422 protein-coding genes, 5 tRNA genes, 3 rRNA genes, 1 other RNA gene, 7 pseudogenes and 5 riboswitches (1 of these 443 running past the window's edge) are annotated in these 450038 nt (G+C 69.4%); of the genes and pseudogenes, 249 read left to right on the forward strand and 189 right to left on the reverse strand.

The genetic code is table 11. From position 1 onward, the window contains the following. Together AC0QR5_RS12505 and AC0QR5_RS12510 are read right to left on the reverse strand one after the other, a co-directional pair. Positions 1–2089 carry the 5' portion of an alpha/beta hydrolase gene (locus AC0QR5_RS12505; protein ID WP_329861945.1) on the reverse strand. Its footprint begins 347 nt before the window's first position, so the window shows 2089 of its 2436 coding nt (coding positions 1–2089); its start codon is at positions 2087–2089; its stop codon lies off the left edge, out of view. Positions 2090–2093: 4 nt separating this feature from the next. After that, complete coding sequence (locus AC0QR5_RS12510) at positions 2094–2396, reverse strand: hypothetical protein (RefSeq protein WP_329861944.1); 303 nt, start codon at positions 2394–2396, stop codon at positions 2094–2096. A gap of 116 nt (positions 2397–2512) precedes the next feature. Between AC0QR5_RS12510 and AC0QR5_RS12515 the strand changes: the two genes are divergently transcribed. The 5 genes from AC0QR5_RS12515 (at position 2513) to AC0QR5_RS12535 (ending at position 7325) form a co-directional block, all read left to right on the forward strand. Further along, positions 2513–3769, forward strand: a complete 1257-nt coding sequence (locus AC0QR5_RS12515; protein ID WP_329861943.1) for a carboxylate--amine ligase — start codon at positions 2513–2515, stop codon at positions 3767–3769. Positions 3770–3900: 131 nt separating this feature from the next. Beyond that, positions 3901–4710, forward strand: a complete 810-nt coding sequence (locus AC0QR5_RS12520; protein WP_329861942.1) for an enoyl-CoA hydratase/isomerase family protein — start codon at positions 3901–3903, stop codon at positions 4708–4710. A gap of 4 nt (positions 4711–4714) precedes the next feature. Then, positions 4715–5554 (forward strand): alpha/beta hydrolase, encoded by an 840-nt coding sequence (locus AC0QR5_RS12525; RefSeq protein ID WP_329861941.1) that lies wholly within the window; start codon positions 4715–4717, stop codon positions 5552–5554. A gap of 31 nt (positions 5555–5585) precedes the next feature. Continuing rightward, positions 5586–6500: a carbohydrate kinase family protein gene (locus AC0QR5_RS12530; protein ID WP_329861940.1), complete on the forward strand. Its 915-nt coding sequence runs from the start codon at positions 5586–5588 to the stop codon at positions 6498–6500. Positions 6501–6515: 15 nt separating this feature from the next. Next, positions 6516–7325, forward strand: coding sequence for an HAD family hydrolase (locus AC0QR5_RS12535; RefSeq protein ID WP_329861939.1), 810 nt, complete (start codon positions 6516–6518; stop codon positions 7323–7325). A 25-nt stretch (positions 7326–7350) separates the two neighbouring features. Here the strand turns inward: AC0QR5_RS12535 and AC0QR5_RS12540 are convergent, their stop codons facing one another. Beyond that, the gene (locus tag AC0QR5_RS12540) at positions 7351–8025 is read right to left on the reverse strand and encodes a nitrilase-related carbon-nitrogen hydrolase (protein ID WP_329861938.1); all 675 of its coding nucleotides are present in this window, start codon (positions 8023–8025) and stop codon (positions 7351–7353) included. A gap of 29 nt (positions 8026–8054) precedes the next feature. Between AC0QR5_RS12540 and AC0QR5_RS12545 the strand changes: the two genes are divergently transcribed. Next, on the forward strand, positions 8055–8864 hold the full coding sequence (locus tag AC0QR5_RS12545) for a glycerophosphodiester phosphodiesterase family protein (RefSeq protein ID WP_329861937.1): 810 nt from the start codon (positions 8055–8057) through the stop codon (positions 8862–8864). A 20-nt stretch (positions 8865–8884) separates the two neighbouring features. Here AC0QR5_RS12545 and AC0QR5_RS12550 read toward each other — a convergent pair whose 3' ends face one another. From AC0QR5_RS12550 to AC0QR5_RS12580, 7 genes are all read right to left on the reverse strand, one after another. Next, complete coding sequence (locus tag AC0QR5_RS12550) at positions 8885–9883, reverse strand: aminoglycoside phosphotransferase family protein (protein ID WP_329861936.1); 999 nt, start codon at positions 9881–9883, stop codon at positions 8885–8887. Positions 9884–9924: 41 nt separating this feature from the next. Further along, positions 9925–11301 carry a uracil-xanthine permease family protein gene (locus AC0QR5_RS12555; RefSeq protein WP_329861935.1) on the reverse strand — a complete coding sequence of 459 codons (1377 nt, stop codon included), beginning with the start codon at positions 11299–11301 and terminating at the stop codon, positions 9925–9927. Positions 11302–11363: 62 nt separating this feature from the next. Continuing rightward, positions 11364–12953 carry a PfkB family carbohydrate kinase gene (locus AC0QR5_RS12560; protein WP_329861934.1) on the reverse strand — a complete coding sequence of 530 codons (1590 nt, stop codon included), beginning with the start codon at positions 12951–12953 and terminating at the stop codon, positions 11364–11366. Next, entirely contained in the window at positions 12950–13654 is a 705-nt protein-coding gene (gene thiE, locus AC0QR5_RS12565; RefSeq protein WP_329861933.1) for a thiamine phosphate synthase, read from the reverse strand. The genes AC0QR5_RS12560 and thiE overlap by 4 nt, the downstream gene beginning before the upstream one ends. Beyond that, complete coding sequence (gene thiM / locus AC0QR5_RS12570) at positions 13651–14472, reverse strand: hydroxyethylthiazole kinase (RefSeq protein WP_329861932.1); 822 nt, start codon at positions 14470–14472, stop codon at positions 13651–13653. Before thiM ends, thiE begins: the two co-directional genes overlap by 4 nt. Further along, a riboswitch (TPP riboswitch) is annotated at positions 14464–14559 on the reverse strand. (Overlaps the previous gene by 9 nt.) Before the next feature lie 7 nt (positions 14560–14566). Then, positions 14567–14689, reverse strand: a complete 123-nt coding sequence (locus AC0QR5_RS12575; protein WP_329861931.1) for a hypothetical protein — start codon at positions 14687–14689, stop codon at positions 14567–14569. After that, complete coding sequence (locus tag AC0QR5_RS12580) at positions 14690–15478, reverse strand: Abi family protein (protein ID WP_329861930.1); 789 nt, start codon at positions 15476–15478, stop codon at positions 14690–14692. 190 nt (positions 15479–15668) lie between these two features. Here AC0QR5_RS12580 and AC0QR5_RS12585 point away from each other — a divergent pair, with 190 nt between their 5' ends. The 3 genes from AC0QR5_RS12585 (at position 15669) to AC0QR5_RS12595 (ending at position 18370) form a co-directional block, all read left to right on the forward strand. Further along, positions 15669–16106, forward strand: coding sequence for a hypothetical protein (locus tag AC0QR5_RS12585; protein WP_329861929.1), 438 nt, complete (start codon positions 15669–15671; stop codon positions 16104–16106). Between the two features lie 69 nt (positions 16107–16175). After that, positions 16176–17663 carry an aldehyde dehydrogenase family protein gene (locus AC0QR5_RS12590; RefSeq protein WP_329861928.1) on the forward strand — a complete coding sequence of 496 codons (1488 nt, stop codon included), beginning with the start codon at positions 16176–16178 and terminating at the stop codon, positions 17661–17663. A gap of 152 nt (positions 17664–17815) precedes the next feature. Next, positions 17816–18370 (forward strand): NAD(P)H-dependent oxidoreductase, encoded by a 555-nt coding sequence (locus tag AC0QR5_RS12595; RefSeq protein ID WP_329861927.1) that lies wholly within the window; start codon positions 17816–17818, stop codon positions 18368–18370. Between the two features lie 119 nt (positions 18371–18489). Here AC0QR5_RS12595 and pgm read toward each other — a convergent pair whose 3' ends face one another. Continuing rightward, positions 18490–20202, reverse strand: a complete 1713-nt coding sequence (pgm, locus tag AC0QR5_RS12600; RefSeq protein ID WP_475372472.1) for a phosphoglucomutase (alpha-D-glucose-1,6-bisphosphate-dependent) — start codon at positions 20200–20202, stop codon at positions 18490–18492. A gap of 55 nt (positions 20203–20257) precedes the next feature. On the opposite strand from pgm, the gene AC0QR5_RS12605 reads away from it, so the two are divergent. Beyond that, on the forward strand, positions 20258–20725 hold the full coding sequence (locus tag AC0QR5_RS12605) for a DUF4190 domain-containing protein (protein WP_329861925.1): 468 nt from the start codon (positions 20258–20260) through the stop codon (positions 20723–20725). A 138-nt stretch (positions 20726–20863) separates the two neighbouring features. Here the strand turns inward: AC0QR5_RS12605 and AC0QR5_RS12610 are convergent, their stop codons facing one another. The 3 genes from AC0QR5_RS12610 to AC0QR5_RS12620 are packed head-to-tail and all read right to left on the reverse strand — an operon-like array spanning position 20864 to position 25871. Then, a complete protein-coding gene (locus tag AC0QR5_RS12610) occupies positions 20864–22321 on the reverse strand; it encodes a peptide MFS transporter (RefSeq protein ID WP_430633715.1) in 1458 nt (485 codons plus the stop codon). 52 nt (positions 22322–22373) lie between these two features. Then, positions 22374–23813 (reverse strand): amidase, encoded by a 1440-nt coding sequence (locus AC0QR5_RS12615; protein ID WP_329861923.1) that lies wholly within the window; start codon positions 23811–23813, stop codon positions 22374–22376. A gap of 3 nt (positions 23814–23816) precedes the next feature. Continuing rightward, on the reverse strand, positions 23817–25871 hold the full coding sequence (locus AC0QR5_RS12620) for an ABC1 kinase family protein (RefSeq protein ID WP_329861922.1): 2055 nt from the start codon (positions 25869–25871) through the stop codon (positions 23817–23819). A gap of 81 nt (positions 25872–25952) precedes the next feature. Here AC0QR5_RS12620 and AC0QR5_RS12625 point away from each other — a divergent pair, with 81 nt between their 5' ends. Continuing rightward, positions 25953–26279 carry a rhodanese-like domain-containing protein gene (locus AC0QR5_RS12625; RefSeq protein ID WP_329861921.1) on the forward strand — a complete coding sequence of 109 codons (327 nt, stop codon included), beginning with the start codon at positions 25953–25955 and terminating at the stop codon, positions 26277–26279. Continuing rightward, the gene (gene pheA, locus AC0QR5_RS12630; protein ID WP_329861920.1) at positions 26276–27241 is read left to right on the forward strand and encodes a prephenate dehydratase; all 966 of its coding nucleotides are present in this window, start codon (positions 26276–26278) and stop codon (positions 27239–27241) included. The genes AC0QR5_RS12625 and pheA overlap by 4 nt, the downstream gene beginning before the upstream one ends. Here pheA and AC0QR5_RS12635 read toward each other — a convergent pair. Beyond that, entirely contained in the window at positions 27238–28293 is a 1056-nt protein-coding gene (locus AC0QR5_RS12635) for a diacylglycerol/lipid kinase family protein (RefSeq protein WP_329861919.1), read from the reverse strand. The genes pheA and AC0QR5_RS12635 overlap by 4 nt on opposite strands. A gap of 39 nt (positions 28294–28332) precedes the next feature. Here AC0QR5_RS12635 and serS point away from each other — a divergent pair, with 39 nt between their 5' ends. From serS to AC0QR5_RS12650, 3 genes are all read left to right on the forward strand, one after another. Then, a complete protein-coding gene (serS, locus tag AC0QR5_RS12640; RefSeq protein ID WP_329861918.1) occupies positions 28333–29619 on the forward strand; it encodes a serine--tRNA ligase in 1287 nt (428 codons plus the stop codon). 130 nt (positions 29620–29749) lie between these two features. After that, positions 29750–30601: an HAD family hydrolase gene (locus tag AC0QR5_RS12645; protein WP_329861917.1), complete on the forward strand. Its 852-nt coding sequence runs from the start codon at positions 29750–29752 to the stop codon at positions 30599–30601. 80 nt (positions 30602–30681) lie between these two features. After that, positions 30682–31440, forward strand: coding sequence for a MerR family transcriptional regulator (locus AC0QR5_RS12650; RefSeq protein ID WP_329861916.1), 759 nt, complete (start codon positions 30682–30684; stop codon positions 31438–31440). A 129-nt stretch (positions 31441–31569) separates the two neighbouring features. On the opposite strand, the gene AC0QR5_RS12655 is transcribed toward AC0QR5_RS12650, so the two are convergent. The 3 genes from AC0QR5_RS12655 to yczE all read right to left on the reverse strand — a co-directional run bounded on the left by AC0QR5_RS12655 (position 31570) and on the right by yczE (position 33506). Beyond that, entirely contained in the window at positions 31570–31989 is a 420-nt protein-coding gene (locus AC0QR5_RS12655; RefSeq protein ID WP_329861915.1) for a DUF1761 domain-containing protein, read from the reverse strand. 165 nt (positions 31990–32154) lie between these two features. Then, positions 32155–32793, reverse strand: coding sequence for a hypothetical protein (locus AC0QR5_RS12660; RefSeq protein ID WP_329861914.1), 639 nt, complete (start codon positions 32791–32793; stop codon positions 32155–32157). A 20-nt stretch (positions 32794–32813) separates the two neighbouring features. After that, on the reverse strand, positions 32814–33506 hold the full coding sequence (gene yczE, locus AC0QR5_RS12665) for a membrane protein YczE (protein ID WP_329861913.1): 693 nt from the start codon (positions 33504–33506) through the stop codon (positions 32814–32816). Positions 33507–33566: 60 nt separating this feature from the next. On the opposite strand from yczE, the gene yczR reads away from it, so the two are divergent. Continuing rightward, the gene (yczR, locus tag AC0QR5_RS12670; RefSeq protein ID WP_329861912.1) at positions 33567–34982 is read left to right on the forward strand and encodes a MocR-like transcription factor YczR; all 1416 of its coding nucleotides are present in this window, start codon (positions 33567–33569) and stop codon (positions 34980–34982) included. A 38-nt stretch (positions 34983–35020) separates the two neighbouring features. Here yczR and AC0QR5_RS12675 read toward each other — a convergent pair whose 3' ends face one another. Beyond that, positions 35021–35548 carry an inorganic diphosphatase gene (locus AC0QR5_RS12675; RefSeq protein ID WP_329861911.1) on the reverse strand — a complete coding sequence of 176 codons (528 nt, stop codon included), beginning with the start codon at positions 35546–35548 and terminating at the stop codon, positions 35021–35023. A gap of 144 nt (positions 35549–35692) precedes the next feature. On the opposite strand from AC0QR5_RS12675, the gene dacB reads away from it, so the two are divergent. The 14 genes from dacB to panC all read left to right on the forward strand — a co-directional run bounded on the left by dacB (position 35693) and on the right by panC (position 50398). Next, positions 35693–37333: a D-alanyl-D-alanine carboxypeptidase/D-alanyl-D-alanine endopeptidase gene (gene dacB, locus AC0QR5_RS12680; protein ID WP_329861910.1), complete on the forward strand. Its 1641-nt coding sequence runs from the start codon at positions 35693–35695 to the stop codon at positions 37331–37333. A gap of 53 nt (positions 37334–37386) precedes the next feature. Further along, entirely contained in the window at positions 37387–38532 is a 1146-nt protein-coding gene (locus AC0QR5_RS12685; protein WP_329861909.1) for a zinc-dependent metalloprotease, read from the forward strand. 60 nt (positions 38533–38592) lie between these two features. Further along, a complete protein-coding gene (tilS, locus tag AC0QR5_RS12690) occupies positions 38593–39777 on the forward strand; it encodes a tRNA lysidine(34) synthetase TilS (protein ID WP_329861908.1) in 1185 nt (394 codons plus the stop codon). A gap of 199 nt (positions 39778–39976) precedes the next feature. Further along, positions 39977–40528: a hypoxanthine phosphoribosyltransferase gene (gene hpt, locus AC0QR5_RS12695; RefSeq protein ID WP_329861907.1), complete on the forward strand. Its 552-nt coding sequence runs from the start codon at positions 39977–39979 to the stop codon at positions 40526–40528. Positions 40529–40729: 201 nt separating this feature from the next. Beyond that, a complete protein-coding gene (gene ftsH, locus AC0QR5_RS12700; RefSeq protein WP_329861906.1) occupies positions 40730–42895 on the forward strand; it encodes an ATP-dependent zinc metalloprotease FtsH in 2166 nt (721 codons plus the stop codon). Between the two features lie 10 nt (positions 42896–42905). Beyond that, a complete protein-coding gene (gene folE, locus AC0QR5_RS12705) occupies positions 42906–43517 on the forward strand; it encodes a GTP cyclohydrolase I FolE (protein ID WP_329861905.1) in 612 nt (203 codons plus the stop codon). 6 nt (positions 43518–43523) lie between these two features. Further along, a complete protein-coding gene (gene folP, locus AC0QR5_RS12710; protein ID WP_329861904.1) occupies positions 43524–44477 on the forward strand; it encodes a dihydropteroate synthase in 954 nt (317 codons plus the stop codon). Between the two features lie 2 nt (positions 44478–44479). Continuing rightward, the gene (gene folB, locus AC0QR5_RS12715; RefSeq protein ID WP_329861903.1) at positions 44480–44896 is read left to right on the forward strand and encodes a dihydroneopterin aldolase; all 417 of its coding nucleotides are present in this window, start codon (positions 44480–44482) and stop codon (positions 44894–44896) included. After that, positions 44893–45447 carry a 2-amino-4-hydroxy-6-hydroxymethyldihydropteridine diphosphokinase gene (folK, locus tag AC0QR5_RS12720; protein WP_329861902.1) on the forward strand — a complete coding sequence of 185 codons (555 nt, stop codon included), beginning with the start codon at positions 44893–44895 and terminating at the stop codon, positions 45445–45447. The genes folB and folK overlap by 4 nt, the downstream gene beginning before the upstream one ends. 6 nt (positions 45448–45453) lie before the next feature. Beyond that, complete coding sequence (locus AC0QR5_RS12725; protein WP_329861901.1) at positions 45454–45996, forward strand: DUF3180 domain-containing protein; 543 nt, start codon at positions 45454–45456, stop codon at positions 45994–45996. Beyond that, on the forward strand, positions 45977–46489 hold the full coding sequence (locus AC0QR5_RS12730) for a PH domain-containing protein (protein WP_329861900.1): 513 nt from the start codon (positions 45977–45979) through the stop codon (positions 46487–46489). The genes AC0QR5_RS12725 and AC0QR5_RS12730 overlap by 20 nt, the downstream gene beginning before the upstream one ends. After that, entirely contained in the window at positions 46486–48471 is a 1986-nt protein-coding gene (locus AC0QR5_RS12735; RefSeq protein ID WP_329861899.1) for a PH domain-containing protein, read from the forward strand. Before AC0QR5_RS12730 ends, AC0QR5_RS12735 begins: the two co-directional genes overlap by 4 nt. Continuing rightward, on the forward strand, positions 48464–49357 hold the full coding sequence (locus AC0QR5_RS12740) for a Rossmann-like and DUF2520 domain-containing protein (protein ID WP_329861898.1): 894 nt from the start codon (positions 48464–48466) through the stop codon (positions 49355–49357). Before AC0QR5_RS12735 ends, AC0QR5_RS12740 begins: the two co-directional genes overlap by 8 nt. Before the next feature lie 189 nt (positions 49358–49546). Next, positions 49547–50398, forward strand: a complete 852-nt coding sequence (panC, locus tag AC0QR5_RS12745) for a pantoate--beta-alanine ligase (RefSeq protein WP_329862015.1) — start codon at positions 49547–49549, stop codon at positions 50396–50398. A 161-nt stretch (positions 50399–50559) separates the two neighbouring features. Here the strand turns inward: panC and AC0QR5_RS12750 are convergent, their stop codons facing one another. Then, positions 50560–51681 carry an aminoglycoside phosphotransferase family protein gene (locus AC0QR5_RS12750; RefSeq protein ID WP_329861897.1) on the reverse strand — a complete coding sequence of 374 codons (1122 nt, stop codon included), beginning with the start codon at positions 51679–51681 and terminating at the stop codon, positions 50560–50562. A gap of 80 nt (positions 51682–51761) precedes the next feature. Beyond that, positions 51762–52751, reverse strand: coding sequence for an NAD(P)H-dependent flavin oxidoreductase (locus AC0QR5_RS12755; protein WP_329861896.1), 990 nt, complete (start codon positions 52749–52751; stop codon positions 51762–51764). Between the two features lie 586 nt (positions 52752–53337). Here AC0QR5_RS12755 and AC0QR5_RS12760 point away from each other — a divergent pair. The 5 genes from AC0QR5_RS12760 to AC0QR5_RS12780 all read left to right on the forward strand — a co-directional run bounded on the left by AC0QR5_RS12760 (position 53338) and on the right by AC0QR5_RS12780 (position 63838). Beyond that, a 16S ribosomal RNA gene (locus AC0QR5_RS12760) occupies positions 53338–54863 on the forward strand. Between the two features lie 602 nt (positions 54864–55465). Continuing rightward, a 23S ribosomal RNA gene (locus tag AC0QR5_RS12765) occupies positions 55466–58599 on the forward strand. Between the two features lie 161 nt (positions 58600–58760). Then, positions 58761–58877 (forward strand): 5S ribosomal RNA (gene rrf / locus AC0QR5_RS12770). Together the 16S, 23S and 5S rRNA genes form the textbook arrangement of a ribosomal RNA operon. Before the next feature lie 146 nt (positions 58878–59023). Continuing rightward, positions 59024–61501: a phosphoketolase family protein gene (locus tag AC0QR5_RS12775; protein WP_329862862.1), complete on the forward strand. Its 2478-nt coding sequence runs from the start codon at positions 59024–59026 to the stop codon at positions 61499–61501. A gap of 360 nt (positions 61502–61861) precedes the next feature. Further along, positions 61862–63838, forward strand: a complete 1977-nt coding sequence (locus AC0QR5_RS12780; RefSeq protein ID WP_329862864.1) for a M13 family metallopeptidase — start codon at positions 61862–61864, stop codon at positions 63836–63838. 81 nt (positions 63839–63919) lie between these two features. Here the strand turns inward: AC0QR5_RS12780 and AC0QR5_RS12785 are convergent, their stop codons facing one another. Then, on the reverse strand, positions 63920–64807 hold the full coding sequence (locus AC0QR5_RS12785; RefSeq protein WP_329862866.1) for an alpha/beta hydrolase: 888 nt from the start codon (positions 64805–64807) through the stop codon (positions 63920–63922). A 7-nt stretch (positions 64808–64814) separates the two neighbouring features. Next, positions 64815–65882, reverse strand: coding sequence for an alpha/beta fold hydrolase (locus AC0QR5_RS12790; RefSeq protein ID WP_329862868.1), 1068 nt, complete (start codon positions 65880–65882; stop codon positions 64815–64817). 72 nt (positions 65883–65954) lie between these two features. Here AC0QR5_RS12790 and lysS point away from each other — a divergent pair, with 72 nt between their 5' ends. The 5 genes from lysS (at position 65955) to AC0QR5_RS12815 (ending at position 71487) form a co-directional block, all read left to right on the forward strand. Further along, positions 65955–67481 carry a lysine--tRNA ligase gene (gene lysS, locus AC0QR5_RS12795; protein ID WP_329862870.1) on the forward strand — a complete coding sequence of 509 codons (1527 nt, stop codon included), beginning with the start codon at positions 65955–65957 and terminating at the stop codon, positions 67479–67481. Positions 67482–67483: 2 nt separating this feature from the next. Then, a complete protein-coding gene (locus AC0QR5_RS12800) occupies positions 67484–67741 on the forward strand; it encodes a hypothetical protein (RefSeq protein WP_329862872.1) in 258 nt (85 codons plus the stop codon). 172 nt (positions 67742–67913) lie between these two features. Continuing rightward, on the forward strand, positions 67914–68210 hold the full coding sequence (locus AC0QR5_RS12805) for a histone-like nucleoid-structuring protein Lsr2 (protein WP_329862873.1): 297 nt from the start codon (positions 67914–67916) through the stop codon (positions 68208–68210). Positions 68211–68298: 88 nt separating this feature from the next. After that, complete coding sequence (locus AC0QR5_RS12810) at positions 68299–70839, forward strand: ATP-dependent Clp protease ATP-binding subunit (RefSeq protein ID WP_329862874.1); 2541 nt, start codon at positions 68299–68301, stop codon at positions 70837–70839. Between the two features lie 129 nt (positions 70840–70968). Further along, entirely contained in the window at positions 70969–71487 is a 519-nt protein-coding gene (locus tag AC0QR5_RS12815; protein ID WP_329862876.1) for an amino-acid N-acetyltransferase, read from the forward strand. A 119-nt stretch (positions 71488–71606) separates the two neighbouring features. Here AC0QR5_RS12815 and AC0QR5_RS12820 read toward each other — a convergent pair whose 3' ends face one another. Next, positions 71607–73346, reverse strand: coding sequence for an HNH endonuclease signature motif containing protein (locus tag AC0QR5_RS12820; RefSeq protein ID WP_329862877.1), 1740 nt, complete (start codon positions 73344–73346; stop codon positions 71607–71609). Positions 73347–73605: 259 nt separating this feature from the next. On the opposite strand from AC0QR5_RS12820, the gene AC0QR5_RS12825 reads away from it, so the two are divergent. Then, a complete protein-coding gene (locus AC0QR5_RS12825) occupies positions 73606–73821 on the forward strand; it encodes a hypothetical protein (RefSeq protein WP_329862879.1) in 216 nt (71 codons plus the stop codon). A 116-nt stretch (positions 73822–73937) separates the two neighbouring features. Here AC0QR5_RS12825 and AC0QR5_RS12830 read toward each other — a convergent pair whose 3' ends face one another. Both AC0QR5_RS12830 and AC0QR5_RS12835 read right to left on the reverse strand, forming a co-directional pair. Further along, the gene (locus AC0QR5_RS12830; RefSeq protein ID WP_329862881.1) at positions 73938–74504 is read right to left on the reverse strand and encodes a hypothetical protein; all 567 of its coding nucleotides are present in this window, start codon (positions 74502–74504) and stop codon (positions 73938–73940) included. 139 nt (positions 74505–74643) lie between these two features. Then, positions 74644–75696 carry an HhH-GPD family protein gene (locus AC0QR5_RS12835; protein ID WP_329862883.1) on the reverse strand — a complete coding sequence of 351 codons (1053 nt, stop codon included), beginning with the start codon at positions 75694–75696 and terminating at the stop codon, positions 74644–74646. A 211-nt stretch (positions 75697–75907) separates the two neighbouring features. Between AC0QR5_RS12835 and AC0QR5_RS12840 the strand changes: the two genes are divergently transcribed. Then, the gene (locus AC0QR5_RS12840) at positions 75908–76591 is read left to right on the forward strand and encodes a hypothetical protein (protein WP_329862885.1); all 684 of its coding nucleotides are present in this window, start codon (positions 75908–75910) and stop codon (positions 76589–76591) included. 129 nt (positions 76592–76720) lie between these two features. Here the strand turns inward: AC0QR5_RS12840 and disA are convergent, their stop codons facing one another. The 3 genes from disA to AC0QR5_RS12855 form a co-directional block, all read right to left on the reverse strand. Next, a complete protein-coding gene (gene disA, locus AC0QR5_RS12845) occupies positions 76721–77794 on the reverse strand; it encodes a DNA integrity scanning diadenylate cyclase DisA (RefSeq protein WP_329862886.1) in 1074 nt (357 codons plus the stop codon). A 70-nt stretch (positions 77795–77864) separates the two neighbouring features. Continuing rightward, positions 77865–79259, reverse strand: a complete 1395-nt coding sequence (gene radA / locus AC0QR5_RS12850; RefSeq protein ID WP_329862887.1) for a DNA repair protein RadA — start codon at positions 79257–79259, stop codon at positions 77865–77867. Between the two features lie 65 nt (positions 79260–79324). Continuing rightward, the gene (locus tag AC0QR5_RS12855) at positions 79325–80458 is read right to left on the reverse strand and encodes an FUSC family protein (RefSeq protein WP_329862889.1); all 1134 of its coding nucleotides are present in this window, start codon (positions 80456–80458) and stop codon (positions 79325–79327) included. 287 nt (positions 80459–80745) lie between these two features. Here AC0QR5_RS12855 and pstS point away from each other — a divergent pair, with 287 nt between their 5' ends. The 4 genes from pstS (at position 80746) to pstB (ending at position 84875) form a co-directional block, all read left to right on the forward strand. Beyond that, on the forward strand, positions 80746–81870 hold the full coding sequence (gene pstS, locus AC0QR5_RS12860; protein ID WP_329862891.1) for a phosphate ABC transporter substrate-binding protein PstS: 1125 nt from the start codon (positions 80746–80748) through the stop codon (positions 81868–81870). Between the two features lie 160 nt (positions 81871–82030). Then, positions 82031–82963, forward strand: coding sequence for a phosphate ABC transporter permease subunit PstC (pstC, locus tag AC0QR5_RS12865; RefSeq protein ID WP_329862893.1), 933 nt, complete (start codon positions 82031–82033; stop codon positions 82961–82963). After that, positions 82963–84066: a phosphate ABC transporter permease PstA gene (gene pstA, locus AC0QR5_RS12870; RefSeq protein ID WP_329862895.1), complete on the forward strand. Its 1104-nt coding sequence runs from the start codon at positions 82963–82965 to the stop codon at positions 84064–84066. The genes pstC and pstA overlap by 1 nt, the downstream gene beginning before the upstream one ends. Positions 84067–84095: 29 nt before the next feature. Then, positions 84096–84875, forward strand: coding sequence for a phosphate ABC transporter ATP-binding protein PstB (gene pstB, locus AC0QR5_RS12875; RefSeq protein ID WP_329862896.1), 780 nt, complete (start codon positions 84096–84098; stop codon positions 84873–84875). A 211-nt stretch (positions 84876–85086) separates the two neighbouring features. On the opposite strand, the gene AC0QR5_RS12880 is transcribed toward pstB, so the two are convergent. The 3 genes from AC0QR5_RS12880 to AC0QR5_RS12890 all read right to left on the reverse strand — a co-directional run bounded on the left by AC0QR5_RS12880 (position 85087) and on the right by AC0QR5_RS12890 (position 87654). Further along, complete coding sequence (locus AC0QR5_RS12880; RefSeq protein WP_329862897.1) at positions 85087–86106, reverse strand: inorganic phosphate transporter; 1020 nt, start codon at positions 86104–86106, stop codon at positions 85087–85089. 8 nt (positions 86107–86114) lie between these two features. Next, the gene (locus tag AC0QR5_RS12885; protein WP_329862899.1) at positions 86115–86732 is read right to left on the reverse strand and encodes a hypothetical protein; all 618 of its coding nucleotides are present in this window, start codon (positions 86730–86732) and stop codon (positions 86115–86117) included. 265 nt (positions 86733–86997) lie between these two features. Then, positions 86998–87654 (reverse strand): hypothetical protein, encoded by a 657-nt coding sequence (locus AC0QR5_RS12890; protein ID WP_329862901.1) that lies wholly within the window; start codon positions 87652–87654, stop codon positions 86998–87000. An 89-nt stretch (positions 87655–87743) separates the two neighbouring features. On the opposite strand from AC0QR5_RS12890, the gene AC0QR5_RS12895 reads away from it, so the two are divergent. Continuing rightward, positions 87744–87816: transfer RNA gene (locus AC0QR5_RS12895), tRNA-Lys, on the forward strand. A gap of 79 nt (positions 87817–87895) precedes the next feature. Here AC0QR5_RS12895 and AC0QR5_RS12900 read toward each other — a convergent pair. Next, positions 87896–88378: a CGNR zinc finger domain-containing protein gene (locus tag AC0QR5_RS12900; protein ID WP_430970752.1), complete on the reverse strand. Its 483-nt coding sequence runs from the start codon at positions 88376–88378 to the stop codon at positions 87896–87898. Here AC0QR5_RS12900 and AC0QR5_RS12905 point away from each other — a divergent pair. Beyond that, on the forward strand, positions 88265–89479 hold the full coding sequence (locus tag AC0QR5_RS12905) for a SpaH/EbpB family LPXTG-anchored major pilin (protein WP_329862903.1): 1215 nt from the start codon (positions 88265–88267) through the stop codon (positions 89477–89479). The genes AC0QR5_RS12900 and AC0QR5_RS12905 overlap by 114 nt on opposite strands. A 23-nt stretch (positions 89480–89502) precedes the next feature. Then, on the forward strand, positions 89503–90474 hold the full coding sequence (locus tag AC0QR5_RS12910; RefSeq protein WP_329862931.1) for a class C sortase: 972 nt from the start codon (positions 89503–89505) through the stop codon (positions 90472–90474). Here AC0QR5_RS12910 and AC0QR5_RS12915 read toward each other — a convergent pair. Next, positions 90420–91352 (reverse strand): LysR family transcriptional regulator, encoded by a 933-nt coding sequence (locus AC0QR5_RS12915; protein WP_329862905.1) that lies wholly within the window; start codon positions 91350–91352, stop codon positions 90420–90422. The genes AC0QR5_RS12910 and AC0QR5_RS12915 overlap by 55 nt on opposite strands. 78 nt (positions 91353–91430) lie before the next feature. Here AC0QR5_RS12915 and AC0QR5_RS12920 point away from each other — a divergent pair, with 78 nt between their 5' ends. After that, the gene (locus tag AC0QR5_RS12920) at positions 91431–93170 is read left to right on the forward strand and encodes an FAD-binding protein (RefSeq protein WP_329862907.1); all 1740 of its coding nucleotides are present in this window, start codon (positions 91431–91433) and stop codon (positions 93168–93170) included. 261 nt (positions 93171–93431) lie between these two features. Beyond that, entirely contained in the window at positions 93432–94718 is a 1287-nt protein-coding gene (locus AC0QR5_RS12925) for an endonuclease/exonuclease/phosphatase family protein (RefSeq protein ID WP_329862909.1), read from the forward strand. Positions 94719–94738: 20 nt separating this feature from the next. On the opposite strand, the gene AC0QR5_RS12930 is transcribed toward AC0QR5_RS12925, so the two are convergent. Beyond that, a complete protein-coding gene (locus AC0QR5_RS12930) occupies positions 94739–95389 on the reverse strand; it encodes a hypothetical protein (RefSeq protein ID WP_329862911.1) in 651 nt (216 codons plus the stop codon). Between the two features lie 115 nt (positions 95390–95504). On the opposite strand from AC0QR5_RS12930, the gene AC0QR5_RS12935 reads away from it, so the two are divergent. The 4 genes from AC0QR5_RS12935 (at position 95505) to AC0QR5_RS12950 (ending at position 98563) form a co-directional block, all read left to right on the forward strand. Further along, positions 95505–96050, forward strand: a complete 546-nt coding sequence (locus AC0QR5_RS12935; RefSeq protein WP_329862912.1) for a cell wall-binding repeat-containing protein — start codon at positions 95505–95507, stop codon at positions 96048–96050. A 74-nt stretch (positions 96051–96124) separates the two neighbouring features. Next, a complete protein-coding gene (locus AC0QR5_RS12940; protein WP_329862914.1) occupies positions 96125–96751 on the forward strand; it encodes an alpha/beta hydrolase in 627 nt (208 codons plus the stop codon). A 265-nt stretch (positions 96752–97016) separates the two neighbouring features. After that, positions 97017–97502, forward strand: a complete 486-nt coding sequence (locus tag AC0QR5_RS12945; RefSeq protein ID WP_329862916.1) for a DUF2871 domain-containing protein — start codon at positions 97017–97019, stop codon at positions 97500–97502. A 149-nt stretch (positions 97503–97651) separates the two neighbouring features. After that, the gene (locus AC0QR5_RS12950) at positions 97652–98563 is read left to right on the forward strand and encodes a hypothetical protein (protein WP_329862918.1); all 912 of its coding nucleotides are present in this window, start codon (positions 97652–97654) and stop codon (positions 98561–98563) included. Between the two features lie 209 nt (positions 98564–98772). On the opposite strand, the gene AC0QR5_RS12955 is transcribed toward AC0QR5_RS12950, so the two are convergent. Further along, complete coding sequence (locus AC0QR5_RS12955; RefSeq protein ID WP_329862919.1) at positions 98773–100026, reverse strand: DUF445 domain-containing protein; 1254 nt, start codon at positions 100024–100026, stop codon at positions 98773–98775. Positions 100027–100153: 127 nt separating this feature from the next. On the opposite strand from AC0QR5_RS12955, the gene AC0QR5_RS12960 reads away from it, so the two are divergent. The 6 genes from AC0QR5_RS12960 to AC0QR5_RS12985 all read left to right on the forward strand — a co-directional run bounded on the left by AC0QR5_RS12960 (position 100154) and on the right by AC0QR5_RS12985 (position 106065). Beyond that, entirely contained in the window at positions 100154–101020 is an 867-nt protein-coding gene (locus AC0QR5_RS12960; protein ID WP_329862921.1) for a glycerophosphodiester phosphodiesterase, read from the forward strand. Beyond that, positions 101017–101814 (forward strand): AzlC family ABC transporter permease, encoded by a 798-nt coding sequence (locus AC0QR5_RS12965; protein WP_329862923.1) that lies wholly within the window; start codon positions 101017–101019, stop codon positions 101812–101814. Before AC0QR5_RS12960 ends, AC0QR5_RS12965 begins: the two co-directional genes overlap by 4 nt. Continuing rightward, the gene (locus AC0QR5_RS12970) at positions 101811–102122 is read left to right on the forward strand and encodes an AzlD domain-containing protein (protein ID WP_329862924.1); all 312 of its coding nucleotides are present in this window, start codon (positions 101811–101813) and stop codon (positions 102120–102122) included. The genes AC0QR5_RS12965 and AC0QR5_RS12970 overlap by 4 nt, the downstream gene beginning before the upstream one ends. A 185-nt stretch (positions 102123–102307) precedes the next feature. Next, on the forward strand, positions 102308–103999 hold the full coding sequence (locus AC0QR5_RS12975; RefSeq protein WP_329862925.1) for an ABC transporter substrate-binding protein: 1692 nt from the start codon (positions 102308–102310) through the stop codon (positions 103997–103999). Between the two features lie 72 nt (positions 104000–104071). Next, positions 104072–105076, forward strand: coding sequence for an ABC transporter permease (locus tag AC0QR5_RS12980; protein WP_329862927.1), 1005 nt, complete (start codon positions 104072–104074; stop codon positions 105074–105076). Beyond that, a complete protein-coding gene (locus AC0QR5_RS12985; protein ID WP_329862929.1) occupies positions 105073–106065 on the forward strand; it encodes an ABC transporter permease in 993 nt (330 codons plus the stop codon). Before AC0QR5_RS12980 ends, AC0QR5_RS12985 begins: the two co-directional genes overlap by 4 nt. 144 nt (positions 106066–106209) lie before the next feature. Here AC0QR5_RS12985 and AC0QR5_RS12990 read toward each other — a convergent pair whose 3' ends face one another. From AC0QR5_RS12990 to AC0QR5_RS13015, 6 genes are all read right to left on the reverse strand, one after another. Beyond that, complete coding sequence (locus tag AC0QR5_RS12990; RefSeq protein ID WP_475372473.1) at positions 106210–106551, reverse strand: GNAT family N-acetyltransferase; 342 nt, start codon at positions 106549–106551, stop codon at positions 106210–106212. Between the two features lie 78 nt (positions 106552–106629). Beyond that, entirely contained in the window at positions 106630–108363 is a 1734-nt protein-coding gene (locus tag AC0QR5_RS12995; protein ID WP_430633812.1) for a dipeptide ABC transporter ATP-binding protein, read from the reverse strand. 41 nt (positions 108364–108404) lie between these two features. Continuing rightward, positions 108405–108953 (reverse strand): P-loop nucleotide/nucleoside kinase family protein, encoded by a 549-nt coding sequence (locus AC0QR5_RS13000; RefSeq protein WP_329862935.1) that lies wholly within the window; start codon positions 108951–108953, stop codon positions 108405–108407. A 4-nt stretch (positions 108954–108957) separates the two neighbouring features. Continuing rightward, a complete protein-coding gene (locus AC0QR5_RS13005) occupies positions 108958–110094 on the reverse strand; it encodes an acetate/propionate family kinase (RefSeq protein ID WP_329862937.1) in 1137 nt (378 codons plus the stop codon). 3 nt (positions 110095–110097) lie between these two features. Next, positions 110098–112170, reverse strand: coding sequence for a phosphate acetyltransferase (gene pta / locus AC0QR5_RS13010; RefSeq protein WP_329862939.1), 2073 nt, complete (start codon positions 112168–112170; stop codon positions 110098–110100). A 147-nt stretch (positions 112171–112317) separates the two neighbouring features. Beyond that, entirely contained in the window at positions 112318–113724 is a 1407-nt protein-coding gene (locus AC0QR5_RS13015) for an amino acid permease (protein WP_329862941.1), read from the reverse strand. Positions 113725–114032: 308 nt separating this feature from the next. Here AC0QR5_RS13015 and AC0QR5_RS13020 point away from each other — a divergent pair, with 308 nt between their 5' ends. From AC0QR5_RS13020 to AC0QR5_RS13040, 5 genes are all read left to right on the forward strand, one after another. Next, on the forward strand, positions 114033–114341 hold the full coding sequence (locus AC0QR5_RS13020) for a thiamine-binding protein (protein ID WP_329862943.1): 309 nt from the start codon (positions 114033–114035) through the stop codon (positions 114339–114341). A 1-nt stretch (position 114342) separates the two neighbouring features. Further along, positions 114343–115017 (forward strand): O-methyltransferase, encoded by a 675-nt coding sequence (locus AC0QR5_RS13025; protein WP_329862945.1) that lies wholly within the window; start codon positions 114343–114345, stop codon positions 115015–115017. Positions 115018–115106: 89 nt separating this feature from the next. After that, positions 115107–115625, forward strand: coding sequence for a GNAT family N-acetyltransferase (locus tag AC0QR5_RS13030; protein ID WP_329862947.1), 519 nt, complete (start codon positions 115107–115109; stop codon positions 115623–115625). A 49-nt stretch (positions 115626–115674) separates the two neighbouring features. Continuing rightward, positions 115675–116553: a spermidine synthase gene (locus AC0QR5_RS13035; RefSeq protein WP_430970753.1), complete on the forward strand. Its 879-nt coding sequence runs from the start codon at positions 115675–115677 to the stop codon at positions 116551–116553. A 288-nt stretch (positions 116554–116841) separates the two neighbouring features. After that, entirely contained in the window at positions 116842–117612 is a 771-nt protein-coding gene (locus tag AC0QR5_RS13040) for an alanyl-tRNA editing protein (RefSeq protein ID WP_329862950.1), read from the forward strand. A gap of 94 nt (positions 117613–117706) precedes the next feature. Here AC0QR5_RS13040 and AC0QR5_RS13045 read toward each other — a convergent pair whose 3' ends face one another. After that, positions 117707–118624, reverse strand: coding sequence for a LysR family transcriptional regulator (locus tag AC0QR5_RS13045; protein ID WP_329862952.1), 918 nt, complete (start codon positions 118622–118624; stop codon positions 117707–117709). Positions 118625–118744: 120 nt separating this feature from the next. Between AC0QR5_RS13045 and AC0QR5_RS13050 the strand changes: the two genes are divergently transcribed. Both AC0QR5_RS13050 and AC0QR5_RS13055 read left to right on the forward strand, forming a co-directional pair. Then, the gene (locus tag AC0QR5_RS13050; protein WP_329862954.1) at positions 118745–119971 is read left to right on the forward strand and encodes an MFS transporter; all 1227 of its coding nucleotides are present in this window, start codon (positions 118745–118747) and stop codon (positions 119969–119971) included. A gap of 134 nt (positions 119972–120105) precedes the next feature. Beyond that, positions 120106–120852, forward strand: coding sequence for a 3-hydroxybutyrate dehydrogenase (locus tag AC0QR5_RS13055; protein WP_475372530.1), 747 nt, complete (start codon positions 120106–120108; stop codon positions 120850–120852). Here AC0QR5_RS13055 and AC0QR5_RS13060 read toward each other — a convergent pair. After that, positions 120849–122309 (reverse strand): NCS2 family permease, encoded by a 1461-nt coding sequence (locus tag AC0QR5_RS13060; protein WP_329862958.1) that lies wholly within the window; start codon positions 122307–122309, stop codon positions 120849–120851. The two genes, AC0QR5_RS13055 and AC0QR5_RS13060, sit on opposite strands and share 4 nt — an antisense overlap. A 105-nt stretch (positions 122310–122414) precedes the next feature. On the opposite strand from AC0QR5_RS13060, the gene AC0QR5_RS13065 reads away from it, so the two are divergent. Next, positions 122415–123380, forward strand: a complete 966-nt coding sequence (locus AC0QR5_RS13065) for a universal stress protein (RefSeq protein ID WP_329862960.1) — start codon at positions 122415–122417, stop codon at positions 123378–123380. A gap of 186 nt (positions 123381–123566) precedes the next feature. Here the strand turns inward: AC0QR5_RS13065 and AC0QR5_RS13070 are convergent, their stop codons facing one another. From AC0QR5_RS13070 to AC0QR5_RS13080, 3 genes are all read right to left on the reverse strand, one after another. Beyond that, complete coding sequence (locus AC0QR5_RS13070) at positions 123567–125216, reverse strand: C40 family peptidase (RefSeq protein WP_329862962.1); 1650 nt, start codon at positions 125214–125216, stop codon at positions 123567–123569. A 257-nt stretch (positions 125217–125473) separates the two neighbouring features. Next, the gene (locus AC0QR5_RS13075) at positions 125474–126409 is read right to left on the reverse strand and encodes a cation diffusion facilitator family transporter (protein ID WP_329862963.1); all 936 of its coding nucleotides are present in this window, start codon (positions 126407–126409) and stop codon (positions 125474–125476) included. Then, a complete protein-coding gene (locus AC0QR5_RS13080; protein WP_329862965.1) occupies positions 126409–126780 on the reverse strand; it encodes a metallopeptidase family protein in 372 nt (123 codons plus the stop codon). The genes AC0QR5_RS13075 and AC0QR5_RS13080 overlap by 1 nt, the downstream gene beginning before the upstream one ends. 172 nt (positions 126781–126952) lie before the next feature. On the opposite strand from AC0QR5_RS13080, the gene AC0QR5_RS13085 reads away from it, so the two are divergent. The 3 genes from AC0QR5_RS13085 to AC0QR5_RS13095 all read left to right on the forward strand — a co-directional run bounded on the left by AC0QR5_RS13085 (position 126953) and on the right by AC0QR5_RS13095 (position 127306). After that, positions 126953–127025: transfer RNA gene (locus AC0QR5_RS13085), tRNA-Glu, on the forward strand. An 81-nt stretch (positions 127026–127106) separates the two neighbouring features. Then, a tRNA-Asp gene (locus tag AC0QR5_RS13090) sits at positions 127107–127180 on the forward strand. 53 nt (positions 127181–127233) lie between these two features. Continuing rightward, a tRNA-Phe gene (locus AC0QR5_RS13095) sits at positions 127234–127306 on the forward strand. Between the two features lie 78 nt (positions 127307–127384). Here AC0QR5_RS13095 and AC0QR5_RS13100 read toward each other — a convergent pair. The 4 genes from AC0QR5_RS13100 to AC0QR5_RS13115 all read right to left on the reverse strand — a co-directional run bounded on the left by AC0QR5_RS13100 (position 127385) and on the right by AC0QR5_RS13115 (position 130700). Further along, entirely contained in the window at positions 127385–127960 is a 576-nt protein-coding gene (locus tag AC0QR5_RS13100) for a site-specific integrase (RefSeq protein WP_329862966.1), read from the reverse strand. Positions 127961–128019: 59 nt separating this feature from the next. Further along, positions 128020–129267 carry an IS256 family transposase gene (locus AC0QR5_RS13105; RefSeq protein WP_329864253.1) on the reverse strand — a complete coding sequence of 416 codons (1248 nt, stop codon included), beginning with the start codon at positions 129265–129267 and terminating at the stop codon, positions 128020–128022. A gap of 96 nt (positions 129268–129363) precedes the next feature. Further along, positions 129364–129957: a phage integrase central domain-containing protein gene (locus tag AC0QR5_RS13110; protein ID WP_430970784.1), complete on the reverse strand. Its 594-nt coding sequence runs from the start codon at positions 129955–129957 to the stop codon at positions 129364–129366. Next, entirely contained in the window at positions 129957–130700 is a 744-nt protein-coding gene (locus AC0QR5_RS13115; protein WP_329864257.1) for a helix-turn-helix domain-containing protein, read from the reverse strand. Before AC0QR5_RS13115 ends, AC0QR5_RS13110 begins: the two co-directional genes overlap by 1 nt. Positions 130701–130789: 89 nt before the next feature. Here AC0QR5_RS13115 and AC0QR5_RS13120 point away from each other — a divergent pair, with 89 nt between their 5' ends. The 5 genes from AC0QR5_RS13120 (at position 130790) to AC0QR5_RS13140 (ending at position 135305) form a co-directional block, all read left to right on the forward strand. Then, a complete protein-coding gene (locus AC0QR5_RS13120; protein ID WP_329864258.1) occupies positions 130790–131014 on the forward strand; it encodes a helix-turn-helix transcriptional regulator in 225 nt (74 codons plus the stop codon). A gap of 343 nt (positions 131015–131357) precedes the next feature. After that, positions 131358–131699, forward strand: a complete 342-nt coding sequence (locus AC0QR5_RS13125) for a hypothetical protein (protein ID WP_329864260.1) — start codon at positions 131358–131360, stop codon at positions 131697–131699. A gap of 744 nt (positions 131700–132443) precedes the next feature. Continuing rightward, a complete protein-coding gene (locus tag AC0QR5_RS13130) occupies positions 132444–132590 on the forward strand; it encodes a hypothetical protein (RefSeq protein ID WP_475372531.1) in 147 nt (48 codons plus the stop codon). After that, entirely contained in the window at positions 132590–134074 is a 1485-nt protein-coding gene (locus AC0QR5_RS13135) for a relaxase family protein (protein ID WP_329864262.1), read from the forward strand. Before AC0QR5_RS13130 ends, AC0QR5_RS13135 begins: the two co-directional genes overlap by 1 nt. Continuing rightward, on the forward strand, positions 134067–135305 hold the full coding sequence (locus AC0QR5_RS13140; protein WP_475372532.1) for an IS256 family transposase: 1239 nt from the start codon (positions 134067–134069) through the stop codon (positions 135303–135305). Before AC0QR5_RS13135 ends, AC0QR5_RS13140 begins: the two co-directional genes overlap by 8 nt. Before the next feature lie 403 nt (positions 135306–135708). Here AC0QR5_RS13140 and AC0QR5_RS13145 read toward each other — a convergent pair whose 3' ends face one another. From AC0QR5_RS13145 to AC0QR5_RS13175, 7 genes are all read right to left on the reverse strand, one after another. After that, entirely contained in the window at positions 135709–136035 is a 327-nt protein-coding gene (locus tag AC0QR5_RS13145) for a metal-sensitive transcriptional regulator (protein ID WP_329863840.1), read from the reverse strand. Between the two features lie 32 nt (positions 136036–136067). Beyond that, a complete protein-coding gene (locus AC0QR5_RS13150) occupies positions 136068–138389 on the reverse strand; it encodes a heavy metal translocating P-type ATPase (protein ID WP_329863838.1) in 2322 nt (773 codons plus the stop codon). A 64-nt stretch (positions 138390–138453) separates the two neighbouring features. Continuing rightward, complete coding sequence (locus tag AC0QR5_RS13155) at positions 138454–138651, reverse strand: hypothetical protein (protein ID WP_329863836.1); 198 nt, start codon at positions 138649–138651, stop codon at positions 138454–138456. Next, positions 138648–138860, reverse strand: a complete 213-nt coding sequence (locus AC0QR5_RS13160; RefSeq protein ID WP_188806897.1) for a heavy-metal-associated domain-containing protein — start codon at positions 138858–138860, stop codon at positions 138648–138650. The genes AC0QR5_RS13155 and AC0QR5_RS13160 overlap by 4 nt, the downstream gene beginning before the upstream one ends. 357 nt (positions 138861–139217) lie before the next feature. Next, positions 139218–140420: a DUF418 domain-containing protein gene (locus tag AC0QR5_RS13165; protein ID WP_329863831.1), complete on the reverse strand. Its 1203-nt coding sequence runs from the start codon at positions 140418–140420 to the stop codon at positions 139218–139220. Between the two features lie 5 nt (positions 140421–140425). After that, entirely contained in the window at positions 140426–142150 is a 1725-nt protein-coding gene (locus tag AC0QR5_RS13170; RefSeq protein WP_329863829.1) for a gamma-glutamyltransferase, read from the reverse strand. A 442-nt stretch (positions 142151–142592) separates the two neighbouring features. Beyond that, the gene (locus tag AC0QR5_RS13175; RefSeq protein ID WP_329863827.1) at positions 142593–143294 is read right to left on the reverse strand and encodes a C40 family peptidase; all 702 of its coding nucleotides are present in this window, start codon (positions 143292–143294) and stop codon (positions 142593–142595) included. A gap of 384 nt (positions 143295–143678) precedes the next feature. Here AC0QR5_RS13175 and AC0QR5_RS13180 point away from each other — a divergent pair, with 384 nt between their 5' ends. The 3 genes from AC0QR5_RS13180 (at position 143679) to AC0QR5_RS13190 (ending at position 144808) form a co-directional block, all read left to right on the forward strand. Further along, a complete protein-coding gene (locus tag AC0QR5_RS13180; protein WP_329863825.1) occupies positions 143679–144089 on the forward strand; it encodes a four-helix bundle copper-binding protein in 411 nt (136 codons plus the stop codon). A gap of 114 nt (positions 144090–144203) precedes the next feature. Continuing rightward, on the forward strand, positions 144204–144449 hold the full coding sequence (locus tag AC0QR5_RS13185; RefSeq protein ID WP_329863823.1) for a hypothetical protein: 246 nt from the start codon (positions 144204–144206) through the stop codon (positions 144447–144449). 2 nt (positions 144450–144451) lie between these two features. Continuing rightward, positions 144452–144808 carry a DUF305 domain-containing protein gene (locus AC0QR5_RS13190; RefSeq protein WP_329863821.1) on the forward strand — a complete coding sequence of 119 codons (357 nt, stop codon included), beginning with the start codon at positions 144452–144454 and terminating at the stop codon, positions 144806–144808. Positions 144809–144981: 173 nt separating this feature from the next. Here the strand turns inward: AC0QR5_RS13190 and AC0QR5_RS13195 are convergent, their stop codons facing one another. The 5 genes from AC0QR5_RS13195 to AC0QR5_RS13215 all read right to left on the reverse strand — a co-directional run bounded on the left by AC0QR5_RS13195 (position 144982) and on the right by AC0QR5_RS13215 (position 150170). Beyond that, positions 144982–145647 (reverse strand): DUF305 domain-containing protein, encoded by a 666-nt coding sequence (locus AC0QR5_RS13195; RefSeq protein ID WP_329863819.1) that lies wholly within the window; start codon positions 145645–145647, stop codon positions 144982–144984. A gap of 47 nt (positions 145648–145694) precedes the next feature. After that, positions 145695–147719: a heavy metal translocating P-type ATPase gene (locus AC0QR5_RS13200; protein ID WP_329863843.1), complete on the reverse strand. Its 2025-nt coding sequence runs from the start codon at positions 147717–147719 to the stop codon at positions 145695–145697. Positions 147720–147932: 213 nt separating this feature from the next. Continuing rightward, the gene (locus AC0QR5_RS13205; RefSeq protein ID WP_329863818.1) at positions 147933–148265 is read right to left on the reverse strand and encodes a heavy-metal-associated domain-containing protein; all 333 of its coding nucleotides are present in this window, start codon (positions 148263–148265) and stop codon (positions 147933–147935) included. 73 nt (positions 148266–148338) lie between these two features. Further along, entirely contained in the window at positions 148339–149472 is a 1134-nt protein-coding gene (locus AC0QR5_RS13210) for a HAMP domain-containing sensor histidine kinase (RefSeq protein ID WP_329863816.1), read from the reverse strand. Then, the gene (locus AC0QR5_RS13215) at positions 149469–150170 is read right to left on the reverse strand and encodes a response regulator transcription factor (protein WP_329863814.1); all 702 of its coding nucleotides are present in this window, start codon (positions 150168–150170) and stop codon (positions 149469–149471) included. The genes AC0QR5_RS13210 and AC0QR5_RS13215 overlap by 4 nt, the downstream gene beginning before the upstream one ends. Positions 150171–150326: 156 nt before the next feature. On the opposite strand from AC0QR5_RS13215, the gene AC0QR5_RS13220 reads away from it, so the two are divergent. From AC0QR5_RS13220 to AC0QR5_RS13255, 8 genes are all read left to right on the forward strand, one after another. Further along, positions 150327–151181, forward strand: coding sequence for a F510_1955 family glycosylhydrolase (locus AC0QR5_RS13220; RefSeq protein ID WP_329863813.1), 855 nt, complete (start codon positions 150327–150329; stop codon positions 151179–151181). Positions 151182–151218: 37 nt separating this feature from the next. Beyond that, the gene (locus tag AC0QR5_RS13225) at positions 151219–151719 is read left to right on the forward strand and encodes a hypothetical protein (RefSeq protein ID WP_329863812.1); all 501 of its coding nucleotides are present in this window, start codon (positions 151219–151221) and stop codon (positions 151717–151719) included. A 160-nt stretch (positions 151720–151879) separates the two neighbouring features. Then, positions 151880–153445: a multicopper oxidase family protein gene (locus tag AC0QR5_RS13230; RefSeq protein ID WP_329863810.1), complete on the forward strand. Its 1566-nt coding sequence runs from the start codon at positions 151880–151882 to the stop codon at positions 153443–153445. A 159-nt stretch (positions 153446–153604) separates the two neighbouring features. Next, the gene (locus AC0QR5_RS13235; protein ID WP_329863808.1) at positions 153605–154348 is read left to right on the forward strand and encodes a cytochrome c biogenesis CcdA family protein; all 744 of its coding nucleotides are present in this window, start codon (positions 153605–153607) and stop codon (positions 154346–154348) included. An 86-nt stretch (positions 154349–154434) separates the two neighbouring features. Next, complete coding sequence (locus AC0QR5_RS13240) at positions 154435–155112, forward strand: TlpA family protein disulfide reductase (RefSeq protein WP_329863807.1); 678 nt, start codon at positions 154435–154437, stop codon at positions 155110–155112. A 99-nt stretch (positions 155113–155211) separates the two neighbouring features. Then, positions 155212–156882 (forward strand): cytochrome c biogenesis protein ResB, encoded by a 1671-nt coding sequence (resB, locus tag AC0QR5_RS13245; protein ID WP_329863805.1) that lies wholly within the window; start codon positions 155212–155214, stop codon positions 156880–156882. Between the two features lie 3 nt (positions 156883–156885). After that, positions 156886–157983, forward strand: coding sequence for a c-type cytochrome biogenesis protein CcsB (gene ccsB, locus AC0QR5_RS13250; RefSeq protein WP_329863803.1), 1098 nt, complete (start codon positions 156886–156888; stop codon positions 157981–157983). Positions 157984–158251: 268 nt separating this feature from the next. Beyond that, entirely contained in the window at positions 158252–159490 is a 1239-nt protein-coding gene (locus AC0QR5_RS13255) for an IS256 family transposase (RefSeq protein WP_475372533.1), read from the forward strand. Positions 159491–159974: 484 nt separating this feature from the next. Here AC0QR5_RS13255 and AC0QR5_RS13260 read toward each other — a convergent pair whose 3' ends face one another. The 4 genes from AC0QR5_RS13260 to AC0QR5_RS13275 are packed head-to-tail and all read right to left on the reverse strand — an operon-like array spanning position 159975 to position 163327. Continuing rightward, positions 159975–161438, reverse strand: a complete 1464-nt coding sequence (locus AC0QR5_RS13260) for a MinD/ParA family ATP-binding protein (protein ID WP_329864041.1) — start codon at positions 161436–161438, stop codon at positions 159975–159977. 6 nt (positions 161439–161444) lie between these two features. Next, the gene (locus AC0QR5_RS13265; RefSeq protein WP_329864043.1) at positions 161445–161960 is read right to left on the reverse strand and encodes a hypothetical protein; all 516 of its coding nucleotides are present in this window, start codon (positions 161958–161960) and stop codon (positions 161445–161447) included. Further along, positions 161957–163039 (reverse strand): CHAP domain-containing protein, encoded by a 1083-nt coding sequence (locus AC0QR5_RS13270; protein WP_329864045.1) that lies wholly within the window; start codon positions 163037–163039, stop codon positions 161957–161959. The genes AC0QR5_RS13265 and AC0QR5_RS13270 overlap by 4 nt, the downstream gene beginning before the upstream one ends. 36 nt (positions 163040–163075) lie before the next feature. After that, entirely contained in the window at positions 163076–163327 is a 252-nt protein-coding gene (locus tag AC0QR5_RS13275; protein ID WP_015062447.1) for a helix-turn-helix domain-containing protein, read from the reverse strand. A 188-nt stretch (positions 163328–163515) separates the two neighbouring features. Here AC0QR5_RS13275 and AC0QR5_RS13280 point away from each other — a divergent pair, with 188 nt between their 5' ends. From AC0QR5_RS13280 to AC0QR5_RS13310, 7 genes are read left to right on the forward strand one after another with little or no spacing between them, the layout of a single operon-like run. Further along, a complete protein-coding gene (locus AC0QR5_RS13280) occupies positions 163516–164109 on the forward strand; it encodes a DUF6668 family protein (RefSeq protein ID WP_329864047.1) in 594 nt (197 codons plus the stop codon). Between the two features lie 13 nt (positions 164110–164122). Beyond that, a complete protein-coding gene (locus AC0QR5_RS13285; RefSeq protein ID WP_009358107.1) occupies positions 164123–164410 on the forward strand; it encodes a hypothetical protein in 288 nt (95 codons plus the stop codon). A gap of 11 nt (positions 164411–164421) precedes the next feature. Then, positions 164422–165144 (forward strand): DUF8175 domain-containg protein, encoded by a 723-nt coding sequence (locus AC0QR5_RS13290; RefSeq protein ID WP_329864054.1) that lies wholly within the window; start codon positions 164422–164424, stop codon positions 165142–165144. After that, positions 165144–166469, forward strand: coding sequence for a TrbL/VirB6 family protein (locus tag AC0QR5_RS13295; protein ID WP_400588024.1), 1326 nt, complete (start codon positions 165144–165146; stop codon positions 166467–166469). The genes AC0QR5_RS13290 and AC0QR5_RS13295 overlap by 1 nt, the downstream gene beginning before the upstream one ends. Before the next feature lies 1 nt (position 166470). Then, positions 166471–167982, forward strand: a complete 1512-nt coding sequence (locus AC0QR5_RS13300) for an SCO6880 family protein (RefSeq protein ID WP_329864059.1) — start codon at positions 166471–166473, stop codon at positions 167980–167982. Continuing rightward, the gene (locus AC0QR5_RS13305) at positions 167982–169601 is read left to right on the forward strand and encodes an ATP/GTP-binding protein (protein ID WP_329864061.1); all 1620 of its coding nucleotides are present in this window, start codon (positions 167982–167984) and stop codon (positions 169599–169601) included. Before AC0QR5_RS13300 ends, AC0QR5_RS13305 begins: the two co-directional genes overlap by 1 nt. After that, on the forward strand, positions 169601–171370 hold the full coding sequence (locus AC0QR5_RS13310) for a type IV secretory system conjugative DNA transfer family protein (RefSeq protein ID WP_329864063.1): 1770 nt from the start codon (positions 169601–169603) through the stop codon (positions 171368–171370). Before AC0QR5_RS13305 ends, AC0QR5_RS13310 begins: the two co-directional genes overlap by 1 nt. A 145-nt stretch (positions 171371–171515) precedes the next feature. Here AC0QR5_RS13310 and AC0QR5_RS13315 read toward each other — a convergent pair whose 3' ends face one another. Together AC0QR5_RS13315 and istA (AC0QR5_RS13320) are read right to left on the reverse strand one after the other, a co-directional pair. After that, positions 171516–172262 carry an ATP-binding protein gene (locus AC0QR5_RS13315; protein ID WP_329863576.1) on the reverse strand — a complete coding sequence of 249 codons (747 nt, stop codon included), beginning with the start codon at positions 172260–172262 and terminating at the stop codon, positions 171516–171518. Further along, complete coding sequence (gene istA, locus AC0QR5_RS13320) at positions 172259–173821, reverse strand: IS21 family transposase (protein WP_475372463.1); 1563 nt, start codon at positions 173819–173821, stop codon at positions 172259–172261. The genes AC0QR5_RS13315 and istA (AC0QR5_RS13320) overlap by 4 nt, the downstream gene beginning before the upstream one ends. Before the next feature lie 138 nt (positions 173822–173959). On the opposite strand from istA (AC0QR5_RS13320), the gene AC0QR5_RS13325 reads away from it, so the two are divergent. Continuing rightward, positions 173960–174376 (forward strand): DUF4913 domain-containing protein, encoded by a 417-nt coding sequence (locus AC0QR5_RS13325; protein ID WP_329864005.1) that lies wholly within the window; start codon positions 173960–173962, stop codon positions 174374–174376. A gap of 270 nt (positions 174377–174646) precedes the next feature. Beyond that, positions 174647–176122, forward strand: coding sequence for a serine/threonine-protein kinase (locus AC0QR5_RS13330; RefSeq protein ID WP_329864007.1), 1476 nt, complete (start codon positions 174647–174649; stop codon positions 176120–176122). Between the two features lie 429 nt (positions 176123–176551). On the opposite strand, the gene AC0QR5_RS13335 is transcribed toward AC0QR5_RS13330, so the two are convergent. From AC0QR5_RS13335 to AC0QR5_RS13345, 3 genes are all read right to left on the reverse strand, one after another. Next, complete coding sequence (locus AC0QR5_RS13335) at positions 176552–176764, reverse strand: hypothetical protein (RefSeq protein ID WP_329864009.1); 213 nt, start codon at positions 176762–176764, stop codon at positions 176552–176554. Between the two features lie 651 nt (positions 176765–177415). Next, a complete protein-coding gene (gene tpiA / locus AC0QR5_RS13340; RefSeq protein WP_475372534.1) occupies positions 177416–178165 on the reverse strand; it encodes a triose-phosphate isomerase in 750 nt (249 codons plus the stop codon). Between the two features lie 131 nt (positions 178166–178296). After that, a complete protein-coding gene (locus AC0QR5_RS13345) occupies positions 178297–178683 on the reverse strand; it encodes a nuclear transport factor 2 family protein (protein ID WP_329864013.1) in 387 nt (128 codons plus the stop codon). Between the two features lie 569 nt (positions 178684–179252). On the opposite strand from AC0QR5_RS13345, the gene AC0QR5_RS13350 reads away from it, so the two are divergent. Next, a complete protein-coding gene (locus AC0QR5_RS13350; protein WP_329864015.1) occupies positions 179253–179999 on the forward strand; it encodes a FadR/GntR family transcriptional regulator in 747 nt (248 codons plus the stop codon). A 73-nt stretch (positions 180000–180072) separates the two neighbouring features. Here the strand turns inward: AC0QR5_RS13350 and AC0QR5_RS13355 are convergent, their stop codons facing one another. Further along, positions 180073–180642, reverse strand: coding sequence for a TetR/AcrR family transcriptional regulator (locus AC0QR5_RS13355; protein ID WP_329864017.1), 570 nt, complete (start codon positions 180640–180642; stop codon positions 180073–180075). Positions 180643–180736: 94 nt separating this feature from the next. Further along, complete coding sequence (locus AC0QR5_RS13360; RefSeq protein ID WP_329864019.1) at positions 180737–181576, reverse strand: nitroreductase family protein; 840 nt, start codon at positions 181574–181576, stop codon at positions 180737–180739. 271 nt (positions 181577–181847) lie between these two features. Here AC0QR5_RS13360 and AC0QR5_RS13365 point away from each other — a divergent pair, with 271 nt between their 5' ends. The 11 genes from AC0QR5_RS13365 to AC0QR5_RS13415 all read left to right on the forward strand — a co-directional run bounded on the left by AC0QR5_RS13365 (position 181848) and on the right by AC0QR5_RS13415 (position 193079). Then, positions 181848–183035, forward strand: coding sequence for a mandelate racemase/muconate lactonizing enzyme family protein (locus AC0QR5_RS13365; RefSeq protein WP_329864021.1), 1188 nt, complete (start codon positions 181848–181850; stop codon positions 183033–183035). A gap of 33 nt (positions 183036–183068) precedes the next feature. Further along, positions 183069–184541 (forward strand): purine-cytosine permease family protein, encoded by a 1473-nt coding sequence (locus AC0QR5_RS13370; RefSeq protein ID WP_329864023.1) that lies wholly within the window; start codon positions 183069–183071, stop codon positions 184539–184541. A 130-nt stretch (positions 184542–184671) separates the two neighbouring features. After that, a complete protein-coding gene (locus AC0QR5_RS13375; RefSeq protein ID WP_329864025.1) occupies positions 184672–186045 on the forward strand; it encodes an amidohydrolase family protein in 1374 nt (457 codons plus the stop codon). Positions 186046–186426: 381 nt separating this feature from the next. Then, positions 186427–187005 carry an MFS transporter gene (locus tag AC0QR5_RS13380; protein ID WP_329864027.1) on the forward strand — a complete coding sequence of 193 codons (579 nt, stop codon included), beginning with the start codon at positions 186427–186429 and terminating at the stop codon, positions 187003–187005. A 46-nt stretch (positions 187006–187051) separates the two neighbouring features. Next, positions 187052–188244 (forward strand): IS3 family transposase gene (locus tag AC0QR5_RS13385; protein ID WP_475372474.1). Its coding sequence is split into 2 segments (ribosomal slippage): positions 187052–187336 and positions 187339–188244, totalling 1191 coding nucleotides; the frame shifts between segments, so codons are not numbered across the junction. 35 nt (positions 188245–188279) lie between these two features. Continuing rightward, on the forward strand, positions 188280–188990 hold the full coding sequence (locus tag AC0QR5_RS13390; RefSeq protein WP_430633899.1) for an MFS transporter: 711 nt from the start codon (positions 188280–188282) through the stop codon (positions 188988–188990). Between the two features lie 159 nt (positions 188991–189149). Continuing rightward, positions 189150–189779, forward strand: a complete 630-nt coding sequence (dhaL, locus tag AC0QR5_RS13395; protein ID WP_329864169.1) for a dihydroxyacetone kinase subunit DhaL — start codon at positions 189150–189152, stop codon at positions 189777–189779. 524 nt (positions 189780–190303) lie between these two features. Continuing rightward, complete coding sequence (locus AC0QR5_RS13400; protein ID WP_329864168.1) at positions 190304–190753, forward strand: RpiB/LacA/LacB family sugar-phosphate isomerase; 450 nt, start codon at positions 190304–190306, stop codon at positions 190751–190753. After that, positions 190750–191604 carry a transketolase gene (locus AC0QR5_RS13405; RefSeq protein ID WP_329864166.1) on the forward strand — a complete coding sequence of 285 codons (855 nt, stop codon included), beginning with the start codon at positions 190750–190752 and terminating at the stop codon, positions 191602–191604. The genes AC0QR5_RS13400 and AC0QR5_RS13405 overlap by 4 nt, the downstream gene beginning before the upstream one ends. Next, complete coding sequence (locus tag AC0QR5_RS13410) at positions 191601–192533, forward strand: transketolase family protein (protein WP_329864164.1); 933 nt, start codon at positions 191601–191603, stop codon at positions 192531–192533. Before AC0QR5_RS13405 ends, AC0QR5_RS13410 begins: the two co-directional genes overlap by 4 nt. A gap of 246 nt (positions 192534–192779) precedes the next feature. After that, the gene (locus AC0QR5_RS13415; protein ID WP_329864162.1) at positions 192780–193079 is read left to right on the forward strand and encodes an antibiotic biosynthesis monooxygenase family protein; all 300 of its coding nucleotides are present in this window, start codon (positions 192780–192782) and stop codon (positions 193077–193079) included. A 96-nt stretch (positions 193080–193175) separates the two neighbouring features. Here AC0QR5_RS13415 and AC0QR5_RS13420 read toward each other — a convergent pair whose 3' ends face one another. Continuing rightward, positions 193176–193913: a GntR family transcriptional regulator gene (locus AC0QR5_RS13420; protein ID WP_329864160.1), complete on the reverse strand. Its 738-nt coding sequence runs from the start codon at positions 193911–193913 to the stop codon at positions 193176–193178. A gap of 152 nt (positions 193914–194065) precedes the next feature. Between AC0QR5_RS13420 and AC0QR5_RS13425 the strand changes: the two genes are divergently transcribed. The 5 genes from AC0QR5_RS13425 (at position 194066) to AC0QR5_RS13445 (ending at position 198129) form a co-directional block, all read left to right on the forward strand. Beyond that, a complete protein-coding gene (locus AC0QR5_RS13425; RefSeq protein WP_329864158.1) occupies positions 194066–194950 on the forward strand; it encodes a class II fructose-bisphosphate aldolase in 885 nt (294 codons plus the stop codon). Beyond that, positions 194947–195741, forward strand: coding sequence for an HAD-IA family hydrolase (locus AC0QR5_RS13430; protein ID WP_329864156.1), 795 nt, complete (start codon positions 194947–194949; stop codon positions 195739–195741). Before AC0QR5_RS13425 ends, AC0QR5_RS13430 begins: the two co-directional genes overlap by 4 nt. Before the next feature lie 19 nt (positions 195742–195760). Continuing rightward, positions 195761–196408, forward strand: a complete 648-nt coding sequence (gene dhaL, locus AC0QR5_RS13435) for a dihydroxyacetone kinase subunit DhaL (RefSeq protein WP_329864155.1) — start codon at positions 195761–195763, stop codon at positions 196406–196408. 47 nt (positions 196409–196455) lie between these two features. Then, the gene (gene dhaK / locus AC0QR5_RS13440) at positions 196456–197451 is read left to right on the forward strand and encodes a dihydroxyacetone kinase subunit DhaK (RefSeq protein ID WP_329864153.1); all 996 of its coding nucleotides are present in this window, start codon (positions 196456–196458) and stop codon (positions 197449–197451) included. A gap of 231 nt (positions 197452–197682) precedes the next feature. Beyond that, complete coding sequence (locus tag AC0QR5_RS13445; protein ID WP_329864151.1) at positions 197683–198129, forward strand: 6,7-dimethyl-8-ribityllumazine synthase; 447 nt, start codon at positions 197683–197685, stop codon at positions 198127–198129. Between the two features lie 73 nt (positions 198130–198202). Here AC0QR5_RS13445 and AC0QR5_RS13450 read toward each other — a convergent pair whose 3' ends face one another. Continuing rightward, on the reverse strand, positions 198203–198604 hold the full coding sequence (locus AC0QR5_RS13450; RefSeq protein ID WP_430970777.1) for a MaoC/PaaZ C-terminal domain-containing protein: 402 nt from the start codon (positions 198602–198604) through the stop codon (positions 198203–198205). On the opposite strand from AC0QR5_RS13450, the gene AC0QR5_RS13455 reads away from it, so the two are divergent. Continuing rightward, positions 198592–199884, forward strand: coding sequence for an IS256 family transposase (locus AC0QR5_RS13455; RefSeq protein WP_400588025.1), 1293 nt, complete (start codon positions 198592–198594; stop codon positions 199882–199884). The genes AC0QR5_RS13450 and AC0QR5_RS13455 overlap by 13 nt on opposite strands. A 274-nt stretch (positions 199885–200158) precedes the next feature. On the opposite strand, the gene AC0QR5_RS13460 is transcribed toward AC0QR5_RS13455, so the two are convergent. After that, complete coding sequence (locus AC0QR5_RS13460; protein ID WP_329864309.1) at positions 200159–200968, reverse strand: HAD-IIA family hydrolase; 810 nt, start codon at positions 200966–200968, stop codon at positions 200159–200161. Positions 200969–201259: 291 nt separating this feature from the next. On the opposite strand from AC0QR5_RS13460, the gene istA (AC0QR5_RS13465) reads away from it, so the two are divergent. Next, positions 201260–202789 (forward strand): IS21 family transposase, encoded by a 1530-nt coding sequence (istA, locus tag AC0QR5_RS13465; RefSeq protein WP_237428196.1) that lies wholly within the window; start codon positions 201260–201262, stop codon positions 202787–202789. Further along, entirely contained in the window at positions 202786–203574 is a 789-nt protein-coding gene (istB, locus tag AC0QR5_RS13470) for an IS21-like element helper ATPase IstB (RefSeq protein WP_237428195.1), read from the forward strand. The genes istA (AC0QR5_RS13465) and istB (AC0QR5_RS13470) overlap by 4 nt, the downstream gene beginning before the upstream one ends. Before the next feature lie 636 nt (positions 203575–204210). Here the strand turns inward: istB (AC0QR5_RS13470) and AC0QR5_RS13475 are convergent. Together AC0QR5_RS13475 and AC0QR5_RS13480 are read right to left on the reverse strand one after the other, a co-directional pair. After that, the gene (locus AC0QR5_RS13475) at positions 204211–205641 is read right to left on the reverse strand and encodes a beta strand repeat-containing protein (protein WP_329864246.1); all 1431 of its coding nucleotides are present in this window, start codon (positions 205639–205641) and stop codon (positions 204211–204213) included. Positions 205642–205732: 91 nt separating this feature from the next. Continuing rightward, positions 205733–206785 (reverse strand): hypothetical protein, encoded by a 1053-nt coding sequence (locus tag AC0QR5_RS13480; RefSeq protein ID WP_329864248.1) that lies wholly within the window; start codon positions 206783–206785, stop codon positions 205733–205735. Between AC0QR5_RS13480 and AC0QR5_RS13485 the strand changes: the two are divergent. After that, positions 206780–207652: pseudogene (locus tag AC0QR5_RS13485) on the forward strand (extracellular solute-binding protein); the annotation flags it as partial. The gene AC0QR5_RS13480 and the pseudogene AC0QR5_RS13485 sit on opposite strands and share 6 nt — an antisense overlap. Next, positions 207653–208330 carry an ABC transporter ATP-binding protein gene (locus AC0QR5_RS13490; protein WP_329864251.1) on the forward strand — a complete coding sequence of 226 codons (678 nt, stop codon included), beginning with the start codon at positions 207653–207655 and terminating at the stop codon, positions 208328–208330. It begins immediately after the preceding pseudogene. Here the strand turns inward: AC0QR5_RS13490 and AC0QR5_RS13495 are convergent. Beyond that, complete coding sequence (locus tag AC0QR5_RS13495) at positions 208327–209565, reverse strand: IS256 family transposase (protein WP_329862411.1); 1239 nt, start codon at positions 209563–209565, stop codon at positions 208327–208329. The genes AC0QR5_RS13490 and AC0QR5_RS13495 overlap by 4 nt on opposite strands. Positions 209566–209844: 279 nt before the next feature. Here AC0QR5_RS13495 and AC0QR5_RS13500 point away from each other — a divergent pair. Next, a protein-coding gene (locus AC0QR5_RS13500; protein WP_329863527.1) for an IS3 family transposase occupies positions 209845–210992 on the forward strand; the annotation gives its coding sequence in 2 pieces (ribosomal slippage) (positions 209845–210118 and positions 210118–210992; 1149 coding nt in all). 838 nt (positions 210993–211830) lie between these two features. Here AC0QR5_RS13500 and AC0QR5_RS13505 read toward each other — a convergent pair. The 5 genes from AC0QR5_RS13505 to eat form a co-directional block, all read right to left on the reverse strand. Then, positions 211831–212610 carry a 3-oxoacyl-ACP reductase gene (locus AC0QR5_RS13505; protein ID WP_329863845.1) on the reverse strand — a complete coding sequence of 260 codons (780 nt, stop codon included), beginning with the start codon at positions 212608–212610 and terminating at the stop codon, positions 211831–211833. A 29-nt stretch (positions 212611–212639) separates the two neighbouring features. Beyond that, positions 212640–214007 carry an aldehyde dehydrogenase family protein gene (locus AC0QR5_RS13510; RefSeq protein ID WP_329863847.1) on the reverse strand — a complete coding sequence of 456 codons (1368 nt, stop codon included), beginning with the start codon at positions 214005–214007 and terminating at the stop codon, positions 212640–212642. Beyond that, positions 213988–214749, reverse strand: a complete 762-nt coding sequence (locus AC0QR5_RS13515) for a gamma-glutamyl-gamma-aminobutyrate hydrolase family protein (protein ID WP_329863849.1) — start codon at positions 214747–214749, stop codon at positions 213988–213990. Before AC0QR5_RS13515 ends, AC0QR5_RS13510 begins: the two co-directional genes overlap by 20 nt. Then, entirely contained in the window at positions 214730–216112 is a 1383-nt protein-coding gene (locus AC0QR5_RS13520; RefSeq protein ID WP_329863851.1) for a glutamine synthetase family protein, read from the reverse strand. The genes AC0QR5_RS13515 and AC0QR5_RS13520 overlap by 20 nt, the downstream gene beginning before the upstream one ends. A gap of 74 nt (positions 216113–216186) precedes the next feature. Next, positions 216187–217626: an ethanolamine permease gene (gene eat, locus AC0QR5_RS13525; RefSeq protein WP_329863853.1), complete on the reverse strand. Its 1440-nt coding sequence runs from the start codon at positions 217624–217626 to the stop codon at positions 216187–216189. Positions 217627–217828: 202 nt separating this feature from the next. Between eat and AC0QR5_RS13530 the strand changes: the two genes are divergently transcribed. From AC0QR5_RS13530 to AC0QR5_RS13590, 13 genes are all read left to right on the forward strand, one after another. Then, positions 217829–218614 carry a FadR/GntR family transcriptional regulator gene (locus AC0QR5_RS13530; protein WP_329863854.1) on the forward strand — a complete coding sequence of 262 codons (786 nt, stop codon included), beginning with the start codon at positions 217829–217831 and terminating at the stop codon, positions 218612–218614. A 157-nt stretch (positions 218615–218771) separates the two neighbouring features. Further along, positions 218772–218871: riboswitch (glycine riboswitch) on the forward strand. Between the two features lie 153 nt (positions 218872–219024). After that, complete coding sequence (gcvP, locus tag AC0QR5_RS13535) at positions 219025–221877, forward strand: aminomethyl-transferring glycine dehydrogenase (RefSeq protein ID WP_329863856.1); 2853 nt, start codon at positions 219025–219027, stop codon at positions 221875–221877. Between the two features lie 11 nt (positions 221878–221888). Then, positions 221889–223010 (forward strand): glycine cleavage system aminomethyltransferase GcvT, encoded by a 1122-nt coding sequence (gcvT, locus tag AC0QR5_RS13540; RefSeq protein ID WP_329863858.1) that lies wholly within the window; start codon positions 221889–221891, stop codon positions 223008–223010. A 48-nt stretch (positions 223011–223058) separates the two neighbouring features. Then, positions 223059–223442, forward strand: a complete 384-nt coding sequence (gene gcvH / locus AC0QR5_RS13545) for a glycine cleavage system protein GcvH (protein WP_329863860.1) — start codon at positions 223059–223061, stop codon at positions 223440–223442. Positions 223443–223453: 11 nt separating this feature from the next. Further along, complete coding sequence (glyA, locus tag AC0QR5_RS13550) at positions 223454–224779, forward strand: serine hydroxymethyltransferase (RefSeq protein WP_329863862.1); 1326 nt, start codon at positions 223454–223456, stop codon at positions 224777–224779. Between the two features lie 112 nt (positions 224780–224891). Next, entirely contained in the window at positions 224892–226289 is a 1398-nt protein-coding gene (locus tag AC0QR5_RS13555; RefSeq protein WP_329863864.1) for an L-serine ammonia-lyase, read from the forward strand. Between the two features lie 11 nt (positions 226290–226300). Next, the gene (locus AC0QR5_RS13560; RefSeq protein ID WP_329863866.1) at positions 226301–226456 is read left to right on the forward strand and encodes a hypothetical protein; all 156 of its coding nucleotides are present in this window, start codon (positions 226301–226303) and stop codon (positions 226454–226456) included. 55 nt (positions 226457–226511) lie between these two features. Further along, the gene (lipA, locus tag AC0QR5_RS13565) at positions 226512–227522 is read left to right on the forward strand and encodes a lipoyl synthase (RefSeq protein ID WP_329863868.1); all 1011 of its coding nucleotides are present in this window, start codon (positions 226512–226514) and stop codon (positions 227520–227522) included. Positions 227523–227540: 18 nt separating this feature from the next. Further along, positions 227541–228335 (forward strand): methylenetetrahydrofolate reductase, encoded by a 795-nt coding sequence (locus AC0QR5_RS13570; protein ID WP_329863870.1) that lies wholly within the window; start codon positions 227541–227543, stop codon positions 228333–228335. 28 nt (positions 228336–228363) lie between these two features. Further along, the gene (gene pdxS, locus AC0QR5_RS13575; RefSeq protein ID WP_329863876.1) at positions 228364–229263 is read left to right on the forward strand and encodes a pyridoxal 5'-phosphate synthase lyase subunit PdxS; all 900 of its coding nucleotides are present in this window, start codon (positions 228364–228366) and stop codon (positions 229261–229263) included. Between the two features lie 292 nt (positions 229264–229555). After that, positions 229556–230755 (forward strand): pyridoxal phosphate-dependent aminotransferase, encoded by a 1200-nt coding sequence (locus AC0QR5_RS13580; protein WP_329863872.1) that lies wholly within the window; start codon positions 229556–229558, stop codon positions 230753–230755. Then, a complete protein-coding gene (locus tag AC0QR5_RS13585; RefSeq protein ID WP_329863874.1) occupies positions 230752–231711 on the forward strand; it encodes a 2-hydroxyacid dehydrogenase in 960 nt (319 codons plus the stop codon). Before AC0QR5_RS13580 ends, AC0QR5_RS13585 begins: the two co-directional genes overlap by 4 nt. 251 nt (positions 231712–231962) lie before the next feature. Continuing rightward, complete coding sequence (locus AC0QR5_RS13590; protein ID WP_329863878.1) at positions 231963–233099, forward strand: glycerate kinase; 1137 nt, start codon at positions 231963–231965, stop codon at positions 233097–233099. 345 nt (positions 233100–233444) lie between these two features. On the opposite strand, the gene AC0QR5_RS13595 is transcribed toward AC0QR5_RS13590, so the two are convergent. Together AC0QR5_RS13595 and AC0QR5_RS13600 are read right to left on the reverse strand one after the other, a co-directional pair. Then, positions 233445–233801, reverse strand: a complete 357-nt coding sequence (locus AC0QR5_RS13595; protein WP_475372475.1) for a nitrilase-related carbon-nitrogen hydrolase — start codon at positions 233799–233801, stop codon at positions 233445–233447. Between the two features lie 67 nt (positions 233802–233868). Then, positions 233869–234174: pseudogene (locus AC0QR5_RS13600) on the reverse strand (integrase core domain-containing protein); the annotation flags it as partial. 56 nt (positions 234175–234230) lie between these two features. On the opposite strand from AC0QR5_RS13600, the gene AC0QR5_RS13605 reads away from it, so the two are divergent. Further along, positions 234231–235493 (forward strand): IS256 family transposase, encoded by a 1263-nt coding sequence (locus AC0QR5_RS13605; protein ID WP_329864319.1) that lies wholly within the window; start codon positions 234231–234233, stop codon positions 235491–235493. A 32-nt stretch (positions 235494–235525) separates the two neighbouring features. On the opposite strand, the gene AC0QR5_RS13610 is transcribed toward AC0QR5_RS13605, so the two are convergent. Genes AC0QR5_RS13610 through AC0QR5_RS13620 form a run of 3 tightly spaced genes read right to left on the reverse strand, consistent with a single transcriptional unit; the run spans position 235526 to position 237006 of the window. Next, positions 235526–236161: an IS3 family transposase gene (locus tag AC0QR5_RS13610; RefSeq protein WP_475372476.1), complete on the reverse strand. Its 636-nt coding sequence runs from the start codon at positions 236159–236161 to the stop codon at positions 235526–235528. Next, a complete protein-coding gene (locus AC0QR5_RS13615; RefSeq protein WP_329864100.1) occupies positions 236158–236460 on the reverse strand; it encodes a transposase in 303 nt (100 codons plus the stop codon). Before AC0QR5_RS13615 ends, AC0QR5_RS13610 begins: the two co-directional genes overlap by 4 nt. A 30-nt stretch (positions 236461–236490) precedes the next feature. After that, a complete protein-coding gene (locus AC0QR5_RS13620; RefSeq protein WP_329864313.1) occupies positions 236491–237006 on the reverse strand; it encodes a hypothetical protein in 516 nt (171 codons plus the stop codon). Between the two features lie 208 nt (positions 237007–237214). Here AC0QR5_RS13620 and AC0QR5_RS13625 point away from each other — a divergent pair, with 208 nt between their 5' ends. From AC0QR5_RS13625 to AC0QR5_RS13655, 7 genes are all read left to right on the forward strand, one after another. After that, complete coding sequence (locus tag AC0QR5_RS13625; protein ID WP_329862411.1) at positions 237215–238453, forward strand: IS256 family transposase; 1239 nt, start codon at positions 237215–237217, stop codon at positions 238451–238453. 535 nt (positions 238454–238988) lie between these two features. Beyond that, positions 238989–240350 (forward strand): MBL fold metallo-hydrolase, encoded by a 1362-nt coding sequence (locus tag AC0QR5_RS13630; RefSeq protein ID WP_329862409.1) that lies wholly within the window; start codon positions 238989–238991, stop codon positions 240348–240350. A gap of 48 nt (positions 240351–240398) precedes the next feature. Then, positions 240399–240902 carry an Asp23/Gls24 family envelope stress response protein gene (locus AC0QR5_RS13635; protein ID WP_329862407.1) on the forward strand — a complete coding sequence of 168 codons (504 nt, stop codon included), beginning with the start codon at positions 240399–240401 and terminating at the stop codon, positions 240900–240902. Then, positions 240899–241090 carry a hypothetical protein gene (locus tag AC0QR5_RS13640; protein ID WP_329862405.1) on the forward strand — a complete coding sequence of 64 codons (192 nt, stop codon included), beginning with the start codon at positions 240899–240901 and terminating at the stop codon, positions 241088–241090. Before AC0QR5_RS13635 ends, AC0QR5_RS13640 begins: the two co-directional genes overlap by 4 nt. Further along, entirely contained in the window at positions 241087–241419 is a 333-nt protein-coding gene (locus tag AC0QR5_RS13645) for a hypothetical protein (RefSeq protein WP_329862403.1), read from the forward strand. The genes AC0QR5_RS13640 and AC0QR5_RS13645 overlap by 4 nt, the downstream gene beginning before the upstream one ends. Then, on the forward strand, positions 241416–241994 hold the full coding sequence (locus tag AC0QR5_RS13650) for a DUF6286 domain-containing protein (RefSeq protein ID WP_329862401.1): 579 nt from the start codon (positions 241416–241418) through the stop codon (positions 241992–241994). Before AC0QR5_RS13645 ends, AC0QR5_RS13650 begins: the two co-directional genes overlap by 4 nt. Then, a complete protein-coding gene (locus tag AC0QR5_RS13655; protein ID WP_329862399.1) occupies positions 241991–242602 on the forward strand; it encodes a hypothetical protein in 612 nt (203 codons plus the stop codon). Before AC0QR5_RS13650 ends, AC0QR5_RS13655 begins: the two co-directional genes overlap by 4 nt. 115 nt (positions 242603–242717) lie before the next feature. Here the strand turns inward: AC0QR5_RS13655 and AC0QR5_RS13660 are convergent, their stop codons facing one another. The 9 genes from AC0QR5_RS13660 to AC0QR5_RS13700 form a co-directional block, all read right to left on the reverse strand. Then, entirely contained in the window at positions 242718–244586 is a 1869-nt protein-coding gene (locus AC0QR5_RS13660) for a glycoside hydrolase family 13 protein (protein ID WP_329862397.1), read from the reverse strand. Between the two features lie 112 nt (positions 244587–244698). After that, positions 244699–245538: a hypothetical protein gene (locus AC0QR5_RS13665; protein ID WP_329862395.1), complete on the reverse strand. Its 840-nt coding sequence runs from the start codon at positions 245536–245538 to the stop codon at positions 244699–244701. Next, complete coding sequence (locus AC0QR5_RS13670; protein ID WP_329862393.1) at positions 245535–245990, reverse strand: hypothetical protein; 456 nt, start codon at positions 245988–245990, stop codon at positions 245535–245537. The genes AC0QR5_RS13665 and AC0QR5_RS13670 overlap by 4 nt, the downstream gene beginning before the upstream one ends. After that, positions 245987–246613: a hypothetical protein gene (locus tag AC0QR5_RS13675; protein WP_329862391.1), complete on the reverse strand. Its 627-nt coding sequence runs from the start codon at positions 246611–246613 to the stop codon at positions 245987–245989. The genes AC0QR5_RS13670 and AC0QR5_RS13675 overlap by 4 nt, the downstream gene beginning before the upstream one ends. A gap of 23 nt (positions 246614–246636) precedes the next feature. Then, positions 246637–247908 (reverse strand): hypothetical protein, encoded by a 1272-nt coding sequence (locus tag AC0QR5_RS13680; RefSeq protein WP_329862390.1) that lies wholly within the window; start codon positions 247906–247908, stop codon positions 246637–246639. A 24-nt stretch (positions 247909–247932) separates the two neighbouring features. Continuing rightward, positions 247933–248058: a hypothetical protein gene (locus AC0QR5_RS13685; protein ID WP_329862388.1), complete on the reverse strand. Its 126-nt coding sequence runs from the start codon at positions 248056–248058 to the stop codon at positions 247933–247935. Between the two features lie 8 nt (positions 248059–248066). Then, entirely contained in the window at positions 248067–248513 is a 447-nt protein-coding gene (locus AC0QR5_RS13690) for a hypothetical protein (protein ID WP_329862386.1), read from the reverse strand. A gap of 85 nt (positions 248514–248598) precedes the next feature. Further along, the gene (locus AC0QR5_RS13695) at positions 248599–249447 is read right to left on the reverse strand and encodes a DUF8083 family protein (RefSeq protein ID WP_329862384.1); all 849 of its coding nucleotides are present in this window, start codon (positions 249445–249447) and stop codon (positions 248599–248601) included. Between the two features lie 2 nt (positions 249448–249449). After that, positions 249450–250253, reverse strand: coding sequence for an exodeoxyribonuclease III (locus AC0QR5_RS13700; protein WP_329862382.1), 804 nt, complete (start codon positions 250251–250253; stop codon positions 249450–249452). Between the two features lie 132 nt (positions 250254–250385). Here AC0QR5_RS13700 and AC0QR5_RS13705 point away from each other — a divergent pair, with 132 nt between their 5' ends. From AC0QR5_RS13705 to AC0QR5_RS13725, 5 genes are all read left to right on the forward strand, one after another. Beyond that, positions 250386–250766 carry a GntR family transcriptional regulator gene (locus tag AC0QR5_RS13705; RefSeq protein WP_329862380.1) on the forward strand — a complete coding sequence of 127 codons (381 nt, stop codon included), beginning with the start codon at positions 250386–250388 and terminating at the stop codon, positions 250764–250766. Beyond that, positions 250763–251764, forward strand: a complete 1002-nt coding sequence (locus tag AC0QR5_RS13710) for an ABC transporter ATP-binding protein (protein ID WP_329862378.1) — start codon at positions 250763–250765, stop codon at positions 251762–251764. Before AC0QR5_RS13705 ends, AC0QR5_RS13710 begins: the two co-directional genes overlap by 4 nt. After that, on the forward strand, positions 251761–252522 hold the full coding sequence (locus tag AC0QR5_RS13715) for a hypothetical protein (protein WP_329862376.1): 762 nt from the start codon (positions 251761–251763) through the stop codon (positions 252520–252522). The genes AC0QR5_RS13710 and AC0QR5_RS13715 overlap by 4 nt, the downstream gene beginning before the upstream one ends. A gap of 93 nt (positions 252523–252615) precedes the next feature. Then, positions 252616–254115, forward strand: coding sequence for a CoA-acylating methylmalonate-semialdehyde dehydrogenase (locus tag AC0QR5_RS13720; RefSeq protein WP_329862367.1), 1500 nt, complete (start codon positions 252616–252618; stop codon positions 254113–254115). Between the two features lie 58 nt (positions 254116–254173). Then, positions 254174–255178, forward strand: coding sequence for an NAD(P)-binding domain-containing protein (locus tag AC0QR5_RS13725; protein ID WP_329862373.1), 1005 nt, complete (start codon positions 254174–254176; stop codon positions 255176–255178). Positions 255179–255333: 155 nt separating this feature from the next. On the opposite strand, the gene AC0QR5_RS13730 is transcribed toward AC0QR5_RS13725, so the two are convergent. Further along, a complete protein-coding gene (locus AC0QR5_RS13730) occupies positions 255334–255813 on the reverse strand; it encodes a hypothetical protein (RefSeq protein ID WP_329862365.1) in 480 nt (159 codons plus the stop codon). 256 nt (positions 255814–256069) lie between these two features. Beyond that, positions 256070–256891 carry an ammonia-dependent NAD(+) synthetase gene (nadE, locus tag AC0QR5_RS13735; RefSeq protein WP_329862363.1) on the reverse strand — a complete coding sequence of 274 codons (822 nt, stop codon included), beginning with the start codon at positions 256889–256891 and terminating at the stop codon, positions 256070–256072. A gap of 169 nt (positions 256892–257060) precedes the next feature. On the opposite strand from nadE, the gene AC0QR5_RS13740 reads away from it, so the two are divergent. Continuing rightward, positions 257061–257978 carry a phosphodiesterase gene (locus AC0QR5_RS13740; RefSeq protein WP_329862361.1) on the forward strand — a complete coding sequence of 306 codons (918 nt, stop codon included), beginning with the start codon at positions 257061–257063 and terminating at the stop codon, positions 257976–257978. On the opposite strand, the gene AC0QR5_RS13745 is transcribed toward AC0QR5_RS13740, so the two are convergent. From AC0QR5_RS13745 to AC0QR5_RS13760, 4 genes are read right to left on the reverse strand one after another with little or no spacing between them, the layout of a single operon-like run. Further along, the gene (locus AC0QR5_RS13745) at positions 257968–258909 is read right to left on the reverse strand and encodes a DMT family transporter (RefSeq protein WP_329862359.1); all 942 of its coding nucleotides are present in this window, start codon (positions 258907–258909) and stop codon (positions 257968–257970) included. The genes AC0QR5_RS13740 and AC0QR5_RS13745 overlap by 11 nt on opposite strands. Then, on the reverse strand, positions 258906–259487 hold the full coding sequence (locus AC0QR5_RS13750; protein WP_329862357.1) for a TetR/AcrR family transcriptional regulator: 582 nt from the start codon (positions 259485–259487) through the stop codon (positions 258906–258908). The genes AC0QR5_RS13745 and AC0QR5_RS13750 overlap by 4 nt, the downstream gene beginning before the upstream one ends. Positions 259488–259526: 39 nt before the next feature. Next, positions 259527–261167 carry a stealth conserved region 3 domain-containing protein gene (locus AC0QR5_RS13755; protein ID WP_430633445.1) on the reverse strand — a complete coding sequence of 547 codons (1641 nt, stop codon included), beginning with the start codon at positions 261165–261167 and terminating at the stop codon, positions 259527–259529. Beyond that, the gene (locus tag AC0QR5_RS13760) at positions 261168–261647 is read right to left on the reverse strand and encodes a MarR family winged helix-turn-helix transcriptional regulator (protein WP_329862355.1); all 480 of its coding nucleotides are present in this window, start codon (positions 261645–261647) and stop codon (positions 261168–261170) included. It abuts the gene before it with no gap. Between the two features lie 55 nt (positions 261648–261702). On the opposite strand from AC0QR5_RS13760, the gene pyrE reads away from it, so the two are divergent. Next, the gene (gene pyrE / locus AC0QR5_RS13765) at positions 261703–262263 is read left to right on the forward strand and encodes an orotate phosphoribosyltransferase (RefSeq protein WP_329862353.1); all 561 of its coding nucleotides are present in this window, start codon (positions 261703–261705) and stop codon (positions 262261–262263) included. Here the strand turns inward: pyrE and AC0QR5_RS13770 are convergent. From AC0QR5_RS13770 to AC0QR5_RS13785, 4 genes are all read right to left on the reverse strand, one after another. Next, positions 262260–263048, reverse strand: a complete 789-nt coding sequence (locus AC0QR5_RS13770) for an HAD-IIA family hydrolase (RefSeq protein WP_329862351.1) — start codon at positions 263046–263048, stop codon at positions 262260–262262. The two genes, pyrE and AC0QR5_RS13770, sit on opposite strands and share 4 nt — an antisense overlap. A 105-nt stretch (positions 263049–263153) precedes the next feature. Then, the gene (locus tag AC0QR5_RS13775) at positions 263154–264461 is read right to left on the reverse strand and encodes a TRAP transporter large permease (protein WP_329862349.1); all 1308 of its coding nucleotides are present in this window, start codon (positions 264459–264461) and stop codon (positions 263154–263156) included. A gap of 2 nt (positions 264462–264463) precedes the next feature. Next, positions 264464–264970: a TRAP transporter small permease gene (locus tag AC0QR5_RS13780; protein WP_329862347.1), complete on the reverse strand. Its 507-nt coding sequence runs from the start codon at positions 264968–264970 to the stop codon at positions 264464–264466. After that, positions 264967–265977 carry a TRAP transporter substrate-binding protein gene (locus tag AC0QR5_RS13785; protein ID WP_329862345.1) on the reverse strand — a complete coding sequence of 337 codons (1011 nt, stop codon included), beginning with the start codon at positions 265975–265977 and terminating at the stop codon, positions 264967–264969. The genes AC0QR5_RS13780 and AC0QR5_RS13785 overlap by 4 nt, the downstream gene beginning before the upstream one ends. A gap of 196 nt (positions 265978–266173) precedes the next feature. Between AC0QR5_RS13785 and AC0QR5_RS13790 the strand changes: the two genes are divergently transcribed. The 15 genes from AC0QR5_RS13790 to uidA all read left to right on the forward strand — a co-directional run bounded on the left by AC0QR5_RS13790 (position 266174) and on the right by uidA (position 284803). Next, the gene (locus tag AC0QR5_RS13790) at positions 266174–267190 is read left to right on the forward strand and encodes a LacI family DNA-binding transcriptional regulator (protein WP_329862343.1); all 1017 of its coding nucleotides are present in this window, start codon (positions 266174–266176) and stop codon (positions 267188–267190) included. A 77-nt stretch (positions 267191–267267) separates the two neighbouring features. Continuing rightward, positions 267268–268677, forward strand: coding sequence for a glucuronate isomerase (gene uxaC / locus AC0QR5_RS13795; RefSeq protein WP_329862341.1), 1410 nt, complete (start codon positions 267268–267270; stop codon positions 268675–268677). Between the two features lie 5 nt (positions 268678–268682). Next, positions 268683–270152, forward strand: a complete 1470-nt coding sequence (locus AC0QR5_RS13800; protein ID WP_430633483.1) for a mannitol dehydrogenase family protein — start codon at positions 268683–268685, stop codon at positions 270150–270152. A 44-nt stretch (positions 270153–270196) separates the two neighbouring features. Continuing rightward, positions 270197–271426, forward strand: a complete 1230-nt coding sequence (gene manD, locus AC0QR5_RS13805) for a D-mannonate dehydratase ManD (protein WP_329862339.1) — start codon at positions 270197–270199, stop codon at positions 271424–271426. After that, on the forward strand, positions 271423–271959 hold the full coding sequence (locus AC0QR5_RS13810; RefSeq protein WP_329862337.1) for a gluconokinase: 537 nt from the start codon (positions 271423–271425) through the stop codon (positions 271957–271959). The genes manD and AC0QR5_RS13810 overlap by 4 nt, the downstream gene beginning before the upstream one ends. Before the next feature lie 107 nt (positions 271960–272066). Beyond that, positions 272067–272921: a sugar phosphate isomerase/epimerase family protein gene (locus AC0QR5_RS13815; protein WP_329862335.1), complete on the forward strand. Its 855-nt coding sequence runs from the start codon at positions 272067–272069 to the stop codon at positions 272919–272921. Continuing rightward, on the forward strand, positions 272914–273987 hold the full coding sequence (locus AC0QR5_RS13820; protein ID WP_329862333.1) for a Gfo/Idh/MocA family protein: 1074 nt from the start codon (positions 272914–272916) through the stop codon (positions 273985–273987). Before AC0QR5_RS13815 ends, AC0QR5_RS13820 begins: the two co-directional genes overlap by 8 nt. A gap of 268 nt (positions 273988–274255) precedes the next feature. Beyond that, positions 274256–275794, forward strand: a complete 1539-nt coding sequence (locus AC0QR5_RS13825) for an ABC transporter substrate-binding protein (protein WP_329862331.1) — start codon at positions 274256–274258, stop codon at positions 275792–275794. A 67-nt stretch (positions 275795–275861) separates the two neighbouring features. After that, positions 275862–276803 (forward strand): ABC transporter permease, encoded by a 942-nt coding sequence (locus AC0QR5_RS13830; RefSeq protein ID WP_329862327.1) that lies wholly within the window; start codon positions 275862–275864, stop codon positions 276801–276803. Beyond that, positions 276800–278728 (forward strand): dipeptide/oligopeptide/nickel ABC transporter permease/ATP-binding protein, encoded by a 1929-nt coding sequence (locus tag AC0QR5_RS13835; RefSeq protein ID WP_329862325.1) that lies wholly within the window; start codon positions 276800–276802, stop codon positions 278726–278728. The genes AC0QR5_RS13830 and AC0QR5_RS13835 overlap by 4 nt, the downstream gene beginning before the upstream one ends. Then, a complete protein-coding gene (locus AC0QR5_RS13840) occupies positions 278728–279588 on the forward strand; it encodes an ATP-binding cassette domain-containing protein (protein ID WP_329862323.1) in 861 nt (286 codons plus the stop codon). Before AC0QR5_RS13835 ends, AC0QR5_RS13840 begins: the two co-directional genes overlap by 1 nt. An 86-nt stretch (positions 279589–279674) precedes the next feature. Beyond that, positions 279675–280562: a sugar phosphate isomerase/epimerase family protein gene (locus AC0QR5_RS13845; RefSeq protein WP_329862321.1), complete on the forward strand. Its 888-nt coding sequence runs from the start codon at positions 279675–279677 to the stop codon at positions 280560–280562. Positions 280563–280592: 30 nt separating this feature from the next. Then, positions 280593–281789, forward strand: coding sequence for a Gfo/Idh/MocA family protein (locus AC0QR5_RS13850; protein WP_329862319.1), 1197 nt, complete (start codon positions 280593–280595; stop codon positions 281787–281789). Between the two features lie 91 nt (positions 281790–281880). After that, entirely contained in the window at positions 281881–282912 is a 1032-nt protein-coding gene (locus AC0QR5_RS13855) for a LacI family DNA-binding transcriptional regulator (RefSeq protein ID WP_329862317.1), read from the forward strand. 109 nt (positions 282913–283021) lie between these two features. Beyond that, positions 283022–284803 carry a beta-glucuronidase gene (gene uidA / locus AC0QR5_RS13860; protein WP_329862314.1) on the forward strand — a complete coding sequence of 594 codons (1782 nt, stop codon included), beginning with the start codon at positions 283022–283024 and terminating at the stop codon, positions 284801–284803. 28 nt (positions 284804–284831) lie between these two features. Here uidA and AC0QR5_RS13865 read toward each other — a convergent pair whose 3' ends face one another. Together AC0QR5_RS13865 and AC0QR5_RS13870 are read right to left on the reverse strand one after the other, a co-directional pair. After that, complete coding sequence (locus AC0QR5_RS13865; protein ID WP_329862312.1) at positions 284832–285632, reverse strand: tyrosine-protein phosphatase; 801 nt, start codon at positions 285630–285632, stop codon at positions 284832–284834. Further along, entirely contained in the window at positions 285623–286663 is a 1041-nt protein-coding gene (locus AC0QR5_RS13870; protein WP_329862310.1) for a magnesium and cobalt transport protein CorA, read from the reverse strand. Before AC0QR5_RS13870 ends, AC0QR5_RS13865 begins: the two co-directional genes overlap by 10 nt. 186 nt (positions 286664–286849) lie before the next feature. Here AC0QR5_RS13870 and AC0QR5_RS13875 point away from each other — a divergent pair, with 186 nt between their 5' ends. Further along, a complete protein-coding gene (locus AC0QR5_RS13875) occupies positions 286850–287521 on the forward strand; it encodes a TrmH family RNA methyltransferase (RefSeq protein ID WP_329862329.1) in 672 nt (223 codons plus the stop codon). A gap of 121 nt (positions 287522–287642) precedes the next feature. Here the strand turns inward: AC0QR5_RS13875 and AC0QR5_RS13880 are convergent, their stop codons facing one another. Further along, positions 287643–288830, reverse strand: a complete 1188-nt coding sequence (locus tag AC0QR5_RS13880) for a TerC family protein (protein WP_329862308.1) — start codon at positions 288828–288830, stop codon at positions 287643–287645. A 371-nt stretch (positions 288831–289201) separates the two neighbouring features. On the opposite strand from AC0QR5_RS13880, the gene AC0QR5_RS13885 reads away from it, so the two are divergent. The 9 genes from AC0QR5_RS13885 to AC0QR5_RS13925 all read left to right on the forward strand — a co-directional run bounded on the left by AC0QR5_RS13885 (position 289202) and on the right by AC0QR5_RS13925 (position 297337). Continuing rightward, positions 289202–290764, forward strand: a complete 1563-nt coding sequence (locus AC0QR5_RS13885) for a lipase family protein (protein ID WP_329862306.1) — start codon at positions 289202–289204, stop codon at positions 290762–290764. 272 nt (positions 290765–291036) lie between these two features. Beyond that, positions 291037–292059, forward strand: a complete 1023-nt coding sequence (gene fbaA / locus AC0QR5_RS13890) for a class II fructose-bisphosphate aldolase (RefSeq protein WP_329862301.1) — start codon at positions 291037–291039, stop codon at positions 292057–292059. A 5-nt stretch (positions 292060–292064) separates the two neighbouring features. Beyond that, entirely contained in the window at positions 292065–292490 is a 426-nt protein-coding gene (locus AC0QR5_RS13895; RefSeq protein ID WP_329862299.1) for a DUF3151 domain-containing protein, read from the forward strand. 114 nt (positions 292491–292604) lie between these two features. Beyond that, entirely contained in the window at positions 292605–292958 is a 354-nt protein-coding gene (locus tag AC0QR5_RS13900) for a DUF6507 family protein (RefSeq protein ID WP_329862297.1), read from the forward strand. After that, entirely contained in the window at positions 292958–294343 is a 1386-nt protein-coding gene (locus AC0QR5_RS13905) for a hypothetical protein (RefSeq protein WP_329862295.1), read from the forward strand. The genes AC0QR5_RS13900 and AC0QR5_RS13905 overlap by 1 nt, the downstream gene beginning before the upstream one ends. 20 nt (positions 294344–294363) lie before the next feature. Then, positions 294364–294783: a hypothetical protein gene (locus AC0QR5_RS13910; protein ID WP_329862293.1), complete on the forward strand. Its 420-nt coding sequence runs from the start codon at positions 294364–294366 to the stop codon at positions 294781–294783. Then, positions 294780–296183, forward strand: a complete 1404-nt coding sequence (locus tag AC0QR5_RS13915) for a hypothetical protein (RefSeq protein ID WP_329862291.1) — start codon at positions 294780–294782, stop codon at positions 296181–296183. The genes AC0QR5_RS13910 and AC0QR5_RS13915 overlap by 4 nt, the downstream gene beginning before the upstream one ends. 61 nt (positions 296184–296244) lie before the next feature. Beyond that, the gene (locus AC0QR5_RS13920; RefSeq protein WP_329862289.1) at positions 296245–296871 is read left to right on the forward strand and encodes a thymidine kinase; all 627 of its coding nucleotides are present in this window, start codon (positions 296245–296247) and stop codon (positions 296869–296871) included. A gap of 37 nt (positions 296872–296908) precedes the next feature. Further along, entirely contained in the window at positions 296909–297337 is a 429-nt protein-coding gene (locus AC0QR5_RS13925) for an SRPBCC family protein (RefSeq protein WP_329862287.1), read from the forward strand. Positions 297338–297442: 105 nt separating this feature from the next. On the opposite strand, the gene AC0QR5_RS13930 is transcribed toward AC0QR5_RS13925, so the two are convergent. Continuing rightward, complete coding sequence (locus tag AC0QR5_RS13930; protein WP_329862285.1) at positions 297443–298036, reverse strand: TetR/AcrR family transcriptional regulator; 594 nt, start codon at positions 298034–298036, stop codon at positions 297443–297445. A gap of 61 nt (positions 298037–298097) precedes the next feature. Further along, the gene (locus tag AC0QR5_RS13935) at positions 298098–298817 is read right to left on the reverse strand and encodes an SDR family NAD(P)-dependent oxidoreductase (protein ID WP_329862283.1); all 720 of its coding nucleotides are present in this window, start codon (positions 298815–298817) and stop codon (positions 298098–298100) included. A gap of 143 nt (positions 298818–298960) precedes the next feature. On the opposite strand from AC0QR5_RS13935, the gene bioB reads away from it, so the two are divergent. The 4 genes from bioB to AC0QR5_RS13955 all read left to right on the forward strand — a co-directional run bounded on the left by bioB (position 298961) and on the right by AC0QR5_RS13955 (position 302523). Continuing rightward, positions 298961–300130 carry a biotin synthase BioB gene (bioB, locus tag AC0QR5_RS13940; protein ID WP_329862281.1) on the forward strand — a complete coding sequence of 390 codons (1170 nt, stop codon included), beginning with the start codon at positions 298961–298963 and terminating at the stop codon, positions 300128–300130. Beyond that, on the forward strand, positions 300131–300445 hold the full coding sequence (locus tag AC0QR5_RS13945) for a hypothetical protein (RefSeq protein WP_329862279.1): 315 nt from the start codon (positions 300131–300133) through the stop codon (positions 300443–300445). Positions 300446–300535: 90 nt separating this feature from the next. Further along, positions 300536–301249 carry a hypothetical protein gene (locus AC0QR5_RS13950; RefSeq protein ID WP_329862278.1) on the forward strand — a complete coding sequence of 238 codons (714 nt, stop codon included), beginning with the start codon at positions 300536–300538 and terminating at the stop codon, positions 301247–301249. Beyond that, a complete protein-coding gene (locus tag AC0QR5_RS13955) occupies positions 301234–302523 on the forward strand; it encodes an adenylosuccinate synthase (RefSeq protein WP_329862276.1) in 1290 nt (429 codons plus the stop codon). Before AC0QR5_RS13950 ends, AC0QR5_RS13955 begins: the two co-directional genes overlap by 16 nt. Positions 302524–302534: 11 nt before the next feature. Here the strand turns inward: AC0QR5_RS13955 and AC0QR5_RS13960 are convergent, their stop codons facing one another. After that, the gene (locus tag AC0QR5_RS13960; protein WP_329862274.1) at positions 302535–304088 is read right to left on the reverse strand and encodes an FAD-dependent monooxygenase; all 1554 of its coding nucleotides are present in this window, start codon (positions 304086–304088) and stop codon (positions 302535–302537) included. 132 nt (positions 304089–304220) lie between these two features. Between AC0QR5_RS13960 and AC0QR5_RS13965 the strand changes: the two genes are divergently transcribed. The 3 genes from AC0QR5_RS13965 to AC0QR5_RS13975 all read left to right on the forward strand — a co-directional run bounded on the left by AC0QR5_RS13965 (position 304221) and on the right by AC0QR5_RS13975 (position 306926). Beyond that, entirely contained in the window at positions 304221–305006 is a 786-nt protein-coding gene (locus AC0QR5_RS13965) for a carbon-nitrogen hydrolase family protein (protein ID WP_329862270.1), read from the forward strand. Between the two features lie 230 nt (positions 305007–305236). Continuing rightward, complete coding sequence (locus AC0QR5_RS13970; protein WP_329862268.1) at positions 305237–305788, forward strand: RNA polymerase sigma factor; 552 nt, start codon at positions 305237–305239, stop codon at positions 305786–305788. Continuing rightward, on the forward strand, positions 305781–306926 hold the full coding sequence (locus AC0QR5_RS13975) for a hypothetical protein (protein WP_329862266.1): 1146 nt from the start codon (positions 305781–305783) through the stop codon (positions 306924–306926). The genes AC0QR5_RS13970 and AC0QR5_RS13975 overlap by 8 nt, the downstream gene beginning before the upstream one ends. A gap of 653 nt (positions 306927–307579) precedes the next feature. Here AC0QR5_RS13975 and AC0QR5_RS13980 read toward each other — a convergent pair. The 3 genes from AC0QR5_RS13980 to sfnG are packed head-to-tail and all read right to left on the reverse strand — an operon-like array spanning position 307580 to position 310740. After that, entirely contained in the window at positions 307580–308080 is a 501-nt protein-coding gene (locus AC0QR5_RS13980; protein WP_329862265.1) for a CoA-binding protein, read from the reverse strand. Further along, positions 308077–309543 (reverse strand): O-acetylhomoserine aminocarboxypropyltransferase/cysteine synthase family protein, encoded by a 1467-nt coding sequence (locus AC0QR5_RS13985; RefSeq protein WP_329862264.1) that lies wholly within the window; start codon positions 309541–309543, stop codon positions 308077–308079. The genes AC0QR5_RS13980 and AC0QR5_RS13985 overlap by 4 nt, the downstream gene beginning before the upstream one ends. Then, a complete protein-coding gene (gene sfnG / locus AC0QR5_RS13990) occupies positions 309544–310740 on the reverse strand; it encodes a dimethylsulfone monooxygenase SfnG (protein WP_329862263.1) in 1197 nt (398 codons plus the stop codon). Between the two features lie 108 nt (positions 310741–310848). Continuing rightward, positions 310849–310943, reverse strand: a riboswitch (SAM riboswitch). Between the two features lie 161 nt (positions 310944–311104). Between sfnG and AC0QR5_RS13995 the strand changes: the two genes are divergently transcribed. Continuing rightward, positions 311105–311656: a histidine phosphatase family protein gene (locus tag AC0QR5_RS13995; protein WP_329862262.1), complete on the forward strand. Its 552-nt coding sequence runs from the start codon at positions 311105–311107 to the stop codon at positions 311654–311656. A gap of 31 nt (positions 311657–311687) precedes the next feature. Here AC0QR5_RS13995 and AC0QR5_RS14000 read toward each other — a convergent pair whose 3' ends face one another. Further along, a complete protein-coding gene (locus tag AC0QR5_RS14000; RefSeq protein ID WP_329862261.1) occupies positions 311688–312677 on the reverse strand; it encodes an ArsR/SmtB family transcription factor in 990 nt (329 codons plus the stop codon). 92 nt (positions 312678–312769) lie between these two features. Between AC0QR5_RS14000 and AC0QR5_RS14005 the strand changes: the two genes are divergently transcribed. Further along, positions 312770–313060, forward strand: a complete 291-nt coding sequence (locus AC0QR5_RS14005; RefSeq protein ID WP_329862260.1) for a hypothetical protein — start codon at positions 312770–312772, stop codon at positions 313058–313060. A 16-nt stretch (positions 313061–313076) separates the two neighbouring features. On the opposite strand, the gene AC0QR5_RS14010 is transcribed toward AC0QR5_RS14005, so the two are convergent. From AC0QR5_RS14010 to AC0QR5_RS14030, 5 genes are all read right to left on the reverse strand, one after another. Beyond that, on the reverse strand, positions 313077–313568 hold the full coding sequence (locus tag AC0QR5_RS14010; protein WP_329862259.1) for a lipopolysaccharide assembly protein LapA domain-containing protein: 492 nt from the start codon (positions 313566–313568) through the stop codon (positions 313077–313079). Between the two features lie 65 nt (positions 313569–313633). Beyond that, complete coding sequence (locus AC0QR5_RS14015) at positions 313634–315727, reverse strand: acetate--CoA ligase (protein ID WP_430970744.1); 2094 nt, start codon at positions 315725–315727, stop codon at positions 313634–313636. A gap of 156 nt (positions 315728–315883) precedes the next feature. Beyond that, a complete protein-coding gene (locus AC0QR5_RS14020) occupies positions 315884–316750 on the reverse strand; it encodes an ABC transporter permease (protein ID WP_329862258.1) in 867 nt (288 codons plus the stop codon). Beyond that, the gene (locus tag AC0QR5_RS14025; protein ID WP_329862257.1) at positions 316750–317814 is read right to left on the reverse strand and encodes an aliphatic sulfonate ABC transporter substrate-binding protein; all 1065 of its coding nucleotides are present in this window, start codon (positions 317812–317814) and stop codon (positions 316750–316752) included. Before AC0QR5_RS14025 ends, AC0QR5_RS14020 begins: the two co-directional genes overlap by 1 nt. A gap of 121 nt (positions 317815–317935) precedes the next feature. After that, the gene (locus AC0QR5_RS14030; protein ID WP_329862256.1) at positions 317936–318811 is read right to left on the reverse strand and encodes an ABC transporter ATP-binding protein; all 876 of its coding nucleotides are present in this window, start codon (positions 318809–318811) and stop codon (positions 317936–317938) included. Positions 318812–318816: 5 nt separating this feature from the next. Continuing rightward, positions 318817–318907: riboswitch (SAM riboswitch) on the reverse strand. Between the two features lie 230 nt (positions 318908–319137). Next, a riboswitch (SAM riboswitch) is annotated at positions 319138–319234 on the forward strand. A gap of 5 nt (positions 319235–319239) precedes the next feature. On the opposite strand from AC0QR5_RS14030, the gene AC0QR5_RS14035 reads away from it, so the two are divergent. The 8 genes from AC0QR5_RS14035 (at position 319240) to AC0QR5_RS14070 (ending at position 329162) form a co-directional block, all read left to right on the forward strand. After that, a complete protein-coding gene (locus AC0QR5_RS14035; RefSeq protein WP_329862255.1) occupies positions 319240–320556 on the forward strand; it encodes an acyl-CoA dehydrogenase family protein in 1317 nt (438 codons plus the stop codon). A 118-nt stretch (positions 320557–320674) separates the two neighbouring features. After that, on the forward strand, positions 320675–322096 hold the full coding sequence (locus AC0QR5_RS14040; protein ID WP_329862254.1) for an LLM class flavin-dependent oxidoreductase: 1422 nt from the start codon (positions 320675–320677) through the stop codon (positions 322094–322096). After that, positions 322093–322917, forward strand: a complete 825-nt coding sequence (locus AC0QR5_RS14045; RefSeq protein WP_329862253.1) for a methionine ABC transporter ATP-binding protein — start codon at positions 322093–322095, stop codon at positions 322915–322917. Before AC0QR5_RS14040 ends, AC0QR5_RS14045 begins: the two co-directional genes overlap by 4 nt. After that, entirely contained in the window at positions 322910–323623 is a 714-nt protein-coding gene (locus tag AC0QR5_RS14050; RefSeq protein ID WP_329862252.1) for a methionine ABC transporter permease, read from the forward strand. The genes AC0QR5_RS14045 and AC0QR5_RS14050 overlap by 8 nt, the downstream gene beginning before the upstream one ends. A gap of 83 nt (positions 323624–323706) precedes the next feature. After that, positions 323707–325122, forward strand: a complete 1416-nt coding sequence (locus AC0QR5_RS14055; RefSeq protein WP_329862251.1) for an NtaA/DmoA family FMN-dependent monooxygenase — start codon at positions 323707–323709, stop codon at positions 325120–325122. Between the two features lie 11 nt (positions 325123–325133). Next, the gene (locus AC0QR5_RS14060) at positions 325134–326540 is read left to right on the forward strand and encodes an acyl-CoA dehydrogenase family protein (protein ID WP_329862250.1); all 1407 of its coding nucleotides are present in this window, start codon (positions 325134–325136) and stop codon (positions 326538–326540) included. 79 nt (positions 326541–326619) lie between these two features. Further along, positions 326620–327486 carry a MetQ/NlpA family ABC transporter substrate-binding protein gene (locus tag AC0QR5_RS14065; RefSeq protein WP_329862249.1) on the forward strand — a complete coding sequence of 289 codons (867 nt, stop codon included), beginning with the start codon at positions 326620–326622 and terminating at the stop codon, positions 327484–327486. Positions 327487–327665: 179 nt separating this feature from the next. Continuing rightward, positions 327666–329162, forward strand: a complete 1497-nt coding sequence (locus tag AC0QR5_RS14070; RefSeq protein WP_329862248.1) for a mannitol dehydrogenase family protein — start codon at positions 327666–327668, stop codon at positions 329160–329162. A gap of 188 nt (positions 329163–329350) precedes the next feature. Here AC0QR5_RS14070 and xylB read toward each other — a convergent pair whose 3' ends face one another. Together xylB and AC0QR5_RS14080 are read right to left on the reverse strand one after the other, a co-directional pair. Continuing rightward, positions 329351–330775 carry a xylulokinase gene (xylB, locus tag AC0QR5_RS14075; protein WP_329862247.1) on the reverse strand — a complete coding sequence of 475 codons (1425 nt, stop codon included), beginning with the start codon at positions 330773–330775 and terminating at the stop codon, positions 329351–329353. After that, positions 330772–331824, reverse strand: a complete 1053-nt coding sequence (locus tag AC0QR5_RS14080) for a sugar-binding transcriptional regulator (protein WP_329862246.1) — start codon at positions 331822–331824, stop codon at positions 330772–330774. The genes xylB and AC0QR5_RS14080 overlap by 4 nt, the downstream gene beginning before the upstream one ends. Positions 331825–331978: 154 nt before the next feature. Between AC0QR5_RS14080 and AC0QR5_RS14085 the strand changes: the two genes are divergently transcribed. The 4 genes from AC0QR5_RS14085 to AC0QR5_RS14100 are packed head-to-tail and all read left to right on the forward strand — an operon-like array spanning position 331979 to position 335705. Continuing rightward, entirely contained in the window at positions 331979–333343 is a 1365-nt protein-coding gene (locus tag AC0QR5_RS14085; protein ID WP_329862245.1) for an ABC transporter substrate-binding protein, read from the forward strand. Between the two features lie 2 nt (positions 333344–333345). Next, entirely contained in the window at positions 333346–334353 is a 1008-nt protein-coding gene (locus tag AC0QR5_RS14090; RefSeq protein WP_329862244.1) for a carbohydrate ABC transporter permease, read from the forward strand. Between the two features lie 3 nt (positions 334354–334356). Then, positions 334357–335238 carry a carbohydrate ABC transporter permease gene (locus AC0QR5_RS14095; RefSeq protein WP_329862243.1) on the forward strand — a complete coding sequence of 294 codons (882 nt, stop codon included), beginning with the start codon at positions 334357–334359 and terminating at the stop codon, positions 335236–335238. A gap of 35 nt (positions 335239–335273) precedes the next feature. Continuing rightward, entirely contained in the window at positions 335274–335705 is a 432-nt protein-coding gene (locus AC0QR5_RS14100) for a CoA-binding protein (RefSeq protein ID WP_329862242.1), read from the forward strand. Positions 335706–335710: 5 nt separating this feature from the next. On the opposite strand, the gene AC0QR5_RS14105 is transcribed toward AC0QR5_RS14100, so the two are convergent. After that, on the reverse strand, positions 335711–336511 hold the full coding sequence (locus AC0QR5_RS14105; protein ID WP_329862241.1) for a DUF1206 domain-containing protein: 801 nt from the start codon (positions 336509–336511) through the stop codon (positions 335711–335713). A gap of 23 nt (positions 336512–336534) precedes the next feature. Here AC0QR5_RS14105 and AC0QR5_RS14110 point away from each other — a divergent pair, with 23 nt between their 5' ends. The 3 genes from AC0QR5_RS14110 (at position 336535) to AC0QR5_RS14120 (ending at position 338100) form a co-directional block, all read left to right on the forward strand. Further along, positions 336535–336942 (forward strand): MmcQ/YjbR family DNA-binding protein, encoded by a 408-nt coding sequence (locus AC0QR5_RS14110; protein ID WP_329862240.1) that lies wholly within the window; start codon positions 336535–336537, stop codon positions 336940–336942. An 84-nt stretch (positions 336943–337026) separates the two neighbouring features. Beyond that, complete coding sequence (locus tag AC0QR5_RS14115; protein ID WP_329862239.1) at positions 337027–337731, forward strand: tetratricopeptide repeat protein; 705 nt, start codon at positions 337027–337029, stop codon at positions 337729–337731. 48 nt (positions 337732–337779) lie between these two features. Further along, positions 337780–338100 (forward strand): putative quinol monooxygenase, encoded by a 321-nt coding sequence (locus AC0QR5_RS14120; RefSeq protein WP_329862238.1) that lies wholly within the window; start codon positions 337780–337782, stop codon positions 338098–338100. 150 nt (positions 338101–338250) lie between these two features. Here AC0QR5_RS14120 and AC0QR5_RS14125 read toward each other — a convergent pair whose 3' ends face one another. Then, positions 338251–339264: a hypothetical protein gene (locus tag AC0QR5_RS14125; RefSeq protein WP_329862237.1), complete on the reverse strand. Its 1014-nt coding sequence runs from the start codon at positions 339262–339264 to the stop codon at positions 338251–338253. Positions 339265–339438: 174 nt separating this feature from the next. Between AC0QR5_RS14125 and AC0QR5_RS14130 the strand changes: the two genes are divergently transcribed. The 3 genes from AC0QR5_RS14130 to AC0QR5_RS14140 all read left to right on the forward strand — a co-directional run bounded on the left by AC0QR5_RS14130 (position 339439) and on the right by AC0QR5_RS14140 (position 343695). Then, on the forward strand, positions 339439–340944 hold the full coding sequence (locus AC0QR5_RS14130; RefSeq protein ID WP_329862236.1) for a DUF1990 family protein: 1506 nt from the start codon (positions 339439–339441) through the stop codon (positions 340942–340944). Positions 340945–341044: 100 nt separating this feature from the next. Continuing rightward, a complete protein-coding gene (locus AC0QR5_RS14135) occupies positions 341045–342037 on the forward strand; it encodes an ABC transporter ATP-binding protein (RefSeq protein ID WP_329862235.1) in 993 nt (330 codons plus the stop codon). Beyond that, complete coding sequence (locus AC0QR5_RS14140; RefSeq protein ID WP_329862234.1) at positions 342034–343695, forward strand: ABC transporter permease; 1662 nt, start codon at positions 342034–342036, stop codon at positions 343693–343695. The genes AC0QR5_RS14135 and AC0QR5_RS14140 overlap by 4 nt, the downstream gene beginning before the upstream one ends. A 109-nt stretch (positions 343696–343804) precedes the next feature. Here the strand turns inward: AC0QR5_RS14140 and fmdA are convergent, their stop codons facing one another. The 3 genes from fmdA to AC0QR5_RS14155 all read right to left on the reverse strand — a co-directional run bounded on the left by fmdA (position 343805) and on the right by AC0QR5_RS14155 (position 346194). Next, on the reverse strand, positions 343805–345064 hold the full coding sequence (gene fmdA / locus AC0QR5_RS14145) for a formamidase (RefSeq protein WP_329862233.1): 1260 nt from the start codon (positions 345062–345064) through the stop codon (positions 343805–343807). 97 nt (positions 345065–345161) lie between these two features. Then, on the reverse strand, positions 345162–345446 hold the full coding sequence (locus tag AC0QR5_RS14150; protein WP_329862232.1) for an FmdB family zinc ribbon protein: 285 nt from the start codon (positions 345444–345446) through the stop codon (positions 345162–345164). Between the two features lie 103 nt (positions 345447–345549). Next, a complete protein-coding gene (locus AC0QR5_RS14155) occupies positions 345550–346194 on the reverse strand; it encodes an AmiS/UreI family transporter (protein ID WP_329862231.1) in 645 nt (214 codons plus the stop codon). Positions 346195–346484: 290 nt separating this feature from the next. On the opposite strand from AC0QR5_RS14155, the gene AC0QR5_RS14160 reads away from it, so the two are divergent. After that, the gene (locus tag AC0QR5_RS14160; protein ID WP_001389365.1) at positions 346485–347249 is read left to right on the forward strand and encodes an IS6-like element IS6100 family transposase; all 765 of its coding nucleotides are present in this window, start codon (positions 346485–346487) and stop codon (positions 347247–347249) included. 18 nt (positions 347250–347267) lie between these two features. Here the strand turns inward: AC0QR5_RS14160 and AC0QR5_RS14165 are convergent, their stop codons facing one another. Genes AC0QR5_RS14165 through phnG form a run of 3 tightly spaced genes read right to left on the reverse strand, consistent with a single transcriptional unit; the run spans position 347268 to position 349128 of the window. Continuing rightward, on the reverse strand, positions 347268–348065 hold the full coding sequence (locus tag AC0QR5_RS14165) for a carbon-phosphorus lyase complex subunit PhnI (RefSeq protein WP_329864222.1): 798 nt from the start codon (positions 348063–348065) through the stop codon (positions 347268–347270). Further along, positions 348065–348700 (reverse strand): phosphonate C-P lyase system protein PhnH, encoded by a 636-nt coding sequence (gene phnH, locus AC0QR5_RS14170; RefSeq protein WP_329864224.1) that lies wholly within the window; start codon positions 348698–348700, stop codon positions 348065–348067. The genes AC0QR5_RS14165 and phnH overlap by 1 nt, the downstream gene beginning before the upstream one ends. Continuing rightward, entirely contained in the window at positions 348697–349128 is a 432-nt protein-coding gene (gene phnG, locus AC0QR5_RS14175; RefSeq protein WP_071330050.1) for a phosphonate C-P lyase system protein PhnG, read from the reverse strand. The genes phnH and phnG overlap by 4 nt, the downstream gene beginning before the upstream one ends. A 199-nt stretch (positions 349129–349327) precedes the next feature. Between phnG and phnF the strand changes: the two genes are divergently transcribed. Both phnF and AC0QR5_RS14185 read left to right on the forward strand, forming a co-directional pair. Further along, positions 349328–350074, forward strand: a complete 747-nt coding sequence (gene phnF, locus AC0QR5_RS14180) for a phosphonate metabolism transcriptional regulator PhnF (protein WP_071330049.1) — start codon at positions 349328–349330, stop codon at positions 350072–350074. Between the two features lie 63 nt (positions 350075–350137). Continuing rightward, the gene (locus tag AC0QR5_RS14185) at positions 350138–351001 is read left to right on the forward strand and encodes an endonuclease/exonuclease/phosphatase family protein (protein WP_329864226.1); all 864 of its coding nucleotides are present in this window, start codon (positions 350138–350140) and stop codon (positions 350999–351001) included. Between the two features lie 89 nt (positions 351002–351090). Here the strand turns inward: AC0QR5_RS14185 and AC0QR5_RS14190 are convergent, their stop codons facing one another. The 3 genes from AC0QR5_RS14190 to istA (AC0QR5_RS14200) form a co-directional block, all read right to left on the reverse strand. Further along, positions 351091–351282 carry a hypothetical protein gene (locus AC0QR5_RS14190; protein ID WP_071330047.1) on the reverse strand — a complete coding sequence of 64 codons (192 nt, stop codon included), beginning with the start codon at positions 351280–351282 and terminating at the stop codon, positions 351091–351093. A 144-nt stretch (positions 351283–351426) separates the two neighbouring features. After that, positions 351427–352206 (reverse strand): IS21-like element helper ATPase IstB, encoded by a 780-nt coding sequence (istB, locus tag AC0QR5_RS14195; RefSeq protein ID WP_033105166.1) that lies wholly within the window; start codon positions 352204–352206, stop codon positions 351427–351429. Beyond that, a complete protein-coding gene (gene istA, locus AC0QR5_RS14200; RefSeq protein WP_052166742.1) occupies positions 352203–353753 on the reverse strand; it encodes an IS21 family transposase in 1551 nt (516 codons plus the stop codon). The genes istB (AC0QR5_RS14195) and istA (AC0QR5_RS14200) overlap by 4 nt, the downstream gene beginning before the upstream one ends. Before the next feature lie 173 nt (positions 353754–353926). Here istA (AC0QR5_RS14200) and AC0QR5_RS14205 point away from each other — a divergent pair, with 173 nt between their 5' ends. Further along, entirely contained in the window at positions 353927–354691 is a 765-nt protein-coding gene (locus tag AC0QR5_RS14205; RefSeq protein ID WP_001389365.1) for an IS6-like element IS6100 family transposase, read from the forward strand. Positions 354692–354777: 86 nt separating this feature from the next. Here AC0QR5_RS14205 and AC0QR5_RS14210 read toward each other — a convergent pair. From AC0QR5_RS14210 to AC0QR5_RS14220, 3 genes and pseudogenes are all read right to left on the reverse strand, one after another. Next, a pseudogene (locus AC0QR5_RS14210) lies at positions 354778–355023 on the reverse strand (AAA family ATPase); the annotation flags it as partial. After that, positions 355023–356408 carry a Mu transposase C-terminal domain-containing protein gene (locus tag AC0QR5_RS14215; RefSeq protein ID WP_329747759.1) on the reverse strand — a complete coding sequence of 462 codons (1386 nt, stop codon included), beginning with the start codon at positions 356406–356408 and terminating at the stop codon, positions 355023–355025. The pseudogene AC0QR5_RS14210 and the gene AC0QR5_RS14215, both read right to left, overlap by 1 nt. A gap of 7 nt (positions 356409–356415) precedes the next feature. Beyond that, positions 356416–357012 (reverse strand): recombinase family protein, encoded by a 597-nt coding sequence (locus AC0QR5_RS14220; RefSeq protein WP_329747760.1) that lies wholly within the window; start codon positions 357010–357012, stop codon positions 356416–356418. A gap of 358 nt (positions 357013–357370) precedes the next feature. Here AC0QR5_RS14220 and AC0QR5_RS14225 point away from each other — a divergent pair, with 358 nt between their 5' ends. The 7 genes from AC0QR5_RS14225 (at position 357371) to AC0QR5_RS14255 (ending at position 365223) form a co-directional block, all read left to right on the forward strand. Further along, positions 357371–358246 (forward strand): SIS domain-containing protein, encoded by an 876-nt coding sequence (locus tag AC0QR5_RS14225; protein ID WP_167492488.1) that lies wholly within the window; start codon positions 357371–357373, stop codon positions 358244–358246. Between the two features lie 35 nt (positions 358247–358281). Next, positions 358282–360411 (forward strand): outer membrane protein assembly factor BamB family protein, encoded by a 2130-nt coding sequence (locus AC0QR5_RS14230; protein WP_069388522.1) that lies wholly within the window; start codon positions 358282–358284, stop codon positions 360409–360411. A gap of 20 nt (positions 360412–360431) precedes the next feature. Then, on the forward strand, positions 360432–361277 hold the full coding sequence (locus AC0QR5_RS14235; protein ID WP_217987209.1) for a carbohydrate ABC transporter permease: 846 nt from the start codon (positions 360432–360434) through the stop codon (positions 361275–361277). Further along, positions 361274–362116, forward strand: coding sequence for a carbohydrate ABC transporter permease (locus AC0QR5_RS14240; RefSeq protein ID WP_069388521.1), 843 nt, complete (start codon positions 361274–361276; stop codon positions 362114–362116). Before AC0QR5_RS14235 ends, AC0QR5_RS14240 begins: the two co-directional genes overlap by 4 nt. A gap of 66 nt (positions 362117–362182) precedes the next feature. Continuing rightward, positions 362183–363481, forward strand: a complete 1299-nt coding sequence (locus tag AC0QR5_RS14245; RefSeq protein ID WP_217987208.1) for an ABC transporter substrate-binding protein — start codon at positions 362183–362185, stop codon at positions 363479–363481. A 19-nt stretch (positions 363482–363500) separates the two neighbouring features. After that, positions 363501–364574 carry an ABC transporter ATP-binding protein gene (locus AC0QR5_RS14250; RefSeq protein ID WP_069388519.1) on the forward strand — a complete coding sequence of 358 codons (1074 nt, stop codon included), beginning with the start codon at positions 363501–363503 and terminating at the stop codon, positions 364572–364574. Continuing rightward, a complete protein-coding gene (locus AC0QR5_RS14255; RefSeq protein ID WP_329864036.1) occupies positions 364564–365223 on the forward strand; it encodes an HAD family hydrolase in 660 nt (219 codons plus the stop codon). The genes AC0QR5_RS14250 and AC0QR5_RS14255 overlap by 11 nt, the downstream gene beginning before the upstream one ends. A 639-nt stretch (positions 365224–365862) precedes the next feature. On the opposite strand, the gene AC0QR5_RS14260 is transcribed toward AC0QR5_RS14255, so the two are convergent. Beyond that, complete coding sequence (locus tag AC0QR5_RS14260; protein WP_475372477.1) at positions 365863–366630, reverse strand: tryptophan--tRNA ligase; 768 nt, start codon at positions 366628–366630, stop codon at positions 365863–365865. On the opposite strand from AC0QR5_RS14260, the gene istA (AC0QR5_RS14265) reads away from it, so the two are divergent. After that, positions 366554–367789, forward strand: a complete 1236-nt coding sequence (gene istA, locus AC0QR5_RS14265) for an IS21 family transposase (protein WP_329862122.1) — start codon at positions 366554–366556, stop codon at positions 367787–367789. The genes AC0QR5_RS14260 and istA (AC0QR5_RS14265) overlap by 77 nt on opposite strands. Next, positions 367786–368544 carry an IS21-like element helper ATPase IstB gene (gene istB / locus AC0QR5_RS14270; protein WP_329862121.1) on the forward strand — a complete coding sequence of 253 codons (759 nt, stop codon included), beginning with the start codon at positions 367786–367788 and terminating at the stop codon, positions 368542–368544. The genes istA (AC0QR5_RS14265) and istB (AC0QR5_RS14270) overlap by 4 nt, the downstream gene beginning before the upstream one ends. A gap of 66 nt (positions 368545–368610) precedes the next feature. Here the strand turns inward: istB (AC0QR5_RS14270) and AC0QR5_RS14275 are convergent. Continuing rightward, positions 368611–369027: pseudogene (locus tag AC0QR5_RS14275) on the reverse strand (tryptophan--tRNA ligase); the annotation flags it as partial. 394 nt (positions 369028–369421) lie between these two features. On the opposite strand from AC0QR5_RS14275, the pseudogene AC0QR5_RS14280 reads away from it, so the two are divergent. From AC0QR5_RS14280 to AC0QR5_RS14290, 3 genes and pseudogenes are all read left to right on the forward strand, one after another. After that, positions 369422–369610: pseudogene (locus tag AC0QR5_RS14280) on the forward strand (recombinase family protein); the annotation flags it as partial. An 80-nt stretch (positions 369611–369690) separates the two neighbouring features. Then, positions 369691–370838 (forward strand): IS3 family transposase gene (locus AC0QR5_RS14285; protein ID WP_329863527.1). Its coding sequence is split into 2 segments (ribosomal slippage): positions 369691–369964 and positions 369964–370838, totalling 1149 coding nucleotides; the frame shifts between segments, so codons are not numbered across the junction. Between the two features lie 30 nt (positions 370839–370868). Beyond that, a pseudogene (locus AC0QR5_RS14290) lies at positions 370869–371264 on the forward strand (recombinase family protein); the annotation flags it as partial. 309 nt (positions 371265–371573) lie between these two features. Here AC0QR5_RS14290 and phnN read toward each other — a convergent pair. The 10 genes from phnN to AC0QR5_RS14340 form a co-directional block, all read right to left on the reverse strand. Further along, positions 371574–372788, reverse strand: coding sequence for a phosphonate metabolism protein/1,5-bisphosphokinase (PRPP-forming) PhnN (gene phnN, locus AC0QR5_RS14295; RefSeq protein ID WP_329864283.1), 1215 nt, complete (start codon positions 372786–372788; stop codon positions 371574–371576). Then, positions 372785–373000 (reverse strand): hypothetical protein, encoded by a 216-nt coding sequence (locus AC0QR5_RS14300; RefSeq protein WP_329864285.1) that lies wholly within the window; start codon positions 372998–373000, stop codon positions 372785–372787. The genes phnN and AC0QR5_RS14300 overlap by 4 nt, the downstream gene beginning before the upstream one ends. 93 nt (positions 373001–373093) lie before the next feature. Then, a complete protein-coding gene (istB, locus tag AC0QR5_RS14305; RefSeq protein ID WP_329862121.1) occupies positions 373094–373852 on the reverse strand; it encodes an IS21-like element helper ATPase IstB in 759 nt (252 codons plus the stop codon). Continuing rightward, complete coding sequence (gene istA / locus AC0QR5_RS14310; RefSeq protein ID WP_329862122.1) at positions 373849–375084, reverse strand: IS21 family transposase; 1236 nt, start codon at positions 375082–375084, stop codon at positions 373849–373851. The genes istB (AC0QR5_RS14305) and istA (AC0QR5_RS14310) overlap by 4 nt, the downstream gene beginning before the upstream one ends. A gap of 28 nt (positions 375085–375112) precedes the next feature. After that, positions 375113–376069, reverse strand: coding sequence for an alpha-D-ribose 1-methylphosphonate 5-triphosphate diphosphatase (locus tag AC0QR5_RS14315; RefSeq protein WP_329864232.1), 957 nt, complete (start codon positions 376067–376069; stop codon positions 375113–375115). Further along, positions 376066–376779, reverse strand: coding sequence for a DUF1045 domain-containing protein (locus AC0QR5_RS14320; RefSeq protein ID WP_329864234.1), 714 nt, complete (start codon positions 376777–376779; stop codon positions 376066–376068). Before AC0QR5_RS14320 ends, AC0QR5_RS14315 begins: the two co-directional genes overlap by 4 nt. Next, on the reverse strand, positions 376776–377492 hold the full coding sequence (phnL, locus tag AC0QR5_RS14325) for a phosphonate C-P lyase system protein PhnL (protein WP_329864235.1): 717 nt from the start codon (positions 377490–377492) through the stop codon (positions 376776–376778). Before phnL ends, AC0QR5_RS14320 begins: the two co-directional genes overlap by 4 nt. Before the next feature lie 2 nt (positions 377493–377494). Beyond that, positions 377495–378274, reverse strand: coding sequence for a phosphonate C-P lyase system protein PhnK (gene phnK, locus AC0QR5_RS14330; protein WP_329864236.1), 780 nt, complete (start codon positions 378272–378274; stop codon positions 377495–377497). Further along, positions 378271–379134 (reverse strand): alpha-D-ribose 1-methylphosphonate 5-phosphate C-P-lyase PhnJ, encoded by an 864-nt coding sequence (locus AC0QR5_RS14335; protein ID WP_329864237.1) that lies wholly within the window; start codon positions 379132–379134, stop codon positions 378271–378273. Before AC0QR5_RS14335 ends, phnK begins: the two co-directional genes overlap by 4 nt. Then, entirely contained in the window at positions 379131–379460 is a 330-nt protein-coding gene (locus tag AC0QR5_RS14340; protein ID WP_430407116.1) for a carbon-phosphorus lyase complex subunit PhnI, read from the reverse strand. Before AC0QR5_RS14340 ends, AC0QR5_RS14335 begins: the two co-directional genes overlap by 4 nt. A gap of 63 nt (positions 379461–379523) precedes the next feature. On the opposite strand from AC0QR5_RS14340, the gene AC0QR5_RS14345 reads away from it, so the two are divergent. After that, positions 379524–380288 (forward strand): IS6-like element IS6100 family transposase, encoded by a 765-nt coding sequence (locus AC0QR5_RS14345; RefSeq protein WP_001389365.1) that lies wholly within the window; start codon positions 379524–379526, stop codon positions 380286–380288. 89 nt (positions 380289–380377) lie between these two features. Here the strand turns inward: AC0QR5_RS14345 and purL are convergent, their stop codons facing one another. Genes purL through purS form a run of 3 tightly spaced genes read right to left on the reverse strand, consistent with a single transcriptional unit; the run spans position 380378 to position 383717 of the window. After that, the gene (gene purL / locus AC0QR5_RS14350) at positions 380378–382711 is read right to left on the reverse strand and encodes a phosphoribosylformylglycinamidine synthase subunit PurL (RefSeq protein ID WP_329864220.1); all 2334 of its coding nucleotides are present in this window, start codon (positions 382709–382711) and stop codon (positions 380378–380380) included. Next, positions 382708–383466 (reverse strand): phosphoribosylformylglycinamidine synthase subunit PurQ, encoded by a 759-nt coding sequence (gene purQ, locus AC0QR5_RS14355; protein ID WP_329864218.1) that lies wholly within the window; start codon positions 383464–383466, stop codon positions 382708–382710. Before purQ ends, purL begins: the two co-directional genes overlap by 4 nt. Next, complete coding sequence (gene purS, locus AC0QR5_RS14360; protein ID WP_329864216.1) at positions 383466–383717, reverse strand: phosphoribosylformylglycinamidine synthase subunit PurS; 252 nt, start codon at positions 383715–383717, stop codon at positions 383466–383468. The genes purQ and purS overlap by 1 nt, the downstream gene beginning before the upstream one ends. 122 nt (positions 383718–383839) lie before the next feature. On the opposite strand from purS, the gene AC0QR5_RS14365 reads away from it, so the two are divergent. After that, a complete protein-coding gene (locus AC0QR5_RS14365; protein ID WP_329864214.1) occupies positions 383840–384259 on the forward strand; it encodes a YchJ family protein in 420 nt (139 codons plus the stop codon). Between the two features lie 62 nt (positions 384260–384321). Here AC0QR5_RS14365 and AC0QR5_RS14370 read toward each other — a convergent pair whose 3' ends face one another. Further along, on the reverse strand, positions 384322–385893 hold the full coding sequence (locus tag AC0QR5_RS14370) for a Na+/H+ antiporter (protein WP_329864212.1): 1572 nt from the start codon (positions 385891–385893) through the stop codon (positions 384322–384324). A gap of 124 nt (positions 385894–386017) precedes the next feature. Here AC0QR5_RS14370 and AC0QR5_RS14375 point away from each other — a divergent pair, with 124 nt between their 5' ends. Continuing rightward, complete coding sequence (locus AC0QR5_RS14375) at positions 386018–387256, forward strand: IS256 family transposase (RefSeq protein WP_329862411.1); 1239 nt, start codon at positions 386018–386020, stop codon at positions 387254–387256. A 111-nt stretch (positions 387257–387367) separates the two neighbouring features. Here the strand turns inward: AC0QR5_RS14375 and AC0QR5_RS14380 are convergent, their stop codons facing one another. After that, positions 387368–388660 carry an IS256 family transposase gene (locus AC0QR5_RS14380; RefSeq protein ID WP_400588025.1) on the reverse strand — a complete coding sequence of 431 codons (1293 nt, stop codon included), beginning with the start codon at positions 388658–388660 and terminating at the stop codon, positions 387368–387370. A gap of 541 nt (positions 388661–389201) precedes the next feature. Here AC0QR5_RS14380 and AC0QR5_RS14385 point away from each other — a divergent pair. Both AC0QR5_RS14385 and AC0QR5_RS14390 read left to right on the forward strand, forming a co-directional pair. Further along, positions 389202–389636, forward strand: a complete 435-nt coding sequence (locus AC0QR5_RS14385; RefSeq protein ID WP_329862228.1) for a hypothetical protein — start codon at positions 389202–389204, stop codon at positions 389634–389636. A 167-nt stretch (positions 389637–389803) separates the two neighbouring features. After that, entirely contained in the window at positions 389804–390241 is a 438-nt protein-coding gene (locus AC0QR5_RS14390; RefSeq protein ID WP_329862227.1) for a hypothetical protein, read from the forward strand. A 199-nt stretch (positions 390242–390440) separates the two neighbouring features. Here the strand turns inward: AC0QR5_RS14390 and AC0QR5_RS14395 are convergent, their stop codons facing one another. Genes AC0QR5_RS14395 through AC0QR5_RS14405 form a run of 3 tightly spaced genes read right to left on the reverse strand, consistent with a single transcriptional unit; the run spans position 390441 to position 393301 of the window. Further along, entirely contained in the window at positions 390441–391010 is a 570-nt protein-coding gene (locus AC0QR5_RS14395; protein ID WP_329862226.1) for a hypothetical protein, read from the reverse strand. Beyond that, a complete protein-coding gene (locus AC0QR5_RS14400) occupies positions 391007–391978 on the reverse strand; it encodes a 3-methyladenine DNA glycosylase (RefSeq protein ID WP_430970741.1) in 972 nt (323 codons plus the stop codon). The genes AC0QR5_RS14395 and AC0QR5_RS14400 overlap by 4 nt, the downstream gene beginning before the upstream one ends. A gap of 36 nt (positions 391979–392014) precedes the next feature. Next, entirely contained in the window at positions 392015–393301 is a 1287-nt protein-coding gene (locus AC0QR5_RS14405; protein WP_329862225.1) for an aspartate kinase, read from the reverse strand. A 230-nt stretch (positions 393302–393531) separates the two neighbouring features. On the opposite strand from AC0QR5_RS14405, the gene AC0QR5_RS14410 reads away from it, so the two are divergent. The 4 genes from AC0QR5_RS14410 (at position 393532) to AC0QR5_RS14425 (ending at position 397494) form a co-directional block, all read left to right on the forward strand. Then, positions 393532–394503: an ABC transporter ATP-binding protein gene (locus tag AC0QR5_RS14410; RefSeq protein WP_430970740.1), complete on the forward strand. Its 972-nt coding sequence runs from the start codon at positions 393532–393534 to the stop codon at positions 394501–394503. Next, positions 394500–395699, forward strand: coding sequence for an ABC transporter permease (locus AC0QR5_RS14415; RefSeq protein WP_329862224.1), 1200 nt, complete (start codon positions 394500–394502; stop codon positions 395697–395699). The genes AC0QR5_RS14410 and AC0QR5_RS14415 overlap by 4 nt, the downstream gene beginning before the upstream one ends. Positions 395700–395878: 179 nt before the next feature. Then, positions 395879–396160, forward strand: a complete 282-nt coding sequence (locus tag AC0QR5_RS14420; RefSeq protein WP_329862223.1) for a helix-turn-helix transcriptional regulator — start codon at positions 395879–395881, stop codon at positions 396158–396160. Further along, complete coding sequence (locus AC0QR5_RS14425; RefSeq protein WP_329862222.1) at positions 396157–397494, forward strand: type II toxin-antitoxin system HipA family toxin; 1338 nt, start codon at positions 396157–396159, stop codon at positions 397492–397494. Before AC0QR5_RS14420 ends, AC0QR5_RS14425 begins: the two co-directional genes overlap by 4 nt. A gap of 12 nt (positions 397495–397506) precedes the next feature. Here the strand turns inward: AC0QR5_RS14425 and recR are convergent, their stop codons facing one another. The 4 genes from recR to ffs all read right to left on the reverse strand — a co-directional run bounded on the left by recR (position 397507) and on the right by ffs (position 402224). Continuing rightward, positions 397507–398106 (reverse strand): recombination mediator RecR, encoded by a 600-nt coding sequence (gene recR, locus AC0QR5_RS14430; protein WP_329862221.1) that lies wholly within the window; start codon positions 398104–398106, stop codon positions 397507–397509. Between the two features lie 43 nt (positions 398107–398149). Next, positions 398150–401158, reverse strand: coding sequence for a DNA polymerase III subunit gamma and tau (locus AC0QR5_RS14435; protein WP_329862220.1), 3009 nt, complete (start codon positions 401156–401158; stop codon positions 398150–398152). A 39-nt stretch (positions 401159–401197) separates the two neighbouring features. Beyond that, the gene (gene gluQRS, locus AC0QR5_RS14440) at positions 401198–402088 is read right to left on the reverse strand and encodes a tRNA glutamyl-Q(34) synthetase GluQRS (RefSeq protein WP_329862219.1); all 891 of its coding nucleotides are present in this window, start codon (positions 402086–402088) and stop codon (positions 401198–401200) included. Between the two features lie 39 nt (positions 402089–402127). Then, positions 402128–402224: signal recognition particle sRNA small type (ffs, locus tag AC0QR5_RS14445), an RNA gene on the reverse strand. Positions 402225–402326: 102 nt separating this feature from the next. Here ffs and AC0QR5_RS14450 point away from each other — a divergent pair. The 4 genes from AC0QR5_RS14450 to AC0QR5_RS14465 all read left to right on the forward strand — a co-directional run bounded on the left by AC0QR5_RS14450 (position 402327) and on the right by AC0QR5_RS14465 (position 406655). Beyond that, a tRNA-Ser gene (locus AC0QR5_RS14450) sits at positions 402327–402411 on the forward strand. Positions 402412–402712: 301 nt separating this feature from the next. After that, positions 402713–403366: a hypothetical protein gene (locus tag AC0QR5_RS14455; protein ID WP_329862218.1), complete on the forward strand. Its 654-nt coding sequence runs from the start codon at positions 402713–402715 to the stop codon at positions 403364–403366. Continuing rightward, complete coding sequence (locus AC0QR5_RS14460) at positions 403353–404732, forward strand: multicopper oxidase domain-containing protein (protein WP_329862217.1); 1380 nt, start codon at positions 403353–403355, stop codon at positions 404730–404732. The genes AC0QR5_RS14455 and AC0QR5_RS14460 overlap by 14 nt, the downstream gene beginning before the upstream one ends. Before the next feature lie 12 nt (positions 404733–404744). Then, positions 404745–406655: a multicopper oxidase domain-containing protein gene (locus AC0QR5_RS14465; protein ID WP_329862216.1), complete on the forward strand. Its 1911-nt coding sequence runs from the start codon at positions 404745–404747 to the stop codon at positions 406653–406655. Between the two features lie 84 nt (positions 406656–406739). On the opposite strand, the gene AC0QR5_RS14470 is transcribed toward AC0QR5_RS14465, so the two are convergent. Then, on the reverse strand, positions 406740–407765 hold the full coding sequence (locus tag AC0QR5_RS14470) for an isopenicillin N synthase family dioxygenase (protein WP_329862214.1): 1026 nt from the start codon (positions 407763–407765) through the stop codon (positions 406740–406742). Between the two features lie 202 nt (positions 407766–407967). Here AC0QR5_RS14470 and AC0QR5_RS14475 point away from each other — a divergent pair, with 202 nt between their 5' ends. After that, the gene (locus AC0QR5_RS14475) at positions 407968–408267 is read left to right on the forward strand and encodes a type II toxin-antitoxin system VapB family antitoxin (RefSeq protein WP_329862213.1); all 300 of its coding nucleotides are present in this window, start codon (positions 407968–407970) and stop codon (positions 408265–408267) included. A gap of 2 nt (positions 408268–408269) precedes the next feature. Beyond that, complete coding sequence (locus AC0QR5_RS14480; protein WP_329862212.1) at positions 408270–408968, forward strand: LytR C-terminal domain-containing protein; 699 nt, start codon at positions 408270–408272, stop codon at positions 408966–408968. Here the strand turns inward: AC0QR5_RS14480 and AC0QR5_RS14485 are convergent. From AC0QR5_RS14485 to AC0QR5_RS14495, 3 genes are all read right to left on the reverse strand, one after another. Beyond that, positions 408965–409684, reverse strand: coding sequence for a DsbA family oxidoreductase (locus AC0QR5_RS14485; RefSeq protein WP_329862211.1), 720 nt, complete (start codon positions 409682–409684; stop codon positions 408965–408967). The two genes, AC0QR5_RS14480 and AC0QR5_RS14485, sit on opposite strands and share 4 nt — an antisense overlap. Positions 409685–409797: 113 nt before the next feature. Next, on the reverse strand, positions 409798–411000 hold the full coding sequence (locus AC0QR5_RS14490; RefSeq protein ID WP_329862210.1) for an MFS transporter: 1203 nt from the start codon (positions 410998–411000) through the stop codon (positions 409798–409800). Between the two features lie 99 nt (positions 411001–411099). After that, positions 411100–412059, reverse strand: coding sequence for an EamA family transporter (locus tag AC0QR5_RS14495; RefSeq protein WP_329862209.1), 960 nt, complete (start codon positions 412057–412059; stop codon positions 411100–411102). A gap of 68 nt (positions 412060–412127) precedes the next feature. Here AC0QR5_RS14495 and AC0QR5_RS14500 point away from each other — a divergent pair, with 68 nt between their 5' ends. Then, entirely contained in the window at positions 412128–413117 is a 990-nt protein-coding gene (locus tag AC0QR5_RS14500) for a LysR family transcriptional regulator (RefSeq protein ID WP_329862208.1), read from the forward strand. Here the strand turns inward: AC0QR5_RS14500 and AC0QR5_RS14505 are convergent. The 3 genes from AC0QR5_RS14505 to aceA form a co-directional block, all read right to left on the reverse strand. Next, positions 413057–413428, reverse strand: coding sequence for a glyoxalase superfamily protein (locus tag AC0QR5_RS14505; RefSeq protein ID WP_329862207.1), 372 nt, complete (start codon positions 413426–413428; stop codon positions 413057–413059). The two genes, AC0QR5_RS14500 and AC0QR5_RS14505, sit on opposite strands and share 61 nt — an antisense overlap. 149 nt (positions 413429–413577) lie before the next feature. Further along, entirely contained in the window at positions 413578–415209 is a 1632-nt protein-coding gene (gene aceB, locus AC0QR5_RS14510; protein ID WP_329862206.1) for a malate synthase A, read from the reverse strand. A gap of 88 nt (positions 415210–415297) precedes the next feature. Next, a complete protein-coding gene (gene aceA, locus AC0QR5_RS14515; RefSeq protein ID WP_329862205.1) occupies positions 415298–416608 on the reverse strand; it encodes an isocitrate lyase in 1311 nt (436 codons plus the stop codon). Between the two features lie 130 nt (positions 416609–416738). Between aceA and AC0QR5_RS14520 the strand changes: the two genes are divergently transcribed. After that, entirely contained in the window at positions 416739–418262 is a 1524-nt protein-coding gene (locus AC0QR5_RS14520) for a helix-turn-helix domain-containing protein (RefSeq protein ID WP_329862204.1), read from the forward strand. On the opposite strand, the pseudogene AC0QR5_RS14525 reads toward AC0QR5_RS14520, so the two are convergent. Further along, a pseudogene (locus AC0QR5_RS14525) lies at positions 418240–418590 on the reverse strand (hypothetical protein); the annotation flags it as partial. The gene AC0QR5_RS14520 and the pseudogene AC0QR5_RS14525 overlap by 23 nt on opposite strands. Before the next feature lie 19 nt (positions 418591–418609). Next, on the reverse strand, positions 418610–418969 hold the full coding sequence (cmtR, locus tag AC0QR5_RS14530; protein ID WP_329862203.1) for a Cd(II)/Pb(II)-sensing metalloregulatory transcriptional regulator CmtR: 360 nt from the start codon (positions 418967–418969) through the stop codon (positions 418610–418612). 135 nt (positions 418970–419104) lie between these two features. On the opposite strand from cmtR, the gene AC0QR5_RS14535 reads away from it, so the two are divergent. Continuing rightward, positions 419105–419749, forward strand: coding sequence for a GNAT family N-acetyltransferase (locus AC0QR5_RS14535; protein ID WP_329862202.1), 645 nt, complete (start codon positions 419105–419107; stop codon positions 419747–419749). 22 nt (positions 419750–419771) lie between these two features. Here the strand turns inward: AC0QR5_RS14535 and AC0QR5_RS14540 are convergent, their stop codons facing one another. After that, entirely contained in the window at positions 419772–420440 is a 669-nt protein-coding gene (locus tag AC0QR5_RS14540; protein WP_329862201.1) for an alpha/beta hydrolase family protein, read from the reverse strand. Positions 420441–420588: 148 nt separating this feature from the next. Here AC0QR5_RS14540 and AC0QR5_RS14545 point away from each other — a divergent pair, with 148 nt between their 5' ends. Beyond that, positions 420589–420810, forward strand: a complete 222-nt coding sequence (locus tag AC0QR5_RS14545) for a PLD nuclease N-terminal domain-containing protein (protein ID WP_329862200.1) — start codon at positions 420589–420591, stop codon at positions 420808–420810. 94 nt (positions 420811–420904) lie between these two features. On the opposite strand, the gene AC0QR5_RS14550 is transcribed toward AC0QR5_RS14545, so the two are convergent. Continuing rightward, positions 420905–423865, reverse strand: coding sequence for an exo-alpha-sialidase (locus tag AC0QR5_RS14550; RefSeq protein WP_329862199.1), 2961 nt, complete (start codon positions 423863–423865; stop codon positions 420905–420907). Between the two features lie 203 nt (positions 423866–424068). On the opposite strand from AC0QR5_RS14550, the gene AC0QR5_RS14555 reads away from it, so the two are divergent. Beyond that, entirely contained in the window at positions 424069–424959 is an 891-nt protein-coding gene (locus AC0QR5_RS14555; RefSeq protein ID WP_430633369.1) for an NYN domain-containing protein, read from the forward strand. Positions 424960–425099: 140 nt separating this feature from the next. On the opposite strand, the gene AC0QR5_RS14560 is transcribed toward AC0QR5_RS14555, so the two are convergent. The 5 genes from AC0QR5_RS14560 to AC0QR5_RS14580 form a co-directional block, all read right to left on the reverse strand. Next, on the reverse strand, positions 425100–426167 hold the full coding sequence (locus tag AC0QR5_RS14560) for an aldo/keto reductase (protein ID WP_329862197.1): 1068 nt from the start codon (positions 426165–426167) through the stop codon (positions 425100–425102). Positions 426168–426204: 37 nt separating this feature from the next. Continuing rightward, positions 426205–426867 (reverse strand): HAD-IA family hydrolase, encoded by a 663-nt coding sequence (locus AC0QR5_RS14565; RefSeq protein ID WP_329862196.1) that lies wholly within the window; start codon positions 426865–426867, stop codon positions 426205–426207. An 83-nt stretch (positions 426868–426950) separates the two neighbouring features. Next, positions 426951–428621 carry a carbohydrate-binding domain-containing protein gene (locus tag AC0QR5_RS14570; RefSeq protein ID WP_329862195.1) on the reverse strand — a complete coding sequence of 557 codons (1671 nt, stop codon included), beginning with the start codon at positions 428619–428621 and terminating at the stop codon, positions 426951–426953. Positions 428622–428774: 153 nt separating this feature from the next. Further along, the gene (locus AC0QR5_RS14575; RefSeq protein WP_329862194.1) at positions 428775–429599 is read right to left on the reverse strand and encodes a polyphosphate polymerase domain-containing protein; all 825 of its coding nucleotides are present in this window, start codon (positions 429597–429599) and stop codon (positions 428775–428777) included. Next, the gene (locus AC0QR5_RS14580) at positions 429596–430333 is read right to left on the reverse strand and encodes a DUF4956 domain-containing protein (RefSeq protein WP_329862193.1); all 738 of its coding nucleotides are present in this window, start codon (positions 430331–430333) and stop codon (positions 429596–429598) included. The genes AC0QR5_RS14575 and AC0QR5_RS14580 overlap by 4 nt, the downstream gene beginning before the upstream one ends. Before the next feature lie 171 nt (positions 430334–430504). Here AC0QR5_RS14580 and AC0QR5_RS14585 point away from each other — a divergent pair, with 171 nt between their 5' ends. From AC0QR5_RS14585 to AC0QR5_RS14595, 3 genes are all read left to right on the forward strand, one after another. Then, complete coding sequence (locus tag AC0QR5_RS14585) at positions 430505–430852, forward strand: epoxide hydrolase N-terminal domain-containing protein (RefSeq protein ID WP_329862192.1); 348 nt, start codon at positions 430505–430507, stop codon at positions 430850–430852. Beyond that, positions 430831–431247 carry an alpha/beta fold hydrolase gene (locus AC0QR5_RS14590; RefSeq protein ID WP_329862191.1) on the forward strand — a complete coding sequence of 139 codons (417 nt, stop codon included), beginning with the start codon at positions 430831–430833 and terminating at the stop codon, positions 431245–431247. Before AC0QR5_RS14585 ends, AC0QR5_RS14590 begins: the two co-directional genes overlap by 22 nt. Positions 431248–431366: 119 nt before the next feature. After that, the gene (locus AC0QR5_RS14595) at positions 431367–431510 is read left to right on the forward strand and encodes a hypothetical protein (RefSeq protein ID WP_329862190.1); all 144 of its coding nucleotides are present in this window, start codon (positions 431367–431369) and stop codon (positions 431508–431510) included. A gap of 86 nt (positions 431511–431596) precedes the next feature. Here the strand turns inward: AC0QR5_RS14595 and AC0QR5_RS14600 are convergent, their stop codons facing one another. Together AC0QR5_RS14600 and AC0QR5_RS14605 are read right to left on the reverse strand one after the other, a co-directional pair. Then, positions 431597–432118 carry a hypothetical protein gene (locus AC0QR5_RS14600; protein ID WP_430970739.1) on the reverse strand — a complete coding sequence of 174 codons (522 nt, stop codon included), beginning with the start codon at positions 432116–432118 and terminating at the stop codon, positions 431597–431599. Positions 432119–432125: 7 nt separating this feature from the next. After that, positions 432126–432287, reverse strand: a complete 162-nt coding sequence (locus tag AC0QR5_RS14605) for a hypothetical protein (RefSeq protein ID WP_329862188.1) — start codon at positions 432285–432287, stop codon at positions 432126–432128. Positions 432288–432371: 84 nt separating this feature from the next. Here AC0QR5_RS14605 and AC0QR5_RS14610 point away from each other — a divergent pair, with 84 nt between their 5' ends. From AC0QR5_RS14610 to AC0QR5_RS14625, 4 genes are all read left to right on the forward strand, one after another. Beyond that, positions 432372–433325: an acyl-CoA thioesterase gene (locus AC0QR5_RS14610; RefSeq protein WP_329862187.1), complete on the forward strand. Its 954-nt coding sequence runs from the start codon at positions 432372–432374 to the stop codon at positions 433323–433325. A gap of 26 nt (positions 433326–433351) precedes the next feature. Next, the gene (locus AC0QR5_RS14615) at positions 433352–434260 is read left to right on the forward strand and encodes a hypothetical protein (RefSeq protein ID WP_329862186.1); all 909 of its coding nucleotides are present in this window, start codon (positions 433352–433354) and stop codon (positions 434258–434260) included. Between the two features lie 97 nt (positions 434261–434357). Further along, a complete protein-coding gene (locus AC0QR5_RS14620; RefSeq protein WP_329862185.1) occupies positions 434358–434813 on the forward strand; it encodes a DUF1801 domain-containing protein in 456 nt (151 codons plus the stop codon). A gap of 222 nt (positions 434814–435035) precedes the next feature. Beyond that, complete coding sequence (locus AC0QR5_RS14625) at positions 435036–435626, forward strand: phage protease (RefSeq protein WP_329862184.1); 591 nt, start codon at positions 435036–435038, stop codon at positions 435624–435626. A 112-nt stretch (positions 435627–435738) separates the two neighbouring features. Here the strand turns inward: AC0QR5_RS14625 and AC0QR5_RS14630 are convergent, their stop codons facing one another. Both AC0QR5_RS14630 and AC0QR5_RS14635 read right to left on the reverse strand, forming a co-directional pair. Further along, positions 435739–437262 carry a M16 family metallopeptidase gene (locus tag AC0QR5_RS14630; protein ID WP_329862183.1) on the reverse strand — a complete coding sequence of 508 codons (1524 nt, stop codon included), beginning with the start codon at positions 437260–437262 and terminating at the stop codon, positions 435739–435741. Between the two features lie 72 nt (positions 437263–437334). After that, on the reverse strand, positions 437335–438105 hold the full coding sequence (locus AC0QR5_RS14635; RefSeq protein WP_329862182.1) for a DeoR/GlpR family DNA-binding transcription regulator: 771 nt from the start codon (positions 438103–438105) through the stop codon (positions 437335–437337). 30 nt (positions 438106–438135) lie between these two features. On the opposite strand from AC0QR5_RS14635, the gene AC0QR5_RS14640 reads away from it, so the two are divergent. Together AC0QR5_RS14640 and AC0QR5_RS14645 are read left to right on the forward strand one after the other, a co-directional pair. Beyond that, the gene (locus AC0QR5_RS14640; protein ID WP_329862181.1) at positions 438136–439389 is read left to right on the forward strand and encodes an MFS transporter; all 1254 of its coding nucleotides are present in this window, start codon (positions 438136–438138) and stop codon (positions 439387–439389) included. Between the two features lie 63 nt (positions 439390–439452). Next, positions 439453–440505 (forward strand): LLM class flavin-dependent oxidoreductase, encoded by a 1053-nt coding sequence (locus tag AC0QR5_RS14645; RefSeq protein WP_329862180.1) that lies wholly within the window; start codon positions 439453–439455, stop codon positions 440503–440505. On the opposite strand, the gene AC0QR5_RS14650 is transcribed toward AC0QR5_RS14645, so the two are convergent. Genes AC0QR5_RS14650 through AC0QR5_RS14660 form a run of 3 tightly spaced genes read right to left on the reverse strand, consistent with a single transcriptional unit; the run spans position 440502 to position 443593 of the window. Continuing rightward, positions 440502–440690, reverse strand: coding sequence for a hypothetical protein (locus AC0QR5_RS14650; RefSeq protein ID WP_329862179.1), 189 nt, complete (start codon positions 440688–440690; stop codon positions 440502–440504). The two genes, AC0QR5_RS14645 and AC0QR5_RS14650, sit on opposite strands and share 4 nt — an antisense overlap. Before the next feature lie 33 nt (positions 440691–440723). Continuing rightward, positions 440724–442268 (reverse strand): D-arabinono-1,4-lactone oxidase, encoded by a 1545-nt coding sequence (locus AC0QR5_RS14655; RefSeq protein ID WP_329862178.1) that lies wholly within the window; start codon positions 442266–442268, stop codon positions 440724–440726. Then, positions 442268–443593, reverse strand: a complete 1326-nt coding sequence (locus AC0QR5_RS14660; RefSeq protein WP_329862177.1) for an alanine racemase — start codon at positions 443591–443593, stop codon at positions 442268–442270. The genes AC0QR5_RS14655 and AC0QR5_RS14660 overlap by 1 nt, the downstream gene beginning before the upstream one ends. 168 nt (positions 443594–443761) lie before the next feature. Between AC0QR5_RS14660 and AC0QR5_RS14665 the strand changes: the two genes are divergently transcribed. Continuing rightward, complete coding sequence (locus AC0QR5_RS14665; RefSeq protein WP_329862176.1) at positions 443762–444073, forward strand: DUF1905 domain-containing protein; 312 nt, start codon at positions 443762–443764, stop codon at positions 444071–444073. Here the strand turns inward: AC0QR5_RS14665 and AC0QR5_RS14670 are convergent. Next, positions 443983–444510, reverse strand: a complete 528-nt coding sequence (locus AC0QR5_RS14670) for a hypothetical protein (protein ID WP_329862175.1) — start codon at positions 444508–444510, stop codon at positions 443983–443985. The two genes, AC0QR5_RS14665 and AC0QR5_RS14670, sit on opposite strands and share 91 nt — an antisense overlap. 34 nt (positions 444511–444544) lie before the next feature. Further along, positions 444545–445252 (reverse strand): hypothetical protein, encoded by a 708-nt coding sequence (locus AC0QR5_RS14675; RefSeq protein WP_329862174.1) that lies wholly within the window; start codon positions 445250–445252, stop codon positions 444545–444547. Between the two features lie 203 nt (positions 445253–445455). On the opposite strand from AC0QR5_RS14675, the gene AC0QR5_RS14680 reads away from it, so the two are divergent. The 3 genes from AC0QR5_RS14680 (at position 445456) to AC0QR5_RS14690 (ending at position 449971) form a co-directional block, all read left to right on the forward strand. Next, on the forward strand, positions 445456–446580 hold the full coding sequence (locus AC0QR5_RS14680; protein WP_329862173.1) for a PQQ-dependent sugar dehydrogenase: 1125 nt from the start codon (positions 445456–445458) through the stop codon (positions 446578–446580). Between the two features lie 214 nt (positions 446581–446794). Further along, positions 446795–448471 carry a LuxR C-terminal-related transcriptional regulator gene (locus AC0QR5_RS14685; RefSeq protein ID WP_329862172.1) on the forward strand — a complete coding sequence of 559 codons (1677 nt, stop codon included), beginning with the start codon at positions 446795–446797 and terminating at the stop codon, positions 448469–448471. Positions 448472–448819: 348 nt separating this feature from the next. Beyond that, positions 448820–449971, forward strand: a complete 1152-nt coding sequence (locus AC0QR5_RS14690) for a class I SAM-dependent methyltransferase (protein ID WP_329862171.1) — start codon at positions 448820–448822, stop codon at positions 449969–449971. Positions 449972–450038: the final 67 nt, after the last annotated feature.

A 450038-nucleotide genomic window follows, 5' to 3' on the forward strand; every position in this document is an offset into this window, starting at 1 on the left:
CGTTGACCAGCGTCGAGACCGGGCCGGGAAGGTGCCGCGTGGCCCCGGACTGCAGGCGGTCGATGAGCGAGCCCGCCCCGTCCTGGCCGCGGTCGACGGCGGAGTCGACCCGCCGCTGCGTCCCGTCGACGGCGGCGTTCGCCCCGTCCTGCTGCCGGTCGACGTACCCGGAGACGGCGTCCTGGAACGCGTCGTAGCGCGCGTTGCCGCGCAGCTGCGCGTCGTCGATGCCCTGCTGGACGTTCTGGTACGCCTCCTCGATGGAACGGACCCGGGCCGTGACGTCCTCGATCATCGTGTCCCGCCGGGACTGCCCGATGAGCTCGATCGACTCCCCGCGGCCGTCGAGGATCGCCATGATCGAGTTGTAGGACTGGCTGCCGGGCTCGATGTAGCCCCAGCCGTCGTCGTTCGCGGACCCGGCGACCTGGTCGTGGCCCGTGCCGGCGTGGCCCGGGATGTTCCCCTCGCCGTCGGAGGAGAAGACCCGCGCCCCGAACGCGTCGTCGGTGGGGCTGATCCGGGGTACGTCGCCGAAGAAGGAGCCGACCTGGCCGATCGGCGCCCAGGGGTCCTTGTAGGCCAGGGTCGCCCAGACGTTGCCGTCCCTCACGTTGAAGTCGGACGCGTGGTCCGCGGCGCCCGGATCGATCCCCGCCGAGCCGTACATCACGAAGTGGTCCACGGCGTGCTCGGTGCGGGTCAGGGCGTAGGCCGCCGTCGTGGTGCCGTAGGAGTGGGCGACGACGTTGACCTGCGGGACCTCCCGGTCCCCGTGGGCGGAGCGCGTCTCGTGGAAGCCGTCGAGCGCGTGCGCCAGGGCGGTCCCGCCGACGTCGGCCTGCGCCACGTTGAGCACCTCCGGGCTGCCCGCGGTGTCCAGGTGCTGCGGCAGGTCGGGCGAGTCGTAGCCGAGCCACAGCACGGCCGCGCTCCCGGGGCCGAGGCCGTCGTAGACGTCCTGGAGGTTGTCCATCTCGCCCGTCGTGTTGTGGGTGCCGCTGCCCATGCCGGAGACCGAGAACGTCACGTTCCCGGCGTGGTCGACGTCGCCGATCGAGACGGCCGCGAGCGGGCGCCCGTCGGGGCTGAAGGAGAGCAGCCCGCGCGGTCCGCTGTCCGGACCGGCCGGCAGGAGAGCCTCGCGGATGTTCCGGTAGGCGGCCCGCTGCTCCGCCGTGTAGGAGGGGTCGTCGAGGACCAGGGCGAGGGTGGTGCGGTTGGCGGCGTCCCGCGTCGCATAGGGGACGCCCTGCGTGTTGCCCACGAGCGCCGGGAGGGTCGCGAGGAGCGCTGCCCGGGCCTCCTCGCCGAGCCCGTTCCACCAGGCGGCGCCCTCGCGCCCGCCCGGGAACGTGTCCAGGTCCGCGGCCGTGACCGGCAGGGGCGGCGCGGTGGCGCGCGTCTCGGGATGGGCCGCGCCGAGGGCCTCGATCTGCTCCGGCGTGAGCGTGGCCAGGTGCGCGTAGTAGGCGGAGACGTCCGCGCCCGTCGCCCCGGGGCGGGTGGCGGCCTCGAAGAGCTCGCGCGCGGTCGAGACGGCGGCCGAGTTCGTCCCGTAGTCGAAGTGGGCGGTGGTGTCCGTGGCGGTCCGGGCGATCCCGTCCAGCGCCGTGTCGTAGTCGTCCTGGGCGGCCTCCCAGTCCTCGGCGATGCCGTCCGCGATGCCCTGCAGCTCGGCCCGGGCCAGGGCGACGATCAGCTGGTGGTGGAGGGGGTCGGCGGCGTCCGTGGCCCGGTCGACCTCCGCCTCCTTCGCGGGCAGGGTCGTGTCCCGCAGGGTGGTGCGGCGTGTCTTCAGCGAGGTGATCGCCGTGGCGAGGGCGCGCGCCGCGGTCCGGACCGTCTCCGCCGAGCCGAGGAGGTCCTCGGCGTCGGTCAGCGGCCGGGCGAAGGCCGCGAAGAGCGCGGGTTCCCCGGGCCCGTCGTAGACCCCGGGCAGCCCCGCCCACGTGGTGTGCGCGGCCTCGACGTGGTCGTAGACGTCCTGCGCGGCATCCTTGAGCGTGCCCGCGGCGGTGCGGACGGCCTCGGCGTCGGGGAGCTCGTCGGTGGCGGAGAGGTCGACGCCGAGCGGGTAGTAGACCATGGCGTCAGGACGCCTTGGCGCGGGCGTCGTCGGCCATCCGCTCGTCCCCGTCGACGACGGCGTCGAGCACGCCCCGCCCGGCGGCGGCCGCGTTCTCGCAGCGCACGACGACGGCGAGGCCGTCCGGTCCCAGCACGTCCTCGCCGAGGCGCTCGGTGCGGGCCGCGCCGCGGCTGCCGCCCAGAGCGCCCTTCAGTGCCGCGACGGCGTCCTCGAGCGCGACCACGTCCTGCGGCAGGTCCAGGACCGTGGTGTCGAGGGTGTTGAGCAGCGTGCGCATGCCGCCCACGTCGAGCTCGTACTTCACCGTGGCCTCCCGGGGTCCCGACGCGGCCGGTGCCGCGTCCGGACACGACGCTAGCGCGCCCCGGCGGGCGTGGCGATGGGGAGAACTCCCCGTGGCGCGCCGGTAGCGTGGAGCCCATGCGCATTCCGGACTCCCAACCGTTCGTCCCCGTCATCCTCGGCGGGGACATCGGCACCTATTCCCTGGCCCGCGAGTTCCACGAGGCCTACGGCGTCGTCAGCGCCGCCGTTCCCGCGCAGTCCAACGGCGTCCTGGAACACTCGGTCGCCGTGGACGTCCGCCCGGCGGGCACCATGGTGGACGAGTCCGCTGTCGTCGCGCACCTCCTGGCGCTCGGGGCGGAGCTCACGGGGAACGGCGCGAACCCGCGCCCGCTCCTGCTGTGCGGATCGCTGGACCTGCAGGTCATGCTCATCACGCGCCACCGCGCGCGTCTCGAGCCGCTCTACACGATCCCCTACGTGCCGCTCGAACTCATGGAGCGCGCTGCGCTGAAGCAGAACTTCTACGCCCTGTGCGCCGAGCTGGGCGTGCCCCATCCCGTCACGATCGAGTACGACGCCGGGGCCCACCCCCGGCCCCTGCCCGCCGAGCTGCCGTTCCCCCTCATCGGGAAGCCGTCGGACTCCTCCGCATGGGTGCGGGCGAGGTTCGCGGGCAAGCAGAAGGTGCACTCGATCGCGGACCGCGCGGAACTCGAGGACCTGCTGGAGCGGATCGCGTCCTCCGGCTACGAGGGCACGTTCATCCTCCAGGAGTCGATTCCGGGCGGCGACGAGAACATGCGCCTGTGCACGTACTTCTGCGACGCCCCCGGCTCGGTGCGCCTCGCCGCCTACGGCGAGGTGGTCGTGGAGGAGCACGCCCCGATCGTGCTGGGCAACTCGGCGGCGATCGTCGTGGCCCGCGACGACGAGGTCATCGCCCAGGGCCGGCGGATCCTCGAGCACCTCGGCTGGACGGGGTTCGGGATGTTCGACGCCAAGCTGGATCCCCGGGACGGCGTGGTGAAGTTCTTCGAGCTGAATCCGCGCCTGGGCCGCAACCACTACTACGTCACGGCCGCGGGCCACAACGCGGCCCGCTACTACGTGCGCTCGGCCCTGGGCCCGGACTTCGAGCCGTCGGGGCTGCCCGAGGGGATGGCCGTGGCCGACGCCGAGGTGCTCTACACCGTCCTGCCCGCCCCGTTGCTCAAGCGGCACCTGCGCGGGCCGGTCGGCGGGAAGGCCGCCCGCCTGCTCCGCGCCCGCCGGGCCGTGAACCCCCTGCGCTACCGTGCCGAGCGGCACCCGCGGCGGCTGCTCTACCTCGCCATCAGCGCCGCGAACCAGTTCCGCAAGTACGCCAAGTACCCGCCGCGCACGCAGTAGCCGGGCCCGCGGCTCCCGGGCACGCGGCAGCCGCCGCACGGCGCCCGCTGGAGCCCCGGCGGCGGGATCTGGCATGCTGGCCACAGCACGGCGGCCCCGCGGCCGCACCGCCACCACGCAAAGGAGCGCCCATGGACTGGGGAAGCTACGCCACGCTGAGCCTCGAGCAGGACGGCGACGCCCTGATCGTCACGGTCAACCGCCCCGAGGCGCTGAACGCCTTGGCCAACCAGGTCGTCGACGACCTCCTGGCGCTCACCGGGCGGCTGGAGGGGATCGGCCGCGACGCCGACTGGCCGGTGCGCGGGATCGTCCTCACGGGCGCCGGGACCAAGGCCTTCGTGGCCGGGGCGGACATCCGCGAGATGGACGGCATGGACCCCGCCACGGCCGAGGCCTACGGCCGGCGCATGCACCAGGTGACGCTGCGGCTCGAGGAGCTGCCCGTGCCCGTGATCGCCGCGGTCAACGGCTTCGCCCTCGGCGGCGGCTGCGAGCTGGCCCTGGCGTGCGACTTCATCTACGCCTCCGCGGACGCCTCCTTCGGCCAGCCCGAGGTCGCCCTGGGCCTGGTCCCCGGATTCGGCGGCTCGGTGCGACTGCAGCAGCGCGTCGGCGCGGGTCAGGCGCGCGAGCTGATCTTCACGGGCCGGCGCATCGACGCGCGGCACGCCCACGGAATCGGCCTCGTCAACCGGGTGTTCGACGACGCCGCGGCCCTGATGGACGGCGCGCGCGCCACGATCGCCGAGCTCGCCCGGGTCTCGCCGACGGCCGTCGCCAACGCCAAGCGCACCATGCACCGCGTCCAGGGCCTGGGGGTCGCCGAGGGGCTCGAGGTGGAGGCGGCGGGCTTCCGCGAGGCGTTCACGACCGAGGACTCGGCCGTGGGCCGCGCCGCGTTCGTGGCGAAGGAACGCGCCGCGTTCCCCGGCCGCTGAGAACGTGCCCGCCGAGCAGGTGCCCGCCGATCCCGTGCCCGCCCGCCCCGTGACCCCGTCCCCGCACGGACCCGCCGTGCACCGCTACGGGGACGCGCCGAGCCAGTACGCCGAACTGACCCTGCCGTCGGGCACCCACCGCGGCACCGCCGTCGTCATCCACGGGGGATACTGGCGTACCGCGTACGACGCCGGGCTCGGCCGCCCGCTCGCCGCCGACCTCGCGGCGCGGGGCTGGGCCGCCTGGAACCTCGAGTACCGGCGCACCGGTGGGCCCGGGGACGACCGCGGAGGATGGCCGGAGACGTTCGAGGACGTCGCGGCGGGACTGGATCTGATCCCCGGGGCGTTCGCCGGGCTCGGGCTCGATCCGGGACCCGTGGTGCTGATCGGCCACTCGGCCGGCGGGCACCTCGCGGTGTGGGCGGCCGGGCGGCACGTCCTGCCCGCCGGGTCGCCCGGCGCGGAACCGCTCCTGCGTCCCGCCGGCGTCGTGAGCCAGTCGGGGGTGCTGTGCCTGCACGACGCCGCGGCCCGGCAGCTGAGCGACGGCGCCGCCCGGATCCTGCTCGGCGCGGACCCGGACGAGGCGCCCGCCCGATGGCGCGGCGCCGACCCGCTCGCGATGCTGCCGATCGGCGTCCCCGTCGCCGTGATGCACGCAGACGCCGACCTCGACGTCCCGTCCGCGCAGGGGATCCGCTACGCCGAGGCGGCCCGCGCCGCGGGGGACCCGGTGCGCTTCCACTGGACCCCGGGAGACCACTACGCCCTGATCAACCCGGAATCCACGGCCTGGGCGGCCTGCGTGGCGGCGGCGGAGGCGTTCGCCCCGGTATATTGAATTCACCGCGTCGACTCCGAGAGGGTTCATTGTGCTGACAGTCATGGGCGAGGCCCTGGTGGACGTCCTGTCCGGAGGGCTCGCCGCACCCAAGAGCTACGTCGGGGGAAGCCCGATGAACGTCGCCGTGGGCCTGGCCCGGCTCGGGCATCCCGTGACGTTCGTGGGCCGCTACGGCGACGACGACTTCGGGCGGAAGATCCACCAGCACCTCGCGGAGAACTCGGTGCGGGAGGTCCTGTCCCCGGACGGGTTCCCGACGAGCACCGCCCGCGGCGTCCTGGACCCCGTCGGCGCCGCGACGTACGACTTCGACCTCGTCTGGGACCTCTCCGGCTTCGAGGCGGTGGCGCACCGCGCCCTCGACGACGCCCAGGTCCTGCACACCGGATCGATCGCCACCGTCGTGGAACCCGGGGCGGGCACCGTCCTCGCCGCCGTCCGCCGGGCGCGCCCGCACGCGACCATCACCTTCGACCCCAACGTGCGCCCGAGCTTCGTCGAGGACCATTCCGACGCCGTCGCGCAGGTCGAGCGCTTCGTGGCCCTGAGCGACGTGGTCCGGGCGAGCGACAGCGACCTGGAATGGCTCTACCCGAACCGCAGCGTCGAGGACACGGCCGCGGCCTGGCTCGCGATGGGCCCGGCGATGGTCGTGGCCACCTACGGCTCGCGCGGCCCGTGGGGGCTCGTGGCCGGGGGTCCGGCGCGCGCCCAGGCGCCCGTCGTCGACGTCGTGGACACCGTCGGCGCCGGCGACTCCTTCATGGCCGCGCTCGTCTCGGCGCTCGCCGACCGCGAGCTCGTCGGCGCCGCCCGGCGGGAGGCCCTGCGCCAACTGACGCCCGGCCAGCTCGGGGAGATCCTGGACTACGCCGCGCGCGCCGCCGCGATCACGGTGTCCCGGGCCGGCGCCAACCCGCCGTACCGCCACGAGATCCCCTAGCCCGGCGCCCACGCCATGCGCCTGATCGCGAGCGACATCGACGGGACCATCCTGCATCCTGACGGCAGCATCTCGCCGAGGACGGTCGCGGCCTTCCGCGGCGCCCGCGAGGCCGGGATCCACGTGGTGTTCGTGACGGGCCGCCCGTTCCGCTGGCTCGGCCCCGTCCAGCGCGCCTTCGGCCACCTCGGCACGGTGATCTGCTCCAACGGCGCGCTCGTGTACGACCTGGAGGAGGAGCGCATCCTCGAGGCCTCTCCGCTGCCGACGGCCGCCGTCGAAGAGGTCCGGGAGCGGATCCTGGGGCTGGAGCCCGGCGCCCGCTTCGCCGCGGAGACCACGCTGGGACTCTACGTGGAACCGGGGTTCGTGGAACCCGCCGAGCTCCGCCGGCTCGACGGGGTCCAGCCGGACTGGTTCCCCCTCGAGCGGCTCGAGGCCGAGGGCGTCGTGAAGCTGTTGGCGAAGTCCTCCGCGCCGACGGCGGACGTGTTCTTCGAGGCCGTGCACCCGGCCGTGGCGGACCTCGTGGCCCTGACGCATTCCGCCCCGGGGGTCGCCTTGCTGGAGATGGCCCGCCCGGACGTGAACAAGGCCGTGGCCCTGGAGCGCTTCGCCGCCGGGCACGGCTTCGGGGCCGGGGACGTCGTGGCCTTCGGGGACATGCCGAACGACGTCGAGATGCTCGCCTGGGCCGGCCGCGGCTATGCCATGGACTCCGGGCACCCGCTGGCCAAGGCGGCCGCCGCCGGACTGGCCCGGAGCCTGGAGGACGACGGCGTGGCCCGCGTTATCGAGGACCTCCTCGCCGAAACGCCCCGCTAACCCGCCGCAGCCGTTGAGCCGTCGCTCAGGATCCGTCGCGCGGTTCCGGCGGCCGGGCGTCGAACCAACCGGCGTAGGGCCGCGGCAAGGGGCGCAGGAGCGGTTGGGGCAGGGGGCCGCGTTGGGAAAACGGCACGCCCGATCTCATCGGATTCCAGTATGCCGAATCGGGTATATGCGCGTTACGGAATTCAAGGAGGGCGGTGGTTTCGGAGCCCGACACGAGCGCCCGCGCGGCGCCGGAATGCTTCAGGAAGGCCGCGAACTCGGGGATCTCCACGTCGTCGGCACAGCAGATGACGCCGCCCTCGAGGCCCTCGCCCTGCAGGGCCGCAGCCGCCGGAGGTCCGTCCCACGCGCTGAAGCCGGACGCGAGCTGGGCGGGGCCGGGGCGGTGCTTTCGGACGTGCCCGCCGAGGTTCCCGAAGCGGTCCCACCAGCTCAGCGCAACGAAGCGCGCCCCGGCGTCGTGCTCCGGGCTCGAGGCGACCAGGGCGATCCCGGAGGTGCGCGCGATCTCGGCGAAGCGGGCCCTGAGCGCCCCGCCGGACGCGGTGGGATCCGGTGCGCAGAACAGCTCGGGGGTCACGAGCACGGCCGCGCCGTCGTACGCCGCGGCCTCCGCCCAGGCACGCACGAGGTCCAGGTTCTCCCGGGCGCTCGGACCGGGGGATCCGTGCGCGAGCCGGACGAGGGCCACGGGCCGCCTCCTGCCGTAGAGTGTCACGCGTGAACGCACCGGTCCCGCGCGGGGTTCCGTACCTGCATCGTAGCCTCCCCGGTTCTGCCCGGGGACCGCTCGCCTTCGCCCATCGCGGCTTCGCGCCGGACGGGGCGGAGAACACGATGGCCGCGTTCCGCGCCGCCGTCGAGCTGGGATTCCGTTACCTCGAGCTGGACGTGCGGACCAGCCGGGACGGCGTCCTCATGGTCTTCCACGACGAGACGCTCGAGCGCACCACGGACGGGTCGGGCCGGCTCGGCGACCACACGGCGGCGGAGCTCGGGGCTTTCCGGGTCGCCGGCACGGAGCCGATCCCCACCTTCGAGGAGCTCCTGGCCGCCTGGCCGGACGTGCACCTGAACGTGGACCTCAAGGACGCGGCCGGGGCGGAGCCGATGGCGCGCCTGATCGAGCAGTACGGGGCGCGGGACCGCGTGCTCGTGGCCTCCTTCTCCGACGCCCGCCGCCGCGCCGTCCAGCGGCGCGTGCCCGGACCCCTGGCCGCGAGCCCGGGAGCTCCGCTCGTCGCGGCCTTCACGCTGCTGTCCGCGCTGGGGCTGCAGCGGCTCCTGCGGCCGTGGCTGCGCGGCGTCGTGGCGCTGCAGGTGCCGGAGCGGTCCGGCCGCTTGCCCCTCGTGACGCCGCGCTTCCTGGCCCACGCGCATTCCGAGGGCCTGCACGTGCACGTGTGGGTCGTGGACGAGCCAGGCGACATGCGCCGGCTGATCGACCTCGGGGTCGACGGGATCATGACGGACCGGGCCGACCTCTTGGCGGGCGTCCTGGCCGAACGGGGAGCCTGGCCGCAGCGCTGACCCCGCCGGCGGGGTGGCGGCTATCCCAGGACCGGCTGGATGAGCTCTGCCAGGGGACGCAGGGTCAGGTGCGCGTAGCGCCGCAGCTCGTCCTCGTCCGCTCCGGAAAGGATCCGCATCCACGTCCCGTGCGCCTGCATCTTCCCGATCCTCAGGGCCGGTTCCACGTAGGGGCGCAGCTGCTCGACCGTGCCGTACTCCCGCCACTGCTCCAGGTAGGCCGTGACCACGCGCCGGATCCGCGGGTCCGACGGCGTCGTGCCGAGCTCCTCGCACATCGCGGCGATGGGCCGGCCGAGGCTGGAGAACGGGTGGGCCCAGTACGCGTCGCCGAGGTCCATGAAGCGCAGCGGCTCGTCCGGGGTGGAGGGCAGGAAGGTGTTGTTCCGGTGCAGGTCGTTGTGCTCCAGCGTCAAGGGCACGGGCCCGGCGGCGAGGTAATCGCACATCCCGTGGATGACGTCGAGCTGGCGGTGCAGGTCCTCCGCGTCGCGCGCGGGCAGGTGCAGGGGGTGCTCGGGAGGCATCGAGGCATGCAGGACCAGTTGCTCGTCGATGTAGGCGGGCAGCCAGGCCGGGTCCATGTGCAGAAGCCCCGCGTCGAACAGCGTGTCGCCGAAGGGGACGAGCTCGAGCTGGAGCCTCGCGAAGTCGCACACGAGGCGGACCCACAGCTGGTAGTCCGTGCTCGGCAGGGACGTCAGCGTGTCGCCGTAGTCGGGGGAGATCATCCAGCCGCGGGCCGGTTCGATCGCGAGCGGCATGACGAGCTGCTCGGGCGCCAGGTTGGCTGCCGTCGCCGTGACCGAGGCCTCGCCCTGCTGGCCCGGGTTGTTCGCCTTGAAGTACAGCCGCCCGTGGTCGGTGGGGACCACGATCTGCGTGGACCAGAGCCGGATCCGCTTCTGCTCCAGGGGGCCGGTCTGGGCCAGCGAGTAGGTGTCCAGGACCATGGAGATCCATTCCCGGACCCCGGCCTGCCACTGCTCGGAGGCCCACTCCCGGTTCCACTCTGCCACCGGGCCATCCTACCGGTGCGCGGGTGGGGCCGCCGCCGGGCTCAGCCGAGCTTGCTGGGCTCGGTGCCCGTGTCCTCCGGGGCGTCGGTGGGCTCCGTGCCGCGGACGCGGGCGATCGCGGTCATGGCGTGGAAGACGAGCAGCGTGGCGGCGGTGCCGAGCGCGATCCCGCCGAACTTCATGCCGCCGACCTCGAGGGACTCGCTGCCCATGGCGATCGCGATGATCAGTCCGGTGCCGGCGGTCATGAGGTTGATGGGGTTGGAGAAGTTGACCTGGTTCTGCACCCACAGGCGGGCGCCGATGATGCCGATCATGCCGTACAGGACGATCCCCGCGCCGCCGCTGACGCCCTGCGGGATGGTGTTGATGACGGCGCCGAACTGCGGCAGGAAGGACACCAGGATGGCCACGGTCCCGGCGACCCAGTAGGCGGCGGTGGAGTAGACGCGGGAGGAGGCCATGACCCCGATGTTCTCCGCATAGGTCGTGGTGCCGGAGCCGCCGCCGACGCCGGCCAGGACGGTCGCGGCGCCGTCGGCCATCAGGGCGCGGCCGTTGACGCCGTCCAGGTTGCGCCGGGTCATCAGGCCCACGGTCTTGACGTGGCCGATGTTCTCGGCGACCAGGACGAACACCACGGGCAGGAACAGGACCATCACGTCCAGGTGGAACGCGGGCAGGGCGAACGGCGGCAGGCCCAGCCAGGACGCGTCGCCGACCTTCGAGAAGTCCACCTGGCCCTGGGCGAGGGCCACGAGGTAGCCGACGACGATGCCGAGCAGGATGGACAGGCGCCCCAGCAGGCCGCGGAAGAGCACGGCGGAGACGACGATCGCCGCGACGGTCGTGAACGTGGTGAGCGTGAACTCCTTCATCGCGGGGAAGGTCGTGGAGGCCAGGTTCAGGCCGATGAGCGCCACGATCGTGCCCATGACGACGGGGGGCATGAAGGCGTGGATCCACCCCGTGCCGGCCCTTTGGACCACGAGGCCCACGAGGAACAGCGCCGCGCCGGCCACCACGATCCCGCCGAGCGCCCCGGCCATGCCGTGCGCGCTCATGGAGGCCGTGACGGGGGCGATGAACGCGAAGGAGGAGCCGAGGTAGCTCGGCACGCGCCCGGCGGTGACCACCAGGAAGAGCAGGGTGCCGATGCCGGAGAACAGCAGGGTCGTGGTGACCGGGAACCCGGTGATGGTCGGCACGAGCACGGTGGCGCCGAACATCGCCATGACGTGCTGCACGCCGATTCCGGCGGTCTGGAACCAGCCGAGCCGCTCGTCGGGCGCCACGACCGTGCCGGGGCGGATGGTGCGCCCGTCGCCGTGGAGCGTCCAGCCGAGGCCGAGCGGGTGCCGCGGCGGCGCGTCGGTGCGGGGGGTGGGGGCGGGCTGGCCGGGCGTCGTGCTGCTCATGGGGCTCTTCCGGTTCGGTGCGGGCAGGGCGCGGCGCCGTGCGGCCGCGCCCCCACGGCATCCTACTCGGCGCCGGCCCGCACCGCCCGTGACGTGTCGGCGAAGGCGGCCCCGGCCCCGCCGGGGTCCCCGTCCGCCGTCGTCTGGGCGAAGAAGAGCAGCTCGTGCCGCGAGGATTCGTCGAACGCGTACCGCATCGCGGCGAGCTCGTCCGGGCGGGCCCGGGCAGCAGTGAGCTCGACGATCGCGATCGCGTCCCGCGTGGCCGCGTCGAACTCCGGGGAGGAATAGGTCGCGAGCCAGTCTCCGTAGGGGTGGTCCGGGTGCGCGGCCCCCGCGAGGCGCGAGCCCACGTCCTGGTAGAGCCAGTAGCAGGGCAGGATCGCGGCGACGAGCTCGGGGTAGCCGCGCCCGGAGGCGGTGAGGTGGTTCAGGTAGGCGGCCGTCGTCGCGGTGGGCGCGGGCAGCTCCGCGCCGCCGAGCCGCGTGCGGTGCAGGACCAGCTCCTCCTCGAGGCACGCGTGCGCTCCCGCGGCCCAGAAGCGCTGCTCCCGGGGGTTCGGGGCGAGTTCGGAGGCCCGGGAGAGGACCTGCGCGTAGGTGCGCAGGTACAGGGCGTCCTGGGCCAGGTAGTGCTCGAAGTCGGTGCGGTCCAGCGTCCCGTCCTTGAGCCCGCGGATGAACGCGAGCCGGTCGATGCCCGCGCGCAGGCCGGCGATCCCGTCCCACCACGTGGACAGGAGCGCGTCCGTGGACGGGGGCCGCTGCCCGGCCCAGAGGGCGCCGAGGTGGTCCACGGGCCCGTGCCCGCCGCCGACGTCGAGCCGGTCCGCCCCGCGCAGGGCCCCCTCGAGCCACGGCTTGGCCAGCCGCAGGGCGTCGGTCCAGGACCCGGTGCGGGCGAAGAGCGTGGCGAGGGCGGAGGAGAGCGAGCACCCGGTGCCGTGCGTGTTGGCGGTGTCGACGCGCACGCCGTCGAGCTCCAGCAGGACCCCGTCGGCGCCCACGAGCGCGTCGCGGCAGCGCCCGTCCGCGGCGAGGTGACCGCCCTTGGCGAGCACCAGGACGCCGTGCCGCGCGGCGAGCCGTTGCGCCTGGTCCAGGACCTCGTCCCACGTGGGGGCGGGGGCGCTGCCCGTGAGGACGGCGAGCTCGGGCACGTTGGGGGTGACGACGTCGGCGAGCGGCAGCAGGGCGTGCAGCGCCGCCTCCGCGTCGGCGTCGAGCAGCCGGTCGCCGCTCGTGGCGACCATCACCGGATCCAGGACGACGCCGGTGCCCCGCCGCCCGCCCGGACCCGCGGCTTCGGTGCCGTCCCTGGCGACGGGGGCTCCGGCGTCGTCCCCGGGGGCGCCCCCGCGCAGGGCGCGCAGCCAGGCGGCGACGGTGTCGATGAGCTCCGCGGAGGCGAGCATGCCGATCTTCACGGCGTCGATCCGGACGTCGGAGGAGACCGAGGCGAGCTGCTCGGCGAGGAACGCGGCGGGCGGGACGTGGACGCCGGTGACGCCGCGCGTGTTCTGCGCGGTGAGCGCGGTGACGGCGGCCATGCCGTAGCCGCCGCACGCGGCGATCGACTTCAGGTCGGCCTGGATGCCGGCGCCGCCGGACGGGTCGGAGCCGGCGACGGAGAGGATGTTGGGGACGCTCATGCGCTTGCCTCCCCGGGGTGGGTGACGGCCGCCCACTCGGCGGCCAGGGAACGGGCCGCGGCCTCCGGATCCCCGGCGGCGCACACCGCCCGGACGATCGCCATCCCGGCGGCCCCGGCGGCGTGGACGGCCGCGGCGTCGCCGTGGGCCAGCCCGCCGATCGCGACGCACGGCAGCGGGGCCCGGGCCGTGAGCGCGGCCAGGCCCTCGAAGCCGAGCGGTTCCGGGTGGTCCTTCTTGGTGGGCGTGGGGCGGACGGCCCCCGTGCCCAGGTAGCTCACGGTCCCCTCCGGCAGGGCGGCGACGGCCTCGAACTGGGCGGTCCGCGACGCGCTGAGGCCCAGGATCGCGGCGGGCCCGATCAGGCGGCGCACGGCGTCGGCGGGCAGGTCCGATTGGCCGATGTGCATGCCGTCGACGACGGCTCCGGCGTCCCGCGCGGCGAGGAAGACGTCCACCCGGTCGTTGACGATCAGGGCCGCTCGCCCGGCGGTGTGCCGGGCCGTGGCGAGGACCAGGGCCAAGAAGTCCCGGGCGGGGACGTCCTTGCAGCGCAGCTGGACCATGTCCACGCCGCCGGCGACGGCCGCGGCGACGACCTCCGGCAGCGGGCGCCCGGCCGTGCTGGCCGAGTCGGCGACGAGGTAGGTGCCCAGGCGGAAGGAGCCGTGGTGGAACACGGCGTTCTGCGCGGCGCTCATCGCACGGCTCCCGCGGAGGCGAGCCGCTCCGGCGTCGTTCCCGCCAGCGCGTCGAGGAAGGCGGGGGCGAACGTCCCCGGGCCGCCCGCCGTCGCCGCGGCGTCCTCCGCCGCGGCCGAGTACCAGGCGTGCGCTGCCGCGGTGGCCTGGAGCGGGTCGCCGTGGGAGGCGACGCAGGCGGCGACGAGCGCGCCGAGGGCGCAGCCGCCCCCGGTGACGCGGGTGAGCAGCTCGCTGCCGCCGTGGACGTGCAGCGTCCCGCCCGGTCCCGTGACCAGGTCGACGGGGCCGGAGACGGCGACGACGGCGCCCGTGCGTTCGCTGAGCGCGCGGGCGGCGGGCAGGGCGGCTTCGACGGCGTCCGTGGAGTCGACGCCGCGACCGCCGGCCCCGCTGCCGGCCAGGGCCATGATCTCCGAGGCGTTGCCGCGGATCACCGCGGGGTTCAGCTCCAGGAGCAAGTGGGCGAAGTCGGTGCGCAGGGCGAGGGGGCCGACGGCGACGGGGTCCAGGACCCACGGCGTGCCGTACTCGTGGGCGGCGCGGGCGGCCTCCATCATGGCCTCGCGCTGCTCCCGGTGCGGGGTGCCGAGGTTCACCAGGACGGCGGAGGCGATCCGCGCGAAGTCGCCGGCCTCGCCGGGCACGTCGACCATGGCGGGCGCGGCGCCGGCGGCGAGCAGGACGTTGGCGGTGAAGTTGGTGACCACGGCGTTGGTCAGGCACTGCACCAGGGGGGTGGCGGAGCGCAGGCGCTCCAGGACGGTGCCGGGCGCGCCGGCGTCTTGCTGAAGATGCGTGGGCGCACGGTGGTCCATGAGCGACATCCCTCCGCTAGTACGAACTAGATCAGGTGTGTACGGGTGTGTTCTCAGTCCGCGCGGCGGACACCCCGAGTCACTGCTGGCGAGCCTACCCGGCGGGCAGCGGGGGAGCCAGCCCGGGCCCGAGCAGGTGGCGGTCCTGGTGCAGCAGGTTCGGGAACAGGTCCGGCAAGTGCTGCCGGGCGTGCCGGAGCCATTCGGACTCGATCATCTAGGGCTGCCAGAGGCCCAGACTCGTCCAGTCATCGGGCACTCCGATGGATCGAGGGGTCACGTATCCGACTCGAGGGAACGAGCCAATGAGTTCGACGACGCGGCCGGCCCAGGCGCTGTTCGGATCGATCGTACGGAGCAGGTAGGCCATCACGGCCAGGACGTTGTACAGGCCAAAGACCTGCTTGGAGGACTCCTCATCCCTGAGGTGGTCCAGGAGGGGAACTTGCCCTTTGCCGGGCCGCTTCGGAGCGGTGACCAGCTTGCGGTTGAAGATCCGCGCGTGGTGGGCCGCTACGTTTCTCACGTAGTTCAGGCTCGCGATCCGGGTGGTCCATTGCTCGTGCCGGCTCGGCAGCGATGCTCCGGTTTCCGGGTCCATCTGGGGGTCCGTGAAGGCCGCGACGAACGTGCCGGGCTCGAGATGGGCGAAGGCGGAGCGGCGGCCCAGCACGTACCCGATCTGCATGCGGAGCGAGACCTCAATCCTCTCGATCCCCTCCAGGATCAGCATCCGCAGCCGCCGTTCGAAGTCGATGAGCGCCGCGGCGTCCCCGATGGATGTGCCGGGCCGGTAGTGGTTCAGGACCCTCACCCGTGCACGGCCGTCATCGTCCACATACGTCTCCGAAGCGCGGAACGGATAGAGGTAGCCGGTCAGCCGGTAGTATCCGACCTGGCGCGGCAGTTGCGCACCGCTGCTGCCCTCAGGGATCCCGACACCGCGAGAGGCAAGTTTTGCGACCTGGTCCTCGACCGAAAGCCACTGCTTGGTGTACTCAGCCAATGGTCCTCCGGTTAAAGAAAATCAGCCCGAGCCGTGAGGCGAGCGGGCTGATCATGATGAGGAAACCATACCACGCACTCCCCCTGGAACGATCGGAGTGAATGGCGGGCATCTGGCCGAGAGCGAACTCGATCGTCGGCGGAATCCAGCCGCTCTTGCCGCCCCGGCGCCGGGATGCTGGGATGGGGGCATGAAGGCATCGTGGGGGGACCGCCGGCGCATGATCGCCGGGGCGGCGTTGTTGGGGCTGGCGTTGGCCGGCTGTTCGGGGGACGGTGGCGGAGGCGCCGCGGCCGCGCCCAGTGGCACGGTGCTGCTGGAGGACTCCGGGATGAAGCTCCTGGCCCTGGCCGAGGAGCCGGACGCGCACATGGACGCGCTCCTGCAGGGCAACCTCGCGGTCGACGAGGGCGGGTGTGCCGTCGTCGCCCCCCGCGACGGCTCGGGCCCCGTGCTGGTGGTGTTCCCGCACGGGACCACCCTGGAGGCCGGCGTGGTGCAGGTCCCCGGGAAGAAGCAGCTCGGCCTCGGCGACCTCATCTCCCTCGGCGGCGGCATCATGCCCCTGGACGGCGAACGGCCCCGCGACTGCACGGGCGGCGACGTCTTCTGGGGCAGCCAGCCGTAGCCCGGCATGCCGCCCGTCATGCGGCCGGCGGCCGTACCGCGGGGTAACCCGAGGCGCTAAGGTCGGGGCATGGGACTTTTCTCTCGCGGCAAGCCGCGCCCTCCGGCCGACGTCGCGCCGGACCAGGAGCAGGACGACGCCGGACGGGGCGCCGAGGCGGGCGCCCCGCACGTCCCCGGCGTCGCCGAGACCGTCGCCCGGCTGCGCGACTCCAGCCACTCCCGCCTGATGCACACGCGCCGCCACCGCGCCGCGCAGCTGCGCAGCCTCGAGCGGATGCTCGAGGCGCACGAGGAGGACATCCTCGCCGCGCTCGCCGAGGACCTCGGCAAGCCCGCGATCGAGGCGAAGCTGACCGAGCTGGACCTGCTGCGCAGCGAGATCGACCACGCCCAGCTCTACCTCACCGAGTGGATGGCGGCCCGCCACGTCCGCGCCCCGCTGTCCATGCAGCCCGCCACCGCCAAGGTGGAGCCCCAGCCCAAGGGCCTCGTGCTGATCCTGGGACCGTGGAACTACCCGCTGCAGCTGCTGCTCTGCCCAATGGTCGCCGCGCTCGCCGCCGGCAACTGCGTGGTCCTCAAGCCCTCCGAGCAGGCCCCCGCAACGTCCGCGCTGATGGCCCGCCTCATCCCGTTGTTCCTGGACCCGCGGGCCGTCGCCGTCGTCGAGGGCGGTGCCGAGGCCAGCCAGGCCCTGCTCGCCGAGCCGTGGGACCACATCTTCTACACCGGCGGGGAACGCGTCGGGAAGATCGTCGCCCGGGCCGCCGCCGAGCACCTCACCCCCGTGACGCTCGAGCTCGGCGGCAAGAGCCCCGCCGTCGTCGTCGACGGCAACGTGCCCGCGATCGCGCGACGGATCGCCTTCGGCAAGTTCATGAACGCCGGCCAGACCTGCATCGCGCCGGACTACGTCCTCGCCGTCGGCCCCGCCGCGGACGCCCTCGAGAAGCAGCTGGCGAAGGCCGTGACGTCCTTCTACGGGCGCAACCCGGCCAAGAGCTCCGACTACGGGCGGATCGTCAACGACGCCGCGTTCCGCCGCCTCAACCGCTTCCTCGACGACGCCCACGCCGACCCCGGAACCACCGTGACCGGCGGCACCGTGGACCCGATCGAACGCTACATCGAGCCCACCCTCCTGACCGGGGTCCCCGCGGACGCGCCCGTGATGCAGGAGGAGATCTTCGGCCCGATCCTGCCGATCCTCCGCGTGGACTCCTTCGACGCGGCGGTGCGGTTCGTCAATTCCCGCCCCACGCCGCTGGCGGCCTACCTGTTCAGCGAGAAGCCGCGCCTGCAGACGGCCTTCGAGGACCAGGTGCGGGCGGGGGCGATCGGGCTCAACGTCTGCAACCTGCACGCCGGCGTCCTGGGGTTGCCGTTCGGCGGCGCGGGCGCCTCGGGGATGGGCAACTACCGCGGCCGCTACGGCTTCGAAACGTTCAGCCAGCAGCGCCCCGTGCTCTCCAAGACGGCCATGGTGGACACGCTCAAGGCCGTCTACCCGCCGCATGGCTGGGCCAAGTCAAAGCTCCTCCGGGACCTCCTGTAGCGTCGGGGCCGGCATTTCCCACCGGGCGGAGCCACCGTCCATGTGGCAAGGGTCACCCCCGGTCCGGGAACAGTGCGGAGGGCCGCGCGGTTGAATCCCTTGAAAAATCAACCAGTCTGCGGACTGGTCCACCGACTCCCCAGGAGACCACCATGGCAACCACCGTCCTCACCCTCGTCGGGTCCCTCCGCAACGGCTCCACCAACGTCAAGCTCGCCGAGGCCACGGCCGAGCACGCCCCCGAGGGCGTCGACGTCAACGTGTACTCCGGCCTGGAGAAGCTCCCCTTCTACAACGAGGACGTCGACGTCGAGGGCGCGCTTCCGGAAGGCGTCGCCGAGCTGCGCGCCGCCGCGGCCGGGGCCGACGCCCTGCTCCTGGTCTCCCCGGAATACAACGGCACCATGCCGGCCGTGCTGAAGAACGCCATCGACTGGCTGTCCCGCCCCTTCGGCGCCGGCGCCGTGAAGGACAAGCCGGCGGCCGTGATCGGCACCGCGTTCGGCCAGTTCGGCGGCGTGTGGGCCCAGGACGAGGCCCGCAAGGCCGTCGGCATCGCCGGCGCCAAGGTGCTCGAGGACGTCAAGCTCTCCATCCCGAACTCCGTGGTCCGCTTCGCCGAGCTGCACCCGAAGGACGATTCCGAGGTCGCCGGTCAGGTCGCCCAGGTCCTCGAGGGCCTGCGCGCCGCCGCCGAGAGCAACTAGGGCCGCCCCGGGCGCCCCGCCCGGTTCCAGACCCAGTACGACGCCGGAGCCCGGCTTCCGCAGGCAGCGGAAGCCCGGCTCCGGCGTCGTACGGTCAGGCCCTGCCGGTCCGGCGCCGCTCAGCCGATGACGGAGTCGACGAGCGCCTTGGCCTCCGCCTGGACCAGCGCCAGGTGCTCGGCGCCCTTGAAGGACTCGGCGTAGATCTTGTAGACGTCCTCCGTCCCGGACGGGCGGGCTGCGAACCAGGCGCTCTCGGTCGTGACCTTCAGGCCCCCGATCGCCGCGCCGTTGCCCGGCGCCTCGGTGAGCTTGGCCGTGATCGATTCGCCCGCGAGCTCGGTCGCCGGCACGTCCGCGGCGGACAGCCTGCCCAGGGCCGCCTTCTGCGCCCGGTTCGCCGCGGCGTCGATCCGCGCGTACGCGGGCGAGCCGAACTGCGTGGTCAGCTCTTCGTAGCGGGCGCTCGGGGACCGGCCGGTGACGACCTGGATCTCGCTGGCCAGCAGCGCCAGCAGGATCCCGTCCTTGTCCGTGGTCCACGGGGTGCCGTCGAAGCGCACGAAGCTGGCCCCCGCGGACTCCTCGCCGCCGAAGACGCCGCTGCCGTCCAGCAGCCCTGGCACGAACCACTTGAAGCCCACCGGGACCTCCACGAGCTCGCGTCCGAGCGACGCGGCGACGCGGTCGATCATCGAGGAGGAGACCAGGGTCTTGCCCACCCCGGCGCCGGACGGCCACAGCGGCCGGTTCCGGTAGAGGTAGTCGATCGCCACCGCCAGGAAGTGGTTCGGGTTCATCAGCCCCGCGTCGGGGGTGACGATCCCGTGCCGGTCCGCGTCGGCGTCGTTCCCCGTCGCGATGTCGTACGCCGCCCCGCCGTCCCGTACCGCGGAGATCAGGCCGGCCATGGCGGCGGGGGAGGAGCAGTCCATGCGGATCTTCCCGTCCCAGTCCAGCGTCATGAACGCCCAGCGCGGATCGACCTCCGGGTTCACCACCGTCAGATCCAGGCCATGGCGTTCGCCGATCGCCCCCCAGTAGTCCACCGAGGCCCCGCCCATGGGGTCCGCGCCGATGCGCACGCCCGCCGAGCGGATCGCGTCCAGGTTCACCACCGACGGCAGGTCGTCGACGTACGCGGCGAGGTAGTCGTAGCTGCCGATCGTGCCGGACAGGCGGGCCTGGACCAGCGGGATGCGCCGCACGCCCTGCAGCCCCGCCTCGAGCAGCTCGTTGGCGCGCCCGGCGATCCACCCGGTCGCGTCGGAGTCCGCGGGCCCGCCGTGCGGCGGGTTGTACTTGAAGCCGCCGTCGCTCGGCGGGTTGTGGCTCGGGGTCACGACGATCCCGTCCGCCCGGCCGGCGTTGCCCGTCCCGGACAGGGCGCGGTTGTGGACGAGGATCGCGTGGGACAGCGCGGGGGTCGGCGTCCAGCCGGTGCGCGCGTCGACGAGGACCCGCACGCCGTTCGCGGCCAGGACCTCCAGGGCGGTGTCCTGGGCCGGATCGGAGAGGGCATGGGTGTCCTTGCCGAGGAAGAGCGGGCCCGTGATGCCCTGCCCCGCCCGGTACTCGACGATCGCCTGCGTGATCGCGGCGATGTGGTCCTCGTTGAAGGAGCCGTTCACCGACTTGCCGCGGTGCCCGGACGTCCCGAACGCCACGCGTTGGTCCGGATCGGAAGGGTCGGGTTTCACGTCGAAGTACGCGCCCCTCACGGCGTCGACGTCGATCAGGTCCTGGGGAAGGGCTCGCGTGCCCGCGCGGTTCTCGGCCATGGCTACAGCTTGGCAGAAAGCCGTAGCCAAAAGTGGACGGTGCCTGAACATTTCTCCGGCCTAGAATGGGGAGGAGAAGCCACCGACCCCGAAGGACCCGCCACCGATGGCCAACGACCAGGACCGGCCGTTCAACGACCCCCAGCACCCCTCGTGGTCGACCCCCGTGGGCGGGCAGCAGCAGCCCGGGCAGGACGGCCGGGCGGTGCCGCCGGCGCCGGGGTGGGCGTCCGGCGGACAGTACCCGGGGCCGGGCGGGCAGGCACCGCGCAACCCCTACGCCGACCAGGCCCCGCCCTCTGCGGCACCGCAACCGGCCTTCGGCTACGCGCCCGCCGAGCCGAAGACCCTCAGCATCATCTCGCTCGTCTGCGGGATCGTCGGGCTGATCTCCTTCGGGACGCTCTTCGCTCCGCAGATCGCGGCGATCGTCACGGGCCACATCGCGCTGCGCAGGGAGCCCTCCGGGCGCGGCATGGCGATCGCCGGCCTGGTCATGGGCTACCTCGTGCTCGGCCTCGGGCTCCTCTTCGGCTTCTTGGCGGCCGCCCTCTTCGCCAGCTACGTGCCGTAGCCCGCAGGGCCGCCCCCGGCCGCGCATCCGGGGGCGCGGCCCCCGACGGTATGGGCCCGCTGAAACGACGGCGGACGGCGCCCCTCTGCGCGGAAGGGCGCCGTCCGCCGTCGTACCGCCGGTCCGGGACCGGCCGGGCTACTTGACCCCGGACATGAGCCGCTTGATCGCCGGCGTGGCGAACGCGAGGGCGACGCCCAGGGCGATCGAGGTGCCGCCGAGGGCCACGAAGTACGGGACCTCGTTGCCCTCCGTGTAGAAGCCGGCCAGGATGCCCGCGAGCGTCGTGCCGAGGGAGACGGAGAGGTAGAAGAGCGCGATCATCTGCGTCGTGAACGCGACCGGGGCCAGCTTGGTCGCCACGGACAGGCCGATCGGGCTCAGCAGCAGCTCCGCCCACGTGCACAGCAGCAGGATGCCCACGAGCGCGAGCAGCGGCGTCATGGACAGCGACTCGAGCGGGATGAACGCGAGGTAGGCGATCCCGATGACCACGAGGGCGGCCCCGAACTTCAGCGGGGTCGACGGCTGGCGCTCGCCCATCCTCGTCCACAGCGCGGCGAAGACGGCCGCGAAGACGATGATGAACACGGGGTTGATGGACTGGACCCAGCTCGGCGGCATCTCCCAGCCGAACAGGCTGCGGTCGAGGCGCTGCTCCGCGTACACGGCGATGAACGTGAACTGCTGCTGGAACAGCGCCCAGAACGCGGCCGAGGCGATGTAGAGCGGGATGAACGCGCCCACGCGGCGCCGTTCCGTCCCCGTGACCTTCTTCGAGGACAGGATCACCACGAAGTACGCGACCGACGCGGCGATGACCGTCATGGCGATCGTGTTGGCGAGGTTGTCCGGGTTCACGACGCCCGTGGCGAGCAGCGCCACGACGACGGCCAGCGCGGCGAGGAACACGAGGCCGTAGCGCAGGCCCTGTTCGCGCGGCAGCGGGTTCGCGACGTGGTGGGTGGACTCCGGAAGCTTCTTGCGCCCGGCCGCGTAGACGGCCAGGCCCACGGCCATGCCGATCGCGGCGAGCCCGAAGCCGAAGTGGAAGCCGTGTTCGACCATGAGCAGGCCCGTCAGCAGCGGTCCGATCAGCGCGCCGATGTTCACGCCCATGTAGAAGATGGAGAAGCCGGCGTCGCGGCGCGTGTCCTGCGGCGAGTACAGCGAGCCGACGAGCGAGGTGGCGGTCGCCTTGACGCCGCCGGAGCCGACGGCCACGAGCAGGAGGCCGACCGCGAGGCCGAGCCCGCCCGGCAGCACCGCCAGGGCGATGTGCCCCGCCATGACGATCAGCGCGGTGTAGAAGAGCACGCGCTCCGAGCCGAGCAGGCGGTCCGCCACCCAGGCGCCGAAGATGGTGCTCAGGTACACCCCGCCGCCGTACGCGCCGACGAGGCTCAGGGCCAGGCCCTGGTCCATGCCGAGCCCGCCGTCGGTGACGGAGTAGTACATGTAGTACGCGAGGATGCCCTGCATCCCGTAGAAGGAGAAGCGTTCCCACAGTTCGACGCTGAAGAGGTTGAACAGCATCCGCGGGTGCCCGAAGAACGTGGCTTCGGACCCCGCGCGGGGAGAGGTTGAAGTGGTCATTTACCCGATTTTCCGCCGCGGACCGGCGCAATGCCCACTTCTGTGCGGCGGATCACACGCCCTCGAGCTGGGCGAGCAGGCCCAGCAGGAACGCCTCAGAGCCGGCCCGGCCGATGAGCTGCACGCCCATCGAGAGCCCGCCGGCGGTGGTGTGCGTGGGCAGGACGGCGGCCGGGAGCCCGGAGACGTTGACCATGGACGTGAACGGCGTGAAGAGGCACTGCAGCCGGTAGTCGTCGTCCGCGCCGTGGGCCGTGAAGTAGCCGATCGGCGGCGGCAGGTGCGCCAGGGCCGGCGTCAACACGGCGTCGTACCGGCCCCACTGGGCGCGGCAGTCCTCGGCGATCTTGCGCAGGATCCGCGCCGCCGATTCCTTCTGCGGCGCGGGCGTGCGCGCCGCGCGGTCCCGGAAGTCCCGCGCGAGCCGGGTCAGGTAGGGCTCCCCGGCCGTGGGGATGGGCGCCTCCGCGAGCCCCGCGGTCCAGATGGTCTGGAAGGCCGGAGCGTAGCGGTTGTCGTAGCGCAGGTCCGCGTCCTCGACGTGGTGCCCCGCGCGTTCCAGGAGCACGACGCCGCGGCGCAGCGCCTCCCCGGCGTCCGCGTCCAGAGCGGTCGGGTAGTAGGGGTCGAACGGGGAGCGCGTGCTCAACCCGATGCGCAGGGGGCGCCCGCCGCCCGGATCCGCGCGCAGCGCGGCGGCGAGATGGCGTCCGACGCCGGGCGCGGCCCCGGCGTCGTCCCCTCCTGGATCCCCGACGAGGGCGTCCAGGAGCAGGGCCACGTCGGCGGCGTTGCGGGCGATCGGACCGGACACGGCGAGCCGCGGCGCGCCCCACTGGTCCTCGGTGCCGTTGACCAGGTCCGCGGGGACCGTCCCGAAGCCCGGCTTGAGGCCCACGAGCCCGCACGCCGCCGCCGGGATGCGGATGGACCCGCCGCCGTCGTTCCCCGGGGAGAAGGGCAGCATGCCCGCCGCGACGGCCGCCGCCGTCCCGCCGGAGGACCCTCCCGGGGTCAGCTCCGGGTCCAGCGGGTTCCGGGCCGGCGGCGCGATCCGGTTCTCCGAGTACGCGTTGAGGCCGAACTCCGGGATCTGCGTCTTGCCCAGGCTCACGGCGCCCGCCGCCCGCAGCCGCGCCGGCACCGCGTGGTCGGCCTCCGCCGTCTGCGCGGGGACGGCCGCCGAGCCGAACGTCGTGGGGACCCCCGCGACCTCCCAGAGGTCCTTGTAGGCCACGGGCATCCCGTGCAGCGGGGGCAGCGGTTCCGGGTTCGCGCGGCCGCCCGGGGCGTTCCGGGCCGCGGCCCACGCCTGGTCGGCGCGCCCCGCCTCCTCGAGCGCGGCGTCGGCGGTGACCGTGACGAAGCTGCGCAGGCGAGGGTTCAGCTCCTCGATCCGGCGCAGGTAATGCTCGGCCGCCTCGCGCGCGGAGACGGTCCCGTCCGCGAGCGCGTCGCGCAGCCGCAGCGCGGTGGTCGATGCGAGGTCCATGGTTCAGCCCCCGGCCCTTCTGTCCGGATCGGACGCGTCGTAGCGGTCCCGCTGGAAGACCAGGACCACGGCCCGCAGGGCCAGGATGAAGCCCATGAAGAGCAGGAGGTAGCCGAAGAACGCGTGGGTGCGGATGTTCTCGGTTAGGAACGGCCCGGTCTCGGTGGCGATCAGGACGATCGCCCCGAGCGTCGCGGCCCCCGCGAGGATCGCCACGACGACCTGCTGGACCAGGCGGTTCAGGAAGCCGCGGTCCGCCGCATGTGCGAGAACGCGGACGTTGACGGAGAGCCGGCCCTCCTCGAGGTCCTCGGTGATCTTCGAGACGCGGCGCGGCAGGGTGGACAGCGCGGGCAGCAGGTGCAGGGCGCGCGTCTCGAGGGCCTCCTTCCATCCGCCGGGGCCGATCGCGGCGCCGGCGATCCGGCGTCCCTCCTCGCGGGCGGCCTGGACGACGTCGAGCGCCGGGTCGATGAGCGCGAGCGTGCCCTCGAGCGCGGCGAGGGCGCGGAACGCGGCGGCGATCTGCTGCGGGACCGTGAAGCCGTGCTGGATCACGAGGGCGAAGAGGGAGGTGAAGAGCTCGGAGCCGCCGCGGCCCGCGAAGCCGTTGCGGTAGCGGACCATGAGCTGGCCCAGCGAGCGCTCGAAGCCGCGGGCGTCGAAGTCCGCGGGGCGGTCCAGGAGGTCCAGGAGCGCGTCGGTGGCGAGCTGGTTGTCGTTCTTGTCGATCGCGAGCAGGAGCAGGCCGAGCGCCTGCTGGCTCAAGGGGTCCAGCCGGCCCACCGAGCCGAAGTCCAGCAGGGCCAGCGTGCCGGAGTCGAGCAGGAGGATGTTGCCCGGGTGCAGGTCGGCGTGGAAGACGCCGTCGGAGGCGATCTGGTGCAGGGTGGCGCGCAGCAGCTCGGAGCCGAGACCCGCCCGCGCGTCCGGCCCCAGGGCCCCGAGCGCTTCCGCGGCGTTCCCGACGGGCGTTCCGCGCAGTTCGTCCATGACCAGCAGCCGGCGGCTGCACCACTGCTCGTGCAGGTCCGGGACGGTGATCTCGTAGCCGGAGAGCGAACGCTGCACGGCCCGCATGTTCTCGGCCTCGACAAGGTAGTCGAGCTCCTCGTGGAGGGAGTCCACGAAGCCCTCCGCCAGGCGGGCGACGCCCAGCTGGCGCGCCCACGGCGCCGAGCGCTCGAGCCAGCCCGCGAGCTGGAGGATGATCCCGGCGTCGCGCGTGACCTGGGCGACCGCCGAGCGCCGCTGGACCTTCACGACGACGCGTTCACCGCCGTGCAGCACGGCGCGGTGGACCTGCGCCACCGAGGCGGAGGCGAGCGGTTCCTCCTCGAGCGCGGCGAAGGCCTCGCCGGCCGGACGGCCCAGGCTGGATTCGATCGCGGCGAGCGTCGACGGCCACGGTTCCGGCTGGGCGTTGGTCTGCAGCCGGGACAGCTCGCGGATGAACGGGGCCGGGAGCAGGTCGTGGCGCGTGGAGAGCATCTGGCCGAGCTTCACGAACGTCACGCCCGCCTCCTCGAGGGCGGCGCGGAGCTCGCGGGCCGTGGCGTGCTCGGCGGCCGGGCGGTGGCGGCGGTCCAGTCCGCGGACCTGGGCCAGGAGGCCGTGGCGGACGGCGATGCGCATGACTTGCAGGTAGCGGCCGGTGCGCTGGCGGCGGGTCTTCCAGCCCGTGAACAGGGCCAGCGGGCTGGGGACGGTGCCCGTGGGCACGGCGATCTCCAGGACCATGAGGACGGCGACGCCGAGCGCGAAGATCCACAGCAGGGCGAGGAGGCCGAACATCACCGCGACCACGGGGGAGACGTTGAGGCCCGTCGCGTCGCCGATGTCCGCCGCGACCCAGAGGTACTGCACCGCCCAGCTGAGCACCGTGGACATGGCCAGGCCCACGAGGATCGAGCGGGGCCAGCCGACCGGGACGCCCAGGACGCGGCGGGCGATCGCGGCGACGATCCAGGCCTGCAGCAGCAGGAACCCGGCGGCCAGGACCGCGCCCAGGACGACGCCGACGCCGCTCAGCGCCTGGAGGCCGGCAGAGGGGTCCATCGCGGTCCTTCATCTTGGGAGGGGGTGCGATTCCCACTATAGGCTGGGGTGGTTCGGGCGCCATCAACCAGAAGGATCATCATGAGCGAGTTCGAAACCGTCCAGGTCACGGAGGTTCCCGCGGGGGCCAAGGTCCTCGACGTGCGCGAGGACTACGAGTGGAACGAGGGCCACGTCGCCGGCGCCGTCCACATTCCCATGAACGAGATCCCGGAGCGGCTCGAGGAACTCGACCCGGACGAGGACACCTACGTCATCTGCCGCACCGGCGGGCGCAGCGCGCAGGTCGCGGCCTACCTGACCGGACAGGGCTATGCGGCGTTCAACGTCGCCGGGGGCAGCGGCGAGTGGTTCGAGCAGGGACTGCCGATGGCCAGCGAGAACGGCCTGGAACCGAACGTCCGATGAGTCCATCCAGCGGTTCCGACGACGCGGCGGCCGTCTACACCTACCTCGGACCGGCCGGGACGTTCACCGAGGCCGCGCTGCTGCGGATCCCCGGGGCGGCCGACGCCGAGCGCGTCCCCTCGACGTCCGTGAACTCGGCATTGGAAAAGGTCCGCTCCGGCGGGGTCACGGCGGCGATGGTGCCCATCGAGAACTCCGTCGAGGGCGGGGTCTCCGCGACGCTGGACGCGATCGCGACGGGCGGTGCCCTGCAGATCGTCGCCGAGGTCCTCGTCCCCATCACGTTCGTGCTCGTCGTCCGCGACGGCATCACCGAGCTCGGGCAGATCCGCACCGTCGCCACGCACGGCCACGCCTGGGCGCAATGCCGCGGCTGGGCGGAGGAGAACATCCCGCGGGCCGAGTTCGTTCCCGCGTCCTCCACGGCCGCCGGGGCGCTGTCCCTCCTCGAACCGGACGCCGCCTACGACGCCTCGATCTGCTCGCCGCTGGTCGCCGAGGAGAACCCCTTGGCCGTGCTGCGGTCCGGGATCGAGGACAACGCCGGGGCCGTGACGCGGTTCGTCCTCGTCGGCCGCCCGGGCTCCCTGCCGCCCGCGACGGGGAGCGACAAGACCACCGTGGTGATCCCGCTGCCGGAGGACCACCCGGGCGCGCTCATGGAGATCCTGGAGCAGTTCGCCGCCCGCGGCGTGAACCTCAGCCGGATCGAATCGCGCCCCACGGGGCAGAAGATGGGCGACTACTTCTTCTCCGTCGACGCCCACGGCCACGTCGACGAGGCCCGCATGGCGGACGCGCTCGCCGGCCTGCACCGGATCAGCCCCGCCATCCGCTTCCTCGGCTCCTACCCGTCCGCCGAGCAGAGCGAAGTGTCCCGGCCGTCCGTGGCCCGGCACAACACCGACGAGGCCTTCGCCCAGGCCCACGCCTGGGTCCGCGGGCTGCGCGGGGGAAGCTAGGCGGGCTGCGGAACGCGGATGCGCAGGGCCTTCGGGCGGACCTGCGCCTGCAGGGCCACGACCTCGCCGGTCGTGTCGCCGTCCAACTGCGAGCCGATGGGCTCCGGGAGGACGATCCGGACCGCGCGGGCCTGGTAGTAGTCGACGATGGGGATCCGCCGCCGGCTGCGCAGGGCGGTCTTCGCCGCGATCCACAGCCAGCCCGCCACCGAGCGGGGGCTCATCACCACGACGTCCAGCAGGCCGTCGTCGACCCGCGCATCCGGGACGAGCTCCACCCCGCCCTGCAGCTTGCCGCAATTGGCGATCATCACCGAACGCACCTTCCGGGACTGCAGCGGGCCGCCGTCCAGCGAGATCTGGACCGTGCTGCGCTGGCCCGGCAGGTGGCGCATCGCCGCCTCAGCGTAGGCCATGTGGCCCACCTTGGCCTTGAGCTCCGCGTTGGTGTCGTTCATGATGTCCGCGTCGAATCCGATGCCCGCGATCACGAGGAAGACGTGCTCCTCGAGGGAACCGTCCGCGCCCTCGAGCGTGATCGCCACCGCGTCGATGTCCCGCGGCGCGCCGCCCAGGGCGGTCGCCACCGCGGCCGGCAGGTCCTCCACGTCGAAGTCCAGGTTACGGGCCAGGAGGTTCCCCGTCCCCAGCGGGAGCAGGCCCATCACGGCGTCCTTCCCGGCCAGGACCTCCGCCACCTCGCGGACCGTGCCGTCCCCGCCCGCGGCGACCACGAGCGTGCACCCCGCCGCGAGCGCGTCCACCGCCATCGCGTGGCCCGGGTCCTCCACCGTGGTCTCGAAGACGAGCGGCTCCTCCAGACCCGAGTCCGCGCAGACGGAACGGAGCAGCGCGAGGGCCCGTTCGGCGTCGTTCTTCGAAGGATTCAGGACCACGCCCACCTTGTGCTGCTCCGTCAGGGAGCGGGCGACGACGGGCGCGTCCTCGATGTGGGCGATCCGGGACTTCAGCTTGCGCACGGACCAGAGGCTGACCAGCGCGATCACGAGCGCGGCGGCGACGAGGACGAGGGCGAGGATCTCAAGGGGCATGGTGGAACCAGACTAGCCGCCATTCGGTAACCTGTACTGGTGATCGACGTCAAAGAACTCGTGGAACAGCCCGACCTCTTCCGCGCCTCGCAGCGCTTCCGCGGAGGCGACGAGTCCCTCGTGGACCGGATCGTCGCCGCCGACGCCTCCCGCCGCGAGTCGATCACGGCCTTCGAGACCCTCCGCGCCGAGCAGAACGCCTTCGGCAAGAGGGTCGCCCAGGCCAAGGGCGAGGAGAAGCAGGCGCTCCTGGCCGAGGTGAAGGAGCTCGCGCGCCGGGTCAAGGAGGCCGAGGCGTCCTCGCAGGCCGCCCAGGAGGAGCTGACCGCGTTGCAACGTGCGTTCCCGAACCTCGTCCAGGACGGGGCGCCCGCCGGCGGCGAGGAGGACTTCACCGTCGTCAAGACCGTGGGAACCCCCCGCGACTTCGCCGCCGAGGGGTTCGAGGCGCGGGACCACCTCGAGCTCGGCGAACTGCTCGGCGCGATCGACATGGAGCGCGGCGCCAAGGTCTCCGGATCCCGCTTCTACTTCCTCAAGGGCGTCGGCGCGCGGCTCGAGATCGCCCTCATGAACATGGCCCTGGACCAGGCCGTCGCCAACGGATTCATCCCCGTCATCACGCCCACCCTGGTCCGGCCCGAGACCATGCAGGGCACCGGATTCGACGTCGAGCACGACGACGAGATCTACCGCCTCGAGCGCGACGACCTCTACCTCGTGGGGACCTCCGAGGTCGCGCTCGCCGGCTACCACGCCAACGAGATCATCGACCTGGCCGAGGGGCCCACCCGCTACGCCGGCTGGTCCTCCTGCTACCGCCGCGAGGCCGGATCCGCCGGCAAGGACACCCGCGGGATCATCCGCGTCCACCAGTTCAACAAGCTGGAGATGTTCGTCTACTGCTCCGTCGAGGACGCCGCCGCCGAACACGCCCGGCTCCTGGCCTGGGAGGAGGAGATGCTCGCCAAGGTGGAGCTGCCCTACCGCGTCATCGACACCGCCGCCGGCGACCTCGGCATGAGCGCCGCCCGGAAGTTCGACTGCGAGGCCTGGGTCCCCACCCAGGACGCCTACCGCGAGCTGACCTCCACCTCCAACTGCACCACCTTCCAGGCCCGGCGGCTCAACATCCGCGAGCGCACCGTCGACGCGGAGGGCAAGCCCGGGCGCACCCGCCCCGTCGCGACGCTCAACGGCACCCTCGCCACCACGCGCTGGATCGTGGCCATCCTCGAGCACCACCAGAACCCGGACGGCTCCGTGAACGTGCCGGCCGCGCTGCGCCCCTACCTGGGCGGGCTCGAGGTCCTGCCCGTCCTCTGAGGTGGACGACCGGCGTCGTCCGCGTAAACACCCACACTGTGGCTGAAGCTGTGGGTATTCACGGGGTATTCACCCTCCGGGTGACGCCGGTTATGCCGTCGCGTCGGGGCACAATGGTTCACTAGGGGGTATGACATTGACGACTGACTCCGGCATCGAAGACCGGACCGAAGACCAGAACCCCGGCGGATCCGCACGCAAGATGGTGTGCCTCGACGTCGACGGAACGCTCGTGGACCACGAGGGCCACATGTCCGACGCCGTGAAGCGCGCCGCGCGCGCCGTCGTCCGGGCCGGCCACGAGGTGGTGGTCTCCACGGGCCGCTCCCTCGGCGCCACCCTGCCCATCGTGGAGCTGCTCGGCATCGACCGCGGCTACGCCGTGTGCTGCAACGGCGGCGTGACCGTGAAGATCGATCCCGGGCTGCCCGGCGGCTACGAGGTCGTGGACCGCAAGACCTTCGACCCCGCCCCCGCCCTCAAGGCGCTGCGGGAAAGCCTGCCGACGGCCAAGTACGCCCTCGAGGACGACCAGGGCAACTTCCTCTCCACCGAGCGCTTCCAGGACGCCAGCTTCGGCGTCGAGGCGACGGGCGTGACGTTCGAGGAGCTGCTGGGGGCCACGGCCGTGCGCCTCGTCGTGTTCTCGACGGACTCCACGGCCGAGGAGTTCGGCGAGGCGGTCGGCGCGATCGGCCTGCACGGGGTCACCTATTCCGTGGGCTGGACCGCGTGGCTGGACATCGCCGCCGAGGGCATCAACAAGGCCAGCGGCGTCGAGGTGCTCCGGGCCTCGATGGGCATCGAACCGGCCCACACCGTGGCCGTGGGCGACGGCCGCAACGACATCGAGATGCTCGAATGGGCCGGCCGGGGCGTCGCCATGGGTCAGGCGCCGGACGAGGTCAAGAACGCGGCCGACGAGGTCACGGCCGACGTGGACGACGACGGCCTCGTCCGGGTCCTCCGCAGCCTCGTCTAGCCCGACGCCGTCCGCCCTTGACCTTGACGTAGCGTCAACTTGTAGCGTTTCCTCATCGACAATCGACAGGGGCGCACCGCATGGAGTGGTCCATCCACCAAGTCGCCGGGATCGCCGGGACGACAAGCCGAACGCTGCGCCACTACGGCGACGAGGGGCTGCTCGAGCCGAGCCGTCTCGGGGCGAACGGCTACCGCTACTACGGGCGGGACGAGCTCGTGCGCCTGCAGCGCATCCTGCTGCTGCGCGGCCTCGGGCTCGGGCTGCCCGCGATCCGGGAGGTCCTGGACCGGCCGGACGCGGTGGAGGATGCGCTCGAGGAGCACGCGGCCCGGCTCCGCTCGGAGCGGGACCGGCTGGCCCGGATGATCGCGTCGGTGGAGAAGACCATCACGGCGGTGCGCCACGGAGGAGACATCATGGCAGAGGACATGTTCGACGGATTCGACCACACCGCCCACCGGGCGGAGGTCGAGGAGCGCTGGGGCCGGGAGGCGTACGCGCGCGGCGACGCGTGGTGGCGCGGGCTCGACGCCGGCGAACGCGCGCAGTGGAAGGCCCGCGTATCCCGGCTCTCGGCCGACTGGGCCGCGGCCGCGGCGGCGGGGATCGCGCCGGATTCCCCGGAGGCGCAGGAGCTGGCGCGCCGGCATGTCGACTGGCTGAGGGGTGTTCCCGGGACGCCGGCGGGCACGGCCGACGGCGATCTCAAGGGCTACCTGGCCGGCCTCGGCCAGATGTACGTGGCGGACGAGCGCTTCGCGGCGAACTACGGCGGGCTCGACGGCGCACGCTTCGTCCGCGACGCGCTGGCGCACTACGCCGCGTCGAACCTCTGAGCTGCGCGGGCCCTCCCCGCCCACGGTCCCCGTTCCCGCGCACCTTTAGGGACTCCTGCGCGTCTTTGGCCCGGCTACAACCCGCTGACCTGCAGCGGGTGGATTGGTTGAACCTAAAAGTGCGCGGGGTCAGGTGCCGAAGAGGCCGATCACGAGGCACATCACCAGCACCGTGACGAGCTCGTGGACGCAATTGAGGACGGTGAGGCCCACGGGCCGGCCCTCGAACGCGTCGTGCGTGATGAAGCGCGCCGCGGTGAACCCGGCCCACAGGATCACGCCCGTGACGAACACGTTCGCCAGGAAGTTCCCGCCGTAGAACTCGTGGGCGATCGCCGCGGAGCCGGCCAGCACCCATGCGGAGACGAAGCTGACGACGAGCGTCACGAGGATCGGGCCCACGGCGTCCATGGCGTTCCCGCTCGGCGTGACCTTGGCGACGCGCATCCAGTAGTTCCCGAACACCTTCGGGGTGTACCAGACGGAGCCGACCACCATGGTGGATAGGGTCGCGACGATGACGGCCCAGAGGTTGATCTCGGGAACCATGGGACTCTCCTTCTGTGGCCCGGGCCCGGAACGCCGGAAAACCGGCGCTGACTAGAGTGTACGGCCGCCAAGTCCCGCCGCCTAGGGCCGCCTTCCGGGGTGCCGGCCACGCGCCGCCGGGGAGGGTGCGACGCCGCGGCCCGGCTCCGGCGTCGTACCCCCGCCTCAGGCGCGGGGAGCGTAGGGGTAGGCGCCCGCGGGCAGCGCCTCCGGTCCCGCGACGAGGCCGAGGAGGCGCGCCGCGGCCGGGCGGCAGTCCCACTCCTCGTTCCAGTGCGAGCGCACGACGGCCTTGGACACGGCCTGCGTGGTGATGCCGAGCTCGTCGGCGATGGCGCGCTGCTGGCCGCGGACGCCGGGGACCATGAGGTCCAGGACGGCCCATTCCGCCTCCGTGCGTGTGGCGACGATCTGGCCGATCAGGCGCAGCACGGCCTGCGCCTGCGCCGCGGCCCCCGCGTCCGGGCCGGCGACGGCCAGCGGGATGCGCTCCCCGGTGCGGCGCGCCCGGTCCACGGCGCGGCGCGCGTAGACGAGCCCGAAGCCCTCCGCGTGCGCGATGTCCTCGGGGAGCGGGACGTGGAGGGAGCCGACGCCGATGCCGACGTGCCAGCGCCGGGCGCGCAGGGCGGTCATGGCGGCGTCGACCGCGGTCTTCGGCTCCGCGACGACGCCGATCGCCTCGTCGCCCACGGAGCGCTGGAACGCGATGAGCGTGGGCAGCCCGGCGAGCGAGGCGGTGAGCTCGTCGACGCGGTCCCCGGCCTCGCGGGAATCGCGCTGGTTGATGGTCAGGACGTACATGGCACCAGTGTGCCGCAGGATCAACCCGATTCGGTTGATTCCGCGAGCGGCGCGCTGGGTGTTGCGGCGCCCGGCAGCTCCACGACGCTCCAGCGCAGGAAGAACTGCGTCGACGGGCCGATCAGCAGGGCGTAGGCCACGGTGCCGAGCCCCACGATGCCGCCGAGCATCCAGCCCGCGGCGAGGACGGCGACCTCGATGCCCGTGCGGACCAGTCGCAGGCTCAGGCCCGTGCGCAGATGCAGGCCGGTCATAAGCCCGTCGCGCGGCCCGGGGCCGAGCTGGCTGCCGATGTAGAGGGCGCCACCGAGGCCGTTGACCGCGAGCGCGGCGGCGACCACGGCGAGCTGCGCCGCCAGGCCGTTGATGGGCGGGATGACGAGCAGCGCCACGTCGGTGGAGACGCCGATCCAGACGACGTTGGCGATGGTCCCGAGTCCCGGCCACTGGCGCAGCGGGATCCACAGCAGGAGCACCGCGAAGCCGACGACGATGATGACCGTGCCCAGGCTCAGCGGAACATGGCGGGCGATGCCGAGGTGCAGCACGTCCCACGGGGCGACGCCGAGCCCCGCCCGGACGAACGCGGCCATCGCCGCGCCGAAGAGGGTCAGGCCCACGAAGAGGCGGAGCAGGCGGGAGGGCATGCGGCCGGCACGGAGCTGCTGGAGCGGTGTCAGCGGCAGGAGCCGGGGAGTGGTGGCGGAACTCATGGAACCATCATGGGAGTAATTGGCCCTTGATTGAAGAGCCAATTACGGAACAATGGCTCTATGACGCCCGCAACACGCCGCCTGCCCGCCGCCCGCCTGAGCACGATGCTCGGCGCGCCGGACGAGGACCGGCCGGCCTACGCCTGGCTCGCCGACGGCGTGCGCAACCTCGTCGCGAACGGGCGCGTCCTGCACGGCACGGCCCTGCCGAGCGAACGCGACCTCGTGGCGGCGATCGGCCTGAGCCGGACCACGGTCTCCCGCGCCTACGCCGAGCTGCGCGACCGCGGCTACGCGAGCGCGCGCGTCGGCTCCGGGACCGTCGTCCAGGTCCCGGGCGGGCCCGCGGCCGGGGGCGGTGAGCCCCTGACCCTCGGGGGCTTCGGCCCCGTGGAGGGCTCCGACGCCGTCGACCTCACGTGCGCCGCCCCGTCGGCGCCGCTCGGCCTGGCGGAGGCCTACGAGGCGGCGCTCGAGCAGTTGCCCGCGTACATCTCCGGCATGGGCTACTACCCGTTGGGCCTGCCCGTGCTGCGCGAGGCCATCGCCGAGCACTACTCGGCGCGCGGGCTGCCGACCGTCCCCGCCCAGGTCGTGGTCACGGCGGGCGCGCTCGCGGGGATCGCGGCCGTCGCCCGCGCCGTGCTGGGCCGGGGCTCGACCGCGCTCGCCGAGAGCCCGTCGTATCCGAACAGCGTGCTGTCGCTGCGCCACCACGGGGTGCGCGTCGCGCCCGTGCCGATCGGCCCGGACGGGACGGACCTCGAGGCGGTCGAGCACGGTCTGCGCACCGTACGGCCGGGGGCCATGCTGTGCCTGCCGGATTTCCACAACCCCACCGGGACCCTGCTGGACGACGCCGGACGGGAGCGTTGGGCGGGCGCCCTGCGGTCCGCGGGCACGGTCGGGATCATCGACGAGACCTCCGCGGCGCTCTGGCTCGACGAAGAGCCGGACGTGTTGCCGATGGGCGCGTTCGCGGCGGACGCGTTCACCGTGGGCAGCTGCAGCAAGTCGCATTGGGGCGGATTGCGGCTGGGCTGGATCCGGGCGCCGCGCTCGCAGGCGGCCGGGCTGGCCCGCGTGCGGATGTCGCTCGACCTCGGCGTCCCGCTGCTCGAGCAGCTCGTGCTGGCCCGGCTCCTGCGGACCTCGCCCGGACTGGTCCCCGAGACGCGCGGGCGCCTGCGCGCCAACCGGGACTGGCTGCACGCCGGGCTCTCGGCGGCCACCGGTTGGGCGGCCCGCGTCCCGGCCGGAGGGCTGGGCCTGTGGTGGAACCTTCCGGCACCGCGGTCCACGGCGCTGGCGGCCGAGACGGCCCGCCACGGCGTGCTCCTGGCGCCGGGCTCCACGTTCGCCGTGGAGGACCACGGGCTCGAGCACTGGATCCGCGTGCCCTACGCCCTGCCGCGCGAGGAGCTGGAGCGGGCCGTCCCGGTCATCGCACGGGCCTGGGACCGAGTGGCCCGTTGACGGACGCCCGTCCGTGGAGTGACGGCTCCTCGACGCGCCTAGTCGACGTCGCGGCCCTGCGGCTCGTCGTCGGCGGACTCCTCGCCGAGCTTCTCGAAGCGCTCGATGGAGCGGGCCAGCTCGGCCTCGGCGGCCTCGCGGCCCTCCCAGCCCTCTGCCTTGACCCACTTGCCCGGCTCGAGGTCCTTGTAGCGGGTGAAGAAGTGCTCGATCTCCTTGATCAGCCACTCGTCGACGTCCCCGAGCTCGCGGATGTGGTCGAAGCGCTTGTCGGTCGGAACGCAGAGCAGCTTGGCGTCGCCGCCGCCGTCGTCGGTCATGTTGAACACGCCGATCGGGCGCGACTCGACGAGCACTCCGGGGACCAGGTCCACGCCCGGGATCCACACCATCGCGTCGAGCGGGTCGCCGTCCTCGCCGAGCGTGTCCTCGAAGTAGCCGTAGTGCGTGGGGTACTGCATCGGGGTGAACAGCACGCGGTCGAGGCGCAGGCGGTGGGTCTCGTGGTCGATCTCGTACTTGACGCGGGATCCGGAGGGGATCTCGATGGTGACGTCGTGGCTCATGGAGCGCTCTCCTCGGAAGGTCGTCGGGCACGGACGCGCCGGCGGGCCGCGCCGGTCCGGCGGCGCACGTGCTCCGTCTAGTCTTTAAGTGGCTGGGGCAAGCGTATATTGCCGCGCCGGACGACGACGACTTCGGAGGTACGGATGAACCGCGGCATGCGGGCGCTCACCTCCGCCCTGCTGGTCCTCGTCGTCGGCGGGCTCGTCGGCCTCCTCGCGTTGAACCTGCTGCCGCAACTGGCCCCCGGCCTCGTTGCCGGCCTCGGCGCGCCGGCGGAGGTGTCCGAGGAGCCGGCCGCCCCGTCCCCGGTCCTGCCGACCGCCTCGCCCACGGCCGTGCCGCTGCTCGACGACGACGCCCCCGCCCCCGACCCGCAGGTCCTCGCGCGGGCCCTGGCCCCGCTCCTCGAGGACGCCGAGGACATGGCCTTCGCGGCCTCGGTCGCGGATGCGGCGACGGGCGAGGTCCTCTACTCCCACGACGCCGACCGGCTCGGCGTGCCCGCGTCGAGCCTCAAGGTGCTCACGGCGGCGGCTGCCCTGGACGTCCTCGGCCCGGCCCGGACCCTGACGACGCGCACGGTCGCCGGCGCGGGGGACACGGTCGTGCTCGTCGGCGGCGGGGACGTGCTGCTGGGCGCCGGGGAATCCACCACGGACGACGCCGGTGCGGGCACCGTGGGGCTGCGCCGGGCCGGTCTGGCGACGCTCGCGGAGCGGACGGCGGAGGCGCTGCTCGACGCGGACGCGGCGTCCGGCGGGCCCGCGGCCGATCCCGCCAGCTACACGGTCGTCCTCGACGACACCTTGTTCAGCGGCCTGGAGCTGAGCCCCACGTGGGACGTCTCCCTGCTCACGAGCTTCAACATCAGCCGCGTGGCCCCGATCGCCCTCTACGGGGCGCGGCGCGACGGCGCGGAAGGCAGCCCGCGCGTCGAGGACCCCGCGATGACGGCGGCCGAGGCGTTCCGCGACGCGCTCGCGGCGGCCCTGGCCCGGCTCCACGCCGAGCGCGCCGAGGCCTCCGCCGAGGCGACGGCCCGTGCGTCCGCGGCGCCGACGCCGTCGGGCACGGCCGCGGTGCCAACGGACGGCGCGGCCCCGGCGTCGTCCTCCCCGTCCTCGGAGTCCGCCTCCCCGCGTGCCGCGGACGCGGCAACCGGGCCCGGGCCGGCTCCCGCGGTCGCCGCCGAGGTGGTCCGCGGGGCGGCCGCGCCGGACGCGCGGGAGCTGGGCGCGGTCGAGTCTGCCCCGCTGCTCGAGCAGCTTCGCTTCCTGAGCGAGGAATCGGACAACTACGCGGCGGAGGCGATGGGCCGGCTCGTGGCGATCGGCTCGGGCGATCCGGCGAGCTTCGGCGGCGCCGCGGAGGCGCTCAAGGACGCGGCGGCCCGGCTCGGGGCGGACACGTCCGGGATGTCGCTCGCCGACTCCTCCGGGCTCTCCGCCGCGAACCGCGTCTCGCCCCGGCAGCTCGTCGAGGTCCTGGCCGGCGCGGCCGGATCGCCGAAGCCCGCCCTGCGCGAGCTGGGCTACCTGCTGCCGGTCGCCGGCGCGAGCGGCACGCTCGAGGAGCGGATGACCGGCGACGCCACACGCGGTCTCGTGAGGGCCAAGACGGGCACGCTCGCCGGCGTGGCGACGCTGACCGGGACCGTGCTGACCCAGGACGGCCGCCTGCTGGCGTTCTCCTTCTTCGGCCATTCCATCCCGGGGGACCTGGGGCCCGCGCGGGCGGCCATGGACCGGGCCGCCGCCATCCTGGCCGGATGCGGGTGCCGCTGAGCCGCGAGCGAAACCACGCGACGCGCCCGCCCATCCGTGATGGGATGGCTCCCATGGAGACCCAGGACACGCCCGCCCCGCCCGCGCCGCTGATCAACTGGGACCTCGCCGCGGCCACGGCGGCACGGCTCACGACGGCCGGACCCAAGTTGAAGACCCGTGAGATCGAGCAGCTTGTCGAGGAACTGCGCGCCCACGCGGACGCCTCCGTCGAGCACGTCCACCGCATCACGGGGCTCGACGCGGCCCGCGGGCTGCGCGACTCCTCCGTGCTCGTGGTGGACCGCTCCTCGTGGGCCAAGGCGAACATCCAGAGCTTCCAGGCGCTCCTGGACCCCGCGCTGCGCCGCCTCGCGGAGACCAAGGGGGACAAGCTCTCCGGCAGCGGCGCGGCGATCGGCGGAGGCGTCACCGGCGCCGAGATGGGCGCCATCCTCTCCTTCCTCGCCTCCAAGGTCCTCGGCCAGTACGATCCCTTCGCCGGGCTCCTGCGCCCCGGGCTGCCCGCGGGCGGCCGCCTGCTCCTCGTTGCCCCGAACATCGTGGAAATCGAGCGGGAGCTCAACGTCGAGCCCGACGATTTCCGGCTCTGGGTCTGCCTGCACGAGCAGACGCACCGCGTGCAGTTCGCGGCCGCCCCGTGGCTGCGGGACCACTTGCGCGAGAACATCGGCGCCCTGACCTCCGGCCTGCTGGACAAGGCCGACGGGCTCGGGGAGCGGCTCAAGGCCGCCGCCCGGGAGGCGCTCGATGCCCGCGCGGGGCGGGCCCCGGCGTCGTCCCCGGAGGACGCTGCGGGGGAGGGGAAGGGCTCCGGCCCGGCGCTCCTGACGGCGCTGCAGGATCCCGAGGACCAGGCGGTGATGAGCCACCTGACCGCCGTGATGAGCCTGCTCGAGGGGCACGCGAACGTCGTGATGGACGCCGTCGACGCGTCGATCGTGCCGAGCGTGAAGACCATCCGCCGGCGTTTCAACCAGCGCGGCGCCAATCGTGGTCCCGTCGAGACGTGGCTGCGGCGCGTCCTCGGGCTCGAGGCGAAGATGCGCCAGTACGCGGACGGGCAGAAGTTCGTCGCGGCCGTCGTCAAGGAGGTCGGGATGGAGGGCTTCAACGCCGTCTGGGAGCGCGCGGAGAACCTGCCGAGCGAGCGGGAGCTGCACCATCCCGAGGAGTGGGTCGCGCGCGTCGCCCGCTGAGCGCCGCCCGTGGTCTCATGGAGTGCATGCAGCCCCGCACCGCCGCCCCGGAGCGCCCCCATGGGCGGTAACCTCCCCGCGCCCGTCGCCGCGGTCCGGAACGCCCTCCGCGCGGCGCTCTCCGGGGACGACGCCGGTTCCTCCTTCCGTCCCCCCCTGACCGGGGTACCGGGGAACGACGCCGGGGCCCCCTCCCGCCCGGACGGTCCGGACGTCCTGGTGGCGTGCAGCGGCGGGGCCGACTCGCTCGCCCTCGCGGCGGCGGCCGGCTTCCTGGCGCGGACGGAGGGGCTGCGGGCCGGGGCGGTCGTCGTCGACCACGGCCTCCAGGCCGGCAGCGCCGAGGCCGCGGACCGGGCCGCCGGCCAGCTGGGCGGGCTCGGGCTGGACCCGGTCCTGCTCCTGCGCGCCGACGTCGCGGAGCCGGGCACCGAGGAGCAGGCCCGCAGCGCGCGCTACGCCGCCTTCGAGGACGCGCTCCGGTCGAGCGGCGCCCGCCTGGTCCTCCTCGGCCACACGCTCGACGACCAGGCCGAACAGGTCCTCCTGGGGCTGGCCCGCGGCTCCGGGACGCGCTCCGTGGCCGGGATGCCCACCCGCCGCGGCCCCTACCTCCGTCCGCTCCTGGCGATCCGTCGCCAGCAGACGGAGGCCGTATGCCGGCACGAGGGCCTGGACTACTGGGAGGACCCGTCCAACCGGGAGCGGACCGCCCTGCGCAACCGGGTGCGCCTCGACGTGCTCCCGTTCCTCGAGGACGCGCTCGGCCCCGGCCTCGCCGAGGCCCTCGCGCGCACCGCCGCGCTCGCCGGGAGGGACGCCGACCACCTCGACGCCGAGGCCGACGCCGCCCTGGCCCGGGTCCTCGTGCAGCCCGCCGAGCCCCCCGGTGTTGGCGCGCCTGGTTCCGGCGCATCCCGTCCTGCCGCCTCCGCACCGGACGCCGCCGGCCTCCCGGGGTCCGCGACCGAGGCGCCCGGGCCGGGCTCCGCCGTCGTCCTGGACCTCGACGCGCTCCGCCTCCTCGGCCCCGCCCTGCGCTCCCGCGTGCTCCGCCTCGCGGCCGTCCGCGCCGGAGGGGAGACCCCCACGCTCGAACGCACGGCCGCGCTCGAGCGGCTCGCGGCCGGCACCGGATCCGCCGGGCCCGTGCAGCTCGCGGGCCACGTGCGGGCCCGCCGGCTCCGCCGCGCCGCCCCGGGCGGGCCGCCGCGGCGCCTCCTGCAGCTGCGGCGCGAACCGTAGCCGCGGCGCAGCGGAATGCTCCGCCATCCGCGCGCCGTTCCCCGCCGGTCGCCGCGCAGCCCGAGGCGCCCCCGCCGGACCCGCACACCCCGGAATCCCGCGGAAGTTGTCCACCGGGCCCCGTGCTGTGGCACCCTTGGAAGCGACGCGCATCCCTTACCGCCCCGGCGCAGGCACCCCCGACCACAGGAGCACCTTCGTGGATTCGAACGACGTCCAGGCCGACCTGGCCCACGTGCTGTACACCAAAGAGCAGATCCAGGAGAAGATCAACGAGCTCGCCGCGCAGATCGACCGCGACTACGAGGGCCGCGACATCCTCGTCGTGGGCGTGCTCAAGGGCGCCGTCATGGTCATGGCCGACCTGGTCCGCGCCCTCCACAGCCACGTCACGATGGACTGGATGGCCGTCTCCTCCTACGGCTCCGGCACCCAGTCCTCCGGCGTCGTGCGGATCCTCAAGGACCTCGACACCGACCTCATGGGCAAGCACGTGCTCATCGTCGAGGACATCATCGACTCCGGCCTGACGCTGTCCTGGCTCAAGGCCAACCTGATCTCCCGCGGCCCCGCCTCGGTCGAGATCTGCACGCTCCTGCGCAAGCCCGAGGCCGCCAAGGTGGAGATCGACGTCAAGTACGTCGGCATGGACATCCCCAACGAGTTCGTCGTGGGCTACGGCCTCGACTTCGCAGAGAAGTACCGCAACCTGGACTTCATCGGCACGCTCGCGCCGCACGTCTACGCCTGATCCACTCACCGGAGCCGCGCCCCGGGCCCGCCTGCGGGGGACCGGGGCGGGACGACGCCGGGGCGTTGCGCCCCGCTACGCCCTGAGGGAACTTTTGCCGCGCGCCATGCGTGAAGAGGTGCGGTGGTGCGATGCTGTAAGGCGACGCATCGCCGCCGCTCAGTTCGACCAGGAGGGACGGGGGACGGGACCCCCAACAGCATGAACGCCAAGAAGATCTTCAACAGCTGGGCCATCTGGGTCCTGATCGGCGTCGTCGCGCTGATCGTGTTCCTCCCCTCGCTGACCTCGAACAACACGGGCCGGCTGGACACGAGCGTCGGCCTGCAGCTGCTGCAGGAGGACAAGGCCACCGAGGCGAAGATCTTCGACGGCGACCAGCGCGTGGACCTCTCCCTCAAGGAGCCGTTCACCCTCGACGGCGTGGACAAGGGCACCAAGGTCTCCTTCTTCTACTCGGAGGCCCGCGCCGAGGACGTCATCGCGGCCATGGACGCCGCGGACCTGCAGGGCTTCACCGACCAGCCCGTGCAGAGCAACTGGTTCCTGAGCATGCTCGGCATCATCATCCCGTTCATGCTGATCGCCCTGCTGTTCTGGTTCCTGCTCTCCCGCGCCCAGGGTGGCGGCTCCAAGGTCATGCAGTTCGGCAAGTCCAAGGCGAAGCTCATCACCAAGGACATGCCCCAGGTCACCTTCGTCGACGTCGCGGGCGCCGAGGAGGCCGTGGAGGAGCTGCACGAGATCAAGGAGTTCCTCCAGGATCCCGCGAAGTTCCAGGCCGTCGGGGCCAAGATCCCCAAGGGCGTCCTGTTGTACGGCCCCCCGGGAACCGGCAAGACCCTGCTCGCCAAGGCCGTCGCGGGCGAGGCCGGTGTGCCCTTCTACTCCATCTCCGGCTCCGACTTCGTGGAGATGTTCGTCGGCGTCGGCGCCTCTCGCGTGCGTGACCTGTTCGAGCAGGCCAAGAACAACTCCCCGGCCATCATCTTCGTCGACGAGATCGACGCGGTCGGCCGCCACCGCGGCGCCGGCGTCGGCGGCGGCAACGACGAGCGCGAGCAGACCCTGAACCAGCTGCTCGTGGAGATGGACGGCTTCGACGCCAACACCAACGTCATCCTCATCGCCGCCACCAACCGCCCGGACGTCCTCGACCCGGCCCTGCTGCGTCCCGGCCGCTTCGACCGGCAGATCCCCGTCGAGGCCCCCGATCTGGCCGGCCGCGAGCAGATCCTGCGCGTGCACGCCAAGGGCAAGCCGATGACCGAGAACGTGGACCTGCACGCCGTCGCGAAGAAGACCCCCGGCTACACCGGCGCGGACCTGGCCAACGTGCTCAACGAGGCCGCGCTGCTCACGGCGCGCTCCAACGCCCAGCTCGTCGACGACCGCGCCCTCGACGAGGCGATCGACCGCGTCATGGCCGGACCGCAGAAGCGCTCGCGGCTCATGAAGGAGCACGAACGCAAGATCACCGCCTACCACGAGGGCGGGCACGCGCTCGTCGCCGCGGCGCTGCGCCACTCCGCCCCCGTCACTAAGGTCACGATCCTGCCCCGCGGCCGCGCGCTCGGCTACACCATGGTGGTCCCGGACGACGACAAGTACTCCGTGACCCGCAACGAGCTCCTGGACCAGCTCGCCTACGCGATGGGCGGCCGCGTGGCCGAGGAGATCATCTTCCACGACCCCTCGACGGGCGCGTCCAACGACATCGAGAAGGCCACCGCCACGGCCCGCAAGATGGTCACCCAGTACGGCATGAGCGAGCGCATCGGCGCCGTGAAGCTCGGCTCCGGCGGAGGCGAGCCCTTCCTGGGCCGCGACGCGGGCCACGACCGTGACTACTCGGAGTCCATCGCCGGGATCGTCGACCAGGAGGTGCGCGCCCTGATCGACGCCGCCCACGACGAGGCGTACGCGATCCTCACCGAGAACCGCCACGTCCTGGACCGCCTGGCCCTCGAGCTGCTCGAGCACGAGACCCTGAACCAGAAGGAGATCGCCGAGGTCTTCGCGGACATCGTCAAGCGCCCCGTGCGCGACGTCTGGCTCTCCAAGGACTCCCGGCCCGTGCACGAGCGCGGCCCCGTCCAGTCCCCGCGCGAGCGCCGGCAGGCCGAGGAGGCCGGACGGTCCCGCGACGCCGGTGAGGGGGAAGACGGCACCGGGCACTCCGACGTCGTCATCGATCCCTCCGGTGCCCCCGCGCTCCCGGGTGGAACGCCCGGTCCGGGAGGGAACGACGCCGGAGCAGGCGGCGGATTCCCGGGCGGCACCGGCGGCGCGCAGCCCGGTTCCGGGCCCTCCGCGGGGCCCGGGGGAACGGCTCCCGGCGGCGGTCCCGGCACGGGCGCAGGCTAGGATCGAGACTGTGACGGACATCGACGAGCTCAGCAGCAACGGCGCCCTGGCGGCGCCCGCCGTGGACCAGGACCGCATCGCGCGGGCCGTCCGCGACATCCTCGAGGCCATCGGGGAGGACCCGGACCGCGAGGGCCTGCGGGACACCCCGAAGCGGGTCGCCAAGGCCTACGCCGAGTTCTTCTCGGGGCTCCACCAGGACCCGGCCGAGCTGCTGGGGACGACGTTCGACATCGACCACGGCGAGCTCGTCCTGGTCAAGGACATCCCCTTCTACTCCACATGCGAGCACCACCTGGTTCCGTTCCACGGTTCCGCGCACATCGGCTACATCCCCGGTGCGAGCGGCCACGTCACGGGCCTGAGCAAGCTGGCCCGGCTCGTCGAGCTCTACGCCCGCCGCCCGCAGGTGCAGGAGCGCCTCACCACCCAGATCGTGGAAGCACTCATGACACACCTCGACCCCCGCGGGGCCATCGTCGTCGTCGAGTGCGAGCACATGTGCATGTCCATGCGGGGCGTCCGCAAGCCCGGAGCCAAGACGGTCACCAGCGCCGTCCGCGGCCAGCTGCGCGAACCGGCCACCCGCGCCGAGGCCATGAGCCTCATTCTCGGAAAGTAGGTCACCATGTCCCTCGGAGCCATCCCCGGAACCGGACCCGCCACCTCCCCCCTTCCCGTCATCCGCCCCGTCAAGGCGCCGCGCACCTTCGCGGACCTGCCGACGGACCGCACCCTGGTCATGGGCATCCTCAACGTCACCCAGGACTCCTTCAGCGACGGCGGCAAGTACGTCAAGGCCGACGACGCCATCAACCACGGCCTGCGCATGTTCTACGCCGGCGCGGACATCATCGACGTCGGCGGGGAGTCCACCCGGCCCGGCGCGGACTTCGTGGACCCGGCCGAGGAGCAGGGACGCATCCTGCCCGTCATCAAGGCCCTCGTGAAGGCCGGCGCGCTCGTGTCCGTGGACACGATGCACACCTCCACCGCGCGCGCGGCGCTCGACGCCGGCGCGCAGATCGTCAACGACGTCTCGGGGCTGACGCACGAGCCGGACATGCCGGCGCTCATCGCCGAGCGCAAGGTCCCCTACGTGCTCATGCACCGCCGGGGGGACGCGCAGTCCATGTCCACCGAGGCGGACTACCAGGACGTCGTCGCCGAGGTCGTCGCGGAGCTGCGCGAACTGCGCGACCGCTTCGTCGCCGCGGGCGTCGACCCGAAGCACATCATCGTGGACCCGGGACTGGGCTTCGCCAAGGACCACGCCCACAACTGGGCCCTGCTCGCCGGCCTCGACGAGCTGCGCGGGCTCGGCCACCCCGTGCTCGTCGGGACCTCCCGCAAGCGCTTCCTCGGCGCGCTGCTCTCCGAGGCCGGCAAGCCCGCCGCCCCGGCCGAGCGGGACACCGCGACGGCGGCGACGAGCGCGCTCGCCGCCGCCTCCGGGGCCTGGGGCGTGCGCGTGCACGACGTCGAGGGGACCCTCGACGCCGTCAAGGTCGCCACCGCCTGGGGCTCCGCGGGAGGCAACGGGGCTGTCCCGGCCGTCGCGGCGACCGGAGCCAGGGCCTAGCCGTGGCGGGGACCGCGGAGGCGGCGCGCGGGACGCGGAGCGCTCCCGGGACCAGGGCGCGGGACCTGATCAGCCTCAGCGGCATCACCGCGGTCGGCTACCACGGCGTGTTCGAGCACGAGAAGCGCAACGGGCAGCCGTTCGTCGTGGACGTCGTCCTGCATACCGACATCCGGGCGGCGGCGGCCTCCGACGACCTCGCGGACACCACCAACTACGGGGAGCTCGCCGAGGCGGTCAAGGCCGAGGTCACGTCCGGTCCGTACGACCTCATCGAGACGCTCACGGAGCGCATCGCCGCGGTCGTCCTGGAGCGCTTTTCCGTCGAAGCCGTCGACGTCACCGTCCACAAGCCCAAGGCCCCCATCGAGGTGCCGTTCGGCGACGTATCCATCACGATCCACCGGGAGCGCGCATGAACGACGCAACCACGCCGGCCGGCACGCCGGACGGTCCGGCCGCGCCGGACGCCCCGAGGTCGCCCGTGACCGCGGTGCTCGCGCTCGGCTCGAACCTGGGCGAGCGCTCGGACACGCTCTCCAACGCCGTCGCCGACCTCGTCGCGCACCCCCAGATGCGGCTCTGCCAGGTCTCCGAGGTCGTGCAGACCCGGCCGGTCGGCGGGCCGGACGGTCAGCCGGACTACCTGAACATGGTGCTCGAGGTGGAGACGACCCTGGCGCCCGTGGCGCTGCTGCGCCACTGCCAGTCCGTCGAGGACGCCCACCACCGGGTCCGCGGGGTCCGGTGGGGGCCGCGCACGCTCGACGTCGACATCATCACCTACGGCGAGGTCGAGCTGGACCTTCCCGAGCTCACCATCCCGCACCCGCGGGCGGCCGAGCGCGCCTTCGTGCTGCAGCCGTGGGCGTGGATGGATCCGGACGCCCAGCTGGGCGGCACGCCGGTCGGCGAACTGGCGTCGCGGGCACCGGACCTCGACGGGCTCGAACCCTACGCCGGGGGCTGATCCGGCATGCAGGCCATCCGCCCCTTGTGGCTCCTGGCGATCGTCCTCGGTTCCGTCATCGCGGGCTGGGCCGGCCACCTGCTGACTTCCTCCAACGGGCTCGCGGCCCCGGTGCTGCATTGGACGTCGCTCATCACGATGGGCGCCGGATCCCTCATCACCCTGGGCTTCGGGCTGCGCGTCCGCCGGCACCAGCAGGCCCTGCGCGAGCGGCGCGAGCACGGGACGGGCGCCCCGAAGGCCCGCTCCGTGAAGCCGCTCAATCCCCTCGTCGCGGCGCGCACGCTCGTGCTCGCGCAGGCCACGGCCTATGCGGGGGCGATGATCCTCGGCTGGCACGCCGGCATCCTGATCGACCTCATGGGGGCGGTCCGCGCGGGCAGCCCGGCGGTGGTCTCATCCTTCGTGATGATGGCCGGAGCGGCCGTGATGATTATCGTGGGATGGTTGGTGGAGCAGTTCTGCAGGCTGCCACCGGACGGACCCGCGCCGGGCGCGGAACGCGACAGCAGGGAGGACAACGAGGGGTATGCCACAGGAACCAGTTGACCCGGAGGGCCTGGACTGGCGCCGCGTGTCCCCGCAGTACGCCACGGTGCGGCTCGTCGGCACCGCGATCACCGCGCTCGTCTTCACCGCCGTGCTCAGCGTCCCGCTCGTGCTGCGCCTCACCGGCGTCTGGCCCGGCTACCCCGCTTGGCTCGCGTGGGGAGTGCCCGCCGTCGTGGCCGTCCTGTTCCTCGTCTACCTCGCCGTCATCCCGCGCCAGGTGCGCGCCCTGGGCTACGCCGAGCGGGACGACGACCTGCTCGTGCGCTCCGGGATCCTCTTCCAGCAGGTCCTCGTGGTCCCCTACGGCCGCATGCAGTACGTCGACGTCGCCGTCGGCCCGATCGACCGCGCCCTGGGGCTGTGCACCGTGCAGCTGCACACCGCCGCGGGCAGCGTGACGGCCTCGATCCCGGGGCTCCCCGCCGCCGAGGGGGCCCGCTTGCGCGAGCAGCTCTCGGCCCGCGGCGAGGCGAGGCTGGCCGGGCTGTGAGCGAGCCGACCCCCGATTCGTCCGAGCCGGGCCGCGGCCCGGGGCCGGTCCCGCCCGAGCACGCGGCCCCGGCCGGCCAGCCGGCGCCTCCCGAGGTCCCGTGGACGCGCGTCCACCCGGTGTCCCCGCTCGTGCGCGGCTGGATCGCCCTCGTCGCGATCGCGTTCTTCTGGGGCCAGAACTGGGTCGACGACCTCGTCACGGCGGGGGAGGGTCCCGGCGGCTTCACGGTCGACGCCGACCTGCTCATCGTGCTCGGGATCGGCCTGGGCATCCTGCTCCTGATCGTCCTGGGCTTCTTCCTGTCCTGGTACTTCACCAAGTACCAGATCACCGAGCGCCACGTGAACGTGAACTCCGGCGTCGTGTTCCGCCAGCAGCGCCAGGCCCGGATCGACCGCGTCCAGGCGATCGACATCGCCCAGCCCCTCCTGGCCCGCATCGTCGGGCTGGCGGAGCTGAAGTTCGAGGTCGCCGACGGCGGCTCGACCGCGATGAACCTCGCCTTCGTCAAGCTCGACGAGGCCAAGCGGCTGCGCAACCTCATCCTCGCCCGGGCGGCGGGACTCAAGGCCCAGAACGACGCCGGGGCCGCGCCGTCCGCGCCGACGGCACCGGGGGGAGCGGCAACCGCAGGGGCGACGGGCGGCCCGGGGATCGCGGGTCCGGGAGCGCCGGGCGCCGGTGTCGACGGCCCCGGGACCGGGAACGCCCTCGGAGGGGTCCCGGATTCCGGAGCCGTCGATGGCCGGTCCGACGCCGGGGACGGCCCGTTCCACCCGGCCGTCGGGGCGGCAGGGACCTTCCCCGACGGGGCCATCGCGCCACCGGCCGGCGTCGCCGCCGGTGGCGCGGGAACCGCACCCGGGCACCCGGGCGGGGCCCCGGCGTCGTACGACGTCCCGCGCCAGACCGGCGCCGCCGTGCAGGAGACCGCGCCCGAGGCCGACGAGCGCGTCGTGGCGTCCGTCCCGCCGCTGCGCTTGCTCGGATCCGTCGTCGTGAACCCGTGGCTGTGGTTCGTCGTGGTCCTGATCGGCGGCGGCCTTCTGCTCTCGTCGCTGACCGACGGCGGGTTCTCCGTGGTGTTCCTGATCCCCGGACTCATCGGCCTGGTCCCATACCTGTGGGCCCAGTTCAACACGGGCTACAACTTCCGCGCCGCCATCGGGGCGGACGGGCTCCGGTTGAGCTACGGTCTGCTGGACACGCGCCACCAGACCGTCCCCCCGGGGCGCGTGCAGGCCGTCCAGGTCACGCAGGGCATCATCTGGAAGCGCTTCGGCTGGCACAAGATCGTCGTCAACGTCGCCGGCTACGGATCCGACGGCGAGAGCCGCTCCACCGTGCTGCCCGTCGGGACGCGGGAGGACGTCTTCAACGTGCTCTCCGTGATCCTGCCCGACGCCGGGACGGACCGGCCCGTCGAGCTCGTCGAGGCCGGGATCGCCGGCAGCGGCGACGCCGAGGGGTTCACCAACACCCCGCGGCGCGCGCGCCCGATCGCGCCCATCGCCTGGAGGCGCCAGGGGTTCACGGCCACCGGTACCGCCGTCGTGATCCGCACCGGCCGACTCGTGCGGCGCCTCGTCCTGGTCCCGCACGAGAGGACGCAGGGCATCACGCTGTCCCAGGGGCCGCTCGCGCGGCGCTTCGGCGTCGCGGACGTCGAGCTCGCGACGACGGACGGCCCCGTCTCCCCGCGGATCATCCAGGCCCCCGTCGATGCCGCCCGCGCCTTCTTCACCGAGCAGTCCGCCCGCGCCGCCGCCGCCCGGCACCTGCGCGACCGCGACCACTGGCTCGAGGAGCCCGCCGCGGCGGGCGTGCCGGCGGCATCCAGCGAACCGGGGCGCCCGGTCGCTCCGGCTGGGCCCGCCGTGGCGGAGCCGCTGGATGACGCCCATGCGCCGACCCGGCCCGCCGGGCCAGGGCGGCCGGCGGACCGCGCCGGCGCCGAGCAGGAGGACGAGCGTGGGTAGGCCGGGACGCCTGGGGATCGGCGTCATCGGTGCCGGCAAGGTCGGAGCGGTCCTCGGCGCGGCCCTGCGCGCCGCCGAGCACGCGGTGGTGGGCGTGCACGCCGTGTCGGAGGCCTCGCGCGAACGCGCCGAGATGCTCCTGCCGGATGTGCCCGTCCTGCCCATCCCGGAGATCGTCCGCCGCTCCGAGCTGGTCCTCCTGGCCGTGCCGGACGACGAGCTGGCACCCCTTGTCCGGGGTCTCGCCGAGGCCGGTCACTGGCAGGTCGGCCAGCTCGTGGTCCACACGGCAGGACGCTTCGGGACCGCCGTCCTGGAACCTGCGCGCGAGGCGGGCGCGATCCCGCTCGCCATCCACCCGGCCATGAGCTTCACCGGCATGAGCCTCGACCTGGTCCGGCTCCAGGACTGCCTGTTCGGGGTCACGGCGGCCGCGCCCGTCCTGCCGATCGCACAGGCGCTCGTCGTGGAGATGGGCGCCGAATCCACCGTGATCGCGGAGGAGGACCGGACGCTCTACCACGCGGCGCTCGCCCACGCCTCCAACCACCTGGTCACGATCACGGGCCAGTCCGCGGAGCTCTTGCGCTCGATCGGCATCGAGCGCCCCGACCGGGTGCTGGGGCCGCTCATGAGGGCCTCGCTCGAGAACGCCCTCGCGTCCGGTGAGGGCGCGTTGACGGGCCCGGTCGCCCGCGGCGACTCCGGCACGGTGGACGTCCACCGGGCGGCGCTCGTGCGCCACGGCGTCCCGGCCGACGTCCGCGCCGCCTACCTTTCGCTCGCCCGCGCCACGGCCCAGCGGGCGCTGGCCCGGGGGCTGCTCACGGAGGCCCAGGCCGCGGCGGTCCTCGACGCGCTCGGCCCCGCGGATCCCGCGTCGTAGACTGCTGCGGTGAACCAGACCCCCACCGCGCCGCGCATCGTGACGACCGTGGCAGAGCTCAAGGCCGCCACGCGTTCGCTCCTCGAAGCCGTCCACGAGGGCGCCCCGGCGTCGAACGCCGCTTCCCCCGGCACCGCACCAGGGGAGCAGCCCGGGGAAGCCGGTGCCCCGGAGTCGTCCTCCGCCCGTGTGGTCCCGGCCGCCGGAACGCGGCCCCGGACGCTGGGCCTCGTGCCCACGATGGGCGCGCTGCACGACGGCCACGCGGCGCTCGTCGCGCAGGCGCGCGCGCAGAACGACGTCGTCGTGGTCTCCGTGTTCGTCAACCGGCTCCAGTTCAACGACCCCGCCGACTTCGAGCGCTACCCGCGCACCCTCGACGAGGACGTCGCGCTGCTCGCGCGGGCCGGGGCCGACGTCGTGTTCGCGCCCGCCGAGGAGGAGGTCTACCCCGACGGCCCGCCCCTCGTGGCCGTCTCGAGCGGTCCCCTCGGCGGGAAGTTCGAGGGCGCCTCGCGGCCCGGGCACTTCGACGGCATGCTCGCGGTCGTCGCGAAGCTCCTGCACTACGGGGCCCCGCACCCGGAGACCGCCGTGCCGGTCCGCTACCGCGCCTACTTCGGGCAGAAGGACGCGCAGCAGCTGGCGATCATCCGCCGGCTCGTCGCGGATCTGGCGTACGACGTCGACATCGCCGCCGTGCCGATCGTCCGCTCCGGGGCGGGGCTGGCCCTCTCGAGCCGCAACCGCTTCCTGGGGGAGGCGGAGGCCGAGGCCGCGCTGGTCCTCTCGCGCGCACTGTTCCTGCTGAAGCAGCGCGCCGACGCGCACGAGCCGCTGGGCCTGGACGACGCCGAGGCCCTCATCCGCAGCCAGCCGCTCGTCGATCTGGACTACCTCGAGGTCGTCGATCCCTCCACGCTGGAGCCGCTCGCGTTCAACTGCCGGGAGACCCCGTTCACGGGCGAGGCGCTCGCGCTCGTCGCGGCCCAGGTCGGTCCCGTCCGCCTCATCGACAACATGCCGCTCGGCGGGGCGTAGCCCCGAACGGTCCGTGGCGGCCGTGTGCCCGGCCGCCGCGTTGCCGGCCCTGTTCGCGGACGGCGCGACGCGGGTGTATTCCGGCCCGGGCCCGCCGTTGGCCCGCGGGCTTCGGGTCGGCGACGGCTCCCGTAGGGTTCCCTAGGGTTCCGTGGCGGCCCCTACCCGGGCCGGCGATGGGTCCGAGGGGACGCGAGCGCCTCGACGGTCCGGGCCAGCATGCGGCGGCCGTGCTCCTCGAACCCCTCGTCTCCCATGTCGTGGGACCAGACCACGGTGCCGAGCGACTGGCCCAGGTGGTCCAGCCAGCGCCCGGGCGTGAAGGGACCATCCGGGCGGCCGTAGCCCTCGAACAGCGCTGGCGCCAGGTCGGGATCGGCCAGGAACTCCTGGTGCTCGAGCCGGACGAGGTCGGTGTACCAGGGGCGGAGCTCGGCCCGGCCGAAGTCGATCAGGCCCAGCGTCCCGGTGGCGTCCACGATCCAGTTCCGCGGCTGGAAGTCCCCGTGGGTCGGCACGAGCTCCACGGGCGCGGGAACGAACCCGTCCAGCCACTTCCGGGCCGCGGCCAGATGCGGCGCGGGCGCCAGCGGCCGTCCGGCCGAGGGGCCCTCCGCGCGGTCGAGCCAGGACCGGCACTTGCGCAGCATCGTCGTCTCGTAGCGGCCCTTGTCCCGCGGTGATGACGTCGGACCGCAATGCAGCAGTGCGAGCATCCGCCCGGCCTGCCGGTAGGCGTCCGGATCGCCCGCTGCCGGCGTCCCCGTCGCGATCCGTCCCGGGAGGTACCGCGTGACGAGGAGCCCGGCATCGGCGTCGTACCTCAGGAGATCCGGCACGAGCGCGGGGCCGGCGTCGTACCTCAGGAGATCCGGCACGAGCGCCGGGCCTGGCTCCACCAGGGGCCCGGCCGCGCCCCTAGGTTCGGCCCGCCATCCGCGGCCCGGCCCGGCCTCGGATGGGGGCCGGCGTCCTGGCCCGTGGCCCTGCCCGCGGCCGGCCGCCGTTGTCCGTCCGTTGCCCGGAGCCGCACCGCGCAGGGGAGCCAGCCACTCCCGGTGCGCCCGCGCTTCACGCGCCAGATGGTGGGAGGTCTCCGAGGCCTTGAGGATGAGCGTCCCGTCAGGTGCCTCGAAGCGCAGCACGGTGATGCCGAACGGCCAGCTGTGGTCCACCGTGCCCCGGGCTTCGGGGAACCACTCCCGCAGAAGCGCCCGTTGGGCGGCGCTCAGCGCCGGATGCTCCCACGGTGCGCCTCCGCCGGGGCCGTCGGGCTCAGCCACGGGGGCCCCCGGATGTCCTCGCTACCGGCCCGCAGCCGGAACCAGGGGCCTTCCGCGCCGCGGCGTCCGACGCGCGGAGGTCACCAGGCATGGGCCGCACGCGCGAGGTGTCCCCTGAAGCCCGCGAGTTCCGCGACGAGCTCCGCCGCCGATCCCGGGCCGCCGAGACCCGCGCCCTCGCCGGCATAGACGGGAGCCTGGGACGCGTCCCCTGCGGCACGCGCCGACTGGATGCCGTCGCGGATGCCGGGGTCCGCCGCGACGGCCGCCTCGAGCGCCGCCTCGTGTCCCGCCCAGCGTCCGCTGAAGTCGTTGCGCAGGGCGCGGCCGCCGTACTCGCGTGGCCACGGGATGCCTTGGGCGATGTCGAAGGCGCGGGTGTAGACGGTTCCGTCGAGACGCGCGGAGGAGATCGCCTCCTTGACCTGCGGCTTGCCCAACGCCTCCGAGCAGGCCGCGAAGCGCGTGCCGACCCACGCCGCCGCGGCGCCCGCGGCCAGGACGGCGGCCACGCCACGGGCCGTCGCGATCCCTCCCGCGGCGACCACGGGCTTGTCGGTGGCATCGAACGCCCACTGCAGGAGGGGAAGGGTCGCCGCCTCGTTGCGTCCGTGGCCTCCGCCCTCGCCGCCGCGGCACACGACGACGTCGATGTCGTCCTCCAGCGCCCGGCGCAGCTCGGCCGCGTTCCCGACCTGCATGGCCGTCGCGACGCCGGCCGCGCGGGCCAGTTCCGCCGCCGGGCCCGGATCCCCGAAGCTGACGCAGATCAGGGCCGGCGAGTGATCGAGAAGTACACGCACGGGATCCAGTGACGATTCGAGGACCCAGGCCATGAGGCCCGCGCCCCACGGGAGGTCCGGGGCCGCGGCGAGGACGGCCTGTTCATGGATCCACTGTGGCGTGGCCTCTCCTCCGATTCCGACCATGCCGAGTCCGCCCGCGCGGCTGACGGCCGCCGCGAGGGCACCGCCGGCCGCCCCTGCCATCGGGGCATTGATGATCGGCTCGGCCAGGACCGGCAGCCCGGTCCGGGACGGAGTACGTGGGGAAGACGGTTCGGTAGCCATGGGGCCAGTCTAGGAAGGTCCCCTGACGCTGTGATGCAGACCTCAGGACGCGGTTTGCGGGGCAGCGGGCCAGGCGGGTGGCCGAAGGGGGCCGGATCCCAGTGTTCACGCGGAGTTTCGACGGGGGACGCCCCGATTTGGCATTGCCTCCGGGGGAGTGTAAAGTTTTCTGAGTCGCCGGGACGAGGACAGCGGAAACGCTGAAGATCGCGAGGCGGCCAAACCCTTCAAATTCAGTCCGAAAAGGACCGCGGTGCTCTGCGCCACGGAATCGATCGGATGAACCGCGAAGAGTACCGAAGATCAGCCGGAAACGGTGGATTTGCGGGACGACACGCAGTAGGGTAGCTTGGACAAGTTGCTCCAGAGCGCAGCAGCCGGCCGGTTGGGTTGGTTGTGGAGGCTGGATGTGCCTGTTGTTTGAGAACTCAATAGTGTGCCATGTTTGTTGACACCGATTTTTGTATTGGTGAATGGCTTTTCTGGTGCCACCCCCGTGGTGCTGGGAGGGTTTTTTGCCGGGATTTTTTGACTTGGTGCAGCTGGGTCCGCATTTTCCTGTGGGTTTGGTTGTGTCTGTATTTTTTTTACGGAGAGTTTGATCCTGGCTCAGGATGAACGCTGGCGGCGTGCTTAACACATGCAAGTCGAACGATGATGCCCAGCTTGCTGGGTGGATTAGTGGCGAACGGGTGAGTAACACGTGAGCAACCTGCCCCCGACTCTGGGATAAGCCTGGGAAACTGGGTCTAATACCGGATATGACCGGCCACCGCATGGTGTGTTGGTGGAAAGATTCATTGGTTGGGGATGGGCTCGCGGCCTATCAGCTTGTTGGTGGGGTAATGGCCTACCAAGGCGACGACGGGTAGCCGGCCTGAGAGGGTGACCGGCCACACTGGGACTGAGACACGGCCCAGACTCCTACGGGAGGCAGCAGTGGGGAATATTGCACAATGGGCGCAAGCCTGATGCAGCGACGCCGCGTGAGGGATGACGGCCTTCGGGTTGTAAACCTCTTTCAGTAGGGAAGAAGCGCAAGTGACGGTACCTGCAGAAGAAGCGCCGGCTAACTACGTGCCAGCAGCCGCGGTAATACGTAGGGCGCGAGCGTTATCCGGAATTATTGGGCGTAAAGAGCTCGTAGGCGGTTTGTCGCGTCTGCCGTGAAAGTCCGGGGCTCAACCCCGGATCTGCGGTGGGTACGGGCAGGCTAGAGTGCTGTAGGGGAGACTGGAATTCCTGGTGTAGCGGTGAAATGCGCAGATATCAGGAGGAACACCGATGGCGAAGGCAGGTCTCTGGGCAGTAACTGACGCTGAGGAGCGAAAGCATGGGGAGCGAACAGGATTAGATACCCTGGTAGTCCATGCCGTAAACGTTGGGCACTAGATGTGGGGGACATTCCACGTTTTCCGCGTCGTAGCTAACGCATTAAGTGCCCCGCCTGGGGAGTACGGCCGCAAGGCTAAAACTCAAAGGAATTGACGGGGGCCCGCACAAGCGGCGGAGCATGCGGATTAATTCGATGCAACGCGAAGAACCTTACCAAGGCTTGACATGGGCCGGACCGGGCTGGAAACAGTCCTTCCCCTTTGGGGCCGGTTCACAGGTGGTGCATGGTTGTCGTCAGCTCGTGTCGTGAGATGTTGGGTTAAGTCCCGCAACGAGCGCAACCCTCGTTCCATGTTGCCAGCGGGTTATGCCGGGGACTCATGGGAGACTGCCGGGGTCAACTCGGAGGAAGGTGGGGACGACGTCAAATCATCATGCCCCTTATGTCTTGGGCTTCACGCATGCTACAATGGCCGGTACAAAGGGTTGCGATACTGTGAGGTGGAGCTAATCCCAAAAAGCCGGTCTCAGTTCGGATTGGGGTCTGCAACTCGACCCCATGAAGTCGGAGTCGCTAGTAATCGCAGATCAGCAACGCTGCGGTGAATACGTTCCCGGGCCTTGTACACACCGCCCGTCAAGTCACGAAAGTTGGTAACACCCGAAGCCGGTGGCCCAACCCCTTGTGGGAGGGAGCCGTCGAAGGTGGGACCGGCGATTGGGACTAAGTCGTAACAAGGTAGCCGTACCGGAAGGTGCGGCTGGATCACCTCCTTTCTAAGGAGCAGCTAGCACTTGTCCGCCGGGGATGCATGTCCTTTGGTGGTGGTGTTCAGTGTTTGCCCGTTGCCGCCACGGATGTTGGTGGGCGGGCGCTCATGGGTGGAATGTCGATGAATCGTGGCCTGGGATCTTGCTGGTCCCCTGTTCGTGAGTACGCCTGGTCCGTGCGCCCCCTTTTTGTGGGGTGTGTGGGTGGGGTGGGAAAGCGGTGGGGGGTTGGTGGTCCCGGGTCCATGGCACACTGTTGGGCCCTGAAGCAACAGGCGCCCTGCCTGAGCCGGTGTTCGTGCCGGGGGGTGGGTGGTTGTTGTTTTCCCGCGCATGGCCTAAGCCGGCCCCGTATCGTCCTTGTTTCCCAGTGTTTGCTGGTGTTGCGGGGGTGGGGGGTTGGTGGTGGGTGTGATGGGGGTTGTTGTTTGGGAACTGCATAGTGGACGCGAGCATCTTGTATGCCATCGCCTTCGGGGTTTTGTCCCTGTGGGTGGTGGAGTGCAATAGCAATTTCTTTGATGATGGAAGACCCTGTCCGCCCCGGTGTGGGTGGGCGTGGTTTTCTCGATTGTTCGTAAGTAAGTGCTCTTGCTTGGCCTGTTTGTGGTCAAGTTTTCAAGGGCGCACGGTGGATGCCTTGGCATTGGGAGCCGAAGAAGGACGTGGGAATCTGCGATAAGCCTGGTGGAGTCGATAACCGGACGTTGAGGCCAGGATTTCCGAATGGGGAAACCCCGCACAGCGCGCGAGTGTCTGTGTGACCGGCAGCTGAACACATAGGCTGTCCGGGGGGAACGCGGGGAAGTGAAACATCTCAGTACCCGCAGGAAGAGAAAACAACAGTGATTCCGTGAGTAGTGGCGAGCGAAAGCGGATGGGGCTAAACCGGTCCATGTGTGATAGCCGGCGGGCGTTGCATGGCCGGGGTCGTGGGACCATCCATACCAGTTCTGCCGGGCTGGTGGGGCGAGGTGCGGGCGTATAGGCGAACCGGTTTGAAGGCCGGACCAGAGGGGGTGTGAGTCCCGTAGCCGTAATGCGTTCCGCCGTCCTGTGGTGGCATCCCAAGTAGTACGGGGCCCGAGAAATCCCGTGCGAATCCGCCAGGACCACCTGGTAAGCCTGAATACTACCCAATGACCGATAGCGGACAAGTACCGTGAGGGAAAGGTGAAAAGTACCCCGGGAGGGGAGTGAAACAGTACCTGAAACCGTGTGCCTACAATCCGTCGGAGCCTCCTTGTTGGGGTGACGGCGTGCCTTTTGAAGAATGAGCCTGCGAGTTAGTGCTGTGTCGCGAGGTTAACCCGTGTGGGGGAGCCGTAGCGAAAGCGAGTCTGAATAGGGCGATTCAGTGGCACGGTCTAGACCCGAAGCGGAGTGATCTACCCATGGCCAGGTTGAAGCGCGTGTAAGAGCGCGTGGAGGACCGAACCCACTTCAGTTGAAAATGGAGGGGATGAGCTGTGGGTAGGGGTGAAAGGCCAATCAAACTCCGTGATAGCTGGTTCTCCCCGAAATGCATTTAGGTGCAGCGTTGCGTGTTTCTTGCCGGAGGTAGAGCTACTGGATGGCCGATGGGCCCGACCAGGTTACTGACGTCAGCCAAACTCCGAATGCCGGTAAGTCAGAGCGCAGCAGTGAGACCGTGGGGGATAAGCTTCATGGTCGAGAGGGAAACAGCCCAGAACGCCGACTAAGGCCCCCAAGCGTGTGCTAAGTGGGAAAGGATGTGGAGTTGCCCAGACAACCAGGAGGTTGGCTTAGAAGCAGCCACCCTTGAAAGAGTGCGTAATAGCTCACTGGTCAAGTGATTCCGCGCCGACAATGTAGCGGGGCTCAAGCACACCGCCGAAGTCGCGTCATCCGGATACCAGGCAGGCCTTCGTGGTCCAGCCGTCCGGGTGGGTAGGGGAGCGTCGTGCCGGCAGTGAAGCCGCGGTGGAAACCAGTGGTGGAGCCGGCACGAGTGAGAATGCAGGCATGAGTAGCGAAAGACGGGTGGGAAACCCGTCCGCCGAATGATCAAGGGTTCCAGGGTCAAGCTAATCTGCCCTGGGTAAGTCGGGACCTAAGGCGAGGCCGACAGGCGTAGTCGATGGACAACGGGTTGATATTCCCGTACCGGTGAAGAACCGTCCCTACCGGACCGGCGATGCTAACCGCCCCAACCATCCACCGGGATCCCTTCGGGGCTCCCACCGGGTGGGCGGCGCGGGAACCGAGCCGGCGAGGTCAGCGTATTAACAGGTGTGACGCAGGAAGGTAGCCGGGCCAGGCAATGGAATCGACCTGGTCCAAGGGCGTAGGCCGGGGAATAGGCAAATCCGTTCCCCGTTACATGGCTCAGACCCGATAGGCGCCCACGTTGGTGGGTGATCCGGTGATCCTATGCTGCCAAGAAAAGCATCGGCGCGAGGTTCCAACCGCCCGTACCCCAAACCGACACAGGTGATCAGGTAGAGAATACCAAGGCGATCGAGAGAATCATGGTTAAGGAACTCGGCAAAATGCCCCCGTAACTTCGGGAGAAGGGGGGCCCCAACCCTGAGCACGCCACGCGTGTGTGAGGGGATCGGGGCCGCAGAGACCAGGGGGAAGCGACTGTTTACTAAAAACACAGGTCCGTGCGAAGTCGCAAGACGATGTATACGGACTGACTCCTGCCCGGTGCTGGAAGGTTAAGAGGACCGGTCAGCCGCAAGGCGAAGCCGGGAATTCAAGCCCCAGTAAACGGCGGTGGTAACTATAACCATCCTAAGGTAGCGAAATTCCTTGTCGGGTAAGTTCCGACCTGCACGAATGGAGTAACGACTTCCCCGCTGTCTCAACCATGAACTCGGCGAAATTGCACTACGAGTAAAGATGCTCGTTACGCGCAGCAGGACGGAAAGACCCCGAGACCTTTACTATAGTTTGGTATTGGTGTTCGGTGCGGCTTGTGTAGGATAGGTGGGAGACTGTGAAGCGGACACGCCAGTGGCCGTGGAGTCGTCGTTGAAATACCACTCTGGCCGTACCGGATTCCTAACTTCGGCCCATGATCTGGGTCAGGGACAGTGCCTGATGGGTAGTTTAACTGGGGCGGTTGCCTCCCAAAAAGTAACGGAGGCGCCCAAAGGTTCCCTCAGCCTGGTTGGCAATCAGGTGTCGAGTGTAAGTGCACAAGGGAGCTTGACTGTGAGAGCGACAGCTCGAGCAGGGACGAAAGTCGGGACTAGTGATCCGGCGGCACCTCGTGGAAGGGCCGTCGCTCAACGGATAAAAGGTACCTCGGGGATAACAGGCTGATCTTGCCCAAGAGTCCATATCGACGGCATGGTTTGGCACCTCGATGTCGGCTCGTCGCATCCTGGGGCTGGAGTAGGTCCCAAGGGTTGGGCTGTTCGCCCATTAAAGCGGTACGCGAGCTGGGTTTAGAACGTCGTGAGACAGTTCGGTCCCTATCCGCTGCGCGCGCAGGAAATTTGAGAAGGGCTGTCCTTAGTACGAGAGGACCGGGACGGACGAACCTCTGGTGTGTCAGTTGTACTGCCAAGTGCACCGCTGATTGGCTACGTTCGGATGGGATAACCGCTGAAAGCATCTAAGCGGGAAGCCCGCTTCAAGATGAGATTTCCATACCACTTGTTGGTGAGAGGCCCCCAGCCAGACCACTGGGTTGATAGGCGGGACGTGGAAGCGAGGACCAAAGACTCGTGAAGCCGACCCGTACTAATAGGCCGACAACTTACACCACAAACACCACACCACGTGTGTGGCAAGCATGCTGCGTCCACTATGCGGTACCGAAACAACAACCAGTTTCGATGTACCACAACCACATAAACACTGTCACGGAAACAACCACGTGACCCACAAGATTTCCCACCCCCACCACGGGGGTCGCGGAGCAAGGGTTACGGCGGTCATAGCGTGGGGGAAACGCCCGGTCCCATACCGAACCCGGAAGCTAAGACCCACAGCGCCGATGGTACTGCACTCGGGAGGGTGTGGGAGAGTAGGACACCGCCGGACACACATTCAGGCCAGGGCCCCAACCACACGGTTGGGGCCCTGACCCATTTAACCCACGATTTACCGCTTTCCCCTCACATCCGCCACGTCATCCTTGTAGCGTGGGCAGCGCGGCACCCTGGTGCCGCCGAAGCGAGGAGGATCCCATGGACCAGTCCGAGGTCGAGGCGCTCGAGTCCTGGTGGCGGGCCGCCAACTACCTGTCCGTCGGCCAGATCTACCTGCGCTCCAACCCGTTGCTGCGGCGGCGCCTCGAACCCGGCGACGTCAAGAAGCGACTTCTCGGCCACTGGGGAACGACGCCCGGACTGAACTTCGTCTACGCGCACCTGAACCGCGCGATCGTGGCCCGCGGGCAGCAGATGCTCTTCGTGACCGGGCCGGGGCACGGCGGGCCGGCGAACGTCGCCAACGCCTACCTCGAGGGCACCTACACCGAGGTCTACCCGGAGATCACCCGGGACGAGGACGGGCTGGCCCGCCTCTTCCAGCAGTTCTCCTTTCCGGGCGGGGTCCCGAGTCACGCCGCCCCCGAGATGCCCGGCTCCATCAGCGAGGGCGGTGAACTCGGATACTCCCTCTCCCACGCCTACGGCGCGGCCTTCGACAATCCGGACCTCGTCGTCGCGTGCGTCGTCGGGGACGGCGAGGCCGAGACGGGGCCCCTGTCGGGGGCGTGGCAGTCCACGGCGTTCGTCGACCCCGTCCACGACGGCGCCGTCCTGCCGATCCTGCACCTCAACGGCTACAAGATCGCCAATCCCACGGTGCTGGCCCGCATGCCCGAGGCCCGGCTGCGCAAGTACTTGGAGGGCCACGGCTACGCGCCCCGCATCGTCGACGTCGGGGACGGTTACGACCACGAGGAGGCACACCGGTCCTTCGCCGCCGCACTCGACGAGTGCCTCGATGCGATCGCCGGCATCCAGCAGGCGGCCCGTGGCCGGGGCGTGGCTGGTGGGCCGGCGGACGAAGTGGGGAGGCCGGCGGGTGCGGACGGTGGGCGGGGGAACCGGGACGCGGGGCCGGCGGACGGAGGCGCCGGGCTAACTGCGGGCACCGGGTTGACCGCGGGCGCCGGCGCGGAGGGCGTTCCGGCCTGGCCGATGATCGTGTTGCGCTCGCCCAAGGGCTGGACGGGCCCGCGCGTCGTGGACGGCCTCCCGGTCGAGGGGACCTGGCGCGCACACCAAGTGCCCCTGGCCGGGATCCACGACGACCCCGCCCACCTGGCCCAGCTCGAGGACTGGCTGCTGTCCTACCGCCCCGGCGAACTGTTCGACGACGACGGCGCGCTCCGCCCCGCCGTCGTCCGCCTGGCCCCCGAAGGCGCGCACAGGATGAGTGCAACCGACCACGCCAACGGCGGCAGGCTGCTGGAGGAGCTCGAACTGCCCGACGCCGCCGCCCACACCGTCGAGGTGGCGGAGCCCGGGACCACGCGACTCAGTGCCATGGTCAACCTCGGCGGCTGGATGCGGGAGGTCGTGCGGCTCAACCCCCGGACCTTCCGCCTCTTCGGCCCGGACGAGACCGCCTCCAACCGGCTCGCCGCGGTCTACGAGACCACCGACAAGGTCTGGCAGCAGCGCATCCTCGAGACCGACGAACACCTCGCGCGTTCCGGCCGCGTGATGGAGGTGCTCAGCGAACACCTCTGCCAGGGCTGGCTCGAGGGCTACCTGCTCAGCGGGCGGCACGGGGTGCTGAACAGCTACGAGGCGTTCGTGCACATCGTCGACTCGATGTTCAACCAGCACGCCAAGTGGCTCAAGGTGCACCGCGGGCTCGACTGGCGGGCCCCCGTGGCGAGCCTGAACTACCTCCTGTCCTCGCACGTCTGGCAGCAGGACCACAACGGCTTCTCCCACCAGGACCCCGGCTTCATCGACCACGTCGTGAACAAGAAGGCCGACGTCGTGCGGGTCTACCTGCCCGTCGACGCGAACACGCTCGTGCACACCATGGACCACGTCATGCGCACGCGGGACTACGTCAACGTCGTCGTCGCGGGGAAGGCGCCGGCCCTGCAGTGGCTCGGCCCCGAGGAGGCCAGGGTCCATTGCGCTGCCGGGATCGGGACGTGGGACTTCGCGGGCTCGGGCCACGGGGGTGAGCCCGACGTCGTGCTGGGGTGCGCCGGCGACGTCCCGACCGCGGAGGCCGTCGCCGCGGCGAAGCTGCTTCGGACCGATCTGCCCGGCCTGGCGGTCCGCGTCGTCAACGTCGTGGACCTCATGCGCCTCCAGGACCACCGGGGTCACCCCCACGGGCTCGAACCGGAGGCCTTCGACGCCTACTTCACCGTGGACAAGCCGGTGGTCTTCGCCTACCACGGCTATCCGTGGCTCATCCACCGGCTCGTCTACCGCCAGCGCAACCACGCCAACTTCCACGTCCGCGGCTACATCGAGGAGGGCACCACCACGACGCCGTTCGACATGGCGATGCTCAACGGGATCGACCGCTTCCACCTGGCCCTCGACGTGCTCGAACGCGTTCCAGGGCTCGCGGCGGAACACCCGGAGCTGCGGGAGAAGTACGAGGGGATGCGCGCGGACGCACGGGCCCACACGCGCGAGCACGGAGAGGACCCGGAGGAGATCACGGGCTGGACGCTCTGATGCGGCGCGGCCCCGGGGTCAGGCCTGGGTGTGCGGCGCCTGCGAAAGCGGGGACGACGCCGGGGCCCGGGCGCGGAGCGCGGCCACGGAACGGGTGAGCGAGGTCGGGGCGCCGGCGCGCGCCCCCGCCCGCGAGGCCGCCTTCCCCCCGGGGGCGACGGGTTTCGCGGTCAGGTGAACCGCTGTGCCCGGCGGGCGCTGGCGGCGGCCACGGCAGTACAGTGATGACCAACACAGCCGGGCGCCGCCCGGGCGGACGGGCTCGATCCCGCCGCCCCGCAGAGGCCCCGGACCGCTCCGCGCACCCACGCGGCAACCACAGGCCGCGGCGCTGCGACGCCGCAGAGAAGACGGGACGCCATGACCGCTGAACCGACCACCCGCGTGGACCACCGGGACCACGCCGTCCGCCCCCAGGACGACCTCTACCGCCACGTCAACGGCTCGTGGCTGGCCACCGCAGAGATCCCGGGGGACCAGGGCAGCTACGGCTCCTTTATGCAGCTCCGCGACGAGTCGGAGGCCGCGGTCCGCGAGATCATCGAGGACGCCCAGGCCGATCCGGCCGGCCCCGACGGTGCCGTGGACCCGCGCAAGGAACGCATCGGTGCGCTCTACGCGAGCTTCATGGACGAGGACGCGATCGAGGCCCGCGGCATGGACCCCATCCGCGAGGACCTCGCCGCGGTGTACGCGGTCGGCGGGATCGACGAGCTCGTGCGCCTCACGGGCGCCCTGCAGCGCCGCGGCGTCTCCGGCTTCTACAGCGCGGGCGCCAACTCCGACGCGGGCCAGCCGGACAGGAACCTGCTGACCCTGCTGCAGTCGGGGCTCGGCCTGCCGGACGAGTCGTACTACCGGGAGGAGCAGTTCGCGGAGCTCCTCGGCGAGTACCGGACCCATCTGGGCCGCCTGCTGGGCCTCGCCGAGGTGCCGGACGCCGAGGAGGCGGCGGCCGCCGTCGTCCGCCTCGAGACCGCGCTCGCCGCGCACCACTGGGACCGCGTGAAGTGCCGCGACGCCCAGGCCCGCTACAACCTGCTCACGGACCGGCAGCTGTTCGCCCTGCATCCGTCCCTGGAACTCTGGTTCGAGGGGGCGGGGATCGAGCCGCGCTACTTCGCCGAGGTGGACGTCTGGCAGCCGAGCTACCTCGAGGGGCTCGAGCAGGTCCTCGCGGAGCAGCCGCTGGAGACGTGGCGCCACTGGCTCGCCGTGCAGCTCGTGCGCAGCAACGCCCCGTACCTGTCCAGGGCGTTCGTGCTGGAGAACTTCTCCTTCTATTCCGCCAAGCTCGCCGGGACGAAGGAGCTCAAGGAGCGCTGGAAGCGCGGCGTCGCGTTCACGGAGGGCGCCGTCGGCGAGGACATCGGCCAGCTCTACGTCGAGCGGCACTTCCCGGCCGAGGCGAAGGAGCGGATGGAGGCGCTCGTCGCCAACCTGACGGAGGCCTACCGGCAGTCGATCTCGGATCTGCCCTGGATGGGGGCCGAGACGCGCGGCAAGGCGCTCGAGAAGCTGGGCATGTTCCGGCCGAAGATCGGCTACCCGGTGAAGTGGATCGACTACTCGGCGATCCAGGCGGACCCGGCCGACCTCATCGCGAACGTCGCCTCCGCCAACGCCTTCGAGTTTGCCCGCGAGCTGCAGAAGATCGACGACGGCGTGGACAAGGAGCTGTGGTTCATGTACCCGCAGACCGTCAACGCCTACTACCATCCGCTGCTGAACGAGATCGGCTTCCCGGCCGCGATCCTGCGCCCGCCGTTCTTCGACGTGCACCGCGACGCCGCGTCGAACTACGGTGCGATCGGCGCGGTGATCGGGCACGAGATCGGGCACGGCTTCGACGACCAGGGTTCGCAGTTCGACGGCACGGGCGAGCTGCGCAACTGGTGGACGGACGAGGACCGCGGCGCGTTCGAGGCGCTCACGGGGCGGCTCGTCGAGCAGTACGAGGCCCTCGTCCCACCGGAGGCGCCGGAGCACCACGTCAACGGCAAGCTGACCCTGGGCGAGAACATCGGCGACCTGGGCGGGCTCGGGATCGCGTACAAGGCCTACCGCCTGGACCTGGCCGCGCGCGGGCTGGGGGAGGACGAGGTCGTCGACGGCCTGAGTGGCGATCAGCGCTTCTTCTACTCGTGGGCCGAGTGCTGGCGCACGCTCACGCGACCGGAGACCATGGTCACGCGCATCACCACGGACCCGCATTCGCCGGGCGAGTTCCGCTGCAACCAGGTGCCGCGGAACATGGACGCGTTCCACGAGGCGTTCGGCACGCGCCCGGGCGACGGCATGTGGCTCGAGCCCGGGGAGCGCGTCGTCATCTGGTAGCCCAGGGTCCTCTTGGGGCAAGGGCAAGGACGACGCCGGGGCCGCACCCGGGTGCCCGGGCGCGGGTCGCGCCGCCTCCGGCTAGGACTCCTCGAAGTAGCCGGCGATGTCGTCGATGAGCTCGCCGACCGCGGCGGGGACGGAGGCATGGATGCCCTTCGGGGACTCCTCGTAGCCGGAGCCGCCGACGGTGCGGTGCAGCTTCTGGGCGGTCGCCCGGAAGTAGGCGGGGCTCTTCGCGCCGGCCATAAAGCGGGTTCCGGAGGGCAGCCGGGCGAAGCGAGCGGCGTGCTCGGCCTCCTCGAGCGCGGCGGTGAGCTCGCCGACGCCCGTGGGCAGCAGCTCGCGCGCCATGCGCCCCAGGGGGGTGCGGGCCGTGCCCGCCAGGAGCGCGGCGAGGATGGGTTCGGGCACACGCGAGAGCGTCGGCGACGTCGCCATGCCGCGCTGCATCCGGGCCAGGGCGCGTCCGGGCCTCCCCGCCTTCACGGCCTCGCGGAAGCCCTCGATCCAGCCCGAGTCAACGCTTCCGTCGATGTTGATCGCTGGGTCGTAGACGGCGAGCCGGTCCGGCACGAGCGCGGGTTCGGCGAAGCGCGCGTCGGCGGAGTCGTGGCCCTGGAAGGCCTGCACGGCGTTGAGCACCACGGCCCCGCCGAGGGAATGGCCGAAGAGGTTCCGGGCGCCGGTGGTGCGCAGCATGAGCGCGACGTCGGCGATCTCGGTGTCCATCGAGTAGTCGGCCGGCTGCCCCGTGGAGCTGCCCCGTCCCCGCCGGTCGTAGACGTCGACGGCCCATTCGGGGCCGAGCCGCTTGCTCAGGGCGAGGGCGAACGGGCGGTAGATCAGGGCCGTGATGAAGGCGCCGCCGACCACGAGGATGCGGCGCTCGCCGGGAGCGCTGGGGTTGCCGTAGCTGTACAGGGCCAGGCGGCCGCCGTCGTGCGTGGGGACGATCCGTTCTTTCATGGTCTCCCTATCTTCCTTCATGGAAGCGCGCGATCCGGCGCAGGAGTAGCCCGGAGGCGCGGATCGGCCCGTCGTGCAGGTGACCGCGCACGGTTTCCGCGGTCGCGCCGGGCGCGCAGGCGGCGATGAGCCGGGCGGACCGGGCGAAGTAGGCGGGGCTGTACTGGCCGGTCAACAGCAGCGCGCCGGGCGGCAGCCGACGCAGGGACTCGTGGGGGACGGGCGCGTCGAGGACGGCGCGCATCTCGCGGACCGCAGTGGGTAGCAGGGAGCGCATCTCGCCGCCGAGCCGCGTCTTGGCCGAGAGCAGGCTCATCACGCGCAGGGAGCCGAGCGGCAGGCGCGAGACGGGGCCGGCCGTGCCGAGCCCCTTGACGAGCAGGGCCCAGGCCTCGTCGAGGCGACCGGCGTCGGTGGCCTCTTCCAGCTCCGGGCGCCAGAGCCGGGCGAGCGATCCGTCGAGGTCCAGGGCCGCGTCAAAGGTCGCCAAGCGGTCGATTAGCTCCGGGGTCCGCAGCCCCGCGGCGAGCGCCACGGCCCCGCCGTAGCTGTGCCCGAACACGGTACGGGCGCCCGTCGCGCGCAGGACGCGGGCCAGGTCCGCGGCCTCGGTCGCGAGCCCGTAGCCCGGACCCTGCGGGGCGGAGCCGCCACGGCCGCGCCGGTGGTAGCTGTGCACGGGAGCGCCGATCCGTGCGGCGAGACGCCGGCAGAAGAGCGCGTAGACGGCGTCCGTTACGAGGGTGCCGTGGACCAGGACGACGCCGGGGCCCGGCTCCCCGGCCGAGCCCGCTTCCCGTAAGGCGTGGGGCCCCTGTGCGCTACCCGGCTCCCAGGCCCAGTCGGGCTCCCGTGCCGCGGGGAGCCCCCGTGCGGCAGCCGTCCCCCGCGGGAGGTGGGTGTGCACCTCGAGGAGGGCTCCGGCGTCGTACTCCGGGTCCGGGAGGCGCCCCGGAGCTGTGGGCACCGGCTCTTCCCGGGTTCCCGGACCGCCCCCTGGACCGGCGGGCGCCGGCTCCGCGCCGGCCGCTGCGGGAACCCACCAGGTGGTGCGGAGGATGCGCGAGCGGGCCATGCGGGCAGGCTACCCGATGCCCCGTCCCCGCCCGGGACCCCGCGGGACGGCGAGCACGTAGAATTGGTGACCGTGACTGCCGAAAACACCGCCCCCGCCCAGGCCGCGCCCGCCACCGACACCAACGACCAGCGCCAGGTGCGCCTGGACAAGCGCGCCGCCCTGCTGGAGTCGGGCCGCGAGGCCTACCCCGTCGGGGTCGAGCGCACCCACGCCCTGCTCGAGATCCGCGACGCCTACGGCCACCTCGAGGCCGGACAGGAGACCGAGGACGTCGTCGGCGTCGCCGGGCGCGTCGTCTTCGCCCGCAACACTGGCAAGCTCTGCTTCGCGACCCTCCAGGAGTCGGGTCCCCGCGGCGAGGCCGTCCGCCTGCAGGCCATGCTGTCGCTGGCCAACGTCGGCGAGGACGCGCTCGCCGACTGGAAGCACCTCGTGGACCTCGGCGACCACGTGTTCGTCAAGGGCAGCGTCATCTGCTCCCGCCGCGGCGAGCTGTCCATCATGGTCACCGAGTGGCAGATGGCGTCCAAGGCCGTGCGCCCCATGCCCGTGCTGCATGCCGAGCTGAACGAGGAGACGCGCGTGCGCCAGCGCTACGCCGACCTCATGGTCCGTGACGAGGCCCGCGAGATGATCTACACGCGCGACGCCGTGACCCGCGCCGTCCGCGACACCCTCTACGGCCACGGCTACGTCGAGGTCGAGACCCCGATGCTGCAGCTCGTGCACGGCGGCGCCACGGCCCGCCCGTTCCACACCCACCTGAACGCGTTCGACCAGCCGATGACGCTGCGCATCGCCACGGAGCTCTACCTCAAGCGCACCGTGGTCGGCGGCATCCCGCGCGTCTTCGAGGTCGGGCGGCTCTTCCGGAACGAGGGCGTCGACTCCACGCACTCCCCGGAGTTCACGACCCTCGAGTGCTACGAGGTCTACGCGGACCAGTTCGTCATGGCCGAGCGGATCAAGGAGATCATCCTCGCCGCGGCCGACGCCGTGGGTGCCGGCCGCCGGATCGAGACCGCGAAGGGGACGATCGACCTCGACGGCGAGTGGCGTTGGCTCGGCGTCTACCCGGGGCTGTCCGAGGCCGTCGGCCGCGAGATCACCCCCGAGACGGGTGCGGCGGAGCTGCGCGCCGTCGCCGAGGAGCACGGCGTGAAGGTCGACCCGAAGTGGGACGCCCAGAAGCTCGTCGTGGAGCTGTTCGGCGAGATCGTGGAGCCGACCCTGCTGAACCCGACGTTCGTCTACGACTACCCGCCGGCCGCGCAGCCCCTGGCCCGGCCGCACCGTTCCAAGCCCGGACTCATCGAGGCGTGGGACCTGATCATCGGCGGCATGGAGCGCGGCACCGCGTTCTCCGAGCTCATCGACCCCGTCATCCAGCGGGAGCGGCTCGTGGAGCAGTCCCGGCTCGCTGCCGGCGGCGACGACGAGGCGATGCAGCTCGACGAGGACTTCCTCCGCGCGCTCGAGTACGGCGCACCGCCGATGGGCGGGATCGGCCTGGGGATCGACCGCCTCGTGATGCTCTTCACCGACGTGGGCATCCGCGAGACCATCCTGTTCCCGCTGCTCAAGCCGGAGGCCTAGCCGTGGAGTACGTCCAGGTCCTGCTGCCCACGATCGTCGTCGCCCTCATCTTCTGGTTCGTCGTGCGATCGCTCTTCCGCGTCGACCGCAACGAACGCCTCGCCGAGGCGGAGGCGGACGCGCGCGCGGGCGGCGGCACCGGCGTCGTACCGGGTTCCTCGACCGGCGCCGCGGCGAGCGACGAGGATGCCGAAGACGCGCGTCCCTCCGACGCCGCGGGGCCCCGGGACGCGGACGACGCCGGTTCCGCCCGGCCGTAGGCCAGGCGCCCGGGACGCGGACGACGCCGGATCCGAAGCGCCGTGGGCCGGGCACCCGGGCACGGGGCCGGGATCCGCGAGGCGACCGTCCCGCCCCCCGCGGGCTACCCGGCGGTAGCGGCGCGGCGCGGCGGCGCTGGATGCCGCCCCCGGCCGTGCATAGACTTGCGGCGTGGCACGCAAAGTGGAAATCACCCTGGTCGACGACCTCGACGGAACCCCCGCCGTCGAGACCGTGCAGTTCGGCCTCGACGGGAGCCACTACGAGATCGACCTGGGCCCCGAGAACGCGGCGCGTCTGCGCGGCTTCCTGGCCGGCTTCATCGAGGCCGGGCGCCGCTCCAACGCCTACTCGGCCGCCGAGGCACCGGCCATCCGGGCGTGGGCCGCGGAGCACGGCTACCCGGTGAGCGAACGCGGACGCCTGAACTCGGAGGTCATCGGGGCCTACCGCGACGCCCACTCCTGAGCTCCTTTATCCCTACGGCGAACACGCACCCCAAGGCCGGGATTCGTGCGTAGCATCGTCAGTACGCGTTAGCTAGGAGTGTGCCGCCATGTTTGAGAGATTTACCGACCGTGCCCGTCGCGTTGTCGTGCTCGCCCAGGAAGAGGCGCGCATGCTCAACCACAACTACATCGGTACCGAGCACATCCTGCTGGGGCTGATCCACGAGGGCGAGGGGGTCGCCGCCAAGGCGCTCGAATCCCTGAACATCTCCCTCGGGGCCGTGCGCGAGCAGGTCCAGGAGATCATCGGCCAGGGACAGCAGGCGCCGTCGGGGCACATCCCGTTCACCCCGCGGGCCAAGAAGGTCCTGGAGCTCTCGCTCCGCGAGGCCCTGCAGCTCGGCCACAACTACATCGGCACCGAGCACATCCTGCTCGGCCTGATCCGCGAGGGCGAGGGCGTCGCCGCCCAGGTGCTCGTCAAGCTGGGGGCGGACCTGAACCGCGTGCGCCAGCAGGTCATCCAGCTGCTCTCGGGCTACCAGGGCGGCAAGGAGACGGCCGGCGCCGGCGTCGGACAGGGACAGCAGGAGGGCGCCCCGGCTGGCTCCGTCGTCCTGGACCAGTTCGGCCGCAACCTCACCGCCGCGGCCCGCGAGGGCAAGCTCGATCCGGTCATCGGCCGCGAGTTCGAGATGGAGCGGGTCATGCAGGTCCTCTCCCGCCGCACCAAGAACAACCCCGTCCTGATCGGCGAACCCGGCGTCGGCAAGACGGCCGTCGTCGAGGGCCTCGCCCAGTCGATCGTGCGTGGAGACGTGCCGGAGACCATCAAGGACAAGCAGCTCTACACGCTCGACCTCGGCTCCCTCGTGGCCGGCTCCCGCTACCGCGGCGACTTCGAGGAACGGCTGAAGAAGGTCCTCAAGGAGATCCGCACGCGCGGGGACATCATCCTCTTCATCGACGAGATCCACACGCTCGTCGGAGCCGGCGCGGCCGAGGGCGCGATCGACGCGGCCTCCATCCTCAAGCCGATGCTGGCCCGCGGCGAGCTCCAGACCATCGGCGCGACGACGCTGGACGAGTACCGCAAGCACATCGAGAAGGACGCCGCGCTCGAGCGCCGCTTCCAGCCGATCCAGGTCAAGGAGCCCTCCGTCGAGCACGCCACGGAGATCCTCCGCGGCCTGCGCGACCGCTACGAGGCCCACCACCGCGTCTCCATCACGGACGGCGCGCTGGCGGCCGCCGCGCAGCTGGCGCACCGGTACGTCTCCGACCGCTTCCTTCCGGACAAGGCGATCGACCTGATCGACGAGGCCGGCGCGCGCCTGCGCATCCGCCGCATGACCGCGCCTCCCGCCCTGAAGCAGATGGACGAGGAGATCTCGGTGGTGCGCCGCGAGAAGGAGGCCGCCATCGATTCGCAGGACTTCGAGGGCGCCGCGTCCCTGCGGGACAAGGAGCAGAAGCTCCAGGAGGCCCGCGCCGAGAAGGAGCGCGCCTGGAAGAACGGCGACATGGACGAGATCGCCGAGGTCGACGAGGAGCTCATCGCGGAGGTGCTCGCGAACTCCACGGGCATCCCGGTGATCAAGCTGACCGAGGAGGAGTCCAGCCGGCTGCTCAACATGGAGGACGAGCTCCACAAGCGCGTCATCGGCCAGGACCAGGCGATCAAGTCGATCTCGCAGGCCATCCGCCGGACCCGCGCCGGGCTCAAGGATCCCAACCGCCCGGGCGGATCGTTCATCTTCGCCGGCCCCACGGGCGTCGGCAAGACCGAGCTGGCCAAGGCCCTCGCCGAGTTCCTCTTCGGCGAGGAGGACGCGCTCATCACGCTCGACATGTCCGAGTACTCGGAGAAGCACACCGTCTCCCGGCTGTTCGGCGCCCCTCCCGGGTACGTCGGCTACGAGGAGGGGGGCCAGCTCACCGAGAAGGTCCGCCGCCGTCCGTTCTCCGTGGTCCTGTTCGACGAGGTGGAGAAGGCCCACGCCGACCTCTTCAACTCGCTCCTGCAGATCCTCGAGGACGGCCGACTCACGGACTCGCAGGGCCGCGTCGTGGACTTCAAGAACACGGTGATCATCATGACCACCAACCTGGGTACCCGCGACATCTCGAAGGGCGTCATGACCGGCTTCCAGTCGGCCACGGACACCAAGACGGGCTATGACCGGATGCAGGCCAAGGTCCAGGAGGAGCTGCGCCAGCACTTCCGGCCCGAGTTCCTGAACCGCGTCGACGACGTCGTGGTCTTCCCGCAGCTGACCCAGGAGGAGATCGTCAAGATCGTCGACCTGTTCGTCGCGCGGCTGGAGAAGCGCATGGTGGACAAGGGGATGCACGTCAAGCTCTCGCCGGCGGCGAAGGTCCTGCTGGCCGAGCGCGGCTACGATCCGGCGATGGGCGCCCGTCCGCTGCGCCGGACGATCCAGCGCGAGATCGAGGACCAGCTCTCGGAGAAGATCCTCTTCGGCGAGGTCGTCACGGGGCAGACCGTGGTGGTGGACGTGGAAGGCGAGGGCGATGCCCGCAAGTTCACGTTCATCGGCCAGGACACTCCGGGCGAGCTCGAGGGTGAGCCGATCCCGGCCGCCATCGAGGCCCCCGCCGCGGACGGCTCGCGAGCCGTCGGCTAGTCCGCAGGGGCGCCGCGCCTCGTCCGGCGCTCCCCGCAGCGGGCGCTGCACTCCGTGAAGCCCGCCCGGCCGTCACATGGCCGGGCGGGCTTCGTCGTGCCCGGTGGGCGCGTGCCTATGATGGGGCGCATGGCTTCCTACACGATCCGCCGGGCCCGTACGCCCGACGTGCCCGGCATCCGCACGCTCGTCAAGCCGCTGGCGGACTCGCGCGTGCTGCTGGAGAAGGAGGCCGTGGCCTACTACGAGGGCCTGCAGGAGTTCATCGTCGCGGAGGCGGAGGACGGCACGGTGATCGGCTGCGGCGCCCTGCACGTGATGTGGGAGGACATCGCCGAAGTGCGCACCCTGGCGACCTCGGACGAGTGGCGCGGCCACGGGGTCGGCCGGGCGCTTCTGGCCCAGCTCATGGAGAACGCCCGGCAGATCGGCGTGTCCCGCGTCTTCTGCCTGACGTTCGAGGTCGGGTTCTTCGAACGCAACGGCTTCACCGTCATGGCCGACCAGTCCGCCGTTGATCCGGCCGTCTACTCCGAGCTCCTGCGCTCCACCGACGAGGGCGTGGCGGAGTTCCTCGACCTGGCCCGGGTCAAGCCGAACACCCTGGGCAACACCCGCATGATCGCCCGCTTGGACGCCGCGGTCTGACGGCGCTGGGCCACCGGTCCGCCGCCTTGGGGGTCGCGGGACTGTGGGGGCCTCGGGCCCGTGGCCTTGGGCCCGCCGCCTTGGGGGACTCTGAACCGTGGGGATCGTCGGGTTGTGGTTTAGGTGGGGGTGGCTTGGGGGTGGAAGTAGGTGTTGCGTTGTGGTCTTCGGGCGGGGTCGATGTGGGGTGGTGGGATCCAGTAGGGGGCGTTGTTGATCATGGTGATCTGCCAGCCGCCGTCGTGGACGAGGTGGTGGTGGAAGGGGCAGCAGAGGGCGCCGTTGTCGATGTCGGTGGTGCCGCCGCGTGACCACCAGGTGATGTGGTGGGCTTCGGTGCCGCTGGCGGGGGTGGTGCAGCCGGGGGCGGTGCAGCCGCGGTCGCGGGCGTAGAGGATCTTGCGTTGTTCCTCGGTGAAGAGCCGTTCGGAGCGTCCGGCGTCCAGGACCTGTCCGGCGGATCCGAGCACGACGGGGATCAGCTCGGCTTCGCAGGCGAGGCGGCGGATCTGGGCGGGGCTGACGAGTCCGGCGTGCACGGCTTCGGAGCGTTGGGTGCCCATCGTGGCGAGCTCGCCCAGCAGGGTCTGGTAGTCGATGGTGACCATGACCTGGGGCCGGTTCCCGCCGTTGCGGGGCAGCTTGTTCGTGGACAGGGCGATCCCGACCGCGTTGACGAGTCCCTCGAGTTGGTGCTGGGCCCGCGTCCTGCCATCCGCGGGCGCCTCGGCCGGCTCCCCCTCCACGTCGGCCGCCGCGGTGGGGGCGGGATCGCTGGCGGCGTCTGCGGTGTCACTGGTCTCGGTGCTGTGGGCCTTGGTGTCTCCGGCCCCGTCGGCGTCGTGGGGCGCGGTGCGGGGGCCGGTGCGGGGGTTGGCGGCCGGGGCGCAGACGCTGAAGAGCTGTTCGGCCTGGGCGTCGTCGGTGACGAGTTTGAACACGTGCAGGTTCTGGGACCGGCCCTGGTAGAACAGGCCCTGGAGCGCGCGCTTGGTTTCCTCGCTGGGTTCGCGGCCGTCGGGGTCCAGGAACAGGGTCCAGGTGTCGGCGACCTGGTGCATCGTCGCGGGCCCGTCCTGCAGCACGGTCTGAACGAGGCTGTCTTCCATCGCGGCCAGTTCCGCGGTCCCGCCTCCGGGGCGGGTCCTGGCCGTGGGCGCCGCCTTCTCGACGCGGCGGGTCAGTTGCAGGGCGGCCGGGACCGAGAGCCGGCCCGCGTGCACGGCGGCCGCGGCGGCCTCGTAGCGGGCCGGGAGCGGTTCGCCGGTCAGGGAGGTGCGCGGAAGCAGTTTCCGGGCCGCTTCGAGCCGGGCCCGGGCCTCGGAGCGTGGGATGTGCAGTTCCTTGGCCAGGTAGTCGGAGGTGTCCCGGTACTCGGCCCGCCCGCCGGGTCCCGGGGCGGCACCGAGGAGGGTGATCTGCTCGTCCTCGGCCGCGCGGGCGGCGATGACCTGGGCGCGTTGGACCTCCACGGAGAGCTCCTCGAGCCCGCGCAGCAGGCCCGCGAGCGCGTGCCGGCCCGGACGCCGCCCCGCCAGCGTGTCCGACCAGCCGCGCAAGGCCTCCCGCAACCCGGCCAACGCCACGGCCCCGCTGCCGGCCCCATCGCCGGCTCCATCCCCGGACCCGTCCGGCAAGGGCGCGGGACCCGTTCCGGGGACGGCCCATCCGTCGTCAGGGACAATGGCCCCGCTGTCAGCGGGCATGCCGTCGCCGGTTCCCGGGCTGCCGCCTGGAGCGGGCCCGGCGGCCGCAGCGGCCGCGGCAACACCGCCCTCCGGGAAGGGCGCGGGATCCGCTCCGGGGACGGCCCACGCGCCCTCCCGGAACGGATCCGCCGGCAGCTCGTTGATGGTCATGAATCCATCATCATCGAAACTTTCTTCGAATGAGCAAGAGTTTCCGGCAACCGTGGACAACACCCCCGGCATCGAAGCTGTGGAGGAGAAACCGGGTAGCGAAGGAACGCCGGATTTCTCCATCCGCTTAATGGGTGAACAGTCCACAGCAACGGTGGACTCTTCGTCCCCGGCATGCCTAAGGTAGGCAGCGGTGGGTCCACGCGGACCCGCCATCCAGTGTCAACCCCAGCAACCAGTGACGGAAGAAGGTAGTGCCATGGGACTCGGAGACAACCTCGGCGGCCTCGGCGACAAGCTGAACGACCTGAAGAACCAGCACGGCGACAAGATCAACGAAACCATCGACAACCTCCAGGCGCAGCACGGCGACAAGCTCGGCGAGCACGCCGACAAGGTGAACAAGTTCGTCGACGACGCCCAGGCCCAGCACCTCGGCGGCAAGGACGCCAAGCCGCAGGAGGGCCAGCAGTAGCTGCCCACTCCGTCAACGCCTGACGTCCCCGCGGCCGCCGGCCGGGGGACGTCACGCGTCCGGGCGACAGGAGCTTGGGCAGCGTGCATCCGGGCCTGCCGAAGCGTGGCTCGCGGTCAGTGCGTCGCTTCCCGGAGGCCCTGCCCGTCCAGGACCAATGCGAGTTGGGTGCCCGCGATCCGGCACTGACCCGCGCCGTGGCTGACCTCGCCGGCCTCCAACGCGGCCCGGGCTTCGTCGAGCCCCTCGGCGGAGAACGCCACCTCGACGGCCCCGGGGAGTAGCTCGGGCGCCGGCCAGAAGCCATGGAGCGTCCCGTTGGGGACGGAGGAAGCGGAACAGGCATCGTCGGGGCCGTCGCCGTCGCACCCGAGATCCACGGTGTCGGAACCCGCGAAGAGCTCGAGCACCACTTCGTGGCACGCCCCGTCCTGGCACCAGGTCAATGACCCCTGGGCCGGCGGATCCGCGGGCACGATGTCGGCCGCGATCGTCAAGGAGACGCCCGTCGCGAGTCCGATCGCCGGGCAGCCGCGCTCCGGCAGCATGCCGCAACCGGCTAGGAGCGCCACGGCGCCGATCGCCAAGGCCGCCGCCGACGTCGGTAAGGGCGGCACGGTCTTCGTCGCGCGCGCCCGGCTTTCCGTCACTTCCCGCCGTGGTGCGTCCCGGTGTGCCGTCATGGCGCCAGCCTACGAGCCCCGGCGCGGTCGCCGGAAGCACGGGAAGGCAACGACCTGCCGCCCGGCCGTCGTCAGTGGGGCCAGCGACCTGCCGCCCGGCCGTCGTCAGTGGGGCCAGCGACCTGCCGCCCGGCCGTCGTCAGTGGGGCAGCGCGATGCCCTCTGACCCCTCGTGCGCGAGTCCGTCGGCGAGCAGCCCCTCGAGACAGCGCTCCCTCTGTTCCCCGCCCGCGGGCAGCTCGGCAAGCCTCTTCCACGCCGCGGAGTACGCCGCAGGGTACGACGCCGGTGCCTCCCCGGTCTCGCCGGCGGTGGCCGGGCCCTGGGTCGTGCCGACGCCAGTCGGGACCTCCGCCTCGACGCCTCCCGCGGGCGCTTCCCCGGCGGAGAGGTGGGCGCCGAGGAGCGCCGCGCGCGGCACGGGGGCGTCGGCCTCGCGCAGAACGGCCATGAAGGCCCCGCGCACCTGGCGGTCGGTCCCGGCCCACGGCTGGCCCTTGGGCACGTAGTGGGGTTCCGGACGTCCGGCGTCGACCCACGCGCAGTCCTGAGCCACGGGGCAGTCCCCGCAGCGCGGCGCTCGGGCCGTGCAGACCAGCGCGCCCAGCTCCATGACCGCGGCGTTCCAGCGGCAGGCGAGGGCACCGGCGTCGTGCTCCTTCTCCGGCATCAGCGCCTCGGCGAGCCGGGCCTCGGCCGCCGTATAGGAGGGTTCGGGCAGGGCACGGCCGGATACGAGCCGGGCGTGGACCCGGCGGATGTTGGTGTCCACGACGGTCTCCGGGATCCCGAACGCGAAACACGCGACGGCCGCGGCCGTGTACGCGCCGACGCCCGGCAGTGCGAGGAGCGCGCCCGGATCCGAGGGCACCTCCCCGGCGTGGTCCTCGGCGATCCGCTGCGCCGCGGCGTGCAGGCGCAGCGCCCGGCGCGGATACCCGAGCCGCCCCCACGCGCGCAGCGCCTCCCCGGCGGGTTCGACGGCGAGCGCGGACGGCGTCGGCCAGCGCTCCATCCATTCCTCCCACACCGGCAGGACGCGCACCACGGGGGTTTGCTGGAGCATGAACTCGCTGACCATCACGCCCCACGGGGTCCGCTCCGCCCGCCGCCACGGCAAGTCGCGCGCGTGGACGTCGAACCAGTCGGTGATGCCGCGGTGCAGCGCGGTCGTGTCGGTCGTCGCGGGCACGGCTCTCCTCTCCAGAACCCTCAAGGGCTCTCCGGGTGCGCTTCGGGCCGCGTCCAGGCGGGAACGCCGGGCCCTCATCGGCCCCAGCCCGACGCCGGACGCCGGCCGGGTGCGGGGCCGCACCTGACGGGTCGGGTGCTTCCCGGCACCAATACTCTAGTGCCCGGCGTGGGAACGGGGGCGCCCGCACGCGGGCTCATAGCCTAGAAGCATGGCACAACAGCACCCTCGGCCCCCGCGCCGTCCGAGCCCCGCCGTGTACCGGAGGCGCCGGCTCGCCGCGGGAATCGTGCTGCTCGTGGTGCTGGGACTGCTGGTCTGGGCCGGCTTCGCTCTCGCCTCCCTCTTCTCCGGTTCCGACGACGGTCAGGGCGCCCCGCAGGGGTCCGGCACCTCGGCCCCGGGCAACGACCCGGACGGAACCGGGGGCGGCGCGTCGGAGAGCGGCGCCCCGGAAGGCTCGGCCCCGGCGTCGGACGCGGGGGAGCCGAGCGGGGCCCCGGAATCCCCGAGCTGCGTCGCGGGCGACGTCGTTGTCAGCGCCGAGACGGACCAGAGCGCCTACGGGGCCAACGAGAACCCCGTGCTGATCATGACCGTCGGCAACCAGGGCCAGGCGCCCTGCACGGTCAACGTCGGCACCGGGCAACAGGAGTTCCAGGTCCTCAGCGGTGACGACCGGATCTTCAACAGCAGCGACTGCCGGACCGAGCCCACCACCGTGGAGCTCGAGATCAAGCCCGGAGGCCAGGAGACCGCCCGCTTCACGTGGGAGCGCGTCCGCAGCGCCCCCGGCTGCGAGGCGGTCGCGACCAAGCCCCGCCCCGGCACCTATGTCTTCACGGCCAAGCTCGGCGAGCTGACGAGCAACAAGGCGCCCTTCCAGTTGCGCTAGAGCGCGTCCGGCGGGGACGCGCGGAGGCAATCGTCGCGGCTGCCCGTCCCGCCAGCCACGCCAGCCCCCGTCGCGGTCGCCGCGTCCAAGGCGGTCCGCCGCGCGCGGCCGGGCCCCGGCGTCGGAATCCTAGGAGAAGCGGTCCAGGAGGCTCGATTCGGCGATCCGCGAGAGCCCTTCACGGATGGTCCGGGCCCGCTGCTCGCCGATCCCGTCGACGTTCATGAGGTCCTCGATGTTGGCGGCCATGAGCCGCTGCAGCCCGTCGAAGCTCGCCACGAGCCGGTCGGCGACGGCGCGCGGCACGGCTTTGATCCCCGCGACGAGCCGGAAGCCCTTCGGGTGCACGATCGCCTCGAGCGAATCGGTGCCCGGCGTGACGCCGAGGACGGTGGCGATCCGGGACAGGTCGATCATCTCGGTCGAGGAGAACCCCTGCAGCCGCGCGAGCGCGGCGTCGATCTCCTGCTGCGAGTCCAGCTCCGCGTAGTCCCTGAGCAGCAGGTCGCTGCCGGGGCCCAGCCCCGCGCTGAGTTCGTCGAGCTGCAGGGCCAGGAGCCGGCCGTCGACGCCGAGCTCCAGGACGTACTGGGCGATCTCCTCGGAGATCCGGCGCACCATCTCCTGCCGCTGCAGGACCACGGCGACGTCGCGGACCGTGACCGTCGCCTCGATCTCCAGCGCCGAGAGCGTGGCGGTGACCTGGTCCAGGCGGTTGCGGTAGCGCTCGAGCGTCGCGAGGGCCTGGTTGGCGCGGGCGAGGACGGGCTCGGAGCCCTCCAGGACGTGGCGGATCCCCTGCACGTACACGGCGATGATCTGCATGGACTGGGAGACGGAGATGACGGGCAGCCCGGTCTGGATGGCCACGCGCTCGGCCGTGCGGTGGCGCGTGCCCGACTCCTGCGTGGGGATCGTGTGGTCCGGGACCAGCTGCACGGCCGCCTTGAGGATGTTGGAGGCGTCCTTGTCGCAGACGATCGCACCGTCCATCTTGGCGAGCTCGCGCAGCCGCGTCGGGGTGAACGGGATGTCGATGTCGAAGCCGCCCGAGCAGATGGAGTCCACGACCCGGTCGGAGCCGAGGACGATCAGCGCGCCGGTGCGCCCCCTCAGGATGCGCTCGAGTCCGTCGCGCAGATGGGTGCCGGGCGCGACTCGGGCGAGGGTCGTCCGCAGCGCGTCTTCGGGGCTCTTGGCCATGGTGGTTGTCCTTCCGGGGCGGCTACCACCATCGTAGGGGGAAGGGTACGACGCCGGACGCCGCGCGCGCCTATCCTTCCTGCTCCCCGCCGGGGAAGGCGATCTCGAGGGCCTCGTTGAGCGTGCCGACCTCCTTGACGCGGAAGCCCTCGGGGACGGTGCCGGGGCCGTTGGGGGAGGCGGGGACGATCGCGTACCCGAAGCCGAGCCGCTCGGCCTCGGTGATCCGGCGAGAGATGTCCGGGACGGGGCGGACCTCGCCGGCGAGGCCGACCTCGCCGAACACCACCATCCGCGAGGAGAGCGGGCGGTCCATCCGCGCCCCGGCGACGGCCAGCGCGGCCGCGAGATCGACGGCCGGCTCGGCGAGGCGCACGCCGCCGACCGTGGCGACGTAGGAGTCCTGGCTGGACAGGTCCAGGCCGGCCCGGCTCTGCAGAACGGCCAGGACCATCGCCGTGCGGGAGGAGTCCAGTCCGCTCGTGGCCCGGCGCGGCTGGGCGGTGGAGGACTTGGCGATGAGGGCCTGGACCTCGGCGACGAGTGGGCGCCGGCCCTCCACGGTGACCGTGATGCACGTGCCGGAGACCGGTTCACGGGTCCGGGTCACGAACAGCCCGCTGGGATCGGCGAGCCCCTCGATGCCGGTCTCGGTGAGGTCGAAGCAGCCCACCTCGTCCGTCGGACCGTAGCGGTTCTTGACGGCCCGCAGCAGGCGCAGGCGGGAGTGGCGCTCGCCGTCGAACTGGCAGACCACGTCCACGAGGTGCTCGAGGAGGCGCGGTCCCGCGATCGAGCCCTCCTTCGTGACGTGGCCGACGAGCAGCGTGGCCATGTGCCGCTTCTTCGCGGCGTTGATCAGGGAGGCTGCGACCTCGCGGACCTGGGTGACGCCGCCGGCCGCGCCCTCGACCTCGGACGAGGAGAGCGTCTGCACGGAGTCCACGATGAGCAGGTCCGGGGCGAGCCGCTCCACTTGTCCGAGCGCGATCCCGAGGTCCGTCTCGGCGGTCAGGTGCAGCGTGTCCGCGAGTGCCCCGATGCGATCGGCCCGCATGCGCACCTGGGCCGCTGACTCCTCGCCCGTGACGTAGAGGACGCGGCGCCCGCCGCGGGCCGTCCGAGCCGCGACGTCCAGCAGCAGCGTGGACTTGCCGACGCCCGGTTCGCCCGCCAGCAGGATCACCGCCCCGGGGACGAGGCCGCCGCCGAGGACGCGGTCCAGCTCGCCCACGCCCGTGGGGCGGTAGCCGGCCGCCGTCGCGTCGACGTCGCCGATCGCGGGGGCGGGATGGGCGATCACCGTCGCCGGCGTCGTCCGGGCGACCGTCTGGCCCGTCTCCTCGACCGTTCCCCACGCCTGGCACTCGCCGCAGCGGCCGACCCACTTCACGGTGGTCCAGCCGCACTCGGTGCAGCGGTAGCCGGAAGCGGGCTTGGTGCGCGTGGAGGACTTCGTGGCCATGGGTCACAAGGCTAGCCGCTGGCCCCGACGATTGGGGGCGCGGGCGCGGCTGGCGGCCCCGGCGGTCAGGACCGGAGGCGCGGCAGGTAGCCCGCGGCCTCCTCGTTGTCGAGGCCCGCCGCCTCGAGCAGGTCCACGAGCATCGGGCGCAGCAGGAGCACGATCCCCTCGCCTTGGAGGCCCGAGACGCCGAAGGCCTCCGGACTCAGGCGCGCAGCCGAGGAGGCGAGCTCCTTGCGGGCCCCGTGCTCGGCCCGGTCGCGAGCCGGCTGGCTCGGTTCGACGACGGAGCGGCCCAGGGTGTCGACGCCGTCGGCGACCTCGTCGAGGAACTGGGAGAGCGCGTCGATGGCCTCGTCGCTTAGCGCCGCGTGCGTGATCACGGAGGTGAGCCGGCGCGTGAAGACGCGGGAGTTGCGGACGGCCAGGTCGGTCTTGTCCGCGAGCCGGGCGAGCCGCTCCACCTCCCCGCGCTGGCTGCGGTAGGCGGGGGAGAGCGTCGCGATCTCGCGCGCCCCGCGCATCGAGGAGGGCAGGGCGTCCATGAGCTGCTGGGTGCCCCGGGCCCGGATCAGCGCGTGCCAGGCCCGTGTCGAGTCGGAGGCGCGCAGGGCCGCCGAGGAGTCGCGCAGGACGCCGGCGAGCTCCTCGAGCAGGGCGCGCAGCTCCCGGGCGGGCTCGCGGCGCGGGTTCCGCGGCGTCAGCGCGGCGATCACGAGCGCGAACACGCCGCCGATGATCGCGTCGGCGCTGCGGGCGAACACGCCGTCGGCCGGGGCGGGCAGCAGGACCACGAGGAGGGACTGCAGGCCCATCTGCGTCGTGAAGATCGTGCCGCTGTCCAGGAACCGCGCGATGACGAGGGAGACGAGGAGGACGGCCGCGGCCTGCAGTGGGCCCGTGCCCAGGACGTGGAGGAGCAGGTCCCCCACGAGGATCCCGAGGGTGCAGCCAAGGGCGACCTCGATGGTGCGGCGCGTATGGGTGTCGCGGCCGAATCCGAGGGCGATCATCGCCGACGTCGCGGCAAACAACGGCCCCGCATGCCCGAGGACCTCCTCGGCGAACCAGTACGCGCCGACGGCGCACACCGTGATCTGCACGATCTTGAGCGAGGAGGACTTGACGCGCAGCGCGCCGACGACGGTCCTGCGGCGCAGGAAGCGCCACGCGCTGCGCAGGGGCCGGGGGCGGGTCATGAAACCAGTCTGGCACGCGGGCCGCGCCGTGACGGGAATCACCGCCGCCCCCCACTACCGCCGAATGCCGCGGCAAACCAGCCCCTCCGCGCGGAAAAGGTTCAAAATGCCAGTTCCGTTCACCCCCCGTTCACTTTCGGCGGAAGGTTCCGTTACCTCGCGCCCCTACCTTCAAGTACGGAGCGCGACGGCGAACACCGCACCGCGCCGGCCCGGAGCACGTGGTTGCCCGGCATCCACCACTGACGGGGACCCGTTCCCCCCGAGCACTCGACGAAGGAAAACTCGTGAAGGTTACCCGCTTCGGCCAAGCAGCCGTTGTCCTGTCCGTCGCCGCCCTGGCCCTGACCGCCTGCGGCTCCGACAACGCCACCGGCGCTCCCGCCACGACCCCCGCCGCCGGCGGCTCCGAGGCGCCCGTCTCCGCGGTCACCGGCACCCTCACCGGCGTCGGCGCCTCCGCGCAGAACGCCGCCATGGACGCCTGGAAGGTCGGCTTCTCCGCCGCCCACAGCGGCGCCAGCGTGCAGTACTCCCCGGACGGCTCCGGTGCCGGCCGCAAGGCCTTCCTGGCCGGCGCCGCGCAGTTCGCCGGCTCCGACGCCTCCCTGAAGGACGACGAGTACGAGGAGGCCAAGCAGGTCTGCGGCCCCGACGGCGCCTTCAACATCCCGGCCTACATCTCCCCGATCGCCGTCGCCTACAACCTCGAGGGCGTCGACGAGCTGAAGCTCGATGCCGAGACGATCGCCAAGATCTTCAAGCAGGAGATCACCACCTGGAACGATCCCGCGATCGCCGCGCACAACGAGGGCGTCGAGCTGCCGGACACCGCCATCACGGTCGTCCACCGGAACGACGAGTCCGGCACCACCGAGAACTTCACCGAGTACCTCGAGCAGGCCGCAGGCGATGCGTGGGGCTTCGAGGCCTCCGGCGAGTGGCCGTCCGACATCCAGGCCGAGAACGCCAAGGGCACCTCCGGCGTCGTCTCGACCGCCTCCTCGACCGCCGGCGCGATCACCTACGCCGACGCCTCTGCCGTCGGCAACCTGGGCACCGTCAGCGTCAAGGTCGGCGAGGACTACACCAAGCTCTCCTCCGAGGCCGCCGCCAAGGCCGTCGAGGCCGCCACCCCGGTCGAGGGCCGCGCCGACATCGACATGTCCCTGGTCCTGGACCGCAACACCTCCGAGTCGGGCGCCTACCCGATCGTCCTCGTGAGCTACCACATCTACTGCACGAGCTACAAGGACCAGGCGACGGTCGACCTCGTCAAGGCCTTCGGCGAGTACATCGTCTCCGAGCAGGGCCAGCAGGACGCCGCGGAGTCGGCCGGAAGCGCCGCGCTCTCGGAGACCCTGCGCGAGAAGGCGATCGCCGCCATCGAGACCATCACGGTCGCTTCCTAGCCAAGCACCCCACGTCAATGCTTGAGTAGGTAGACGACGCAGCGCCGCCGCCTCCGCCCCGTGGCCACCACCACGGGGCGGAGGCGCGGCACCCCCTCAACGCAGCGGCGCCCTCCGATCCCCCGGGGCGGCCGCCGCCCAACACGACCGAAGGGTCACCATGTCCACCAGCGCGCTCACCCGCGGTGAGAAGTCGGGCCAGGCCGGAGACAAGGTCTTCTCCACGGCCTCCATGTCCGCCGGCATCCTCATCCTCGTCACCCTCTTCGCCGTCGCCGCCTTCCTCTTTGCGCAAGCCGTCCCCGTCTTCCAGGCGGACGCCGAGGACGTGTCCGGCGGCAACGGATTCGCCAGCTACATCTTCCCGATCGTCATCGGCACGATCATCGCCGCCGCGATCGCCCTGGTCATCGCGACCCCCGTGGGCATCGGCGTCGCCCTCTTCATCTCCCACTACGCCCCCCGGCGCCTCGCCGCGGGGCTCGGCTACGTGATCGACCTGCTGGCCGCGATCCCCTCCGTCATCTACGGCGCCTGGGGCTACATGGTCCTCGCTCCCGCTCTCGTGCCGGGCTACGTCTGGCTCGCCGAGAACCTCGGCTGGATCCCGATCTTCGAAGGACCGGCCAGCCAGACCGGCAAGACCATGCTCACGGCGGGCATCGTCCTCGCCGTCATGGTCCTGCCCATCATCACCTCGCTCTCCCGCGAGATCTTCCTGCAGACGCCCAAGCTGCACGAGGAGGCCGCCCTGGCCCTCGGCGCCACGCGCTGGGAGATGATCACCATGGCCGTCATCCCGTTCGCGCGGCCCGGCATCATCTCCGCCGTGATGCTCGGCCTCGGCCGCGCCCTGGGCGAGACCATGGCCGTCGCGCTCGTGCTCTCCACCGGCGGGCTCATCCCGTCGCTGATCAAGACGGGCAACCAGACCATCGCCGCCGAGATCGCCCTGAACTTCCCGGAGGCGTTCGGCCTCCGCCTGGCCGAGCTGATCGCCGCCGGCCTGGTCCTCTTCGTCATCACCCTCGCCGTGAACATGATCGCCCGTTGGATCATCAGCCGGCACAAGGAATTCTCGGGAGCCAACTGATGAGCAACGCCACCCTGACCTCGCAGCGCAACTCCCTCGCCAAGGGCCGCCTCCCGCGGTGGGCCGTTCCCGCCGTCCTGGGCGGTGCCCTCGTGCTCGGCGCGGCCCTGTCCACGCTCGGCGGCTTCAGCATCGCCACCTTTCTGATCTACACCGCGGTCCTGTTCGTCGCCGCGGCCACGATCACCACGACCGTCGTCGAGGGGCGGCGCCAGGGCACGAACGCCTTCGCCAAGTACCTCGTCTACGGGGCATTCATCCTCGCGGTGATCCCGCTCGTGTCCGTGATCGTCACGGTCCTCGCCCGCGGCGTGCCCGGCCTGACGCCCGAGTTCCTCTTCACGTCCATGAACGGCATGACCGGCGCGGTGGACAACGCCTCGGTCGAGAACGGCACCCCGGTGCTCGGCGGCGCCTACCACGCCGTCGTCGGCACCCTGCTCATCACCCTGTGGGCCACGCTGATCTCCGTGCCCGTCGGCATGCTGACCGCGATCTACCTCGTCGAGTACGGGCAGGGCAAGTCGCTCTCCCGCGGCATCACGTTCTTCGTGGACGTCATGACGGGCATCCCCTCGATCGTCGCGGGCCTCTTCGCGGCCGCGCTCTTCGCGGTCATCCTCGGCCCGACGGCCCGCATGGGCATCGTCGCCGCCGTCGCCCTCTCGGTCCTCATGATCCCCACCGTGGTCCGTTCCACGGAGGAGATGCTCAAGATCGTCCCGAACGAGCTGCGCGAGGCGTCCTATGCCCTCGGGGTGCGCAAGTGGCGCACCATCACCAAGGTGGTCATTCCGACGGCGATCTCCGGCATCGCGTCGGGCGTCACCCTCGCGATCGCCCGGGTCATCGGCGAGACGGCCCCGATCCTGGTCACGGCCGGCCTCGCGAGCAGCATCAACTGGAACGTTTTCGCGAACTGGATGGCCACGCTGCCGACGTTCATCTACTACCAGATCCTCACCCCGACCTCCCCGACGAACATCGATCCGAGCGCCCAGCGCGCCTGGGCCGCGGCCCTGCTGCTGATCCTGATCGTCATGCTCCTGAACCTCGTGGCCCGGCTCGTGGCCCGCGTCTTCGCCCCCAAGACCGGCCGCTAGGCCCCCGCACACCCGAAGGAACACTTCACATGTCCAAGCGCATCGACGTCAAAGACCTCAACGTCTACTACGGCAAGTTCCTCGCCGTGGAGGGCGTCAACATCAACATCGACGCACGCTCCGTGACGGCCTTCATCGGCCCGTCCGGCTGCGGCAAGTCGACCTTCCTCCGCACCCTGAACCGCATGCACGAGGTCATCCCGGGCGCCACGGTCGAAGGGGACGTCCTGCTCGACGGCGACAACCTCTACGGTTCCGGCGTGGACCCGGTGACCGTGCGCAGCCAGATCGGCATGGTCTTCCAGCGCCCCAACCCGTTCCCGACGATGTCCATCCGCGACAACGTGCTGGCCGGGGTCAAGCTCAATGCCCGGCGCATCAGCAAGGCCGACGCCGACGAGCTCGTGGAGCGCTCGCTGCAGGGCGCCAACCTGTGGAACGAGGTCAAGGACCGCCTCGACAAGCCCGGCTCCGGCCTCTCGGGCGGCCAGCAGCAGCGCCTGTGCATCGCCCGCACGATCGCGGTCAAGCCCGACGTGATCCTCATGGACGAGCCCTGCTCCGCCCTGGACCCGATCTCCACGCTCGCGATCGAGGACCTCATCAACGAGCTCAAGAGCGAGTACACCGTGGTGATCGTGACCCACAACATGCAGCAGGCCGCCCGCGTCTCCGACAAGACGGCGTTCTTCAACATCGCCGGCACCGGCAAGCCCGGCAAGCTCATCGAGTACGACGACACGACCACGATCTTCAACAACCCCTCGGTCAAGGCGACCGAGGACTACGTCTCCGGCCGCTTCGGATAGGCCGTCCACGCGTCCCCCGGCCGACGAACGGCGGCCGGGGGAGGCCCTGAAGGGGGATCTTCAGGGGATCTTGAGGGGGATCGACGGCGGGTGCCGGCTGTGGCCGGCACCCGCCGTTTCCGTTTCCGTTCCCGTGCCCACGCCCACGCCGGGACGGGCGCCGGGGGGTGGGGCCCCGGCGTCGTCCTCGGTTCCGGCGCCCCGGCACGCGTCAGGTGAGCAGCGGGTGCAGGGCCAGGAAGAGGACCGCGGCGGCCGTCCCGCACGCGACGGGGGCGGCGAGCCAGTAGCCGGCCACGCCGAGCACCTTGCCCCAGCGCACCGTCTCGAAGCGCTGGTTCGCCCCGGCGCCCACGATCGCGCTCGTCACGGCCTGCGTCGTGGACAGCGGCAGGTGCAGCACCAGGGCGCCGACGAACAGCATCGCCGCCGAGACGGTCTGCGCGGAGGCCCCCCGCAGCGGATCGAAGTTCACGAGCCGGTGGCCCAGCGTGTAGGTGATCCGCCAGCCGCCGGCCAGTGCGCCGAGCGCGAGGAAGGAGGCGGCCGTGAGCTGGGCCGCGAACGGCACCGGCGTTCCCGGCTCGAGGACGTGCGCCGTCACGAGGGCGAGGGTGATCATGGCCCCGGTGCGCTGCCCGTCCTGCAGGCCGTGGCCCAGCGAGACGGCGAACGCGCTGACCGACTGCGCGCCGCGGCCCACCCGCGTGACGTCGGCGGAGGACCAATGGCGCATGAGCCACGTCGCGGGGAGCACGAGCAGGTAGGACGCCGCGAACGCGACGAGGGGCGTCACGAGCAGCGGCAGGAGCACGGCGAACAGGAGCATCGAGCGCGCCCCGTGCGTTCCGTCGCCGCCGAGCAGCGCGGACGCGGCGCTCGCGCCGGCCAGGCCGGAGATGACGGCGTGGGTCGACGACGTCGGGATGCCGCGCCACCAGCAGAACAGCCCCCAGCCGCCCGCCGAGACGAGCGCGGCCAGGAGGATGCCCAGTCCCAGCGAGCGTTCCGGGACGTTGAGTTCGACGGCGGAAACCAGGTAGGTGCCGAACGTGGAGCTGAGGAGGGTGCCCAGGAAGGCGAAGGCGGCGGCGCAGACGACGGCGATGGTCGGGGTGAGCGCGCGGGTGCGGACGGCGGCCGCGACGGAGTTCGAGATGTCGCGGAAGCCGTTGAGGAAGGCGAAGGCACACGTGGCCGCGAGGACCAGTGCCAGCAGGATGGAGTCCATGCCGCCCGTCAGGACTCCTTGACCAGGACCTGGCCGAGGTGGTCCGCGAAGGAGCGCATGAACCCGGCGCCCGTGAGCAGCTGGTCGGCCACGGCGCGGTGGCGGATGATCGTGGCGGTCTTCTGGATGTCGCCGAGCTCGCCGAGCCAGGCGCGGTGCGTGCCGTTGATGCGGTGCGTCAGGCGGACCATCTGCAGCCAGGTCTCCTCGACGTCGTCGAGGCGGTTCAGGTCCGCGATGGCGGTCAAGGCGAGCTGGGCCTGGCGGCCGATGAGCTCGAGCTGCTGCGAGGCGCGCTGGGAGATCCACGTCAGCCGGGACTGCTGGACCAGGTCGCCGGCGCCGCTGAGCGCCCCGACGGCGTCGTGCAGGCGGCGGGAAAAGGCGTAGAGGTCCTCACGGGGCAGGGGGTTGACGTAGCTCGTGCGGAGGTGCGTGAGAATGCTGTAGTGCAGGTCGGTGGCACGGGTCTCGCAGGACGTGAGCTCGTCGAGGAGCTCGGCCGAGTCGGTGCCGAGCGCGCCGAGGAGCTGGGCCAGGACGTCGACCGCGCGCTGCACTTCGGAGCAGAGGTTGGCCAGGAGGTCCAGGCCCCGGGTTTCCTGGGGGAACAGGCTGAATTTCACGTGGGGACCGCCGGGGGATCGCAAGGGGAGGATGAAGCAGGCCCCAGTCTACGCATCGGGGGTGAACAGCTCCGCCGCGCGCTGCGCCGGCGGCGACACGGAGCCGCTCCGGGGGAGGTCTTGATGGTGCCGAACCGGGAACGCCTCTCGGCGGAAGGCCGCTCGAAGCGGCTGCAAGTTGGAGCCCGGGGTTACCGCGGCCCGGCACCGCCTACAGTGTTCTCCCCGCGGCCGGGGCCTGTCAACACGGCCGCCCCGGGCCGGCTCAGGAGAGCTCGCCGCGGCGCCACGACTCCGCGGCGGCCTCGAGGTCCTCGGCGGTCTTGACGAGCTGGTGGGAGTTCCGGGTCAGCCGGCTGGCGTGCCGGGAGTCGGCGGCCTCGGCGGCGTCGGCGTGGTGCGTCTGCCCCAGCGCGACGACGCGGCAGAAGGCGGCGGTGCGTTCGAGGGCGACGTCGAAGTCGCCGTCGAACGCGCCCGAGAGGATGGAGTCCGCCATGCTGCGCAACTCGTCGGCGCCCGGGGGCTCGGCGACGCCGGAGACGACGTGCGCGACCTCGGCGGCGTGGCGGCCCGCCGAGAAGAACGAGGCCATGCGCTCCGGCTGCTGGATCGTCGCGGCGCGCAGCGCGTAGAGCCGCCACAGCACGCCCGGCAGGGAGCGGGCAGGGCTCTCCGCCCAGAGCTCCGCGATGGCCTCGAGACCCTCCTTGTCGGCGAGCTTCACGAGGCGGCGGGTGATCTCGGGGTCGTCGGTGGCGCGGCCGCGGCTCACGAGGGCCTGGGCGGCCAGGTGCGCGGCCTCGGAAACGCGGGCCGGATCGGCCCCGCCGATGAACGGCTCGAAGTCCGCCGGCGCGAACGGCTTGGGCTTGTGGTGGCGCGGCGCAGCGTCGCCCGGTCCTGCTGGGTCTGCCTTCATGCCCCCGAGGATACTCCCCGTCGGCTGCCCGCACAGGGGCTCCGGGTGCCGTGCGGTAGCATGGATCCGGGCCGGATTCCCGGTCCAAGGGGCCTTTAGCTCAGCTGGTAGAGCACCGGACTTTTAATCCGTGGGTCGCGGGTTCGATCCCCGCAGGGCCCACCCGTCAAGGCCCGGAAACGCACGGATTCCGGGCCTTTTCCGCTGCCCTGGCACCGGGTGGACCGACCCCGGTTTGACCTCAGTTTTCACCCGGAGCGCTTCCGGCTCCGCGGGAATCCGCCGCACGGGCGCGGTGCCGGCGGACGGCCGCGCGGTTGGCGCAGCGCACGGAGCAGTACCGTTGGCGGCCGTTGCGGGTGACGTCGACGACGACGGCCGTGCAGGGATCGCCCGGGTCGCCGCCCGCCGCGCAACGGCCCAGGCGATGCATCCCGCGGGTCGTGAGATGCAGCGCGGTGCCGACGCTGATGACGGCGGACAACACGCGCGGCAGCGACGTCGCGTCGTCTTCGCGATAGTGCAGGTGCCATCCTTCCTCGTCGTGGTCGGTCAGCCGGGGGTAGGCGGCCGCCGCGGCCATGTGGCCGTTCAGGATGCGCGCCCGCTCGTGCGGGTCGGCGGCGTCCACGACCGCCAGCCACTCGTCGATGACTCCCCGGACCCGGCAGCGTGGCAGGGCCTGGGGCAGCTCACCCCGGACCAGGCCGCGAAACAGCTCGATGCCGGGTTCGACACCGTCTCGCTGGTGACCAATGACTCCGGCACCGCCGCCTTCGCCCGTCTCCCGATCGGCCTGTACCTCGTCACGGAGACGGACACGGGGGCCAACAACATCGCCTTCCACGGCGAGCCGTTCCTCGTCACGATCCCGATGGCGGATGCGAACGCCTGGAACTACGACGTCCACGTGTACCCCAAGAACACCGCGACGGGCCTGACCAAGGCCGTGGACGACTCGGGCGCCCACGTCATCGGCGACACCGTCACCTTCACGCTCACCGCCCAGGTCCCCTCGCTGCCGGCCGCGCAGACCCTGACCGACTTCGGCATCACCGATGCGCTCGACAAGCGGCTGCGCTACGCCTCTGCGACCGTCGCCGTCGAAGGGCTGACCCTGGCCGACGGCGACTACACCGCCGGCGCCGACGGCCAGGAGTTCTCCGTGGTGTTCAGTGACTCCGGCCGGGCGAAGCTCCGCACCGTCCAGGGCAACGCCATCACCGTGACCCTGCAGACGACCGTCGCCTCGCTCGGTGACGGCAAGATCACCAACCAGGCCGCGATCTACGTCAACGACCCCAAAAAGTCCTTCGGCTCCAACACGGTCACCACCTCGTGGGGGGCCCTGACGGTCCTCAAGCACGCCAAGGACGAGCCGTCCAAGACCCTCGCCGGCGCCGAGTTCGAGCTCTACGCCCTCGACGCCCAGGGGGACAAGATCATCGCCGGCCCGCTGAAGGACGTGAGCGACAACGACACGATCTTCACCACGGGCGCCGACGGAACTTTCACCGTCAACGGCCTCAAGGCCGGCCAGTACGAGCTCGTCGAGACCAAGGCCCCGCTGGGCTATCAGCTGGTCTCCACGCCCGTGAAGGTCACGGTCACCGAGGGCGACGTCGAGCACGCGGTCCACGTCGAGCACGCGGTCCACGTCGAGCACGCGGTCCACGTCACCATCGCCAACACCCAGGTGCCCGCCTTGATGCTGCCGCTGACTGGCAGCACCGGTGCCGGCCTGTTCGTGGGCGCCGGCGTGGCGCTGATCGTGGGCGGCATCGCCCTGTCCGCCGCGCGCCGCAACCGCGCCCGCACGGCCTAGGACGGGGAGGGGGCGTGGGCACCATGACCGCACGGTCCACGCCCCCTCGCACCCCCGCACCGGCGGGCGGCCCGCTTCCCGCCTCCCGCCCGGATGGGGCCCCGGCCCCGCGTGCCCGCGGCCGCCGACGCGCCCACCGGGCGTCCCGCCGTCGTGCCCCGGCCCACGTCATCGCCACGGCGGTCCTCGTGCTCGTCGGGACGTGCATCATGCTCTACCCGCCGGCGGCGAGCTGGTTCTCCGCGCTCGGGCAGGGGCACGAGGCGGATCGCTACGTCGCGGCCGTGGACGGCATGTTCCCGGCCGACCGCGAGGCGGGCCTCGGCGCGGCGCAGTCCTACAACGCCTCCCTCGCCGACGGCAGCCGCGTCGTGGACCCCATCGCCGCCATCCAGGAGGAGACGGTCCGGGACGGCGATCCCTACTGGGGCCTGCTCGACCCGGCCGGCGACGGGGTCATGGCGCGCCTGCGCATCCCTTCGCTCGACCTGAGCCTGCCCGTCTACCACGGGACGGGGGCCGACGTCCTCATGGACGGCGTCGGGCATCTGCAGGGAACGGCGCTTCCGGTCGGCGGGGCGGGGACGCACGCCGTCCTGACGGGCCATCGCGGGCTGCCCCAGGCGACGATCTTCACCCACCTGGACCGCCTCGAGGCGGGCGACGCGATCGAGCTCGACGTCTATGGCCGCACGCTGCTCTACCGGGTCGCGAGCTCGACCGTTGTGCTCCCGACCCAAACCGATCCGCTGCGCGCGCAGCCGGGACGGGATCTGCTGACCCTGGTCACCTGCACGCCCCTGGGCGTGAATTCCCACCGGATCCTGGTCCAGGCCGAGCGCGTCCTGCCGCTCCCCGCGGAGGCCGGGGCCCCGGTGGAGCCGGCGGGTTTCCCGTGGTGGGCCGTGGTCCTGGGCGTCGTCGTCCTCGCCGATGCCGCCTACGTCGCGAGGGCCAGGCCCGGGGCGTCGGCCACGAGGGCGGCCGCCGCCTGAACGACCGCCTTTCTCAGCGCCTGGGCGGCGAGGGTGGGTACGACGTCGGAGCGCTGGGCCATGCTGATGGTGCGGCCCAGGCGCGGGCCGGCGAGGCGGGCGGAACGGAGCCCGGGCCGGTCGATCAGGACCATGGCGGGCACGATCGCGACGCCGAGGCCGCGCTCGACGAAGCGCAGCACGGCGTCCATCTCCGCGCCCTCGACGACCGCCGTCGGGGCGAGGCCCGCGTCCCGGAAGGCGGTGTCCGTCGTCGCACGCAGTTCGTAGCCCTCGTGGAAGACGACCTGGGGGAGCGAGGCGACCTCGGCCAGCCCGATCTCCGCCGCCCCGGCGGCGAGCGGCGGCCGGGCGGCCGAGGAGACCACGACGAGGTCCTCGCGCAGCAGCGGGGCGCGGTCCAGGCTCGCGTCCGCCCCCGGGCGCCCGGCGGGCCCGGTCACGAGGGCCAGGTCCAGCTGGCCGGCGGAGAGCTCCTCGATCAGGCCGCGGGATCCACGCTCCGTGACGTGCAGCTGGATGCCCGGATGGGCGGCGTGGAAGCCGACGAGCGCTTCGGCCACGAGCGTGCCGCACAGCGTCGGCGTCGCCCCGATCCGGACCCGTCCGCGGCGCAGGCCCGCGAGCTCCTCCATGCCACGGCGCACGGAGTCGGCGTCCGCGAGCATGCGCCGGGCGAGCGGCAGCAGGAGCTCGCCGGCCGGCGTCAGCGAGATGTTGCCGCGGGAGCGGTGGAACAGGACGGAGCCGAGCTCGTGCTCCAGCGTCGAGATCTGCCGGCTGAGCGACGGCTGGGCGAGGTGCAACCGGGCCGCGGCCCGCGTGAAGTGCCCCTCCCGGGAGACCTCCACGAAGCCGCGCAACTGCTCGAGATTCATGATTCATAGCCTAAACGCATTGAAACCACTCGGATAATTCATTGGAGTTATCGTCGAGGTCTTCCTAGCGTGGACCACATGAACGCACGGAACAACAGGGAACGCAGGATCTCCACCACGGTCCTGGTCATCGGCACGGGCGGCTCCGGCCTGCGCGCGGCCATCGAGGTCGCCGAGCAGGGCGTCGACGTCGTAGCGGTGGGGAAGCGTCCACGCCACGACGCCCACACCGCCCTCGCGGCGGGCGGCATCAATGCGGCCCTCGGCACCATGGATGCCGAGGACAGCTGGCAGCAGCACGCGGCCGACACGATCAAGGAGGGCTACTTCCTCTCCAGCCCGCACACGGTGGAGATCGTGGCGCGGGGCGCGGAGCAGGGCATCCGCGACCTCGAGCGCTACGGCATGGGCTTCGCCCGGGAGGACGACGGCCGCATCTCCCAGCGCTTCTTCGGCGCCCACACCTACCGCCGCACGGCCTTCGCCGGCGACTACACGGGCCTCGAGATCCAGCGCACGCTCGTCGCCCGGAGCGAGCAGCTCGAGATCCCCCTCCTGGACACCGTCTACATCACCCGCCTGCTCGTGAAGGACAACACGGTCTTCGGCGCCTACGGATTCGACCTGCGGGACGGGACGCGCTACCTGATCCACGCCGACGCCGTCATCCTGGCCGCGGGCGGCCACAACCGCATCTGGCGCCGCACGTCCTCCCGCCGCGACGAGAACACGGGCGACTCCTTCCGCCTCGCCGTCGAGGCCGGCGCCCGGCTGCGCGACCCGGAGCTCGTCCAGTTCCACCCCTCGGGCCTGATCGATCCGGAGAACGCGGCCGGCACGCTCGTCTCCGAGGCCGCGCGCGGCGAGGGCGGGATCCTCCGGAACGGCCTCGGCGAGCGGTTCATGGAACGCTACGATCCGGAGCGCAAGGAGCTCTCGACGCGGGACCGGGTCGCCCTCGCCGCGTACACGGAAATCAAGGAGGGGCGCGGCACCGAGCGCGGCGGCGTCTGGCTCGACGTCTCCCACCTGCCCCGCGAGACCATCATGCAGCGGCTGCCGCGCGTCTACCAGACGCTCCTGGAGCTGCAGATGCGGGACATCACCGCGGAACCGATCGAGATCGCCCCCACGGCCCACTACTCCATGGGCGGCGTCTGGGTCCGGCCGGAGGACCACCGGACGGACGTCGGGGGGCTGTACGCGATCGGCGAGGCGTCATCGGGCCTGCACGGAGCCAACCGGCTCGGCGGCAACTCGCTCATCGAGCTGCTGGTCTTCGGCCGGATCGTGGGGCGCGCCGCCGTCGAACACTCCACGGGGCTGACCGCGCAACGGCGCTCCGCGGCGGCCGTCCTCGAGGCCCGGGCGGAGATCGACGAGCTGCTCGCCGCCGACGGCACCGAGAACGTGCGCGCCCTGCAGCGGGCGATCCGCGACACCATGACCGAGCACGCCGGCGTCGTCCGCGACGAGGCGGGGCTCCGGGCCGGGCTCGCCGAGCTCGACGCGATCGAGGCGCGCCTGGCCGACGTCGGAATCCACCCCGACATCGCCGGCTTCCAGGACCTGGCCCACGCGTTCGACCTGAAGTCCTCCGCGCTCGCCGCGCGGGCCACCCTCGAGGCCGCGCTCGAGCGGCGCGAGACGCGCGGCTGCCACAACCGCAGCGACCACCCGGAGCTGGATCCGTCGCTGCAGGTGAACCTCGTCTGGTCCCCCGCGCGGGGGATCGAGCGGGAGGAGATCCCGCCGGTTCCCGAGGAGATCGCGGCGCTGATCCGCGAGGTCTCGACGGCCGGCAAGCTCGTCGAGTAGCCGCCGCTGCGGTGCACCGGTACCCCACCCCGGGCCCCGAGCGGCCCGGGGCGGGCCGCCGGCTTGTTGCCGCCGGGTATCAATCGGGCAACGATGCCGGGCCGGTGCGCGCGCGGGCCGGAGGGCCCGCCGATCCGCGTCCTGTCTAGTGCCGACGCGGGTACGACGCCGGACGCGGGCTGCGCGGGACGCCTCCCGCGGGTGCCGATCACCCCCTCACACCCCTGTCGCCCCACAGCCCGACCCCCTAGTCTGATATCCATGCGTTCATTGATCCGGGCGGCTTCCGCCGTGCTCGCGGCCGTCGTGCTGACGGCCGCCGCGGTCGTGCCCGCATCCGCGCAGAGGGGGATGGACGAGACCTTGGACGCCATGGACCCGCGGGCCTTCCACCGGACCTCGACCCACGAGCACGCCGCGCAGGCGGGCGACGGCCTCCGCGTAGCCACCTTCAACGCCTCGCTGCACCGCGCCGCTCCGGGCGACCTCATCGGCGACCTGCTCAGCCCGAACAACGCGCAGGCCCAGGCCGTCGCCGAGATCATCCAACGCACGGCACCGGACGTCGTCCTGCTCAACGAGTTCGACTACGACGACGGTCACGAGGCCGCCGGGCTCTTCCGCGCCAACTACCTGGCCACGGGCCAGAACGGTCAGCAGGGCATCGACTACCCCTACGTCTACACCGCGCCGTCCAACACCGGAGTCGGCATCGGAGCCGACCTCGACAAGGACGGCGCCGTCGGCGGCCCCGCCGACAACTTCGGCTACGGCGACTTCGAGGGCCAGTACGGCATGGTCCTCTACTCCAAACACCCCATCGTCGAGGACCAGGTCCGCACCTTCCAGCGCTTCCTCTGGAAGGACATGCCGGAGAACCTCCTGCCGACGGACTACTACGGGCCGCTCGTGTCCAAGGTCTTCCGCCTCAGCAGCAAGTCGCACTGGGACGTCCCGGTCAGGGTGGGAGGGCGCACCGTCCACCTCCTGGCCTCGCATCCCACGCCCCCCGTGTTCGACGGGGAGGAACGCCGCAACGCCCGCCGCAACCACGACGAGATCCGCTTCTGGTCCGACTACGTCTCCGGTGGCGACGCCGCGGGCTACGTCTACGACGACGCCGGGACGCGCGGCGGACTCGAACCGGACGCCGACTTCGTGGTGCTTGGCGACCTGAACGCGGACCCGTCCCGCGGTGACTCGTACGACGGGGCCGTCAGCCAGCTGCTCGGCCATCCCGCGCTCGTCGACCCGCGGCCGTCCTCGCCCGGCGCCGTCACGGGCAGCCGCTCGGGCCTGCAGTCCTTCATCCACCCCTCCACCGGGGTCGAGGCGGTCGATCCCGCCGCCGCGGCCGAGCTGCGGACGGCCGACTTCGGATCCGCCGGGCCGCTGCGGGTCGACTACGTCCTGCCCTCGGCCACGCTCGGCTTCACGGGATCCGGCGTCTTCTGGCCTGCCGCGGAGCAGGACGGCGCCCGGCTCGTGGGCGGCCACCCGCCCCGCAGCAGCGACCACCGGCTCGTCTGGGTCGACATCGCCCTCTGAGCAGCGGCCGCCGCCCCGCCTCAGGCGATCGGGACCTGAGTCCCGTCGTTCCGGCGCGACCACGAGAGCGCGTGGACGGCCAGGGCGGAACTCGCCGCGACGACGGCGCCCATCACGAGCCCCGTCATGAGCTGCGGGAAGTACTGCGCCCGCGCCATGCGTTCCGGAGTCGGGCCCTCGCCTTCGAGGGACTGGACCAGGCTGCCCTGGCCGCCCGCCCCGTAGAGGATCCGGTAGAGGTCGCCAATGTCGCGGTAGGCGAGCAGCGCCGCGAGCGCGAGCAATCCGGCCAGGACCCACAGGGCCACGAGGAACGGATTGGCGCGGCGTCGTCGCACGGAGGCGAGGGCCCCGGCGTCGTCCTGCTCCGCGACGCCGTCCGCCGCGGCCGACGCAGAGCGCCCGGCCGCGCCCGGCCCGTCCAGTCCGTTCCGCCTATCCAGCCGCTGCCGCCCGTCCGGTCCGGCGGCCGCCGGGCCGGGGGCCGCGGCGGGGGCTCCTGCGGTCCCGGCGGGGGCCGACGCGGGGTCGGCGGAGGACGGGCCCGACGGCGCGGACGCACCGGAGCGCGAGGGGAGAGCGGACCAGCCCGGCCGGTGCGCCGGGGAGCCGTCGCCGGTGGAAGGCCGCTGGTAGATCGGGTCGTAGCCGTTCGCATCGGTTCTCGCCATGGACCCAGCGTAGATGCCCCGATGGCCGATGCCGGGATACGATCATCCGCGGCCCGCGGCCCGCGGCCCGCGGCCCGCGGCCCGCTGCCCCACTCGCCTGCCCCAGGAGATCACCATGAAGAAGTCCCACCGTTTCGCCGCCGCCGGTGCGGCGCTCGCACTCGCCGGAACCGCCGCCCTCGCAGGGCCGGCGATCGCCGGCCCTGCCCCCACGGTCCCCGGCCTGTGCTGGGTGCTCAGCGGTGGCGGCTGGCTGGGAGCACCTTGCCCGTCCACGACCGGCGACGCCAAGCCCGCGCCCGCTCCCGCACCGGAATCCGCGCCCGCGGGCCCGGCCCCCGAGGCCAAGGCCGGCCAGTCCGTGACCGGATACCGGATCGGCGGGGCGACGCGCTGGGAGACGGCCGCGCTCATCAGCCGCGCGAACTACGAGCCCGGCGTGGACAACGTGTACCTCGCGAACCCGAACGGGATCGACGCCCTGGCGGCGTCCACGACGCTGGACGGGCCGCTCCTGCTGGTCCCGCCGACGGGCGCCCTGCCCGCCCCGGTGGTGGCCGAGCTCAAGCGCCTCGACCCGGCCGCGGTCACCGTGCTCGGCGGGCCCGGCGCCGTCTCGGACGCCGTGTTCGCCGCGGCCGTCGAGGCGGCGCGGCAGTAGGAGCCCCCGGCGGTACGGGCGGGCTCCCGGAGATGGGCGCCCGCCCGCGCCGGTCTTCTCCCTAGGATGGGGCCATGCTGCACGCGGTCTTCTCCCGCCCGCCGGCCGAGCGCCCGGGCACGCACCTGCTCATCATGCTCCACGGCTACGGCTCCACCGAGCAGCGCATGGTGGAGCTCTTCGACGTGCTTCCGGAGAACACCACGGGCGCCGCGCTGAGGGGGCCGTTCGCCGTCGGCGGCGACCACGGGTGGTTCCTCCTGGACTACTTCCTCGCCCACGACTTCGCCGCCGTCGTCGCGGCCGTCCAACAGGTCTACGACTGGCAGGACGCGCACTCCGCGCAGCACGAGTCGGTCTCCGTGCTCGGCTACTCGCAGGGCATGGCCATGGCCACGACCATGATGCGGCTGCGCCCCGGGCGCTACGCGGCGGGCGTCGGGCTGAACGGATTCGTCCTGCACAGCGAGCTCCTGGCCCTGACCGACGACGTCCCCGCCGACCCCGCGCTGCGCGTGCCGTTCTTCTGGGGCCGGGACCCCGAGGACCCGGTCATCAACCAGGACGCCGCCGAACACACGGCCGCCTGGCTCGAGGACTCCACGCGGCTCACCTCCCGCCGCTATCCGGGCATGGGCCACGGCATCTCGGCCGAGGAGCGGCGCGACGCCGCCGCGTTCCTGCGCCACTACCTCCCCTGAGCCGCTACCTCCCCTGAGCCGCGCGCCTCCGCCCCCGTGCCGGACGACCACCCGCCCCCGTGCCGGGCCCCTTGCCCGGCGCCGCGTCGCGTCATCCGCCCGCACGGCGGTTGGCCGGGTGGCGCTCCTCACCCCGGGACTCAACCGGACGGTTGATCCGCCCCGGGCCCCGCCGCAGAAGAATCGATGGTGGGACGAACGCCCTCCCCGGCGCATCGGCGTCGTTCCCCGTGACCACGGCCGGGACCCCAGGGAAAGGACCGACGTGCTCCGTCTCCTCAAGACCTCCTTCGCCTTCGCGTTCGCCGGAGTCGCCTCCGGGCTGTACTACCGCGAGCTGACCAAGCTCAACGACTTCACCGACCGCGCCGGCTCCCAGCTGGGGCTCGTGCACACGCACTTCCTCGTCCTCGGCTTCCTGGTGCTGCTGATCGTCCTGGCGCTCGAGAAGGTGTTCGCGCTCTCCGCCGCCGCGCCGCGGCTGGGGGCCTGGTTCTACTGGACGTGGACCACCGGGACCGCGCTCACGGGCGGCATGATGCTGCTCAAGGGCTCCCTCGTGGTCCTCGGCGCCGACGCCTCCTCCAAGGCGTTCGCCGGGATCGCGGGCCTCGGCCACATGCTGCTGACCGCGGGGCTCGTGCTGCTCTTCCTGCAGCTGCGCCGTGCGCTCGCCGCCACCCGGCGCTCGGCTGGCACAGAGGGCGCCGCCGCCGAGGAGGCGCGACCCCAGGGAACGCCGGCCGCCTGAGGTGCCGCGCCGGCCGACGCCGGGCCGGTCCACGCCGCGCTGGATCACGCCACGCCGGTCCACGCCGCGCCGGCCGCGGCTCGGTCGGCCAAAGCCCTGCGCGAAAATCCTCCCGGCGAGGCTCCATGGGCCCTAGAGTGGGCACCACGATGAAAGAACAGCTACCAGACGTGGTCCTCGGTCCCGACGGCAAGCCCGTGGCGGGGCTGCAGGGCGCCATCATCAAGGCGATCGGCGTGCAGCGCCCCCTCGTGATCGGCTACCTGCGGCGCTTGCGGCGCAAGCATCCGGACGCGACCGCGGCCGAGCTCGCGCGGCTGATCGAACGCGACTACCTGCTGGCCGTCACGGGCGGCGGCGCCGCGGTCGGCGCGACGGCGGCCGTTCCCGGCGTCGGCACGGCGGCCTCGCTCGGCCTGTCCGTGGCCGCGACGGTCGGCTTCCTCGAGGCGAGCGCGCTCTACGCCCAGTCGCTCGCGGAGCTGCACGGCATCACCACCGAGGACCCGGCCAAGGCGCGCGCCATGGTCATGGCGATCCTCATGGGCGACGAGGGCAGCTCCATGATCTCCTCGCTGACCCACCAGGTCGCAGGCCGCGGCGCCGGTCCCGTGCAGGGCTGGGGCGCCGTGTTCGGGGCGAGCAGCCAGAAAGGGCTGTGGGGCGGCATCTCGGGGAACATCCAGCGCCGCTTTCTGCGCAAGATGCTCGCCACGCAGGGCGCGTCCGTCCTGGGCCGCGCGATTCCGTTCGGCGTCGGGGCGGCCATCGGCGGGGTCGGCAACCGCTTCCTCGGCAAGAAGGTCGTCGAGGCGGCGTCGCTGGCCTTCGGCCCGCTGCCGACCGTCATTCCCGGCGAGCTCGAGCTGGAGACCCAGGGCGCCGGAGTACGACGCCGGGAGCTCGCCTCCGGCGCCGACGGCACCCCGGGCGGGGCCCCGTCGTCGTCCGTGTCCGTGCGCACCGCGGCCGACGAGGAGCGCGTGCGCCGCCTCGCCGAAGAGGACGTCGAGCGCCGGATCGAGGCGGAACGCCTCCGCCGCGGAGGTTCCCAGGGCTAACTGCCGCCCCGGCCTGTCCCCGCGCCACCCCTCCCGCGCGCCCGAACTTCCCGCGCGACCACCCCTCCCGGCGGTGTCGGGGTAGATGCTCGCAAGCGCGAGGTGTTCCAACACCTTCCCCGACGCCGCGGGAGCAGGCGGAGGGGGTGGCAGGGTGGCGGGAGGAAGAAGGGCGGGAAAGTCGCGGGAGGGGGCGGAAGCGACGCGGGTCAGCGCAGGATCAGGTCGGCGACGGTGAAGATCGCCAAGCCGGCAAGCGAGCCCACGACGGTTCCGTTGATGCGGATGAACTGCAGGTCGCGGCCGACGTGGAGCTCGATCTTCCGGCTCGTCTCCTCCCCGTCCCAGCGCGCCACGGTGTCGCGGATGAGCGCCGAGATCTCCCCGCGGTAGGTGGAGACGAGGTATCCGGCCGCGCCGGCCAGCCAGGCGTCGATCTTCCCGGCGAGCACCTCGTCCCGCGTCAGGCGCCCTCCGAAGTCCGCGACCGCGCGGACGAACGAGCGGCGCAGCTCCGACTCGGGATGCTCGACCGCCTCGAGGACGGCCGCCTTGACGCTGGACCAGCTGGCCGCCGCGAGCTGTTGCAGCTGGGGATCGCCGAGCAGGGAGTGCTTGAGCGCCTCGACCTTGGCGATCGTGGACGGGTCCGCCTGCATGTCGGCGGCGAAGGCGGCCAGCCAGGAGTCGATGCTGCCGCGCAGCCGGTGGCCGGGATCCGTGCGGACGGCCGCGATGAACTTCAGCAGCTCGCGGTGCAGCTTCTCGCCCACGAGCTGGTCCAGCACGCCCGGCAGCCAGGACGGAGAGCGCTCCGAGACCAGCGACACGACGGTCGCCCGGTTCCGCTCCACCCAGTCCCCGGCGCGGTCCGCGAGCAGGTCCACGAGCTGGCGGTGGTGGCCGTCGCGCACCACGGTCTCGAGCATCCGCCCGAGCGTCGAGGACCACTCCGGAGCCAGCATGTGCCGCCGCGCGAGGGATTCGAGGAGCCGCAGGACGTCCTCGTCGTCGAGGACCTCCAGCACGCCCCGGATCGCGACCGAGCCCTCCCGGGCCACGCGCTCGGCCCCCTCCGGCCGGGCGAGCCACGCGCCGGCCCCCGCGGCGAAGCGCACCTCGGCGAGCTTGCTCCGCACCACGGCGTCGTCGAGGAAGTTCTCCTGCACGAACCCGCCCAGGCTCTCGCCGATCTGGTCCTTCTTCCGCGGGATGATCGCGGTGTGCGGGATCCTCAGCCCCATCGGGTGGCGGAAGAGAGCCGTCACCGCGAACCAGTCGGCCAGCGCGCCGACCATGCCGCCCTCCGCCGCGGCCCGCACGTACTCGAGCCACGGGTAGCGCTCCTGCAGGGCGAAGGCGATCGCGAACACCACGGCCATCGCGAGCAGCAGCCCGGTCGCGAGCCGCTTCATCGAACGCAGCGCCCGGGCGCGTCCGGCCTCCGTCGTCGTCGGTTCCATGGGGCTCCCCTTCCCGTCCTCGTCGGCCTCGCCGTCCGCGCTCCCCGCGTCAAGGCTTCAACAGTAGTTCACGTCACCCGGCCACACGCGGGCCGTCCGGGCCCGTCGGGTGGCGTATTTTGGGTGGATGCACTCCGTCTACGCGCACCGCGGATCCAGCGGTGCCTTCGCCGAGAACACCCGTGCCGCGTTCCTGCAGGCGATCGCCGACGGAGCGGACGGGATCGAATGCGACGTCCACCTCAGCGAGGACCTGCAGCTCGTCTGCTTCCACGACGCCTCCGTGGACCGGACCTCCGACGGCACCGGGGCGCTCGCCGGCCGGACGCTCAAGGAACTGCGCCGCCTCGACGTCTCCTCATGGAAGGGCGTGCGGATCCCGGACGAGTTCGGGGCGCGCAGCGAGCAGCTCGTGACGCTGCGGGAGCTGATCGGCCTCATGGTGGACTCCGGCCGCGAGCTGGGGCTGGCGGTGGAGCTGAAGCATCCGAGCCCGTTCGGCCGCAAGCTTGAGGAGCGCGTCCTCGCCGAGCTCATGGGCCTGGGCTGGGACCCGGACACGTCGCGGATCGGCGGGATCACGGTGAGCCTCATGAGCTTCGACGCCGGATCCATCCGCTACCTCCTGGATTCCGTCCCGGGCGAGCACTTGTGCCAGCTCGTGACCGGCGTGGACGAGGACGCCGTGGAGAGCCTCGGCCAGCTCGGCCGCGCCGCCGCGACGCAAGTGCTCAACCGGGTCCTCGCCGACGGACTCGAGGTGATCGGCTCCGGCGCGGTCGGCATCGCGGGCCCCGGCGTCGCGTTCGTCCGCGAGAACCCGGAGCTCGTCCGCGGGTGGATCGACGCGGGCCGGACCGTGCGGGTGTGGACCGCCAACGCGCCCGAGGACGTCGACTTCCTCGCGGACCTCGGCGTGCAGGAACTCACGAGCGACTACCCGGTGCGCGTCAAGGAGCGCCTCGCCGCGGGCTCCGGGGGCCCCGCGGAATGAGGCTCACGCGGTCCCCGGCGTTCCGGATCGGCGCCTCGATCGCCGTGGCCACGGGGCTCTACGGTGTCTCCTTCGGCGCGCTCGCGGTGGCCGCCGGGCTGTCGTTCTGGCAGACGGTAGCGCTCAGTGCGCTCATGTTCACGGGCGGGTCGCAGTTCGCGTTCATCGGCGTGCTCGCCGGTGGCGGTGCCGGCCCGGCGGCGTTCGGCGCGGCCACCCTGCTCGGCATCCGCAACGTCGTCTACGGCATGCAGATGAACGCCCTGATCCGCCCCGCGCCCCGGCTGCGCCCGCTGGCCGCCCACCTGACGATCGACGAATCCGCCGCGACGGCGTCGGGACAGGAGGATCCGCTCGAGCGGCGCCGGGGCTTCTGGACGGCCGGGATCGGCGTGTTCCTGTTCTGGAACCTCTTCACGGTGCTCGGCGCGCTGCTCGGCGACGCGCTCGGGGATCCCAAGGCGTGGGGCCTGGACGGCGCGGCGGTGGCCGCCTTCCTGGGCCTGCTCTGGCCGCGGCTGCGCGGCAGGGACCCGGTCGCGATCGCCGTCGTCTGCGCCCTCGTGACCGTGCTCGCGGTCCCGTTCGCCCCTCCCGGCCTCCCGATCCTGCTCGCCGCGCTCGTCGCCGGGGCGTGGGGCTGGTTCGGGCGCGGGCCGCAGGACGAGGGCATGGAACCGGACGTCGACCCGTACCCGGGGCGGCACGCGGGGGCGCCGGGTACGACGCCGGAGCCGGGCGGCGGCGCGGAGGGCACCGGCGCGTCCGGTGCCGGCGGAAGGGGGAGCGCGTGAGCGTCTGGTTCTGGATCCTGGCCGCCTGCGCGGCCGCGTACGCGATCAAGGTCGCGGGCTATCTCGTGCCCGCGCGGGTGCTGGACCACCCACGGATGCTCCGGGTCGCCGGGACGCTGACGATCGGCCTGCTGGCCTCCCTGACGGCCGTCAACGCGTTCGCCTCCGGGCAGCAGCTGGCCTTCGACGCCCGCGTCGGCGCGCTCGTGGCCGCGGGGATCGCGCTGGCCTGCCGGGCGCCGTTCCTCGTGGTCGTGATCGCCGGAGCCGCCGCGGCCGCACTGCTGCGCCTCGCCGGCATCGGCTAGATCCCGCGGCCGGGGAGGCCTCCGTCACCGAATCGTGATCATTTTGGGACTGTGACGGATATGGGCCAAGTCACACTTCTTTCACATTTGGCGTTAGGCTCGCTCACATGCATCCGTGCCCCATCCCCGGGGCGCGCCGGTTGCGACACCGGACTTGCACGGACTCGACCCACAGGAGAGAAGCCATGACACCCAATGGCCTGCCGAAGCGGCCATCCCGCCGCTTCGCCGCCATCACCACGTCGCTCGCGATCGGAGCGCTCGTGCTCAGCGGCTGCGCCGAAAGCCAGCGCGGCGACGACGGCGGCACCGCGGGCGGGGGCGACGCCGAGGTCAACTCGACGTTCATCTTCGCCGCATCCTCCGACCCGGCCTCGCTCGACCCGGCCTTCGCCTCCGACGGCGAATCGTTCCGCGTCAGCCGCCAGATCTTCGAGGGCCTCGTCGGCACCGAACCCGGCACCGCCGACCCTGCCCCGCTGCTCGCCGAATCCTGGGAAGCCTCCGAGGACGGCCTGAGCTACGACTTCACCCTCAAGGAGGGCGTGAAGTTCCACGACGGCACCGACTTCAACGCCGAGGCCGTGTGCGCGAACTTCGACCGCTGGTACAACTTCAAGGGCATCCAGCAGGCCGAGAGCGTCGGCTACTACTACAACTCGCTCTTCAAGGGCTACGCCGACTCCCCGGAGAACGCGGTCTACGAGTCCTGCGAGGCCACCTCCGGCAACCAGGCCACGATCAAGCTCGCCAAGCCGTTCGCCGGCTTCATCGCCTCCCTTTCCCTTCCGGCCTTCGCGATGCAGTCGCCGGCGGCCATGGAGGAGTTCGAGGCGGACAAGATCGAAGGCACCGCCGAGGCCCCCGTGCTCTCGGAGTACGCCACGGCGCACCCGACCGGCACCGGCCCGTTCAAGTTCGACTCGTGGGACAACGGCCAGCAGATCGAGCTGAGCTACAACGAGGACTACTGGGGCGAGAAGGGCCAGATCGACCGGCTGATCTTCCGCGTCCTGGATGATCCCGTGGCGCGCCGCCAGGCCCTCGAGGCCGGCACGATCGACGGCTACGACCTCGTCGCCCCGGCCGATACCCAGGCCCTCGAGGACGCGGGCTACAAGATCATGGCCCGCGAGCCGTTCACCATCCTCTACCTCGGCATCAACCAGGCCGTCGAGGAGCTCGCCGACCTCAAGGTCCGTCAGGCGATCTCCTACGCGATCGACAAGGACGCCCTCATCCGCCAGACCCTGCCCGAGGGCACGGAGAAGGCCATCCAGTTCATCCCGCCGGTCGTCAACGGCTGGACCGAGGACGTCGAGGCCTACGACTTCGACCCGGAGAAGGCCAAGGAGCTGCTCGCCGAGGCCGGCTACCCGGACGGCTTCACGGTCGACTTCAACTACCCGACCGGCGTCTCCCGCCCGTACATGCCGACCCCGGAGCAGATCTTCACCAACATCAGCGCCCAGCTGGCGGACGTGGGGATCACGGCCAACCCGCAGCCGGACAAGTGGAGCCCGGACTACCTGGACCGCATCCAGGGCGGAGCCAACCACGGCATCCACCTGCTGGGCTGGACCGGCGACTACAACGACACGGACAACTTCGTCGGCGTCTTCTTCGGCGGCACGAAGCCGGAGTTCGCGTTCGACAACCAGGAGCTGTTCGACAAGCTCACCGAGGCCCGCGGCATCGCCGTCCTCGAGGAGCAGACGCCGCTGTACGAGGAGATCAACCGCGACGTGTCCGAGCTGGTCCCGGCCGTTCCGCTGGCCCACCCGGCCCCGTCGCTCGCGTTCAACGAGCGCGTGGACTCGTTCCCGACGAGCCCGGTCAACGACGAGGTCTTCAACGACATCAAGCTGAACAAGTAACCCCGGCGGGGGTACGACGGCGGGCGCGCGCCCGCCGTCGTACCCTTGTCCACGTTCCGACGAGAGGACGCGATGCTCCAAGTCATCGGCAAACGGCTCGCGCTGCTGGTCCCCACGCTGCTGGGGCTCTCGGTCCTGCTGTTCCTGTGGGTGCGCAACCTGCCCGGCGGCCCCGCGACCGCGCTGCTGGGCGACAAGGCCACGCCGGAGGCGGTGGCCAGGATCAACGAGGCCTACGGCTTCAACAAGCCCGTGATCGAGCAGTACATGACGTACATGGGCAAGCTGCTCACGGGCGACTTCGGCGTCAGCCTCCGCACGGGGCGGCCCGTCCTGGAGGAGTTCGCCACGCGCTTCCCCGCGACGATCGAGCTCACCGCCGTGGCGCTCGTGTTCGCGATCGGCCTCGGCATCCCGCTGGGCTACTGGGCGGCACGGAACGTCGGGAAGTGGCAGGACCACTTCTCCGTGCTCCTGTCGCTGTTCGGGATCGTGATCCCCGTGTTCTTCCTGGCGTTCATCCTCAAGTGGGTGTTCGCCATCCAGCTGCCGTGGTTCCCCACCGACGGCCGGCAGAACCCCCGCATCGACGCCACGCACGTCACCGACTTCTACGTGCTCGACGGCATCCTGACCCAGGAGTGGGACGCCGCGTGGGACGCGTTCATGCACCTCGTGCTGCCCGGCATCGCCCTGGGCACCATCCCGCTCGCGATCATCGTGCGCATCACCCGGGCCTCGGTCCTGGAGGTCATGAACGCCGACTACGTGCGCACCGCGCGGGCCAAGGGCCTCACGGCGCCTCTGATCCGCAACCGGTTCATCCTGCGCAACGCCATGCTGCCCGTGACCACGACGATCGGCCTGCAGTTGGGACTGTTGATCTCGGGGGCGGTGCTCACCGAGACGGTGTTCGCCTTCAACGGGATCGGGCGGTTCCTCCGGGACGCGATCTTCAACCTCGACTACCCCGTGCTGCAGGGATTCATCATCTTCATCGCGTTGATCTACTCGCTGATCAACCTGTTGGTTGACGTCTCCTACGGCTTCATCGACCCGAGGGTGCGTGTGCAATGAGCATGTCTCTTCCCCCCGCCAGCGGATCCGGGCTGCCGGATCCGAACCTCCCTGACCACGGGGCGGCGCACGCCACGGCCGGCCCGCCCGCGGGCGGGCCCACCGAGCCCGCGGCGCGCGGCACGAGCGTGTGGCGCGACGCGTTCCTGCGGCTGCGGCGCAACCCGGCGGCGATCGCCGGCGCCGTGATCGTGTTCCTCTTCCTGCTCGTCGCGGTGCTGGCCCCCGTGCTGGCCCCGTTCGGCGGCGAGGAGCTCCCGGGCCGCACCGAGGTCACGCCGACGCACATCCCCGGGCCCGGCGAGCTGCCGGACCACGTGCTCGGCCTCGACCGCTTCGGCGGCGACGTGTTGTCCAAGCTGATCTGGGGCGCGCAGGCGTCCCTGACCATCGGGATCGTCTCCACGGCCATGGGGCTCGTGGGCGGGATGATCCTGGGCCTGATCGCCGGCGGCTTCGGCGGCTGGGTGGACAACGTGATCATGCGCTTCGTCGACATCCTGCTCTCCGTGCCGAACCTGCTGCTCGCGGTGTCCATCGCCGCGGTCCTCGGGCAGGGCGCGTACGCGATCATGATCGCCATCGGCGTCTCCGCGGTCCCGGTGTTCGCGCGCCTGCTGCGCTCCTCGATGATGCAGCAGAAGGGCGCCGACTACATCCTGGCCGCGCAGACGCTGGGCCTGAGCCGGCGCACCATCACCATGAGCCACCTGCTGCCGAACTCGGTCGGCCCCGTGATCGTGCAGGCCACCCTGACGCTCGCGACGGCGGTCATCGACGCGGCCGCCCTGTCCTTCCTGGGCCTCGGCGGCGGCGTCCCGCAGGTCGCGGAGTGGGGCCGCATGCTCACCTACGCGCAGGCCGAGCTCGGCATCGCGCCGCAGCTCGCGTTCCTGCCGGGCCTGTGCATCGCCATCACCGCCCTGGGCTTCACGCTCCTGGGCGAGTCGCTGCGCGAGGCGCTGGACCCGAAGTCCCGCCAGCGCTGAGCCGCGGGGCAACGCACGGAGGCGGGGCCGGTCCAACCGGCCCCGCCTCCACGCGTTCCGGCCCGCTGGTTCCGCCCCGAACGCTCTGGGGCCCACCGCCGTGCCGCCGCCGTGCCGCCGCCGTGCCGCCGCCGTGCCGCGGCCCTATGCCGGGCGCGGGCCCTGCGCCGGGCCGGTCTCCCTCACGGCCGCCCACAGCTCCATGTCGCGGCGCCGTCCCCGCCCGATCTCCTGGTGGCTGCGCAGGAGGCCCTCCCGGACGTATCCCGCGTGTTCGGCCGTCCGGAGGGACGGCGTGTTCCAGGGCTCGATGTAGAGGGCCACGCGGTACAGCCCCGGCACGGTCCACGCCAACGCCGTGAGCGCGGCCAGGGCCTGTTCCTCCGTGGCCCGCGCGGGGAGCGATCCGACGGTCGGCACAGAGGGGTCCGTCGACAGCTCCCGGGCCAAGGGCACGTCGCCGTCCAGGACGCGGCGCAGGGCCACCCGCCCGTGGGCGGGCGCCTGCTCCGGCCACGGCGGTAAGCCCGGGGCCGGGGGCCGGATGCCGGACACGGCGCGCCCCTACGCTGCGTCCGGGTCGATCTCCAGCTCGTTGCCCGGGATCGAGGCCAGGAGCCTGCGGGTGTAGGGATGGCGCGGGTTCGTGAAGATCTCCTCGGAGCTCGCCGCCTCGACGAGCTCGCCGTCCTTCATGACGCACACGTAGTCGGAGATCAGGCGCACCACCGCGAGGTCGTGGCTGATGAACAAGTAGCTCAGACCGAGCTCGGACTGCAGATCGCCGAGCAGCTTGAGGATCTGCGCCTGCACGAGCACGTCGAGGGCGGAGACCGGTTCGTCGCAGACGATCAGCTCCGGTTGCAGGGCGAGGGCCCGGGCGATCGCCACGCGCTGGCGCTGCCCGCCGGAGAGCTCGGCCGGATAGCGGCGCAGCATCGACTGCGGCAGGGCGACCTGGTCCATGAGCTCGCGCACCCGGACGCCGCGCTCCTTCGCGGTGCCGCGCTTGTACGTGGTCAGGGGCTCCTCGATGATCCGGCCGATCGTGAACATCGGGTTCAGCGAGGAGTACGGGTCCTGGAAGACGGGCTGCACGCGCTGGCGGAAGTCGCGCAACTGCTCCTTGCCGAGCGTGGCCACGTCCATCCCGTCGAAGAGCATGGTGCCGGAGGTCGGCTCGATGAGCTTCAGGAGCATCCGCGCCGTCGTCGTCTTGCCCGAACCGGACTCGCCGACGATCGCCACGGTGGAACCGCGCGGGATGTCCAGGGTGACGTTCTTGGCGGCGTGGAAGTCCTCCTTCGAGCCGCGCCGCTTGTAGACCTTGGTCAGGTCGCGGATCTCGACGATGTTGGGGGTGGCCTCCGCCTCCACCGCGGCCTCCGCGGCCGCCTCCGCCCGCTCGGCGGCGTCGCCCGTGTATGCGCCCGGCCGCAGCCGCACGGCGGCCACGGACGGCGCGGCACGCACGAGCGACTGGGTGTAGGGGTGCTGCGGGTCCTCGAGCAGCTGGCGCGCGGGGCCGGATTCGACGACCTTGCCCCGGTGCATCACCACGAGGTCCTCGGCCCGCTCGGCGGCGAGGCCCAGGTCGTGGGTGATGAGCAGGACGGCGGTGCCGAGCTCGTCGGTCATCCGCCCGATCTGGTCGAGGATGGTCTGCTGCACGGTCACGTCGAGCGCGGACGTCGGCTCGTCGGCGATGAGCAGGCGCGGCCGGCAGGCCAGCCCGATCGCGATGAGCGCGCGCTGGCGCAGGCCGCCGGAGAACTCGTGCGGGTACTGCTTGGCGCGGGCCGCGGCGTCCGGGATGCCGGCGGCCTCGAGGGTGGCGACGACCTTGGAGTCCACGTCCCGCCGCGTGGCCATGCCGTGCACCAGCAGGGTCTCGGCCACCTGCTGGCCGATCTTGGTGACGGGGTTCAGGTTGGACATCGGGTCCTGGGGGACCAGGCCGATCTGCCGGCCGCGGATGTGGACCATCTTCGACTCGGGCAGCCCGACGAGCTCCTGGCCGTCGAAGACGATGCTGCCGGAGACGCGGGCGTTGCCGGGCAGGAGTCCGATCGCCGCCATGGCCGAGGTGCTCTTCCCGGAGCCGGACTCGCCGACGATCGCGAGCGTGCGCCCGGCCTCGAGCCGCAGACTGGCGCCCTCCACGGCGCGCACCGGGCCGTGCATGGTCTGGAAGTCGACCGCGAGGTCGCTGATCCGCAGCAGCGGGGTCCCGGGCGCGGCCGCGGTGGCGGACGCGTCGGGCGTGATGTCGAGGGGTTCGGGGGTGGAATCCGTCATGCAGTACATCCTGCCTTAAAACGCGGCCCGGGTGAGTCACATCACAAGGAGGGTGCCGCCGTCGTCAGGGCGCGGAGGGCCCGGGCCGCCAGCTCGTCGGGGGAGGCGTGGCGCGAGTCGAGGACCACGCGCCCGTCCTTCCACAACGCCAGCTGCCTCCGGCGCCGGTTGAGCGACTCCCACGTGGGCGCCCCGATGAGCGGATCCTCCTCGCGGCGGCGCTGCTGGAGCCGCATCCGGTGCACGGTGGGGTCCGAGCACACGACCTCGAACCACTCGAGCGCCGCCCCCGTCCGGTCCGCGAGCCGGATCCACTGCCCCCGCGCCTCCGCGACGTCGTTGACGGCGTCCACGATCACCGTGATGCCGGCCCGCAACTGGGCCTCGGCCAGGGCCTCGACGACCGTGTAGGCGGCCAGGCCGGTGGGCTGGCGGTGCTGCTCGATCCCCGCGCGCACGAGAGCGGCCTCGGCCGGGTCGACGCCGAGCACGGGCCATCCGGTGGCCCGGGCCAGGGCCCCGGCGGCGGCCGACTTGCCGGCCCCGGGCAGCCCGCAGAAGACCACGAGCCGCAGCGGTCCTCCCTCCACGTTCCTAGCCTCCGCAGAGGGCGGCCGTCGCCGCGGCGATCTGCGCTTCCTCGTCGGTGGGCACCACGAGCACCGGGATCGCCGACTCCGGCGTGGAGATGACGCGGGGCGCGCCGGAACGCCGGACGTTGGCGTAGCGGTCCAGTTCCACCCCGAGCGCCCCGAGGCCCTCGACCACGCGCTCGCGGAACGGCCACGAGTTCTCCCCGATGCCCGCGGTGAACACGAGCGCGTGCGCCCCGCCCACGGCCACGTGGTAGCCGCCGATGTACTTCTGCAGCCGGTAGGCCGCGACCGCGAGCGCCAGCTCGGCGCCGTCGTCGCCCTCGGCCGCCGCCTCGACGACGGAGCGCATGTCGTTGTTCCCGGACAGTCCCTTGAGCCCGGAGTCCTGGTTCAGGATCCGGTCCAGGTCCTCGGCCGTGTACTCGCCGCGCACGATCAGCTGCGTGACGATCGAGGGGTCCAGATCGCCCGAGCGCGTGCCCATGACGAGCCCCTCGAGCGGGGTGTAGCCCATGGAGGTGTCCACGCTCGCCCCGCCGCGGACCGCGGTCACGGAGGCCCCGTTGCCGAGGTGGGCGACGACGGCGTTGAACCGGCTCCGCTCGATGCCCAGCAGTTCCGCGGCGAGGCCCGTGACGTAGTCGTGGCTTGTCCCGTGGAAGCCGTAGCGGCGGACCCCGTGCTCCGTATAGAGGGCGTCGGGGATCGCGTAGCGCCACGCGTGCTCGGGCATCGTGCGGTGGAACGCCGTGTCGAACACGGCCACCTGCGGGATCCGGGGCCACTTGGCCGTGACCGCCCGGATGCCGAGGGCATTGGCGGGGTTGTGCAGCGGGGCGAGCGGGGCAAGCCGCTCGATCGCGCGGACGATCTCGTTGTCGATCAGCACGGGCGCCCCGAAGCGCTCCCCGCCGTGCACCACGCGGTGCCCCACGGCGTCGATGGACCGCCCGCCGAGCGCGCCCTCGAGCTCGGCGAGGACCTGCTCGATCGCCTCGCCGTGGTCTGCGGGATGGCCGCCGGAGGCATCCCCGATGCGTTCCACGAGCCCGTTGGCCAGGCGGGAACCGGCGGCGGTGTCCCGCACCTGGTACTTCAGGGACGAGGAACCGGAGTTGATGACGAGGACGAGCATGGTTCAGGCCTCCTGCGCCTGGATGGCGGTGATCGCGACGGTGTTGACGATGTCCTGGACGGTGCAGCCGCGGGAGAGGTCGTTGACGGCCTTGTTCAGACCCTGGAGGACGGGTCCGACGGCGACCGCGCCCGCGGACTGCTGCACCGCCTTGTAGGTGTTGTTGCCCGTATTCAGGTCCGGGAAGATGAACACGGTCGCCTGCCCGGCCACGTCGGAGCCGGGCAGCTTGGAGGCCGCGATCGAGGCGTCGACGGCGGCGTCGTACTGGATGGGGCCCTCGACCGCGAGCCCGGGCGCGGCCTCGCGCACGAGCTCGGTGGCGGTGCGGACGTCCTCGACCGAACCGCCGGACCCCGAGGTGCCCGTGGAGTAGGAGAGCATGGCGACGCGCGGGTCGACGCCGAACTGGCGGGCCGTCTGCGCGGAGGCGAGGGCGATGTCGGCGAGCTGGCGCGCGTCGGGCTCCGGATTCACGGCGCAGTCCCCGTAGACCAGGACGCGGTCCTTCATGAGCATGAGGAACACGGAGGAGACGATCGAGACGCCCGGACGGGTCTTGATGAACTCGAGCGAGGGGCGGATGGTGTTCGCGGTGGTGTTCGCCGCCCCGGAGACCATGCCGTCCACGAGGCCGAGGTGCACCATCATGGTGCCGAAGTAGGACGGGTCCACGATGCGTTCGCGGGCCTGGCCCACGGTGACGCCCTTGTGGGAGCGCAGCCGGGCGTACTCCTCGGCGAAGCGGTCAAGTTCCGGGCTGCGGGACGGGTCCACGATCTCGATCCCCGTCAGGTCGATGCCGTTCGACGAGGCCGTCTCGCGGACGTCCGCCGGCCGGCCGAGGAGCACGAGCTCGCAGATGTCGCGGCGCGTGATGATCTCCGCGGCCCGCAGGATGCGCACGTCGGTGCCCTCGGGCAGGACGATCCGCTGCTTCTCGGCGCGAGCCCTCTCGATGAGCTGGTGCAGGAAGCGCAGCGGCGTGGTCGTGGCCGGCGCCGGGAGGCTCACGCGCTCGAGCAGCTCGTCCTCGTCGACGGCCCGGTACCAGCTGCCCAGGGCGGCGGCGGTCTTGCGCGGCAGGCCCGCGGCGAGGCTCCCGCCGACCTCCCACACCTTGTGCGCCGCCGTGAACGTGTCGTCCGGGATCGCGAAGACGGGGAACGGCGCCTCGGCCAGCAGGGGCAGCACGGAATCCTCGACGGGGCGGGGGCCGGTGAGCAGCAGGCCCGCCGTGGCGGGGAAGCCCGGCGTGCGGGACGTGGCGACGGCGGCGACCATGACGTCGGAGCGGTCGGCGGGAGTGATGACGAACGCCCCGTCCCGGTAGCGCTCCAGGAGGTAGCCGACGTTCATCGCGGCTACCATGACATGCTGCACGTCCCGGTCCAGGTCCGCCCGGCCCGCGATGTGGCGGGCCTTCAAGGACGCGGCGACCTCGCCGACCGTGGGACGGACGATCTCCTCGATCTCCGGCACCACGTAGACGGCGCGCTTCTTCTGGCCCGGCCGGACCTCGGCGCGCAGCTGCTCGACGTGCTCCGGTGCGGCCCGGTTCACGATCATCGACAGGAGGGACACCTGCTCTTCCGCGAACGCCTTCCGGGCGACGTCGACGTCGTCGACCGCCTCCTCGACGCTCTTGCCCGCGGCACTGACGACGCCGACCACGTGGCAGCCGAGGTTGTTCGCCAGGCGCGCGTTGAGGTCGAACTCGACGGCGGCGTCGTGCCCCGTCAGGTCCGTGCCCTCGACGATCACGACGTCGACGTTGCGCGCGATCTGCTCGTAGGCCTCCACGGACCGGGTGTAGATCTCGTCGATGTTCCCCGCGACGATCAGCTCGCGCGAGGCCGCGCGCGTCATGCCGGCGCGGGCGTTCTCCGGGGCGATGCCGAAGACCTTGCGGATCAGCTCGGCCGTGGGGTCCGAGTCGACGTCGGCGGCCTCCGTCACCGGGCGGAAGAAGCCGATCCGGTCGGCGTGCCGGTGGAGGATGTCCGCGATCCCCAGCGTGACCAGGGCCTTGCCGCTGGAGGGGGTCGAGGCGCTGACGTAGAGGCCGCGGGTCATGGGGCTCCTTGCGGTGGCGGGACGGTGCAGAACCATCGTGCCATGCGCCGGCCTCCGGCGGGCAGGGAACGTGACCCGTCTCTACCGGCAGCGCGGGCACGCGGGTGCGGCCCCGGCGTCGTCCTCCCGGGCCCGGCCCCTTGAGGGTCAGCGGGAGACGGGCAGTTCGATCCGCCGCCGCCCCTCGGCGCCGACCAGGAAACGGTAGGCCGCGAGCATGAGGGCGAGCCACACGCCGCCGACGACGAGCGCGGTCCGCCCCGCCTCCGTGAAGGCCAGGATCACGGTCACGAGCGCCATGAACGCGAGCGCCACATAGTTCATCACGGGCCAGCCGGGCAGCTCGAACCCGGCGGTCGGCTCGCCCGCGGCCTTCATCTCGCGCCGCATCCGGTGGTGGCTGAGCAGGATCGAGGCCCACGTGAACACGGTCGCGAAGGTCGCGATCGAGGCGACCACGAGGAACAGCTGGTCCGGGATCCACAGGTAGACGCCGAGCCCGGCCACGAGGCAGACGCCGATGATGGCCACGGGCCACACGGGAACGCCGAAGCGGCTCACCCAGGTGAAGTTGCGCGGGGCATGTCCCTGCTCGGCCAGGCCGTACATCGTGCGGGTCGCGGCGTAGAAGATCGAGTTCATCGCGGACAGCGCGGCCGTCAGCACCACGGCGTTGATCAGGTGCTCCGCGAACGGGATGCCGAGGCCCGCGAAGACCTGCACGAACGGGCTGCCCTCCGAGCCGATCCGGTCCCACGGGAAGAGGCACAGCATGACGCCGAGGGAGAGCACGTAGAAGAGCAGGATGCGGATCGGGACCGTGTTGACGGCCTTCGGGATGGCGGTCTTCGGGTCCCCGGCCTCGCCGGCCGTCATGCCGAGGGTCTCGATGCCGCCGAAGGAGAACACCACGATCCCCAGGCTCATGACGATCCCCCAGACGCCGAACGGGGCGAAGCCGCCGTGCTCGACGAGGTGGTGGACGCCGGGCTCGTAGCCGCCGGTCGTGATGCCGAAGAGGATCAAGTACAGGCCGCCGGCGATCATCGCGATGATCGTGGAGACCTTGACCAGGGTGAACCAGAACTCCAGCTCGCCGAAGACGCTCACGCGCATCAGGTTCAGGCCGCCGATCAGCAGCATCGCGGCGACCATCCACACCCAGCCGGGCGTGTCCGGGAACCACATGCCCATGTACATCGCCACGGCGGTCATGTCCGCGATGGCCACGATGATCATCTCGAACGCGAACGTCCACCCGGTCAGGAAGCCCATGCGCGGTCCCAGATACCGCCCGGCATACTGGGCGAAGGACCCGGCGACGGGGTGCCGCACGGCCATCTCGCCGAGGGCCCGCATCACCACGAACACGGCGCAGCCGGCGATGATGTAGGCGAGAAGCACGGCGGGGCCGGCCGCCTGGATCGTCGCGGAGGAACCGTAGAAGAGGCCGGTGCCGATCGCGGAACCAAGCGCGATGAAGCGGATGTGCCGCAGGGAGAGCCGCCGCTTGAGCTCGGTGTCGTGCTGCGCGGTGGTCGTGGTGCTGGTCATCGTCGTCCTGTGGTGCGGCCGGGGCCGCGAGTCGCTGGTCCTGCGCCTGGTCCGGGGGCCGGCTGGGCCGCTCCGGTGTCGCGCCGCGTCCGCCCGGGGTGCGGCGGAGCAGCGTCAAGTCTCCCACATCGGGCGCGGTGGGCGCTCGCCGTGCCGTGGCCGCCGACCCGCCCAGTTCACGTCAACTCGGCGAGACCATGGATGGCAGGCCAGTTCATGGGGTAGACCCCGTGGCCTCGCCGAGACGACGTGAAGTGGGCAGGGGTGATGGCTTGTGGGCCGGCGAGGCCCGGTGGCAGGGTGGAGGCATGATCGTCGCCTTCTCCGTCGCCCCCAGCTCCTCCTCCCCGGACGGATCGGTGCACGACGCCGTGGCCGCCGCCGTGCGGATCGTCCGCGATTCCGGGCTGCCCCACCGGACGTCCTCGATGTTCACCGAGATCGAGGGGGAGTGGGACGAGGTCATGGACGTGGTCAAACGCGCCACGGAGGCCGTGGGCGCCTTCGGCAGCCGCGTCTCCCTGGTGCTCAAGGCGGACATCAGGCCCGGCCGCACCGGGGAACTCGACGGCAAGATCGAACGCCTCGAGCAGGCCATCAAGGAGCAGGAGCAGTGACATGACCACCACGCCGCAGGACGTCGACCGCTACCTGACCGCCACCGTCGTCGGCGAGGACCCCGCGCTCGCCGAGGGCAAGGCCCGCGCCGTCGAGGCCGGCCTGCCGCAGATCGAGGTCACCGCGGGGCAGGGCAAGCTCCTGCACCTGATCGCCCGCATCCACGGCGCCCGGCGGATCCTGGAGATCGGGACCCTCGGCGGCTACAGCACCACGTGGCTGGCCCGCGCGCTGCCTGAGGACGGCGCGCTGATCACGTGCGAGTTCGAGCCCCGCCACGCGGAGGTCGCCCGGGCGAACCTCGACGCCGCGGGTGTCGGGGACCGCGTGGAGATCCGCCTCGGCGCGGCGCGCGAGACCCTCGCGGCGCTCGCCGCCGAGGGCGCCGAGCCGTTCGACCTGGTCTTCATCGACGCGGACAAGGTCAACAACCCCCACTACATCGAGGGCGCGCTGGCCCTGTCCCGGCCCGGCACCGTGCTGGTCCTGGACAACGTCGTGCGCGGGGGCTCCGTCGTCGTTCCCGGGGACCCGGACACGGAGGACGGCCGCGCCACCAACGGCACGCGCACCGCGCTGGAGCTGCTCGGCGACGATCCGCGCGTCGACGCGACCGCCGTGCAGACCACCGGCTCCAAGGGCTGGGACGGCTTCGCCCTGGCGATCGTCCGCTGAGGCGCCGGCGGGCGCCCGGGGGGCCGAGTAGCCCCGCTGCCCCGGACCGGGCCGCGCGGGCGAGGCCCCGGCGTCGTACGCTGGAGCGCATGAGCACCGAGCCGTACACCGTCCGCCGCGCCACCGCCGAGGACATCCCCGCGACACTCGCCATGAAGCTCGCCGCGTGGCGGGAGGCGTACGCCTCGCAGCGCCCGGAGTCCTTCTTCGCCGCGGAGGAGGCGCGCCGCGAGGCGCAGATCGACTGGTGGACGCGCGGCCTCGCCGCCGGTGCCGAGCTGTGGATCGCGGAGGACGCGGACGGACGCATCGTCGGCTGCTCGGGCGGCGCCCCGGCCCAGGACGACGACGCCGACGCGGGCGTCGAGGTGGAGCTGCAGATGCTCTACGTCCTGGCCGAGGCGTACGGGAGCGGCCTCGGCGAGCGGCTGCTGCGCGCGGCCATCGGTGGGCTCCCGGCGCTGCTCTGGGTACTCGAGGACAACCCGCGGGCCCAGGCGTTCTACCGCAAGCACAGCTTCGAGGCCGACGGCCGGGCCGAGCCGCTCGACGGCCTGTGGAAGGGTCTGAACGAGGTGCGCATGGTGCGCCGGAACCCGCGTGGCTAAGGGCCGGCGCGGTCGGTCGGCCGCGCCCGCGCCCCCGGCCGGAGGGCCCGTGGCGGGCGAGCACCCGATCGACACCGGCACCGCCACCCTGGAACGCGATCCCTACAGCTCCACCGGCTGGCTCCTGAAGGTCAACGGCGTGCCGTCCTCCCACGTGGACCTCGCGGACCCGGGGCGGCTGGACTTCGAATACATGCGCTGGATGGCCGCGCTCATCACCGAGCGCTTCGTCCCCGGGCGGCCGGGGGAGTGGCCTGCACGCCCGCCCCGGGAGGAAGCCGAGCGCGGGGACCCGGGCGCGGATGGCGCCGCGGGGGCCCGGCCGGCCGGGTACGACGCCGGGGTCCGGTTCCTGCGCGCCGCCCACCTGGGCGGGGGAGCCTGCTCGATGGCGCGCTGGATCGCGGCCGAGTACGGCGACGCGCGGCAGCTCGTCGTCGAGCTCGACGGCAGGCTCGCCGAGCTGGTCCGCGGCTGGTTCGACCTCCCGCGCTCCCCGCAGCTGCGCATCCGCGCCGGCGAAGCCGGGGCGGAGCTGGCCCGCATGGCCGATGCCAGCCGGGATCTGGTGATCCGCGACGTCTTCGCGGGGGATCGGACACCCGTGGAGCTGACGGGCGGGGAGTTCACGGCGCAGGCCGCGCGCGTGCTCGATGCCGGGGGACTGTACGTGGTCAATTGCGGCGACGGGCCGGCGCTGGAGAACGCCCGCCGGGAGGCCGGCATGATCGGGTCCGTGTTCCGCCACACGGCGGTGGTCGCCGACGCGGCGATGCTCAAGGGCCGCCGGCGCGGCAACGTGGTCATCGCGGGGTCCGAGGCGCCGATCCCGGGCGGACCGACCCTGCGGCGCGAGCTGCTCGGCGGCGGCGTGCCCGCGCAGTTCTGGGACGACGCGCGGGTCCGCGCGTTCGCGGGCGGCCGCTGACCACCCCTGTTGTTCCGTGGTTCCCGGAGAGGCCATGGCCCGCACGCGGCCGGGGCGATCCGCCGGCTGCGGCGGGAGGTCCGCCGCGCCCGCGGCAGCCCGTGGGCGGACGGCGTCGCGGAAATCCGCTCCGGGCAAGGCGAAGGCCCCAGCCTGGGGGATGGCTGGGGCCTTCTCATCACTCGCACCTCCATGAGGTATCTACGACTCTAGGACGCCCATCTGTGCGCACCCTGTGAGCCGCGTGCGCATTGCCTGCGGACGGGGCGGAATTGCTACCGTGGCCGGGTGAACGAAGGACAGAACGCACCGGATTCCGCGCCCAGCCCCGTCGACGCCCCGGGTCCCCGCACGCAGGAGCTCGCCCACCACCGCGACACCTACCTCTTCGAGGCGGACGCGGACGTCGTGGCCACCGGCACCGACGCGGCCGGCCCCTGGGCGGCCCTGAGCCCCAACATCTTCCACCCCCGCGGAGGCGGGCAGCCCGACGACGCGGCGAGCGTGGACGGGGCGCCCGTGGAGCTCTTCAAGCACGACGCCGGATGGGTCGCCTTCCGCCCCCGGCCCGCCGCGGGAACGGACTCGCCCGCCGAGGGCGAGGTACCGCCGCCCGGCACCCGGGTGCGCGCCGCCGTCGACCCGGAGACCAGGCTGCTGCACGCCGCGCTGCACACGGCCGGGCACCTGATCGGCTTCGTCGGTGAGTCGGTCAACGGCTGGAGCTACACGGGACACAGCCACTTTCCCGGGCAGGCGCGGCTCGACTTCGCCCCGGACGGGCTGCAGGAGCGCTTCGCGACGGAGGAGCTGCGCGCGGGCGAACTCGCCGCCTTCCAGGCGCGACTGGACGCCCTGATCGCCGGGGCCGGCGCCGTGACGGCCACGACCGCCGCCGACGGGCGCCGCACCGTCGAGATCGCGGGCGTCGGTTCCGAGCCCTGCGGCGGCACGCACGTGGACCACGTGGACCGGCTCGCCGCCGTGACCGTCACCGAGATGCGCATCAAGCGCGGCACGCTCAAGGTCAAGTACACGGCCTCGCACCGTCCGCTCTGATCCACGGCCGGCCCCGGCGCGACCCCGTCCGCGGGCCGCTCGGCGGGCGGTTCCGGCGCCTCGGTCCCCCAGTGCCGGGCCACTCGTCCGGGAGTCAGTCGAACGGGCTCGGGGCCTCGCCGAGCAGGAAGTCCTCCGCCTCGGCGACGGCCGTCTGGACGGCGCGTGCCACGAGCCCGACGGCGGGCTGCCGCAGCGTCTCCGGGCGCGCGACCATCCAGTAGGTGAGCCGCTCGGCCACCTCGCCGGGCAGGATCCGCACGAGGTCCGGGTGGCGCGAGGCCATAAAGCACGGCAGCAGGCCGATCCCGCCGCCGGCGCGGGTCGCTTCCACGTGGACGAACACGTTGGTCGAGGTGATCGCGTCCTGCATGCCCGGCAGGATCCGGCGGGGCGTGTCGAGGTCGTCGACCTGCAGCATGGAGTCGATGAAGTACACGAGTGGATGCCCGAGCACCTCGTCCATGGTCCGCGGCATCCCGTGCGCGTCGATCCAGGCCCGCGAGGCGTAGAGGCCGAGCCGGTAGTCGCCGAGCCGCTCGGCCCGCGCGCGGTGGACCTGGGGCCGTCCCACCACGATCTCCAGGTCGAGCCCCGAGCGGATCTGCGAGGCCCGTCGCGTGGCCGCGACGATCTCCACCCGGATGCCGGGGTGACGGCGACGCAGCCGCGCCACCGCGGGGGAGATCACGTAGGCGCTCATCCCGTCCGTGGCACTGAGGCGGACGACGCCGGACGGTCCGGTCCCGCCGTCGTCCGCGCCTTCCAGCCCGCCCAGTGCCGCGGCGATCTGCTCCGCGGCGGCCGCGGCGCGGGCGCCGAGGCCGGTCAGCTCCCAGCCGCCGGCCGTGCGCACGAGCAGGTGCTCGCCGAGCCGCTTCTCGAGCGCGGTGATCCGGCGGGAGACCGTGGTGTGGTTGAGACCGAGCTCGGCCGCGGCCGTGGCGTAGCGGCCGGACTGGGCCACGGCGCGCAGGATGAGGAGGTCGTCGGCGCTGAGGTTCGGTTCCATGGAGTATGCAATTCCGCAGGTTGAAGGTGCCTCTTTGGTCATTGATGTGCAGGAATGCATCACACCATACTCGTCCAGTGGTGTGACGCGCACCACGCACACGTCCCCACAGGAGATGAGATGAGTTCAACGGTGAACAACCACGGCTCCGGCCACCCCGCGCCGGAACCCGGCGCGGCCGGCGGTACCGGGCGCGACGGCTCGAACGGCGGGCTGAAGAAGATCGTCAGCGCCTCGATGGCCGGAACGGTCGTCGAGTGGTACGACTTCTTCCTCTTCGCCTCCGCGGCCGCACTGGTCTTCGGCACCCAGTTCTTCCCGCAGACCGGCAACGCCCTCGACGGCGTGATCGCCGCGTTCCTGACCTACGCGGTGGGCTTCGTCGCCCGGCCGCTCGGCGGAATCGTGTTCGGCCACCTCGGCGACAAGCTCGGCCGCAAGCACACCCTGCAGCTGACGATCATCCTCATCGGCGTCGCCACCGTGCTCATGGGCTGCCTGCCGACCATCCACCAGATCGGCTACCTCGCCCCCGTCCTGCTCGTCGTCCTGCGCTTCGTCCAGGGCCTCGCACTCGGCGGCGAATGGGGCGGCGCCGTGCTCCTCGTCGCCGAGCACTCGCCCAACGAGTCCCGCGGCTTCTGGTCCTCCTGGCCGCAGGCCGCCGTCCCGGTCGGCAACCTCCTGGCGACGCTCGTGCTGTTCGTGATGTCCGCCGTGCTCAGCCAGGAGGCATTCCTCGCGTGGGGCTGGCGCGTGGCGTTCTGGCTCTCGGCCGTCGTCGTCGTGGTCGGCTACTTCATCCGCACGCGCATCAGCGAGGCGCCGATCTTCGAGGAGGCCAAGCGCGAGGTCGAGCAGACGCAGGCCGTCTCCTACGGGCTCGGCGAGGTCGTCCGCAAGTACCCGCGCGGCATCCTCACCGCCATGGGCCTGCGCGTCGCCGAGAACATCCTCTACTACATCGTGGTCAGCTTCTCGATCGTCTACTTGGGCCACATCAAGTTGGACACGCAGCGCATCCTCGGGCTCCTCGCGATCGCCCACGTCGCCCACTTCGTGTTCGTGCCCCTCGCCGGACGGCTCTCGGACATCGTCGGTCGCCGGCCGCTCTACCTCGCGGGTGCCGCGCTCGGCGCCACGTGGGGCTTCTTCGCCTTCCCGATGTTCTCGACGGGCCACGACGTCGCGATCGTGGCCGCGATCATGATCGGCCTCGCCTTCCACGCCCTGATGTACGCGGGGCAGCCGGCGCTCATGGCCGAGATGTTCCCGACCCGGATGCGCTACTCCGGCGTCTCCCTCGACGAGGCGGACCGGGCCGAACGCGAGCGGGCCTCGGCGTGACGGGCCCGGCGGGAACCGTCGAGGAAGCGGCCCCCGGCGCTCGGCCGGTGGCGCCGGGCACGCGGGGCGCGGCTTCCGACGCCGGGGCGGCGGCGGCACCGGCGTCGTCCTGGCCGCTCGCCGGGCGCCGGGCGCTGGTGACGGGGGCGGCGTCGGGGATCGGGCAGGCGGTCGCGGCCGGGCTGCGCGCCCAGGGCGCCGCCGTGACCCTCGCCGACCGGGACGCCGACGGGCTCGAGGCCGCCGCCTCCCGCCTGCGCGGCGCCCCAGGCCCCGGCGACGCCGAGGTGCGGACGTGGACGGTGGACCTCCTGGACACCGACCACGTCGCGCACGCGGCCGTGGACGCCGACATCCTGGTCAACAACGCGGGGATCCAGAAGGTCGCCCCGCTGCACGAGTTCGACCCGGCCGATTTCCGCCGCATCCTCGCGCTCATGCTCGAGGCCCCGTTCCTGCTGGTGCGGGCGGCGCTGCCGGGGATGTACGAGCGCGGCTACGGGCGCGTCATCAACATCTCCTCCGTGCACGGCCTGCGGGCCTCCCCGTACAAGGCGGCGTACGTCTCCGCGAAGCACGGCCTCGAGGGCCTGAGCAAGGTCACGGCCCTCGAGGGCGGGCCGCACGGCGTGACGAGCAACTGCATCAATCCCGGCTACGTGCGCACCCCGCTCGTCGAACGGCAGATCGCCGACCAGGCGGCCGCGCACGGGATCGGAGAGGACGAGGTGCTCGAGAAGGTCATGCTCACCGAGTCCGCCGTCAAGCGGCTCGTCGAGCCGGAGGAGGTCGCCTCGCTCGCCGCGTGGCTGGCCTCCGACCACGCCGCCATGGTGACCGGCGCGAGCTACACCATGGACGGCGGCTGGTCCGCGCGCTAGCCGGCCAGCGCCTGCTCGATCACGCCGATGCCGAAGAACAGCACGAACGCGGCGGCCACCGCCCACATGAGCGGGTGGACCTCCTTGGCGCGGCCCTGGACGGCCCGGATGAACACGTAGGCCACGAACCCGGCGCCGATGCCGTTGGCGATCGAGTACGTGAACGGCATCAGGGTGAACGTCAGGAACGCCGGGAGCGCAAGGCCCCAGTCGGACCAGTCGATCTTCGTGACCTGCGTGATCATCATGAAGCCCACGACGACGAGCGCGGGGGCGACGGCCTCGAAGGGCACGAGGTAGATGAGCGGGGTCAGGAACATCGCGGCGATGAACAGCACGCCCGTGACGATCGCCGAGAAGCCCGTGCGGGCGCCCTCGCCGATGCCCGCGCCGGACTCGACGTAGATCTGGTTGGAGGACACGGACGCGCCGCCGCCGGCGATCGCGCCGAGGGAATCGACGAGCAGGACGCGGTCCACGTTGGGGATGTTCCCGTCCTGGTCGACCGTGCCGGCCTCGTTCGCGAGGCCCACCATGGTGCCCATCGCGTCGAAGAAGATGGACAGCAGGATCACGAACGCGAGCAGGAGCGCGGCGGTCACGCCGAGGTGCTGGAAGGGTCCGACGACGTTGGCCTGGCCGATGAGGCTCAGGTCCGGCGCCTGCCAGCTCGGCAGGGAGGGCACGACGAGCGACCAGCCGAGCGGGTTGGCCGTGGTGCCGTCCCAGCTGGGGCCGATCTTGAAGGCCCACTCGAGGAGGTTGGCGAGGACGGAGGCCACGACGATCCCGATGAGGATGGCGCCGCGGACCTTGCGGATCACGAGGGCGATCGTCAGGAGCAGGCCGACGACGAACACGAGGGTCGGCCAGCCGATCAGCTCTCCGTCGAAGCCCAGCCCGACCGGGACCGTGGTGCCGGCGGCGTCCGGGATGCGCCGCACGAACCCGGCATTGACCAGGCCGATGAGGGCGATGAACATGCCGATGCCCACCACGATCGCCGTCTTCAGGCTCGGCGGTACGGCGTTGAAGACGGCCGTCCGGAAGCCCGTGAGCACGAGGATCATCATCGTGATGCCGGAGACCACGACCAGGCCCATCACGTCCGGCCACGTCAGCCCGGGGTTCGTGGCGACGGTGATCGCGACGAACGCGTTGACGCCGAGCCCCGTGGCCATGGCGAACGGGTGCTTGGCCCACGCGCCCATGAGGATCGTCATGATCCCGGCGACGAGCGCTGTGACGGCGGCGACGCGCTCGATCCCGAGCGTGTTCCCGGCCGAGTCCGCGCCGGAGAGGATGAGCGGGTTCAGCACCACGATGTAGCTCATGGCGAAGAACGTGGCGAAGCCGCCGCGGATCTCGCGGGAGTAGGTGGAGCCGCGCTCGGTGATCTTGAAGTAGCGGTCCAGGACGCCGGCGGCGGGGCGGGTGATGGTTTCCTGTGGGGACATGGGCAGAATCTTATCGGCCGGAGCCGGAGGCAATGGACCGGCGCGTGGGTAGGGTGAACAATAGTGGCAAGGACCACGCAGATCCGACGCAAAGGAGCGGTCACCATGAGTGAAGAAGGCGTTCACCAGGACATCCCCCCGGCCGACGGGATCGTCGTCGGCGTCGACGGGTCCGAGCCGGGCAACTGCGCCCTGAAATGGGCCGCGGCCGAGGCCGGGAGGCGCGGGGTCCCCCTGAACATCGTCACGGCCTACACCATCCCCGTCTTCGCGGCGTCCAGCATGGACGCCGGCTACGCGGCGCTCGACGACCAGGTGATCCGCGACGGCGCCCGCGAGGTCGTCGACCAGGCGCGCTCGCTCGTCGCCGATCCCGACGTCGAGGTCCGCACGCGCGTCGAGTCCGGGGACCCGGCCGGCGTGCTGCTGGACCTGAGCACCGAGGCGGACCTCGTCGTCGTCGGCACGCGCGGACGCGGCGGCTTCGTCGGGCGCCTCCTGGGCTCCGTCAGCTCGGCGCTGCCGGCCCACGCGAAGTGCCCGACCGTCGTCGTCCCGCTGTGCGTCAAGGACCGGGACGAGGGCTCGCCCGCGGTCCGCGACCTCGTCGTGGTCGGGGTCGACGGCTCCGAGCGGGCCCGCCTCGCCGTGCTCGTCGCCGCGGAGCAGGCCACGGCCCGGGGCATCGGCCTGCGCGTCGTGTGCGCGCTCCCGCCGATCAGCGGCTCGCTGGCGTGGATGCCGGCGACCGTTGACCAGGAGGCGCTGCAGCACGACGTCCGCCGCCAGCTCGCCGCCGGGGCCCGATGGCTCGCGAGCCACTTCCCCGAGCTGCACATCGAGACGGACGTCCTCGAGGGCCCGCCGATCGAGGTCCTGGTCCGCGAATCGGAGACCGCGCGGCTTATGGTCACCGGTTCCCGCGGCCGCGGCGGATTCGCCGGCATGCTCCTCGGATCCACGAGCCAGGGCGTGCTGCACCATGCGCGCGGTCCCGTCATGGTCGTCCCGGACCGCGAGGACCCGCGGCTCGCCGACCGCGCCACGTTCGACGAGCCGGACGCCGCCTGAGTCCTCAGGACCAACGCGTGGGCGGATCGGGCGATCGGCCGCCGCTCGCGGCCGCCTGATCCGCCCACGCGTTGACCCGGCGGGCGGCACCCGGAGCGCCCCGCGGGGGAAGCGGTACGACGACGGGGCCCCACCCGGGTGGGGCCCCGTCGTCGTACCGTCAGGGCCGGGATCGCGGCAGCGGCCCTAGTAGCGCGCCCCGTAGGCGTAGAGGTTGTTGACCCAGCTCAGCGGGGTGACCGAGATGCCCGCGGAGGGGTTCCGGGCGTGGACCACCTGGCCGTTGCCCAGGTAGATCGCCACGTGGTAGAACGACGCCCCGCCGTTGCTCGAGGAGAACACCAGGTCGCCGCGCTTGAGCTGATTCAGCGGGACCTTGGTCGGAGCGCTGAAGTACTGCTGGGTCGAGGTCCGCGGCAGGGACAGGCCGCCCTTGGCGTAGGCGGTGCGGGTGAAGGCCGAGCAGTCGAAGAGCGTCGGGCCGTTGCCGCCGTAGAGGTATCCGTAGGAGTCGTCGGCCGCGATCTTCTGCGCCCACGAGATCGCCGGCTCGACGACGGAGGACGGCATGCCGGGGCCGGGGTTCGGTGCCGGCGGGGGCGTGGGAGTCGGCGTCGGGGTGGGCTTCGGCGCGGGGGCCGGGGTGCTCGGGGCCGGCGTCGGCGTCGGGGTCGGCGTGGGCGTCGGTCGCGGTGCCTGCGTCGTGGGGGCCGGAGTCGGCGTCGGCGTGGGGCGCGGTGCCTGCGTCGAGGGGGCGGGCGCGGGGGCCTGCGTCGTCGGCGCGGGGGTGGGGCGCGGGGCCGGGGCCTGGGTGGTCGGCGCGGAGGTGGGCTGCGCGGCCGGGGTGCTCGGCGCGGCCGGTGCCGGGACGGGCTCCGGGCGCTCGGGGGCGACGGGGCGGAGGTCGTTCGCGACGGGGACGGCGTCCGGCACCGCGGCCGGCGCCTGGGGCAGGCCGGAGTCGGTGGACGACGACGGGGCCTGGGCGGGCGCCCCGGGGTTCGCGGCCAGCGCGGCGGCGAGGGCCTCCTCGCGGGCCTGCTGCTCCCGGGCCTCGATGCGGCTGCGCTCCTCGGCGACGCTCGAGTCCCTCAGGAAGGCGAGGTGTTCGAGGAGCTCGGCGCGCACGGACTGCTGCGCGGACAGGCGCTCCTCGTAGGCGGTGCGGCTGCGCTCGGCCGCGGCGAGCGCCTCGCGCGTCGAGCCCGCGGCCTCGGCGGCGGCGGCCTCCGCGGCCGCGGCGTAGTTCTGCCACTCGGCCCACAGCGAGGCGGCCTGCTGGGCCGTGGTGAGGGTGCGGGAGCGGTTGGCGGCCAGTGCGTTCATCGTGGCGGCCTTGTAGAGGACGTCGTTGCCTTCGCCCTGGGACAGCAGGGACGTGACGCCGGGGTTGATGCCGCCGTTGCGGTAGAGGTCGCCCGCGAGCTGGCTGAGCTGGACCTTGACCGCTTCGTAGTATTCGGTGGCCTTCGCGGCCTGGGCCCGGGCGTCGGCGGCGGTCGCGTTGCGGGCCGCGAGGGCTTCCTCGGCGGCGGTCGCGGCGTCGAGCCCCTCGAGGGCGGAGGTCTCGGCGGCCAGGAGCTCCGAGGCGTCGTCGGCGATGAGGGCCTCGATCTGCGAGACCATCTGCTGGAGCCGGGCCGGGTCCTCCTTGGCGGCCTCGACCTCGGCGCGGCTCGGCAGGCCGGATGGGGGGGAAGCGGGGAGGAACGTTCCCGGGCCGGCCTCGGCGGCGGGGGCCGCGGGGGTCGCGTGGGCGGGGATCGCGGAGAAGACGGTTCCGCCGATCAGCGCCGCGGCGCAGAGCGCGGCCCCCAGGGTCTGCCGCTGGGCCATGTGAATCCTCACTGCAAGGAGCGAATGGGCCGTGGCCGCGCGCCGGGCCGGCGCGGAAGGTCACGGAAAGGTGTAGCTCCCGTTGAGAATAGGTGACCAATTGCAACAATGGCAACACGAGTCACAACGTCATCATAAATCACATGAGTGTCATTCCGTACGGAAACGGCGCGCGTGTCGCACGGGCCCCAGGGGACGACGCCGGGGCCCAGACGCCCGCGGGAGGGCTCCGCGGGTGCGGGAGGGCGCGGGCGCGACTAGTCGTGGCTCGCGGGCTCGTGGCGCGCGTGGCCCTCGGGCTCGAGCTGGAAGGTGCTGTGCTCGGTGTCGAAGTGGTCTCCGAGGCATTCCAGGAGGGTGTCGAGCACCTCGTGGGCGCGCTGCGGGGTGAAGGCGTCGGCGGTGAGCGTGACGTGGGCGGAGCAGACCGGCTGCCCGGAGGTGATGGTCCAGGCGTGCAGGTCGTGGACGTCGACGACGCCGTCGATCTCCAGGATGTGGCGGCGCACCTCGTCGAGGTCGACGCCGCGGGGGGTGGCCTCGAGCAGCACGTCGACGACCTCGCGGAGCAGCGACCAGGCCCGCGGCAGGATCATGAGGGCGATCACCATGGAGGCGATCGGGTCGGCGATGGTCTGCCCCGTGAAGAGGATGACGAGCCCGGCGGCGACGACGGCGGCCGAGCCGAGCAGGTCGCCAAGGACCTCGAGGTAGGCGCCGCGGAGGTTGAGGCTGTCCTTGCGCCCGGAGTGCAGGATCAGCAGGCATGCGAGGTTCGCTACGCCGCCGACCACGGCGGCGAGCAGCATCGCCGGCGTCTCGATGTCGGGGGCGTCGCCGAAGCGGCGGACGGCCTCGATGAAGATCACGATCGCGATCACCGACAGGGCCACGGCGTTGGCCAGCGCGGCCAGGACCTCGGCGCGCTGCCAGCCGAAGGTCCGCTTGGACGTCGCGGGACGGGTGGCGATCCACGCGGCGAAGAGCGCGATGCTCACGCCGGCCGCATCGGAGAGCATGTGCCCGGCGTCGGCGAGGAGCGACAGCGAGCCGGAGACGGCGGCGCCGATGAGCTGGACGACGACGCCCGTCAGGGTGATGGCGACGACGAGCGCGAGCCGCTTGCGGTGCCGCCCCGTGGCGGTGCCGTTGGCGCCGAGTCCGTGCGAATGCCCCGCGTGGTCGTGCCCCATCAGCCCCAGCCCAGCTCGTGCAGCGTGGCGTCGTCGATGCCGAAATGGTGGGCGATCTCGTGCACCACGGTGATGCCGACCTCCTCGACGACGTCCTCGTGGGTCTCGCAGATCTCGAGGATGGAGTCCTTGAAGACGATGATCCTGTCCGGCATCGCGCCGGCCGCCCAGTTGTGGTCGCGCTCCGTGAGGGGAATGCCGTCGTAGAGGCCCAGCAGGACGGTGTCGGGGTCCTCGTGGGGGAGCGGCTCGTAGCGGTCCTCGATGAAGATGGCGACGTTGTCCATCATGTCCCGCAGGCGCGCGGGGATCTCGTCGAGGGCCTCGACCACGGCCGCCTCGAAGGCGTCCTCGCTCATCTCGAAGGGCATGGAACGACTCTACCCACGGGGGAGGCCGCCGCGCCCAGATGTGTCCAGGGCCACGGCCGTCGGCCGCCGCGCGTTGTGCCGGGGCATCCCGGCGGGCCGTTTGGCCCGGGCGCGAGCGTACCCTATAGTTGTTCAGGTCCACTGCGCGGGAGCGATCCCGCGTTGCGTTCTGGCCCCCATCGTCTAGTGGCCTAGGACACCGCCCTTTCACGGCGGCGACACGGGTTCGAATCCCGTTGGGGGTACGGCAAGGCCGATTTCACAAGCGGGGATTTCCTCTGCTAGAGTTTAGGTCTTGTGAGCGGGAGTAGATCCCGCAAACACCTGGCCCTGTAGCGCAGTTGGTTAGCGCGCCGCCCTGTCACGGCGGAGGTCGCGGGTTCAAGTCCCGTCAGGGTCGCTCTGATTTTCCGGTTGCCGGGAGGTCACGGTGATCATCGCCAGATGATGCCAGGCTCTGTAGCTCAGTTGGTAGAGCGTTCGACTGAAAATCGAAAGGTCACCGGATCGACGCCGGTCGGAGCCACTGAAACCCCGCGTAGCTTCTACATCGCGGGGTTTCTTCATGTCTAACAGTCGGGCGGTCCGCATAAACTCCGCACTTTCAAATCAGGCCCTCGAGCTGTTGCTGCATGACGGCGCCGGCTCTGGCATCACCCTTGAGCGTGTTCATGTAGACATCCTGGGTCATCGACGGTTTCGCATGGCCGAGGAAAGCTGCGACCTCTGCGGCTGACATCCCCGCGCGATCGAGCATCGTCGCCGCTGTCTTGCGGAACGTGTGAGTCGACAGATCTGGGTACCCGATCGAGTCGCGGATGTCCCTGAGCTCCCTTTGTGTATTTGAGGGATCTCGCAGACGCATCAGGACGGTAGGGAATAACAATGTCGTGTACTCACGGAGACGTTCGTGCCGGATTCTCAGAAGGTCCATCGTTGGCTCGGGCAGGGGAGTAACTCGCCATGCGGCCTCGGTCTTAGGGACCGGTTGCCGGACGATCCCTCTGCCCTTGATCCGAACATTCGTGGCTACGACCTCGGCGGTGCCGGCGCCGAAGTCGATGGAGGAGGCGTCGAGGGCGCACGCTTCTCCCACTCGCCAACCCGATGCGAGCATGAAGTCGAACAACTCGACGGTGTCCTGTTCGATCAGACTGGGTGCCGCACGTAGCTTGCCCATGAGACCGGGGAGGGTCAAGTCCCTTGGAGTGGTGTAGTGCTGCGTGACCCTCTCGGGGTTCAGGCGGTCAGTGCGGGGAGGTCCTCCTTGTCGATGTCGGTGCCGCCGGTGGCGACGATGGTGAGGCGGGACTTGGCGAGGATGTCGAGTCCGAGGTAGCGGCGTCCTTCGGCCCATTCGTCGGTCTGCTCGGCCAGGACAGCTCCGACGAGACGGATGATCGCGTCGCGGTTGGGGAAGATCCCGACGCTGTCGGTGCGACGGCGGATCTCGCGGTTGAGGCGCTCGTTGGGGTTGTTCGACCAGATCTGCTGCCACAGTCCTTCGGGGAAGCTGGTGAACGCGAGGATGTCCTCACGTGCGGCGGCGAGGTGCTCGGCGACGTCGGGCAGCTTGTCGTCGACGTAGTCGATGAGCCGGTCGAACTGCGCCGCGACCGCTGGTGCGTCGGGCTGGTCGTAGACGCTGTGGAGCATCGCCTTGACCGCCGGCCACATGCTCTTGGGGGTCACGGACATGAGGTTCGCGGCGTAGTGGGTGCGGCACCGCTGCCAGGCGGCTCCGGGCAGGTTCGCTGCGACCGCGTCCTTCAACCCGGGGTGGGCATCGGAGGTGACGAGCCGGACGCCGGCCAGGCCGCGGGCGACGAGGTCGGCGAAGAACTCGTTCCAGGCCGGTCCGGTCTCACTGGTGGCGATCCGCAGGCCGAGGACCTCGCGGCGACCGTCAGCGTTGACGCCGGTCGCGACCAACGCGACCGTCGAGACGACTCGGCCGCCTTCGCGGACCCTCATCGTCAACGCGTCCGCGGCGACGAACGTGAACGGGCCAGCCTCGTCGAGGGGCCGGTGGCGGAACTCCGCGACGAGCTGGTCCAGATCGGCGGCCATGCGCGAGACCTGCGACTTCGACAGGCTGTTGATGCCCAACGTCTTGACGAGCTTGTCCATCCGGCGCGTGCTGACGCCGGCGAGGTAGCAGTCAGCGACGACGGTGATCAGAGCGGTCTCGGCCCTCTTGCGGCGTTCGAGCAGCCACTCGGGAAAGTAGGACCCCTGTCGTAGCTTCGGGATGGCGACGTCGATCGTGCCGACCCTGGTGTCCAACGGGCGGTGCCGGTAGCCGTTGCGCTGCGCCGTCCGGTCCGGGCCGGGCCGGCCGTACTCGGCGCCGACCACGGCGTCGGCGTCGGCCGAGAGCAGGGCGTTAATCATCGTCTGCAGCAGCGAACGCATCAGATCGGGGCTGGCCTCGGCGAGGGCTTCGCCAAGCAGCCCAGCAGGGTCGACAATGTGTGGAGCGGTCATCGTGTGTCCTTCTTCGAGTCGGTTGTGAGAGATCACTCGAAGGATCACGCGGTGGCCGCGTCCACGTCCACACCAGGGACGAACTCGACGACCGCGCTACACCACTATGCGGGACTCAACTCCGGGGAGCTCTTCAAGCGCGATTGCGGAGGCCCCCTTCTTGCCCTTGGGTTGGGTGATGCGTTCAAGGTCGCGGATCGGGTTCCGCGCGATTGCGCCGCTGCGCACCGCGAGGGCCATCATTCCGCTGAGGGTCGAGCGGCAATTCTTGGCCGCACCATGCCCGGCCTCGCGGTGCACAGTAGTCAGGAACTTCTGCAACTTATCGGGCTTCGCTTCGGCGACGGCGAGATCGCCGATTCGCGGCGTGATGTGCGCGGTCACGGCGTATCCATACGTCTCAATAGTTCCCTCGGATCGGCCAAGATCCCGCCGATCCTCCAAAAACCTCTGCCCGAGGACCTTCAAGGTCGTTGTGGCCTTAAGCTCGCCGCCTCTACTGTCCTCGATCCTGAGAAGAGACTGTTTCAGCATGGATACGGCTTTTGCGCGGGTCGGAGCGACCTTCTGGATTTGACGGGCCTTGCCGTCTGAGGATCGATAGCGTGCTCGGGCCCGCCACTTGCCAGGGTGGATTTCAACCGTGTTGATGGCGCCGTAGGTGCCAATCTCCAGCCTTGGACGAGCCATCAAAGGCGGTCCAAGGCTGATCGCATTTCGGCGACCAGCACACGGGTAACGCGGCCGCGGGCCTGCGGCGTGCTGTCATTGCCAGCCCGTCTTGCAGACTCATCTTCCAGTGAACGTGTCCACAGGGTCTGCGCCAACTGCTGCAGTCGGGCGGTACCTACACCCAACTTCTTGGCTGCCCGCTTCTCGGCCTGGCTGCCCTCAGGACTTCCGAAGGGGAGTGGTTGTCCCGCCTCAGGTGGCATCTGGGATTGTTCGAGAAGATGGTCGAATGCTCGGTTTCGCTCGGCGGGTGTCAGCGCCTTGGACCCCTGCTCCTTGGTCCTTCGAATGACTTCTTCTTCGAGGGCCTCGTCGAATCCCTCAAGGGCATCGATATTCGACTGGTCTCGACTAATGGCAGGCGAAACGACCTCCTGACCATTCAAAGCAGCGTCGACCCATGCGCGGCTGGCAAGGGAGCGCTCATCGGGCCCAAGGGCAAGGACTTCAGCAGAGCCAAGTAAGTCCGAGAGTGTCTGCGGCCTTCCGAGCAGGTCGCCACAAGCCCATGCCAGGAACAGCAAAGTAGGGAGGGTCAGCGAGGCTTGCCCCCGCTCGATGTTGCTTACGCTGCTCGCACTCCACGTCGCCCCATGCGCACGGGCCGCACCGGCCACCTGATCCAACGTAAGTCCGTGCTCCTTACGCATGCGGGCCACGTACGCGCCGACGGCTTCGGAGATCGTCTGAGGATTCGTCATGTCTTCAGGATACAAAACTTGTAGATGGCTGTGCAAGCTGATAGTTTCAGGTTACAGAATCCAGAACCTGTAAGTCGCGAGAGGATGACATGACTATCCAGTTCGATTCGATTCCGAAGGTGTTTGAGCCGACCCCGAAGTCACTGCTGACTGCGCAAGACCTGTCTGCCCAGATTGGCTGGTCGGTGTCGACGATCTATCGAAAGCGCTCACTCGGGGAACCAATGCCCAGGGCGCTGAAGATCGGCGGACACGTTCGATGGCGCCAGGCGGACATTGATGCCTGGGTCGAAGAGCAGCTTGAGGAGCAGTGAACAGACAAGGGCCAGCCGGGGGTGCTCAGAAGAACGAACTGGGCACCCTGCGTTCGGCTGGGAGCTCGACAATCACGCGTTCAAGGCAACGAAGAGAAGCCGAGGCGTGGTTGGCCTGAGCCCTGCGCTGGAAGCCATCGGCGGCATTGTCCAGTACATCCGACCGACCATCTCTGGTCCGTCTGCCAGCTCCGATTCTGAGTCGGATCCGATGAGAAGTTCTCCTCATGACGACCCAAAGGAGCGTCTTCTGCGACCGCCGCGATGTCGGATCTCTGGCCTGAATGGGTGAGGTCGAAACCGCATTCCAAGCAACAACTCGAAGTAACGAAAGGAACCCGCCATGAGCGAGTACAACCAGAACGACGACAGGCAATTCGAGACCGCAACGGTCGGCATCGCAGGAGCCGCGCCGACTATGCCGAGGCGACCTGCCACAGTGACGAAGCGTCGGAAGTCGAAGACTGAAAAGGAGCTCTACGTAGAAGCAGAGGAGCGCGCCGCCTCACTTCGGGAAAGGCTCCTTGCTAGGCGCTCGAAGAACCGTGACGAACTGGTCGAAGACCTCTACCGAAGGTTCCGAATTGGTGCGATCGACGGCGACCTCGATGAAGCTGACCGAATCGCTCAGTTACGGGCGCAGCTCAGTGCTTCGTGGGTCGACGGACACTCGGAGTCGAACTAGTGCGAGCATTCGGACGGGCGCAACTGCATCGTTGCGAGCCAATTTCGGCGACACAAGTCGGTTCTCGGGGGTGGATCGAAGGAGGGGGCAGCGCACCCTCCTCGCAAGCAAAGGACCGAACTCGGAGCGTCAGCGAGGGGTTCGGTGCGGCCCGACCAAACGTTCGAGCGAAGCGAGAAAAGTTTACGGTCGGGTTGCTTGCCAGTCGGTTGGTACCTGAGGTCCACGGGGATGCGTCAATGACACACATCCTCAGGGGGCAACCGGCTTGGAGGGGCCAGTGAGCGAGGAACGAGCGAACAACAAGCGCCCGACCAGCGGGGTAACCGTAGCGCCAGCGGAGGGTGCCCCGCTTCCGCATGTGAGTCGTCGCGCAAGCGACGGCGAGAGGGGCGGTGCGCCTGGCGCATCGCCCCGGGGCCCGGGAGAGGCCGTTGCGGTGCGGATGCACCGTGACGACCTCGACGCGCTCACCGCGGTGCAGCGGCACCTCGGTGTCAGTAGGTCGGAAGCCCTGCGACAAGCGGTGCAGATCGTCGCGCAGGCGATGAGCGATGCATCGTCGATCGAAGCCGCACAGCGATCTTTGGCGAAACATCTTGAGGCCCGACGGCCCGACGGCCCGTCATCGTCGAGGTCGACGGTGGCGCGGTCGCCGAGCTCAAGGAGGGGCTTCAGAAGGTTGCCGAGCGATATACCCGACAGGCGTTCCAGCTTCAGAAGATCGGCAACAACGTCAACCAGATCGCCAAAGTTGCGAATGCCAGGGGCGAGGTGGACGCCGACGCGGTCCGCTCTGTCGAGCGTGCGATCGACCGCCTGTCCGGGGCGATGGAACAAGACGCAAAGCGAGATTCGGCGGTGTCCATGAAGCTGGGGGAAGTCCTCTGATGCCGGTCGAGTATGCGGGCACTACAGCTGTCGCGGTGCGACTGCTCCGCTACACCGTGAAACCCAAACCCGGTCAAAGCGCCAAGGAGCGGGTGCTACACATCGCGGGCCAGAACTGTCGTCCAACAACAGCCGAGCGTGAGTTCGCGGCAACACGACGACGACACGGGACGCAGGGAGCGAAACGGAAGTCGCCTGCCAAGTACTCCCTTCCCGAGCCCGGTGAAGTTGCCACCTACGTGCGGCGAACACGTCCTAACGGGCGACGGTACTGGGCTGAGGCAAAGACTGGGGAAGAGGCAACGCACGTCCGCCACGAAGGTGAAGTCGTCCGTCAGGCCGAAGCCCGCCACCTGATCACCTCATTCGGCATCGACGAGGTGAATCCCGAAGACCCAGACCAGGTCGCGAGGGCGTTCGAGTACGTCGTCGCCAGGCACGCTGCCCTGTATCCGGGGGAGCAGGCCACGTTCGTCGGACAGGCCGAGGGGAAGGGTGGAAAGTTTCATGTGCACACGACTCGGAACGCCACGCTCTTCGGATCGATGAGCGTCGACGGAACGCTGTACAAGGCAGGTAGGAAGCTCGCCGGCGACCTCACCGACATTGACAAGATGCGCGAGCGTGCCGATCGGTTCCTCGCCGACCACGGGATGGAGTACGGCCTTGAGCCGCAGCGACTTCCTTCCACGTCCGCACGCAAGAAGGACAAGCGCAGCAACCGTGACCGTCGAATGGCAAGGAATGGTGCCGTCTCAAACCACGACAGGATCCGAATTGCCTTCGAGTCAGCGATGGACGATCCGCGCTCGGTGGACCTGGATAGCTGGAAGGCCGTCATGTCCGAGCACGATGTCACGGTCACCGAGCCCGGATGGAGGCGAGGAAAACCTCCGAAGGTGCCCCGGCTGAGCTATCAGTTGGCAGGCGTCGCAACGCCGGTTCGAGCAAGTACGCTCGGCGACCGGTACGACCATTCAAGCGCGCTTGAACAACTGAGTGCGAACGCGCAGGGGCAACCTCGGGAACCTAGTCCTGAGCCAGTTCTTACGAAGGGTCCACGCCCCCTGACCAAGGTGACCGACGAGGAGTTGGCCGCCGCTCAGGTGCTCGTCGCGCGTTTGGCACGCGAGGAGCATGCGTTGCGCGCCGAAGAGACAGAGCTCCTCCAATGGATCGTTGCCCGAGCCGAAGACGAGGACGTGGCGATCGGTGACATCCTGAACCGGCTTCCCGGCGACCATGACAGGCGGATGCAGGTTATGCATCGGTGGAGCCGACTTGGCGTCTCGAAGGGCGCACCACATGAGACAGAGACTGCCACTGTGGAAGAAGCGGACCAGGATGGGCTGACCGAGCACGCGGCAGCGTCTACATTGAACGGCCAGGCTTCCGACCGGCGGAGGGAGTGTCAGACGAACGGTGTATCTGGTCCTGGCCTGACCGAAAGGAAAGGCGATGACCGATGTCATCGAGATGATTGATCCTGTGACGGGAGAGATCATCGATCAGCAGCAGATCGCGGAGCAGCTGCTCGCGGAAGCGAAGGAGAAGGGCGTCAGCCTGGTCGGCCCGGACGGGCTGCTCGCCGGGCTAACGAAGCGGGTGCTGGAGACTGCGCTCGAGGTCGAGATGACCGAGCACCTCGGTTATGACAAGCACCAGCCCAGCACCGGCGAGAATGCCCGTAACGGGACGCGGGCGAAGACCGTGATGACCGAGGTCGGTGCAGTGCAGATCGACGTTCCCCGGGATCGTGAGGGGTCGTTCCAGCCGAGGATCGTGCGCAAGCGGCAGCGTCGGCTGGACGGGATCGACGAGATCGTGCTGTCATTGACCGCGCGCGGGCTCACGACCGGTGAGGTCGCGGCGCACTTCGACGATGTCTACGGAGCCAGCGTCTCGAAGGACACGATCTCGAAGATCACCGACAAGGTGATCGAGGAGATGACCGAGTGGCAGAACCGTCCGTTGGACCGCGTCTACCCGGTGGTGTTCATCGACGCGATCGTCGTGAAGGTGCGGGACGGGCAGGTGCGCAACAAACCGTTCTACGTCGCCGTCGGCGTCACCACGGGCGGGGAACGCGACATCCTCGGGATCTGGGCCGGCGACGGTGGTGAGGGCGCGAAGTTCTGGCTCGGCGTGCTCACCGAGATCAAGAACCGCGGCGTCGAGGGCGTCTGCATCGTCGTCTGCGACGGGCTGAAAGGCCTCCCGGACGCGATCAACACGACGTGGGAGCTGACGACGGTGCAGACATGCATCATCCACCTGATCCGCAACACGTTCAAATACGCGTCGCGGAAGTACTGGGACCAGATCGCCCGCGACCTCAAGCCGGTCTATACCGCCGTCAACGAAGCTGTCGCGAGGGCCAGGTTCGAGGAGTTCGCCGAGAAGTGGTGCACCATGTATCCCGCGATCCGGCAGCTCTGGGAGAACGCATGGGCGGAATTCATCCCGTTTCTGGACTACGACGTCGAGATCCGCCGCATCATCTGCTCCACGAACGCGATCGAGTCGCTCAACGCCCGCTACCGGCGCGCCGTCCGTGCCCGCGGGCACTTCCCCAACGACGCTGCCGCGCTGAAATGCCTGTATCTCGTGACCCGGTCGCTTGACCCGACGGGGCAAGGTCGGGCACGGTGGGTCACGAGGTGGAAGCCCGCGCTCAACGCCTTCGCTATCACCTTCGAAGGCCGAATCAACTGACAATGCGCCAGGCCAGATCCACCGTTAATCTGACAGACCCAGGGGCAGTACCAGGGCTAGGAGAGTTCCGCGCCGTGTCGGTTTCGGGCAGGCCTCTGACGAGGTATAGCGCCTCCGAGCGAAGGCGTCAGCGGCGGACCACTACCAACAACGACCGATTTGGTCGCTATTTGCTGCAGTCGAATACTGACGGCTCGGATTTCGGCCTACCGCGCTCATTTGTACTGACGTTTTTGGGAGGCCCGCCCGCTCTTACGAATGTCTCGGAGATCGAACAATGAAGCACGATCTGACGGCATATCGTCGTCAACTCCGGAGTTAACCGAGTGGGCATATCCGGCTTGGCACTGCTTGGGCGGAACCGGATCACTATTTAACTATGCTCTGGACCCCTCGCGTGTGGTCAGGACTTGACGAGACGGGCAATGGCGGCAGAGGCCTCGGCGATCTTCTCGTCGCTTTCGACCCCGCCGTTCCGCGCGGCATTGACGACGCAGTGTTTAAGGTGGTCGTTGAGCAGGCCGAGGGCGACGTTCTCCACAGCAGAGGTCAATGCGCTGATCTGGGTGAGGATGTCGATGCAGTAGACCTCCTCGTCGACCATGCGGTGGATGCCGCGGGCCTGTCCTTCGATGCGCTTGAGACGGGCCAGGTACCGGTCCTTGTCGGAGATGTATCCGTGGTGCCCGGCATGGTGCGCGGCTTCGGTCGCTTCGGCGGGGGTGGTCATGGTGGTCTCCACTCGGTCAGGCGTCATACGTTTCAGGTGGTTAGGGTGTGGGCCGGCTGGGGTTCCGGCGCTGGACTGGCGGTCGGCACGGTGGTGCCGGCCTTGCTGGTGAAACCACGTAGCCGGAGGCTGTTGCCGACTACGAAGACGGACGAGAAGGCCATGGCCGCCCCGGCGAGCATCGGGTTCAGCAGGCCCAGGGCGGCCAGCGGAATCGCAGCGGTGTTGTAGGCGAAGGCCCAGAACAGGTTGGTCTTGATCGTACCCAGGGTCTTGCGGGACAACCGGATCGCGTCCGCGGCAGCGCGCAGGTCCCCACGGACCAGGGTGATGTCCGCCGCTTCGATGGCCGCATCGGTACCGGTGCCCATGGCCAGGCCCAGATCCGCTTGGGCCAGGGCCGCGGCGTCGTTGACGCCGTCACCGACCATGGCCACGACCTGCCCGCGCTCCTGCAGCTCGGTGATGATGCGGACCTTGTCCTGGGGCATCACCTCGGCCAGGACCTCCTCGATGCCCACCTGGGCGGCGACTTGTTGGGCCACGGCCTGGTTGTCACCGGTCAGCAGGACCGGTTTCAGACCCAGGCTGCGGAAGAGGGTGATGGCCTCGGCACTGGTGTCCTTGAGGGCATCTGCCACCACCAGCACACCGCGGACCTGCCCGTCCCAGGCCACAACGACGGCGGTCTGGCCAGCGGACTCGGCTCGGGCCTTCGTGTCGGCCAGGTCCGCCGGCATGGTCAGCGACCAGTCGGCCAGCATGGTCTCGCGACCGACGATGACCAGGTGTCCGTCGACCACGCCCTGCACGCCGCGGCCTTCGTGGTTGGCAAAGGCCTCCGGGACCGGCAGTGCACCGACGCGTTCGGTGGAGCCGCGGGCGATGGCCTGGGCGATCGGGTGCTCGGAGGCGTCCTCCACGGCGCCGGCCAGACGCAGCAACTCGTTCTCGTCGGTCCCGACGGCAGGGTGGACACCTTGCAGGGTCATCGTGCCGGTGGTGACGGTGCCGGTCTTGTCCAGCACGATCGTGTCCACCTTGCGGGTGGACTCCAGCACCTCCGGGCCCTTGATGAGGATGCCCATCTGGGCGCCGCGGCCGGTGCCCACCAGCAAGGCGGTGGGGGTGGCCAGGCCCAAGGCGCAGGGGCAGGCGATGATCAGCACGGCGACGGCGGCGGTGAACGCGGCGGCGGCCGGGAACCCGGCGCCGAGCCAAGCAGCCAGGGTGGCCACCGCGATAGCGATCACGATCGGCACGAACACCCCGGAGATTCGGTCGGCCAACCGCTGGATCTCGGCCTTGCCGGTCTGGGCGTCCTCCACCAGCCTGGCCATCTGGGCCAGCTGTGTGTCGGAGCCGATGCGGGTGGCGCGCACCACTAGGCGGCCGCCGGTATTGACGGTTGCCCCGGTGACCGGGTCGGACTCGGCGACCTCGATGGGCACGGACTCGCCGGTGAGCATCGAAGCGTCCACCGCGCTGCGGCCGGTGACCACGACTCCGTCGGTGGCGAACTTCTCCCCGGGACGCACCACGAACTCGTCGCCCACGGCCAACTGGTCGGTGGGGATGCGGACCTCGGCGCCGTCGCGTAGCACGGCCACGTCCTTCGCGCCCAGGTCCAGCAGCGCGCGCAACGCGGCCCCGGCCTGGCGCTTGGAGCGCTTCTCGAAGTAGCGGCCGGCCAGAATGAACAGCAGCACCCCGGCGGCGACCTCGAGGTAGATGTTCCCGGCCCCGTCGGTGGGGGCCACGGACAGCTCGAAGGGGTGGGTCATCCCCGGGGTCCCTGCGGTGCCGAGGAACAGGGCGTACAGAGACCACAGGAACGCCGCGATGGTGCCCATTGAGATCAGCGTGTCCATGGTGGCGGTGCCCTGACGGAGGTTCATCCAGGCGGCCTTGTGGAACGGCCAGCCGGCCCAGACGATCACTGGTCCGGCCAGGGCGAGTGACAGCCACTGCCAATAGTAGAACTGCAGGGCCGGGATCATCGCCATGGCGATGACCGGGATGCCCAGCACCGCGGCGCCGATCAGCCGGTGCCGCAGGGACACCAGCTCGGCGTCGGGACGGTCATCTTCCCCGTCTTTGTCCTGCCGGCCGGTGTCGGGCAGTGTGGCGGCGTAGCCGGCCTTCTGAACCTCGGCGACCAGGGACTGGGGGTCGTAGCCAGCCGGGGCGCTGATCCGGGCCTTCTCGGTGGCGTAGTTCACCGTGGCGGTGACGCCCTCGAGCTTGTTGAGCTTGCGCTCGATCCGGTTCGCGCAGGAGGCACAGGTCATCCCGCCGATCGCCAGTTCGACGTCGGTACTGCCCGCCTGAGGCGCGGCCAGGGGTGCAGACATGGGGTTCATCCTTCTTCCGGTATCGCCGGGGGTTCCGGCCACACTCATTGATCATCGGCCGGGGTCAGTGGTCGTCGTCCGTGTCGGCTGGCTCAGGCGATTCGGCGGGGGCGGGGTGCTGGTCCATTCGTAGCTCCTCGGCCTGCTGCTTCCAGGCTGAGACCGTTTCGTACGGCACTAGGGCTCCGCCGGCCGCGAAGGAGCCGGCGAAGACCACCGCCAGCCCCGCGGCGTAGGCCCCCAGCCGTCCGGCAGCATTCACGCCGACCGCACCGCCTGGTAGCCGGCCTCCTGCACCGCAGAGATGACCGCGGTTTCATCGACGGGTTCGGCGCCGGTGACCACGAGCGTCCCGTCCTGGTGGCTCACCTCGACCGACTCGACGCCGGGAACCTCCTCCACCTCTTCGCGCACCGACATCTCGCAATGCCCGCAGGTCATTCCGGTCACCTGAAATTCAGTGGTATTCATGATCTCTCCCAATTGGACTTCATACCCCAGGGGGGTACATGTACAGTCCTATTCATACCGGCAGGGGGTATCCCTGTCAAGGGCGATCGGGAAAGAAAATGGACCAAGCCGGAATCGCCATCCGGCTCGCGATCGGCAGCGTGGGTGCCGTTGGCACCCACGCACAAAAGCGTCGAGTGTGGATTGCCAGCACGCACACCATTGACCTCAGGAAGAAGGTGAAACGACTTGGGCTTGACGGCCGCGTTCGTCTATGGAGTGATCAGGCTTCAGTCGGATCCGGTTCATGCCGATTACGCAGCGCAGTGCTGGGTACGGGAGATCGTGAGCACGCTTATCGGCAGTGGACGGTGCTTGTTACCCGTTCCGTTCGGATGTCGTTTTCCGCGGCGGCAGGCGCAATAGTATCTCCAACGGGCCGGTCTGGAACCGTCGGGTCCAGAGCCAGGAGAAGGCGACCGCCGCGGTGCACAGGACCGCCGTGACCAGGATCCCTTCGGCCAGGGAGTCCGGGCCGGGGCGGACGACGACGGCCAGGGCCATTAGGTGTCCCACGTAGACGGTCAGGGACAGCCGGCCGGTGGCCGCCAACACGGAAAGGTGCCGGGACACGAACCTTTCCCCCATCAGGCACAGGCCCAGCACGAACAGCGCGGCACCGGAACTGGAGACCAGCCACAACGGCATCTGGGAATGGGCGGTTGCCGAGACGAGCCGGTCCAGCCCCACGGTCCGGCCCGGCGCGCCCAGGACCAGGATGAGGAGCTGCGAGAGCAGGTACGCGCCCACGGCTGCCACCGCACCCCACAACACCAGCCGTCGGTGCAGGGCCGGGTTCCGCAAGTCGAGCCGTCCGAGCAGCATCCCTATCAGGAAGGGAGCCGCCCACACCACCAGCGGGTAAGACCCCGTGAAGAGGATGCCGCCCAGGATCTCAGCGGGTGGGTCCAGCAGGGTCGGCTCCGTGACCTGGAACGCGTCAGATTCCCTCCGCACTGCCAGCCAGACCAGCGGGCCGAGGACCAGGGATGCGCCGGACAGGGCGGCCAGCAACCAGCCGGGTGCCTTCAGCAATGGCAGACAGGCGATGAAAAGGAGCCCATACAAGGGCAGGATCACACTCGCCTCGTGGCCGGCCAACTGCAGGGCCAAGCCGCCGACCAGCAGCAGCGCCGCCCGCCACAGGAGGGTACGCCACGGCATGGACGCATTGCCGGGGGCGCGCACGGACCGGGTCATGATGGATGTCCCCACCCCGGCCAAGAGCATGAACAGCAGGGAGGCCCGCCCCAGGGGGAGGTCGTACAGCGTGCCCAGGATGCCGTCGACGCCCCGGGGGCCCACGTTGACGGCGATCATCCCGATGATTGCCATCGACCGGGCGACGTCCAGACCGACCAGTCGTCCACCTTGCCCTCTGCCGTCGGACCGTCCGTCGCCGGCGCGTCCCACGCTGGCTCCGTGGTCGTCACGCCCCGGTTGACCGGTGCCGCCGTCGGACGGACGCGGGATCCGCCGTTCACCGTCGGGCTGGTCGAAGGAAAAGGGAACAGTGCCCATGGCTGTCATTCTGCTCCCGTCCGGGAGTCGGCGATGGCCACGTCCGCTTCCCGGCGGTTGTCCCTCGCACCGGTGATCTGACCGGTCTCGTAGTCGATCTCCAAGGCCTGCACGGAACCAAAGATCGCCTGATCACGTTCGGTGCGCTGCAGTTCCCAGTCCCGTGCCGCGATCAGTTCGGCCAGCTCAGGGGAGGGCTCCTCCTCCACGGCCAGCACGCCGTCCTGCAGGTGGAATCGGGGTGCATCCACGGCCTCCTGCAGTGTGGCGCCCTGCAGGCCCCACGCCACCAGCACGCCGGTGAGGATGTTCGGGATCTGGTGTCCTCCCGGGCTGCCCAGCCCGAGCACCGGCCTGCCCTCGTCGTCGAGCACCATGCTCGGGGCCGACCAGCTCACGGACTTGCGCCCCGGCTCCGGCTGGTTGGCCTCCGACTCCTCCGTGGCGAACCGGGAGAGCTGGTTGTTGAGGAAGAACCCGCCCACGTACTCCGACTCGTTGCCGCCCCAGAAACTCGTGAGCGTGTTGGTCATCGACACCATGAAACCGTCCTGGTCCACCACAGTCAGGTGCGTCGTGTTCCCTGCCGTCACGGGCTGACCCCCGGCCTGCACCAGTCCGTCCCCGGCGCCGGGCACGACGCCCTCGCGGGCGTCCGGCCCCGTGGAGGCACCGGCGTCGGATCCACCCGCCAGCAGATTCACCTGCTCGGCGATCCGGGCGTTGGCTTCGGGATCCGTGAGCCGATCAACGGGGACGTCCACGAAGTCCGGGTCGCCGATCAGGTGCTTCACCGAACCCTCGGCAGCGATCCATGCCTCGGAGAGCCGGTCTACGTATCCGGGACTACCGGGCTCGTGGCCGTCGATGCCCAAGGCCTCGGCGAGCTGCAACTGCTGGACCAAGGCCGCACCGGGCAGCGGAGGGGCGGCCGAGAGGACCTCGTAATCCCCGAAGGCACCGCCGACCGGCACGACCTGCTCCGACTCATAGGCGGCCAGGGAATCGGCGTCCAGGCCGTCCACCGAGGTCAGCTCCTCGGCCAGGCTGCCGGTATAGAAGGCCTCCGGTCCCTCCTGGGCCAAAGTGGTCATAGTCTGGGCCAGATCCCGCTGGACCAGCCGGTCGCCGGCGGCTAGCGGATCGCCGGCGGCTAGCGGATCGCCGGAAGCGTCGTGGTAATGGTTGAGCTCCTCAATGGAAGCGGGGCCGAAGTCGGAGCGCAACCGCTGGGCCAGGAACTCCGAGACGGGGAAGCCATCGCCCGCCAGGCCGATGGCTGGCTCCAGTATTTCCTGCCAGTCCAGGTCGCCGTGCTCGGCGTGGAGCTCGGCGAGTCCCGCCACGAAGCCGGGGACACCCGTGCCGGAGTCCGGGATCCTGCCGTCTTGGGCCACCACTTCGCGATAGTCGTAGCTGACCGGTTCGCGGCCGGGGCCGGCCAGAATCGCCGAGCCCCCGCCGCCGATCCCGGAGGCATAGGGCTCCACCACGGCCACGGCGAAGGCCGTGGCCACAGCTGCGTCGGCGGCATTGCCACCCTGGGCCAGGATGTCCATCCCAGCCTCGACGGCCTCCGGATGGGCCGCGGCCACGGCGTGCTGCTGGAGTTGCTGTCCCGGCTCGGATTCCGTCGTCGGGCTGGTGGCACCCGACGACGGGGCGGCGGGCGTGCGAGAGGCGGAAGTGCCGGGGCCGGTGCCGTCTGCTTCCCCGGCAGTGCTCGGCACAGGGGAAGGCGCGCTGCATGATGTCATCAGCAGTGCTGCGGCCAGGGCAGATGCCGCCCGGAAGACGAGGCTTTTCATGAGGTCCTTCACGACGGCGGGAACTGGGAATATAACGTTTGAGACACAGATAAGTCTTGCCCACGTACGATCCCAGACGAGTTCGCCGCACCGGCGGAGGTGCCACCGACGTGAGAGAACCGGGGACAGGACCGCCCGGCTCCCTCAGCGGTCTGTGGCCGACGCGGGAACACGCGTTGCACAAGCTGATTCCTCTCGCTCAGTGCCCTTGTGCACCGTGGCCGGGACGACCTTCGCCAAGGGCCCCGCCGAACCGCTGCGTCTAATCCGAGCCCACCATCCGGGGCCCGCTGGAAGAGGCGCGGTCAGGCACCGAGCGGCCCTGCAGGCCTTTGCCTTGCGGAACACGCTGATTGCGTACCGTTCAGTAGCGGGCGGCGGTACCCATCATGTTCCACGGGCTGTAGTCGACATCCGTCACGGCCACCCCCATCTGAGGATTGCGGGCGTGGGCGATTTTGCCGTCACCGATGTACATGGCCACGTGATAGATCCCGGAGGCCGAGCCGTTGTTGGACCAGAAGACCAGGTCACCAACCTGGAGGTTGTCCAGGGAGACGTATTGGCTGGCGGCGGCGTACTGGGCCTTGGAGTTCCGGGGCAGCTCGATGCCGGCCTGCGCGAAGGCGTTCTGGGTGAAGCCGGAGCAGTCGTAGCCGGTCGGGCCATTGCCGCCCCAGACATAGCCGACGCTCGGATCGGCAGCCTTGGCCGTGGCCCACTGCACGGCCGCTCCCCAACCGTTGCTGCTGGAGGAAGCGGTGGAGTAGGAGGCCCGCTGGATGTCCTGGGCCGGCTCACCGCTGGTCGTTGATGAGTGCGTGTGAGCCCCGGAGGAGCGGGATGTCTCGGTTGCGGTTCCGGAGTCCCAGGTCCAGGCATTGGCGGTGGAGCCGCTGGGAGCGGAGTAGGCGCCTTCGTTGGCAGCGGCCGGGCCCATGCCGGCCACCGTGGCTCCCACCACGGTGGTAAGGCCTACCGCACCCATGGTGAGGGAACGGCGGCGGTGGGAACGGCGGGTCTGGGCTTCAGCCTCGATGCGGGCACGACGGGTGGGGTAGGACATGGGTTACCTCGGTAGACATTGGCGTACATGTTCTGAACTTCTCCCACGGCCACGAGATCCGGCATTTAGCCGGCCATCCCTTTTGGCGAAATGGTCTGTGACCAGAACGTTATGCAACGATACAGATTCGTTATCTGGTCGCAACTTGCCGGCATGCTGAGGTTCCGAGCCGATACAGGGTTGAGCCGGGACCGGAAAGGCCGTCATTTCGGGCCTAGCCGCCCGCTCGAACGGCCCGGTCGGAGCCCGTGGCCGGCAGGGATCTTCACGGAATCTTCAAGGTTGGGCCCTTCATCCGGGCCGAGTGGGGGTCTACGGTCGGTTGCATGGCGGGCCGGTTCTGGCCGGTTCGTCTTCCGAACCGCACCGATGAAGGAGTAAGCCATGACCCATCACGTGAGCTCGATGCTGGAGACCTACCCGAAGGACTTGGGGAACATCGACCAGGAGAAGCTGGCCGAGTGCATCGAGGCCTGTTTCGAGTGTGCCCAGACCTGTACGGCCTGCGCGGACGCGTGCCTGGCCGAGGACATGGTCGCTGACCTGACCCAGTGCATCCGATTCAATCTGGACTGTGCCGACATCTGCGCGGCCACCGGCCGTGTGCTGTCCCGCCAGACCGGCAACAACGCCGAGATCACTCGTGCCCTGCTCGAGGCCTGCCGGACCGCCTGCCAGGTTTGCGCGGACGAATGCGAGAAGCACGCGCAGATGCACGAGCACTGCAAGGTGTGCGCCGAGGCCTGCCGGCGCTGCGAGCAGGCGTGCGCCGAACTGCTCGCCTCGCTGGGCTGAGCACAGCCCGGCCGATGCCGGAATACCAGTCAGGGCAATCAGGCGTGGAACATGTGCTGCTGGCCCTGACTGGCGCGACGGTACAAAAGCATCCCCGCAGAAGGAGAACCCGACGTGCCCAAGACAGAACACAGCAGTGACCAGGGTGGTGATCGCGACGGGGGTCACCACGCGCCCCGCCGCTCTCTGAAAATGTATCTGCGGTTCGCCGCGATGATCCTGACCGGCATGGTGGTCATGTATTGGACGATGTTCGCCGGTTCCTGGGAGTGGGGACACATCCGCTGGAGCGAGAGCCGGCTGTTCATGGCCTTGACCATGGGGGGGCGATGGGCCTGGTCATGCTCGCCTGGATGCTGAACATGTACCGGAACCCAAAGGCTAACGTGGCCGTGGTGCTCGTGAGCGCGGTGCTTCTGGGCGGTGGCATCGTCCTGGACCGCAGCCAGGCGACCGTGGACGACAGCGACTTCATGCGCGCCATGATCCCGCACCACTCGCTGGCCATCACGAGGTCCGAGCGAGCCGGTATCGAGGACGTCAGGGTCTGCGAGCTGGCCGTGGAGATCAGCGAGGCCCAGCGGCGGGAAATTTTCGAAATGGACTGGCTGATCGAGGATATCGAGCGTAACGGGGTCGCCACGACCCCCGAACAGGCGCAAGCACGGTCCGTGCCTGACTACGAGGAGCCGGCCGAACGCCAGTGCCCCACCGGCTGACGGTTCCCCTCAGGGCGCACCTCCGCCCTGTCGAGGATCACGGGTCGGATGGACGCCAACCGATGCTCCAGGACCCACACGGCCCCATCTGCCTGGGCGGGTGGGGCCGTGTGGGTCCTTTCAGTGCAACAGCGGCACGGGCAGAGCCGATCAAGAGGGGGCGGTGGATCCCGTCAGAGGTTTCCGAGTATCTGCTCCATCTCGGCGATCTCGGCCTCCTGGGCGGTGATGACTTGTTCGGCGAGGGCCACGGCCTGGGGGTTCTGGCCGCTGTCGACCTGGTCCTGGGCCATTTCGACGGCGCCCTCGTGGTGGGCTGTCATCTGTTCCAGGTACAGCCGGGCCGCTTCGGCGCCCTGGGCTTCTTCCAGGGCTGCCAGGTCCTCCTCGGACATCATCCCGCTCATCCCGCCGTGGTCCATGCCCTCCATGTCCCCCATGGGCTCTGCGTCCCAGGCGGCGAGCATGGCGTTCATTCGCTCGATCTCCGGACCCTGGGCATCAATGACCTGCTGGGCGAAGTCAGCGACCTCGGCCGGGATGTCGTCCTTGGCCAGCAGCATCTCACTCATCTGAACGGCCTGCTCGTGGTGGGGGAGCATCATCTGGGCGAACATCACGTCCGCGTCGTTGTGTTCGGCCGAGATCTCCTCGGCCGAGCCGGTGGCCGTGGCGGACGGGGCAGCGGTATCCGTGGCCGCGGAGGTGGCAGCAGCCGAGCTGGTGGCCGGGGTGGACTCGGAACCGGCGCCGTTGTCTTCGGCGCCGGTGCCGCACGCAGTCAGCGTCAGGGCGGAGGCCAGGGTCAGGGCGGCCAGGGTGGTGGTGTTGCGTTTCATCAGGGTTCCTTCCGATGGGAGTTTCGATAGGGGGTCCGGGCCCGCGGTCAGCTGGTGGCGGTCGCGGGCTGGGGTGTGGTGTGCCGTTGCGGGCCGCTGGCCGGGGCCAGTCGGGCAGGATCCAGGTCGATCCGACGTAGCAGTTGGGCGTTGAGGGCGACCACGATGGTGGAGGCGGACATCAGGATCGCGCCCACCGCGGGGGAGAGCACGAAGCCGATGGGGGCGAGCACGCCGGCGGCCAGGGGTACGGAGACCAGGTTGTAGCCGGTGGCCCAAACCAGGTTCTGGATCATCTTGGCGTAGCTGGCCCTCGAGAGCTCGATCATCGACAACACGGCGCGTGGATCATTGCCGGCCAGCACGACGCCGGCCGATTCCATGGCCACGTCGGTGCCGGCACCGATCGCGATGCCAACCTCAGCGCGGGCCAGGGCGGGGGCGTCGTTGACGCCATCGCCGACCATAGCCACGCGCAGCCCGCGGGACTGCAACTCGGTGACCTTGGAGTCCTTGTCCTTCGGCAGCACCTCTGCGAAGACCTCGTCGATGCCCAAGTCCCGGCCCACGGCCTCGGCGACCTGCCGGGCGTCGCCGGTGATCATGGCGACCTTGACCCCACGTTCGTGCAGAGCGGCCACGGCGGCCCGGGACTCGGGACGGACCTTGTCCTCTACGGCCACCGCTCCGATGACGACACCGTCACGGACCACGTGCAGCACTCCGGCACCCCGGTCGGTCCAGGCTCGGGTGTCAGCGGCGAGGGACTCGGGGGTGTCCAGGGCGAGTTCGCGGAGCATATTCGGCCCGCCCACGAGGACCTCCGATCCGCCCACGGTCGCTTTCACCCCGCGGCCGGTGGCGGACTGGAACCCGGTGCCGCGCAGGCCCAGTCCGGCGGCTTCGGCGTGGTCGTTGGCAGCGGTGATGATGGCGCGGGCCACGGGGTGCTCGCTGTCGGCCTCGGCAGCGGCCGCGTAAGCCAGCAGCTGCGCCTCGGAGGTTCCCGGGGCCGGTGCGGTTCCGGTGAGAACGTGCGCGCCTTCGGTCAGGGTGCCGGTCTTGTCGAACAAGACCACATCGATCGTGCGCATCCGTTCCAGAGCCAACCGGTCCTTGATCAGCACCCCAGCCTTGGCGGCGCGTTCGGTGGAAATCGCGATCACCAGCGGGATCGCCAGGCCCAGGGCGTGCGGGCAGGCGATCACCAGCACGGTGACGGTGCGAGTGACGCCGTCGTCCGGCCGGCCGATGGCCACCCAGACGACGGCGGTGATGATGGCCGCGGCCAGGGCGAACCAGAACAGCAGCGCGGCGGCCCGATCGGCCAGGGCCTGGGCTCGCGAAGAGGATTCTTGGGCGTCGGCGACCATCCGTTGGATGCCCGCCAGGGCGGTGTCAGTCCCGGTCGCCTCGATGCGTACCCGCACGGTGTTGTCGGTGGCCACGGTCCCGGCCACCACCGTTTCGCCCACGGTGCGGGCCACGGACCGGGATTCGCCAGTGATCATGGACTCGTCGAACTCGGCCGTGCCCTCGGTCAGGGTCCCGTCGGCGGGCACGCGAGCCCCGGAGCGGACCAGGACTGTGTCCCCGACCGCCAGCTCACCGATCGCAACGGTGACGGTAGTGCCGTCCTCGGTGACCTTCTCAGCCTCGTCCGGTAACAGGGCGGCCAGAGCGTCCAGGGCGGAGGAGGCCGCGCCAAGGGCGCGCATCTCCATCCAGTGGCCCAGCAGCATGATGACCACCAGCAGGGCCAGCTCCCACCAGAAGTCCAGCATGAATCCGCCGAGACCCAGGGACGTGATCCAGGAGGCCACGAAGGCCACCGTGATGGCCATCGCGATCAGCAGCATCATCCCGGGCTGGCGGGTGCGCAGCTCCGTGATCCCGCCCTTGAGGAAGGGCATACCGCCGTAGAAGTAGATCACGGTACCCAGCACCGGGGCGATCCACGATGAGCCCGGAAACTCCGGAACCCGGTAACCGAGCAGGTCGGCGACCATGTGGCTGAAGACCACCACCGGGATCGACAGGACCAGTGAGAGCCAGAACCGGTTCTTGAACATCGCCACCGAGTGTCCGGCATGCTCCCCGTGGTCGTGAACCGCATGGTCTTCATCCACCGCGGAGTGGGCGTGTCCCTGGGGCATAGCTTGCCCGTGCGTGTCTTCATCCGCGTGCTGGTCATGCCCGGCATGGTGGTCGCCGTGGTGGTGCGAGTTGCTCATGATATTTCCTTCCCATTGGCCCCCTACGGGCCAAGGCGGTGGGCCAAGTGATCAGGACGTCAGGACGCGGTAGCCGGCCTCTTCGATGGCCGCCCGCACGGTGTTTGAGGAGGCGGCGCCGGTAACGGTGACGGGGGAAATGCCGCTGGCCACCAAGTCAACCCTGACGTCGTCCACCCCGTGCAGGGCGCTCACCGCTCCGGCGATGGTTCCGACGCAGTGCCCACAGGTCATCCCCTCCACCCGATACGTGGCGGAGGTCCCGGAAGCGGCAGGGAAAGACGTCTCCGCGGCGTCGGAGCCCGGAGTAGGGGCGGCGTCCGGGATGCAGCACGAGCAGCCGCCGGAGGCCATCGGCAGGGGGCTGGACATCGGTTCGGTCATGATGGGCTCCTTCGTCGGATGTGGGCGGTGGGACTGCGCCCTCCTCCCGGTATATACCCCTGTAGGGTATCAATCAAGATGTGGTGGAGTGGTTTCCGTCGCCTTGGGCAGGCAGGTGGACGGTGAACGTCGCCCCGGCGTCCGAACCTGCGGAGCTGGCGGTCAGTGACCCTCCATGGGCTTGGACCAGGGCCCGGGAGATGGCCAGGCCGACCCCGGACCCGCCGTGGTCCCGGTCCCGGGCGGTGTCCCCGCGGTAGAACCGCTCGAAGATGTGCGGCAGGTGTTCAGGGAGGATGCCCTCGCCGGTGTCGCTGACGCTGAGCGTGATCCCTCCTGCACTCTGCCGAGCGTCCAGGGTTACCTGGCCACCTGCGGGGGTGTGGCGCAAGGCGTTGGTGAGCAGGTTGCCCAACACCTGACCCATGCGTTGGCGGTCGACCTCCACGGTCGCGATGTCCTGGCTCGGATTCAGGATCAAGGCCACGCCCTTGGCGGCATAGGTGTCCCGATGGGCTTCGGCGGCGGCCTGCAGTAACTCGCCCGCCGATTCGATGGTGCGATCGAGCTCGATCCGTCCTTCCTCCGCCCGGGAGACGTCGTGGATGTCTTCCACCAGCCGGGTGAGGCGGGCCAGCTGTTCGTCCATGAGCTCGCCGGTGGCTTCGCCCCAGCGTGAGACTCCATCCTGCAGGGCTTCGAGGTAGACGGTGAGCACGGAGATGGGAGTGCGCATCTCGTGGGCCAAGTCCGAGAGCATCCGACGGCGGGTGTCCTCGGTGCGTTCGAGCCGCTCGGCCATGGTGTTGAACGAGGCGGCCAGGTCCTCCACCTCGGTCCCTGCCCCCATGGCCGGGACCCGGGTGTCGTACTTGCCGCGCGCCATAGCCGTCGCCGCTTGGGTCAGGGCATGGATGGGGTTCTGGATCCGGCGGGCGACATACCAGGTCAACACCAGGCAGCAGACTAGGGCGGTGGCCAAGGCCACGCCCAGGGTCCAGAAGTTGGTGTCTCGGTAGGCCTGCTCCACGTGCAGCATCTGGGTCGCATCATGCCCGGCCCCGGCCTGTTCCAAATGCTCGTGGAACAGCGGGGGGCCGGCCAGGGAGGCCACCGCCACCGCGGCCAGGATGCTGACCGCCACCACCAGCAACTGGGCCAGGAAGAACCGGGCCGCCAGGCCGCGGTAACGTCGCTGGCCGGTCACTGTTCTGCCATCCGGTAGCCAACCCCGCGGACCGTGTCGACATAGCGCCCGGGGTTTTCGTCGAGTTTGCGGCGCAGGTTGCCGATGTGTACATCCACGAGTCGTTCATCCCCCACCCACCCCGGATCCCAGACGATATCGATCAGCTGACGCCGGGAGAACACTTGATAGGGACGTCCCGACAGGGCCGCCAGCAGGTCGAACTCCGTGCGCGTCAGCCCTACCGGCTTCCCGTCCACGTGGGCTTCGTGGGCGACCAGGTCAATCACCAGCGGCCCGAAGGCCCGTGCCGGTTCTGGGACGGTTGCCGTCGTGCGGGGCCGCCGCATGACCGCCCCCACCCGGGCGACCAGTTCCCGGACACTGAAGGGTTTGGTGATGTAGTCATCGGCGCCCACTGCCAGCCCTTGCAGCCGGTCCGGTTCATTGCCCCGGGCGGTGAGCATCAGCACGTAGCACTCGGAAAAGGCCCGCACGCGCCGGCACACCTCGATCCCGTCCAGTCCGGGCAGGCCCAGGTCCAGGACTATCACGTCGGGATCATGCGTGCGGGCGGCCTGTACCGCATCGGGTCCGGTGTGGGTGGTGGTGACCTCGTAGCCGGCCCGCTCCAGGTAGGTGGCGACCATGCGTGCCAGGGGCTTTTCGTCATCGACGACCAATACCCGCCCGGTGGACGAGCCCGTGCCAAAGTTCATGTGTTCAGTTTCCCCCGGCTCACGGCCCGGAGAGCGACCCAAGACACCAGACCGGGGAATCTTCATCAAACCTTCAAGGCAAACCGTCCGGAGCCCCTGAGCCTCCGGCGGACAATGGTAGGTGGCCCCGCAATCGGATCGGGGCGGAAAGGCACCATGACTACCCGCAGAACCCTGCTCGCCGGCGGACTCGGCCTGATCGGTGTCGGCACCCTGACCGCCTGCACCGTGCCGAACACCTCAAGCCCCCAAGACGCCAACACGCAGACCCCGGGCACGGCGATCACCCACATCCATGCCATCGTGCGCGACCCCGACGACGGCGTCGTGCTCCTGGCCACCCACGAGGGCCTGTTCCGCCTCCAGGACCGCGAGCTGGTCCAGGTGGGCCCGGTGGTGGATCTCATGGGTTTCGCCGTGACGCCCGAGGGCCGCTATCTGGCCTCCGGCCACCCGGCGCCCGGTACCGACCTGCCCGAACCGTTGGGCTTGGCCGAGTCCACGGATCACGGTCTGAGCTGGGAGGTGCTCTCCCGGGGCGGCCAATCCGACTTCCACGCCCTGGCCGCCGGCCCGGCCGGCGTCCTCGGCTTCGATGGTCAACTGCGTGCCAGCGCCGACGGAATCAACTGGCAGACCCTCACGATCCCTACCCCACCCGCGTCCCTGGCCATCTCCCCGAAAACCGGGACCGTGCTGACCACCACCGAAGCCGGGATGCTGCGGTCAGTAGACAACGGTGCCACCTGGATCACCCTGGACACCCCGCAGCTGATGCACCTGGTCGCCTGGGCCGACGACACCACCGTCGTCGGTGCGGGTACCGACGGCCGGTTGCTGACCAGCTCCGACGGCGGCGACACCTGGACCTCCAGTGACCCGCTGGCCGACACGGCCTCCGCCCTGGGAGCCAGCATCACTGACGACGGGCAGGTCGAAGCACTCCTGGTCATCGGCACGGCCGTCCTACGCACCACCGACGGCGGGAACACCACCGAACCGCTGCTGTGACCCATGCCGCGCCAAGCCGCGGGTCCTAAACCGGACCATGACCAGCAAGGACGAACAGGAAAGGCCAGTGCCGATGGCGGAACGCCGACATCTTCACCGCCTTGACCTATCCCGTCGGACCGCCCTCCGGCCGGTTCTGGGCATCCTCGTGCTGCTCCTCGGCCTGCTCGGGATGCATGCTGGCGTGAGCACCGGCGCGGTGATGGCCGGCATCGACACCTCCGCCTCAACGGTGTCCCAGCCTCCCGGGCCGACGACCGCCAGCCCTGCCGGTTGGGCACCCGCAGACGCGCTCACGGCCCAGCCTCCTGAATATGATGATGCAGGCGGCAGCGGGTTGCCGTATTGTGCGCTGGAGGCCGGGGGCGACACCTGCGCCTCCTCCCTAACCACGTCTTCCCTCGTCCTGGATCTAGAGCCCCGGGAGCTCACGTCATTTCCCGGGCAGGGGCTTACCGCGCCCCCGCTGCCCTGGGTTGTCCACTTCAGGCTTCCCTGGACTCCTTCACTGGTTCAACTGGCCATCAACCGCACCTAGGATGCCCGGTCGTGTCCACCGGCAAGCACAGCCGCCCCCTTGCATGAGGACGGCACGCAGCAGCCTGTGGGCCACCACCCCATCAGCAACTGATGAGCCATACCCGTCCCCCCGTCGTACCAGCCTGCGGCAGGTGATCGGGAGAAGGAAAGAAGAACCGATGACATCCCCACTGACCACCCGCCGCGCCTTCCTGGGAGCCTCCGTCGGCGCCCTCGCCGTGGCCGGGTTGGCCGCCTGCTCCGACCCCGCGACCAGCCCCCGACCGTCAGGGCGCATCCTGCCTACCGACCCGCTGATCGCCGAATACGAGAAACGACGCGCCACCTCAGGGGCCACCGTCGCCAACCGGCTCTCCGCCGCACCCTTCGAGACCTCCCTCGATGGCCAGCGTCTGTCCACCTGGGGATACGACAACAGCCTCAACGGGCCGCTGCTGCGCGCCAAGACCGGAGACCGGCTCAACGTCACCGTCGCCAACGATCTCCCGGAGGAAACGAGCGTGCACTGGCACGGGCTGGCCCTGCGCAATGACGCCGACGGAGTCCAGGGAGTGACCCAGGAACCCATCGCCGCAGGAGGAACCTACACGTACGGATTCCGACTCTCCCATCCGGGCACGTACTGGTACCACTCTCACTTCGACACCCAGCGCGAACGCGCCCTGTATGGGGCGCTGATCGTCGAGGATCCCGACGAAACCCTCGACTACGACCAGGAATGGGTCGTGATCCTGGACGACTGGCTCGACGGGATCACCGGAACGCCCGAGGAAGTCGTCGAGGAGCTCTCCGCCGGAATGGACATGTCCGGTGACATGGAGGGGATGGAGGGGATGGAGGGGATGGATCACGGGTCCATGAGCGAGGACAGCTCCTCCGGCATGCCCATGAAGCACATGCTCATGGGGGCTGAGAGCGACTATCTGGGCGGGGATGCCGGCGACGTGAAGATCCCCGTGCACCTGTTCAACGGCCGCCCCCCAGCCGAACCCGACACCCTCGACGGCAAGCCCGGCGACCGTATCCGCCTGCGACTGATCAATGCCGCCGGAGACACCGCCTACCGGGTTGGGATCCCCGGCCAGGAACTGACCATCACCCACACCGATGGGTTCCCGGTCCAGCCGCGTCAGGCCGATGCCGTCGTCTTGGGCATGGGAGAACGCCTGGATGTGCTGGTCACCCTCGGCGACCAGGCCGTGCCCGTACTGGCCCTGCCCGAGGGCAAGACCGGCCACGCCTACGGCATCATCCACGCCGGATCAAACACCGCCCTCTCCGGACGGCTCCCGCAGACCCTGGGCGGAACCGTGCTCGATGGCAGCCGGCTGAAGGCCCACGAATCCGTCCTGCTCGCGCCCAAGGACCCGACCAGGAGCCATGAGCTGCGGCTGACCGGATCGATGGCCGACTACGACTGGGGTATCAACGGGCGCCGCTTCGACCCGGCCAATCCCTTTGACGGTGCCTTCGAACTCCGGCTGGGCGAGCGTGTGCGGGTCACGATGACCAACGACACCGACATGTGGCACCCCATGCACCTGCACGGCCACACCTTCCAGCTGGCCGACAACGGAGCACGCAAGGACACGGTCATCGTCAAACCCCGGCAAACCATCGTCTTCGACTTCGAGGCGGACAACCCGGGACAGTGGCTGACCCACTGCCACAACGCCTACCACGCCGAGGCCGGGATGATGGGCGTCTTCTCCTACATCCACTGAGCCACCCTGTTCCTCACCCCTCCAACCACCGGGCGGTCGCCCGGGGCCCGTTCAGGAAAGACCATGCCACTATCGCCCACCCACCCCCACCACACCGACGACCGGTCCATCCAGGACCTCCGGCCGCGATGTACGGCCATAACCCCAAGGAAGAAGTAGATGGGCGAGTACTTCGCTCAGACCGTCCAGTCCGGGGCGCTGCTGATGGCCATCCCGCTGGCAGCCATCGCCGGGCTCGTCTCCTTCCTCTCGCCCTGCATCCTTCCGCTCGTCCCCGGATACCTCGGCTACGTCTCCGGTCTGTCCGACCCGACCCGGCCGGACAACCGCCGACGGGTCATGACAGGGGTGGGCCTGTTCATCCTCGGCTTCGCCGCCGTGTTCACCCTCTACGGCGCCGCCTTCGGTCTAATCGGCGGATGGCTGCTGCGCTGGCAGGACCTGCTGATCCGTATCCTGGGCGTCATCGTCATCCTCATGGGCCTGGCGTTGATGGGCATGCTGTCCTTTATGCAAAGGACCAAGACCCCTACCTTCAAACCCAAAACCGGGTTGGCCGGAGCACCGCTGCTGGGTGTGGGCTTCGGCCTCGGGTGGACGCCCTGCATGGGTCCCACCCTCAGTGCCGTCCTGGCCCTGAGCACCACCACCGGCGACCCCTGGCGCGGGGCATTACTGGGATTCTCCTACTGCCTGGGACTGGGCATACCCTTCGTCCTCGTCGCCAGAGGCCTGGGCTGGGTGAGCACCACCTTGGGCTTCGTGCGCCGCCACATGCGCGCGTTCAACATCGCCGGCGGCACCCTGCTCGTACTGGTCGGCGTCCTAATGGCCACCGGCATCTGGACGGCCTGGATCTATCAACTGCAGAACCTCGCCGGCACCTTTACCACCCCCATCTGAACCCCGAACGCCCCCGCACGGCCAGCCTTTCAGGACCATCACTGTCCTTATACAGCCTGGAGATCTGAAAGGTCGGCCTACTCCCGATGAAGAAGTACCGGAGGTACATCTTGTCCGCCTTGCAACATCCCCGTGAACCCGATCGCCGCGTCCCCGGCCTTCTGCGCCGCACCGGACGCCGCCAGGTCCTGGCGGGACTGGCCGGGCTCGCCGCATTGCCGTTGCTGGCCGCCTGTTCGAGCGACGACCCGTTGGCTGCCCAAGCCGGCAACGCCGACGGCAAGAACTACATCGCCGGTGACGGGTCGGTTCTGGAGATCGCCGAGGAGGACCGCGGCGAACCGGTGCAGTTCAGCTCCGCCCTGTTCTCCGGCGAACCGATCAGCGCGAACGACCTGACCGGCGACCCGGCGGTACTCAATTTCTGGTACGCCGCCTGTGCCCCGTGCCGGGTAGAGGCTCCGGACCTGCAGGCCCTACACGAGCAGTTTGAACCCGAAGGCGTCCGATTCCTCGGTATCAACGTCCGGGACACGGTCGCCACCGCGCAGGCCTTCGAGCGCAACTTCGGCATCACCTATCCCTCGGTCGAGGACCTCAATGGCCAGGTGCTCTTGGCCATGACCGACTACGTACCACCGCAGGCCGTGCCCACCACAATCGTGCTGGACCGCCAGGGACGGGTCTCGGCCCGGATCCTGGGGATCGCCGAGCGATCCACACTGCGCACCTTGATCACCACGGTGCTGGACGAGCAGGCCTGAGCCCACCATGGCCCTCCCGACCTTTCCATACGCCGCCCCCCAGGCCACTGAGGCCCCCGGCCGACCGACCCCGCTCGTTCCGGACGGCAAGGGGCGCAGATGAACCGCACCCTCGAACCGGATCCCCGCCGGCGCCCGGAGGCGGAACTGCCCGCCCTGGGCCTCTGGGGCACCCTGCGGTTCATGTGGACCCAACTGACGTCCATGCGCACCGCGCTGATGCTGCTGCTGCTGCTCGCCGTGGCCGCCGTGCCCGGGTCCCTGTTCCCGCAGCGCCCGGCCGGGCCGGGAATCGTCCAGGATTACGTCGACGACAATCCGGTGCTGGGTGAGTGGCTGGACCGGTTCCAGATGTTCGACGTGTACTCCTCCGTCTGGTTCTCGGCGATCTACCTGCTGCTGTTCGTCTCACTGATCGGCTGCGTCTTCCCGCGCGCCGTCAAGCACGCCCAGGACCTGCGCTCCGCCCCGCCGCGGACCCCTCGCCGGCTGAGCCGCCTGCCCGAGTACGGCAAAGTCGTGCTGGAATCCGCCGGGCCTTCCCCTCGGGAGGCGGTGGCTCAAGCGACGAAGCTGCTCACGAAGCGCGGCTACCGCACGGATATCCGCGAGGAGCCCGACGGCGGCGCCTCCGTGGGTGCCGAACGCGGCTACGTGCGAGAGGTCGGCAACATCGTGTTCCACCTGTCCCTCATCGGGGTACTGGCCTTCATGGCCGTCGGCGGCCTGCTGAGTTACTCGGGACAGAAGATCATCGTGGAGGGGGAGGGCTTCGCGAACACCCTGATCGCTTACGACGCCTTCACCCCGGGCAGTGCATTCTCCGAGGAGATGCTCACTCCGTTCTCGATGACCCTGAAGCGTTTCGAGTACGTCTATGACCGGCAGTCCCCGACCCACTACGGCCAGCCGCTAGATTACACGGCCGTACTGGACGTGCAGGACGGTCCTGATGACACTGCCCGAGAGGTCGAGCTGAAAGTCAACCATCCACTGGATATCCAGGGCACCCGGGTCTACCTGGTCGGCAACGGGTACGCCCCTGTGGTCACCGTCCGGGACGGCAACGGGGACATCGCCTTGCAGGGCCCGGTGGTGGCACAGGTCCAGGACAATGTCTTCACCTCCTTGATGACTATCAAGGCCCCAGATGCCGAACCAGATCAGCTCGGCTTCGTCGGCTTCTTCCTGCCCGCCGCCTACACCGGCGAGGACGGGGTGGCGGTCTCGCTCGATCCTGCCCCGCTGAACCCGGAGTTGAACCTGAACTCCTACTACGGCGACCTGGGCCTGGACGAGGGCGACCCGCAGAATGTGTATGTGCTGGACACCGAGAACCTCACCGAACTGAACTCCCGGAACCTCGAGGCCGGCGGCATCACGCTCAAGCCCGGGGAGTCCTACGAGCTGCCCGAGGGCAAGGGCTCCATCAGCTTCGACGGCCTGCGCCGCTACGTGGGGCTGGACATCCTCTACGACCCGGGCAAGTGGGGCGTGGGCTTCTTCGCCGTGCTGGCCCTCGTGGCCCTCGGCGTGAGCCTGTTCGTGCGCCGCCGCCGCGCGTGGGTGCGTGGCACCACGGGCCCCGATGGGTCCACCGTGGTGGAGTACGGCCTGCTGGCCCGTGGCGAGGACTTCGGCCTGCGCGAGGAGAACCTCACCCTGCGCCGGCAGTTTGAGAAGTTGTGGCCGGTGCAGGCACCAGAAGACACCGAGAGCACCGAGGGACCCATCGTCGTCGCCGGTGCCGCACAGAACCGAGTGGAGTAACCCATGCAACCCATCAACTATCAATTGGCCGCCTACAGCGACCTGTTCATGCTGATCGCCGCCATCGTCTACGCCGCGGCCTTCATCGCCTTCGCCCTGGACATGGCCAGCTCCTCCAAGACCATCCGGGCCCTGGAGGCCGAACTGGCCGAACAACAGGAGCGCACCGATGTGGCCCGCTCCTCTGAGGCCCGCCACAAGCAACTAGTCGGGGCCGTGGGCGGGCCGGCAAGCACCCCGACGCCGGGCCACGGCCCGGGCACGACGACATCACCGGCCGCCGGGAACGCGGGGGGCGGCCTGGTGGACGAGGACATGGACTACACCGGGGCCACGCGCCGCCCGGCCGCCAACGTCGCGGTGGCACTGATGGTCATCGCCGCCGCCCTGCACGCCTTCGCGGTCATCGCCCGGGCCCTGGCCGCGCGCCAGGTGCCGTGGGGCAACATGTACGAGTTCTGCACCACCGGCGCACTGCTGGTCTCCGTGGTGTACCTGCTGTTCCTGATCCGCAAGGACATCCGCTTCCTGGGGACGTTCGCCTCCGGGCTCGTGGTCATCATGATGGCCGCGGCCACCATGGGCTTCCCCACCCCGATCGCATACCTGCAGCCGCCGCTGCAGTCCCCGTGGATCGTCATCCATGTCTCCATCGCCGTGCTGGCCTCGGCGCTGTTCACCCTGACCTTCGCAACGAGCATCCTGCAGCTCATCCAGCACCGCCGCGAGGCCAAGGCACCCACTGGCGCCACCGGCGGGTTGGCCTTCATGCGCCTGGTCCCTTCGGCGCTGAGCCTGGAGAACTGGTCCTACCGCCTCAATGCGGTGGGCTTCATGATGTGGACGTTCACCGTGATCGCCGGTGCCATCTGGGCCGAGGCCTCCTGGGGCCGGTACTGGGGTTGGGACACCAAGGAGGTCTGGAGCTTCGTCATCTGGGTCGTCTACGCCGGCTACCTCCACGCCCGCGCCACCCGCGGCTGGACCGGGGAACGCGCCGCTTGGCTGTCGATCATCGGCTACGCCTGCGTGGTGTTCAACTTCACCATCGTCAACATCTACTTCCCCGGACTGCACTCCTACGCTGGCCTTCCCTCATAGAAACGCGGAGAGGGACCGATAACTCAGGACGTCAGAAGCCGACCTCTCACCTACAGCGGATGAGGCCTCGTCGACCTGTGCCCAACCAGGGTCCGGCACCGGCGGACCGATCCGACCTTGAAGCCCAGCAGCCAGGACGTAGGTCCTAGCCCCATAGGCGCAGCGGGGACACCCGGGTGCGGCTAAGCCTCGATCCGGGAGTGTCAGACGAACGGTGTATCTGGTCCTGGCCTGACCGAAAGGAAAGGCGATGACCGATGTCATCGAGATGATTGATCCTGTGACGGGAGAGATCATCGATCAGCAGCAGATCGCGGAGCAGCTGCTCGCGGAAGCGAAGGAGAAGGGCGTCAGCCTGGTCGGCCCGGACGGGCTGCTCGCCGGGCTAACGAAGCGGGTGCTGGAGACTGCGCTCGAGGTCGAGATGACCGAGCACCTCGGTTATGACAAGCACCAGCCCAGCACCGGCGAGAATGCCCGTAACGGGACGCGGGCGAAGACCGTGATGACCGAGGTCGGTGCAGTGCAGATCGACGTTCCCCGGGATCGTGAGGGGTCGTTCCAGCCGAGGATCGTGCGCAAGCGGCAGCGTCGGCTGGACGGGATCGACGAGATCGTGCTGTCATTGACCGCGCGCGGGCTCACGACCGGTGAGGTCGCGGCGCACTTCGACGATGTCTACGGAGCCAGCGTCTCGAAGGACACGATCTCGAAGATCACCGACAAGGTGATCGAGGAGATGACCGAGTGGCAGAACCGTCCGTTGGACCGCGTCTACCCGGTGGTGTTCATCGACGCGATCGTCGTGAAGGTGCGGGACGGGCAGGTGCGCAACAAACCGTTCTACGTCGCCGTCGGCGTCACCACGGGCGGGGAACGCGACATCCTCGGGATCTGGGCCGGCGACGGTGGTGAGGGCGCGAAGTTCTGGCTCGGCGTGCTCACCGAGATCAAGAACCGCGGCGTCGAGGACGTCTGCATCGTCGTCTGCGACGGGCTGAAAGGCCTCCCGGACGCGATCAACACGACGTGGGAGCTGACGACGGTGCAGACATGCATCATCCACCTGATCCGCAACACGTTCAAATACGCGTCGCGGAAGTACTGGGACCAGATCGCCCGCGACCTCAAGCCGGTCTATACCGCCGTCAACGAAGCTGTCGCGAGGGCCAGGTTCGAGGAGTTCGCCGAGAAGTGGTGCACCATGTATCCCGCGATCCGGCAGCTCTGGGAGAACGCATGGGCGGAATTCATCCCGTTTCTGGACTACGACGTCGAGATCCGCCGCATCATCTGCTCCACGAACGCGATCGAGTCGCTCAACGCCCGCTACCGGCGCGCCGTCCGTGCCCGCGGGCACTTCCCCAACGACGCTGCCGCGCTGAAATGCCTGTATCTCGTGACCCGGTCGCTTGACCCGACGGGGCAAGGTCGGGCACGGTGGGTCACGAGGTGGAAGCCCGCGCTCAACGCCTTCGCTATCACCTTCGAAGGCCGAATCAACTGACAATGCGCCAGGCCAGATCCACCGTTAATCTGACAGACCCCCATGGTGTGCAGTAGTTCCTTTCGAGGTAACACAAATGGCACCCACAGCGTGGGTGTTGTCAAAAGTTCAGATCGTGTCCCGCCAAGAACTGGATCTGGACTTAATGCTTCCGAGAAGGCCCGCCTAGTGCGGGCCTTCCTCTTTTAAGAGGCGATACGGCCGATAGGCAGTTCCTCCTGACCGCTAACGAATGTCATGTCGATAGCGGCGAGCTTCTCAGCAACGGCATGTGCGATGAACTCACTAGCCGACTGCCCTTGGTGATCTGCAACAGCGAACAACTTTTCTGCGTCTGCAACGGGGAGCCGGGTAGTCAGAACATGACGGTCCCCTTTAGAAGGGCGTCCTCCGCGTGCGCGTTTCTGAATTGCCATGCCCCTCACGTTAGTTTCTGAAACGCTGGGGACCGGACATAAAGTACGGCGTGTCGGCTTCATCTCTTTTAGAAGCCTTTTGCGACGGCGGCGGCTGCGGCGAGCCAGGCTCGTTGGGTGGCTGGCTGGAGTGCGTCGTAGCGGATGGGTCCGTTGACCAGGGCGGGGTCGTAGGGGATGCGGACAACGGCGCGTACATGGGGGGCGAAGCCGTCAGCGATCCGTCGGGCCTCGTCCTTGGCGCGCTTGAGCGCATCACCGCTCATGCTGCGCTTGGCGTCGGTGGACTCGGACACGATCACGACGGCGTTGCGGGCCAGTTCGGCGTCGTGGCCGCCGCGGGATTCCAGCGTTTGGAGGGTCAGACGCGCGGCTTCGGCGCGGTCTTCGATGGCTGTCACGGGGACCACGAGCTGGTTGGTGTGATGGATCATTCGCCGCCAGTTGGCGGCGCGGGCCGTGTTTCCGGAGTCCATGACGATCAAACGGTAGTAGCGGGTGAGTACCTGGTGGGCGATGTCCACCTCCTCTGCGGTCACTTCGTGGTCGCCCTCCTCGTTTTCGTCCGAGCGCAGGACGTCAAACTTGTCTGAGGTCTGGTGGTGGACGAACTGGGCGATCTCGGCTGCTTGGGCGCTGGGGGAGAGCAGGGCATGGGATGAGTCGATGAGGTCCAGGACGCTGTTGTTGTGGCCGCCCTTTTCGGTGCGCCAGCCGAGGGTGCCCTGGGATTCGTTGTTGTCCCAGGCGACGGTCGCCGCGCCGCTGTAGCGGGCCAGAATCGCGCTGAGCATGACGACGGTAGGGGTCTTGTTCGCTCCGCCCTTGCGGTTGACGACAGCTACAGTGCGGGGGCCCGGCCAGTGCTGGCTCACTGTGCGGATGCCCTCGCGTTCGGCCAGCTCTTCAGGCGAGGGGTCCATGCGGAAGCCCAGGCGGCTGAGAACGCCACGCCAGCCGCGCGTGGCCGGCTGGAGCACGGGCGCGCTGATGAGGAATGAGGTGTCTTTGAGGCTGCGCTGAGTGGCAGGCTCAGCTGCAGCTGCTGTGGCGGCCCGTGCGGGTCCCTGGGCGGCCGCGTGTTTAACAGCTGCATCGAAGGTCACTGGCGCATCGTCGGCAGGGCGTGTCGGCACTTCTTCGGCCGGAGAGGCATCGGGCACCGAACCTGGCGTGGGAGCAGGCGCGGCCGTAGTCGTGGCCTTGGCTGTTTCGGGCGAAGGGGCTGCCGTAACGGGCAAGGTGTCCTGCTCCCGCTTGGGGGTGGGCTTGATCGGAGCGGCCTCGCTGACAACACCTTCGGGGGAGACGATGATGAGGCCCTGCCCGTCCGGATCGGTGGTGCTGACGCGGACGGGTCGGCCGAGCTGAGCAGCGGTTTCAGAGATGAGGCGTAGCGCCTCGCCAAGGACAGCGGCTTCGTCGGCGGCCTCGATAGCGTGGGAGGTTCCGTTGATGGTGACTTCGCCGGTTCCGTTGGTCCGCAGAACGGCGTTGATCTTGGGGAAGTCGAGTGCTTGAGTTTCCATCATCTGTCCTTACTTTGTGCCGTTCGGGGGCGTGAAACGGTTGACCTGCCAGGGCTTGTCGGCTGCGCTGCGGAGCAGTTGCACGTCGTAGTCGCCGGCATCGGTGGGAAAGACGACATGGCAGCCGAAACCGTTGTTCTCATCGATCTTGAGCTTGCCCGTTCCAGTGATCCTGGTGACCGGGATGTTGGCCGGGTCAACGTATTGGTAATCGGCGGTTGCTTGGGCGGTGAGGAGCTGGCCGAGCTCCTGGATCCATTCCTTGTCGGTGACAGTGGGACGGGCATACAGCGTCATGGCCTCGGTCGCGGTTTCCAACGCAGCTGTTTTGCTTCCCTCGTCCCAGGCAATGCCTAGCGTGGCCGGCGCTGTGCCGCCGGGAGCTTGGGGCTTACCGCCCGCGCTGAGCGTGGCTGAGCTGGCGGCGGAAGCACTGGGCGATAGTTCCGCGGACGTAGAGCTGGATACCGGCGCGCATGCCGTGCACACGAGCAGGGCCGCGAGGGCTGTCAGGGCGCGTTTCATGGTTCCTCCGGGTAGTCGCTGCCGGGCAGGTAGAGAAAGGCGCTGGGAGTGCTGTTCTCTACTGTGCGGGTGTAGTAGGTGTGGTCGTTCGGGGCGGGGTTGCCGTTGTAGCCCTCTTCCAGGAAGCTGCCGTCACCGTTAACGGCTTTGACGACGGCGACGTGGCCGTAAGTGCCATCGGCGCCCCCGGTGCCGGGGGAGTACCAGACGACAGAGCCGACACGTGGCGTTCCACCGGTCGGCCAGCCCTTGGCATCCCAGCCGTCTTTCCAGGTAAGGGCAGAACCGAGCACGGCACCGTCAGGCCGGAAGGTGCCGTTCAGCACCTTGTAGGGGGCGGTGGTGCTGCCCAGTTGCTGGTTGACACGCCAGAGGGCGAAGTCGACGCATTCGCGGTTGAACATGCCCAGCGGGGATGGCTCATAGATCTTGGCCGTGCGCCACGGCAGATCATCGTCTCTACCGGATTGGCCAGGGATCCCACAGGAGCTTTCCCCGCCGGCATCGGTGATCTGAACGTCGCCCAGAGCGGCGACGACCTCGACGGCGGCCGCCCAGTAGGACTGGTAGTGGAACGGGTCGGCGTTGCGCTGGACCCTGTGCGCGGCCGTGGTGGGCTCGAGCTGTTCCCACCCGCTGACCTTCTGCAGGGCGGTAAAGAAGCTCGTCGCTGAAGTCGTTGGGTTCATGCGGTCCGCGTAGGACCCCCACGCGCCGTTGTCGCGCTGCTGGAACAGTCCCCGGGAGTCAGGGCCCGGCCCGTCGCCGTAGTCCAGGACACGCAACCCGGATTCGCCCATGGCCGTCATGACACCGATCGTCTGCCCCCGGGCCGACAGACCAAGGGCTTTGCCTGCATTGATGACCAGAGCCGCGTTCTTCAGTTGCTCGCCCTCGTAACCGGCAACAGCGACTTTGGGCAGCTGGCTTGCGTCAACGCTGACGCTGGACCCGGTTGGTGAGCAGACATCGGCCGCGGCCTGGGAGCCCCCGCCGAACAGGATGATGGACAGCACCAAGCCGACGGGTGCAAGGACGGCGCCGGCGACGAGCGCGGGCGCGCTCGTTCGTGATTGCATGTGTCCCCCTCACATCTGCTCGTCCACTGCTGCGCCCTAGGGCTGGTCCTCGTCGTTCACTTCTGGTGTCTGGCCCTTCCTGAGCGTGTTCCGGTTCTCCCAGACCCAGTCCTTGACTTGATCTCTGGCGATTAACCATGTCTTCTCGACTTGGTAAGCAGGAATCACTCCGGTTTGGAGCCAGCGGTAGACGGTGTTCCGGGACAACCCGAAGATCTCTTCGAGGTCCTGAGGCGTAAGACGCTCCGGGTACTTGGCGAAGAGTGCTTCCAGGTACTTGGGGTCCACGCTCAGTCCGTCCCACCGCATAGAGCCATCGTAGACCACAAATTGGTACTGTGATGTACTGGAAGTGACTGAAAGGTACTAAAGCTGTTGCTGAGGGTCACTTTTGGCCTTTCGTGTCGGATGGTACCGATACGATCTTTGCGGACATTAGTAGGGGATGTGAAATGCCGGTCTCAAAGAATCGCTGGGTGACACTCGGCGCAGAAACTATCGACGAACCCGTTTCAGCTATCCCGGAAGAGCCGCCTTTCGTCCCTACGGGGGCGACGAGGCCGCAGCTGAGTGTTCCGCAACCGGACCATGCGGACCGGCTTCCCCGAAGGAACGTTGCGGGGAGGGAACCGAGCTTTTGGTGGCTTGGCGTCCACGGCGGCGCTGGCGAAACGTCGCTTGCACGCCTGGACAAGAGAACCAAAGCCGCGGAACATCAGTGGCCTTTGACGGCAGCCGGATCCGTGATCGTCCTGGTTGCGCGGTCCAATATCCCGGGCCTTCGTGCAGCACGGCTGGCTGCAACTGAATGGGCTTCCGGTTCTCTTTCCGGGATCCACCTCGCCGGCCTGGTGGTCATGGCTGACGCTCCCGGACGGCTCCCCAAAGAGATCCGCGACTTCGCCCGCGTCGTCGGTGGGGGAGTGCCCCACATGTGGCATTTCCCCTGGGTGGACGGCTGGCGTTATGGCCATGACGTCGCCACCGAGGAACTTCCCAAAGAAGCCCGCACCACTCTTGAACAGGTCCAGATTGCAGTAACTGCCACTGCCGGACTCACGGCTAAGTAGAAAGTAGAAACTGATGTTGTTTTCCAAGGCCATGGAATGGTCAAGCTTTGCCATCACTGAGATACCGAACCCGGGCACAGGTGAAGCGCCTCCCGGCTCTGAAGGTTTGCTGACAATCCTCAAATGGGTCGCATGGATCGTCTTCGGCCTTGCCGTGGCGGGCATCCTGATCACAGCCGGAACGATGATGATCAACAACCGACGCGGAGAGGGCGGCGAGCATGCCGGCCGTCTGGCATGGGTCCTCGGCGGGTGCATCCTGGCAGCCTCCGCTGGCGGCGTCGTAGGCGCCCTGGTCTAAGGAGCCGAGCCATGACTGAACCGACAGTGAACGAAGACCAGAATCCGCTGACCAAACCTAAGTTCATCATCTCGGCCGTTGTCGTGGCGATCATTGTCGCGCTCGGGGCAATCCTGGCCCTGGTTCCCAGAGGTGGCGGAACGGCGTCCCCTGAACCGAGCTCCACCAGCACGAGCACCAGCAGCCAACCTACGGCGACGTCGGGGGCCAGCGTGTGCGGCCTGCCATCCGGTGATCAGGCGAAACCGGCCACTACACCCGCTGACACCAAATGGGAATTGGTCGGCAAGATCGCCGCACCAACGTCGCCCACCCAGTTCGGCCCCGGCAAGACCGAAGACAACGGCCTCCGTTCCTGTTTCGCACACTCACCGACCGGTGCATTGTATGCAGCGGCAAACATGACTGCGTTGTCCGCAGCTGGAAAAGCGGACCTCGTTTATCAGCAGTTGGCCGTACCAAGCCCGGAGCGAGATGCGGTGCTGAAGTCATCCCCAACAGCCGCCCCAAACTCCGTGACCGCCCAATTGGCCGGCTTCACATTCCGTTCTTACGAGGCTGATCGAGCTGTCATTGATCTCGCCTTCAAGGGTGCAAACGGAACTTTCGTCTCTATTCCGGTTCCGCTCCAGTGGTACGAGGGCGACTGGAAGTTCGTTGTGCCGGCTACAGGGGACACTGGGGCGCGACAGCTCAATGACCTCAGTGGTTACGTTGAGTGGGCGGGTGTCTAATGGCTGACTGCTCCGGCTTGAACGCAATAAATCCCTTTTGCCAGGCAGGGGCGGCCATCGAAGATGTCGCCAATGATGCCGTCAAGAACATGGCGAAAGCTATTGCCGATGCCGTAGGCCAAACAGTCCAAACGCTCGGGACATTTTGGGTGAACGTGGGAACTCCCGCTCTCACCGCAGCCCCGGGAGGGTCTACCGCGAGTGACCCGGTGTTGTTCCTGCAGAACAGTCTCTACTTCTGGACCGCTTCCCTGGCCGTGATGTCTGTCCTCGTGGGTGCAGCCAAGATGACGATTGAGCGCAGGGGTGCACCCTTGCGGGATCTGGTGCGTTCGCTGGCGACCCTAATCGTCGTCTCCGGCGCCGGTGTGGCGGCAGTGGGACTGCTGACGGTCGCGGCGGATCAGTTCTCTGCCTGGATCATCACTAATTCCACGAACGGGACCTCGTTCAACGAGAACATCACGGCCCTGTTGGCGCTTTCGGCCACCAGCCCGATCGGTTCGATCATGATCATTCTCCTGGGGCTCATCGCGATTCTGGCCTCCGTAATGCAGATCGTGCTCATGATCATCCGCGGTGGCCTGCTCGTCATCCTGACAGGGATCTTCCCTACGGCTGCAGCTTTCAGTAACACCGAGGCCGGCAAGGGTTGGTTCCAGAAGTGCACAGCTTGGCTGATCGCTTTCATTCTCTACAAGCCCGCGGCCGCCATTATCTACGCGACGGCCTTCCAACTCAGCGGCAGCAAGATCTTCGGAAACGTTGGTGACGGCAAGGACTTCGGCTCCGCGCTCCTGGCAACGGTCACCGGACTGGCTCTGATGATCATTGCCTTGTTCGCCATGCCAGCCCTCATGCGGTTCGTCACCCCGATGGTTGGTGCTGTAGCTGGTGGCGGTGGCGCTCTGGCTGCAGGGACGGTCGGCGCACTGGCTTCCGGCGCAATCAGCATGGGCAGCGCCGGACGCGGCGGCGGATCATCCACCAGCTCGACGACAACCAGCAGCACCTCGAGCCAAAGCCCTGGATCGCAGGGCCCTTCGGGCACTGGCAGCCAGGGAACGGCAGGAACGTCCGGCACCGCGGGAACGAACGGCACCCGGGGTTCGGGAGCCACGGGTGCGCAACCAGGAACGGGCCCGGCAGCATCCTCCGGTGGAGGCAGTGGGGCTGCGGCCAGCGGAGCGCCCGCCAGCGGTGCAGCTGCGGCCACAGGTGCAGGCGGTGTCGCCGTACTGGCCGCACAGAAGGTCGCAGAAGCAGGCCACGCCGCTTCCGGTGCCATCAAAGACATGAGCGAAGAATCCACGGGGGGTGCCTGAAATGGCAGCGATCGAGAACACATACAGGGAACCGACCTACGGCAACTGGCGGCGTCCCCGCAAAGCGGGCATCGGCACCCTTGGTGGGCTGGCAACAGCCGGTTTGTTTGTGGGCCTCATCATCACGGTGATCTGTCTCTTTGTCGGCGGCTGGTTCGCCGGGCTCATTGCTCTGTTCATTCTTGGGGTGGCGCTGGCCGTCGTCTCGGTGACCGACAAGCACAACAAGTCCGTAGGGGAGCGGGGCTTCGCCCGGATGGCGTTCCGCTCCGCGCGGCGCAAGAAGGCCAACATCTACCGCTCCGGTCCGCTGGGGCTGACGCCTTGGGGCGAATTCCAGCTGCCTGGGATCTCCGCCGGTTCCAAGCTTTACGAGTTCACCGACTCCTATGGCCGCCCCTTCGCGCTGATTCACCTTCCCTCCACCGCGCATTACACCGTTGTCTTCGGCACCCAGCCCGACGGGGCGTCCCTGGTCGATCCCGAGCAGATTGATGCCTGGGTGGCTAACTGGGGCGGCTGGCTGGCCTCGTTGTCGAATGAACCTGCCGTCGTGGCTGCATCCGTCACGGTCGAAACCGCACCCGATTCCGGGGCACGGCTGCGCAGGGAAGTTGAATCGAACATCCATGACGACGCCCCTGCCATTGCCAAGGCCATGCTCCGCGAAGCCTTAAACACCTACCCGCAGGGATCGGCCACGATCCGCGCCTGGGTCGCGCTGACGTTCAGCGCCGCTGCCCGGGCCGGCGGCAAGCGACGCACCGCAGAAGAGATCGCAAGGGATCTCGCCTCACGGCTTCCCAGCCTGACCGAACGTCTGGAATCCACCGGCGCCGGGGCCTGCGCCCCGTTGAACGCCCAGGAACTGTGTGAGGTCGTTCGGGTCGCTTACGACCCTGCAGCGGCCCGGCTCATCGACGAAGCCCACTACCAGGGCACACCCGTTGACCTGGACTGGGGCGATGTCGGACCGTCCGCCCACCAATCCAACTGGGACGGCTACCGCCACGATTCCGGGCACTCGGTGTCGTGGACGATGACGGGCGCCCCGCGCGGACACATCCTGGCATCAGCGCTGGGCCGCCTCGTCGCGCCGCACGGGGAGATCGACCGCAAGCGCGTCACCTTGCTGTACCGGCCGATCGAAGCCGGCCGTGCGGCCGCCATCGTGGAGTCCGACCAGACGAGCGCCCTGACCCGGGCCTCCTCGACCAACCGGCCCACTGCACGCGCTCTGGTCGATGCACGCGCGGCGCAGGCCACCGCGGCCGAGGAAGCCAAGGGTGCCGGGCTGGTCAACTTCGGCATGGTGGTCACGGCCACGGTGCTGTCCGCCCGGGACCTTGAGGACGCCGTGGCCGTGGTGGAGGGCAACCTCGGCCCGTCGGCACGTCTGCTGTTGCGGCGCGCGTACGGCTCACAGGATTCTGCCTTTGCCGCGTCCCTGCCACTGGGGCTGGTCCTGCCCAAGCACTTGAAGGTTCCCGAAGAGATCCGCGAGGCCATGTGATGTTCGGCAGCAAGACCAAGCACCAGCGCACACCGGCCCCAGCATCGAAGCTCGCCCCCGCGGTCGCCCGCCGCCCGGGCCTGCGGGGCTGGCGCGGCCGCGGACAGGGCGAAGCCGTCTACGTCACCGCCGCCGACGAATGGCGCGGAACCTCCGTCCAGGTCTGCGGTCTCTGGCCATTCGTCGGCGGGTCCGGCACCCCGATCCTGGGAGTTCCAATCGGCGTTCACACCGACACCGGAGCGCCCTTCAGCGCCGATCCCATCAGCTGGTTCATGCACGGCATGATCAACAACCCCTCCATGTTCGTCCTCGGCCTGCCGCATTACGGCAAGTCCACCCTGGTCCGGCACATCGTCCTGGGCCTGGCAGGCCGGAGCATCAACCCTTTGATCCTCGGTGACCTGAAACCGGACTACGTTGACCTGATCGAAGCCCTCGGCGGGCAGGTCATCAGTCTGGGTCCTGGACGCGGCCACCTGAACGTCCTGGACCCCGGTGAAGCCACAGGAGCCGCCGTCAGGCTGCTCGCCTCAGCCGAGGAACACCGGGCCAAGGCGAACCGGACCCTGAACGAACCAGAGGGCGACCAGGCCGCGGCCGCGCAGCTGCTGGCTGCAGCTGTGAAGGCGGAGAAGCTGGCTGAACAGCTGATGGCCGACTCGCACAACCGGCGCCTGAACATGATCACCGCGCTAATCACCATCGTGCGGAACGCCAAGCCCAGCGCCCACGAGGAATCCCTGATTGACCGGGCACTGCACATCCTGGACGAACGCCTTGACCGCGTTCCCCTGATCGGGGACCTGATCGAGGTCATCAAAGACGCCCCCGACGAGCTGCGCGCGATCGCCCTGGACCGTGGTGACATGAGCCGCTACCTCGACGCGACCGACCAGCTGCGCCAGTCGCTGTACTCCCTCGACGGCTCGGGCCGGTTCTCGGACATGTTCTCCCAGCCCACGGATCAGCCGATGGACCTGACCAAACCCGTGGTCTTCGACCTGTCAGGGATCTCCGACACCCAGCGGGACATTCAAGCGGCCTGCCTGCTGGCCTGCTGGTCAACAGGGTTCGCCACCGTCCAGGTGGCCCACACCCTCGCCGACGCCGGCCTGGAACCGCGCCGTAACTACTTCGTCGTCATGGACGAACTGTGGCGGGCCCTGCGCTCCGGCGAGGGCATGGTCGACCGGGTTGACTCGCTGACCCGCCTGAACCGGACCGAAGGCGTCGGGCAGGCAATGATCACGCACACCATGAGCGACCTCGAAGCCCTGCCGACTGAGTCCGAACGGATGAAAGCGCGCGGTTTCGTCGAACGCTCCGGCATGGTCGTCTGCGGCGCGCTCCCCGGGGCCGAAATGGAAAAACTCAACAAAGCCGTCACCCTCTCCCGGGCCGAACAATCCCGCCTCATCTCATGGGCCGACCCGGGATCGTGGACCGACGTCGGCGGATCCCGCAAACGAGTACGCCCGGGCCTGGGCAAGTTCCTCTTCAAAGTCGGTGGCCGCCCCGGTATCCCGGTCGCGCTCAAGCTAACCAGCGTCGAAAAATCGCTCCACGATACAAATAAGCGCTGGACGAAAATTCAGAGCGCGGAAGGGGAGAACTGATGGGTGCCCCAAGCAGCGGCAAACGCTCACAGCTCGACACGGAGACAATCCTGCTCTGGGTCTTCATCACCGTCGTGGTGCTCGGTGTCGGCTCGGTGGCCGGAGCCGTGCACCTAGGCTCGCTCCTGTCCAAGGATGGCCAGAAGCTGCCGGCGAACCCGTTTGAATTGGTCTTCGGCCTGCTCTCGCAGAAGGTCACGTGGCCGGCGGCCGCCACCTGGGTGCTGATCGGCTTCAGCGTCCTCATCATCGTCGTGGCCGTTCTGGTGCTCCGTGGGGTGCTGCGCCGGCGATCCAAGCGAACCCGTGTGGACGCCGCGGCCCAGCACATGGCCAAAGGCCGGGACCTGCGCGCTTTGAGCCTGCGCGGGGCCACGGCCACGGCCGAACGTCTCGGAGTGAAGGGCTCACCTGGCGTCCCGGTCGGGAAAACCGTCCTGGGCGGGCAGATGGTCTACGGATCCTGGGAAGACATGCACATCGATATCTGGGGGCCCCGCACGGGCAAGACAACCTCCCGGGCCATCCCCGCGATCCTTGCCGCCCCCGGCGCCGCTTTGGTGACCTCGAACAAGCGGGACATCGTGGACGGAACCCGCGATGTCCGGGCGGCCGACGGGCCGGTCTGGGTCTTCGACCCGCAGTCCGTCGCACTCGAGGAACCCTCCTGGTGGTGGAACCCCCTGTCCTATGTCACGGATGAAGTGAAAGCGGCCCGCCTCGCGGACCACTTCGCGGCCGGTTCCCGCGGCCCTGATGCCAAGACGGACGCCTACTTCGATCCGGCCGGCCAGGACCTCCTCGCCGGGCTCCTGCTCGCCGCAGCCCTTGACAGCCGGCCGATCACGCAGGTCCACACCTGGCTGACCCGGCCCGCCGACGACGAAGCAGTGGACATCCTCAAGGCCCACGGCTTCACCCAGACCGCGAACGCTGTCGGCGGCGTGATCAACGCCCCCGAGAAGCAACGCGGCGGCGTATACGGCACGGCCCTGCAAATGGCCTCCTGCCTCACCAACCGCCAAGTGGCCCGCTGGGTGACACCCCAAGGCCACGACGATCGGCGGCCCCAGTTCGACCCCGCAGCATTCGTCCGCTCCAAGGGGACCCTGTACAGCCTGTCCAAAGAAGGCAAAGGCACTGCCGGCCCGCTGGTGACGGCGCTGACTGTAGCCACGGTCGAGGCCGCCGAAGAACTTGCCGTCCACTCGCCCGGCGGCCGGCTAGCCACCCCCATGATCGGTGTTTTGGATGAAGCAGCCAACGTCTGCCGGTGGCGCGAACTTCCGAACCTCTACAGCCACTACGGCTCCCGGGGCATCGTCCTGATGACCATCCTCCAGTCCTGGTCCCAGGGCGTGGAGGTTTGGGGTCGCGACGGGATGCGCAAGCTCTGGAGCGCCTCCAACATCAAGGTCTACGGCGGCGGCGTCGCCGAGGCCGAGTTCCTCAACGAGCTCGCACAGCTCGTGGGCGAATATCGGTACTCCAACATGACCAGAAGCCGCTCCAAACAGGGCACTTCATACAGCCACGACGACGACCGCAAGGAACGCACGCTGGACGTATCTGACCTGGCCGCATTCCCTCGCGGCCGCGCCATCATGTTCGCCTCCGGCGCCCCAGCGGCACTGCTGGAAACAGTGCCTTGGATGAGCGGTCCCCACGCTGAAGCGGTCCGGGCCTCCATCGCCGCACACGACCCGGCTAACCGGCCGGCGACCGCGGCCGGGAACCGCTGGGTCACCGCAGGTGCCTCTAATGAGTGAGGGCCTGGGGGAGTGGGACGACGAGCCGGAGTGAGTATTCGAAGGCTTGGAGGCCATCCGATATTGCCGTTCGGGGCCAGTGATATTGCCGGTGGGGGCCAGCAGTGGCGTCGGTGGGGGCCACTGGTCCCCACCGACGGTCCTGCTACTGATTCTGCATGGCGTGTTCGCGCATGTTGTGCGTGCCGGTATCGACCCAGATGGTGTTGTGCACGATTCGGTCCATGATCGCGTCGGCGTGCACCCCGGAGCCAAGCCGTTGATGCCAGTCCTTCTTGGCGTACTGGGTGCAGAACACTGTCGAGGAACTGTCGTACCGGCGCTCAAGCAGCTCCAGGAGCATGCTTCGCATCCCTTCGTCCGGGTGGTCAAGCAGCCACTCGTCGATCACCAGCAGGGTGAACGCGGCGTACTTCTTTAGGAACTTCGTAGCTCCCAGCGGCTTGTCCCTGGCCAGGGCCCAGGCTTCCTCGAGATCGGGCATCCGGATGTAGTGGGCCCGGATCCGGTGTTGGCAGGCCTGCTTCGCCAGCGCGCACCCGAGGTAGGACTTCCCCGAGCCGGTGAAGCCCTGGAACACCACGTTCTGCTGCCGCTCGATGAACGAACACGTGCCGAGCTGCGCGATGACGTTGCGGTCCAGGCCGCGTTCGTCCACCCTGTCGAGCCGGCGCAGGTCGGCTGCCGGGTAGCGCAGTCCGGCCCGCCGGACCAGGCCCTCGACCTTGGCGTGGTTGAAGGTGGAGTGGGCCTCGTCGACGACCAGACGCAGCCGGTCCTCGAAACTCATCCCGAGGATCAGGTTCTCGTCCTGCGCCTCCAGCGCCGCCAGCAAAGGGGCGGCTCCCATCTCGCGGAGCTTGCGCTTGGTCTCGGTATCGATCCCGCTCACTTGGCGCCTCCCGCGTAGTAGTCGGCGCCGCGAACGTACCCGCCGAGCTCCGCTGGCTCATCCCGTGGGGGCCTCAGCCTCGGGGCCTGGTCCTGGCCGGTGGCCAGGAGCGGTTGCAGATGCGCATAGCGCGGGGATCTGATCCTGCCACCCAGGGCGATCCGGCAGGCGGCCTCCACCCGCTCCGCGGAATACCGCCGTGCCAGACGCAGCACGGCCAGGGCGGCGTCCAGGCCCTGCTCTTCCACGGGAACGGATTCGAAGATCCGGTTCACCACCACCACGGCGGATGGGCCGATCCGTCCCGCCCATTCCCGGGCCCTCGGCGCGTCCCAGGGCTGATACCGCCCGCCGGCGGGCAGGTCGGCGTCATTGGTGCGGTACTCGTTGGCCGAGCCTGCCGGCAGCAGCAAGTGGCTGCTCAGCCGCTCGACGCCCCGGTAGACCTCGAGCATCCGGTCGGTGATGCGCAGGTCGATCGTGGTGCCGATATGGGCGAAGGGCACCGAGTAGTGGTTCTTCTCCCAGGCGACGTGTCCGTTGCGGGCCACCCTGCGCCCATAGACCCACCGGCTGATCTCGTAGGCCACCTGCGGCAGCGGCGTCAGCAGGGGCCGCTCCTCGGCGGTGAACACGCTGGTCCTGGACCCGGGCCGCTTCTGGAACGGCTCCGCGTTATAGGTCGCCACCCGCTCGGTAACCGCGGCCTTCAGCTGCGGCAACGAGTCGAACCGCTGCTCCCGCAGGTCAGCGATGACGCGCATGGCCACGTGCCAGACCGTGTTTTCCACGCTGGCCTTGTCCTTAGGAGACCTCACCCTCCCCGGCAGCACGGCAGCCGAGTAGTGCGCGGCCATCTCCCGGTAGGCATCATTCAGGACGACCTCGCCCTCACGGGGATGACTGATCACCCCGGTCTTCAGGTTGTCCGGCACGATCCTGGGCACCGAGCCGCCGAACGCCTCGAACATCGACACGTGCGCCCGCAACCAGGTGTCCTGCTTCATATCCAAGGTCGGCTCGACGAAGGCGTAGCGGCTGAACGGCAGGCACCCCACGAACAAGAACACCGTCCGGGTCGCGCCAGTGACCGGACCGTGCAGCTGCATCGTCGGCCCGGACCAGTCCACCTCGACCGTCTGCCCGGCCTTATGCCCGACCCTCGAGGCGGCCCCGGTGACCAGCACGTGGCGCTGGTAGGTCCGGCAGAACCGGTCGTATCCCATCGCCGGCTCGCTGCCGGCCGCGCAGCCATCAGCGTATTCGCCGTGCAGCAGCTTCAACGTCACCCCGACCCGCGCCAGCTCCCGATGAACCCGCTCCCAGTCCGGCTGGGCGAACACGCTCTGATGCTCACCACGACCCGGGAACAACAACTCGTAAACCTCGCCGTGGGCAAGGTCCTTAATCTCGTCCCAGCCGATACCGGCAGCGTCGGCGGCCTCCAGCACCGCCGTGACCGATTTCCGGGACATGCCCTGCGACGCCGCGATCACCCGGCCGGACAAGCCCTCGGCCCGCAACTGCAACACCAGCTTGGCCCTGATCTTCCGTACCATTGATGGTTCTCCTTCCGCCGTGCGCCCTATACGTACGGCGGAAGGAGCCTAAGCGCGCGGTGGCCCCCAAGCACGCCACTGCCGGTCCCCACGCTCAATATCGGGCGATGAGCGCACCGGCCCCCGAACGCACGACCGGTGGACCCCAACGAAGCGAATATTCAGCCGGAGGACACCGCAGTCCCCACCGAGCCAGCCGAGGAGGACTCAGACGCCCCTGAGCTGTTCTACCCGAACGTCGCCGAATTCGTCAGCAAGAAGCTGGCCACCAGCTACCGCCGGCAGCTCAATGTCCAGGGCGGTGTCACTTGGTGCCCGCAGTGGTGGAAACACGCCGAAGCGATCAGCCGCCTCGAAGCGCTCTGGCGCGCCTGGGAGTTCCTGCGCTTGGACGGCACCACAGGAATGAGCGTGTGGTGGCGCGACCATGCAGACCACCACATGTCTGTTCTGCTCTCAACAGACGGGCCGTTCAAGGGCTGCAACCCGGACGACGGCCACCGATCCAAACTCGCTCCACTACCCTGCGAGGAACCACCTCCAGGGCTGTTCTAAAGCGTTGTTCTCAGCCAAGCTCACGGTGACCACGCGCGCTGTCGATAGTTGTGGGCAATCCGGGTTATCCACGGCTGAAAACCGGGAGCCATCGGGAAAGCTCCCTTAGCAGCAGTAGCGGTGGATAACCCATCAGGATTGTCCCCGGCTGTGGGCAGCGGGTTTGCTACTACCCAAACACCTGTTGGATGTGCGGGCCCAGGCACCATGAGGCTGCCTCAACCGCATAGAAGGGATTCAGCGGCCGGGTAAGGCCTGTAGCGTGAGTGCATGCAAATCAAGCTGGATAGAACAACGTGGACGCGAGGAGCCGCACTCCCAGACGGTGTAGGTGGATTCGGCGAAGTTTACCTCGCATCCAACTCTGAAACAGAACATGCCGTGGCCAAGTTCGTGAAGAAGGACCCGGGAGCGACTCGTGAAATGTTCATCGGGGAGTCATTGGGAGCGACCGCCTACCCTCACATTGTTCCCATCCTCGACTCTGGTGAGCACGAGGACTTCTGGGTACTCGTAATGCCCCGAGCTGAAATGTCACTCGCCCAGCGGCTGGCGCTGCCTGAACCAGTAGAACTGGCGGAGTGCGTACAGATCTTGACAGACGTAGCACAGGCTTTGGCCAGCATTGAGAACAAAATTGTGCACAGGGACCTAAAGCCAGGGAACGTACTGCTGTTGGACGGCACGTGGTGCCTAGCTGACTTTGGTATAGCCCGTTATAAGGATGCAAAGACTGCAACTGACACCCGCAAGGGCAATTTGAGCCTGCCGTATGCCGCGCCTGAACAATGGCTGATGCAGCATTCCGACTCGGCCGCCGATGTTTACGCCTTCGGAATCATGGCGTACGAGATGGTTGCGGGTCATCGACCGTTTTCCGGTCCGACGCAAGGGGACTACCGACATCAGCATCTGACAGTCACGCCCGCCCCGATAAAAGCTGGAACTACTCGCCTGCGTAACATAATCATGGAGTGCCTAAATAAGGCACCTGAAGCTCGGCCCAGACCGGCAAATATCTTGTCACGGCTGGAAAAGGCCACGCTTGAACCCGCTCTCCGTGGCACTCGTAAACTGGCAATATTCGACAGCGAAGTACTCAGCCGACAAGCCCAAGCTCACGCGGAGCGCCGGGCTATGGACGAGGTAGCAGCCAAGAGAAGCCGGCTCTTCGACTCATCAGTGGCAATGTTCGAATCAATTTCCCAGCCATTGTTTGAGGAGATTGCAGATAACGCCATCTCTGCGAAGTTTTTGACGCCCGCACCCCCGAACATGACCTTCGTAGCCGAACTAGAAGGGGCCCGGCTTGGACTCAGCCGCCCCATATCGGAACCGGACTGGGACGGCCCATTTGATGTCATCAGCAGCGCAGTAATTAGCGTTACACGTGAACGTCACAGCCATCGCGGCTGGATAGCCCGCAGCCACTCTCTGTGGTTTTGCGACGCACATAGGGCAGGCGAGTACGGATGGTACGAAATGTCCTTTATGAGCACACGGCCAGCAGATGTGCATAGTGATCTGCAGCCCTTCTCCCGCAAGCCAGGAGAGGCGGTTCAGTACTTTGAAGGCGTATACGGGGTAGGCCAGCTTGCATGGCCAGTGAGTGAAATCGACAGGGACGACACCAGTGAGTTCATGGACAGATGGATCGGTTGGTTCGTAGCTGCAGCCGAGAAAACTCTGGACGCACCCACCACAATGCCCGAGCGTGTAAGCCAACGGAGCTGGCGAACGAAATAGCCCTGCACGCCTAGTACGGCCTTTCAACCACCTCGCGCTCGGTGCAAGCACAGAAACCCGCAATACCCGGACTTAAGGTGGCCTTGCGAGCTGTCCATGGTTGGGGTCAATCGGGGATATCCACGGCTGGGATTGGGAGCCCTGCCGGTAGCTGCCGCAGCAGGGCTGGCTGTCAGATTGAAATCCAAGACTGCTCCCTGGGCATGTGCAGGAACTTGTTTTCGCATCCAATTCTGACGGTCTTTTAGCGCTGCCTGACGTCAGGTTGGGGTGTGCTTGAAATCCACTGCTGCCCAGGTGAACCATGCTAAGCGAGGGGCAAATTCGATCTCCAAGCTGCAAGTCAGTAAGAGCGCGCTTGAATAGGCAGAATGAGCGGAATTAAGGATTCACGGGTTGGTAGCGTCCGCATGTGCAGTTGGCGCTGCCTTACTCCGGCTGCCTCAGGAGTTGCACCGCCTTGCAGTCGTGAAAGTGGTATGCCTTCCTGCCGTCGAAGCTGTCCCTTAGCCACACGATGAGTCCGTCGGTTGTCTTAGCCTCCACCCTTCCGGTAACAAATTCTCCAGTCTCTGCCTCTTCAAACGACATGACATCACCAGGGCCGAGACCGGTCCAGGTCAGGAGTGGGTGCTTCTCCACAGCTTCCTATTGTTCTTCGTCATTACGTGCCGGCAGTTCTCTTGCTGTTTTGGTATCGAAGCTTTTCTCGGGATGCAGAGAATCTGGCGTGGCCGTTCCGTGGGATCATTGCCGATCGTCGTTACTCCTGCTCACAGCAAGTCAGCCTCTTGGATTACGCCGAAGGGGACATGCGGGCTGAGGGCGACGATATATGTTGTAAATTCGATCCTGGTCACGAGAACCCCGCAGTCGGTTGCTTCTGTGCAAAGGGCGGAAATCGCAAGGTCCAATTCCCTGTCCCTCGAAGCGTGGTCTTCGACCCTGACAGTTATTACTGAGGCCTCATTGGGCATTGGGTGCTCCTTTCAGCTCCATAAACATGGCCTGGACAAGTGCTCCGGAGGCGAATTTTCGTCGTGACCTTCTGTATGGTCAGGAGGAGGGTGCGGGTCGCGAGGTGGATGAACAATGCGCCGAATGCTTGTCCTCGCTTGGTGGGGCCAGTCGGGGCGATGTGTACGAGTCGGATTGTCCTCGAGCCCCCGACGCTCCATATTGGGCTATCTAAAAGCCAGTTGCTGCAGCACCTAACAGACAGCAGGTCCTCGGCTTTAGACGCTTATTGTGAAGCTCAAGTCCCATAAACGTGGTTTCGACCGGCCCCTTGATTTATCTAGGTCCCACCGCAAACCCAGCAATGCGGGCGAATTCGACTGGGTCAAGGCTCGCACCTCCCACGAGCACCCCGTCGACGTCGGGCTGATTGAGGATGAAGGATGCGTTGGAAGCCTTGACCGAGCCGCCGTATAGAAAGCGAACTTGCTGTCCTTGCTCGGGGCCGAAAAGGCGCCCAAATTCGGTCCGGAGAGCTTTGCACATCTCCTGTGCGTCTTCGGGTCCGGCCACGGCTCCGGTGCCTATGGCCCAAATTGGTTCATAGGCTATGACCAATTGTCCGGCTTCGTGAGAGGTAAGGCCTTTGACGCCCGCTCGGAGTTGGTTGAGTGTGTGTTCGAAATGCTTGCCTGCTTGGCGAACCTCCAGGGTTTCCCCAACGCATAGTACTGGCACAACTTCGTGTCGCAGGGCGGCTATGACCTTGGCATTTAGGACGTCGTCTGTTTCGCCATGAACGCTTCGGCGTTCGCTGTGCCCAACCAGGACGTAGCGACAGCCGAGGGCGGCGAGGAACTGGCCGCTGATGTCGCCGGTATAGGCGCCGGAGTCGTAGGGAGAAAGGTCCTGCCCACCGTATGCGAGCGGGACAGTACTGTCGCCAACAGCTAGTTCTGTTGCAGGCAGGGCCGTGAAGGGGGGAAATACTGCTACTTCGACAGGCATGCGGTCATGCCGGGAGTCGTCAAATACTGCCAGCAACTGTTGCAGCACCTCCGCCGCCTTTTGATGATCGAGATTCATCTTCCAGTTGCCGGCGATGAGGGGAATACGTTCCGACAGGGTAGGCACAGTTGCTCCAGATGAGTGAAGGGCGGGGACTTTTAGGGAAGCCAGGGCGAGGCGACCTGAAGTGGCAGCCTCGCCCTCTGGTGTTACTTTTCGTACTGGTGGTAAACCTTGCCGACGATTTTCCACTCGCCATCCTGCTTGAGGAGTGTGTGAAAGTCGGTGTAATCAGCGCCTACCGCGTCGTTTTCCATGTCAACGCGTGCGACCGCGATCGTGGGTGCAATGCCGAGGATATCGACGCGTGCAATGACGTTTGGCGCCTCGCCGCTGGTCTTTACGAAGGAGTAGAGATTCGAAATGGGGCCGCCGACCAATGAACCGTCTGTGAAGCCGTACATAGTTGCGTCGTCGCGGAAGGCCTCACTGACCTTCTCCGGGTTGCCCTGGCGGACCCCCTCGACATAGGCATTGACTGTTTCTACGACGGCCAGGTAGTCGGAGGTGGGGACGTTCTTGATGTTCTTGCTCATGGTCTTCTTTCGCTCGGAGTTATCTGTTTGACGGAAGGGCCTGAGATCCTCTGGGTGTATGGGCCAGACGTCTCATTCGTCCGACAGAAATGGTTGACGGGCCCTTCGATGCTGATACCAGGTAAAGGTCATGCAGACGCACGCTCAGGGCATACTTCGAATCGCGTCAGGGCAAGACCTATCTTCGGTTCGCCGAAGCGGGATCAGATCTTCGTCGGTAAGAATCTAGCACCGCTATATATACTTGTATAGGGTTGTCTAGATACTAATGATCGATGTTGGGGAGCGCAATGCCGTACTCGTCATTTGGCAAATCCGACCTGTCCTGGTGTCCTCTGCGCAGGAGGTCACGGTGGCCAGACCAAGGCGGTAGGAAGGTATCGGAAAGGCGAATGGAGCTGCGTGGCCTCAGCAGGCAGTCGGCCCAAGTGCGGCCGGCAGACGCCGCTAGGGGGACCGACCTCCAAGCCCGAACCGCGCGCACCGCATCTTGCCCTCTTTCAACCTGTCCAGTCCGCCTATAATTGCCTTCAACATATAGACCCCGTCACGGACGCGAGAACAACACGATGCCACGAATAGACAAGATCAACCGGGATCGGGTCCCGTTCGCCGTGGCCGCCCAACTGCGGGAACTACTTCTTAACGGCGACTATGCCCCCGGAGACAAGCTCCCCCCGGAGCGGAGCATGGTAGATCAGTTCGGGGTCGGCCGTAGTTCGATCAGGGAAGCCCTCCGCATGCTGGAGGCCGAGAATCTGGTCCGCACCGTTCATGGCGTGGGTGTCCTGGTGGTCGACAGCCAAAGTGAGCCCGTTAACGAAGAGGCTGACCAGAGCGGTTTGAGGTCTCTGCTGCTGGAAGGATCGACTGTCTTGGAGCTCTTGGAGGCCCGCCGTGGTTTGGAGGAGACGTCGGCTGGACTAGCTGCCACCCGCCTGACTCCGCAGGATGAGAAAGTCCTGCGTGAAATGGCGGCTCAATTCGAGCAGGTGGAGTCCGCGGAAGATTATGTCGCACTCGACGTGGAGTTCCATCTCGCGATCGCGCGTGCCGCTAAGAATCGGATCCTCCTCCGGCTCACCGAGGATATCCGGCAGGGGCTAGTTGGGTTTTCGTCGCGCGGCATTCAGATGAGGGGCCGTCGTGAACGAGCGACTGCCGAACACAAGGCCATTATGGAGGCGATCGTAGCGCGCCGCCCGGGCGCCGCGAAGGCTGCCATGCTCAAACATCTCGAGGAGTCTGAACGTGACCTGCTGGCGGTAATTGACCGGCATGACGGGGTAGGCAACCCAACACAGGAGAGTGCATAGGACCCGTGCCGGCGGGGTTTCGTTCCTCATTTGGGGGCGCAACTTGTGGGGCAAGCACGCGCGGCAGAAGTTCCTATCCATGTTCTTCGCGGAGCATCGATGCGAGTCCGCGAATGAGCACTTGGGCCGAAAAGGCAGTAGCGCTCTCGGGGCTGTACTGGGAATGGTCAATTGAGGCAGTGTACGCGGGTAAATTTTTCCGAATGTTTTCTGTCATGGCCGGTTCAGGGAACCCATGAGCCAGTCCCATGGCCTGGAAGTCAATCAATGCAGCGATCAAGCGTAGCTGCTCAGGAATGAACCCTGCTTCCAAAAGGGCGGCGAATACGGGCTCGTAGAGCGCAATGGTCCGTTCCTCGGAAATGGTGCTACCGAAGATCAGCGGCAGCATCCGCTTGTGTCGGGTATAGCCTGCCGTGAGTTGGCGGAGAAGCCGTTCCACTCCCTCACGCCATTGGGTCACCGGCGGCTGAGGCTCCATTCGCTCCAGCATCCTAAGCCGGGCGAGGTCGATGACCTCGGCACGGCCGTCTACGTGACTGTAGAGCGACGAGGGTGCGACGCCGAGGGTCTTTGCCAGCTGCACCATTTGCAGGTCGCCCGTCTGCTCCACAAGTGCGAGGGCCGCGTCGGCGATGCGCATTGGAGTCAGTATCGGAACCCTCGGGCGTACCATTTTTCTCCATTGATCGTGCCGGATCCGCACCCTTCGGTCTGCGGATCCGGCCCCCTGCTGGTCAGCGCAGTTCGAAGCCGCGTTCCTGGACGGTGGTTCGAAGGTTCTCGCGCCCGTCCATGTAGTCCATGCTCGAACCGTACACGACGGAGTCGATCCATGTTTTGGGCTTCATACCCTGAGTAGTGCGGAACTCCCGGAACGCATCCTCATAGCCGTGGACCCACTCGGCCGTTTCCCCGCTGTCGTAGTGGTTGTGGTGCAGCACGACAGACTGCGCCGGACGGGGCCGGATTCCGCTGCGGCGTTCGGGGTCCGGCTTTCCCACGGCCATGCCGAATACGACATAGCTGTAGGCCGGGATCCCGATTAGCGCGGCAACCTCCTTGGCATGGTTCCGCAGCGACCCCAGGTACGTGACGCCGAGGCCGATCGATTCCGCGGCCACGGCTGCGTTCTGCGCTGCCAGGGCGGTGTCCACCGAGGCCATGAGGAACGAATCGAGGTGCCCGTAGACGGCAAGCCCGTTGCCGTGCTGCTCATTGATTCGTGCGTTCCTTGACAGGTCGGCGACCCAAAGAAGCACTGCCGGCGCTTCGCTGATGAATGGAGAGACAGCATTCATGGATTTACTGCCGGCCAGGTGCATCAGCTCCTCTCGGCGGTCCGGGTCAGTAATCACAACGACACTCCACTGGTGCAGATTCGAAGACGCCGAGGCCGATTGGGCGGCAGCAATCATCGTCTCGACCGCGCCCTCGGGTAGTGGTTCGGGCAGAAAAGTCCGCACTGAGCGGTGGTCCAGCAGGTGTTCGACCTGCGCGTTCCAGATGAGGTTCTTGGGCTTGGGCTGGGTTCCGTAGCGGGCCTGCAGCAGTTCGTCTTGATGTTTCGTGTTCATGACCTTCCCTTTCCGAATCGGATTCGGTTTGTTCAACAGGTCTGGACGAGTCTCTATTCCTAGCGCAACGACGGATCCCGCCAGTCGGGCGCCGCAGCGATCCAAGGCCTTGGAACCCCGACGAAGGCGGCGATAAAATTGGCCTTCTAAGGGCCCTTTCGGCGCCAGATAGCCACAGAACCTTCGGGCGGCAGCCCGAACATCCGCCTGGGAACGGGCGGCCAATTAATTTACTTCCCAAGTGGTCTGATAACTGATATCGTCTCTGTCCATGACGAACATCACATCCCTCCCGACGAAAGTTGCGGTCAACGACCAGTCAGCTTTGCTGTCGAACAACGTTTCCAACATGGCTTCCACGAAGATCGTCAAAGCCGACGCGATCCTCGTCTCCTTGCCGTTTGCGTCGCCGGGCCTCGTGCCCTGGAACATGGACGGTGACAAGGTTCCGGAAAAGCGCTTCGACGTACTGCTCGTGCGGCTGGAGACCAATACCGGTCTCGTCGGCTGGGGTGAGGCATTCTCCCGGAACCGTGACAGGGCACTGCGGGACATGATCCAGACGAAGGTCCTCAGCCTGGTGGTGGGCCGCAATCCATACGAAATTGGCAAGATCAAGAACGACATCGAACGTCAGCTTCACAACTTCGGTCGTTCGGGCCCGTTGCAATACGGCGTCGGCGCAGTCGATCTCGCACTTTGGGATCTCATGGGAAAGTCCAGCGGCCTGCCTGTTGCTGAACTCCTGGGCGGACGGTACGCCAACGAGCTGGATGTCTACGCCAGCCTTCCCCGGGTGGGTGACGTTGATGCAATGCGTGACGTCATTGAGGAGGTCGTTACCCGCGGCTATAAGCACATCAAGTTGCACGACATTGACCCCAAGGTGATCCGAGCCGCATTTGCTGCAGCGCCCAAGGATGCCACGATGATGCTTGACCTGAACTGCCCATGGTCGGTTACCGTCGCTGAGGAAATGGCTCGCGACATGTCCGACCTCGGCGCGTACTGGTGGGAAGAGCCTGTGTGGCCGCCGGAGAACTACCGTGGCCTGGCCCGTTTGCGCAAAGAAGGGTATCGGACCGCCGCCGGCGAAAATGCGGGGACCTACTACGACTTCGTGGCGATGGTTGATGCCGGCGCTATCGACGTCGCCCAACCCGACGTCTCCAAGGTCGGCGGACTTACCGACACCCGAGCTATCGCGCAGCTCTGCGATGCGAACGGTCTGCAGATCGTCCCCCATGCCGCCATCTTCGGGCCGGGTTTACTCGCAACCGTACATTTCAACGCTTCGCGCTACGACACCCCCTTTGTCGAACGGCTCTACTTCGACTTCGAAGCGGAACTCTTTGGCGATGCCCTCGTTCCCGTCAACGGACGAGTCGCTGTACCCACAAACCCCGGCCTGGGGCACGATCCCAATGAAGAAGTTATTGCCGAGTACCGCCTTGACTAAGCAATCCACATTTCCCGCGAAGGAGCGGTTAGCGTGACAAATCCAAATCCAGCAGTACAGCACAATCTGACTGAGACAGTCGAAGAGCTTGTCCCCACCCTGAAGCAACCAAAGAATGTCGAGCAGTACGGCCTCGAACCCGTTCCTGATGAGGAACGGAAGGTCGGATGGTTCTCCCTCTTCCAAATCATCATCAATGTTTTGCTGAATCCCGGCCTTATCCTGATCTCAGGCTTGGCAGTGGCCGCAGGACTCCCCTTCTGGGCCTCCGTTATCGCCATGACGCTGGGGGTCGTCATGGCCTTCATCCCGTACACAATTCTGGCTACGATCGGCGTGGACTACGGGCTCCCCGGCACTGTCGCCACCCGCGCCTTCCTAGGCATCAGAGGATCGCAAGTCATCATCGGCGGCATGCGCACCATCAGCTCCGCTTTCTGGTTTGCCTTCACAACACTGGCCGGCGCTGCCGGCATCGTGGCCATCATTAAGTCACTGTTCAACGCCGACGTTTCGCTTATTGTTGTGAGCCTCCTGTTCGCGGTTGCCCAGGCAGTGGTGGCACTGTTCGGCTATCACTCACTGAAGTGGCTCTCCCGGGTCGCATTCCCCGTCAAGCTCTTCGTTATCGCGTACCTGCTGTGGTGGCTTGCAACCTCAGGTGCACCCGGCTTTGCTCCGGCTGAGGTCTTCTCCTTCGCGGGCACTGAAGGATGGAACTGGTCGATCATCGCCGTATGGGCCAGCGGTATGGCAGTTGGATGGTTCGCCCAAGTCACGGACGCCGCAGACTACTGCCGCTACACCAACTCCCGGGTCCAGATGTGGACGGCAACTCTGCTGGCGGCAGTGGTTGGCGGTTTCGGCGCAGCTTTCTTCGGTGCTTACGCCGCAGCAGGCGCACTGGGCAAGACTGCCAACGCCTTTGAGGTCATCCCCAGCCTCAACCCCGGTGTAGTTACGCTCTTGCTCCTTCTGCTGTTGCTCGTCCTCGACAACTGGACCGTCAACGTCATGAACCTCTACACGGGCGGACTGGCGCTTGCCAACCTGATTTCCAAGCTTGGGCGCTTCTGGTCAACGATCGTAGTTGCAATTTTTGGGACGGTGCTTGCCGCTTTCCCCTTTATCGTGGAGCAGTTCACGGATGCCATCAACATTCTGGGTTACGGATTTGCGCCTCTGGTGGGCGTGTTCGTGGCTGACTACTTCATGAAGCGCGGCCATATAGATGTTCTCGGACTTTTCGACCGGAAGGGCCCCTACTGGTACTTCCACGGATTCAACCTGTCCGCCGTGGCATGGGTCATCATCGGTGCAATCGGATACAACTTCGTGCCTGTCTGGCTGATGCAGGGGCCAGCGGTCGCAGTGGCGGTGGGAATCGGGCACGCACTCACCACATCGTTGCTGAAGCGCTTGGGTCCTGATAAGCCGTTGACATCAGCATCTACAGTCAAGGGCAACATTGACGAAGATGGCCGGGACGCGAGTTTGGTGTCTTGAGCTAATAGGGAAGCTGACTGGTGTGCCGTTTCTCGAGAAACCGCACACCAGTCAGCGCAAAAGAAAAGCAAGTCTGGGGCTACATTCCGTCCGGGATCCTACGGCGGACGTCGAAAACAAGGAAAGTAAAATGAACACTATTGCTATCAAATCGGCCACAGTTATTGATGGCCTTGGGGGTGCCCCGCTGCAAGGCGGCACCGTCGTGATGGAGAACGGCGTCTTCACCGCTGTAGGCCCGGACGGGTCGGTCCGGATTCCCGATGGCGCGACCGTCGTTGACGGCACAGGAAAGTACGTCCTGCCTGGTTATGTCTCGGGCAATGTTCATCTTCTTGACGGCATCACCCTGCTCAGCGGCCCGGGCGGCATCGAATACCTGGCGCGCTGGGAAGGGCGCTTGGCGGACGTCATCATCGAGGCCGCCCAGATCGGGCTGAAGAACGGTATGACCACCGTCTTCGACACCTACAACGCACCCAGCCCTGTGCTCGCCGCCCGGGACCGCATCAACGCCGGCAAGGCGACCGCAGCGCGGATCTTTGCAGCAGGAACCATTATCGGCATGGGCGGACCGTTCAGCGCAGACCACCACGGCCGCAGCCGTCCCTACATCAGCAAGACCTTCGCCGACCGCCTCGACAGCCTCTTCGAGGTGGGCGTCGGACATCAACTGACAGTCCTTCCGACGAACGAAGTCCGTGCCCGTGTCCGCGACTACATCACCCGTGGTGTGGACATGGTTAAGGTATCGGTCAGCGAGCAGCTCGGTGGCATCGATATGGGCGGCCGCACGTACCTTTGCTTCAACGACAAAACCCTCAGGGCCATCGCAGAGGAAGTAAAGTCGGCAGGTATACCGTTGCTGACGCACACCTTCTCCACGCACGCGCTGGAGGCTGCCCTTGACGTCGAAGCAGACGTTCTGATCCACCCCACCATCACACGCCAGCAGCCGATCTCCACCGAATTGGTCGACAAGCTGCTCGCGGTGGGATCGGCCAGCGCACTGCAATCGGTCACCCATGCGCACCAGAGCAGGTGGGAATCAGAAGGAAGCCGGTGGGCCACCTACGCCGGCGGCCAGCACGCTCTGAACGAAAAGCTGCTGATCGACGCAGGGGCACCCATCATCCTCTCAACCGACGCCGGCTGCACCCCTCGCGACGTCCGCGAAGACCTCAACGTGGTGGATGACCCCGAATATCCGTGGACGATCGGCAGGGACCACCTCGCGTGGACACGCGCTGTGACGGAGAAGGGTATGGCGCCGATGGACGTCATCGTGGCATGCACCAGTGGCGTAGCCAAGGCCTACGGCCAGGACAAGATCGGTTCCATCCAGCCGGGCAAGTTCGCTGACCTGGTGGTTCTGGACGCCGACCCGTTGACGGACATTAACAACCTGGGTTCGATATCGGACGTGTACAAGGAAGGCACCAAGATCGACCGCGACGGCCTGCCGACCGAAGCCCTCGTGACGCAGCCAGTCCCCGTCGACTAAGACACCGCGTAGCGCTTCAGGGCAGGTGGCGGATTGGCCTGAAAGCGCACCGGTGTGCTGCGCGACGGTAACACGGACCACACCCTCCAAAGGCAGGGTAAGAATCATGGTCCTAAAGCAGTGGGGGATGGCGAACGCTCGCGACGCCATCCCCCTCTCGCATCCGCTTAAGACCAAGACCGGCCTCGCTCCCTAAGACTGGCCCTGCCAACGTAAGCTCCAGCAAGCGGGGAACGACGCCGGGCAGGAGGCTAAGCGGTGAAATCCCGGATCCGGCGCTACTAACGCTGGAAGAAGCCTCCATGGTCGGCTACGGGGCCGGAAATTGGTCCGGTATCAGGTAACACCCCAGCAACGCCTCGAGGACGAATGAAGGCATCAATGAGTGAAGTCGAAGGTGACGTTGTCGCCCAGAATGCAGGCGGAACCGGAGATTTAGAGTCCACTCTGATCCCCAAGCGCGCTTGGCGGGCCCTGGCGGCGCTGGCTGTGGCGATGCTGCTCAGCATGGCCACATGGTTCTCAGCAAGCGCGGTCGTTCCTCAGCTGGCAAGCCAGTTTCAATTGTCCGATTCGACCTCAGCCTGGCTGACCATAGGTGTACAGGTGGGGTTTGTCATCGGCGCCCTGGTACTTGCGACGACCAGTGCCGCAGATCGGTTCGGCCCACGGCATCTCATGTTCGCTGGCGCCACCCTGGCCGGCATCATGAACCTGGGAATGCTGGCAGCAAACGACGCGTGGCAGATCATCGCCCTTCGCATCCTAACCGGTGCCTGCCTGGCGGCGGTGTACCCCTCGGCGATGAAGTGCATCTCCACGTGGTTCAAGACCTCCCGGGCGACCGCCGTTGGCGTCATGATTGGTGCGCTGACCGTCGGATCAGCGTCCCCTCACCTCGTGGCGGCCGCGGGAAGCCTGGACTGGCGATTCGTAGGGGACTGCTGCACGAGTAGGTGACATCTGATCTGGCTTGCCCGCGGGGTGGGTCTGGAAGGATGTTGCTGTGCCCAAGCCCTACCCGTCCGAGTTCCGTGACGACGTTGTGCGCGTCGCGAGGAACCGTGAGCCCGGAGTGACGATCGAGCAAATCGCGAAAGACTTCGGGGTCCACCCGATGACGTTGCAGAAGTGGCTGCGTCGCGCCGACATCGACGCAGGTGCGAAGCCCGGCCAGTCCCGGACCGAGGCGGCGGAGATCCGCGAGCTGAAGAAGCGGAACCGGTTGCTCGAGCAGGAGAACGAGGTCCTCCGGCGGGCGGCGGCGTATCTGTCGCAGGCGAATCTGCCGGGAAAAGGTTCTACCCGCTCGTGACAGAGCTCGCCGAAGCAGGGATCCCTGTGACGGTGACGTGCCGGGTGCTCAAGCTCTCCCGCCAGCCCTACTACCGATGGCTGGCCGGCCCCATCACCGATAGCGAGGTCGTGGAGGCGTATCGCGCGAACGCGCTGTTCGACGCGCACAAGGATGACCCCGAGTTCGGGCACCGGCTCCTCGCCGACGAGGCCCGTGACGCGGGTGAGGCGATGTCTGACCGGACCGCGTGGCGGATCGCCTCCGCAAACGGCTGGTGGTCCGCGTTCGGGAAGAAGCGGGGACGTAACGGCAAGAAGCCGGGCCCGCCGGTCCACGACGACCTGTGCGCGGTCGTCGACGAGGACGGCCGGACCCGGCACGTGTTCGCCGCCGAAGCCCCGAACCAGCTCTGGCTCGTGGACATCACGGAGCACCGGACCGCGGAAGGCAAGCTCTACTGTTGCGCCATCAAGGACGCGTGCTCAGGCCGGATCGTGGGGTACTCGATCGACTCGAGGATGAAGTCCCGCCTGGCCGTTCAGGCGCTCGAGAATGCTGTCGCGATGCGCGGCGACGTCGCCGGCTGCATCGTGCACAGCGACAGGGGCAGTCAATTTCGGAGCAGGAAGTTCCTGCGCGCTCTTGCCCTTCACCGCATGGTCGGGAGCATGGGCAGAGTCGGATCGAGCGGGGACAACGCCGCCATGGAAAGCTTCTTCGCGCTGCTCCAGAAGAACGTCCTCGACCGCCGCTCCTGGACCACTCGCGAGCAGCTGCGCATCGCGATCGTCACCTGGATCGAGCGGAGCTATCACCGGCGACGCCGTCAGGCACGCCTGGGTCGTTTGACGCCCATCGAGTTCGAGACCATCATGAACACGACCGTCGCACTGGCGGCGTGACTAGAACCTGTCACCTAACCGTGCAGCAGTCCCTAGTGGTTGGCACCAGCCTGCTAAGCGCTGCGGGCGGGCTCACTGCGCTGTTGGCGGCGAAAGACGGCCCTTTCACCTTTCCGCGCAGTAAATTCTCCTTGCGAGAGGCACTCCGGGCATTCACCGCACGTCCCGTACTCATGAGCTCGCTGGGGTATTTCGGCCACATGTGGGAGCTGTACGCCATGTGGTCATGGTTCTCCGTGTACCTCAGTTCAGTGCTTGCCCGCTCCGACTCGCCCCTTACAGAGCAGTTCGCAAGCCTGGCGACTTTCGTCGTCGTCAGCATAGGGGCGGTTGGCTGTCTGGTCGGCGGCCGCTTGGCAGAACGCGTCGGAAGCGCAAAGTCAGCCATCGTTTCCATGATCTTCTCTGGCGCCTGCGCCGCGGTAATCGGCTGGATACCGGCCGGCGCCCTCTGGCTCGTCCTGCTCATCGCCCTCCTCTGGGGGTTCTGGGTCATCGCTGACTCCGCCCAGTTCTCAGTGCTCATCACTCAAGTAGCCGACCAGCGATATGTGGGCAGTATGTTAACCCTGCAGATGGCCCTCGGTTACACCGTGACCGTTCCCATCGTCTGGCTCGTCCCCACACTGCAGGCTAACGCCGGCTGGGGATGGGCATTCGTCTGCCTCGCCCTCGGCCCGGCCATAGGGGTGTTGGCAATCCGCAGCGTGCTGAGGCAACTGAAACATCATGGCGAAGGCCAATAGAACCAACAGCAGGCTCAGCCCCGGCGCAAGGTGCTGTTGCCTCCCTCCACCGCGTTGGAGGACTTTACCAGCGCCCATCCGCCCGCACGACGATGCCAGGGATTACGGACCTGAGATGTACATGTCGCAGCAGCAACTTCAAAGTCAGGACCACATCAAATGACCACGAACATCGGCCGTCTTGAGCAGATCATCCGCACAATCGCTGACACCTGCGTCGAACAGGAGGGCTACTTCTCCGATCTCGACTCCGTTGTCGGCGACGGAGACTTCGGCTATTCGCTGGCACGAGGCTTTGAAAAACTGATCGAGCAGTGGGACACCCTGCCAAAAGAAAGCGCCAGCGCCTTCCTTCAGTCGGTAGCCCTCTGCCTCAGCTCACGCATTGGGGGGACTTCCGGGCCGATCTGGGGCACTGCGTTCCTTCGTGCCGGAACTGCCGTCAAAGGCGTTGACGAGCTGAAAATCCAAGACGTCGTGGCCATGCTCAGGGCAGCGATCGCCGGAATCAAGGCCCGTGGTGGCGCGGAGGTGGGCGACAAGACCCTCCTCGACGCTCTCGTTCCCATGACCGACAACGTCGAGGACCTAAGCACCTCGGGCTCACAGACGCGGGAGATTGCGGTCTCTGCCGCAAAAACCGCACGTGACGCTGCAGACGCGGCCAGTGTGCTGGTGGCCCGACGCGGACGCGCCAGCTACAGCGGCGAGCGGAGCGTGGGTGTCCCCGATCCCGGAGCCGTTGCCATCGCGGTCCTGGCCGAACGCATCGCAGAGTCCTGGAGTTGATCTCCCCACACCCAGCCGATGTGAGCGGCCCAGCCGATGCCCTCAAGGTCCGATGAGGCAGACTCCTCGGCTGTTCTCTACCTTGTGAAGCAGAGAACTTGATGCCGCGAGTCGGCCTGCTAAACAAGAGCCCCTGTACAGGGGTGCGTGCACCCGGGCACAGCGCCCCGTCATGTCTGATGGGCCGAGCCTGACAGCTCCGCAGCAGTTGTTCTCCACTGAGCTTAGCCAAGCGTCTGGGAAGCGAGGGTGGGGCACGCGGGATCAGGATTGCGCCCAGCCCACCCCCAAGCACCGATGCAATCACAGCGCTGCATCTCCGCGGGGCGCCAACGTGCCTGTACGGGTCCTCTTGCGGTCGGTCCGCCGCGGGCACTCAGCGTCCGCGCGATCTCTGCTCCCACATCGCCGCCAGGCCGGACTGCCTCCAACCTCAGTCAGCCTGTTTCAGGGTAGACCCTTGATTTCCCAGCCCGCGAACCCTACTATCTATACAACCCTATACAAGTACAGATCGGAGAACCATGCTTATTGGTATCGGTTGTGACCCAAACGCGAGCGATCTTAAGGCGGTGCTCGCCCGCTATGCAGTTGAGCTCGGCCACGAGGTACGCGATTTTGGATCTGAAGACCCCCTCTACCCGCTGACAGCCATCAATGTCGCCGAAAGTGTCGCCCGGGGTGAGGTCGACAGGGGAGTAGTGCTGTGCGGCACCGGCATCGGAGTCTCCATCGCTGCAAACAAAGTCAAGGGAGCCTACTGCGCGCTGCTTATGGACTCGTACCAGGCCGAGCGTGCCCAATTGAGCAACAGTGCCAACATGATCGCCATGGGCGCCCAGGTCATCGGTCCCGAAACCGCGAAGCGGCTGTTGCGTGACTATCTTGCAGTGGCATACGAACCGTCAGAGCGCAGCACGCCAAAGCTCGCCGAACTTTATCGCTACGAGGGCGGGAATGAGGCGCGCCCATGAACGACGACATCGCAGCCCTCGAACTCGAAGCAACCAGGGCCAGACTCCTGGTCCTCCGCATGCTCCGCGCGGGCGGTTCTGGACACCTTGGCGGAGCCCTTTCCTGCATTGACATCCTCACTGCACTCTACTTCCGTACGATGAACGTCGACCCGGCCAAGCCGACGGATCCTCGCCGGGACCGCTTCCTTCTCTCTGCCGGGCACAAAGCCATGGCTCAGTACGCTGTCCTTGCCCGGCGCGGATTCTTTCCAGAAGACCTGGTGGACACGTATGCCGGGCATGGAAGTCGACTCGCCGGCCACCCTGACATGCATAAACTTCCCGGAGTGGAGGCCAACACAGGGGCCCTTGGGCACGGCCTCCCCATCGCTTGCGGCATGGCTCTCGGATTGCGGCTCTCCGGCGGCGCCGGCCGGGTATTTACAGTTCTTGGAGATGGCGAGCTCCCCGAGGGTTCCAACTGGGAAGGGGCCGCCATCGCTGCACACCACAAGCTGAACAATTTGGTTGCATTCATCGACGTCAACGACTTGCAAATCAGCGGCCATACGGCGGACGTAATGAACATGGAGCCAATCACGGACAAGTTCAGCGCCTTCGGATGGGCCGTGCGCACGATCGACGGCAATGACATGCGCGAAGTCATCTCCGTCCTCGACCAGACACCACTTAGCACGAGCAGACCGACGGCCATCGTGGCCCGGACCACTAAGGCGCAGGGCATCAGCTTTCTGGAAGGAACTGCAGCATCGCACTACTGGAAACCAAATCCGGAAGAACTAGACGCTGCCGAGGCAGAGCTGCAGAACCGACTGGCCACAATCTCAGAAACGGTGGGAACACGATGAGCACACCCCTGATCGATCCGCGCAAGACCTTCGGGGAAGCCGTAACCAGCAGGGCACAGAACGATGACAGGATTGTGGTCCTCTCCGCCGACAGCGGCGTGTCCTCGGGTTTCGGTACCTTCAAGAGCCGGCACCCGGAACGATATTTTGAATTCGGAATCCAGGAACACGGTGTCACGGGGGTCGCCTCAGGGCTGGCTACTACCGGGCGGATTCCGGTGTTTGCCGCCATCGCCGCCTTCGTCACAAACCGCAACTACGAGGCCTTTCGTAATGACATCGCCTACATGGGCCAAAACGTCAAGATTGTCGGACGTAACGGAGGGATGACCTACTCGGACCTCGGACCAACCCACTACTCGCTCGAAGACTACGCCATCATCCGGATGCTGCCCGGCGTTGTGATCATCTCTCCCCAGGACCCCGGCGAGATCCGGGCTGCCGTGGATGCGATGCTCACCCATGAGGGTCCCGTCTATATGCGCGTGGGCGGTCCCGCCATCCCCGACCTTTTTGAGGAAGAGCCCTTCGTCATCGGTAAAGGGCGTTCCATCCGCACGGGGGAGAAGGCGACCGTTGTCACGACCGGGGCCGTAACCGCCGAAGCGATCCACGCCGTCGACCTCCTCGCTGCCGACGGCATCGGAGTGGACCTGATCGGTATGCCGACCGTGGAGCCGGTCGACGCTGAGCTGATCACTACCTCGGCCGCACGCACCGGCCATGTGATCACGGTCGAGGAGCACTACATCCGAGGAGGCCTCTCCGCAGCGGTCTCAGAGACGATCCGCCACCTCGGAGTCCGCCATGATGCAATCGGACTCCCTCACCAGCATGTGATCACAGGGACGTACTCAGGGCTGCTGCAGCACTACGGACTTGACGCTGCCGGACTCCACGCGAAGCTGACAGACTTGCTTGCGGCCTGAGCTCAGCACGGCCAGACGCGTACCGGGTCGTCATAGCGAATTACCGCCTCTGTCCGCCACTTCGGATACGGCAGCCGGGACGACAGGATCGCGCGGATGGACCTGCCCTCTGACTAGCGAGCATGCCCCCCCGGAATCGGATGCAGCCGCCGCATCACTCATGTCGCCGACGGGCACAAGCATTACGAAGATCGAACAATCCAGCACCTGTCCCAGCCAGTCCGCAATCTCAAAAGGAGTGTGCGCATGATCTACGAAGTCGCAACACTGACCATCAAGCCCGGCTCCGAAGCCGCTTTCGAAGACGTCCTCTCGCAGGCCGTCCCGCTTTTTCAGCAAGCCCCGGGCGCACTCAGCCTCCGCGTGGACCGGACCGTGGAGAACATGTCCGAATACACCCTGATCGTTGGCTGGGCAACCCTGGAAGATCATACGGAACGGTTTCGCAGCTCTACAGCATTCACCAGGTGGCGGGAACTCGCAGGACCTCACTTCGCGCAGCCACCCCAGGTCAAACACACCCAGCAGGCCTACCTTGGCTTCTGACCCCGCTGTGATCATGGGAGGTCCGGCCTTCATCTGGCGGATCTTTCATGGTGCGTTGTGCAGATGATTACCACTCAGCAGGAGCAGGAGCCTGGTTCAATCGAGCTGGTAGTCGAACTTCAGCTGCATGGTGTCACCACGGAAGACGATCGAAGAGTACTCAAAGGCCGTGCCCGCCGGGTCCGAAATGACGTCAGTGAGCAGCAGCGCCGGGTCTCCCCGGCGCAAGCCAAGTTGCCGGGCTTCATTGCCATCCACAGCCACGGCCTCGAGGTTTTCCCTGACACTTTTCATCGGGAGGCTGTAGTTCTCCTCGAGGACCACGCAGAGCTGCTCGTTGACGACGTCGTGCGTGTCCAACCCGGGCGCCAAACGGGCCGGAATGAACGAGCGGTGCAAGCTCAAGGGTTTGCCGTCAACGGTGCGCAAGCGAACGATCGCGAAAACCTGGTCCTCTGGACCGAGCCCCAGCCTTTCCCGCACTCTGGCGGGCGGAGCAGCCAGGTCAAGCGAGACAAGCTGTGTCGAGGTGTGGTAGCCGAGGGCCTCGAGTTGCTCCCGGATGCCCTTATAGGCCGGCGACACTGCGCTGATCTTCCGCGGGGCTACGTACGTGCCTTTGCCCGCGACACGGATCAGCAGCCCATCGGCAGTGAGCTTGTTGAGCACGCCCCGGACCGTCATCCTGCTCAGTCCGTAAATCCTGTTCAACTCGTTCTCGGAGGGGATCCGCTGGTCGGGCGCCCACTCGCCACTCGTGATCTTGGCCAGCAGGATCTCTTCAAGTTGCAGGTACAGCGGGACAGAAGAGTCACGCTCAAGCACATCAGTCATATTGGCACCTCCTAGCCGATTATAGCCCGCCGCGGTGTTGTATAGCGCGGTACATACTTGTATAGTCTACGTTAGTTTCAGGTTTTATGGTGCGCGTCACAGTAATCCGACGCGGGCAACTTGGAAGGAACCACTGAAAGGTAAGGACGAGGATGCTCGTTTCGACAGCAACACTGACCAGAACCGCACGCGATCACGGATACGCCGTGCCGGCGGTCAACGTCTTCGATGAAGTCAGCATGCGGGCCGTAGTCGAGGCCGCCCAGGCCTGCTCTGCCCCGCTTATTGTGCAGGTGTCGGTCAAAACGGTGCGCACCGCCGGCACACGGCTTCTCAGCGCGACATTCGAAGCCGTGACGAAAGATGTCACCGTGCCCGTGGCACTGCATCTGGACCACTGTCCGGACCGGACCGTCATTGACGAGGTCGTGGCCGCGGGCTGGTCCTCGGTTCTTTTCGACGCTTCCGACCGCGACTTTGAGTCCGCCGTCAGGGAAACTACCGAGGTTGTCGCCCAGGCCCACGCTGCCGGCGTGGACGTGGAGTCCGAGATTGAAAACATCTTGGGCGTTGAGGACGGCGTCGGTTCCGACACCGCACTGCACTCTTACACCGTCGAGCAACTCGCGGCGGCCGCTAAGAGTACCGGCGCTGACATGCTTGCACCCCAGGTGGGCACCAGTCACGGGGCGTTTAAGACCCCCCCGAAGCTTCTGCCAAGTCGCGTGCGCGAGCTCGCCGCCCTCGTCGACAGGCCGATCGTCCTCCACGGCGGCACCGGCCTCTCCGCAGCAGACTTCAAGCTGTTCATCGACGCGGGCGTGTCAAAGATCAACATCTCCACAGCCGTCAAGCATTCCTACATGCAGGCAGCCGCTAAGCACCTTGACGGCGCCCGTCTCAACGACCGGTGGGATCCACCGAGCCTGTTCCGGGATGTCTCGGCGGCCGTCCGGAACGAAATTGTGGAACACATCGAGCAGTTCGGTGCGGCTGGCCGCGCACAGCACGCCAACGAGGCAGTAGGTTCCCGATGAGCGATGCCCTGATTTTCGACTGCGACGGCGTCCTCTCCGACACCGAGCGTGATGGCCACTTGCCGGCATTCAACGCGACTTTCGAGCACTTCGGACTGCCGGTGCACTGGTCTCAGGAAGACTACGCCCAAATGCTGGCCATCGGCGGCGGCAAGGAGCGGCTCGGCAAACTGCTCACACCCGAATTCATCGCGAAGGCAGGCCTTCCCGAGGACCGGGAGGCCCAGCACGACCTGATCGCACAGTGGCACCGCGAAAAGACTGCCCGCTACACGGCGATGGTACGCGCCGGAGAGCTGCCCCCACGCCCTGGAATCGCCCGGATCTCGGCCGAGGCCGCTGACGCGGGCTGGCAACTCGCAGTGGCATCAACCTCAGCCGAGGAATCGGTCCGGGCAGTCCTCGAACATGTCGTTGGAACCGATCTGGCCAGGCAGTTCTCAGTCTTTGCAGGCGACATGGTCGAACACAAAAAGCCCGCGCCCGACATCTATCACCTTGCCATTAGGGAACTCGGCATCCAGCCCACTCAGGCAGTAGTGGTCGAGGACAGCGCTAACGGCCTTAGGGCCGCCCTCGCTGCCGGCCTGACCACCGTTGTCACCCGCAGCAGCTACACCATCAATGAAGATTTCACGGGGGCGGCGCTGGTTGTCGACTCGCTCGGCCAGCTGCCGGACCATCCCGTGGCCGTGGTCTCCGACCCGCACGCCGTCGGCGTCGACGGCGAAGTGTCGTTGAAGAATCTTCTTGACCTCCTAAATGCAACGTCCATCCCAACCTTCTCTTGATTTCCTAAGGAGCCTTGAAATGCAAAACGACACCGCCTCCGTTACAGAAGGCACAATTCGTCTCGAAGACGTCGTGAAGACGATCGCGCAGACCTGTGTTGAAAACGAGACGTACTTCTGCGATCTCGACGCGGTCGCCGGCGACGGCGACTTCGGCTATTCCCTTGCCCGCGGCTTCGAGATCGTGCTCGAATCCTGGGAGGGCTACGACCGATCCGACCTCGGCTCTTTCCTGGGCGGCGTGGCCCTAACGATGAGCAGCAGGATCGGAGGAAGCTCAGGCCCGATTTGGGGAACCGCATTCCTTCGCGCGTCCTCCGTCGCCCGCGGCAAGCAGCAGCTCGAAGGTGCCGACGTCGTTGCCATGCTCCGGGCCGCGACCGAGGGCATCATGGCCCGCGGCGGCGCCAGCCTGGGAGACAAGACCCTGCTTGACGCGCTCGTACCCCTCACTGATGCTATCGAGGCCGGAGTCAGGGCAGGATCTGACCCCAAAGCCATCGCCAAGAGTGCTGCAGTCGTCGCCCGTGATGCTGCTGAGCGCACGAGCACGCTGACAGCCCGCCGCGGCCGCGCGTCCTACACGGGTGAGCGCAGCGTCGGCTCACCTGACCCCGGAGCGATCGCAATGGCGGTACTGGCTGAGCGGATTGCGGGTACCCGGTGACGAATTCAAGCGCAGGATCAACGACAACGATTCAGAGAAAGACGGCAATGAAAAAGTTCATTAACGACCCCAAAGCGTTCGTCCCCGAGATGCTCAAGGGCATCGCTCTGGCCAACCCGGAGACCTTGACGTACGTCCCGGAGTACAACCTCATCATGCGCTCCGACGCTCCACGGCAGGACAAAGTCTCTATCATTCAGGGATCCGGCTCGGGACATGAACCGGCGCACGTCATGGCGGTCGGCAAGGGCATGCTCGACGGCGCCTGCCCCGGCGATATCTTCGCTGCGCCGCCAGCGGATTACGTCGTAGAGGCCACCCGCCGCCTCGCCAGCGACAAAGGCGTGCTCCTCCTGGTGAACAACTACACCGGAGACAAGATGGCCTTCGAGATGGCCGCCGAATTCGCCGCGGCTGAGGGCATCAATGTGCGCACCCTCTTTATCAACGACGACGTCGCGGTCGAAGACTCGCTTTACACCATTGGTCGCCGAGGAGTGGCCGGCAACTTCTTCGTCATGAAAGCAGTCGGGGCTGCCGCCGAAGCCGGCGCCGACCTGGACGAGGTCGTACGTATCGGCGAGAAGGTGAACGCCGCAACCCGTACGATGGGCGTTGCACTGAGCGCGTGCACGCCTCCCGCGAAGGGTGCCCCGCTGTTCGAGATGGCCGACGACGAAATGGAAATCGGCGTTGGAATCCATGGCGAGCCAGGCCGCCGCCGCGTCAAAATCGCCACGGCCGACGAGATTGTGGACGAGCTGCTCAACGCAATTGTCCCCGACCTGCCATTCGCAGACGGTGACGAAGTGGCCCTCATGGTCAACGGACTGGGCGGCACGCCCATCAGCGAGCTCTACATTCTGAACGGCAGCGCACACACGCGTCTTGCCGAAAAAGGCATCACGGTAAGCCGGAGCTATGTAGGCGAATACTGCACCGCGCTGGACATGATTGGAATGTCCCTGACTCTCGTGAAGCTCGACGACGAGATCAAGGAACTGCTGGCAGCCCCGGCTGAGATCGCTGCCCGCATCTTCTGACCAATCGGCACCCTCCGATATTCCGAAGAGTTACATCACCACCAGCGTCATGGCAGTACTCTGAACTGGCCGGCAGGGACTCCTGGCGGCCAGTTCGGACTCCCTAGTTGAAGTTCTACAAGCCGCCGTTCCCCTGACGAATAACCAGCTCCGAGGCGAGACCACCGGGCGGAAGCAGCAAGCATTCCGGTGAGCTCCAAAAGAAAGGCATTTCACTTGTCTCCTAAGGCTATGTCCTCCGTCCGCGTAGCGGTTGTAAGCGCCCAATGGCATGCAGACATCGTTGATCGTGCCGTGGAAAGCTTTCAGGCACGGTTGAAAGAATCCGGCATTACCAACGTGGATGTCCACCAAGTGCCTGGCGCCTTCGAAATCCCGCTACTCGTCCGACGCCTCGCAGTATCCGGTCATTACGACGGAATCGCCACCTCTGCCCTCGTGGTTGACGGGGGCATTTATCGCCACGAATTTGTCGCACAAAGCGTCGTGGACGCCCTTATGAGAGTGCAATTGGAAACTGACGTACCAGTTTTCTCCGGAGTCCTAACTCCTCACCATTTCCACGAGCATGAAGAACATCGCAACCAGTTTTCCCGGCATTTTGTAGCCAAGGGGAAGGAACTGGCCGACGCTCTCACCTCAACTCTTACAACCTTGGCGTCCCTCCAGGAGGCCTAAAGGACACACAGACCCACAGAACGTGGTGATACCTGCACATGTGTCTTTCCGGGGCCTTCAAGAACAAAAAGCCCTAGTCCGGCGGTCCGCCAAGCTCCATTGTGTAACAAGTAGCTGTGCCCTCGAGAACAACTGTTCCGTCATCACGAACCACCCACGTACGTAACGTCGTAACAGGCTTGTCTGCACGTACTTCAGTTACCTCGACGTGCCCGGTAATAACGTCACCAGGACGAACAGGAGCCATGAAGTTCCAGTTCACGCTCAGGAAGACGGATCCGGGTCCCGGCAGCTCCTCAGCCACGACGGCGTTCAGGATGGCACTAGTTACACCACCTTGGACAATAATCTCGCCAAACCGTGAGGTCTGGGCAGCCCGGAGATCGTAGTGTGGGACTGTGGAAATAACGGTGTATCCGGCTCGACACGCCGGGCGGTAAGCCTGGCGGGGAGGAGCCCGATATGGCCGCAACACTTGAGGCTGTGCCGAGTACGAAAACCGCTGAAAAGAAGACAGAAGTATCCGAGGGCGACGCTGCGCGCGAGCTGGTCAGAATGGCGAAGGAACAGGGCCTGTCCCTGACCGGGCCGGACGGTCTGCTCAAGCAGCTGACCAAGACCGTGATCGAGACCGCGCTCGATGAGGAAATGACCGAGCATCTCGGATATGAAAAGCACGATACGGCAGGGAAGCAGACCGCGAATTCCCGCAACGGCGTGCGCCCAAAAACGGTGCTGACGGAGACCACGGGCCCGGTGGAGGTGGACGTGCCGCGGGACCGGGAAGGGACCTTCTCACCGGTCATCGTCAAGAAGCGTCAGCGCCGCCTGACCGGTGTCGATGAGATGGTCCTGTCGCTCTATGCCAAGGGCCTGACCACCGGGGAAATCAGCGCGCACTTCGCCGAGATCTACGGTGCGTCCGTGTCAAAGGAGACCGTCTCGCGGATCACCGACAGGGTGCTCGACGAGATGGCCGCGTGGCAAAACCGGCCGCTGGATGAGGTCTACGCGGCGATCTTCATCGACGCCATCGTCGTCAAGGTCCGCGACGGGCAGGTCGCCAACCGGCCCGTCTACGCCGCGATCGGCGTGACGCTGGAGGGTGAGAAGGACATCCTCGGCCTGTGGGCCGGCACCGGCGGTGAGGGCGCGAAGTTCTGGATGAGCGTGCTCACCGACATCAAGAACCGCGGCGTGAAAGACACCTTCTTCCTGGTCTGCGACGGCCTCAAAGGCCTGCCCGAAGTCGTCACCAACGTCTGGCCGCTGACAACCGTGCAGACCTGCATCATCCACCTGATCCGCAATACCTTCCGCCTGGCCTCGAAGAAGGACTGGGACGCGCTCAAACGGGACGTGAAGCCCATCTACACCGCCGTGAACGCTGCGGCCGCCAGGGCGGCGTTCGAGGAGCTCACCGAGCGCTGGGGCAAGAAATACGGGGCCATCGTGCGGCTGTGGGAGAACGCGTGGGAGGAGTTCATCCCGTTCCTGGACTATGACGTGGAAATCCGGCGCGTGATCTGCTCGACCAATGCGATCGAATCCCTCAACGCCAGGTACCGGCGCGCCGTGAAGGCCCGGGGTCATTTCCCCACCGAGCAGGCTGCGCTAAAGTGCCTGTATCTGGTCACCCGATCCCTCGATCCGACCGGTGCCGGCAAGACCCGATGGGCCGTGCGTTGGAAGCCCGCTTTGAACGCCTTCGCCATCACTTTCAGCGACCGATTCCCGGCCGCTGAAAGCTACTAAAAGAAACCGCCGGATACACCGTTAATGAGATAGTCCCCGTAGTGTAGGGGGTTGCGGTCACCGCTGATCTGGGTGAACAACGAGATGTCCTCGTGGGTGACTTTGCGCGACAGATGAGCGGTTTGCCCAACGATGGGTCTGGGACGATTGGGATGAGCTTCCATGGTCAACCTTTCGTGAACGGCCCCGGAAGGCGGGCTGTAAATTATGCGGGATAAGGGCCCGCAACGGACGGTGCTGCTACTGCCCCACCCGAAGCTCCGGGGCATGCTGCCTAGGGCCGGAATGGGTTTCCGACGGGTATCTCGAGGAGACTCGAAATCACCCGGCTGGGAATCACGTCCTCGAACGCGTGGATAGGAACCCCTGTCTCGACCAAGACCCCGAACATACCGGCTCGTTGAGCTGCCGCGACGTCTGTAAGAATTTGGTCGCCGACAGCAACTGTGCGGTCGGGGCGGCTCCCGAGCATTTCCAGAGCAATCCGGGGCATGTGTGACTCGGGCTTCCCAATCACTTCGGGCGTGGTGAGGTGTCGCGTGGCGGCTTCGACTGCCGCGACCAAGGTGCCCGCGCCCGGATCCAGTTCTCCGCCTTCAGGGATCAGCCTGTCTGGATTCGTAGCGATGAAGTGAGCACCAGCAAGAATCGCTCGTACGGCCGTGCGAAGTTTCACGTAGGTCAGTTCACGGTCGAGCCCGATAACAACGATGTCCGGCTTGTGGCTTGAGAGGACGAATCCCGTTTCCTCAATTTCACGCGAAAGTGCGGGCGCTCCCACTACGTAGACGATTAGGCCCTGCTCGTAGTTTTCCACGAGGTAGCGTGCCGTGGCATAGGCAGTGTTGACGATCTGCTCGGGGTCGGCGGCGAAGCCCATCCTGGTCAGCTTCGCGGCGAAGTCGGCACGCGATTTTGTGGAGTTGTTTGTCATGAACACCGTAGGGACCGCACTGGTGCGGAACTGATGCAGCGCCTGGATCGCGCTCTCAATGGGGACATCACCGCGGTAAATTGTTCCGTCCAGATCGAGGACCAACCCCTCAATCGGATCCGGCCAGGGCTGGTTTTCAAAGTTGATCACGGCTCCATCACCATCCCGCCATTGTATTGATAGGGGAGCCAGTAGCATCCAGCAGCCGCCCGAGCGCCGGGGACGGAACTCGTTTCGCCATACTGTTAGCGGCCATGAAAAACTGCCCATAGGCGGCCACGAAAGTGCCCGCTGGCGGCCAGCAGAACTGCCCGCCGGTGGCCATGAGATCTGCCCACTTCCTTACTTGTTCCTGCCGCGTCTTTAAGCGGTGGGGGCCTCTCCCTGCGGTTTGATGACGGTGTCTAAGCGCACCAAAAGCGAACCAGGAAGAGGCCCTGTATGAAGTCTGACGGAGAAATCATGGAAATTCTTGCTGCCTACGATCTGACCGGATCGTTGCGCGCCACCGCGGAGCTCACGGGCTGCTCGCACCACACCGTTGCTAAACACGTCACCGCCCGTGACGCGGGCCGGCCGATCGGGGAACCCGCGGCCCGCGGCCGGGTCACCGACGCGTTCCTGCCCAAGATCGAGGAATGGATCGAAGCCTCCAAGGGCCGGATCCGGGCCGACAAGGCCCACGAAAAGCTCCTCGCTCTGGGCTACACCGGTTCGGAACGGTCTACCCGCCGGGCGATCGCGCAGGTCAAAGCCGCGTGGCGGCTGGGCCACACCCGCGTCCACCGGCCGTGGATCACAGAACCGGGGATGTGGTTGCAGTACGACTTCGGCGACGGGCCCCGGATCGGCGGGGTGAAGACCATCCTTTTCGTGGCCTGGCTGGCGTTCTCACGCTTCCGCATCGTGATCCCGCTCAGGGACAGGACCGCGCCGAGCGTGTTCGCGGCCCTGGACCGGTGCTTCCGGATCCTCGGAGGGGCGCCGACCTATGTCCTCACGGACAACGAGAAGACCGTCACCACCGCCCACGTCGCCGGGGTCCCGGTGCGCAACCAGCAGACCCTGGACTTCGCCCGGCACTACGGGGTGACCGTGCTGACCTGCCAACCGGCGGACCCGGCCACCAAAGGCGGAGTCGAAGCGTCCGTGAAACTCGCCAAGGCCGACCTCGTGCCCAAAGACACCAACCTCCGCGATGACTACCGCACCTTCGCCGAGCTCGAGGCCGCCTGCACGGCGTTCATGGACGAGGTCAATCACCGTGAGCACCGGACGACGCGGCGGAAACCCGCGGCCATGCTCGCCGAGGAAGCCCCGCGGCTGCACCGGATCCCGGACACCGCCCACACGGTCGCGTTCGGCCTGGCCCGCGGCGTTCCGGAGAACACCCCAATGGTCACCTTCGAAAACGCCCAGTACTCCGTCCCGGCCCACCTGCTCGGAGCCCGGGTGTTCGTCCGCACCCACGGCACCGGGCCCGGCGAGCAGGTCATCATCGTCCACCACGGCACGACCGGGCCCGTCGAAGTCGCCCGCCACGAACGGGCACGGCCCGGCAGCCCCGCCATCAACGACGAACACTTCCCCGGAACCCGGGCGAAGCTCCCCGGCGACTACGAGGTGAGGGCCCGCAGCGCGGACGAGGCCGCGTTCCTGGCCATCGGCGAAGGCGCCAGAACCTGGCTCGTCGAGGCCGCCGCGGCCGGGACCGCAAGGATGAACGTGAAAATGGCCGAAGCCGTTACGCTGGCCAAAATCGCCGGCACTGATCAGGTCGACCGGGCCCTGGGCGACGCCGCCCTGCACGGCCGGTTCGCGCACCCGGACCTCGCCTCGATCTTGAACGCCAACATCCGCCGCACTACCACCCACGCCGCCAACGAAGCCACCTCCCTCACCCAAGGAACAGGGGCGTGGGCCGCGATCGGCAACCCCGCAACCATCACCACGCCGGAGGAGGCCCGATGAGCCCCGTCACCACGACCAATACCGTGGCTCCGCCGCTACCGGCGGACCTGGAGGCCCTGATGCGGTCCCTGAAAATGCCCCACGCCCGGGCGCTGGCCCCGGACCTGATCGCGACCGCCCGCGCCCAGCGGTGGGAACCGGCCGAGGTCATCAAGGCCCTCTTCACGGAGGAAGCCGCCGGCCGGGCCCGGTCCATGCTCGCTTCCCGCCGCAAAGCAGCCGGGTTCCCGACCGGGAAGACCTTCGAGGCGTGGGACCCTGCAGCGTCCTCCATCCCGGGCCCGACCCAGCAGGCACTGCGGACCCTGGAATGGATCACCCGCAGGGAAAACTTGGTCGTCTGCGGGCCCTCGGGGACGGGGAAGACGTTCTTCCTCGAAGCCCTCGGCCAGCAGGCCGTCGAAGCCGGAATGCGGGTCGCTTGGTTCAGGCTCGAGGACCTCGGCGTCCTCATCCGCGCCCACCGAACCGATGACAGCGTCACCCGGGCCGTTGCCCGGATCCTGCGCGCCGAGCTCGTGGTCATCGATGATATTGGTCTGTTGCCCGTGGCCACGGACGCCGCCGAAGGCCTCTACCGGGTCGTGGACGCAGCCTACGAAAAACGCTCCGTCGCGATCAGCTCCAACCTCCACCCCGCCGGGTTCGATGAGCTCATGCCCAAAACCCTCGCCACCGCCACCGTTGACCGACTGCTGCACCACGCCCACGTCTGCCAGACCAGCGGCGATTCCGTCCGTCTTACCCAGGCCCTCGCCGGAAAAGGAGTGACCCGCTTGAACTGACCAACCCAACGATGGCCGACCCCGCCGAAACGAATCAGTGGGCAGATCTGTTGGCCATAACCGGGCAGTTTTACTGGCCACCAGCGGGCACATCAACTGGCCGCCCATGGGCAGAACGTAATGGCCATTGACACCATACCCCGTTGCCCGGAAGCATCGACCTAGTCGATAAACCACACGCTTCAGCCTGACGCCGCAAATGCCCGCGCGGGGGCAAGGACCGCTTGCGCAGCGTCCTCAGCCTTGCATTGGCGCAGCAGCGGCACCGGCGGCACGTCCCCCGTCGTCTAGCGGGACATTCGTACTCCCAAAATCAACAAGTGTTCCACGCTCGATAGCCGTGATTCCGTCAAGCTCGGGGAGAGAGTTCAGAGATGGTGGTAGCGAGGACACTCTGGACGGAATGTAGGCAGTAACTTGGCACCGTCTAAGGGCATCGAATGAGGATGCGGGCACACCGGCGGTCCGGCGGCGAGTGTTTCGCCACCGGACCACCGGTCACAAGGACATGTGTGCTGAAGACATGTTCTCCGGTTTCTGTTTACGGTTTCCTATGTTTCGCCTCCTTCTCCTCAGCCTGCTGGTTTGCAGCCGCTTCAGCTCAATGCACAGGCGTTTCGGATGCGTTCTAGGTGGCTAGGAGACCTTGCGCTTGCGGAGCATCAGCAGGCCGGCCACCAGCATCAGCAGGGCGAGCGGGACCAGTGAGGCGTCAACACCGGTGTTCGCGAGTGCAGCGGCGCCGTTCTGCGTAGGGGTGTTACGGGGAGTGGAGACCGCCGGAATCGCGCCGCCTACAGCAGTGGATCCGGCGGCAGCTACCGGGAAGCTTCCGGTGCTGATTGTGCCACTGCCGTTGTCCGTGCCCGCGGTGCCGTTGCCGGTACCGTCTCCGGTGCCGGCGCCATTGTCGGTGTCGTTGCCTGGGTTGCTGGTGCCGGGATCGACAGTGCCAACTCCGCCGGTGTTTCCATCGCCGGGAGTCCCGGTGCCAGGGGTTTCGGTGCCGTTGCCGCCACCGATCAGCCCGATACCGAGGTCAATCCCCAGATCCACACCAGCGTCCAGGCTCCCGTTACCGCCGGTGGTGCCGTCGGTGCCGGTGACATTTCCGAGTCCGAGTGCCACGTTGGCGTCCACTGCTGCGTCGAGTCCGCCGGTGGTCCCGTCGGTGCCGGCAACGTCACCCAGGCCGAGCGCTACATCGGTGTCAACTGCTGCGTCGACTGCGTTGGTGCCGTTGGTTCCGAGGTCGCCCAGGCCGAGGGCTGCGTCAACGGCGGCACCCAGTCCGTCGCTGGGTCCGTTCGAACCGGTGACATTCCCCAGGCCCAGCGCGACGTCGGCATCCACGGCAGCGTCCACCGTGTCGGTGCCGCTCGTGCCCAGGTCGCCGAGTCCGAGGTTGACGTCCGCAACTGCCGCAACGTCCGCGGCGGTGCCGTCGGTTCCGGTGATGTTGCCGACGCCGAGGGCTGCGGCTGCGTCAACGCCTACGTCTGCGGTTCCCGAGTCGGTGCTGTTGGTGCCCAGGTCGCCGAGCCCGAGGTTGATGTCCGCAACTGCGGCAACATCGGCGATGGTGCCGTCGGTGCCGGTTCCGGTGATGTTGCCGACGCCGAGGGCTGCGGCTGCGTCAACGGCTACGTCTGCGGTTCCCGCGTCGGTGCCGTTGGTGCCCAGGTCACTGAGCCCCAGGTTGACGTTCGCAACTGCGGCAAGATCGGCGATGGTTCCGTTGGCTCCGGTTCCGGTGACGTTGCCGAGGTTGATGTCGGCCGCTGCTGCGACATCGGCGATGGTGCCGTCAGCCTCGGCTCCGGTCACGTTGCCGAGCCCGAGGTTTACGTCCACTACGGCGGCGACGTTCGTTGAGTCGGACGGCGTTGGGTCACCCAGCAGGCCCAACGACGTCGTATCAGCGGACGCCGCCGCCGAGATGAGGGCGGAAGCGGAAAGATCCGATCCGCTGGTCGTATCCGCGGCGTTTGCCGCGCTGCAGCCGAGGGCTAGAAGCCCGCCGGCAAAGAGGGTGCCAAGCAGCCCCCTGCGAAGGTTGGAACTCATGGTGATTTTCTCCTGAAAAAAGTTGAGATGAGGGCGCTGGTCAGCTGCCCGAATGGCCACGTGCTGCCTGGGTCGGCAGGGTGGGGCTCAACTAGTCAGGAGAGGAACCGGGGTCGAACGACACCGGTGCAGGAGCGTGCTCAGAGGCCCCGCCGGCAAGGACAGTGCCGGCAACTGCATGGTCAAGATCGAAAGCGCTCAGCCACGCAGCCGAGCTGGGAGAGCCGCCCGAGGAGCCGCCGCTGCCTGCGCCGGAACCGGGCGCAGCCGGGGCCTGGGCAGGGTAGGCGGGGTCAGCGGTTCCGGGCTGGTCGCTGCCGAGGGATGGCCGCTCATGGGCCAAAGTCGGGAAGACCGACGTGCCCGCAAGGGCAGCCGGGCCCGCGGCGGCGGGAGTGGCTTCGAGCGTGCCGGATGTTGCGGGCTCCGGCGCACTTGGAATCACTGCTGCAGGGCCTGTCACGGCTTGATCGGCAGCCGCAGCTTCGGCGCTGCCCGTCTCTGCCGGCACCGAGGGAAGGGCGGGTTCTGAGTGTTCCGGGGCTGCCGCCAGGGGCAGTTCCGGGACATCAATAGGCAGGGGAGCGGACCCGGTCACAACATCGGCAACAGGCTGCAGCACCGGTTCGAGCACTGGAAGCGTTTCGGTGACCGGTGGCACGACGGTTTCCACGACGGCCGTGGTTGCACCGTCAGCAATGCGGGCAACCGGAGCTGTCACTTCTGACACTGTGCCGGCAGGGACCACCTGGTTGATCACCGGAACGGACGAGACCAAGTCATCAGCAGTTGCGGAGAGTTGGTTCACCACCGGATGCACCAGGCCGACGGATGGCGGTGCAGCCGGAGCTTTGGTCGGCGCGGGTGCGGCCGGGACCACTTTTTCGGCCACCGATTGCACAGAACTGGTCACGGATCCCACCAGCGACGAAGTGTCCGGCAGCGCATCGGCAGATGCCGCCGGAGAAGAAAATGTCAGCCAGGTGAACGCAGCGGCTCCAGCCAGCAACACCGGCCGCAGGGCACGCCACGGTGAACGAGATTCACCCATGCGTACCACGGTGTCTTCCAGGACAACTATGTAAAGGCCGTTGTAGAGCCGTTCCAGGAGAAATTTCCGGACGTTGACGTTTCTTTTGTCCAAGCACGCACCAGTGCGGAGTCTCTGGCCTCGCTAAGGGCAGAGAAGGCAAATCCCAGCGTTGACGTATCACTGTTGGATTATGCTGTAGCGCGTACGGCAAATACCGAGGGTATCTTCCAAGCCCTTGACCCCGCGGCTGTCCCAAACCTTGCTGACCTTGACCCTAAGGCCAAGGTGGAGGGCAACATGGGAGCAGGTGCAACCTTCGACAGCGTGACGCTGATGTACAACACAGAGGCAGTTTCAGCTGATCCGGAGTCATGGGAGGCACTCTGGGAGGATCCAGCCGCCGCCGGGAAGATTGCGATTATTGGGCCCCCGGACATCACCAGCACCGTTGGGTTGACGGCCATCACGACGAAAATGGAGGGCGGGGATTACACCCAGTCCGTAGATGCGGGAATCGCCAAGTTGAAAGAACTTGCCCCTCGTGTTCAGACTTGGAACCCCCAGCCTGATCCCTACACCATGGTGCAAAGCGGTGACGCCTCCTACGCTGTGGGCTGGAATGCCCGCGCTCAGCTCTTCGCTGACGGCTCCAACGGTGCTATGAAAGCGGTCCTGCCCGAGGAAGGAACCATCCTGCAGATCAACACGCTGAACCTGGTGAAGGACTCACCCAACCCGGCCGCTGCGCAGGCATTCATCAACTACGCCTTGAGCGCGGAGGCCCAGATCGAATTCTCGAAGCTCATGGCGTACGCCCCCACTAACACCAAAGCTGAGCTGCCCGCGGACGTCCTCGCCAAGATTCCGGTTGCCGACCCCGCAATGAATGACCGGATCATCGAACCGAACTGGGACGTGATGGTTTCCCAGCGCGATATCTGGGCCAACCGGCTCAAGACCGAAGTTGTAGGTGGCTAAATGACTGGGGCTCCCGGGTACCTCGAGATTAGTTCGCTAACAAAGCGTTACAAGGAGGGGATTACGCCCGCCGTTGCGGACGTCTCCCTTAGCGTTGCAGAAGGTGAATTCCTGGCCTTACTGGGACCTTCAGGTTGCGGGAAAACCACGACGTTGCGAATGATCGCCGGTCTTATTGATCCAACCTCGGGCACCGTCACGGTAGACGGAAAGGACATCACACATGCCCCGGTCCACAAACGTTCAGTAGGCATGGTGTTCCAGAGTTACGCACTCTTCCCACACCTCGACGTTAAGTCCAACGTTGCCTACGGCCTGCAAATGCGACGCGTTCCCAAGGCCGAAATCACCAAACGCGTTGCCGACGTGCTGAAACTGGTCCGTCTGGACCATCTGGCAGACCGGCGAATCACGGCCCTTTCAGGTGGCCAGCAGCAGCGCGTCGCCCTCGCACGGGCAGTCGTGATCCACCCTCAGCTATTCCTCATGGACGAACCCCTATCGAACCTGGACGCGAAACTGCGTGATGCGATGCGTAACGAGATCCGTGGCATCCAACAAAGGATGGGAATCACCTCCGTATTCGTCACTCACGACCAGGGAGAAGCCCTGACCATGGCAGACAAGATTGCCGGGGAGTGTCAGATTAACGGTGGGTCTGGCCTGGCGCATTGTTAGTTGATCCTGCCTTCGAACGCGATCGCGAACGCGTTCAGTGCAGGCTTCCACCGGGTGGCCCATCGTGCCCGGCCCCGCCCGGTCGGGTCAAGGGAGCGCGTCACGAGGTAAAGGCACTTCAGCGCCGCCGCGTCGTTGGGGAAATGGCCGCGGGCCCGCACGGCGCGCCGGTAGCGGGCGTTGAGGGACTCGATCGCGTTCGTCGAGCAGATGACCCTGCGGATCTCCACGTCCCAGTCCAGGAAAGGAACGAACTCTGCCCAAGCGTTGTGCCAGAGCCTGCTTATCGCCGGGTATTGGGTGCCCCATTTCGCGTCGAACTCGGCGAACCGCTCCTTCGCCGCCGCCTCGGTTGGAGCCGTGTAGACCGGCTTGAGATCCCTGCCCATCTCCTCCCAGTAGTGCCGGGAGGCGAAGCGGAAGGTGTTGCGGATCAGGTGGATGATGCACGTCTGGACCGTGGCGAGTTCCCATACGGCAGTGATCGCGTCCGGAAGGCCCTTGAGCCCGTCGCAGACGGCGATGCACACGTCCTCCACGCCGCGGTTCTTGACCTCGGTCAGAACCCCGAGCCAGAACTTGGCGCCTTCTCCGCCATCCCCGGCCCAGATGCCCAGGATGTCCCGTTCGCCGTTCACCGTGACCCCGATGACGACGTAGAAGGGCTTGTTGCGTACCTGTCCGTCGCGGACCTTCACGTGGATGGCATCCACCATGATCACGGGATAGACCCGGTCAAGGGGCCTGTTCGCCCATTCGGCCATCTCCTCAGCCACCTTCTCGGTGATCCGGCTGATGGTGTCCTTGGAGACCGTTGCGCCGTAGACCTCGTCGAAGTGCGCGGCGATCTCACCGGTCGTCAGGCCCCGCGCGCTCAAGGAAAGGACGACCTCGTCGATCCCGTCCAGGCGCCGCTGGCGCTTCTTGACTATGGTCGGCTCGAAGCTGCCCTCCCGGTCCCGGGGCACGTCGATCGAGACGGGCCCGATCTCGGTCAGCACCGTCTTGGAGCGCGTTCCGTTACGCACGTTCGGCCCCTCCGCAGCCCCGTTCCTCTCGTGCCCGAGGTGATCGGTCATCTCCGCCTCAAGCGCCGTTTCAAGCACCGTCTTCGTCAGGCCGGCCAGCAGCCCGCCCGGGCCCACGAGGCTCACGCCCTGTTCCTTGGCCTGAGCGAGCAACTGCTCAGCGAGCTCCTGCTGATCGATGATTTCCCCTGTCACAGGATCGATCATCTCGGTGGTTTCGGTCATCGCCGTTCCTTTCGGTCAAGCCACGCCGTTCCCACCGTTTTTCTGACACTCCCAGTGGCGCATGTCCTCCTGGGACATGTGACGCCCGAGCGTCTCGTGATTGATGAAGACTCTTCGACCGAGCCGGCCGAGCTAGCTGCCGACGAAAAGGCAGGTGAATGGCAGATACCGGGGGGCCTCCTGGTTGGGTCCCCGGGTAGGAGTCCGGTGACTGTGTGAGTTTCGCATCCGATAATGGGTGCAGGAGGAAATTCACAGATTATGGCACGTAGGCATACCCCGGATCAGGTCGTCGCGAAGGTCCGGCAGGGGCAGAAGATGCTCAATGACGGCAAGCCGATGATCGAGGTCATCAAGGAGCTGCAGGTCACCGAGGCAACCTGGTATCGGTGGCTGCAGCAGTACGGTTCCGAGCAGAACGCAGCCCAAACCAAAGCGGTCAAGGACTTGGAGAAGGAAAACGCCCGGCTGAAGCGGTTGCTGGCCGAGAAGGAACTGGCCATCGACATCCTGAACGAGGTGGCTAAGGGAAAATTCTGAGCCCCGAACCTCGCCGCCGGGCAGTGCGCATGGCGGTGGAGAAATTCGGGGCGTCCGAGAGATTCGCGTGCAAGGTGCTGGGGCAGAACCGTTCCGCGCTGCGCAAGTCACGCCCAGCGGTCAGCTTTGAGGAAGCCCGGCTACGCGCGGCGTTGCGGGCCATCGCCGGGGAGCATCCGGCGTGGGGGTGGCGGAAGGCCCGCTGGCGCCTGCTGGCCCAGCCGGAGTGGGCTGGCGTGGTGCTCAACGCTAAGCGGGTGCGCCGGCTCTGGCGGGCCGAGGGACTGACGTGCAAGCCGAAGGCGCGTAAGCGTCGCCGCACCGGGCCCGGCGCCGGGGAGCAGAAGCGGCTGAAGGCCGAATACCCGATGCACGTGATCAGCTTCGACTTCCAATCCGATGTGACCTCCTGTGGGCGGCATGTCCGGTTCTTCAACGTCATTGACGAGTACACCCGCACCGCCCTGGCGATCGTTCCGCGCAGGTCCTTCACCGCCACCGATGTGGTCGCCGTCCTGGAGGACATCATCGCCGAAACCGGTGTCACGCCAACCTATGTGCGCTCCGATAACGGGCCGGAATTCACCGCCGCAGCGCTGGTCAACTGGTGCGCCACTGCCGGGGTAGATACGGCGTTCATCGACCCGGGATCCCCGTGGCAGAACGGGTTCGCCGAATCATTCAACGCCCAATTCAGAAGGGAACAACTCACTGGGGAAATCATCGACACCATGGCCGAAGCGAAGTACTTGGCCGACGAGTGGAAGGACATCTACAATCATGAACGGCCCCACGGATCCCTCGACGGCATGACGCCGAAACAATACTGGGACACCTGGACGCAGAAAAATCAACTAGCTATCGCATAGCCACTGGACTGCTAACCGGGACCCAATCACTCCCAGTCCCGCCGACGGCCGTTCGTAGGGGGTGGATGGAGTCGACTGCACAGCGAATAGGAGTGCATTCAGTGGTTGTACTTGGGAGACTGCAACGCGATAAGGCTCTCGATTACCGGACTGCATTGGCAAAAGGGGCGCCAACCGTAAGCTCTCACTTAGAGCGCTGGAGTCACTCCCACTGACTCCCAAGTGACTTTGAGAGCACCCCTGAAACTGACACTCCCCAGGCTTGTCAGTCAGTACATTGGCAATAAGGAGCGCTCCGGACCTCCCCAGGTTTTGGCACACGCAGATATGCCCCGGAGCGCTTCTTACTGCCAATGTTCTAATGGGCATTCCAAGTGAGATTAGTTCGCCCTGACTTTGGCGGCTTCCACTGACCGGCACCGGCAGACGGTTACATCGGGGAGCACTCCTGAGGGAAGTCCAAGAGTTGGAGGTTGATGCTGTCATCTTTGTGCAGCATTCTTCTTTCGCCGATACCGTGAAGTACAACCCATACGATGGACCCGTCTGGCATGCAGTCGTCGACAGTGCCACAGCCTATGTCTGTTCCCTCCTGCAAGACTCTAACGACTTGACCGACCGGGAGATGTTTCCAGGAGACGCGCCGTTTCCTGGGCATCAGAGCTTCCGCCGTATGGCAGGGAAAAAGTTCGTTTCCAACTGCGTTCCTAGTCGGTTGTTGGTTATTCCCAAATGCAATGTTGTCTAGTTGGTTCAGGACAACCGCAGTGAGACTTTTGGGGAGAGCGCTGTGCCGTGCCCCGGACGGGCCGGGGCACGGCACGGCATGTTTCGCTGGTCACTCAGGGGTTACGTAGGCCCCTGCGATACCGCCATCGACTAGGAAGGTGGAGGCTGTGATGAATGAGGAGTCGTCGCTGGCGAGGAATGCTACGGCGGCGGCGAGCTCTTCAGGTTCTGCAAAGCGGCCCAGCGGGACGTGGATGAGGCGGCGTGCGGCCTTCTCGGGGTCCTTGGCGAACAGTTCCTTCAGCAGCGGTGTGTTGACCGGTCCTGGGCAAAGGGCGTTGACGCGGATGCCCTGGCGGGCGAATTCGACACCGAGTTCGCGGCTCATGGCCAATACTCCGCCCTTTGATGCGCTGTAGGAGATCTGCGAGGTTGCAGCACCCATGACGGCGACGAAGGAGGCGGTGTTGATGATGGAGCCCTTACCCTGGGCCTGCATGTAGGGAAGAGCGTACTTGCAGCAGTAGAAGACAGAGGTCAGGTTGACTTCCTGGACCTTGCGCCAGGCGTCGATACCTGTGTCGAGGATCGAAGCGTCGTCGGCCGGGGAAATTCCGGCGTTGTTGAAGGTGATGTCAACGCTTCCGTAGGTTTCGTTGGTCACGGCGTAGAGGTTTTTCACTTCTTCTTCGCTGGTGACGTCTACCTTCACGTAGAGACCGCCGACTTCATCGGCTGCCCGCTGCCCTGCGGTTGGGTCCATGTCGGCGATGACTACGTTTGCCCCTTCGGCTGCGAAGCGGCGGGCGGTTGCCAGTCCGATACCGCTTGCGCCGCCAGTGATGACAGCGCTGCGGCCCTTGAGACGGCTGGAGGTTACTTCAATCATTTTTTGACTTTCCTTAATTGGTGGTGACGTTACGGGTTGGTGGAGATGAAGACGTTTTTTGTTTCCGTGAAGGCATCGAGAGCATCGGGCCCGAGTTCACGTCCCAGACCTGACTGCTTGAAGCCTCCGAAGGGTGTGGAGTACCTGACGGATGAATGCGAGTTCACGGAAAGGTTTCCGGATTCGAGGCCACGGGCCATCCTCAGTGCCTGCCCGACGTCCCGGGTCCAAATGGATCCTGAGAGCCCGTAGATGGAGTCGTTGGCCAGGCGGAGCGCGTCCGCTTCGTCCTTGAAAGGGACGACAGCTACAACGGGTCCGAAAATTTCCTCGTGCATCACACGGTCTTCGCGTGAGGGCGTCAAGACAGTGGGTGGGAACCAGAAGCCCTTGCCGTCCGGTGCGGACCCCTGGAAGGCGATGGAGGTGCCGTCAGGGACAAAGCTGGATACTGTGCGGTGCTGGGCAGCCGAAATCAGCGGTCCCATGAAGGATTCCTCGTTGCTGGGGTCCCCGACCTTCAGGGCCTTGACTACGGGTTCCAGGAGTCCGAGGAACTTTTCATAAACACTTGCTTGGACCAGGATTCTGGAGCGGGAGCAGCAGTCCTGCCCTGCATTGTCAAAAGCGCCCCCTGGAGCCGCTGATGCAGCGGCTTCAAGGTCGGAATCGGCGAAAATGATGTTGGCGCTCTTGCCACCCAGTTCCAGGGTGACCGGCTTGAGCTGGTCAGCGCAGCCGGCCATGATCCGCTTTCCGACGCCGGTTGAGCCGGTGAAGACGACTTTACGGACGGCAGGATGGGTAACGAAACGTTCCCCGACAATTGAACCCTTGCCCGGAATAATTTGCAGGACCCCTTCGGGCAGCCCTGCTGCCTGTGCAAGCTGCCCGAGGCGGATGGCGGTCAGTGGCGTCAGTTCGGCCGGTTTCAGGACGACCGTGTTGCCTGCAGCCAGCGCGGGCGCGAAGCCCCAAGCTGCGATGGGCATGGGGAAGTTCCAAGGCACGATGACCCCAACAACTCCCAGGGGTTCGTGGAATGTCACGTTCACCCCGCCAGCTACTGGAATCTGCTGACCAAGGTGCCGTTCGGGTGCTGCGGAGTAGTAGGTCAGGACGTCGCGGACGTTGCCGGCTTCCCAGCGGGCATTGCCGATGGTGTGGCCTGCGTTCAGGACCTCCAGCTGAGCGAGGTTTTCCAGATCTGCATCTACTGCGGCGGCGAACCGGCGCAGCAGGAGTGCCCTGTCTGCAGGGGCGACGTGACGCCACGTTTCAAAGGCTGCAGCCGCTTTTTCGATAGCCCTGTCTGTGTCCTCCAGCGAGGCAAGGGATACAGTCTCAATGACATCTTCGGTGGCTGGGTTTAGTACGTCAAACGTGCTGGTGGACATTGACCGGACTCTCCGTTCGTTCTTTGCGGTAGTTGAGTGCTGCTTCGACGAATCCGTTGAATAGCCGAAGGTCGTCTGGATTTTGTTCGGGGTGGAACTGTACGCCCAGAACCCATCCCCCAGATGTGGTTTCCAGGGCTTCGACGGTGCCGTCAGCTGCTGCTGCGGTGACGTACAGTCCGTCGGCAATACTGTCCATCGCCTGGTGGTGGTAGCAGGGTGCGCTGGCGCGGGGACCGAGCAGATCCGCGGAGATGCTCCCCGGTGCTGTGGTAAATTCAACGTTCCCAAAAACGCCTGGTGCCGGCTGGTACTGGGCTTCGGGATTCACATCGGGGATGTGCTGGATGAGCGAACCGCCCAGCGCCACGTTGAGGATTTGAGCTCCCCTGCAAATGGAAAAGAGCGGAAGTTCTGCAGCCAGTGCTGCACGGGTCAAAGCGATGTCGTGAAGGTCCCGATGAGGCTGGGGTCGGGTAAGTTCGTGCGCTTCTGCCCCATAGTTCTCCGGCCCTACGTCACTTCCCCCGGAGATGATGAGTCCATCAAGCAGCTCGACAACTGTAGGGTCCGTTCCCACGGGCGGGAGAAGGATGGGCGTGCCGCCTGCCGCCACAACGGCTTGAACATATGTTCCCGGGAGTACGGCGGCATCCTGTGTCCAGACACCCCAGGAAGCTTCCTGGTAATAGGTGGTCAGGCCGATGCGGGGACGGTACATGTTAGAGGCGTTCGAAGACACGCTTACGCTCCCAATCTGTGATGGCGCTATCGAAAGCCTTGATCTCGATGTCGGCGGCGTGCGCGTAGTGCTTCACCACTTCGTCACCGAAGGCCTTGCGGGCGATCTCGCTGTTGATCAGCAGTGCGCGGGCGTCACGCAGTGTGGTCGGGATGCGGTCTGCATCCGACTGGTAGGCGCTGCCGGTGGTGATGGGTTCCAGGGGGAGTTTGTTTTCAATACCGTGGATGGCACCGGCAATGAGGGCAGCGGCGGCCAGGTAGGGGTTGACGTCTCCGCCTCCGACCCGGTTTTCAACCCTCAGGCTTGCTCCACGGCCGACGACGCGCAGGGCACAGCTGCGGTTGTCCATGCCCCATGCGATGGCCGTAGGTGCGAAGCTGCCCTCAACGAACCGTTTGTAGGAGTTGATGTTCGGTGCCAGGAAGTAGGACAGTTCCTGCATGACGGCCAGCTGCCCGGCAATATACTGCTCCATGACTGGGCTGAAGCCATGCTGACCATCGCCCGGCAACACAGGGTTGCCGTCCAGATCTGTCAGGCTGAAGTGGATGTGGCACGAGCTGCCTTCACGTTCGTTGAACTTGGCCATGAACGTGATGCTTTTTCCATGCTGGGCTGCAATCTCTTTGGCGCCATTTTTGTAAAAGGCGTGGTTGTCGCAGTTGGTAAGTGCATCTGCGTACCGGAAAGTAATTTCATTCTGACCCAGGTTGCATTCGCCTTTGGACGACTCCACAATGAGGCCGGCCTTTTCCATGCCTGTTCGGATGTTGCGGATCACCGGTTCCAGCCGGGCCGTGGCCAGAAGCGAGTAGTCAACGTTGTAGCGGCTTGAGGCGGTCAGGCCTTCGTACTTCTTGTCCCAGGCTTCCTCGTAGGTGTCATCGAACATGATGAACTCGAGCTCTGTACCGATGTGGGCACGGTAGCCCAGGGCTTCCAGCCTTTCCACCTGCGCACGGAGAATCTGGCGCGGTGACTGGCTCACCGGGCGGCCATCGAGCCACAGAACGTCGCACAAGACCATCGCCGTACCCTCCAGCCACGGCACCAGGCGCAAGGTGTCCATGTCCGGACGCATAACCATGTCACCGTAGCCGTTTTCCCAGGAGGACATGGCATAGCCGTCCATGGTCGTCATCTCCACGTCCACCGTAAGAAGGTAGTTGCACCCTTCAGCGCCGTGACCGAGCACGTCTTCAAGGAAAGACCTGGCCCCACAGCGCTTTCCCTGGAGGCGGCCCTGGGAGTCAGTGATGGCAACAACTACGGTGTCGATTTCGCCTGAGGCTACCTTTTCCCTCAGTTGCTCAACGCTCAGCTGAGCGTTGGAGGGGTTTCCTGCGTTAGGGTGTGTCATTTTATTTCCGTAACTTCGATCTCGGTCTTTAGGGGTGGATTTTGGTGCGGGCTGTCAACCCGCACGGATTGGCTTCAGCTTTTAAGTTCTGCCTCGGCCGCGGCCAGTTGGGCGAATTCCTCTTCGGGTGCTCCTGCGACAATCCGGTGCCTGCTGTAGAACCAGTAGTAGAGGAGGGCGGCACCGAAAACTGCCGCCGTGATGGATGCGGCGAGGACATCGACAACGAAGGTGGCGACGACAGCCACAGCAGCAAGGACCAGCGCGATTGAGGTGGTGACCACACCGCCGGGAGTCCGGTAGCCGCGGGGGAGGTCCGGTTCTTTCCTTCGCAGCACGATGTGGGAGAGATTCAGCAGGACATAGGAAACGGTGGCGCCGAACACGGCGATGTTGATGAGCAGACCACCGTTGCCTGTGGTGGCAGCCAGGATGAAGCCTATGGTACCTGGCACGATGAGCGCCCAGTAGGGTGTGCGTCGTTTGCCGGTTAGCGACAGCCACTTGGGGAGGTATCCGGCGCGGGACAAAGCAAAGAGTTGCCGTGAGTAGGCGTAAATGATGGAAAAGAAGCTGGCGACGAGCCCTGCCAGACCTGCGTAGTTAACGAAGTCGGCAAGAACTGTGTTGCCGCCGTAAGCCAGACGGAGTGCTTCCGGCAGGGGGTTGTCGGATTCGCTCATAGCCGACGCGCCGGCCGCGCCGGGAACAAGAATAAGCATCAGTGAACCAAAAACGACCAGGATGAGCACAGCGACGATGATGCCCCGGGGCATGTCTTTTTTGGGATTGGCGGTTTCTTCAGCTGCCAGGGGCACGCCTTCGACGGCGAGAAAGAACCAGATGGCGTACACGAAAGCTGCGAGGACTCCGCTGATGCCCATGGGAAGGAAAGCGCTCGAGGCCGGCGAACCGTCGGGAACGATGTCAAAAAGATTTGCCGGGTTGAAATGCGGGATCAGACCAATGACGACAGCGGCCAGGGCTACGACCGCGACCGCAGTGATCGCGAAAATCATCTTCAATGCCTCGCCGACACCGCGTAGGTGGATCCCGATAAACACGGCATAGGTGGCGAGGTAGACCGGCCAGGAGTTCGTGAGCCCGAACAGCCCCAGCGCCTCTATATATCCCCCAATGAAAATTGCGATGGCTGCTGGCGCCACGGCGTACTCGATCAGCACCGCCATTCCGGTGGCGAACCCGCCAAGCGGACCCAGAGCCCTCCGCGCGAAACCGTAACCGGCACCAGCGGCCGGCAGTGTGGATGAAAGTTCCGCCAACCCGAACACCATGCAGGTGTACATGATGCCAATGAGCACAAACGCGATGAGGAGTCCGCCCCAGCCGCCTTGGGCCAAACCCAGGTTCCAACCAGCGAAATCTCCAGAAATAACGTACGCAACACCCAGCCCTGCCAGCAGCACCCATCCTGCGGCCCCGCGCTTCAATTGGCGGTGCTCAAGATAGCCGGTGTCGTCTTTGACAGGCTTGTTCGAATGCGAAGGTGTCATACTGTTTGCCTTCTTCCAAAAGAGGTAATGGTCTATTTACAGTCCATAAGTCTTCAAACAGTGTGGGTCAGGTCACGCTGGGCGTCAAGCCGCGGGGCCAACTTCTCGTAATTTTTAGTTAAAGCCGCTTCATGTCCTCCGCTTGACTGCCCATTTGGGGTGCATCCATAGGTATTTTTCTATACCGGAATATGATTGACCTATGGAAGACGCCCCGTTCGAGACACCAGCCCGGTTCCTTCGCCCTGTCAGAAATGGGAACGCTTTCGAAGAAACAATCGAGAGACTGCTTCAAAACATCAAGCTGGGACTGTTCAGCGCCGGAGCCAAGTTGCCGGCGGAGCGTGAGCTTGCTGAGTTGCTGGGCGTATCACGGGCCACCTTGCGTGATGCGTTGGCGGAGTTGCAAAAGGCGGGTTACGTGGAGGTTCAGCGCGGCCGCTACGGCGGCACCTACGTTGCCAAGCGCCGATTCGTAGATCCTGTGCGGCCCGCGGACTTAGATCCGGATGAGGTCGAGGATGCACTCACATTTCGAAGCGTTTTGGAGCCGGCGGCTGCATCGTTGGCCGCCAGGGCGCGGCTTTCTCCAGCTCAACGCAGACATTTACTGGACACTTTGGCCGAGGTAGCAGCAGCACCCTCGGACCTGTACCGGCCCAAGGACGCCAGATTCCACGTCGCGATTGCAGAAGTAACGGGTTCACCAAGCCTGGCTGCAGCAGTGGCAGATGTCCGGGCCCGAGTCAGCGATCTATTGGATCGCATTCCCTTTTTGGAGCCCAACCTGGAGCACTCCAACCAGCAGCATCAAGCGATCGTTGACGCTATCCTGCGCGGAGACCACGAGACGGCTTTCAAAGCCACTCAGGACCACTTGGAAGGAACCGCTTCGCTGCTGAACGGATTCCTCGGCTCCCCTGGCGCGCCAGCCCCAGCGCCGTCCGATTCCCTCGCAAACCCGGCAATCGTCCAGGTATTCAACTGACCTCTGGCACATCGGGTCTCTTTTCTGGAGCGCTTGAGACAGCCCTTGGCCTAGTCAGCGGTATCCAAGAATTTCTTGAAAAGAGTTCAGCCGGTTGCAAAGTGATCCCATGCACGCTAACGTTGTGGCCCGTATCACCTACATGTGAAACTGCTTATGATCTGCGGCGGGAGAGTCCTGCCGGTACGTTCCAGTCAGGCGCCGTAGGAGCAACTCCTCCCCAGGAATCTCTCAGGCCCACGTACCGCCGCGGTTAGGCAACTCTGAAAAGCAGCCAAATCTCTGGCTCACCGACGGTGCAAGCGGCGCCTGCTAAAAGCAGGTCCTGCGGAAACTCTCAGGTCCAATACAGAGCGGGGAGGAACCCGACTCAAAGTGGCTTTCCAGCCACCTGATCTTTGGAGTTCCTCATGACCATTCAGTCATCCGTTCCTGCATTCGTTGACCGGCACATCGGCACACGCAACTCCTCCGACGTTGACACCATGCTCAAATACGTCGGTTACGACAGCGTTGATGGGCTGGTTGATTCCGCCGTCCCACAGTCGATCCGCCGGGAGACCCCCCTTCAGCTCAAGGAGGCGTTGAGCGAATCGGAGGTACTCGCGGAGCTCCGCCGACTGGCGAACAAAAACAAGACTGCAGTGCAGATGATCGGTCAGGGCTACTACAGCGCCTTCACGCCGCCAGTGATCCGCCGCAACATCCTCGAAGGCCCTGCCTGGTACACCGCCTACACCCCGTACCAGCCCGAAATTTCCCAGGGCCGCCTCGAAGCGCTGCTGAACTTCCAGACCATGATCCAGGATCTGGTGGGCCTGCCCATCGCCAACGCATCACTTTTGGACGAAGCCACCGCTGTCGCTGAAGCTGTGCTTCTGATGCGCCGGGCCAACAAGACCAAGGACGCCCTTGAGGGCAAGACGGTGCTGGATGCAGACTGCCTGCCACAGACCATTGCTATCGTAAAGGGCCGCGCCGAGGCCCTCGGCTTCGAAGTTGAGGTCGCGGACCTCTCCAAGGGATTGCCCGACGGTGCAATCAACGGTGTAGTACTCCAGCAGCCTGGCGTTTCCGGCCGGGTTTTTGACCACAGCTCAGTGATAGCCGCCGCAAAGGAACGCGGCGCCCTGGTGACCGTCGCCGCCGATCTGCTCGCCCTTACCCTCATCACTCCTCCCGGCGAGCAGGGTGCGGACATCGCCGTCGGCTCCGCTCAGCGTTTCGGCGTGCCCTTGTTCTTCGGCGGCCCGCATGCTGCTTATATGGCAGTCCAAAAAGGCCTGGAGCGTTCCATGCCCGGCCGCCTGGTCGGCGTCTCCAAGGACAACGCCGGCGTTCCCGCCTACCGATTGGCGCTTCAGACGCGGGAGCAGCACATCCGCAGAGAAAAGGCTACGTCCAACATCTGCACGGCCCAGGCGTTGCTGGCTGTCGTGGCTTCGATGTACGCCGTGTACCACGGCCCCGACGGCCTGAAGGCGATCGCCGAAAACGTCCACACCAACGCCCGCGCCCTCGCCGCTACCCTGAAGCGAGCCGGCCGTGAACTGGTGTCCGAGACCTTCTTCGATACCCTGACCGTCCGCGTACCGGCCAACGCCGCCAAGGTGATCACCGCCGCCGAAGCGCGCGGCATCAACCTGCGCTTCATCGATGCCGACACCGTTGGCGTATCGGTTGATGAAACCACAACCCCGGAGATCCTCTCCGCGGTGGCCGTCGCCTTTGGCGCCGGCCCCGTCGTGAACGCTGCCGGTTTCGAACTCCCTGATTCGGTGCGGCGCACCACCAGCTACCTGCAGCACCCGGTGTTCAACACCCACCGCTCAGAGACCCAGCTGCTGCGTTACATCCGCAAGCTCAGCGACCGGGACCTTGCACTGGACCGCACCATGATCCCGCTGGGTTCCTGCACCATGAAGCTGAACGCCACGGCCGAGATGGAAGCCATCTCCTGGCCCGAATTCGCCTCCATCCACCCCTTCGCACCGGACTCCCAGACCGAAGGCTGGCGCGAACTCATCGCCGGCCTGGAAGCGGACCTCGCCGAAATCACCGGCTACGACCAGGTCTCCATCCAGCCCAACGCCGGATCCCAGGGCGAACTCGCCGGCTTGCTGGCCATCCGCGGCTACCACCACTCCCGCGGCGAGGCGCAGCGCAACGTCTGCCTCATTCCCGCTTCGGCACACGGCACCAACGCAGCGTCCGCAGTCCTGGCCGGCATGAAGGTGGTGGTGGTAGCCACCGCCGCCGACGGCACCATCGACCACGCCGACCTGTACGCCAAGATCGAGGCCAACAAAGACTCCCTGTCCTGCATCATGATCACCTACCCGTCCACGCACGGCGTGTACGACGCCGACGTCCGGGAGGTTTGCGACGCCATCCACGCCGCCGGCGGCCAGGTCTACATCGACGGCGCGAACCTCAACGCCCTCGTTGGCCTGGCACAGCCGGGCAAGTTCGGCGGCGACGTCTCCCACCTGAACCTGCACAAGACCTTCTGCATCCCCCACGGCGGCGGCGGACCCGGCGTTGGACCGGTCGCTGCCAAAGCGCACCTGGCACCGTTCATGCCCAGCGACGCCAACAAGTCAGCCCACGAAGCCGGCCACGGCGTCGCCATCTCCGCTTCCCGCTTCGGCTCCGCCGGAGTCCTGCCGATCTCCTGGGCGTACGTAAAGCTCATGGGCGGCCAGGGCCTGACCGAGGCCACCAAGTCCGCACTCCTGGCTGCTAACTACGTTGCCGCCCGGCTCGACGAGCATTTCCCGGTCCTGTACACCGGCGAAACCGGACTGGTGGCGCACGAGTGCATCCTTGACCTCCGCGAGCTGACGGCGCGTACGGGTGTCACGGCAGAAGATGTGGCAAAGCGTCTAATCGACTTCGGCTTCCACGCCCCCACGCTGTCCTTCCCGGTGGCCGGCACACTCATGGTAGAACCCACCGAGTCAGAGGACCTCGCCGAGATCGACCGCTTCATCGAAGCCATGATCCTCATCCGCGCCGAAATCGACCAGGTTGCCAACAGCGACTTCCCTGTGGAAAAGTCCCCACTGCGCAACGCCCCGCACACGGCCGCTGCCGTCGTTTCCACTGACTGGGACCGTGCCTACCCCCGAGAGCAGGCCGCCTTCCCCGTGCACTCCCTTCAGCAGGACAAGTACTTCCCGCCCGTCGGACGCATCGAAGGTGCTGCCGGAGACCGAAACCTCGTCTGCTCCTGCCCACCGCTTGAAGCATTCGAACAGTAAGGAAATTTACAATGACTGAGAAGTACACCGCGCTGTACGAGCAGCACAAAATTGCCGGCGCCTCCTTCACCGACTTCGGCGGCTGGCAGATGCCCCTGAAATACAGCTCTGAGTTGGCGGAGCACCACGCGGTGCGTAACGCCGCCGGCCTGTTCGACCTCTCCCACATGGGAGAAGTCTGGGTCACCGGACCGGACGCCGCGGCCTTCCTCGATTACGCCCTGGCCGGCAAGCTGTCCGCAGTAGCCGTAGGCAGGGCCAAGTACTCACTGATCTGCCAGAAGGACGGCGGCATCATTGATGACCTGATTTCCTACCGCCGCGCAGAGCAGACTTACCTCGTGGTCCCGAACGCAGGAAACGCCGGGGTTGTCGTTTCAGAATTGGCTCAGCGCGCAGCTGACTTCAACGTCACGGTCGAGGACGTGTCCACGGTCACGTCACTGATAGCCGTGCAGGGGCCCAACGCCGAAGCGATCCTGCTGTCCCTGGTCCCTGCCCGGCAGCACCCGCTGGTGACTGAGCTGAAGTACTACGCAGCTGTCGAGGTGGAAATTAACGGGCACGACCTGCTGCTGGCCCGGACCGGGTACACCGGCGAGGACGGCTTCGAAATTTACGTTCCCAATGAGGACGCCCCCGCCTTGTGGGAGGCGTTGCTGGAGAATGGCGCCGGACAGGGGCTCATCCCGGCCGGCCTGGCCTGCCGCGACTCACTGCGCCTGGAAGCTGGGATGCCGCTGTACGGCAACGAGCTCTCCCGCGACGGCAACCCATACGCCGCAGGCCTGGGGCCGGTAGTCTCCCTCGCGAAGGAATCGGACTTCGTTGGCAAAGCAGTGCTGGGAGAACTCAAGGCCCTGGGCGCAGGGTCCACCGCCGGCCGCAAGCTTGTGGGCCTCAAGGGTCTGGGACGCAGGGCTGGCCGCAGCCACTACCCGGTCCTCAAGGACGGCACCGTCGTCGGTGAGGTAACTTCCGGGCAGCCAAGTCCCACCTTGGGCTACCCGATCGCCATGGCCTACGTCGATGTCGAACACTCAGAACCTGGCACCAGGTTGGATATCGACCTTCGCGGCAAGGCAGAGCCCTTCGAAGTCGTGGCACTGCCGTTTTATAAGCGCGACAAGTAGCCCGGCTCCCCGCCGACACATCTCATAACGTAGAAAAGGAAAATATCGATGAGCAAAGTTGTTGCTGAACTGAAGTACTCCGCTGAGCACGAATGGGTTGCTGCTGACGGATCCGGCCCGGTCGGGATCGGCATCTCTGCCGTCGCGGCTGATGCCTTGGGCGACATTGTGTATGTGGACCTGCCCGAGGTCGGCTCGACGGTAACGGCAGGGGAGACCTGCGGCGAGGTCGAATCCACCAAGTCCGTCTCGGACCTTTACGCCCCGGTCACCGGTGAGGTCACCGAGGTCAACGACGGCGTGGTCTCCGATCCTGCCCTGATCAACAGCGACCCCTATGGCGCCGGCTGGCTCTTTAAGGTAGCGGTCACCGAAGAGGGCCCGCTGATGTCCGCTGAGGAATATGCAACCGCCAACGGTGGCGAGCTGTGAGCGGGGCGGGCATGACGACAACATCAGCGTTGGAGCAGGTGGTTGCGCCGTCCCTGGACACGAACCTGTCCGTTCTGGATCCTGAAGTCGCTGCGAAGATCGATGACGAACTCGCCCGCCAGCGCGAGGGTCTTGAAATGATCGCGTCCGAGAACCACACAGCCGTTGCAGTCATGCAGGCCCAGGGATCTGTGCTTACCAACAAGTACGCCGAGGGTTACCCGGGCAAGCGCTACTACGGCGGCTGCGAGCACGTGGACGTTATCGAACAGTTGGCGATTGACCGTCTGAAGGCCCTGTTCGGTGCGGAGTTCGCCAACGTCCAGCCGCATTCCGGCGCGCAGGCCAACGCGTCCGTGATGCATGCGCTGATCAAGCCCGGCGACACCATCATGGGCTTGAACCTGGCCCACGGCGGCCACCTCACCCATGGGATGAAGATCAACTTCTCCGGCAAGCTCTACAACGTGGTGCCGTACGGCGTGCGCGAGGACACGCACACCGTGGACATGACCGAGGTGGAACGGCTGGCACAGGAAACCAAGCCTGCGCTGATAGTGGCCGGCTGGTCCGCCTACGCACGCCAGCTGGACTTCGCCGAGTTCCGCCGGATCGCCGATTCGGTAGGCGCTTTCCTCATGGTGGACATGGCGCACTTCGCCGGGCTCGTGGCCGCCGGGCTGCACCCGTCGCCGGTGCCGCACGCGCACGTCACCACGTCCACCACGCACAAGACCCTCGCCGGTCCGCGCGGCGGCATCATCCTGACCAACGACGCCGACATCGCCAAGAAGATCAATTCGGCTGTGTTTCCCGGCCAGCAGGGCGGCCCGCTGGAGCACGTCATTGCAGGCAAGGCCGTGGCGTTCAAGATCGCGGCCTCCGCCGAGTTCAAGGAGCGCCAGGAGCGCGTCCTCGCGGGCGCCCGGATCCTGGCCGAACGGCTGGTCCAGCCCGACGTCACCGTCAAGGGCATCAGCGTGATCTCGGGCGGCACCGACGTGCACCTGGTCCTCGTTGACCTGCGCAACTGCGAGCTCGACGGGCAGCAGGCCGAGGACCGGCTCGCGGCTATTGACATTACGGTCAACCGCAACGCCGTCCCGTTCGACCCCCGCCCGCCGATGGTCACCTCCGGCCTGCGCATCGGCACGCCCGCCCTGGCCACCCGGGGCTTCAGCGAAGAAGCGTTCACGGAGGTCGCGGACATCATCGCCGAAGCATTGACCGCCGACGCCAATGCGGACCTTTCGAAGCTCCGTCACCGTGTGCAGGCGCTTGCCGCTGCGCACCCGCTCTACCCGGCCCTGACTGCGGTTGGCACTGACGCCAGGTAGCCGGGGGGAGGCTGCACCCAGCCTCCAACCAGGGGCCGGTGTCGTTTGCGATAGGCGACACCGGCCCCGCTCTTTTGCTGGACCAATGTTGTTCCCAGAAGGAAGTCCTGTCATGGCTGTTGGTGTTTTTGATCTTTTTTCCATTGGAATAGGGCCCTCGAGCTCTCACACAGTGGGGCCCATGCGCGCTGCCGCAGTATTCGTGGAGGAGCTCAAGGCCTCCGGGCTGCTGGCCGGGGTGGCGTCATTGCGGGTTGACTTGTACGGGTCGCTCGCAGCGACAGGTCACGGACACGGCACCATGACGGCCATCCTGCTGGGCCTAGAGGGATTCCACCCGGAGTTGATCCTGCCCGAGGAAGTGGAGTCACGGCTGGCCGCGATTGCCGAAAGCGGGATGCTGCAGCTGGCCGGCGCCGTGCCGCTGCGCTATGGGGTGAAGGACATCGTGCTGCGGCCGCTGACCATCCTCCCACGGCACACCAACGGCATGACCTTTACGGTTTTCGACCCGGACGGAGAGGCCCTGCACAAAGCCACGTTCTTTTCCGTGGGCGGCGGATTCATCGTCCGTGAGGGGGAGGAGGACGCCGCCCAGGAGGAACTCGAGGAATCCAAAAAGTCGCTGCCGCTGCCGTTCCGGACCGCGGCAGAACTGCTGGAGCATTGCCGCACCACCGGGCTGAGCATCAGCGAGGTGATGCGGGTTAACGAGGAAGACTCCCGCACTCCGGAGGAAATCCGGGAAGGTCTGCTGCACATCTACTCGGTTATGGAGGACTGCGTGCAGGTGTCCCTTGGACGCGTAGGTTTGCTGCCGGGGGGCCTGAAGGTCCGCCGTCGTGCCCCGGATTGGCACGACCGGCTCCTGAAAGAGGACAAGGACCGGGCCCCGAAGTACTGGCAGGAATGGGTGAACCTGATCGCCCTGGCGGTTAACGAAGAGAACGCCTCTGGCGGCCGCGTGGTCACCGCCCCGACGAACGGGGCTGCCGGGATTATCCCGGCGGTGCTGTACTACGCCCTGCACTATGCGCCGGGCATGGAGAACGCCACCCAGGAGGACCGCGACGACGTCGTAATCAAGTTCATGCTCGCAGCGGGTGCTGTCGGTGTCTTATATAAGGAGCAGGCATCCATTTCCGGTGCGGAAGTTGGCTGCCAGGGCGAGGTGGGGTCGGCGTCGTCGATGGCCGCGGCAGGTTTGGCCGAGGTGATGGGCGGAACCGCCGCCCAAGTGGAAAACGCTGCCGAGATTGCGATGGAACATAACCTCGGGCTGACGTGTGACCCGATCGGTGGCCTGGTGCAGGTCCCCTGCATCGAGAGAAACGCGATCGCCGCGGCCAAGGCAATCAACGCCGCGAAGATGGCTCTTTGGGGCGACGGTACCCACCGCGTCTCACTCGACGAAGTGATCATCACTATGCGTGAGACCGGCAAGGACATGTCCAGCAAATACAAGGAAACGGCCATGGGCGGTCTCGCCGTCAACGTGGTCGAATGCTGAGGTAAACCACCATGGAACCAGAAGACTTTCGGGGAGTCTCCGAAGACGACCGAAACAGGAAGACCAAGAGCTTCAGGGCAGATGTCGAGGCCTGGGTAATCGGCTTCATAAGCCTTGTAGCGCTTCTCGCGCTCCTTCACGCATCCGTAGAGTACGCCGGCTGGTGACATCCAGTCCGCCCACTGCTCACTAGGGCAACACTTACTTATCAAGAGGAAAATCATGACATTGGCACCTGAAGGCCGGAAGCTTTTGCGCGTTGAACAACGCAACTCAGCTGTCCCTGTGGAGCGTAAGCCGGAATGGATCAAAGCTAAGGTCCAGATGGGCCCTGAGTTCGTCAGCCTGAAGAACCTGGTGAAGAAGGAAGGCTTGCACACGGTGTGCGAGGAGGCTGGCTGCCCCAACATCTTCGAGTGCTGGGAAGACAAGGAAGCCACCTTCCTCATCGGCGGTTCCGAATGCACCCGCCGTTGCGACTTCTGCCAGATCGATACCGGCAAGCCGTCCCCAGTCGATAGGTTCGAGCCCACTAAGGTTGCCCGCTCGGTCCAGTCCATGCAGCTGCGCTATGCCACTGTCACGGGTGTGGCACGCGACGACCTTGCCGACGAGGGCGTGTGGCTGTACGCCGAAACGGTCCGCAAGATCCACGAGCTGAATCCCGGGACCGGGGTGGAACTCCTGATCCCTGACTTCTCGGGCAAGCCCGAACATATCGCTGCGATCTGCGACTCAAAGCCTGAGGTGTTTGCGCATAACGTCGAGACGGTTCCCAGGATCTTTAAGCGGATCCGTCCTGCGTTCCGGTACGAGCGCTCCTTGGACGTGATCACTCAGGGCCGTGACCTGGGCATGGTCACCAAGTCCAACCTGATCCTGGGCATGGGTGAAACCCGTGAGGAGATTTCGGAGGCCCTGCGCGATCTGCATGAGGCGGGCTGTGACCTCATCACCATCACGCAGTACCTGCGTCCGTCCGAACGCCACTTGCCCGTGGATCGGTGGGTCAAGCCACAGGAATTTGTAGACCTCCAGAACGAGGCTACCGCGATCGGCTTCCTCGGCGTAATGTCCGGACCTCTGGTCCGTTCCTCCTACCGGGCCGGCCGACTCTGGGCCACCGCCATGCGGAAGAAGGGCTGGGACATCCCAGCCGAACTCGCCCACATTGAATCCTCAGGCACCACCCGCCAGGAAGCCAGCTCACTACTCGCCGCTTCCGCTTCATGACCTGATAGGAGGTCCGCCATGTTCCAACACCGCACAGAGATTGTCCCGAGCGGAAATATTCTGGACAACGTCAAGGGGTCCCTGCCGTCGGGCTCTGCCGTCGCCGTAACCTGCCTGCCCCACCATGGCATTGAGCGCACGATGCGCACCGCTCTCCATCTCGCAGACGAGGGCTACCAGGCAATTCCGCATCTGGCGGCACGAAGCGTGGAAAGTCGCGCCCAAGTCAGCAAAATCCTTCGATACTGTGAAACTGCCGGAATCGAAGACATCTTTGTTGTTGGCGGAGACGCCCAACATCCCGCCGGACCTTACGATTCAGCTTTGCCTCTCCTAAGAGACATCAGGGAGATGGCGGGCAGGACGATAAAGCTGGGTGTGGCCGGATACCCGGAGGGTCACCCATCTGTACGCCCACCACACCTCCTCGAAGCTCTCGTGGCCAAGCAGGAAATAGCTTCCTACGTCGTAACCCAAATGTGCTTCTCCGCCCCGAAAATACTCGACTTCATAACCATCATCAGACGCGAAGGTTTCGAACTGCCCGTGTGGGCGGGTGTAGCAGGAGCCGTCCCGCGAACGAAACTTGTCTCTCTGGCCTCCAAAATCGGCGTAGGAACATCCCTCAAGTTCCTCAGCCGCCAGGGACCACTTGCCCGCCGTCTCCTGATCGGTGACAGTTACTCGCCAGCCACCCTGATTTCCGACCTGACGCGACTTCCTGATGCTGTCACGGGCATCCACCTCTATAGCTTCAACAACCTGACCCCGGTTTCCACGCCCCCCGCAATGCTCCGAAGCACACCCAACTAGCAAGGAACCTCAAGTGAACAACGAATCAATGCCGCCCCGAAACGTTCCCCTCACCGGTAGCGACGAGGTCAAAAGAGGCATGGCCGAGATGCTCAAGGGCGGCGTCATCATGGACGTCGTCAATGCAGAACAGGCCCGCATCGCCGAAGATGCCGGCGCCGTTGCTGTCATGGCGCTCGAACGCGTTCCGGCCGATATCCGTGCCCAGGGCGGCGTGTCCCGGATGTCCGACCCGGACATGATTGAACAGATCATCGACGCAGTGTCCATCCCCGTGATGGCCAAGGCCAGGATCGGCCACTTTGTCGAAGCCCAGGTCCTGCAGTCCCTGGGCGTTGACTACATCGATGAGTCCGAGGTCCTCACCCCGGCCGACTACGTCAACCACATCGACAAGTCGAAGTACACCGTGCCCTTCGTCTGCGGCGCCACCAACCTCGGTGAGGCGCTGCGCCGCATCAACGAGGGCGCGGCGATGATCCGCTCCAAGGGCGAGGCCGGCACCGGCGACGTCTCCAACGCCACAGGGCACATGCGCCAGATCCGTTCCGAAATCGCCAAGCTCGCAGCCCTACCCGAGGACGAGCTGTACGTGGCGGCCAAGGAATTGCAGGCCCCGTACGACCTGGTCAAGGAAGTCGCCGCTGCCGGCAAGCTCCCGGTGGTGCTGTTCACCGCCGGCGGCATCGCCACCCCGGCCGATGCTGCCATGATGATGCAGCTCGGCGCCGACGGCGTGTTCGTCGGCTCCGGCATCTTCAAATCCGGCAGCCCCGCGCAGCGCGCCGCCGCCGTCGTAAAGGCCACCACCTTCTACGACGACCCCGACGTCATCGCCAAGGCCTCCCGCGGCCTGGGCGAAGCCATGGTCGGCATCAACGTGGACGAAATCCCCCAGCCGCACCGCCTCGCCCAGCGCGGCTGGTAAAACACATCGCCACGAGCGTCAGGGATAACCATGACAACAAGCCCGCAAAAAGCAACCACCACCAGCGTCGAGGAACAGCCTGAGGTTCAAGATGAGACGTGTTCCGGTGAAACGGTCAGCCAGGACTGCCACTACTGCAACGGCCCGGAAACTGATTAAGAAACCGAGTCCGCAACAAGTTCCTGATCATGGGCCTTTAGAACGAAGCGTCGACCGTGCCTAATTTCCGACGCCAAAGCAATAACCAGCAACCAAAATAGATCAATCACATCTCGATGAGGAGTGGAACACCATGCAGCAACTCGCGCATCGGCTCGAACGTCTGGGCACCGAAACTGCCTTTACCGTCGCGCAGGCCGCAGCCGCCTGGAAGGCAAAGGGAAACCCCGTGTACCCCTTCCATCTCGGCGACATCAACATCCCGACGGCCCCGCATATCGTTGAAGCCATGAACCGGGCCATTACCGACGGCTACACGGGTTATTGCCCCGGACCGGGCATCCCGCAGTTGCGCGAGGCCCTCGCCGAAGATATCGGGTCCCGCCGGGGTATCGAGTTTTCCCCGGACAACGTCGTGGTGATGACGGGTGGAAAGCCCGTTATCACCAAGTTCCTGCAGGCGGTCATGAACCCCGGACAGGAAGTGCTCTACCCGAACCCCGGCTTCCCGATCTACGAATCACAGATTGAATACCTAGGCGGCACGGCGGTGCCTTACCGCTACCTGCCCACGACCCAGGGCTTCGCGATCGATCTCGAGCAGGTGCGTGCCTCGATTACACCGAATACTGTCGCAATCATCTACAACGACCTGCAGAACCCCATCTCAGCAGAGTCGACGGCGGCGGAGCGCGAGGCCATCGCACAACTCGCGATCCAGCACGACCTCTGGGTACTCTCCGATGAGGCGTACTTCGAAACCCGCTACGAGGGTGTCTCCGACTCCATCGTGTCGCTTCCCGGCATGGCCGAGCGCACCGTGATTCTCTACACCTTCAGCAAGAAGTTCGCCATGACCGGATCCCGCCTGGGCTGCGCCGTAGCCCCGGTCGAGATCGCCAAAATCCTCAGCACGCTGAACACCAACGATGAGTCGTGCACCACCCACTACGTGCAGTGGGCAGGCGTTGAAGCGCTCCGTGGCCCGCAGGATTCTGTGCAGGAAATGCTCAGCATCCTGCAGACGCGCCGGGACGCCACCTGCGAACTCGTCAATTCCATCCCCGGCATGAACGTCGCCGTGCCGCAATCGACGTTCTACCTGTTCCCCGACGTCACCGAGGCAATGGAACGCATGGGCTACACCGCAGTGGGCGACTTCGCCACTGACGCCCTGTACAAGACCGGGGTCTCTTTCTGCACGCGCGAGCACTTCGGCCGGCGACTGCCCGGCGAGGACCGGCAGTACATCCGGCTGGCCTACTCGGGCATAGAGGTGCCCGACATCCGCGAGGGTCTCGGCCGCCTGCGCGAGTGGATCGTAACAGCATGAGCCGGGTCGTCGTCACGGGACGTGTACCCGAAGCCGCTCTCGAGAAGCTGCGCACCGAGCACGAAGTCGATGACTGGGCGGGCCCGGAGTCGATTGGCCGCGAGGAACTCCTGCGCCGGGTAGCCGGGGCCGATGCCGTGGTGAGCCTGCTTACCGAACGCATCGACGCCGAACTACTCGACGCCGCCGGACCGCAGCTCAAGGTCGTCGCGAACGTTGCCGTCGGCTATGACAACATCGACGTGCCCGCCTGCACCCAGCGGAGCGTCGTAGCCACCAACACCCCGGGCGTGCTTACGGAGGCAACGGCCGACATCGCGTTCGGCCTCATCCTGTCGGTAACCCGCCGGCTCGGCGAGGGGGAACGGCTTATTCGTTCCGGCCAGGACTGGAAGTGGGGGATGTTCTTCCTGCTCGGCAGCAGTTTGCAAGGCAAGACCCTCGGCGTCGTCGGTATGGGCGGCATCGGCCAGGCGACGGCACGCCGCGCCAAGGCCTTCGGCATGGAGATCGTTTACCAGTCGCGCAGTGAGATTGACCCAGGGGTCGCAGCCGAGCTGGGCGCCCGGCGGGTCGAGCTCGATGAATTGCTGACCATCTCCGACATCGTGTCCTTGCACTGCCCCTACGGGCCGGCCACCCGCCACCTGATCGGTACTGGGCAACTCGCCGCGATGAAGGAGTCGGCATACCTCATCAATACGGCTCGGGGGCCGATCGTCGATGAAGCAGCGCTGGCTTCTGCGCTGCGGGAGGGGCAGATTGCAGGTGCCGGGCTCGACGTTTTTGAGAACGAGCCCATCGTGCACCCCGGATTGCTTGATCTCGAGAACGTTGTGCTCGTGCCGCACCTTGGTTCCGCGACCGTCGAGACCCGTACCGCCATGGCAATGCTTGCCGCTGACAACACCCTCGCCGTGCTCAGTGGCGGAGTTCCGCCCGCACCGATCAATTAAAGGCAACCCGCACTCTCACGAGTAGCGCCGCAACCAACCGGCTGAGTACGAGCCTTGCCCCGAATGGATGGGGCTCGTACTCAGCCGTGACCGGCAGAATGCACGCCGCACCCACCCTGCTGGAGCAGCCTCATCGGGGCCGCCGAGCGAGGAAAAACCGCCTGGCACCGGACGGAATCAGTCAACTCGCACACAGCCACTACCGTTCGACTGCGGCCATGAACGATCACCCACAAGCCCCAGGACCTCGCATGCGTGTACTAATTGCTTCAGATAAGTTTAAACATTCGCTGTCTTCCAAAGACGTCGCCAAGCATCTCACGACTGGCCTTAGGGCCAAGCAGCCAGAACTGACGGTCGACTTCGTTGCAATCGCCGATGGGGGAGAAGGCACAGTGTCAGCAGCAGTATCTGCTGGCTTTAATGCCCAGGTGTTGACCGTCAGCGGCCCGACAGGGGACCCCGTGGACGCCACGATGGCCATCCGCGGCCACGAAGCGGTCATTGAAGTCGCGGAAGCGTCCGGACTGGCATGCCTGCCAAACGGAAAGCCGGATGCGCTCCGGGCGACGAGTTTGGGAACAGGCCAGCTCATTTATGAGGCCCTAAATCGCGGATGCACCCGCATATACATTGGTGCAGGCGGAAGCGCCTGCACCGATGGGGGAGCCGGACTCCTCACCGGACTGGGAGCGAGATTCCTGGATTCCCGCGGCCGGCCCTTGTCGCTGGGAGGAGGGCCCCTGACAAATCTCGAGGCTGTCGACCTGAGTGGTTTGCATCCACAACTGAGGAAGGTGCAGTTCATCCTCGCCAGTGACGTGGACAACCCCCTGCTCGGGATCAAGGGGGCTGCAGCCGTTTTCGGACCCCAAAAAGGCGCCACGCCAAGCGATGTGACGCTGCTCGACAACTCGCTCGCCCGGCTCGTCGACGTCCTCGAGCAAGAGATTGGACCGAGGGCCAAGGAAGCTGCGACTCAGGCTGGTGCCGGCGCTGCCGGTGGCATCGGATATGCCGCCATCGCGGTCCTCACCGCCGAAGTCGAACCTGGTGTTTCGGTAGTAGGTCGACTGATCGAGCTGGATAAAAAAATTCAGGGCTCTGTCCTTGTTATCACAGGAGAAGGCAGCCTGGACGACCAGAGCCTGGGCGGAAAAGCGCCACTGGGCGTCAGCCGGGCAGCCGCAAAGGCAGGTGTCCCCGTGGTCGCCGTTTGCGGGCGAACCACCCTCTCCAACAGGACATTGAAAGCAGCAGGCTTCGAGCAAACGTTTGCGCTTACAGACATTGAACCGGATCTCCGCCGCTGCATGAGTAATGCTGGGCCGCTCCTGAAAATCGTCGGCACGATCATCGCAGCAGAACTACTGTCAAAGTCCGGTTAGGGAAACCAATTCTTTGGGTTGGTGCAGTAAAGATGAGACCCCCCGCACAGGTATACCTGACGCTTGAAGCAGTGCCTCCACGTAAGAGTGTCGATGTCTTTCATTGGCTGAGTATGCTCGCCGGCTTCTTATGAACCAGCACACCCCCACAGGCTTCCAGAAGCTTGTCTGACCGCCCGGCACTGGCCGGTCAGAAGACACTACAGGCTCTGGAGGAAGAGCCCGCTTGGCCGCGGGCTTGGAGCGGATCCGGGAAAAGAACGGCAACCCGGATCCGCTCCGACTTCGTCGAAAGGAGCCCCTGACACGGAACTCGTCCATGGCCGGGAGCCCTCGCAGCTACTTCTACTCCCGTTGTTTGAACGCCGCCACACCGATTGCGGTCTGCTCGCCCAGCGATGTGAGGCATTCCGAAGCGGAGGCCGCCAACCTCGAATGTTTCAGGTGCCTCGGTTGCACCTGGACGGACGGGTCGGACTCCTTGTATCCAAAAGCGTCGTAAAGGTGCAACTTGCCGTAGATCGCAACAACATCGCCGTCGGTTCCAATCACAACAAGGGTGTTGGAGGTTTGTTCTTCTCCCTCGAGTTTTTCGTTCAGACCCGCAACAACGACGATGGAGAGCTCACGTGCCAAACCGGACAAGTTGCTGATGAAGGGCCCTGACAGTGGTTCTGCGGTATCAAGGAAGCTCCCATCCATCGAGGGTGCCGTGAACAGGGCGTACTCGGGCAGAAGGGTCTGCTGAAGGTTTAGTTGACTCCATGGTTTAGGCCGCCAGGGCGACGGCCTTTTGGTGGATGGTTTCGTATTCGACCGGGGTTAGCTTACCGAGCCGACGCTGTCGTCGGCGGCGGTGATAGGTCCGTTCGATCCAATGGATGATGGCCAGGCGCAGCTGATCGCGGGTGGTCCAGCGGCGGCGGTCGAGGACGTTCTTCTGCAACGTAGCGAAGAAGCTTTCCATCGCCGCGTTGTCCCCGGCGGCTCCGACCCGGCCCATCGAGCCGACCAGCCCGTTCTGCTTCAGGGCGTGCTGGAACTTCCGAGGGTGTTTCATAGAGTGTGTAAGGGTCCGGTCTCTAACTGGGGTGTGACCTGTGGTTTCACCCCTTTGAAAGGACGGGCCTCATGGCAGATACCAACACCATTCCGAACCCTCTTGAAGGCGTTCTCAGCGCCGATCAGATCGACGCCCTCGTCACCGCCGCGGAGGATCTCGGGCAGGGGCGCCACGGCGTCGAGGAGCTGCTGGCGCGAATGACCCGCGCGGTCCTGGAACGGAGCCTGGAGACCGAGATGAGCGACCACCTCGGCTACGAGTCCGGGGACCCCGCCGGGGCCGGGACGGGAAACTCGCGCAACGGCAAGACCACCAAGAACGTGCAGACCCTGCAGGGGCCGGTGCAGATCACCGTGCCACGGGATCGGAACGGCTCCTTCGCGCCGGTCATTGTGCCCAAGCGGTCCCGCCGGCTGGGCAAGGTCGAGGACATGATCCTCTCGCTCTACGCCCGTGGGATGAGCACCCGCGACATCGGGGCCCACCTCGAGGAGATCTACGGGGCCAAGGTCTCCGCCGCGACGATCTCCCGGGTCACCGACGTCATCGCCGACGAGGTCGCCCAATGGCAGAACCGGCCGCTGGAAGCGGTGTATCCGATCGTCTACATCGACGCGATCTGGCTGAAGATCCGTGACGGCGGGGTCGTGGCGAACAGGGCCTGCCACATCGCCGTGGGCGTGGACGTCGAGGGCCGCAAGCAGGTCCTGGGCCTGTGGCTGGGCGCTTCGGAGGGGGCGAAGTTCTGGGCCAACGTGCTCACCGAGATCCGCAATCGCGGCGCCACGGACATCCTGGTCCTGTGTTGCGACGGGCTGAGCGGCCTGCCGGCGGCGGTGAACAGCATCTACCCGCAGACCGTGGTCCAGACGTGCGTGGTGCACCTGCTGCGCTCGGCGATGCGCTACGCCTCCTACGGGGACCGCAAGGCGATGGCCAAGGACATGCGTCCGATCTACACGGCTCCGACCGTGCAGGCCGCGGAGCTGGCCATGGAGGCCTTCGCCGAGGCCTGGCAGGCCAAGGCCCCCGGGGCGGTGCTGGCGTGGAGGAACGCGTGGGAGGACTTCACCCCGTTCCTGGCGTTCACACCCGAGATACGCAAGGTCATCTACACCACGAACCAGATCGAATCGATCAACTACCAGCTCCGGAAGATCACCAAGACCAGGGGCTCGTTCCCCTCCGACGACGCGGCGCTCAAGCTGGTCTACCTGGGGATCCGGAACATCGAGACCACCCGCGGAGGCGAGCTCGGAACCGGCACCCAGGGATGGCACCAGGCCCTGAACGCCTTCGCCGTCCAATTCCCCAACCGACTCCCGATCTGACCACCCGGCAGAGCGGATCACCGACCGGTCCCTTACACGGAAAACTTGACACCCCCGAACTTCCGGGACCGAAATTGGCTACCGCGGTCGCTATGGACAACACAACCGGCGACGTTGGAGGCCCCACGCCGGGCCACGGCGTCCTTGAGGGCGGCCACCGCCAGACCAGACTTCATCCGGCGGTCGATGGCGTAACCGACGATCCGTCCTGAGCAGGCGTCCTTGATCGCGCACAGGTAGAGCTTGCCCTCACCGGTGCGGTGCTCGGTGATATCCGTCAGCCACGTGGTGTTGATGCTCTCGGCGGTGAAGTCCCGCTGCAACAGGTCGTCACAGACCGGCGGGCCGGGCTTCGCCCCGCCCCGCTTGGCGCGGCGCACGGTGGCGGAGAAGATCTGCTGCTGAGAACACAGCCGCCACACCCGCCGCTCGGAGACCCTGTGGCCAGCCGCCTGCAGTTCATCGGCGATGAACCGGTGCCCGAATTCCGGGTCATCGGCGTGGACGTCGTAGGCGGCGTCAATCAGATGGGCTTCCTCCCAGTCCCGGTCGCTGACAGGCCGGGCGTTCCACTTATAGAACGCCTGCTTAGAGAAGCCCAACACCCTGCAGGTCACCGTCACCGGAATCTCGGCGGCGGCAAGGTCACGGACCAGCGGGTACATCATTTTGGGCGGGCCTGCCCGGGCTTCAGATTCGCCTGCGACAAGTAAGCGGTGGCCTGGCGCAGGATCTCGTTCTCCTGCTCCAGCTCACGGATCCGTCTGAGCATCCTGGCCTGCTCGGCTTTCCCCTCGGTGCTCTCGGCGGGTTCGAATCCGTGCTGGTCGAGGCGGTTCTCGTTTACCCAGGACTGCAGCGCGGACCTGGACATCCCGAGGTCCTTACAGACCTGTACCTGGGTCATTCCTTGCTCGAGCAGCTCCAGGGCGCTGGCCTTGAACTCCTCCGAGTAGATCTTCGGCATGATGAATATCCTCTCTGCTCCGCAGAGCAGTCAGGAAGTCAACCGAACCTTCAGCAGACCCGACTCACTGGCCACGGTGAGTGAGAGCTGCGGCAAGAAGCCATTTCGCTGTGCAGCGACACTCCTGGCAGCCCTGGCTTTGAGTGCACGCTTACGGGTCAGTTCCGGAGCCAGAGCGGCCCGAAGCTCCACCAGTGCAGAGGCTGGGTTCCGGCGGCGCAGGATGTCGTAGGCCTGGGAGAGTGGAGTGACGAGGGTTTGATGGCCGCCGGCCTTGTGCACCGATCCAGGGACACGGATACATCCGTCCGTGATGTTCTGGTGCGGACTCGGGTCCAGGCTCGTCGCTGTAAGCGCCAGCGCTTCCACCAGCTCCCTGGCTTCGGCTGCGTCCATACGATCCCGCAGCGGGATGTAAACGTGCCGGCCACCACTGGGGGAGAAGTCCTCAACAAAAAGCACCCCGCATGCCGACAACAACCGGCCCACCCGGGCAGCGTCCGCATCAACCACACCCTTGAGGGCCTTGGACGTGTCAAAATCCAAGCACAGCGTGGCAACACGGCCATCCGGCCCATGCACCATCACCGCCGCAGGACGCTCCGGAAGCGACCGTGTGATTTTCGGCGTGGCCCGCGGCCGCGGGTACTGAAATCGCGAACCAACCCACCGACCCAATCGGTGGGAGTGTCAGAAAAACGGTGGGAACGGCGTGGCTTGACCGAAAGGAACGGCGATGACCGAAACCACCGAGATGATCGATCCTGTGACAGGGGAAATCATCGATCAGCAGGAGCTCGCTGAGCAGTTGCTCGCTCAGGCCAAGGAACAGGGCGTGAGCCTCGTGGGCCCGGGCGGGCTGCTGGCCGGCCTGACGAAGACGGTGCTTGAAACGGCGCTTGAGGCGGAGATGACCGATCACCTCGGGCACGAGAGGAACGGGGCTGCGGAGGGGCCGAACGTGCGTAACGGAACGCGCTCCAAGACGGTGCTGACCGAGATCGGGCCCGTCTCGATCGACGTGCCCCGGGACCGGGAGGGCAGCTTCGAGCCGACCATAGTCAAGAAGCGCCAGCGGCGCCTGGACGGGATCGACGAGGTCGTCCTTTCCTTGAGCGCGCGGGGCCTGACGACCGGTGAGATCGCCGCGCACTTCGACGAGGTCTACGGCGCAACGGTCTCCAAGGACACCATCAGCCGGATCACCGAGAAGGTGGCTGAGGAGATGGCCGAATGGGCGAACAGGCCCCTTGACCGGGTCTATCCCGTGATCATGGTGGATGCCATCCACGTGAAGGTCCGCGACGGACAGGTACGCAACAAGCCCTTCTACGTCGTCATCGGGGTCACGGTGAACGGCGAACGGGACATCCTGGGCATCTGGGCCGGGGATGGCGGAGAAGGCGCCAAGTTCTGGCTCGGGGTTCTGACCGAGGTCAAGAACCGCGGCGTGGAGGACGTGTGCATCGCCGTCTGCGACGGGCTCAAGGGCCTTCCGGACGCGATCACTGCCGTATGGGAACTCGCCACGGTCCAGACGTGCATCATCCACCTGATCCGCAACACCTTCCGCTTCGCCTCCCGGCACTACTGGGAGGAGATGGGCAGGGATCTCAAGCCGGTCTACACGGCTCCAACCGAGGCGGCGGCGAAGGAGCGGTTCGCCGAGTTCGACGCGAAATGGGGCACCCAATACCCGGCGATAAGCAGGCTCTGGCACAACGCTTGGGCAGAGTTCGTTCCTTTCCTGGACTGGGACGTGGAGATCCGCAGGGTCATCTGCTCGACGAACGCGATCGAGTCCCTCAACGCCCGCTACCGGCGCGCCGTGCGGGCCCGCGGCCATTTCCCCAACGACGCGGCGGCGCTGAAGTGCCTTTACCTCGTGACGCGCTCCCTTGACCCGACCGGGCGGGGCCGGGCACGATGGGCCACCCGGTGGAAGCCTGCACTGAACGCGTTCGCGATCGCGTTCGAAGGCAGGATCAACTAACAATGCGCCAGGCCAGACCCACCGTTAATCTGACACTCCCCAATCGGTACGAAGGTGCGCCAGCAATCATCGGAGCAAGGCTCCATGCCTCTTCTGGCTTCACATACGGCGCGACACCCATAAGGGCATGCGTTGACGCCGATACCGGTTCCGGTACCATGGTGGGCAGTGTCTTCCCTGCGGGTTCATGTCGGGACCGGCGGGTTTGGGACTCTGATGGGATCGCATTGGACGGAAGGTGTGTGGACTGCTTTGAACTCCGCATCTATTCCGCAGATTCAACGACAGGTCGCAGTAGGGTTCAGTAATGGATAGTGAGTCTGACAAGGCAGTATCGAAGATGGCGGCACTCCGCAGAAACCCCTAAAAGAGCGGAACTCTTACTCGAAAGGTCACCGGATCGACGCCGGTCGGAGCCACCAACGAAGAACCCCTCGGAAACGAGGGGTTCTTTGCTTTTCCTGCGCAGCCCTCGGCGCAGGGGGCCGGGAGCGGTAGATTCGGCTCATCGGTCGATGAGGATCCGGAGGGCGCCATGGTCAAGCTGACGTTTCTGGGAGCGGCGGGGACCGTGACCGGCTCCAAGCACCTCGTCGAGTCCGGCGGCAAGCGCCTCCTCGTCGACTGCGGCATGTTCCAGGGGCTGAAGAACCTGCGCGAGCGGAACTGGCAGCCGCTGCCGGTCGATGCGGCGGACATCGACGCCGTGGTCCTCACGCATGCCCACCTGGACCACACCGGATACCTTCCCCGGCTCGTCCGCGACGGATTCCGCGGCCCCGTCTACTGCACGCCGGGAACGGCCGACCTCGCGGCGCTGATCCTCCGGGACGCCGCCTACCTCCAGGAACAGGACGCGGCCCTGGCCAACCGCCACGGATTCAGCAAGCACCGTCCCGCGGCGCCCCTCTACACGCGACGCGATGCGGAGGCCGCCATCGCGCTGTTCCAGCACGTCCCGTTCCACGAGCCCACCGAGCTGCCGCTCGGCGCCCGCCTCCTCTACCGCCGGGCCGGGCACATCCTCGGCGCCGCGACCGTCCAGCTCGAGTGGGGCGGCCGGATGATCGTCTTCTCCGGCGACCTCGGCCGCTATGCCGACCCCCTGATGTTCGATCCGGAGCCCGTCCCGGAGGCGGACGCCGTCGTCGTCGAATCGACCTACGGCGACCGCCTGCACGGCGACGAGGACCCCGTGGAGGCGCTCGCCGGGATCGCGCACGAGACCACGGGCCGTGGCGGGACCCTCGTGATCCCCTCCTTCGCCGTCGGCCGCGCCCAACTGCTCCTGCACGCCCTCTGGCAGGCGCGGAAGCGTGGGCTCCTTCCGCATCGGATCCCGGTCTACCTCGACAGCCCCATGTCGATCGGCGCCACGTCGCTCTATGCCGAGCACCCCGAGGACCACCGCCTCACGCCGGAGCAGACCCGCGAGGCCTTCGGCGTCGCCACGTACGTCGCCGACCCGCATCGTTCCCGGAGCCTCTCCGCGGACCAGGCGCCAAAGATCGTGATCGCCGCGAGCGGCATGGCCACGGGCGGCCGCGTCCTGCACCACCTGGCCGCGTTCGCCCCGCAGGAGCGAAACACCGTCCTCTTCTCCGGCTTCCAGGCCGCCGGCACGCGCGGGCGGAAGATGCTGCGCGGCGACCCCGACATCAAGATCCACGGGGCCTGGGTTCCGGTCCGCGCCGAGGTGCGCGAACTGACGATGCTCTCCGCCCACGGCGACGCCGCGGAGCTGCTGCGCTGGCTCGGCGGATTCCGCCGGCCGCCGTCGCGCGCCTTCATCGTCCACGGCGAACCCGACGCCTCCGAGGCCATGCGCCAGCACGTCCGCCGGCGCCTGGGCTGGGAAGCCCACGCGCCGCTGCAGAACCAGTCGTTCACCCTCTGATGGGCTGTAGTGTGGTGGCGGAAGCCACGCTCCGAAAGGCAGTCGACCATGGACCAGCAGCACCCGGTGCCGGCGCACGTTCCGCCGGCCCCGACCGCCCCTCCCACGGGCGCCACGGGAACGACGGCGTTCACGGACGCCGCCGTCGCCAAGGTGGCCGCGGCCGCCGCGCGGTCCGTCGCGGGCGTCCACTCCCTGGGGGTCGGAGGGTCGCGCGCGCTCGGCGCCCTGCGCGGCGCCGTCGGTGCCGGCCCGGAGCCCGCCCACGGTGTCACGGCCGAGGTCGGGACGCAGGAGGTCGCGGTCGACCTGGTCCTGACCGCGGAGTTCGGGCGCCCCCTGCACCTCGTGGCCGACGACGTCCGCGCCGCCGTGTTCGACGCCGTCGGGCGCCTGACCGGCCTGCGCGTCATCGAGGTCAACATCGAAATCGGAGACGTCCACCTCCCCGCGCCCGCTGCCGCACCGCACCTAGCGCCCGACGGCCAGGGGGCCGCCGTGCCCCCGGCGCAACAGCCGTCCGCGGCACCCGGCGAAGGCGCCGCGCGATGAGCCCCATCCTGACCGGCCTCGCCGTCGCCGCCGTCCTCGGCTGGGCCGCCCTGTCCTTCGGCTTCGGCGGCTTCCTGCTCATGGCCCTCTTCCTCGCCGTCGGCGCCGCAGCCGGCCGCTTCGCCGAGGGGCGCCTGGACCTGCGCGGGATCCGAGACCTGCTCACCGGGCGGCGGTCCTCCTCGTGAGCGCCGACGTCCTCGCCGGCCACACCCGCATCTCGACGCAGGCCCTCGCCGCCACCGCCCGCGGCGTCGCGGCCGACGTCTTCGGCGTCCCGGCGCCGAGCGTACGCGTGGCCCTCAACGACGAGTACGGGGAGCTCGCCCTCGCGTTGAACCTGCCGCTGCCGATCGGCCGTGCCGGCGGAACGCCGCGCCGGCCGCTCTGGGACCGCGCCCGCGACGAGCGCACCGAGGTCCGGGACCGCTTCATCCAGCTCACGGGATCCCGCGTGGCGCGCGTCGACGTCCGCGTCACCGGGATCATCCTCGACACGTCCAGGAGGGCCTCATGACGCCCGAGGACCGGGCCCGGATCGAGGCCCGCGAACTCACGAGCGCCCGTTCCGGCGCCGCCATCACGGCCGCGGTCGTCGTGGCGCTGCTGTGCCTGTACCTCATGTTCGAGGCGGCGATGAAGTCCATCGGCCAGCCCGCCTGGGTCAAGTCTCCGGACGAGTGGTGGGCCTGGCTGAGCGGCCTGCCGGGCACGGCGGATCCCTTCCTGCTCGCCGCCGGCAGCCTCGCCGTCCTCGCCCTGGGCCTGTTCCTCCTCTTGAGCGGGCTGCTGCCCGGACGCAGGGCGCGCCACGCCATGCCCGATCCGAGGGCGGTCGTGATCGTGGACAACGAGGTCATCGCCGCGACGCTCGCCCGGCGGGCGCGCCTCGAGGCGGGCGTCGCGCCCGAGCAGGTGCTCGTCGTCGTCTCCCGCCAGCTCGTGGAGGTCCAGGTCCGCCCCACCTCCGGCATCCCCGTCGCCGCCGGGGCCGTCCAGGCCGCCGTGGAGGACGAGTTGCGGACCAACCGGATCGACCCGCTCCCCGAGGTCAAGGTGCGCATCGCGGAGAGCGGGGTGGTGGGACAGTGAACCAGACGCCCCGCGCCGTGAACCGCACCGTCCTGGTGCTCGCCGGCCTCCTCTTCACGCTCGCCGGCGCGGCCGGCCTCGCCCTGGCCGCCTTCCCGGGCTTCGCCGGCGCCTGGCAGCGCGGCGCCGCGGAGTTCGGCCGCGCCTCGGCCGCCGTCCTCGACGCCACGACGCTGCCCGGCCAGCGCGACTCCTGGTTGTGGATCGTCGCGGCCGTCGCGATGATCGGGCTCGTGCTCCTGATGGTGTGGTGGGTCGCCGTGCAGGGCAAGGGTCGCACCGGCGTCTTCGCCCGGGACTATTACGACGACGGAACGCGCGGCATCGTCGAGCTCGCCTCCGCGGTGCCCGAGCAGGCGGTCAAGGCCGCCCTCGGCGGGCGCACCGACATCGTCTCCACCTCCGTGACGGCGTGGGAGGCCGGGCACGACGCCGGCCTGCGGATCAAGGTCCAGCCCCGGCTGGGTGCCGCCCCCTACCGGATCGCGGACGACGTATCGGCGATCGTCTCCACCCTCGACGCGGCCCTCGGCCGCAGCGGCCCCGTCGTCATCCACCTCGCGGCCGGCGCCCGCACCCGCATGTCCCGCGCCGAACGCGTGCGCTGAGCCGCACGGCGACGCCGGCGCGCGCTGGATCCGGGTGCCGCGGCACGCCGTTCCCAGCGCCGAACGGCACGGCGCCCCGCTTCCGGGAGCGGAAGCGGGGCGCCGTGCGTCGCGGCTAGTCGCCGGCCGGGAGCAGCCAGACCGCCGAGTCGGCGGCGAGCTGGCCCTCGTAGACGGCCTCGTCGTGGCTCGCGAGTGCGACCTCGAGGCCCTCCGGCAGCACCACGGGGGCGTCGCCGAGATTCGCCAGCACCGTCACGTCCCCGTTGCGGAAGGCGAGCGCTCCGTGCTCCGGCAGATGCCCGGCCGCCCACTCGAGCCGCCCCCGGCCGAGGCCCCGTGCGGCGCGCTCGGCGAGCAGCGCCCGGTACAGCTCGAACGTGGACCCCTCGACGCCCACCTGCCGGTCCGCCGCGTAGCGGGCGAACGACTCCGGCTGGGGCAGCCACGGTTCCCCGGGCACCCGGGGTGCGGCCCCGGCGTCGTCCTGCGCGGGCAGGGAGAAGCCGTAGCCAGGCGCACCGGCCTCCCACGGAACGGGGACACGGCAGCCGTCGCGCCCGCGCTCCGCCCCCTGGGTGCGGAAGAAGCTCGGGTCCTGGCGCAGCTCGTGCGGCAGCGTCGTGTGCTCGGGCAGGGACAGCTCGTCGCCCTGGTAGACGTACGCCGAGCCCGGCAGGCCCAGCATGATCATCGCGGCGGCGCGCCCGCGCTTGAAGCCCAGGAGCTCGTCCGGCTGCTCGTCCTCCGCCGCGATGCCCTTCGGGAACGTCGTCGGATCGGCCAGGCCGTAGCGCGAGGTGTGGCGGACCGTGTCGTGGTTGGAGAGCACCCACGTCGGCGGGGCGTCGACGACCGCGGCCTCGGTGAGGGTCTCCTCGACGTTCTCCGCGATCCGCGCCGCGTCCCAGCCGGCCAGGAGGAAGCCGAAGTTGAAGGCCTGCTGCATCTCGCCGCGGCGGACGTAGCGGAAGATCCGGCTCATCGGCTCGACCCACGCCTCCGCGACCATCATCCGGTCGCCGTCGTAGGCGGAGAGGACCTGGTGCCAGGACTCGTAGATCTCATGCACGCCCTCCTGGTCGAAGTACGGCGGGGTGGCGTTGCCCGACGGCGCCATGTTGCCGTTCGCGGTCTCCGGCAGGTCCTCCGAGGCGAGCGTGACGGCGACGTCCGCCGAGTCGGGCGCGGCGGCAGCGGTAGCGGTCGCGTCCGGGGTCCCGACGGCGCCGGCCACCGGCTCGTTGCCCGCGACCATCGCGACCTTCGCGGACCAGTCCGGCAGGCCCTCGGCCTTGACCATCCCGTGGGCCACGTCGACCCGGAAGCCGTCGACGCCGCGGTCGAGCCAGAAGCGCAGCACGTCCTCCATCTCCTCGCGGACCTCCGGGTTCTCCCAGTCGAGGTCCGGCTGCTTGGTGTCGAACAAGTGCAGGTACCACTGCCCCGGCGTCCCGTCCGGATCCGTGGTCCGCGTCCAGGCCGGGCCGCCGAAGATCGACTGCCAGTTGTTGGGCGCCTCCGCGCCGTCCGGCCCCTTGCCGTCGCGGAAGATGTAGCGCGCCCGCTCGGGCGAGCCCGGCGCCGCGGCGAGGGCCGCCCGGAACCAGACGTGCTCGTCCGAGGTGTGGTTCGGCACGAGGTCCACGATGATGCGCAGGCCCAGGGCGTGGGCGCGCTCCAGCATCTCGTCGAAGTCGGCGAGCGTGCCGAAGAGCGGATCGACGTCGCGGTAGTCGGCGACGTCGTATCCCGCATCCGCCTGCGGGGACGTGTAGAACGGCGAGAGCCAGACGGCGTCCACGCCGAGGCCCGCGAGGTATTCGAGCTTGGCCGTGACGCCGCGCAGGTCGCCCATGCCGTCGCCGTCCGCATCGGCGAACGAGCGCGGATAGACCTGGTAGATCACGGCATCGGCCCACCACGGGGCCTGCGGGGTGGAAAGGGCCGTTGCCGGCGATGAAGCGGTGCGTGGCTGGTCCACGGGCGTCCTCCGGGGTCGCGTCGTCGGGGGGGGTGACCCGGCCAGTCTAGTGGTCGGTGGAAGCGTTTTCACCTCTGTTGCGGGAGGCTTGTCCCCGACGCCTTGGCCCCGGCTACAGCGACTGGACCGGCCGGTCGAACACGAGGGCCTGGATGCGGTCCTCGATCTGGTCCAAGACCACCGACGCGCCCACCGCGAACAAGAGCACCGTGTCGTCGTCGGGTTGCGCGATCCGGTACTGTCCCCGCGTGCCGGCGTGCACGTAGGTGAGGGCCTCGAGGGTCCCGCCCTCACCGGAGGCCTCGAAGCTCCAGATGAGCCACGGCTGATCCCAGGCCTCCCGGAACGCGGCATTGGCGTCTTCCGGGAGCGGGCCCGGCGCATCGTGCATCACCTTGGCGTCGAGCACTTGCGTCGACAGGCCGCCGGGCGAGAGCTCCAGGCTCCAGGCTGGTCCGATGCCGAGCCACTGCAGGATGTGGGTGCTGACGTCCAGCAACGGCAGGATCCTGACATTGACGTGGCCGGGCCCGGGGACGCGTCCCTCGGGATCGAAGGCCCCGCCGTTCCACGCCGCCCCGGCGAACGACAACGCCACGCCGTTTCCGGACCACAGCTGCAGCATTTCCTGCCGGCCGTGGTGGACGGCCGAGACCCGGAAGGTGTGGGGGGACGACGTCATGAGCCCGGCGGTGACCGAGCCCAGCTCGGTCAGGGACGTGCCGTCGACCATTCCCGCGTCCTCGAGGGCATCCAGTTCCGCGGCATGCCCGCCACGTTGCAGCCGGCCCAGGACCAGTCCGTCCGCCAGTTGCAGCAGCAGCTGGACCGCCTCCGGGGCCAGCCAGGCGCCGTCGTACTGGAACCTCTGGCGGCCCCGCAGGAACGCCAGCTCCGGTAGTTCCCGGCCCTGGTCCGCGAGGACGGCCTGATCGATCGGGTGGTTGCTCATGCGCCGACCTCCAGCGGCTTGGCGGTGCGGGCGATCTTCTCCAGGAGCTCGGAGAACACGGGCCATTGGGCGACCGTGGTCGTCGCGCTCACCTGCAGGGCCAGCCCGCCCTGGATGCTCAGGAACTCGCAGCCGCGCAGGCGCAGCCCCGATTCCGGCGCGTCGTGCGTGTAGTGCACGACCCGGCCGGGGACGTCCCAGAGCCTCACATCGACGATGTAGGGCAGGGTCAGCGCGGAGGCGAGTCCATCGAGGGCCTTGAGCAGGAACCCATCGAGCGTGCCCTCGAAGGGGTTCACGGTCACGGCGACATTCGGCGCGAACGTCTCGTCCGGACCGGGCAGGTAGGCCAGGAGCTCGATCTCGTCGCGAACGGATTCGCTCGTCCACTGCGAGGGGACGCTGAACGAGGCGCGGCCCGTCCGGCCGGTCACCAGCGTGTCGGGGATCATCGGCTTTCGGGGCCCTTCTGCTCGTCGGATGACCGGGGGGATTCCCCTGGGGAGGAATTCCGGGGTGACGCGAACGCGTTCTCGTGTCCGGCGGCGTAGCGGCGGCTCGCGGCGATGTTGCGCTCGAGGCGGCGTTTGCCCCGCCCCTCGGGCATCGCCTCGACGGCGGCGACCTCCGCATCGGTGAAGGGGATCGCCCGGGCCTCGTGCCGGCGACGCGCCTCCCACGCGCGGTTCCAGCGCGGGGTGGCCCACAGCGGCCAGTAGAAGAAGGACACCACCGTCAGCAGCCAGGGAACCCAGAAGAACGGGAGCGTCCACCACAACTGGCGCATGTGTTCGTCGCGGGCGGCTTCGAAATAGATCGTCGGGAGCATCAGCGTCAAGGCAACCGCCATGCACAGCAGCATGTAGGGCCACTTGTGCCGGGTCTGGAACCACGTCATCGGCAGGTTCACGACCCCTGGCGCCAGGACCCAGGAGCGCCAGGTTCCGCCGAGGGCCTTGAGGGCGGGCAGGGCGAGTCCGGCAATGAGCGCCAGGATCAGCAGGGTTCCGAGGATCAGCTCGGGCGTGTGGACGAACTCGTCCAGCACCTCGAGCGGATCGGTGATCTTCTCCATGCGTGCGGCTTCCTCCCGTGTCGCTAGCCGAATGGGTTCAGCTTACCGAGGACCTTCTTGGCCCCGTCCTTGGCCCGGTCGCCCAGGTTGCCGAGCGCTTCCTTCGCACCGTCCTTGCGCCAGTCGTTGATGAAGTTGCCGACTTCCTTACCCAGGAATCCGCCGACCTTCTCGCCCACGATGCCGCCCACGAAACCGCCGACGGCCGCGCCCACGCCCGGGATGGGGATCAGCGCCTGGCCCACCGCGGCCCCGGCGGCCCGGCCCGCAATGCCGCCCGCCACCTTGCCGGCCGTCTCGGCCGTCCCCGTGATCGCCGCACTGGTCACGGCCTCCTTGCGGTGCTCCTCTGGGCTGAAGCCCGGGTTCTCGCGCAGGCTGTCGTTGTAGGCGGTCGAGTATGAATCCTTGTACGTGGAGACGGTGTCCAGCACGGCCAGGGCCCCGCCGCCTCCCTTGACCCACTTGTTCTTCTGCAGGCTCTCGAGTCCCTTGGTCAGCTTCGCGTCCCAGGCGCGCATCTTCTTCGTGGCCTTGTCCGCCCAACCAGGCATGGTGGTCCCGCCCGCGCCGAAGTACAGGGCGACCTTCTGCCCATCCGCCGAGATGATGCCCTTGAAGCTGTCGAAGTTCGGGTCCGCATTGTTGTAGAGGCCCTTGAGCTTGAGTCGCTCCATCACGCCGTCGAGGCCGAAGCTCGTGTAGCTCTTGGTGTGGGGGAACGTCGCCTTCCAGCGCTTCTGCGCTTCCTCGGGCAGCCACCACGGGGCCTTTCCGTTGAGGAACTGCGAGATGTTCTTCGGCGCCGGATTCGTGTACGACCACCGGAAGCCGACCTTGCCGTCCACGGAACGGAAGCCGCCGATGTTCTGCATGACCCCGCGGGCGTTCGACCAGTGGCTCTTCACGCCTGTGATGAATTGGTTGACGTTGCTCCCCGCCCATTCCGGGTCGGCGGAGGGGTCGGCATTCTCGATCGCCTCGACACAGGCGTCGACGTAGCCCTTGTAGTCGTCCGCCGCGGAATCGACCTCCTGTTGCAGGGTGGAGGTCTTGTACGCGGTGCGGTAGCTCGTTCCGTCCTCGCGGTCCTCCGGATCGGTCGGCTGGGCCTCGAGTGCGTTGTAGTCGGCAACGCGCTGCTTGATGTCCTCCCACTTCGGCTTGAACTCGCTCAGCCGCGAGGCAAACGTGCCGAACGCCGTTTCGAGGTCGCTGACCGAGGCCTGAACGAGGTCCGCGTAGGGGATCACGTTCTCGGCGACCGCGTTGTGGATCTTGGAGCCCTCGGGCACGGTGAGGTGGTCCGGGAGCGAGGATCACTTGGTCTGCGTGGCCTCGACGGCCTCCCTGACCGTCGTGCCGTGCTTGCCGAGCCTCGTCGCGGCGTCGGACAGGCTCGTGCCGTCGCCGACCTTGCTGGGCCAGTGGGAGGGGAAGCTCACCTGTCCCGTCATAGCCGGTAGCTCCCGTCGCTGTTGCGGTCCGGATTGGAGGGGTCCTGGGTCTGCGTGGCCACGGGCGAGGTATCCGTCGACTCGCCCGGCGTGTAGCCCGGGGTGTCGTCGATGCCCTGTGCCGTCTTCTCGACGCTGCGGACGAGTTCCCGGTCCCAGGCGTCCCCCATGTCGATGTCGCTTTCGACCACGGCGTCGATGACGGCATCGGTGCCGTCGAACGCCTGGCGGCCGGCCTTGACCATGGTCACCGAGAGGGGGCGTAGAGCGCGGTCGTAGCAGTCGTTGAGCGCTTCGAAGATCTTCTCCTCCACCGCCGCGTCGGCACACTCGCCGCCCGCGGCCCGGATCTTGCCTTCGATCCCGTCGAGGTCGTCGAACGCATCGCGGCTGTCCTTGACGACCTTGCGCGCCGACTCGACGTTGATGCTCCACTGGGTCACGGTCGACCTCCTCTCTGATGATCCAGAGCCTAGGCTAAACCGCCCTGACCTCTCCATGGGGAGAACTCCCCATGTCAGGGGGAGGTTAGTTGGCGCGGCCGAGCTGGCGGACCTTGAGCCAGCGCGTGGTGAGCCGGCGATAGGCCGCCGCCGCGCCGAGCATGTCGCCCTCGGAGAGCGACTCGATGCCCATCCGCAGGTCGTGCGGGGAGTCGTCGGGCCAGACGAACTCGGCGAGGCCGCCGTAGTCCAGTTCCACGATCGAATCGTGGTGGAAGAGCTTCATCCACTCCACGAGCGCCGTGAGCTCGTCCAGCAGGTCCAGTTCGGGGGCGTGCACGGCGAGCGACGCCGCCGCATACCGCGCGCGCTCGAGGACCTGCACCATCGGCGCGGACAGCCGGACGCCGAGGACGCGGTCGCCGTCCTCGTCCACCTCCCGGTGGTCGTCCTCGCGCAGCAGGACGAACCACGCGAACGGCACGGCCCACGTGGCCCCACGCGTCTGCAGCGACCCGAGCTCGCCCGCGAGGTCGGTCTCGCCGAGCCGGGCGGCATTGACCGCGCGCGCCGCGTCCGGGACGAGCATCTCCAGCAGCTGTGGCCGCATGGTCCCGTCGAGCTGCTCCGAGGCCAGCGTCGCGCGGACCTGCAGCTGCTCGGGGCAGTAGAAGGCCGCCGTCACTCCCTCGGGGAGCGGATAGTGCAGCACGCGGTAGCCCTCCGTGCCGCGCGGAAAGGGATCGGAGACCGGGCGCAGCAGGCGCTGCACGGCCTCGGCCGCGACGCGCTCCTCGAACCCGGGCCGGGCGAGCGCCCCCTGGGCGGAGATGCGGGCCTGGGCCCCGTCGTCGTACGCCCTCAGGGGCTGGAAGACACGGAGGTACGACGTCGGAGGCAGGCTCCGGCGCGCCGACGCGCCCCCCGGGGCCACGGCTAGTCCAGCTCCACGACGACGGGAGCGTGGTCCGAGGCGCCCTTGCCCTTGCGCTCCTCGCGGTCGATCCACGCGTGTCCGACGCGGCCGGCCAGGGCCGGGGAGGCGAGGACGAAGTCGATCCGCATGCCCTCCTTCTTGGGGAAGCGCAGCTGCGTGTAGTCCCAGTAGGTGTAGACGCCGGGGCCCGGGGCGTGCGGTCGGACGACGTCGGTGAAGCCGGCGTCGAGGAAGGCCTGGAAGGCGGCGCGCTCCGGGGCGGAGACGTGCGTGAGCCCTTCGTTGACGAAGTAGTCGATGTCCCACACGTCGTCGTCCTGGGGGGCGATGTTCCAGTCGCCCATGAGCGCCACCTGGGCCCGCGGATCGTCCGCGATCCACTGGGCGGCCTGCGTCTTGAGCGTCTCGAGCCAGGAGAGCTTGTACGGCATGTGCTCGTCGTCGAGCGCGCGGCCGTTGGGGACGTAGAGGCTCCAGATGCGGGCCCCGCCGCACGTCGCCGCGATGGCCCGGGCCTCCTGTACGGGGTCCTTGCCGCCCTTGCCGAACGCGGGCTGGTCCGAGAAGGTGCGCTCGACGTCCTCGAGGCCCACGCGGGAGGCGATCGCCACCCCGTTCCACTGGCTCAGGCCGAAGTGCGCCACCTCGTAGTCGTTGTTCTCGAAGAGCTCCCAGGGGAAGTTCTCGTCCTTGCACTTGGTCTCCTGGATGGCCAGCACGTCCACGTCGGTGCGGCGCAGCCAGTCCTCGACGCGGTCGGCGCGGGCGCGGAGGGAGTTCACGTTCCAAGTGGCGATCTTCACCCGTCCAACCTATCAATTGGCGCGCGTCCCGCCAGTGGCCGCCGTGGGGCCGGGGCGGGAATCCTTGACGTCCGGGTTCCTTAGTGCTTTAGTTAGTTACATGAGTAATGAACCAAGCAACATGGAGGTGTGGTGATGGACGAGTCCAAGCCGATCTTCATCCAGCTTGCGGAGCGCATCGAGGGCGGCATCATCGACGGGACCTACCCGGAGGAGTCCCAGGTCCCGTCGACCAACGAGTTCGCCGCCTTCCTGCGCATCAACCCGGCCACGGCAGGCAAGGGCCTGAACCGCCTAGTCGAGAAGGACATCCTCTACAAGAGAAGGGGGATCGGAATGTTCGTCCGATCCGGAGCACGCGAGAAGCTGGTGCGGCAGCGGCGCCAGGCCTTCAGCGACCAGTACATCGAGCCGCTGCTCGACGAGGCCGCACGGCTCGGGATCGCACCGACCCAGCTCGCCGACATGATCACGAGCGCCGCAGCGCGCCAGCCCCAGGAGGCCACGCCATGACCACAGCACGTCCCGCCCCGGCCATCGAGGTCGCCGGCCTGAACAAGCACTACGGCCGCACGCAGGTCCTCGACGGCGTCGGATTCAGCGTCGCCGAGAACATCATCACCGGCCTGCTCGGCCGCAACGGCGCCGGCAAGACCACCATCATGTCCATCCTCTCCGGACAGGAGCCCAAGTCCTCGGGGACGCTGCGCGTCTTCGGCGCGGAGCCCTTCGAGAACGCCTCCGTCCTCGCACGGATGTGCTTCGTGAGGGAGAACCAGAAGTACCCCGAGGACTTCAAGACGGACCACGTGCTGCGCACCGGGCCGTGGTTCTTCGAGAACTGGAGCGCCGAGCTCGCCGGAGAACTGGTCGAGGCCTTCCGGCTCCCCGTGAAGACCAAGATCAAGAAGCTCTCCCGCGGCCAGCTCTCGGCCGTCGCGATCATCGTCGGCATGGCCTCCCGGGCCCCGCTGACCATCTTCGACGAGCCGTACCTCGGCCTCGACGCCACGGCCCGCGCGATCTTCTACGACCGCCTGCTCAAGGACTACATGGAGCACCCCCGCACCGTGCTGATGTCCACCCACCTGATCGACGAGGCCGCGAACCTCCTCGAACACGTCGTGGTCATCGACCGTGGCCGCAAGGTCCTGGACATGGGCGTCGAGGAGGCCAAGTCCGCGGCGTTCACGCTCTCCGGGCCGGCCGCCGCCGTCGAGGCGGCCACCGCCGGGCGCACCGTGATGCGCACGCAGTCCCTCGGCGGCCTGCGCTCGGCCACCGTCCAGGGCCGTGCGGACGCGCAGGCCCGCTCGCTCGCCGCGGAGCACGGCCTCGAGCTCGGCGGCGTCTCGCTCCAGGACCTCGTCTCGGCCTACGGGCTGCTCGAGGACCCGGCCGCCGCCGCGGCCGTCCCGGGTGCCGTGCCTTCCGGCCGCGGCCCCGGTTCCGACAACGGCCGGGCCCCGCGCCGCGCCGCAAGCACCGAGAACATGGAGGCCCTGCGATGAGCACCGCCACGCTCGCCAGCACCGCCACGGCCGGACGGGCCCACCCGCTGGCCAAGATCGTCAAGCTCCACTTCGTCGACCGCAGCCGCATGATCGACGTCCCGCTCATGATCTTCGCGGGCACCGTCGGCATCTCGATCATCATCATGCTGATCCTGCAGGCGTTCGTCCCGGCGACGCCCGAACAGCTCTCCGAGGGATTCCGCAACAGCCAGGCGGCCCTCTGGTGCTTCGCCGGCTACTTCGTCAACGTCGGGGTCATGGCCTACGCCCGGACCATGCCGTACGCGATGGGCATGGGGGCGACGCGCCGGCAGTACTGGTGGGGGACCACGGTGACCCTCGTGCTGGAATCGCTCTTCCTGGCCCTGGCCATGGTGGCGTTCCTGGCGCTCGAGCGGGCCACGGGCCACTGGTTCACCGGGACGCGGATGTTCGACACGTACGTCGTCGGCAACGGCAACTACTGGTACCTGTTCCTCATGGGCTTCGGGATCTCCTTCTCGATGCTCTTCATCGGCGCCGTGTTCGCCTCGCTGTACCTGCGCTGGAACCAGAAGGGCGTGTTGACGGCCGTCTTCGGCATCGTCGTCGCGATCCTCCTCGCCGTGCTGCTGGTCCTGTGGACGGGCTTCGACCTGATCGCCTGGTTCGGTCCGTTCAGCTTCCCGAAGATCGCCGCCGTCCTCGTCGCGATCGGGCTGCTCGGGGCCGCCGGCAGCTGGCTCGTCCTGCGGCGGGCGCCGGTCGGCCGATGAGCCGGACGACCCTAGAAAATAGTAGGAAGTCCGAGTAAATTGTGGGGCGGGTGGCCGAGGCCACCCGCCCCACAGTCGAAGGAGCCTGCAGCCATGGTCCGTACCCTCACCCACTACATCGGCGGCCAGCACGTCGACGGCGCCTCGGGGAGGTTCGCCGACGTCTACGACCCGGCCACGGGCCAGGTCCAGGCGCGACTGCCGCTGGCCTCGGCCGCGGAATCCGCGGAGGCCGTTGCCGCCGCCGACAAGGCCGCCGCGGACTGGGCGGCCACCAATCCGCAGCGCCGGGCGCGGATCCTGCTGCGCTTCGTGGACCTGGTCAACGAGAACGTCGAGGAGCTCGCCCGCCTGCTCTCGAGCGAACACGGCAAGACGGTCGCCGACGCCAAGGGCGACATCCAGCGCGGGGTCGAGGTCGTGGAGTTCTGCGCCGCGGCGCCGCACCTGCTCAAGGGCGAGTTCTCCGATTCCGCGGGCCCCGGCATCGACGTGCACTCGCTGCGCCAGCCGCTCGGCGTCGTCGCCGGGATCACGCCCTTCAACTTCCCCGCCATGATCCCGCTGTGGAAGGCCGGCCCCGCGATCGCCGCCGGCAACGCCTTTGTGCTCAAGCCCTCGGAGCGGGACCCGTCCGTGCCGCTGCGCCTCGCTGAGCTCTTCACGGAGGCCGGGCTCCCCGACGGGGTGTTCAACGTCCTCAACGGCGACAAGGAGGCCGTCGACGCGCTCATCGCCGACGAGCGCGTGCGGGCCGTGGGATTCGTCGGGTCCACGCCGATCGCCCAGTCCATCTACGCCGCAGCGGCCGCCGCGGGCAAGCGCGCGCAGTGCTTCGGCGGCGCCAAGAACCACATGGTGATCCTCCCGGACGCGGACCTGGATCAGGCCGCGGACGCCCTGATCGGGGCGGCGTTCGGCTCGGCGGGGGAGCGCTGCATGGCCGTCTCCGTCGCGGTTCCGGTGGGCCGGGCGACGGCGGACGCGCTCGTGGAGCGGCTGCGCGAGCGGATCGCCGGGCTCACGGTCGGTCCGGGCACCGACCCGGAGGCCGACTTCGGTCCCGTCGTCGCGGCGTCGGCCCGGGACCGGATCGAGGACTTCATCGAGGAGGGCGTCGAGGAGGGCGCCGAGCTCCTCGTCGACGGCCGCGGGCTGTCCGTTCCCGGTCACGAGGACGGCTTCTGGATCGGCCCGACGCTCTTCGACCACGTCGGGCCCCAGATGAGCATCTACCGGGAGGAGATCTTCGGCCCCGTGCTCTCCGTGGTCCGCGCCGCCGACTACGAGGAGGCACTGCGCCTGCCCAGCGAGCACCGCTACGGCAACGGCGTGGCCGTGTTCACGCGCGACGGCGACGCCGCCCGGGACTTCGCCGCGCGCGTCGACGTCGGCATGGTCGGCGTCAACGTGCCCATCCCCGTCCCGATCGCCTACTACACGTTCGGCGGCTGGAAGGCCTCCGGCTTCGGGGACCTGAACCAGCACGGCCCGGACGCGTTCCGCTTCTACACCAAGACCAAGACGGTCACCACCCGCTGGCCGTCCGGGATCCGCTCCGGGGCCAGCTTCACGATGCCGGAGGGCAGCTGACGTGGTGGACGACGCGGCGAACGCCGCCGGCAACGGGCCGGTGGACCCCGCGGCCCGCATGCCGCAAGCCCCCGGAGCGGTCGGCCCGCGCCGGATCGGCTTCCTGGGACTGGGCCACATGGGGCTGCCGATGGCCGCGAACCTCGTCGCCGCGGGCTACGAGGTGGTGGGCTACGACGTCGTTCCCGCCGCCCTCGACGCCGCGCGCGGGCGGGGGATCCCCGTGGCCGGTAGCGCGGCGGAGGCCGTCGCCGGCGCCGCGGTGGTCCTGACGATGTTCCCGAGCGGGGGGCACCTGCTCGACGCCTACCGGGGTGCCTCGGGAGAGGACGCGGACGACGCCGGGGCCGCGCCTTCGCCGGGCACGGCGCCCGGGCCAGGTGCGGCACCCGGGTCCGGCCCCGGCGTCGGACTCCTGGCCGCGGCAGCACCGGGGACGATGTTCCTGGACTGTTCCACGATCGACGTCGCGCAGGCGCGCGAGGCTGCCGAGCTCGCCGTCGCCGCGGGGCACCGCTCCGTCGACGCGCCCGTGTCCGGCGGGGTCGTCGGCGCGGAGGCCGGGACGCTGACGTTCATGATCGGCGCGCTCGAGGAGGATCTGGAGCTCGTCCGCCCACTCCTGGAGGTCATGGGCGGCCGGCTCGTGCACTGCGGCGGGCACGGGGCCGGGCAGGCCGCGAAGATCTGCAACAACATGATCCTCGGCGTGAGCATGATCGCGGCCTCGGAGGCCTTTGTGCTCGGGGAGAAGCTGGGACTGAGCCACCAGGCGCTCTTCGACGTGGTCTCCACCGCTTCCGGCCAGTGCTGGGCCGTGACGACGAACTGTCCCGTGCCCGGGCCCGTGCCGGCGAGTCCGGCGAACCGCGACTACCAGCCAGGGTTCGCAGGGGCGCTCATGGCCAAGGACCTGGGACTCGCCGTCGCGGCGCTCGAGGCCACGGGCGTCGCCGCGGAGCTCGGGCCGATGGCCGCGGCGATCTACGAGCGCTTCCGCGACGAGGGCGGCGCCGGGCGCGACTTCTCCGGGATCATCACGGACATCCGCGACCGCAGCTGACGCGCCCCGCGCCACACACCCCGCACCTTTCGCGCTCCCGCACGAGCCCGACCCCTCGGCGGCGTCGGGGAACTTGTTGGAAAAAGTCAGTCTTTCGGACCTCTTCCCCGACGCCGTGGGGCGAGGATGACGGGCGGGAGCGGCCGGCGGGCTGGTCAGTCCGAGCAGGTCGAGGGGTCGCTCGGAGCGAAGACGAGTTCCGAGACGTAGAACCCGCCGTCGGCGTGGGGAACCACCTCGACCGTTCCCACGGGCTGCCCGTTCCGCTGCGCCTCGAGCGTCGCGGTGTCCGTCTCGCCGAGCCGTTCCTCGGCCGCGGGGAGGGCCTCCAAGGCGCCTTGGAACAGGTCGACGTAGCGGGTCAGCGGGACCTCGGTCGTGACGGCTTCCCTCGTCCGGATCGCCTCCTCGTACCAGGAGAGGTCGTGCTGGATCGCCTCGGCGCGGCTCGGCCGGGCAGCATCGTCGCTGCGTTCGAGGAAGACCGTGATCCCGCAGTCCCCCCACGCCGACGAAGCGCCGGCCGCGCGGCACGGGCCTTCGGTGGATTCCGCCCCGGGCTGCATCCCGCAGGATCCGAGGGCCAAGAGCGTCGCGACTCCGGCTCCCAGCAGCCCGACATTCCGATGGCCCATGCGACGCCCGCCCTTCACGAGACTCCGCCTGACAGGGTCGATCCGTCTGGCGGCTTGGGGATCATGCTAGCCCCGGACCCCGGACCCCGGACCCCGGACCCCGGACCCCGGACCCCGGACCCCGGACCCCGGACCCCGGATCCCGGAACCTAGACCCTGGTCGTGTCGGGGAAGGTGTTGGAATGAGGCGCCTTTTCGGACCTTCTCCCCGACATCGTCGGAAGGGGCCTTCGGGTGATGGGGTGGTGAGCGCCGGTCAGCGCCACCAGGTGTCGAAGATCGTCACCGGGACGGTGCGCTTGTGCCGGGTCCGCAGGTACTTCTGCTCGATCACGGCCGCGGCCTCGTCGGAGACCTCCCGGCCCTCGAGGTAGTCGTCGATGTCGTCGTAGCCGATCCCTAGTTCGTCCTCGTCGGTCCGGCCGGGCTGCCCGTCGAGCAGGTCGGCGGTGGGGACCTTCCGCCACACGGCCTCTGGAGCCCCGAGGTGCTGCAGCAGCTGGCGGTTCTGGCGCTTGTCCAGCCCGAACAGCGGCAGCACGTCGGCCCCGCCGTCGCCGAACTTCGTGAAGAATCCGGTCACGGACTCGGCCCCGTGGTCCGTGCCGATGACGAGCAGGTTGCGCTCGCCGGCCAGCGCGTACTGGGCCGTCATGCGCAGGCGGGCCTTGACGTTACCCTTGTTGAAGTCGGAGATCGGGCGCCCCGTCGTCGCGGCGAACTCGGACTCGAGCCCGTCGACGCCGGCCTGGATGTTGAAGGTCCACTCGGTCTTGGCCCCGATGAACTCCATGGCTGCCTGCGCGTCGGCCTCGTCGTGCTGCTCCCCGTAGGGCAGGCGCACGGCCACGAAGTCCACCTCGATGCCCTCGGCGGCGAGCTCCTCGACGGCGAGCTGCGCGAGCCGCCCGGCCAGCGTCGAGTCGATCCCCCCGGAGATCCCGAGCACGAACCCGGCGGTCCCGGTGGCGGCGAGGTAGTCCTTGAGGAACGCCACGCGCCGGGCCACCTCCCCGGCGGGGTCGATCTCCGGCTTGACGCCCATGTCCTCGATGATGGCGGCCTGCAGTTCACGCATGGCGCCAGCTTACCGGGGCCATGTTTCGGCCCGGTTGCGTGGCGCGGGGTGCGGCGCCCGTTCCCGCAGCCCGGGACATGCCCGCCCGGTTCATTCCCTGTTCAGCGCGAGTCTGCTTGGATGGGGTGAAGTGGAGCCGAACCGACCCCCGCGACGAAAGAAGCAGGTCATGGACACCATCCGGCCCGAGCATCCCCGCCCGGAGCACTTCCTGCTGCACCTGAGCGACACGCACCTCGTCGGGGGCGGCGTCCCGTTGGCGGGCACCCTGGATTCGGAGGCGAGGCTTCGCCGCATCCTCGACGAGCTCGAGGCCTCGGGCGCCCGCCCGGAGGCGCTCGTCTTCACGGGGGACCTCGCGGACAAGGGCGAGCCGACGGCGTATGCGCGGCTACGCGCCGTCGTCGAACCCGCGGCCGAACGCCTTGGCGCCCGGGTGATCTGGGCGATGGGCAACCACGACGACCGGGCGAACCTGCGCGAGTGCCTCCTCGACGAGGGCCGCGATTCCGCGCCGCTGGACCGCGTGTACTGGCTCGGGGGCCTGCGCGTCATCACCCTGGACACCACGGTGCCCGGCGCGCATCACGGCGCCCTGAGCACGGTCCAGCTGGAGTGGCTCGCGGACGCCCTCGCGACGCCGGCGCCGGAGGGCACGCTCCTGGCCTTGCACCATCCGCCGGTGCCGAGCGTGCAGCCGCTCGCGATCCTCGTGGAGCTGCGCGGGCAGGCGGCGCTCGCCGAGGTGCTGCGGGGGAGCGACGTGCGGGCGATCCTCGGCGGGCACCTGCACTATTCGACGCATTCGACGTTCGCGGGGATCCCCGTCTCGGTCGCCTCGGCCACGTGCTACACCCAGGACCTCGCGGGCCCCCTGGACGCGTCGACCGGGATCCGGGGCACGCGCGGGCGCGACGCGGCGCAGGCCTACAACCTGGTCCACGTCTACCGGGACGCGGTCGTCCATTCGGTCGTGCCGGCAGCCGGCGGCGCGCTGGTGGGGCAGGAGCATTCCCCGCGGGACGTCGCCCGGATCCTCGCCGAGCACGGGATCCAGTACGACGCCGGGGCCCAGCTCACGTCGTAGTCCCGCCGCCCGCGGGGCTGCCGGGGACGACGGACGTCGGCTGCGTGTTCACGGGGGCGAGTGCCAGGACCACGAGGGCGGCCGCGATGATGCCGAGCCCGGTCCAGCCGGCCGCTCCGAGGCGTTCGCCGACGACGATCACGGCGAGGACCGCGGCCACGGCGGGCTCGCCGAGGGTGACGGTCGTGGCCGTGCTCGCCGCGACGCGCTGGAGCCCGTAGCCGAACAGCAGGTAGCCCAGGAACATGGGCACGAGCGCCATGTAAGCGGCCACGGCGAACGACTGCGGCTCGGCCAGCAGGGGAGCGCCCGTGGCGAGCAGGACGGGCATGAGCAGCAGCCCGCCGCTGCCGAACACCGAGCCCATGGCGGCCGCCCGGCCGATGCCGGCGTCGAGCAGGCGGCGCACGCACCACGAGTAGCAGGCGTACGTCGCACCGGCGACGAGCCCGAGCGCGATGCCGGCCAGGGCGGGCAGCGCGTCCGCGGGGTCGCCGGCCATCTTCGACGCGCACAGCAGCGCGCTGCCGGCGACGCCGAGCCCCGCGGCGAGCACCCACCAGCGGCTCACCGGCGCCCGTTGGACGAGCCACTCGAGCACGCCCGAGGCAAGCGGCGCCGAGGCGAGCGAGACCACCGTGCCGAGGGCCACTCCGGCCAGGTGCATGGAGCTGTAGAAGGCCAGGGGGTAGACGGCCACGGCCACGGCGCCGACCGCGACGAGGCGCCGGTTCTCCCGAAGCCGTCCGCGGGCGGCGCGGAGCGCGGGCAGGGCGATGAGCGCCTGCAGGAGCCCGCCGATGCCGAGGGCCGCCGCGCCGATCGCGAGCGGTCCGGCGTCCGGGGCGAACGTCGCGGCCGTTCCCGTGGTGCCCCACAGGACCGAGGTGGCCGAGATCGCGGCGAGGGCGGCCAGACGCTCGCGGTTCACGCCGCGTCCACGAGAGCGCCGGCGATCTCCCGTGCGCGGATCAGGCGTTCCGCGGTGCCCTCCAGCCCCGAGCGGGCGACAGCCCCCTCGAGGAGGAAGGCCAACTGCTCCGCCAGGGCCGCCCCGCGAGCGGCGCCGAGCGGCCCGGTGAGGGCGTCGGTCAGGACTTCCTCGACCTCTTCCTTGTGGCGACGGACGGCGGCCCGGCCGGGTGAGCCGGCCGGGAGCTCGGCGGCCGCGTTGAGCAGTCCGCACCCCCGGAATCCCTGGGCGTAGGCGGACTCGGCGTGGTCGATGTAGGCGTCGAAGACCGCCAGCACGCGCCCCCGCGCCGTCGTCGCGTCCCGCAGCCGTGCCTCGTAGAGCCCCAGCCACTCCCGGTGCCGCTCGGTGAGGTAGGCGAGCACGAGTTCGTCCTTCGATGAGAAGTTGTTGTAGAGGCTCTTGCGGGCCACCCCCGCGCGGGCGGTGATCGAGTCGATGCCGCTCGCCGCGACGCCGTTCGCGTAGAAGAGCTCCGCGGCCGCGGCCAACAACCTGTCGCGGGCCGGGCGTTCCCGGGGTGATGACGTCGACATGGCACCTCCTGAATGAGTAGATAGACCAGTCTACCTACTCTAGGTGCCTCCTGGGGCCTCGCGTCGTTCCCACGGGGCCGGGATGGGGAAGTAGCGCTCGAGGAAGCCGACGACGCGCTCCTGCCGCTCCCTGGCCCCGACCTCCGGGAAGCTGCCGTCGTTGAGGCAGAAGAAGTCCTGGTTGCGCTTGCGCAGGAGCTTGCCGAGGGAGTCCAGCCCCGAGTACATCGTGGTGTCGACGTACTTCACCTTGGCGCCGACCTTTGTCACGGCCCGCCCCGTGAGCAGCGCGTAGTAGTGGTAGAGCGAGTTCGTGACGGAGATGTTGTCCTTGGCCCGGAAGCGGCTCGCGGCCGTCGCGGCGAACTCCGCCGCGAACACCTCCTCCATCTCCAGCAGCACGCTGCGCCGCAGCGGCGCGGCCGTGTGCTCGAGGTGGCGCGTGGTGATCCGGCCGAAGCGGTCGTGCAGGAGCCGCCGGTTCACGCGCGCCGCGTTCTCGAAGCCCGAGCGGTCCAGGTGGTTGTCCCCGAGCCCGATCCGCGTCCCGGCCTCCACGAACTTGGTGATCCCGCCGGGGGAGAAGAACATGTCGGGGCCGAGCGGGCGGCCGAAGAACATGTCGTCGTTGGAATACAGGAAGTGCTCGGAGAGGCCCGCGACGTGCTGCAGCTGCGCCTCGACGGCCTGCGAGTTGAACGTCGGCAGCACGGACGGGTCCTTGAAGTGGTCCGCGGCCCGCACCACCGTGATCCCCGGGTGCTCCGGATCCAGCCACGCGGGCGGCTCCGAGTCCGTGCAGATGAAGATGTGCCGGATCCACGGGGCGAACATGTGCACGCTGCGCAGCGCGTACTTGAGCTCGTCGATCTGGCGGTAGCGCGCCTCGGCGTCGTCGCCCTCGCCCACCACGGCGTGCTCCATGAAGGAGGCGCGGTAGCGCTGGAATCCGGGGTTGTTGCCGTCGACCCACGAGAAGACGATGTCGATCGGGAAGTCGATGTCCGTGGCGTGGTCCGCGAACATGTTCTCGATGGTCGGCCACTCGAGCCCGAAGCGCTTGACGGTGCCGCGCACGACCTCGCCGGCCGGGACCGTGGCCCGGGTCAGCGAGTTCTCGATCGGCAGCTGCAGGTTCCCGTCGTCGTCCCACTTCCACAGCTCGATCTGCACGCCCGTGCCCTGCCCGTAGTGCAGGTGGCCCTCGGTGTCGATCCGCGGGCGGTAGAGGCGGAACATCCGGGCCTTGGTGCTCGTGGCCAGCTGGCCGTCCGCGACGAGGAGGGCCTTGTCCTTGCGCGCGTCGACGGTGAGCGAGTAGAAGGGCTCGTCCTGGAAGGCCTCGACGAGCGCCGAGCGGAGCTTCTTCCGCAGCTCCCAGCCCACCGCGATCACGGGGCGGGCGTCGTTGCCGCGGACCAGGAGGTAGGCGATGCCCGCGTCCTCGAGCACCGAGCGGACGGCGAGGAGGTCGGCCACCATCGCCTCGTGCGGCGTCATGTCCCGGTGGACGACGGCGAAGCGTCCCTTCGCGCGCACGACGTCCTCCCGTCCGGCGAACCGGGCGCTCGCCGCGGCGGAGGTGACCTCGCGGACCGGCGCCGGCCCCCCGTCCGGTTCGGGGGCGGCATGGTAGACCTCGCCCGGGGTGACGGCCTCCCCGGCGATGCCTGCGGACACCTAGGCGTCCCGTCCGGCGTCGGACGCGGATCCCGGGGCGGTGCCGGACGGATCGTCCCAGCCGAGGTTCAGGGCCATGCGGCGCAGCGAGGCGACCGTCGTGGCGTAGTCCTCCTCGCTGATGCCCGCGCTGGACTCCTCCCGCATGGCATCGACGATCGCGGTGAGGCGGTCCAGGCTCGTGGCCCCGCGCTCGGTGAGGGTGAACGTGCTGCCCTGCTCGGCGACCCAGCCGGACTCGACGAGCTCGGCGAGGTGCTCCGACGGGCTCGACGGCTCGCCGTCGGGCGCCGGTTCCCCGAAGAACGGGGCGAGCGCGGCCGTGAGCTCGCCGCCCGAGGCCGGGCCGCGGGAGAGCACGTTGAGCAGCTGCCATTGGCGCCGCGTCACGCCGTGCTCCTCGAGGGAGACGGTGAACTGCTCCGAGATGAGCGAATCCACCAGCTTGAGCCAGTATCCGAGGGGTCGCTGAGCGTTCATGCCCCCAGACTATCCCCGGCCCGCCCGGCTGTCTCGGGACACTAGAATCGTGACCATGACTTCCGCGCCCGACGCCCGCTCCCGCCTGCTCGAACTCATCACCGAACTCGCCGTGGTCCGCGGCAAGGTGGTCCTCTCCTCCGGCAAGGAGGCCGACTACTACATCGACCTGCGCCGCGTGACACTGCACCACGAGGCGTCCCCGCTCGTCGGCGAGGTCATGCTGGGCCTGCTGGACGACGCCGGGATCTCCTTCGAGTCCGCCGGCGGGCTGACGATGGGCGCCGACCCCGTCGGGACCGCGCTCATGCACTCGGCCGGCGCCGCCGGGCGGACGGTCGACGCGTTCGTGGTGCGCAAGGCGCAGAAGTCCTACGGCATGGGCCGCCAGGTCGAGGGCCCCTCCGTCGAGGGGCGCGACGTCGTCGTCCTCGAGGACACCTCCACGACGGGCGGCTCCGCGCTCACGGCCGTCGAGGGCGTGCGCAAGGCCGGCGGCAACGTCGTCGCCGTCGCCGTGATCGTGGACCGGGACACGGGCGCCAAGGAGCGCATCGAGTCCGAGGCCGGCGTCCCATACCTCTACGCGTTCGGCCTGGACGAGCTGGGGCTCTAGAACTCCTCGAGCAGTTCCGCCACGGAGGGGAAGGTGGCGTCCGGGCGGAACGGGAACGTCTCGACGTCGCCGGGCTGCGTGATGCCCGTGTGCACCAGGACCGTGAAGAGCCCGGCCTCCATGCCCGCGACGATGTCGGTGTCCATGCGGTCCCCGATCATCGCCGTCGTCTCCGAATGCGCCTCGATCCGGTTCAACGCCGAGCGGAACATCATCGGGTTCGGCTTGCCCACGATGTAGGGCTGGCGGTTCGTCGCCGCCGTGATGAGCGCGGCGACGGCCCCTGTCGCCGGGAGCGGCCCCTCGGCCGAGGGCCCCGTGGCGTCGGGATTGGTCGCGATGAAACGCGCCCCGCCCTCGATGAGCCGGATCGCCCGCGTGATGGCCTCGAAGGAGTAGGTGCGCGTCTCGCCGAGGACCACGTAGTCCGGATCCTGGTCGGTGAGGATGAAGCCGGCCTCGTGCAGCGCCGTCGTCAGCCCCGCTTCGCCGATCACGAAGGCGCGCCCGCCCGGCAGCTGCCGCTTCAGGAACTCGGCCGTGGCCAGGGCCGAGGTCCAGATGTTCTCCTCCGGCAGGTGCAGCCCGGACGAGGCGAGCCGGGCCTGCAGGTCCCGCGGGGTGAAGATCGAGTTGTTCGTCAGCACCAGGAACCGCTTGGACGTGTCCACCCAGCGTTGGATCAGCTCCGCGGCGCCGGGGATCGGCCGGTTCTCGTGGACCAGCACCCCGTCCATGTCCGTCAGCCAGCATTCGATGTCCCGGGGTGTGCGCTGTCCGCTCATGGCGTCCTTTCGGTGGAGGATCCGATGCTGCCAGTCTTCCACCCCGGCGCCGTGACCGCGACGCCGGGGTCGGCGCCGCGGTCGCCCCGGACGCGGAGGCCGGTGCTACGGCATCAGGCCCAGCACGCCCGGAAGCCACAGCGAGAGCTGCGGGACGAACGCCACCACGAACAGCATCGCGATCAGTGCGATGAAGAACGGGACGAGCGCTCGGATGACGGGCTCGACGCGCAGGTTCGCGATCCGTGCGCCCACGAACAGGACGTTGCCGACGGGCGGGGTGATGGTGCCCAGGCAGAGGTTGAACGTGACCATGATGCCGAAGTGGATCGGGTCGACGCCGAACTCGGTGACGATCGGCAGGAAGATCGGGACGAAGATCAGGATCGCCGGCGTCGGATCCATGAACGTGCCGATGAGCAGCAGCGTGATCATGATGAGGATCAGGATCACCGACGGGTTGTCCGTCAGCCCCAGCAGCGCCGAGGAGATCGCGGCCGGGATGCCGGAGAACGCCATGACCCAGGCCATGATCGTCGAGACGCCGACGAGCAGCATGACGACGGCGGTCGTGCGGGTCGTGTTGAGGATGATCCCCGGCAGGTCGCGGACCCTGATGGCCCGGTAGGCGAAGGCCAGGACCAGGCAGTAGACGACGGCGATGGCCGCCGACTCGGTCGGCGTGAAGATCCCGGCCAAGATGCCGCCGATGACGACGACGATCATGAGGATCGAGGGCACGGCCCGCCACAGGGTCGTCAGGGCCACGCGCAGTGGCACTGACTCGTTCACGCCGGTGCCGGGGCGCTTGCGGACGTAGAGGTAGACCACCGCCATGCAGGCCACGGCCCAGAGGATCCCGGGGATGTAGCCGGCGACGAAGAGCGTCGCGATCGACGTGCTCGAGACGAGCGAGTAGACGATGAGCGTGTTGCTCGGCGGGAGCAGCATGCCGGAGGGCGCGGAGGCCACGTTGACGGCGGCGGAGAAGTCGCGGTCGTAGCCCTCCTTGGCCTGGCGCGGGCCGATCACGCCGCCGACGGCCGCGGCGGAGGCCACAGCGGCGCCGGAGACGGAACCGAAGAGGGCGTTGGCGACGACGTTCGTCTGCGCGAGCGAGCCCGGCATGCGCCCCACGAGCACCTTGGCGGCATCGATGAGGCGGGCGGCGATCCCGCCGTTGTTCATGAGCACGCCGGCGAGAATGAAGAACGGGATGGCCAGGAGGGCGAACGAGTTCACGCCCGTGAAGAGCCTCTGGGCCGCGACGAACGAGGCCTTCTCGAGGCCGATGACGGCCGCGACGGCGACGAACGCGGAGAAGCCGACGGCGACGGCGATCGGCACGCGGGCCAGGAGGAGGACGGCGATGCCGACGATCAGGACGATGCCTGCGACGAGTGCGGGATCCATGCTCACACCGCCTCCCGGATCTCTTCGCCGTCGTCCGGCAGGCCGCGCCCGCGGAGCGCCTCGACGAGGTGCAAGAGCGAGTACAGCATCGTGATGGCGCCGGAGACCGGCAGGGCCAGGTACATCATCCCGACGCTCACGGGCAGGCCCGAGACCTTCTGCGTCCACGTCAGGTCCACGCCGCGCAGCCCGCCCCAGAAGAGCACGAGCGCCGCGAAGGCGAACACGATCCCGTTCACGGCGGCCTCGAGCCACCGCTTGTCGTTGACGCCGAGGATCCGGGTCATGAAGTCCACCGCGATGTGCTCCTTCTCGGAGAACACCCAGGCGGCGCCGAAGAGGGCGAGCCAGACGAACAGGTACTGGGCGACGGAGGTGGTCCATGTCGCGGGGGCGTTGAGGACCTGGCGGCTGAAGACCTGCCAGACGACGACGGCCACGAGGGAGGTGAACAGGACGATGCACAGCCACTTCAGGGCGGTGTCGAGGACGTTCTTGACGGTGCTCACCGGGCGGCCTCCTGGATGGCGTCGAACAGTTCGCGGTCCGCGGTCCCGCGCAGGGCGGATTCGACGACGGGGGCCAGGGCCTCGGCGAATGCCTCCTCGTCGACCTCGTTGAAGACGGTTCCGCGGGACTCGGCGCGCGCGATCGCCGCCTCGGTCTCCTGCTTCCACAGCTCGGTGTGCTCGGTGACGGTCTCGTCCCAGGCGCGGTCGAAGACCTCTCGATCCCGGGCCGCCATGCCGTGGTAGGTGTCGGCGTTGACGAGCATGTAGTCCAGGCCCACGAGGTGCCGGGTCAGGGCCACGTGCTGGGCGGCCTCGTTGTGGTTCTGCGTGACGTAGGAGATCTCGTTGTTCTCGGCCCCGTCGAGGACCCCGGACTGCAGCGCCGTGTAGACCTCGCCGTAGGACATCGGCGTGGCGGAGGCGCCCATCGCGTTGACCATCGAGATGTGGACGTCGGACTCCTGGACGCGGACCTTCTGGCCGCGCAGATCGGCGGGCGTGGTCACGGGGCCGCGGACCGTGTAGAGGTTGCGGTCGCCCTGGGTGAGGCCGCCGAGCACGGTCAGGTTCTTCTCCGGCTCGAGCGAGCCGAACAGCTCGCCGACGATGTCCCGGTCCCGCAGGACGGACATCTGGTGGTCGATGCCCTCGAACACGGTCGGCAGGTTCAGCACGCCGAACTCGGGGTTCAGGTTCTCGAGCTGCGTACCGGACGCCACGGCCATGTCGACGGAGCCGTCGCTCACGAGCTGGACGACTTCCTGCTGCGCGCCGAGCGTCTCGTTCGGGTAGACCTTGATGTCCCAGCGGCCGCCCGTGGCCTCGGCGAGGCGCTCGCCGAACGACGTCAGCGCCACGTAGGACGGGTGGGACTCGGACTGGTTGAGGGAGAGGATCAGCGTCTTGCCGTCCTCCGGGGTGCCGGAGACGCCGGCCGAGCACGCGGTCAGTGCGAGCGCGGCCGCCGTGAGCGCGGCGGAGGCGCGCAGAAGGGTGGATCTCATGGTGTGTGGTGCTGCTTTCCGGCCGGTGGTCCTCGACCCCGCGCGCCCCGTGCCGGGGCGACCGGCCCCGTTGGCGGTACTGAAGCATGATGCCCATGCCGCGCCGCCGGAAGCGAGCGGTTGCCATCAGTTGCCATCGGCAACGGCGGCGTCTCGGGGGTGTCGTCCGGGCTGCCGATGCACCAAGATGGAGTCCATGCCCCCACCTGGTGAGACCCCGAAGCCGGCGACGATCTACGACGTCGCGCGCCTGGCCGGCGTCTCGGCGTCGACGGTCTCGCGGGCGTTCGCCCGCCCGGGCCGGGTCAGCTTCGCCACCGCCGAGCGGATCCGCCAGGTCGCCGCCGAGCTGGGCTACCGCTCGGTCGACATGCGCCGCCCCATGGCCGAGGGGCGGCAGCGCCATGGCACGATCGCCCTGGTCATCGCCGACATCTCCAATCCCGTGTTCATCGACATGATCCGCGGCGCGGAGGAGGAGGCGGCGAAGAACAACTACACCATGCTCCTGGCGCACACGCGCGAGTCCGGGATCGTCGAGCGCGAGGCGATCGAGCGGGTCATGGACATCGTCGACGGGATCCTGCTGAGCAGCTCGCGCATGTCCGACGCCGCGATCCGGGCCATGGCCAAGCAGAAGCCCACGCTCGTGATGAACCGCGGTGTCAGCGGCGTCGGCGGGGTGGTCACCGACAACGCCCGCGGGATGCGACGCGCGCTCGAGCACCTCGGCGAGCTGGGCCACCACGAACTGACCTACCTCGCCGGCCCGGAGGCCTCGTGGGCCCACGGGATGCGCTGGCGGGCCCTCAAGGAGGGTGCCCTGGAGCTGGGCCTGAAGGTGTCCATGGTCCAGTGCCCCGCCCCGACGCGCGAAGGCGGGGAGTCGGTGGCCGGGCAGGTCCTCGCCACGGGGACGACGGCGGTGCTCGGCTACAACGACCAGCTCGCCATCGGCTTCATGCGCCGCGCGCAGGCGAGCGGCTACGACGTCCCGGGGGACATCAGCGTCGTGGGCTTCGACAACTCACCGGTCGCCGAGCTGATCACGCCCGGGCTGACGAGCGTGGCCGCGCCCCTGCACGCGCTCGGCGCGGCCGCCGTGCGGAACCTCCTGGTGCTCTCCCACGGGACGGTGCAGGTTCCGGAGCGCCCCGTGGTGCTGCCGACGCGGCTCGTGGTGCGCCGCTCGACGGGTCCGGCCCGCGCCTGACGGACGGCCCGGAGAGGTGTGATGCAACTCATGGCAACTAGTTGCCGTCGCCCCTCCGCGCTCCGGACGATGGATGCATGCCATCCTCGATCGCGAACCATCCCGACCGCCTCCTGCCCGCGGATCCCGGCGTCCGGGAGATCGCCCGCCGACTCCACGCCGCCGTGGAGGAGCTGCCCATCATCTCCCCCCACGGCCACGTCGAGGCCTCCGTCATCGCCGACGACGCCGCGTTCCCCGACCCCACGGCGATGCTCATCAGCCCGGACCACTACGTCACCCGCGTGATGCACGCCGCCGGCGTGCCGCTCGAGGCGCTCCGCGTGGGCGGCACCGACGGCGCGACGCCGCGCGAGGCCTGGCGGACGTTCTGCCGCCACTGGCCGCTCTACGACGGCACGGCGTCCGGGTACTGGCTGCGCCAGGAGTTCGTCGAGGTCTTCGGCATCGACGACGAGGACATCCGCGAGGAGACGGCCGACGCCGTCTACGACGCGCTCGAGGCGAAGATCGCCGAGCCCGGGTTCCGCCCCCGCGCCCTCATGGAGCAGTTCAAGATCGAGGTCCTGGCCACGACCGACGACCCGCTCGCCGACCTCGCCGCCCACGACGCGCTCGCCGCCGACGACTCCTTCGCCCCCCGCGTCCTGCCGACCTTCCGCCCCGACGCCTACACGAAGTTCTGGGTCGACGGCTTCGCCTCTAACGCCGACCGGCTCATCCAGGCCGCGGGCGGCGGCGCCACCGGCTACGACGGCTACCTCGCCGCGATGGCGGCCCGCCGCCGCTACTTCGCCGAGCACGGGGGGGTCTCCTCCGACCACGGCACGCACAACGCGGACACCCTCAAGCTGGACCGCGCGGAAGCCGCCGCGCTCTTCGAGAAGGGCCTCGCCGGGACGGCCACCTTCGCCGAGGGCCTCGCGTTCGAGGCGCACATGATGTACCAGCAGGCCGCGATGGCCGTCGACGACGGCCTCGTGATGACCATGCATGCGGGCGTGCACCGCAACACGCACCCGGGCACGCTCGGCCGCTTCGGCCCCGACACGGGCCACGACATCCCCTTCGGCGTGGACTTCTCCACCGGCCTGCGCCCGCTCCTGGCCGACTTCGGCACGGCCGAGGGCTTCCACTTCATCCCGTTCACGATCGACGAGACCGTGTTCTCCCGCGAGATCGCCCCGCTCGCCGGCTTCTACCCGGCGGTGTTCATCGGCGCCCCGTGGTGGTTCCTGGACGCCCCGGACGCGATGCTGCGCTTCCGCGCCGCCGTGACGGAGACCGCCGGCTTCGCACGCTCCTCCGGCTTCATCGACGACACCCGCGCCTTCTGCTCCATCCCCGCCCGGCACGACGCCTCCCGCCGCGTCGAGGCCGCGTTCCTGGCCCGGCTCGTCGCCGAGCACCGGATCACGGAGGAACGCGCCGCCGAAGTCGTCGTCGACCTCGTTGACGGCGCCCCGCGACGGGCGTTCAAGCTGTGAGCGCCGTGGAGGCGGCCGTCCGGCCGCTCAATGCCGAGACGTACGACGCCGGGACGCGCCCCGCCGCGCGGATCGTGCACCTGGGCCTCGGGGCCTTCCACCGGGCGCACCAGGCCTGGTACACCGAGGAGGCCGGCGACGGCTGGGGCATCGCGGCCTTCACGGGCCGCAGCGCCGACGCCGCCCGGCAGCTCTCCGCCCAGGATGGGCTCTACACGCTCGTGGAGCGCACCGCCGAGGGCGACCGCTGCCGCGTCATCGGCTCGATCGTCGAGGCGCACGACGGCGCGGACCTCCAGGCCCTCGCCACGCTCCTGGCCCACCCGGACACGGCGATCGTCACCCTCACGGTCACCGAGGCCGGCTACCGCCTGGCCGCCGGCGGGGAGCCCGCGCTCGACGCCGCGGACGAGCTCGTCGCCGCCGACGCCGCGGCGCTCGCCGCGCACTACGAGGGCGGCAGCTTCACGCTCGGAGCCCACGGTCTCGACGGCCGCGTGGTGCGCACCGTCGCGGGCCGCCTCGTGGTGGGCCTCGCCGCCCGCCGCGCCGCCGACGGCTGGCCGCTCGCCGTCGTCTCGTGCGACAACCTGCCCGGCAACGGGGCCGCCGCGAAGGCCTCCCTGCTGGGGATGGCCCGGCTCGTGGACCCGCTGCTCGCCGGCTGGATCGAGGAGAACGTGTCCTTCGTGGACACCTCGATCGACCGCATCACCCCCCGCACGACGGACGCCGACCGGGCGGCCGTCGCGGAGGCCACGGGGTACGACGACGTGTCCCCCGTGGTCACGGAGCCCTTCAGCTCCTGGGTGCTGGCGGGGGACTTCCCGGCCGGACGCCCTGCCTGGGAGAAGGCCGGCGCCGTGTTCGTCGAGGACCTCGAGGCGTTCGAGCGCCGCAAGCTGTGGCTGCTCAACGGCGCCCACTCGCTCATGGCCTACGCGGGACGGCTGCGCGGCCACGCGACCGTCGCCGACGCACTCGCCGATCCGGCCGTGTCCGCCTGGGTCGAGGAGTTCTGGGACGCCGCCGCCGCGCACCTGACGGCCCCCGAGCTCGACGTCCCCGCCTACCGGGCCGCCCTGCGGGAGCGCTTCGAGAACCCGCGGATCGCCCACCACTTGTCCCAGATCGGTATGGACGGCACGCTCAAGCTCGCCGCCCGCGCCGTCCCCGTCTACCGGGCCGAGCGGGAGGCCGGCCGCGCCGGAACCGCCGCGCTGCGCCCAATCGCCGCCTGGATGGACCAGGTCTGCGCCCAGCTCGCCGCCGGCGAGGACGTCCACGATCGGGCCGCGGGCCGCATCGCCGAGGCCGCCGCCCAGGGCGGGCAGGGCGCGGAAGGCGGGGCCCCGGCGTCGTCCTCCGATCCCGCGCAGACCACCGCCCTCCTCGCCCTCGTCGACTCCGGGCTCGCCTCCGAGCCCGCCACCGCCTCCGCCGTGCACGCGCTGCGCGGCACCCTCACCCGCTGAACCACGTCGGCGCGCCGCCGCGCCGCCCCGAGAGGAAGAACCCCATGAAGATCATCAAGGCCGAGGTCTACGTCACGAGCCCCTCGCGCAACTTCGTCACCCTGCGCGTCGAAACCGACGAGGGCGTCGTCGGCATCGGCGACGCGACCCTGAACGGCCGCGAGCTCGCCGTCGCCGCGTACCTCAAGGAGCACGTCGCCCAGCTGCTCATCGGCAAGGACCCGCACCGCATCGAGGACACCTGGCAGTTCCTCTACCGCTCCTCCTACTGGCGCCGCGGCCCCGTCACCATGGCCGCGATCGCCGCCGTCGACATGGCCCTGTGGGACATCAAGGGCAAGGTCGCGAACCTGCCCGTCTACCAGCTGCTCGGCGGCGCCTCCCGCACCGGACTGCGCGCCTACGGCCACGCCTCCGGCACGGACATCCCGCAGCTGTTCGACTCCATCCGCGAGCACCTGGAGCTGGGCTATAAGTCCATCCGCGTGCAGACGGCCATCCCGGGTGTGAAGGCCGTCTACGGCGTCGCTGCCCAGGCCCAGTCCTCCGGCGAACGCTACGACTACGAGCCGGCCGGGCGCGGCGCGTTCCCCGCCGAGGAGGACTGGGACACACGCGCCTACCTGCGCCACCTGCCCACCGTCTTCGAGGCGGTCCGCAACGAGTTCGGCCCCGAGATCCCGCTCCTGCACGACGGCCACCACCGGATGACCCCCATCCAGGCCGCCAAGCTCGGCAAGGCCCTGGAACCGTACGACCTGTTCTGGCTCGAGGACTGCACCCCGGCCGAGAACCAGGAGGGCCTGCGGCTCGTCCGCCAGCACACCACCACCCCGCTCGCCATCGGCGAGGTCTTCAACACCGTGTACGACTACCAGACGCTCATCAAGGAGCAGCTGATCGACTACGTGCGCGCCGCCTCCACCCACTTCGGCGGGATCTCCCCGCTCAAGAAGGTCATGGACTTCGCCGCGCAGTACCAGATCAAGTCCGGCTTCCACGGGCCCACGGACATCTCGCCGATCGGCTTCGCCGCCCAGCTGCACGTCGGCCTGGCGATCCACAACTACGGCATCCAGGAGTACATGCAGCACTCGCCGGCCACGAACGAGGTCTTCCACCAGACCATGACGTTCACCGACGGCTACCTGCACCCGGGCGACGCGCCGGGCATCGGCGTGGAGTTCAATGTCGAGGCGGCCCAGAAGTACCCGTACCAGCAGGCCTACCTGCCGTACAACCGCCTGGCCGACGGAACGGTCCACGACTGGTGAGCGGGCACGAGGCCGGTCCCGGCCGCCGCGTGGTGGTCATGGGCGTCTCCGGCTGCGGCAAGAGCACGGCCGGCGCCCTGCTGGCCGGGCACCTGGGCGGGGCGTTCAACGACGGAGACGCGCTGCACCCGCCGGCGAACATCGCCAAGATGAGCGCCGGGACGCCGCTGGACGACGCCGACCGGGAACCCTGGCTGCGCCAGATCGGCCAGGTCCTCGGTGAGGCGGCCGCGGCGGGGGAGACCCTCGTCATCGGCTGTTCCGCGCTCAAGCGCTCCTACCGGGACCTGATCCGCGATGCCGCTCCGGATACGGTGTTCGTGCACCTGCACGGCGACCGCGCGCTGCTGGAACAGCGGCTCCAGTCCCGGCCGGGGCATTTCATGCCACCGAGCCTGCTCGACTCGCAGCTCGAGACGCTCGAGCCGCTCGGCGCGGACGAGGCCGGGGCGGTCTTCGACATCTCCGAGTCCGCCGCCGAACTGGCCCGGGCGGCGCACCGCTGGCTCGCCGGGATCCCGGCCGGCACCTAGTCCTCCCGGCCCGCTCGGCACACGCCGCCCGGGCCGGGGCACCACCCGATGCGGGCCGGAGAGCGGCCCCGCCGCTCTTGGCAACGACGCACGAAAGGCTGCACCCGATGAACGCACCCACGAGCCAGGCCCCGTCCTGGACCCTGTCCGGCTTCGGCGACGAGGTGGACCCCGATCCCGCGCTGCAGGCGGCCGTGCTGCTGGCCCTCGGCGCCACCCACATCGAGGTCCGCTCCGCCTGGGGCGTCAACGTCGCCGAGTTCGACGACGCCACGACCGCCCGGCTCAAGGAGGTCCTCGACGCCCAGGGCCTCAAGGTCTCCGCCATCGCCTCGCCGATCGGCAAGGTCCCGGCCGCCGCGCCGTCCGCCGACGAGCTCGAGCGGCTGCGCCGCGTCATCCGGACCGCGCAGGCCCTCGGGACCCGCTACATCCGGATCTTCTCCTTCTACCCCGCCGAGGGGCAGGGGCCCGAGGACATCCGCGACGCCGTCCTGGAGCGGCTGCGGCTCTTCGCCGCGGAGGCCGAGGCCGCCGGCGTGGTCCTGGTCCACGAGAACGAGAAGGGCATCTACGGCGACACCCCGGAGCGGGTCCTGGACCTCATGGAGTCCGTGGACTCCCCGGCGCTCCGGGTCGCGTGGGACAACGCGAACTTCGTGCAGGTCGGGGTGCGCCCCTACACCGACGGCTACGCGATGCTGCGCCCCTACCTCGAGTACTTCCAGGTCAAGGACGCCATCGCCGAGACCGGGGCCGTCGTCCCCTCGGGCGAGGGCGACGGCGAGCTGCGGGAGACCATCGCGGCCCTCGCCGCCGACGGCTTCTCCGGCTTCGCCTCGCTCGAGCCGCACCTGGCCCAGGCCCACGAGTTCGGTGGCTTCTCCGGCCCGGTCGCCTACGGCCAGGCCGCCCGCGCGTTCCGCCGCATCGCCGAGGGCGAGGGGGTCTCCCTTGTCTAGCGGGCCGCTGTCCGGCGCGGGCCGTTCCGACGCCCCGGGGGACGGCGCCCCGCGGCGCCTGCGCGCGGCCGTGATCGGATGCGGGGACGTGGCGAGCGTGCACTTCGAGGCGCTCGCCGCGATGGACGACGTCGAGCTCGTCGCCGTCGTCGGGCCCACCGCGGCCCGGCGCGAGGAGGCGGCGCGGCGCTGGGGCATCCCGTCCGACGGCGTGTTCGAGGACCACCGGACGATGCTCGAGACGGCGCGCCCCGACGTCGTACACATCGCCACCCCGCACGCGGCGCACGTCGACGCCGCCCTCGACGCGATCGCGGCCGGGGTCGACGTCCTGATCGAGAAGCCGCTCGCCCACACGCTCGCCGACGGCGAGCGGATCGCGGAGGCGGCCCGCGGCGCCGCCGGACGCGTCGGCGTCTGCTTCCAGAACCGCTACAACGCCACCTCGCGCGAGCTGCGCCGCGTCCTGGACGCCGGCGAGCTCGGCCGCGTGCTCGGCGCCAGCGGGTCCGTGCGCTGGTTCCGCGACGCGGCCTACTTCGCCGCCGCCCCGTGGCGCGGCACGTGGGCCGGATCCGGGGGAGGGGTGCTCATGAACCAGTCCATCCACACCCTGGACCTGCTCCTGTGGCTGCTCGGAGACGCCGTCGAGGTCGCGGGCGGCGTCGGCCGGCGGGCGCTCGACGGGCACATCGAGGTGGAGGACACCGCCGACATCGCGCTCCTCCACGACGGGGGCGTGCGCAGCACGTTCTTCGCCACCAACACCGCGGCCCTGAACTTCCCCGTGCAGCTCGAGGTGCAGGGCGAGGCCGGGAGGATGGTGCTCGACGGCGCGCTCACCGTGGCCCCCGCCGAGGGGCCCGGGCGGACCGTGCGGGAGACGGCGCCGCTCGGCGCCGGGCGCAGCTACTGGGGCGCCTCCCACGCGGCGCTCATCCGGGACTTCTACGACGGGCACGGCAGCGGCGAGCCGTTCTGGATCGGGCCGGAGGAGGCGCTGAAGTCCCTGCGCGTCATCAAGCAGGTCTACGCCCAGGCGCTCGCAGAGGGGGAGTGGGTCTAGCCCCCGCCCACCCGCCCCTTCCCGCAACACTCTCCACTCCTGCGTCGTTCCCAGCTCTGAGAACGACGCAGGACTGGAGAGTGTTGTTGTTTCTGGGGAGGGATGGGGTGCTTGTCACGCGTCGGGCGTCATGGCGAGGGCAACTTCTGGCAACCGATTGCCGCGGTGTTGTGACGCACGTAACTTCGAAGGTGAGCCTGTAGATGCGCCCCAGCTCACATGGGAGTGACGGAACGCCACAGGAGACCACCAGCTCAAGGAGACAACGATGACGTTACGTCGACGCACCGCCCTCTCGGCCGCACTAGCCGCGGGCGTTCTGGCGCTCGCAGGCTGTGGCGGAGGCGGCACCCCCGCTCCCGGCGCCACGGGCGGCGGACAGGCCAGCACCACCCTGACCCTCGGCACGGTCGTGGACGCGACCGCCTGGGATCCGGCCCAGGCCCACGTGGGCCACTACATCCAGATGTACCAGGCGGCCTACGACACGCTCATCAAGCGCGCCCCCGACGGGGAGCTCGAGCCGATGCTCGCCACCGATTGGGAGTGGAACGAGGACAACACCGTCTTCACCCTGAACCTGCGCAGCGACGTCACCTTCAGCGACGGCGCGGCCTTCAACGCCGAGGCCGTCAAGGCGAACCTGGAGCACTTCAAGGAGGCCAACGGCCCGCAGGCCTCGACGATGAACAACGTCGAATCCGTCGAGGTCGTCGACGAGGACACGGTCGCCTACCACCTCTCCGCACCCGACCCGGCGCTCCCGTTCTACCTGGCCAACGCCGCCGGCTTCATGGGCAGCCCCGAGGCGCTGGGTACCGACGAGATCGTGTCCGAGCCCGTCGGCACCGGCCCCTACGTGATCGACAAGGCCTCCACCGTCACCGGCTCCCAGTACACCTTCACGAAGCGCGAGGACTACTGGGCCCCCGAGCTGCAGAAGTTCGACACGGTCGTCTTCAAGTTCATGCAGGACACCACCGCCCGCCTCAACGCCCTGGTCTCGGGCCAGGTGGACGCCGCACTGCTCGATCCGAAGTCCGAGGCGCAGGCCACGGGCGCCGGCATCGAACTGACGACGCTGCCGGTCGACTGGCAGGGACTGTTCCTGTTCGACCGCGCCGGCGAGCAGGTCGAGGCCCTGGGTGACGTGAAGGTCCGCCAGGCCATCAACCACGCGATCGACCGTGAATCGATGCTCCAGGCCATCCTGCAGGGCCGCGGCACCGTGACGAGCCAGATCCTCGGCGAGACCACCGCGGGCTACGACGAGGCGCTGGACTCCTACTACGACTACGACCCGGAGAAGGCCAAGTCCCTCCTGGCCGAGGCCGGCTACGCCGACGGATTCAGCCTGACGCTCCCCGTCTCGCCCGGCTTCGACCCGGTCATCTTCTCCTCGATCGCCCAGCAGCTCGGCGAGGTCGGGATCACGGTCCAGCAGGACAGCGTCCAGGGCAACGACTACCGCAACAACGTCCTGGCCGGCCAGTACCCCGCCGCCTTCTACGGCATCTTCCAGGGAGAGCCCTGGATCGCCGTCGGCCACCACATCGGCCCGAACGCCGCCTTCAACCCGACCGGCTACACCGATGAGACCTCCAAGGCGCTCATCGACCGCATGCAGCAGGGTGGCGAGGACGCGGACGCCGCCGCCAAGGAGCTCGGCCGCTACATCACCGAAGAGGCCTGGTTCGCCCCGTTCTTCCGGGTCGACCAGATGTACTTCAACCGTCCGGGCATCACGGTGGAGCAGCAGATCCAGCAGGCCGTGCCGTCCCTCTACAACTACGCGCCCGCCAGCTAGCGCGCGCTCCCGCGGCGGCCTCCCCCTCCGGAGGCCGCCGCGGGACCCTACCGCGAGGTAAACCACCATGCTGACCTTCATCCTCAGGCGACTGGCCGCGGGCCTCGTCCTCCTGTTCACGATCACCACCATCACCTACGTGATGCTGTACTTCTCGAGCCAGAACATCGCCCGCAACATCCTGGGCGAGTTCGCCACCGCCGAGCAGGTCACGGCCAAGGAGGCCGAGCTCGGCCTCGACCAGCCGCTGGTCGTCCGCTACGGAGAATGGCTCGGCAACGCGGTGACCGGCGACTTCGGCCGCTCCTGGTTCACGAGCGAGCCCGTGCTGCAGGCCCTGACCAACCGGCTCCCCGTGACCCTGACCATCGTCGTCACAGCCCTCGTCGTCGCGGCCGTCCTGGCCGCCATCCTCGGCATCGCCGCCGCCGTGAGGCGCGGCTGGGTGGACCGCGTGGTCCAGGTCTTCTCCCTCGCGGCGGACGCCCTGCCGAGCTTCGTCATCGCGATCGTCCTCGTCACGACCCTCGCCATCCAGGCGCAGCTGTTCCCCGCGACCGGGTTCGTCCCGTTCGCGCAGAACCCGGGCCTCTGGCTGGCCTCGATCACCCTTCCCGTCACGGCCCTGTTGTTCCAGCTCACGGCCTCCGCGGCCCAGCAGTTCCGCAGCGCCATCATCGAGGTCCGCCGCCGCGACTACATCCGCACGCTGCGCAGCCGCGGCCTCGGCGAACGCGAAGTGCTCGTCAAGCACGTCCTCCGGAGCGCGGCACCACCCGCCCTGACCATCCTGTCCCTGCAGTTCGTGGGGCTGCTGGGCGGATCCGTGATCATCGAGCAGATCTTCGCCCTGCCCGGCGTCGGGCCGCTCGCGATCCTCTCCACCACCCAGGGCGACATCCCCGTGGTCATGGGCATCGTGGTCTACACGGTCATCATGGTCATCCTCGTCAACCTGGCCGTCGACCTCCTCAACGGCTGGCTCAACCCCAAGGTGCGTGTCTCATGACGCAGGTCCCCTCCATCCAGGCCGGCACCACGGCCGCCGCCGTCAAGCGGGCGGGAACGCTCAAGCGTCTCCTCACCAACCCGATGGCGATCGTGGCGCTGTTCCTCCTCGTCGTCGTCGGCGGGGCCTGCGCGCTGGCTCCGCTGCTCGCGACCCATGATCCCAACACCGGCAACCTCGCCGTCGTCCTCCAGGGACCGGGCGGCGAGCACCTGCTCGGCACGGACAGCGCCGGCCGCGACGTCTTCAGCCGCCTGCTCTTCGCGGGCCAGACGACGCTCGCCGCGGGCCTGCTCGCCGCGGCCGTCGCCATCGCGATCGGCACCCCCGCCGGCATCGCCGCGGGCTACTACGGCGGCCGCCTCGACTCCGCGGCCTCCTGGATCGCCAACATGCTGATGTCCCTGCCGGGCATCATCATCCTCCTCGCCGTCCGCGCGGCGACCGGCCCGAGCGTCTGGCTGTCCATGGTCGTGTTCGGCGTGCTGCTGGCACCGTCCTTCTTCCGCCTGACCCGCACCGCCGTGCAATCGGTGCGCAACGAGCTCTACGTCGACGCCGCCCGGGTCTCCGGCCTGAGCGACTGGCGCATCATGTCCCGCCACGTCTTCTCAGTGGTCCGGGCGCCGATCATCATCCAGACCGCCATGGTCGCCGGCATCGCGATCGCCATCCAGTCCGTCCTCGAGTTCCTCGGCCTCGGCGACCCGCTCGTGCCGACCTGGGGTGTCATGATGTCCGACGCCTTCCGCAACGTCTACCTGCAGCCGCTCCTGCTCGTCTGGCCCGGTCTCGCGATCGCCGCGATCACCGTGGGCCTGGCCCTGCTGGGCAACGCGCTCCGCGACGCACTCGAGGACGGCCAGAAGTCGCCGAAGGCCCCGAAGCGGCCGAAGGCGCCGCGCGCCGCGGCCTCGCCGCACCCACGGCAGGACGCCGCCGCCGTGGCGGCCGCCGCCGATCCGGGCGGGAAGGGCAGTGTGTTGTCCGTCAAGGGCCTGCGCGTCGGCTACCCGCAGGAGGGCGGCACGCTCAAGACCGTCGTCGAGGACGTCTCGCTGCACGTCGACAAGGGCGAGGTCCTCGGGATCGTCGGCGAGTCGGGGTCCGGCAAGTCGCAGACGGCCTTCTCGATCCTCGGCCTGCTGCCGGAGACGGCGCGGGTCACGGACGGGACCATCCTCTTCGAGGGCGAGCCCCTCCTGATCGCGGGCGACGACGCGCGCAACCGGGCGCGGATCGCCAAGCTGCGCGGCCGCGGGATCGGCTACATCCCCCAGGAGCCCATGAGCAACCTGGACCCGGCGTTCACCGTCGGCTACCAGCTCGTGCGGCCCATGGTGAAGGTCCTCGGCCTGTCCAAGGCGGAGGCGAGGAAGCGCGCCCTCGGCCTGCTCGCCACGGTCGGGATCGTCAATCCGCAGCGCACGTTCGACGCCTACCCGCACGAGATCTCCGGCGGCATGGCCCAGCGCGTGCTGATCGCCGGGGCCGTGTCCTGCGAGCCGCGGCTGCTCATCGCCGACGAGCCGACGACGGCGCTCGACGTCACAGTGCAGGCCGAGGTCCTGGACCTGCTGCGCGAGCTGCGCGAGCGCCTTGGTATGGGCCTGCTCATGGTCACGCACAACTTCGGCGTGGTCTCCGACCTCTGCGACCGCGTCGTGGTCATGCGCCAGGGCACCCTCGTCGAGGAGGGCGACGTCCGCTCGCTGCTGCGCAATCCCCAGCACGAGTACACGCAGCAGCTGCTGGCCTCCACCTTGGAGGGCAAGGAGCCGATGACCATGCTCACGGGCTCCTCGAGCCCCGTCCCGGCCTCGGAGCCGGAGGACGACGCCGGACCCGGCCCGGGTGCCGACGCCGACGGTCCGTTCGGGGGAACCCCGGGCGACGCCGACCGCGAGTTGAAGGGAACCCCGTGATGCAGACCCCCACCACCGATCCGGCCGTCGAGCCGCTCCTGGACGTGCGCGACCTCGTGGTCACGTACCCGATGAAGGGCTGGCGCGCCAAGGGATTCACCGTCCTCCACGGCGTCTCCGCCCAGCTTGGCCAGGGCCGCACCCTGGGCCTCGTCGGCGAGTCGGGTTCCGGCAAGTCGACCCTCGGCCGCGCGATCCTGGGCCTGGCTCCCGTCAGCGGGGGGTCGATCACCTTCGACGGCCGGGACATCTCCCACGCCACGCGCGCGGACCGGCGCAAGCTGAGCCGCGACCTGCAGGTCGTCTTCCAGGACCCGTACACCTCGCTGAACCCGGCGATGACGGTCGGCGACATCCTCGCGGAGCCGCTCTCCGTCCAGGGGCGCACGGCCAGCGCCGCGAAGGTCCGCATCGCCGAACTCCTGGACCACGTGGGCCTTCCCGGGGACTCCGTGGACCGGTTGCCGCGCGAGTTCTCCGGCGGACAGCGGCAGCGCGTCGCGATCGCCCGGGCGCTCGCCCTGGACCCGAAGCTCATCGTCTGCGACGAGCCCGTGTCCGCCCTGGACCTCTCCACGCAGGCCCGCGTCCTGGACCTGCTGCTGCGGATCCAGCAGGAGACCGGCGTGTCCTACCTCTTCGTCTCCCACGACCTCGACGTGGTGCGCCACATCAGCCACGAGGTCTCCGTCATGACGGGCGGGGAGATCGTGGAGCACGGGCCGGCGCGCCAGGTCACGGAGGACCCGCAGCACCCGTACACGCGCAAGCTGCTCATGGCCTCGCCCGTCACGGATCCCGACCAGCAGGCCGGGCGCCGCGAGGAGCGCCGCCGGCTCGCGCTCGAGGGGGCGGCCTGACCCGCCGGCACGGCCCCCGCACCCAGACCAGACCTCTACCGGCCGCCCACGACGGGCGCCAGGCCACCGACCGGAAGGACCACACCATGGCACGCATCGGCGTCCAGGCAATGATGCTCAAGAACAGCTTCACCGAGATCGGGGCGTATGAGACGCTCGCGAAGGTGGCCGAGATCGGCTACCGCGCCGTCGAGGTCTCCCAGATCCCGATGGACGCGAAGAACACGGCCGAGCTCGAACGGGCGCGCGACGTCCTCGGGGTCGAGGTCGCGGCGCTCTCCGTCAACGTGACGGCGACGGGCGGCGCTCCCGTGGACGCGCTCGACACCGACTTCGCGAAGATCGTCGACGACGCCCACCGGCTCGGGACCCGACACTTGCGGATCGGCATGCTGCCGCTGCCGGCGATGGCGTCGCTCGAGAAGACCCTGGAGTTCGCCCGCACCGCGGAGGGCTACGCCCAGCGCCTGCAGGCGGAGGGCCTGGGGCTGTACTACCACAACCACCACGTCGAGTTCGCGAAGGTCGAGGGGCGGCACCTCCTGGACCACATCCGGGAGGTCTCGCCCACGATGGGCCTGGAGATCGACGTCCACTGGGTCCAGCGCGGCGGGCTCGATCCCGTCCGCACGCTGCGCCGCTACGCCGGCCAGGCGCCCATGGTCCACCTCAAGGACTACCGGATCGGCGCCCTGCCCGAGAGCGCGTTCGGCCACCTCCAGAGCGGCGACTTCCCGGCCTTTATGCAGGACTTCCGCAACGTGGTCCAGTTCGCCGAGGTCGGCGAGGGCAACCTGGACTTCGCCGAGATCATCCCCGAGGCCGTCCTCGCGGGCGCCGAGTACCTCCTGGTCGAGCAGGACGAGCTCTACGGGCGCACCGTGTGGGAGGCGCTGCAGACCTCCTACGACAACCTGAACACCCTGGGCTTCGGAGACCTCTTCGCCGCCCCCGCCCAGACCGTCGGCAAGTAGCCGGCCCTCCCCGCCCAGAGAAGGAGCATCATGAGCAACAACACCACCAGCGGCACGGTCCGCCTCGGCATCATCGGCCTCGGCCAGCAGGGAGGCATGTACGCCAAGTTCATCACCGAGGGCAGCGTCCCCAACATGGTCATCGGCGCGATCTGCGACACGGATCCGGCGAAGAAGGAGCTCGCCGCCGAGCTGTACCCGGACGTCCCGTTCCACGACGACTACCTCGCGCTGCTGGACAGCGGCGACGTCGACGCCGTCGTCACGTGCGTCCCGCACTTCCTGCACCCCGAGATCGGCATCGAGGCCCTGCGCCGCGACGTGCACGCGCTCGTCGAGAAGCCGGCCGGCGTGTACTCGGCGCAGGTCCAGGAGCTCAACGACTTCGCGGCGTCGAAGCCGGAGCTGTCCTTCGGGATCATGTTCAACCAGCGCAACAACCCGCTGTACAAGAAGCTCAAGGAGATCGTCGACGGCGGCGAGATCGGGGCGATCCGGCGCAGCAACTGGATCATCACCAACTGGTGGCGCCCGCAGGGCTACTACGATTCGAGCGCGTGGCGCGCGACGTGGGGCGGCGAGGGCGGCGGCGTCCTGGTCAACCAGGCGCCGCACCAGCTGGACTTGTGGCAGTGGATCTGCGGCGTGCCGAAGTCCGTGTACTCCAAGGTCTCCTACGGATTCCGGCGCGACATCGCGGTGGAGGACGAGGTCACGGCGGTCGTCGACTACGGCGACGGCGTCACGGGCACGTTCGTCACCGCGACGCACGACATCGTGGGCACGGACCGCTTCGAGATCCTCGGCGATGCGGGCAAGATCGTCGTGGAGAACAGCAAGACGGCCACCGTCACCCGGCTCAAGAAGCCCGAGCGCGAGCTCAGCGACGGCATGGACATGGAGGACGTGGCCAGGCTCTTCCGCGGCCAGGTGGACCCGAGGGAGTTCTACGAGACCGAGGTCATCGAGTTCGAGTCCGTCTGGGGCGGGCAGCACGCGGGCGTGCTGGAGAACTTCGCCGCGAACATCCTGGACGGCACCCCGCTGCTGGCCCCGGGCTCGGACGGCATCAACGGCGTGCGCCTCGCCAACGCGATCCACCTCTCGAGCTGGCTGGGCCGCGAGGTCGAGCTCGACTCGGATCCGCAGGAGTTCCTCGCGGAACTGAACAAGCGCATCGCCGCAGAGGGCGCGTTCCCCGTCCGGGAGACCCCGGTCCGCGCCTAGCGTGGACGGAGGGTACGACGCCGGTGCCGCGCCCCCCGCGGGCGGGGCACCGGCGTCGTACCCTCCCAGGCCAGATCAGGAAGGAGGCGCCATGACGGAACAGCAGCGCAAGGCGCGGCGCAAGGGGTCGGCGGCGACGATCTACGACATCGCCGAGGCCGCCGGCGTGAACGCCTCCACGGTCTCGCGCGCCCTGGCCAAGCCGGGCCGGGTCAAGGCCGAGACCGCCGAACGCGTCCGCGAGGCCGCCCGGCGGCTGGACTACCGGCCCAACCCGATGGCCCGCGCCCTGCCCACGGGCCGGATGAACGCCGTCGGGCTGATCGTCTCCGACCTCGCCAACCCCGTCTTCTTTGACATCGTCGGGGGCGCCCAGGGAGCCGCGGCGCTCGCGGGGTCCACGCTCCTGCTCGCCTCTTCGCAGGAGGACCCGGAACAGGAGCTCGTGGCGGCGCAGCGGCTGGCGGCGAGCGCCGACGGGCTGGTCCTGGCCACGAGCCGCATGGACGACGACGACATCCACCGGCTCGCGGAGTCCACGCCCGTCGTCGTCGTCAACCGCGACGTCCCGGGGATCGCCTCGATCGTGGCGGACCCGCGGCCCGGCCTCGCCGCCTCGCTCGGGCACCTGCACGGGCTCGGCCACCGCCGCGTGGCCTATGTCGAGGGCCCGGGGCGTTCGTGGATCAACCACCGGCGCCGTGCCGTGCTCGAGGAGGCGGCCGCGGGGCTCGGGATCGCGCTCGTCGCGACGTGCTCGCGGGAGCCCACGCTCGCGGCCGGCCGCGCCGCCCTGCCCGACGTCCTCGCGACGGGGGCCACCGCCGTCGTCGCGTACAACGACCTGCTGGCGCTCGGCCTGCTGCAGCGCTGCCAGGAGGAGCGGGTGGCCGTTCCGGGCCGGCTCTCGATCGTCGGCGTGGACGACATCTTCGGTTCCGAGCTCAGCAGCCCGCGCCTGACCACGGTCCGCTCGCCCCTGCGCGCCGCGGGGGACGCCGCCGCCCGCTGGCTCCTGGACCGCATCGGGGGGGACGACGCCGGGGCCCCCCTCGCGCCGCCCGCGCACCTCGCCACGGAGCTCGTCGTGCGCGGCAGCACGGGGGCCGCGCCGCCGCCGTGAGGACGGAGCCGCCCGCGGCCTCCCCGGACCACGCGGCACCGCGCCAGCGTCGTCCGCCCGAGCTGTCACCACCACCATCGCAACCGACCCCGACCCCTCGGAGGATCCCATGCTCAAGCCCCAGGACGGCCCCACCCGCGACGTCCGCCTCCTCGACGGCCTCTACCGCTTCCGCGTGGACCACGAGGGAACCGGCTTCGACGAGCGCTGGTTCGACGCCGCGCTCGCCACCGACCTCGAGATGGCGGTCCCGGGAAGCTACAACGACGTCTTCCCGGACCCGGCCATCCGCAACCACGTCGGCTGGGTCTGGTACCAGCGCGAGGTCTCCGTCCCCGCGGGTTGGGACGGTTCGCGCGTGCTGATCCGGCTCGACGCCGCCACGCACGAGGGGCGCGTGTTCGTCGACGGGACCGAGGTCGCCGCGCACGCCGGCGGCTACACCCCCTTCGGAGCGGACATCACCGACCACGTGCGGCCGGGGGAGCGCTTCCGGCTGACCATCGCCGTGAACAACGAGCTCACCCAGGCCAGCATCCCGCCCGGCCGCGTGGAGACGGGCGCGGACGGCCGCCGCATCCAGCGCTACCTGCACGACTTCTACAACTACTCGGGCCTGCACCGCAGTGTGCGGCTCGTCTCCGTCCCCGCCACGCACGTGGCGGACCTGACGGTCGTCACGGGGCTCGACGGGGCCCGGGGCGAGATCGGCTACACGGTCCGGCTCGACGGCGCCGCGGGCGGCGAACAGGTGGGCGTGCGCGTCCTGGACGCCGACGGGACGCAGGTCGGCGCGGCCGAGGGCGCCGCGGGCACTGTGGTGGTGGACGACGTCGTCCCGTGGCGCCCCGGGGCCGGCTACCTCTACCGGCTGCTCGCCGAGGTCCGGAGGGACGGCGTGCTCGTGGACAGCTACGAGTTGCCCGTCGGCGTGCGCACGGTCGAGGTCCGGGGGACGGAGTTCCTCATCAACGGGGAGCCGTTCCACTTCACCGGGTTCGGGATGCACGAGGACCACGGGACGATCGGCAAGGGCCACAACGACGCGCTCATGGTGGCGGACTTCCGGCTCCTGGACTGGACGGGCGCCAACTCGTTCCGGACCGCCCACTACCCGTACTCGGAGGAGGTCATGGACTACGCCGACCGGCACGGGATCGTGGTCATCGACGAGACGGCGGCGGTGGGGCTGAACATGATGTTCGGCGGCGTCTTCGAGGGTGCCGCCCGGCCCACCTACGTCCCGGGCGAGGTCGACGCCGCGACGGCGGCCTCCCATCGGAACGCCATCCGCGAGCTCATCGCCCGGGACAAGAACCGCCCCTCGGTGGTCCTGTGGTCCATCGCGAACGAGCCCAACGCACAGGAGGAGGGCGCGCGCGGGTACTTCGAGCCGCTCGCCGCCCTGGCCCGCGAACTGGACCCCACCCGGCCGATCGGCTACGTCAACGTGATGTTCGACGGCCCTGACAAGACCCGGATCGAGGACCTGTTCGACGTCTGCATGCTCAACCGCTACTACGGCTGGTACACGCACACGGGCGACCTCCCCGGTGCCGAGGCCGCGCTCGAGGCCGAGCTGCGCACGTGGGCCGAGACGTTCGGGAAGCCGATCCTGCTCACCGAGTACGGGGCGGACACCATGCCGGGGCAGCACTCGCTCCACGCCGCGCCGTGGAGCGAGGAGTACCAGGCCGAGTTCCTGGACATGTACCACCGCGTTTTCGACCGGATCGACGCCGTCGTGGGGGAGCACGTGTGGAACTTCGCCGACTTCCAGACCTCGGTGGGCATCATGCGCGTCGATGGCAACAAGAAGGGCGTCTTCACGCGGGACCGCCGCCCGAAGGCCGCGGCCCACGCGTTGCGGCGCCGCTGGCGGCGCGCGTAGGCCCCGTCCGCCCCGCCCACCGCGTGGCTCAGCGGCGGAGCTCGTGCTGGAGGCGGGCCAGCGCGGGGCGGTCGAGGCCCGCGGAGAGCAGGTAGTCCTCCACGGTTCCGTGCCGGTCCAGGAAGCGCTCGAGGAACACCTCCATCGCCTCGGCCGGCGCCGTGAGGATCACGGGAGGCGCGTCGGCCGCGAACGCGGGCAGCTCCTCGCCGGGGTGCGTGCGCACGTAGAGCCCGTGCAGGGCGGAGAGGATCTGCGGCAGGGCGGCGGAGGTTCGGGCGTAGTCGCCGACGATGTCCTCCGGCTCATGGCCGGCGGCGAGGTGGACCACGGCGGAGACGACGCCGGTGCGGTCCTTCCCGGCCGCGCAGTGCAGGAGCGTGGTCCGTCCCGCCGCGATCGGCGCGAGCGAGCGGGCCACCATGTCCGGGCGCTCCTCGGCCCACCACAGGTAGAGCTCGCCGAGGTCGCGGGCCGTGTCGATGCTGCGGCGGCTGCTGGGCCGGCCCTCCGTGGGATCGAGCGGCGCGGAGAGCAGCTCGGGCAGCGGTTCGCCCTGGGCGCGGGCGTCGAGCAGCCACGGGACGAGCGCGCTCTCGGCGGGTGAGCGCAGGTCCACCACGGTCTCGATCCGGTGCTCGGCCAGGAAGCCGGCCACGCGGTGCGCGTCCCAGCCGAACGGGGCGCTCGAGCGGTAGACGAGCCCCTCGACGACCGGCCGCAGGTTCAGGACGCCCGGCGCGTCGGCGCCGTCCGCCGCACTCGCGGTCGCCCGTGCCACACCCTCCGGATCCCCGGCCGCTGCCCGCGCGCCGTCCGTCACAGCCACTTGTTCGCCTTGAACACCACGAACAGCCCCACGCTCAGCAACGCCATGAGGCCGAGCGCCCCGCCGTAGCCCCACGCCAGGTCGAGTTCCGGCATGTGGTGGAAGTTCATCCCGTAGATGCTGCCCACGAGCGACGGCGCGAAGAGGATGGCGGCCCAGGAGGAGATCTTCTTCATCTGCTCGTTCTGCGCGACCCCGGCCTCCGCGGCCTGCTGGGAGATGAGCGTCGAGCTGAGGGTGAGCGCGTTGGTCAGCAGCTCGCGGAAGGACTTGATGCGCTCCGTGAGCCGGATCGCGTGGTCGTGCACGTCGTTGAGCAGCCGGTCCAGCTCCACCCAGGCCGCGCGGTCGGCGCCCCGGGGCCTGGAGGGGGCCCCGGCGTCGTCCGCGATCCGGACCGCGTCGCGGCGCAGCTCGGAGAGGATCCGCTCGAGGGGCTCCGTCGCCCGCTGCAGCGCGATCACCTCGCGGGAGAGCTCGTAGATGCGCCGGGAGACGTGCGGGTCCCCGGAGAACAGCTGGTCCTCGATCTCGTCGATGTCGTTGGACAGGCCGGCGATGACGGGCTCGTACTCATCCACGACCTGGTCCACCACCGCGTACAGCACCGCCGGCGGGCCCATGGCGAGCAGCTCGGGCTCGGCCTCCATGCGCTGGCGCACGCGGGCCAGGTCCGGCGATTCCGCGTGGCGGACCGTGACCACGAAGTCGCCGCCCGTGTAGACGTGCAGCTCGCCGAACTCGACCTTCTCGACGTCGTCGCGGTAGCGGGCCGGCCGCAGCACCAGGAGCGTGTGGTCGCCGTAGTGGTCCAGCTTGGCGCGCTGGTGGCCGGTGAGCGTGTCCTCCACGGCGAGCTCGTGCAGCCCGAGATCGGCCGCGACCCGGTGCAGCTCCTCCGCGTCCGGACGGTAGAGGCCCAGCCAGGCCATGCCGCCGCGCACGCGCAACTGCTCCAGGGTGTTCTCGACGTCCGCGGGTCCGCCGGCCCGTTTGCCGTCGACGTAGATGGCGTTGTCCACCGTGGCCATGGGCCGCCTCCTTCTTCCGCCGGATCGTGAAGCCAGTCTGCCACTTCCGGAGCGTCCCCGCGGCGCGCCAGCCACTACCCTTGAACGGTGCACACCACCCCTGACCCCGGCGCCCCGCAGGATTCGACGCGGGAGCCCGGCCCCGGCGTCGTCCCCTCCCCGGAGGCCGTCCGGGAGGACCCGGCCATTGAACCGGACGACGCCGGAGCCCGCCTTCCACGGGACCCCTCCGACGGCGCGGCGCGGCCCGAGGTCGGCGTGGGGCCGTGGGAGGGCGAGTGGCCCGAGGGGGAGCACTGGGACCCCGAACTGCTGCGCGAGGGAGACCGGCGCAACGTCGCCGACCGCTACCGGTACTGGCGGCACGACGCGATCGTCGCGGAGCTGGACACGCGGCGGCACGACTTCCACATCGCGATCGAGAACTGGCAGCACGACCTGAACATCGGCACCGTGGTCCGCACGGCCAACGCGTTCCTGGCCCGCGAGGTCCACATCATCGGCCGCCGCCGCTGGAACCGGCGCGGGGCCATGGTCACCGACAAGTACCAGCACGTCCGCCACCACGCCACGGTCGGGGAGTTCGTGGAGTGGGCGCGCGGCGAGGGGCTCGCGGTGATCGGGGTCGACATCTTCCCCGACTCCGTGCCGCTCGAGACCTACGAGCTGCCGCGCCGCTGCGTCCTGGTGTTCGGGCAGGAGGGGCCGGGCCTGAGCGAGGAGGTCCACGAGGCCGCGGAGGCGACGTTGTCGATCGAGCAGTTCGGTTCCACGCGCTCGATCAACGCGGCCTCGGCGGCGGGGATCGCGATGCACGCCTGGATCCGCTGCCACGTGTTCGGCCAGCACCCGGCCTGAGCGCGCGAGACCCCGCGCGTACCCCGCGCGTACCCCACGCGGTGTCGGGGTAGGTGTCGGAAAGCCTGAGGTTTTCCAACACCTACCCCGACACCACGGGAGGGGTGTGCGCGCGGGCGGGCTAGTTGGCCGTGAGCTCCGCGTGCCGCTCGTGCGCCTCGGCGACCTTGGCCCGGATCTGCTCGATGTCCTTGACCTTGTCCCGGTGCTTCTTCTCCATGGTGTGGATGTGCCGTTCCTCCTCCACCAGCATCCGGTAGAGGCGTTCGCGCTCGTCCGCGTCGGTGGTGTAGCCGAGGTCGAGGTAGGCCTCGGCGTGGCGGCGGGCGTTGCTCACGGCGGTCTGCGCCTTGCCGGCCTTGGAGACGAGCGAGGCGACGACGGTGACCACGAGGATGCCGATGATGACGGTCAGGGACAGGGCCGTGGTGATCTCGACGACGTCGACGTGCTCGCCGCCGTTGATGAACCAGACGTTGTTCTCGTGCAGCGCGTGCAGGAACAGCTTGACGCCGATGAAGCCGAGGACCGCGGCCAGGCCGTAGGAGAGGTAGATGAGGCGGTCGAGCAGGCCGTCGAGGAGGAAGTACAGCTGGCGCAGGCCCATGAGGGAGAACGCGGTCGCGGTGAAGACGATGTAGACGTTCTGCGTCAGGCCGTAGATCGCGGGGATCGAGTCGAGGGCGAAGAGGATGTCGGTTCCGCCGATGGCCACCATGACCAGGAGCATCGGCGTCAGGGCGCGCTTGCCGTTCTGGATGGTGAAGAGCTTGTCGCCGTCGTAGTGGTCGGTGGTGTGCAGGAAGCGCTTGGCGAGGCGGATGATGAAGTTGTTCGCCTGGTCGTCCTCGTGGCCCCCGGGCTTGAGCAGGTTGCCGGCGGTCACGAGCAGGATGATGCCGAAGATGTAGAAGACCCAGCTCCAGGTGTTGATGAGCGCGGCTCCGGCGAAGATGAACAGGGTGCGCATGATGAGCGCGAACACGATGCCGAACAGCAGGACCTTCTGCTGGTCCTCGCGCGGGACCTTGAAGCTCGCGATGATCACGAGGAACACGAAGAGGTTGTCGACGGAGAGGGCCTTCTCCGTGATGTATCCGGCGAAGTATTCTCCGCCCATCGCGGCCCCGCCGAACACCAGCACCGCGATGCCGAAGAGGATCGCGAGCCCGACGTAGATGGAGGACCAGACGGCCGCTTCCTTGAGGGTGGGGATGTGGGCCTTGCGGATGTGGAAGAAGTAGTCGAAGGCCAGCAGGGCGGCGATCACGATGATCGTGATGGTCCAGATGAAGGGTGGGACGGTCACGGGGATCCTTTCGGGGACGATCGTTCCCGCGAGTCTTTCCGCCGGTAGACGTCCGGCCGCTGCATCCGGCGGGGCGATGGTGCCCTGCGTGTTGACGGGTGCAGCGCTGGGGATACTCCCTCACGTTCCCCCCCAGCATAGCGGCAGCGGTGCGGTGACGCGCAAGCCGGGGTACGACGCCGGACGCAGGGCCGGGTGCCGGACGCCGGCCCGGGTGCCGGGCCGGGTCGGCGATGGTTTGCCCGGCGAAACATCCTTTACGGATCCCGTCACGCCGCATAGTGTGTGATGCGGCTCACATGTTACCCAACGGTAGGTTTCGGTCGTGGGCCGGCGGCAACGAGGCCGCACCGTCGAACAGAGGAGCACAGATGACCCGTCCCGGAAACCACCACCTGCCCTCCCATGCAGCACCTACCCGGGCAGTCCCTCCCCGCGCTGTCCCTTCCGGCACTGTCGCTTCCGACGCCGACCTCGTCGGCTCCACTGCACGGCAGTCGGCCGACGGCTCCGTCCGTGGGGCGGGTGCCCTGCGCCGCCTGGCCGCGGGTTGCGGCGCCTCCGCGCTCGCGGCAGTCCTCGCCCTCGGGGCCGCCGCGCCGGTTCACGCGGCACCCGCTCCGCACGCGTCGATGCCCACGATGGCACACGCTGCCCTGCCCGTGTCGACGCCCGCGACGCCCGCGGCGGCCGCCTCGACTGCCGCGGAAGACGCCGCGGAAGACGCCGTGACGGACGCCGGTGCCGCGACGGACGCCGACCTGCAGCGCGAGGAGGCCCTCGGGGAGCTCGCCGAGTCCGTCGACGCCCACTTCTACCTCCCGCCGTCCACGCTGCCGGCCCAGAACGGGGCTGTGATCCGCTCCGAGCCCGCGCAGTTCTACCTGGACCCGGTCAAGCTCATCAAGCCGAAGGCCTCCGCGACGCGCATCATGTACTCCTCCACCGACGCCCACGGCGGCCGGATGGCCGTCACCGGCACGGTCCTGGTGCCCACGAAGGCGTGGACGGGCAAGGGGCAGCGTCCACTGATCGGCTACGCCGTGGGGACGCAGGGCGCGGCGGACCGCTGCGCGCCGTCGCGGCAGATGGCGATCGGCCAGGAATACGAGGGGCCGATGGTCGCCGCGCTCCTGGAGGCCGGCTACGCGCTGGCCCTCACGGACTACCAGGGCCTCGGCACGCCGGGCGCGCACAGCTACATGGTGCGGGCGGCCCAGGGCCACGCCGTCCTGGACTCGGTCCGCGCGGCGCAGCGGCTCGGCCTCGCGGGCGTGGGCGCCGCGAACCCCGTGGGCCTCGTCGGGTACTCGCAGGGCGGCGGGGCCTCGGCCGCCGCGGCGGAACTCGCGCCGTCCTACGCCCCGGAGCTTGACCTCAAGGGCGCCTTCGCCGGTGCGGTTCCCGGCGACCTGCAGCAAGTGGCCGCGAAGATCGACTCGACCCTCTACACGGGCTTCCTGCTCTTCGCGATGAACGCCCTGGACTCGCAGTACCCGGTGGACCTCGATGCCGCGCTGAACGCGAAGGGCCGGGAGCGCGTGGCGGAGGCGGCGGAGAACTGCGTCGTCGACGGACTGCTCCAGCACGGCTTCGTCAAGACGTCCACGCTCACCGCGGACGGCAGCACCTTCACGCAGCTGGCGAACAGGGAACCCTACGCCTCGGTGCTGCGCGAGCAGCGGATCGGCGACGGGCGCGCGCCCAGGGTCCCCGTGATGCTCTCCCACAGCCTGCTCGACGACGTGATCCCGTACCAGGCCGGCCGCGGCGTGGCGGAGCGCTGGTGCGCGCAGGACAGCAACGTCTCCTGGATCACCAACGCCGCGCCGACGCACCTCGGCGGGTACGTGGCCGCGGTGCCCAGTGCGATCGCGTTCCTCAAGGCGCGTTTCAACGGCAACACGCAGCTCTCCAGCTGCTGGCGCCTCTAGCGGATCCCGGACGACGGCGGTGCCGCACCGGCGCCGCCGTCGTCCGGGATCCGCCCCGCAGCCCCGACGGCCTCGCCCTCGGTTGGCTTGCAGATCGTGCAGGTTCTTGGGCCCTGGGGCTGAACGATCTGCAAGGCAGACTCGAGGGCGTTCTCCTGATGCGGGCCCTGCCCGCACGGGTGTGACGCGGGACGCACCACGTGCGCGCCGACTCGCTAGGATGAGGGATAGCCAATGAGGTCTACTCCCACCCCACCTATCCAGGAGTCAGCATGCCCCTCGCAACCCCGGACAAGTACAACGCCATGATCGACGCCGCGAAGGCCGGCGGCTACGCCTTCCCCGCGGTCAACGTGACCTCCTCGCAGACCCTCAACGCGGCCATCCGCGGCTTCGCCGAGGCCGGCTCGGACGGCATCATCCAGGTCTCCACCGGCGGCGCCGCCTACTGGTCCGGCGCGTCCGTGAAGAACATGGTCACCGGCTCCCTCGCGTTCGCGGCGTTCGCCCGCGAGGTCGCCAAGTCCTACGACGTCAACATCGCCCTGCACACCGACCACTGCCCGGCGGACAAGCTGGACGAGTTCGTGCTGCCCCTCCTGACCGCCTCCGAGGCCGAGGTCGCCGCGGGCCGCGATCCGTTCTTCAACTCCCACATGTGGGACGGCTCCGCCGAGACCCTCGAGGAAAACCTGCGCATCGCGGCCGAGCTGCTGCCGCGCACCGCGGCCGCGCGCCAGATCCTCGAGGTGGAGATCGGCACGGTCGGCGGCGAGGAGGACGGCGTCGAGAACGCCATCAACGACAAGCTCTACACGACGGTCGAGGACGCCCTGGCCACGATCGAGGCCCTCGGAGCCGGCGAGAACGGCCGCTACATCACGGCCCTGACCTTCGGCAACGTGCACGGCGTCTACAAGCCGGGCAACGTCAAGCTGCGCCCGGAGATCCTCAAGGACATCCAGGAGCAGGTCGGAGCGAAGATCGGCAAGGCCAACCCGTTCGACCTGGTGTTCCACGGCGGCTCCGGCTCCTCGGAGCAGGAGATCGCGGACGCCGTCTCCTACGGCGTCATCAAGATGAACATCGACACCGACACCCAGTACGCCTTCACCCGCCCGGTGGCCGGCCACATGCTCGCCAACTACGACGGCGTGCTGAAGGTCGACGGCGAGGTCGGCAACAAGAAGACCTACGATCCGCGCGTGTGGGGCGCCAAGGCCGAGGAGTCCATGGCCGCCCGCATCGTCGAGGCCGCCCAGCAGCTCGGCTCTGCCGGCAAGTCCATCAAGTAGGCGCCGTGAGCGACGAACTCGGACGCAACCTGCTCGGCATCCCGGAGACGCTGCTCCCCGCGGACGAGGCCGTGGACGCGCGCTTCGCGGCGGGCGACGAGGCCGTGGACGTCGCGGCCGCGCACCCGACGTCCTCGCTGGCGTGGGCCGTCCTCGCGGACGAGGCCTTCGGCGAGGGGCGCACGGTCGAGTCGTACGCCTATGCCCGCGTGGGCTATCACCGCGGACTGGACGCCCTGCGCAAGGCCGGCTGGCGCGGCCAGGGCCCCGTGCCGTGGCGGCACGAGCCCAACCGCGGCTTCCTGCGCGCGCTCTACGCGCTGGGCCGCGCGGCGGCGGCGATCGGCGAGGCGGAGGAGGTCGAGAGGATCGGCCGCTTCCTGGACGATTCGGATCCGCAGGCGCGGGCCGCGATCGAGGCCGGCTCGTAGGGATGGTGGCGCGGGGCCGCGATGGGGAGAAGTCCCCATCGCGGCCCTTGCGGCGTCTGGGCTAGGCTGTTCTGGTCGACCACTAGATGGATTTATGCCACAGGAGGAACCCGCATGCCGCTGGACGGATGGGACATCCAGGTCGCCGCCGCGCGTGGCGTCGTGACCTTGGCCAAGGCGGACGTCGACCGGCTCGAGGCCCAGGAGACCGCGCTGACGACGTCGTTCGAGGAGGCGGCCACCGCGTGCGACCACCTGGACATCGGCGACGCCCTCGACTCGGTGCTCTCCGGCTTCGCCGGTCCGCTGCTGCAGTCGGCACGCAACGCGGGCTACTCGATCTGCGGCAACACGGGCCTGGCCATCGACGCCTACGTCGCCGGAGACGACGACATGGCCGCTGATGCCGAGACCGCCATCCATTCGGTGCCTGCCGTCGAGGGCGGCGACCGGACGGAGGCCTACTGATGGCGGTGCACACCTCGGGCCTCCCGGAGACGCTGCCCTCGACCGCCGGGATCGACACGGCCGCCCGCGCCGTGCGCAAGGTCGGCACGGACGCGTCGGGGATCTACGACGACGTCAAGACGGAGTGGGACAAGCTGGGGCAGTACTTCTCCTCGCCCCACACGGACAAGGTCACGTCCGCGGTGCCGACGGTGATGCGCCCCTACGTCGACGCATCGGAGACGCTCACCGACGAGGTCGCCAAGGCCCTGGAGGCGTTTTCCGACGACATCTCCGGCCTCAAGACCCGATACGACAACGTCAAGGAGCAGGCGGCGGGCCACAACGCGATCGCCTACGACGACCGACCCGACGACTACTGGGACACCAACCGCTCCATCCAGCGCGAGATCGATGCGGTCGCAGGGCTCTACGACGCGGCCGTGGAGAAGTGCGCCAACGCCATCCGGGGACTGAATCCCGCCCTGGGGGACTACTCCGGCGTGGGGGACCTGACGGGTGCGGTCACGGACGGTGCCGACATCCTGGAGGGTGTCGGTCTGACCGCGGCGCACTTCAAGTACAAGAACGGCAAGCTGTGGTTCGAGTTCAATACCTCGGCCAATCCGTTCGCGCAGACCACCCCGGTGCGGCACCGCATCTCGGCGGGGACGTTGAACCGCCTCGGCGTGCCCAGCTCCTACATCGAGCGGCTCCAGGCGAGCCAGGGAGCCGACCCGCAACGGGTCTCGTCGAACTCCACCACGCGGATGCTGCGGGGCATCGATGCCCAGTCGCCGCTGGGGCTGCTCCTGGCCCGCTATCCGCACTTGAAGAACACCCGGTTCAACATCAGGGGCCAGGACGTGAGCCTGCGCGTCCAGTTGACGCGTGGAAACGGGACACCGCCGGGCTCAGCCGGCCAGGCCAACGGCAGGGTGCGCCTGCCGGGGTGGATCGACTCGGCCAACCGCTTCGCCAACGGCCCCGCCGGCAAGTTCCTCACCGCCGCGGACTACGGCGCCACGGCCCTCGGCGCGTATTCCGAGGGCTACAACGAGAGCCTCCTGCGCAATCCCGACCTCAGCCAGGCCGAGCATGCCCGGGTCGCGGCGACGGACGCCGCCGTGGTCACCGGGAGCAAGGCCGTCGGCGAGGTCGTCGGCACCGCGGTGGGCCGGGGCGTCGGCGCCGCGGTCGGCCAGGCCCTCATCCCGATTCCCGGCGTGGGGGCGGCGGTCGGCGGATTCCTCGGGGGACTCGCGGGCGGGTGGATCGGCGGTGAGATCGGCGAGGCCGTCGGCGGGGCCATCAACGACCTGCGCCACGGCGACGTAGGCTCGTTGGGCGAGGCCGCCGTGGACGCGGGCAAGAAGGTCCTGTCCTCGCTCAATCCGTTCGACTAGTCCCGGAGGACGCTCCCTCGATGAACGACTACCTCGTGATGTTCCTTCTGCTGGGCCTGCCTGGGCTGACCGCCCTGGCGATCGGAGTCTGGGCCTGGTCCGGCAGGTGGCGGACGTGGGCGCCCCGGCCCGTGGCCGCGTTCTTCTTCACGCGGCGCAACTACCTGCCGCTGCAGGCAGGAGCCGCCGGGATCCTCATCCTCGGGGCGGCGGTCCCGCTGACCGCCACGCTCGAGCGCTGGGACAATGCGGACCTGCTGTGGACGGCCTATGCCTTCACGGCAGCCCCGCTCGCCATCGCCTCCCGGTGGTGGTGGCCCGCGGCGGTCACGCCGCGGTGGCACAAGGAGTGGGTCCGGCGTGGCGGCACGGCCGACACGCGGTTGTGGGGTCCCCAGGAGACGGTGCCGCAGGGCGCGGCGAGGCAGGGATGGAAATGAGTGGAGCTAAGCAGGTCGTGCCGGCGCAGGGGGCGCGGGGGATCCTGGCCTTCGACGTGCCGGAGCCGTGGAGGGCGGAAGCCGTCCGCCCGGAGGTGGAGCTCTTTGCGGCGATGCCGCCCGTGGAGAACGAGTTCACCCCGAACGTCGTCGTCACCGTCAACCCGTTCGACGGTTCCCTGGCCGATTTCAGCCGGAGGGCGATGACGGGGATCGAGGCGCAGCTCCGCGAAGGCCGGATCGTGCACACGGGCCGCTGGGCCTACACGTTCGCGGATCCGGACGAGGAAGGCGGCCTTCCCCTGGACGCGCTCGGCGTTCCGGTCACGGCGCACGAGGGGCGTGTCATCGAATACACGCATCGGGCACCGAATGGACGGACGGTCTCCGGCGCCGACTACCTGGTGCTGCTGAAGGGCTGGGCCGTCCAGATCAGCACCACGTCATCGATCCAGGCCCGTTTCATCTTCGACGAGCCGTTCGAGGCGATGGCCCGTTCGGTGCGCGTCCTGCGGTCCCCGCAGGCGGACGACGCAGTCGCGAGCCAGGCCGGACCGACTGCCGCCGCGGGCCGGGTCGACGAGCAGGCGAGCGCGGATCAAGGCACGGAACTGGAGGAGCTTTTCGGACACCTCGCGGCGGGCGCCGACCTCGGGACCGGGGTGTGGATGAGCGGCGCGGCGATCGCCCGGACGGGCGAGTTGAAGGACGGCGTCGTGGGCCGGCTGGGGGGAGCCGACCCGGTGCTGGACGAGCTCCGGGACCTCGGTGTGCTGGACGGCGGCCGGCTTGGCGGCATGGGTTCCTTCATGGCCCAGGCCCTGACCGAGGCACCCGTCCGACTGCGCCTCACGGGCCGCTTCCTGGACGGGGAGACGAGCCTGCAGGCGTTCGTCCACGGCGGGAACGTCCTCCTCGCCGCGGAGCAGGGCTACGGACCGCGCGTCCTGAACCAGCCGTGGCACCCCGACGACCCGGCCCGCTTCAACGTGCAGGTCCTTCCCATCACGGAGCTGACGTCGGCCATGGCGCGGTGGGCCGGCGTGGGTCCCGCCTGGAACCTGCACGTGGCCCCTTTCGTCATCGAGGCGGCCCTCGTGGACCAGCGGCTCGGCGGCGAGGCGGCGGTGCCGCACGGGGCGGGGGCACTGCTCCGCGAGGCGTGGGGCCAGCCGTGGTTCACGTGGGTCCTGGAGGCCGAGGGGCCCTCCGGAGGAATCGACCCCGTGACCTATGTCAACGCGGGACCCCGGGGGCACTTCAGGATCGGCACGGTCGAGGATCCCTCCGGTGGGGCGGACCGTGTGGGTCTCTGGGCCACGGAGAGCTCTTTCATCTTCCGGCAGTTCGAGGACGCCCTGCAGGCTGTGGTCCATGGGCGTCCCGTCGTCCTCGGCTGACGCTTCCGGCCGGGTGGTCGGCATAGAATCGATAGCCGCCCCCGTCGAAAGGACCCCTTCCTTGGCCAAGCTCTACTTCCGCTACGGCGCCATGAACTCCGGCAAGTCGACGGGCCTGCTGCAGGCCGCGTTCAACTACGAGGAGCGCGGGCAGCGCGTACTGTTGGCGAAGCCGGCCACGGACACCAAGGGCGACGCGGAGATCGTCTCCCGGCTGGGCATGACCCGCCAGGTCGACTTCCTCATTCCGCCGGGCGCCTCGGTCCGGGAGCTCTTTGCCGCCCGGGCCGCGGGCGACGACCCGGAGGCGCTGCTCGAGCACGTCGACGCCGCGCCGGTGGCCTGCCTCCTGGTGGACGAGGCCCAGTTCCTGGAGCCGGAGCAGGTGGACGAGCTGTTCCGGATCGCCGTACTCGACGGCGTCCCGGTGCTCGCGTACGGCATCCGCGGGGACTTCCTCACGCGCGCGTTCCCCGGGTCGCGGCGCCTGCTCGAGATCGCGCACACCCTCGAAGAGCTCAAGACCATCTGCCGCTGCGGCCGCAAGGCGGTGTTCAACACGCGGCGTGTCGGGGAGGAGATCGTGTTCGACGGCGAGCAGGTCGCGATCGACGGGCAGGACGTCTGGTACGAGTCGTTGTGCGGTTCCTGCTACCTCGAGGCCTCGGGCGGCCGGCTCGGCGCCTGACCTTCACACGGGGGCCGCGTGTGGGGATGATTCAGTCATGGGAACCACGACGGCGTACAGACAGGACGTGCTGGTCCGCGTCCCGCCCGCGAGGGCCTGGGACCTGCTGACCGACTGGGCCGCGGCCCCCGCGTGGCTGCCGGGCGTCACCGAGATGCACGCCGAGGGCCCGCTGGGTCCGGGAACGCGGATCGACCTGCACACGGAGGGCCACGAGCGGACGTTCACGGTCGCCGATGTCGAACCCGGGAGCCTGCTCGTGGTCACCGGCGGGGAGGGGGACGTCCGGACGCAGTACCGCTACGGGATCGCGCGCGAGGGCGCGGACACGCGCCTCACGCTGGAGATCGACGTCGAGGTCAGCGACTCCCTCGCGGCCCTGGCCGGGGACATCCGCGCGGCGGTGGCGGGGTCCGACGGCCGGCAGCTGGCGGCGTTCAAGCGCTTCGCCGAACGGGCGCCGTAGGCCCGGCCCTACCGGCGGCCGGCGACCCCCGCGCCGCCTGGCCGCCGTGCCACGCCGTCTGCCGCATGCGGGCCCGTTCGCGAAGGGGCCGAACCGGGGCCGCGGCTACCGCGAGGGCGCGAGCATCCCGTCGAGCGCCGCGTCGAGCCCCCAGCGGAAGGCGTCCTCGCCGAGCTCCGGCCCGCCGATCGCGTCGACGGCGTCGAGCGTGGCCCGGTCCTGGTGGGCGGCGACGGAGCCGAGGATGTGGTTCAGCAGCAGGTGCTGGGCCCAGCCCGAGTGCCGGGGCGGGACGCCGGCGGCCTCGAGGAGCTCGCGCAGCCGCGTGAGCGGCTCCAGGGCGGCGGGCTGGAGGGTCTGCGCGAGTTGGACGACCTCGGCGCTGTCCGGGACGGGCACCAGGGCGGCGCGGATCCGGAGGGTGAGGAGGACGACGGCGGCGCGCTCCGGCGTCGTACCCCCTTCCTCCCGCGGTGCGGGACGTCCGGCGGCCGGCCCCGCGCCGGAGGCGGGAATGCCGCCGAGGAGGCGGGCGGCGACGTCGACGAGGAGTTCCTGCTTGTTCTTCACGTGCCAGTAGAGGGCGCCGACCTGGACGTCGAGTTCGCGGGCGAGCCGTCGCATCGAGAGGTCGGCGAGGCCGAAGTCGCGGAGGATGGCGACGGCCGTGTCCACCACCTGTTCCCGTGTCAGCGCCATGCGCTCCAGTCTATGGGGCGGGGCGGCGGGCGTGGGCGGCCGAGCCGGTGCCGTCCCGGCCCTACAGCCCGCCGGCGACCTTGAGGACGCTCCCGGTGGCGTAGCGCGCGTCGTCGGAGAGCAGCCAGGCCACGGCGCCCGCGATCTCCTCCGGCAGGCCCGCGCGGCCCATCGGGATGGCCGGGGCGGCCTTCGCGGGGCGCTCCGGGTCCTGGTGGAAGTCCGTCCAGACGGTGCCGGGGGCCACGGCGTTGACCCGGACCCCGTCGGCGGCGACCTCCTTGGCCAGGCCGACCGTGAAGGCCTCGACCCCGGCCTTCGCGGCGGCGTAGTGCACGTAGGTCCCGGGCCCGCCGAGGGCGGCGGCGACGGAGGAGATGTTCACGATCGAGCCGCCTGTGGAGCGCAGGGCCGGGAGGGCGCGCCGGGTGCAGGCGATGACGCCGAACAGGTTGACGTCGAGGTCGCGGCGGATGGCCTCGATTCCGTTGTCTTCCAGGCGTCCGACGGCGGTCGCGGCGCCCGCGTTGTTCACGAGCCCGGTGAGCGGGCCGAGCGTGGCGATGCGCGCGAAGAGGGCGTCGATGGACGCCGGGTCGGCGGTGTCGGCCTGGAGGGCGGTGGCCCGGCGGCCGTCGCGGTGCGCCTGGCGGGCCACCGACTCGGCGGCGTCTCGGTCCTTGAGGTAGGTGATGACCAGGTCGTGGCCCTCGGACGCGAGCCGCAGGCTGATGGCCGCCCCGATGCCGCGGCCGCCGCCGGTGACGAGGGTGAGTGGCATGGCGCTGGCTCCTTTCGCTGGGCCCGACTCTACCTCCCGTGCGGGGCCGTCTCGCCGGGGCCGTGGCCGCCCGGGATCGGCCGCCGCTGACGGTGGTGTAGCGTGGGCCGTTAGGAATTGAACACTGTTCAGGAGGGGTGGGCATGACGGAGACACGAGAACTTCGGCACGCGGGAGATGCGGCGGGACGAGCGGGTGGAAGCGCGGACGGAAGCGCGGGTGGACGTGCAAAGTCGGGCGGAGCGCCGGAGCCGGAGTCGGCCACGGCGGATGCGCCGGCGCTGGCCCGGCGGATCCTCGACGGGCACCGTCTCACGGAGGAGGAGGCGCTCGCCGTCCTCGCCACGCCGGACTCCGCCACGTTCGCGCTGGTCGCGGCCGCCGGCACGCTGCGCCGCCGGCACTTCGGCAACACGGTGAAGGTCAACTACCTGGTCAACCTGAAGTCCGGGCTGTGTCCGGAGGACTGCACGTACTGCTCGCAGCGGCTCGGCTCGGCGGCGCAGATCCTGAAGTACACGTGGCTGAAGCCGGAGGAGGCGGCGGAGCAGGCGGAGCTCGGGATCCGCGGCGGGGCGTCGCGGGTCTGCCTCGTCGCAAGCGGGAAGGGCCCCACGGACCGGGACGTCGAGCGGGTCGCGGGCATGGTGGGCCGGCTCAAGGACGAGCATCCGGGGGTGGAGGTCTGCGCGTGCCTCGGCATCCTCAAGCCGGGCCAGGCCGGCGTCCTGCGGGAGGCCGGCGTCGACGCGTACAACCACAACCTGAACACGGCCGAGTCCAAGTACCAGGACATCTGCACCACGCACGAGTACGCGGACCGGGTGGCCACCGTGGAGCGGGCCAAGGACGCCGGGCTTTCGCCGTGCTCGGGCCTGATCGTGGGGATGGGGGAGGACGATGCGCAGCTCGTGGAGGCGGTCTTCGCGCTGCGGGAGCTGGAGAGCGATTCCATCCCGGTGAACTTCCTGATGCCGTTCGAGGGCACGCCGCTTGAGGGGACATGGGAGCTGACGCCGTTGCGGTGCCTGCGCATCCTGGCGCTCGTGCGGCTGGCCTGCCCGGACCAGGAGCTGCGGATCGCGGGCGGCCGGGAGATGCACTTGCGTTCCCTGCAGTCCGCGGCGCTGGAGGTCGCCAACTCGATCTTCCTGGGCGACTACCTGACCAGCGAGGGGCAGGACGCGGAGGCGGATCTGGCGATGATCGCGGATGCGGGCTTCGAGGTGCTGGGGTACGACGCCGGGGCCGCGCCCTCCAGCCCGGCCCTGCGCCGGCGCGGGGCCGGGACGGACCGGGCGCCGAACGCATAGGTGGCGCGCATCGGCTCGCTGCGAGGGCAAGTCCGCGAGTGTGGAGTCGACGTGTATCAAATCTTTCCTGGGAAGTCGGACGGCCTCTCGAGATGGCGATTCGCTGCGGCGTATGTCGCTGCGACCCTTTGGGCAGTATCCGTCGCTGTTGTGCTGGTCTTGGAGTTCCTGGTCGACGAATCTCCACTCATTCGAACCGTGCTCTCGTTCGCGTATCCGGGCGCCTTGGTCTTCTTCGTCTTGCTTGTGGTCTTCAGGTTCTTCCCGGAAATCAAGATCGAAATCGACAAGCGTGGAAGTGACGCGAGCGAATGAGGAAGGGCCGACGCGTCTTCCGCCGAACTGCGACCCGGATGAGGAAAGCTCCTTGCCTCCGGGACTCGGGCCCGAAAACGGAGAACCACCATGAACGAGCTTGAATGGAATCGAAGCCTCCCGGACATGCTGGAGCGAGCTGCGCAGATTGCCGCATCGGTGCCGGACAAGGTCACGGCCCGTGCTCACCTCTACCGCACTGTTGTTGTCATTGACGTCGAAGGGCCCAGACTGGGCGCGTTCGCGCTCGTGCTGGCAGAAGAAGCGCCCGAGATCGTCTATGACGACCAGTACGTCAGGTTCCAGACGGTGCCGGAGGGAGTGGATGAGCTACTCGTTTTCGCCCAGGAATCCATCGAGAAGATCGTGGAGTTCCTCCTCAGCGAGAGATCTCCTGTCGAACGCACGAGCCGCATCCTCCGAAGAACCTACGGTTCCATCCCGATTGACGATGGGACCAGCTGGAGGCTGAAGCAACCATCGCAGAAGAATGAGGCCGCCCGCCGCGTTTCCCGAAGGTGGCGCCATGACTTTCTGGCGGCGAATGGCGGGCGCCAGAATCTACTCGCCATCGGATGGCACGCGGACCGGAGCCGGGCGCCCGCCTCCAGACTGTGGACAAAAGTCGCGCCGGTGGGCGGGCCTCCGGTAAACTCGGTGCGTAAGAGCCCCTGCCAACTCTTACGCGTCCGCGAACCGGGTGCCGGGAGGTCAGGGGCGTTCTTGTGTCCGGCACCGCCGGAACCCGGCCCCGGCCGGCCGCTGACCCATGCAAGGGGGAGGATCCCATGCCAGCAATCGTGATCGTCGGAGCCCAGTGGGGCGACGAGGGCAAAGGTAAGGCCACCGACCTGCTCGGCGGCCGCGTCGACTACGTCGTGAAGCCCAACGGCGGCAACAACGCCGGCCACACCGTCGTCGTCGGCGGCGAGAAGTACGAGCTCAAGCTCCTTCCCGCCGGCATCCTCTCGCCCAACGCCATCCCGATCATCGGCAACGGCTGCGTCGTGAACCTGGAGGCGCTCTTCCAGGAGATCGACGGCCTCGAGGCCCGCGGCGCCGACACCTCCAGGCTCCGCGTCTCCGCGAACGCCCACCTCGTGGCCCCGTACCACCAGACCATGGACAAGGTCACCGAGCGCTTCCTCGGCAAGCGAGCCATCGGCACCACCGGCCGCGGCATCGGCCCCGCCTACATGGACAAGATCGGCCGCCTGGGCCTCCGCGTCCAGGACGTCTTCGACGAGTCCATCCTGCGCCAGAAGGTGGAGGGCGCGCTCCGGCAGAAGAACGAGCTGCTCGTGAAGGTCTACAACCGGCGCTCGGTGGAGACCGAGGAGATCGTCCAGTACTTCCTCTCCTTCGCCGAACGGCTCCGCCCGCTCGTCATCGACGCCACGCTCGAGCTGAACAAGGCCCTCGACGAGGGCAAGGTCGTGCTCATGGAGGGCGGCCAGGCCACGTTCCTCGACGTCGACCACGGAACCTACCCGTTCGTGACGTCCTCCAACCCGACCGCCGGCGGCGCGTCCGTCGGCTCGGGCATCGGCCCCACCCGCATCACCCGTTCCGTGGGCATCATCAAGGCCTACACCACGCGCGTCGGCGCCGGCCCGTTCCCCACCGAGCTGTTCGACGAGATGGGCGACTACCTGCAGAAGAAGGGCGGTGAGTTCGGCGTGAACACCGGCCGCCCGCGCCGCTGCGGGTGGTACGACGCCGTGCTGGCGCGCCACGCGTCCCGCATCAACGGCTTCACGGACTACTTCGTGACCAAGCTCGACGTCCTCACCGGCATCGAGCGGATCCCCGTCTGCGTGGCCTACGACGTCGACGGCGTCCGCCACGACGAGATGCCCATGACGCAGACCGAGTTCCACCACGCCAAGCCGATTTTCGAGTACTTCGACGGCTGGACCGAGGACATCACGGGCGCCAGGACGCTCGAGGACCTGCCGGCGAACGCCCGGGACTACGTGCTGGCGCTCGAGTCGATGAGCGGCACGCGCTTCTCCGCGATCGGCGTCGGCCCGGACCGCGACCAGACGATCGTCCGCTACGACCTGATCGGCGAGTAGCACCGGCCCGCTCAGCCCCGCTTCGTGGCCGCCCTCTCGAGGGCGGCCACGAACAGGTCCGGGCGCACCACCACCGCGGTCCCGTCCGGCAGCCCGGCCCGCGGCGCGGCCGGGAACTCCCGCAGCGGGAGGCCGTGCCGCTCGGCGAGCCTCCGTCCGGGGACGACGCCGGACCCCCCGTACGCGTGCACCTGCCACTCGAGCGCGTCGAGGGACGCGTGGTTGTCCGGCTCCGCCCCGTCCAGCGGCACCCACGGCAAGCGGCGGCCGAGGACCCTCCCGCGGCGCCCGGCGCGGGCCGGCCCCCGCAGCGACTCCGCGCGGCGCCGCTCCGCCTCCGTCATCCAGTAGTGGATCCGCAGCTGGGACACGTAGCCGAACAGCCGCCCGCCGGCGGGGGAGCGCGGCACCACGCGGGCGACCACGGGCATCAGGACCGGCGCGATCCGGGTCCTGAAGAACACCGCCGCGGGGTGCGGCGACGTGACGACGCCGAAGACGCGGTCCGTCGTCGACACGAGCCGCAGCGCCACGGGCCTCCGCTCCGCCTGGTACCGGTCGAGGGAGGCCTCCGGCATCCTTCCCGCGAGTACGTCGGCGAGCTTGCAGGCCAGGTTGTGCGCGTCCTGCAGCCCCGTGTTCATGCCCTGCGCCCCGACGGGCGAGTGGATGTGCGCCGCGTCCCCGGCCAGGAACACCCGCCCGTCCCGGAAGACGTCCGCCACGCGGTGGTGCACCCGGTACGTCGAGAACCACTCGGAGCTCCCGTAGTGGATCCCGAACCCCCGTGCCAGCGAGGAGCGCGCCCGGCCCTCGGCCACCCGGGGCGGGGCCCCGGCGTCGTCCTCCGCCACCGCGGGCAGCAGCCCGAGCAGCCGCACCCGGCGCCCTCCGGCCCCGTCCGGGCCCATCGGGAAGGCGAGCATGAACTCGTCCCGCGTCACGCGCACGGAGATCCCGTCCCGCAGCCCGGTGACGGCGTTCGCGTCGATCACGTAGAAGAGGTGGCGGTTGGTCCCGCCCGGGAAGCCGATCCCCAGCTGCCGCCGCACGGGGGAGGCCGCGCCGTCGCACGCGATGACGTACCGGGCCCCCACCCGCACCGGGCCGTCCGGTCCCGCCAGGTGGACGCGCGCCCCGCCGTCGTCCTGCTCGAGCCGCTCGAAGCCGTGCCGCCACAGCACGGGCCTCCCGCGCCGCTCCAGGCGCGCCGCGAGGATCTCCTCGTTGGCGCTCTGCTCCAGGATGTGGATGCCCGGGAACGCCGTCGCGGCGGCGCCCATCCGCCCCAGCGGCACGGCGCCCAGGGAGCGCGGTCCGACGCCGGGAAGCAGTTGGGCGGCGAGGGTGCGGCGCGCGAGCACCTCCTCGGCGAGGCCCAGCTGCCGGTACAGCTCCACGCTCCGGGCCTGCAGGCCCAGGGCCCGGGACTCGCGCGTCGGACCGGCCTTGGAATCCACGACGACGGCGTCCACCCCGAGCTTCTCCAGCACGTTGGCGGCCATCAGGCCCGTGGGCCCGGCCCCGACGACGCAGACATCGACGTCCAGCACGGTGAGGTCCATGGCCTCAGGCTAGACCCGCCGCCCGGGAGCGGCCAGAGCCCGGGGTGACCGGACCGTGACCTGCCCGGACCCCGCGCCCGGCGGTGGATGGGTACTCTGGGAACCACTCACCACGAGCGGAAGGCCACGGTTATGTTGATCAGTGTTGGACAGTTCTCGCCGGCAGGGACCCTGGAGGAGAACCTCGACGTGGTGCGCCGCCTCACGGCGCGGGCCAAGGGCGCCGGAGCGCAGCTCGTGCTCTTCCCCGAGGAGACCATGTTCACCGTGCGCAAGGTCGAGGACGACCTCGCCGCCGCGGTGGATCGGGACTGGTCCCGGTTCGTCCAGCAGCTCTCCCTCATCGCCGCCGAGAACTCCATCGCGATCGTCGCCGGCGGCTACGAGTCCAGCGGCGAGGAACGCCCCTACAACACGCTCGTGGTCATCCAGGCGGACGGCGCGATCGCCGAAACGTACCGCAAGGTGCACCTCTACGACGCGTTCTCCTACCAGGAGTCCAAGCGCATCAAGGCCGGGGACCCGTCCGGGCTGCAGCTGTTCGAGATCGGCGGCCTCAAGTTCGGCGTCATGACCTGCTACGACATCCGCTTCCCCGAGCTGGCCCGCCGCCTCGCCGTCGAGGGCGCGGACGTGCTGCTCGTGGCCGCCGCCTGGTTCAAGGGCGACCACAAGGTGGAGCACTGGGAGACCATCCTCAAGGCGCGCGCCGTCGAGAACACCGTGTGGATCGCGGCCGCCGGAACGAGCTCGAAGAACACCATCGGCCACTCCGCGATCCTGGATCCCCTGGGCATCCCCGTGGACTTCCTCGACGACGAGACCGAGGGGCTCGTGACCGTCGACGTCACCCGCCGCCGGATCGATGAGGTCCGCGAGTTCCTGCCCGTCCTGGCCAACCGGAAGCTCGGGGTCTAGGGGCCCGTCCGGGCCCGCGGGGGTGCCGGCGCGCCGCCTCGGAAAATAATCCGGGACCCGCGTAACCTCCGGGGATCCCGGGACGATGACAGTCATGGAGAAGCCGGGTCGAGGGTTCCCCCCCAACGAGCCTCGACCCGGCTTCCACATGTCTCGGGCCCCGTGGTGCGGATCACGGAGCGGCCGCCCTAGAATGGGGGCGTCCCGTTCCCCACGTCCCAGGGAGATCCTTGGCCGCCGTACTGACGGATGAGGTGCTCGAGAAGGCCCGGCAGGGTTCTGCCGAGGCCTTGTCCGTGCTGTACGAGGGACTGGCGGGCCAGGTGGCGGGGTATCTGAGGGCCAGGGGCGTCGAGGACGCCGAGGGCACCACCCAGGACGTGTTCCTCACCGTGCTCACGCAGCTGGACACCGTCGTCGGCGGGATCGGCGGGCTGAGGAAGTTCACGTTCTCCGTCGCGCACGCGAGGATGGTCGACGCGACCCGCGCCCGGGCCAGGAGGCCGTACGAGGACGAATACCAGGCGGAGAGCGATCCCCGCGCGGCGGCGCCCGCCTCCGAAGAACTCCTGGACCGGCTCGACTCCGGCCCGCTCGGCGACGTCGTGGACGCGCTGCCGGACGCGCAGCGCGACTGCGTCCTGCTCCGCATCGTGGCGGGGCTCAGCATCGAGGAGACCGCCGAGGTCCTCGGCCGCACGCCGGGGGCCGTGAAGCAACTGCAGCGGCGGGGGCTGCTGGCCATGAAGAAGACGTTGGAGGAGGTGGGGCACCGTGGTTGAGCCCGGAGGACCGGATCCGCAGGGCGACGCCGTCGAGGCGCTCCTGCGCGAGTCCGGCGTTCCCACCGACCCCCGCCTCGCCGCGGCCCTCGAGGACCTGGCCGTCCGTGGTCGTTCCGCGGCGCCGGAGCCGCGTGGCGCCCTGGCCCGGCTCCTCGCCCAGGGACCGGCAGCCGGCACCCCCGGCGGAGGCGGCCTGATCGACGGCGGCTCCGTACCGGACGCCGGCGGCGACGGCGTCCTGCCCTTCCGCCGCAAGGGAGGGCCGACGGCCGCTGGCGCCCTCGCGGCCCTGGTCCTCGTCGCCGGGGGCGTGGGCGTCGCCGCCGCGACCACGGCCGATCGTCCCGCTCCCGTCGCCGCCGTCGTGGTCCCCGACGGCGGGCAGCCGGCCGTCCAGCGGGCCGGCATCGATTCCGCCGCGCCCGTGCCTCCCGCCGAGCTGCCGGCGGTTCCGGGCGGAAGCGGCAGCTCCGGCCCATTGGCCGGGTCCACGGGGGCGCTCGAGCGCACCGCGGTCGTCGACGGGGCCGGAGACGACGACGGAAACGGAGCGGAACCGCGGGGAGCTGGACCGAAGGCCGCCCGGTCCGCGGCATTCCCGGCCGAGCGGGAACCCGGGCCGGAGCGCCCGGGGGCCGGGACGTCGAAGGCCGCTGCGGACCGCACGTCCACCGCGTCCCGCGGCGCCGCGGAGGCCAGACCCGTCCGCGCGGCGGCCTCGTCGCAGGCGGCGCCGGTGCGGTCGAGTGCGTCGCCGAAGGCCCCGGCCCAGCAGAAGGCCCAGCCCAAGACGCTCCAGCAGCAGCGTGCCGCCCAGAAGAGCGCGGAGAAGCAACGAGCCCTGCAGCTGAAGGCCGCGCAGCAGCGGGCCGCCCAGGAGAAGGCCGCACAGAAGCGCCTGGCCCAGCAGCGGGCGGCTGAGGCGGCGCAGAAGCAGCAGGCCCAGCGCAAACAGCCGGCTGGCGGGAAGAAGCAGGGGATCGTCAACCCCGTGAAGAAGGCCGGGGGCGTGCAGGGCTTCACCGTGCTGCCGTCGATCGGTCAGCACGGCCAGCCCGGGGCGCCCGGACTGAAGAAGCCGGGGCTGCCGGGCCACGGCAAGGACCAGAGCGAGAAGCGCGGCTCGGGACGCTGAGCCCGGCGCCGCATTCGTCCTTCAGGGTCCGGACCTTGGGCCCGAAACAACCCTGGCCGCTTCCGGGCAGGCCGCCGCCCGGGCTGCCCCGCCCAACGATGCGGTTCGGGGCCCCAACCCACGCACGCTGGGCGCCCACTTCACGTCGTCTCGACGAGACTGTCAGTTAGCGGCGACTTCATGGGGTAGACCCCGTGGTTTGGGCGCGTATGTACTGTCTCGCCGACTTGACGTGAATTGGGCGGGGTGGGGGCGGCCGGGAGCGTCGACGGCCCACTTCACGTCGTCTCGACGAGACTGTCAGTTAGCGGCGACTTCATGGGGTAGACCCCGTGGTTTGGGCGCGTATGTACTGTCTCGCCGACTTGACGTGAATTGGGCGGGGTGGGGGCGGCCGGGAGCGTCGACGGCCCACTTCACGTCGTCTCGACGAGACTGTCAGTTAGCGGCGACTTCATGGGGTAGACCCCGTGGTCTGGGCGCGCACGTACTGTCTCGCCGACTTGACGTGAATTGGGCGGGGTGGGGCGGCCGGGAGCGTGGGCCGGGGCTGTTGACCGTGCGTTGTGGGTGGCCGGGCTGGGCGAGTCAGCGCCGAACCGTGGGCGCCGACGCGTGGGGCCCGGGCGGTGGGCCCGGGCCCCACGGCGTGCTCAGGCGAGGACCTGCCGCTTCGAGCTGATGACGCCGGTGTTGAAGCCGGCGAGGTGCAGCCCGCCGTGGAAGCGCGCGTGCTCGATCTTCACGCAGCGGTCCATGACGACGTTCAGGCCGGCGGCCTCGGCGTCCGCCGCGACCTGTTCGTGCCAGGACCCCAGCTGCAGCCACAGGGTCTTCGCGCCCGCGGCCTTCGCCTCCTCCAGGACGCCCGGCAGGTCGTCGTGCTTGCGGAAGACCTCCACCAGGTCGGGCGCCTCGGGCAGGTCGGCCAGGGACTTGTAGACCGGCTGCCCGAGGATCTCGTCCACCACCGGGTTCACGAAGTAGACCGTGTAGCTGGTGGAGGAGAGCAGGTACGTCGCCACGAAGTAGGAGGCACGGGAGGGCTTGTTGGACGCACCCACGATCGCGATCGAGCGCGTGTTGCGCAGGATCTCCAGGCGTTCCGGCGCGCTCGGCCCCGACCAGGTGCGTTCCGCGGTCGATGCGCTCACCGGTCCGCCTCCTTCCCCGCGTCGGCTGCGGATCCGGGCGCGGCTCCCGCGCCGGAAGCGACCCCCGCCGGGACGGCACCCGGGCGGGCCGAGGGGATGACGCAGGCCTCGGCGTCGTACTCCGGGGCCGCGAAGGCCGAGGCGTCGAAGCCCTCCGGCTCCCCGCCGGCCTCCGGCTCCCGCTGCGAGGCGTCGAGCGCCTGGTCCAGGTCCCAGAGGATGTCCTCGACGTCCTCGAGCCCCACGGACAGGCGGATCAGGTCGCCCGGGACGCCCGCGGCCACGAGCTGCTCGGCCGTGAGCTGCTGGTGCGTGGTCGACGCCGGGTGCAGCACCAGGGTGCGCGCGTCGCCGATGTTGGCCAGGTGGCTCGCGAGCTGCAGCGCCTCGATGAAGCGCGCCCCGGCCTCGCGGCCCCCGGCCACGCCGAAGCTGAACACTGAGCCGACGCCGAGCGGCAGCAGCTCCTGCGCGCGGGCGTGCTGCGGGTGGGACTCGAGTCCGGCGAAGTTCACATAGGACACGCGCGGATCGGCCTCGAGCCACTCGGCCACGCGGCGCGCGTTCGCCAGGTGCGCGTCCATGCGCTGCGGCAGCGTCTCCACACCCTGCAGGAGCTGGAACGCGGACTGGGCCGGCAGCGACGGGCCGATGTCCCGCAGCTGCTCCGAACGCAGCTTGGTCAGGAAGCCGTACTCGCCGAAGTTGCCCCACCAGGACACGTTGCCGTAGCTCGGCACCGGTTCCGTCATGGTCGGGAACTTCCCGTTGCCCCAGTCGAAGCGGCCGGACTCGACGACGACGCCGCCGAGCGTGGTGCCGTGCCCGCCGAGGAACTTGGTGGCGGAGTGGATGACGATGTCCGCCCCGTGCTCGATGGGGCGCAGGATGTACGGCGGGGTGAGGGTCGAGTCGACGATGAGCGGGATGCCCGCTGCGCGCGCGACCTTCGCGAGGCCCGCCAGGTCCGCGATGTCGCCCGAGGGGTTCGCGACGACCTCGGTGTAGAGGGCCTTGGTGTTCTCCCGGATCGCGGCCGCGAAGTCCGCGGCGTCGTTGCTGTCCACGAACGTGGTGTCCACCCCGAAGCGGCGCAGCGTGACGTCGAGCTGGGTGATGGTGCCGCCGTAGAGCTTCGAGGAGGCCACGATGTGGTCCCCGGCCTGCGTCAGCGCGGCGAAGGTGATGAACTCCGCGGCCATCCCGGAGGACGTCGCCACGGCGCCGATGCCGCCCTCGAGGGACGCGATGCGCTCCTCGAACGCCGCCACGGTGGGGTTGCCGATGCGGGAGTAGATGTTGCCGTACTTCTGCAGGGCGAACAGGTTCGCGGCGTCGTCGGTGTCCTTGAACACGAACGACGTCGACTGGTAGATGGGCACCGCGCGGGCGCCGTGCTCGGCGTCGGGCGTGCCGCCGGCGTGCAGGGCGCGGGTGCGGAATCCGAACTGGTGGTCCGACATCTAGGCGGTGGCTCCTTCGAGGTGGGTTTCCGGCAGCAGCTCCGTGTTGAGCTCGGTGCCGTGGGCTCGGGCGAGGTCCGCCTCTAGCTCGCGGACGATCGGGAGGACCTCGCGGCCGAACGCGCCGAGCTCCTCCTGGAAGTGCAGGTAGCCGGTCAGGAGCAGGTTCACGCCGATCTTCTTGAACGCGATGATCCGCTCGGCGATCTGCTCCGGGGTGCCGATGAGCTGGGTGCGGAAGCCGTCGTTGTACTGGACCAGGTCCTCGAACGTGGAGTCCTCCCACATGCCCTTGCCGTCCTTCGTGGACTGCCCGGCCTCCTTCACGGCGGCGGCGAAGCCCTCGACGGCGGGGCGGTGGGCCTTGTCGATGATCTCGCGCAGCGTGTCCCTGGCTTCCGCCTCGGTGTCGCGGGAGATGACGAAGCCGTTGATGCCGAAGCGCGGCTTGGCGGCCGCGGTGCGCCCCCCGGACTCCGCGGCCTTGAGCACGCCGGCGATGTTGTCCTGGAAGCCCTCGAGCGAGCGGCCGTTGGAGAAGTACCAGTCGGCGGCGTGGCCCGCGGCGGCCTGCGCGGCGGTCGAGTTGCCGCCGAAGAAAATCTCCGGGTGGGCCCGGCCCGGCAGATCCAGCGGCGCCGGGTTCAGGGTGAAGTCCTTGATGTTGTAGTACTGCCCGGAGTGGCTGAAGCCCTGCTGGGTCCACAGGCCACGCAGCACGTTGATGAACTCCTCGGTCCGCACGTAGCGCTCGTCGTGGTCCAGCCACTCGAGGCCGAAGTTCACGAACTCGTCCTTGAGCCAGCCGGAGACGACGTTCACGGCCGAGCGGCCGCCGGAGAGGTGGTCCGCGGTGATGATGAACTTGGCCAGCACGCCCGGGTGCCACATGCCCGGGTGGACGGCCGAGATCACCTTGAGCCGCTCGGTGGCGCCGAGCAGGGCCAGCGAGAAGCTCGTGGCCTCGTGCTGCTTGTCCGCGCCGTAGCTCGCGGCGTAGCGGGTCTGGGTCAGTGCGTACTCGAAGCCGGAGTCCTCCGCGATGCGGGCCAGCTTCTTGTTGTATTCGAACTCCCAGTTGGTGCGCTGCTCGATGGTCGAGACCACGAGCCCACCCGAGACGTTGGGCACCCAGTAGGCGAACTTGAGCGGTGTTTCCAGGTCGGCGACCCGGCTGACGGCGGTGTTCTCGGTCATGTGGGGGACTCCTTCGATCCTTGGTCGGATGGCGTGCGGCGTAGGCGGTTCCCGGGCAACGGCGCACCCTCCGGCGGCGGGCCGTGCGGGGGAAGAAGGCTGGCGCGTTCTCCATCGCTTCTGGCAGGAGCACCGTTCCGGCGGATTCCGGAGGGTTGCTGCGGCGTCATCGATCCAGATCTCTCGGCCGCTCGGGATGGTTGACCTTCAGTGTGTCAGCGAGCCGCCGATCCATCAAAGAATGTTGAGCCGGATTGCGTCGTGCCGGGCGCGGGCCGAAGATCCTGCGACGGCGCGGCGGCCGGGTGCGTCACGGGACGACGGCGGGGCGCGGGCCGGGAGGTCCGCTGGCTACGCTGGGGGCATGGCACAACGCATCGTCCTGGTCCGGCACGGGCAGACCCCGTGGAACTTCGAGGGGCGCCTGCAGGGCCAGGTGGACATCCCGCTCAACGCGGCCGGCCGCGCGCAGGCGCGCCAGGCGGGGCGGCAGCTGGCGGAGGAGTACGACGCCGGATCCTGGGACGCGGTCGTCGCCTCGCCTCTGGGGCGGGCGGCGGAGACCGCCGCGATCATCGCCGCCGAGCTGGGCCTCGAGCCCGGCGAGCCCGAACCGGGCCTCGTGGAGCGCGGCTACGGCGAGGGCGAGGGTGTCGTCGTCACCGGGATGCCGCGCCCCGAGCTGGACGCGCTGCTCTCCACCGCGGAGCCGGAGGCCGAGGTGGTCGAGCGGGGCGTGCGCGCCTTGACCGGCTTGGCCGCCGCCCACCCGGGGCGCGGCCTCGTGGTGGTGGCGCACGGGACGCTCATCCGCCTCGTCGTCGGGCACTTGCAGGGCGCTCCGCAGGCCCGGCTCGAGAACGGCCAGGTCGTGGAGCTCGACCCGGCGTTGCTGCCGGAGCTTGACGCGGTCTGAGGACGCGCGGGGGATCGAGGGTCCCGTCGGGCTACGCCCCGGCGAGGAGCGCCTCGCCGACACCGGCCCTGCGGTAGAACACCTCGCGGCCGGAACGCAGGGGGACGGCCAGCCCGCCCTCGGACATGACCTTGAGGTGGCCGTTGACGGTGCCCGGGGCGAGGTCCAGGGCGCATGCGAGCTGCTTCGTCGTCATCGGGACATCCAGCTGGGCCAGGATCTGCGCCCGTGTGGATCCCAGCAGCCTCGCCAGGGGATCGCCCGGGGCCGCGCCGCTGGACTCCCAGAGCCGGCCCACTCCGCGGGGCGCGTAGGTCAACGTCGGCACGAACGGCGCCGTGTTGAGCACCAGGGTCTCCGGCCAGACGAACGCGTTGGGCACCAGGATCAGGCCGGCCCCGGGTTCAGGCGGATCGATCCCGTCGCAGCCCCGGATGACCTCGAGCCCGCTGGGCGTGCGGACGACGGACGGATGCAGCGTCTTGAACACGTCGCCGATGCCGCCGCGGGCCATCTGGGCCAGCCTCCAGTCGATGTCCTCGAGCAGCAGCGAGCGGAGCCGGGGCCACCAGCGCCGGACAGCCAGCTCCCAATACCACTGGAGTGCTCCGACGGCACGATCGACTGCGGTGTCGACGTCCTCGGCGAGTTCCTCGAGGACGCCACGGGCCCCGGTGTCTTCCTGCCGCCGGAGCAGGGCCGTCAGGTCCCGTTCCCACACGGAGGCCGGGACGGCGGCGACGGCCGTGAGCCCGTCGTGGAAGGTGTCCTGGCGTTCCGGCGTCGGGGTGAGCGAATCGGCCATGAAGCCTGAACGGGGAACGAGTGCGGCGAGGACGCGCAGGTGCCCTTGTGAGGCCGGGTCGTCCGCCGCCGCGAGCGCGCGCCGCGTGCACTCGATCCAGGGGCGGTGGATGGCGGTTCCCTGCTGGAGGGCGCGCAAGCTGGTCACCGTCTCCCACAGGGGAGAGGCCTCGAACCGGATCCGCGTCAGGTCCTCGCTCGTGAGCTTGATGTGCATGGATTCAGCGTATTCCCGGCCGGAACGTCTGACGAGGATTCGGCCAGGACCGAATCGTGGAGCGGGCCGGGCGTCCGGCGGACGCTGGGTCCATGACCACCTTCAGCAGCTCCCGTCGTTCCCCTGTCCCCGTCCATCACGGTGCGGCCGTCGGTCCGGCGACGCCCAGCGGCGGATCCTCCGCGGTCCCGCGTCCCGAGGGCGGGGCGCGCCGCCCGGCACACGCCGTGGACCGCTTCGGCGCGGTCGCCCGCCTCGTTGCGGCCGTGGTCCGGTTCTACCGGGTCAACGCCGTCCGGGCTGCCGCCATAGAATCCGAGCACCTGCGCCTGCGCGAGGACGGCCTCCGCCGGTTCACCGAGGCCTCCGGCGGGCGGCTCTGAGTCCGCGATCGGCGGATCAGCGCTGCTTGAGGGCCTTCCGGCGCTTGCGCCGCTGGGCGCGGAGCGCGATCAGGCGGGCCGCGCCGGCCATCGCCACGACGATGCCGCCGGCGACGGACGCCGCGACCACCGTCAGGCCCATGCTGACCGTGCCCTCCCAGGCGAAGAAACGCAGCGGCGCCGTCGTCTGGTTCTGCGCGACGAAGATGATGAGCAGCACCAGCAGGGCGAGCGCGATGATCGTCGTGGCCCAGATCATGCCCGTGCGCGTCGTCGTCTTGGCGTCGAAGTCGCCGTCGTAGTCGTCCTCGCCGGAGCCGTGCGGATCACGCTCGGCGGGCGGAATGACCTGCGTCGTCTCGGCGTCGTCCACGGGGCGGGTGGCTTCGAGGGCCCCGCTGCCGTCGGCGCCCGGAGTGCCGAGCGTGTCGAAGGGCGCGCCGTCGACCGCGTCGGGGTGCTTGTCCGGGTGGAGCGCGTCGTCGGATCCGGGGTGGGGATTGCTCACGGTGAACCTCGCTTCTGAAGTGTCGTCCGTTCCGAACCTACACCAGCGGGCACCCGCTCCTGCCGCTACCGCCCGGAGCGGCAGATCGCGTCGATCTCCGGAATGCACGGCTCGTTCTGCAGGCTCGTCGTGTCGCCGAGGTCCGTGCCCTCGAACAGCTGCGTGAGCAGCCGGCGCATGATCTTCCCCGAACGGGTCTTCGGCACGTCGGGCACGAACACGATGTCCCGCGGCTTGGCGATCGGCCCGATCTGCTCCGCCACGTGCGCCCGCAGTTCGCGGACGACGGCGGCGCGCGCCTCCTCGCGCCCGTCTCCCGCACCGCCCGGGGCGGGCCGCTCCCCGGAGCCGGGCTCCGGCGTCGTACCCCCTCCCGGGATGAGCGACTTGTCCCGCGGGACCACGAACGCCGTGGCCGCGTGCCCCGTCGTCGGATCCGCCGTCGGGCAGACGCCCGCCTCGACGACGGCCGGGTGGGAGACCAGCGCCGACTCGATCTCGATCGTCGAAAGCAGGTGCCCCGAGACGTTCAGCGCGTCGTCGGTGCGGCCCAGGATCCAGGTGTCGCCATCGTCGTCGAACCGCGCGCCGTCCCCGGCCAGGAACCAGCCCTGCTCCGCGTATTGTTCCCAGTAGGAGGTGTAGTAGCGCTCGGGATTGCCCCACACGGTCCGGGCCATGGCCGGCCCGGTGCGCGTGAGCACGATGTTCCCCTGCCGGCCGGGCGCGGTGCGGGTGCCGGATTCGTCCACGATGTCCGTCGCGACGCCGGGCAGCGCGCGCGTGGCGGAACCCGGCTTGAACGCGGCGTCCGTGGGCCGGGGGGAGAGCACCGTGGCGCCGGACTCGGACTGCCACCACGTGTCCACCATGGGGATCCCCGCCTCCGGGTCCCCCGCCACGAGGGAATCGCGCCCCACCTGGGCGCGCAGCCAGCGCCACGCCTCCGGGTTGACCGCCTCGCCCACCGTCCCGGCCAGACGGATCGTGGACAGGTCGTGGTGGGCCGGGATGCCGTCCGGGAACCAGCCCATGAGCGAGCGCACCAGGGTCGGCGCTGTGTAGTAGCTCGTCACCCCGTAGCGCTCGATGATCTCGAAGTGCCGGCCCGGGTGCGGCGCGTTCGGCACGCCCTCGTAGATCACCTGCGTGACCCCGTTGGACAGCGGACCGTAGAGCTCGTAGGTGTGCGCCGTGACCCAGGCCAGGTCCGCCGTGCACCAGTGGACGTCCTCCGCCCGGCGCTCCGGGTCCGGATGGGAGAACAGGAACTCGTGGCTCCACGACGCCTGGACGAGGTAGCCGCCCGTGGTGTGCACCAGGCCCTTCGGCTTCCCCGTGGTGCCGGAGGTGTACATGATGAACAGCGGGGTCTCGGCGTCGAAGGCCTCCGCGGCGTGGGTGCGGGGCTGGGCGTCGACGACGTCGTGCCACCACAGGTCCCGGCCTTCGGTCCAGTCGATCTCCAGGCCCGTGCGGTTCACGACCAGGACGTGCTCGATGTTGTTCTCGCCCGCGACGGCGGCGTCCGCGTTGGCCTTGACCGGCACGGCGGCGCCTCGGCGGTACTGCCCGTCCGTGGTGACGAGGAGCTTGGCGCCCGTGTCCTCGACGCGGAAGCGCAGCGCCTCGGCCGAGAAACCGCCGAAGACGAGCGAGTGGACGGCCCCGATCCGGGCGCACGCGAGCGTGATCACGACGGTCTCGACGAGCACGGGCAGGTAGATCACCACGCGGTCGCCCTTCGCGATGCCGAGCGACGTCAGGGCGTTCGCGGCCTGGGCGACGAGTTCCGCCAGCTCGCGGTACGTCACGGTGCGGCGGTCGCCGGGTTCGCCCTCGAAGTGCAGGGCGGCCTTGTCCCCGCGGCCGGCCGCGACGTGCCGGTCGGCGCAGTTCACGGCCGCGTTGAGCTTGCCGCCGTCGAACCAGCGCAGCTCCGGGCCGCGGCGCTTCGCGGCGTCCGTGCCCGTGGAGGAGTGGACCGTGTGCCAGGGCTCGGCCCACTCGAGCCGGTGGGCGGCCTGTTCCCAGAAGGCGAGGCGTTGGGCCTCGGTCCACGCGTGTTCGGCCGCCTCCGCGTCCGTCCGGGCGGGCGGGATGGCGGGCAGGGCCGGGGCAGGGGCGGCGGCTGTGGCGGTGGTCGCGGACGAGGTCATGATCATCTCCATCGGTTCTGGCGGTGGCGTAGGCGCGGGTTCGGGTGCCGCGGTGGGAAAGGTTCTCGGTTCTCGCGGGCCGGCCCCGGCGTGTCGCGCCGACACGCCGGGATTTAGCCGGCCCGGGCCGCTGGACGTGGGAAGTTTCCGAGGGCGTCAGGCCCAGCGGGCGACGGCCTTGCGCTCCGCGATGCCCAGCAGCGCGTCGGTGGCCTTGCCGATCACGGCGAGCAGGATGATGGCCAGCAGGAGCCGGTCGGTGCGCCCGTTGTTCTGCGAGTCCGTGAGCAGGAAGCCCAGCCCCATGGAGGAGGCGATGAGCTCCGCCGCCACGAGGAACAGCCAGGCCTGCGCCAGGGCCAGCCGCAGGCCGGAGAAGATCGCGGGCACCACGGCCGGCAGCTGCACGGTGGTCAGCAGGCGAAGCCCCTTGAGGCCGAACGCGCGGGCGGCCTCGACGAGGTTCTTGTCCACGTGCCGCAGGGCCAGGTAGATCGTGGTGAAGATCGGGAAGAACGCGCCGATCGCGATGAGCGTGACCTTCGAGTCCTCGCCGATCTTCAGCCACAGGATCAACAGAGGCACCCAGGCCAGGGACGGCACGGCGCGGAACGCCCCGATCGTGGGTCCCAGGAGCGCGTCGGCCCGCCGCGAGAGCCCGACGAGCGAGCCGACGGCCAGGCCCAGCGCGGCGCCGATGCCGAAGCCCAGCAGGACGCGCTGCACGGAGATGCCGATGTGCGTCCACAGCTCGCCGCGCTCGGCCAGGTCCACGCCGGCCGAGAGCACGGACAACGGGGCCGGCAGGCGGTTCTCGCTCACCCAGCCGAGCGTGCTCGACGCCTGCCACAGCGCGAGCAGGAGCAGCGGGACGACGGCGCCGAGCAGCACGCGCCGCCCGCGCCGCTTCCCGCCGGCCGTGCCACGCCGCGGGCCGGAACTCCCGGTGCCGGCGGATCCCCCGGCCGTGCCGCGGGCGATCGCCTCCTCGGCGACGGTGCTCGTGTTGGGGCCGAACGCCATCACGCCTCCTTGATGGTGGAGGCGTCGGCCTTCCCGGCGAAGGACGCCTCGACGATGCTCGCGATGGCCTCGTCGACGTCGGCCTGGGTCTTGACGTCGCCCGTGTCCACGAGGGTCGGGGCGATCGCCGTGAGGACGGTGACCTGGGCCTCGCCGGGTACGGGGTCGACGTCGAGGTTGGAGCGCTCGAGGATGACCTTGTCCGCGACGGCCTGGTCCAGCCCGGCGACGCCGGCGAGGATGGAGGCCGTCTCCTCCGGGTTCTCGGCGGCCCATCCGCGGGCCTTCTCGTAGGCGTCGATGACGGCCTGCGCGAGCTCGGGGGAGGCCTCCAGGAACTCCTCGGTGGCGTTGAGGAATCCGTAGGTGTTGAAGTCGAGGTTGCGGTAGAGCAGCGTCGCGCCGGCCTCCTCGGCCCCCGCCATGATCGGGTCGAGCCCGGCCCACGCGTCCACGGAGCCGTTCTCGAGGGCGGCGCGTCCGTCGGCGTGCTGCAGGTTCTGCACCGTGACGTCGTTGATGGACAGCCCGGCCTCCTCGAGCGCCTGGACGAGGAAGAAGTAGGGGTCGGTGCCCTTGGTGGCGGCGATCTGCTTGCCCTTGAGCTCCTCCACGGAGGTGATGGTCGATCCGGAGGGGACGACGAGCGCGGCCCATTCCGGCTGCGAGTAGAGGCTGACGACCTTGATCGGCGAACCGTTGGCGCGGGCCAGGAGGGCGGCGGAGCCTGCGGTCGAGCCGACGTCGATCGCGCCGGCGCGCAGCGCCTCGTTGGCCTTGTTCGAGCCGGCGGACTGGATCCAGTTCACGGTGACGCCGCGGTCGGCGAGCGTGGCTTCCAGCCAGCCCTTCTCCTTGATGACCAGGCTCAGCGGGTTGTAGGTGGCGAAGTCGATGTTCAGGGTGGTGGCGCCGGATCCCGCGGCGTCGCCGGCGGCCGTGGCGGCCCCGGCCTGCCCGGATCCCTCGCCGGCGCAGGCGGCGAGCAGGACGGCGGCGGCGCCGGCGGTGCCGAGGCCCAGGAGGCGGCGGCGGGACAGGTGGGCGGAAGCGGTGCGGGTCATGGAACGGTCCTTTGCTGTGGTGGTGATGGCGGGCGGCGTCCAGGGAACGACGCCGGGGCCCGGCTTCCCGGGGCCGCCCGGCTCGGGCGCGGCGCGGGGCCGGAAGTCGTGCGGGTGTGGTTCAGCGGCGGTGCGGGTCGACGCCGAGCGTCTCCAGGAGGGAGGAGCGCAGCGCGGCGAGCTCGGCCGAGGCGCGGTCCCGCGGGCGCTCGCCGGGGACCTCGAGGACCTGGGCGATTCCCGCTCCCTGGCCGCTCCCGGTGGGGCCGAGCACCAGGATCCGGTCGGCCAGCTGGAGGGCCTCGTCGACGTCGTGGGTGACGAGCAGGACGGTGGCCGGGTGGGCGCGGTGGATGTCCAGGAGCAGGTCCTGCATCTTGAGCCGGGTCAGGGCGTCGAGGGCGCCGAACGGCTCGTCGAGGAGCAGGACGCCGGGGCGGCGGGCGAGCGCGCGGGCCAGCGAGGTGCGCTGCGCCATGCCCCCGGAGATCTCGCGCGGACGGTGGCCGGCGTAGGGTCCGAGCTCGACGAGCTCGAGCAGTTCGTCGACGCGCTGGGCGGCCTCCGCCTTCGACGTGCCGCGCGGCAGCCCGAGCTCGACGTTGGCGCGGACCGACTGCCACGGCAGGAGCCGGGGTTCCTGGAAGGCGACGGCGGTGCGCTCGTCGAGGCCGTTGACCGGCTCCGTGCCGATCGCCACGCGCCCGGAGGTGGGAGCGTCGAGCCCGGCGACGGCGCGCAGCAGGGTCGACTTGCCGCAGCCGGAGGGGCCGAGGATCGCCAGGACCTCGCCCGCGGCGACCTCGAAGTCGATGCCGGCCAGGACGGTGCGCGCGGAGTCGCCGGAGCCGAACGAGCGGGTGAGGGCCTCGAAGGCGACGGGCAGCGCGGCCCCGGCGGCGGTCCGAGGCGTCCCGGGGCGTCCGGTCGGGCCCGGGGACTCCGGCGCCACAAGGCGTGCGGGCCCGGCGGTCGTGGGGGCGGGTGCAGCGGTCATGATCATCTCCATCGGTCCTGGCGGTAGCACCGGTCCCGGTCGGGGTGGTTGCTGCGGCGTCGTCGAGCCAGATCTCTCGGCCGCTCTGGATGGTTGCCCTTCCAGTGAACGTCACATGACGGCGGCGCGGCAAAGAATGGCGTCTTCGTTGCGAATTGTTTCGCGGGGTCCGTCCGAGGAGGTCGGTCGGTGAAGAATCCGCGTTGTTTGGCGGTTTCCCCGCCCTGATGTTCGATCCGTTCGCCGTGCTCGGCGCCCCGGGCGGGCCGGTCCGGAGGCCGTCGCGTTCGCGTCCGGGCCGCGATCGTGTCCAGAATGGACGCAACAAACCATCCAGAGCGGCCGAGAGATCTGGCTCCGTGACGCCGCAGCAACCCCTTCCCGGGAACGGGAGGAAGGTGCTACCGCCAGGACCGATGGAGATCGCCATGACTTCTTTGCCCGGGACCACCGACGCCTTCGACACCGTCCACGTCGCCGAGGGCCTGCCCGTCGACGAATCCGCGCCGCAACCGCGCCACCTGCTCAAGCTCACGCCGGGCGTCCCCGTGGGGGAGGCCTACGAGGAGCTCGCGGCGCAGTTCCGCCCCGTGTTCGCGGAGATCGCCGCGGGAGCCGCCCAGCGGGACGCCCAGCGCATCCTGCCGTTCGAGCAGGTGGGCTGGCTCAACCGGGCCCGCTTCGGCGCCTTGCGCGTCCCGCGGGAGCACGGCGGCCACGGGGCCTCGCTGACGGACACGTTCCGCCTGCTGATCGAGCTCGCGGAGGCCGACTCCCAGGTCGCGCACCTGCTGCGCGCGCACATCGGCTTCACCGAGCTCGTCCTGAAGCATCCCGACGAGGCCGTGCGGGAGCGCTGGTTCGCGCGCTTCACGGCCGGCCAGCTCGTCGGCAACGCCTACACCGAGCGCGGCGGCAACCCCCTCGGCGGGCACAACACCGTCTTCGCCGAGGCCGGCGAGGGGCGGCTGCGGATCAGCGGGAAGAAGTACTACTGCACCGGAACGATCTTCGCCGACTGGGTCGCCGTCGCCGCCTCGCATCCGTCCGCGGAGGGGCGGCACGTCGGGATCGTCTCGACCCAGCACTCGGGCGTGAAGATCTTCGACGACTGGGACGGCTTCGGCCAGCAGCTCACGGGCACCGGCTCGACCCACTTCGAGGACGTCCCCGTCGACACCCTGCTCGGCCCCGAGGACCTGGCCGCCCACCCCGAGTCCGCCGTGTTCCAGCTGGTCCTGCTCGCCGTCCAGGCCGGCATCTGCCGCGCCGCGCTCGCCGACGCCCGCTCGGCCGTGCAGGCCCGCACGCGCGCGTTCAGCACGGGGACGGGCGTGCCGCCGCGGCGGGAGCCGCAGGTCCTGCAGGTGATCGGGGAGATCTCGGCGAACGCTTTCGCCGTGGACTCCGTCGTCGTCGCCGCCGTCCAGGAGGTCGAGGCCGTCCTCGCCGATCCGGGGCTGCGCCCCGAGGAGCGCTTCGCGGTCTGCGAGCTCGTCGCGGATCGGGCCCAGACCGTGGTCCAGCCGATCGTCCTGTCCTCGGCGTCCAAGCTCTTCGACGGGCTCGGCGCGTCCTCGACGGCCGCCGGCTGCAACCTGGACCGGCACTGGCGCAACGCCCGGACCATCGCCACCCACAATCCCGCCATCTACAAGGCCCGCATCGTCGGGGACTACGAGGTCAACGGCACCGCGCCGGCGTGGTTCGAGTCCGTCGGCGACGTCCCGGTCCGCTACGCGTAGGACGCCGCATGCCACCGTCAGCGCCGCCCGCGGCCCTCCGCGCCGCCCCGTCGGCGCCCCCGTCCGCAGAACCCGTCCCGTCCGGCACCGCCGGGACGGACCCGTCCAGGAGGACCCCATGAGCATTCCGCAACGCCGACACGTCCGCTTCAACGCCTTCGACATGAACTGCGTGGGCCACCAGTCCCCGGGCCTGTGGCGCCACCCGCAGGACCGCTCGGCCGAGTACAACACCCTGCGCTACTGGGCAGACCTCGCCAAGACCCTGGAGAAGGGCCTCTTCGACGGTGTGTTCATCGCGGACGTCCTGGGCACCTACGACGTCTACGGGGCCTCGGACGAGGCGGCGCTGCGGCAGGGCACGCAGGTCCCCGTCAACGACCCGTTCCTGCTGGTCTCCGCGATGGCCCTCGTCACCGAGCACCTCGGCTTCGGCGTCACCGCGGGCACCGCCTACGAGCACCCGTACCCGTTCTCCCGCCGGCTCGCGACACTGGACCACCTCACGGGCGGCCGCGTGGGATGGAACGTCGTCACCGGCTACCTGCCCTCGGCCGCGCGCAACATGGGCCAGGAGGACCAGCTCGAGCACGATGCCCGCTACGACCACGCGGACGAGTACCTCGAGGTCGTCTACAAGCTGCTCGAGGGCTCGTGGGAGGACGACGCCGTGGTCCGCGACCGCGCGGCGGGCGTCTTCACGGATCCCTCCAAGGTCCATCCGATCCGGCACGAGGGCCGCTTCTTCAAGGTCCCGGGCATCGCGATCACCGAGCCGAGCCCGCAGCGCGTCCCCGTCGTCTACCAGGCCGGGGCCTCCCCGCGGGGCATCGGGTTCGCGGCCGGAAACGCCGAGGCCGTCTTCGTGGGGGCGCCCACCAAGGAGCTGCTGCGCGCCTCCGTGGCCCGCATCCGCGACGCCGTCGAGGCCGCGGGCAGGGACCGCCACGACGTGCGGATCTACACGATGCTCACCGTCATCACCGCCGCCACGGACGCCGAGGCCCGGGCCAAGCACGACGAGTACCAGTCCTACGCCTCCGACGAGGGGGCCCTCGTCCTGCTCTCCGGCTGGCTCGGGATCGATTTGTCCCGCTACGAGCTGGATTCCCCGATCGGGGACGTGGAGTCGAACGCGATCCAGTCCGCCGTCGCGAACTTCCAGCAGGCGCGCAAGGACGACGGCAGCGCGTGGACGGTCCGCGACCTCGCGGCGTTCGCCGGGATCGGCGGCATGGGTCCGCGGATCGTCGGCTCCGGGGCCTCGGTGGCCGAGGAGCTGATCTCCTGGGTCGACGAGACCGACGTCGACGGCTTCAACCTCGCCTACGCGATCACGCCCGGCAGCTTCGAGGACGTCGTCGAGTTCGTGGTGCCCGAGCTGCAGGCCCGCGGCGCCTACCCCACCGAATACGCCCCCGGCACGTTGCGCAACAAGCTCTTCGGTGCCGGCGACCGCCTCAAGGACACCCACCGGGGAGCCAGGTACCGCCTCGCGCCCGCCGCGGCGTCCCCCGATCAGTCAAGGAGCACCCGATGATCAGCCTCCACGACGTCTCCACGGTCTTCACGACCGGCGACGCCGACTTCACCGCCGTCGACCGCGTCTCCCTCGAGATCCCCCGAGGATCCATCCAGGGGATCATCGGCTTCTCCGGCGCCGGCAAGTCCACGCTGCTGCGCAACATCAACCTGCTCGAACGGCCCACCTCCGGTCGGGTCGTCGTCGACGGGACGGAACTGACCGCGCTGGGGGACGAGGAGCTGCGCCGCGCACGGCACCAGATCGGCATGATCTTCCAGCACTTCAACCTGCTGAACAACCGCACCGCCCTGCAGAACGTGGAGCTGGGCCTGAAGTTCGCCGGAGTGGGCAAGAAGGAGCGCACGCGCCGCGCCCAGGAGGCCCTCGCGATCGTGGACATCGCCGACAAGGCGGGCTCCTACCCGGCCCGGCTCTCCGGCGGCCAGAAGCAGCGCGTCGCGATCGCCCGCGCCCTGGCCACCGAGCCGAAGGTGCTGCTCTGCGACGAGCCGACCTCCGCCGTCGACCCCCGCACCACCGCCTCCGTGCTGCAGTACCTCTCCGACATCAACGCGCAGCTCGGCATCACCACCGTGATCGTCACCCACGAGATGAACGTCATCAAGGCCATCGCGGACAACGTCGCGGTGATGGAGGACGGGCGGCTCGTGGAGCGCTTCGACCTGGCCGAGCTGGAGCGGCCCGGCTTCGAGCCGGCCACCGCGATCGGCCGCTACCTGATCTCCGACGACATCCAGCTGGACCGCGCCCCGCGCGGGAATCCTGCGCAGCGCGCCGCCGGACCGAACGCCACCGAGGAGCTCTCCCATGCCTAGCCCCGTCCTCGCCGCCGCGACGGCCAACACCACCGGGATCGACCTCTCCCGCATCGTCGAGCTCCTGCCCGAGATCGGCGTCGCGATGGGCCAGACGTTCGCCATGCTGCTCGTCTCGATCCCCCTCGCCGTTCTCTTCGGCACCCCGCTGGGGATCTGGCTCTACTCGATGTCCCCCCACGGGCTCAAGCCCCGGCCGCGCCTGCACCGGATCGTCGACGGGCTCGTGAACACCATGCGCTCCTTCCCGTTCCTCATCCTGCTCATCGCGATCATCCCGGTCACCCGCTTCATCGTCGGCACCACGATCGGCACGGCGGCGGTGATCGTCCCCCTGACGATCAACGCGATCCCGTACTTCGCCCGTTTCGTGGAGCAGAACCTCACCCACCTGGGCACGGGCGTCGTCGAGGCCGCGCGGGCGATGGGCGCCACGCGCGGGCAGATCGTCCGCGACGTCCTGCTCGTGGAGGCCAAGCCCGCGCTCATCGGCTCCGTCACCATCATGACGGTCAGCTTCATCAGCTACTCGGCGATGGCCGGGCTCGTCGGCGGAGGAGGGATCGGCGACTTCGCGATCCGCTACGGCTACTACCGCTACGAGACAGGCGTGATGTTCCTGGCGATCATCCTCATGATCGCCCTCGTCCAGCTCGTGCAGATCGCCGGGACCCGACTGGGCCGCCGGCTCGACAAGCGCCTCTAGCCCCGCACCGGCACGCCACCCGGCACGGCGCCCGGCACGCCCGCGCCGAGCCCCCCCACACCCCGCCCCCACCCAGGAGAGACATGACCGCACCGTCCCGCCGCCCCCGGCTGCTGCTCAGCGCCTTCCTCATGAACACGCCCAGCCACATCCTCGGTGGACAGTGGCGCCACCCCGAGGCGCAGCAGCACCGCTACAACGAGCTGTCGCTGTGGAAGGACCTGGCCCGGGAGCTCGAGGCCGCGCGGTTCGACGCGCTCTTCTTCGCCGACGTCGTCGGACTCTACGGCGACCATGAAGGCGGCTGGGCCTCCCACGTCCGCCGCGGGCTGCAGGTCCCCTCCAACGATCCGCTGGTCCTCGCGTCCGCGCTCGCCGGTGCGACGGAGCACATCGGCTTGGCGGTGACGAGCTCGGTCATCCAGTCCGATCCGTTCCAGCTCGCCCGCCAGCTGAGCACCCTGGACCATCTCAGCGGTGGGCGCGTGGCCTGGAACATCGTCACGAGCGTGCTGGAGAACGCGCACCGGAACTTCGGGGCCGACGGCCTGACGGCCCATGAGGACCGCTACGACTGGGCGGAGGAATACGTCGACGCCGCCTACAAGCTCTGGGAGGGCTCCTGGTCCGACGACGCGTTCCGCGCGGACAAGGCCGCCGGGGTCTTCGCCGACCCGTCCGGCGTCAGCAAGGTCTACCACCGCGGGGCGCGCTACGCCGTGGACGGCCCGCACCTGGCCTCGCCGAGCCCGCAGCGCACGCCGTTCCTGTTCCAGGCCGGCAGCTCGCCCCGCGGGTCCCGCTTCGCCGCGGCGAACGCGGAGGCCACCTTCCTCTTCGCGCCCAACCCGGAGCACGTCGAGAAGAAGACGACGGCGGTGCGCCGCCTTGCGGTCGAGTCCGGCCGGGCGCCGGAGGACGTGAAGGTCTTCGCGGGCCTGTCTTTCGTGGTCGGCAGCACCGAAGCCGAGGTGGAGCGGGTCCGTGCCGAGTACAACGAGCACCTGGATCTCGACGCAATCGTCGCGCACATCGGCGGCGGACTGGGGATCGACCTCGGCGGGATCCCCCTGGACACCCCGCTCGGGGACGTCGAGACGGAGGGCGGACGCGGCGTCCTGGAGGCCGCGCGCGCCTCGGTGCCGGGCGGCAACCCGACCATCGCCGACCTGGCCCGCTACCGCGCCGAGTCGATGCAGATCGCCGGCACCCCCGAGAGGATCGTCGACGAGCTCGAGCGCTGGCAGGACGCCGGCGTGGACGGGATCAACATCATCAACCAGATCCTTCCGGGCTCCTACACGCGCTTCATCGAGGGCGTCCTGCCGGAGCTGCGCCGCCGCGGACTGGCCCAGGCGGAGTATGCGCCCGGCACGCTCCGCGAGAAGGTCTTCGGCCGCGGCGCCCGGCTCGAGGAGAACCATCCGGCCGCCCGCTACCGCGGAGCCTTCACCGCCCATTCGGCCGCCGCCGAGCAGGCCGAACCCGCCACCGCCTGAAAGGACGTGTCATGACGACCCACGCCACCACCGGGGCCTCTGCCACGGGATCCTCCGCCGCGAACTCCCCGCAGGGTGTCGGCGCCCCGACCGCCGTCCCGGCGCGGAACCCCGCGCCGGCCGGCTACGCCGCGCTCCACGTGGAGTTCGCCCCGCTCTTTTCCCGGATCGCCGAGGGCGCCAGGCAGCGGGACCTGGACCGCGAGCTGCCCTTCGAGCCCGTCCGCCTGCTGGACGCCGCGGGCTTCGGCGCGCTCCTCGTGCCGGAAGGTCACGGAGGCCGGGGCGCGTCGATCGAGACGTTCGCGCGCCTGCTGATCGACCTCGCGGCGGCCGATTCCAACGTCGCCCACCTCTACCGTTCCCACTTCGGCTTCATCGAGTCCCTGCGCTGGCAGGAGCCCGGGGTCCGCCGCCGCTGGTATGCCCGCGCCGTCGCCGGCGAGACGGTCGGCAACGCGTCGACCGAGCGCGGGGGCAACGCGCTCGGCACGCTCAACACCACGTTGAGCCGCGCGGACGGCGCGTGGCGGCTGGACGGCACCAAGTACTACTCGACCGGGACGATCTTCTCCGACTACACGCGCGTCTCCGCCCAGGTCGCCGGGAGCGCGGGCCGCCGCTTCGCCGTCGTCCCGGTCGCCGCAGAGGGCGTCCGGATCGAGGACGACTGGGACGGCTTCGGGCAGCGCCTGACCGGGACCGGGACGGCCGTCTTCAGCTCGGTCGCGGTGGATCCGGCCGACGTCCTGGACCGCGTGGTCGGGACCGCCGAGGCCGTGCACGAGGCCGCGTTCTTCCAGCTCGTGCTCCTCGCCGTCCTGGCCGGGATCGCCCGCGCGGCCCGCGACGACGCCGCGGCGGTCGTTGCCTCGCGCGCCCGCACGTTCAACACGGGCTCGGGGCTGCCGTTCCGCGAGGATCCGCTGATCCAGGAGGTCGTCGGCGGGATCGCCGCCAAGGCGTTCACGGCCGAGGCCACGGTCCTCGCCGCGGCGCGCGCGCTCGACGAGGCGGTCGCCTCCGTCGACGCCTCCGTCGCCCGCGCTGCGTCCGGCGATGGAGCCGGGTCCGACGCCGGGGCCCCGCCGGCCGCCCCCGGTGCGCCCTGGCTGCCCGCGGCGACGCGCGAGGGGCACCTCGCCGAGCTCGCCGTCGAACAGGCCCAGGTATCGGTCCCCGAGCTCGCGCTCGCCGCGGCCCAGCAGCTCTTCGCAGCCACCGGGGCCTCCGCGACGAGCACGTCCAAGGGCCTGGACCGCCACTGGCGCAACGCTCAGACCGTCGCGACCCACAACCCCGCGGCCTTCCGGGCCCGCACGGTCGGCGACTACTTCGTCAACGGCACCCTGCCGCAGGGCCTGAACGCCATCGGCGACGCCACGTCGGGATCCGCCACGGCACCCGGCCGGAGCTAGGCCGGAAGCCGGGCCCCGGCGTCGTACCCCCTTTCAACAGCACCCCGAACCACCCGCAACGCACCACAGGAGAACCACCATGAACCGCCGCACCTTCCTCAACGGGGCCCTGGGCCTCGGCACGATCGCCGGCCTCGGCGCCCTCACGGGCTGCGGCCTGACCGGCGCCGGCGCCGCCGACGAGAAGACCATCAAGCTCATCGTCACCGAGTCCGCGCCCTACCAGGAGCCCACGAAGATCGCCCAGAAGATCCTCGAGGAGCAGGGGTGGACGGTCCAGGCCACGTACGTCACGGACATCGTGCAGCCGAACATCGCCGTGGCCAACGGCGAGTTCGACGCCAACTACTTCCAGCACGGCGCCTACCTGCAGCAGTTCAACAAGGACAACAACCTGGACCTCGAGCCGGCGTTCTACGAGTACGGCTCGCCGGGCGGCATCTACTCGGCCCGCCACGGTTCGCTCGAGGAGCTGCCGGAGGGCGCCAAGATCGCGCTGCCCGTCGATCCCGCCAACAACGGGCGCGCCCTGGCGCTGCTGGACAAGGCCGGGCTGCTCAAGGTCACCGCGGACAAGAGCGTCATCCACCTCTCGCAGAAGGACATCCTGGAGAACCCGCGGAAGTTCAGCTTCGTCGAGGTGGACCAGCAGTCGCTGTCCAAGACGCTGCCGGACGTGGACGCCGGGTTCCTCTTCGTGCGGCTCGGCGCCGAGCTCGGGCTGACGCCGGACGATGCGCTCGCGTTCGAGGAGGACGCCGACGCGCTGCCGTACATCTGCCTCGTGGCGGCCAAGCCGGGCTTCGTGGAGACGGAGAAGGGCAAGGCGCTCAAGGACGCGTACCAGTCGGAGGAGGTCCGTGCCTGGTTCGAGGAGTACCTGGGCGGCGTCCTGCCGACCCCGTGGGACCGGGACCCGGTGGCCGATCTGGCCGAGTGGGCCTGACCCTTCTCCGGACGACGCCGGACGCCCCCGCGGGGGGCCGCGGGGCGCCGCCTCTTCCCACGGGAGGGGCGGCGCCCCGCCGTCGTACTGCCCGGAAATTCTTCTGCTCATATGAGCCACGTCACGCGCTCAAATGATATGCTCGGGCAAAGCCACGACGCGCGAAGGGCGGAACCCCCATGATCCAGCTGAATGCCGAGACCCTGACGGCCCTGCCACAGGACGTCGCCGTCCCCGCCTACGGGCTCGCCGAACGCCGCGTCGGAATCGTCCACTTCGGGGTCGGCGGGTTCCACCGCGCGCACCAGGCGCTCTACGTCGACCGGCTCATGAACGCCGGGCGGGCGCTCGACTGGGCGATCTGCGGCGTGGGCCTCATGCCGCACGACGCGGCCATGCGGGACGCCCTCGCCGCCCAGGACAACCTCTTCACGCTGATCGAGAAGGCGCCGGACGGCACGCACGCGGCCCGCGTCGTCGGCGCGATCGCCCGCTACCTCTACGCCCCCGACAACCCGGAGGCCGTCCTGGCCCAGCTCGCCGACCCCGCCGTGCGGATCGTCTCCCTCACCGTCACCGAGGGCGGCTACAACTACAACCCGGCCACGGGGGAGTTCAACGCCCACGCCCCGGCGGTCGCCGCGGACCTCGCCGAGGGCGCCGTGCCGTCCACGACGTTCGGCTACATCACCGAGGCGCTGCGCCGGCGCCGCGAGGCCGGGACCGCGCCGTTCACGGTCATGAGCTGCGACAACATCCAGGGCAACGGGCACTTGGCGCAGAAGGTCTTCACGGCGTTCGCCCGGCTCAAGGACGCCGCGCTGGGGGAGTGGATCGCCCGCGAGGTCGCGTTCCCCAACTCGATGGTGGACCGGATCACGCCCGTCACCACCGACGCGGACCGGGAGGCGCTCGCCGAGGAGCACGGGATCGGTGACCGCTGGCCCGTGGTCTCGGAGGACTACCTGCAATGGGTGCTCGAGGACCGCTTCCCGGCCGGCCGGCCGGAGTGGGACGCGGCCGGCGTGCAGCTCGTCGACGACGTCGAGCCTTACGAGCTCATGAAGCTGCGCCTGCTCAACGCGAGCCACCAGGCCATGGCCTACTCGGGCTACCTCGCCGGGCACCGCTACGCCCACGAGGTCATCGAGGACCCGCTCCTGAGGGAGTTCCTGGCCGCCTACATGTCGCGCGAGGGCGCGCCGACGCTGCGCCCCGTGCCGGGGATCGACCTGGCCGCCTACCAGGCCAAGCTCCTGGAGCGCTTCGGGAACCGGCAGGTGCGGGACACGCTCGCGCGGTTGTGCGCCGAGTCCTCGGACCGGATCCCGACCTGGCTCGTGCCGGTGATCCGGCAGAACCTGTCCGACGGCGGGTCCGTGGCCCTCAGCGCCGCCGTGGTGGCCACCTGGGCGCGCTACGCCGAGGGCGTGGACGAGGCCGGAGAGCCGATCCAGGTCGTGGACCGGCTGCGGGACCGCGTCATGGCCGCGGCCGCGGAGCAGGACCGGGATCCCCTCGCGTTCGTGCGGGACCCGGAGTTGTTCGGCGACCTCGCGGACCACGAGGGCTTCACGCGGCACTACCTCGCCGCGCTGGCCGTGCTCAGGGAGTCCGGCGTGCGCGAGCTGATCGAGCGGCTGCGCGCCAGCGGATGGGCCGGTATCGCGGGCTGACGCGCCGCGGGGTCACCGGAGGCCCGCCGAGCCCGCGCACGCTTCACGTGTGCGTGCTCCGGGTGCAGCCAATCCAGCGCACCTTTCGCCGCTCCTGCGCGGCTTTCGATCCGCCCAAAGCTTCTGACCAGGGCCTTCGCGTTTGATTGAAGGTAAAAGTGCGCGGGGTCCTGGGGGGTCGGTGTGGCTCAGGAGCCGTAGAGCCTCCGGCGTTCCTGCGCGTAATTCCGCCTGACGGCCGCGCCCCAGGACTCCGAGGCGGTTCCTGCCTCCCGTGCGGACGGCTCGTAGCTGGCCGCCATCCGCCGCTCCCACGCCGGGAGCTCCCCGGACGCCGCCCAGGCCGCCTGCCGGGCGGCGCCCAGGGCCACGTATTCGCCGGCCACCGGGACATCGACCGGCGCACCGAAGAGCTCCGGCGCGGCCGCGCCGAGCGAGCGCGACTTCGATCCGCCGCCGATCAGCAGATACCGCTCCGCCGGCCCGGACACCGCCGACAGCGCGTCGGCCGCGTCGGCGAGCGAATTCAGGACCGCCAGGACGGAGGCCCGGGCCATGTTCTCGCGGCTGAAGGAGGAACGGCTGACGCCCACGAGCGACCCCGTGGCGTCCGGGAGGTTGGGCGTGCGTTCCCCGTCGAAATACGGCAGCATCAGCAGGCCGCCGGCGTCGGACGCCCCGGACGAGGCCAGCGCGTCGAACTCCGGCAGCCCCACGCCCAGCAGCCCGGCCGTCGAGGCCATGACGCGGGCCGCGTTGATGACCGCGATCAGGGGCAGATAGCCGCCCTCGGCGTCGGCGAAGCCCGCGACCGCGCCGCTCGCATCCGGCGTCGGAATCTGCGTCACGGGGCGGAACACGGTGCCCGAGGTGCCGATCGAGACCGCGACCTCGCCCGGGCGCATCCCCAGGCCGAGCGCGGCCGCCGCGTTGTCGCCCGCCCCGGCCGAGACCGGGGCGGGACCGGCACCCCACTCCGGCAGCAGGCGCCCGCCCACTCCGTCCGGTGCCAGGACCTCGGGAAGTTCCGGGACGCGCCCGAAGTACTCGCGCAGCACGTCCTCGAGGTAGCCCGTGCGCGGGCTGTAGTAGGCGGTGCCGCTCGCATCGGAGCGGTCCGTGAAGTACTCGCCGGTCAGGGCGTGGTTCAGGTAGTCGTGCGGCAGCACGACGCGCACCGTACGGGCGGCGTCCTCCGGGCGGTGCTCCGCGAGCCAGGCGAGCTTGGTCAGGGTGTAGGAGGCCACCGGCACGCTGCCGACCGCCTCGGCCCAGAACCGGCCCCCGCGCTCGGCGACCATGCGGCGCGCGGCCTCGGCGCTCAGGGTGTCGTTCCACAGCAGCGCGTCGTGGACCGGCTCGTCGTGGGCGTCGAGGGCCACCATGCCGTGCTGCTGGGCGGCGAGCCCGACGCCGACGATCCGCTCCGTGCTGCCCGGTGCCGCCTCCGCCCAGGCCTTCCGCAGGGCCGTGACCCAGACCCGCGGATCGATCCTGCTCCCGTCCGGGTGGGCCGTGCTCGCCGAGCGCAGGACCTCGCCCGTCGCCGGATCGACGACCAGGACCTTGCACGACTGCGTCGAGGAGTCGATGCCGACGACGGCGTCCCTCATCGCTTCGACTCCCCTGCCGCGGCGGACGGGCCGCCGGTGTCGACGGCCGCCCCCTGCCCGGGGCCGCCCGGGGCCTCCGGGCCCTCGATGCCGAGGCGGGCCGCGAGCGCGCCGGCCAGCTCCGCGTCGACGACGAGGTGGCGGACGATGCCGGCCTTGACCGCGGCCAGCACGCCGGGCAGGCCCGTCGCGCCCGTGGCCACGGCGATCACGGCCGGCGTCTTGCGCAGCTGGGCGATGCTCACCGCCATGACGCGGGAGTCGACTCCGCCGTCGACCGGCTCCCCGTCCTCCGTGAGCAGGCGGCCCGAGCACTCGGCCACGGCGCCGGCCTCCGCCGCCGTCCGCCGCTCGTCCTCGGTCAGCCGCGCCCAGACCGTCGAGTGGCCCGCGGCCCACGTGCCGAGGGCGACGACGGCGAGGTCCAGGTGGTCCGCCCGGCGCAGCGCCTCGGAGACCTCCGGCTGGCGCCGCAGGCTCTCGGCCGTCTGGGCCGATTCGACGACCAGTGGGGCGGGAAGCGGCCACGTGCGGCCACCCGCGACCGCGCCGAGGCGGTGCAGCAGCTGCCCGGACCCGCCGTCGTTGCCGACCGTGAGGTCGCCGGCCAGCTGGACCATGTCGCATCCCGGCAGGCCCGGCAGGTGGGACGCCATGAGGTTCAGCGTCCGGGACCAGGAGACGCCGATGGTGTTGCCACTGCGGGCCAGGTCGGCGAGGAGCCCGGCCGCCGCGCGGGCCACCATGTCCCGGGCCTCCTCGCCGGCTCCGGGAACGCGGGCGACCTCGATCGAGGCCACGCCGAGGGCGGCCGCGAGGGCGTCGAGGTCCCCTGGGTGGGGGACGGGCCGCTTGATGGTGATCGTGACGACGCCCTCCCTGCGGGCCTCGTCGAGGTAGCGGGCCACCTGGAAGCGGGAGATGCCGTGGGCCTTGGCGATCTCGACCTTGGATTCGTTCTCCAGGTAGTAGGACGTCGCGATGTCCGCGAGGAGCTGGTGGTGGTCCGGCGGCGTGCCGCCGGCGTCGGAGGGCCGGGTTGAGGACATGGTGGGGACCCCGTTTCGGAATGGATCACACTCGTTTGAGTCTGAAGTCTTGCTCATTTGATCCTATATGACTACAGTCACATATCAAATGAGCGTCGAGTTCGAATCATATGAGCAGCAACCTCGGCGATCCACCACCACAAGGAGCGTTCCAATGGAGCCACGTGATCTGCGGGTCAATCGCCGCCAACTACTCGGCCTGGGACTGGGGGCGGCCGCGACCGCGACGCTCGCGGCCTGCGGCGCCAACGCCGGCAGCGGTTCGCAGAGCCTCGTCGTCGCGATCGTCTCCAACCCCCAGATGCAGGACGCGATCTCGCTGATGGACGACTTCCGGGCCAAGCACCCCGGCATCAACGTCCGCTTCGTCTCCCTCCCGGAGAACGAGGCCCGCGCGAAGATCACGGCCTCCGTCGCCACGGGTGGCGGCGAGTTCGACGTCGTCATGATCTCCAACTACGAGACCCCGATGTGGGCGGACAACGGCTGGATCACCAACCTCACCCCGTTCATGGACGCCACGGACGGCTACGACGCCCAGGACTTCATCCCCACGATCCGCGAGTCCCTCACGCGCAACGGCGGCCAGTACTCCGTGCCCTTCTACGGCGAGTCCTCGTTCGTCGTCTACCGCCAGGACCTCTTCGAGGAGGCCGGCCTGGCCATGCCGGAGCAGCCGACGTGGGACGACATCCGCGGCTTCGCCCGGGCCCTGCACGCCCCCGAGCGGGACTTCGCCGGGATCTGCCTGCGCGGGCTCGCCGGCTGGGGCGAGGTCATGGCGCCGCTGAACACCGTGGTCAACACCTACGGCGGCCGCTGGTTCGACGAGGAATGGAACCCGCAGCTCGAGAGCCCCGAGGTCCGCGCCGCCGTCGGGGACTACGTCGACCTCGTCCGCGGCTACGGCCAGCCCGGCGCCGCGACCTCCGGCTACGGCGACTGCCTGACCCGCTTCGCCCAGGGCAACGCGGCCATGTGGTACGACGCGACCGCGATGGTCTCCTCCATCGAGGACCCGTCCTCCTCCACGGTCGTCGGCAAGACCAACTACGCGCTGGCCCCCGTCAAGGAGACCGACTCGGCGGGCTGGCTCTACACCTGGGCCCTGGCGATCCCCGAGACGAGCCGCAACAAGCAGGCCGCCTGGGACTTCATCTCCTGGATGACCAACAAGGACTACATGCACCTCGTCGGCAACTCGGTGGGCTGGGAGCGCCTGCCCCCGGGCAGCCGCACCTCCACCTACGAGATCCCCGAGTACGCGGACATCGCCCAGGCCTACGCCGTCCCCACGCTGACGGCCATGGGCAACGCCACGCAGGAGAACTCGATGGTCCACCCCGTGCCCTACACGGGCTTGCAGTTCGTCGGAATCCCCGAGTTCCAGGACCTGGGCACGCGCGTCGCCCAGCAGATCTCCGCCGCGATCGCCGGACGCCAGAGCGTCGACGACGCCCTGCGCCAGGCGCAGAACTTCGCCACCACCGTGGCCCGCACCTACAGGACGGAAGGCTGATCATGAGCACTCCCACCCCCACGCCGAACGACGCCGGGGCCCCCTCCCGCGCGCCGCTCGCCACGGCGCCGCGTCCGGAATCCCCGGGCCGCGGAAGCGGACCGAGGGCGAAGGACCCGGCCGAGCTGAAGCGGCAGGAGCGCCGCGACGGCTGGTCCCGCCGCCTGCCGCTGCTGCCCGCCCTGGTCTTCACGATCGTCGTCACCCAGCTGCCGTTCGTCCTGACCATCTGGTACTCGATGCGGTCCTGGAACCTGCTCCGCCCCGACGGCGACATCTTCGTGGGTCTGCAGAACTTCGTGGACATCTTCTCCGACTCCACCTTCCGCGGCGCCGCCCTGAACTCGATCCTCATCACGCTCGGATGCGTCGGCGCCTCGCTCGTGATCGGCACGCTCTTCGCCGTCCTCCTGGACCGGGACTTCAAGGGCCGCGGGATCGTCCGCACCCTGCTCATCACGCCCTTCCTGATCATGCCGGTGGCGTCCTCGATGCTGTGGGGCGTGTCCATGCTCAACCCCAGCTACGGCCTGCTGAACTGGGTGATCGGCCTCTTCGGGGCCGGCCCGATCGACTTCACCTCGCAGCACCCGCTGTTCTCCGTGATCATGGCCCTCGTCTGGCAGTGGACGCCGTTCATGATGCTGCTCGTCCTCGCCGGCCTCCAGGCCCAGCCGAAGGACGTGCTCGAGGCGGCCTCGATCGACGGCGCCGGCTGGGGCAAGACGTTCCTGTTCGTCACGCTCCCGCAGCTGCGCCGCTACATCGAGCTGGCCGTGCTGCTCGGCTCCATCTACGTCGTCAACACCTTCGACCAGATCTACCTGATGACCGCCGGCGGTCCCGGCACCGCGAGCGCGAACCTCCCCTTCTACATCTACCAGCGCGCCTTCCTGGGCTTCGACATCGGCCAGGCCGCCGCCATGGGCGTCGTCGTGGTCATCGCGACCATCGTCATTGCGACGTTCGCGCTCCGCTTGATCTTCCGCAGCTTCGAGGAGAAGGACTGACCCATGGCCACCACGATCGAAACTCCTGCCGCCCGCCCGGGCCCGGCCCCGGCGTCGTCCTCCTCCCGCCCCCGCAAGCGCAACGCGGGCCCCGCGCTCAGCGCCTTCACGTGGGTCCTCGCGCTCGTGTTCTTCGCGCCCGTCGCGTGGATGGTCATGACGTCCTTCAAGGAGGAGAACGCCGCGGCGTCCAACCCGCCGACCTTCTTCTTCACGCCCACCCTGGACCAGTACAAGGCCGTCCTCTCCACCGACGCCGCCCCGTACTTCCTGAACTCGCTCATCGCCACGGGCGTCTCCACGCTGCTCGTGATCCTGCTGGCCATCCCGGCGTCCTACGCCCTGAGCATCCGGCCCGTGAAGAAGACCTCCGACGTGCTGTTCTTCTTCATCTCCACCAAGATGCTCCCCGTGGTCGCCGTGATCATGCCGATCTACGTGATCTCCGGGCAGCTGCGCGTCCTGGACAACGTGTGGACCCTCGTGGTGCTCTACACGGCCATGAACCTGCCGATCGCCGTATGGATGATGCGCTCGTTCTTCCTCGAGGTCCCCGGAGAGGTGCTCGAGGCGGCGTCGATGGACGGCGCCGGGCTGCTGAAGACCCTGCGCTCCGTGCTGATCCCCATGGTCACGCCCGGCATCGCCGCGACCGCGCTGATCTGCGTGATCTTCTCCTGGAACGAGTTCTTCTTCGCCCTGAACCTCACGGCGGCGCAGGCGGGGACCGTGCCCGTGTTCCTCATGGGCACCATGACGAGCGAGGGGTTGTTCCTGGCCAAGCTCTCCGCGGCCTCGGTGCTCGCGTCGCTGCCCGTGGTGCTCGCCGGCTGGCTGGCCCAGAAGCAGCTCGTGCGCGGCCTCTCGATGGGCGCGGTCAAGTAGTCCACCGGCCCGGGGCCGGGGAGTAGCGTGGTGGCATGAGCGATTCCACGCCGCACGTGAACGATCCGGAGCTGATCCATCGGCTCCTGACCACCCCGGCCCGCTGGGCGATCGTGGGGCTGTCCCCCCGGAGGGGCGTCGCCGTGCGCGTGTCCCGCATGATCCGCGACCAGCTCGGGATGCGGATCATCCCCGTCTCGCTCAAGGGCGACGCCGTGCACGGCGAGCCCGGCTACCGCCGGCTCGCCGACATCCCGGACCCGGTCGACGTCGTGGACTGCTTCGTGAACTCGCAGAAGGTCGGGGCCGTGGTCGACGACGCGATCGCGATCGGCGCGAAGGCCGTCTGGCTGCAGCTCGGCGTCGTCGACGAGGCGGCCGCGGCGCGGGCCAAGGCGGCCGGGCTCGACGTCGTCATGGACACGTGCCCGGCGATCGAGGCGCGCCGGCTCCGCCGCCGCGGCTAGACGGGTCAGTCCATCGTGTCGTAGCGCGAGCGGAACACCAGGTACACCCCGTAGGCGATCAGGCCGACGCCGATCGCCGCGAGTGCCGGGACCCCGAAGGACTGGTCGCGCACGGCCTTGAGCGCGCCGTCGATCCCGGTCGCGTCCTCGGGGTTGTGCTGCACGGTGGCCACGATGAACAAGAGCCCGAGTGCGCCCAGCACCAGGCCCTTGGCCGCGTAGCCCACGGCCCCCGTCGCCTCGATCGCCAGGTGGCGCTTCCGGCCGCCCGGGACGCGGAGGTCCTCCATGAACTTGCGGGTCACGCCCTTGTAGACGAAGTACACGCACATCCCCATCAACACCGCCCCGAGCGCGATCAACGCCACGCGCCCGAGGGGGTGGCCCATGAGTTCGGCGCTCACGCTGCTCGCCGCCTCGCCGGAGTCGTCGCGCCCGCCGAGGGCGTAGCGCCCGAACGCCGTGCCGACGACGAGGAAGACGGCACCCGTCGCGGCGTACTTGACGCGCTCCACCGCCCGGCCGCGGTCGAAGACGGCCTCGCCCACGTTCCACAGGCCCAGGAGCAGCGAACCCGCGGCGCCGGCCCACAGGAGCGCGGAGCCGAACGGCTGCTGGGCGAGCGCCTGCAGGGCGCCCGACTGGTCGGCGTCCGCCGAACCGCCGCCGGCCAGCACCAGCGCGAGGACGCCGATGACGCCGTGGAGGATCCCGTTCGCGACGTAGCCCAGGCGGGCCGCGCGCTCGAGCCAGGGGTGTCCCGCGGCCCGCCTGGCGGCGTCGGCGGCATTCGAAGGCGTGTCCATGACGCAAGCATAGGATGGCGCTCATGGACTACAAGACCCTGCGCGATGCCTGCCTGGCATTGCCCGGGGCGTTCGAGGACTTCCCCTTCGGCCCGGACACGGCCGTGATCAAGGTGCGCGGCCGCGCGGACGGGCCCGTGAAGATGTTCGCGCTGCTCTGGCCGCGCGAGGACGGCGCCGTCGTCAACCTCAAGTGCGAGCCGGCGCTCGCCGTGCAGCTGCGCGGTGCCCACCCCGAGATCACTCCCGGCTACCATATGAGCAAGAAGCACTGGAACACGGTGGACTGCACCGGAGTCGGTTCGCCCGGGGCCACGCTGACCGGACGCGACGTCCTCGACCTCGTCGAGGACTCCTACGACCTCGTGGTGGAGAAGCTGCCCGCCCCTTGCCGCGCCGCCCTCGGATTCCGCCGCGACGCCGGGCTCTGAGCCGGTTCGGACCCTGACCTTGTCCGGACTCTGACCGACGCCGGACCCTGACCGACCCCGGGCTGCTGGGCCTACCCTTGGATCATGCGCCAGGAACAGCTCGACGAACTCTGGGACTTCAACGATCCCCGCGCCAGCGAGGCCCGCTTCCGCGCCGCCGCCCACCACGCGTCCGGCGCGGAGCGGCAGGTCCTGCTCACCCAGGCCGCCCGGGCGCTCGGCCTGCAGGAGCGCTTCACGGAGGCGCTCGAGCTGCTGCAGGGCGTCGAGGACCACCTTGACTCCCGCGACGCTGCGCTGGGGCGTCAGGGCCGGGCGGAACTCTGGGCCCGCGTCCTCCTGGAACGCGGCAGGGTGCTGAACTCCTCCGGGGACCCGGGCGCCGCCGTCGTCCTCTTCGGGCAGGCGGCCGGCTACGCGAGCGCCACCGCGCCCTTCCTCGCCGCCGACGCGCTCCACATGCTCGCGATCGCCGACCCCGGCCGGGCCGGGCAGTGGACCGAGCGCGGGATCGCCGTCGCCGAGGCCGCCGACCCGCGCACCCGGCGCTGGACGGCCGCGTTCCTGAACAACTGGGCGTGGACGCTGTACGACGCCGGTGACAAGGCCGGCGCGCTCCGCCAGTTCCGGCGGGCCCTCCGCGAGGCACGCGAGCACGGCACCCCCGAGCAGGTCGACTACGCGCAGAAGGCCTACGAGCAGGTCCGGGTCGAGGCCGCCGCGGCCGCGGGATCGGCGGACTCCGGGGGCCGGACCGCGCCGCCCGGGCCGCCCGCGCCGGACGAGTAGGACGGCCCGCCGGGCCCCGCGCCGCCCCCGCCGGTTAGGGTGGGGGGCATGATCTTCATCGTCGTGAAATTCCCCGTCAAGCCCGAGCACTCCGAGTCGTTCCTCGACGCCGTCGGCCCGTTCACGCGGTCCACGCGCGCCGAGGAGGGAAACCTCTGGTTCGAGTGGTCCCGCTCCGTCGAGGACCCGAATGAGTTCGTGCTGGTGGAGGCCTTCAAGGACGGCGCCGGCGAGGCGCACGTGAGCAGCGAGCACTTCGCCGCCGGCCTGGAGGCCATGCGCCCGCTGCTCGCCGCGACGCCGCGGATCGTCAGCCGGCAGGTCGACGGCGAGGGCTGGGACGCGATGGGCGAGCTCGAGGTCGGCTGACCGACCGCTGCAGAACTTCCCACGTCCCGGACCGCCCCCACGGCGTGTCGCCCCGACACGCCGTGGTTCCGGCAGCTCGGGCCGCTGGAACTGGGAGGCTTCGAGGCCCGGGGCCTCGCCACCCCGCCCCGCCCGGCGCGCGAGCGGCCCCTAGCGTTCCTTCCAGACCGCTGTGAACGAGCCGTAGCCGCCGTCGACCCGGCACGTCCCGTCGATCCCGTACCCCGGAGGCAGCCCGTCGTGCCGGGCGCCGAGCTCCTTGAGATCGCACACGTACTTGCCCTTGACCCGCACGCGTGAGCCGGAGCGGGAATCGAAGTCCTCCGCGATCCGGGCCGTGTGGTAGACGTCGAGGACGGTCGCGCAGTCCACGTTGACGGCCTCGTAGATGAAGGACGACCCGGCGCACTCGACGGCCTGCGCGCGCTCCGGGTGGTAGTCGAGGGAGAGCATCATCGCCGTGATGTCGGCGTATTCCTGGCTTAAGGCGTACTCGCGAGCGGCGGCGAGCGCCGCCTCCTGCCGGTTCGCGCGCGCGTCGGCGCCGAGGTCCAGCACGCCCTGGAAGACGAGCGGCCCGGCGAGCTTGGGGTAGCCCTGGATCCCGCCGCCGAGCGGCACCCTTGCCCCGGGGGCGGCGGCCGCGGTCGCGGGGAGACCGGACGTGAGCCCGTAGACCGCGTCGCTGTCGCCGTTCGGGTGGGTCGTGAGGTCGAAGAGGACCTGCGCCTTGGCGGCGTCGACGAGCAGTGGAACTCCCGTGGCCGGCACGGCGTCGACGGCCGTGAAGGAGGAACCCGGGAGCGCCTGGGACGTGAGGCCGCCGGGGTTCTGCTGCAGCACGGCCAGCTCGCGGCCGCCGGAATCGAGCACGCGGTAGGACGGGATGCCGGTCGTGGAGCTGCCCTGCTGCGCGGGGGCGCTCTGCACGCGCCAGTCCGTCCGGATCCGGAAGGACACGTCTCCGGCGTCGGTGGTCACGGTCTTCCACTCGCCCTCCGGCGAGGGGGCGGGCTTCTCCGTGGGGGCGGACGACGCCGGTGCCTGCTCGCTCTCGAACGCCTTGGGGAAGACGTCGCGCGCCATGTCGCATCCGGTCAGGGCCAGGGTCCCCGCCAGGGCGGCGGCCAACATCAGGGCTGCGGTGCGGCGTCGGTGGAGCATGCCACCAGCGTAGACGCGGAGCGGCCGCACGGGCCGTAACGATTCGGGACACGCGCCCCGGGCCCGTGCCGGCCCACGGCCCTCCGGACCCGCGCCCGCGCCCAGCCGCCCAACCCTCGCGCCCAGCCGTCCAGCCGCCCCCCCGGGCCGCACGCCCGGCGGTACGCTGGGCGCATGGACCCGCTGTCCCCGTTGCGCACCCGGCTCCGCCTGACCTTCTCCGGGCAGGCGGATGGCGTCCCGGCGTGGGAGGAGGCGCTCGCCGACGGCGACGACGCCGGCTTCTTCGCCCCGGATTCGGCGACGTGGGCCGTCCACGGCGGCATGACCCCGATCGCGGCCGGGATCCGTGCGCTCCTGGTCCAGGCCCTGCACCCGGGGGCGCTCGCCGGCGTCGCCGAGCATTCCGACTACCGCGCGGATCCGCTGGCCCGCCTCGCCGGGACCATCCGCTGGATCTTCACGCTCACCTACGGCGATACGGGCGCCGCCCGCGCGGCGTGCGCGTACGTCCGCCGCCGGCACGGTCCGGTCACGGGCAGCTACGTCGACGGCACCGGGACGGAGAGGCCGTATGCCGCGAACGATCCGGGGCTGGCCGAGTGGGTGCACCTGGCGTTCACGGACGCGTTCCTGCGCAGCTACGAGCACTTCCGCGGCCCGGTGCCGGCCGATCGCGGCGGCGCGGACGCGTACGTGCGCGAGTGGGCGGTCGCGGGGGAACTCATGGGGGTCGAGGACCCGCCGCGCAGCGAGGAGCAGCTGCGCGCGAGGCTGGCGGGGTACGACGCCGCAGGCCGGCTCGCGGGCGGGCCCCGCGTCCGGGAGGTGGTCGCCTTCCTCAAGGAGCCGCCGCTGGACCCCCTTCTGCTCCCGGGGTACCGGCTGCTGTTCGCCGCCGTCGTGGACACGCTGGACGAGCGGCAGCTGGAGCTGCTCGGGCTCGAGCGGCCGTCCGTGCGCCTGCCGCGCGGGCGCCGCGTGGGACTGCCGGCGCGATGGGGCGGCCGGCTCGCCCTGGCGGTGACCGGCGTCGTCCTGCAGAAGCAGGGGCCCAGCGAGCTCGCGGCGCTGCGCCGCCTGGCCCGGCTCGGGCGTCCCGCCGACTTGAACTATCCGGACCACGGCCACACGCGCACGGGCGAGGCCCCGCCGGGCTACCACGTCGTGCGCCGGCACGTCCGCGTCGGGCACGGGGAGGAGGCGTTCCGGCGGCTCGCCGAGGGGATCCTGGGCTGGGGGCTGCAGCGCGGCGCGGGCTTGGTGGTCGACGCCGAGCGGGAACGGGCGGCGCCGGGCGTGCGCGTCGTCTCCGGTTTCGGCGCGGGTCCGTTCCGCCTGCCCGCCCCGTGCCGCGTGCTCTGGGTCGAGGAGCCTCCCGCGGGTGCCGGTGGGCCGGCGTCAGGGAGGACGACGCCGGAGCCCGGCCCCGTGGCCGGAGCTGGCGGTTCCGTGGGCGCCGGCTTCGGCTATGGGACGCTGCGCGGGCATCCCGAGGCCGGCGAGGAGTCGTTCCGCGCCGTCCTGGACCCCGACGGCTCCGTCTACGTCGAGGTCTTCGCCTACAGCCGACCCGCCACTGTGGCGACGCGGCTCGGCGCGCCGGCGGCAGCCGCCGTCCAGCGCCTCGTCACGGACCGCTACGTGGCCGCCGCCTTCAGGCTCGCCGCGGGAGGATAGGCGCGCGGCCGTTGCCAGCCCGCGCTGGACGACGCCCCGCGGGTGGGCGATGCTGGCTGGTAACGGTCCGCACGACCCATCGGCAGCGGAGGTGGCGGGAATGGACGGGGTGGTCCACGTCGAGGGCCTGGTCAAGGCCTTCGGCTCCACGCGTGCCCTCGACGGGCTGGACCTTGCGGTCAGACCGGGCGAGATCCACGGGTTCCTGGGGCCCAACGGCTCCGGCAAGTCGACGACGATCAGGATCCTGCTGGGGCTGCTGCGCGCCGATGCCGGGACGGTGCGGCTCTTCGGGGCCGATCCGTGGCGGGACGCGGTCGCCCTGCACCGGCGGCTGGCCTACGTCCCGGGCGAGGTGACGTTGTGGCCGCGGCTGACCGGCGGCGAGGTGATCGACCTCCTGGGCCGGCTGCGCGGGGGCCTGGACCCGGTGCTGCGGGACCGCCTGCTCGCGGACTTCCAGCTCGATCCCGGCCGCCGGACCCGCAGCTACTCGAAGGGCAACCGGCAGAAGGTCGCGCTCGTCGCCGCCCTGGCGTCCGGGGCGGAGCTGCTCGTGTTGGACGAGCCCACCTCCGGGCTCGATCCGCTCATGGAGATCGTCTTCCAGGACGCCGTCCGCGAGGCGGCCGCACGCGGCGCGACCGTCCTGCTCTCGAGCCACATCCTCGGCGAGGTCGAGGCGCTGTGCACGCGTCTCACGATCATCCGCGAGGGGCGCACGGTGCAGTCGGGGTCCCTCGCCGAGCTGCGCCGGCTGACCCGCAGCGCGGTGGCCGTGCAGACGGAGGCCCCGGCGGCGGCGATCGCCGCGCTGCCCGGGGTCCACGGCGTGCACGAGGACGCCGGCCGGCTCCGCTTCACGGTCGACGACGGCGCCATGGAGTCCGTGGTCCGCGCCCTCGCCCGGCACGGGCTCGGCTCCCTGACGAGCACGCCGCCGAGCCTCGAGGAGCTCTTCGTCCACCACTACCGGGACGGGACGGACGACGCCGGGGCCCGGGCGCAGGCGGCTGGCGCCGGGAAGGACGATGCCGGGGTCGGGACGGAGGCGGTCGACGCGGCGACGGACGACGCCGGGAGGGCGCCGTGAGCACGGTCGCGGCGACCTCCGGCCGCCACCGCTCGGCCGGTCCTGCCGGGGACGGGCCGCTGGCCGGCGCAGGCCTCCTGCTGCGGGCGATGGCGCGCCGGGAGAGGTTCCGCGTCCCCGCATGGGCCCTGCTGCTGGCGGGCCTGACCGCCTACATCGCCGTCGCCGTCCCCGCGGTCTACTCCGAGCCGGGGGCCCTCGAGGCGCGCGGCTGGATCATGCGGGAACCCGCCGCGGCCCTCCTGGCCGGGCCGGGATTCGGGCTCGAGCACTACACCGTGCCGGTGATGCTCGCCAACGAGATGCTCGGCCTGACGATCGTCGCCGTCGCGGTCATGTCCCTGCAGCTCGTCGTCCGCCACACGCGTGCGGAGGAGGAGGCGGGGCGGACCGAGCTGCTCCGCGCCGCCCCCGTCGGCCGGGCCGCGCCGGCGGCGTCCGGCGTCGTCCTCCTCACCGGGGCCAACGCCCTCATCGGCGCGACCATGGCCGCCGCCCTCGCCGGCCTGGGATTCGGCCTGGCCGACTCGATCGCCTACGGGGCCGCGCTGGCCGCCGGCGGGATGGTGTTCGGGGCCGTGGCCGCGGTGACCGCCCAGCTGACGGAGAGCGCCAGGACCGCGGCGGGGACGGCCGGGGCGGTCCTGCTCGCCGCCTACGTCCTGCGTGGGCTCGGCGACGCGCAGCAGGCCGGCGGCGGCCCCTTGTCCTGGGCGTCTCCGATCGGATGGCTGCAGCAGAGCCGGGTCTACGTCGAACTGCGCTGGTGGCCGCTGCTGCTGACCCTCGGCCTCGCCGTGGTGCTGCTCGCCGCCGCGCACGCGCTCTCCGTCCGCCGGGACCTCGGTGCCGGCCTGCTCCCGGCCCGCCGCGGCCGGACCCGGGCCACGGCGTTCGGCAGGACGCTGCCCGGACTGGCCCTGCGCGGCGAGCGGTGGCGCATCCTGTGGTGGCTCGTCGCCGTCTCCGTCCTCGCCGTGCTGTGCGGGGCCCTCGCGGAGGCCGTCGTCGAGGAGTTCCGGGTCCAGCCGGACCTGCTGCGCCTGCTCGGCGAGGAGGGCGGGCAGGACCTGGTGCGGCAGACCATGGCGTTGTTCCTGAAGTTCTTCGCGATGGCCGTGGCCGTCTACGCGGGGACCGCCGCGCACGCGCTCCGCGCGGACGAGGACGCCGGGAGGACCGAGCTGCTCCTCGCCGGTGCGGTGCGCCGGCCCTCCGTCCAGGCGGCGCCGTTCGTGCTTTCCGTGCTGGCCTCGGGCGTGCTGCTACTGGCCGCCAGCGCCGGGCTCGGGGCCGGGGCGGCATCGGTCCTCGGCCCCGGGGCCGCCACGGAGATGGCCGCCGCCGCGTTGGCGTATTGGCCGCTCGCGGCCTGCTGGACCGCGGCCGCGCTGCTCCTGCACGCCCTGTCCCGTTCCGGCCTCTGGCTGTGGGTTCCCCTCGGGACCGCGATGCTCGCTGGACTCTACGGTCCGCTCATGGACCTGCCGCCCGCGGTCCTCGACGCCGAGCCGTTCGGGGCGATGGACGTGGACGGATTCGGCACGGCGGGCACCGCGGTCCTCGGGGCCGGCGTCGTGGCCGTGGTCCTGGCCGCCGCGGCCCTCGCGGCGTTCCGGCGCCGGGACGTGCCGGCGGAGCTCGGCGGCACGAGCTGAGGGTGTCTCAGGGCGGGCGCCGGCGCGACGCCGCTGAACTCCGAAGGTGTTCCGAATCCGCAGGTGGATTCGGAACACCGTCGTGGGAGCTCCACCGCTTGCGGAGGCCTCAGACGACGTTGGCCGCCTTGGGCGCCCCGATCCCCGGGTCCACCTGGTACGGTCCCGAGGCCGACGGGCGCACGTCGAACCCGAAGATCGCCGTCGGGATGTACACCGTGGAACACGAGTTCGGGATGTCCACCACCCCGGACAGGCGGCCCTCGATCGGCGCCGCGCCGAGGATCAGGTACGCCTGCTCCGGCGAGTACCCGAACTTCACGAGGTAGTCGATCGCGTGCAGGCACGCCCGCTGGTAGGACAAGTGCGAGTCCAAGTAGCGTTGCTCGCCGTCGAGCGTCACCGAGGTGCCCGAGAACGCGAGCCACTCGCTGAAGCGCGGATCCACCCGGCCCGGCATGAAGATGGCGTTCTCGCTCACGCCGTAGGTCTCCATGCCGCCCTTGATGACGTCCACGCGCAGGTCCATGAACCCGCCCATCTCGATGGCTCCGCAGAACGTGATCTCGCCGTCGCCCTGGGAGAAGTGGAGGTCGCCCATGGACAGGTTGGCGCCGTCCACGAACACCGGGTAGAACACCCGGGTGCCCTTGGACAGGTTCTTGATGTCCTGGTTGCCGCCGTTCTCACGCGGTGGCGCCGTCCTGGCCGCCTCCGCGCCGACGCGCGCCCACTCCTCGCGCGGCAGGCCGCCGAGGACCGCATGCTCGCCCTCGGGAGGCAGCGCGAGCGGCGGGACCCGGTTCGGGTCGGTGGCGATGAGGTCGCCCTCGCGCTTGTTCCACTTGGCCAGCAGCTCCGCCGACGGGGCCGTGCCCATCAGGCCGGGGTGGATCAGGCCCTCGAAGGCGACCTCCGGGATGTGCCGCGACGTCGCGACCTGGCCCGTGAAGTCCCAGATCGCCTTGTACGCGTCGGGGAACTGGTCGGTGAGGAATCCGCCGCCGTTGTTCTTCGAGAAGATGCCGGTGTAGCCCCAGCCCTGGCCCGCGAGCGGTCCGGAGTCCTCCTGCGGGATGGCCCCGACGTCGAGGATGTCGACGACGAGCAGGTCGCCCGGCTTGACGCCCTCCACGGCGAACGGGCCCGAGAGCTTGTGCACCGTCAGGAGCGGGGCGTTGAGGATGTCGTCGGCCGAATCGTCGTTGACGATCGCGCCGTCGAACCATTCTCGGCAGTCCACCCGGAAGGTGTCGCCCGGCTTGAGCGTCGCCACGGGCGGGATCTCCGGGTGCCACCGGTTGTGTCCGAGTTTCTCCTGGTCCTCGAACTTCTTGCTGGAATCGAGAGGGAAAATGACGTCTGGCATCGTTCTTCTCCTTGCAGCGATGTCGTGATGGGGATGAAGGGCTTGTCGGAGGGATACGGATCCGCCGCCGGTCTCTCGGCGGCGGGAGAAGGCCCCGTCAGGAACGGGGCAGTTTCTGGTGCAGGGGGTTCGAGGTGTAGCGGGGCGCCCGGCGCCCGGCGCCCGGAAGGGACGTGACGACGTCGGGCTCGTGGGCGCTGCGCTCGGCCCGGTCGATCAACCCGAAGGCCGCCGAACCGCCAATCGAGAGGCGGGGGACTCCCATGCGACGACGCGCGGGTCCCCCGCAGCAGGGGCAGTCGACGACGTCGGGGGCGGAGGCCATGCTGAACGACGCCTCGGTGCTGGTCCCCTCGGGGCAGCGGAACTCGTAGAGCGGCATGGCCGCGGACTCCTTTCCTCGGATCGCCGACGGGCATGGCCGGGGCTGCGTGGCCCGGCCCCCGCGCTTCGGCGTGGCGTGTGCGTGGGTCAGGGGTAAGTGGTCAGGAGGCGCCTCCCTGGGCGGCGGCCGCGGTGCTGTCGCCGGAAGCCGGGCTGCCCGCCCCGCGCCGGCCCGCGGCGAGGGCACCGACGAGGGCGACCGCGCCGACGACGGCGAGGACCGTGGCCCACATGGCGGTGCTCTGGAACTGGCCCGTGAGCAGCAGCAGCGCGGGAATCGTGGCGGTGATGTGGGCGACGACGACGGTGAACCAGCCGGTGGCGGTGGTCAGCGCATCCATCTTCAGGCCCAAGAGCAGGAAGAACAGGAGCCAGAGGACGGCCCACAGGAGCCAGATCACGCCGAAGACCGGATCTCCGACGAGCGTGAACTGGACGTAGCCCATGACGGCGGCGACGACGGCCACGAACAGCGAGAACCAGCCGAGGCCGGCCCCGTCGAGGTCGAACGTGATGTCGAGGGCGACATAGAGGTAGGTGAATCCGAAGAGGTACAGGCCGGACGCGCCGAGGATCACCGCTGGATCGCCGCCGGACTGGCTGATGATGATCGTCGGGAACACCACCTGCATGACCCCGACGAAGAAGTTGATGGGTGCCGCCGCCTTGGCGGGGACCTTTCCCAGAAGCATGAGGCCGTTCAGGAAAAGGACGGCCCCGACATACAACAGACCAACACTGCCCATTGAGTTCTCTCCTTTGAGAACCCGCGCCGAAGCCGTTGCCGGTGGAGTAAGACTTGCAACTCACCGCCCACGGCCTGTGGCGCGGGATCGGCTGGTCCTTCCACGCTATCCCCGGTGAACGGCATTCACAATGCTTGACGGGGGCCGTTGTGGAATGCCGCAGCGGTGTCCCGCGCACCTCCCGGATACGGCGGCGGGCGCGCCACCCGGAAGGGGTAGCGCGCCCGCCGGCTCTGTTGCAAAAATCGTGAAGCTTGAGCATGCTTGGCGGAGATTGGACGGACGGAACGATGACGGATTTCAAGTGGCGCCATTTCCAGGGTGATGTGATCCTGTGGGCGGTGCGCTGGTATTGTCGCTATCCGATCAGCTATCGCGACCTTGAGGAAATGCTGGCGGAACGCGGCATTTCGGTCGACCATACGACGATCTATCGCTGGGTCCAGTGCTACGCCCCGGAGATGGAGAAGCGGCTGCGCTGGTTCTGGCGGCGTGGCTTTGATCCGAGCTGGCGCCTGGATGAAACCTACGTCAAGGTGCGGGGCAAGTGGACCTACCTGTACCGGGCAGTCGACAAGCGGGGCGACACGATCGATTTCTACCTGTCGCCGACCCGCAGCGCCAAGGCAGCGAAGCGGTTCCTGGGCAAGGCCCTGCGAGGCCTGAAGCACTGGGAAAAGCCTGCCACGCTCAATACCGACAAAGCGCCGAGCTATGGTGCAGCGATCACCGAATTGAAGCGCGAAGGAAAGCTGGACCGGGAGACGGCCCACCGGCAGGTGAAGTATCTCAATAACGTGATCGAGGCCGATCACGGAAAGCTCAAGATACTGATCAAGCCGGTGCGCGGTTTCAAATCGATCCCCACGGCCTATGCCACGATCAAGGGATTCGAAGTCATGCGAGCCCTGCGCAAAGGACAGGCTCGCCCCTGGTGCCTGCAGCCCGGCATCAGGGGCGAGGTGCGCCTTGTGGAGAGAGCTTTTGGCATTGGGCCCTCGGCGCTGACGGAGGCCATGGGCATGCTCAACCACCATTTCGCAGCAGCCGCCTGATCGGCGCAGAGCGACAGCCTACCTCTGACTGCCGCCAATCTTTGCAACAGAGCCGATCATCTGACATTCGGTCATCTCCACCCGGCCGAGCGGCACGGGGAATCCGAGCTCCGGTGCGTCGAACTCGAGTTCGACTTCTCCGACCCGGATCTCGCCCGCGAACGGGTGGGTGTTGCCGAATCCGCGCTGAGTGGAGTATCCGAGAGCGAGAAGGAACCCTTCATCGCCGCGCGCCAGCCCCTGCAGGCGCTCGGCGCGGCTCATCGGGTAGACCGTCGGCTCGCGAGTGAGGTCGGCGGGCTCGGGGTCGTTCCAGTCGGCCGGGTGGTCCGGTTCCAGCAGGGCGTCGGCGCCCAGCAGGTCGGAGACCCTGGGCATCGGCGTGTGCTGCTCATCTCCCAGCGCGGGTCCCGCGGTTCCCGGCTCAGCGAAGAGCCGATGCGTGTAGTCGAAGGTGGCACCGAGCTGCTGTCCACCGGGGATGTCCTTGAACGTTGCTGACACCCGTCGTTGAGGGGTGAGTGCCGCCGTGTCGACGGGCTCCGAGTAGCCGAACCGAGGAAGGGTGGTGCGATAGGAGCGGACCAGAGTGACGGCCTCGACGACGTCGCCCTGGCACTGGATGATCGCGCGGGCGGCGAGGGACGGGTCGTACAGCGACCCCTCCGTCATCACCCGCGATACCAGCACGGGCAGCTGGCCGGCGACAGCGTCCTTGGTGATGCGAGGAATGTCGTGACTGCCACGGCCCTCTTTGGCGAGGAGAGCGTGAGCGTTGGCGATGGCCTTCTCCCCGCCCTTGACTGCGACGTACATCAGGCCTCCGATCCAGGGATGGATGCGGCGATAAGCCGCGTGGTGCGGGGAAGAGCGACAACCGAGTTGTCATCGACGACCAGCAGGTCGACACCGCGGGGGAAGAGCGACGCGTTCTTCGCCCAGACGTCTGCGAATCCCGTGGGCACCCATGGAGCATCGATCTCGACGATGCCGTCAATACCCGGGCCCACGCCCGTGAACCGATCACCCTCCCCGCGGGCGCGAGCGTCGAGGATGATGGTCGCCGAGCGATGGGGCGCTTCGTCGCTTCCGTGAGCGAGCGCCTCCAGGTCCGGGAAGGAGTCCGGGGTGGCGAAGACGAAGTCAGCGGCACCGATGGAGGTGGCGAGACGTGCACCCGTGTGGAACGACAAGTAGTGCACTGCGGAAGCGTCGTGAGCGAGCGCCTCATGGAGGGCGACCGGAGACTGCTCGTCCAGGATCGTCATCGCGACGGCCGCCAGGCCCGGGCCCAGAGAGGCAGGCGCCTCGGCCGGGCCTTGGATGGAGTATCGCTGGCCCGGGTGAGCCAGCGCGTCGAGGATCGCCCGGAAAACGCTCTGCGCCTCGCGGGTCGGGTCAGCGAAGCCCGGGGCAGGGGCGGCCGTGCCGCTCTCCGATGAGGTGATCATGCGTGCTCCCTTGCGACGGTGAAGAAGTCGACCTTGGTGCTGCGCGCGTCGGCCGCCCGCGCGTCGTCTTCGCGCCGCTGCGCCTGAGCCAGCGGGGTGATGACGTCGGCAAGGACTCGCTCTCGCTGCCCTGCGTCCTGGAGGAGTCCGTCGAAGGCGGCAGCGAACCACGCGTGGTCGACGTCGGTTCCCAGCGCGTAGGACGTGCCGACTCGCTCGTGCTCGAGCGGCGCTCCGTGCACGCGGAGAGTCGCGCGGACGACAGTGGCTTCGCCGAGGTTGAATCGGTCCCCGCCGGCGCCGGCACGGCCGCGCACCATGACGAGCCCCGCCTCCGGCCCGCGGACCGTGTCCACCTTCGGTGTGATCGGCTGGGCCGCCCAGGCATCGGAGAGCTGAGAGGTGCTAGCGAGTGCGAGTACTCGCATCCACCTCTGTCGCTCCGCGACGTGATCAGTTGGACTCGTCACTACTGCCTCCTTGGTTGTCCAGGTTTCTGGATGATTCGAGCCTAGAAGCGACACCGCAATGTTGTCTAGTTTTCTAGATGACCAGTAGATGTCCGAAACATGAATGTCAGTGGTACGGATCGGAAGCGAGCGATGCGGACGGTAATGTACGGAGACGATGACCATCTCTCACCGCTCTTCGACCGGATACGCGACGTGGCGCCTGATCGCCGATCAGCTGCGCAGCGAGATCCTCGACGGCACCCTGTCACCGGACGCTCGACTGCCAACTGAGGCCGAGATGGCCGCACGTTTCGGCGTGAACCGCAATACCGTGCGCCAGGCGCTGTCGACCCTCGCCGGCGAAGAGCTGATCGTGACGAGACAAGGCGTCGGCACGTTCGTCGTGCCTCACACCGTCCTCGTCCACCGGATCCGCCTGCGCACCAGGCTCAGTGAGAGCATCGGCGACCACGATGTCTCCACGCGGAGACTCCTTGCCGCAGAGCTGGTGCGCGAGGTTCCGGACGACGCTCGCGAGCGACTTCGGCTCGGCGCGGGAGGGGCCCTGCGCGTCGACGCGGCGACCGATCTCCGAGGAAGCACCATCGCCCGCTCAACAGCGTGGATGGCGCCCGGCCTGGTCCCAGGATTCGAGACACAGCTCGCCTCCACCGGTTCGGTGACCCGCGCCCTGAGGGCCGTCGGCGTCGACGACTACGTCCGCTCCTGGAGCCGCGTCAGCGCTCGAGTCGCGACAGGCGCGGAAAACACGGATCTCGGCCTCCCTCCCGGGTCGACGGTCCTCGTCGTCCGTTCGCTCGACACGCTTCCGGATGGGACGCCGCTGCAGTACAGCCTCGCGCGCTTCCGCGCTGACCGTGTGGAACTCGACGTGCAGGCCGACCTGCATGCGGAGGATTGACGCAACTTCCACTGTTCACTTCGATGTGGAACTTCGTTCACGGATGATGGTTAGCGTGGAAGCATGACCGACACCATGAATCTCCGCGTGCTCACCCTGAACATCTGGATGGACCCGCGTGATCGCGCCGAACGCGACGCACTCCTGCTCCAGGGCCTCGAGGAGCACGACGCCGACATCGTCTTCCTGCAGGAGGTCCTGCGCACCCCGGAGCGTGACGCCTACCAGATCGTTAAGGACAGCTCCCCCCTGCACTGGCACCACGCCTCGGACTACCGCGAGATCGGTTGGCTCCCCTGGGGCACCGCCGTCGGCACACGGTGGGAGCCGAAGAGCGTCGACATCCACACGCTCCCGGCAGCGAACGGACCGCACGTCTGGGAGATGGTGCTCCCGCTCCCCATCGGCGTCGACATGCTCTTCCTCGGCGCACGTCCGAGCTGGAAGTTCACCGATGAGGCAGCCCGCGTCGAGCAGGCGCTATTCGTGACAGAGCTCGAAGAGCGCCGCCGCCAGGTCGCGCCGACCATCCTCGCCGGCGACTTCGACGCGGCGCCCGACCAGGACTGCATCCGCTTCTACACAGGGAAGTCCGCGGTCAACGGCCGCAGTGCCGCGTTCCGCGACACCTTCGCCATCGCGGGCGACGGCACTCCCGGCTACACCTGGACCACGGACAGCCCGTGGGTCGCACGCAGCGTCGTCGACGGCCAGGGCATCGTCCCGAACTACTTGGTGCAGGAACCGCACCACCGCCGTATCGACTACGTCTTCGCCGGGTCGACCGAGAATCACGGACTCGTGGAGAGTGTGATCACGAACAGCAAGGTGGTGTTCGCGGAGTACCCCACCGCGAGCGACCACTACGGCGTCCTCAGCGACATCAGCCTCAAAGCACTGTCAGAGCCGACCGCCGTCTTACCCTGAGGCCCCACGCATCCCGCATGACAGAAGCGGCGCAACCTTCGGGTTGCGCCGCTTCTGTCATGCGGGGAATCCGTTGGCCCGCACCGCGATTACACCCCGTGGATCTGCTTCGCCTTGGCCGACAACTCCGAACCACGTCGCGTCCGACCGGGGTCTTCCGCCGCGAGCGCCGAGCACAGAGCATCCAGCACCGCGAGATGGATGAACCGGCTCATCGTCGCTTCGAGCTGGAACCGCGTCTCTCCGGAGCCTGCCACGAGAGAGATCATCGCCTCGCCCACTAGCGGGTGTCAATGGCCAATAGGAACTGCCCGTGGGCGGCCAGCAGAAATGCCCGCTGGTGGCCACGGAAACTGCCCACTCATGGCCAACAGATCTGCCCACCAGGGTGTTGGTGGCGTTGGCCATGTCGAGGGCGTCGTCGTTTAGTTCATCGCGGTGACTCCTTTCCCGGCGAGGGCCTGGGTCAGCCGGATGGAGTCGCCCGATGTCTGGCAGACGTGCGCGTGGTGCAACAGCCGGTCGACGGTCGCCGTCGCGAGGGTCTTGGGCATGAGTTCGTCGAACCCAGCGGGGTGCAGGTTCGAGGACACCGCGATGGAACGTTTCTCGTAGGCGGCATCGACGAGTCGATAGAGGCCCTCGGCGGCGTCCGCACCGACTTCGAGTAGCCCGATGTCATCGACGACGATCAGATCCGCGCGGAGGATCCGGGCCACGACCCGGCTGACGGAGTCATCGGAGCGGTGCGCGCGGACCAACGCGCCGAGATCCTCGAGCCGGAACCACGCGACCCGCATCCCGGCCTCGACAACCTGTTGCCCGAGGGCCTCGAGGAAGAACGTCTTCCCCGTGCCCGATGGCCCGCAGACGACGACGTTCTCCTTCCGGCCGATCCATTCCAGGGTCCGCAGTGCCTGTTGCGTCGGGACCGGGATCGAGGACGCGGACTCGTCCCAGGTGTCGAAGGTCTTCCCGGTCGGGAACCCGGCGGCCTTGCGCCTCGTGGCGAGCATGGACCGGGCCCGGCCGGTGACCTCCTCGACGAAGAGGGCCTTGATGACCTCGGCCGGTTCCCACCGCTGGGACTTCGCGGTCGCGATCAGCTCCGGCGCCAACGCGCGAGCGTAGGGCATCTTTAACTGCCGCATCAACGCTTCGAGGTCAGCGGGGAGGACGGGCGCGGCAGCCTGGGTGACGCTCACGCGCTCTCCTCCAGATCATCCGTGACGGCAAGGTCGACCCCGGGCGTGACGGGCTGCCCGATCGCCGCCCAGCCGGCGGTGCCCTGCGCCAGCGACGCTTTCTCATCGGCTCGGTGCGCCTTGCCCTTGGAGACGGCCGCGTTGAGGATCGACGCGAGGTCACCGGTCGCGAACCGCCCGTAGGTGGCCGCCTCACCCAACGCAGCGTCGACCTGGGCTGTGCCGCTGATCTTCGCCACCGCGACCGCTTCGGCCATCTTCACGTTCATCCGCGCCGTGCCCACCGCGGCCGCTTCCAGCAGCCAGGCGTGAGCGCCGGCGCCGATGCCGAGGAACTCGGCCTCCGCGGCGCTCCTGGCCTTGATCGTGTAATCGCCCGGGACCTTCTCCCGATGGTCGGGGAAGTGCGCGTCATCGATCGCGGGACTGCCCGGCCGGGCCCGGTTATGCCGCGCGACTTCGACGGGGCCGTCGGAGCCGACGTGCACGACGATGACCTGCTCGTCGGTGCCGACACCGTGGGAGCGGACGAACACGCGGCCGCCGAGCAGGTGAGCGGGGACGGAGTACTGGCCATTCTCGAACGTGACCATCGGGGTGTTGTCCGGGACGCTGCGCGAGAGCCCGAACGCGACCGTGTGCGCGGTGTCGGGGACCCGGTGCAGCCGGAGCTGTTCTTCCTCGAGCATCGCCGCGGGCTTCCGCCGGGTGGCGCGGTGTTCCCGGTTGTTGACGTGGTCCATGAACGCGTCGCACGCCGCTTCCACCTCGGCGAACGAGGCGTACTCGGGTAACAGGTTCGTGTCCTTGGGGACGATGTCGGCCTTGGCGAGCTTCACCGAGGACTCCACCCCGCCCTTGGACGCCGGATCCGCCGGCTGACAGGTCAACACTGTCACCCCGTAGTGGCGGGCGAAGTCCACCGTCTGCTGGTTCCGCACCGGGACCCCGGCGATGTGCGACACGGTGACCGTTTTCTCGTTGTCGGTCAGCACATAGGTCGGGGCGCCGCCAGCGGTCCTAAACGTGCGATCCAACGCCGCGAACACGCTCGGCGCGGTCCGGTCCCGCAGCGGAATGACGATCCGGAACCGACACCACGCCAACCACGCCACGAACAACACCGTCTTCTTCCCGTCGATCACCGGGCCGTCGCCAAAGTCGTACTGTAACCACATCCCCGGCTCCGTTATCCAGGGGCGGTGCACCCGGACGTGGCCGAGCCGGTAAGCGGCGCGGACCTGCGCGACCGCCCGGCGGGTCGAGCGTTCAGAGCCCTCATAGCCCAGCGCGACGAGCCTGTCGTGAGCCTTATCAGCCCGGATCTTGCCCAGAGACTTCTCGACCCATTCCTCGATCTTAGGCAGGAACGGGTCCGTGACCCGGCCCCGGAACGCCGGCTCGGCGATCGGTCTCCCGGCATCGCGAGCGGCAACATGCCGCGCAACGGTGTGGTGCGAGCAACCGGTCAGCTCCGCGGTCGCGCGCAACGATCCAGTCAGATCGTATGCCTCAAGTATTTCCATGACTTCTCCGTCTAACTTCATTACAGGACCTCTTCCTGGGTGACTTTGGTGCGTCTAGACACCGCAATCAAACCCCGGGAAGAGGCTCCCGCCGCATAACCGGGCGGGGTTCCGAAAAGGAAGTGGGCAGATCGGCTCTGTTGCAAAAATCGTGAAGCTTGAGCATGCTTGGCGGAGATTGGACGGACGGAACGATGACGGATTTCAAGTGGCGCCATTTCCAGGGTGATGTGATCCTGTGGGCGGTGCGCTGGTATTGTCGCTATCCGATCAGCTATCGCGACCTTGAGGAAATGCTGGCGGAACGCGGCATTTCGGTCGACCATACGACGATCTATCGCTGGGTCCAGTGCTACGCCCCGGAGATGGAGAAGCGGCTGCGCTGGTTCTGGCGGCGTGGCTTTGATCCGAGCTGGCGCCTGGATGAAACCTACGTCAAGGTGCGGGGCAAGTGGACCTACCTGTACCGGGCAGTCGACAAGCGGGGCGACACGATCGATTTCTACCTGTCGCCGACCCGCAGCGCCAAGGCAGCGAAGCGGTTCCTGGGCAAGGCCCTGCGAGGCCTGAAGCACTGGGAAAAGCCTGCCACGCTCAATACCGACAAAGCGCCGAGCTATGGTGCAGCGATCACCGAATTGAAGCGCGAAGGAAAGCTGGACCGGGAGACGGCCCACCGGCAGGTGAAGTATCTCAATAACGTGATCGAGGCCGATCACGGAAAGCTCAAGATACTGATCAAGCCGGTGCGCGGTTTCAAATCGATCCCCACGGCCTATGCCACGATCAAGGGATTCGAAGTCATGCGAGCCCTGCGCAAAGGACAGGCTCGCCCCTGGTGCCTGCAGCCCGGCATCAGGGGCGAGGTGCGCCTTGTGGAGAGAGCTTTTGGCATTGGGCCCTCGGCGCTGACGGAGGCCATGGGCATGCTCAACCACCATTTCGCAGCAGCCGCCTGATCGGCGCAGAGCGACAGCCTACCTCTGACTGCCGCCAATCTTTGCAACAGAGCCCTCATGAGGTCCTTTGGTCGGTAGAGGACTTCTGGCGTGTAGAAGACCGTTCGAAATCGGTTCGCGAGGGCGTAGTGCTTCGCGTCGTGCTCCCCACGCGGACCCCACTCGTTGATGTACGCCTCGAGCGCGTCCCAATTCGCGTACCGACGAGCGGAGTTGGTCTTTCCCACGCCTGCAGCGCCGTGGCAGATCCCGATGGTCTTCTCTTTCCGCACGGCGTTGGCGAACTCGGTGAAACGTCGGTGTTCTTTGGTGACGATAAATGCTTGGTTCATCACTCGTCCTCTTCGTAGGTGCGCAGCTTCGGCCGCCGCTTTGTGGGTTCGGGGATGCGAGGTTCCTCACGGGTGGCAACGGTCGGGATGCGGTCGTTGATGGCTCGCCGCAGCTGCTTGCGACGGGCGCGGCGAGCCGTTTCGATGTCGCGAAGACTGAGGCGCAGGTTGGGGTGGGCTTCATCGATAGCGGTACAGATGAACGTGTCCCGGTCATAGACCCGGATCTCGGAGATGTCGCGGGGGTCGTACCGGATCGTGATGGTGTGGCCGACGAACGGGGCAAGAGTGGGGGCGAGGTAGCGCTGGCCTTGGAAGTGGATACCGTCGCGTTGCACGACTCGGTTCTTCGGAACAGTGAGGAGAAGTCCGTCGAGCTCTTGGAAGCTGTCGGGCATCCGTGGCAGCCATCCGTCTGCAACCCAAGCGTCCCGCGGCGAGATCCCCAGCTCACTATGGGGCCGGTCGTTGTAGGTGCCAATAAACTGGCCGATAGCACGATCGAGACCGGCAAGGTCGAGGACAGGCGTAGGTGCCCGACTGCCGGGTCCAAGGTAGCCAGGTAGTGCGCTCAGGAGTTCCGTGTTGATCGTGCCGAAGAACCTCTCGATCTTGCCGCGCCCCTGAGGCCTGCCGACGGTTGAGTGGATGATCCTGACATGCAGGGCGATCGCGGTTCGTTCGAGGTGGTGGCTGATGAAGTCGGAGCCGTGGTCGACGTGCAGGATGTCGGGGATGCCGCACATCGCCCACGCGGGGTCGGTCTTCCGCCAGATCGCCTGCCGGAGGGCGAGGGCTGTGTTGATAGCTGAGGGTGCACCGCTGAACACCATGAACCCGCAGATCGCACGGGAGTAGTCGTCCATCACGGTCGTCAGCCACGGCCGGTCAGGTTTACCGTCAGCGCCGACGATGAGGATGTCGAGTTCAGTGTGGTCGGACTGCCAAGTTTGGTTCGGGTGTTCAGCACGGCGCCGGAAGACGAGCTCGTGCTTGTCTCGGTACGAGGCCGGCCCCTCCAGCGCCAAAGTGACAAGAGCCGGATCGAGGGCCTGGACGATCTGCCGCACGGTCGCATAGCTCGGAGCCCGCAGCTCACGCGCCTGCGCATCAGTGACGGCGAGACGATGCAGCGTGGCGACACTCGGGCGCGGCCGAGTGAGTGCCAGCTGTTCGATGAACGCGACCGTCTCTGCTGAGGTTCGGCGGACACCTTTGTCCATACGCGCATGAGGGTCGAGGGATGCGACGCCGCCTGCTCGATAGAGCTGGTTCCAACGCTGCAGAGTCCGAGCGGAGATCCCTGTTTCCCGAGCGAGGACGGCGAGCGGGATCTGGTCTTCGACATGCAGCCGAAGAACACGCCACCGCTCGGCCGCATCCACGAGTCACCTACACGGTGGTGCTCTCGCGGGCCGCAGAGGCTTGCTGATGCCGGTACAAAGTGGCTCGGCTCCACCCGACGAGCTTTGCCGCATCCTCCGCGGTGCGGCCCTTCGCCCGGGCCTCGGAGACGAGCTTGAGTTTGTCCGCTACAACCACAGGATCGGACAAAGGCCGACCAAACTTGGTGCCCCCATTTCGAGCGGCTGTGATTCCTGCGTTCACACGCTCGGTGATCAGCTCGCGTTCATACTCGGCCAAGGTGGCAAGCATGTTCAGCATCAGCCGGCCCGACGTCGTCGACGGGTCAATCCCATCCGAGATGCTCTTCACCTGTATGTCACGCCCTCGGAGCAGCTTCACCGTGTTCAGCACATCGATCAAGGATCTTCCGAGGCGATCGACTCGCCACACGACGACGGTGTCGCCGGGCTGGGCGTGCTCGAGGAGCTTCTTCATCCCGGGGCGTGAGATCGCGGTCCGACTGCCCGAGGTGACGTCGGCAAAAATGTCCCGCTCCTGCACGCCCGATTTGACCAGAGCCTCAACCTGCAACTTTGCGTCTTGGCTTCTGGTGCTGACCCGCGTATATCCAAGATGTCTCACGGCTCCATTCTGCCTTGGAAATAGCTAGAAACGTCGACGCAAAGACACTTCGCGGTGAGACATGTTTCCAAGACAAATGTGACCCGGAATTCCACCGTTAGTTCCTGAGGCTCGAGGGAGGCTTCGCGTGTCTCGAAAAGCTTTTGATTGTCAACGCATGTCGATGTCCGTCATGCCTTGGATCCCGGACATTCGGGGGTGTGGTGCAGGAAAGCTGGGGAGGCGAGAAGCACCCGGAAAGCGGCGGTTGACGCGTCGCACTGGATGAAATTTCCATCACAGTTTTGGCGTGGAGTGTTCATCCACGGTTTGGTCGGACGCCACCGATGCGACATCTGGTCCTCCTAATTTGGGCGACGTGACCAGAACCGATCTTTCATCCTCACGCCTTTGGCGCGGCGACGGACAACCTCTGCTCGAGCAGATCCGCCTTGCAAGTGCATCGTTCTCCGAATCGGAGAAGCGAGTTGCGCGCTCGATCCACGCCGATCCGCGTGTCGTCATGACGAGCTCCGTGACGGAGTTCGCCCAGATATCTGGAACGTCGGTCGGGTCAGTTGTGCGGTTCTGCCAGAGGTTCGGTCTGCATGGCTTCCAAGAGTTCAAGCTCCTACTCTCGCGCGAAACCCCGCCCGATAGCCCGGGCCCGACCGATGCAGAGGATCCACTCATGAGCACTGTGCGGGGGACTCTGCGTGAAAGCGCGGACGCACTGGAAGCAACCGCCACTCACATCGACCTCAGCGACGTGACGACCATCGTCGACGCCCTAGCATCGGCCCGACGCATTCGGTTCGTAGCAGTGGGCACGTCCGCTCCGCTTGCCTCAGACGCAGCCTATCGACTTACGGCCCTCGGACTCGACGCGACGTTCACCCCCGACTTCATCGCCCAACACGTCGCCGTCCAGGGCCTTGATGAGCGCGACGTCTGCTTTGTCATCAGCCACACGGGATCGACGAAAACGACGCTCGAGGCGGCGCGCACCGCTGCCAATTCAGGAGCGAAAGTCATCGGCATCACGAGCTTCCTCACATCCCCGCTCACAGAGATCGCACACGCGCTGATCGTCGCGGGGAGCTCGGAGACGCGGCATCGAGTGGAGGCGATGACCAGCAGAATCGTGCATCTCTCACTTCTCGATGCCATCTACAGCGTGCTCACGATCCGAGTCAGCGGCGCGACGGAACGGCGTGACGAGGCCGAGAAACTCGTCAACTCCCACCGGATCTGATCCGGCTCGAGCCCCATAGACAGAGAGCGAAGATCGTGAACGGACAGGTCACCGACACCGACGGCAACCCGCTGGCGGACATCCGGGTAAGCGACGGGAACACCGTCGTGCATACTGCGGCCGACGGGAGGTTCCAGCTGGAGACGGACGCGCGTTTCGTGTTTGTGGTGCGTCCGGTGGGTTGGCGATGCAACCAATGGTACTTCGACGGTCGCGAATCCGAGGTGACCTTCACCCTGCAGGCGTCCCCAGTAACGCTTCCGCTTCGCTTCGCTCATCTCACGGACACGCACATCGGTGATGGCGGCAACTATCCGCAGCCCGCGGAACTTGGCACGGGTGAACGTTTGTCTACATTGCTGACCAAGATCGTCGAAGACCAACCGGACCTGCATTCCGCGATCATCACCGGTGACCTGACCGACCACGGCCTCCGCGAGCAATACCGCGAGTTCCGCGAAGCAATTTTCGACACACCAATCCCCGTGCATGTAATTCCCGGCAACCACGATCACATGACGGAACAGACGAGCGATGTCGTCAGCCGCAACGGCTACGCAATCCACTCCGGAGAACCGCGCCACTACGAAGCATTTCTCGGCCCGCGGTGGTATTCGTACGATCTTCCCGCACTGCACGTCGTCGCCATCGACTGGTTCACGCACGAGCTCGGCCGGGATCACGAACAGCAGAATGCCTGGCTGAGGGCCGACCTCGAAGCACTCGACGAGGACATTCCCTGGATCCTACTGTCGCATGATCAGCCAGGCTCCTCGATTCTCTCTGGGCTCCCGAGGCCCCCCATCGCTACATTCTCGGGGCATCGCCATACGTCGCGGGTCGTACGTACTGCGGACACGCTGCACGTCAACACTCCACCTGCGCTCTTCGGTGGCGTCGATCTTTCTCCGGCGACCTACCGCCTTATCACGTGGGACGGCGTAACGATCGGCGTCGAGACGCTCCCTACCGATCCGGATCCTGCCCAGACCCCCGCGGTACTCCTCCCAGCCGCGGCCGAAGCGGCGCGCTGGCGCCGGAGCGTCGGGACGCCCGGCCAGCGTGCCCCTTTCGCGATCGCCAAGGGCGTCATCGTTCTTCCCCTCGCCGATGACGACCACGCTTCGGGGGGTCTCTTCGCGGTCGACGCCGCGACGGGCGGGCTGCTCTGGCACGCCGACCTTGATGCTCCCGTGCGTTCGGCCCCCGTGGTGCACGGCGCGAGCGGCACGGTCCTGTGCACATCGGTATCCGGAACGACAGCGGCGTTCGAAATCTCCACGGGGCGACAGCTATGGCGGAAGCACACCCCCGACCCACTCAGGCTCTTCGGGTTCACTCCGCCAGCAATTCACGAGAATCTCGTCCTCGTGGGCGATCACTCCACCTTGCGCGCGCTCGACATCGACGACGGACACACGATCTGGGAGCGACGGGACATAGCGCCGTACCAGATCTTCGCCCTCCTCGCCGCGCCCGTCTTCTGGGAGCGACGGGCAGCCGACGACGCGTCGGCTCTCATCGTCTGGAGCGGATTCCCTGAGCCGCGAGTCCCTGTCCTCCTGGATCCGGAGACGGGCGAAACGTTCGGGGACCGACTTGCGGAGAGCAACACAGATCTCCTCGAATCGTTGCGCGGTTCGTCCCCCCTCCCGATCCGCACGCCGCTCATCGAACCTGCTACGGGTGATCTGATTGCGACCGGGATCACTGGAGTGTTCCGACGTCCCACGAACAACGACGCGGTGAGCTGGTTCCAAGCGAGCTCGATTCCGTGGAACCCGACGCCGCCGTACTGGACGCTGGAAGGAGTTCTGTTCTCCGACGCGGGAGGCAGCGTCTATCTCAGAGACGCGGCGAGCGGCGAGACACGCTGGCACGCAGAGGTCGCGGCTCGAAGTAATGCCTGCCTACTCACGTACAGGCGCACTCCTCATCCGCTCTTCGCGGCGCCGACGATCTTGGACAAGCAGGTCATCCTCCCAGCCCTCGACGGTGACATCATCACCCTCGATCTCGGTGATGGCGCCCTGCGCTCACGGTTCGCCACCGGCATCCCAATCCTCGTCTCCGTGCAGCGCTTCGAGGATACGACCGTCGTGCTCCACGCCGACGGCACACTCTGCGCCTACCCGAGCGCAATCGTGCAGGGGGAGGAGTCGTGAAGCACCGGAGTATCGGTTGGGTGCTCGTAGCACCCGCGCTCGCACTCATCGGATTGTTCGTGCTCTTGCCGGGCGTGCTTGCGCTCGTCGGCAGCCTCTTCCGCATCGATCTCGGCGACCGCACCGTATGGACCTGGGCCGGTATCGCGAACTACACGGCGATCCTCACCGACCCTGCGGTACAGCAGGCACTGTGGAACACGGTCGTCTACTCAGTCCTCACCATTGTTCCCAGCCTCGTGCTCGGACTCGGCACCGCCATGCTTGCGCACTCGTTTACTCGAGGTCGACCCGCGCTCCAAGTTCTGCTCTTTCTCCCCTTCGCCACCAATATGGTCGCGATGGCCGTCGTCTTCCGCTGGATCTTCGCGTCGAGAGGAGGCTTCGTCAACGAGGTCTTCGCCGTCGTCGGCATCGGACCCGTCAACTTCCTCGGCGATACCTCGACGGCGCTGTTCACTGTGGCTCTGGTGGGCATCTGGCGCCTGACATCCTTCGTGATGATCTTCTATCTCGCCGGCCTAACAAGTATTCCAACGGCGTTGCACGAGGCCGCCGCCGCCGACGGACTGGGCTCGTGGGCGAAGTTCCGACGGGTCACCCTTCCCCTGCTGCGCCCCATGACCGTGTTCGCGACGGTTATGGCCGTCCTGCAGTCGGTCCAGGTGTTCGACACCATCAACGTCATGACGGAAGGTGGCCCGCTCGGTTCCACCGAGACGGTGCTCACGATGACCTGGCGGCTTGGGTTCGTCTACTTCGACCTCGGCCAGGCGGCGGCGCTCGCATCAATGCTCCTTGTCGTCCTGGTTCTCATCGGAGTGATTCGGCGACGGGCATTTACTGGAGATAAGGAAACCGTATGACCACCAAAATCTCGCTCCGCCGCTCCCTGTCCCATTCTCTTCGGTGGCTGCTGGCTCTCGTTGCCATCACGATCTCGGTTTTCCCAGTGCTGTGGATGCTTCGCTTGTCGCTGTCTCCGGCTGACGAAGCAGTACTCGACGGTATCCAGCTCCTGCCGAGTTCTTTGGACTGGGGCAACTACGCACGAGCGTGGGAGAGTGCGGATCTCGGCCACGCAATGCTCAACGGAGCGCTGGTCACGGGCAGCATCCTGATCATCCAGATCATCACCGTGATCCCCGCGGGCTATGCGTTCGCAAAGCTCCGATTCCGAGGTCGCGACGCAGCCTTCGCTGTCATCCTCGCGTGTCTTCTGGTGCCGACGCAGGCTACAGCGCTGCCGTTGTACCTGGGCATCGGCTCCATCGGACTTGCGAATACCTTTGCGGCCTTGGTGCTCCCGTTCATGACCAGCGCGATCGGGATCTTTATGCTCCGTCAGCACATGATCACGATTCCCGACTCGCTCCTTGAGGCCGCGAAGGCGGACGGCCTCGGCACCCTCCGCACGCTCGTGCACGTCGTCGTCCCGTCGTCGATGCCGACGATCGCCGCGTTCGCAGTTTTGTCCGTCTTCACGCACTGGAACGACTATTTGTGGCCGCTACTAGTCGCCCGCGACCCTTCGCTGTACACACCGCCGCTGGCTCTTTCGATCTTCCAGCAGGCGGAGACCGGCACCGCGTACGGCGAGCTCGCTGCCGCAGCCATGCTCGTCACCCTCCCCATCGTGGTGCTGTTCATCGTCGCTCAACGCAAGTTCGTCACGGGCATCGCCGGTGGCGAACTGCCCGGGTGATGACAGTCAACCCGACTCCACAGTTTCACCTCCTCAATCCCACTTCCTATCTACGAAGGCGAAATCATGTCCCACTCACGCATCACACGAATGAGCGCATTGGGCGCCGGCCTCATCAGCTCCGTGCTCCTGCTCTCCGGGTGTTCCGCTCCCGCGGAAGAAGCTGCGCCTGCGACGCAGGCTGACATCGGGGAATGCTCACCGGACGGCGTCACCATCACCGCTCAGTACGCCAACCAGGGCCAAGCCGCGGCTGAGCTCGGCAAGAAGTCGATGGAGGAGACGTACCCCGGCCTCACAGTTGACCTCAAGGCCGCTCCCGAGGGAACGAGCTATGACGAGCTCACTCAGCAAATCGTCGCAGATATCGCTGCGGGATCCCGCCCGGACGTCATCATGCTAGGGCTCGATCAACTCCGATTCTGGGTCGAGAAATACAGCCCTCGCGAAATCGACCGGTCCTCGCTAAGAGACACCTACATCGACGACTACCTGGATGTCGGCACGCTCAACGGGAAAACTTACGTCGCACCCTTCCAGATCTCTGTTCCTGTGCTTTATACGAACACGACGCTCACGGAATCTGCGGGCGTCTCCGAGCTCCCGACCACGCATTCTGAGGTGCTCGACGGCGCTCGGCAGGTCCAAGAGAAGACAGATGTGACGACGCCGATCCAGATTCCTCGCGACAACATTGCCTGGTGGTTCGTGCAGGCTTTCGTCGGCAGCGGCGGGGCCGAGTACGCAAACGAGGATGGCACCGCTGGCTTTGACAACGAGGAGGGTTACGAGGCGCTGAAGATCTACGAAACCATCGGTGCAGAGAAGCTTCAAGACCCTGTGAGCTGGCAGGACTCGATCTCAGTCTTCTCCCGTGGAGAAGCTGCCTACTTCTTCGGCACACCCGCCGTGGGGGCCACCGTGGACGCCGCCGTCGGCGACTCCTTCGAGTGGACCATTTCCGACATGCCGATCCCCGATGGCGGAAGTGCTGTGCTCCCCGCTGGGGGTAACGGGTGGATGACCCTGTCCGACGATGAGTGCCGCTCGGCATACGCCGGAGAGCTCATCGGCGCGATGTTGGACCCCACGGTCATCGTGGAGAGCTCGAAAGCAAACAGCTATATCCCTGTGGATGTCGCCGCGAAGACCGAGCTGCTGGAGCTGGCGGAAGCACAGGGACCGCTCGGATACGCATGGCGCTATGAGGGAGTTCCTGTTGCCGGAGGCGGTTGGCCCGGAGAGAGCCTCGCGCGCACGAATCAATACTTGCAGGACATGGTGCAGGGGATGATCGACCAGGCTCAGCCTTCCAAAGAGATCGTTCCCGAAACCGTCAGCCGCATCGACGCACTGTCGAACTAGCCAGGGAAGAAGCTCCGTCATGTCTGCTGAAGTATCCCTCCGGCATCTGTCTAAGCGTTTCGGCGACGTCACCGCCATCGGCGATATCCATCTGGACGTCGCCGCGGGCGAATCGCTTGTCGTCCTCGGCCCTTCCGGCTCGGGGAAGTCGACCCTCTTGAGGATCGTTGCGGGGCTCGATTCGCTGGACACCGGAGAAGTCGTCATCGGGGGCACACCGCAGCAAGACTTGCCTCCCCACAGAAGAGACGTCGCGATCGTCTTCCAACACTTCGCGCTTTATCCCCATCTCAGTGCGCTTGAGAACATCACGCTCGGCCTGCGACACGGCCTGCGCCTCACCCGCGAAGAGGCACGGGCGCGGGCAATCGACCTGGCGCGGCGCATGGGTATTGGAGAGCTGCTGTCCCGGAAGCCGCGACAGATGTCCGGCGGACAGCGTCAGCGTGTTGCACTCGCGCGGGCGCTCGCGCGCAACGCGCGCGTCGTTCTGCTCGACGAGCCGCTCTCGGGACTTGACGCCCAGCTCCACGTCGCGCTGCGCCAGGAAATCGCCGATCTGATGCGCGCGACCGGTGCGACGTCCATCCACGTCACCCATGATCAGAGCGACGCGATGGCGCTGGCCGATCGCATTGCTGTCATCCGCGCGGGTCGAATCGAGCAGATAGGTACTCCGGAAGAGATCTACCACGATCCCGCGACGTCATTCGTCGCTGGTTTCATCGGGTCGCCACCCATGAACCTCTTCGACGGAGAGCGCAGGGACGGGGGGTATCGCACCGTCTTCGGTGTGATCGCCTCACCGCCCGCCTCCCGCAGCGTCCTGGTCGGAGTGCGGCCGGAGCGTCTTCGCCTCCGAGAGGCCGCAGATTACCGAGCGACCGGCCTCGTCCATACAGTGATCTTCGAGGGGGAGACGCAGGTCCTTGAAATCACGGTGGATGGCGTCCCCGCCGCGGTTCGCACGGATCGCGGCGTCTCGGTTCATCGCGGCGAGTCCGTATCGATTGGCTTCAACGCATCGGACATTCTGCTGTTCGACGCCGAGACGGGTGCCCGATTGCCACGCGACGGTGCTCATGCCGAGTAGGGGCGGCGCCGTCCTGTGGGATCTCGATGGCACGCTCATCGACAGCGAGGCGAGCTGGGCGCACGCGTGCGCCCAGCTCTCGCGCGAGCTTGGAGCGCATCCCTGGGATCCTGAACCGGCAGAGATCTCGGGCATCTCCATTCCTGGTCTTGCGGATCTCCTCCGTGAGCGTGGAGCTCGTAGTGAACGCCGTGTGGTCGTGAAACTGCTGGCGGAACGAATGGAGGATCTCAATCGTCGCGACGGAGTCTTGTGGCGCCCGGGGGCGCTCGACCTGCTGGAGACCCTGCAGCGTGCGGGCGTTTGCCAAGGACTCGTCACGATGTCCCCCTCGCGCACCGCAGCCACCGTCCTCGAACAGCTACCTCACCCATACTTCGCCGACGTAACGACGGCAGATATGGTCACCCGTCCAAAACCCGACCCAGAGGCCTACCGGACAGCTCTCCGCAACTTACGCGTCTCTGGCTCGCAATCCGTGGCAATAGAAGACTCCACCGTTGGGGTGCAGAGCGCGCGAGGCGCGGGTCTCCGCGTGATCGCCGTACGGGGCTCCCAACCCGTCGAGGCACAGGATGGCATCCAGGTATGGGAGTCGTTCCGTCATCGCGGGATCGATGACGTGATCGCGGCGGGCTTGCGACTCTGAGGCGTCTCTGGATCGAAAGCAGTGCCAGTACCCCTGCGCGTTGCACTGGAAACAAGCTCGCGAAACCCATGAATCTAGAGATATCTCACCGGCCGCACTGACTCGACTAGTCCCCGGGGAGCGTCCTCTCGTCTTGCCCGCCCGCCAGCTGACGGTAGCTTCACGTACCCCGGTTCGTCTGGAGCGGGGTGGCGGAGGCGCTCGAACAGGGCATACCGTCCATCCACCAGACGCGATCTACGTCGCTATCGTCGGACCACTTGCGCATCCTCAGCGCGACGAAAGCTACATAGCTGATGTACAGCGGAAGGCAGATGAAGCTAACCAGGATGATCCATCCGTCCGGTATGCCCCAGCACTAAACGCTCCACTTCACCAGAAATATGAAGACTGGGAGTGGTGCCAAGAGTGCCGCAACGGCCAGCGCGGACCCCTTTGACACCAACCGCGCTTGCCTAGACGCCTCAGGTGTCGTCTCCATGCGGCGGCGGTAACACACCCCATGCGCGTAGGGGCAGTGGAACCGACCATCTAACCGGTTCGCGAAACCCATGGGTTATGCGACAGGGAGGTTACGAGACACATGCGCCCGGTCGGGGACTCACCGAGGACGGCGAGCAGATTCGAGGCGCGGCCGGTTCAGTACAGCATCCCCATCACCGCTCGTACCTCGTCGAGAGTGCTCTGTGCGATCGATTGGGCACGGGCGTTGCCCTCGCGGAGCGCCGTTGCAGCGTCGGCGTACGTGAGGGCAGCGCGGCGTGCTCGGTGTTCCCGCAAGAACTCGTTCACCGCCTCGATCGTGAACTCCTTCAACGCGCCCGCACCAGCACTTCCGATCTCGGCGGCGATGTCCTCCGGAGTTCGGCTGAGCACGATCGCCGCTGTTGAGAGAAGGCCAGCAACCTCGGGCCGGTTCTCGGGATCGTAGGCAATGGTGCGTTCAGAATCGGTGCGGGCACGTTTGATTACTGTTGCTGTTTCGTCCGCCGTCATACCTAGTGCGATCGCATTGCCGTAGCTTTTGGACATCTTGCGGCCGTCGAGTCCCGGCAGCTCGGGCACATCGGTGATGAGCGCGACTGGCTCTGGGAAGACCTCGCCATATCGTTCGTTGAATCGGCGCGCGATCGTTCGCGTGACCTCGACATGCGGAAGGTTGTCTTTCCCTACTGGCACGAGGTTGCCCTTGCAGAAAAGGATGTCCGCAGCCTGGTGGACCGGGTAGGTGAGAAGTAGCCCACTCAGCGCGCGGCCTGAGTGTTGACGCCGACCGAAAATAGGGCCAAGAACGCCAACTGAAAATGAGGCCACCTGACCATCATGGAAGGTGATCACATTGGACGTTTGGGCGCAGATTCGCCACCGGTACGCGACGGAGAAGATCTCTAAGAGAGAGCTGGCCACGCAGCTCGGGGTTTCGCGGGGAACGGTTGACCGGGCGCTGGAATCAGACCGGCCGCCTAAGTACGAGCGGGCGTCGGCAGGTTCGAGCTTCGACTCCTACGCCGGCCGGGTCCGGACCCTGCTGGCCAGGACTCCGACGATGCCGGCCACCGTGCTGGCCGAACGCGTGGGATGGACGGGATCGGCGTCCCTGTTCCGCGACAAGGTCCGCCAGATCCGGCCCGAGTATCTGCCGGCGGACCCGGTGGACCGGCTGGTCCACGAACCGGGCAAGGCGGTCCAATGCGACCTCTGGTTCCCGCACGAGCCGCTACCGCTCGGGCACGGCCAACAGGGCAAGCCGCCGGTGCTGGTCATGACCAGCACCTTCTCCGGCTTCATCCAGGCCCGGATGATCCCCACCCGCACCACGCCGGACCTGTTGGGCGGGATGTGGTCGCTGATCCAGGACGCGGCCGCGGTCCCCGAGCGGCTGGTCTGGGACAACGAGAGCGGCATCGGCCAGGGCCGGCTGACGGATCCGGCCGCGTCTTTCGCCGGGGTGCTGGGCTGCACGATCCGCCAACTGCCGCCGAACGACCCGGAGTCCAAGGGCATGGTGGAGCGGATGAACCGGTTCTTCCGCCAAGGCTTCATGCCCGGCCGGACCTTCGCCTGCCCGGGCGACTTCAACGAGCAGCTGGCCGACTGGTTGCCGCGGGCCAATGCCCGCTACTCGCGCTCCCGCCACGGACGGCCCGCCGAGCTCGTGTTGCGCGACCGCGAGGCGATGCGCCCGCTGGCACCGCTGGCGCCCGAGACTGGGTTGCGCAAGAGCATCCGGCTGCCGCGGGACTACTACGTGCGGGTGTTCTCCAACGACTACTCCGTCGACCCGTCGGCGATCGGGCGGATCGTGGACGTGGCCGCGGACCTCGAGCAGGTGACCGTCACTGCCGGCGGGACGTTGCTGGCCAAGCACGAACGACGTTGGGCGCGCCACCAGATCCTTACCGATCCGGCCCACGTCGACAGGGCCGCCGCCCTGCGCCGCGCCCACCGCACCATCAGGACCGGCCGCCACGCCGAGGTCCAGGAACGCGATCTGGGCATCTACGACCGGCTCTTCGGCCTCGCCGTCCCGGACGATGCGCGTGAACTGGCGGAGGCCGGCCGGTGAGCGAGCCGGCGAAGAGCATCGAGTACTACGCCCGGGCATTACGCGCCCCGCGCATCACCGACGGCTACCGTGCCCTGGGCGACCGCGCCCGGGAAGCGGGCTGGTCCCACGAGGAGTACCTAGCCGCCGTGCTCAGCCGCGAGGTCGCCGAGCGCGAAGCCTCCGGGGCGGCCCTGCGGATCCGTGCCGCCCGCTTCCCCGGCGCCAAGACCATCGAGGAGTTCAACTTCGACCACCAGCCGGCCGCCGACCGCAACCTGGTGGCCCACCTCGGCACCGGGGTCTTCCTCGAGGAAGCCAAGAACGTGGTCCTGCTCGGTCCTCCCGGCACCGGCAAAACGCATTTGGCCGTGGGCATCGGGATCAAGGCCGCCCGCGCCGGGCACCGGGTCCTGTTCGACACCGCCACCGGCTGGGTCGCTCGCCTCGCCGAGGCGCACGAACGCGGACGCCTGCCCCAGGAACTGACAAAGCTGCGCCGCTACAAGCTGCTGATCGTCGACGAGGTCGGATACATCCCGTTCGACCAGGACTCGGCGAACCTGTTCTTCCAACTGGTCTCGTCCAGGTATGAGCACGCCTCGCTGGTCCTCACCTCGAACCTGGCGTTCAGCCGTTGGGGCGAGGTCTTCGGCGACGCTACGGTCGCCTCAGCCATGATCGACCGCATCGTCCACCACGCGGAGGTTCTCAACCTCACCGGCAGCAGCTACCGGCTCCGCAACAGAACCACCACAAGACCTCAGGCACAATAGAACCGCAACCCGGTGGCCCTATTTTCAGTTGGCAGAAATGGCCCTATTTTCGGTCGGCGTTAACACTGAGGCTGAAAGCTCAGCCTTGACCGTCGGGTTGCGATGCAACTCGGCCTCCGTGACCAGGCTCAGAAACGGGAGCAGAAGCTGATTGAGCGCCGGTACCGCTGAGTGAGTGAAGATCGTTGTCGATTGTGAATCCAGGCCCGCTGCTAAATAATCAAGGACCGCTCCGTAGACATTCTCACGAACGTTGCCCGCAGACTCTCGATCGGTGATGACCTGATAGTCAGCCAGGATGACGAAAGTCTCAACTCCGGCGATCTGCAGCCGCACTCGTTCTCTGATTGTCCCGAAGTAGTGACCGAGATGAAGCTGTCCAGTGGGTCGTTCGCCCGTAAGGACCCGATAATGCTCGGGGTGCGCCGAGATTGAGGCGCGCAACTCCGGCATGCGTTCGGCGGTGGCGGTGAATGAGTCCATGTCTGCTCCGATACTCAGGGAGCTACACGGACGTTAGTACCGCGAATTTCGCGGGCTGCCGTGCAGCCCGCGCGTGTGCGTTACGGCTGCTTGTGCAGCCACCACCAGGACGAAACGGCGAAACGCATGGAAAGAGCATAGCGTGACCCGCTTGTCGCCGCTAAGAACGCGGTTACCCCATGGCGAAGATGCCGCGCGCCCGATGTGCGCCACGGCCGATGTCTCATAACCCTAGGGATACGAGACGTCTCATCTGCCTGAGTGTTGAGGACTTCGGACACTGACATGGTTCGCGAGTTTCCCAGGCTCGGCGATTCTCACAACTATGTCTCACAAGTGATTGACAAGATACGAGTACACACCCATAGTTGCGAGACACCTGGAGAACCCTGAAATGGCAAAGCTGATCGGCTACGCACGAGTGTCCACCCGCCAGCAGTCGGCGGATCGCCAAGAAGTGGACCTTCTGGCTGCGGGCGTCCGCCGAGATGATCTGTACACCGATCACGGAGTCTCCGGTGCCCGCGCATCTCGCCCCCAATTCGATCGCGCGATCGAAGCAATCGAAACCGGCGACACCCTCTGGTTGGGTCCCCGGGTAGGAGTCCGGTGACTGTGTGAGTTTCGCATCCGATAATGGGTGCAGGAGGAAATTCACAGATTATGGCACGTAGGCATACCCCGGATCAGGTCGTCGCGAAGGTCCGGCAGGGGCAGAAGATGCTCAATGACGGCAAGCCGATGATCGAGGTCATCAAGGAGCTGCAGGTCACCGAGGCAACCTGGTATCGGTGGCTGCAGCAGTACGGTTCCGAGCAGAACGCAGCCCAAACCAAAGCGGTCAAGGACTTGGAGAAGGAAAACGCCCGGCTGAAGCGGTTGCTGGCCGAGAAGGAACTGGCCATCGACATCCTGAACGAGGTGGCTAAGGGAAAATTCTGAGCCCCGAACCTCGCCGCCGGGCAGTGCGCATGGCGGTGGAGAAATTCGGGGCGTCCGAGAGATTCGCGTGCAAGGTGCTGGGGCAGAACCGTTCCGCGCTGCGCAAGTCACGCCCAGCGGTCAGCTTTGAGGAAGCCCGGCTACGCGCGGCGTTGCGGGCCATCGCCGGGGAGCATCCGGCGTGGGGGTGGCGGAAGGCCCGCTGGCGCCTGCTGGCCCAGCCGGAGTGGGCTGGCGTGGTGCTCAACGCTAAGCGGGTGCGCCGGCTCTGGCGGGCCGAGGGACTGACGTGCAAGCCGAAGGCGCGTAAGCGTCGCCGCACCGGGCCCGGCGCCGGGGAGCAGAAGCGGCTGAAGGCCGAATACCCGATGCACGTGATCAGCTTCGACTTCCAATCCGATGTGACCTCCTGTGGGCGGCATGTCCGGTTCTTCAACGTCATTGACGAGTACACCCGCACCGCCCTGGCGATCGTTCCGCGCAGGTCCTTCACCGCCACCGATGTGGTCGCCGTCCTGGAGGACATCATCGCCGAAACCGGTGTCACGCCAACCTATGTGCGCTCCGATAACGGGCCGGAATTCACCGCCGCAGCGCTGGTCAACTGGTGCGCCACTGCCGGGGTAGATACGGCGTTCATCGACCCGGGATCCCCGTGGCAGAACGGGTTCGCCGAATCATTCAACGCCCAATTCAGAAGGGAACAACTCACTGGGGAAATCATCGACACCATGGCCGAAGCGAAGTACTTGGCCGACGAGTGGAAGGACATCTACAATCATGAACGGCCCCACGGATCCCTCGACGGCATGACGCCGAAACAATACTGGGACACCTGGACGCAGAAAAATCAACTAGCTATCGCATAGCCACTGGACTGCTAACCGGGACCCAATCACCTCGTCATCACCACACTGGATCGGTTGGGCCGATCGACACAGAACATGCTCGCCTTCGCAGACGAGCTCCACGCTCGAGGCGCAGGATTGCGCGTGCTGAACCTGGGAGGCGGCGACGTCGACACGTCCACGCCGATGGGGTCGATGCTGTTAACCGTCATGGCAGCACTCGCGCAGATGGAACACCAAATCAAGCGCGAGCGCATCGTTGACTCGATCAGCAAACGACGCATCGCCGGCAAGGATCTCGGCGGACGCCGACAGCGAGTCACGGACAGCCAGATCCGCAACGCCCTCCACCTCGTACAAAGCGGCCAGCCAACAGCACAGGTCGCCCGCGACCTCGGAATGTCCCGCGCAACCTTCTACCGCCGGTCAAGAGCACTCACCGATTAGCACTCGACCGCAAAGTGTCGGTTTGTGCACACCAGTACAGATCGGGCGTTGTCCACAGTCCCCAGCACAATGCCCGGATTACTAGGGCCAGCTGTGCCGACGACTTCGGACAATGACACATCTGGTCGTCGACGTCGACGAGGCTGCCGAAAACGATCGTTATCGCCTGCCTGTACAAGTACGTGGCGATGTCTCCACGTTCAATCGTTCAGCACGTCAAGACCCTCGGCCTCTAGCTCGAACCGGAGTTGGACTCGACCCGACCAATAGGGAGAAAGCTCCTTGAGACGAGTCTGCGCGTGACGGGAGTCAGACGCCGTGGGCGGCGAGGAACTGGCTGACGTTCGCATGACGGAAGGCACCCAAGTTCTCCCGGATCTTGTCGTGATCCCAGTCCCACCACGCCAGCGCGATGAGGCGTTCCGCGATGTCGTCAGGCTGTCGACGGCGAATTACGGTCGCGGGTACGCCTGCAACGATGGCGTAGGGAGGCACGTCCTTGGTCACGACAGCACCTGCCGCGACGACTGCCCCGTCGCCGACGATGACCCCAGGCTTGATCTGAGCTCCGTGGCCGATCCACGTGTCGTTGCCGATCACGGTCCGACGCGCGGCGCGGGCCGAGAAAACTTCGTCATCATCATCAGCGTCGCCCCAATACTTACTGCTCCGGTAGAGGAAATGGTGCAAAGACGCACGGTCGAGCGGGTGGTCGACCGCACCCACCCTCACGAAGCTCGCGATGTTCGAGAAGCGACCGACAGTCGTGTTCGCGAGATCGGCGTAGCGGTCGCAGTAGCTGTAGTCACCCAGTTCGCTCGCTGATACGCGCGACCCCTCTCCGACCTCGGTGTACCTGCCGATCACGCTGTCGGTGATGACGGCTCCGCCGTGCACGATCCCTTGTGGCGGCAGGGGGTTTCCGTGGCCGGCGGCAAGGTCCCCACCCAGGTGCTCCGCCGCCGGCCCTTCCACGAGACACTCAATCGTGAGGGCAAGGAGATCTCCGCCCTCCGTGATGGTGCCGTGGTTCTCGATGACGGCGTCTTCCGCCCAGTGCGGGGCAGGGTCGGCGCGTCGAAGGCGTTGCTCGATGTCATCTCCCGCTTCTCTCCCGCGCTCGCGAAGCCGAGAGGCTCTCACCTCATCGCTCACGGTTATCCGGATGACTACGAGCGATCTGTATCTTTTCTTCAAGGCCCCGAGGACGGAGCGCGATACGTTCACCACCACTGAGCGTCCGGCGCTCAGGTGCTCGTCGATCTCCGTGGTGAGCCCGTAGCGCAGTCCGTGCGCTGCCCACTCGACCGCGAACTGCCCTCGCGCCGAGAGCACATCGAAGTCCGTGTCAGACAGCGGAAGGTGGTCCTCACCAGCGCCCGGTGGGCGGGTGATGCAACGGCGGGGATAGACGAGGTCTGCGCGTGCGCGCGCACGAGCTCGGGCGATCAGCGAGTCTTTGCCTGAACCGCTCGCACCGATGATGGCGACGAACGTGCCAGCGATCATGTCGGCCCCGGTCATGCGACGCGTACACCTTCGCGATAGACACTGCGCACGACCGGCACGGACGCTCCACCGTCGAAGCGGTGGTCTCGAACGCGGATGACGTCGGCGCGGGTGCCGGCCTCGATGCGCCCTCGGTCGTCGAGGCCGATGGCTGCTGCAGCGTTTCCACTGAAGAGCATCGCGCCCTGGGAGAGCGTGATCGAGCCGGCCGCTACGAGCTTGAACACTGCCTGCAGCGGACTGAACGGAACGTAGTGTTAACGCCGACCGAAAATAGGGCCATTTCTGCCAACTGAAAATAGGGCCACCGGGTTGCGGTTCTATTGTGCCTGAGGTCTTGTGGTGGTTCTGTTGCGGAGCCGGTAGCTGCTGCCGGTGAGGTTGAGAACCTCCGCGTGGTGGACGATGCGGTCGATCATGGCTGAGGCGACCGTAGCGTCGCCGAAGACCTCGCCCCAACGGCTGAACGCCAGGTTCGAGGTGAGGACCAGCGAGGCGTGCTCATACCTGGACGAGACCAGTTGGAAGAACAGGTTCGCCGAGTCCTGGTCGAACGGGATGTATCCGACCTCGTCGACGATCAGCAGCTTGTAGCGGCGCAGCTTTGTCAGTTCCTGGGGCAGGCGTCCGCGTTCGTGCGCCTCGGCGAGGCGAGCGACCCAGCCGGTGGCGGTGTCGAACAGGACCCGGTGCCCGGCGCGGGCGGCCTTGATCCCGATGCCCACGGCCAAATGCGTTTTGCCGGTGCCGGGAGGACCGAGCAGGACCACGTTCTTGGCTTCCTCGAGGAAGACCCCGGTGCCGAGGTGGGCCACCAGGTTGCGGTCGGCGGCCGGCTGGTGGTCGAAGTTGAACTCCTCGATGGTCTTGGCGCCGGGGAAGCGGGCGGCACGGATCCGCAGGGCCGCCCCGGAGGCTTCGCGCTCGGCGACCTCGCGGCTGAGCACGGCGGCTAGGTACTCCTCGTGGGACCAGCCCGCTTCCCGGGCGCGGTCGCCCAGGGCACGGTAGCCGTCGGTGATGCGCGGGGCGCGTAATGCCCGGGCGTAGTACTCGATGCTCTTCGCCGGCTCGCTCACCGGCCGGCCTCCGCCAGTTCACGCGCATCGTCCGGGACGGCGAGGCCGAAGAGCCGGTCGTAGATGCCCAGATCGCGTTCCTGGACCTCGGCGTGGCGGCCGGTCCTGATGGTGCGGTGGGCGCGGCGCAGGGCGGCGGCCCTGTCGACGTGGGCCGGATCGGTAAGGATCTGGTGGCGCGCCCAACGTCGTTCGTGCTTGGCCAGCAACGTCCCGCCGGCAGTGACGGTCACCTGCTCGAGGTCCGCGGCCACGTCCACGATCCGCCCGATCGCCGACGGGTCGACGGAGTAGTCGTTGGAGAACACCCGCACGTAGTAGTCCCGCGGCAGCCGGATGCTCTTGCGCAACCCAGTCTCGGGCGCCAGCGGTGCCAGCGGGCGCATCGCCTCGCGGTCGCGCAACACGAGCTCGGCGGGCCGTCCGTGGCGGGAGCGCGAGTAGCGGGCATTGGCCCGCGGCAACCAGTCGGCCAGCTGCTCGTTGAAGTCGCCCGGGCAGGCGAAGGTCCGGCCGGGCATGAAGCCTTGGCGGAAGAACCGGTTCATCCGCTCCACCATGCCCTTGGACTCCGGGTCGTTCGGCGGCAGTTGGCGGATCGTGCAGCCCAGCACCCCGGCGAAAGACGCGGCCGGATCCGTCAGCCGGCCCTGGCCGATGCCGCTCTCGTTGTCCCAGACCAGCCGCTCGGGGACCGCGGCCGCGTCCTGGATCAGCGACCACATCCCGCCCAACAGGTCCGGCGTGGTGCGGGTGGGGATCATCCGGGCCTGGATGAAGCCGGAGAAGGTGCTGGTCATGACCAGCACCGGCGGCTTGCCCTGTTGGCCGTGCCCGAGCGGTAGCGGCTCGTGCGGGAACCAGAGGTCGCATTGGACCGCCTTGCCCGGTTCGTGGACCAGCCGGTCCACCGGGTCCGCCGGCAGATACTCGGGCCGGATCTGGCGGACCTTGTCGCGGAACAGGGACGCCGATCCCGTCCATCCCACGCGTTCGGCCAGCACGGTGGCCGGCATCGTCGGAGTCCTGGCCAGCAGGGTCCGGACCCGGCCGGCGTAGGAGTCGAAGCTCGAACCTGCCGACGCCCGCTCGTACTTAGGCGGCCGGTCTGATTCCAGCGCCCGGTCAACCGTTCCCCGCGAAACCCCGAGCTGCGTGGCCAGCTCTCTCTTAGAGATCTTCTCCGTCGCGTACCGGTGGCGAATCTGCGCCCAAACGTCCAATGTGATCACCTTCCATGATGGTCAGGTGGCCTCATTTTCAGTTGGCGTTCTTGGCCCTATTTTCGGTCGGCGTCAACACGTAGTCGGACGAGAGGATGTGCAGCAGCCCGCGTTTCAGCAGTTCCGCTGCCGCGACATTGCCGGACTGGCTCCCGCCGCGAACGATGTTGGGGGCGCCCATGACCGTGAGCATGCCGTGTTCCAGGGACGCTTCGGCTGCCGCGACGGTCGTCGGGAACTCCGCGATCTTCACACCGAACGCCGCCGACTCTTCCACCTGCTCGCGTGTCGAGTCGTCGTGGGCGGCGAGTGTGATTCCGCGCACCGCAGCGATCCCAGCAGCGTTTTTGCGATTCCGGTAGGAGTGCAGCGCGGCCTGCTCGATCATGCCGGCGATGTAGGCGTCAATCTCCCCCTCGCCGACGATCCCCTTGCCGAGGTAATACTTGCGGAACTCTGCCACGTCCTCGAACTGCCGCTGCCCCGGGGTGTGATCCATCAGCGAGATGACCCGAACGTCCTTGTGCGATGCGAACTCCTCGACGCGATCCGAGCAGTCTTCCGCTGAGACCTCGCAGCGCAGGTGGATCGCATGGTCGGCCCGGAGCAGTCCTGCGCTGCTGGCCGTGGTGATTGCGTTCGCGAGCTCTCGGGCGGTGCGGGCGAGAGATTCACGGTTGGAGGGCTCGGAACCGAGTCGGATCGCATCCAGGACGGTGGTGGTGCCGGCTGCGGTCATCTGGGCGTCGTGGGCGAGCAGGGCGGGGAGTGCTTCCCAGTGGACCCCCGGACGGGGCCGGAGGTGATGTTCGACGTGGTCGGTGTGCAGTTCGACACCACCAGGCATGAGGATGTCGCCTTCGAGGTCGATACCTCGCTCGGATGGGCCTGCGCTGATGTCGGCGATGCGTCCGTCGCGGACGAGGAGCGATCCGTGAAGAACCTCTCGCTCAAGCACGATGCGCGCGTTGGTGAAGACGAGATCGGTGGTCATCGGAGGCCTTCCAGGGGGTGGATGGAGTGAAGAAGGAATGGTGCGCCCGGTTTGGGTTCATGCACTACAGCGAGGGCGTCGAGTTGGACATCAGCGCCGAGCCAGTCCGCGAACCAGGTCTCGAGCACCGCCCGCGGCAGGTCATGAGCATCAAGGGCAATGCCGTCGGTGAGGGTGAAGTGAAACCGGAATTCGTCGAGAACATAGGGGTAGCCGAAGTCGACAAGCAGCGAGCGCTGACGCAGCGTCAGGGTCTCGGGTCGCCGCCGCGCGATCTCCTCAGGCGTCGTCGAGGCGCGCACGTGGTCGACCTCACGAACGACACGCGAAGCGAGTGCGTTGAGTGCGGGCGAGGGCGTTCCGGGTACGAGGGCCAGGAACCGCCCGATCCGGTCGACGGTCAGCGCCGGGATAGTCACCGGTCGGGCGGTAACCGCCAGCTCGGCAACTGCGTCGTTGAGAGCCTCGACAGCCCTTCCTGGCGCGAGTCGGAACGGGGCTTTCAGCGTCGCGTGGAACCCGTAGCGCCGCGGCTCCGTAGTGATCGAGTCGGCCGCCTCCCGGGCCAAGTGAGGCGAATGGAATTCCGAGATCGGAGAATCGTCGATGCTGCGGCCAAGCCATCCTTCGGCGTGTGATCTCAGCGCGATATCTCGTGGCGCGGCGTCACCGAGCCCGGGTATCGCGTACACCGCGTAGCGTTCGGTCATGCTGCTGCCGCTGCGGGGATGAAGTTCTCGACGGGGACGACGTGGTCTGCGACCGCGTCGCGGACTTCGGCGTCGTGGAAGATTCCGAGGATGGCGGTTCCCACCCCGAGCTTCTCGGCGATGAGCTCGACGACCACACGACGGTTGCGTGCGTCGAGCGAGGCTGTCGGCTCGTCCAGCAGCAGCATCGGCAGGTCGGCGATGAAGCCGCGGGCGATGTTCACGCGCTGCTGCTCTCCGCCGGAGAATGTGGCCGGCGGCAAGGTCCACAGACGGGTCGGGATGCCGAGGCGCCCAAGCAGGTCGCCTGCACGCTCGAGCGCCTCCTCGGCGCCGGTTCCGCGTTCGATGAGAGGCTCGGCAACCACCTCGAGCGCGGGAACTCGGGGAACACATCGGAGGAACTGGCTGACGTATCCCATCGCGTCACGCCGTGCGGCGAGGACCTCGCGAGGATCGGCCGTCGCGATGTCGAGGTCGGTCGACGCCGCACGGAGCCGAATGGCCCCGGCGTTCACGGCGTAGTTGCCGTAGACCATCTTCAGGATGGAGCTCTTCCCCGCTCCGGAGGCGCCGCCGAGAACAACGCAGTCGCCCGCGTGGACGTCGAAGCTCAGCCCGCGCAGGACCGCGAGCTCCTGGCCTCCTTGCAGGTGCATGGTGAAGGTCTTATCTAGATCGGAGACGGAGAGAACGGGAGGGGCGGTGTTCATGGTCATCCTTGCAGGATCGAGGAAACGAGCAGTTGCGTGTAGGGAGCCTGCGGATCGTCCAGCACCCGGTCGGTGAGTCCCGACTCGATTACGCGCCCGTCCTTCATCACCACGGTGCGGTGTGAGATCAGTCGCGCCACGGCGAGGTCGTGCGTCACGATGATGATGGAGAGTCCGAGTTCACTCACCAGCGAGCGGATGAGGTCGAGCAGGCGGGCCTGCACGGAGACATCCAGTCCGCTGGTGGGCTCGTCCATGAAGACCAGCCTCGGCGAGACGACAAGGTTGCGGGCGATCTGGAGCCGCTGCCTCATGCCACCGGAGAACGCGGCGGGCGGATCGTCGATCCGGTCGCGGGGGATCTCGACCCGTTCCAGCCAGTTCGAGGCCTCGCCACGAATCTGACGGTAGTTCCGCCACCCGTTCGCCATCAACGGCTCGCCGACGTTGCCGCCGGCGCTGACGTGCATCCGCAGTCCGTCGGCGGCGTTCTGGTGCACGAATCCCCACTCGCTGCGCCACAGTCGACGCACCCCGCTCTCGGAGAGCTGGCCGAGGTCGGTTACGTCCCGGTCTGCGCGGCGGTAGCGGATGCTGCCTTCGCTGGCTTCGAGCCGCTGCGACAGCGTGTTGAGGAGCGTCGACTTCCCGCTTCCCGATTCACCGACGATGGCGAGGACCTCACCGGGCCACAGGTCGAAGTCGACGCCGCGGCAGCCGAAGCGGTCGCCGTAGCGATGGCCGAGGTCTCGGACCTCGAGGAGGGGGCCCTGCAGGCTCATGCGGATACCTCGTGCTCGTGAGTGAGTGCGCTGACGCGCTCGCAGTGGTCGCTGTCGGAGCAGGCAAACATTGCCCCGCCGGCGTCGTCGGTGATGATCTGGTCCAGGTAAACACCGGTCGATCCGCAGATCGCGCACGGCTGCTCGAATCGCTGTGGTTCGAACGGGAAGTCTTCGAAGCCGAGGCTCTCCACGTCGGTGAAAGGCGGGATGGCGTAGATCCGCTTCTCCCGGCCGGCCCCATACAGGTGGAGCGCCGCGCTCTGGTGGAGCTTCGGGTTGTCGAAGCTCGGTGTCGGCGACGGCGCCATGAGGTAGCGACCGTTCACCATGACCGGGTAGTCATACGTCTTCGCGATATGGCCGTACTTCGCGATGTCCTCGTAGAGCTTCACGTACATCAGGCCGTACTCGTTCAGCGCGTGCATTCGGCGAGTCTCCGTCTCACGCGCTTCGAGGAAGCGGAGCGGCTCAGGAATGGGTACCTGGTAGATCATGATCTGCCCTTCGACGAGGGGCGTCTCCGGGATCCGATGGCGGGTCTGGATGACGGTCGCCTCGTCGGTTCGTGTAGTAGTAGCTACGCCCGTCACCGTGTTGAAGAAGGCGCGGATGGAGACGGCGTTCGTGGTGTCGTCCGCCCCCTGGTCAATGACCTTCAACACATCGTCAGAGCCGATGATCGCCGCGGTTAGTTGGACGCCGCCAGTGCCCCACCCGCGTGGGAGAGGAACTTCACGGGACGCGAACGGGACCTGGAATCCGGGGATCGCCACAGCTTTCAGTAGCACCCGTCGGATCATCCGTTTCGTCTGCTCGTCCAGGTAGCCGACGTTGTACTCGATGTCGTCCGCGCTCATGCGGGGGTCTCCTGACCGGTCTCGGTGTCGGCGCCGTGTTCACGACGCAGTTGCGTGATGAGGTGCAGCTCCGCTTGGAAGTCGACGTAGTGCGGCAGCTTGAGGTGCTCGACGAAACCCGCGGCCTGCACGTTGTCGGCGTGACTCAGCACGAACTCTTCGTCCTGAGCGGGGGCGACGACCCGTTCCGTGAACTCGTCCGCGCGCAGTGAGCGGTCGACGAGGGACATGGCCATGGCCTTGCGCTCTCCGCGCCCGAACACGAGTCCGTATCCGCGGGTGAACTGCGCGGGGGTGTCGGCGTTGCCGGTGAACTGGTTGATCATCTGGCTCTGTTGCAAAAATCGTGAAGCTTGAGCATGCTTGGCGGAGATTGGACGGACGGAACGATGACGGATTTCAAGTGGCGCCATTTCCAGGGTGATGTGATCCTGTGGGCGGTGCGCTGGTATTGTCGCTATCCGATCAGCTATCGCGACCTTGAGGAAATGCTGGCGGAACGCGGCATTTCGGTCGACCATACGACGATCTATCGCTGGGTCCAGTGCTACGCCCCGGAGATGGAGAAGCGGCTGCGCTGGTTCTGGCGGCGTGGCTTTGATCCGAGCTGGCGCCTGGATGAAACCTACGTCAAGGTGCGGGGCAAGTGGACCTACCTGTACCGGGCAGTCGACAAGCGGGGCGACACGATCGATTTCTACCTGTCGCCGACCCGCAGCGCCAAGGCAGCGAAGCGGTTCCTGGGCAAGGCCCTGCGAGGCCTGAAGCACTGGGAAAAGCCTGCCACGCTCAATACCGACAAAGCGCCGAGCTATGGTGCAGCGATCACCGAATTGAAGCGCGAAGGAAAGCTGGACCGGGAGACGGCCCACCGGCAGGTGAAGTATCTCAATAACGTGATCGAGGCCGATCACGGAAAGCTCAAGATACTGATCAAGCCGGTGCGCGGTTTCAAATCGATCCCCACGGCCTATGCCACGATCAAGGGATTCGAAGTCATGCGAGCCCTGCGCAAAGGACAGGCTCGCCCCTGGTGCCTGCAGCCCGGCATCAGGGGCGAGGTGCGCCTTGTGGAGAGAGCTTTTGGCATTGGGCCCTCGGCGCTGACGGAGGCCATGGGCATGCTCAACCACCATTTCGCAGCAGCCGCCTGATCGGCGCAGAGCGACAGCCTACCTCTGACTGCCGCCAATCTTTGCAACAGAGCCCGCCCGCCGCGGCCGGGTCCCGGACGCCCGTCGGGTCAGAAGTACTTCGGCAGCGTGCCCTCGTGCGCCTCGCGCAGCTCGGCGACCGGCACGGTGAACAGCCCCTGCACCTCGAGCGCGTCCGCCTGCGCGTCGACGACGCCGAGGCGCACCACGGGGTAGCCGCGGGCGCCGACCATGTCGTTGAAGCGGACTTCCTCCGAGCGCGGGACCGCGACGACGGCGCGGGCCTGCGTCTCGGAGAACAGCGCCGTGAACGCGTCGATCCCGTCGCGCTCGCACAAGTCGTCCAGCGCCACCCGGGCGCCGGTGCCGTAGCGCAGCACCATCTCGGACAGGGCCGCCGCGAGGCCGCCTTCGGAGAGGTCGTGCGCCGCGTCGATCATGCCGTCGCGCGAGGCGTTGACGAGCAGCTCGCCGAGCAGCTTCTCCGCGGCCAGGTCCACGCGCGGCGGAACGCCGCCGAGGTGCCCGCGCAGGTTCGCGAACTCGGAACCGTCCAACTCGTCGCGCGTGGCGCCCAGCAGGTACACGGCCTGGCCGTCGGCGTCGGCGCGCCAGCCCGAGGGCGTGCGGCGGGCGACGTCGTCGAAGCGGCCCAGCACCGCGACCACGGGGGTCGGGTGGATCGGGGTGGTTCCCGTCTGGTTGTAAAGGGAGACGTTGCCGCCGGTGACCGGGACGCCGAGCTCCATGCACGCGTCGGAGAGGCCGCGGATGGCCTCCGCGAGCTGCCACATGACGTCCGGGTCCTCGGGCGAGCCGAAGTTCAGGCAGTCGGAGACCGCCATCGGCACGGCGCCCGTGGTCGCGACGTTGCGGTACGCCTCGGCCAGCGCGAGCTGCGCGCCCTGATAGGGATCGAGGTAGGTGTAGCGGCCGTTGGCGTCCGTGGCCAGGGCCACGCCCAGGCCCGTCTCCTCGTCGACGCGGACCACGCCGGCGTCGTCCGGGGCGGACAGCGCGGTGTTGCCGCCGACGTAGCGGTCGTACTGGTTGGTGATCCAGTCCTTGCTGCACATGTTCGGCGAGGCGATCAGCTCGAGCAGGGCCGCGCGCAGCTCGTCGCCCGAGGCAGGGAGGGAGGCCCCGGCGTCGGAATCCCGGAAGGAGTCCGCCTGCAGCGGGTCCTGCCACTCCGGGCGGGCGTACGGGCGGTCGTAGACCGGGCCCTCGTGCGCCACCGTGCGGGGATCGACGTCGACGATGACCTCGCCGTTCCAGGTGATGACCAGGCGGCCGGTGTCGGTGACCTCGCCGAGCCACGAGTACTCCACGGCCCACTTCTCCATGACGGCCTCGAACGCCTCCACGTTCTCCGGCGACACGACGGCCATCATGCGTTCCTGGGACTCGGACATCAGGATCTCGCCCGGGGTCAGCGTGGGATCGCGCAGCAGCACGCTGGTCAGCTCCACCTCCATGCCGCCGTCGCCGTTGGAGGCCAGCTCCGAGGTGGCGCAGGAGATGCCCGCGGCGCCGAGGTCCTGGATGCCCTCCACGAGCGAGCCCTTGAAGAGCTCCAGGCAGCACTCGATGAGCACCTTCTCCGCGAACGGGTCCCCGACCTGGACGGCGGGGCGCTTGGACGGCTTGGTGTCGTCGAAGGACTCCGAGGCCAGCACGGAGGCCCCGCCGATGCCGTCGCCGCCCGTGCGGGCGCCGAACAACACCACCTTGTTGCCCTGGCCGGAGGCGTTGGCCAGGCGGATGTCCTCGTGGCGCATGACGCCCACGGCCAGCGCGTTGACGAGCGGGTTGCCCTGGTAGACGGAGTCGAAGACCATCTCGCCGCCGATGTTCGGCAGGCCCAGCGAGTTGCCGTAGCCGCCGATCCCGGCGACGGCGCCGTGCATGACGCGCGCGGTGTCCGGGTGGTCGATCGCGCCGAAGCGCAGCGGGTCCATGACGGCCACGGGGCGGGCGCCCATCGAGATGATGTCGCGCACGATCCCGCCGATGCCGGTCGCCGCGCCCTGGTAGGGCTCCACGAACGACGGCGAGTTGTGGGACTCGATCTTGAAGGTCACGGCCCAGCCGTCGCCCAGGTCGGTGACGCCGGCGTTCTCGCCGATGCCCACGAGCATGTGCTTCTTCATCTCCTCGGTCACCTTGTCGCCGAACTGGCGCAGGTGGTTCTTGGAGGACTTGTAGGAGCAGTGCTCGGACCACATGACGGAGTACATGGCCAGTTCGGCGGCGGTCGGCCGGCGGCCGAGGACCTTGACGATCTCGTCGAACTCGTTGCGCTTCAGGCCCAGCTCGGCCCAGGGCAGCTCGGTGTCCGGGGTCCCGGCGGCGTGCTCGACCGTGTCGATGTTGAACTGGCGCTGATCGGCCTGCGTGCCGGTGGTCTCTGCGGCGCTCACTTGGTTCCTCCAACAAGGGTGCTCAGGACGGAGGTGAAGAAGCCCAGCCCGTCGGTTCCGGTGTGGTCGGGCCCGTAGCCCGCCTCCACGGCGTGCTCGGGGTGCGGCATCAGGCCCACGACGTTGCCGGCGGCGTTGGTGATGCCGGCGATGCCGCGGCGGGAGCCGTTGGGGTTCCAGCCGACGTAGCGGAACGCCACGCGGCCCTCGGCCTCGAGGGCGTCGAGCGTCTTCTCGTCGGCGACGTACTGGCCGTCCTGGTTCTTCAGGACGATGCTGATCTCCTGGCCCTCGGCGTACTGGTTGGTCCAGGCGGTCCGGTTGTTCTCGACGCGCAGGACCTGGTCCCGGCAGAGGAACTTCAAATGGTCGTTCTTGATCATCGAGCCCGGCAGCAGATGGGATTCGGTGAGGATCTGGAAGCCGTTGCAGATGCCGAGCACGGGCAGCTTCGCGTCGGAGTTCGCGGCGTCGATGATCCGCCCCATCATGGGGGCGAAGCGGGAGATGGCGCCGGCGCGCAGGTAGTCGCCGTAGGAGAAGCCGCCGGGGATGACCACGGCGTCGACGTCCTGCAGGGACTCGTCGGCGTGCCAGAGGGAGACGGACTCGGCGCCGGCGAGGCGCACGGCCCGGGCCGCGTCGCGGTCGTCGAGGGTGCCGGGGAAGGTGACGACGCCGATGCGCGCGCCGCCGAGCGGGGCGCCCTCGGGCCGCGAGTAGTCGCCGATCAGGGGGAGGTCCGCGGTGCTCATCAGTCGGCGACGACCTCGACCTTGACCACGTCTTCGATGACGGGGTTGGACAGGAGGGTCTCGGCGGCGTTGCGGGCCTGCTCGAGGATCGCCTCGGTGACCTCGCCCTCGACGGTCAGCTCGAAGCGCTTGCCCTGGCGGACGCCGGAGAAGGCGTCGAAGCCGAGGCGGGGGAGGGCGCCCACGATGGCCTTGCCCTGGGGGTCCAGGATTTCGGGCTTGGGCATGACATCAACAACGATCCGGGGCATCCGGGGACTCCTGTGCGCGAGGGTGGGTTAGACGCCCGCGGAGGTGCCGTCTCACGCCGGGTGGCGGCGCTCCGCGTGCTTGCCGCACCAGTCTACCGGGTGCCGGAGCTACTGTTGGGTCCATGGATCTCCGCGACGTGGACCGGTGCCCGTGCCTCGGCGGCGAGGCCTACGGGGAGTGCTGTGGACGGTTCCATGCCGCGCTCCGGGACGGCTCGCGGCGCGAGGGGGCGTGGCCCGCGACGGCCGAGGCGCTCATGCGCTCGCGCTACAGCGCGTTCGCCCTCGGCGACGTCGAGTACCTGCTGGCGAGCTGGCATCCCTCCACGCGACCCGCGGAGCTCGAACTCGATGCGGAGCTTCAGTGGCGTCGCCTGGACATCGTCGGCACGGCGGCCGGCGGGCCGTTCGACGCCGAGGGGCTCGTCGAGTTCGCGGCCCACTACCGCGGGCCCGGTGGGCGCGGAGTGCAGCGCGAGCGCAGCCGCTTCCGGCGCGAGGACGGCCGCTGGCTCTACCTCGACGGTGACGCCGAGGACTGATTGCGCCGGGGGATTCCGACGCCGGAGCACGCGGCCGGGTGCCGGGGATGCCGATCCGCGGTTCAGCGCTCGAGCGTCACCGTGCGCAGGTCGAGCCGGCGCAGCACGCGGTCGGCGGCCTCGGGGTCCATGCCTGGGTGCTTCCGCGCGGCGAGGACCTCCTGCCGGGCGGCGTCGAGGGCCTCCCGCTGGACCTGGTCCATGACCTGCAGGAGCGAGCGGATCTTGAGCATCTTCTCCGGATCGTCCTCGGCATCGCTCTCGAGCAGCGTGTGCAGGGAGGACATCCGCTTGGCCAGCGCGGCCCGGCGCTCGGGCGGTAGCTGCTGCGCCGCCGTCGAACGCTTGACGGCCTCGAGGGCCACGCGCTCCGCGCGGCGGGCCAATTGCCGTTCCTGGCGCTCGAGCTGCGCGTGGTCGTCGGGCAGCTTGAGCCAGCGCATGAGCGCCGGCAAGGTCAGTCCGGGGCCGACGAGCGTCACGAGGAGCACGGCGCAGGCGGCGGCGATGATGAAGTTCCGGTGCGGGAACGGATCGCCCGCCGCCGTCGTCTGCGGCAGCGCGAGCGCGAGCGCGAGGGTCGCGAGGCCGCGCATGCCGCACCAGGTCAGGACCAGGACCTCCTTGAGCGATCCGGGCGTCTTGTTCTTCCGCTCGGTCCCGCCGAGCTTGAAGATCGCCATCATCCAGGCGAAGCGCACCAGCAGCACCGCCGCGCAGACCACGGCGAGGCCGGGGATGAAGCCCAGGATGTCCCGGCCCTCGTCCTCGATCACGTAGCGCATCTCCACGCCGACCAGGCCGAACGCGACGCCCGTGGTGAGCAGCTCCACGACCTCCCAGAAGGACGTGCGCGTCAGGCGCTCCTCGGAGTCCTGCGGGCGGGCGCGGCGGCCGAGCTCGAGGGCGGTGACGACGACGGCGACGACGCCGGAGCAGTGGACCTCCTCGGCCAGGAGGTAGACGGCGTAGGGGGCTACGAGCGTCGCGGCCGAGCGGGCCACGAGGTTGGGTACGAACCGGGTCACGGCGCCGATGAGCCACGCCATGGCGAGGCCGAGCACCACGGCGCCGGCGGCGCCGAGCAGGAAGCCGGGGACGATCTCCCAGCCGACGTCGCCTCCGCTGACCGCCGCCGCGACGGCGGCCTGGAAGATGACGATCGCGATCGCGTCGTTGAACAGGCCCTCGGTCTGCAAGGTCGCCACGAGCTTGCGCGGCATGTTGACCTTGCCGGCCACCGATTCGACGGCGACGGGGTCCGGCGGGGCGACGATCGCCCCGAGCGCGATCGCCGCGGGCAGGCTCAGCGCGGGAACCAGCCACCACGTCAGCCCGGCCACCGCGGCGACCGTCACGGCGACGAGCAGCACGGCGAGCAGGACCAGGCTCCGCCAGCGCAGGCGGAACACGGACCACGAGCTGCGCTGCGCCGCCGCGTAGAGCAGCGGCGGCAGGAAGAGCGGCAGGATCAGCTCCGGCTCGATGTGGATCTCCGGGATGAACGGCAGGAACGCGACCGAGGCGGAGAAGACGAGCATGAGCACCGGATAGGGCAGCCGGATGCGCTCGCCGATGCCGACCACCAGGACGGTGCCGAACAACAGGCCGACGACCAGGATCATGAACTCCATGTGGGAACCCCCTCGGGGTAGATCCTCCCTCGCGGGGCTGTGCGCCGAAGAGGGGGAGTGTCAGAAAAACGGTGGGAACGGCGTGGCTTGACCGAAAGGAACGGCGATGACCGAAACCACCGAGATGATCGATCCTGTGACAGGGGAAATCATCGATCAGCAGGAGCTCGCTGAGCAGTTGCTCGCTCAGGCCAAGGAACAGGGCGTGAGCCTCGTGGGCCCGGGCGGGCTGCTGGCCGGCCTGACGAAGACGGTGCTTGAAACGGCGCTTGAGGCGGAGATGACCGATCACCTCGGGCACGAGAGGAACGGGGCTGCGGAGGGGCCGAACGTGCGTAACGGAACGCGCTCCAAGACGGTGCTGACCGAGATCGGGCCCGTCTCGATCGACGTGCCCCGGGACCGGGAGGGCAGCTTCGAGCCGACCATAGTCAAGAAGCGCCAGCGGCGCCTGGACGGGATCGACGAGGTCGTCCTTTCCTTGAGCGCGCGGGGCCTGACGACCGGTGAGATCGCCGCGCACTTCGACGAGGTCTACGGCGCAACGGTCTCCAAGGACACCATCAGCCGGATCACCGAGAAGGTGGCTGAGGAGATGGCCGAATGGGCGAACAGGCCCCTTGACCGGGTCTATCCCGTGATCATGGTGGATGCCATCCACGTGAAGGTCCGCGACGGACAGGTACGCAACAAGCCCTTCTACGTCGTCATCGGGGTCACGGTGAACGGCGAACGGGACATCCTGGGCATCTGGGCCGGGGATGGCGGAGAAGGCGCCAAGTTCTGGCTCGGGGTTCTGACCGAGGTCAAGAACCGCGGCGTGGAGGACGTGTGCATCGCCGTCTGCGACGGGCTCAAGGGCCTTCCGGACGCGATCACTGCCGTATGGGAACTCGCCACGGTCCAGACGTGCATCATCCACCTGATCCGCAACACCTTCCGCTTCGCCTCCCGGCACTACTGGGAGGAGATGGGCAGGGATCTCAAGCCGGTCTACACGGCTCCAACCGAGGCGGCGGCGAAGGAGCGGTTCGCCGAGTTCGACGCGAAATGGGGCACCCAATACCCGGCGATAAGCAGGCTCTGGCACAACGCTTGGGCAGAGTTCGTTCCTTTCCTGGACTGGGACGTGGAGATCCGCAGGGTCATCTGCTCGACGAACGCGATCGAGTCCCTCAACGCCCGCTACCGGCGCGCCGTGCGGGCCCGCGGCCATTTCCCCAACGACGCGGCGGCGCTGAAGTGCCTTTACCTCGTGACGCGCTCCCTTGACCCGACCGGGCGGGGCCGGGCACGATGGGCCACCCGGTGGAAGCCTGCACTGAACGCGTTCGCGATCGCGTTCGAAGGCAGGATCAACTAACAATGCGCCAGGCCAGACCCACCGTTAATCTGACACTCCCGCATGAACGACACCACCGGACTCTGGGGATGGGCGGGACTATCTCATTAACGGTGTATCCGGCGGTTTCTTTTAGTAGCTTTCAGCGGCCGGGAATCGGTCGCTGAAAGTGATGGCGAAGGCGTTCAAAGCGGGCTTCCAACGCACGGCCCATCGGGTCTTGCCGGCACCGGTCGGATCGAGGGATCGGGTGACCAGATACAGGCACTTTAGCGCAGCCTGCTCGGTGGGGAAATGACCCCGGGCCTTCACGGCGCGCCGGTACCTGGCGTTGAGGGATTCGATCGCATTGGTCGAGCAGATCACGCGCCGGATTTCCACGTCATAGTCCAGGAACGGGATGAACTCCTCCCACGCGTTCTCCCACAGCCGCACGATGGCCCCGTATTTCTTGCCCCAGCGCTCGGTGAGCTCCTCGAACGCCGCCCTGGCGGCCGCAGCGTTCACGGCGGTGTAGATGGGCTTCACGTCCCGTTTGAGCGCGTCCCAGTCCTTCTTCGAGGCCAGGCGGAAGGTATTGCGGATCAGGTGGATGATGCAGGTCTGCACGGTTGTCAGCGGCCAGACGTTGGTGACGACTTCGGGCAGGCCTTTGAGGCCGTCGCAGACCAGGAAGAAGGTGTCTTTCACGCCGCGGTTCTTGATGTCGGTGAGCACGCTCATCCAGAACTTCGCGCCCTCACCGCCGGTGCCGGCCCACAGGCCGAGGATGTCCTTCTCACCCTCCAGCGTCACGCCGATCGCGGCGTAGACGGGCCGGTTGGCGACCTGCCCGTCGCGGACCTTGACGACGATGGCGTCGATGAAGATCGCCGCGTAGACCTCATCCAGCGGCCGGTTTTGCCACGCGGCCATCTCGTCGAGCACCCTGTCGGTGATCCGCGAGACGGTCTCCTTTGACACGGACGCACCGTAGATCTCGGCGAAGTGCGCGCTGATTTCCCCGGTGGTCAGGCCCTTGGCATAGAGCGACAGGACCATCTCATCGACACCGGTCAGGCGGCGCTGACGCTTCTTGACGATGACCGGTGAGAAGGTCCCTTCCCGGTCCCGCGGCACGTCCACCTCCACCGGGCCCGTGGTCTCCGTCAGCACCGTTTTTGGGCGCACGCCGTTGCGGGAATTCGCGGTCTGCTTCCCTGCCGTATCGTGCTTTTCATATCCGAGATGCTCGGTCATTTCCTCATCGAGCGCGGTCTCGATCACGGTCTTGGTCAGCTGCTTGAGCAGACCGTCCGGCCCGGTCAGGGACAGGCCCTGTTCCTTCGCCATTCTGACCAGCTCGCGCGCAGCGTCGCCCTCGGATACTTCTGTCTTCTTTTCAGCGGTTTTCGTACTCGGCACAGCCTCAAGTGTTGCGGCCATATCGGGCTCCTCCCCGCCAGGCTTACCGCCCGGCGTGTCGAGCCGGATACACCGTTATTTCCACAGTCCCGGATGGGCCAAAAAAGCCTGGGCAAAGGCCAAGATCGTGATAAAGGTAACGAAGAAGGTCGCTGCTAGAACTTCTAAGAACGTTAGAGCCTGGGCTAGGAGCTCCGCCGGTAAGGCGCTGGCGGGTAACCTGAGCTTCGCGTCGAACCTGGTTGGCATGATCCCTGGTCCTTGGGGCGTAGTCGGGGCCATCGCGCTAAGCGGTGCATCGTCGATGGTTGGCCATCTCGGGGGCGACAAGAATGCCCGCAAAAAATTCCTCGTCTCAGTGGCGGGCACGCTGACTTTCGCGGGCAAGGCCAAGGCTGTATCTCATGCCGTGAAGGCCATGGGAGGCTGGGCATCGCGAAGCACCAGGGCTGGAACGATTGCGTATACAAGTGCGGCTTCGTTTTCCGTTGGCTATGCGTCCAGTCGGTAGTTCCGAGATGAGACCGCCGCTTATGGGATGCATAGGACGAGAGGGCTTGGTATGGACGCTTCCGCGCTAGTGGTTGTGGCTGCCGCGATTTCGGTTGCCATCGTCGTCGGGAGCTGCGTGTGGGCCAGCCGGCGGACCATAGGCTACGTGCAGTGCCTGCTTGGGTTGTTTTTCGTCTACGCCGGCCCGCTGGCAGCGGCTTGGACCGCTGACTACGATTTCGACGAGACGGCGACTACGGGGGGGACCCTCTTGAGTGTGAGCGCCGCCCTGTTGCTGGGATCCGCCCTTCGCCCGATTCGACCCATCATCTACATGGCGAATCTTGTCGCGTTGAGGTTCGAGATCAAGGAATCTCCCGACTACGAGGAGAACAAGACAGCCAGGAGGGAGACGCGCTGGTACGCCTTGGCGGCGGCAATCTTGTTCGTCGTCTTGAGCTTCACGACCTTGCCCGCGCTTGATGCCGCAATCAGAGCCGGCTGAACGTTTTCGGACGCATACAGTGGCCGGCAACGAAACCTAGCGTAATTCGCAACTCGGCACGTGGTTGTATACGAACGGATCGTCAGCTGCGGTCAGCTTCGCCATCGGCAGGTAGTCGCAGCACGGTGCCCGATCGTCTGTTGCACGGCCCACTAGGAGTCAGTGACATGCTCGTACAGATCTTCTTTCTTGTGGCCGCGGTCATCAGCCTCGGTTTCGTTGCGGTCAGTTGCCTTCGAGCCAGCCGAGAGGGCATTGGCTATGCGGCCTGCCTTTGGGCGTTGCTCGCCGCCTACGGCATACCGTTGCTCACACGGCTGAAGTTCGATGACTCATTCGACAATGTAGTGTTCGTCTCAGCCACGACGCTGTCAGTCAGCGGCGCGTTGACTCTCGGCTCGGTCTTCCGCCCGATTCGCGTCGTCATCTACCTGTTCTACCTCATGGGCGCCCGGTTCACCGGAGGTGCAGGGACGCCGGAACACGAAATCAACCGAGCCGCCCGGAAGGAGAACCTCTGGTACGCCGTGGCGGCTGCCGTTCTCTACACGGTCTTCTACTTTACGACTCTGCTGGGATTCGAGTCGATGGTGACTGGGACCTAATCCCAATGCCGTTCGGGACTGTACGTTCAACGGTGAAGCTCCGATCGACGAGGAGCGCGATGAGGGAGCCGGTTGAGTCGGCCCCGGCGGCTGTCCGGGATGAAGCCGGGGCGGCCGCGGGCGGCGCCCAGTAGCGTGGTCTACCAGCCCCGGTCCACGACCTGTCGAGCGGGCAGGGTCGCCCGTGCGGCGGCGGCCCCTACTGCGCGCCGGCGGAGGCGGCCCGGCCGAGAAGCGCCTCCGCGGATTCCCATTCGCTGATCTTGCAGCCGTCCGTCAGGCTGAAGGTCTTGTCCACGTTCTGCCCGTCGATCTTTCCGTAGGCGCGCGCCGTCTGCGGGCCGAGGATCATCTGCGTGCACATCTGGTCCTGGTTCGGCAGACGCAGGAACACGATCAGGCCGCTCTGCGCGAGGAAGGAGCACGCGTCCTCGGCCGTGGGGTGATCGGTCCCGTCGGCGGGGAGGCCGCCCGAGCAGACCACGCGGTAGCTCGTGCCGACGTCCGTGCCATCCGGCATGATGTCCACCGTCACGTCCGTGTCCGGCGCGTCGGCGGAGGAGCCCGGGGCGGGTGAGGTCGGCGCCGGGGAGGTCTCCCCCGTCCCCGGGGCGGGGGTCGTGGCCGGCGTCGAGCCGGGGGCCGACGTCCCGGGAGCAGAGGTCCCCGGGGTCGCGGATGTCGTGGCGCCGCCTCCCGGGCCGCCGCCGGCGCACGCGGCGAGCAGCAACACGGAGGAGAGCATCAGCGCGGCGGCCCCGGCCCTCACGACCGGCTCCCCGCAACGGGCCGCGCGGCACCGGCGAGGTGCTCGACGGCGTCCAGCAGCCGCCCCCGCAGTTCCTGCGCGCGCTCGGCGAATCCGCGCTGGAGCTCGACGTACCGGGCCTTGCCGGCGGGCGTCTCGATCCGGAGGGGCTCGTAGCCCCACTCGGCGAGGTCGTAGGGCGATGCCTGCATGTCCATGGTTCGAATCTCCCACGCCAGCTCGAAACAGTCCATGACCAGTTCGCTGTGAATCGCCGGGGTGAGCTTGTAGGCCCACTTGTAGAGGTCCATGTTGGCGTGGAGGCAGCCGGGCTGCTCGAGCTCGCGTTGGGTCTCGCGCGTGGGCTGGAGCTCGTTGAGCGGGGCCGCCTGCGGGGCGTAGAAGCGGAACGCGTCGAAGTGCGTGCAGCGGATCCGGTGCTCCTCCACGACGCGGTCCGTCCCTCCGGCGCCGAGCCTCAGGGGCAGGTACTCGTGGCGGATCCCGTTCTCCTCCGAGCGGTAGGCCATGGCCCACTCGTGCAGGCCGAAGCAGGAGAGCTGGGCCGGGCGCGCCGCGGTCCCCGCGAGGATGACGCGGGCGAAGTCCACGGCCTCCCGCCGCGCCTCGAGGAAGGCGGCGGCGTCGAGGACCAGGCCGGAACCCGCCCGGCCCGCCTCCTCCGGCGGGGCCGTGCGGTAGAACTTCCAACCGGCCCGTTCCGTGTCCGCCGCGTCGAGCAGGACGACGCCGGCGCCCGGGTGCCAGCGCTGCAGCTGGCCGGGCTTCTGGGTGTAGTAGGTGAAGAGGAAGTCCTCCACCGGGTGCTTGCGCCCCGCGTGCCGGCGCTCGATGAACGGCGCGGCGAAGCGTTCCACACGCGCGGCGTGGGCGCGTTCCCGGGCACGCCACTGCTCCGCGCCCAGGACGTCGAAGGCGTCGAAGGCGTCGAGGGTGCGCGCGGTGGCGGGATCGGCGGGGGAGGGCACCCCACCATTATCCGGCACGGCCGGGGACGGACGGGTCTAGCGGCCCGTGCCGCCGTAGACCGTCGCCTCGTCCTCGGAGTCGAGGTCGAACGCGGCGTGGACGGCGCGCACCGCGGCGTCGAGCTTGTCCGCGTGCGTGACCACCGAGATGCGGATCTCGGACGTGGAGATCATGTCCACGTTCACGCCCGCGAGGTGCAGGGCGTCGAAGAAGCGGTAGGAGACGCCCGGGTTGGAGCGCATGCCGGCGCCGATGAGCGAGAGCTTGCCGATCTCGTCGTCGTACTCGATCTCCTCGAAGCCGATGTCCGCCTGCGCGGCGCGCAGCGCGGCCAGGGCGTCGCGGCCCTCGACGACGGGCAGGGTGAAGGAGATGTCCGTCTTGCCGGAGCCGTGCGTGGAGACGTTCTGCACGATCATGTCGATGTTCGAGTGCGCGCCGGCGATGACGCCGAAGATCTGCGCGGCCTTGCCGGGGATGTCCGGGACGCCGACCACGGTGACCTTGGCCTCGGAGCGGTCGTGGGCGACGCCGGAGATGATGGGCTGTTCCAAGGGTTCTCCCTCTTGAATCTTGATCTGGTCGTCGGGGCTCGGCAGCACCCAGGTGCCTTCGTGGTTGCTGAACGAGGAGCGCACGTGCAGCGGGACGCCGAAGCGCCGCGCGTACTCCACGCAGCGCAGGTGCAGGATCTTGGCTCCGGACGCCGCCATCTCCAGCATCTCCTCGCTCGAGATCCTGTCGATCTTCTGCGCGCTGGGGACGATCCGCGGATCCGCCGTGTAGACGCCGTCGACGTCGGTGTAGATCTCGCAGACGTCCGCATCCAGGGCGGCGGCGAGCGCCACGGCCGTCGTGTCCGAGCCGCCGCGGCCCATCGTGGTGATGTCGTTGGATTCCTTGCTCATGCCCTGGAAGCCGGCCACGATCGCCACGTAGCCGCGGTCGATCGCGCGGCGCACGCGCTGCGGGGAGACGTCGATGATGCGGGCCTTGCCGTGGATCGAGTCGGTGATCATGCCGGCCTGGCTGCCCGTGAAGGACACGGCCTGGCCGCCGAGGCCGTTGATGGTCATGGCCAGGAGCGCCATCGAGATGCGTTCGCCCGCGGAGAGGAGCATGTCCATCTCGCGCGCCGGCGGGGCCTCGGTGAGCTGGCCGGCGAGGTCCAGGAGCTCGTCGGTCGTGTCGCCCATCGCGGAGACCACCACGACGACGTCGTTTCCGGCGTCGCGGGTCGCGAGGACACGGCGGGCCACGCGTTTGATGCCCTCGGCATCCGAGACGGAGGAACCGCCGAACTTCTGGACAATCAGGCTCATGCCTTCGCACACTCCACGGGGGTGGTCGGGGTCGGGGGCCGTGCCGTCCGGGCACGTGCCGTCACAGTCTAGCGACGGGGCTTCGGCGCGGCCGAACTCCATGACCGCAGGGGGTCACATTGGCGGGGCAAAGATCATCCCTGGGTAGCTGTCCGGAGCCGATCGGCGGCCCGTAGCGTGGTGCGTGGAATCGAGAATCCACGGCAGCGGTTCCAGAAAGGCCGGTCCCCGTGTCCACCACCCAGCACGCATCCGACGGGCGCTTCCCCGGCGGCGGCATCATCGCGAGCGGCCTCGCCCGCAGCTTCGGCCCCGTCCAGGCGGTCGCCTCCATGGACTTCAGCGCGCCCCCCGGACAGGTCACCGCGCTCATCGGTCCCAACGGCTCCGGCAAGACGACGCTGCTGCTCATGCTCGCCTCGCTGCTCCGCCCCGACGCCGGCACGATCTCGATCTGCGGCATCGACCCCGTCGAGCGTCCGCGCGACGTCCGCGCGCTGCTCGGCTGGATGCCGGACACGCTCGGCGTGTGGGAGGCGTTGACCGCGCGGGAGATCCTCACGACCGTCGGCAAGCTCTACGGCAAGGACGCCGCCGCCGCGCGGGAACGGGCGGACGAGCTCCTGGACCTCGTCAAGCTCGGCGGCTACGCCCACCAGCCGGCCCGGGTGCTCTCCCGCGGACAGCAGCAACGCCTGTCCCTGGCCCGCGCGCTCGTGAACGACCCTGCCGTGCTCCTGCTCGACGAGCCCGCCTCCGGGCTGGATCCGGGGGCCCGGATCGACTTGCGCAACCTCCTGCGGCGCTTCGCCGCCGAGGGGCGCACCGTCGTCGTCAGCTCCCACGTCCTCTCCGAGCTCGATGAGATCGCCGACCGCGCCGTGTTCGTCTCCACGGGGCGCACCATCCGCGAGCAGTCCGTGGATGAGGCCGGGGCGCAGTCCCGCCGCTACGGCATCCAGGGGCTCGACGTCCGCGCGCTCATGGAGGCGCTCGGCAAGGCCGGCGTCCGCTACGGGCTGCCGGAATCGCAACGCCGCAACGGGGTGACGGTGCAGCTCGCCTCGGAGGCCGAGGCCGCCGCGCTCCTGCGCACGCTCGTCTCCGCGGGGGTCGCCGTGACCGCCTTCGCACCCGCCTCCGGGGCCCTGGAGGAGACCTACTTGAGCACCATGTCCAGCAACGGGGAGGCGGAGCGATGAGCACCACGATGGAACAGGGCCGCACCGCGCCGGGCACCCCGGACGGCCCGCGTCTGGGCTACCTCTCGGGGATCCTGACCGTCTTCGAGCTGGAGATGAAGCAGCGGATCCGCTCGCGCGCCTGGTACGTCATGCTGGCCGTCTGGTTCGCGGTCATCGCCCTCGTCACGGGGCTCGCCGCCTACACGGCGGGGTTCGACGAGGGCACCGGGCAGGTGATGTTCGAGCTCGTCGTCGGGTTCGTGCTGTTCTTCGGGTTCCTCGTCGTCCCCGCCCTCTCGGCGAACTCGATCACGGGCGACCGTGCCGGCGGGACGCTCGCGATCCTGCAGAACACGCTCCTGACCCCGGGACAGATCGTGCTCGGGAAGTGGCTCGCCGCCTGGGTCGCGGCGCTCGGCTTCCTGGTCGCCGCCGTCCCGATGATCGCCTGGGCCATGTCCTACGGCGACGTGTACCTGCCCGCCGTGCCGGTGTTCCTGCTGCTCGCGGCCGTCGAGCTGGGCATCGCGTGCGCGATCGGCGTCGGGGTCTCCGCCCGCTCCAACCGGCCGCTCTTCGCGATCGTGGCCTCCTACCTCCTCGTCGCCCTGCTGGGCCTGGGCACCGTGATCGCCTACGGGCTCAGCTACCGGCTCGTCGAGTCGACCGCCGTGGTGCACACCCAGGTCTTCCCCAACGACCCGTGGTCCAACGTCGAGTACGACGCCGAGGGCCGGGTCCTGGGGGAGGACGGAGAGCCGCTGAACTCGGCAGAGGAGCAGGCGTTCTTCGAAGAGATCGACCGCAAGTACCAGGACCCGGCCATCGACACTGAGTACTACGTGTGCTCGAGCCAGGGCGGCGTGCAGCCCGTCTTCCATACGGAGCGGATCACGTGGCTGTTGGCCGCGAACCCCTTCGTCGTCGTGGCCGACGCCGTGCCGCAGCGGGAACGCGACCCGGAGAGCTGGGGGGCAGAGGGTCCCATGGCGGCGATCAGCCAGGGCGTGCGGATGTCCCAGGCGGGACCGGCCGCGACGACCCCCTGCCTCGACGGCGTCAAGCGCGAGCCCACGGACCTGTCGGGGCAGCCGCCGATCTGGCCGCTCGGGCTCGGGCTGCAGCTGCTCCTGGCCGGTGGGCTCATGTTCAGTGGACGACGCCGGCTGGCCACCCCCGCGGGCAAGCTCGCCACGGGCACCCGGATCGCCTGAGGCGCGCCGAGCCCCGCCCGGGAGCAACGTCGACGCCCCGGCCTCTCTGCAATGCGGAGGGGCCGTGGCGCGTCCCGGGGTTCCGATCGCCCTCGACGAGTGCAGTTGATAATAAAACTCATACGTTGCCTTATCGCTCATAAAGCAAACTCCCAGTATGCTTGGCATGGGAGGAAGTCATGGATGAAGCGCGTCGGATGGGCGAGCACCTGCGTCAGTGGCGCATCGTGCTCGGCCTCAGCCAGGAACTCGCCGCGGAGCGCGCCGATGTCTCGCTGCCGACGCTGCGGCGGGTAGAAAAGGGGGATCCCGGCGTCAAGCTCGGCAGCTTCCTGGCCGTCGCCCGGGTCCTGAACGTCGCGGAGGGCATCGTCGTGGCCACGGACCCGCTCGAGACCGAGCTGGGCCGGCTGCGCGCTCCGCTCCTGGGCCGCCAGCGCGCCCGCCGGCGGACGCCATGAGCTTCGAGGTCTGGATCGACGAGCGGCATGTCGGTGATTGCAGGGTTGACACGCGGCCCGGCCACCAGTTCGAGTCGCTGACCTTCACCTATCGCGACGATTGGCTCGCGGACCCGCGCGGCTTTGCCATCTCCCCGGACCTCCCGTTGCAGCGGGGTCCCCATACCCCCGCAACGCACCGCTCCGTTTTTCTGGCGTTCGACGATGCCTCCCCGGACGAGTGGGGCCGTCGCCTGATGGAGGCGGACCGACGGCGTCGGGCGAGGTCCGAGGCGCAGCCCTTCAAGGCGGCGACGGAGATCGAGCGGCTCTTGGCTGTGGACGACAGGACGCGGCAGGGCGCCCTGAGGTTCCGTCAGGGCGGCGTGTTCCTCGCCGCCGACGGCCACCACGCCGGTCTTCAGGATCTCGACCGCTTGGTACGGGCGGCCCAGAGCTTTGCCGACACGGGCGAGGTCGACGATGAGGTGCAGAAACTCATCTGCGTTGGATCCTCGCCCGGCGGTGCCCGCCCGAAGGCGTGGATCCTGGACCCTGATGGGCACACGTTGCTTGCCAAGTTCCCGCGCACTGCGGACCATTGGGACGTCTCGGCGTGGGAGCTCGCTGCCATCCTCCTCCAGAAGCGGGCCGGAATTCGCACCCAGCCTTCGCGGGCCGTCGATCTCGGCGGAGGACGCCACGTGTTCCTGACCCGCCGCTTCGATCGGGAGGGTGGCAGGCGAATTCCCTACCTGAGCTTCCGCACGGCCTTCGCGCTCGGGCCGCATGAGCTCCCGGACTACGCGACCTTGGCGTCGAGGGTCGCCTCCCTGTCCTCCCGTCCCAACGAGGACGCCGCGGAACTCTTCTCACGAGCCGCCTTCGGAGTGATGGTCAACAACATCGACGACCACATGCGAAACCACGGGCTTCTCCATGACGGAACGGGCTGGAGGCTGGCGCCGTCCTTCGACGTCAACCCATCCAGGTTCGGGACTTCCGGCACGCCGCTGACCCCTGAGGATGACCCTGCGGACCGCGATGTCCGGCTGCTCGTCGAGCACGCCGATGCCTTCCGGCTCACCACTGGGCAGGCCGTGGAGCGGCTCGAAGCAGTTGCCCGGGCGGTCTCGGGGTGGAGGCAAGCGGCCGTCGACGCGGGAGTTGCCCCGGACGCGCTCGATTCGATGTCCGGCGCTTTTGGCGGGGTCTCCCTTGAGCGGATCACGCGGCTGGCTTCGTCCCGCACGGGAGGTGGCCACGCGGCCGCGGGCGGAGAGGTCTGGGTCCGGCCGCATGTGCGGGGCGGGAGGGAAGTCGACGGGCACTTCCGCAAGCGGCGTCCCCGCTAGACGCCCGTGTTGTCAGCCGACCATGCTGCGGCGGCCCTCGAAGGCCCGGCCGAGCGTGACCTCGTCGGCGTACTCGAGGTCGCCGCCGACGGGCAGGCCCGAGGCGAGTCGGGAGACCTTGATGCCGAGGGACTGCATGAGCCGGGCCAGGTAGGTCGCCGTCGCCTCGCCCTCGAGGTTGGGGTCGGTGGCGATGATGACCTCTTGGATCGTGTCGTCGTGAAGCCGGGTCAGCAGCTCGCGGATATGCAGCTGGTCCGGGCCGATGCCGCCGATCGGATTGATGGAGCCTCCGAGCACGTGGTAGCGGCCGCGGAAGCTGCGCGTGCGTTCCACGGCCATGACGTCCTTGGATTCCTCGACGACGCACAGGACGGTCCGGTCGCGTCGTTCGTCGCGGCAGATGTTGCACGTCTCCTGCTCCGAGACGTTGAAGCAGATCGAGCAGAACTTGACCTTGTCCTTGACGGCACGGATCGCCTCGGCGAGCCGGTCGGTGTCCTCGCGGTCGGCGTCGAGGATGTGGAACGCGATGCGCTGGGCCGACTTCGGCCCGATGCCGGGCAGGCGTCCGAACTCGTCGATCAGTTCCTGGACTGCGCCTTCGTACACAAGACCTCACACTGCTTGGGGGTGTCCACGATGACGGGCACCGTCAGGTGATGGGGCTGCCGTCGGGCCGCCTTTCCTCGATCAGGCGTCCGTTGAGGATGCGCTCGATCGCCGGGCGGCCGACCACGCCGGATTCCTCGATGGTGATGTCATCGTCGCTGGGGATGTCCTCAACGTACGTCGAGTCTACGGCGTTCGGGCGGCCAAAGCGCCCCCCCGGGCCCTGCGGCCCGGCGGGCGCCGGCTGCTGGGTGCGGGCCGGGGCTCCGGCGCCGCCCTGGGACTGGCTGAGCAGCTGCTGGTAGCGGCTCATCCGCTTCTGCCCGCCCGGTGCCGGCGCGTCCGACGCCGGTGCCTCCGTGGCCGCGCCGCTTCCGGTGGACCCGGGGGACTGGAACGACGGCGGCAGGGCGGAACCGGCCCAGGCCGGCGGCGGGATGGGCGTCTGGTCCCGCGGCGGCGCGGGAGCGGTCTCCACGGCGGGACCGGGGGCCGGGGGCTCCTCGTCGAGGGGCGTCGGGACGTCGTCCGGGGTCCAGTCGTAGCCGCCGTCGTCCTCGGGCTCGACCGGCCACCCGCCCTCGGGCTCGTCCGTCAGCGGCTGGACCCGGCGTTCCGGGGCGGCCACAGGTGCTGGCGCGGGCACGGGCGCGCTTCGTGCCTCCTGTCGCACGGGCGCGCTGGGTCCCTGCTGGCGGACGGGCGCGCTGGGTGCCTCCGGGCGGACGGGAGCAGTCGGTGTGGCGGCCGCCGGCGTGGGCCGGCGGTCAGCTTTTGGGCCCGAACCACCCGCCGGAGCGGAACCTCCCGGTGTCACGACGACCTCGCACTTGACGCCCAGCACCTCGTGGATGCACCACTGCAGGAGCCCGATGTTGTCCTGGCGGCTGGAGAAGTTGGTCAGTGCTCCCTGGTTGGCGAACGCCACGGTCAGGGTCCGCCCGTCGTAGCCGGCCACCGAGGCGTTCGGCTGCACGGCCATCCACACGAACTTCCGCTCGGTCTTGAGCTTGTCCATGATCTCGGGCCAGGCGCGGCGGAACATCTCCACCGAGCCGGCCGCGGATCCCTGGCCGGCCTGGGCTGGATTCGCCGCGGCGGCGTCCGTCGGCGCCGCGGCGGGGAGGTCGGAAGGCGCTGCGTCTCCCGGAGCGTCCACCGGGCGGCGGCCGGCGGGATCGCCGGAGCGGGCGGGTGCCTGGCCGTCTTGCTGCGCGGGACCCTGCGGCGGGCCTGCGTGTCCCGCGACGGGTGTCCGCTGCTGAGCGGAACCGGGTGTGTCGGCGGGATCGCCGGCTCCGGGGGAGGGGCGCCCGGGGGCGCCCTGGGTTCCGGTCTGGTGGGCCGCCGGCGCCGGCGCCGGGGTGGTGGGCTGACCGCTGGCGGCCGGAGCCTTCGGCTCGGGCCCGGGGTCGGGCACGGCGCCCCAGGTGCCGCCCCAATCGGGGGAGGGTTCCGGGCGGGGTGCAGCGGGGGTCGATGCCTCCGGCGCGGCGCCCGCCGGTGCGGCGGCCCCGGGCGTGGGAACATCCCTGCCCTGGGCGGAGCCCGGCGCTTCCGTGGCTTTGGCCGGTGCCTGCCGTGCGGGATGGCCGGCACCGCTACTCGGGGCGGGGGCCGCGGCCGCTTCCCCCGGGACCGCGGGTGCCGTCGGGGCGGTCGACGCCGCTGCGGCCGGGATGGCCACCGGGGCCTCCTCCGCGGGCCGCGATGGCGCGGGGGCGGCCGTGCCGCCCTGGCCGCGCGCCGCCCGCAGCGCCTCGCGGACCTGCGCCGCGCCCTGCTCGCGCGGCGACGCCGACTCCGACACCGCGGAGGGAACGGCACCCTGGCCGGACCCGGCGTCGTCCTCCGGAGTCCCCGGCCCGGCGACCGTGGCCGAGCCGCCGCCGTAGGCGAGCCGCCGCTCGATCCGGTCGATGCGCGCATTGGTGCCGCGCTCGCCGGCGTCCGAGGCGGGCAGGAGCAGGCGGGCGCACAACAGCTCCAGGTGCAGCCGCGGGCTCGTCGCCCCGGTCATGTCGGTGAGGGCCTGGTTGGTGACGTCCGCCGAACGGCTCAGTTCCGCCTGGCCGAGCTGCGTGGCCTGCTGGCGCATCCGGTTGAGCTGGTCCTCCGGCAGCCCGCGGATGATCTGGGCGGCGTTGTCCGGCATGGCCTTGACGATGATGAGGTCCCGGAAGCGCTCCAGGAGGTCTTCCACGAAGCGCCGCGGATCGTGGCCGGTCTGGATGACGCGGTCCACGGCGCCGAACACCGTCGCCGCGTCCTGGGCGGCCATGGCGTCCACGACGTCGTCCAGCAGCGAGGCATGCGTGTAGCCGAGCAGGGAGACCGCGAGCTCGTAGTCGAGCCCCGAGGGCCCGGCCCCGGCGATGAGCTGGTCCAGGACCGAAAGTGAGTCGCGGACCGAGCCGCCGCCCGCCCGGACGACGAGCGAGAGCACGCCCGGGGCCACCGGGACGCCCTCCTGCGTGCACAGCTTCTCGAGGTACGCCATGAGCGCCTCGGGCGGGACCAGCCGGAACGGGTAGTGGTGCGTGCGCGAGCGGATGGTGCCGATGACCTTGTCCGGCTCCGTCGTCGCGAAGATGAACTTGATGTGCTCCGGCGGCTCCTCGACGATCTTCAGCAGCGCGTTGAAGCCCGCCGACGTGACCATGTGCGCCTCGTCGATGATGAAGATCTTGTAGCGGTCGCGCACCGGGGCAAACGTGGCGCGCTCGCGCAGGTCGCGGGCATCGTCGACGCCGCCGTGGGAGGCCGCGTCGATCTCGATGACGTCGAGCGAGCCGGGGCCGCCCGTGGCCAGTTCGACGCAGCTCTCGCAGGCGCCGCACGGTGTGGGCGTGGGGCCCTGGGCGCAGTTCAGGCAGCGGGCCAGGATGCGCGCCGACGTCGTCTTGCCGCAGCCGCGCGGGCCGGAGAAGAGGTAGGCGTGGTTGACGCGGTTCTTCTCGAGGGCCGACATGAGGGGTGTGGTGACATGCTCCTGCCCGATCACGTCGGCGAAGGCGTCCGGCCGGTAGCGGCGGTAGAGGGCTGTACTCACACGAAGCACCCTATCGGTTGTCGGCGAGGGGGCGCACCCTCAGCGGCCCGCTGTGAGGGGCGGGTAGAGCCACGGCTCGCGCGGCAGCGAGCCCGGGTCGAAGGCGTCCGCGAGCTCGGCCAGGGGGGCGTCGGGCAGGCCCAGGGAGTCCAGCAGGAGCCCGCGGACCCCGGCCGCTCCGACGCCGTCGCGCGCGAGGTCGGCGAGCGTCACCGAGCCGTCCCGCTTGGCCAGCCGCCGCCCCTCGCGGTTGAGTACGAGCGGCACGTGCGCGTACGCGGGCACCGCGGCTCCGAGCAGCCCGGCCAGGTAGGCCTGCCGCGGCGCGGAGCTGAGCAGGTCGTCGCCCCGGACCACCTGGTCGACGCCCTGCAGCGCGTCGTCCACGACCACCGCGAGGTTGTAGGCCGGGACGCCGTCGTTGCGCAGGACCACGAAGTCGTCGACGGCGGCGGTGTAGTCGCCGTGCAGCGCGTCGGCCACGGTGAAGCGGACGACGTCGGTGCGGAGCCGGAGCGCTGCCGGGCGGTGGGCGCGGCGCTCCTGGCGCTGCGCCTCGGTGAGCCCGCGGCACGTCCCGGGGTAGGCGCCGGGCGCGGCGTGGGGTGCGGACGGCGCCTCGGCGATGTCTCGCCGCGTGCAGAAGCACTCGTAGAGCAGTCCGCGGGAACGCAGGGAATCAAGGGCGTCCGTGTAGCCCTCGAGGCGCTCGGTCTGGCGCTCCGCGGGTCCGTCCCAGTCCAGGCCGAGGGCGGCCAGATCGCGCAGCTGCTCCTCCTCGGCCCCGGCCCGGGCGCGGTCGAGGTCCTCGACGCGGAGCAGGAAGCCGCGGCCGGTGGAGCGGGCGAAGAGCCAGGCCAGCAGCGCGGTGCGGAGATTGCCCAGGTGCAGCTCGCCGGACGGGCTGGGGGCGAAGCGCCCTGCTCCCATGGCGGCCTCCTGGAACGATGGGCGGCAAGGTGGCGGAAACTTAAGGGCCCCTCATGCACCTGCCAGAGCCCGCCTACCCTTGCTACCTTCCGGTCCTGGGGGAGTTCGGCGGGATGACACCACATGAGGGGCCGACAAATAGTCTACCCGACCGGCGCGGGCGGCAGCGCGTCCGGAGCCGATTCGGCGCTGCGGGAATCTTCCGGTAAGCTGAAGCCTGCCCTTTTGGGGCACATCTGGAGGATTCGCCTAGCGGCCTATGGCGCACGCCTGGAACGCGTGTTGGGTTCACGCCCTCGGGGGTTCAAATCCCCCATCCTCCGCGGATGCAAAAGCGGCTCCGACTAGGACTTTCCTAGACGGGGCCGCTTTTGCTTTGGGCCGTGGAGCGCTTCGTGCGGACAGGGCCGGGTCCGGGAACCGGCGGGCGGCCCGCCGTCGAGGGGGCGGAGCGGCACTGAACGGCGCGCTTGCCACATCCGGCGGATTGGTCCCTTTACAAGGATTTGACCGAGGTCCATACTGTGACGTATTGGGGCGTTGGGGAACGGCCTGCAGTGTGGGCTTTGGGGGCCCGGTAGGCGGTTTCTGGATGCTGGGGCATCTAGGTGGAGGCGTGCCGTCGTGGGTGGAACATGGGACGGTGCCCGGATCGCGGATCCGGACATGGGGGAAGAAGTCGAAGACCGGGCCGGAAGCGGCTTGTCACGCCGCCGGTTCGGCCTGGCCATGGGGGCCGCGATCGCCGCGGGCGCGGGCGGCCTCAGTGCAGCGGTGACGCTGCTTGCGTCGGGCCCGCCGGGAACCGTGGGCGTGCCGACGAGCTTTGGTGCGGCCCGCATCACCTCGGCACAGCGCCAGGCCCGGCTCGCGGAATCGACGTCGACGACGCCCGCCGGGCACGCCGGCGCGCACGCGGCCGCCGGATCCACGTCCCCGCAGCCGGTCAACATGACCTACGGGGACCACTTGCTGTTGCGGCTCGAGATCGCCAATGACACGGACGCGGAGATCGCCTTCTCGCCGGGGCTGTTGCGGGTCCTGCCGAACAGCGAGCCGTGGTGGATCGTCAACCGGCGCTCGGACCTCCACAACGGCGCCATCCCGCCCGGAGGACGCGTCAGCGCGAACATCAGCTTCCTCGTGCCGTCCAACGCCACGCGGTTCAGCGCCGAGTTCACCGACGTCGGGCAGGGCGTCCCCGTCCGGCTGGAGCTTCCCGTGCCCTCGGTGAGCTGGCGCCCGGGATACCTGGAGGCCGGCCATGACGACGCATGAGAATCCGCTGAACACGGCCCTCGACCGGGCCTCGGTGCTGAAGCTCGGAGCCGCCGGAGCCGCGGTCGTCTCGTTCGTGGGCCTGAACAGGCCGCCGGCGCCGGCCGCCCGGCGCGTCTCCAGGACGGTACCGGCCGCGCTCGTTCCGCAGCCCGGCGTCCTGGACCTGTACGTCAACGAGGGCTACCAGAAGATGGTGGACGACTCGCTCGTCTACCAGCGCGGCTTCGGCGACCGTCCCACGATCCCGGTGGACCGCAATGCGGCGCTGCGGATCCAGCCGCGGGTCTTCACGCGCGACGGCCAGGTCCTCACGTCGAGGATCTACCCCGTCAACGCCATCCGGCCGAACGGCGGCACGCCGCTGCCGCTGAGCCCCGACCCCGCCAACCCGGGCCAGCACTTCATCCGCCGCAACTACTGGGCGAGCTTCCTTCCGAACCGGACGATCGTCGCCGAGACCGGGTCGACCGTCCGCCTGAGGGTGGTCAACCGGCTCGCCGACGTGCACGAGCTCCTGGTCGGCGGCGCCGGCCCGGGGGCTTCGGACGTGACGACGGGACCGATCGAGCCGGGCGGCGTCGGCGAGCTCGAGTTCCCCGCCCCGCCGCCCGGAACGTACATCTACCACGACCCGACGAACGCTCCCGTCCAGCGGGCGATCGGCTTGTTCGGCACGCTGCTCGTGATGGACCCCGACGATGCCTGGAAGGTGGCGCCGGATCAGGCCAGCTTCGAACGCCAATGGCTCTGGGTCTGCCACGCGATCGACCCCGGCTGGGCGGAATCCGAGGCCGCGGGCGTCACCGTGGATCCGGTGGCGCGGCCGCCCGTGCCGCGTTACTTCCTGCTCAACGACCGCAGCGGTTTCGAGGCGCTCGCGCACTCGCCGAACCGCTCGATCAACCTCGCCGCGCACGAGGAGTCGCTCGTCTCCGGCTACGCGCGGCAAATCGACGTGCGGCAGTTCGGCGAGGACATCGACGCCGGCACGGTGCGGGCCGGGCAGATGGTGCGGCTCGTGAACCCGGGGCTCGTGTTCCACCAGATCCATTTCCACGGAAACCACTTGTGGACGGTGCGGCGGAACAACGTCGAGTGGCCCCGCGAGTACGGGTGGATCGACGACGACGGCCACGTGGTCCTGCAGCAGTGGGAGGACGTCGTCGAGCTCGAACCGATGGACCGCAAGGACTGCATGATCCCGATGAAGCGCCCACCGGACACCACCGACCAGACCTGGTACGGCCGCACGGAGGATTGGGGGTACCCGATGCACTGCCACGCAGAGCCGTCCCAGACCGCCGCCGGCGGCATGTATCCGGGGGGCCTCGTGGCCCACTGGCAGCTCAAGGCATCGTTGTAAGGAGCCAGTGACATGGGGGCATTGACGGATCTGCTGGCCGCGGTCGCGGCATCGAGGCCCGGCCAGAAGAAGCTGCGGAAGCCAGTGGGCAAGTACACGAAGCGCGCCGCCGCGAAGGCGGCCACGACGTCGGGAGCGTCCGCGCGCCGCCGGGCCATCGAAGCGGCGAAGAAGCGGGCGTTGGAGGCGTCGCGCCGCCGGCGGGCCGCCGCGGCCGCGCGTTCGAAGGCCGCCGCCGCACGGAAGAAGGCCGTGGCAGCGGCGAAGAAGAGGGCGGCGGAGCTTGCCCGCAGCCGCTCGGCCGCGGCCGCCCGGCGGAAGGCCCAGGCCGCGGCGAAGAAGAAGGCCGCCGAAGAGGCCCGCAGGAAGGCGCTCGCGGCGGCCAAGAAGCGCGCCGCCGCGAAGAAGCCCAAGCCGGGCACGCCCAAGTCGGTCAAGCCCGCGCCCAAGCCCAAGCCCAAGCCTGTGCCGAAGCCGACACCGAAGCCGACGCCCAAGCCCACGCCGAAGCCGAGCGCGACGGTGAAGCCCAAGCCGACGCCGACGCCGAGCGTCACGGTCAAGCCAACACCGACGCCAACGCCGAGTGCTTCGGCCACGCCGTCGCATACAGCGAGCTCGAGCGCCGCACCGCCGACGACCTCGGCCCCGCCCACGACGTCGGCACCGCCGTCGTCCAGCGCGCCGCCCGCCTCGAGCGCCCCGCCGTCGTCCTCCGCACCGTCCCCGACCTCGGGTCCGCGGGCCAACCTGCCCACGCAGAGCCCCGCGCCGCCGACCCGTCCGCCGCGGGAGGACGACGACGGCGAACCGCGGGACTACGACTCGCAGGCGGACTTCAGCTCGCACCAGATGCAGCAGCGGACGGCGCCCACGGAGTTCTGGGAGCCACCGGACTACTACGTGCAGCTGGGGGTCTCCCGCAAGGACATCCTCTTCCCCGACGGCAAGACGTTCCCCATGTGGGTCTTCGATCCGGCCGGGGTCGACGACGGCGTGCGCGCCTTCCCGGGCCCCTCGCTGAGGCCCCGCGAGGACGAGGTCTTCCAGGCGCGCGTCGAGTCGAGCATCGGCCCGCACACGATCCACTGGCACGGCATGGAGCCGGATCCGCGCAACGACGGCGTCGGGCACACCTCGTTCGAGATCGACGACTACTACACCTACCAGTGGAAGGCCGAGCCGGGCCGCTACGGCGACCCGAACTACGGTGCGGCCGGGACGTACTTCTACCACTGCCACGTCAACACGCCCCTGCACGCGCAGATGGGGCTGCTGGGCCCGCTCGTGATCGACCCGATCGAGCTGCCCGACTTCCCGGTGCCGCCGGGGATGCGCCGGGCGTTCGCCGACGGCCCGCTCTACGATCCGGCGACCGAGGCGCTGGTCATGCCGTACTCCGTCGACCCGCGCTGGCACACGCTCCCCCACGCCGCGGGGCTCTCGGGCGAGGACGTCGGCCTGAACCGCTTCGAGCCCGAGTACTTCTACCTGATCGGTGGCGTGCTCGACGAACGACGCTCACGCGAGGGCCGCGTCTGGGCGACGGAACGGCTGCGGATCAACGTGGTCCGGGACGGCCTGCCGCCGAGCCTGCTGCGCTTCCTGGACGGCAACTACCTGCCGAACAAGGTCCGCTTCTACGGGCCGGACGGCAACCCGGCGCGGATCGCCGAGCTGATCGCCCATGACGGCCGGCCCTTCCGGCACACTTCCGACCCGCTGGGCCCGGCGATCCCGACGTCGATGGGACACGAGTCGGCCCGGCTCATGACGCACGTGATCGCGATGGGCGCCGCGGAGCGTTACGACGTCCTCATGCGCCCGCCGGCGCCCGGGACCTACCGGATGGTCGTGGACTGGCACCACTGGATCACGGGGGCGACGCTGGGGACCGTGACGATGTACCTGGACGCCGAGTAGCCGGGCTCCGCCCGGAAGGGGGAACGACGCCGGGGCCGCGCCCTCCGTACGGAAGGCGCGGCCCCGGCGTCGTTCCCCGGAGTGCTACTTGGCGAGCTCCGGGTAGTGGATCCGCGCCGTCTCGGGGTGCGCGCGCAGCCAGCCCTTGAGCACGTTGGCTCCGTAGGAGGCGAGCATCGGGTTGGCGGGGTCGTCGGAGACGCCGCGCGCGTCGGCGGCGAGATCGGCCGGCAGGGGCACGGGGTCGATGACCGAGTCCAGGCGCGGCGACCAGAAGAACGGCACGGAATAGCGGTCCACGTTCGCCGGCGGGGCCGTGACGCGGTGGATCGTGGCCATGAGGTAGCCGTTCGTGGCGACCTCCAGCATCTCGCCGAGGTTGACCACGAGCGCGCCCTCGATCGGCTCGACCGTGATCCATTCGTCCTGGCCGTAGGGCTTGACCTCGAGGCCGCCGACGGCGTCCTGCAGGAGCAGGGTCACGAAGCCGTAGTCGGCGTGCGCGCCGACGCCCTGGCTGCCGGCCTCCGGCACGCGGCCGCCACCAACGTAGTGCACGAGCTTGCCCATCCAGGCCGGCGCGTCCTCGAACGGCTCGGCGAAGTAGTCCTCGGGCAGGCCCAGGGCCACGGAGATGCCGGCCAGCAGCTCGGCGCCGATCCGCGACATCAGCGCCGCCCACTCCATGGCGGACTCCTGAAGCTCCGGGAAGGAAGCCGGCCACTGGTTGGGGCCCTGGAGGTTCAGGTAGGGGCGGTCCGCGGGGACGGCGTCCAACGCCGCGCGCTCAGGGCCGAAGTCGATCTGCTCGCGGGAGTCCGCACGGCCCTGCGTGATCTCCTTGCCGAGCCGCGTGTAGCCGCGGAACTGCGCCGAGTTGCGGTTGTCCAGCTTCAACCGTTCCTCGAGGGGCAGGCGGAAGAAGCGGGCGAGCGTGTCCAGGAGGGCCTGGGGCTGCCCGTCGGCGGCACCGTATCCGGTGACCTGGAAGAAGCCGACGTTGTGCGCGGCGTCGCGCAGGGCCTCGATGAAGGCGGGATCGAACGCGCCGTCGGCACCGCGGGCGGTGGAGAGGTCCAGGACGGGGACGGAAGTGCGGACTGTGTTCATGCGTCAACGGTAGGCCCTTTATGACGCGCCCGGATAGTGATTATGACGCGCCGTTCCGCAACATGACGGCGTGTTTCCGGGGGTCTTGACGTGGAGTGTGAATCGGGGGCAGGGGCCGCCGTGACGGGCGCCCGGGGCGCCGTGACCCAACGGAGACGAAAGGTTCGCTTGATGTTGCCGGTTCGTTCCCTACGATGAGTGGGTGATCTTCAAAGCCGTCGGCGAGACCCGCCCCTACCCTGAGCATGGATACGTCACGCCCAAGGACTGGGCCGAGGTGGCCCCGTGCCAGGTCCGGCTCGACGAGCTCGTGACGGTCAAGAGCACGCTCGACCTCGCGGCGCTGCTCGCCGAGGACTCGACCTTCTTCGGGGACCTCTTCCCGCACGTCGTGCAGTGGCGGGGCACCAAGTACCTCGAGGACGGACTCCACCGGGCCGTCCGCACGGCGCTGCACCAGCGCTCCATCCTCCACGCGCGGCTCCTGGTCCTGGACGACTAGCGGTGGGCAGGAAGGCGCGGGACCCCCGCGAGTGGCACGGGCACCGCATCGTCACCGAGGACGACCTCGTCACGACCTTCGACGACCACGACCCGGAGCACGTCAACGACCCCCACTACTACTACGTGCGCCTGCGCCGGGCGATCGTGCTCGTGCTCCTGCTGGGCCTCATCGCGGCCGCGGTCGTCACGGCCTACCTCGTCTCCACGCGCCAGCTCGTCATCCCGTGGCTGGAACCCGAGGCACCGCCGTCGTCCGCCCCCGCCGGCCCGGAACCGGCGTGCCCCGTCGACGTCTACGCGTACCTGGATCCGGCCACCGTCCGGGTCAACGTCTACAACGCGACCAAGATCAGCGGCCTGGCCCGCGCCGCCTCCAACCAACTGCGCCAGCGCGGATTCCACATCGGAGAGGTCGGGAACAAGAGCCTCAGCGACCCCGGCGTCGTCGCGGCCGTCGTCGCCGGCCCGCGCGGGCGCGAGCAGGCGCTGACGCTGCAGCGGCACATCGCCGAGACGGAGTTCGTCAAGGACGGCGAGCGCGGCGGGACGACGATCGACCTGGTCCTCGGGCAGGACTACGACGGGCTCGTGCCCGAGGGCGACGTCGTCGCCGAGCCCGGTGCGCTGCACTGCCCGCGCGCGGCGGAGCAGGAGGCCGAGGAGGCCGGGGAGGGCGCCGGGACGACGGACGCGCCCTAGTCGCAGCCCTCGGGTCCGCAGGCCGGGCCGTCGGCGCCGGGCTCCGTAGCGACGAGCGTCAGCGGCGCCGCCTCGGCGTAGGCCTTGGTCAGCGCCTCGCGGAAGACCTCGACGGGCTGCGCGCCGGAGATCCCGTACTTCATGTCGAGGACGAAGAACGGCACGCCGGAGATGCCCAGGCCGCGGGCCGTCGCGAAGTCGGCCTCGACCGCGTCGCGGTAGTCGTCGCCCTCCAGGACGCGGACGACGTCGGGGCCCGGCAGCCCGGCGTCGGCGCCGAGGGCGCGGAGCACCTCGGGATCGCCGATGTCGAGGCCCTTCTCGAAGTGGGCGGAGAGCAGGAGCTCCTTCAGCCGGCCCGCGCTCCCGTGCTCTGCGGCGAGGTGCAGGAGGCGGTGGGCCGTGAGGCTGTTGGCGACCTTGAGGGCGTCGAAGTCGTAGGCCAGGCCCTCGCCGGCGGCTTGCTCCGTGACGTGGGCGAACATCTGCCGCACCTGCTCCACGGGCAGTCCCTTGCGTTCGGCCAGGTAGTCGGCCTCCGTGCCGTCGTAGCGCTCGGGCAGCGACGGATCCAACTGGTAGCTGTGCCACGTGACGTCGACGTGCTCCTTGAAGGGCAGCGAGGAGAGTGCGGATTCGAAGCGGCGCTTGCCGATGTAGCACCAGGGGCAGGCGATGTCGGACCAGATGTCGACGGCGAGGCGTGGGGAAGTCATGCCACCGTCAACCGGTCCGGGCGCGCGGGTATTCCACGCCGGCCGGCGGGGGGAGCCTTCCCGCGTCCGGGCCCCCGGCGCGCGGCGCCACCCGCCGCGGCGGCCCGGCCCCGTCAGGACGCGAAGGCCCGGGGGAGCGGCTTGTGCCGCCCGTGCAGGGCGAAGTAGACGACGCCGGCCAGCACGGCGATGCCGGCGGAGACGGCGTACATCCCCTGGTAGCCCGTGAGCCCCAGGAGGGCGCCGAGCAGCACCGGCCCGGCCGCGGTGCCGACGTCGAGGGCCAGGTAGAAGGTCGAGACCGAGACGCCGATCCGCGGCTCCGGCGCGACGGCGACCGCGATCGCCTGCCCGCACGGCATGACGATCCCGAACCCGAGGCCGCAGAGGATCCCCGAGGCGGTGAGCACCGCCGTCGTCGGGGGGAGGACCAGCAGGAGCATCGACGCGGTCATGATGACGAGGCCCGGGTACATCACGACGTTGTCGCCGCGCCGGTCCTGCAGGCGCCCCGCGAACAGCCGGCCGATGAGCGTGGAGACGGCGTAGGCGGTGAAGAACACCGCGGCCGTCGCCCCGCCGCCGGACGCCTGGACATGGGCGGCCAGGAAGGACAGCACCACCGAGTAGGAGGCCCCGGCGAGCAGGATCATGGCGGCCATGGGGAAGGCGGCGCGCTCGACCATCGAGGAGGGCCGCAGCCAGGCGACCTCGCGCATCCTCGGCCGCTCGGCGGCCGGGCGGCGGGGGATGCGCAGCAGGAGCGAGAGCAGGCACGCGGCGGCGGCGCTCGCGGTGGAGAACCAGAAGATCGACTCGTAGTCTCCGCTGCCCGCGAGCAGCACCGCGAGGAACGGGCCGCCGGCCGTCGCGAGCGTTCCCGAGAGGCTGAAGTAGCCGGTTCCCTCGCCGCGGCGGGCGGGTGGGATGAGCGCCTGGGCGGTCGCGGAGACGGCCGTGTTGGCGAGGCCGAAGGCCATGCCGTGGAGCAGGCGCACGGCCAGCAGCACGGCGAGCGAACCGCTCGGCAGGTAGAGGAAGCCGAAGACCGCGAACGCCGCGAGGCTGGCCACGAGGACGGCCTTCGCGCCCACGGCGACGATCAGCTGGCCGGCGAACAACCGGGCCACGAGGGCGCCGAGGATGTAGGAGCTCGCCGCGAAGCCGGCCGCGGAGTCGCTCGCGGCGAAGCGGTCGACGGCGTAGAGCGCCATCGAGGTCATGAGCAGGTAGAAGACGATCGAGATGAACAGGTTCACGAACGTGGCCATGACGAAATCGGGCGTCCAGAGCCTGCGCTGGGCGTGTTCGGTCACGGTGCTCCTTGGATCCGGGGCCGGTCCGCGGAGCACGCGGTGCGCTCCCGGCCGGCGGCGAGGCCCACGCGCGGGCGGCCGTCCGGCCCCGATCGCATCCTAGCCCCGGCCCGCCGGACGGTGTGAAAGGTGACGGCGCGGGCCGATCAGCGCTCCCGTGCAGATCGCGGCGTTGCAGAGCACGATCACGGCGATGCCCGCCCACTCGTTGACCGCGAGGGCCTGGTGCAGCACGAGCCAACCCGCGACGGCGGCGAACACGGGGCCAGTGCTGGAGAGCACGCCGAACACCGGGGCCGGGATCCGCCGCAGGGCGAGCAGGTCCGCCACGGCGGGGGTCAGCGAGGACAGGACGCCGCACGCGGCGGCCAGGGCCAGCGCCTCGGGCGTGGGCGGCCTGGCGGCGAACCAGGCCGCGGCGACCGGTACCCAGGCGGCCGCCGTGACGAGGCTCGCCACGGCGGTCCCCTGGAGTCCCGGAAGGCGCTCGCCGAGCGTCCGGTTCAGCAGGATGTAGCAGGCCCAGGCGGCCGCTGCGAGCAGGCCCAGGGCGATGCCGGCGACGTCCGTCGCGGGTCCCGGACTGATCAGGACGACGACGCCGGCGCCCGCGAGGACGGAGAGGGCCTTGTCGAGGACGCGCCGCGAGCCGATGACGGCGATCGCGAGGGGGCCGAGGAACTCGAGGGTCACGGCGAGGCCGAGGCCGATGCGCTCGATCGAGGCGTAGAGGCTCAGGTTCATGACGCTGAAGACGAGGGCCAGCCCCAGGATCGGCAGCCACTGCCCGCGGCCCAGTCCGCGCAGCCGGGGGCGGACGAGGAACAGCAGGACGAGCGCGGCCGTGAACTGGCGAAGGGCGACGACGCCGACCGGGCCCATGACGGGAAAGGCCAGGGCGCCGAGGGAGGAGCCCGTGTGGTTGGCCGCCTGCCCGGCCACGACCAGGGCAATGCCGGTCGCGGTCCGCCGACGTCCGCCGGGCGCCACGGGTGCCGTGGCCACAACGGGCGCCGCGGGCCCCGCGAGAGGCCGGCTGCGGGATTCGAGGTTCGTCATGCCTCCACCGTCGGACGCCGGCATCCATAACACCAGTGCGTTTTTGGTGCGAGGTATACGCTGTGGTTATGGAATGGAGCCTGAGGGAACTGCGGTTCTTCGTGGCCGCGGCCGAGGCCGGATCCTTCACGGAGGCCGCCGATCGGCTCTTCGTCTCGCAAGCGGCGGTCTCGCGGACGATCGCGCAGCTGGAGAAGAGCGTCGGCGACCGGTTGCTGCGGCGCCTTCCCCGCGGATGCGAGCCCACGGCGACGGGACTCCAGGTCCTGCCCGAGGCGCGGCGCATGCTGGCCGAGGCCGCGCGCTTCACCGAGTTCCTGGCCTCCCGCCACGGCGTGCTGAGGCTCGGCTACGCGTGGGCCGCCTTGGGCCGGCACACGACGCGTCTGCAGCGGGACTGGGCCGTGCGGCATCCCGCAATGGAACTGCAGCTCGTGCGGCACAACGTGCCGACGTCGGGGCTCGCGGAGGGATGGTGCGACGTGGCGGTCGTCCGGCGGCCCTTGGAGGACGGGCGCTTCGACTCGGTCGTCGTGGGTCTTGAACGGCGCCTGGCGGCCTTCGCGTCCGACGACGCCCAGTGGGCCCGGCGGCGGCAACTGGGCATGGCCGAGATCGCCGAGCGCACGGTCGTCATCGACCCCCGCGTCGGCACGACTGGCAGCGGCCTCTGGACCGGTGGGAAGCAGCCGCCGCGGTTCATCGAGATCGGCGACGTCGACACCTGGCTCGACGCCATCGCGGCCGGCCGCGGCGTGGGAACGACGTCCGAGGCGACGGCGCACCACCACCCGCGCAGCGGCGTGAGGTACGTGCCCGTCAAGGACGGCCCGCGGATCGCCGTTCGGCTCGCGTGGCGCAAGGGCGAGCCCCCGCCGGGGGCTCGCGGACCTGATCGACGCGGCCACGGGCCTGCTCGCCTCCGGGTAGCAGCGCCGCGGACCGGGAGGGTGCCGGAGTCGAGCAGGCCCCCGTGGCGCCGGGTCCGGGGGTGGTCCTACGTGCGCTGCGGCAACTGCTGCAGCGACCAGGTGTTGCCGTCCGGATCGGAGAAGTAGACGAAGCGCCCCCAGTCCTGCTCGTCGACCGGGCTCACCTCGACCCCGCGCCCGGCGAGCTCCTCGCGGGCGGCGTCCGCGTCGTCGACCACCATGAGCAGGCCCTGCTGCGCCCCGGGCGTCATCTCGATGATGCCCTCCCCGATGACGATCGAACAGGCCGAGCCCTGCGGCGTCAGCTGCACGAAGCGCAGCTCGGGGGACACCCGGTGGTCGTGGTCGGCGACGAAGCCGATCTGGTCCACGTAGAAGGACTTGGCCCGGTCGACGTCGGTCACGGGCACGGGGACGAGCTCCAGCTTCATGTCCATGGGGACCACGGTAGGGCGGTGTTCGTCGTGTGCACAGGGGAGGGGCGCAGCGAAACGGCGGGTTCCCCGCTGGGCAGCTCTGCCGTGGGGAACCCGCCGTTGGCTCGCGGGGCGTGGCCGCCCCCCTCGGGGCGGCCACACGGGCCGGATCAGACCCTCGCCGTCTCCTTCGACTCGCACAGGAAGCGGTTGTAGGCCGGGACCGTCAGGAACGCCGGGTAGTCCTCCCGCAGCGCGCACTCCTCGAAGATCTCGCGGGCGTCCTCGAAGCGGTCGCCCTCGAAGCGCTCCATCCGCGCGTACTCCTCCTCGACGATCTCCCCGCACCACTCGCGGGTGATGAGCTCGCCCTCGTCGGTCACGGCGCGCTGGTGGATCCACTGCCAGATCTGCGAGCGGGAGATCTCCGCGGTCGCGGCGTCCTCCATCAGGTTCTGCAGGGCCACCGCGCCGTTGCCGCGCAGCCAGGACTCGATGTAGCGGATGCCGATCTCGATGTTGGCACGGATGCCGCCCTCGGTGATCAGGCCCTGCGTCCCGGCGATGTCCAGGAGCGAGCGGTCGTCCGGCCGGACGTCCTCGCGGAGGCGCTCGCGCTGGTTCGGACGCTCGCCCAGGACGGAGTCGAAGACCTCGCGGGCCACGGGCACCAGGTCGGGGTGCGCCACCCAGGAGCCGTCGAATCCGTCGTTGGCCTCGCGGGTCTTGTCCGCGGTGACCTTCTCGAACGCGACCGTGTTCACGGCCTCGTCGCGGCGGTTCGGGATGAAGGCGCTCATCCCGCCGATCGCCATGGCCCCGCGCCGGTGGCAGGCCCGGACCAGCTGCTCGGTGTAGGAGCGCATGAACGGGGCCGTCATCGTCACCATCGCCCGGTCCGGCAGCACGTAGCGCGGACCGCGGTTCCGGAAGTTCTTGATGACGGAGAAGATGTAGTCCCAGCGGCCGGCGTTCAGGCCCGCGGCGTGCTCGCGCAGCTCGTAGAGGATCTCCTCCATCTCGAACGCCGCGGTGATCGTCTCGATCAGCACGGTGGCCCGGATGGTGCCCTGCGGGATGCCCAGCTCGTCCTGGGCGAACACGAACACCTCGTTCCACAGCCGCGCCTCGAGGTGGTTCTCGAGCTTCGGCAGGTAGAAGTACGGGCCGCGGCCCAGGGCGATCAGCCGGGCGGCGTTGTGGAAGAAGTAGAGCCCGAAGTCCACGAGCGAGCCGGAGACCGGCCGGCCGTCGATGAGCAGGTGCTTCTCCGGCAGGTGCCAGCCGCGCGGGCGGACGACGATCGTCGGCAGCTCGGTCAGCGTCTGCCCCGTGAGCTTGTACTCCTTGCCCTCGGGGGAGGTGAAGTCGATGTCGCGGTCCAGGACGGAGCGGAGGTTCAGCTGGCCCTTGATGACGTTGCGCCAGTTCGGGGTCGAGGAGTCCTCCAGGTCGGCGAGCCAGACCTTGGCGCCGGAGTTGAGCGCGTTGATCGTCATCTTCCGGTCGGTGGGGCCGGTGATCTCCACACGGCGGTCCTCCAGGCCCGGGGCGACGGGGGCGACGCGCCAGGAGTCGTCCTCCCGGATGTGGCGGGTCTCGGCCAGGAAGCGCGGGTCGGAGCCGTTCTCGATCGCGGTCCGCCGGCTGGTGCGCTCCTCGAGCAGCTCCTGCCGCCGTCCCTCGAACCGCGCGTGCAGCTTGCCGATGAACTCGAGGGCGTCGGGCGTCAGGATCTCCTGCTGGCGGCACACGGGCGAGGCGGTCAGGGTGATTCCGTTGATGGTGATGGGCTGGTTCATGGCTGGGTGCTCCTGTTCAAAAGAAAATGGGGGGACGACGGCGGTGCCGCGCCTGCGGGGGCGGGGCCCCGCCGTCGTCCTGGTTCCGTTAGTGGAACTGGCCTTCCTCGGTGGATCCCACCAGGGCCAGGGTGCTGCCGCTCGGGTTCAGGGCAGTGGCGATCTTGTCGAAGTAGCCGGTGCCGACTTCGCGCTGGTGCTTGGTCGCGGTGTAGCCGCGGGACTCGGAGGCGAACTCGCGCTCCTGGAGCTCGACGTACGCGCTCATACCCGTCTCGGCGTAGCCGTGGGCGAGGTCGAACATCGAGTGGTTCAGGGCGTGGAATCCGGCCAGGGTGATGAACTGGAAGGTGAAGCCCATGGCGCCGAGCTCGCGCTGGAACTTGGCGATCGTGGCGTCGTCGAGGTGCTTCTTCCAGTTGAAGCTCGGCGAGCAGTTGTAGGAGAGCATCTGGTCCGGGAACTCGGACTTGACGGCCTCCGCGAACTTCCGGGCCAGCTCCAGGTCCGGCGTCCCGGTCTCCATCCAGATGAGGTCGGAGTACGGGGCGTAGGCCTTGGCGCGGGCGATGCAGGGCTCGATCCCGTTGCGGACCTTGTAGAAGCCCTCCGCCGTGCGCTCGCCGGTGATGAACTCCTGGTCCCGCTCGTCGACGTCGGAGGTGATGAGCATGGCGGCCTCGGCGTCCGTACGGGCGATGACGACCGACGGGGTGCCGGCGACATCGGCCGCGAGGCGGGCCGCGTTGAGCGTGCGGACGTGCTGCTGCGTGGGGATGAGCACCTTGCCGCCCAGGTGGCCGCACTTCTTCTCGCTGGCCAGCTGGTCCTCCCAGTGCACGCCCGAGGCGCCGGCGGCGATCATGGACTTCATGAGCTCGTAGGCGTTGAGCGGGCCGCCGAAGCCGGCCTCCGCGTCGGCGACGATCGGGACCATCCAGTCCTCGACGGTCTGGATCCCCTCGGAGAACTCGATCTGGTCCGCCCGCAGGAGCGCGTTGTTGATGCGGCGGACGACCTGCGGCACCGAGTTCGCCGGGTAGAGCGACTGGTCAGGGTAGGTGTGGCCGGAGAGGTTGGCGTCGGCCGCGACCTGCCAGCCCGAGAGGTAGATGGCGCGGAGTCCGGCCTTGACCTGCTGGACGGCCTGGTTGCCCGTGAGGGCGCCGAGGGCGTTGGTGTAGCCGCCCGCCGTGGCCTCCTCGGTCAGCTGCTTCCACAGCTTCTCGGCGCCTCGGCGGGCCAGCGTGTGCTCCTCCTGGACGCGTCCCTGGAGCTTGACGACGTCGGCGGCGGAGTAGTCGCGGGTGATGCCCTCCCAGCGCGGGTTGGCCTTCCACTCGAGCTCCAGCGCCTCCATGCGGGACTCGGGGCTCGGGTTCGTGTTCTGCTCGGTCATGGCTCTCTCCTTTGAGTTCTCCGGGCCGGCCGCCTCGCGGGGCCGGGAACCGGAAGTGCTGCGTTCTTCGTCGTGACCACCACTATTCGCGAGTCTTCAACCCCGGACTAGGGGAAGTTGCTGGAAAGATATGCACTTCTTCGCGTATTCTCAAGAAATGCAGACTCCCAGTTGGAACCGCCCCGCGAAGCCCGCGGCCGCCGCTGCCGATCCCGCCGCGGATGCGGAGCTCGACCTGATCGCCCTCGGGCGGCGCGTCCGCCACCTGCGCAAGGCCAAGGGGCTGACCCTCGACGCGCTCGGCGGGCTCGTCGGCACGGCCCCGTCGCAGCTGTCCCTCATCGAGAACGGCAAGCGGGAGCCCAAGCTCGGGATGCTCCGCCAGCTCTCCGCGGCGCTCGGGGCCGGCATGGACGAGCTCCTCGGCGCCGAGCCGCCGAGCCGGAGGGCCGCCCTGGAGATCGAGCTCGAGCGCGCGCAGCGGGGTCCCCTGTACGCCTCGCTCGGCCTGCCGCGCGTCCGGGTCTCCTCACGCCTGCCGATGGACGTGCTCGAGTCCCTCGTGGGACTGCAGCACGAGCTCGAGCGCCGGCTCGAGGAGCAGGCGGCGACGCCCGAGGAGGCGCGGCGGGCCAACACCGAGATCCGCGAGGAGATGCGCGCCTGCAACAACTACTACCCGGACCTGGAGCGGCGGGCCCAGGAGCTCCTCGACGCCGTCGGGCACAAGTCGGGGCCCCTGTCCCACCACGTGGCGGCCGACATCGCCGACCACTTGGGCTTCTCGCTGCGCTTCGTCGGCGACCTGCCGCACTCGACGCGCTCGGTCACGGACCTGAAGAACCGCCGGATCTACCTCACGCAGGCCAAGCGCGAGGAGCACGACGCCCGCTCGGTGCTGCTGCAGGCGATCGGGCACTACGTCCTGGACCACCGCACGCCCGCGGACTATTCGGAGTTCCTGCGCCAGCGCGTCTACACGAACTACTTCGCGGCGGCACTGCTCATCCCGGAGCGCTCCTCGGTGGCGTTCCTCAACGAGGCCAAGAAGGAGAAGGAGCTCGCGATCGAGGACCTGCGGGACGCGTTCGCCGTCTCCTACGAGTCGGCGGCGCACCGCTTCACCAACCTGGCCACCGAGCACCTGGGCATCACGACGCACTTCCAGAAGGTCCACGAATCGGGGATCATCCACAAGGCCTACGAGAACGACGGCGTCAACTTCCCCGCCGACCATACGGGGGCGATCGAGGGCCAGCCCGTGTGCCGGTACTGGACGAGCCGGGAGGTCTTCGACGTCGAGGACAAGTTCCGCGCCTACAACCAGTACACGGACACGGCGGTGGGCACCTATTGGTGCACGGCCCGCACGGAGCGCCACTCCTCGGGGACCTATTCGCTGAGCATCGGCGTCCCGTTCCAGCACGTGAAGTGGTTCCGCGGCCGGGATACCACCGAGCGTTCGAAGTCGCGCTGCCCCGACGAGGCGTGCTGCCGCCGCCCGCCCGCAGACCTGGCCCGCCAATGGGCCGGGCAGGCGTGGCCCGCGGCGCGTGCCAACACGCACCTCCTCGCCGCCCTGCCGCCGGGCGCCTTCCCGGGCGTCGACGAGACGGAGGTCTACCGCTTCCTCAGGGCGCACTCGGGGGACTGACCCCGGCGTGGTCCTCCGGCGGCCGCGCCGTGGCCGGCTTCCCCTCCGCCGCATCGCCGCAGCAGTCGTCGTCGCACGGGTCCGCCGGGCGTTCTCCCGTGAGCACGGAGACGGGCGCCGCGCCGCAGGCCTCGCCCTTCCAGGCCTCGATGCCCTCGCGGACGGCGAAGGCGGCAATGACCAGCGCGGCGATCGAATCGGCCCAGGCCCAGCCGAACAGGCTGTTCAGGAGCAGGCCTGCCAGGAGGGCCGCGCTCAGATAGGTGCAGATCAGGGTCTGCTTCGAGTCGGCGATCGCCGAGGCGGAGCCGAGCTCGCGGCCCGTCCGGGTGCGGGCGCGGAGGCCGTCACGGCTTCACGCCCGCGTCGCAGCACCCGGGGACCGGGCAGCCCGGATCGAGGCACGGTGCGCTCTCGTCGACGGCCAGCGTGACGTCCACGAGCGCGCTCAGCGCCACTGCGAGGTGCGGGTCCGCGATCTCGTAGCGCGTCCGCCGCCCCTCGGGCTCGGCCACCACGATCCCGCAATCGCGCAGGCAGGCCAGGTGGTTCGACACGTTCGTGCGCGTCAGTCCCAGTTCGCGCGCGAGGACCGCCGGATATCCGGGGCCGTCGAGCAGGGACATCAGGATGCGGGAACGCGTCGCGTCGGACATGGCGCGGCCAAGCCTGCGCATGACGTCGAGCCGGGATGCAAGGGTCAGCATTCCATGACTATACAGTCACCACTGACCTATTGCCGTGAGTGCGTTCCCGACCGGCCTTCAGGTCTCGTGCCGGTGCGCCCGCCCGGCGGCGCGTGGCTCCGGTTTCCCGCCGCGGCCCGGTGCTACGGTGATCGCGTGACCGTCCGCCGCGCAACACCTGAAGACCTGCCGGTGATCGAGCGTGTGCTCACCGCCGCGTTCGACGACGACGCCTGGACCCGCTGGACGGTTCCGGAGGCGGGGCGCAGGCAACGCGTCAAGGTGCTCCAGCGCGCCTACGCCGAGCACGTCGCCCTGCCGCGCGGGGCCGTCTGGGTCGACGACGCCGGCTCCGCCGTCGCGGCCTTCATCCCGGAGGAGCTGCCGCTCCTGCCCGGGCACGTCCAGTCCCGCATCGCCGCGGCCCACGGGGAGCTCATCGACCGGCTCGACCCCTCCCCGGAATCGAACGGCCTGCGCAATCCGGCCCTGCTGCGCGTCGCGGCGGCCACGCCGTCGTGGACGCTGGCGAGCGTCGGCGTCCTGCCGGACTCCCGTGGCCGCGGCCTGGGCACCGCCGTCTGCCGGGCCGGCCTGGGCTGGCTCGACGAACGCGGCCTCGGCTGCGTGCTCGAGACCTCGCAGGCCCGCACCGTGGGCCTCTACCGCTCCCTCGGGTTCGAGACGCTCCGCGCGACCGCGACCCCGGGCGGACCCGCGGTCTGGGAGATGTTCCGCGCCCCCGGCGGCCACCCGGCCACCGCAGGGCGTGCCGGGCGCGGAGGGACCGAGGCCGCCTGAACCCCGCGCGGCGGGAGGACCGCTAGCGTGCCGTCGCCGCGATGAACTCCGCGGCCCGGACCGCGGCCAGGGCGCCGTCCTCGGCCGGTGTCCGCCCCGAGCGCGCGACCTTGAACGAGTGGTCCCCGCCCTCGATCCAGTGCAGTCGCGCCGTCGCTCCGATCCGTTCCACGACGGGCTCGAGCTCCCCGGGCAGCGCGAACGGATCCCGGCTGCCCTGGAGGAAGAGCATCGGGGCCGTGATCCCGTACAAGTGCGCGTCGCGCGGCTTCTCCGGCTTGCCCGGGGCGTGCAGCGGATACCCCAGGTAGACCAGCCCCTCCGTCTCCATGCCCTCCGCGACCGCCATCGACGCCATCCGGCCGCCGAACGACTTGCCGGCCGAGAACACGGGCAGGCCCGCGGCGAGCCCACGGGCCGACTCCATGGCGGCGCGCCACGCATCGATCGCCACGGGCGGCCGGTCCGGGAAGCTGCGCCCCGCCGCGCGGTACGGGAAGTCGAAGCGCAAGGTGGCCACCCCGGCGTCGTACATCCCCGCCGCGAAGCCGGCCATGAACGGATGCTCCATCCCCGCCCCGGCCCCGTGCGCGAGCACGAGGAGCGCCGTGGCGCCCTCCGGCCGCAGGAAGAGGGCGGGGACGTCACCGGCGCCGGTGGAGATGCTCAGGCGGTTCTCGGTCTCAGGCATGCCCACCAATCTATCGGGACGACGGCGCCCCCTCGGCACCGCGCCGCCCGCGGCCTACGATGGACGTGCCGGACCGCGCCGGAGCGGTACCGGCGGCCGCGGACCACCGCGGCCTGAATCCACGGGCCGGCGGAAGTCGAGGAGAACCATGGGCAAGAAGAAGTGGTCTGAGATCCCACCGAAGGCGCGTTGGCGGATCGCCGTCGTCGCGACGGCCCAGATCGCGCTCCAGGGCTACGTGCTGCGCGACATCGCCCGCCGCCCCCGCTCGGAGGTCCGCGGACCCAAGCCGGCCTGGGTCGCCGCGAGCTTCCTGAACTTCATCGGCCCCGTCGCGTACCTCTTCTTCGGCCGGCGGAACGCGGCATAGCCGACGCACGGCAGGGCCCTGCCGCCCGGAAGGGGCGGCAGGGCCCTGCGCAGTTCCCGGCGCTCTCGCTGCCGGGACGGCCCGTGGGGGGGGGCTACTTGGTGACCTTGACCGTGATCTTCTTGGATTCGGTCTGGCCGGCGGCGTTGGAGAAGACGGCGACGTAGTCGTAGCTTCCCTTGGCACGGCCGGTGAGGGTCGTGGCGGCCTGCTGGGCGGCCGGGGTGTTGGCGGTCAGTTCGCGGGCGTCGACGAGCTGGCCGTTCTCGTAGAGCCGGTACGCGGTGGCGTTGGTGCCCCACCAGAGGTTGGCGGTGACGGTGTAGGCGCCGTCGTTGTCCCAGTTGTCGGGGGAGAGGACGGGTGCGGCCGGGTTGGCGTCCTTGACGGTGACCTTGACGGTGCCGGTGGGGGTGGTGCCGGCGGCGTTGACGAGTTCTCCGGTGTAGGTGTACGTGCCGTTGGCCTTGCCCTGGATGCGGGTGGTGACGGCCTGGGCGTTGGGGGTGTCGGCGCCGAGGCGTTCGACGGCGATGAGCTCGCCGTCCTCGTAGAGGCGGAAGAGGGATCCGTTGGAGCCCCACCGGAGCTTCATCGTGATGGTGTAGTCGCCGTCGAGCAGGCCGGTGCCCCAGCCGTTGTCGTGGGAGAGCACGGCCTTGCCCGGGACGCTCGCCTCCGAATCGTCCGGCGTCCCCGGGTCCAGGGCCCCGCCGTCGTCCGGTTCCACCTCGAGGGCGAGGGCCGGCACCGAAGCCGACGCCGTGGCCTCGAGGGAGCCGTTGGCGGCGGCGACCGCGAGCTCGGCGGCCGGTGCCTCACCCGACTCGAGGTCCCCGGCGGTCAGCGCGCGCGTGAAAGTGTACTCGGCCGTGGCACCCGGGGCGAGCTCGTCGGCGACCTCCGTGCCGTCGACGCCCACGCCCGTCAGGCGCACATTGCCCGTGTTCTCCACCGTGACGGTCGAACGGACCGCGTCTCCAGCGGACGCGTAGCCGTCGCCATCGGCGTCGACGAGCTCGGCGGCCGAGGCCGTCGCGGAGAGCTCCGGCGCGCGGACCAGCAGGTCCACCTCGTCGCCCGTGACCTCATACGTCTCGAGGATGGTGTTGGGGGCGCCGGTCTTGCCGATGGTCCAGGTGGTCTGCGGGACGAAGAAGCCGTCCGCGAGCTCCGCCGCCGTGACCGTGTGGCGCGGCGTCGAGCAGTTGTAGAACGCGCCCACGTTGAAGACGCCGAAGCGGCAGTTGCCCGCCGGCGCCGGCTGGCCCACGGGGGTCGCGACGAACGGTGCGAAGTTGCCCTCGGTCGGGACCACCCACTGCTGCACGTTCCCCGTGTGCGTCACGAGGAAGTTGTACGGCACCTGCTGGCCCGCCTGGTAGGGGTTCGCGGCGAGGTCGCGGGCGGTGTCCGTCCGGCTCCCGGCGATCGTGATGGCGACGACCTCCTGTCCGGCGATGTTCGCGCGCAGCAGCGACTGGGCCTCGCGGCCGTCGGCGGCCGTGAAGACCGTCTGCAGCTGCGTGGTGCCGTTCGCCGTGTTCGGAACGGAGACGGGGACGTCGACGACGGCGGACGCGCCCGGGGCGATCGGGGCGACGTCGACGGTGGCGGCGGTCCACCCGGACGGGGCGTTGATCGTCAGCGTGCCGCCGACGGGCTGCTCCTCCTGGTTGGTGATGGTGACCGGGACGGTCTTCTGGGAGCCGGCGTCGGCGCTGAAGTCCGCGGCCTGCTGCGGTGCGCAGACGACGTTGAGCCAGGCCTCGTCGTAGCGGGCGAACTGCATGTTGTCCGTGTAGTTCGCCTCGTAGAACGTGCCGAACTCGCCGTTGCCGAGGGCCGTCGTGCTCGAATAGGCCGAGAAGCCGTGGCGGATGGTGCGCAGGCCCGGCCAGGTCGCGCCGTCGTCGCACGAGACGCGGGCCGAGACGTTCTCGCGGGCCGACGGCGCGCGGTTCGCCCCCGTGTAGAGCAGCATCGCGGCCTCGCGGGTGCCGGCTTCGGCCTCGGGGTAGAGGTGCGTGATGTGCGCGTTGTTCGTCGGATCCGGTAGCTGGAAGTCCTGCGTCACGGGCCCGTAGCTGTGCCCGCCGTCCGTGGAGATGGCGACCTTGCGGTAGCCGCCGTTGGACGAGTCGCGGGAGTTGAGCATCACGCGGCCGTCGGAGAGCTCCACGACCTTGTTCTCGTCCATGGCCGTGCCGACGAACTCGCCGCGGTGCCACGTGGCCCCGTGGTCGTCGGAGTAGACGGAGTAGGCCTGGTAGGTGCGGGTGCCGTTCGCCAGCTGGACGTCGCCGGCGTACTGCTGGATGAGCCGGCCGGCGTACTGGCCGTGCTTGAGCTGGATGCCCTCGCCCGACGTCGCGAACATGCTGCGCACGTCGCCCGGGCTCGGGGTCTTGGAGGAGCCGGGCTTCGCGACGTCCGTGATGAGCCGGGGCTCGCTCCACGTGAGGCCCCCGTCCGTGGATTCGACGACCGCCGCGCTGATGATCTGGCGGTCGGCGTCGTCGTTGCCGAACTGGCTGTTGTGGAAGCCCTGGTCCTTGGAGTAGACGAAGAAGTTGAAGATGATTCCGGTCTCGCGGTCCACGACGTAGCTCGGATCCGAGTAGCCGTACTTCGCAGTGCCGTCGGTGCCCAGGTTGCCCGCCGCGATGATCGTGAGTGGTCCCCACGTCTTGCCGTAGTCGGTGCTGCGGCGCTGCACGATGCTGTTGGGGTTGGGGGAATCGGCCGCGCTGCCCGGCCGCCCGTCCCATGAGGCCAGGACGACGCCGTCGCCCAGGCTCGTCAGGGCGGGGATCCGGTAGAAGAAGTTGGCCGAGGTGCGGTCGGCCGCCAGGTTCTGCTCGGAGAAGGTTCCCGGCCCCGCGTAGGGGTCGTGGCCGGGGGTCGTCGTCGCGGCGACGGCGGGGGCCGCGGCCAGCGTCGGGACGATGAGTCCGGCGATGGCGGCGGTGCTGAGCGTCGCGACGGCGCGGCGGCGCCAGGGGGAGCGCCGTGCCGCGGGTGCGGCGGATCGGGGGATGAAGGTGTCGGTCATGAAGGGTGAGCGTCCTTTCAGGGGAGTGAACCTTAGGGGGAGGTTCACGACATCCGAGGTGGGATGTCCTATATAGAACTATGTGGCGGCGCTCACAATGTCAAGGGCGGGGTTCCCTCGGCCCACCCTCGGACACACCCCGTCCGGGACGCCCTCCCGCCCCGGACAGGGTGCCTGTCCGCCCGGCGCGGAGGCCACGGAGGATGCACAGTGTGACCACTCAGAGCGCCATCTTCGTCGACGCCGGGTTCCTGCTGGCCATCGGCGGCCAACAGATCGCGGGGACGTCGCTGCGTGCCGCGACGCGCGTCAACTACGAGCGGCTCATCGCGGGCATCGCCGCCTGCGCGCAGGAGCACTCGGGGCTCGACAACCTGCGCATCTACTGGTACGACGCCTCGCGGGACGGGCTCTTCACCGACCACCACAAGCGCATCGGCATGATCGACGGCGTCAAGGTCCGCCTGGGGCGGATCTCCTACAGCGGCGAGCAGAAGGGCGTCGACCTCCGCCTCGCGCTCGACCTCGTCGGGCTCGCGCGCAATGGTTCCGTCTCCGTCGTCTACCTCGTCTCGGGCGACGACGACCTCGCGGAGGCCGTCGAGGAGGCGCAGAACCACGGCGTGAAGGTGGTCCTGATCGGGCTGCGGAAGAAGGAATCGACGATCGGGCTGGCCTCCGTGGCCGAGCACCTGGCCCTCTGCGTCGACGGCGTCACACGCGGCCGGAGGCCCGGGTCCAGCGCGCCCGCTAGCGGTCATCCGGCCGCCGCCCGCTCCGGCGGCCCACAGATCGTCTACAGCTCGGGTCAGCAGCCGCCCACGCACCATCCCGGCCAGCCCGATCCCGTCGACCATTCCCTGCTCGAGGCCGCGGGGGAGGTCGGGGCGGCGGTGGCGCGCAGCTGGTACGCCAATGCCGTCCAGAGCGAGCTCGTGGAGCTCAAGGCCGACCGGCCGCTGCTGCCGCCGGAGATCGACCGCGTGCTGCTCAAGGACTGCGCCCAGCGCCTCGGCGAGTGGAAGACGGACATCCAGGTGGTCCGTCGGACCGTCCGCGAGGCCTTCTGGGAGCAGCTCGACGAACTCGGCTGACCCCACCCCACAACACCGGCCCCGCCACCCCACAGCCCCGCCCCTTCCCGCAACACCCTCCGGGGAATTGTCGTGACGACGCACGCGTCACGATGCGGGAGTGGATCGTGTTGCGGGGGATGGGGTGCGCGGGGTTGGGGTCAGCTGTGCGAGACGCCCCGCCAGAGGTCGATTCCGGCCTCGCCGCGGCAGATCCGGTCGATGTGCCCCAGCTCCTCGGCCGTGAACTCCCGGTTCTCGAGGGCGCCGAGGTTCTCGTCGAGCTGCCGCGTCGACGAGGCTCCCAGGAGCACCGAGGTCACGCCGCCCTCGCGCAGCAGCCACGCGATGGCCAGCTGGGCCAGCGACTGTCCGCGCGACGCGGCGACCTGGGCCAGCGCCCGGGCCTTGCCGAGGTTCTCCTCGGTGAGGTGCCCCTCGAGCGAGGTGCGCCCGCCGGACGGGGTGGCCGAATCGTCGCCCAGGTACTTGTCCGTCAGCAGGCCCTGTGCGAGCGGGGTGAAGGCGATCGATCCGAGGCCGTGCGTCCGCAGCGTTTCCAGGAGTCCGTCCTCGACCCAGCGGTTCAGGAGCGAGTAGGACGGCTGGTGGATCACGAGCGGCGTCCCGAGGGCGCGTGCCGCCTCCACGGCCTGCACGGTGCGCTCCGGCGAGTAGGAGGAGATGCCGACGTAGAGGGCCTTGCCCTGCCGGACCAGGGTGTCCAGGGCGCCGACGGTCTCCTCGATCGGGGTGTCGGGATCCGGGCGGTGCGAGTAGAAGATGTCCACGTAGTCCAGGCTCATGCGCCGCAGCGACTCCTCGGCCGAGGCCAGAATGTACTTCCGCGATCCCAGGGTGCCGTACGGTCCCGGCCACATGTCCCATCCGGCCTTGGAGGAGACGACGAGCTCGTGGCGGTAGGGCTTGAAGTCGGTGCGCATCATGCGCCCGAAGTTCTCCTCGGCCGAGCCGTAGGGCGGGCCGTAGTTGTTGGCCAGGTCGAAGTGGGTGATGCCGCGGTCGAAGGCGTGCCGGAGGATCTCGCGCTGGGTGTCGAAGGGGCGGTTGTCGCCGAAGTTCCACCACAGGCCGAGGCTGATCGGCGGCAGCAGCAGGCCGGAGTCCCCGACCCGGCGGTAGCCGAAATGCGTGTAGCGGTCCTCCGCGGCGACGTAGGGGCGGTGCGTCTCGGGGACGGGGGAGATGCGGACGTCGTTCTCGGACATGGAGTCCCTTCCGGCTCGGGGGGCGGTCCGTCCCAGCCTAGTCCCGGAGCGAAACCCGCAGGGAGCCGTCCGAGTCCACGGCCACCGCGAGATCGGCGAGCGAGGCGACGACGGCGTCCGCCGAGAGGTCCGCCGAAGCGGTGGTGCCGGTGATCGCGAGGGTCGGGGCCCCGGCGCCGTTCCCGGCCTGCAGGCCCGCCGGTGCGTCCTCGAAGACCAGGCACCTGCCGATCGCCCGGCCGAGCCGTTCCGCTCCGAGCAGATAGCCCTCCGGGTGCGGCTTTCCGTGGGCGAGCTGGTCCACCGTCACGAGGTGGTCCGGGGCCGCGAGCCCGACGGCTCCCATCCGCGCCGCGGCGAGCCCGGCCGTGCACGAGGTGACGATGGTCCAGCGGTCCGCGGGGAGCCCGGCCAGGAGCTCCTCGGCCCCCTCCTTGAAGACGATTCCGTCCGTCTCCTGGGACTCGAGCCGCTCGATGAGGGCCAGTGCCTCGCTCCGGCGTTCCGGTTCGACGTGCTCGTCGACGATCCGGTAGGCCGGCACCCCGTGGTATTCGTACACGAAGCCGTCCAGCCCCAGTTCCTCGCCCCAGCGGGACCACGCCGCCTCCGTGGCGGCCGTCGAGTCGATCAGCGTCCCGTCGAGGTCGAAGAGGAACGCGTCGACGTGGAATCCGGTGGAGGGGAAGTGCAGGGCCATGGCGCCATTGTGCCTGCCGCGGCCCCGCACCTCCGATTCCGTGACGCGGCGCCCGTCGCAGCTCCCCCGCGCCCGGGACGCGGCTACGGGCGCTGCCCGCCGCGCATCCCGCCGCCCATGCCGGAGGAGTACTCGCCCGCCACGACGCTGACGGCCTCCTCGGCCCCGTCCAGGCTCGCCGCGGACCCCGCGGGCTCGAGCCCCGCGTCCTGGGTGGCGGTCCCGCCCACGTACACGCTGTACGTCTCGCCGTCCACGAAGTCCGCGGAGGAGAAGACGAGGGAACCGGTCGCCTTGGCGACGGTGAACGTCGCGATCAGCTCGCCGTTGGAGTCCGTGATCTGCAGGACCGTCCCCGCCGGAACCGTCTCGGGGAGCGTCGCCTGGATGCCGGACTGGCTCGACGACGCCGACGGCCCGATCGCCATCCCGGCGCTGCCCGCCGCCACGAGGGTTCCGCCCTCGACGAGGAACTCGCCGTCGACGTCGAGCGCGCCGTTGCCGCTGCCCTCGGGGCCGTTGACCACGACCGTCCCTCCCGTGATGGTCGCCGATCCGTTGGAGTCCAGCCCGTCGCCGTCGGCGTCGATCACCACCGAGCCGCCGCTGATCAGGATCGAGTAGTCGCCCGCCGCGGCGCCCTGCGGGCCGCCGGCCGCGGGTGCCTCCGCGGCGCCCGGCGCGCCCTCGGGCGCGGTCCCGGAACCCGGCCCGCCCCGCTGCGTTCCGGCCGCCCCGCCCGGCTCCGTCTCCGAGGAGGTGCCGCCCGCGGCGTTGAGCCCGTCGTCGTTCGCCGTCACGTCCACCGTGCCGCCCGAGATCTCCAGGTGCGCGGCCTCCAGGCCCTCCTCCGACTCCGTGACCGTCACCGTTCCGCCAGAGACCGTGAGCTTGTTGTAGGCCTTGACGCCGTCGTCGCCGGCCGCGACCGTGAGCGTTCCACCCTGGACTAGGAGCCAGCCGCGGCCCTCGTCCTCCTCGTTGTCCGCCTTGAGGCCGTCGTCGGCCGCGTCGACCGTGTAGTCGCCGGCGAGCAGCACGACGTAGTCCTTGCCGCGGATCCCGTCGTCGACGGCCGTCACGTTCACCGTCCCGCCGGCCAGGACCAGGCCGTCCTTGGTGTTGACGGCGTCGTTGAAGTTGCCCGCGACGTCGAGCGATCCGCCGCCGGCGATCGTCAGATCGGAGGCCGAGTAGACGGCCGCGTCCGGGGCGTCGTCGGAGGTGTCGGCGTAGTCCGCTGCGTCGGAGACGCTGTTGCTGCTGCCGTCCTCGAGGAACAGCACCACCTCGTCCGCCGACTCGACCACGAGCGGCGAGCCGGTGGACGAGGCGAGGGAGACGCCGTCGAACACGACGCGGACCAGGGCGTCGTCCGGCGCGGCGACGCGCAGCTGGCCGTCGGCGAGCGAGCCCGAGACGCGGTAGGTGCCGGCCGCCGTGATCGTGACGGTGTCGCCGTCGACCTCCACCCCCGTCCCGCCCGTGCTCGCGCCGTCCGCGAGCGCGACCTCGACCTCCTCGGCGGTGTCCCAGGACAAGTCGTTCTCGTCGAAGTGGGTCTGGTCGATGGACGTGGCGGTATCGGCGCTCGTCGCGGCGAGCGTGGTCTCCGTGCCCGTGGTGCCCGAGGCCGCGTCGGCGTCCGTGCCGGTGGTGGTGGCGGCCGTGGCCGCGCATCCGGTGAGGGCCAGGCCCGCGGCGAGCGTGGCGGCGGTGGCGGCGAGGGTTGTGCGCTGGATCGTGCGTTTCATGGGTCTCTCCTGGGGGATTTCGGGTGGCCGGAATCGGCCGGACGTGGGGTGGCAGGGGGTGTCCCGCGCCGGAGGGCGGGGCAGGGCAGGTGGTGCGGGTCGGGGGCGCGACGCAGCTCGGCGGCGGTACGCGGGCCCCGGCAGGCGGCGGGGCTACGACGTCGCCCGCAGCAGCGGGGGCGTCTCGCCGGCGCGCAGCGGCAGACCGCGGCGCAGGGTCCGGGTCCACTTGTTGCTCGGCAACCGCGGATCGAGCGCGGCCAAGCCGGTCGCGAACTTGGAGATCTTCGCGGGCCGGACGCCGTGGCGCCAGAGCATCCGGTCCAGTTCCCCGGGCCGGGAGCCGGACTTCGTCTCCACGATCACGCGCCCGTCGAGCGTCCAGGCCGGGCCGCCGGGCAGCCGCCACGTGGCGTCCTCGTCGATCGTGGCCCGGGCTCCGGAGCCCGGCAGGTACAGCGTGGTGCGCGAATACGCGGTCTCGACGACGGGCCGCAGCAGGGCGGTGTCCGGCGCGGATCCGGGTCCGAGGGCCGCGGCCAGGGTCTCGGCGACGTAGGCCGCGCCCTCGGGGGTGAGCCGGGAGCGGTCGGCCGGCGCGTGGGGGATCCGTTCCTTCACGGTCGCGGCCCGCGCCCCCTCCGTCTTGACCTCCAGGAACGCGGTGCCCGTGTCCAGATAGGTGCGCGTGCGGATCTTGAAGCGCCGCCTGCGGCCCGCCGCGGCCAGCCGGTACGCGGTGAGCTCCGGGGTGTCGAAGTACACGGAGTCGTAGCGGAAGCGGCGCAGCCCGCCGATCTCGAGCACCCGCGTGTCCCGCGGCAGGCCCGCGAAGAGGGCGTTGGCGAGCCCCGCGTCCACGACGTACTTGCGGTCGATGCGCGTCTGCAGCGCGGCGGCCTCGTTGAGCTCCTCGAGGCCGATCGGCTCCAGCACCGAACCGCGGTGGGTCAGCGACCTCGGCTCGCGCGGGTTCACCGGGCGCTCCTGCCGGACGCCGCAGGCACCGGGGACCCGTCGGAAGCCGGGGTGGCCTCCTCCCCGGACGGGAGGACGACGCCGGACGCGGGCTCCCCGGGCCGCGCGCCCCGGGCGGGGGTCGCGTCGGAGGAGGGCTCCGGCGTCGTCCCCGGGATCGGCGCGACGGGAAGCGGAGGGCGGGAGGAGGCGCGAGGGGCCTCGAAGCGGACCTCGACGAGGGTCTTGTCGTTGACGAGGTCCAGCTGCTGCACCGTGGCGCTGTGGATGCGGCCGCCAAGCAGGTACCCCAGGGCCTCGCGGAGCTCCTGCTCGTCGCCGATGGCGCGGTCCAGGACCACCGACTGGTGCCGGTAGCGGGTGAACGCCCGCGGGTGGTCGCCGATGAACATCGCGCCGACGATGAGCGCCATGAGCGCCAGGCCGAGCCACTCCGGCGTGACCCCGATCCCGCCGATCAGGCCCAGGGCGAGCGCCGCGAAGTAGTAGGCGACCTCGTGCTGCGCCAGCTCCGTGGAGCGGAGCCGGATGATCGACAGGACGCCGAAGAGGCCCAGGCCCAGGCCGAGGGAGGCCGACGAGCCCGTCAGCGCGAGCGCGACGGCCAGCACGCCGACGTTGACGCCGAGGTAGGCGACGGCGAGGTCGCGCCGGCGGTGGCGGCGCAGGTAGAGCACGTAGGTGAGCACGGTGATGGCCACGAGGTCCGCGGCGAGGAGGATCCAGGAGTTCACGGGGCGGTTCCTTTGCGGTGGGAAGCTGTTCACCACAAGCTTCCGGGCCGTTGCTGAGGGCACCTTGTGAATCGGGCCAGACAGGGATATGTGCCCCAGACGACACCGGACGCCCGGGAAGGTTTCCCAATGCGGACGGTTATTGACCGCATTGAACGGAAGAATGGTGCCATGGAACAGGACGCAGCACACGGAACCCCCGCTACGATCGAACCCTTCCGGGTGGACATCCCCCAGGATCGGCTCGACGACCTCGCCGCGCGCCTGCGCGCCACGCGCTTTGCGCCCCCGCTTCCGGACGACGGGTGTGGCACGGGCGTCCCGGACGCCTACTTGCGCTCGATGGTGTCCGCCTGGGCGGCCTTCGACTGGCGCGCCTACGAGCGCCGACTGGCGGACGTACCGCAGTTCACCACGGAGATCGACGGGCAGCGGATCCACTTCATCCACGTCCGCTCGCGCGTGCCGGGAGCCCTGCCGCTGCTGCTCACCCACGGATGGCCCGGATCGAGCTCATAGGCCGGCTGGGCTACGCCCGGTTCGCCGTCCAAGGCGGGGACATCGGGGCCGGCGTGGCCCCCGAGGTCGCGCGGTTGGCGCCCGAACGGGTCGTCGGCGTGCACGTCAACGGCGCGCTCGGGGCGTTCGCGAGCGAGGCCGGGGAGGAGGAGCTCGCCGCGATGTCCCCGGTGGAGCAGGACAGGATTCGCCGGGTCGGCAAGTTCATGGAGCGCGAGTTCGCCTACATCTCCCTCCAGTCCACGCGGCCGGCGCTCGTCGGGTCGATGCTCGCCGACTCGCCCGTCGCCCAGCTCGCCTGGACCTGGACAAGTTCCAGGCCTGGACGCACCCCGCGGACCGGCCGGCGGACCAGGTCCTGGGCATCGACTTCCTCCTCGCCAACGCCTCGCTGAACTGGTTCACCGCGAGCGCCGGTTCCGCGGCCGCCGTCGGCTACGCGCAGGAGGCTGCCTGGGGCGAGCCGGAGATCGATTCCGGCGTCCCGACGGCGGCGATCCAGTTCGCGCACGACGTGGGCATCCGGGCCCTCGCGGAGGCGTCCAACACGATCGTGCGCTGGACCGACGTCGAGGACCGGGGCGGCCACTTCGCCGCCCTCGAGGAGCCCGGGATCCTGGTGCGGGACATCAGGGAGTTCCTGCGGCCCCTGCGGTAGGCGCTCCGCCCCGGCCCGCGTGCTCCTCCCGCTTCCCGCCGTTCTGACGCGGTCTGGACGACCGCGGGGGAACGGGCGCCGCGGGCTCAGGGAGCGGCGGCCGGGCGGCGCGCCGAGCGGAGGGACCAGGCCGCCGTCCAGGCCAGCGCCAGCTCGAGCCCGGCGAGGCCGAGCATGTCCGCCCCCGGTGCCGAGGCGTCCGCTACGGCCCCGCCGCCGGCCCCGCCGCCGTGTACCGCGTGGGAGCCGCCGAGGCCCGGAACGCCCAGGGCCAGCGCGGCGTGTGCCAGCGCCATGCCGAGCGCCATGGACATCAGCAGGCGCCCGGTGCGGCAGGAAGGCCGCAGCCATTCCAGGACCGCGCAGCCCACGCAGGCCAGGGCCATGGCCGTGAGGGCCGCGGCGAACACCACCCCGTGCCCGTGCGTGAACGCGGCCCGCAGGTGGAAGGCGGCGGCCGCGACGGCGAGGACGGCGGCGGCGCAGGCCGCCCAGCGGGCGCCCGCCGAACCCGCGGCGCCCTCCGGGCGGCCCCGAACCACATGCGGGGGCCCGCCCCGGGCGGGCCGGACGCGCGGGCCCGGCTCCGCCGTCGTCATCGCCGCCACGGTGTCCCTACTGGTGGCAGTGCCCGCCCGGCGCGAGCCCCGGGACGTCGAGCCGCTCGGTCCCGGCCGCGGCGACGGTGCGCCCCTGTCCCGCCCTCCACAGCACGCCGAGCAGCGTCGCGGCGGCGAGAAGCGCCGCGAGCGTCGGGAGGACGTAGGCATCCGGCATGGACCCAGCGTAGGTCCCGCCCGGACGGCCTCGACCCGGATGTAAAGAAGGATGACGTGGAGCGCGCCCGCGTACGATGAGCGCATGGAAGACCGCGTCACGCTCAGGTTCCTGGCGTCTCCCACCGACGTCTCCGAGGACGGGGACACGGTGCAGGCCGGCCGCGTCCTCGAGTGGATCGACAAGGCGGGCTACGCGTGCGCCGTCGGCTACTCCGGCGGCTACTGCGTCACCGCGTACGTGGGCAACGTGCACTTCACCCGGCCCATCCGCAACGGCGACCTGATCGAGGTCGACGCCAGGATCGTGGACACGGGCCGCTCCTCGATGCAGGTCGTCGTCACCGTCGACGCCGCCGACGTCCGCGAGCGCGTCTTCCGGCCGGCCATGGACTGCATCCTGGTGTTCGTGGCGATGGACGCCGAGCGCAAGCCGAAGCCCGTGCCCGCCTGGGCCCCGTCCGACGACGAGGCGGCGCACCTGGCCCGCGGCGCCTCCGCCCGCGTCGCGGCCCGCGCGCAGATCCGCGACGCCATGGCCGCGCAGGAGTACACGGACGCCGGGACGACCCCGCGCGAGCGCTTCCGCTTCCTCGCCGCCCCCACGGACGTGAACTGGGGCGGGAACGCGCACGGCGGGATCGTGATGCGCTGGATCGACGAGGTCGCGAGGGCGTGCGCGATGGGCTGGTGCGGCGCGGACGCCGTCGCCGTCTACACGGGCGGCATCCACTTCCTGAACCCCGTGCACATCGGCGACGTGGTGGAGGCCGAGGCCCGCATGATCCACACGGGCCCGCACTCGATGCACATCGTGGTCCACGTCCGCGCCAAGGACCCGCGCGGCGGCTCGTGGCGGCCGACGACCCGCTGCATGACGGTGTTCGTGACGCGCGACGCCGACGGGCATGCCTCGCCCGTCCGCCCGCTCGAGCTGGTCAACGAGGAGGACCGCCGCCTCGACGCGCACGCCCGCGACCTCGTCCGCCGCCGCGCCGAGCTGCCGCCGCTGCAGTTCGCCGCCGAGCGCGTCTACTGACCCCCGCCACAGCGAGAAGGAGAGCCATGACACCGACGAGATACAGCAGCACGCCGCCCCTGCAGGACCGCCTCGGGACGCTCGGCGAGCGGGCCCGCGCGCTCGCCGAGCGGCTCGGACCCCTCTCGGATCCGCTGTCGCCCGCGTTCGGAGCGGTGTCCGCCGCGGCGGTCGGCGCGCTCTCGCTCGTGGACCCCGCCCGGCTCTCCCGGTCCGGCCGCCATTGGTACCGGGCCGCGTCCGCCGCGTTCGGCGGCTTCGCCGTGGCCGCCACCATTGACCGCGATGGGACCGCGCTGGTCCCCGCCCGTGCGTTCGCCGGGGTCGCCGCCGCCGGGGCCGTCTACGCCCTGGCCGACGCCTCCGAGGACTGGGACCGCCGGCTCAGCGGGGCGCTGTCCTCCCGCGGCGTCAGGCACCCGCGCCGCTGGATGGCGGCCGGGGCCGCCGCCCTCATGGTCGTGTCCTACCTCGGCGACCGGGCCTTGGATTCCTCCGCGGGCCAAGGGGAGGAGGACGACGCCGGGGCTCCCCTCGAACGCGATGTCGACCCCGCGCTGAGCTCGCTGGTCGAGGCCCTGCTGCGGGCCGGCGGCGGCGAGGACGCGGAGCTGCTGCTGGACCAGCTGGGCCGGGCGCGGGAGCTCGTGTGGGACGGCGGGGCGTTCTCGACCGTGGCCGAGTTCGAGGTGCCCCAGGACGTGGTGCGTGTCGTGCCGCACTCGCAGGAGTTCCCGGTACGCGGGCGCTGGTTCGCCCCGGGCGGCGAGGAGCTCGAGCTCGTCCTGCGGATCGAGGACGGACGGCTGGCGTACGTCGCCGTGGACCTCGTCGGGGAGTCGGAGCTCCCGATCGACGAGTTGATCGACGCGTGGCCGGCCCCGGCCGACGTCGAACTGCTGCGTGACGCCCCGGACGGCCGGACGCGCCTCTAGGCCTCCGGTCCGTCAGGAATCGAGAAGCGGCCGCCCCTCCGCGGCCGCTAGCGTGGGGCGAGACAACATGCCGCGGGAGCGAGAAGGAGCAACGACCATGGGCGCAGCGACGGAGCAGGAGGGCGGGTTCTCCGCCGAGGAACGCGCGGCGATGAAGGAGCGCGCCGCCGAACTGAAGGCGGAGGCCAAGGGCGGCGGGCGGACGGCGAAGAAGGCCGCCGCGGACGAGAAGGCGTGCCTCGAGAAGATCGCCAAGATGGACTCGCCGGACCGCGAGTTGGCCGAGCGGATCCACTCCGTGGTCCTGGAGGCCGCGCCGGAGCTGGCGCCCAAGGTCTGGTACGGGCAGCCCGCCTACGCGCGCGACGGAAAGGTCCTCTGCTTCTTCCGCAGCGGGATCGGGGACAAGGAACGCTACTCCACGTTCGGCTTCTCCCCGGAGGCTGGGCTCGACGAGGCCGCGGGCTTCTGGCCGACGTCGTTCGCCGTGGCTGGGCTGGACGCCGACGGGGAGAAGGCGCTCGCCGCCCTCGTGAAGAAGGCCGTCGGCTAGAACCCCTGGCGCTCCAGCGCGCGGGCGATCAGCCGGACGCCGTCGAACGCGCCCGCAGGCGGCGCTGAGGCGCACGTCCACAGCAACGGAGCCGGGTTCATAGCGCCCGCACAGCCCCTCGACAGCCCCTCCCTGAACTGCGCCCGCAGGCTGGAAGCGGGCCGGCGGCACGCGCCGGCATCACCAGCGAAGCCGCGACGCGGCGAATGGAGGACGATCCTCATGGCAGGGACGCGAAAGAAGAACATGGTGCTCGGGGCCTCGGCCGTGGCACTGACCCTCGGGGCCGGGCTCGGCGTGGCCGGCATGGCCACGGCGGCCACCGATGCGGCGGACGCCGGCACGGGCGCCAGCTCGAGCGCGGCACCGTCGGGCGCAACGGGTACGACGCCGGACGCCGGCTCCCGGGGCACCGCGCCGGAGGGCGCGGAGCGGGGCGGCAAGGGCCGGGGCGGGCACGGTGGCCTGGGGGACGTCGCGGCGCAGCTCGCCCAGAAGCTCGGGGTCGAGGAATCCGCGGTCCAGGAGGCCGTGGACGCCTACCGAGAGGCCCAGCGCGGCGAGAGCGCAGGTGAAGGGGCGGACCGGAGCGGGCGGGACACGGCCCTTGCCGCGGCCCTCGCCGAGGCGCTGGACCTGGACGAGTCCACGGTCCAGGCGGCGATCGAGGAGGTCCGCAGCGAGGCGAAGGCCGAGCGGGCCGAGCGCTTCCAGTCGCGGCTCGACGCGGCCGTCGAGGACGGAACGCTCACCCAGGCGGAGGCCGACGCCGTCGCCAAGGCCGCGGAGAAGGGGGTCATCCGGGGCGGCTGATCCAGCGGCGCCACCCGCCGCATCCGCCAACCCGCAGCGTGATCCACTCCTCGGTCGTTCAGACTGGGTCGAAAGGACCGAGGAGTGGAAGGCGATGTGATGCTCGGGGCGTTCAGGCCGCTTCCGGCCTGGATTCCGCCGCGTAGTGCAGGCGCTCCGGAACGGCCGAGCGGAGCCGCTCGACGACTTCGGAGCCCTTCCGGAACCACGCGGACAGCACGGCGATCTGAAAGCCGTCCGCCAGGAACAAGGTGACGCCGTCGACCCCCTCGTCGACGCGCTCGTGCTCCAGCCCGACGACCTCGGAGTACAGCGCGGAGATCGTCTGCCCGAACATCGTCATCTGCAGCCCGTCCGTGCCGATCACCAGTTTCAGGTCGGCCGGAGCCCCCGCGAACCGGGCGATCAGGCCGCGCTTGTAGACGGCGCCCTCGATGGCCGGTGGGTCGACGCGGTCGCGCGGAGGGTAGAGCAGTTCCGCGGACACGGGGGAATCGGTTTCCGGAGAGGCCTCCGCGGTGAAGCCCACCAGCAACTGCCCTTCCAGATCGGCCAGGGCCCCGATCCCGGACCCCGGGACGTAGGCCTGGAATGCGGCGAGGTGCTCGGCCATCGACTGGTGGCGGATCCCGACGAGCTCGTCGAGAGCCGTCTCGTAGACCTCGGCCTGGTCGGCGCCGGGCTCGGCGCCGTCGGATTCAAGGGCCGTGATCACGCGGCGCACCTCATCCTGCGTCGCCCCGTGGTCGCGCAGCGAACGGAGCTCGTCGATGATCCGCCGGGCCGAGCCGGCCGCGTTGCGGGGCGCGACGTTGACCCGGACGACGGCGATGCCCCGCCGATCGTCGACCAAGACGGTGCCGGCATCGACGTCGTAGACCAGCCCTTCCTGGCGCCGCAGCCCCTCGCGGACGCGGCGTTGCAGGACCTGGAAGACGAGCGGCAGCAGGAGCGAGGCGTCGTCGGCCGGGCCGGGGGTCGGGAAGGAGAGCGTCACGCCCTCGCCCTCGTCGCCGTACTCGTGTGGCCCCGCCTGCGGGAGGGCGGGGACGTCGGCGGGGCGCCGGCGCGGGCCGTCGGGCAGCGGCAGACGCAGCCCCGCGGGTGGTTCGCCGGACAGGACCAGGACCGCGTTTCCGCGTGTGAAGTACTCGGCGGCGTGCCGCGCCACGTCCTCTGGACCGATCCGATCCAGGTACTTTGCTTGGACAGGGGCCAAGCCGAGCCCCTTCAGGCCGAAGCGATGGGAAAGCGCGACCCCGACCTCGAAGGGCACCGCGCCGACGGCCCCCTCGGCCTCGAGGACCGCGCGCTCCCGCGCGAGCATCTCCGCGTCCACGCGGCCTTCGGCGAGCGCCGACAGCGAGCGGCAGACGGCCTCGAGGGATTCCACGACCTCGTCGGGCCGACCGTCGACCGTGAACTCGGTGAAGTTCAGCGAGACCGAGCCGTTGGTCTCGTGGTCCGGGACCGGGATGGCGGAGAACGCCAGGTGCTCCACGAGGTGGGTCAGCCCGGAAGTGGCGAAGTCCTCGTCGCGCACGCCGATCCGGAAGACGAGCGAGGCGGAGAGCCGCCCGGGCTGCTCGGTCCAATGAACGGGAACGCCGTCGATCTCGCGTGTGTGGGCGACCATGGGCCGGTCCTTCCTGCAGATGGTGGGGCCGTGCGTGCGGCCTGCGCCGATCCTATCCACGCACACTGTCGATCAGTCGCCACCCACGGCCACGACCTCGACGGCGTGTTCCCGGAAGGCCTCGAGGACCTCGGCGGGCGCGTCGGCCGTGGTGACGAGGTGGGTCAGGTCCTCGAACGAGCCGAAGCGGAACGTGGAGGTCCGGGCGAGCTTGTCCGGCGTCGTCACCAGGATCCGCCGGTTCGCGGAGGCGAGGCACGCGCGCTTGAGGGAGGCGTCGTCGAACGTCGTGGACGTCAGGCCGTGCTCGGGGGAGGCGGAGCACGCGCCGAGGACCACGGCGTCGACCCGCATCTCGCGGACCGCCTGCAGGGCCGCATCGCCCACGAACGCCAGGCTATCGGTCGCGACGGGGCCGCCGGGGACGACGACGGACGGCCCGGGCCGCGCCGCGAGCGCGCCGGCGGCGTGCAGGGACAGGGCGAGGGCGGTGAGCGGTCGGCCGGCGAGGGCCTGCGCCACCGCGAAGCACGTGGTCCCGTTGTCGATGATCACCGAGTCGTCGTCCTCGATGAGCCCGGCCGCGGCCGCGGCGATGAGCGCCTTGCGTTCCTGGTCCGCCTCGAAGCGGACGGAGAACGGCATGGGGGCCCCGCGCTTGCGGGCGCGGGCGGCGCCGCCGCGCGTGCGCAGGAGCAGGCCGCGTGCCTCGAGCTCGGCGAGGTCGCGCCGGATGGTGACGGCCGAGGCTCCCGTCAGGCGGGCCAGGTCGTCCACGGCGACGGCCGCCGCCTGGCCGGAGACGGAGCGGATGATCGTTTGGTGCCGAAGTGATCGTTGCACGTGATCATTCAACCCCATACGGTGATCGGCATGCCACGCTCCGTCCCGCCGTCGACCCGCGCCCGCCTCGGGGTCTCGCTCATGTTCTTCACCAACGGCGTGCTGTTCAGCGCGCTGCTGCCGCGGCTGCCGGAGATCAAGGACGCGTTCGGGCTCAGCAACGCGCAGTTCGGGTTGTCCGTGATCGCCTTCCCGGTCGGCGCGATCCTCGCCGCCGCGTGGGCGGCCCCGCTGATCCGGCGCTTCGGGGCCCCGCTCGTGGTCCAGGCCGGCTCCGTGCTCCTGGCCGCCGCCGTGGCCTGCGCCGGAGCGGGGCCGACGGTCTGGGTCTTCGTCGCCGCGCTCGTGCTCGGCGGGACGATCGACGCGATCGTCGACGCCGCCCAGAACGTCCACGGGGTCGCCGTGGAACGGTGGCACGGCCGCTCCATCCTGAACTCCCTGCACGCCGCCTGGAGCATCGGCGCCGCCACGGGCGGCCTCATCGGCGCGGTCTGCGCCGCGCAGGGGGTCCCGATCGGCACGCAGATGATCGTCAACGGGGCCGTCTGGGCCCTCGCCGCCGTCTACAGCGGCGTGCTCTCGCGGATCCCCGCCTCCGTGCCCGGCCGGACCCCCGACGCAGCAGCCGCGGGCGCGGCGGGCGGCGCGGAGAAGGCGGGCTCCGGCGTCGTACCCCCTCCGGGGCCCGGCGCCGCGCGGGCGGGGACCGGACGCTACGCCGCCGCCCGGCTGCTGGCCCCGCTCGTCGTGCTGGCGATCTGCGGGATCCTCGTCGAGGACGTCGGCAACAACTGGGCCGTGCTGTTCCTGCATACGGAGACCACCGCCGCGCCCGCGCTCGCCGGCCTGGGGCTCACCGTGCTGATCTCCGCGCAGTTCGTCGGCCGGATCCTCGGCGACCCGATGACGGACCGCTGGGGGCGCGGGAACGTGGCCCGGTTCGGCGGCCTGCTGATCGCCGCGGGCGGCCTCGTCGTGGTGTTCGGCCCGGGGCCGCTGGGGGCGATGGCGGGCTTCGCGCTCGCCGGATTCGGCTGCGCCACCCTGGTCCCGGCCGCGTTCGCCGCCGCGGACGCCGTGCCGGGGCTGCCCGCCGGAACGGGGATCGCGATGCTGGGCTGGCTCATGCGCCTGGGCTTCCTCGTGACCTCGCCCGCGATCGGGCTGATCTCCGACGCCACGAGCCTGCGCACTGCGTTCCTGGTCCTCGTGGCTGGCGGTCTCGGCGCGGCCGCGATCGCTCACGCCAAGCTGCGGCGCCCGGCGGTTCCCGCCCGGTGACGGGCCCGGCGTCCCGGTGCTTGACTGGGAGGGACCGCGCCACGAGCCCCGGAGGACCCCGCCATGACCGAGACCGCACCACCTCCGTTCCGCCTGGGCTTCCTGGCGTTCGTCGAGCACTCGGGGATCGAGGGAGGACGCTCGCGCGGGCTCGAGGAGGGGCTCGAGCTGTTCGAGCTCGCCGAGGAGCTGGGCTACGACGTCGGCTACGTCCGCCACCGCCACCTCGAGCACTACCTCTCCGCTCCCGTTCCCTTCCTGGCGGCCGCGGGCCAGCGCACGCGGCGGCTCCGCCTCGGGACGTCGGTGACGCCGATCCGCTTCGAGGACCCGGTCCGGCTGGCCGAGGAGGCCGCGACGCTGGACCTGCTCACGGGCGGCCGGCTCGAGCTCGGCCTGAGCTCCGGATACTCCGACAACGAGGGCACGTTCTCGCAGGCCTACGCCCCGATCGAGGGCGGGCTGCGGGAGGCCGTCGACGCACGGGTCGAGCGCTTCATCGCCGCCGTCGAGGGGCGCACGCTCGCGGTCGCCGACGAGAAGATCCCGTTCGCGGAGGCCGGCACGGAACTGCCCGTCCAGCCCGTCAGCCCCGGGCTGCGGCGGCGCATCGCCTACGGCGCCGGCTCGCTCGCCAGCGCGCGCCGGACCGGGCGGCAGGGCCTCGGGCTGCAGCTGTCGACGCTGAACACCGAGGCGACGGGGCTCTCCTTCGAGGAGGCGCAGCTCGCGAGCATCGAGGCCTACCGCGCCGAGCACGCCCGGGTGGCCGGTTGGGCGTCCCACGCCTCGGTCAGCCGGCAGATCGTCCCGTACGCGAACGCCGCCGAGCAGGCGGAGGTCCAGTGGCTGCTCGACCGGGATGCCGCGCGGCAGGGCGGGAATCCGGATCTGCCGTTCCAGTTCGGCCGCGTGGCCTCGGGGACGGGGGAGCGGATCGCGGAGGCCCTCGCCGGGGACGTCGGGCTGCGGGCCGCCGACGAGCTCGTGATCGCGCTGCCGTTCGACCATCCGTCCGACGTCGTCCGCCGGATCCTCACGGTCGCGGCGCAGGAGGTCGCCCCGGCGCTCGGCTGGGCACCGGGATTGACCGCGGGGTCCGGGGCCCCGGCCTAGCCGCGGTCCCGCCGGCGCGGGACGAGCAGCGCGAACTGGGTCAGCACGACGACGCCGATCACCGCCCAGGTCCACGGGGACAGGCCGGAACCGGCGCTCAGGTCGCGCGAGACGAGGAAGACGACGACGACGGCCGCGATCACCGCGAAGACGTAGCGCGGGCTCCGTCGGGAGGGTTCGGTCATGGCCCCAGCATGCCAGACCCGGACCGCCCGGGGTCAGTGGGCGCGTATTCCGAGAACCCGCTCAAGGTACGGGTTCAGGAGCGTCCCGGCCGGGTCCACGGCGTCCCGAACCCGCGTGAAGTCGTCGAAGCGCGGGTAGAGCCCCCGCAGGTAGCCGGCGTCCCGGGTGTGGATCTTGCCCCAGTGCGGCCGCCCGCCGTGCGCCGTGAAGACGTGCTCGACGTGCTCGAGGAACTCCGCGTGCGGCTCGCGCGCGTAGCGGTGCACGGCGAAGTAGACCGACTCCCGCCCGGACGCCGTGCCGAGCCACGTGTCGTCGGCCGCCGCGGTCCGCACCTCCACGGGGAAGCTGATCGGCTCGCGGTAGCCCTCCACGGCCCGGCGCAGCTCCGCGAACGCCTCGCCGAACGCCTCGAGCGGCAGCGCGTACTCCATCTCGCGGAAGCGCACACGTCGCGGGGAGACGAAGACGCGGTGGGACGCGTCGACGTAGCCGCGTTCCGCCGCGGCCCGGGTCGCGAGGCGGTTCAGCGGACCGACGAGCGACGGCACGGCCCGCCCCACCCCGCACATCAGTCCGAGCGCCGCGTTGCCGAGCAGCTCGTCGTCGACGAATCCGCGGATCCTTCCCACGGGCCGCAACGGCGCGTCGCCCGGCAACCGGGTGTTGGCCTTGGACAGGACCGTGCGGGTCTGCGGGAACCAGTAGAACTCGAGGTGGTCCGTGGTCCGCGAGCGCTCGGGGAACGATTCCTCCATCTGCGCGAGCGGCTCGGGCGCCTCGACGGCGGCGAGCCGGAAGACGGGCACGCAGCGCAGGGTCGCCTCGAGCACCACGCCCACGGCGCCGAGCCCCACGCGCGCCGCCCGGAACAGCTCCGGCTCGGTCCGCTCCGAGCAGTCCACGATCCGCCCGTCGGGCAGCGCGATCCGCAGCGCCGCCACGATCCCGGAGTACCCGGTGAAGCCGAGTCCGGTCCCGTGCGTCCCGGTCGCGAGCGCCCCGGCGATCGACTGCCGGTCGATGTCGCCCATGGTGGGCAGGGCGAGACCGTGCGGCGCGAGCAGCCCGGCGACCTGGTGCAGGCGCGTTCCCGCCCGGAACACCGCCTCGCCGCGCCCCGCGTCGACGGCCACGAGGCCCTGCAGCGCGTCGAGCCCCAGCAGGAGCCCGTCGGTCGCGGCGATCGGGGAAAAGGAGTGCGCCCCGCCGACGGCCTTGACCCGCGTGCCGTCCTCGGAGGCGCGCCGCAGCAGGGCGGCCACCTCGGCGTCCGTGGAGGGCACGACGACGCCGGACGGCCGGGACCGCTCGCTGCCCGACCAGTTGCTCCAGGCCCAGACGCCGCCACCGGTGTCGGCGCGGCCCAGGCGGCCGGGTGCGGGGCGGGCGCCGGCGGGCAGCGGCCCGCCCCGCGCGGCAGGGCCCCACGCCTTGGGACCCCACGTCCCGGGGCCGCGTGCCCCGGGACCGCGCGCGGGGAAGCCGCTCGTGGCGGCGTCCGGTACGGAGCAGCCCGGCGCCCCGGTGGTCCGGGGCACGGGGGCGGGGGATCCGGCGTCGTGCTCGGTGGACATCAGAGGAAGGCCCTTCCCTCGCCGCGGTAGGTGGGCCACGTGTCCGTGATCCGCCCGCCTGAGAACACGTGCACCTCGCCGAGCCGCTCGCACGGTTCGCCCGCCTTGGCGTGGCGGAAGTAGACGGGGTCGCCGAGCCGGATTCCGGCCGCGGCGGCGCCCGTGAGCGGGGTCTGCACCTCGCCGGCACCCTCCGTGGCGGAGTAGCGCAGCCCCGGCGGCCAGACGGGGACGGGGAGCCGGTCCGGACCCGCGGGGCCCGAGGCCGTCCAGCCGCCGCCCAGCACGGTCACGGTGCGCGGGCCGGGGCGGCGGACGGCGTCGAAGAGCACGTGCAGCGCCGGGGCCGGGCGGAACCCGCGGTAGTGCTGGAACAGCTCGGGCCCGTAGAAGCCGGAGCCGGCGGCGAGCTCCGTGACGGCGTCCTCCGCGGCCGTGGACTCGAGGGAGCCCGTGCCGCCGCCGTTGACGAATTCGAGGCCGGCGCCCTGCCCGGTGGCCGGGCCGGATCCCTGCCCGAGGGCGGCCCGGACCGCTGCGACGACCTCGGCGCGCCACGTCGCCAGGTCGCGGATCGACAGCGTGCGCAGGGCGCGGACCGCGGCACCCCGCGGGGTGCTGGCGGCGTCCGCCACGCCCGCGACCTGGCCCTCGTAGGCCATGAGCCCGACGACGTCGACGCCGGCGTCCGCGGCCGCGCGCGCGAGCCGGACGGCCTGCTCCGCGGTGCGCACGGGGGAGCGCAGGGGGCCGATCCGGGGGCCGCGCGGCCAGGTGCGGACGGGGGCGTAGGAGGCGTCGAGGTCCAGGCACACCCGGAAGCGACGGCCGGACGGGGAACCGGCGTCGCGGGCCGCGGCGGCCAGGAGCCCGAGGTGCTCCGGGGAGTCCACCATGAGCGTGACGTGCCGGTGCGCTTCCCCGCGCAGGAGCGCGGCGAGGGCCGCGCGGTCCGTGGACGGATAGGCGACGACGACGTCGTCGGCCCCGTGCCCGGCGAGCCACAGCGCCTCCGGCAGCGTGAACGCGAGCACGCCACGGTAGCCGGGATGGGCGAGCGCCTCGTCGAGCGCACGGCGGACGCGCAGGGACTTGCTCGCGACGCGGATCGGCGTTCCGGCGGCGCGGGCGGCCATCGCCGCGGCGTTGGCGCGGAAGAGGTCCAGGTCCAGGAGCGCGGCGGGGCGGGTCCGGAGGCCCGCGTCGTCGAGCGCGGCGGTGTAGGCGTCGAAGTCGGGGCGGACCGGCTCGGGGCGGAGCGGCTCGGGCCGTGTCCCTTCCGGGCGGTGTCGCGGGGCCACGGCGTCTCCTTCCCGGTCGTCCATCACGGAATGCTACCCGTTGGTACGCGGCGGTGCGCCGGAAGCCGGGCGCGTGGCACACTGAACCGGTGCGGACCGCGGTCTCGGGCGACGGCAGGCCAGGGTCCGACGGCGACGCGGGGGCCGGGTGGTCGCCGCGGGGCCGGTCGGCGGAGGAGGCAGGGAGCGGCAGTGGACGCAGAACGGGATGGTCGGCCCGGGGTCGAGGTCGTCGGCGAGGTCTTCTACTGGCGCGGCCCCGCGCCGTTCCACTATGTCCGCGTGCCGGACGCCGAGGCGGCGCTGATCCGGGAGCTCGCGCCCGTGGTCAGCTACGGCTGGGGCGTGATCCCCGTGAGCGGGACGCTCGGATCCACTCCCTTCACGACCTCCCTGTTCCCCAAGGACGGCGGCTACCTCGTGCCACTCAAGGACGCCGTCCGGCGGGCCGAGGGCGTCCAGCTGGACGACGTCGTCGCGATCCGCCTGCGCATCGGCCGCTGATCCCCGGCCCGCCAGCCCTCGAACGGGTCCCGGCCCGCCTCGAGCTGCGCCTCGATCTGCTCCAGGCCCCACTCGACGGCGACGACCGCTTCCCGGGCGACCGGTGGGAGCACCAGGACACCGCCCGAGCGCACCAGGAGCCCGTCCTGCAGCATGTCGAGGAGGAACGGCCGGCGCCGTTCGAGCGCCAGGGCGGCCACCACGTTCGTCTCGGTGAACTCGTCCAGTGGTCCGTCCAGCACGCCGACCGGAAGGTCTCCGAGCGCCGCACCGTGGAAGAAGGCGAGCATCATGGCGTCCGGCGCCGCGGAACCGGGCGACACCGCCGACGCCGTGCTGGCGAGGTACGCCGAGGCCAACCCCAGATACACGTCCGCCTCCTCGTCCAGGGCGGCGTGGCCCGCGAGCAGGGCCTCGGCGCGCGGCGTCGGCCACACGCGCGTGGAACCGATCTCGATGCGCTCCGCGATCTCAAGCGCGCTCCAGTAGCGGAGGAATCGGCCATCGTCGGAACGATGAGCGGCTCCTCCGCCGTGCCGCTGATCGACTCGCCGGGGGCGTCGGGGAACGGCCGCTTCGCGTTGCGGACGCCCCGGACGAAGAGCCCCGCGCCGCGGCCGCCGGTTCGATGTCCTTGAGCCGTAGCAGCCCGGACTGGGTCACGTCCCGTGCGGGGCCGATCCACCGCAGGAGCCCGAGGAGGGAGCCGATCAGCGGCACGTCCTTCCATGCGGACAGGGCCTCCTCCGCCGTCAGCTCCGGAACGTCGATCTCGTCGTCATCCGGCGTGACGAGGTCGTGGAAGGCCTCCCAGGTGTCTCGGCCACGGGTCCAGCGCCCGGTCTCGTCGAAGAAGTGCAGGTAGGCGTCGAGTGAGGTTGCCATGTCGTCGACGAGGTCGGGGTCCTCCCCGGCCAGCAGGATCTGCCGGACGAGTCCGGGATCGAGCTCGTCGGGCGCCTGGAAGGGCGCCGCGTCCGCGTGCATCCGCGCCACGTCGGCGACGAGGTGCCAGGCCGCCACGGCCGCCTCCCGCGTCCCGCCCTGCTTGAGGACCCATGTCACGTAGTCCGGCAGGAGCGCCTCGATGCGGGCGACTCCGATGGCCGTCCCGCCAGGGGGCCGCCCGCCAACGAGCCGCAGGTGTCCCTTGTGAGGGCGTTTCTTCCGAGATGCCACGACCGTCCCTTCGTCGCACCCCATCGTTCCCGGTTCCGGCACCCGGGGGGCAAGCCGGCGGCGCGGCCGGATCCGCCCTCCACAGGGCCTGCCCGTCCACAGTGGTACCGGGAGGCCCTCCCCAAGCGGCCTCTGCATCCCTAGGCTGAAGCAGGGGAACCCGGTTCAGGCCCGCTGTCCCGCGATCCGCCCGAGGAGGAACCATGAAACGCATCCGCCGCGCGGTGGCCGGCGCCGCCGTCGTCCTGCTCCTCGCGGCGTGCACGGGAGCGCCCGCCCCCGAAGGCACGGCCCCGGCGTCGTCCTCCCCGGCGGCGCAGACGTCCCCCGCGCCGGCCACGGAGACCGGCTCCGCCGAGGCGCCCGGCGAACCCGAGGCCGTGGTCGCGACCGGGCTCGAGGCCCCGTGGTCCGTGGCGTTCCTGGACGCGACGCCGCTCGTCAGCGAGCGCGACAGCGGGCGGATCCTCGAGCTCGACGACGCGGGCAACGCGCGCGAGGTCGGCGTCGTGGACGGCGTCGCGCACGGCGGCGAGGGCGGGCTCCTGGGGCTCGCGGTCGACGGCGGGGGCCGGCTCTACGCCTACTCGACCGCGGCGGGCGGCAACCGGATCCAGCGCTTCGCGCTCGAGGGGGCGCCCGGCTCGCTCGCGCTCGGGGAGCCCGAGACGCTCCTTGAGGGCATCCCGGCCGCGGGCAACCACAACGGCGGGCGGATCGCCTTCGGCCCCGACGGGATGCTGTACGCGACGACGGGCGACGCCGCCGACCGCCCGCTCTCGCAGGACCGGGACTCGCTCGCCGGGAAGATCCTGCGCCTCACGCCCGACGGCGCCGTCCCCGCCGACAACCCGTTCCCCGGCTCGCCCGTCTACAGCTACGGGCACCGCAACCCGCAGGGGATCGCCTGGGCGGAGGACGGGACGATGTTCGCGACCGAGTTCGGGCAGAACACGTGGGACGAGCTGAACGTCATCACACCCGGCGCGAACTACGGCTGGCCCGAGGTCGAGGGGATCGCGGGGCGCGAGGGCTTCACGGACCCGGTGCAGCAGTGGGCGCCGTCGGACGCGAGCCCCAGCGGCATGGCCCACGCGGACGGCGTGCTGTACCTCGCGAACCTGCGCGGGGCCGTGCTGCGGACCGTTCCGGTGGAGGATCCGGGATCCGCGGGGCTGCATTTCGACGGCGAACTCGGGCGCCTGCGGGACGCCGTCGCCGCCCCCGACGGGCGCGTGTGGATCGTCACGAACAACACCGACGGCCGGGGCCGCCCCGGCCCCGACGACGACCGGATCCTCTCCCTCGACCCGGCGGCGTTCCGATGATCCGGACCGTCCGCCACGTCCGCTGGGACCAGCCGACCCCCGGTCGCAATGCTCTCCGCCCACGGGTCGTTTCGAGCCGCCGATAACGACCCGTGGGCGGAGGGGATTGCGGGGTGGGCTCTCCGGGCGAGAGCCCGGGCGGAAGGCCCGGGGCATCGTCGCCGCGCCCTGTCCGCCGGCACGGCCGCGGTATACCGTGGTGCTGGAGAGTGCCATGGAGGATCAGGCAGGGCTGTTGGAATCGGCGCGGACGGCATACGCCCGCGGGGATTGGCGCGCCGCTTGCGACGGGCTGGAACGTGCCCGCGCGGCCGCCCGGGCCGGGGAGCTCGACACCGCCGACCTCGACCTCCTGGGCCGCTGCTGCTGGTGGACCGGCCGCACGCGCGAGGCGCTCGAGATCTCCGAGCACGTTTTCGAGCGGCTGCAGCACGACGCCGGCCCGGTCGACGCCGCGATGAAGGCCGCGACCTTGGGCCTGCTGTGGTTCATCCGCGGCGACCTCGTGATCGCCTCCGGTTGGGCCAGCCGGGCACGCCGGCTCCTGAGGGGGGCGCCGGAGGGGATCGAGCACGGCTACCTGCGCTACCTCGAGGCGTCGATCTCGCTGGACTTCTCCTCCCTCGGCGGCGCCCGCGAGGCCTCCGAGGCGCTCCACGATCTCGGCCGGCGCCTGCGCGCCCCGCAGCTGACATGCCTCGCCCTCGTCCTGTCTGGCCTCGTCGACGCCCGCACCGGGGATCCGGCGGGCGGCTTCGCGCAGCTCGACGAGGCGATGCTTCCGGTCCTCGCCGGACAGTTGCCGCCCGAGTGGGCGGGCGACGTGTACTGCACCGTCATCCATACGTGCCACGAGCTGGCGGACCTGTCCCGCATGCGCGCCTGGACGCTGGCGACCGAGCGGTGGTGCGAGCAGTTCCGGGGCGAGGCCGTGTATTCCGGGATCTGTCGCATCCACCGCCTCCAGCTGTTGTGCGCGGAGGGGGACTGGGCGGCGGCGGAGGCCGGGGTCGAACGCGCCGGGGCCGAGCTGGCCGGCGTGAACGGCTGGGTCGCGGGGGAGGCCTACTACCAGCTTGGCGAGATCCGCCGGCTGCGCGGGGACTTCGCCGGGGCCTCCGAGGCGTACGCGCGCACCGCCCAGTTCGGCATGGACCACCAGCCGGGCGCCGCGCTGCTTGAGCTCGCCCGGGGCCGCCCCGCGCAGGCCTGGGCCTCCGTGAGCGCCGCGCTGGCCGGCCGGGACGCCCTGAGCGCCGCCCGGCTGCTGGGCCCGGGGGTCCGGATCGCGCTCGCGGCGGGACGGGAGGACGACGCCGGACGCTTGTGTTCCGAGCTCGAGTCCACCGCCGCCGGGTTCGGGACCGAGGGGTTCCGGGCGTGGGCCCTTCAGGCCAGGGCGGCGGTCCTGGTCGCGGCCGGCCGCTTCGGGGACGCCCTGCCGGTGCTCCGCGCGGCCGGCGTCGCGTACCGGAACCTGCGCGCCCGCTACGAGTCAGCGGCCGTGCACGAGATGTGCGCCCGGGCCCACGCGGGTCTCGGCGATGTGGCGGCAGCGGCCGCGGACCGGGCGACGGCCGTCGAGATGTACCGGCAGCTCGGGGCCGTGCCGGACGTCGAACGGCTCGACCCTGGCGACGTCCCGGGCGGACTGACGGCCCGCGAGTCCGAGGTGCTGGGGCTCGTCGCCTCCGGGGCGAGCAACCGGGAGGCCGCGGCGGCCCTCTACATCAGCGAGAAGACCGTCGGCCGGCACCTGTCCAACATCTTCGCCAAGCTCGGCGTCGCCTCGCGCACCGCCGCCGCGGCCTGGGCGCACGAGCGCGGCATCGCGGCGCGTGGCCGGCCCGGCCCCGCAGAACGTCCCGACCCGGCGCGGGGACGGGCTTGAGGCGGGGCCCCGGCGTCGTCCTGCGAACGTCCCGACCTGCCGCAGGGACTGGCTCCAGGCGGGCCCCGGCGTCGTCCTGCACCGAACGCCCCATGCCGCGGGAGCGGCAGATGGGGCATCCTCCCGATCCGCCGCGGCCGTCCGATCCCTAGCGTTGAGGGCACCGGGACGGCGCGGGAATCGAAGGGAGGACGGCGGCGGCCCGGTGCACTCCATCGAGGGGCGCCGCGTGCCGGCCGGAGCGATCCGGGACCGCGGGCGGACACCCCACCACCGGCCCGGTTCCCGGCCCGATCACGCGCCACGGGCGCGCCGGGCCGGCGGGCCCACACGGCAAGGACCACGACCATGACCACCGAAACGACCACAAGCGCGGCCACCGACGCGCCCACTCCGGACGCCGCCGGAACCCCGGCCGGACCGGGCGGAGACGGCGCGCCCGACGCGGCCGCCGCGGAATCCGCGGCGCTCTCGGCCCGCTACCTCGACATCCTCAACTCCTCGGCGATCACCCTCTTGACGAGCATCGGCCACCGGGCGGGCCTCTTCGAGGTGCTGTCCGGCCTGCCGCCCGCCGACAGCGGGCAGATCGCGGACGCCGCGGGCCTCGACGAGCGCTACGTGAGGGAATGGCTCGGCGGGATGGCCACCGCCGGCGTCGTGCACTACGAGCCTGAATCGACGCGCTACCACCTCCCCGCCTCCCACGCGGCCGTCCTGACCCGGGCCGCCGGACCGGACAACCTCGCCCAGCTCATGCAGTACATCCCCCTGATCGGCTCCGTGGAGGAACGGGTCCTGCACTGCCTGCGCCACGGCGGCGGCCTGGAGTACGCCGAGTACCCGGGTTTCCACCGGATCATGGCGGAGGAATCGGCCACGGTGAACGACGCCGTCCTCGTCGACGGGATCCTGCCGCTGGTTCCCGGCCTGCCGGAGCGGCTCGCCGCCGGAATCGACGTGCTCGACGTCGGCTGCGGCTCAGGGCACGCCGTGAACCTCATGGCCCGCGCCTTCCCGGCGAGCCGGTTCACGGGGTACGACTTCTCGGCCCAGGGAATCGCCGCCGCGCGGGCGGAGGCCGAGGCGTGGGACGTGTCGAACGCGCGGTTCGAGGTGGTCGATGTCGCCAGCCTGGACGACGTGGCGGAGTTCGACCTGGTCACGGCCTTCGACGCGGTCCACGACCAGGCGCACCCGGGCCGTGTGCTCGCCAACATCCGTTCGGCGCTGCGCGGCGACGGCGTGTTCCTCATGGTGGACATCGACGCGTCCAGCAACCTCGAGGACAACGCGGCCGTTCCGTGGGGGAGCTACCTGTACGCGATCTCCATGTTCCACTGCATGAGCGTCTCCCTGGGGCTCGGCGGCGACGGCCTGGGCACCGCGTGGGGCCGGCAGCTGGCCGGGCGGATGCTGGGAGAGGCCGGGTTCGGGTCCGTGGAGATCGTCGACGTCGAGGCCGATCCCTTCAACGTGTACTTCGTGGCCCGGCCGTAGGCGGCGCTCCGCCCCCGATCGCCGTGCTCCGCCCGCAACACAACACTCTCCACTCCAGCGTCGTTCT

Source organism: Arthrobacter sp. J156, from assembly GCF_056172865.1.

Bases quoted from the DNA above. Each gene is read 5' to 3' on its own strand.
- AC0QR5_RS14645 (WP_329862180.1), top strand. From the start codon at position 439,453: ATGACCGAGACCGCACCACCTCCGTTCCGCCTGGGCTTCCTGGCGTTC.
- AC0QR5_RS13930 (WP_329862285.1), bottom strand. From the start codon at position 298,036: ATGGCGCTGACACGGGAACAGGTGGTGGACACGGCCGTCGCCATCCTC.
- AC0QR5_RS14250 (WP_069388519.1), top strand. From the start codon at position 363,501: ATGTCTGCTGAAGTATCCCTCCGGCATCTGTCTAAGCGTTTCGGCGAC.
- AC0QR5_RS13815 (WP_329862335.1), top strand. From the start codon at position 272,067: ATGAACGCACCCACGAGCCAGGCCCCGTCCTGGACCCTGTCCGGCTTC.
- AC0QR5_RS14605 (WP_329862188.1), bottom strand. From the start codon at position 432,287: ATGCCGGATGCCTACGTCCTCCCGACGCTCGCGGCGCTTCTCGCCGCC.
- AC0QR5_RS14545 (WP_329862200.1), top strand. From the start codon at position 420,589: ATGGGCAAGAAGAAGTGGTCTGAGATCCCACCGAAGGCGCGTTGGCGG.
- AC0QR5_RS14135 (WP_329862235.1), top strand. From the start codon at position 341,045: ATGGACGGGGTGGTCCACGTCGAGGGCCTGGTCAAGGCCTTCGGCTCC.
- AC0QR5_RS14060 (WP_329862250.1), top strand. From the start codon at position 325,134: ATGACGACCCACGCCACCACCGGGGCCTCTGCCACGGGATCCTCCGCC.
- AC0QR5_RS13375 (WP_329864025.1), top strand. From the start codon at position 184,672: ATGAACACTATTGCTATCAAATCGGCCACAGTTATTGATGGCCTTGGG.
- phnH (WP_329864224.1), bottom strand. From the start codon at position 348,700: ATGATCACCTCATCGGAGAGCGGCACGGCCGCCCCTGCCCCGGGCTTC.
- cmtR (WP_329862203.1), bottom strand. From the start codon at position 418,969: ATGCTGACCCTTGCATCCCGGCTCGACGTCATGCGCAGGCTTGGCCGC.
- AC0QR5_RS13965 (WP_329862270.1), top strand. From the start codon at position 304,221: ATGTTGATCAGTGTTGGACAGTTCTCGCCGGCAGGGACCCTGGAGGAG.
- AC0QR5_RS12725 (WP_329861901.1), top strand. From the start codon at position 45,454: ATGCAGGCCATCCGCCCCTTGTGGCTCCTGGCGATCGTCCTCGGTTCC.
- AC0QR5_RS14630 (WP_329862183.1), bottom strand. From the start codon at position 437,262: ATGGTCGCCCACACACGCGAGATCGACGGCGTTCCCGTTCATTGGACC.
- AC0QR5_RS13935 (WP_329862283.1), bottom strand. From the start codon at position 298,817: ATGCCACTCACCCTCGTCACCGGCGGCGGCCGCGGCATCGGGGCGGCC.
- AC0QR5_RS14345 (WP_001389365.1), top strand. From the start codon at position 379,524: ATGACGGATTTCAAGTGGCGCCATTTCCAGGGTGATGTGATCCTGTGG.
- tilS (WP_329861908.1), top strand. From the start codon at position 38,593: ATGGGCGGTAACCTCCCCGCGCCCGTCGCCGCGGTCCGGAACGCCCTC.
- AC0QR5_RS13490 (WP_329864251.1), top strand. From the start codon at position 207,653: ATGACTGGGGCTCCCGGGTACCTCGAGATTAGTTCGCTAACAAAGCGT.
- AC0QR5_RS13205 (WP_329863818.1), bottom strand. From the start codon at position 148,265: ATGACCGAACCGATGTCCAGCCCCCTGCCGATGGCCTCCGGCGGCTGC.
- AC0QR5_RS13425 (WP_329864158.1), top strand. From the start codon at position 194,066: ATGCTCGTTTCGACAGCAACACTGACCAGAACCGCACGCGATCACGGA.
- aceA (WP_329862205.1), bottom strand. From the start codon at position 416,608: ATGACCGAGCAGAACACGAACCCGAGCCCCGAGTCCCGCATGGAGGCG.
- AC0QR5_RS13885 (WP_329862306.1), top strand. From the start codon at position 289,202: ATGACCCGTCCCGGAAACCACCACCTGCCCTCCCATGCAGCACCTACC.
- AC0QR5_RS13585 (WP_329863874.1), top strand. From the start codon at position 230,752: ATGAGCCGGGTCGTCGTCACGGGACGTGTACCCGAAGCCGCTCTCGAG.
- phnN (WP_329864283.1), bottom strand. From the start codon at position 372,788: ATGACCGGGGCCGACATGATCGCTGGCACGTTCGTCGCCATCATCGGT.
- AC0QR5_RS13410 (WP_329864164.1), top strand. From the start codon at position 191,601: ATGAGCACACCCCTGATCGATCCGCGCAAGACCTTCGGGGAAGCCGTA.
- disA (WP_329862886.1), bottom strand. From the start codon at position 77,794: ATGGCCAAGAGCCCCGAAGACGCGCTGCGGACGACCCTCGCCCGAGTC.
- AC0QR5_RS14655 (WP_329862178.1), bottom strand. From the start codon at position 442,268: ATGTCCACCGAGCACGACGCCGGATCCCCCGCCCCCGTGCCCCGGACC.
- xylB (WP_329862247.1), bottom strand. From the start codon at position 330,775: ATGAGGGACGCCGTCGTCGGCATCGACTCCTCGACGCAGTCGTGCAAG.
- thiE (WP_329861933.1), bottom strand. From the start codon at position 13,654: ATGAGCGCCGCGCAGAACGCCGTGTTCCACCACGGCTCCTTCCGCCTG.
- AC0QR5_RS13230 (WP_329863810.1), top strand. From the start codon at position 151,880: ATGACATCCCCACTGACCACCCGCCGCGCCTTCCTGGGAGCCTCCGTC.
- AC0QR5_RS13180 (WP_329863825.1), top strand. From the start codon at position 143,679: ATGACCCATCACGTGAGCTCGATGCTGGAGACCTACCCGAAGGACTTG.
- AC0QR5_RS12890 (WP_329862901.1), bottom strand. From the start codon at position 87,654: ATGAAGGCAGACCCAGCAGGACCGGGCGACGCTGCGCCGCGCCACCAC.
- AC0QR5_RS13830 (WP_329862327.1), top strand. From the start codon at position 275,862: ATGCTGACCTTCATCCTCAGGCGACTGGCCGCGGGCCTCGTCCTCCTG.
- AC0QR5_RS12615 (WP_329861923.1), bottom strand. From the start codon at position 23,813: ATGGACCTCGCATCGACCACCGCGCTGCGGCTGCGCGACGCGCTCGCG.
- AC0QR5_RS13050 (WP_329862954.1), top strand. From the start codon at position 118,745: ATGAGTTCAACGGTGAACAACCACGGCTCCGGCCACCCCGCGCCGGAA.
- dhaL (WP_329864169.1), top strand. From the start codon at position 189,150: ATGACCACGAACATCGGCCGTCTTGAGCAGATCATCCGCACAATCGCT.
- AC0QR5_RS12535 (WP_329861939.1), top strand. From the start codon at position 6,516: ATGCGCCTGATCGCGAGCGACATCGACGGGACCATCCTGCATCCTGAC.
- AC0QR5_RS14500 (WP_329862208.1), top strand. From the start codon at position 412,128: ATGGAATGGAGCCTGAGGGAACTGCGGTTCTTCGTGGCCGCGGCCGAG.
- AC0QR5_RS13925 (WP_329862287.1), top strand. From the start codon at position 296,909: ATGGGAACCACGACGGCGTACAGACAGGACGTGCTGGTCCGCGTCCCG.
- AC0QR5_RS14255 (WP_329864036.1), top strand. From the start codon at position 364,564: ATGCCGAGTAGGGGCGGCGCCGTCCTGTGGGATCTCGATGGCACGCTC.
- AC0QR5_RS13225 (WP_329863812.1), top strand. From the start codon at position 151,219: ATGACCAGCAAGGACGAACAGGAAAGGCCAGTGCCGATGGCGGAACGC.
- purQ (WP_329864218.1), bottom strand. From the start codon at position 383,466: ATGAGCACCGCGGACCTCCCCCTGATCGGCGACTACTCGCGGCCCGAG.
- AC0QR5_RS12645 (WP_329861917.1), top strand. From the start codon at position 29,750: ATGACATTGACGACTGACTCCGGCATCGAAGACCGGACCGAAGACCAG.
- AC0QR5_RS13255 (WP_475372533.1), top strand. From the start codon at position 158,252: ATGATTGATCCTGTGACGGGAGAGATCATCGATCAGCAGCAGATCGCG.
- AC0QR5_RS13950 (WP_329862278.1), top strand. From the start codon at position 300,536: ATGAACGAGCTTGAATGGAATCGAAGCCTCCCGGACATGCTGGAGCGA.
- pta (WP_329862939.1), bottom strand. From the start codon at position 112,170: ATGACCCGCGGCCTCTACGTCAGCGCCTCGACCCCCTCCAGCGGCAAG.
- gcvP (WP_329863856.1), top strand. From the start codon at position 219,025: ATGACCATTCAGTCATCCGTTCCTGCATTCGTTGACCGGCACATCGGC.
- AC0QR5_RS12810 (WP_329862874.1), top strand. From the start codon at position 68,299: ATGTTTGAGAGATTTACCGACCGTGCCCGTCGCGTTGTCGTGCTCGCC.
- AC0QR5_RS13570 (WP_329863870.1), top strand. From the start codon at position 227,541: ATGTTCCAACACCGCACAGAGATTGTCCCGAGCGGAAATATTCTGGAC.
- pstB (WP_329862896.1), top strand. From the start codon at position 84,096: ATGTCCAAGCGCATCGACGTCAAAGACCTCAACGTCTACTACGGCAAG.
- AC0QR5_RS12650 (WP_329861916.1), top strand. From the start codon at position 30,682: ATGGAGTGGTCCATCCACCAAGTCGCCGGGATCGCCGGGACGACAAGC.
- AC0QR5_RS14680 (WP_329862173.1), top strand. From the start codon at position 445,456: ATGAAACGCATCCGCCGCGCGGTGGCCGGCGCCGCCGTCGTCCTGCTC.
- AC0QR5_RS12950 (WP_329862918.1), top strand. From the start codon at position 97,652: ATGAAAGAACAGCTACCAGACGTGGTCCTCGGTCCCGACGGCAAGCCC.
- AC0QR5_RS13290 (WP_329864054.1), top strand. From the start codon at position 164,422: ATGACTGAACCGACAGTGAACGAAGACCAGAATCCGCTGACCAAACCT.
- AC0QR5_RS13630 (WP_329862409.1), top strand. From the start codon at position 238,989: ATGGTCAAGCTGACGTTTCTGGGAGCGGCGGGGACCGTGACCGGCTCC.
- AC0QR5_RS14020 (WP_329862258.1), bottom strand. From the start codon at position 316,750: ATGGCGTTCGGCCCCAACACGAGCACCGTCGCCGAGGAGGCGATCGCC.
- pstA (WP_329862895.1), top strand. From the start codon at position 82,963: ATGAGCAACGCCACCCTGACCTCGCAGCGCAACTCCCTCGCCAAGGGC.
- AC0QR5_RS12595 (WP_329861927.1), top strand. From the start codon at position 17,816: ATGGCAACCACCGTCCTCACCCTCGTCGGGTCCCTCCGCAACGGCTCC.
- AC0QR5_RS12855 (WP_329862889.1), bottom strand. From the start codon at position 80,458: ATGACCCGCCCCCGGCCCCTGCGCAGCGCGTGGCGCTTCCTGCGCCGC.
- istA (WP_237428196.1), top strand. From the start codon at position 201,260: ATGAAGTCTGACGGAGAAATCATGGAAATTCTTGCTGCCTACGATCTG.
- AC0QR5_RS13505 (WP_329863845.1), bottom strand. From the start codon at position 212,610: ATGATTGAAGTAACCTCCAGCCGTCTCAAGGGCCGCAGCGCTGTCATC.
- AC0QR5_RS13070 (WP_329862962.1), bottom strand. From the start codon at position 125,216: ATGGCCCAGCGGCAGACCCTGGGGGCCGCGCTCTGCGCCGCGGCGCTG.
- AC0QR5_RS13005 (WP_329862937.1), bottom strand. From the start codon at position 110,094: ATGCTCGTCCTCGTCATCAACTCCGGTTCCTCGTCCCTGAAGTACCAG.
- AC0QR5_RS13345 (WP_329864013.1), bottom strand. From the start codon at position 178,683: ATGAGCAAGAACATCAAGAACGTCCCCACCTCCGACTACCTGGCCGTC.
- ccsB (WP_329863803.1), top strand. From the start codon at position 156,886: ATGCAACCCATCAACTATCAATTGGCCGCCTACAGCGACCTGTTCATG.
- AC0QR5_RS14340 (WP_430407116.1), bottom strand. From the start codon at position 379,460: ATGATCAACCAGTTCACCGGCAACGCCGACACCCCCGCGCAGTTCACC.
- AC0QR5_RS12685 (WP_329861909.1), top strand. From the start codon at position 37,387: ATGGAGACCCAGGACACGCCCGCCCCGCCCGCGCCGCTGATCAACTGG.
- pheA (WP_329861920.1), top strand. From the start codon at position 26,276: ATGAGTCCATCCAGCGGTTCCGACGACGCGGCGGCCGTCTACACCTAC.
- AC0QR5_RS14555 (WP_430633369.1), top strand. From the start codon at position 424,069: ATGCACAGTGTGACCACTCAGAGCGCCATCTTCGTCGACGCCGGGTTC.
- AC0QR5_RS14560 (WP_329862197.1), bottom strand. From the start codon at position 426,167: ATGTCCGAGAACGACGTCCGCATCTCCCCCGTCCCCGAGACGCACCGC.
- AC0QR5_RS14640 (WP_329862181.1), top strand. From the start codon at position 438,136: ATGCCACGCTCCGTCCCGCCGTCGACCCGCGCCCGCCTCGGGGTCTCG.
- AC0QR5_RS13360 (WP_329864019.1), bottom strand. From the start codon at position 181,576: ATGAACACGAAACATCAAGACGAACTGCTGCAGGCCCGCTACGGAACC.
- AC0QR5_RS13140 (WP_475372532.1), top strand. From the start codon at position 134,067: ATGATTGATCCTGTGACGGGAGAGATCATCGATCAGCAGCAGATCGCG.
- AC0QR5_RS12755 (WP_329861896.1), bottom strand. From the start codon at position 52,751: ATGGCTACCGAACCGTCTTCCCCACGTACTCCGTCCCGGACCGGGCTG.
- AC0QR5_RS12585 (WP_329861929.1), top strand. From the start codon at position 15,669: ATGAAGGCATCGTGGGGGGACCGCCGGCGCATGATCGCCGGGGCGGCG.
- ftsH (WP_329861906.1), top strand. From the start codon at position 40,730: ATGAACGCCAAGAAGATCTTCAACAGCTGGGCCATCTGGGTCCTGATC.
- AC0QR5_RS12655 (WP_329861915.1), bottom strand. From the start codon at position 31,989: ATGGTTCCCGAGATCAACCTCTGGGCCGTCATCGTCGCGACCCTATCC.
- AC0QR5_RS13580 (WP_329863872.1), top strand. From the start codon at position 229,556: ATGCAGCAACTCGCGCATCGGCTCGAACGTCTGGGCACCGAAACTGCC.
- manD (WP_329862339.1), top strand. From the start codon at position 270,197: ATGAAGATCATCAAGGCCGAGGTCTACGTCACGAGCCCCTCGCGCAAC.
- istB (WP_237428195.1), top strand. From the start codon at position 202,786: ATGAGCCCCGTCACCACGACCAATACCGTGGCTCCGCCGCTACCGGCG.
- AC0QR5_RS14055 (WP_329862251.1), top strand. From the start codon at position 323,707: ATGACCGCACCGTCCCGCCGCCCCCGGCTGCTGCTCAGCGCCTTCCTC.
- AC0QR5_RS13770 (WP_329862351.1), bottom strand. From the start codon at position 263,048: ATGAGCGGACAGCGCACACCCCGGGACATCGAATGCTGGCTGACGGAC.
- gcvH (WP_329863860.1), top strand. From the start codon at position 223,059: ATGAGCAAAGTTGTTGCTGAACTGAAGTACTCCGCTGAGCACGAATGG.
- bioB (WP_329862281.1), top strand. From the start codon at position 298,961: ATGACGGAGACACGAGAACTTCGGCACGCGGGAGATGCGGCGGGACGA.
- AC0QR5_RS14460 (WP_329862217.1), top strand. From the start codon at position 403,353: ATGACGACGCATGAGAATCCGCTGAACACGGCCCTCGACCGGGCCTCG.
- AC0QR5_RS14565 (WP_329862196.1), bottom strand. From the start codon at position 426,867: ATGGCCCTGCACTTCCCCTCCACCGGATTCCACGTCGACGCGTTCCTC.
- AC0QR5_RS13670 (WP_329862393.1), bottom strand. From the start codon at position 245,990: ATGATCCCCGACACGCTGGTGACCGGCCGGACGGGCCGCGCCTCGTTC.
- AC0QR5_RS13960 (WP_329862274.1), bottom strand. From the start codon at position 304,088: ATGGACCTCACCGTGCTGGACGTCGATGTCTGCGTCGTCGGGGCCGGG.
- AC0QR5_RS13710 (WP_329862378.1), top strand. From the start codon at position 250,763: ATGACCACAGCACGTCCCGCCCCGGCCATCGAGGTCGCCGGCCTGAAC.
- AC0QR5_RS12925 (WP_329862909.1), top strand. From the start codon at position 93,432: ATGCGTTCATTGATCCGGGCGGCTTCCGCCGTGCTCGCGGCCGTCGTG.
- pstC (WP_329862893.1), top strand. From the start codon at position 82,031: ATGTCCACCAGCGCGCTCACCCGCGGTGAGAAGTCGGGCCAGGCCGGA.
- AC0QR5_RS14165 (WP_329864222.1), bottom strand. From the start codon at position 348,065: ATGTACGTCGCAGTCAAGGGCGGGGAGAAGGCCATCGCCAACGCTCAC.
- AC0QR5_RS13910 (WP_329862293.1), top strand. From the start codon at position 294,364: ATGAACGACTACCTCGTGATGTTCCTTCTGCTGGGCCTGCCTGGGCTG.
- AC0QR5_RS13715 (WP_329862376.1), top strand. From the start codon at position 251,761: ATGAGCACCGCCACGCTCGCCAGCACCGCCACGGCCGGACGGGCCCAC.
- AC0QR5_RS12915 (WP_329862905.1), bottom strand. From the start codon at position 91,352: ATGAATCTCGAGCAGTTGCGCGGCTTCGTGGAGGTCTCCCGGGAGGGG.
- folP (WP_329861904.1), top strand. From the start codon at position 43,524: ATGTCCCTCGGAGCCATCCCCGGAACCGGACCCGCCACCTCCCCCCTT.
- AC0QR5_RS13260 (WP_329864041.1), bottom strand. From the start codon at position 161,438: ATGATGGAAACTCAAGCACTCGACTTCCCCAAGATCAACGCCGTTCTG.
- AC0QR5_RS14030 (WP_329862256.1), bottom strand. From the start codon at position 318,811: ATGACCGCTGCACCCGCCCCCACGACCGCCGGGCCCGCACGCCTTGTG.
- AC0QR5_RS13720 (WP_329862367.1), top strand. From the start codon at position 252,616: ATGGTCCGTACCCTCACCCACTACATCGGCGGCCAGCACGTCGACGGC.
- eat (WP_329863853.1), bottom strand. From the start codon at position 217,626: ATGACACCTTCGCATTCGAACAAGCCTGTCAAAGACGACACCGGCTAT.
- AC0QR5_RS13125 (WP_329864260.1), top strand. From the start codon at position 131,358: ATGAGCGAGTACAACCAGAACGACGACAGGCAATTCGAGACCGCAACG.
- AC0QR5_RS13985 (WP_329862264.1), bottom strand. From the start codon at position 309,543: ATGTCGGACCACCAGTTCGGATTCCGCACCCGCGCCCTGCACGCCGGC.
- AC0QR5_RS13300 (WP_329864059.1), top strand. From the start codon at position 166,471: ATGGCAGCGATCGAGAACACATACAGGGAACCGACCTACGGCAACTGG.
- AC0QR5_RS12880 (WP_329862897.1), bottom strand. From the start codon at position 86,106: ATGGACTCCATCCTGCTGGCACTGGTCCTCGCGGCCACGTGTGCCTTC.
- AC0QR5_RS13270 (WP_329864045.1), bottom strand. From the start codon at position 163,039: ATGCAATCACGAACGAGCGCGCCCGCGCTCGTCGCCGGCGCCGTCCTT.
- AC0QR5_RS13530 (WP_329863854.1), top strand. From the start codon at position 217,829: ATGGAAGACGCCCCGTTCGAGACACCAGCCCGGTTCCTTCGCCCTGTC.
- gluQRS (WP_329862219.1), bottom strand. From the start codon at position 402,088: ATGGGAGCAGGGCGCTTCGCCCCCAGCCCGTCCGGCGAGCTGCACCTG.
- AC0QR5_RS14570 (WP_329862195.1), bottom strand. From the start codon at position 428,621: ATGAAACGCACGATCCAGCGCACAACCCTCGCCGCCACCGCCGCCACG.
- AC0QR5_RS13235 (WP_329863808.1), top strand. From the start codon at position 153,605: ATGGGCGAGTACTTCGCTCAGACCGTCCAGTCCGGGGCGCTGCTGATG.
- AC0QR5_RS14485 (WP_329862211.1), bottom strand. From the start codon at position 409,684: ATGACTTCCCCACGCCTCGCCGTCGACATCTGGTCCGACATCGCCTGC.
- AC0QR5_RS13110 (WP_430970784.1), bottom strand. From the start codon at position 129,957: ATGGCTCGTCCAAGGCTGGAGATTGGCACCTACGGCGCCATCAACACG.
- AC0QR5_RS14185 (WP_329864226.1), top strand. From the start codon at position 350,138: ATGACCGACACCATGAATCTCCGCGTGCTCACCCTGAACATCTGGATG.
- AC0QR5_RS13020 (WP_329862943.1), top strand. From the start codon at position 114,033: ATGATCGTCGCCTTCTCCGTCGCCCCCAGCTCCTCCTCCCCGGACGGA.
- dacB (WP_329861910.1), top strand. From the start codon at position 35,693: ATGAACCGCGGCATGCGGGCGCTCACCTCCGCCCTGCTGGTCCTCGTC.
- AC0QR5_RS13080 (WP_329862965.1), bottom strand. From the start codon at position 126,780: ATGCCCTTCGAGATGAGCGAGGACGCCTTCGAGGCGGCCGTGGTCGAG.
- AC0QR5_RS13120 (WP_329864258.1), top strand. From the start codon at position 130,790: ATGACTATCCAGTTCGATTCGATTCCGAAGGTGTTTGAGCCGACCCCG.
- AC0QR5_RS13150 (WP_329863838.1), bottom strand. From the start codon at position 138,389: ATGTCTGCACCCCTGGCCGCGCCTCAGGCGGGCAGTACCGACGTCGAA.
- AC0QR5_RS14385 (WP_329862228.1), top strand. From the start codon at position 389,202: ATGGACGCTTCCGCGCTAGTGGTTGTGGCTGCCGCGATTTCGGTTGCC.
- AC0QR5_RS13825 (WP_329862331.1), top strand. From the start codon at position 274,256: ATGACGTTACGTCGACGCACCGCCCTCTCGGCCGCACTAGCCGCGGGC.
- AC0QR5_RS13100 (WP_329862966.1), bottom strand. From the start codon at position 127,960: ATGGGCAAGCTACGTGCGGCACCCAGTCTGATCGAACAGGACACCGTC.
- AC0QR5_RS14540 (WP_329862201.1), bottom strand. From the start codon at position 420,440: ATGCCTGAGACCGAGAACCGCCTGAGCATCTCCACCGGCGCCGGTGAC.
- AC0QR5_RS14425 (WP_329862222.1), top strand. From the start codon at position 396,157: ATGAGCTTCGAGGTCTGGATCGACGAGCGGCATGTCGGTGATTGCAGG.
- AC0QR5_RS13665 (WP_329862395.1), bottom strand. From the start codon at position 245,538: ATGAGCAACCACCCGATCGATCAGGCCGTCCTCGCGGACCAGGGCCGG.
- AC0QR5_RS13595 (WP_475372475.1), bottom strand. From the start codon at position 233,801: ATGGATGGGAGCTTCCTTGATACCGCAGAACCACTGTCAGGGCCCTTC.
- AC0QR5_RS12965 (WP_329862923.1), top strand. From the start codon at position 101,017: ATGAGGCTCACGCGGTCCCCGGCGTTCCGGATCGGCGCCTCGATCGCC.
- purS (WP_329864216.1), bottom strand. From the start codon at position 383,717: ATGCCCCGGATCGTTGTTGATGTCATGCCCAAGCCCGAAATCCTGGAC.
- uxaC (WP_329862341.1), top strand. From the start codon at position 267,268: ATGCCATCCTCGATCGCGAACCATCCCGACCGCCTCCTGCCCGCGGAT.
- dhaL (WP_329864155.1), top strand. From the start codon at position 195,761: ATGCAAAACGACACCGCCTCCGTTACAGAAGGCACAATTCGTCTCGAA.
- AC0QR5_RS14110 (WP_329862240.1), top strand. From the start codon at position 336,535: ATGGACTACAAGACCCTGCGCGATGCCTGCCTGGCATTGCCCGGGGCG.
- AC0QR5_RS14660 (WP_329862177.1), bottom strand. From the start codon at position 443,593: ATGGACGACCGGGAAGGAGACGCCGTGGCCCCGCGACACCGCCCGGAA.
- AC0QR5_RS13520 (WP_329863851.1), bottom strand. From the start codon at position 216,112: ATGACACACCCTAACGCAGGAAACCCCTCCAACGCTCAGCTGAGCGTT.
- AC0QR5_RS14025 (WP_329862257.1), bottom strand. From the start codon at position 317,814: ATGACCCGCACCGCTTCCGCCCACCTGTCCCGCCGCCGCCTCCTGGGC.
- AC0QR5_RS13065 (WP_329862960.1), top strand. From the start codon at position 122,415: ATGAGTGAAGAAGGCGTTCACCAGGACATCCCCCCGGCCGACGGGATC.
- AC0QR5_RS13365 (WP_329864021.1), top strand. From the start codon at position 181,848: ATGACGAACATCACATCCCTCCCGACGAAAGTTGCGGTCAACGACCAG.
- pdxS (WP_329863876.1), top strand. From the start codon at position 228,364: ATGCCGCCCCGAAACGTTCCCCTCACCGGTAGCGACGAGGTCAAAAGA.
- AC0QR5_RS14120 (WP_329862238.1), top strand. From the start codon at position 337,780: ATGATCTTCATCGTCGTGAAATTCCCCGTCAAGCCCGAGCACTCCGAG.
- AC0QR5_RS14690 (WP_329862171.1), top strand. From the start codon at position 448,820: ATGACCACCGAAACGACCACAAGCGCGGCCACCGACGCGCCCACTCCG.
- glyA (WP_329863862.1), top strand. From the start codon at position 223,454: ATGACGACAACATCAGCGTTGGAGCAGGTGGTTGCGCCGTCCCTGGAC.
- AC0QR5_RS14065 (WP_329862249.1), top strand. From the start codon at position 326,620: ATGAACCGCCGCACCTTCCTCAACGGGGCCCTGGGCCTCGGCACGATC.
- AC0QR5_RS12975 (WP_329862925.1), top strand. From the start codon at position 102,308: ATGACACCCAATGGCCTGCCGAAGCGGCCATCCCGCCGCTTCGCCGCC.
- AC0QR5_RS14365 (WP_329864214.1), top strand. From the start codon at position 383,840: ATGGATCTCCGCGACGTGGACCGGTGCCCGTGCCTCGGCGGCGAGGCC.
- AC0QR5_RS13870 (WP_329862310.1), bottom strand. From the start codon at position 286,663: ATGGCCACGGTGGACAACGCCATCTACGTCGACGGCAAACGGGCCGGC.
- AC0QR5_RS13330 (WP_329864007.1), top strand. From the start codon at position 174,647: ATGCAAATCAAGCTGGATAGAACAACGTGGACGCGAGGAGCCGCACTC.
- AC0QR5_RS13850 (WP_329862319.1), top strand. From the start codon at position 280,593: ATGAGCAACAACACCACCAGCGGCACGGTCCGCCTCGGCATCATCGGC.
- AC0QR5_RS13625 (WP_329862411.1), top strand. From the start codon at position 237,215: ATGATCGATCCTGTGACAGGGGAAATCATCGATCAGCAGGAGCTCGCT.
- AC0QR5_RS14105 (WP_329862241.1), bottom strand. From the start codon at position 336,511: ATGGACACGCCTTCGAATGCCGCCGACGCCGCCAGGCGGGCCGCGGGA.
- AC0QR5_RS13590 (WP_329863878.1), top strand. From the start codon at position 231,963: ATGCGTGTACTAATTGCTTCAGATAAGTTTAAACATTCGCTGTCTTCC.
- AC0QR5_RS13845 (WP_329862321.1), top strand. From the start codon at position 279,675: ATGGCACGCATCGGCGTCCAGGCAATGATGCTCAAGAACAGCTTCACC.
- istA (WP_475372463.1), bottom strand. From the start codon at position 173,821: ATGGTACGGAAGATCAGGGCCAAGCTGGTGTTGCAGTTGCGGGCCGAG.
- tpiA (WP_475372534.1), bottom strand. From the start codon at position 178,165: ATGAATCTCGATCATCAAAAGGCGGCGGAGGTGCTGCAACAGTTGCTG.
- AC0QR5_RS14420 (WP_329862223.1), top strand. From the start codon at position 395,879: ATGGATGAAGCGCGTCGGATGGGCGAGCACCTGCGTCAGTGGCGCATC.
- AC0QR5_RS13855 (WP_329862317.1), top strand. From the start codon at position 281,881: ATGACGGAACAGCAGCGCAAGGCGCGGCGCAAGGGGTCGGCGGCGACG.
- AC0QR5_RS14095 (WP_329862243.1), top strand. From the start codon at position 334,357: ATGGCCACCACGATCGAAACTCCTGCCGCCCGCCCGGGCCCGGCCCCG.
- AC0QR5_RS12625 (WP_329861921.1), top strand. From the start codon at position 25,953: ATGAGCGAGTTCGAAACCGTCCAGGTCACGGAGGTTCCCGCGGGGGCC.
- AC0QR5_RS13135 (WP_329864262.1), top strand. From the start codon at position 132,590: ATGCCGGTCGAGTATGCGGGCACTACAGCTGTCGCGGTGCGACTGCTC.
- AC0QR5_RS13455 (WP_400588025.1), top strand. From the start codon at position 198,592: ATGGCCGCAACACTTGAGGCTGTGCCGAGTACGAAAACCGCTGAAAAG.
- AC0QR5_RS12635 (WP_329861919.1), bottom strand. From the start codon at position 28,293: ATGCCCCTTGAGATCCTCGCCCTCGTCCTCGTCGCCGCCGCGCTCGTG.
- AC0QR5_RS14150 (WP_329862232.1), bottom strand. From the start codon at position 345,446: ATGCCGCTCTACGAGTTCCGCTGCCCCGAGGGGACCAGCACCGAGGCG.
- AC0QR5_RS13510 (WP_329863847.1), bottom strand. From the start codon at position 214,007: ATGTCCACCAGCACGTTTGACGTACTAAACCCAGCCACCGAAGATGTC.
- AC0QR5_RS14550 (WP_329862199.1), bottom strand. From the start codon at position 423,865: ATGACCGACACCTTCATCCCCCGATCCGCCGCACCCGCGGCACGGCGC.
- AC0QR5_RS12820 (WP_329862877.1), bottom strand. From the start codon at position 73,346: ATGACCATCAACGAGCTGCCGGCGGATCCGTTCCGGGAGGGCGCGTGG.
- AC0QR5_RS13045 (WP_329862952.1), bottom strand. From the start codon at position 118,624: ATGGAACCGAACCTCAGCGCCGACGACCTCCTCATCCTGCGCGCCGTG.
- AC0QR5_RS14315 (WP_329864232.1), bottom strand. From the start codon at position 376,069: ATGACCACCGATCTCGTCTTCACCAACGCGCGCATCGTGCTTGAGCGA.
- AC0QR5_RS13650 (WP_329862401.1), top strand. From the start codon at position 241,416: ATGACGCCCGAGGACCGGGCCCGGATCGAGGCCCGCGAACTCACGAGC.
- AC0QR5_RS13785 (WP_329862345.1), bottom strand. From the start codon at position 265,977: ATGAGATCCACCCTTCTGCGCGCCTCCGCCGCGCTCACGGCGGCCGCG.
- AC0QR5_RS13145 (WP_329863840.1), bottom strand. From the start codon at position 136,035: ATGACCACCCCCGCCGAAGCGACCGAAGCCGCGCACCATGCCGGGCAC.
- AC0QR5_RS12520 (WP_329861942.1), top strand. From the start codon at position 3,901: ATGGACTGGGGAAGCTACGCCACGCTGAGCCTCGAGCAGGACGGCGAC.
- AC0QR5_RS13240 (WP_329863807.1), top strand. From the start codon at position 154,435: ATGAAGAAGTACCGGAGGTACATCTTGTCCGCCTTGCAACATCCCCGT.
- AC0QR5_RS12555 (WP_329861935.1), bottom strand. From the start codon at position 11,301: ATGAGCAGCACGACGCCCGGCCAGCCCGCCCCCACCCCCCGCACCGAC.
- AC0QR5_RS14685 (WP_329862172.1), top strand. From the start codon at position 446,795: ATGGAGGATCAGGCAGGGCTGTTGGAATCGGCGCGGACGGCATACGCC.
- AC0QR5_RS14085 (WP_329862245.1), top strand. From the start codon at position 331,979: ATGGAGCCACGTGATCTGCGGGTCAATCGCCGCCAACTACTCGGCCTG.
- AC0QR5_RS12790 (WP_329862868.1), bottom strand. From the start codon at position 65,882: ATGGCCCGCTCGCGCATCCTCCGCACCACCTGGTGGGTTCCCGCAGCG.
- AC0QR5_RS13060 (WP_329862958.1), bottom strand. From the start codon at position 122,309: ATGTCCCCACAGGAAACCATCACCCGCCCCGCCGCCGGCGTCCTGGAC.
- dhaK (WP_329864153.1), top strand. From the start codon at position 196,456: ATGAAAAAGTTCATTAACGACCCCAAAGCGTTCGTCCCCGAGATGCTC.
- AC0QR5_RS13615 (WP_329864100.1), bottom strand. From the start codon at position 236,460: ATGCCGAAGATCTACTCGGAGGAGTTCAAGGCCAGCGCCCTGGAGCTG.
- AC0QR5_RS13115 (WP_329864257.1), bottom strand. From the start codon at position 130,700: ATGACGAATCCTCAGACGATCTCCGAAGCCGTCGGCGCGTACGTGGCC.
- AC0QR5_RS14505 (WP_329862207.1), bottom strand. From the start codon at position 413,428: ATGGACATGAAGCTGGAGCTCGTCCCCGTGCCCGTGACCGACGTCGAC.
- AC0QR5_RS13190 (WP_329863821.1), top strand. From the start codon at position 144,452: ATGTACCGGAACCCAAAGGCTAACGTGGCCGTGGTGCTCGTGAGCGCG.
- AC0QR5_RS12515 (WP_329861943.1), top strand. From the start codon at position 2,513: ATGCGCATTCCGGACTCCCAACCGTTCGTCCCCGTCATCCTCGGCGGG.
- AC0QR5_RS13725 (WP_329862373.1), top strand. From the start codon at position 254,174: ATGCCGCAAGCCCCCGGAGCGGTCGGCCCGCGCCGGATCGGCTTCCTG.
- AC0QR5_RS14000 (WP_329862261.1), bottom strand. From the start codon at position 312,677: ATGCACATCAAGCTCACGAGCGAGGACCTGACGCGGATCCGGTTCGAG.
- AC0QR5_RS14080 (WP_329862246.1), bottom strand. From the start codon at position 331,824: ATGTCCTCAACCCGGCCCTCCGACGCCGGCGGCACGCCGCCGGACCAC.
- AC0QR5_RS14035 (WP_329862255.1), top strand. From the start codon at position 319,240: ATGACTTCTTTGCCCGGGACCACCGACGCCTTCGACACCGTCCACGTC.
- AC0QR5_RS14320 (WP_329864234.1), bottom strand. From the start codon at position 376,779: ATGACCGAACGCTACGCGGTGTACGCGATACCCGGGCTCGGTGACGCC.
- phnF (WP_071330049.1), top strand. From the start codon at position 349,328: ATGACCATCTCTCACCGCTCTTCGACCGGATACGCGACGTGGCGCCTG.
- AC0QR5_RS14130 (WP_329862236.1), top strand. From the start codon at position 339,439: ATGGACCCGCTGTCCCCGTTGCGCACCCGGCTCCGCCTGACCTTCTCC.
- AC0QR5_RS13835 (WP_329862325.1), top strand. From the start codon at position 276,800: ATGACGCAGGTCCCCTCCATCCAGGCCGGCACCACGGCCGCCGCCGTC.
- AC0QR5_RS13265 (WP_329864043.1), bottom strand. From the start codon at position 161,960: ATGAAACGCGCCCTGACAGCCCTCGCGGCCCTGCTCGTGTGCACGGCA.
- AC0QR5_RS13635 (WP_329862407.1), top strand. From the start codon at position 240,399: ATGGACCAGCAGCACCCGGTGCCGGCGCACGTTCCGCCGGCCCCGACC.
- AC0QR5_RS12840 (WP_329862885.1), top strand. From the start codon at position 75,908: ATGGCACAACAGCACCCTCGGCCCCCGCGCCGTCCGAGCCCCGCCGTG.
- AC0QR5_RS13610 (WP_475372476.1), bottom strand. From the start codon at position 236,161: ATGATGTACCCGCTGGTCCGTGACCTTGCCGCCGCCGAGATTCCGGTG.
- AC0QR5_RS13220 (WP_329863813.1), top strand. From the start codon at position 150,327: ATGACTACCCGCAGAACCCTGCTCGCCGGCGGACTCGGCCTGATCGGT.
- AC0QR5_RS12920 (WP_329862907.1), top strand. From the start codon at position 91,431: ATGAACGCACGGAACAACAGGGAACGCAGGATCTCCACCACGGTCCTG.
- AC0QR5_RS13305 (WP_329864061.1), top strand. From the start codon at position 167,982: ATGTTCGGCAGCAAGACCAAGCACCAGCGCACACCGGCCCCAGCATCG.
- AC0QR5_RS13025 (WP_329862945.1), top strand. From the start codon at position 114,343: ATGACCACCACGCCGCAGGACGTCGACCGCTACCTGACCGCCACCGTC.
- AC0QR5_RS14370 (WP_329864212.1), bottom strand. From the start codon at position 385,893: ATGGAGTTCATGATCCTGGTCGTCGGCCTGTTGTTCGGCACCGTCCTG.
- AC0QR5_RS13640 (WP_329862405.1), top strand. From the start codon at position 240,899: ATGAGCCCCATCCTGACCGGCCTCGCCGTCGCCGCCGTCCTCGGCTGG.
- AC0QR5_RS13105 (WP_329864253.1), bottom strand. From the start codon at position 129,267: ATGACCGCTCCACACATTGTCGACCCTGCTGGGCTGCTTGGCGAAGCC.
- AC0QR5_RS14005 (WP_329862260.1), top strand. From the start codon at position 312,770: ATGACCACCTTCAGCAGCTCCCGTCGTTCCCCTGTCCCCGTCCATCAC.
- AC0QR5_RS12935 (WP_329862912.1), top strand. From the start codon at position 95,505: ATGAAGAAGTCCCACCGTTTCGCCGCCGCCGGTGCGGCGCTCGCACTC.
- lipA (WP_329863868.1), top strand. From the start codon at position 226,512: ATGACATTGGCACCTGAAGGCCGGAAGCTTTTGCGCGTTGAACAACGC.
- AC0QR5_RS14040 (WP_329862254.1), top strand. From the start codon at position 320,675: ATGAGCATTCCGCAACGCCGACACGTCCGCTTCAACGCCTTCGACATG.
- AC0QR5_RS13900 (WP_329862297.1), top strand. From the start codon at position 292,605: ATGCCGCTGGACGGATGGGACATCCAGGTCGCCGCCGCGCGTGGCGTC.
- AC0QR5_RS12675 (WP_329861911.1), bottom strand. From the start codon at position 35,548: ATGAGCCACGACGTCACCATCGAGATCCCCTCCGGATCCCGCGTCAAG.
- AC0QR5_RS14205 (WP_001389365.1), top strand. From the start codon at position 353,927: ATGACGGATTTCAAGTGGCGCCATTTCCAGGGTGATGTGATCCTGTGG.
- AC0QR5_RS13995 (WP_329862262.1), top strand. From the start codon at position 311,105: ATGGCACAACGCATCGTCCTGGTCCGGCACGGGCAGACCCCGTGGAAC.
- AC0QR5_RS14015 (WP_430970744.1), bottom strand. From the start codon at position 315,727: ATGACCTCGTCCGCGACCACCGCCACAGCCGCCGCCCCTGCCCCGGCC.
- AC0QR5_RS13415 (WP_329864162.1), top strand. From the start codon at position 192,780: ATGATCTACGAAGTCGCAACACTGACCATCAAGCCCGGCTCCGAAGCC.
- yczE (WP_329861913.1), bottom strand. From the start codon at position 33,506: ATGAGTTCCGCCACCACTCCCCGGCTCCTGCCGCTGACACCGCTCCAG.
- AC0QR5_RS13495 (WP_329862411.1), bottom strand. From the start codon at position 209,565: ATGATCGATCCTGTGACAGGGGAAATCATCGATCAGCAGGAGCTCGCT.
- phnG (WP_071330050.1), bottom strand. From the start codon at position 349,128: ATGCGAGTACTCGCACTCGCTAGCACCTCTCAGCTCTCCGATGCCTGG.
- AC0QR5_RS14610 (WP_329862187.1), top strand. From the start codon at position 432,372: ATGGAAGACCGCGTCACGCTCAGGTTCCTGGCGTCTCCCACCGACGTC.
- AC0QR5_RS13030 (WP_329862947.1), top strand. From the start codon at position 115,107: ATGAGCACCGAGCCGTACACCGTCCGCCGCGCCACCGCCGAGGACATC.
- sfnG (WP_329862263.1), bottom strand. From the start codon at position 310,740: ATGACCGAGAACACCGCCGTCAGCCGGGTCGCCGACCTGGAAACACCG.
- AC0QR5_RS14090 (WP_329862244.1), top strand. From the start codon at position 333,346: ATGAGCACTCCCACCCCCACGCCGAACGACGCCGGGGCCCCCTCCCGC.
- AC0QR5_RS13175 (WP_329863827.1), bottom strand. From the start codon at position 143,294: ATGTCCTACCCCACCCGTCGTGCCCGCATCGAGGCTGAAGCCCAGACC.
- AC0QR5_RS14375 (WP_329862411.1), top strand. From the start codon at position 386,018: ATGATCGATCCTGTGACAGGGGAAATCATCGATCAGCAGGAGCTCGCT.
- AC0QR5_RS14155 (WP_329862231.1), bottom strand. From the start codon at position 346,194: ATGGGCAGTGTTGGTCTGTTGTATGTCGGGGCCGTCCTTTTCCTGAAC.
- AC0QR5_RS14470 (WP_329862214.1), bottom strand. From the start codon at position 407,765: ATGAACACAGTCCGCACTTCCGTCCCCGTCCTGGACCTCTCCACCGCC.
- AC0QR5_RS13750 (WP_329862357.1), bottom strand. From the start codon at position 259,487: ATGTCGACGTCATCACCCCGGGAACGCCCGGCCCGCGACAGGTTGTTG.
- AC0QR5_RS13015 (WP_329862941.1), bottom strand. From the start codon at position 113,724: ATGACCAGCACCACGACCACCGCGCAGCACGACACCGAGCTCAAGCGG.
- AC0QR5_RS12960 (WP_329862921.1), top strand. From the start codon at position 100,154: ATGCACTCCGTCTACGCGCACCGCGGATCCAGCGGTGCCTTCGCCGAG.
- istA (WP_052166742.1), bottom strand. From the start codon at position 353,753: ATGAAGTTAGACGGAGAAGTCATGGAAATACTTGAGGCATACGATCTG.
- AC0QR5_RS14125 (WP_329862237.1), bottom strand. From the start codon at position 339,264: ATGCTCCACCGACGCCGCACCGCAGCCCTGATGTTGGCCGCCGCCCTG.
- AC0QR5_RS12575 (WP_329861931.1), bottom strand. From the start codon at position 14,689: ATGATCGAGTCCGAATGGCTCCGGCACGCCCGGCAGCACTTGCCGGAC.
- AC0QR5_RS14495 (WP_329862209.1), bottom strand. From the start codon at position 412,059: ATGACGAACCTCGAATCCCGCAGCCGGCCTCTCGCGGGGCCCGCGGCG.
- AC0QR5_RS13475 (WP_329864246.1), bottom strand. From the start codon at position 205,641: ATGAGTTCCAACCTTCGCAGGGGGCTGCTTGGCACCCTCTTTGCCGGC.
- AC0QR5_RS14335 (WP_329864237.1), bottom strand. From the start codon at position 379,134: ATGAGCGCGGACGACATCGAGTACAACGTCGGCTACCTGGACGAGCAG.
- AC0QR5_RS12620 (WP_329861922.1), bottom strand. From the start codon at position 25,871: ATGGACCCCTCTGCCGGCCTCCAGGCGCTGAGCGGCGTCGGCGTCGTC.
- AC0QR5_RS12610 (WP_430633715.1), bottom strand. From the start codon at position 22,321: ATGACCACTTCAACCTCTCCCCGCGCGGGGTCCGAAGCCACGTTCTTC.
- AC0QR5_RS12830 (WP_329862881.1), bottom strand. From the start codon at position 74,504: ATGACGGCACACCGGGACGCACCACGGCGGGAAGTGACGGAAAGCCGG.
- AC0QR5_RS13740 (WP_329862361.1), top strand. From the start codon at position 257,061: ATGGACACCATCCGGCCCGAGCATCCCCGCCCGGAGCACTTCCTGCTG.
- AC0QR5_RS14050 (WP_329862252.1), top strand. From the start codon at position 322,910: ATGCCTAGCCCCGTCCTCGCCGCCGCGACGGCCAACACCACCGGGATC.
- AC0QR5_RS13905 (WP_329862295.1), top strand. From the start codon at position 292,958: ATGGCGGTGCACACCTCGGGCCTCCCGGAGACGCTGCCCTCGACCGCC.
- AC0QR5_RS13200 (WP_329863843.1), bottom strand. From the start codon at position 147,719: ATGTTCAAGAACCGGTTCTGGCTCTCACTGGTCCTGTCGATCCCGGTG.
- AC0QR5_RS12590 (WP_329861928.1), top strand. From the start codon at position 16,176: ATGGGACTTTTCTCTCGCGGCAAGCCGCGCCCTCCGGCCGACGTCGCG.
- AC0QR5_RS14615 (WP_329862186.1), top strand. From the start codon at position 433,352: ATGACACCGACGAGATACAGCAGCACGCCGCCCCTGCAGGACCGCCTC.
- AC0QR5_RS13405 (WP_329864166.1), top strand. From the start codon at position 190,750: ATGAACGACGACATCGCAGCCCTCGAACTCGAAGCAACCAGGGCCAGA.
- AC0QR5_RS14160 (WP_001389365.1), top strand. From the start codon at position 346,485: ATGACGGATTTCAAGTGGCGCCATTTCCAGGGTGATGTGATCCTGTGG.
- AC0QR5_RS12940 (WP_329862914.1), top strand. From the start codon at position 96,125: ATGCTGCACGCGGTCTTCTCCCGCCCGCCGGCCGAGCGCCCGGGCACG.
- AC0QR5_RS14115 (WP_329862239.1), top strand. From the start codon at position 337,027: ATGCGCCAGGAACAGCTCGACGAACTCTGGGACTTCAACGATCCCCGC.
- AC0QR5_RS13730 (WP_329862365.1), bottom strand. From the start codon at position 255,813: ATGGGCCATCGGAATGTCGGGCTGCTGGGAGCCGGAGTCGCGACGCTC.
- AC0QR5_RS13760 (WP_329862355.1), bottom strand. From the start codon at position 261,647: ATGAACGCTCAGCGACCCCTCGGATACTGGCTCAAGCTGGTGGATTCG.
- gcvT (WP_329863858.1), top strand. From the start codon at position 221,889: ATGACTGAGAAGTACACCGCGCTGTACGAGCAGCACAAAATTGCCGGC.
- AC0QR5_RS13165 (WP_329863831.1), bottom strand. From the start codon at position 140,420: ATGGGCACTGTTCCCTTTTCCTTCGACCAGCCCGACGGTGAACGGCGG.
- AC0QR5_RS12980 (WP_329862927.1), top strand. From the start codon at position 104,072: ATGCTCCAAGTCATCGGCAAACGGCTCGCGCTGCTGGTCCCCACGCTG.
- AC0QR5_RS13380 (WP_329864027.1), top strand. From the start codon at position 186,427: ATGAGTGAAGTCGAAGGTGACGTTGTCGCCCAGAATGCAGGCGGAACC.
- phnK (WP_329864236.1), bottom strand. From the start codon at position 378,274: ATGAGCCTGCAGGGCCCCCTCCTCGAGGTCCGAGACCTCGGCCATCGC.
- AC0QR5_RS13160 (WP_188806897.1), bottom strand. From the start codon at position 138,860: ATGAATACCACTGAATTTCAGGTGACCGGAATGACCTGCGGGCATTGC.
- AC0QR5_RS13555 (WP_329863864.1), top strand. From the start codon at position 224,892: ATGGCTGTTGGTGTTTTTGATCTTTTTTCCATTGGAATAGGGCCCTCG.
- AC0QR5_RS12985 (WP_329862929.1), top strand. From the start codon at position 105,073: ATGAGCATGTCTCTTCCCCCCGCCAGCGGATCCGGGCTGCCGGATCCG.
- AC0QR5_RS12560 (WP_329861934.1), bottom strand. From the start codon at position 12,953: ATGAGCGTCCCCAACATCCTCTCCGTCGCCGGCTCCGACCCGTCCGGC.
- AC0QR5_RS13430 (WP_329864156.1), top strand. From the start codon at position 194,947: ATGAGCGATGCCCTGATTTTCGACTGCGACGGCGTCCTCTCCGACACC.
- fbaA (WP_329862301.1), top strand. From the start codon at position 291,037: ATGCCCCTCGCAACCCCGGACAAGTACAACGCCATGATCGACGCCGCG.
- resB (WP_329863805.1), top strand. From the start codon at position 155,212: ATGAACCGCACCCTCGAACCGGATCCCCGCCGGCGCCCGGAGGCGGAA.
- pgm (WP_475372472.1), bottom strand. From the start codon at position 20,202: ATGTTCAGGCACCGTCCACTTTTGGCTACGGCTTTCTGCCAAGCTGTA.
- AC0QR5_RS13955 (WP_329862276.1), top strand. From the start codon at position 301,234: ATGCCAGCAATCGTGATCGTCGGAGCCCAGTGGGGCGACGAGGGCAAA.
- AC0QR5_RS13285 (WP_009358107.1), top strand. From the start codon at position 164,123: ATGTTGTTTTCCAAGGCCATGGAATGGTCAAGCTTTGCCATCACTGAG.
- AC0QR5_RS12785 (WP_329862866.1), bottom strand. From the start codon at position 64,807: ATGAAAGAACGGATCGTCCCCACGCACGACGGCGGCCGCCTGGCCCTG.
- fmdA (WP_329862233.1), bottom strand. From the start codon at position 345,064: ATGCCAGACGTCATTTTCCCTCTCGATTCCAGCAAGAAGTTCGAGGAC.
- AC0QR5_RS14100 (WP_329862242.1), top strand. From the start codon at position 335,274: ATGAGCGATTCCACGCCGCACGTGAACGATCCGGAGCTGATCCATCGG.
- AC0QR5_RS13915 (WP_329862291.1), top strand. From the start codon at position 294,780: ATGAGTGGAGCTAAGCAGGTCGTGCCGGCGCAGGGGGCGCGGGGGATC.
- yczR (WP_329861912.1), top strand. From the start codon at position 33,567: ATGACGCCCGCAACACGCCGCCTGCCCGCCGCCCGCCTGAGCACGATG.
- AC0QR5_RS14620 (WP_329862185.1), top strand. From the start codon at position 434,358: ATGGGCGCAGCGACGGAGCAGGAGGGCGGGTTCTCCGCCGAGGAACGC.
- AC0QR5_RS14650 (WP_329862179.1), bottom strand. From the start codon at position 440,690: ATGACCGAACCCTCCCGACGGAGCCCGCGCTACGTCTTCGCGGTGATC.
- AC0QR5_RS14240 (WP_069388521.1), top strand. From the start codon at position 361,274: ATGACCACCAAAATCTCGCTCCGCCGCTCCCTGTCCCATTCTCTTCGG.
- AC0QR5_RS14070 (WP_329862248.1), top strand. From the start codon at position 327,666: ATGATCCAGCTGAATGCCGAGACCCTGACGGCCCTGCCACAGGACGTC.
- AC0QR5_RS13775 (WP_329862349.1), bottom strand. From the start codon at position 264,461: ATGGATCCCGCACTCGTCGCAGGCATCGTCCTGATCGTCGGCATCGCC.
- aceB (WP_329862206.1), bottom strand. From the start codon at position 415,209: ATGAACCAGCCCATCACCATCAACGGAATCACCCTGACCGCCTCGCCC.
- AC0QR5_RS14590 (WP_329862191.1), top strand. From the start codon at position 430,831: ATGGCCCGGATCGAGCTCATAGGCCGGCTGGGCTACGCCCGGTTCGCC.
- AC0QR5_RS13195 (WP_329863819.1), bottom strand. From the start codon at position 145,647: ATGAAACGCAACACCACCACCCTGGCCGCCCTGACCCTGGCCTCCGCC.
- AC0QR5_RS14245 (WP_217987208.1), top strand. From the start codon at position 362,183: ATGTCCCACTCACGCATCACACGAATGAGCGCATTGGGCGCCGGCCTC.
- AC0QR5_RS12775 (WP_329862862.1), top strand. From the start codon at position 59,024: ATGGACCAGTCCGAGGTCGAGGCGCTCGAGTCCTGGTGGCGGGCCGCC.
- pyrE (WP_329862353.1), top strand. From the start codon at position 261,703: ATGACTTCCGCGCCCGACGCCCGCTCCCGCCTGCTCGAACTCATCACC.
- AC0QR5_RS13075 (WP_329862963.1), bottom strand. From the start codon at position 126,409: ATGGGGCACGACCACGCGGGGCATTCGCACGGACTCGGCGCCAACGGC.
- AC0QR5_RS13215 (WP_329863814.1), bottom strand. From the start codon at position 150,170: ATGAACTTTGGCACGGGCTCGTCCACCGGGCGGGTATTGGTCGTCGAT.
- AC0QR5_RS14390 (WP_329862227.1), top strand. From the start codon at position 389,804: ATGCTCGTACAGATCTTCTTTCTTGTGGCCGCGGTCATCAGCCTCGGT.
- AC0QR5_RS12825 (WP_329862879.1), top strand. From the start codon at position 73,606: ATGGGACTCGGAGACAACCTCGGCGGCCTCGGCGACAAGCTGAACGAC.
- AC0QR5_RS14585 (WP_329862192.1), top strand. From the start codon at position 430,505: ATGGAACAGGACGCAGCACACGGAACCCCCGCTACGATCGAACCCTTC.
- AC0QR5_RS13295 (WP_400588024.1), top strand. From the start codon at position 165,144: ATGGCTGACTGCTCCGGCTTGAACGCAATAAATCCCTTTTGCCAGGCA.
- AC0QR5_RS13350 (WP_329864015.1), top strand. From the start codon at position 179,253: ATGCCACGAATAGACAAGATCAACCGGGATCGGGTCCCGTTCGCCGTG.
- AC0QR5_RS14625 (WP_329862184.1), top strand. From the start codon at position 435,036: ATGGCAGGGACGCGAAAGAAGAACATGGTGCTCGGGGCCTCGGCCGTG.
- AC0QR5_RS12730 (WP_329861900.1), top strand. From the start codon at position 45,977: ATGCCACAGGAACCAGTTGACCCGGAGGGCCTGGACTGGCGCCGCGTG.
- AC0QR5_RS14520 (WP_329862204.1), top strand. From the start codon at position 416,739: ATGCACTTCTTCGCGTATTCTCAAGAAATGCAGACTCCCAGTTGGAAC.
- AC0QR5_RS14045 (WP_329862253.1), top strand. From the start codon at position 322,093: ATGATCAGCCTCCACGACGTCTCCACGGTCTTCACGACCGGCGACGCC.
- AC0QR5_RS12660 (WP_329861914.1), bottom strand. From the start codon at position 32,793: ATGTACGTCCTGACCATCAACCAGCGCGATTCCCGCGAGGCCGGGGAC.
- AC0QR5_RS13675 (WP_329862391.1), bottom strand. From the start codon at position 246,613: ATGGAGAAGATCACCGATCCGCTCGAGGTGCTGGACGAGTTCGTCCAC.
- AC0QR5_RS14405 (WP_329862225.1), bottom strand. From the start codon at position 393,301: ATGAGCCTGATTGTCCAGAAGTTCGGCGGTTCCTCCGTCTCGGATGCC.
- nadE (WP_329862363.1), bottom strand. From the start codon at position 256,891: ATGCGTGAACTGCAGGCCGCCATCATCGAGGACATGGGCGTCAAGCCG.
- phnL (WP_329864235.1), bottom strand. From the start codon at position 377,492: ATGAACACCGCCCCTCCCGTTCTCTCCGTCTCCGATCTAGATAAGACC.
- AC0QR5_RS14465 (WP_329862216.1), top strand. From the start codon at position 404,745: ATGGGGGCATTGACGGATCTGCTGGCCGCGGTCGCGGCATCGAGGCCC.
- AC0QR5_RS13355 (WP_329864017.1), bottom strand. From the start codon at position 180,642: ATGCGCATCGCCGACGCGGCCCTCGCACTTGTGGAGCAGACGGGCGAC.
- AC0QR5_RS14415 (WP_329862224.1), top strand. From the start codon at position 394,500: ATGAGCACCACGATGGAACAGGGCCGCACCGCGCCGGGCACCCCGGAC.
- AC0QR5_RS12955 (WP_329862919.1), bottom strand. From the start codon at position 100,026: ATGGAACCGACGACGACGGAGGCCGGACGCGCCCGGGCGCTGCGTTCG.
- AC0QR5_RS13790 (WP_329862343.1), top strand. From the start codon at position 266,174: ATGCCCCCACCTGGTGAGACCCCGAAGCCGGCGACGATCTACGACGTC.
- AC0QR5_RS13310 (WP_329864063.1), top strand. From the start codon at position 169,601: ATGGGTGCCCCAAGCAGCGGCAAACGCTCACAGCTCGACACGGAGACA.
- radA (WP_329862887.1), bottom strand. From the start codon at position 79,259: ATGGCCACGAAGTCCTCCACGCGCACCAAGCCCGCTTCCGGCTACCGC.
- AC0QR5_RS13840 (WP_329862323.1), top strand. From the start codon at position 278,728: ATGCAGACCCCCACCACCGATCCGGCCGTCGAGCCGCTCCTGGACGTG.
- AC0QR5_RS12780 (WP_329862864.1), top strand. From the start codon at position 61,862: ATGACCGCTGAACCGACCACCCGCGTGGACCACCGGGACCACGCCGTC.
- AC0QR5_RS13605 (WP_329864319.1), top strand. From the start codon at position 234,231: ATGGCAGATACCAACACCATTCCGAACCCTCTTGAAGGCGTTCTCAGC.
- AC0QR5_RS13400 (WP_329864168.1), top strand. From the start codon at position 190,304: ATGCTTATTGGTATCGGTTGTGACCCAAACGCGAGCGATCTTAAGGCG.
- AC0QR5_RS12995 (WP_430633812.1), bottom strand. From the start codon at position 108,363: ATGACGGATTCCACCCCCGAACCCCTCGACATCACGCCCGACGCGTCC.
- AC0QR5_RS12930 (WP_329862911.1), bottom strand. From the start codon at position 95,389: ATGGCGAGAACCGATGCGAACGGCTACGACCCGATCTACCAGCGGCCT.
- AC0QR5_RS13560 (WP_329863866.1), top strand. From the start codon at position 226,301: ATGGAACCAGAAGACTTTCGGGGAGTCTCCGAAGACGACCGAAACAGG.
- uidA (WP_329862314.1), top strand. From the start codon at position 283,022: ATGCTCAAGCCCCAGGACGGCCCCACCCGCGACGTCCGCCTCCTCGAC.
- AC0QR5_RS12605 (WP_329861925.1), top strand. From the start codon at position 20,258: ATGGCCAACGACCAGGACCGGCCGTTCAACGACCCCCAGCACCCCTCG.
- AC0QR5_RS13420 (WP_329864160.1), bottom strand. From the start codon at position 193,913: ATGACTGATGTGCTTGAGCGTGACTCTTCTGTCCCGCTGTACCTGCAA.
- AC0QR5_RS12910 (WP_329862931.1), top strand. From the start codon at position 89,503: ATGACCGCACGGTCCACGCCCCCTCGCACCCCCGCACCGGCGGGCGGC.
- thiM (WP_329861932.1), bottom strand. From the start codon at position 14,472: ATGGACCACCGTGCGCCCACGCATCTTCAGCAAGACGCCGGCGCGCCC.
- AC0QR5_RS13445 (WP_329864151.1), top strand. From the start codon at position 197,683: ATGTCCTCCGTCCGCGTAGCGGTTGTAAGCGCCCAATGGCATGCAGAC.
- folK (WP_329861902.1), top strand. From the start codon at position 44,893: ATGAACGACGCAACCACGCCGGCCGGCACGCCGGACGGTCCGGCCGCG.
- AC0QR5_RS12815 (WP_329862876.1), top strand. From the start codon at position 70,969: ATGGCTTCCTACACGATCCGCCGGGCCCGTACGCCCGACGTGCCCGGC.
- AC0QR5_RS14380 (WP_400588025.1), bottom strand. From the start codon at position 388,660: ATGGCCGCAACACTTGAGGCTGTGCCGAGTACGAAAACCGCTGAAAAG.